This window comes from Paraburkholderia sp. DHOC27 (genome assembly GCF_003429005.1).
GTDB lineage: Bacteria > Pseudomonadota > Gammaproteobacteria > Burkholderiales > Burkholderiaceae > Paraburkholderia.
Genome location: NZ_QVQV01000006.1, coordinates 171,796 through 633,168, shown reverse-complemented (window position 1 = coordinate 633,168; position 461,373 = coordinate 171,796). Strand labels below are relative to the sequence as shown.

General features: G+C 62.4%; 395 protein-coding genes, 2 tRNA genes, 1 other RNA gene, 3 pseudogenes and 1 riboswitch (1 of these 402 only partly in view). Of the genes and pseudogenes, 191 read left to right on the top strand and 210 right to left on the bottom strand.

The features are described 5' to 3' along the window. Window positions 1-635: the 5' portion of a recombination-associated protein RdgC gene (locus tag D0B32_RS21490; protein WP_117336280.1), read on the bottom strand. It extends 286 nt beyond the left edge of the window; 635 of the gene's 921 nt are visible here — the first part of the coding sequence; the start codon lies at window positions 633-635; its stop codon lies off the left edge, out of view. 408 nt (window positions 636-1,043) lie between these two features. Here D0B32_RS21490 and D0B32_RS21485 point away from each other — a divergent pair, with 408 nt between their 5' ends. The 3 genes from D0B32_RS21485 to D0B32_RS21480 all read left to right on the top strand — a co-directional run bounded on the left by D0B32_RS21485 (window position 1,044) and on the right by D0B32_RS21480 (window position 2,388). After that, window positions 1,044-1,604 (top strand): ester cyclase, encoded by a 561-nt coding sequence (locus D0B32_RS21485; protein WP_117336279.1) that lies wholly within the window; start codon window positions 1,044-1,046, stop codon window positions 1,602-1,604. 94 nt (window positions 1,605-1,698) lie between these two features. Beyond that, window positions 1,699-1,857 carry a hypothetical protein gene (locus D0B32_RS32620; RefSeq protein WP_181969861.1) on the top strand — a complete coding sequence of 53 codons (159 nt, stop codon included), beginning with the start codon at window positions 1,699-1,701 and terminating at the stop codon, window positions 1,855-1,857. 237 nt (window positions 1,858-2,094) lie between these two features. Beyond that, complete coding sequence (locus D0B32_RS21480) at window positions 2,095-2,388, top strand: hypothetical protein (protein WP_117336278.1); 294 nt, start codon at window positions 2,095-2,097, stop codon at window positions 2,386-2,388. Window positions 2,389-2,419: 31 nt separating this feature from the next. Here D0B32_RS21480 and D0B32_RS21475 read toward each other — a convergent pair whose 3' ends face one another. The 5 genes from D0B32_RS21475 to msbA all read right to left on the bottom strand — a co-directional run bounded on the left by D0B32_RS21475 (window position 2,420) and on the right by msbA (window position 9,637). After that, a complete protein-coding gene (locus D0B32_RS21475; RefSeq protein ID WP_117336335.1) occupies window positions 2,420-3,676 on the bottom strand; it encodes a glycosyltransferase in 1,257 nt (418 codons plus the stop codon). A gap of 47 nt (window positions 3,677-3,723) precedes the next feature. Beyond that, on the bottom strand, window positions 3,724-4,995 hold the full coding sequence (locus D0B32_RS21470; RefSeq protein WP_117336277.1) for an O-antigen ligase: 1,272 nt from the start codon (window positions 4,993-4,995) through the stop codon (window positions 3,724-3,726). Beyond that, window positions 4,995-6,122: a glycosyltransferase family 9 protein gene (locus D0B32_RS21465; RefSeq protein WP_117336276.1), complete on the bottom strand. Its 1,128-nt coding sequence runs from the start codon at window positions 6,120-6,122 to the stop codon at window positions 4,995-4,997. The genes D0B32_RS21470 and D0B32_RS21465 overlap by 1 nt, the downstream gene beginning before the upstream one ends. A 490-nt stretch (window positions 6,123-6,612) precedes the next feature. Then, window positions 6,613-7,686 carry a glycosyltransferase family 4 protein gene (locus tag D0B32_RS21460; protein ID WP_181969867.1) on the bottom strand — a complete coding sequence of 358 codons (1,074 nt, stop codon included), beginning with the start codon at window positions 7,684-7,686 and terminating at the stop codon, window positions 6,613-6,615. Between the two features lie 157 nt (window positions 7,687-7,843). Beyond that, window positions 7,844-9,637, bottom strand: coding sequence for a lipid A export permease/ATP-binding protein MsbA (gene msbA / locus D0B32_RS21455; protein WP_117336275.1), 1,794 nt, complete (start codon window positions 9,635-9,637; stop codon window positions 7,844-7,846). A 206-nt stretch (window positions 9,638-9,843) separates the two neighbouring features. On the opposite strand from msbA, the gene D0B32_RS21450 reads away from it, so the two are divergent. Further along, the gene (locus D0B32_RS21450) at window positions 9,844-10,602 is read left to right on the top strand and encodes a glycosyltransferase family 2 protein (RefSeq protein ID WP_117336274.1); all 759 of its coding nucleotides are present in this window, start codon (window positions 9,844-9,846) and stop codon (window positions 10,600-10,602) included. A gap of 106 nt (window positions 10,603-10,708) precedes the next feature. Here the strand turns inward: D0B32_RS21450 and dnaE are convergent, their stop codons facing one another. Then, on the bottom strand, window positions 10,709-14,308 hold the full coding sequence (dnaE, locus tag D0B32_RS21445) for a DNA polymerase III subunit alpha (protein ID WP_117336333.1): 3,600 nt from the start codon (window positions 14,306-14,308) through the stop codon (window positions 10,709-10,711). Window positions 14,309-14,605: 297 nt separating this feature from the next. Here dnaE and D0B32_RS21440 point away from each other — a divergent pair, with 297 nt between their 5' ends. Then, window positions 14,606-15,469 carry a sulfurtransferase gene (locus D0B32_RS21440; protein ID WP_117336273.1) on the top strand — a complete coding sequence of 288 codons (864 nt, stop codon included), beginning with the start codon at window positions 14,606-14,608 and terminating at the stop codon, window positions 15,467-15,469. Window positions 15,470-15,653: 184 nt separating this feature from the next. Continuing rightward, window positions 15,654-16,559, top strand: coding sequence for a tRNA glutamyl-Q(34) synthetase GluQRS (gene gluQRS, locus D0B32_RS21435; protein ID WP_117336272.1), 906 nt, complete (start codon window positions 15,654-15,656; stop codon window positions 16,557-16,559). A gap of 437 nt (window positions 16,560-16,996) precedes the next feature. On the opposite strand, the gene D0B32_RS21430 is transcribed toward gluQRS, so the two are convergent. The 6 genes from D0B32_RS21430 to purT all read right to left on the bottom strand — a co-directional run bounded on the left by D0B32_RS21430 (window position 16,997) and on the right by purT (window position 24,202). Further along, on the bottom strand, window positions 16,997-18,463 hold the full coding sequence (locus D0B32_RS21430) for a DEAD/DEAH box helicase (protein WP_117336271.1): 1,467 nt from the start codon (window positions 18,461-18,463) through the stop codon (window positions 16,997-16,999). A gap of 338 nt (window positions 18,464-18,801) precedes the next feature. Further along, on the bottom strand, window positions 18,802-20,238 hold the full coding sequence (locus tag D0B32_RS21420; RefSeq protein WP_117336269.1) for an aldehyde dehydrogenase family protein: 1,437 nt from the start codon (window positions 20,236-20,238) through the stop codon (window positions 18,802-18,804). Window positions 20,239-20,279: 41 nt separating this feature from the next. Further along, window positions 20,280-21,932 (bottom strand): acetolactate synthase large subunit, encoded by a 1,653-nt coding sequence (locus D0B32_RS21415; protein ID WP_117336268.1) that lies wholly within the window; start codon window positions 21,930-21,932, stop codon window positions 20,280-20,282. Window positions 21,933-22,187: 255 nt separating this feature from the next. Further along, a complete protein-coding gene (locus D0B32_RS21410; RefSeq protein WP_117336267.1) occupies window positions 22,188-22,556 on the bottom strand; it encodes an MliC family protein in 369 nt (122 codons plus the stop codon). A gap of 87 nt (window positions 22,557-22,643) precedes the next feature. Then, window positions 22,644-22,856, bottom strand: a complete 213-nt coding sequence (locus tag D0B32_RS21405; protein WP_117336266.1) for a DUF6726 family protein — start codon at window positions 22,854-22,856, stop codon at window positions 22,644-22,646. Window positions 22,857-22,981: 125 nt separating this feature from the next. Continuing rightward, entirely contained in the window at window positions 22,982-24,202 is a 1,221-nt protein-coding gene (purT, locus tag D0B32_RS21400) for a formate-dependent phosphoribosylglycinamide formyltransferase (protein WP_117336265.1), read from the bottom strand. 282 nt (window positions 24,203-24,484) lie between these two features. Between purT and D0B32_RS21395 the strand changes: the two genes are divergently transcribed. Both D0B32_RS21395 and D0B32_RS33205 read left to right on the top strand, forming a co-directional pair. Continuing rightward, a complete protein-coding gene (locus tag D0B32_RS21395; protein WP_117336264.1) occupies window positions 24,485-25,069 on the top strand; it encodes an META domain-containing protein in 585 nt (194 codons plus the stop codon). 2,793 nt (window positions 25,070-27,862) lie between these two features. Beyond that, a pseudogene (locus D0B32_RS33205) lies at window positions 27,863-29,401 on the top strand (DNA translocase FtsK); the annotation flags it as partial. Window positions 29,402-29,629: 228 nt separating this feature from the next. Here the strand turns inward: D0B32_RS33205 and D0B32_RS21385 are convergent. Continuing rightward, the gene (locus D0B32_RS21385; RefSeq protein WP_259295080.1) at window positions 29,630-30,787 is read right to left on the bottom strand and encodes a lactonase family protein; all 1,158 of its coding nucleotides are present in this window, start codon (window positions 30,785-30,787) and stop codon (window positions 29,630-29,632) included. Between the two features lie 318 nt (window positions 30,788-31,105). Between D0B32_RS21385 and D0B32_RS21380 the strand changes: the two genes are divergently transcribed. After that, on the top strand, window positions 31,106-31,258 hold the full coding sequence (locus D0B32_RS21380) for a DUF3096 domain-containing protein (protein WP_117336261.1): 153 nt from the start codon (window positions 31,106-31,108) through the stop codon (window positions 31,256-31,258). Between the two features lie 136 nt (window positions 31,259-31,394). Here the strand turns inward: D0B32_RS21380 and D0B32_RS21375 are convergent, their stop codons facing one another. Beyond that, window positions 31,395-31,640, bottom strand: coding sequence for a hypothetical protein (locus tag D0B32_RS21375; protein WP_117336260.1), 246 nt, complete (start codon window positions 31,638-31,640; stop codon window positions 31,395-31,397). Window positions 31,641-31,910: 270 nt separating this feature from the next. Between D0B32_RS21375 and D0B32_RS21370 the strand changes: the two genes are divergently transcribed. Together D0B32_RS21370 and D0B32_RS21365 are read left to right on the top strand one after the other, a co-directional pair. Further along, window positions 31,911-33,773, top strand: a complete 1,863-nt coding sequence (locus D0B32_RS21370; RefSeq protein WP_117336259.1) for a glycoside hydrolase family 15 protein — start codon at window positions 31,911-31,913, stop codon at window positions 33,771-33,773. Between the two features lie 335 nt (window positions 33,774-34,108). Continuing rightward, on the top strand, window positions 34,109-35,389 hold the full coding sequence (locus tag D0B32_RS21365) for a polyhydroxyalkanoate depolymerase (protein ID WP_117336258.1): 1,281 nt from the start codon (window positions 34,109-34,111) through the stop codon (window positions 35,387-35,389). 282 nt (window positions 35,390-35,671) lie between these two features. Here the strand turns inward: D0B32_RS21365 and D0B32_RS21355 are convergent, their stop codons facing one another. Then, the gene (locus tag D0B32_RS21355; protein WP_117336256.1) at window positions 35,672-36,304 is read right to left on the bottom strand and encodes a TetR/AcrR family transcriptional regulator; all 633 of its coding nucleotides are present in this window, start codon (window positions 36,302-36,304) and stop codon (window positions 35,672-35,674) included. A gap of 330 nt (window positions 36,305-36,634) precedes the next feature. On the opposite strand from D0B32_RS21355, the gene rsxB reads away from it, so the two are divergent. The 3 genes from rsxB to D0B32_RS21340 all read left to right on the top strand — a co-directional run bounded on the left by rsxB (window position 36,635) and on the right by D0B32_RS21340 (window position 38,847). Next, complete coding sequence (rsxB, locus tag D0B32_RS21350; protein WP_117336255.1) at window positions 36,635-37,516, top strand: electron transport complex subunit RsxB; 882 nt, start codon at window positions 36,635-36,637, stop codon at window positions 37,514-37,516. Window positions 37,517-37,525: 9 nt separating this feature from the next. Further along, window positions 37,526-38,170, top strand: a complete 645-nt coding sequence (nth, locus tag D0B32_RS21345; protein ID WP_117336254.1) for an endonuclease III — start codon at window positions 37,526-37,528, stop codon at window positions 38,168-38,170. 242 nt (window positions 38,171-38,412) lie between these two features. Beyond that, on the top strand, window positions 38,413-38,847 hold the full coding sequence (locus D0B32_RS21340) for a DUF1841 family protein (RefSeq protein WP_117336253.1): 435 nt from the start codon (window positions 38,413-38,415) through the stop codon (window positions 38,845-38,847). Window positions 38,848-38,990: 143 nt separating this feature from the next. On the opposite strand, the gene D0B32_RS21335 is transcribed toward D0B32_RS21340, so the two are convergent. Together D0B32_RS21335 and D0B32_RS21330 are read right to left on the bottom strand one after the other, a co-directional pair. Beyond that, entirely contained in the window at window positions 38,991-39,374 is a 384-nt protein-coding gene (locus tag D0B32_RS21335) for a cytochrome c (protein ID WP_117336252.1), read from the bottom strand. Between the two features lie 59 nt (window positions 39,375-39,433). After that, window positions 39,434-39,802 (bottom strand): cytochrome c, encoded by a 369-nt coding sequence (locus D0B32_RS21330; protein WP_117336251.1) that lies wholly within the window; start codon window positions 39,800-39,802, stop codon window positions 39,434-39,436. Window positions 39,803-40,256: 454 nt separating this feature from the next. On the opposite strand from D0B32_RS21330, the gene D0B32_RS21325 reads away from it, so the two are divergent. From D0B32_RS21325 to D0B32_RS21305, 5 genes are all read left to right on the top strand, one after another. Continuing rightward, window positions 40,257-41,099 (top strand): MoxR family ATPase, encoded by an 843-nt coding sequence (locus D0B32_RS21325; RefSeq protein ID WP_117336250.1) that lies wholly within the window; start codon window positions 40,257-40,259, stop codon window positions 41,097-41,099. A gap of 80 nt (window positions 41,100-41,179) precedes the next feature. Then, entirely contained in the window at window positions 41,180-42,355 is a 1,176-nt protein-coding gene (locus D0B32_RS21320) for a VWA domain-containing protein (protein ID WP_117336249.1), read from the top strand. 110 nt (window positions 42,356-42,465) lie between these two features. Continuing rightward, window positions 42,466-43,686 (top strand): benzoate/H(+) symporter BenE family transporter, encoded by a 1,221-nt coding sequence (locus D0B32_RS21315; RefSeq protein WP_117336248.1) that lies wholly within the window; start codon window positions 42,466-42,468, stop codon window positions 43,684-43,686. 254 nt (window positions 43,687-43,940) lie between these two features. Next, window positions 43,941-44,894 (top strand): transaldolase, encoded by a 954-nt coding sequence (gene tal / locus D0B32_RS21310; protein ID WP_117336247.1) that lies wholly within the window; start codon window positions 43,941-43,943, stop codon window positions 44,892-44,894. Between the two features lie 207 nt (window positions 44,895-45,101). Further along, window positions 45,102-45,518 carry a VOC family protein gene (locus D0B32_RS21305; protein ID WP_117336332.1) on the top strand — a complete coding sequence of 139 codons (417 nt, stop codon included), beginning with the start codon at window positions 45,102-45,104 and terminating at the stop codon, window positions 45,516-45,518. Between the two features lie 100 nt (window positions 45,519-45,618). Here D0B32_RS21305 and D0B32_RS21300 read toward each other — a convergent pair whose 3' ends face one another. The 6 genes from D0B32_RS21300 to D0B32_RS21275 form a co-directional block, all read right to left on the bottom strand. Next, window positions 45,619-46,755 (bottom strand): FUSC family protein, encoded by a 1,137-nt coding sequence (locus D0B32_RS21300; RefSeq protein WP_117336246.1) that lies wholly within the window; start codon window positions 46,753-46,755, stop codon window positions 45,619-45,621. A gap of 274 nt (window positions 46,756-47,029) precedes the next feature. After that, complete coding sequence (gene mctP, locus D0B32_RS21295; protein ID WP_117336245.1) at window positions 47,030-48,580, bottom strand: monocarboxylate uptake permease MctP; 1,551 nt, start codon at window positions 48,578-48,580, stop codon at window positions 47,030-47,032. Then, complete coding sequence (locus D0B32_RS21290) at window positions 48,577-48,828, bottom strand: DUF3311 domain-containing protein (protein WP_117336244.1); 252 nt, start codon at window positions 48,826-48,828, stop codon at window positions 48,577-48,579. The genes mctP (D0B32_RS21295) and D0B32_RS21290 overlap by 4 nt, the downstream gene beginning before the upstream one ends. A 292-nt stretch (window positions 48,829-49,120) precedes the next feature. Next, window positions 49,121-50,035 (bottom strand): spermidine synthase, encoded by a 915-nt coding sequence (locus D0B32_RS21285; RefSeq protein ID WP_117336243.1) that lies wholly within the window; start codon window positions 50,033-50,035, stop codon window positions 49,121-49,123. After that, window positions 50,032-50,508 carry a DNA-deoxyinosine glycosylase gene (locus D0B32_RS21280; protein WP_117336242.1) on the bottom strand — a complete coding sequence of 159 codons (477 nt, stop codon included), beginning with the start codon at window positions 50,506-50,508 and terminating at the stop codon, window positions 50,032-50,034. The genes D0B32_RS21285 and D0B32_RS21280 overlap by 4 nt, the downstream gene beginning before the upstream one ends. Beyond that, window positions 50,508-51,317, bottom strand: a complete 810-nt coding sequence (locus D0B32_RS21275; RefSeq protein WP_117336241.1) for a chorismate lyase — start codon at window positions 51,315-51,317, stop codon at window positions 50,508-50,510. The genes D0B32_RS21280 and D0B32_RS21275 overlap by 1 nt, the downstream gene beginning before the upstream one ends. Window positions 51,318-51,566: 249 nt before the next feature. On the opposite strand from D0B32_RS21275, the gene D0B32_RS21270 reads away from it, so the two are divergent. Then, window positions 51,567-52,073 carry an OmpA family protein gene (locus tag D0B32_RS21270; RefSeq protein WP_117336240.1) on the top strand — a complete coding sequence of 169 codons (507 nt, stop codon included), beginning with the start codon at window positions 51,567-51,569 and terminating at the stop codon, window positions 52,071-52,073. Between the two features lie 84 nt (window positions 52,074-52,157). Here the strand turns inward: D0B32_RS21270 and D0B32_RS21265 are convergent, their stop codons facing one another. Further along, window positions 52,158-53,957 carry a tetratricopeptide repeat protein gene (locus D0B32_RS21265; protein ID WP_404935573.1) on the bottom strand — a complete coding sequence of 600 codons (1,800 nt, stop codon included), beginning with the start codon at window positions 53,955-53,957 and terminating at the stop codon, window positions 52,158-52,160. A gap of 105 nt (window positions 53,958-54,062) precedes the next feature. Next, a complete protein-coding gene (locus tag D0B32_RS21260) occupies window positions 54,063-55,901 on the bottom strand; it encodes a tetratricopeptide repeat protein (protein WP_117336239.1) in 1,839 nt (612 codons plus the stop codon). Between the two features lie 315 nt (window positions 55,902-56,216). On the opposite strand from D0B32_RS21260, the gene D0B32_RS21255 reads away from it, so the two are divergent. After that, on the top strand, window positions 56,217-56,483 hold the full coding sequence (locus D0B32_RS21255) for a hypothetical protein (protein ID WP_117336238.1): 267 nt from the start codon (window positions 56,217-56,219) through the stop codon (window positions 56,481-56,483). 192 nt (window positions 56,484-56,675) lie between these two features. On the opposite strand, the gene htpG is transcribed toward D0B32_RS21255, so the two are convergent. Both htpG and D0B32_RS21245 read right to left on the bottom strand, forming a co-directional pair. Next, window positions 56,676-58,574 carry a molecular chaperone HtpG gene (htpG, locus tag D0B32_RS21250; RefSeq protein WP_117336237.1) on the bottom strand — a complete coding sequence of 633 codons (1,899 nt, stop codon included), beginning with the start codon at window positions 58,572-58,574 and terminating at the stop codon, window positions 56,676-56,678. Between the two features lie 168 nt (window positions 58,575-58,742). Further along, window positions 58,743-60,197 carry a PLP-dependent aminotransferase family protein gene (locus tag D0B32_RS21245; RefSeq protein WP_117336236.1) on the bottom strand — a complete coding sequence of 485 codons (1,455 nt, stop codon included), beginning with the start codon at window positions 60,195-60,197 and terminating at the stop codon, window positions 58,743-58,745. Window positions 60,198-60,584: 387 nt separating this feature from the next. On the opposite strand from D0B32_RS21245, the gene D0B32_RS21235 reads away from it, so the two are divergent. From D0B32_RS21235 to D0B32_RS21210, 5 genes are all read left to right on the top strand, one after another. Beyond that, a complete protein-coding gene (locus D0B32_RS21235) occupies window positions 60,585-61,283 on the top strand; it encodes a VOC family protein (protein WP_117336234.1) in 699 nt (232 codons plus the stop codon). Between the two features lie 87 nt (window positions 61,284-61,370). Next, a complete protein-coding gene (locus tag D0B32_RS21230) occupies window positions 61,371-62,567 on the top strand; it encodes a PLP-dependent aminotransferase family protein (protein WP_117336233.1) in 1,197 nt (398 codons plus the stop codon). A 34-nt stretch (window positions 62,568-62,601) separates the two neighbouring features. Then, window positions 62,602-63,066 carry a RidA family protein gene (locus D0B32_RS21225; RefSeq protein WP_117336232.1) on the top strand — a complete coding sequence of 155 codons (465 nt, stop codon included), beginning with the start codon at window positions 62,602-62,604 and terminating at the stop codon, window positions 63,064-63,066. Between the two features lie 4 nt (window positions 63,067-63,070). Then, a complete protein-coding gene (locus D0B32_RS21220) occupies window positions 63,071-63,955 on the top strand; it encodes a PhzF family phenazine biosynthesis protein (RefSeq protein ID WP_117336231.1) in 885 nt (294 codons plus the stop codon). Between the two features lie 404 nt (window positions 63,956-64,359). After that, a complete protein-coding gene (locus D0B32_RS21210) occupies window positions 64,360-66,726 on the top strand; it encodes an EAL domain-containing protein (RefSeq protein WP_117336229.1) in 2,367 nt (788 codons plus the stop codon). A gap of 64 nt (window positions 66,727-66,790) precedes the next feature. Here the strand turns inward: D0B32_RS21210 and D0B32_RS21205 are convergent, their stop codons facing one another. The 3 genes from D0B32_RS21205 to D0B32_RS21195 form a co-directional block, all read right to left on the bottom strand. Continuing rightward, window positions 66,791-67,249, bottom strand: a complete 459-nt coding sequence (locus tag D0B32_RS21205) for a CopD family protein (RefSeq protein WP_117336228.1) — start codon at window positions 67,247-67,249, stop codon at window positions 66,791-66,793. A gap of 349 nt (window positions 67,250-67,598) precedes the next feature. Next, window positions 67,599-69,917, bottom strand: a complete 2,319-nt coding sequence (gene parC / locus D0B32_RS21200; protein ID WP_117336227.1) for a DNA topoisomerase IV subunit A — start codon at window positions 69,915-69,917, stop codon at window positions 67,599-67,601. Window positions 69,918-69,987: 70 nt separating this feature from the next. Next, window positions 69,988-71,973, bottom strand: a complete 1,986-nt coding sequence (locus D0B32_RS21195; RefSeq protein ID WP_117336226.1) for a DNA topoisomerase IV subunit B — start codon at window positions 71,971-71,973, stop codon at window positions 69,988-69,990. Between the two features lie 364 nt (window positions 71,974-72,337). Here D0B32_RS21195 and D0B32_RS21190 point away from each other — a divergent pair, with 364 nt between their 5' ends. Continuing rightward, the gene (locus D0B32_RS21190) at window positions 72,338-72,628 is read left to right on the top strand and encodes a nucleotidyltransferase family protein (protein WP_117336225.1); all 291 of its coding nucleotides are present in this window, start codon (window positions 72,338-72,340) and stop codon (window positions 72,626-72,628) included. Continuing rightward, complete coding sequence (locus D0B32_RS21185; RefSeq protein WP_117336224.1) at window positions 72,625-72,978, top strand: DUF86 domain-containing protein; 354 nt, start codon at window positions 72,625-72,627, stop codon at window positions 72,976-72,978. Before D0B32_RS21190 ends, D0B32_RS21185 begins: the two co-directional genes overlap by 4 nt. A gap of 43 nt (window positions 72,979-73,021) precedes the next feature. On the opposite strand, the gene D0B32_RS21180 is transcribed toward D0B32_RS21185, so the two are convergent. Further along, complete coding sequence (locus D0B32_RS21180; protein WP_117336223.1) at window positions 73,022-74,944, bottom strand: ATP-binding cassette domain-containing protein; 1,923 nt, start codon at window positions 74,942-74,944, stop codon at window positions 73,022-73,024. Between the two features lie 270 nt (window positions 74,945-75,214). Between D0B32_RS21180 and D0B32_RS21175 the strand changes: the two genes are divergently transcribed. Together D0B32_RS21175 and D0B32_RS21170 are read left to right on the top strand one after the other, a co-directional pair. Next, window positions 75,215-75,400: a rubredoxin gene (locus tag D0B32_RS21175; RefSeq protein ID WP_117336330.1), complete on the top strand. Its 186-nt coding sequence runs from the start codon at window positions 75,215-75,217 to the stop codon at window positions 75,398-75,400. Between the two features lie 392 nt (window positions 75,401-75,792). Next, window positions 75,793-75,867 (top strand) — tRNA-Arg (locus D0B32_RS21170). An 83-nt stretch (window positions 75,868-75,950) separates the two neighbouring features. On the opposite strand, the gene D0B32_RS21165 is transcribed toward D0B32_RS21170, so the two are convergent. After that, window positions 75,951-77,321, bottom strand: a complete 1,371-nt coding sequence (locus D0B32_RS21165) for a hypothetical protein (RefSeq protein WP_117336222.1) — start codon at window positions 77,319-77,321, stop codon at window positions 75,951-75,953. A 468-nt stretch (window positions 77,322-77,789) separates the two neighbouring features. Then, the gene (locus tag D0B32_RS21160) at window positions 77,790-78,134 is read right to left on the bottom strand and encodes a DUF4148 domain-containing protein (protein WP_117336329.1); all 345 of its coding nucleotides are present in this window, start codon (window positions 78,132-78,134) and stop codon (window positions 77,790-77,792) included. Between the two features lie 391 nt (window positions 78,135-78,525). Between D0B32_RS21160 and D0B32_RS21155 the strand changes: the two genes are divergently transcribed. Then, the gene (locus tag D0B32_RS21155) at window positions 78,526-78,777 is read left to right on the top strand and encodes a hypothetical protein (protein WP_117336221.1); all 252 of its coding nucleotides are present in this window, start codon (window positions 78,526-78,528) and stop codon (window positions 78,775-78,777) included. A 136-nt stretch (window positions 78,778-78,913) separates the two neighbouring features. On the opposite strand, the gene D0B32_RS21150 is transcribed toward D0B32_RS21155, so the two are convergent. Continuing rightward, a complete protein-coding gene (locus tag D0B32_RS21150; RefSeq protein WP_117336220.1) occupies window positions 78,914-79,249 on the bottom strand; it encodes a hypothetical protein in 336 nt (111 codons plus the stop codon). 277 nt (window positions 79,250-79,526) lie between these two features. On the opposite strand from D0B32_RS21150, the gene D0B32_RS21145 reads away from it, so the two are divergent. Further along, window positions 79,527-81,251 (top strand): tetratricopeptide repeat protein, encoded by a 1,725-nt coding sequence (locus D0B32_RS21145; RefSeq protein ID WP_117336219.1) that lies wholly within the window; start codon window positions 79,527-79,529, stop codon window positions 81,249-81,251. Here the strand turns inward: D0B32_RS21145 and D0B32_RS21140 are convergent. Together D0B32_RS21140 and D0B32_RS21135 are read right to left on the bottom strand one after the other, a co-directional pair. Beyond that, entirely contained in the window at window positions 81,229-81,933 is a 705-nt protein-coding gene (locus D0B32_RS21140; RefSeq protein ID WP_117336218.1) for a glutathione binding-like protein, read from the bottom strand. The two genes, D0B32_RS21145 and D0B32_RS21140, sit on opposite strands and share 23 nt — an antisense overlap. A 315-nt stretch (window positions 81,934-82,248) precedes the next feature. Further along, a complete protein-coding gene (locus tag D0B32_RS21135; RefSeq protein WP_117336217.1) occupies window positions 82,249-82,440 on the bottom strand; it encodes a CsbD family protein in 192 nt (63 codons plus the stop codon). A gap of 153 nt (window positions 82,441-82,593) precedes the next feature. Between D0B32_RS21135 and D0B32_RS21130 the strand changes: the two genes are divergently transcribed. The 5 genes from D0B32_RS21130 to D0B32_RS21110 all read left to right on the top strand — a co-directional run bounded on the left by D0B32_RS21130 (window position 82,594) and on the right by D0B32_RS21110 (window position 87,510). After that, complete coding sequence (locus D0B32_RS21130) at window positions 82,594-82,899, top strand: hypothetical protein (RefSeq protein WP_117336216.1); 306 nt, start codon at window positions 82,594-82,596, stop codon at window positions 82,897-82,899. A gap of 518 nt (window positions 82,900-83,417) precedes the next feature. Further along, window positions 83,418-84,731 carry a DNA (cytosine-5-)-methyltransferase gene (gene dcm, locus D0B32_RS21125; RefSeq protein WP_117336215.1) on the top strand — a complete coding sequence of 438 codons (1,314 nt, stop codon included), beginning with the start codon at window positions 83,418-83,420 and terminating at the stop codon, window positions 84,729-84,731. Further along, window positions 84,731-85,246, top strand: a complete 516-nt coding sequence (locus D0B32_RS21120) for a very short patch repair endonuclease (protein ID WP_117336214.1) — start codon at window positions 84,731-84,733, stop codon at window positions 85,244-85,246. Before dcm ends, D0B32_RS21120 begins: the two co-directional genes overlap by 1 nt. A gap of 181 nt (window positions 85,247-85,427) precedes the next feature. Further along, window positions 85,428-85,931: a YbhB/YbcL family Raf kinase inhibitor-like protein gene (locus D0B32_RS21115; protein ID WP_117336213.1), complete on the top strand. Its 504-nt coding sequence runs from the start codon at window positions 85,428-85,430 to the stop codon at window positions 85,929-85,931. A gap of 145 nt (window positions 85,932-86,076) precedes the next feature. Beyond that, complete coding sequence (locus D0B32_RS21110) at window positions 86,077-87,510, top strand: MFS transporter (protein ID WP_117336212.1); 1,434 nt, start codon at window positions 86,077-86,079, stop codon at window positions 87,508-87,510. A gap of 151 nt (window positions 87,511-87,661) precedes the next feature. Here D0B32_RS21110 and otsA read toward each other — a convergent pair whose 3' ends face one another. The 6 genes from otsA to D0B32_RS21080 all read right to left on the bottom strand — a co-directional run bounded on the left by otsA (window position 87,662) and on the right by D0B32_RS21080 (window position 92,429). Then, on the bottom strand, window positions 87,662-89,098 hold the full coding sequence (otsA, locus tag D0B32_RS21105) for an alpha,alpha-trehalose-phosphate synthase (UDP-forming) (protein WP_117336211.1): 1,437 nt from the start codon (window positions 89,096-89,098) through the stop codon (window positions 87,662-87,664). A 199-nt stretch (window positions 89,099-89,297) separates the two neighbouring features. Beyond that, window positions 89,298-89,510: a hypothetical protein gene (locus D0B32_RS21100; protein WP_117336210.1), complete on the bottom strand. Its 213-nt coding sequence runs from the start codon at window positions 89,508-89,510 to the stop codon at window positions 89,298-89,300. A gap of 151 nt (window positions 89,511-89,661) precedes the next feature. Beyond that, window positions 89,662-89,877, bottom strand: coding sequence for a hypothetical protein (locus D0B32_RS21095; protein WP_259295085.1), 216 nt, complete (start codon window positions 89,875-89,877; stop codon window positions 89,662-89,664). A 104-nt stretch (window positions 89,878-89,981) separates the two neighbouring features. Then, the gene (locus D0B32_RS21090) at window positions 89,982-91,385 is read right to left on the bottom strand and encodes a sigma-54 dependent transcriptional regulator (protein WP_117336208.1); all 1,404 of its coding nucleotides are present in this window, start codon (window positions 91,383-91,385) and stop codon (window positions 89,982-89,984) included. 355 nt (window positions 91,386-91,740) lie between these two features. Continuing rightward, window positions 91,741-92,016, bottom strand: a complete 276-nt coding sequence (locus tag D0B32_RS21085; RefSeq protein ID WP_117336207.1) for a hypothetical protein — start codon at window positions 92,014-92,016, stop codon at window positions 91,741-91,743. A gap of 95 nt (window positions 92,017-92,111) precedes the next feature. Beyond that, on the bottom strand, window positions 92,112-92,429 hold the full coding sequence (locus tag D0B32_RS21080) for a YqjD family protein (protein ID WP_117336206.1): 318 nt from the start codon (window positions 92,427-92,429) through the stop codon (window positions 92,112-92,114). A gap of 500 nt (window positions 92,430-92,929) precedes the next feature. Here D0B32_RS21080 and D0B32_RS21075 point away from each other — a divergent pair, with 500 nt between their 5' ends. The 3 genes from D0B32_RS21075 to D0B32_RS21065 all read left to right on the top strand — a co-directional run bounded on the left by D0B32_RS21075 (window position 92,930) and on the right by D0B32_RS21065 (window position 95,448). Further along, on the top strand, window positions 92,930-93,991 hold the full coding sequence (locus D0B32_RS21075; protein WP_117336205.1) for a sigma-54-dependent Fis family transcriptional regulator: 1,062 nt from the start codon (window positions 92,930-92,932) through the stop codon (window positions 93,989-93,991). 327 nt (window positions 93,992-94,318) lie between these two features. Beyond that, entirely contained in the window at window positions 94,319-94,888 is a 570-nt protein-coding gene (locus D0B32_RS21070) for a hypothetical protein (protein ID WP_117336204.1), read from the top strand. Window positions 94,889-94,896: 8 nt separating this feature from the next. Further along, window positions 94,897-95,448 (top strand): hypothetical protein, encoded by a 552-nt coding sequence (locus D0B32_RS21065; RefSeq protein ID WP_117336203.1) that lies wholly within the window; start codon window positions 94,897-94,899, stop codon window positions 95,446-95,448. 215 nt (window positions 95,449-95,663) lie between these two features. Here the strand turns inward: D0B32_RS21065 and D0B32_RS21060 are convergent, their stop codons facing one another. After that, on the bottom strand, window positions 95,664-97,010 hold the full coding sequence (locus D0B32_RS21060; RefSeq protein WP_117336202.1) for an AAA-associated domain-containing protein: 1,347 nt from the start codon (window positions 97,008-97,010) through the stop codon (window positions 95,664-95,666). A 23-nt stretch (window positions 97,011-97,033) separates the two neighbouring features. Beyond that, complete coding sequence (locus tag D0B32_RS21055) at window positions 97,034-98,785, bottom strand: ABC transporter permease subunit (RefSeq protein ID WP_117336201.1); 1,752 nt, start codon at window positions 98,783-98,785, stop codon at window positions 97,034-97,036. 614 nt (window positions 98,786-99,399) lie between these two features. Between D0B32_RS21055 and D0B32_RS21050 the strand changes: the two genes are divergently transcribed. Next, the gene (locus tag D0B32_RS21050; RefSeq protein WP_117336200.1) at window positions 99,400-101,076 is read left to right on the top strand and encodes a sensor domain-containing diguanylate cyclase; all 1,677 of its coding nucleotides are present in this window, start codon (window positions 99,400-99,402) and stop codon (window positions 101,074-101,076) included. A 138-nt stretch (window positions 101,077-101,214) separates the two neighbouring features. Next, entirely contained in the window at window positions 101,215-101,481 is a 267-nt protein-coding gene (locus tag D0B32_RS21045) for a hypothetical protein (protein ID WP_117336199.1), read from the top strand. Between the two features lie 38 nt (window positions 101,482-101,519). Here D0B32_RS21045 and D0B32_RS21040 read toward each other — a convergent pair whose 3' ends face one another. Both D0B32_RS21040 and D0B32_RS21035 read right to left on the bottom strand, forming a co-directional pair. Then, window positions 101,520-102,839, bottom strand: a complete 1,320-nt coding sequence (locus D0B32_RS21040; RefSeq protein WP_117336198.1) for an ATP-binding protein — start codon at window positions 102,837-102,839, stop codon at window positions 101,520-101,522. After that, window positions 102,823-103,548, bottom strand: coding sequence for a response regulator (locus D0B32_RS21035; RefSeq protein WP_074302045.1), 726 nt, complete (start codon window positions 103,546-103,548; stop codon window positions 102,823-102,825). Before D0B32_RS21035 ends, D0B32_RS21040 begins: the two co-directional genes overlap by 17 nt. Before the next feature lie 222 nt (window positions 103,549-103,770). Between D0B32_RS21035 and D0B32_RS21030 the strand changes: the two genes are divergently transcribed. Continuing rightward, entirely contained in the window at window positions 103,771-104,304 is a 534-nt protein-coding gene (locus tag D0B32_RS21030) for a periplasmic heavy metal sensor (protein WP_117336197.1), read from the top strand. A gap of 213 nt (window positions 104,305-104,517) precedes the next feature. On the opposite strand, the gene D0B32_RS21025 is transcribed toward D0B32_RS21030, so the two are convergent. After that, window positions 104,518-105,225, bottom strand: coding sequence for a pirin family protein (locus D0B32_RS21025; protein WP_117336196.1), 708 nt, complete (start codon window positions 105,223-105,225; stop codon window positions 104,518-104,520). A 561-nt stretch (window positions 105,226-105,786) separates the two neighbouring features. On the opposite strand from D0B32_RS21025, the gene D0B32_RS21020 reads away from it, so the two are divergent. The 4 genes from D0B32_RS21020 to D0B32_RS21005 all read left to right on the top strand — a co-directional run bounded on the left by D0B32_RS21020 (window position 105,787) and on the right by D0B32_RS21005 (window position 109,707). Then, on the top strand, window positions 105,787-106,476 hold the full coding sequence (locus tag D0B32_RS21020) for an ABC transporter permease (RefSeq protein ID WP_117336195.1): 690 nt from the start codon (window positions 105,787-105,789) through the stop codon (window positions 106,474-106,476). Continuing rightward, the gene (locus D0B32_RS21015; protein ID WP_117336194.1) at window positions 106,473-107,186 is read left to right on the top strand and encodes an ABC transporter permease; all 714 of its coding nucleotides are present in this window, start codon (window positions 106,473-106,475) and stop codon (window positions 107,184-107,186) included. Before D0B32_RS21020 ends, D0B32_RS21015 begins: the two co-directional genes overlap by 4 nt. Window positions 107,187-107,202: 16 nt before the next feature. Next, entirely contained in the window at window positions 107,203-107,982 is a 780-nt protein-coding gene (locus tag D0B32_RS21010; protein ID WP_117336193.1) for an ABC transporter ATP-binding protein, read from the top strand. A gap of 591 nt (window positions 107,983-108,573) precedes the next feature. Next, window positions 108,574-109,707, top strand: coding sequence for a porin (locus tag D0B32_RS21005; RefSeq protein ID WP_117336192.1), 1,134 nt, complete (start codon window positions 108,574-108,576; stop codon window positions 109,705-109,707). Between the two features lie 189 nt (window positions 109,708-109,896). Here the strand turns inward: D0B32_RS21005 and glnK are convergent, their stop codons facing one another. Both glnK and D0B32_RS20995 read right to left on the bottom strand, forming a co-directional pair. Next, window positions 109,897-110,235, bottom strand: coding sequence for a P-II family nitrogen regulator (gene glnK / locus D0B32_RS21000; protein ID WP_117336191.1), 339 nt, complete (start codon window positions 110,233-110,235; stop codon window positions 109,897-109,899). 144 nt (window positions 110,236-110,379) lie between these two features. Next, window positions 110,380-112,068, bottom strand: a complete 1,689-nt coding sequence (locus D0B32_RS20995) for an NAD+ synthase (RefSeq protein ID WP_117336190.1) — start codon at window positions 112,066-112,068, stop codon at window positions 110,380-110,382. 156 nt (window positions 112,069-112,224) lie between these two features. On the opposite strand from D0B32_RS20995, the gene D0B32_RS20990 reads away from it, so the two are divergent. Further along, window positions 112,225-113,394, top strand: a complete 1,170-nt coding sequence (locus tag D0B32_RS20990; RefSeq protein WP_117336189.1) for a GNAT family N-acetyltransferase — start codon at window positions 112,225-112,227, stop codon at window positions 113,392-113,394. Window positions 113,395-113,403: 9 nt separating this feature from the next. Beyond that, window positions 113,404-113,757: a GIY-YIG nuclease family protein gene (locus D0B32_RS20985; RefSeq protein WP_117336188.1), complete on the top strand. Its 354-nt coding sequence runs from the start codon at window positions 113,404-113,406 to the stop codon at window positions 113,755-113,757. A gap of 82 nt (window positions 113,758-113,839) precedes the next feature. Here the strand turns inward: D0B32_RS20985 and ppa are convergent, their stop codons facing one another. Beyond that, on the bottom strand, window positions 113,840-114,367 hold the full coding sequence (gene ppa / locus D0B32_RS20980; protein WP_117336187.1) for an inorganic diphosphatase: 528 nt from the start codon (window positions 114,365-114,367) through the stop codon (window positions 113,840-113,842). Window positions 114,368-114,581: 214 nt separating this feature from the next. On the opposite strand from ppa, the gene D0B32_RS20975 reads away from it, so the two are divergent. Both D0B32_RS20975 and D0B32_RS20970 read left to right on the top strand, forming a co-directional pair. Continuing rightward, window positions 114,582-116,021 carry an aldehyde dehydrogenase family protein gene (locus tag D0B32_RS20975; RefSeq protein ID WP_117336186.1) on the top strand — a complete coding sequence of 480 codons (1,440 nt, stop codon included), beginning with the start codon at window positions 114,582-114,584 and terminating at the stop codon, window positions 116,019-116,021. 34 nt (window positions 116,022-116,055) lie between these two features. Then, on the top strand, window positions 116,056-116,814 hold the full coding sequence (locus D0B32_RS20970; protein ID WP_117336185.1) for an SDR family oxidoreductase: 759 nt from the start codon (window positions 116,056-116,058) through the stop codon (window positions 116,812-116,814). A 33-nt stretch (window positions 116,815-116,847) separates the two neighbouring features. On the opposite strand, the gene D0B32_RS20965 is transcribed toward D0B32_RS20970, so the two are convergent. From D0B32_RS20965 to hemC, 3 genes are read right to left on the bottom strand one after another with little or no spacing between them, the layout of a single operon-like run. Continuing rightward, window positions 116,848-118,038 carry a heme biosynthesis protein HemY gene (locus D0B32_RS20965; protein WP_117336184.1) on the bottom strand — a complete coding sequence of 397 codons (1,191 nt, stop codon included), beginning with the start codon at window positions 118,036-118,038 and terminating at the stop codon, window positions 116,848-116,850. 2 nt (window positions 118,039-118,040) lie between these two features. Further along, window positions 118,041-120,047, bottom strand: coding sequence for a fused uroporphyrinogen-III synthase HemD/membrane protein HemX (gene hemDX / locus D0B32_RS20960; protein ID WP_117336183.1), 2,007 nt, complete (start codon window positions 120,045-120,047; stop codon window positions 118,041-118,043). Further along, on the bottom strand, window positions 120,047-121,030 hold the full coding sequence (gene hemC / locus D0B32_RS20955; protein WP_117336182.1) for a hydroxymethylbilane synthase: 984 nt from the start codon (window positions 121,028-121,030) through the stop codon (window positions 120,047-120,049). The genes hemDX and hemC overlap by 1 nt, the downstream gene beginning before the upstream one ends. 235 nt (window positions 121,031-121,265) lie before the next feature. Here hemC and ppc point away from each other — a divergent pair, with 235 nt between their 5' ends. Continuing rightward, window positions 121,266-124,430, top strand: coding sequence for a phosphoenolpyruvate carboxylase (gene ppc / locus D0B32_RS20950; protein ID WP_117336328.1), 3,165 nt, complete (start codon window positions 121,266-121,268; stop codon window positions 124,428-124,430). 93 nt (window positions 124,431-124,523) lie between these two features. On the opposite strand, the gene D0B32_RS20945 is transcribed toward ppc, so the two are convergent. Continuing rightward, entirely contained in the window at window positions 124,524-125,276 is a 753-nt protein-coding gene (locus D0B32_RS20945; protein ID WP_117336181.1) for a class I SAM-dependent methyltransferase, read from the bottom strand. A gap of 179 nt (window positions 125,277-125,455) precedes the next feature. On the opposite strand from D0B32_RS20945, the gene D0B32_RS20940 reads away from it, so the two are divergent. From D0B32_RS20940 to D0B32_RS20930, 3 genes are all read left to right on the top strand, one after another. After that, a complete protein-coding gene (locus D0B32_RS20940) occupies window positions 125,456-126,271 on the top strand; it encodes a helix-turn-helix transcriptional regulator (RefSeq protein ID WP_117336180.1) in 816 nt (271 codons plus the stop codon). Window positions 126,272-126,426: 155 nt separating this feature from the next. Then, a complete protein-coding gene (gene argH / locus D0B32_RS20935; RefSeq protein WP_117336179.1) occupies window positions 126,427-127,833 on the top strand; it encodes an argininosuccinate lyase in 1,407 nt (468 codons plus the stop codon). A gap of 883 nt (window positions 127,834-128,716) precedes the next feature. After that, window positions 128,717-129,640, top strand: coding sequence for a bestrophin family protein (locus D0B32_RS20930; RefSeq protein ID WP_117336178.1), 924 nt, complete (start codon window positions 128,717-128,719; stop codon window positions 129,638-129,640). A gap of 49 nt (window positions 129,641-129,689) precedes the next feature. Here D0B32_RS20930 and D0B32_RS20925 read toward each other — a convergent pair whose 3' ends face one another. The 5 genes from D0B32_RS20925 to apbC form a co-directional block, all read right to left on the bottom strand. Beyond that, a complete protein-coding gene (locus D0B32_RS20925) occupies window positions 129,690-130,418 on the bottom strand; it encodes a lysozyme inhibitor LprI family protein (RefSeq protein WP_117336177.1) in 729 nt (242 codons plus the stop codon). A gap of 2 nt (window positions 130,419-130,420) precedes the next feature. Beyond that, the gene (locus D0B32_RS20920) at window positions 130,421-132,706 is read right to left on the bottom strand and encodes an arginine/lysine/ornithine decarboxylase (RefSeq protein WP_117336176.1); all 2,286 of its coding nucleotides are present in this window, start codon (window positions 132,704-132,706) and stop codon (window positions 130,421-130,423) included. 90 nt (window positions 132,707-132,796) lie between these two features. Continuing rightward, window positions 132,797-133,366, bottom strand: coding sequence for a dCTP deaminase (dcd, locus tag D0B32_RS20915; protein WP_028200499.1), 570 nt, complete (start codon window positions 133,364-133,366; stop codon window positions 132,797-132,799). Window positions 133,367-133,688: 322 nt separating this feature from the next. Then, window positions 133,689-134,222: a superoxide dismutase family protein gene (locus D0B32_RS20910; protein ID WP_117336175.1), complete on the bottom strand. Its 534-nt coding sequence runs from the start codon at window positions 134,220-134,222 to the stop codon at window positions 133,689-133,691. Window positions 134,223-134,342: 120 nt separating this feature from the next. Further along, window positions 134,343-135,431 carry an iron-sulfur cluster carrier protein ApbC gene (gene apbC / locus D0B32_RS20905; protein WP_117336174.1) on the bottom strand — a complete coding sequence of 363 codons (1,089 nt, stop codon included), beginning with the start codon at window positions 135,429-135,431 and terminating at the stop codon, window positions 134,343-134,345. Between the two features lie 310 nt (window positions 135,432-135,741). Between apbC and D0B32_RS20900 the strand changes: the two genes are divergently transcribed. Further along, complete coding sequence (locus tag D0B32_RS20900; protein WP_117336173.1) at window positions 135,742-136,392, top strand: OmpA family protein; 651 nt, start codon at window positions 135,742-135,744, stop codon at window positions 136,390-136,392. A gap of 455 nt (window positions 136,393-136,847) precedes the next feature. Continuing rightward, window positions 136,848-138,989 (top strand): methionine--tRNA ligase, encoded by a 2,142-nt coding sequence (metG, locus tag D0B32_RS20895; protein WP_117336172.1) that lies wholly within the window; start codon window positions 136,848-136,850, stop codon window positions 138,987-138,989. A 105-nt stretch (window positions 138,990-139,094) separates the two neighbouring features. Here metG and D0B32_RS32980 read toward each other — a convergent pair whose 3' ends face one another. Together D0B32_RS32980 and D0B32_RS20880 are read right to left on the bottom strand one after the other, a co-directional pair. Further along, window positions 139,095-143,837: a translocation/assembly module TamB domain-containing protein gene (locus D0B32_RS32980; RefSeq protein ID WP_259295079.1), complete on the bottom strand. Its 4,743-nt coding sequence runs from the start codon at window positions 143,835-143,837 to the stop codon at window positions 139,095-139,097. A gap of 50 nt (window positions 143,838-143,887) precedes the next feature. After that, window positions 143,888-145,843 (bottom strand): autotransporter assembly complex family protein, encoded by a 1,956-nt coding sequence (locus D0B32_RS20880; protein ID WP_404935570.1) that lies wholly within the window; start codon window positions 145,841-145,843, stop codon window positions 143,888-143,890. 329 nt (window positions 145,844-146,172) lie between these two features. On the opposite strand from D0B32_RS20880, the gene D0B32_RS20875 reads away from it, so the two are divergent. The 4 genes from D0B32_RS20875 (at window position 146,173) to panD (ending at window position 148,881) form a co-directional block, all read left to right on the top strand. Beyond that, window positions 146,173-146,358, top strand: a complete 186-nt coding sequence (locus D0B32_RS20875) for a DUF3460 family protein (RefSeq protein WP_117336170.1) — start codon at window positions 146,173-146,175, stop codon at window positions 146,356-146,358. Between the two features lie 2 nt (window positions 146,359-146,360). Further along, window positions 146,361-147,233, top strand: a complete 873-nt coding sequence (locus D0B32_RS20870) for a ScpA family protein (protein WP_117336169.1) — start codon at window positions 146,361-146,363, stop codon at window positions 147,231-147,233. A 341-nt stretch (window positions 147,234-147,574) separates the two neighbouring features. After that, window positions 147,575-148,408 carry a pantoate--beta-alanine ligase gene (panC, locus tag D0B32_RS20865; RefSeq protein WP_117336168.1) on the top strand — a complete coding sequence of 278 codons (834 nt, stop codon included), beginning with the start codon at window positions 147,575-147,577 and terminating at the stop codon, window positions 148,406-148,408. Window positions 148,409-148,494: 86 nt separating this feature from the next. Further along, the gene (gene panD / locus D0B32_RS20860) at window positions 148,495-148,881 is read left to right on the top strand and encodes an aspartate 1-decarboxylase (RefSeq protein WP_117336167.1); all 387 of its coding nucleotides are present in this window, start codon (window positions 148,495-148,497) and stop codon (window positions 148,879-148,881) included. Between the two features lie 75 nt (window positions 148,882-148,956). Here the strand turns inward: panD and D0B32_RS20855 are convergent, their stop codons facing one another. Then, on the bottom strand, window positions 148,957-149,592 hold the full coding sequence (locus tag D0B32_RS20855) for a ParA family protein (protein ID WP_117336166.1): 636 nt from the start codon (window positions 149,590-149,592) through the stop codon (window positions 148,957-148,959). Window positions 149,593-149,762: 170 nt separating this feature from the next. On the opposite strand from D0B32_RS20855, the gene D0B32_RS20850 reads away from it, so the two are divergent. Continuing rightward, complete coding sequence (locus tag D0B32_RS20850; RefSeq protein ID WP_117336165.1) at window positions 149,763-150,182, top strand: PaaI family thioesterase; 420 nt, start codon at window positions 149,763-149,765, stop codon at window positions 150,180-150,182. 49 nt (window positions 150,183-150,231) lie between these two features. Here the strand turns inward: D0B32_RS20850 and D0B32_RS20845 are convergent, their stop codons facing one another. Next, window positions 150,232-151,695 carry a cobyric acid synthase gene (locus D0B32_RS20845; RefSeq protein WP_117336326.1) on the bottom strand — a complete coding sequence of 488 codons (1,464 nt, stop codon included), beginning with the start codon at window positions 151,693-151,695 and terminating at the stop codon, window positions 150,232-150,234. Between the two features lie 215 nt (window positions 151,696-151,910). Between D0B32_RS20845 and cobU the strand changes: the two genes are divergently transcribed. Genes cobU through D0B32_RS20825 form a run of 4 tightly spaced genes read left to right on the top strand, consistent with a single transcriptional unit; the run spans window position 151,911 to window position 155,546 of the window. After that, a complete protein-coding gene (cobU, locus tag D0B32_RS20840; RefSeq protein WP_117336164.1) occupies window positions 151,911-152,459 on the top strand; it encodes a bifunctional adenosylcobinamide kinase/adenosylcobinamide-phosphate guanylyltransferase in 549 nt (182 codons plus the stop codon). 17 nt (window positions 152,460-152,476) lie between these two features. Continuing rightward, on the top strand, window positions 152,477-153,424 hold the full coding sequence (cbiB, locus tag D0B32_RS20835; protein ID WP_117336163.1) for an adenosylcobinamide-phosphate synthase CbiB: 948 nt from the start codon (window positions 152,477-152,479) through the stop codon (window positions 153,422-153,424). 40 nt (window positions 153,425-153,464) lie between these two features. Next, on the top strand, window positions 153,465-154,589 hold the full coding sequence (locus tag D0B32_RS20830) for a threonine-phosphate decarboxylase (protein WP_117336162.1): 1,125 nt from the start codon (window positions 153,465-153,467) through the stop codon (window positions 154,587-154,589). Window positions 154,590-154,616: 27 nt separating this feature from the next. Next, a complete protein-coding gene (locus D0B32_RS20825; protein ID WP_117336161.1) occupies window positions 154,617-155,546 on the top strand; it encodes a cobalamin-binding protein in 930 nt (309 codons plus the stop codon). A gap of 21 nt (window positions 155,547-155,567) precedes the next feature. Here D0B32_RS20825 and cobC read toward each other — a convergent pair whose 3' ends face one another. The 5 genes from cobC to D0B32_RS20800 form a co-directional block, all read right to left on the bottom strand. Next, the gene (cobC, locus tag D0B32_RS20820) at window positions 155,568-156,158 is read right to left on the bottom strand and encodes an alpha-ribazole phosphatase (protein ID WP_117336160.1); all 591 of its coding nucleotides are present in this window, start codon (window positions 156,156-156,158) and stop codon (window positions 155,568-155,570) included. Then, entirely contained in the window at window positions 156,143-156,901 is a 759-nt protein-coding gene (locus D0B32_RS20815) for an adenosylcobinamide-GDP ribazoletransferase (protein ID WP_117336159.1), read from the bottom strand. The genes cobC and D0B32_RS20815 overlap by 16 nt, the downstream gene beginning before the upstream one ends. Window positions 156,902-156,979: 78 nt before the next feature. Next, window positions 156,980-158,041 (bottom strand): nicotinate-nucleotide--dimethylbenzimidazole phosphoribosyltransferase, encoded by a 1,062-nt coding sequence (gene cobT, locus D0B32_RS20810; RefSeq protein ID WP_117336158.1) that lies wholly within the window; start codon window positions 158,039-158,041, stop codon window positions 156,980-156,982. A 67-nt stretch (window positions 158,042-158,108) separates the two neighbouring features. Then, window positions 158,109-158,960, bottom strand: coding sequence for an ABC transporter ATP-binding protein (locus D0B32_RS20805; protein ID WP_404935569.1), 852 nt, complete (start codon window positions 158,958-158,960; stop codon window positions 158,109-158,111). Next, window positions 158,957-160,000, bottom strand: coding sequence for an iron ABC transporter permease (locus D0B32_RS20800; protein ID WP_117336156.1), 1,044 nt, complete (start codon window positions 159,998-160,000; stop codon window positions 158,957-158,959). The genes D0B32_RS20805 and D0B32_RS20800 overlap by 4 nt, the downstream gene beginning before the upstream one ends. 946 nt (window positions 160,001-160,946) lie before the next feature. Here D0B32_RS20800 and D0B32_RS20795 point away from each other — a divergent pair. The 5 genes from D0B32_RS20795 (at window position 160,947) to D0B32_RS20775 (ending at window position 163,628) form a co-directional block, all read left to right on the top strand. Then, window positions 160,947-161,336, top strand: a complete 390-nt coding sequence (locus D0B32_RS20795) for an ATPase (protein ID WP_117336155.1) — start codon at window positions 160,947-160,949, stop codon at window positions 161,334-161,336. Further along, the gene (locus D0B32_RS20790) at window positions 161,333-161,647 is read left to right on the top strand and encodes a cell division protein ZapA (RefSeq protein WP_117336154.1); all 315 of its coding nucleotides are present in this window, start codon (window positions 161,333-161,335) and stop codon (window positions 161,645-161,647) included. Before D0B32_RS20795 ends, D0B32_RS20790 begins: the two co-directional genes overlap by 4 nt. Window positions 161,648-161,758: 111 nt before the next feature. After that, window positions 161,759-161,940, top strand: a non-coding RNA gene (ssrS, locus tag D0B32_RS20785) — 6S RNA. Window positions 161,941-162,051: 111 nt separating this feature from the next. Beyond that, entirely contained in the window at window positions 162,052-162,510 is a 459-nt protein-coding gene (locus D0B32_RS20780) for an EVE domain-containing protein (protein ID WP_117336153.1), read from the top strand. A 386-nt stretch (window positions 162,511-162,896) separates the two neighbouring features. After that, window positions 162,897-163,628 (top strand): SIMPL domain-containing protein, encoded by a 732-nt coding sequence (locus D0B32_RS20775; RefSeq protein ID WP_117336152.1) that lies wholly within the window; start codon window positions 162,897-162,899, stop codon window positions 163,626-163,628. Between the two features lie 250 nt (window positions 163,629-163,878). Here the strand turns inward: D0B32_RS20775 and lgt are convergent, their stop codons facing one another. Together lgt and D0B32_RS20765 are read right to left on the bottom strand one after the other, a co-directional pair. Beyond that, complete coding sequence (gene lgt / locus D0B32_RS20770; RefSeq protein ID WP_117336151.1) at window positions 163,879-164,790, bottom strand: prolipoprotein diacylglyceryl transferase; 912 nt, start codon at window positions 164,788-164,790, stop codon at window positions 163,879-163,881. Between the two features lie 132 nt (window positions 164,791-164,922). Beyond that, the gene (locus D0B32_RS20765) at window positions 164,923-165,915 is read right to left on the bottom strand and encodes a LysR family transcriptional regulator (RefSeq protein ID WP_117336150.1); all 993 of its coding nucleotides are present in this window, start codon (window positions 165,913-165,915) and stop codon (window positions 164,923-164,925) included. A gap of 205 nt (window positions 165,916-166,120) precedes the next feature. On the opposite strand from D0B32_RS20765, the gene ilvD reads away from it, so the two are divergent. Together ilvD and D0B32_RS20755 are read left to right on the top strand one after the other, a co-directional pair. Next, a complete protein-coding gene (gene ilvD / locus D0B32_RS20760) occupies window positions 166,121-167,794 on the top strand; it encodes a dihydroxy-acid dehydratase (RefSeq protein ID WP_117336149.1) in 1,674 nt (557 codons plus the stop codon). A 160-nt stretch (window positions 167,795-167,954) separates the two neighbouring features. Next, complete coding sequence (locus tag D0B32_RS20755; protein ID WP_117336148.1) at window positions 167,955-168,281, top strand: c-type cytochrome; 327 nt, start codon at window positions 167,955-167,957, stop codon at window positions 168,279-168,281. Here the strand turns inward: D0B32_RS20755 and D0B32_RS20750 are convergent. The 3 genes from D0B32_RS20750 to D0B32_RS20740 form a co-directional block, all read right to left on the bottom strand. Then, window positions 168,268-168,822, bottom strand: coding sequence for a DUF2486 family protein (locus tag D0B32_RS20750; RefSeq protein WP_259295078.1), 555 nt, complete (start codon window positions 168,820-168,822; stop codon window positions 168,268-168,270). The two genes, D0B32_RS20755 and D0B32_RS20750, sit on opposite strands and share 14 nt — an antisense overlap. 76 nt (window positions 168,823-168,898) lie before the next feature. Then, window positions 168,899-169,315: a DNA polymerase III subunit chi gene (locus D0B32_RS20745; protein WP_117336147.1), complete on the bottom strand. Its 417-nt coding sequence runs from the start codon at window positions 169,313-169,315 to the stop codon at window positions 168,899-168,901. Window positions 169,316-169,439: 124 nt separating this feature from the next. Beyond that, window positions 169,440-170,972: a leucyl aminopeptidase gene (locus D0B32_RS20740; RefSeq protein ID WP_117336146.1), complete on the bottom strand. Its 1,533-nt coding sequence runs from the start codon at window positions 170,970-170,972 to the stop codon at window positions 169,440-169,442. A 286-nt stretch (window positions 170,973-171,258) separates the two neighbouring features. On the opposite strand from D0B32_RS20740, the gene lptF reads away from it, so the two are divergent. The 3 genes from lptF to D0B32_RS20725 are packed head-to-tail and all read left to right on the top strand — an operon-like array spanning window position 171,259 to window position 173,899. After that, complete coding sequence (gene lptF, locus D0B32_RS20735) at window positions 171,259-172,359, top strand: LPS export ABC transporter permease LptF (protein WP_117336145.1); 1,101 nt, start codon at window positions 171,259-171,261, stop codon at window positions 172,357-172,359. A gap of 3 nt (window positions 172,360-172,362) precedes the next feature. Next, window positions 172,363-173,514: an LPS export ABC transporter permease LptG gene (gene lptG / locus D0B32_RS20730; protein WP_117336144.1), complete on the top strand. Its 1,152-nt coding sequence runs from the start codon at window positions 172,363-172,365 to the stop codon at window positions 173,512-173,514. Between the two features lie 10 nt (window positions 173,515-173,524). Further along, entirely contained in the window at window positions 173,525-173,899 is a 375-nt protein-coding gene (locus tag D0B32_RS20725) for a sirohydrochlorin chelatase (protein ID WP_117336143.1), read from the top strand. Window positions 173,900-174,597: 698 nt separating this feature from the next. Here D0B32_RS20725 and cobA read toward each other — a convergent pair. The 6 genes from cobA to D0B32_RS20695 all read right to left on the bottom strand — a co-directional run bounded on the left by cobA (window position 174,598) and on the right by D0B32_RS20695 (window position 180,849). Then, complete coding sequence (gene cobA, locus D0B32_RS20720; protein ID WP_117336142.1) at window positions 174,598-175,368, bottom strand: uroporphyrinogen-III C-methyltransferase; 771 nt, start codon at window positions 175,366-175,368, stop codon at window positions 174,598-174,600. Window positions 175,369-175,461: 93 nt separating this feature from the next. Beyond that, complete coding sequence (locus D0B32_RS20715; RefSeq protein WP_117336141.1) at window positions 175,462-176,781, bottom strand: sulfate adenylyltransferase subunit 1; 1,320 nt, start codon at window positions 176,779-176,781, stop codon at window positions 175,462-175,464. 25 nt (window positions 176,782-176,806) lie between these two features. Beyond that, window positions 176,807-177,769 (bottom strand): sulfate adenylyltransferase subunit CysD, encoded by a 963-nt coding sequence (gene cysD, locus D0B32_RS20710; protein ID WP_117336140.1) that lies wholly within the window; start codon window positions 177,767-177,769, stop codon window positions 176,807-176,809. A gap of 79 nt (window positions 177,770-177,848) precedes the next feature. Beyond that, entirely contained in the window at window positions 177,849-178,589 is a 741-nt protein-coding gene (locus D0B32_RS20705) for a phosphoadenylyl-sulfate reductase (RefSeq protein ID WP_117336139.1), read from the bottom strand. Next, window positions 178,586-179,146 (bottom strand): DUF934 domain-containing protein, encoded by a 561-nt coding sequence (locus D0B32_RS20700; RefSeq protein WP_117336138.1) that lies wholly within the window; start codon window positions 179,144-179,146, stop codon window positions 178,586-178,588. Before D0B32_RS20700 ends, D0B32_RS20705 begins: the two co-directional genes overlap by 4 nt. Window positions 179,147-179,169: 23 nt before the next feature. Further along, entirely contained in the window at window positions 179,170-180,849 is a 1,680-nt protein-coding gene (locus tag D0B32_RS20695) for a nitrite/sulfite reductase (RefSeq protein WP_117336137.1), read from the bottom strand. A 221-nt stretch (window positions 180,850-181,070) separates the two neighbouring features. On the opposite strand from D0B32_RS20695, the gene D0B32_RS20690 reads away from it, so the two are divergent. Continuing rightward, window positions 181,071-182,012, top strand: a complete 942-nt coding sequence (locus tag D0B32_RS20690; protein WP_117336136.1) for a CysB family HTH-type transcriptional regulator — start codon at window positions 181,071-181,073, stop codon at window positions 182,010-182,012. Between the two features lie 88 nt (window positions 182,013-182,100). Further along, on the top strand, window positions 182,101-182,358 hold the full coding sequence (locus D0B32_RS20685) for a hypothetical protein (RefSeq protein ID WP_117336135.1): 258 nt from the start codon (window positions 182,101-182,103) through the stop codon (window positions 182,356-182,358). A gap of 56 nt (window positions 182,359-182,414) precedes the next feature. Here the strand turns inward: D0B32_RS20685 and D0B32_RS20680 are convergent, their stop codons facing one another. From D0B32_RS20680 to D0B32_RS20650, 7 genes are all read right to left on the bottom strand, one after another. Further along, window positions 182,415-183,131, bottom strand: a complete 717-nt coding sequence (locus D0B32_RS20680; protein WP_117336134.1) for an NAD(P)H-binding protein — start codon at window positions 183,129-183,131, stop codon at window positions 182,415-182,417. 114 nt (window positions 183,132-183,245) lie between these two features. Next, entirely contained in the window at window positions 183,246-184,397 is a 1,152-nt protein-coding gene (locus D0B32_RS20675; RefSeq protein WP_259295077.1) for a Gfo/Idh/MocA family protein, read from the bottom strand. A 108-nt stretch (window positions 184,398-184,505) separates the two neighbouring features. Then, window positions 184,506-185,555: a sugar phosphate isomerase/epimerase gene (locus D0B32_RS20670; RefSeq protein WP_117336132.1), complete on the bottom strand. Its 1,050-nt coding sequence runs from the start codon at window positions 185,553-185,555 to the stop codon at window positions 184,506-184,508. Window positions 185,556-185,618: 63 nt separating this feature from the next. After that, the gene (locus D0B32_RS20665; protein ID WP_117336131.1) at window positions 185,619-186,581 is read right to left on the bottom strand and encodes a substrate-binding domain-containing protein; all 963 of its coding nucleotides are present in this window, start codon (window positions 186,579-186,581) and stop codon (window positions 185,619-185,621) included. Window positions 186,582-186,757: 176 nt separating this feature from the next. Next, entirely contained in the window at window positions 186,758-187,771 is a 1,014-nt protein-coding gene (locus tag D0B32_RS20660) for an ABC transporter permease (protein ID WP_117336130.1), read from the bottom strand. After that, window positions 187,752-189,239 carry a sugar ABC transporter ATP-binding protein gene (locus D0B32_RS20655; RefSeq protein ID WP_117336129.1) on the bottom strand — a complete coding sequence of 496 codons (1,488 nt, stop codon included), beginning with the start codon at window positions 189,237-189,239 and terminating at the stop codon, window positions 187,752-187,754. Before D0B32_RS20655 ends, D0B32_RS20660 begins: the two co-directional genes overlap by 20 nt. 3 nt (window positions 189,240-189,242) lie before the next feature. Continuing rightward, the gene (locus D0B32_RS20650; RefSeq protein WP_259295076.1) at window positions 189,243-190,292 is read right to left on the bottom strand and encodes a LacI family DNA-binding transcriptional regulator; all 1,050 of its coding nucleotides are present in this window, start codon (window positions 190,290-190,292) and stop codon (window positions 189,243-189,245) included. Between the two features lie 207 nt (window positions 190,293-190,499). On the opposite strand from D0B32_RS20650, the gene D0B32_RS20645 reads away from it, so the two are divergent. From D0B32_RS20645 to D0B32_RS20630, 4 genes are all read left to right on the top strand, one after another. Beyond that, complete coding sequence (locus D0B32_RS20645) at window positions 190,500-191,153, top strand: protein-L-isoaspartate O-methyltransferase (protein ID WP_117336128.1); 654 nt, start codon at window positions 190,500-190,502, stop codon at window positions 191,151-191,153. A 34-nt stretch (window positions 191,154-191,187) separates the two neighbouring features. Next, window positions 191,188-191,511, top strand: coding sequence for a rhodanese-like domain-containing protein (locus tag D0B32_RS20640; protein ID WP_117336127.1), 324 nt, complete (start codon window positions 191,188-191,190; stop codon window positions 191,509-191,511). A 166-nt stretch (window positions 191,512-191,677) separates the two neighbouring features. Then, a complete protein-coding gene (locus D0B32_RS20635; RefSeq protein WP_117336126.1) occupies window positions 191,678-192,151 on the top strand; it encodes a DUF2844 domain-containing protein in 474 nt (157 codons plus the stop codon). A gap of 30 nt (window positions 192,152-192,181) precedes the next feature. Further along, window positions 192,182-193,573: a DUF3443 family protein gene (locus D0B32_RS20630; RefSeq protein ID WP_117336125.1), complete on the top strand. Its 1,392-nt coding sequence runs from the start codon at window positions 192,182-192,184 to the stop codon at window positions 193,571-193,573. A 110-nt stretch (window positions 193,574-193,683) separates the two neighbouring features. On the opposite strand, the gene D0B32_RS20625 is transcribed toward D0B32_RS20630, so the two are convergent. Continuing rightward, window positions 193,684-195,021, bottom strand: coding sequence for an aspartate aminotransferase family protein (locus D0B32_RS20625; RefSeq protein ID WP_117336124.1), 1,338 nt, complete (start codon window positions 195,019-195,021; stop codon window positions 193,684-193,686). A gap of 363 nt (window positions 195,022-195,384) precedes the next feature. On the opposite strand from D0B32_RS20625, the gene urtA reads away from it, so the two are divergent. From urtA to urtD, 4 genes are all read left to right on the top strand, one after another. Further along, window positions 195,385-196,680, top strand: coding sequence for an urea ABC transporter substrate-binding protein (gene urtA / locus D0B32_RS20620; RefSeq protein WP_117336123.1), 1,296 nt, complete (start codon window positions 195,385-195,387; stop codon window positions 196,678-196,680). Window positions 196,681-196,900: 220 nt separating this feature from the next. After that, the gene (gene urtB, locus D0B32_RS20615) at window positions 196,901-198,526 is read left to right on the top strand and encodes an urea ABC transporter permease subunit UrtB (RefSeq protein WP_117336122.1); all 1,626 of its coding nucleotides are present in this window, start codon (window positions 196,901-196,903) and stop codon (window positions 198,524-198,526) included. A 1-nt stretch (window position 198,527) separates the two neighbouring features. After that, window positions 198,528-199,712 carry an urea ABC transporter permease subunit UrtC gene (gene urtC, locus D0B32_RS20610; RefSeq protein ID WP_117336121.1) on the top strand — a complete coding sequence of 395 codons (1,185 nt, stop codon included), beginning with the start codon at window positions 198,528-198,530 and terminating at the stop codon, window positions 199,710-199,712. Beyond that, complete coding sequence (gene urtD, locus D0B32_RS20605) at window positions 199,709-200,572, top strand: urea ABC transporter ATP-binding protein UrtD (RefSeq protein ID WP_117336120.1); 864 nt, start codon at window positions 199,709-199,711, stop codon at window positions 200,570-200,572. The genes urtC and urtD overlap by 4 nt, the downstream gene beginning before the upstream one ends. On the opposite strand, the gene D0B32_RS32335 is transcribed toward urtD, so the two are convergent. Beyond that, on the bottom strand, window positions 200,561-200,764 hold the full coding sequence (locus D0B32_RS32335) for a hypothetical protein (RefSeq protein WP_147329551.1): 204 nt from the start codon (window positions 200,762-200,764) through the stop codon (window positions 200,561-200,563). The genes urtD and D0B32_RS32335 overlap by 12 nt on opposite strands. Window positions 200,765-201,375: 611 nt before the next feature. Between D0B32_RS32335 and urtE the strand changes: the two genes are divergently transcribed. The 9 genes from urtE (at window position 201,376) to ureG (ending at window position 209,199) form a co-directional block, all read left to right on the top strand. Next, window positions 201,376-202,068, top strand: coding sequence for an urea ABC transporter ATP-binding subunit UrtE (gene urtE / locus D0B32_RS20600; protein WP_117336119.1), 693 nt, complete (start codon window positions 201,376-201,378; stop codon window positions 202,066-202,068). Window positions 202,069-202,478: 410 nt separating this feature from the next. Continuing rightward, window positions 202,479-203,360, top strand: a complete 882-nt coding sequence (locus D0B32_RS20595) for an urease accessory protein UreD (RefSeq protein WP_117336118.1) — start codon at window positions 202,479-202,481, stop codon at window positions 203,358-203,360. Between the two features lie 296 nt (window positions 203,361-203,656). Beyond that, window positions 203,657-204,460, top strand: coding sequence for a transporter substrate-binding domain-containing protein (locus tag D0B32_RS20590; RefSeq protein WP_117336117.1), 804 nt, complete (start codon window positions 203,657-203,659; stop codon window positions 204,458-204,460). 168 nt (window positions 204,461-204,628) lie between these two features. Continuing rightward, window positions 204,629-204,931, top strand: coding sequence for an urease subunit gamma (gene ureA / locus D0B32_RS20585; protein WP_006048588.1), 303 nt, complete (start codon window positions 204,629-204,631; stop codon window positions 204,929-204,931). 18 nt (window positions 204,932-204,949) lie between these two features. Continuing rightward, on the top strand, window positions 204,950-205,255 hold the full coding sequence (locus D0B32_RS20580; protein ID WP_117336116.1) for an urease subunit beta: 306 nt from the start codon (window positions 204,950-204,952) through the stop codon (window positions 205,253-205,255). A gap of 109 nt (window positions 205,256-205,364) precedes the next feature. After that, window positions 205,365-207,071 (top strand): urease subunit alpha, encoded by a 1,707-nt coding sequence (gene ureC, locus D0B32_RS20575; RefSeq protein WP_117336115.1) that lies wholly within the window; start codon window positions 205,365-205,367, stop codon window positions 207,069-207,071. A 3-nt stretch (window positions 207,072-207,074) separates the two neighbouring features. After that, window positions 207,075-207,872 (top strand): urease accessory protein UreE, encoded by a 798-nt coding sequence (gene ureE, locus D0B32_RS20570; protein WP_117336114.1) that lies wholly within the window; start codon window positions 207,075-207,077, stop codon window positions 207,870-207,872. Then, window positions 207,859-208,539, top strand: coding sequence for an urease accessory protein UreF (locus D0B32_RS20565; protein WP_117336113.1), 681 nt, complete (start codon window positions 207,859-207,861; stop codon window positions 208,537-208,539). The genes ureE and D0B32_RS20565 overlap by 14 nt, the downstream gene beginning before the upstream one ends. A gap of 12 nt (window positions 208,540-208,551) precedes the next feature. Beyond that, the gene (ureG, locus tag D0B32_RS20560; protein WP_117336112.1) at window positions 208,552-209,199 is read left to right on the top strand and encodes an urease accessory protein UreG; all 648 of its coding nucleotides are present in this window, start codon (window positions 208,552-208,554) and stop codon (window positions 209,197-209,199) included. 39 nt (window positions 209,200-209,238) lie between these two features. On the opposite strand, the gene D0B32_RS20555 is transcribed toward ureG, so the two are convergent. From D0B32_RS20555 to D0B32_RS20520, 8 genes are all read right to left on the bottom strand, one after another. Beyond that, the gene (locus D0B32_RS20555; RefSeq protein WP_117336111.1) at window positions 209,239-209,985 is read right to left on the bottom strand and encodes a Fic family protein; all 747 of its coding nucleotides are present in this window, start codon (window positions 209,983-209,985) and stop codon (window positions 209,239-209,241) included. 104 nt (window positions 209,986-210,089) lie between these two features. Continuing rightward, on the bottom strand, window positions 210,090-211,391 hold the full coding sequence (gene waaA, locus D0B32_RS20550) for a lipid IV(A) 3-deoxy-D-manno-octulosonic acid transferase (protein WP_117336110.1): 1,302 nt from the start codon (window positions 211,389-211,391) through the stop codon (window positions 210,090-210,092). 76 nt (window positions 211,392-211,467) lie between these two features. Then, a complete protein-coding gene (locus D0B32_RS20545) occupies window positions 211,468-212,352 on the bottom strand; it encodes a Kdo hydroxylase family protein (protein WP_117336109.1) in 885 nt (294 codons plus the stop codon). 14 nt (window positions 212,353-212,366) lie between these two features. Further along, a complete protein-coding gene (waaC, locus tag D0B32_RS20540; protein WP_181969860.1) occupies window positions 212,367-213,362 on the bottom strand; it encodes a lipopolysaccharide heptosyltransferase I in 996 nt (331 codons plus the stop codon). 263 nt (window positions 213,363-213,625) lie between these two features. Next, window positions 213,626-214,291 (bottom strand): PepSY-associated TM helix domain-containing protein, encoded by a 666-nt coding sequence (locus D0B32_RS20535; RefSeq protein WP_117336323.1) that lies wholly within the window; start codon window positions 214,289-214,291, stop codon window positions 213,626-213,628. A gap of 80 nt (window positions 214,292-214,371) precedes the next feature. After that, window positions 214,372-215,055 carry a Fe2+-dependent dioxygenase gene (locus D0B32_RS20530; protein WP_117336107.1) on the bottom strand — a complete coding sequence of 228 codons (684 nt, stop codon included), beginning with the start codon at window positions 215,053-215,055 and terminating at the stop codon, window positions 214,372-214,374. 115 nt (window positions 215,056-215,170) lie between these two features. Then, on the bottom strand, window positions 215,171-217,414 hold the full coding sequence (locus tag D0B32_RS20525; RefSeq protein WP_117336106.1) for a TonB-dependent siderophore receptor: 2,244 nt from the start codon (window positions 217,412-217,414) through the stop codon (window positions 215,171-215,173). Window positions 217,415-217,816: 402 nt separating this feature from the next. Beyond that, on the bottom strand, window positions 217,817-219,211 hold the full coding sequence (locus D0B32_RS20520) for a phosphomannomutase/phosphoglucomutase (RefSeq protein ID WP_117336105.1): 1,395 nt from the start codon (window positions 219,209-219,211) through the stop codon (window positions 217,817-217,819). A gap of 266 nt (window positions 219,212-219,477) precedes the next feature. On the opposite strand from D0B32_RS20520, the gene D0B32_RS20515 reads away from it, so the two are divergent. The 8 genes from D0B32_RS20515 (at window position 219,478) to D0B32_RS20480 (ending at window position 230,993) form a co-directional block, all read left to right on the top strand. Continuing rightward, on the top strand, window positions 219,478-220,761 hold the full coding sequence (locus tag D0B32_RS20515; RefSeq protein ID WP_117336104.1) for an oligosaccharide flippase family protein: 1,284 nt from the start codon (window positions 219,478-219,480) through the stop codon (window positions 220,759-220,761). Further along, window positions 220,758-221,600, top strand: coding sequence for a glycosyltransferase (locus D0B32_RS20510; protein WP_117336103.1), 843 nt, complete (start codon window positions 220,758-220,760; stop codon window positions 221,598-221,600). Before D0B32_RS20515 ends, D0B32_RS20510 begins: the two co-directional genes overlap by 4 nt. Window positions 221,601-221,633: 33 nt before the next feature. Beyond that, the gene (locus tag D0B32_RS20505; RefSeq protein ID WP_117336102.1) at window positions 221,634-222,770 is read left to right on the top strand and encodes a glycosyltransferase family 4 protein; all 1,137 of its coding nucleotides are present in this window, start codon (window positions 221,634-221,636) and stop codon (window positions 222,768-222,770) included. A 12-nt stretch (window positions 222,771-222,782) separates the two neighbouring features. After that, window positions 222,783-223,808 (top strand): UDP-glucose 4-epimerase GalE, encoded by a 1,026-nt coding sequence (gene galE, locus D0B32_RS20500; protein WP_117336101.1) that lies wholly within the window; start codon window positions 222,783-222,785, stop codon window positions 223,806-223,808. A gap of 602 nt (window positions 223,809-224,410) precedes the next feature. Next, window positions 224,411-225,619, top strand: coding sequence for a GNAT family N-acetyltransferase (locus D0B32_RS20495; protein WP_117336100.1), 1,209 nt, complete (start codon window positions 224,411-224,413; stop codon window positions 225,617-225,619). Between the two features lie 1,050 nt (window positions 225,620-226,669). Continuing rightward, window positions 226,670-228,457 (top strand): glycosyl hydrolase, encoded by a 1,788-nt coding sequence (locus tag D0B32_RS20490; protein ID WP_259295075.1) that lies wholly within the window; start codon window positions 226,670-226,672, stop codon window positions 228,455-228,457. A 449-nt stretch (window positions 228,458-228,906) separates the two neighbouring features. Then, window positions 228,907-230,028 (top strand): UDP-galactopyranose mutase, encoded by a 1,122-nt coding sequence (gene glf, locus D0B32_RS20485; protein ID WP_117336099.1) that lies wholly within the window; start codon window positions 228,907-228,909, stop codon window positions 230,026-230,028. Then, entirely contained in the window at window positions 230,025-230,993 is a 969-nt protein-coding gene (locus tag D0B32_RS20480; RefSeq protein ID WP_117336098.1) for a glycosyltransferase, read from the top strand. The genes glf (D0B32_RS20485) and D0B32_RS20480 overlap by 4 nt, the downstream gene beginning before the upstream one ends. A 145-nt stretch (window positions 230,994-231,138) precedes the next feature. Here D0B32_RS20480 and D0B32_RS20475 read toward each other — a convergent pair whose 3' ends face one another. The 7 genes from D0B32_RS20475 to D0B32_RS20445 form a co-directional block, all read right to left on the bottom strand. Then, on the bottom strand, window positions 231,139-232,284 hold the full coding sequence (locus D0B32_RS20475; RefSeq protein WP_117336097.1) for a hypothetical protein: 1,146 nt from the start codon (window positions 232,282-232,284) through the stop codon (window positions 231,139-231,141). Window positions 232,285-232,343: 59 nt separating this feature from the next. Next, entirely contained in the window at window positions 232,344-233,576 is a 1,233-nt protein-coding gene (locus tag D0B32_RS20470; protein ID WP_259295074.1) for a flippase, read from the bottom strand. Window positions 233,577-233,781: 205 nt separating this feature from the next. Beyond that, a complete protein-coding gene (locus D0B32_RS20465; protein WP_259295073.1) occupies window positions 233,782-234,984 on the bottom strand; it encodes a glycosyltransferase family 4 protein in 1,203 nt (400 codons plus the stop codon). Window positions 234,985-235,399: 415 nt separating this feature from the next. Continuing rightward, a complete protein-coding gene (locus D0B32_RS20460) occupies window positions 235,400-236,134 on the bottom strand; it encodes a TenA family transcriptional regulator (RefSeq protein ID WP_117336094.1) in 735 nt (244 codons plus the stop codon). A 12-nt stretch (window positions 236,135-236,146) separates the two neighbouring features. Beyond that, complete coding sequence (locus tag D0B32_RS20455; RefSeq protein ID WP_181969859.1) at window positions 236,147-238,558, bottom strand: bifunctional diguanylate cyclase/phosphodiesterase; 2,412 nt, start codon at window positions 238,556-238,558, stop codon at window positions 236,147-236,149. A 342-nt stretch (window positions 238,559-238,900) separates the two neighbouring features. After that, window positions 238,901-240,022 (bottom strand): acyltransferase, encoded by a 1,122-nt coding sequence (locus D0B32_RS20450; protein ID WP_181969858.1) that lies wholly within the window; start codon window positions 240,020-240,022, stop codon window positions 238,901-238,903. A gap of 55 nt (window positions 240,023-240,077) precedes the next feature. Further along, entirely contained in the window at window positions 240,078-241,673 is a 1,596-nt protein-coding gene (locus tag D0B32_RS20445) for a sialate O-acetylesterase (RefSeq protein ID WP_259295072.1), read from the bottom strand. Between the two features lie 387 nt (window positions 241,674-242,060). On the opposite strand from D0B32_RS20445, the gene D0B32_RS20440 reads away from it, so the two are divergent. Beyond that, window positions 242,061-243,164, top strand: a complete 1,104-nt coding sequence (locus tag D0B32_RS20440) for an acyltransferase (protein WP_117336090.1) — start codon at window positions 242,061-242,063, stop codon at window positions 243,162-243,164. Between the two features lie 114 nt (window positions 243,165-243,278). Here D0B32_RS20440 and rfbC (D0B32_RS20435) read toward each other — a convergent pair whose 3' ends face one another. The 3 genes from rfbC (D0B32_RS20435) to D0B32_RS20425 all read right to left on the bottom strand — a co-directional run bounded on the left by rfbC (D0B32_RS20435) (window position 243,279) and on the right by D0B32_RS20425 (window position 246,528). Continuing rightward, entirely contained in the window at window positions 243,279-243,830 is a 552-nt protein-coding gene (gene rfbC, locus D0B32_RS20435; RefSeq protein ID WP_117336089.1) for a dTDP-4-dehydrorhamnose 3,5-epimerase, read from the bottom strand. A gap of 124 nt (window positions 243,831-243,954) precedes the next feature. Continuing rightward, entirely contained in the window at window positions 243,955-245,016 is a 1,062-nt protein-coding gene (gene rfbB / locus D0B32_RS20430; protein ID WP_117336088.1) for a dTDP-glucose 4,6-dehydratase, read from the bottom strand. Window positions 245,017-245,292: 276 nt separating this feature from the next. Beyond that, a complete protein-coding gene (locus D0B32_RS20425; protein ID WP_117336087.1) occupies window positions 245,293-246,528 on the bottom strand; it encodes a glycosyltransferase family 1 protein in 1,236 nt (411 codons plus the stop codon). A gap of 357 nt (window positions 246,529-246,885) precedes the next feature. Here D0B32_RS20425 and D0B32_RS20420 point away from each other — a divergent pair, with 357 nt between their 5' ends. From D0B32_RS20420 to D0B32_RS20410, 3 genes are all read left to right on the top strand, one after another. Beyond that, on the top strand, window positions 246,886-248,034 hold the full coding sequence (locus tag D0B32_RS20420) for an acyltransferase (RefSeq protein ID WP_117336086.1): 1,149 nt from the start codon (window positions 246,886-246,888) through the stop codon (window positions 248,032-248,034). Between the two features lie 311 nt (window positions 248,035-248,345). Next, window positions 248,346-249,518: a hypothetical protein gene (locus D0B32_RS20415; RefSeq protein WP_117336085.1), complete on the top strand. Its 1,173-nt coding sequence runs from the start codon at window positions 248,346-248,348 to the stop codon at window positions 249,516-249,518. A 91-nt stretch (window positions 249,519-249,609) separates the two neighbouring features. After that, window positions 249,610-251,274 (top strand): cellulase family glycosylhydrolase, encoded by a 1,665-nt coding sequence (locus D0B32_RS20410; protein WP_117336084.1) that lies wholly within the window; start codon window positions 249,610-249,612, stop codon window positions 251,272-251,274. Between the two features lie 65 nt (window positions 251,275-251,339). Here the strand turns inward: D0B32_RS20410 and D0B32_RS20405 are convergent, their stop codons facing one another. The 4 genes from D0B32_RS20405 to D0B32_RS20390 all read right to left on the bottom strand — a co-directional run bounded on the left by D0B32_RS20405 (window position 251,340) and on the right by D0B32_RS20390 (window position 255,605). Continuing rightward, the gene (locus D0B32_RS20405) at window positions 251,340-251,810 is read right to left on the bottom strand and encodes a GtrA family protein (protein ID WP_181969857.1); all 471 of its coding nucleotides are present in this window, start codon (window positions 251,808-251,810) and stop codon (window positions 251,340-251,342) included. A 70-nt stretch (window positions 251,811-251,880) separates the two neighbouring features. After that, entirely contained in the window at window positions 251,881-252,750 is an 870-nt protein-coding gene (locus D0B32_RS20400) for an NAD(P)-dependent oxidoreductase (RefSeq protein WP_117336082.1), read from the bottom strand. Further along, window positions 252,747-254,366, bottom strand: coding sequence for a GMC oxidoreductase (locus D0B32_RS20395; protein ID WP_117336321.1), 1,620 nt, complete (start codon window positions 254,364-254,366; stop codon window positions 252,747-252,749). The genes D0B32_RS20400 and D0B32_RS20395 overlap by 4 nt, the downstream gene beginning before the upstream one ends. A gap of 54 nt (window positions 254,367-254,420) precedes the next feature. After that, complete coding sequence (locus tag D0B32_RS20390) at window positions 254,421-255,605, bottom strand: glycosyltransferase family 2 protein (protein WP_117336081.1); 1,185 nt, start codon at window positions 255,603-255,605, stop codon at window positions 254,421-254,423. A 503-nt stretch (window positions 255,606-256,108) separates the two neighbouring features. Between D0B32_RS20390 and D0B32_RS20385 the strand changes: the two genes are divergently transcribed. Continuing rightward, entirely contained in the window at window positions 256,109-257,713 is a 1,605-nt protein-coding gene (locus tag D0B32_RS20385; RefSeq protein ID WP_147329550.1) for a hypothetical protein, read from the top strand. A 73-nt stretch (window positions 257,714-257,786) separates the two neighbouring features. On the opposite strand, the gene D0B32_RS20380 is transcribed toward D0B32_RS20385, so the two are convergent. Then, window positions 257,787-258,800 carry an amino acid--[acyl-carrier-protein] ligase gene (locus D0B32_RS20380; protein WP_117336079.1) on the bottom strand — a complete coding sequence of 338 codons (1,014 nt, stop codon included), beginning with the start codon at window positions 258,798-258,800 and terminating at the stop codon, window positions 257,787-257,789. A 595-nt stretch (window positions 258,801-259,395) separates the two neighbouring features. Between D0B32_RS20380 and galU the strand changes: the two genes are divergently transcribed. Further along, window positions 259,396-260,298, top strand: a complete 903-nt coding sequence (gene galU / locus D0B32_RS20375; protein WP_117336320.1) for a UTP--glucose-1-phosphate uridylyltransferase GalU — start codon at window positions 259,396-259,398, stop codon at window positions 260,296-260,298. A gap of 179 nt (window positions 260,299-260,477) precedes the next feature. Here the strand turns inward: galU and wbaP are convergent, their stop codons facing one another. The 7 genes and pseudogenes from wbaP to D0B32_RS20340 form a co-directional block, all read right to left on the bottom strand. After that, the gene (gene wbaP, locus D0B32_RS20370) at window positions 260,478-261,893 is read right to left on the bottom strand and encodes an undecaprenyl-phosphate galactose phosphotransferase WbaP (protein WP_117336319.1); all 1,416 of its coding nucleotides are present in this window, start codon (window positions 261,891-261,893) and stop codon (window positions 260,478-260,480) included. A gap of 272 nt (window positions 261,894-262,165) precedes the next feature. Next, window positions 262,166-263,335 (bottom strand): annotated as a pseudogene (locus D0B32_RS20365) (glycosyltransferase family 4 protein); the annotation flags it as partial. 185 nt (window positions 263,336-263,520) lie between these two features. After that, window positions 263,521-264,456 carry a glycosyltransferase family 2 protein gene (locus D0B32_RS20360; RefSeq protein WP_117336318.1) on the bottom strand — a complete coding sequence of 312 codons (936 nt, stop codon included), beginning with the start codon at window positions 264,454-264,456 and terminating at the stop codon, window positions 263,521-263,523. A 17-nt stretch (window positions 264,457-264,473) separates the two neighbouring features. Further along, window positions 264,474-265,625 (bottom strand): NAD-dependent epimerase/dehydratase family protein, encoded by a 1,152-nt coding sequence (locus tag D0B32_RS20355; protein WP_117336077.1) that lies wholly within the window; start codon window positions 265,623-265,625, stop codon window positions 264,474-264,476. Further along, window positions 265,622-266,266: an acyltransferase gene (locus D0B32_RS20350; protein WP_117336076.1), complete on the bottom strand. Its 645-nt coding sequence runs from the start codon at window positions 266,264-266,266 to the stop codon at window positions 265,622-265,624. Before D0B32_RS20350 ends, D0B32_RS20355 begins: the two co-directional genes overlap by 4 nt. Next, complete coding sequence (locus D0B32_RS20345) at window positions 266,263-267,255, bottom strand: glycosyltransferase family 2 protein (RefSeq protein WP_117336075.1); 993 nt, start codon at window positions 267,253-267,255, stop codon at window positions 266,263-266,265. Before D0B32_RS20345 ends, D0B32_RS20350 begins: the two co-directional genes overlap by 4 nt. A 12-nt stretch (window positions 267,256-267,267) precedes the next feature. Further along, window positions 267,268-268,716, bottom strand: coding sequence for a lipopolysaccharide biosynthesis protein (locus D0B32_RS20340; protein ID WP_259295070.1), 1,449 nt, complete (start codon window positions 268,714-268,716; stop codon window positions 267,268-267,270). Window positions 268,717-269,351: 635 nt separating this feature from the next. Between D0B32_RS20340 and D0B32_RS32330 the strand changes: the two genes are divergently transcribed. Next, window positions 269,352-269,603 (top strand): hypothetical protein, encoded by a 252-nt coding sequence (locus D0B32_RS32330; protein ID WP_147329549.1) that lies wholly within the window; start codon window positions 269,352-269,354, stop codon window positions 269,601-269,603. A 37-nt stretch (window positions 269,604-269,640) separates the two neighbouring features. Here the strand turns inward: D0B32_RS32330 and D0B32_RS20330 are convergent, their stop codons facing one another. From D0B32_RS20330 to D0B32_RS20315, 4 genes are all read right to left on the bottom strand, one after another. Next, on the bottom strand, window positions 269,641-270,672 hold the full coding sequence (locus tag D0B32_RS20330; RefSeq protein WP_181969856.1) for an acyltransferase family protein: 1,032 nt from the start codon (window positions 270,670-270,672) through the stop codon (window positions 269,641-269,643). A 19-nt stretch (window positions 270,673-270,691) separates the two neighbouring features. Beyond that, entirely contained in the window at window positions 270,692-272,953 is a 2,262-nt protein-coding gene (locus D0B32_RS20325; RefSeq protein ID WP_117336071.1) for a polysaccharide biosynthesis tyrosine autokinase, read from the bottom strand. Window positions 272,954-273,105: 152 nt separating this feature from the next. Continuing rightward, window positions 273,106-274,179 carry a polysaccharide biosynthesis/export family protein gene (locus tag D0B32_RS20320; protein ID WP_259295069.1) on the bottom strand — a complete coding sequence of 358 codons (1,074 nt, stop codon included), beginning with the start codon at window positions 274,177-274,179 and terminating at the stop codon, window positions 273,106-273,108. A 258-nt stretch (window positions 274,180-274,437) separates the two neighbouring features. Further along, window positions 274,438-275,253, bottom strand: a complete 816-nt coding sequence (locus tag D0B32_RS20315; RefSeq protein WP_117336070.1) for a Crp/Fnr family transcriptional regulator — start codon at window positions 275,251-275,253, stop codon at window positions 274,438-274,440. Window positions 275,254-276,042: 789 nt separating this feature from the next. Between D0B32_RS20315 and D0B32_RS20310 the strand changes: the two genes are divergently transcribed. Next, window positions 276,043-277,548 (top strand): mannose-1-phosphate guanylyltransferase/mannose-6-phosphate isomerase, encoded by a 1,506-nt coding sequence (locus D0B32_RS20310; RefSeq protein WP_117336069.1) that lies wholly within the window; start codon window positions 276,043-276,045, stop codon window positions 277,546-277,548. A 179-nt stretch (window positions 277,549-277,727) separates the two neighbouring features. Here the strand turns inward: D0B32_RS20310 and D0B32_RS20305 are convergent, their stop codons facing one another. Together D0B32_RS20305 and D0B32_RS20300 are read right to left on the bottom strand one after the other, a co-directional pair. Beyond that, a complete protein-coding gene (locus tag D0B32_RS20305; protein ID WP_404935568.1) occupies window positions 277,728-279,149 on the bottom strand; it encodes a sigma 54-interacting transcriptional regulator in 1,422 nt (473 codons plus the stop codon). 447 nt (window positions 279,150-279,596) lie between these two features. Next, window positions 279,597-280,088 (bottom strand): hypothetical protein, encoded by a 492-nt coding sequence (locus D0B32_RS20300; protein WP_117336068.1) that lies wholly within the window; start codon window positions 280,086-280,088, stop codon window positions 279,597-279,599. A gap of 487 nt (window positions 280,089-280,575) precedes the next feature. Between D0B32_RS20300 and D0B32_RS20295 the strand changes: the two genes are divergently transcribed. Next, on the top strand, window positions 280,576-281,217 hold the full coding sequence (locus D0B32_RS20295; RefSeq protein ID WP_259295068.1) for a phosphatase PAP2 family protein: 642 nt from the start codon (window positions 280,576-280,578) through the stop codon (window positions 281,215-281,217). 84 nt (window positions 281,218-281,301) lie between these two features. Here D0B32_RS20295 and D0B32_RS20290 read toward each other — a convergent pair whose 3' ends face one another. From D0B32_RS20290 to D0B32_RS20275, 4 genes are all read right to left on the bottom strand, one after another. After that, window positions 281,302-283,212, bottom strand: coding sequence for a serine aminopeptidase domain-containing protein (locus D0B32_RS20290; RefSeq protein ID WP_117336067.1), 1,911 nt, complete (start codon window positions 283,210-283,212; stop codon window positions 281,302-281,304). A gap of 543 nt (window positions 283,213-283,755) precedes the next feature. Further along, window positions 283,756-284,106, bottom strand: a complete 351-nt coding sequence (locus tag D0B32_RS20285; RefSeq protein ID WP_259295067.1) for a hypothetical protein — start codon at window positions 284,104-284,106, stop codon at window positions 283,756-283,758. Window positions 284,107-284,272: 166 nt separating this feature from the next. Next, window positions 284,273-285,928, bottom strand: coding sequence for a methyl-accepting chemotaxis protein (locus D0B32_RS20280; protein ID WP_117336065.1), 1,656 nt, complete (start codon window positions 285,926-285,928; stop codon window positions 284,273-284,275). Window positions 285,929-286,098: 170 nt separating this feature from the next. Then, window positions 286,099-286,485, bottom strand: coding sequence for a hypothetical protein (locus D0B32_RS20275; RefSeq protein WP_117336064.1), 387 nt, complete (start codon window positions 286,483-286,485; stop codon window positions 286,099-286,101). 212 nt (window positions 286,486-286,697) lie between these two features. Here D0B32_RS20275 and D0B32_RS20270 point away from each other — a divergent pair, with 212 nt between their 5' ends. Continuing rightward, window positions 286,698-287,798 carry a glycosyltransferase gene (locus tag D0B32_RS20270; RefSeq protein ID WP_117336063.1) on the top strand — a complete coding sequence of 367 codons (1,101 nt, stop codon included), beginning with the start codon at window positions 286,698-286,700 and terminating at the stop codon, window positions 287,796-287,798. 55 nt (window positions 287,799-287,853) lie between these two features. On the opposite strand, the gene D0B32_RS20265 is transcribed toward D0B32_RS20270, so the two are convergent. From D0B32_RS20265 to D0B32_RS20245, 5 genes are all read right to left on the bottom strand, one after another. After that, entirely contained in the window at window positions 287,854-289,740 is a 1,887-nt protein-coding gene (locus tag D0B32_RS20265; protein WP_117336062.1) for a nucleoside-diphosphate sugar epimerase/dehydratase, read from the bottom strand. Next, window positions 289,740-290,780 carry a glycosyltransferase family 4 protein gene (locus tag D0B32_RS20260; protein ID WP_117336314.1) on the bottom strand — a complete coding sequence of 347 codons (1,041 nt, stop codon included), beginning with the start codon at window positions 290,778-290,780 and terminating at the stop codon, window positions 289,740-289,742. Before D0B32_RS20260 ends, D0B32_RS20265 begins: the two co-directional genes overlap by 1 nt. An 8-nt stretch (window positions 290,781-290,788) precedes the next feature. Then, window positions 290,789-291,745 carry an SDR family oxidoreductase gene (locus tag D0B32_RS20255; protein ID WP_117336061.1) on the bottom strand — a complete coding sequence of 319 codons (957 nt, stop codon included), beginning with the start codon at window positions 291,743-291,745 and terminating at the stop codon, window positions 290,789-290,791. Continuing rightward, complete coding sequence (locus D0B32_RS20250) at window positions 291,742-292,587, bottom strand: glycosyltransferase (protein WP_117336060.1); 846 nt, start codon at window positions 292,585-292,587, stop codon at window positions 291,742-291,744. The genes D0B32_RS20255 and D0B32_RS20250 overlap by 4 nt, the downstream gene beginning before the upstream one ends. A 253-nt stretch (window positions 292,588-292,840) precedes the next feature. Continuing rightward, window positions 292,841-293,572, bottom strand: a complete 732-nt coding sequence (locus D0B32_RS20245) for a sulfotransferase family 2 domain-containing protein (protein ID WP_181969855.1) — start codon at window positions 293,570-293,572, stop codon at window positions 292,841-292,843. Window positions 293,573-294,462: 890 nt separating this feature from the next. Here D0B32_RS20245 and D0B32_RS20240 point away from each other — a divergent pair. The 5 genes from D0B32_RS20240 (at window position 294,463) to D0B32_RS20220 (ending at window position 301,238) form a co-directional block, all read left to right on the top strand. After that, entirely contained in the window at window positions 294,463-295,407 is a 945-nt protein-coding gene (locus D0B32_RS20240; protein WP_181969854.1) for an NAD-dependent epimerase/dehydratase family protein, read from the top strand. Between the two features lie 68 nt (window positions 295,408-295,475). Continuing rightward, a complete protein-coding gene (locus D0B32_RS20235; RefSeq protein ID WP_117336057.1) occupies window positions 295,476-297,338 on the top strand; it encodes a DUF4422 domain-containing protein in 1,863 nt (620 codons plus the stop codon). A 10-nt stretch (window positions 297,339-297,348) separates the two neighbouring features. Continuing rightward, the gene (gene glf, locus D0B32_RS20230) at window positions 297,349-298,500 is read left to right on the top strand and encodes a UDP-galactopyranose mutase (RefSeq protein WP_117336056.1); all 1,152 of its coding nucleotides are present in this window, start codon (window positions 297,349-297,351) and stop codon (window positions 298,498-298,500) included. Between the two features lie 338 nt (window positions 298,501-298,838). Further along, window positions 298,839-299,873: a glycosyltransferase family 2 protein gene (locus D0B32_RS20225; RefSeq protein ID WP_117336055.1), complete on the top strand. Its 1,035-nt coding sequence runs from the start codon at window positions 298,839-298,841 to the stop codon at window positions 299,871-299,873. 240 nt (window positions 299,874-300,113) lie between these two features. Next, complete coding sequence (locus D0B32_RS20220) at window positions 300,114-301,238, top strand: acyltransferase (protein ID WP_117336054.1); 1,125 nt, start codon at window positions 300,114-300,116, stop codon at window positions 301,236-301,238. 13 nt (window positions 301,239-301,251) lie between these two features. On the opposite strand, the gene D0B32_RS20215 is transcribed toward D0B32_RS20220, so the two are convergent. The 6 genes from D0B32_RS20215 to D0B32_RS20190 form a co-directional block, all read right to left on the bottom strand. Continuing rightward, the gene (locus tag D0B32_RS20215; RefSeq protein WP_117336053.1) at window positions 301,252-302,331 is read right to left on the bottom strand and encodes a bifunctional 2-polyprenyl-6-hydroxyphenol methylase/3-demethylubiquinol 3-O-methyltransferase UbiG; all 1,080 of its coding nucleotides are present in this window, start codon (window positions 302,329-302,331) and stop codon (window positions 301,252-301,254) included. Window positions 302,332-302,674: 343 nt separating this feature from the next. Then, the gene (locus D0B32_RS20210) at window positions 302,675-303,388 is read right to left on the bottom strand and encodes an ABC transporter ATP-binding protein (protein WP_117336052.1); all 714 of its coding nucleotides are present in this window, start codon (window positions 303,386-303,388) and stop codon (window positions 302,675-302,677) included. A gap of 8 nt (window positions 303,389-303,396) precedes the next feature. Next, complete coding sequence (locus D0B32_RS20205) at window positions 303,397-304,200, bottom strand: ABC transporter permease (RefSeq protein ID WP_259295066.1); 804 nt, start codon at window positions 304,198-304,200, stop codon at window positions 303,397-303,399. Between the two features lie 111 nt (window positions 304,201-304,311). Next, window positions 304,312-305,274, bottom strand: coding sequence for a glycosyltransferase family 2 protein (locus D0B32_RS20200; RefSeq protein ID WP_117336051.1), 963 nt, complete (start codon window positions 305,272-305,274; stop codon window positions 304,312-304,314). Then, window positions 305,271-306,245: a glycosyltransferase gene (locus tag D0B32_RS20195; protein ID WP_117336050.1), complete on the bottom strand. Its 975-nt coding sequence runs from the start codon at window positions 306,243-306,245 to the stop codon at window positions 305,271-305,273. Before D0B32_RS20195 ends, D0B32_RS20200 begins: the two co-directional genes overlap by 4 nt. Further along, a complete protein-coding gene (locus D0B32_RS20190; RefSeq protein WP_117336049.1) occupies window positions 306,233-308,794 on the bottom strand; it encodes a glycosyltransferase in 2,562 nt (853 codons plus the stop codon). Before D0B32_RS20190 ends, D0B32_RS20195 begins: the two co-directional genes overlap by 13 nt. A gap of 108 nt (window positions 308,795-308,902) precedes the next feature. Here D0B32_RS20190 and D0B32_RS20185 point away from each other — a divergent pair, with 108 nt between their 5' ends. Next, window positions 308,903-309,814, top strand: coding sequence for a glycosyltransferase family 2 protein (locus tag D0B32_RS20185; protein WP_117336048.1), 912 nt, complete (start codon window positions 308,903-308,905; stop codon window positions 309,812-309,814). Between the two features lie 75 nt (window positions 309,815-309,889). On the opposite strand, the gene rfbD is transcribed toward D0B32_RS20185, so the two are convergent. From rfbD to D0B32_RS20160, 5 genes are all read right to left on the bottom strand, one after another. Then, on the bottom strand, window positions 309,890-310,780 hold the full coding sequence (gene rfbD, locus D0B32_RS20180; RefSeq protein WP_117336047.1) for a dTDP-4-dehydrorhamnose reductase: 891 nt from the start codon (window positions 310,778-310,780) through the stop codon (window positions 309,890-309,892). Further along, the gene (gene rfbC, locus D0B32_RS20175; RefSeq protein WP_117336046.1) at window positions 310,777-311,328 is read right to left on the bottom strand and encodes a dTDP-4-dehydrorhamnose 3,5-epimerase; all 552 of its coding nucleotides are present in this window, start codon (window positions 311,326-311,328) and stop codon (window positions 310,777-310,779) included. The genes rfbD and rfbC (D0B32_RS20175) overlap by 4 nt, the downstream gene beginning before the upstream one ends. Beyond that, a complete protein-coding gene (rfbA, locus tag D0B32_RS20170; RefSeq protein ID WP_117336045.1) occupies window positions 311,313-312,206 on the bottom strand; it encodes a glucose-1-phosphate thymidylyltransferase RfbA in 894 nt (297 codons plus the stop codon). Before rfbA ends, rfbC (D0B32_RS20175) begins: the two co-directional genes overlap by 16 nt. Before the next feature lie 10 nt (window positions 312,207-312,216). Beyond that, entirely contained in the window at window positions 312,217-313,278 is a 1,062-nt protein-coding gene (rfbB, locus tag D0B32_RS20165; RefSeq protein ID WP_117336044.1) for a dTDP-glucose 4,6-dehydratase, read from the bottom strand. Between the two features lie 315 nt (window positions 313,279-313,593). Next, on the bottom strand, window positions 313,594-314,523 hold the full coding sequence (locus D0B32_RS20160) for a GDP-mannose 4,6-dehydratase (RefSeq protein WP_117336043.1): 930 nt from the start codon (window positions 314,521-314,523) through the stop codon (window positions 313,594-313,596). A 217-nt stretch (window positions 314,524-314,740) separates the two neighbouring features. On the opposite strand from D0B32_RS20160, the gene D0B32_RS20155 reads away from it, so the two are divergent. Further along, a complete protein-coding gene (locus tag D0B32_RS20155; RefSeq protein ID WP_117336042.1) occupies window positions 314,741-315,595 on the top strand; it encodes a symmetrical bis(5'-nucleosyl)-tetraphosphatase in 855 nt (284 codons plus the stop codon). Here the strand turns inward: D0B32_RS20155 and D0B32_RS20150 are convergent. The 8 genes from D0B32_RS20150 to D0B32_RS20115 form a co-directional block, all read right to left on the bottom strand. Next, entirely contained in the window at window positions 315,592-316,431 is an 840-nt protein-coding gene (locus D0B32_RS20150) for a 1-acyl-sn-glycerol-3-phosphate acyltransferase (RefSeq protein WP_117336041.1), read from the bottom strand. The two genes, D0B32_RS20155 and D0B32_RS20150, sit on opposite strands and share 4 nt — an antisense overlap. A 133-nt stretch (window positions 316,432-316,564) precedes the next feature. Then, complete coding sequence (locus D0B32_RS20145) at window positions 316,565-317,842, bottom strand: dihydroorotase (protein WP_117336040.1); 1,278 nt, start codon at window positions 317,840-317,842, stop codon at window positions 316,565-316,567. A 72-nt stretch (window positions 317,843-317,914) separates the two neighbouring features. Beyond that, complete coding sequence (locus D0B32_RS20140; RefSeq protein WP_117336039.1) at window positions 317,915-318,952, bottom strand: aspartate carbamoyltransferase catalytic subunit; 1,038 nt, start codon at window positions 318,950-318,952, stop codon at window positions 317,915-317,917. A gap of 166 nt (window positions 318,953-319,118) precedes the next feature. Beyond that, on the bottom strand, window positions 319,119-319,655 hold the full coding sequence (gene pyrR / locus D0B32_RS20135) for a bifunctional pyr operon transcriptional regulator/uracil phosphoribosyltransferase PyrR (RefSeq protein WP_117336038.1): 537 nt from the start codon (window positions 319,653-319,655) through the stop codon (window positions 319,119-319,121). After that, window positions 319,642-320,082 (bottom strand): Holliday junction resolvase RuvX, encoded by a 441-nt coding sequence (ruvX, locus tag D0B32_RS20130; RefSeq protein WP_117336037.1) that lies wholly within the window; start codon window positions 320,080-320,082, stop codon window positions 319,642-319,644. The genes pyrR and ruvX overlap by 14 nt, the downstream gene beginning before the upstream one ends. Then, a complete protein-coding gene (locus D0B32_RS20125; protein ID WP_074302183.1) occupies window positions 320,079-320,657 on the bottom strand; it encodes a YqgE/AlgH family protein in 579 nt (192 codons plus the stop codon). The genes ruvX and D0B32_RS20125 overlap by 4 nt, the downstream gene beginning before the upstream one ends. 139 nt (window positions 320,658-320,796) lie before the next feature. Continuing rightward, window positions 320,797-322,242, bottom strand: coding sequence for a hypothetical protein (locus D0B32_RS20120; RefSeq protein ID WP_117336036.1), 1,446 nt, complete (start codon window positions 322,240-322,242; stop codon window positions 320,797-320,799). Between the two features lie 261 nt (window positions 322,243-322,503). Beyond that, window positions 322,504-322,674: a rubredoxin gene (locus D0B32_RS20115; protein ID WP_008342674.1), complete on the bottom strand. Its 171-nt coding sequence runs from the start codon at window positions 322,672-322,674 to the stop codon at window positions 322,504-322,506. Between the two features lie 282 nt (window positions 322,675-322,956). On the opposite strand from D0B32_RS20115, the gene D0B32_RS20110 reads away from it, so the two are divergent. Further along, window positions 322,957-323,817, top strand: a complete 861-nt coding sequence (locus D0B32_RS20110; RefSeq protein ID WP_117336035.1) for a hydroxymethylpyrimidine/phosphomethylpyrimidine kinase — start codon at window positions 322,957-322,959, stop codon at window positions 323,815-323,817. Window positions 323,818-324,293: 476 nt separating this feature from the next. After that, window positions 324,294-324,872, top strand: coding sequence for an adenylyl-sulfate kinase (gene cysC, locus D0B32_RS20105; protein ID WP_259295084.1), 579 nt, complete (start codon window positions 324,294-324,296; stop codon window positions 324,870-324,872). Window positions 324,873-325,085: 213 nt separating this feature from the next. On the opposite strand, the gene groL is transcribed toward cysC, so the two are convergent. The 8 genes from groL to D0B32_RS20065 form a co-directional block, all read right to left on the bottom strand. Continuing rightward, window positions 325,086-326,726 carry a chaperonin GroEL gene (gene groL, locus D0B32_RS20100; protein WP_117336034.1) on the bottom strand — a complete coding sequence of 547 codons (1,641 nt, stop codon included), beginning with the start codon at window positions 326,724-326,726 and terminating at the stop codon, window positions 325,086-325,088. A 55-nt stretch (window positions 326,727-326,781) separates the two neighbouring features. Then, window positions 326,782-327,072: a co-chaperone GroES gene (gene groES / locus D0B32_RS20095; RefSeq protein ID WP_025496518.1), complete on the bottom strand. Its 291-nt coding sequence runs from the start codon at window positions 327,070-327,072 to the stop codon at window positions 326,782-326,784. Window positions 327,073-327,515: 443 nt separating this feature from the next. After that, window positions 327,516-328,277: an IclR family transcriptional regulator gene (locus D0B32_RS20090; protein WP_117336033.1), complete on the bottom strand. Its 762-nt coding sequence runs from the start codon at window positions 328,275-328,277 to the stop codon at window positions 327,516-327,518. A 48-nt stretch (window positions 328,278-328,325) separates the two neighbouring features. Then, complete coding sequence (locus D0B32_RS20085; RefSeq protein WP_117336032.1) at window positions 328,326-329,090, bottom strand: amino acid ABC transporter ATP-binding protein; 765 nt, start codon at window positions 329,088-329,090, stop codon at window positions 328,326-328,328. After that, the gene (locus D0B32_RS20080) at window positions 329,087-329,737 is read right to left on the bottom strand and encodes an amino acid ABC transporter permease (protein WP_117336031.1); all 651 of its coding nucleotides are present in this window, start codon (window positions 329,735-329,737) and stop codon (window positions 329,087-329,089) included. The genes D0B32_RS20085 and D0B32_RS20080 overlap by 4 nt, the downstream gene beginning before the upstream one ends. A 21-nt stretch (window positions 329,738-329,758) precedes the next feature. Continuing rightward, window positions 329,759-330,475 (bottom strand): amino acid ABC transporter permease, encoded by a 717-nt coding sequence (locus D0B32_RS20075; protein WP_117336030.1) that lies wholly within the window; start codon window positions 330,473-330,475, stop codon window positions 329,759-329,761. Between the two features lie 60 nt (window positions 330,476-330,535). Continuing rightward, complete coding sequence (locus D0B32_RS20070) at window positions 330,536-331,369, bottom strand: transporter substrate-binding domain-containing protein (protein ID WP_117336029.1); 834 nt, start codon at window positions 331,367-331,369, stop codon at window positions 330,536-330,538. A gap of 549 nt (window positions 331,370-331,918) precedes the next feature. Beyond that, on the bottom strand, window positions 331,919-332,695 hold the full coding sequence (locus D0B32_RS20065) for an SDR family NAD(P)-dependent oxidoreductase (RefSeq protein ID WP_117336311.1): 777 nt from the start codon (window positions 332,693-332,695) through the stop codon (window positions 331,919-331,921). A 206-nt stretch (window positions 332,696-332,901) separates the two neighbouring features. Here D0B32_RS20065 and D0B32_RS20060 point away from each other — a divergent pair, with 206 nt between their 5' ends. After that, complete coding sequence (locus tag D0B32_RS20060; protein ID WP_117336028.1) at window positions 332,902-333,501, top strand: TetR/AcrR family transcriptional regulator; 600 nt, start codon at window positions 332,902-332,904, stop codon at window positions 333,499-333,501. 6 nt (window positions 333,502-333,507) lie between these two features. Here D0B32_RS20060 and D0B32_RS20055 read toward each other — a convergent pair whose 3' ends face one another. Further along, complete coding sequence (locus tag D0B32_RS20055; protein WP_117336027.1) at window positions 333,508-334,413, bottom strand: LysR family transcriptional regulator; 906 nt, start codon at window positions 334,411-334,413, stop codon at window positions 333,508-333,510. Between the two features lie 101 nt (window positions 334,414-334,514). Here D0B32_RS20055 and D0B32_RS20050 point away from each other — a divergent pair, with 101 nt between their 5' ends. The 3 genes from D0B32_RS20050 to catC all read left to right on the top strand — a co-directional run bounded on the left by D0B32_RS20050 (window position 334,515) and on the right by catC (window position 337,040). Further along, window positions 334,515-335,672: a muconate/chloromuconate family cycloisomerase gene (locus D0B32_RS20050; protein WP_117336026.1), complete on the top strand. Its 1,158-nt coding sequence runs from the start codon at window positions 334,515-334,517 to the stop codon at window positions 335,670-335,672. A gap of 47 nt (window positions 335,673-335,719) precedes the next feature. Further along, the gene (catA, locus tag D0B32_RS20045; protein ID WP_117336025.1) at window positions 335,720-336,628 is read left to right on the top strand and encodes a catechol 1,2-dioxygenase; all 909 of its coding nucleotides are present in this window, start codon (window positions 335,720-335,722) and stop codon (window positions 336,626-336,628) included. Between the two features lie 121 nt (window positions 336,629-336,749). Continuing rightward, a complete protein-coding gene (gene catC / locus D0B32_RS20040) occupies window positions 336,750-337,040 on the top strand; it encodes a muconolactone Delta-isomerase (protein ID WP_117336024.1) in 291 nt (96 codons plus the stop codon). A gap of 149 nt (window positions 337,041-337,189) precedes the next feature. On the opposite strand, the gene D0B32_RS20035 is transcribed toward catC, so the two are convergent. Together D0B32_RS20035 and D0B32_RS20030 are read right to left on the bottom strand one after the other, a co-directional pair. Next, window positions 337,190-338,632 (bottom strand): hypothetical protein, encoded by a 1,443-nt coding sequence (locus tag D0B32_RS20035; protein ID WP_117336023.1) that lies wholly within the window; start codon window positions 338,630-338,632, stop codon window positions 337,190-337,192. Next, complete coding sequence (locus D0B32_RS20030) at window positions 338,629-339,537, bottom strand: glycosyltransferase family 9 protein (RefSeq protein WP_117336022.1); 909 nt, start codon at window positions 339,535-339,537, stop codon at window positions 338,629-338,631. Before D0B32_RS20030 ends, D0B32_RS20035 begins: the two co-directional genes overlap by 4 nt. 335 nt (window positions 339,538-339,872) lie before the next feature. On the opposite strand from D0B32_RS20030, the gene D0B32_RS20025 reads away from it, so the two are divergent. Next, window positions 339,873-340,208, top strand: a complete 336-nt coding sequence (locus tag D0B32_RS20025) for a transposase (protein WP_220444947.1) — start codon at window positions 339,873-339,875, stop codon at window positions 340,206-340,208. Next, on the top strand, window positions 340,201-340,359 hold the full coding sequence (locus D0B32_RS32615; RefSeq protein ID WP_181969853.1) for a hypothetical protein: 159 nt from the start codon (window positions 340,201-340,203) through the stop codon (window positions 340,357-340,359). Before D0B32_RS20025 ends, D0B32_RS32615 begins: the two co-directional genes overlap by 8 nt. A 32-nt stretch (window positions 340,360-340,391) precedes the next feature. Here the strand turns inward: D0B32_RS32615 and D0B32_RS20020 are convergent, their stop codons facing one another. Then, complete coding sequence (locus tag D0B32_RS20020) at window positions 340,392-340,781, bottom strand: hypothetical protein (RefSeq protein ID WP_117336021.1); 390 nt, start codon at window positions 340,779-340,781, stop codon at window positions 340,392-340,394. Between the two features lie 167 nt (window positions 340,782-340,948). On the opposite strand from D0B32_RS20020, the gene D0B32_RS20015 reads away from it, so the two are divergent. The 3 genes from D0B32_RS20015 (at window position 340,949) to mctP (D0B32_RS20005) (ending at window position 343,778) form a co-directional block, all read left to right on the top strand. Beyond that, on the top strand, window positions 340,949-341,971 hold the full coding sequence (locus tag D0B32_RS20015; protein WP_117336020.1) for a Crp/Fnr family transcriptional regulator: 1,023 nt from the start codon (window positions 340,949-340,951) through the stop codon (window positions 341,969-341,971). A 137-nt stretch (window positions 341,972-342,108) separates the two neighbouring features. Further along, window positions 342,109-342,306: a DUF3311 domain-containing protein gene (locus D0B32_RS20010; RefSeq protein ID WP_117336019.1), complete on the top strand. Its 198-nt coding sequence runs from the start codon at window positions 342,109-342,111 to the stop codon at window positions 342,304-342,306. Then, window positions 342,303-343,778 carry a monocarboxylate uptake permease MctP gene (mctP, locus tag D0B32_RS20005; RefSeq protein WP_117336018.1) on the top strand — a complete coding sequence of 492 codons (1,476 nt, stop codon included), beginning with the start codon at window positions 342,303-342,305 and terminating at the stop codon, window positions 343,776-343,778. Before D0B32_RS20010 ends, mctP (D0B32_RS20005) begins: the two co-directional genes overlap by 4 nt. Before the next feature lie 116 nt (window positions 343,779-343,894). Here the strand turns inward: mctP (D0B32_RS20005) and D0B32_RS20000 are convergent, their stop codons facing one another. After that, window positions 343,895-344,542 (bottom strand): glutathione S-transferase family protein, encoded by a 648-nt coding sequence (locus tag D0B32_RS20000; protein WP_117336017.1) that lies wholly within the window; start codon window positions 344,540-344,542, stop codon window positions 343,895-343,897. A 248-nt stretch (window positions 344,543-344,790) separates the two neighbouring features. On the opposite strand from D0B32_RS20000, the gene D0B32_RS19995 reads away from it, so the two are divergent. Both D0B32_RS19995 and D0B32_RS19990 read left to right on the top strand, forming a co-directional pair. Beyond that, entirely contained in the window at window positions 344,791-346,005 is a 1,215-nt protein-coding gene (locus D0B32_RS19995) for a LanC-like protein (protein ID WP_181969852.1), read from the top strand. A 372-nt stretch (window positions 346,006-346,377) separates the two neighbouring features. Further along, window positions 346,378-346,605, top strand: a complete 228-nt coding sequence (locus tag D0B32_RS19990; RefSeq protein WP_117336015.1) for a hypothetical protein — start codon at window positions 346,378-346,380, stop codon at window positions 346,603-346,605. 218 nt (window positions 346,606-346,823) lie between these two features. Here the strand turns inward: D0B32_RS19990 and D0B32_RS19985 are convergent, their stop codons facing one another. Further along, entirely contained in the window at window positions 346,824-349,052 is a 2,229-nt protein-coding gene (locus D0B32_RS19985) for an NADP-dependent isocitrate dehydrogenase (protein WP_117336014.1), read from the bottom strand. A gap of 501 nt (window positions 349,053-349,553) precedes the next feature. Further along, window positions 349,554-351,599 carry a M3 family metallopeptidase gene (locus tag D0B32_RS19980; RefSeq protein ID WP_117336013.1) on the bottom strand — a complete coding sequence of 682 codons (2,046 nt, stop codon included), beginning with the start codon at window positions 351,597-351,599 and terminating at the stop codon, window positions 349,554-349,556. Between the two features lie 410 nt (window positions 351,600-352,009). On the opposite strand from D0B32_RS19980, the gene D0B32_RS19975 reads away from it, so the two are divergent. The 4 genes from D0B32_RS19975 (at window position 352,010) to D0B32_RS19960 (ending at window position 353,707) form a co-directional block, all read left to right on the top strand. Continuing rightward, the gene (locus tag D0B32_RS19975) at window positions 352,010-352,378 is read left to right on the top strand and encodes a hypothetical protein (protein WP_117336012.1); all 369 of its coding nucleotides are present in this window, start codon (window positions 352,010-352,012) and stop codon (window positions 352,376-352,378) included. A gap of 13 nt (window positions 352,379-352,391) precedes the next feature. Next, a complete protein-coding gene (locus D0B32_RS19970; RefSeq protein WP_117336011.1) occupies window positions 352,392-352,784 on the top strand; it encodes a hypothetical protein in 393 nt (130 codons plus the stop codon). Window positions 352,785-352,937: 153 nt separating this feature from the next. Beyond that, window positions 352,938-353,342 carry a lytic transglycosylase domain-containing protein gene (locus D0B32_RS19965; RefSeq protein WP_259295083.1) on the top strand — a complete coding sequence of 135 codons (405 nt, stop codon included), beginning with the start codon at window positions 352,938-352,940 and terminating at the stop codon, window positions 353,340-353,342. A 179-nt stretch (window positions 353,343-353,521) separates the two neighbouring features. Next, window positions 353,522-353,707 carry a hypothetical protein gene (locus D0B32_RS19960; protein WP_117336010.1) on the top strand — a complete coding sequence of 62 codons (186 nt, stop codon included), beginning with the start codon at window positions 353,522-353,524 and terminating at the stop codon, window positions 353,705-353,707. A gap of 30 nt (window positions 353,708-353,737) precedes the next feature. Here the strand turns inward: D0B32_RS19960 and D0B32_RS19955 are convergent, their stop codons facing one another. After that, window positions 353,738-355,777, bottom strand: a complete 2,040-nt coding sequence (locus D0B32_RS19955) for a hypothetical protein (protein ID WP_117336009.1) — start codon at window positions 355,775-355,777, stop codon at window positions 353,738-353,740. Between the two features lie 493 nt (window positions 355,778-356,270). On the opposite strand from D0B32_RS19955, the gene D0B32_RS32610 reads away from it, so the two are divergent. Then, window positions 356,271-356,411 (top strand): hypothetical protein, encoded by a 141-nt coding sequence (locus D0B32_RS32610; RefSeq protein WP_181969851.1) that lies wholly within the window; start codon window positions 356,271-356,273, stop codon window positions 356,409-356,411. A gap of 337 nt (window positions 356,412-356,748) precedes the next feature. After that, the gene (locus tag D0B32_RS19945; protein ID WP_117336007.1) at window positions 356,749-357,537 is read left to right on the top strand and encodes a sulfite exporter TauE/SafE family protein; all 789 of its coding nucleotides are present in this window, start codon (window positions 356,749-356,751) and stop codon (window positions 357,535-357,537) included. A 120-nt stretch (window positions 357,538-357,657) separates the two neighbouring features. Here the strand turns inward: D0B32_RS19945 and D0B32_RS19940 are convergent, their stop codons facing one another. Then, entirely contained in the window at window positions 357,658-357,912 is a 255-nt protein-coding gene (locus tag D0B32_RS19940) for a hypothetical protein (protein ID WP_117336006.1), read from the bottom strand. Window positions 357,913-358,170: 258 nt separating this feature from the next. Beyond that, window positions 358,171-358,521, bottom strand: a complete 351-nt coding sequence (locus D0B32_RS19935; RefSeq protein ID WP_117336005.1) for a BON domain-containing protein — start codon at window positions 358,519-358,521, stop codon at window positions 358,171-358,173. Between the two features lie 558 nt (window positions 358,522-359,079). Between D0B32_RS19935 and D0B32_RS19930 the strand changes: the two genes are divergently transcribed. The 3 genes from D0B32_RS19930 (at window position 359,080) to D0B32_RS19920 (ending at window position 362,591) form a co-directional block, all read left to right on the top strand. After that, a complete protein-coding gene (locus tag D0B32_RS19930) occupies window positions 359,080-360,516 on the top strand; it encodes a TAXI family TRAP transporter solute-binding subunit (protein ID WP_117336004.1) in 1,437 nt (478 codons plus the stop codon). A 240-nt stretch (window positions 360,517-360,756) separates the two neighbouring features. Beyond that, window positions 360,757-361,398, top strand: a complete 642-nt coding sequence (locus tag D0B32_RS19925; RefSeq protein ID WP_117336003.1) for a 2-hydroxychromene-2-carboxylate isomerase — start codon at window positions 360,757-360,759, stop codon at window positions 361,396-361,398. Window positions 361,399-361,604: 206 nt separating this feature from the next. Next, complete coding sequence (locus tag D0B32_RS19920) at window positions 361,605-362,591, top strand: LysR substrate-binding domain-containing protein (RefSeq protein ID WP_117336002.1); 987 nt, start codon at window positions 361,605-361,607, stop codon at window positions 362,589-362,591. Window positions 362,592-362,637: 46 nt separating this feature from the next. On the opposite strand, the gene xdhC is transcribed toward D0B32_RS19920, so the two are convergent. From xdhC to xdhA, 3 genes are read right to left on the bottom strand one after another with little or no spacing between them, the layout of a single operon-like run. Then, complete coding sequence (gene xdhC / locus D0B32_RS19915; RefSeq protein ID WP_117336001.1) at window positions 362,638-363,231, bottom strand: xanthine dehydrogenase accessory protein XdhC; 594 nt, start codon at window positions 363,229-363,231, stop codon at window positions 362,638-362,640. Window positions 363,232-363,257: 26 nt separating this feature from the next. Next, window positions 363,258-365,672 (bottom strand): xanthine dehydrogenase molybdopterin binding subunit, encoded by a 2,415-nt coding sequence (gene xdhB, locus D0B32_RS19910; protein ID WP_259295063.1) that lies wholly within the window; start codon window positions 365,670-365,672, stop codon window positions 363,258-363,260. Window positions 365,673-365,700: 28 nt separating this feature from the next. Then, a complete protein-coding gene (gene xdhA, locus D0B32_RS19905) occupies window positions 365,701-367,218 on the bottom strand; it encodes a xanthine dehydrogenase small subunit (protein WP_117336000.1) in 1,518 nt (505 codons plus the stop codon). Between the two features lie 398 nt (window positions 367,219-367,616). Between xdhA and D0B32_RS19900 the strand changes: the two genes are divergently transcribed. Continuing rightward, a complete protein-coding gene (locus D0B32_RS19900) occupies window positions 367,617-368,828 on the top strand; it encodes an MFS transporter (RefSeq protein ID WP_117335999.1) in 1,212 nt (403 codons plus the stop codon). A 133-nt stretch (window positions 368,829-368,961) separates the two neighbouring features. On the opposite strand, the gene D0B32_RS19895 is transcribed toward D0B32_RS19900, so the two are convergent. From D0B32_RS19895 to D0B32_RS19885, 3 genes are all read right to left on the bottom strand, one after another. Beyond that, window positions 368,962-369,201, bottom strand: a complete 240-nt coding sequence (locus tag D0B32_RS19895; protein WP_117335998.1) for a DUF6900 domain-containing protein — start codon at window positions 369,199-369,201, stop codon at window positions 368,962-368,964. Window positions 369,202-369,421: 220 nt separating this feature from the next. Next, the gene (locus D0B32_RS19890; RefSeq protein ID WP_117335997.1) at window positions 369,422-370,651 is read right to left on the bottom strand and encodes an alanine--glyoxylate aminotransferase family protein; all 1,230 of its coding nucleotides are present in this window, start codon (window positions 370,649-370,651) and stop codon (window positions 369,422-369,424) included. A gap of 222 nt (window positions 370,652-370,873) precedes the next feature. Continuing rightward, window positions 370,874-371,077 carry a hypothetical protein gene (locus D0B32_RS19885; RefSeq protein ID WP_117335996.1) on the bottom strand — a complete coding sequence of 68 codons (204 nt, stop codon included), beginning with the start codon at window positions 371,075-371,077 and terminating at the stop codon, window positions 370,874-370,876. A 331-nt stretch (window positions 371,078-371,408) separates the two neighbouring features. Between D0B32_RS19885 and D0B32_RS19880 the strand changes: the two genes are divergently transcribed. After that, a complete protein-coding gene (locus D0B32_RS19880; protein ID WP_147329547.1) occupies window positions 371,409-372,263 on the top strand; it encodes a hypothetical protein in 855 nt (284 codons plus the stop codon). Between the two features lie 100 nt (window positions 372,264-372,363). Here D0B32_RS19880 and D0B32_RS19875 read toward each other — a convergent pair whose 3' ends face one another. The 3 genes from D0B32_RS19875 to aspT (D0B32_RS19865) all read right to left on the bottom strand — a co-directional run bounded on the left by D0B32_RS19875 (window position 372,364) and on the right by aspT (D0B32_RS19865) (window position 377,610). After that, on the bottom strand, window positions 372,364-374,013 hold the full coding sequence (locus tag D0B32_RS19875) for a bifunctional aspartate transaminase/aspartate 4-decarboxylase (RefSeq protein ID WP_117336308.1): 1,650 nt from the start codon (window positions 374,011-374,013) through the stop codon (window positions 372,364-372,366). Between the two features lie 107 nt (window positions 374,014-374,120). Next, window positions 374,121-375,806: an aspartate-alanine antiporter gene (gene aspT, locus D0B32_RS19870; RefSeq protein ID WP_117335994.1), complete on the bottom strand. Its 1,686-nt coding sequence runs from the start codon at window positions 375,804-375,806 to the stop codon at window positions 374,121-374,123. Between the two features lie 121 nt (window positions 375,807-375,927). Next, a complete protein-coding gene (aspT, locus tag D0B32_RS19865; protein ID WP_117335993.1) occupies window positions 375,928-377,610 on the bottom strand; it encodes an aspartate-alanine antiporter in 1,683 nt (560 codons plus the stop codon). Between the two features lie 562 nt (window positions 377,611-378,172). On the opposite strand from aspT (D0B32_RS19865), the gene D0B32_RS19860 reads away from it, so the two are divergent. Both D0B32_RS19860 and D0B32_RS19855 read left to right on the top strand, forming a co-directional pair. Next, the gene (locus D0B32_RS19860; protein ID WP_117335992.1) at window positions 378,173-379,228 is read left to right on the top strand and encodes a LysR family transcriptional regulator; all 1,056 of its coding nucleotides are present in this window, start codon (window positions 378,173-378,175) and stop codon (window positions 379,226-379,228) included. 30 nt (window positions 379,229-379,258) lie between these two features. Then, on the top strand, window positions 379,259-380,257 hold the full coding sequence (locus D0B32_RS19855; RefSeq protein WP_117335991.1) for a 2-hydroxyacid dehydrogenase: 999 nt from the start codon (window positions 379,259-379,261) through the stop codon (window positions 380,255-380,257). A 36-nt stretch (window positions 380,258-380,293) separates the two neighbouring features. On the opposite strand, the pseudogene D0B32_RS19850 reads toward D0B32_RS19855, so the two are convergent. Beyond that, window positions 380,294-380,966, bottom strand: a pseudogene (locus tag D0B32_RS19850) (plasmid fertility inhibition factor family protein). Window positions 380,967-380,968: 2 nt separating this feature from the next. Between D0B32_RS19850 and D0B32_RS19845 the strand changes: the two are divergent. Together D0B32_RS19845 and D0B32_RS19840 are read left to right on the top strand one after the other, a co-directional pair. Next, complete coding sequence (locus D0B32_RS19845; protein ID WP_259295062.1) at window positions 380,969-381,790, top strand: crotonase/enoyl-CoA hydratase family protein; 822 nt, start codon at window positions 380,969-380,971, stop codon at window positions 381,788-381,790. 278 nt (window positions 381,791-382,068) lie between these two features. Further along, complete coding sequence (locus tag D0B32_RS19840; RefSeq protein WP_117336307.1) at window positions 382,069-383,235, top strand: MFS transporter; 1,167 nt, start codon at window positions 382,069-382,071, stop codon at window positions 383,233-383,235. 9 nt (window positions 383,236-383,244) lie between these two features. On the opposite strand, the gene hmgA is transcribed toward D0B32_RS19840, so the two are convergent. After that, a complete protein-coding gene (gene hmgA / locus D0B32_RS19835; protein WP_259295061.1) occupies window positions 383,245-384,645 on the bottom strand; it encodes a homogentisate 1,2-dioxygenase in 1,401 nt (466 codons plus the stop codon). A 302-nt stretch (window positions 384,646-384,947) separates the two neighbouring features. Here hmgA and D0B32_RS19830 point away from each other — a divergent pair, with 302 nt between their 5' ends. Beyond that, window positions 384,948-385,772, top strand: coding sequence for an EAL domain-containing protein (locus D0B32_RS19830; protein WP_117335988.1), 825 nt, complete (start codon window positions 384,948-384,950; stop codon window positions 385,770-385,772). 41 nt (window positions 385,773-385,813) lie between these two features. On the opposite strand, the gene D0B32_RS19825 is transcribed toward D0B32_RS19830, so the two are convergent. Next, a complete protein-coding gene (locus D0B32_RS19825) occupies window positions 385,814-386,599 on the bottom strand; it encodes an IclR family transcriptional regulator (RefSeq protein ID WP_117335987.1) in 786 nt (261 codons plus the stop codon). Between the two features lie 172 nt (window positions 386,600-386,771). Here D0B32_RS19825 and D0B32_RS19820 point away from each other — a divergent pair, with 172 nt between their 5' ends. Beyond that, window positions 386,772-387,962: an acyl-CoA dehydrogenase gene (locus tag D0B32_RS19820; RefSeq protein ID WP_117335986.1), complete on the top strand. Its 1,191-nt coding sequence runs from the start codon at window positions 386,772-386,774 to the stop codon at window positions 387,960-387,962. A 133-nt stretch (window positions 387,963-388,095) separates the two neighbouring features. Here D0B32_RS19820 and D0B32_RS19815 read toward each other — a convergent pair whose 3' ends face one another. After that, complete coding sequence (locus tag D0B32_RS19815) at window positions 388,096-388,734, bottom strand: peroxiredoxin (RefSeq protein WP_117335985.1); 639 nt, start codon at window positions 388,732-388,734, stop codon at window positions 388,096-388,098. A gap of 371 nt (window positions 388,735-389,105) precedes the next feature. Here D0B32_RS19815 and D0B32_RS19810 point away from each other — a divergent pair, with 371 nt between their 5' ends. The 3 genes from D0B32_RS19810 to D0B32_RS19800 all read left to right on the top strand — a co-directional run bounded on the left by D0B32_RS19810 (window position 389,106) and on the right by D0B32_RS19800 (window position 390,504). Beyond that, entirely contained in the window at window positions 389,106-389,408 is a 303-nt protein-coding gene (locus D0B32_RS19810) for a YqjD family protein (RefSeq protein ID WP_117335984.1), read from the top strand. 123 nt (window positions 389,409-389,531) lie between these two features. Continuing rightward, window positions 389,532-389,918: a phage holin family protein gene (locus tag D0B32_RS19805; RefSeq protein ID WP_117335983.1), complete on the top strand. Its 387-nt coding sequence runs from the start codon at window positions 389,532-389,534 to the stop codon at window positions 389,916-389,918. Window positions 389,919-390,033: 115 nt separating this feature from the next. Continuing rightward, on the top strand, window positions 390,034-390,504 hold the full coding sequence (locus D0B32_RS19800) for a DUF3318 domain-containing protein (protein WP_117335982.1): 471 nt from the start codon (window positions 390,034-390,036) through the stop codon (window positions 390,502-390,504). Window positions 390,505-390,523: 19 nt separating this feature from the next. On the opposite strand, the gene D0B32_RS19795 is transcribed toward D0B32_RS19800, so the two are convergent. From D0B32_RS19795 to glyA, 7 genes are all read right to left on the bottom strand, one after another. After that, the gene (locus D0B32_RS19795) at window positions 390,524-390,964 is read right to left on the bottom strand and encodes a type IV pilin protein (RefSeq protein ID WP_117335981.1); all 441 of its coding nucleotides are present in this window, start codon (window positions 390,962-390,964) and stop codon (window positions 390,524-390,526) included. A 21-nt stretch (window positions 390,965-390,985) separates the two neighbouring features. Continuing rightward, window positions 390,986-391,420: a pilus assembly protein gene (locus tag D0B32_RS19790; RefSeq protein WP_117335980.1), complete on the bottom strand. Its 435-nt coding sequence runs from the start codon at window positions 391,418-391,420 to the stop codon at window positions 390,986-390,988. A 188-nt stretch (window positions 391,421-391,608) separates the two neighbouring features. Beyond that, on the bottom strand, window positions 391,609-392,424 hold the full coding sequence (locus tag D0B32_RS19785; protein WP_117335979.1) for a PilW family protein: 816 nt from the start codon (window positions 392,422-392,424) through the stop codon (window positions 391,609-391,611). Continuing rightward, window positions 392,421-392,846, bottom strand: a complete 426-nt coding sequence (locus D0B32_RS19780) for a hypothetical protein (protein WP_117336305.1) — start codon at window positions 392,844-392,846, stop codon at window positions 392,421-392,423. Before D0B32_RS19780 ends, D0B32_RS19785 begins: the two co-directional genes overlap by 4 nt. Beyond that, entirely contained in the window at window positions 392,843-393,403 is a 561-nt protein-coding gene (locus tag D0B32_RS19775; RefSeq protein ID WP_259295060.1) for a GspH/FimT family pseudopilin, read from the bottom strand. Before D0B32_RS19775 ends, D0B32_RS19780 begins: the two co-directional genes overlap by 4 nt. A 157-nt stretch (window positions 393,404-393,560) precedes the next feature. Then, the gene (nrdR, locus tag D0B32_RS19770; protein ID WP_117335977.1) at window positions 393,561-394,043 is read right to left on the bottom strand and encodes a transcriptional regulator NrdR; all 483 of its coding nucleotides are present in this window, start codon (window positions 394,041-394,043) and stop codon (window positions 393,561-393,563) included. A 6-nt stretch (window positions 394,044-394,049) separates the two neighbouring features. After that, entirely contained in the window at window positions 394,050-395,297 is a 1,248-nt protein-coding gene (gene glyA, locus D0B32_RS19765) for a serine hydroxymethyltransferase (RefSeq protein ID WP_117335976.1), read from the bottom strand. A gap of 175 nt (window positions 395,298-395,472) precedes the next feature. After that, a riboswitch (ZMP/ZTP riboswitch) is annotated at window positions 395,473-395,572 on the bottom strand. 333 nt (window positions 395,573-395,905) lie between these two features. Here glyA and D0B32_RS19755 point away from each other — a divergent pair. The 11 genes from D0B32_RS19755 (at window position 395,906) to D0B32_RS19705 (ending at window position 404,373) form a co-directional block, all read left to right on the top strand. Then, the gene (locus D0B32_RS19755) at window positions 395,906-396,652 is read left to right on the top strand and encodes an SDR family NAD(P)-dependent oxidoreductase (protein WP_117335975.1); all 747 of its coding nucleotides are present in this window, start codon (window positions 395,906-395,908) and stop codon (window positions 396,650-396,652) included. A 57-nt stretch (window positions 396,653-396,709) separates the two neighbouring features. Beyond that, on the top strand, window positions 396,710-397,192 hold the full coding sequence (gene ybgC / locus D0B32_RS19750; protein ID WP_117335974.1) for a tol-pal system-associated acyl-CoA thioesterase: 483 nt from the start codon (window positions 396,710-396,712) through the stop codon (window positions 397,190-397,192). 152 nt (window positions 397,193-397,344) lie between these two features. Then, window positions 397,345-398,022: a protein TolQ gene (tolQ, locus tag D0B32_RS19745; protein WP_074265790.1), complete on the top strand. Its 678-nt coding sequence runs from the start codon at window positions 397,345-397,347 to the stop codon at window positions 398,020-398,022. Between the two features lie 9 nt (window positions 398,023-398,031). After that, on the top strand, window positions 398,032-398,484 hold the full coding sequence (gene tolR, locus D0B32_RS19740; RefSeq protein ID WP_117335973.1) for a protein TolR: 453 nt from the start codon (window positions 398,032-398,034) through the stop codon (window positions 398,482-398,484). Next, a complete protein-coding gene (gene tolA, locus D0B32_RS19735) occupies window positions 398,481-399,485 on the top strand; it encodes a cell envelope integrity protein TolA (protein WP_117335972.1) in 1,005 nt (334 codons plus the stop codon). The genes tolR and tolA overlap by 4 nt, the downstream gene beginning before the upstream one ends. 126 nt (window positions 399,486-399,611) lie before the next feature. Next, window positions 399,612-400,904 carry a Tol-Pal system beta propeller repeat protein TolB gene (tolB, locus tag D0B32_RS19730; protein WP_117335971.1) on the top strand — a complete coding sequence of 431 codons (1,293 nt, stop codon included), beginning with the start codon at window positions 399,612-399,614 and terminating at the stop codon, window positions 400,902-400,904. 19 nt (window positions 400,905-400,923) lie between these two features. Continuing rightward, window positions 400,924-401,433, top strand: coding sequence for a peptidoglycan-associated lipoprotein Pal (pal, locus tag D0B32_RS19725; RefSeq protein ID WP_117335970.1), 510 nt, complete (start codon window positions 400,924-400,926; stop codon window positions 401,431-401,433). A gap of 15 nt (window positions 401,434-401,448) precedes the next feature. After that, on the top strand, window positions 401,449-402,198 hold the full coding sequence (ybgF, locus tag D0B32_RS19720; RefSeq protein ID WP_117335969.1) for a tol-pal system protein YbgF: 750 nt from the start codon (window positions 401,449-401,451) through the stop codon (window positions 402,196-402,198). Between the two features lie 180 nt (window positions 402,199-402,378). Further along, window positions 402,379-402,454, top strand: a tRNA-Lys gene (locus tag D0B32_RS19715). A gap of 409 nt (window positions 402,455-402,863) precedes the next feature. After that, window positions 402,864-403,241 (top strand): hypothetical protein, encoded by a 378-nt coding sequence (locus D0B32_RS19710; protein WP_117335968.1) that lies wholly within the window; start codon window positions 402,864-402,866, stop codon window positions 403,239-403,241. 319 nt (window positions 403,242-403,560) lie between these two features. Then, a complete protein-coding gene (locus D0B32_RS19705; protein ID WP_117335967.1) occupies window positions 403,561-404,373 on the top strand; it encodes a mechanosensitive ion channel family protein in 813 nt (270 codons plus the stop codon). A gap of 67 nt (window positions 404,374-404,440) precedes the next feature. Here D0B32_RS19705 and D0B32_RS19700 read toward each other — a convergent pair whose 3' ends face one another. Further along, on the bottom strand, window positions 404,441-405,112 hold the full coding sequence (locus D0B32_RS19700; protein ID WP_117335966.1) for a VTT domain-containing protein: 672 nt from the start codon (window positions 405,110-405,112) through the stop codon (window positions 404,441-404,443). Between the two features lie 260 nt (window positions 405,113-405,372). Here D0B32_RS19700 and mutL point away from each other — a divergent pair, with 260 nt between their 5' ends. Both mutL and miaA read left to right on the top strand, forming a co-directional pair. After that, a complete protein-coding gene (gene mutL, locus D0B32_RS19695; protein WP_117336304.1) occupies window positions 405,373-407,466 on the top strand; it encodes a DNA mismatch repair endonuclease MutL in 2,094 nt (697 codons plus the stop codon). Window positions 407,467-407,521: 55 nt separating this feature from the next. After that, window positions 407,522-408,475, top strand: coding sequence for a tRNA (adenosine(37)-N6)-dimethylallyltransferase MiaA (gene miaA, locus D0B32_RS19690; RefSeq protein ID WP_117335965.1), 954 nt, complete (start codon window positions 407,522-407,524; stop codon window positions 408,473-408,475). 777 nt (window positions 408,476-409,252) lie between these two features. On the opposite strand, the gene purM is transcribed toward miaA, so the two are convergent. Continuing rightward, window positions 409,253-410,311, bottom strand: a complete 1,059-nt coding sequence (gene purM / locus D0B32_RS19680; protein ID WP_117335963.1) for a phosphoribosylformylglycinamidine cyclo-ligase — start codon at window positions 410,309-410,311, stop codon at window positions 409,253-409,255. Between the two features lie 94 nt (window positions 410,312-410,405). Between purM and D0B32_RS19675 the strand changes: the two genes are divergently transcribed. The 8 genes from D0B32_RS19675 (at window position 410,406) to D0B32_RS32975 (ending at window position 417,219) form a co-directional block, all read left to right on the top strand. After that, a complete protein-coding gene (locus tag D0B32_RS19675) occupies window positions 410,406-411,482 on the top strand; it encodes an AI-2E family transporter (RefSeq protein WP_117335962.1) in 1,077 nt (358 codons plus the stop codon). An 86-nt stretch (window positions 411,483-411,568) separates the two neighbouring features. After that, window positions 411,569-412,321, top strand: a complete 753-nt coding sequence (gene hda / locus D0B32_RS19670; RefSeq protein WP_117335961.1) for a DnaA regulatory inactivator Hda — start codon at window positions 411,569-411,571, stop codon at window positions 412,319-412,321. Beyond that, the gene (locus tag D0B32_RS19665) at window positions 412,314-413,000 is read left to right on the top strand and encodes an HAD family phosphatase (RefSeq protein ID WP_117335960.1); all 687 of its coding nucleotides are present in this window, start codon (window positions 412,314-412,316) and stop codon (window positions 412,998-413,000) included. The genes hda and D0B32_RS19665 overlap by 8 nt, the downstream gene beginning before the upstream one ends. Then, complete coding sequence (gene pcnB / locus D0B32_RS19660; protein WP_117335959.1) at window positions 412,997-414,643, top strand: polynucleotide adenylyltransferase PcnB; 1,647 nt, start codon at window positions 412,997-412,999, stop codon at window positions 414,641-414,643. The genes D0B32_RS19665 and pcnB overlap by 4 nt, the downstream gene beginning before the upstream one ends. 48 nt (window positions 414,644-414,691) lie before the next feature. Then, window positions 414,692-415,303: a 2-amino-4-hydroxy-6-hydroxymethyldihydropteridine diphosphokinase gene (folK, locus tag D0B32_RS19655; RefSeq protein WP_259295059.1), complete on the top strand. Its 612-nt coding sequence runs from the start codon at window positions 414,692-414,694 to the stop codon at window positions 415,301-415,303. Next, a complete protein-coding gene (locus tag D0B32_RS19650) occupies window positions 415,300-416,064 on the top strand; it encodes a deoxynucleoside kinase (RefSeq protein WP_117335958.1) in 765 nt (254 codons plus the stop codon). The genes folK and D0B32_RS19650 overlap by 4 nt, the downstream gene beginning before the upstream one ends. Window positions 416,065-416,103: 39 nt before the next feature. After that, on the top strand, window positions 416,104-416,919 hold the full coding sequence (panB, locus tag D0B32_RS19645) for a 3-methyl-2-oxobutanoate hydroxymethyltransferase (protein ID WP_117335957.1): 816 nt from the start codon (window positions 416,104-416,106) through the stop codon (window positions 416,917-416,919). Between the two features lie 165 nt (window positions 416,920-417,084). Continuing rightward, complete coding sequence (locus tag D0B32_RS32975; RefSeq protein ID WP_259295058.1) at window positions 417,085-417,219, top strand: hypothetical protein; 135 nt, start codon at window positions 417,085-417,087, stop codon at window positions 417,217-417,219. A gap of 39 nt (window positions 417,220-417,258) precedes the next feature. On the opposite strand, the gene pabB is transcribed toward D0B32_RS32975, so the two are convergent. The 8 genes from pabB to hrcA form a co-directional block, all read right to left on the bottom strand. Beyond that, window positions 417,259-419,193 carry an aminodeoxychorismate synthase component I gene (gene pabB / locus D0B32_RS19640; RefSeq protein WP_117335956.1) on the bottom strand — a complete coding sequence of 645 codons (1,935 nt, stop codon included), beginning with the start codon at window positions 419,191-419,193 and terminating at the stop codon, window positions 417,259-417,261. A gap of 27 nt (window positions 419,194-419,220) precedes the next feature. Then, window positions 419,221-420,360, bottom strand: coding sequence for a molecular chaperone DnaJ (gene dnaJ / locus D0B32_RS19635; protein ID WP_117335955.1), 1,140 nt, complete (start codon window positions 420,358-420,360; stop codon window positions 419,221-419,223). Window positions 420,361-420,628: 268 nt separating this feature from the next. After that, window positions 420,629-422,587 (bottom strand): molecular chaperone DnaK, encoded by a 1,959-nt coding sequence (gene dnaK / locus D0B32_RS19630; RefSeq protein ID WP_117335954.1) that lies wholly within the window; start codon window positions 422,585-422,587, stop codon window positions 420,629-420,631. A gap of 150 nt (window positions 422,588-422,737) precedes the next feature. After that, window positions 422,738-423,163 (bottom strand): co-chaperone YbbN, encoded by a 426-nt coding sequence (locus D0B32_RS19625; RefSeq protein WP_117335953.1) that lies wholly within the window; start codon window positions 423,161-423,163, stop codon window positions 422,738-422,740. A 41-nt stretch (window positions 423,164-423,204) separates the two neighbouring features. Then, a complete protein-coding gene (gene grpE, locus D0B32_RS19620) occupies window positions 423,205-423,783 on the bottom strand; it encodes a nucleotide exchange factor GrpE (RefSeq protein WP_117335952.1) in 579 nt (192 codons plus the stop codon). A gap of 496 nt (window positions 423,784-424,279) precedes the next feature. After that, complete coding sequence (locus tag D0B32_RS19615) at window positions 424,280-424,687, bottom strand: RNA-binding S4 domain-containing protein (protein WP_117335951.1); 408 nt, start codon at window positions 424,685-424,687, stop codon at window positions 424,280-424,282. Window positions 424,688-424,757: 70 nt separating this feature from the next. Next, complete coding sequence (gene hemH / locus D0B32_RS19610; protein WP_117335950.1) at window positions 424,758-425,828, bottom strand: ferrochelatase; 1,071 nt, start codon at window positions 425,826-425,828, stop codon at window positions 424,758-424,760. Between the two features lie 234 nt (window positions 425,829-426,062). Next, window positions 426,063-427,082: a heat-inducible transcriptional repressor HrcA gene (hrcA, locus tag D0B32_RS19605; RefSeq protein WP_117335949.1), complete on the bottom strand. Its 1,020-nt coding sequence runs from the start codon at window positions 427,080-427,082 to the stop codon at window positions 426,063-426,065. Between the two features lie 386 nt (window positions 427,083-427,468). On the opposite strand from hrcA, the gene D0B32_RS19600 reads away from it, so the two are divergent. Together D0B32_RS19600 and recN are read left to right on the top strand one after the other, a co-directional pair. After that, a complete protein-coding gene (locus D0B32_RS19600; RefSeq protein WP_117335948.1) occupies window positions 427,469-428,371 on the top strand; it encodes an NAD kinase in 903 nt (300 codons plus the stop codon). A gap of 60 nt (window positions 428,372-428,431) precedes the next feature. Then, on the top strand, window positions 428,432-430,117 hold the full coding sequence (recN, locus tag D0B32_RS19595; protein ID WP_117335947.1) for a DNA repair protein RecN: 1,686 nt from the start codon (window positions 428,432-428,434) through the stop codon (window positions 430,115-430,117). Window positions 430,118-430,291: 174 nt separating this feature from the next. Here the strand turns inward: recN and glnE are convergent, their stop codons facing one another. Continuing rightward, complete coding sequence (gene glnE, locus D0B32_RS19590) at window positions 430,292-433,072, bottom strand: bifunctional [glutamate--ammonia ligase]-adenylyl-L-tyrosine phosphorylase/[glutamate--ammonia-ligase] adenylyltransferase (protein WP_117335946.1); 2,781 nt, start codon at window positions 433,070-433,072, stop codon at window positions 430,292-430,294. 177 nt (window positions 433,073-433,249) lie between these two features. Here glnE and D0B32_RS19585 point away from each other — a divergent pair, with 177 nt between their 5' ends. From D0B32_RS19585 to D0B32_RS19560, 6 genes are all read left to right on the top strand, one after another. Next, entirely contained in the window at window positions 433,250-437,512 is a 4,263-nt protein-coding gene (locus tag D0B32_RS19585) for a YhdP family protein (protein WP_117335945.1), read from the top strand. A gap of 164 nt (window positions 437,513-437,676) precedes the next feature. Beyond that, window positions 437,677-438,519 carry a carbon-nitrogen hydrolase family protein gene (locus D0B32_RS19580; protein WP_117336303.1) on the top strand — a complete coding sequence of 281 codons (843 nt, stop codon included), beginning with the start codon at window positions 437,677-437,679 and terminating at the stop codon, window positions 438,517-438,519. Window positions 438,520-438,618: 99 nt separating this feature from the next. After that, a complete protein-coding gene (gene tldD / locus D0B32_RS19575; protein ID WP_117335944.1) occupies window positions 438,619-440,085 on the top strand; it encodes a metalloprotease TldD in 1,467 nt (488 codons plus the stop codon). Between the two features lie 446 nt (window positions 440,086-440,531). Further along, complete coding sequence (gene aroG, locus D0B32_RS19570; RefSeq protein ID WP_117335943.1) at window positions 440,532-441,605, top strand: 3-deoxy-7-phosphoheptulonate synthase AroG; 1,074 nt, start codon at window positions 440,532-440,534, stop codon at window positions 441,603-441,605. Window positions 441,606-441,991: 386 nt separating this feature from the next. Continuing rightward, on the top strand, window positions 441,992-442,330 hold the full coding sequence (locus D0B32_RS19565) for a type II toxin-antitoxin system RelE/ParE family toxin (RefSeq protein ID WP_117335942.1): 339 nt from the start codon (window positions 441,992-441,994) through the stop codon (window positions 442,328-442,330). A 2-nt stretch (window positions 442,331-442,332) separates the two neighbouring features. Next, window positions 442,333-442,665, top strand: coding sequence for a helix-turn-helix domain-containing protein (locus D0B32_RS19560; RefSeq protein ID WP_117335941.1), 333 nt, complete (start codon window positions 442,333-442,335; stop codon window positions 442,663-442,665). Between the two features lie 20 nt (window positions 442,666-442,685). Here D0B32_RS19560 and D0B32_RS19555 read toward each other — a convergent pair whose 3' ends face one another. Beyond that, complete coding sequence (locus tag D0B32_RS19555) at window positions 442,686-443,240, bottom strand: cob(I)yrinic acid a,c-diamide adenosyltransferase (RefSeq protein WP_117335940.1); 555 nt, start codon at window positions 443,238-443,240, stop codon at window positions 442,686-442,688. Window positions 443,241-443,456: 216 nt separating this feature from the next. Between D0B32_RS19555 and D0B32_RS19550 the strand changes: the two genes are divergently transcribed. The 6 genes from D0B32_RS19550 (at window position 443,457) to proC (ending at window position 450,678) form a co-directional block, all read left to right on the top strand. Beyond that, window positions 443,457-444,872, top strand: a complete 1,416-nt coding sequence (locus D0B32_RS19550; RefSeq protein ID WP_117335939.1) for an FAD-linked oxidase C-terminal domain-containing protein — start codon at window positions 443,457-443,459, stop codon at window positions 444,870-444,872. A 75-nt stretch (window positions 444,873-444,947) separates the two neighbouring features. Further along, a complete protein-coding gene (locus tag D0B32_RS19545; RefSeq protein WP_117335938.1) occupies window positions 444,948-446,441 on the top strand; it encodes an FAD-linked oxidase C-terminal domain-containing protein in 1,494 nt (497 codons plus the stop codon). Between the two features lie 204 nt (window positions 446,442-446,645). Next, on the top strand, window positions 446,646-447,734 hold the full coding sequence (gene glcE / locus D0B32_RS19540) for a glycolate oxidase subunit GlcE (protein ID WP_117335937.1): 1,089 nt from the start codon (window positions 446,646-446,648) through the stop codon (window positions 447,732-447,734). 8 nt (window positions 447,735-447,742) lie between these two features. Continuing rightward, entirely contained in the window at window positions 447,743-448,969 is a 1,227-nt protein-coding gene (gene glcF / locus D0B32_RS19535; RefSeq protein WP_117335936.1) for a glycolate oxidase subunit GlcF, read from the top strand. Between the two features lie 179 nt (window positions 448,970-449,148). Further along, the gene (locus D0B32_RS19530) at window positions 449,149-449,847 is read left to right on the top strand and encodes a YggS family pyridoxal phosphate-dependent enzyme (RefSeq protein WP_117335935.1); all 699 of its coding nucleotides are present in this window, start codon (window positions 449,149-449,151) and stop codon (window positions 449,845-449,847) included. 15 nt (window positions 449,848-449,862) lie between these two features. Then, on the top strand, window positions 449,863-450,678 hold the full coding sequence (gene proC, locus D0B32_RS19525; protein WP_117335934.1) for a pyrroline-5-carboxylate reductase: 816 nt from the start codon (window positions 449,863-449,865) through the stop codon (window positions 450,676-450,678). 77 nt (window positions 450,679-450,755) lie between these two features. Here proC and ubiA read toward each other — a convergent pair whose 3' ends face one another. The 7 genes from ubiA to recG all read right to left on the bottom strand — a co-directional run bounded on the left by ubiA (window position 450,756) and on the right by recG (window position 457,993). Continuing rightward, entirely contained in the window at window positions 450,756-451,619 is an 864-nt protein-coding gene (gene ubiA, locus D0B32_RS19520; RefSeq protein ID WP_117336302.1) for a 4-hydroxybenzoate octaprenyltransferase, read from the bottom strand. A gap of 229 nt (window positions 451,620-451,848) precedes the next feature. Further along, window positions 451,849-452,337: a Dps family protein gene (locus D0B32_RS19515; RefSeq protein WP_006047907.1), complete on the bottom strand. Its 489-nt coding sequence runs from the start codon at window positions 452,335-452,337 to the stop codon at window positions 451,849-451,851. Window positions 452,338-452,474: 137 nt separating this feature from the next. Next, window positions 452,475-452,636, bottom strand: coding sequence for a hypothetical protein (locus tag D0B32_RS32605; RefSeq protein WP_181969850.1), 162 nt, complete (start codon window positions 452,634-452,636; stop codon window positions 452,475-452,477). A 180-nt stretch (window positions 452,637-452,816) separates the two neighbouring features. Beyond that, on the bottom strand, window positions 452,817-454,268 hold the full coding sequence (locus D0B32_RS19510; RefSeq protein ID WP_117335933.1) for a catalase: 1,452 nt from the start codon (window positions 454,266-454,268) through the stop codon (window positions 452,817-452,819). 67 nt (window positions 454,269-454,335) lie between these two features. Next, window positions 454,336-454,473, bottom strand: a complete 138-nt coding sequence (locus D0B32_RS32600; RefSeq protein WP_181969849.1) for a hypothetical protein — start codon at window positions 454,471-454,473, stop codon at window positions 454,336-454,338. Between the two features lie 170 nt (window positions 454,474-454,643). Beyond that, complete coding sequence (locus D0B32_RS19505; protein ID WP_117335932.1) at window positions 454,644-455,603, bottom strand: LysR substrate-binding domain-containing protein; 960 nt, start codon at window positions 455,601-455,603, stop codon at window positions 454,644-454,646. Window positions 455,604-455,734: 131 nt separating this feature from the next. After that, on the bottom strand, window positions 455,735-457,993 hold the full coding sequence (gene recG / locus D0B32_RS19500) for an ATP-dependent DNA helicase RecG (protein ID WP_117335931.1): 2,259 nt from the start codon (window positions 457,991-457,993) through the stop codon (window positions 455,735-455,737). A gap of 309 nt (window positions 457,994-458,302) precedes the next feature. On the opposite strand from recG, the gene queA reads away from it, so the two are divergent. From queA to yajC, 3 genes are all read left to right on the top strand, one after another. Further along, entirely contained in the window at window positions 458,303-459,352 is a 1,050-nt protein-coding gene (gene queA / locus D0B32_RS19495; protein WP_117336301.1) for a tRNA preQ1(34) S-adenosylmethionine ribosyltransferase-isomerase QueA, read from the top strand. Between the two features lie 227 nt (window positions 459,353-459,579). Beyond that, complete coding sequence (gene tgt, locus D0B32_RS19490) at window positions 459,580-460,815, top strand: tRNA guanosine(34) transglycosylase Tgt (RefSeq protein ID WP_259295055.1); 1,236 nt, start codon at window positions 459,580-459,582, stop codon at window positions 460,813-460,815. Window positions 460,816-461,025: 210 nt separating this feature from the next. Beyond that, a complete protein-coding gene (gene yajC, locus D0B32_RS19485) occupies window positions 461,026-461,349 on the top strand; it encodes a preprotein translocase subunit YajC (protein WP_117335930.1) in 324 nt (107 codons plus the stop codon). The last annotated feature ends 24 nt before the right edge of the window (window positions 461,350-461,373 follow it).

Below are 461,373 nucleotides of genomic sequence, written 5' to 3'. Positions count from 1 at the left end.
TCCAGCGCGTGGCCGACGTAGCGCACCGTTGCATTGCCTTGCGCGGGGGAACGCAACTCCGTGTCCTGATCCAGCGTGAAACCGGCCGGCGCTTCGCCCGACACCAGCCAGCCGGTCATGGCCGCGACCGGTGACTGCGCGACACGCACGCTTGCCAGCGGCAGTTGATCGACGGACTTCACCAGCAGGCCCAGCACATCGTCCGCAACGGTTTGCGATGCGGCGTCGATGACGAGCCAGCCATTCACCGTGTCGATCCACACGCGCGTATCGCGGCGAATGCTGAAAGCGCGCGGCAGCAGTTCATCCGTGACCTGCTCTTTCAATTCGCGCATCTGCTTGCGGCCCACCTTGAAACCCTGCTGTTCTTCGAGTTCGAGGGCGCGCGCCTTGGTCACCTGCGTGACGACCGAAGCCGGCAACAGCTTTTTCTCGGTGCGAAACATCAGCAGCATTTGACGGTTGATCGAATAGACGAGCGAGTCGTCGTTGCGCGGCGAGGCCCAACCCTGCGTCTGCATCTCGACGCTGCTGCCCGGCTGAAACGCGTGCGGCGCCAGCCATTGGTGCAACTGCTCGGGAGTCACGGACCACGGGGCGGGAAGACGATGAAGCTGAAGGTTCTTGAACCACATAGGCGGATGGGCAAAGCGAGCCATTCTATACGACGCGGCCCGCGATGGGGACATGCGAGGCTCGGTGGAATTTTTGAGTGATGCAACGGGATGGATGGTGAGCTATCTAATATCGCGGGTTGCGATAGTTAGTATGCCTATTGTTTTGGGACGATACTCATTGTGTCCGCCTCCCGTTCACGGTTCCGCGCAAGCTCGACCGCGCATCTCGCCCCGAATCGCGATGAGCATTCGCTCGCTGGATAGGTTTGGTTGCGGTTTTGGCCCTTGGCGTCACTCCTAACTAAAAAACCAATTTTCAAACTTGACAATAAAATCATTCAATCAGAAAGCCAATTCTCAAACTACGACGAAACATCGACACTACCTCCATCGAAGTTCAAACGACCTACTCATTGGAGGTTTGCCATGTTCAGCACCCGCTCATCCTCGTTGCGCCTCGTCGCTGCCGGCGCGCTTGCCCTTTCCGCCGCACTGGGCAGCGGCGCCACCCACGCCGCCGACGCAAACGCCGCGCTGCCGCAACCGCATCACCTTGCCGTCGATGCCCACTCGGCCACCGCCGCGCAGATCGTTCTGACCGCGCGCCGCTATGCCGCGTTCTGGAACACCGGCGACGAAACCTATGCACAGGCCGCGCTGTCCCCCGAATTCATCGACCGCACCTTGCCGGAAGGCCGGCCGCAGGGGCCGAGCGGCCCGCTGGCCGCATCGAAGGGATTCCGCGCCGCCGTGCCCGACCTCACCGCCGAAATCGACGATATGGTCGTATCCGGCGATCGTGCTTCGGTCCATCTGCATTTTCGCGGCCATTTCACCGGGCAGTTTCAGAACGTCAAAGGCGCCGGGCAAACGGTCGACTTTCAGGCGTTCGACCTGTATCGCGTCAAGAACGGCCGGATCGTCGAAAACTGGCACCTGGAAGACAATCTGACCCTGCTGAAGCAGTTGGGCGTCGTCAAATCCTGACGCGCCAAAGGCACAACGCGACACCGCCCCTAGCGCCATTTCCACAGAAATCACCTAGACTTTTTGCATGGAGTGGCAATGGATGGAGGCTGCCGTGGCGGAATCAATGGTCAGCATCGTCGTGGCGCTGGTCGTGCTCGTCACCGGGGTCATGCTGGTGACCTCGCACTACCGGCGCGAGCATCACCGGGACCGGCCCGCGACCCGCGCCGACGGGCACAAACTGTGGGAACGGATGCGGCATCGGCACTGACGCCGTGCGCACGGATCATCCGGCAAGGTAGTCCACAGCGCGGTTCGTGCGCCTTCCTCAGTGCGCTTTGGAGAGTGGGCCTCGAATAGCGCACTTCGGACAGCGCGCCGCGGCGTCAACCAAACCCGTCGCCCGCTCCGGCGCACTCTGCCTCACCCGTGACGCAACCAGCCGCCTGATGCCGGCGGCACGCCGCCCGCGCGGCGCCCTGCGCGGGAAGTTCGATCGGAGACAGCCATGTCCGATGCAGCGCCTGCCTGGCAAATGGTTGAATACGAAGGCTTCGAAATTCACCTCTCGCCACGCCCGAAACAGCCTGACGAGAACCGCTTCACCTATCTGGGCTATGTCTGCCATCCCGGCGCCGATCCGGCCATTCCTGGCCACGTTGTGCCGTTTCATGCCGATGGGGAAGAATGGTTCAAGAGCCTTGAGGAAGCCCGCTACGAAGCCGTGCACGCCGGGCGCAGCATCGTGGACGGCACGCACCCGGACCTGTCCGTGTTGTCGCTCGTGACGAGTGGCGTGTGAAACTGAGTGGTCGTGGCCCGGCGCTCCCCCTCTACTCGCCGGCCCCCTGATCCACCCCGGAAATCTGCCGCACCAGCGCCAACATGCGCTCATTGGCGCTTTCCGGCGCGAGGGTCGCGACTTTCTTGAGCGCGTGCTGCACGAGGCTGCGCCGCAGTTCGGTATCGGTGTGCAGGCGCTCGATGGCCCGCGCCATTTCGTCGACGTCGCCCACCGGCACCAGCAACCCGCCTTTGCCGTCCTCCAGCAGATCGCGCGGACCGGTGGGGCAATCGGTCGAGATCACCGGCGTACCCAGCGCCATCGCTTCGCCCAGCACCATGCCGAAGCCCTCGTAGCGGCTGCTGAGCACGAGCATCTCCGCCTGACGGATATACGGAAACGGGTTGGGACAGAAGCCCAGGAAATGCACCGACTCGCGGATGCCAAGTTCTTCGGCGAGTCGCTCCAGCGCGGCCTGATCGCGGCCCTCGCCGATCAGCAACAGGTCGGCGGTGCTCAGTTGCCGCTCGCGCAGTTGGGCAAACGCGCGCAACAACGTGCCGTGATCCTTCTGTCCTTCATCGAGCCGCGCCACCGAGACAATGAACGTCTCGGCCGGCCGCTCGATCGACGCACGCGCCTTGATACGCAATTCGTCCACGTCGATCACGTTGGGCAGTTCCGTGACGTTCACCGGCTGCCCCTCGAACAGTTGCTGGGCCTCGCGCCGCATATCGGGCGTCAGCACGGCAATCGCGTCATAGCGGGCGTACTGCCGCACGCGGCGCGCAATATGACGCGCGCTCTTGTTGCGCAGCCGCGTCGCGAGACTGAAATGGCTGACGCCGAACCACGGCGTCTTGCCGCTTCCCGCCACCTGCCGCAGCGAAAAATCGAAATCGCACACCACGTCGAATTCACGCGCGATCTGCCGGAAACGCTGGCCGGCGAGCGGCCGGATCACGCAATACGTCAGCACCTTGTGCAACACCTTCAGATGCGCACCGAGCTTGCGTTGCCGCTGCATGTCATGCAGCGCGTACATCCAGCGGGACGGCGCCAGCACATGCACCGGCACGTCAGCAGGAATGGAATGGGCGCGCCAGAACGCCAGTTCGTCAGTGGGATAGGCGACCGAAACGCTGGGTGCGAAGAGGCGCCGGTCGAGCACCTTGAGCCACGCGAGCAGCGAGGTCTCGGTGCCACCCTTGCCGAAATCGTTGATATGAAACAGGATGCGCCGCGGCGGCGCATTGGGCACCTCACGCGATTCGCGTGGATCACGTGGGTCACGTGGATCTGGCATGGCACGCGGTACGCGCGGCTCGCTACGGTCGTGACGGCTGTCGTATTTCATACGCCGTGACGCCCCGCGCGCGTGAGGCGTTGCTGGGCGCATCCGAGCAACAGACCCGCGAACGACCAGAAGGCGAGCATGGTGGTCTGCCACATGAAATCGTCCGTGGTGTTTTTGGCAATCATGCCGGCCACCAGTGCGATGCCGGCCGCGCTCAGCCACGGATCGCCGTGACGCGCGCGCCAGAAACTCAGCACGAGTCCCACCAGCAGCGCCGTTTCCAGCACGACTCCGATGAACCCCGTCTGCAGCCACGTATTCAGAAACAGGTTGTGCGCGTGCGTCAGCGCTTGCGGCTCGATCTGCAGGAGACTCTGCGGCATCTCCGCTTGATACGCCATGCCCGGCAACGGTTTGCCGAAGCCGACACCCAGCCACGGATGGCGCTTCGCCTGGGCGCTATAAAAGGCCCACAGCTTCGGACGGGTGTCCGACGACACCGTGTCGCCGATGCTGGAGAACGCGTGCGGCACCAGCAATTGATGGCCGTCGATCGCCACATCGCGCGACGCAGTCACCACGGTGGCATCGCCCAGCCGCAAACGCGCGCTGTACTCGAGCGTGCCGACCGCGGCGGCGCCCACCACGGCGAACGCCAGCAAGGCAAGCAGGATATGCCGGCGATACAGCGGAAACAGCGCCACCAGCAGGGTCGCGGCAGCCGCCGGCCAGAAGAAGCGGTTGAGCGTCGCGAGACCCACGAACAGACACAGCAGCAGGCCCGTCAGACCAAACACGCGCCAGCGCGGCCGCAGCAACGCGCCGCAAAACAGCGCCATCGCAAAGGCCGCGAGCGTGCTGGTATGGCCGACACGGTTGTAGTAATGCAGCTCGAAGGTGTTGGCGGTGGGCGGTTGCAGATGGCCCCAGTTGAGTGCGCTGATCAGCGCGAGCAGCACACACGCCAGCCAGTTGATGAGCGCGAGCGGCGCGAGCCGTTGCGTGCGCGTGCCGAGCAGCCAGAAGCCCCAGAACGACACCAGCGGATACAGCACTTCGTCGCACCACGCGTGCATGCTGACGGCCGGATAGGCGGACCACCTCACCGCCGCGAGACTCCAGGCGGCCCAGCAGACGATCGGCAACGCCAGCGGCCAGCGCCACACGGCCGGCCGCTCGGACGAAAAGGCCGCAGCCAGCGTGCCGAGCGCGAGCAGCCCGAGCGCGATGAAGACGACCGCCGTCGTGTGCCCGAACATCACCATGAAGAGAAGCACGGGGCACGCAATCCACAGGACGCGTTCGACACGAGCCAACGTGTTGGCCATTACCCTTCCATTAGAGCGGTTTGCAATGCGTCGTACACGGAGTCGATGGAAATGCGCCCCATGCAATCAGCGTGATCGCCCTTCCAGGCGACACAGGTTGCCGAATTGCGGTCGCAACGTCGAACCCAGGATACCTCGCGACGGAAGATCATGGGCTGGTCGCGACACGGCATGTCCGCGATCGTGACCGGCGCGAACGGAGCGTCGCGCCAATACTGGCCCGCCCCGTGAATCTGCGCGTTGCCCGGACCGAACAACGCAACCGTCGGCACGCCAATCAGGCGTCCGAGATGCGCCACGCCGGTATCTGGACACACCACACCTCGCGCGCCCGCGAACAGATGCCACAACTCGCCGAGGCCCACCCGCCCCGCCAGATTCGGATGATGCGGATCCGGGTCGATGGTGCGGATCAGCTCGGCCTCGCCGGGACCGCCGCTCCAGACCGGAACATAGCCGAGCGCCTCGACGCGCTGCGCCAGTTCGCGCCAGCGCGCGTCGGGCCAACGCTTGACCGACGTGCTCGCGCCTGGATGCAGGACCACATAGGGATGCACGAGCAGTTGCGCATCAGGCAGTTGTGCATGACCAGGCGCAGGCCACTCCTCCGGACGATACGGCCGGGGCGGCGGACCCTCGATCAGCTCGGTGGCGAGATCCGCCCACGCCGCCGGTTCAGCCGGATAAGGCACGCGCTGATCGACCGGCCAGTTCTTCCAGGCCGGCACGTCGCCGGCGTGTGCGACGATCCAGCGGCAGCCGGCGGCGAGCGCCAGCCAGCTATGGCGATTGTCGCCGAGTACGAGGCCAAGGTCGAACGGACCGGAAGCGAGCAGCGCCTTCACCGTGGCAAGATCTCGCGGGTCGAACGGGATCACGCTGATGTCGAACGGCCGGCCCTCGTACAACGGCACGATGGGCTTCGGACAGGCGAGAACGATTTGCGCGTGCGGATACTGGGCGCGCAATTTGGCGATGAGCGGCGTCAACAGCAACGTGTCGCCGAGCAGGAGATGGTGAGCAAGCAGAATGCGTTGCAGCGACGCCGGCCGCCGGCGCCACGGCTTGATTATCAGGCGCGGCAAGGCGCGCGCAAAAATGCGAATCCGCCCGGGGAATCGGCTCATTGGGTTACCTGCATGTTGGACCAGTCCGCGATCGGGCTACGTGCCGGCTCCCGGCTCGATGTCGCGTTCCCCATGCAGAATCTCCAACGATATTCTTGTCGATGACGTTCGCTCCAGCCGGCCGAAACGCCACACACGGTATGGCCTCTCCCGTGTCTGCGGGCACGCCGCCCGGCCAGCTGACTGCGCTTGCACTGGAAGCGAAGTGAAAACAATTGGGCGTTCGGTTTACCGTCAGCCCGGCGCTTTTATAGGTGCGAATTATATCATGCAGGTGGGTCCAAACCGCAGTTGCGACGGGGCTGCGGGGGCCTGCGGTCGGCCCTGAAGCGGGCCTTGAGGTAGTCCGTGTTGTGGGGCTCGTGCGGGTGTCTGCGGTGGTACTGATGGGCGCCCCTGTAGCGAACCTGATGACCTCGGCGATGGGGCCCGCGACCGCGAGCCTTGTCCCGGCCCTTGGCGAACGGTGGCGCTCGGCCCTGCGCATGCCTTAACGCTCCACGCGGATGCGCTGGGCCAGCGCAAGCAGCGCGTCGACATGACCGGCAACGCTCGCGTCGTACAGCACGGCGTCGCGCGCCACGCCGGACGGTTGCGGCAGCGATCCGGCCAGACGCGCCTCGACCGCGCGTGCGAGCGTGCTGCGCAGGTCGGCTTCGTCGTCTGGGGTAAAAACGAACTTTGCGTGCTCCGCGATCGCATCGCAGCAGCCGATGCTCGACGGAAAGATCACCGGCGTGCCGCACATCACGGATTCGACGCCGACGAGGCCAAACGGCTCGTACTTCGACGCGAGGATCGTGAAATCTGCCGCGCGATAACCGTCTTCCATTTCCTTCACGTAGCCAATGTAGCGCACGCGCTCCGAGGTACGTTCCGGAGGCCGGCCCGCGACCGCCAGTACCACCGGCAACTTGGAGTTACGCAACGCCGCCTCGATCAGCGGCAAGCCCTTACGTTGATGGCTGCTGGACGGAAACAGCAGCACGATCTCATGTTCTGCGAAGCCGAATTTGCGCCGCAAGGCAGCGCGCGTGGCGGCGTCGACCGGCGCGAAGCGCGCGCCGTCCACGGGCGGACACAGCACGCGAATCTTCGCCTCGGGCACCGCATACAGCTCGCGCAGTTCGTCGTGCATCAACTGCGAATGCGCGACGATGACGCGGGCCTGCTCATATTGACGCCGTTCCAGCTCGATCTGCCAGTGGTCCGAACGCGTGGGCGTCCTGCCGATGGCGCGCAAAAAACCCAGGTGCGTGCCGCCGCAAATAGCGATCTCGGACGAATCGACCCGGTTGCAGCCAATCAGCACGTCGACCTTGGCAGCGCGCCGCGCGCGCCGCAGCCGCCACGAAAACCATGTGTCGCGCAGCTTGCCTGGTAGAAACGACACGTTGATGCGATGCGGCTCGACCATCCGGCTCTCCGGCACCGACATATCGAAGCGGCGCGCAAAGAACGCCAGCCGAAGCCCTGCCGCGGTGAAACCGCGCACCAGGTCCATCGCGTAGCGTTCGAGGCCGCCGCTATGTTTCAGCGCATTACTGGAGAGTCCAATTTTCATCATGCAGACGGTCGGGCGCCCGTGCGCCGCGTCAAACGTTGAGATTTGCAGCCGGACGCGCTTCTTCGGTGTGAGCCGCCCGGCGACATTGTGCACGGGCGGCAGGGATTCGGGCACAACCAGGATGCGTTTCGTCGCCGGCAAATCTAACCGCGTGTTACGCGGCGTTTTGCTGGAACTGGATGCGGTGCAGGTGCGCGTATAGCCCGTCTTGCGCGAGCAGTTCGCGGTGGCTGCCGCGCTCGACAATGCGCCCTGCTTCCATCACCAGGATGCGGTCGGCGCGCTCGATGGTGGAGAGCCGGTGCGCGATGACGAGCGTGGTGCGTCCCTTCATCAGCGTTTCGAGCGCGGCCTGCACGTGGCGCTCCGACTCGGAATCGAGCGCCGAGGTGGCTTCGTCGAGGATCAGGATCGGCGCGTCCTTGTAGATGGCGCGCGCAATGGCCAGCCGCTGACGCTGGCCGCCCGAGAGCATCAGGCCGTTGTCGCCCACCAGCGTCTCGATGCCATTGGGCATGGCCTGCACGGTGTCCCACAGGTTGGCTGCCTGCAGGGCCGCCTTCACCTTGTCTGCATCCACCGTCTCGCCATAGGCCACGTTGTGGGCGATCGTGTCGTTGAACAGCACGACATCCTGGCTCACCATCGCAATCTGGCTGCGCAGCGCGTGAATGCCGTACTCGGGCAGCGCGACGCCGTCGACCAGAATCTCACCGCCGGTGGGATCGAAAAAGCGCGGCAGCAGATTGACGAGCGTCGTCTTGCCGCTGCCCGACGGGCCGGCCAGCGCCACCATTTCACCCGGCGCGACCTTGAACGACACCTGATCGAGCGTCTGCCGGTTGTGTGTGCTGGTGGCGCCGTAGTTGAACGAGACATCACGGAACTCGACCTCGCCTGCGGCATGTTCGAGCGGCCGCCCGCCGCCTTCCGGCTCGGACGGTTCGTCGATCAGGCCGAAGATCAGTTCGGCGGCGGTCATGCCCCGTTGCAACGGCTGGTTGACGTCCATCAGATGCTTGAGCGGCGAAATGATCAGCAGCATGGACGTGACGAAGGCGACGAAACCGCCTACCGTCGTCTGATCCGATGACGACTGCACCACCGCGATGGTGATAACCACGGCCAGCGCGATGGAGGCGAGAAACTGCGTGAGCGGCTGCGCAAGACCGCCGGACACCGTCATACGCATCGAATAGCCGCGCAGACGCCGGCTCATTTCGGTGAAGCGGTCAGTCTCGTACTTCTCGCCGTTGTGCACCTTGACCACCTTGTAGCCGCCCACCGTCTCTTCGACGATATAGGACAGCTGGTTGGTCAACATCTGATGCTCGCGGTTGAGGCGGCGCAAACGCCGGTTGATCTTGCCGACCAGCCAGCCGATGGTGGGCAGCAGCACCGCGACGATCAACGTGAGTTTCCAGTTCAGATAGAACAGGTAGCAGAGCAGGAAGAACACCGTGAGCGAATCGCGCACGATCGTGACCAGCACGCTCAACAGCACGTTGAGAATCTGGTTCACCTCGAACACGATGGCATTGATGACGGTGCTGGCCGTTTCGCGCTGGAAGAAGCCGACGCTCGAGTGGATCATGCGGTCGAACATCTTCAGCCGCAGATCGAGCAGAATCTTGTTCGACACGTAGGCGAGCAGGTAGCCGGAGGCGTACTGCGACGCGCCGCGCACGAAGGCGAGGCCGATCACGGCGAGCGGTACGATCCATTTGGCCTTATCACTGGCGTGCGCGCCGAAGCCCTTGTCCAGCAACGGCTTGAGCAACGCGGGAATGCCGGCGTCCGTACCGGCGCTGACGGCCATCGCGAGAATCGCGCCGATCAGCACCCACAGCAGCGGCTTGAGATACGGCCAGAGCCTGCGCATGACGACAACCGGCGACGAGGCATCGCCTTCGCCGATAACTTTGCTTAACGTGGGCTTCGGGCTCAAGGAATCCTCTAGGAAAACGAACCGCGCGCCTGCCCGGAGGGCAGACACAAAATACCGCATTGTAAACGGTCGGACGGGCGAGGAACCGGGCCCCGCTGTGTATACTCCGGCAACCCGCCTGCGCCCCGTTGCACCCGCATTTGCGTGGCTTGCGACGGCGTGCAAGGCGGAGCGCGTCCTTTCTGTCCTTTCTACGCTACCAAGGCATGACCGAAACCACCCTTGGCGTCGCCATCATCACCCGCAATGCGGCGGCCCGGCTGGCCGAATGCCTCGCCGCCGTGGCCTTCGCCGATGCGATCGTCGTGCTGGACGGCGGCAGCACCGACGGCACCGTCGAGATTGCCCGCGCCCACGGCGCGCGCGTCGTGCAGCAGACCGACTGGCCGGGCTTCGGGCCGCAAAAGAATCGCGCGCTCGACGCCCTGGACACCGACTGGATCCTCTCCCTCGACGCCGACGAGGTCGTCTCGCCCGAGCTTGCCACATCGATTCGGGCCGCGATCGCGAGCCCCGTGGCGCAGGTCTACGCGGTGGACCGGCTATCGAGTTTTTGCGGTCACTGGATTCATCACAGCGGCTGGTATCCGGACTGGATTCCGCGCCTTTTCAAACGAGGCGCGGCGCGTTTCTCTGCTGATCTGGTCCACGAACGGCTCGTGTTCAGCACGCCGGCACAGCGACTGTCCGGCAAGCTCATGCACTACTCGTACGAAGACTTCGAGACCGTGGTGCGCAAGCTGGATGCGTACTCGAGCGCGGGCGCCCAGCAGCGCCATGCCGCGGGCAAACGCGGCAGCTTTGGCAAGGCCGTGGGACGGGCGACGTGGGCGTTCCTGCGTACTTACGTGCTGCGCGCCGGCTTTCTCGATGGACGCGCCGGCTTCATGATCGCGGTGTTCAACGCGGAGACGGTGTATTACCGGTTTCTGAAGCTGGAGCGGCTCGCGGCGGAGCGGCGGTAGAGACGAGTGGTTGGAGCGGGCGGCGGTGGCAGGCTTGCGCGCTTTTAACTACAGCGCGTGGGCGAAGCGCGGCCCCATGCGGCCGCGTTCAGCCCGGCGTTGCGCGTCAATACACGATTTCGATCGCGCTGCCCGCGAACTCGCCACGTAGCGCGGCGAGCAGTTCATCCGTGGGCTTCACGCGCCAGGCGTCGCCCAGCCGCACCTCACCCTCGGCATTCTCGCTGCGATAGACGATCTGCACAGCCAGCCCGTTCGGGATCTGCACGGCCTGGCGCTGCCGCCCGCCGCCGTCACCTCCGTAGCCACCACCGAAGCCACCGCTGCGTCCACCGCCATTGCCACCATTACCGCCGCCGCGTGCCGGCATGGACGGCGCCTGCGCCGCCGGAGGCTGATCGGGGCCCGCGCTATGGGCTTCGAGCACACGCCGCAGTGCCAGTGCGTCGGCATTGCCGTTCATCTGCACCTTCACGGCTTCCGCGTAACGGCAACGCGCACGGCCGAGGTCCATCACGGTATCGACCGTAAAACGGATGCCGCCGGTGAATGCGTCGTTACGCGCCTGCCCTTGCACGACCAATAGCTCGTCTTCCTTGAAGAGCTGCTTGTGCGCTTCGAAGGTCTCGTTGAAGACCGTCACTTCGCACTGCCCGGTGCCGTCGTCGAGCAGCGCAATCAGCATCTTGCCGCGTTGAGTCATCTGCGTACGCAGCGAAGCGATCACGCCTGCAATCAGCTTGTCGCGGCCTTCCTTCAGTTCGCCGATTTTCTGCCGCGCAAAGCGGCGCACTTCGTCCTTGTACGCGTCGAACAGATGGCCGGACAGATAGAAGCCCAGCGCGCCCTTCTCTTCCTGCAGCTTCTTCTTTTCCGGCCATTCCGGCTCGTCGATCAGCTCATGGCCTTGCGACGGCGCGTCGCCCATATCGAACAGGCCTGCCTGCATGGCGTTGGCGCTCGCCTGATCAGCGGCTTCCATTGCCAGCGACACTGACGCAATCAACTGCGCGCGGTTCGCATGCAGCGTGTCGAACGCGCCAGCGCGGATCAGCGCTTCGACGGTGCGGCGGTTCACCACGCGACGGTCGATGCGATTGCAGAAATCGAACAGGTCGATAAACGGACCGTCTTCGCGCGCGCGCAGAATTTCTTCGATCGCGTTCTGACCGCTGCCCTTGATGGCACCCAGACCATAGCGAATCGTCTTCGAGCGCTTGCCGTCCGCTTCCGCCACCGGTTCGAAGCGGTACGCGGACAGATTGATGTCCGGCGGCAACACGGCCATCTTGTTCGTGATGCAGTCTTCGAACAGGATCTTGACCTTGTCCGTATCGTCCATGGCAAGCGACATATTCGCTGCCATGAACTCTGCCGGATGGTGCGCCTTCAGCCATGCGGTGAAGTACGCGAGCAGCGCGTAGGCCGCCGCGTGCGACTTGTTGAAACCGTAGCCGGCGAACTTCTCCATCAAGTCGAAGATCTCGTCCGCTTTCTCCGCGGTGAGGCCGTTCTTCGCCGCACCTTCCCGGAACAACGCGCGGTGCTCGGCCATTTCTTCGGCCTTCTTCTTACCCATCGCGCGACGCAGCAAGTCAGCGCCACCGAGCGAGTAGCCGCCGATGATCTGCGCCATCTGCATCACCTGCTCCTGATAGACCATGATGCCGTAGGTCTCTTTCAGGATGGGCTCGACGCGCGGGTCCGGATACTCCACCACTTCGCGGCCGTGCTTACGGGCGCAGAAGCTCGGGATCAGGTCCATCGGGCCCGGACGGTACAGCGCCACCAGCGCGATGATGTCCTCGAAACGGTCCGGCTGCGCGTCTTTCAGCATGCCCTGCATGCCGCGGCTTTCCAGCTGGAACACGGCGACCGTGTTGGCCTTCTTGAGGATGGAGAACGATGCCGGATCGTCGAGCGGCACTTGTCCGAGCGACCAGTCCTGCTTCGACGGATCGAGACGGCGGATATAGCGCTCGGCCCAGTCGAGAATCGTCAGCGTGGTCAGCCCCAGAAAGTCGAACTTCACGAGGCCGACGGCTTCGACGTCGTCCTTGTCGTACTGGCTCACGACGCCGCTTTCGTCGCCCTGCGTGTAGAGCGGGCAGAAATCGGTCAGCTTGCCGGGGGCGATCAGCACGCCGCCTGCGTGCATACCCACGTTACGCGTCAGGCCTTCGACACGCTGCGCCAGTTCGAGCAACTGGTGCACTTCGTCTTCGTTGTCGAAGCGCTCCTGCAAGAGCGGCTCTTCCTTCATCGCGTCGGCGATGGTCACGTGCTTGCCGGGCTTGAACGGGATCAGCTTGGCGATGCCGTCCGTGAACATGTAGCCGAGGTCGAGCACGCGGCCAATGTCGCGCACCGCCGCCTTGGCCGCCATCGTGCCGAACGTGGCGATCTGCGACACGGCGTCCGCGCCGTATTTGTCCTTCACGTACTGGATGACGCGGTCGCGGCCGTGCTGGCAGAAGTCGATGTCGAAGTCGGGCATCGACACCCGCTCCGGATTCAGGAACCGTTCGAACAGCAGGTTGTAGCGCAGCGGGTCGAGATCGGTCACGCCGAGCGCGTAGGCCACCAGCGAGCCGGCGCCCGAACCCCGGCCCGGCCCCACCGGCACGCCATTGTTCTTGGCCCAGTTGATGAAGTCCGCGACGATCAGGAAGTAGCCCGGAAAGCCCATCTTGATGATGGTGCCGCACTCGAATTCGAGGCGCTTGTAGTACGTCTCGCGCTGCGCGTCACGCTCTTCCACATTCGGATAGAGCTGCTCGAGCCGCTTTTCCAGACCTTCTTTGGACAGATGCACCAGATAGTCGTCGAGCGACATGCCATCCGGCGTGGGGAACAACGGCAACTTCGGCTTGCCGAGTTCGAGCGTCAGATTGCAACGCCGCGCAATCTCCACGGTATTGGCGAGCGCCGAAGGAATGTCCGCGAACAACGCGGTCATTTCTTCCTGGCTGCGGAAATACTGCTCCGTGGTAAAGCGTTTCTGACGCCGCGGATTGGCGAGCATGTCGCCTTCCGAAATACACACGCGCGCTTCGTGCGCGGTGAAGTCGTCCGGCGTCATGAACTGCAACGGGTGCGTGGCGACCACCGGCAGCTTGAGCGATGCGGCCAACGTCACGGCCTGTTGCACATAAGCTTCACTGCCCGGCTGACCGCAGCGCTGCAACTCGATATAGAAACCGTTCGGGAAGACCTTGGCCCAATGCTGCGCATTGCGCCTGGCCGCTTCCGTGTTGCCTGCCGCAAGCGCGAGACCGACGTCACCCTGCTGCGCACCGGAGAGCGCCAGCAACCCTTCGCCAAGGCCGCTTTCGAGCCAGCCTGCTTCCACTTCCGCACGGCCGCGATACTGATTGGTGAGCCATGCCTTGGTGAGCAACTCGCACAGATTCAGATAGCCGCGCCGGTCCTTGACCAGCAGCAGCAAACGGGAAGGCTTGTCGCGGTCATCCGGATTGGTGATCCAGACGTCGCAACCGGCAATGGGTTTGACCCCTTTGCCGCGGGCTTCCTTATAGAAACGGACGAGGCCGAACGCGTTGCCGAGGTCGGTAAGGGCGAGCGCGCCCTGACCGTCTTTGGCAGCGGCGGCGACGATGTCGTCGAGGCGCACGATGCCGTCGGCAATCGAGAATTCGGAGTGAACGCGGAGATGAACGAAGCGGGGATCTGACATGGGCGTTATTGTAACTCCAGGCCCCCGAAGATTTGGCTCCCAACCACAGCGATTCAGCGACGTTAGCCATTCGGACAAGGGGCGAATCCCGGATCACGGGTGGGCACCCGCAGCGGATTGCCCGCGAGTCAACCGGGAGCGCTTTGCGCTGCCGCAATGCGTTAGCCATTTGGCCGACTCGGGCAAAGTGGCCGGTTGAGGGATAATACGGGTTTCGCCCTATCTGCCGTGGCCACGCCATGCGCGCGCCTTGCTGGCGCCTGCGTCGTTGGAAGCGTGACCGGGCCACTTTACCGCCGGACCATCATGAGTATCGTCAACCTCGCCGCGTATCAGTTCGCGACCCTCGAAGCCACTGCCCAATGGCGCCCGCTCGTCACGGAGCGCTGCAACGCGCTCGGCTTGCGCGGCACGATCCTGCTCGCGCCGGAAGGCATCAATCTGTTCGTCGCGGGCACGCCGGAAGCGGCGGCCGCGTTTATCGACTACATCCGGCACGACCCGCTGTTCGAAGGCAAGTTTGCGCAATTGCAGTTCAAGGAAAGCGTGTCCGAGAAGCAGCCTTTCCGCCGCATGCTGGTCAAGCTGAAGCGCGAGATCATCACCATGAAGAAGCCGGCCATCCGGCCGGAACTGGGCCGTGCGCCGTCAGTGGATGCACCCACCCTCAAGGCCTGGCTGGACCGTGGTCACGACGACGCGGGGCGCCCCGTGGTGATGCTCGACACGCGCAACGCTTTCGAAGTCGACGTGGGCACGTTCGACGCCGCGCTCGACTACCGCATCACGAAGTTCAGCGAGTTCCCCGAGGTGATCGAGAAGAACCGCGCCGACCTGGAAGGCAAAACCGTGGTCTCGTTCTGCACGGGCGGCATCCGCTGCGAGAAGGCCGCGATCCATATGAAGGAAGTCGGCATCGAGAACGTGTATCAGCTCGAGGGCGGCATTCTGAAGTACTTCGAGGAAGTGGGCGGCGCGCACTATCACGGCGAATGCTTCGTGTTCGACTACCGCACCGCGCTCGACCCGGCACTCAAGCCCACTGCCACCGCGCAGTGTTTCGGTTGCCGCGCAGTGGTGAGCCCGGAAGCACAGCAGTCACCGCTGTATGTGCCGGGAAAGACCTGTCCGGAATGCCATCCGGAGAGGAACGCCGCGCGCGCTGCGTGATGTTTGTGACTGGGTTGTCGAGCGAGCGCGCCCTGTTTGAGTCTGGGATGCTGAGTCAGTGCTTCCAGGGCGTGAAGCTCGTATGGCTGGTGCCGCCTGCCGGTGCACGCATTCATGCCGGGTCAGCTGATGCACCAGCATCCGCAAAACATGCAGCGCCCACCACATCCTGGCGCGTTAGCACATGAGTTATCGCGGCCGCTTTGCCCCCTCCCCGACTGGCCCGTTGCATTTCGGTTCGCTGGTAAGCGCATTGGCGAGTTGGCTGGACGCGCGCGCGCACAATGGCGCGTGGCTGGTTCGCGTAGAAGATATTGACGGCCCGCGTACCGTACCGGGTGCCGCGGAGGACATCCTGACGACGCTGGATCGTTTTGGCATGCACGCCGACGAGCCGCCGGTCTGGCAGAGCGAGCGCACCGAGCGCTACGAAGAGATCCTGTCGCAGTTGAGAGCAACGGGGCTGGTATATCCATGCGGCTGCACGCGCAAGGAGATCAGCGATTCGTTGTTGAGTGCTCACGCGCGCAACACCACACTCGCGTATCCGGGCACCTGTCGCGACGGCCTGCATGGCAAGCCGGCAAGAGCGTGGCGCTTACGCGTTCCGGACGGCGAAGCGGCAGTCATCACGTTCGACGACCGCTGGCAGGGCACGCAAAAACAAGATCTGGCAACTGAAGTTGGCGACTTCGTGCTGAGGCGCGCGGATGACCAGTGGGCGTATCAACTGGCGGTGGTAGCAGACGACGCCGACGCGGGCATTACGCACATCGTGCGGGGCGCGGACTTGCTGGATTCGACAGCGCGGCAGATCTATTTACAGCGTTGCCTGGGTGTCCCGACACCAGCGTATCTGCACGTGCCGGTGGTGACGAACGAAGCAGGCGACAAGCTCAGCAAGCAGACCGGCGCAACGGCATTGGACACGAACGAACCACTAAAGGCGCTGCAAGCAGCCGCCCGACATCTGCAACTGGAGATGGGTGAGGAAACGTACACGTCCTTGAACGCGTTCTACGACGCAGCGACCGCAGCCTGGGCAGCGCGGATGAAGCGCGGAGCGCAGGGAAACGCGTCGCGCAGCTAAGTCGCAGTGATGGTTTGGGCAATGATGGTCTGGGTTTTCTGCGACGCAGGGCCTCCGCGTGCAATACCGCAAGCGGCGCGGCAGCAACGGCAAACAAAGAAATCGAAGCCGACGCGACAACTCTGCCGCAGCATGAAACGAAGGGAAGCGAACCGAACGGCGGCGCGAAGCGCGCGCTGGATGAATGATGGCTGTGCCACGGGGTGGGTAGGTGCGAGAGACGCACTCGTCTCGGACCACTTCGAGGTGAGTTTAGGGGGCGACACCTACGAGCTAGCGGTGTGAGCCCGCTTTCTTTTGCCTACTTTTCTTTGCGGCCGGCAAAGAAAAGTAGGTGCCGCCCCGCACAGGGGCAACGCAAATAGACCACTAACAAAGCAAGGAAAGGCCAACCAAAAACAGGCGACCAATCCAAACCAAAACCAAAAACCAAAAACTTAAGAAGAAGTACTCTTCCTGGGCATCCCAAACCCACCCAACAACGCCGCCAGCGGCTGCTTGCTCGCCGGCTTCTGCGCAGCAGCAACCTCACTCCGCTCCTCAACCTTCCGGCTGGAAGGCGACGGCTCATACGGCTTCAGGAAGAAATCATCCACCGGCTGTTGCCGATGATGATGCGGCCGGTCAAACGACGACGACGAACCCGGCGAAGATCCAGTACGCCGGCGTCCACCACGCTCATCACGTCCTTCGCGTTCACGCCGCGGCGCACGCTCTTCATGGTGGTGCCGCACCGGCACATCCACGGTCAGACGTTGCACATCGAGCGGACGCTTGATCAGCTTTTCGATGTCGGCCAGTTGCTTGCGCTCGTTCGGGCTGCACAGGGAAAGCGCATCGCCGGACGCCCCGGCACGACCCGTACGGCCGATGCGGTGCACGTAGTCTTCCGCGTTGAACGGCAGATCGAAGTTGATCACCGCCGGCAGTTCGGCAATGTCGAGCCCGCGTGCGGCGACATCGGTGGCCACCAGCGCTTCGATTTCACCGCGCTTGAACGCATCCAGAGCCTGCATACGCTCGTTCTGCGTACGGTCGCCGTGAATCGCCGTCGCCACCACACCGTCGCGCTCGAGGCTGCGTGCGAGGCGGCTCGCGCCAATCTTGCTGTTGCAGAACACGATCACCTGCTTGAGGCCCCGGTCGCGGATCAATTGCACCACCGCGCCGGTCTTGTCGCCTTCAGCCACTTCATAGACCGTCTGCGTGACGTTGGTCGCGGTCGAATTGCTGCGCGCCACTTCGATGGTCTGCGGGTTGCGCAGATACGTCGCGGCCAGCTTCTTGATTTCACCGGAGAACGTTGCGGAGAACAGCAGCGTCTGACGTTCCTTCGGCAGCAGGTTCAGGATGCGTTGCAGATCCGGCAGGAAGCCCATGTCGAGCATCCGGTCCGCTTCGTCCAGCACCAGCATCTGCACCTGGCCGAGATTCGCGGTTTTCTGCTGGACGTGATCGAGCAGACGGCCCGGCGTGGCGATCAGAATCTCCACACCGCGGCGCAACTGGTCGGACTGCGGATTCATGTCCACCCCGCCGAACACCACGGCGCTGCGCAGCGATGTGTACTTCGCGTAGGCGTGCACGTTGGCGGCAACCTGGTCGGCCAGTTCGCGGGTCGGCGTGAGGATCAGCGCACGCACGGGGTGACGCGCCGGCGAAGCGCTCGTGCTCGCGTGCGGCAGCAGGCGCTGGATGATCGGCAGCGAGAAGCTCGCGGTCTTGCCGGTGCCGGTCTGCGCGGCGCCCATGACGTCGCGGCCCGACAAGACCACCGGAATGGCCTGCGCCTGGATCGGCGTGGGCGTGGTGTAGCCCTGCTCCAGAACCGCTTTCAGGATGTCGGGGGCAAGGCCAAACTGGTCAAAGGTCTCGTTGCTGGGCGTGACGGCTGTGTCGGACATGGTGGCTTTCGCTAAAAATGCGCCTGCGCGGGGGGCGCGGCAGCGGCCAGGGCCGCGGAGGGGCATCAGGATGAAGCGGAGCCACGGCGTGCCGCACGGTACCCTATCTGGTCAGGGAAGATGCAGCCGGCTCCGGCCGACGGAAACACCCGCCGGAAAGGCCGGTATTGTAGCACTTCAGCAAAAACACTCATGGCGCGGACGTCTGCTTTCTGCTCACTCCCCCGGCAGTGACGCCGTCCCACCGGGCAAAGTTACGGGCCAGATCAGCCTAAGCTACCCGCAAGACAGTCCTGTGACAGCACCAATGGAGCGGCCCAGCCTCGGCCGCCCCACCCTCACCACGTCTCACGCATCACCATCAGCCGCGGCTCGGTCATGTCCTCCATCGCGTAGCGGACGCCCTCGCGCCCCAGCCCCGAATCCTTGACCCCACCGTACGGCATGTTGTCCACGCGGAACGACGGCACATCGTTGATCACCACCCCGCCCACGTCCAGCCCGTCCCACGCGCGATGGGTATGGGCAAGCGAATCGGTGAACACGCCTGCTTGCAGGCCAAAGTCGCTGTCGTTGACCCGTGCGAGCGCCTCGTCGAAGTCCTTGAAGGATTCGAGGATCGCCACCGGGCCGAAGGCTTCCTTGCGGTACAGGTCCGAGTCGCGCGGTACGTCTTCGAGCAGGGTCGCCTCGAACTTCGCGCCGTCCACCGTGCCGCCGGCGATGATCTTCGCGCCCGCCAGCACCGCGCTCTCCATCCACCCGGCGAGGCGTTTCGATTCCGACTCCGAGATCATCGGCCCCACGAAGGTCTTTTCGTCCTTCGGATCGCCCATGATCAGCGACTTCGTTTTCGCAATCAGCTTGTCGCGTAACGTGTCGTAGAGGCTCGCGTGCACGAGAATTCGCTGTACGCCGATGCAGCTTTGCCCCGACTGATAGAACGCGCCAAACGCGAGCCGGTCCACCACGTAATCGAGCTTGCCGCCCTGATCCGCGTCGACGACCGCCGCAGCGTTGCCGCCCAGTTCCAGAATGACCTTCTTCTTGCCGGCCTTTTTCTTCAGATCCCAGCCCACCGCGGGCGATCCGGTGAACGAGAGCAGCTTGAAACGCTCGTCGGTGGTGAACAGGTCGGCGCCGTCGCGATGCGCGGGGAGGATCGAAAACGTGCCCTTGGGCAAGTCGGTTTCCGCGAGAATCTCGCCCATGATCAGCGCGCCGACCGGTGTGCGGCTGGCCGGTTTCAGCACGAACGGCACCCCCACGGCGAGGGCGGGCGCCACCTTGTGCGCGGTCAGGTTGAGCGGGAAATTGAACGGCGAGATAAACGAGCAAGGCCCGATCGGCACGCGCTTCACATAGCCGTGATAGCCCTTGGCGCGCGGCGAAATCTCCAGATTGATGATCTCGCCGTCCACCCGCACGGCCTCCTCGGCGGCTACCTTGAAGGTATCGATCAGCCGCGTGACTTCGCCGCGTGAATCGTTGATCGGCTTGCCGGCTTCGATGCACAGCGCCATGGCCAGCTCATCAAAGCGCTCGCGAAAGCGGCTCACGCAGTGTTCGAGCACGGCCTGGCGCTTGAACGGCGGAAACGCCCGCAGTGCGGCCTGCGCCTCCACGGCGTGACCGATGGCCTTGTCGATGGCGGCGGCATCGGCCATTGCCACGCGGGTTGCCACTTCGCCGGTGAACTTGTCGGTGACTTCGAGATCGGTATTGGCCGCCACCGCCACATTGGCCAGATAGTACGGGTAGGTCTTCTTCAACATGCCTCGTTCTCCTTGATGGGTCCCGGCTTGCACGTCGCCGCTCAGAGTTGCGCGCTCAGCCGTTTGATCTCGCGATTCAGCACGCGTTCGTTGTCCGAGTAGTCGATGGGCAGATCGATCACATGCACGCCCGGTGTCGCAAAGCACTCGCGCAGCAGCGGCGCGAATTCCGCCGCCGAGCTGATCCTGTGCCCTTGCGCGCCGTAACTCTGCGCGTAGGCAACGAAATCGGGGTTCTGCAGCGTCATGCCGTAGTCCGGGAAGTTCATGTTCTCCTGTTTCCAGCGGATCATGCCGAACGCGTCGTCGCGCAGGATCAGCACCACTAGATCGAGCTTCAGACGCACCGCCGTTTCGAGCTCCTGCGAGTTCATCATGAAGCCGCCGTCGCCGCACACGGCGATGACCTTGCGGTCCGGATGCACGATCTTGGTGGCGATGGCCGAGGGCAGCCCCGCGCCCATCGACGCCAGCGCGTTGTCGAGCAGCAGCGAATTCGGTTCATGCGCGCGGTAGTAGCGCGCGAACCAGATCTTGTACATGCCGTTGTCGAGACACACGATGCCGTCCACCGGCGTCGTTTCATAGACGTCGTTGACGATCCGCACCGGGTACATCGGAAAGCGGTCGTCATGCTGGCCCTTGACGAGATGCGCCTCGAAGTGCGCCTTGATCTCCTTGAAGCGCGTGAAGTCCCAATGCTCGCGACAGCCCTTGAGACTCTCCTTGAGTTGCCACACCGCATTGCCGATATCGCCCACCACTTCGATCTGCGGGAAATACACCGGGTCCACTTCCGCGCCGAGAAAGTTCACGTGGATCACGGTCTTTTCGCCGGCGTCGCCGCTGCGCATGAAGAACGGCGGCTTTTCGATCACGTCGTGGCCGACGTTGATGATGCAGTCGGCGTGATCGATCGCGCGGTGTACGAAGTCGCCATCCGACAGCGTGGCGTTGCCGAGCCACAGCGGATGCGATTCGTCGATCACGCCCTTGCCCATCTGCGTCGTGAAGAACGGAATGCCGATCTGGTCGACGAACTCGCGCAGCATCTTGGTGGTGGTCTTGCGATTCCCGCCCGCGCCGATCATCAGCAACGGATGTTTGGCGCTGGTGATGGCCTCGACCGCGTGCGCGATGGCCTTCTCTTCGGGGACCGGGCGGCGGCTGAAGCTCTTCGGAATCGGCTTGCCGTCGCCTTCCTCGTCCGCGACGTCTTCTGGCAACTCCAGATGCGTGGCACCGGGCCGCTCCTCCTCGGCCTGCCGCACCGCCTCGCGCACCAGCGCGGGAATATTGCCAATCGAGACGATCTGCCGCGTGTACTTGGTGAGCGGCTCCATCATGCGGACCACGTCGACGATCTGGAAGTGGCCCTGCTTGCTGGTCTTGATCGGCTTCTGGCCAGTCACCATCAGCATCGGCATGGCGCCGAGCTGGGCGTAGGCCGCCGCCGTGACGAGATTGGTGGCGCCCGGACCGAGCGTGGACAGGCACACGCCGACGCGGCCTGTCAAACGCCCGTAGGTCGCGGCCATGAAGCCAGCGGCCTGCTCGTGACGGGTGAGGATCAGCCTGACTTTGGAGCGGCGCAGCGATTCGAGGAGGTCGAGATTTTCTTCGCCGGGAATTCCGAACACGTACTCGATACCTTCGGCCTCCAGCGACTTGACGAACAGATCGGATGCTTTCATTGAGTCTCTCGCTTGACGAACGAGCGCGGACTCAAGGCCCGCGCAATGGGATCCGGAAACGGCTGATCGAAGACGATGACAGACGCGGCCATGCGCGAAGCGGTGGGCGCGGGTGAACAGCTTACTACCAGGCGGGAAATGGTGCGCGGTGGCGAGCAGCGGCGCCGCGCACATGGGGAATGGGAAACGGCGGCAGGCGAGGCGCCTGCGGCCTCGATACGTGGGTGCCGCGCTTGCGCTGCGCCGCTAGCGGAGCTATCGGACCGGCGTCACGCAATCGGACAGGATGGGCGGCGCATTCTCGCCCGCCGTGGTGTCGTACAGATCGGCACGCGGTCCTTTGGTCCACCAGACGTAGCTGCCCGCCTGATATCTGACGCCCGACGCTGCCAGCGTGTCGACGAACAGCATGGGCCGGCCCTTCACGGGCACGAGCGCAAAACTCTGGCCATTCGACGCATTCCAGTACGTCACGCGCAGTATCTTGCCCGTGGCGCAGGTGTATTGATGCGTCTGCCGGTCTTTAGTCTGGATTTCAGCGAGCCGCAGAGGCGCCGCACAGACCGTTTGCAGCGAAGCCGCCGTACCGAGTAACGCCATTGCGGCGACAAGCCAATGCTTCATCAGAGTCTCCACTCACGCATATGATGTTGCAGTGTTACATAGTGCTTTACGTGTTGGCGTGACGTCACGATGGTCAAGCCGTCGGCATCAAGGATCGATTACATCGGCACAGGCATCGGTCGGCGCGGCGGCGACATGGCCGACCACCGGCACGATCTTGAGCCCTGCCGAAGCCACCCGGCAGGGCGCGGCGGCGAGCCCGCAACCCGCCAGCCCGGCGCACAGCGTCACCAGCACGCCAAGCGCCCCAAGGCGGCTCAATTTGCGCAGCCGCGCGTTACTGCGGGTGTCTGACCTCATGCGAACTTCTCCTGCCTGTCCTACATGGCTTGAACGAGCCGCGTGCCTGTCAGAGATTGTTTGAGGCTGTCTCAGACAGGCAACGCGGGGTACGACAACAGCAAAGCAGCGCTGATACGCGCCGCTCAGGACGACTGCCCTGACACCGGGCGCACGGCGGCGGCCGCTTGCTTGGCGCGCGCCCGGGCTTCGTCGGTGGTCGCGCCGGTGGCGAGCGCCACGCCCATGCGCCGCTTCACGAAACTCTCGGGCTTGCCGAACAGCCGCAGATCGGCAGTCGGCACCGCCAGCGCAGCGGCCACACCTTCGAAGGCGATACCGGCTTCGTCGAGACCGCCATAAATCACCGCCGACGCCCCCGGCGCGCGCAGCGACGTATCCACCGGCAAGCCGAGAATGGCGCGCGCGTGCAGTTCGAATTCGGAGAGGCGCTGCGTACACAGCGTAACGAGACCGGTGTCGTGCGGACGCGGGCTCACTTCCGAAAACCATACGTCATCGCCGCGCACGAAGAGTTCCACGCCGAAGAGGCCGCGGCCGCCGAGCGCGGTCGTCACCGCGTGGGCGATTTCGCGCGAGCGTTCGAGCGCGATCGGGCTCATGGGCTGCGGCTGCCACGATTCGACGTAATCGCCCGCCACCTGCACGTGGCCGATCGGATCGCAGAAGTACGTGCGGGTCTCGCCGCTGGCGGGATCAATGGCGCGCACGGTGAGCTGGGTGATTTCGTATTCGAAGTCGATGAACCCTTCGACGATCACGCGGCCGTGATTCACGCGGCCGCCCGCCATCGCGTATTGCCAGGCCGGTTCCACGTCGGCGTCGCTGCGCAAGACCGATTGGCCCTTGCCCGAGGACGACATCACCGGCTTGACCACGCACGGATAACCGACCTTGGCGATGCCGGCCTTGAGTTCGTCGAGCGAGTCTGCGAATGCGTACGGCGAGGTGGCGAGGCCGAGTTCTTCGGCAGCGAGGCGGCGGATGCCTTCGCGATTCATCGTCAGTTGCGTGGCGCGCGCCGTGGGGATCACTTCGGCGAGGCCATCGGCTTCGATGGCGGCGAGCGCGTCGGTGGCGATCGCTTCGATCTCCGGCACGATCAGGTGCGGACGTTCCTGTTCGACCAGCGTCCGCAGCGCGTCACGGTCGGTCATGTCGATGACGTGCGCGCGGTGCGCGACCTGATGCCCCGGCGCATTCGGATAACGGTCGACCGCGATCACTTCGACGCCCAGCCGCTGCAGCGCGATGATCACTTCCTTGCCGAGCTCGCCCGCGCCGAGCAGCATCACGCGCGTGGCCGAGGGGGAAAGCGGGGTGCCGATCCGTTGGCCGATCTGCATGGGGTCTCCAGAAAAATGTCGGATGGGATGGAATGGGTAGATCAGCGATGTTAACATGCCCAACCCATGCCCAACCCATGCTTACCGCACGCGTCATCTGTCTGTGATGCCCGTGTTGCTGCGTCCGCGGCGGGGCGTAGAGCCGCCACCAGCGCGGCTCGCGTCACCGCCGTGACACACGCGCATAACCGTTGCGCCGGACCCGTCGACGACGATCACTCGCGCACGGCAACCCGGCTGCGTTACCCTTACGCCTTTGCAAGTTTCAATAGGACCGACGCCATGTTCACAACGTCTCCCGCGCGAAGCATTGCGCGTCTCGTTGCGCCGCTTCATGCGTCGCTTGTCAGGTCACCGCGCGCAGCCCGCCGCGTCTGCGGCCATGCGCTCGCCGCGCTGAGCGTGGCCGCGCTGTTCACGGCCTGTTCGATGCCCACTCACCCGGATGCCAAGGCCCCGCCGCCCGATCCGTTCAACCCGGCGGCCACCCAGTTGCTGGACGACACGAGCTGGACCCTGAGCACCTGGAAGCAGGCGGACGGCAGCATGCGCGCCGTGCCCGCTGCGGATAGCGGCGCACCGCTCACCCTGGTGCTGTCCACCGCCAGCGGCCAGCGCCGCGTCAACGGCTTTTCGGGCTGCAACCGTTTCATGGGCACGTACGCGCTGACCGAAGGCAAGCTGAGCTTCGGCCCGCTTGCCGGCACGCGCATGGCCTGTGCGACGCCCGGCGGCGAGCTCGAAGGTCCGTATCTCGATGCGCTCGCTCATATCAACCGCACGGGTGTACAGATGCGCCCGCCGCAGGAGTTGCAGTTGATCCTCGAAAACGGCGACACGCTGACCTTCGCGCGTCAGGGCAAGTGAGCGCATGCCGGTCGCGCTCACGCGGGTTTGCCGCTGTCCTGGTTCCCTGTATGGTCCGCCGGCCTGGTCCGCTGGGTTCGTCACGTGTCTTCGTCACTTGTCTTCGAGACGTTACGCATCCCCGGTTAAACTCGACGGATTGCGCTTTTGCGGATCCGTCATTCGTTGATGTCTAGCATGCACACGGTAGTTTTCGGCTGGTTCGGCGGGTCGGCCGTCTGGTTCATTCCCCTCTTCTGGCGCCTCGTCAAGGCCGTGCTGCCTGGCGGCGTCGGCTTGCGCGGTCCCGGCACGATCCGCTTGTGGCTCGGCTTCGTCTGTGTGCTCGTGGCAAGCTGCACGCTGGAGGCATCGCTGCTCAATATGGTTGGCGTCGATGGGCTCGGCCACGCGCTGGCCGGCGGCTTTGGCAAACTGCTCGGGCACATCGCCACACCGCTCGTGATGCTGGCGCTGCTGGTGCTGAGCCTGCCGTGGTTGATCGACTTCCGCTGGAGCAGCGTCGCCGCCTGGACGGATAGCGCGTTCGGGCTCGGGCTGTCACGCGGGCTGGCCAAACGTGACGAGGACGCACGCCGGCGCAGCAGTCCCGATACCGGGTTGCCGGCCTACGGCTCTACGCCCGCCAATCCGATGACACCGAGAAGCCAGGGCCGTTACGCACGGCCAACGGTATGGCGGCCGCCTGCTTCGAAGCGGGGCGCGTCCACGGCGGGTGGCATGGCTGCGGGGATCGGTGGTGCGGGTGGTGCGGGTGGTGCGGGTGGTGCGACAGACACGTTCGCCGCCGACGCGCGCCGTGGCGCGCCTGCCACCTCCGCTGGCGCAGGCTGGCAAGCGAGGGACGCATCTTCCCGTGGCGCGGCGAATGCAGGAGAAAGCACGGCCCGCACGCGTGCCGGTGCAGCGGTTCACCAGAGCGCGGCGCGTGGACAAGCTGCGGGCGGCGCGGTCGAGCGCCCCGCTCCGTGGATGCCGGCCGAGCCGGTCGCACCGGAGGGCTGGTTGCGTGAATCCGCGGGGGTCGCGCCTAAGACCACACGTGAGCAGACAGGCGTTGCAGCGCAAGCTTCGGCAACCGCACAGCCCACTGCAGCCTCTACTTCTTCCGACTCGCGCGGCGCGGCGCGTCCGGTTGCTCAGCCCAGTCCGTTCGGCGCGGCAGTGACCGCTGCCGGTCTCAGCGCAGCGGCAGCGGCACCGAAGTCGCTCGCCGCAACTCAAGCGCTGCATGGCGGAGCGGTTGAGCCTTCACACGTTCGTCGTGATGCGGCGGCGAGCGGGGGGCAGCCGGGTGCGTCCTCTGCGACGCCTTCCGGATCCCCTTCGGCAACGCATTCTGCTTCGACTCTCGGGGCCTCCACTGCTGCGCCAGGCACGGCACGCGCCGGCGCTTCGACGCCCGCTTCCGGCACGCGAGGTCCCGTGCAACGGTCCGGCTTCAACGGGCCTGCCGGTGCGACGACGCCAGGCACGGCACCCGGTGTCCAGGGCACGTCTGGGCAGAACGCGCAGTCCAACCTGAACCGGTCTCCGGTCACGCGGACCGGCACGCGTGCCCCGACCTTCTCGCGACCGTCAGCGAACACGCAAGCCGTCACGCCGCCGGCGAGCGTGCAGGAGACGTTGCGCAGCATCGAAGAAAATGCGGCCCGCTGGACAACCATCGCCGGCGCGAGCCTCGCTCGACGCGGTGGCGCCGAGGTGGTGCGGTTTACGACCGAGGCGGCTGGTCCCGCATCGCAAGGGGTGGAGCACAAGCTGACCGACGCAGACGGCACTCGCGGCACGGGCGAACCGACCGCGAACATGGATGCGGTTGGCACCGCTTCGGCTGATGCGCTTGCTGCGGGTGTTGCATCGGGCACGCCTGCGGCATCTGCGTCTGTGGCGCCTGGTAAGGCGGCTGCGCTTGCTACGTCTGCCGTAACCGCTGCAACCGCTGCACCTGCTGCACCTGCTGAATCTGCGCCTTCTGACGCATCGCTCTCTGCGCAGCCCGCCGCAGCGGATGCAACGCAACCAGACGCAACCAACGTCCCAGCCTCGCCTGCGGAGGCTTCGCCCGCTCCCGCCGCTGCGTCTGCAAATGACGCTCCCCTGCCCTTCTCGGCAATCGTCAGCACATCCGACCATACGTCGTCGGCAGTGACGGAAGCTGAGCACGCCAGTGTTCCCAGCGCCGCCGAACATCTAGAGCCAGCCGCAGAGCCGAGCCCCGTCGAGCACGTTGGACGCGTCGACCATACCGGGGACGTTGGCGATCTCGCTCACCCCAGCCAGACCGAACGCAATACCGATGCTGCACGTACCGACCACGGCGATTACTCCGAAGCGGCCAGCCATGTCGATCACGCTGTACGCAGCGAACCCGACGCACCGGTTGACCTTCCCGCGAAAAGTAGCCAGGCAGAACAACCTCAGCACACCGACGAGTCCGCCCGCACCACCCCCGTCGCGCCAGCACACGCCGCGCCCACATCCAGCGAGCCCGCGCTACCGCCCGCCGCTGTGGTCTCGAACGTGGTGCGCTTTCCCGGCTTCGGCGCACATGGCATCGCCCGCGCCGGTTCCGAGGTCTCCGACGCCGCATCCGCGAGCAATGAACTCGCGCCCGCGCCGTTCGACGCGGTCGAGGACGACCCCATCGCAGTCGACGAATACGACGCACCCGACGCCTCTAGCATCGACGACAGCAACCCGATCAGCAACAGCACCGGCCCCATCGCATCCGGCCTCACCGCGCCGTTTCCGATCACCCGTCACGAGCCGGCCAACGAACCCGTCGCGCCCCGCCCTCCCGTGCGTGGCCATGCACCGACCGTATTCGAATTCCATGCGCCAGCGGCTTCAATGGTCGAACTGCCCACGCTCGATCTGCTCGCCCGCGCCGACACCGATGTCGAGCCGGTCTCCGAGGAACGTCTCGCAGAAACCGGCCAGTTGATCGAACAGCGTTTGCAGGAATTCAAGGTGCCGGTGACGGTGGTCGGCGCGTCCGCGGGGCCGGTCATCACGCGCTTCGAAGTCGAGCCTGCGCTCGGCGTGCGCGGCAGCCAGATCGTCGGCCTGATGAAGGACCTGTCGCGCGGCCTGGGCCTGACCTCGATTCGCGTCGTCGAGACTATCCCCGGCAAGACCTGCATGGGTCTCGAACTGCCCAACGCGAAGCGGCAGACCATTCGTCTCTCTGAGATCCTCGAAGCGAATGTCTACCAGCACTCGCACTCCATGCTGACGCTCGCAATGGGCAAGGACATCACCGGCCATCCGGTCGTCGCCGATCTGGCCAAGGCGCCGCACATGCTGGTAGCGGGTACGACCGGCTCGGGCAAGTCGGTGGCGATCAACGCCATGATCGTGTCGCTGCTGTACAAGGCCACGCCGGAAGACGTGCGCCTCATCATGATCGATCCGAAGATGCTGGAACTGTCGGTCTACGAAGGCATTCCGCATCTGCTCGCGCCGGTGGTCACGGACATGAAGCTGGCGGCCAACGCGCTCAACTGGTGTGTCGGCGAAATGGAGAAGCGCTACCGGCTGATGTCGGCGGTGGGCGTGCGCAATCTGGCGGGCTTCAACCAGAAAATCCGCGACGCGGAAGCGGCCGGCAAGAAACTCGGCAACCCGTTTTCGTTGACGCCGGAAGCGCCCGAGCCGCTCGCCACGCTGCCGTTGATCGTCGTCGTGATCGACGAGCTTGCCGATCTGATGATGGTGGCCGGCAAGAAGATCGAAGAGCTGATTGCGCGCCTCGCGCAGAAAGCGCGCGCCGCGGGCATCCACCTGATTCTTGCGACCCAACGGCCTTCGGTCGATGTCATCACGGGGCTCATCAAGGCCAACATCCCGACCCGCGTCGCCTTCCAGGTGTCGTCCAAGATCGACTCGCGCACGATTCTCGATCAGATGGGCGCCGAATCGCTGCTCGGCCAGGGCGACATGCTGTTCCTGCCGCCTGGCACCGGTTATCCGCAGCGCGTGCACGGCGCGTTCGTGGCCGACGAGGAGGTACATCGGATCGTCGAGTATCTGAAGCAGTTCGGTGAGCCGCAATACGAGGAAGGCATCCTCGACGGTCCCACGACCGAAGGCGCCACGCAGGACCTGTTCGGCGACACGCCCGATGCCGAAGCCGACCCGCTCTACGACGAGGCGGTCGCCTTCGTGGTGCGGACCCGGCGCGCGTCGATCTCATCGGTGCAGCGGCAATTGCGCATTGGCTACAACCGCGCTGCGCGCCTCGTGGAACAGATGGAGACGGCCGGACTGGTGTCGGCGATGGGTATCAACGGCAGCCGCGAAGTGCTGGCGCCTGGTCCGGCGGAATGAGCGGCGAGTATCGCAAGCGCGGTGTTTGCTTGAAACCGCATTGAGGCCTTGAGCCCGCAATGCGGCCGCAACGAGCCGCAATGAGGCCGCATCAAACCCGGCCAGCAAAAAGCCCCGCAGACAGCGATGCCTGCGGGGCTTTTTTGCGTGCACTAAACGCGGTCCACCGAGCAACAACGTGCAAAATCCATCCACTGCGCTGCGCGCTACCCGATGCCGCTCAGGACATCACGACGGCGAGACCAGCTTGAAATCCACTGGCGAACCAATGTCGATCCGCTTCGGGTTGGCGTCCAGCAAGCCGGTCTGCTGATCGCGCTTGAACACGTACATGGTGTCGCTATTCTGATTGCCGACGATCAGCCAGTTGCCGGTCGGATCAATGGCGAACTCACGCGGCGACTTGCCGAGGCTCGACTGCCGGCCGATCAGCTTCAGATGGCCGTTCGACTGATCCACCGAGAAGATCACGATTTCGTTGGCATCGCCGCGATTGGTGGCATACAGGAAGTGGCCATCCGGCGACAGATGGATCGCCGCCGCCCCCACCTGCCCCTTGAAGTGCGGCGCGCTGAGCGGTGACACCTGGACCAGCGTGAGCTTGCCGTCGTCGTAACGGAACGTGCTGACCGTGGCGGCCAGTTCACTCGTCAGATACGCGTATTTGCCGTCCGGGCCAAACACCAGATGGCGCGGTCCGCTGCCGGCCTTGACGTCCGTATAGCGCCACTCGGTCGGGCCGAACAGTCCGCGGCTGCCGTCGGGCGTGTAACGATACGAATACAGCTTGTCCGCACCGAGGTCCTGCGCGAACAGGTACTGGCCGTCCGGCGAGAACACCGTGGAGTGGACGTGCGAGTTATCCTGCCGTCCCTTCACCGGACCACCGCCCTCGTGATGCACCGTCAGCACCGCCGTGCCGACCTGGCCGTCCGGTTGCAGCGGGAACACGGCGAAGCTGCCGCCCGGGTCGGCGGCCACCGAATAGTTGGCCGTCAGCAGATACTTGCCGTCCGGCGAAATCTTCAGATAACACGGGTCGTTGCCTTCAGCCGAGACCTTGTTGAGGAACGTCAACTGGCCGCTGACCGGATCGAAGCCGAACGCGCTGATGCCGCCGCGCTGCGAGGCGGGACCGTTGTCGCCGGGCAGTTCATTGACCGCATACACATGACGCCGGTCGCTGCTGACCACGAGGTACGACGGATTGACCGTCTGCGCGGCCGACACGCGGGTCGCCTCGCCGGTCTTCGTGTCGAAGTGATAGACGTAGATGCCTTCGCTCTTGCCGCCCGTGTAGGTGCCGACGAGCATGTCGTAGACGCCATCGGCGGGGGCCGGTCCGGCATCCTGGGCGAACGCATGTGTGGTCGCAAGCGAGACCATCAGCAGGAAACCTCTTATTATCGTGCGGGCAGACTGGAATGACTGACGAGGAGCAGACGAAGCACGCGTGGCCGCGCCGCCGGGTCGGCCTGAATCGGAACGTGGGAACGCGAAGAACGCGGCGTGCGGAGCAACTCGGTCACGACAAGGCATGGGGATCTCCTGGACATTCGGTTGTTCGGATTGGCTGTCACTGGTCTGCCGCGCGCTGCCGGGCGTCGTTGTCTGTATTTTCGTTATCGGCGCAAGTATAGAAGATAGAAGCAAAACATCGGTCTTCACACCGCAACCCAACCCGTAGTCAGACTCGGAGCTTCCATGAACATCACCCTCAGCCTGGGCCCGGTGGTATCGCTGATCGCCGGCATCCTCATCCTCGTGATGCCGCGCCTCCTGAATTACATCGTTGCGCTCTATCTGATCATCATCGGCGTGATCGGCATCTTCGGTGTGAGCGCATCGCATTTCTGAGCAGGCGCATTGCCGCTCGACGAACGACCGCTTGCCGCCTGGCCCAGCGCTCTGCTGGGCAAGCGCGCAACGCGGCATGGTGAAAACGCAGGCTTACGCCCCGCAAGCTCAGCGAGTCATTAGAGTCGTTAGCCGGCTAGCCGTTAGCCAGTTGCTCGAGGCGCAGGCGCCCCTGCAGCGACAGGCCGCCGACGGCATAATGACCGTCGCCCTTGTGATATTGCTTGAAGCAGGCCCGCTCGATCAGGAACGCCGCGGTGGCGTTCAGGCAGTTGCGCGACAGACCGAGGCTGCGCGCGTCCAGCGGTAGCAGGGAATCGCCGGCCAGTTTGCTGGCGGCGGAGAGTATGGTGATGCAATCGGATTTCGACGGGTTCAGCATGGCCTTCCTCCTCGAAAACAGTCTTCGCATACGCGGATGGCCCGTCACGGTGCAGCCCTGGACAGGCCTTCGCTCATCAACCAAAGATCTGATTTTACGCAGCAGCTTGCCGGGTTGCCAAGCCGGAACGCCCAAGACACGCGGTGAACCAAAACGCATGCAGCGAGTCCGGTAATAACAGCGGCCCGCCACGCGACGGGCGCATTCCTTACATGCTGCTTATGACGCTTACCTGAACCTGGTCCCTGAATCTAGCCCTGAATTAGCCCTATGCCCGCACTCATTGAAGACTACGCCCTCGTCGGCGACGGCCACACGGCCGCGCTGATCTCCCGTGATGGTTCCGTTGACTGGCTCTGCTGGCCGCGTTTCGATTCGGGCGCCTGCTTCGCCGCCCTGCTCGGCACCGAACAGCACGGCCGCTGGCTGATCGCCCCCAATCTGGACGACGCCGAGAAGCCGCCGGTGATCAAACGTCGCTATCGCGGCGAAACCCTGATTCTCGAAACCGATATCGAAACCGCCGATGGCGCGGTGACCGTCATTGATTTCATGCCGCCGGGCAATGGCTGGTCGGAACTGGTCCGGATCGTGGTGGGCCGCCGTGGCACGGTACGCATGAAGATGGAACTGGTGCTGCGCTTCGATTACGGCTTCTCGATTCCGTGGGTGAGCCGCCTGAAGCACGACAGCGGCATCAAGGCGATCGTCGGACCGGACACGGCGATTCTGCGCACGCCCGTCGAAGTGCGCGGCGAAAACATGCACAGCGTCGCCGAGTTCACCGTCACCGCTGGCGAGCGCGTGCCGTTCTCGCTCGCTTACTCACCATCGCATCTGCGTATCCCGCCGGCGCGCGACCCGCACACGGCGCTCGCCCGCACGGAGAATCACTGGCGCGAATGGGCGGCGCGCAGCACGGTCGAGGGCAAGTACGCGGAGCCGATCCGCCGCTCGCTGATCACGTTGAAGGCGCTCGCCTACGAGCCGACCGGCGGCATCGTGGCCGCGCCCACCACCTCGTTGCCGGAACAGCTCGGCGGCACGCGTAACTGGGACTACCGCTACTGCTGGCTGCGCGACGCCACCATCACCCTGCTCGCCATGATGCGCGGCGGCTACTTCGACGAAGCCCGTGCATGGCGTAGCTGGCTGGCTCGCGTGATGGCGGGCTCGCCGGAGCAGTTGCAGATCATGTACGGCATCGCGGGCGAGCGGCGTCTGCCCGAGTCCGAGATCGACTGGCTGCCGGGCTACCAGGGTGCGGCGCCCGTGCGCATCGGCAACAATGCGGCCGGCCAGCTGCAACTGGACGTCTACGGCGAAGTGATGAACGCGCTGCATCTGGCGCGGGTGGGCGGTCTGCAAAACGACGAGACTGCCTGGAACGTGCAGTGCGAAATGCTCGAACATCTGGAGACGATCTGGCAGCAGCCCGACGAAGGCATCTGGGAAACGCGCGGCGGCCGTCAGCACTTCACGTTCTCGAAGGTGATGGCGTGGGTGGCCTTCGACCGCGCGGTCAAATCAGCCGAATTGTTCGACCTGCCCGGCCCGATCGAACATTGGCGCGCGATCCGCGACCAGATTCACGCCGAGGTCTGCGAGCGTAGCTGGAACAGCAAGCTCAACGCCTTCACGCAGGTGTACGGCGGCGATGAACTCGACGCCAGCGTGCTGCTGTTGCCGCAGGTCGGCTTTCTGCCGCCCAGCGATCCGCGCGTGATCGGCACGGTCGCGGCGACGGAAAAGTATCTGATGCGCGACGGCTTCGTGATGCGCTACCGCACCACCGAATTCGACGACGGCCTGCCACCTGGCGAAGGCACTTTCCTCGCTTGCAGCTTCTGGATGGTGGATAACCTCGCCATGCAGGGCCGCGTGGCCGAAGCCGAGGAAATGTTCGAACGTCTGCTCGGACTCGCCAACGACGTCGGCCTGCTCGCCGAAGAATACGATCCGGCCGCGAAGCGCCTGGTTGGCAACTTCCCGCAGGCGTTTTCGCACGTGGCACTGGTGCACACGGGGCTCAATCTGATGAAGCACGAGCAGGAGATGGCCAAAGCGACCGGACAACCGCCGCACGACGGCGAGAGCGAGGAGGGCGCGGCGTCCGCGCAGCCGGCGGTTTAACGCCGGGCGCGGAACGTGCTGCTGGTGGAGCTGGTACTGATCACGTCGGGATCATGGCAGGCGATGAAGGCTGGGGCGTATCGGCAGGAAGAGCGAAAAACTTGACCCTGCGGGAACCCCGTATAGCAGTGCAGCAACATCGGCTATACCATGATCTAATGACGTTTTAGCAAATGCCCGACCTTCCATTGCTGCGTTGCACAATGTAGCGTTGTTCTATATTATCAACCGCAACTGTTGGCCGATAACCAGCGTCCACAACCACTACGGCCCGCCGCTACGCCACCTGCGTGTTTGCGAAGCCCCATGCGAACCGCCCCAACAATGGAGCACCCATGCTCTATCAAATACACGAATTCCAGCGGGCATTGTTGAGCCCGCTGACCGCCTGGGCTCAGGCCGCGTCGAAGTCTTTCGCGAATCCGGCCAGCCCATTTGCCTATGTTCCGGGCGCCACCCGTCTTTCCGCCGGTTACGAGTTGCTCTACCGGCTCGGCAAAGACTACGAAAAGCCCGAATTCAACATCCATCAGATCGTCAAGGACGGCCACAACATTCCGATCATCGAACAAACGATCATCGAGAAGCCGTTTTGCCGTCTCTTGCGCTTCAAGCGTTTCGCTGATGACAGCGGCGCTGTCAGTCAACTGAAAGACGAACCGGTGGTGCTGGTGTGCGCGCCGTTGTCCGGCCACCACGCCACGCTGCTGCGCGATACCGTGCGCACCCTGCTGCAGGACCACAAGGTGTACATCACCGACTGGCTCGACGCACGCATGGTGCCGCTTGAAGACGGCCAGTTCCGCCTCGACGATTACGTTGCTTACATTCAGGAGTTCATCCGCCATATCGGCGCGAAGAACCTGCACGTCATTTCCGTTTGCCAGCCCACCGTGCCGGTGCTTGCCGCCATTTCGCTGCTGGCGAGCCGCGGCGAGGACACGCCGCGCACGATGACGATGATGGGCGGCCCGATCGACGCGCGTAAGAGCCCGACTTCGGTGAATTCGCTTGCCACGCAGCATTCGTTCGAATGGTTCGACAACAACGTGATCCACACGGTGCCGCCGAACTATCCGGGCGTGGGCCGCAAGGTCTATCCGGGCTTCCTGCAACACACGGGTTTCGTGGCCATGAATCCGGAGCGTCACGCCGCTTCGCACTGGGACTACTACCAGAGCCTGCTGGCCGGCGACGAAGACGACGCCGAAGCGCACCGCCGCTTCTACGACGAGTACAACGCCGTGCTCGACATGGACGCCGACTATTACCTCGACACCATCCGTGTGGTCTTCCAGGAATTCCGTCTGGCCGAAGGCACGTGGGACGTGTCGGGCGAGCGCGTGCGGCCGCAGGACATCAAGACCACGGCCCTCTTCACGATTGAAGGCGAACTGGACGATATCTCCGGTGACGGTCAGACGCGTGCCGCGCATGATCTGTGCAGCGGCATCCCTGCCAGGGACAAGCAGCATTTCACCGCTGAAAAGTGCGGCCACTACGGCATCTTCTCGGGCCGGCGCTGGCGCACCATCATTTATCCGCAGCTGCGCGACTTCATCCTCGCGCACAACAACAAGAGCACCAAAGCCCCGGCGGAAAAAGTCGAAGCATGATGCGGCTCGTGCAACTTGCGCAACCTGCGGCTTGACTCACTGGACCGCGACGGTTTCGAACTCGTTTCCAGGTTGGTGAGCGACGAAAAGAAAACGGCCCCTGAATTTCAGGGGCCGTTTTTGTTTGGATCGCACTTCGAATTTTCAGGCACCACACGTCAGGTGCAAGCCGGGCGCAAAATTGAGTGGCACAGCGAAACTTCGCTCGCCCAATGAGAAGCGTGCCGCGATGTTATCTAACGTCGCCACCGCTGCACGACGCTCCATAACGCCTGGCCCCGTCTAGCGCCTCAACAGGTACGCCAGCAACAACTCCGTGTTCATCTGCACCAGTTCGCTACGCTCCGCGGGCGCGCTGAAATCGCGGCCCATCGTCGCTTCCAGCGTGAAGCGGTTCGACACGATGTAATACCCCATGCCGGAGAGCGTCACGTAAAAACGCAGCGGGTCGACATTGGTACGAAACAACCCCGCCCGCTGACCGCGTTCGAGAATGCTCGCCAGCGTGGCAACGATGGGCGAAATCATTTCCCGGATGCGGGTGGACTTCTGCATATAGCGCGCCTCGTGCAGGTTCTCGTTGTTGACGAGACGCAGCAGTTCGGGGTGATCGCGATAGTAGTCCCACACGAAATGCGCCAGCCGCGTGACGGCCTCGACCGGAGCGATACCCGCCAGGTCGAGCGTGCGTTCAGCTTCAGTGAGCGCGCTGAATGCGTGCTCCAGTACGGCGGTGAAAAGCTGCTCCTTGCTACCGAAGTAGTAGTAGAGCATTCGTTCATTGGTTTCCGCACGGCGGGCGATCTGATCGACGCGCGCGCCGAACAACCCACCATTTGCAAATTCCTCAGCTGCCGCGAGCAGAATACGGCGCCGGGTGCCTTCAGGATCTCTTTTGATTTTCGGCTGATTCATGGTGGCAGTATCGTAAGCCGCGTTAACCGGATCGTGCCGCCGGCCTCTCCTCGGGCCTTGAACCGACAGCAGTGACCGGGCTGGTTGGGGGATACCCTTCTGCGGTCTTTCGGAAAAGCGCTTCGATTATGGCACATGGTTTGACAATGGCAATCGGGGAAATCGGCGATAATGTCGCATTTCTCCTACCCCTGAGCGAGCCGGCCATTCAGCCTCGCTTTACGCCTGTCGTTGAACGCCTCGGGTAGTCTTTAGCCGCCGCTTTGGCCATCCTTAGGTTGACCTGAGCAACCGTTTCGGCGTCCCTCGGCAAGCCTCACCGTTGTTACCGTGATCGATTCCATCGCACTCGCAGACCGCATCGAAGATCTGTTGCCCCAGACCCAATGCACGAAATGCGGATATCCCGCATGCCGTCCGTACGCCGAAGCCGTAGCACTTGGCACAGCGAACTACAATCAATGCCCGCCTGGCGGCGCCGAGGGTGTGGCGCGGCTCGCCACCCTGCTCGGCAAACCGGTCATCCCGCTCAATCCAGCGAATGGTCCTGAACGGCCACGTCCACTGGCCGTGATCGACGAGAACTTGTGCATCGGCTGCACGCTGTGCATGCAGGCGTGTCCGGTGGACGCGATCATCGGCGCACCCAAGCAGATGCATACCGTGATCGCCGCACTGTGCACGGGCTGCGACCTGTGCGTGCCGCCCTGCCCGGTCGACTGCATCGCGATGGAACCGGTCACAGGCGAAGCCACCGGCTGGGATGCGTGGACGCAGGAGCAGGCCGACGCCGCCCGCGTGCGCCATGATCGCCGCGCAGCACGTCTCACGCGCGAGCGCGAGGCGGCCGAAGCCCGCGCCGCAGCACGCCGCGCCGTGGGCAGCGCGAACCCGCACGCGCCGAGCGCCAGTACGGCTGACAGCGCAGCACAAGGGTCTCCGGCATCGTCCGTTGACGACGCCGAAGCGAAGAAGCGTGCCATCATTCAGGCGGCGCTCGAACGGGCGCGCAAGAAGAAAGAAGAGATGGCCGCGAAGGGCGCGGGTCCGCAAAACGTCGAACATGTCAGCGCCGACGTGCAGGCGCAGATCGACGCCGCCGAAGCGCGTCGCCGGCGGCTTGGCATCGAAGGCGAGGATGCGTCGCAAGCGCCGTCAGCCGCCCCCCTCGCGCCAGGCTCATCCGGCGACGAGTCTCCGTCCAAATCCTGACCGCCCTGTATGAACGCGAACAAACGCCGCGCTATCTTCGAGACGCTCCAAAGTATCGACCCCGAACCGAAGACCGAACTCGAGTACAGCACGCCGTTCGAACTGCTGATTGCCGTGATGCTGTCCGCGCAAGCCACGGACGTGTCGGTCAACAAGGCCATGCGCAAGATGTTTCCGGTCGCCAATACGCCGCAGCAGATCGTCGAACTCGGCGAGGAAGGCGTGACCGGCTACATCAAGACGATCGGGCTCTACCGGACCAAGGCGAAAAACGTCGTGGCGACTTCCCGGCTGCTGCTCGACCAGTATGGCGGCGAAGTACCGGCGAATCGCGAGGCGCTCGAGAGTTTGCCCGGCGTGGGACGCAAGACCGCCAACGTGGTGCTCAACATCGCATTCGGCGAGCCCACCATTGCCGTGGACACGCATATCTTTCGGGTTGCGAATCGAACCGGGCTGGCGCCGGGCAAGGACGTCCGCGCTGTGGAAGCCGCGCTGGAGAAGTTCACGCCAGCCGAGTTCGTGCAGCATGCGCATCACTGGCTGATCCTGCATGGCCGCTACGTGTGCAAGGCGCGCCGGCCGGAATGCTGGCATTGCGCGATCGAACCGCTGTGCGAGTTCAAGCCAAAGACACCGCCGCCGGATCTGTGAAGCGCGGTCATTAGTTCGAGCTTGGGGTGAGGTCCTGGAGGTTGCCGTCCTGGTCGTGAGCTTGAGTTCGGTGCCGGGCCTGGCTTTGATCTTCACTGCGCCCTCGGCTTCGGCTCGCGCGTCTGAACCCTGGCCGCTCATCAGCGTCACATCCGTGCGCGGCGTAAAATCATGTTTTGCCGTCGCGCGGACGCAAGTGCGTCCCGCCTGCACTCTCCCTCACCACCGTATTCCCGCTCACGATGTTCAATCCCAGCCGCGACGAAGTTCGAAGCTTTTTCACCGAGACCTGGCGCAAGCAGCGCGCAGGGACGATCCTCACGCCACTCGAAGCCATCGCGGCCGACTGGATCGTCGAGCACCCCGAATACCACGCCGAACTCACCGACGCCGAAGCGGCCAACGCGCAGGACTACTCACCCGAGCGTGGCCAGACCAACCCGTTCCTGCACCTGTCGATGCATCTGGCCATCAGCGAGCAACTCTCCATTGACCAGCCGCCCGGCATCCGCGCGGCGCACGAGCGGCTGGCCGCGCGCCTCGGCTCCACGCACGAGGCGCAGCACGCCATCATGGAATGCCTCGGCGAGACCATCTGGGAAGCCCAACGCACCGGCACGCCGCCCGACACCGACGCATACCTGCAGCGCATCGAGCGCCGCGCGTCACGCGACTGAGGTCCGCCGCCCGCGCCTCGCGTGCGGAGGTTCTCGCCAATCTCTCCGCGGTCACGCAAAACGAGCGCCGGTAAACGCAAAACACCCCGCCAGAGCGGGGTGTTTTTTTGCCTTGTCACGTACAGCCAGCAGATACGCTGCGCTTACTTCTTCTCGACCAGATCGCCGTTGAGCGATTCGATGTAGGCCGCGATGTCTTTCATGTCGCTTTGCGACAGCGTTTGCACCTGCGCCTGCATGATCGCGTTGTTGCGGCCGAAGTGCGGGTTGCCGTTGCCCATCTGATACTGACGCAGCGCCCAGTAGATGTAGTCGCCGTGCTGTCCGGCCAGCCGCGGATATTCCGGGCTCACCGGCTTGTTCAGGCCCGGGCCGTGGCAGGCGGCGCAGTTGTGCGCCTCGACCAGAACCTTGCCGTTGCCGGCGTCGGCGGCGTGCGCCACGTTCGCTGCGGCCAAACCGAGCAACGCCGCTGCTGCGCATGCCGTCTTGAACACCGTGTGGAGTGCCTGTTGGGGCTTCTTCATGAATTCTCCTATCCCGCGAAATTGATGAGCCGAGTGACTGGTTGATTGACCGCAGCCCATCACTTGTCGGGATTATTCTTCGAAGAGGGGTTCTGCTCCGAATAGTACGCGGCGATGTCGGCAATGTCCTGATCCGACATGGATGCCGTAATGGCGTGCATGGTGGCGAAATGGCGATCGCCCTTCTGGTAGCCATGCAGGGCGTTTTCGAGGTATTGCCGATTCTGGCCACCGAGGATAGGCACCCGGTACACCTCAGGGTACGCCGTGCGGTAGTCAGGAATGCCGTGGCAGCCAATACACATCGAGACCTTGCCTTGTCCTGCCTTCGCATTGCCTACGACATCCGCTGCCTGCACACTGGCCGCGTATCCCGCCAGCACCGACAGCGCTGCGATCACGACGTGTTTGCCGACGAATTTATTCATAGCATGTAACCTGGCTTGAGGGGAAACGGGCGCCCGAAAGGCAACGGCCTGCACCATTCTTTCTTCTAGGGTTGCCACGCAGGCCAAAAAAATCGGGCTAATTGTACCGCGACGCTACAGCGGGCGTCCACCAAGCGCCGGCCCACGTCTGGCGGGCGCCTGCATGGCCTGGCACGGTGCCGCGAGGACCACTGTAACGCCTCGGCCACGCCCGTGCACGTTGGCGGACACGCCGCCCGCGCGGGACCGGCCGGCGCTGTCCAACACCGTGCAGCCCGGCCCCGCGCACGACCAGCGGGAAAACCCGCACAGTCTCGGCCGCCACTGGCTTTGGCACCCTGCCCGCCCACCGGGCAACGCACCGGCCAGTGCGGGTGACACGATACGTCAGCGCCTTTCAGGCCAACAGGGCTTCTGACTTATACTGGAATTTTCCCCGAACGAGCGTCTCGCCATGCGTTTCGAAGGCTCCTCGCAATACGTCGCCACCGACGATCTCAAGCTCGCGGTGAACGCCGCCATGACGTTGCAGCGACCGCTGCTCATCAAGGGTGAGCCCGGCACCGGCAAGACCATGCTCGCCGAGGAAGTGGCCGCCGCCCTCGGCATGCCACTCCTGCAGTGGCATATCAAGTCCACCACCAAGGCCCAGCAAGGCCTGTACGAATACGACGCAGTCTCGCGCCTGCGCGATTCGCAACTGGGCGACGAGCGCGTCAAGGACATCGCCAATTACATCGTCAAGGGCGTGCTGTGGCAGGCGTTCGAAGCGGACCAGCAGACGGTGCTGCTGATCGACGAGATCGACAAGGCGGACATCGAATTCCCCAACGATCTGCTGCGCGAACTCGACCGCATGGAGTTCTACGTCTACGAGACGCATGAACTGATTCGCGCGAAGCATCGCCCGCTCGTCATCATCACGTCGAACAACGAGAAGGAACTGCCGGACGCGTTCCTGCGCCGCTGCTTTTTCCACTACATCAAGTTCCCCGACCCGGTGACGATGCAGCAGATCGTCGAGGTGCACTATCCCGGCATCAAGAAAGAGCTGCTTGCGGCGGCAATGGCAAGCTTCTTCGAGTTGCGCAACGTGTCCGGCCTGAAGAAGAAGCCGTCCACCTCCGAATTGCTGGACTGGCTCAAGCTGCTGCTCGCCGAAGACATTCCGCCCGAGGCGCTGCGCTCGTCGGATCACAAGCAGATCATTCCGCCGCTGCACGGCGCGCTGCTGAAAAACGAGCAGGACGTCGGGCTGTTCGAACGGCTGATCTTCATGAACCGCAATAACCGGTAATGCCGTTGATTTCGCCGTTGCCGCGGCCAGCGCAGCCGGCCGCAAGCCCGGCCGCCGTGCGCTGAAACAGAGGACCCCGCATGCTGATCGACTTCTTCTACACCTTGCGCGCCGCGAAGCTGCCCGTGTCGGTGAAGGAATATCTGACGCTGCTCGAAGCGCTGAAGGCCGGCGTGATCCCGCCGTCGCTCGACGAGTTCTACTATCTCGCGCGGCTCACGCTCGTCAAGGACGAGCAGTTCTTCGACAAGTTCGATCAGGCGTTCGGCGCGTATTTCAACGGCGTGGCGCTGAAGTCCGAACTGGCCTTCGACGTGCCGCTCGACTGGCTGAAGAAGAAGCTGCAGCGCGATCTCTCGCCGGAAGAAAAGGCGCAGATCGAAGCGATGGGCGGCCTCGACAAGCTGATGGAGCGTCTCAAGGAACTCTTCGACGAACAGCAGGAGCGTCACGAAGGCGGCAACAAATGGATCGGCACGGGTGGCACCTCGCCGTTCGGCAACGGCGGCTATAACCCGGAAGGCATCCGCATTGGCGGCGATGCGGCAGGCAACCGCTCGGCCGTCAAGGTCTGGGACGCCCGCGCGTACCGCGACTATGACGATCAGGTGGAAATCGGCACCCGCAACATCAAGGTGGCATTGCGGCGGTTGCGCCGCTTCGCGCGCGAAGGCGCTGCCGAAGAACTGGATCTGCCCGACACGATCCGCAGCACGGCCGCAAATGCCGGCTGGCTCGATCTGAAGATGGTGCCCGAGCGCCACAACAACGTGAAAGTGCTGATGCTGCTCGACGTGGGCGGCTCGATGGACGACCACATCAAGCGCACCGAAGAACTGTTCTCCGCCGCCAAGGCCGAGTTCAAGCACCTCGAGTTCTACTACTTCCACAACTGCGTGTACGACTTCCTGTGGAAGAACAACCGCCGCCGTCACGCGGAACGCATGCCGACGTGGGACGTGCTGCACAAGTTCACGCCCGACTACAAGCTGATCTTCGTCGGCGACGCCACCATGAGCCCGTACGAGGTGCTGCAGGCGGGCGGCTCGGTGGAGTACAACAACGACGAGGCGGGCGCGGTGTGGCTGCGCCGGCTCGCGGATCATTTCCCGCGCCACGCGTGGCTCAATCCCGAGCCGGAGGGTTTGTGGGAATACCGCCAATCGGTGTCGGTGATTCGTGAAGTGCTCGGGCACAGGATGTATCCTCTCACCCTCGCGGGGCTCGAAACGGCCATGCGCACGCTGAGCAAATGAGTTTTGCCCGCTCGGGACACCGTGTGCTGTTTCGTACCACGCAGCGTCCTGCTTCGTACCACGCTTAGCGCTTCAGCAATTACCCCACAACGCACTTTCGAGACCTCCGCATGCCTCCGTCGTCGTCCCCTGAGCTGGCCCCTTCTACCGCGCCGCGCACACCGCTGAGGCCGTTTGCCGACACCTCGGTATCGGCGGTCGTAGCGGGCTTCGTGGCCATGATGACGGGCTACACCAGCTCGCTCGTGCTGATGTTTCAGGCGGGTCAGGCCGCGCATCTGTCGGACGCGCAGATTTCCTCGTGGATCTGGGCGCTCTCCATTGGCATGGCGTTGTGTACGATCGGCCTGTCGCTGCGCTTTCGCGCGCCCATCGTGATTGCCTGGTCCACGCCGGGGGCCGCGCTGCTGGTGTCGTCGCTGCCACACGTGGCGTATCCGGAGGCGATCGGCGCGTTCATCGTCTGCGCACTGCTGCTTACCGTGGTCGGTCTGACCGGCTGGTTCGATACGCTGATGAAAAAGATTCCCGCCGGGATCGCTTCAGCACTGCTGGCCGGCATCCTGTTCGAGATCGGCATCGAGATTTTCCGCGCCGCGCAGTTCCAGACCGCGCTGGTGCTGGCCATGTTCTTCACCTACCTGATCGTCAAGCGCCTCGCGCCCCGTTACGCCATCGTCACGACGCTGGTAGTCGGCACGGCCGTGGCCGGCGGGCTCGGCCTGCTCGATTTCAGCCGCTTTCACGTCGCCCTCGCCCAGCCCGTGCTGACCATGCCGGCCTTCTCGGTTGCGGCCATTGTCAGCATCGGCATTCCGCTGTTCGTCGTCGCAATGGCGTCGCAGAACGTGCCCGGCATCGCCGTGCTGCGCGCCGACGGTTACACCACACCGTCCGCCCCGCTCATCGCCACCACCGGGATTGCTTCGCTGCTGCTCGCGCCGTTCGGCTCGCACGGCATCAATCTTGCGGCCATCACGGCGGCCATCTGTACCGGGCCAGAAGCCCACGAGAATCACGCGAAGCGCTACACCGCCGCGCTCTGGTGCGGCGTGTTTTACCTGATTGCCGGGGTGTTCGGCGCGACCATCGCTGCGCTGTTCGCGTCGTTGCCGAAGGCGCTGGTGGTGTCGGTGGCGGCACTCGCGCTGTTCGGCTCGATCATGAGCGGACTGGCCAACGCCATGCAGGACCTGCGGCAACGCGAAGCCGCGCTGGTCACCTTCATGGTGACGGCGTCGGGCCTCACGCTGCTCTCGATCGGTTCGGCATTCTGGGGGCTGGTAGCGGGCGTGCTGACCCAGCTCGTGCTGAATGCGCGGCGCGCCTGAAGGCTGGCGGCGGAGTGGAATTGAACCAGGATGAACGCACCGCCCAACGGATGTGTCAGAGTGTACGTCTGAAGCGCCGCCTCATCCGATCCGCCATAGAATAGAAGTATCGGGCGGCATTGTCCGGCATCACGAGAACAATGCCGCAGCGTGAAATGCTGCCGCCGCGCCGACCGGAGCCCCTCCGCCGGTCGGTCAGCGGCGGTTCTCTCCAACGTCTGGACTACTGCGCCTGTGCGCCCTAAAGGCTCGACATGACTACCGCACTCGATCAACTCAAGCAATTCACGACCGTCGTCGCCGACACCGGCGACTTCCAGCAACTCGCCCAGTACAAGCCGCAGGACGCGACCACCAACCCGTCGCTGATCCTCAAGGCCGTGCAGAAGGCCGACTACCGCCCGCTGCTGGAAAAAACCGTGCGCGATCACGCGTCGAAGCCGGTTGGCGAGATCATCGACAATCTGCTGATCGCCTTCGGCACCGAGATTCTTAAGATCATTCCGGGCCGCGTCTCGACCGAAGTCGACGCGCGTCTGTCGTTCGATACCAAAGCCTCGATCGAAAAGGGCCATGAGCTGATCAAGCTGTACGAAGCGGCGGGCATTGGCCGCGAACGTATCCTGATCAAGCTGGCGTCCACGTGGGAAGGCGTGCGCGCGGCCGAGCAACTGCAGAAGGAAGGCATCCACTGCAACATGACGCTGCTGTTCTCGCTCGCGCAGGCCGCCGCCTGTGCCGAAGCCGGCGCGCAACTGATCTCGCCGTTCGTGGGCCGCATCTACGACTGGTACAAGAAAAACGCCGGCAGCGCGTGGGACGAAGCGAAAGACGGCGGCGCCAACGATCCGGGCGTGCAATCCGTGCGCCGCATCTACGCGTACTACAAGAAGTTCGGCTACAAGACCGAGGTGATGGGCGCGAGCTTCCGCACGCCGGGTCAGGTGCTCGAACTGGCCGGTTGCGACCTGCTCACCATCAGCCCCGATCTGCTGCAAAAGCTGCAGGACAGCACGGACAAGGTGGAGCGCAAGCTGTCGCCGGCAATGGGCGAGGCAGGCAATATCGAACGCGTGGCGGTCGATGAATCGACGTTCCGCTTCCTCGTCAACGACGAAGCCATGGCCACCGAAAAGCTCGCTGAAGGCATTCGTGCGTTCGCGGCAGACGCGGTCAAGCTGGAAAAGCTGATCGAAGAACTGCGTTAAGCATTCGGGCTGACAACGCGCCGGTTGGCGGCGGGGTTCGAGGCTCTCAGGCCGGGGTTGAAGCGGCCCCGCCGCGCGCGACATAGTTTCACATTCAACGCCACAGCAGACGACTACAATCGTCTTTCTGTGGCGTTGTGCTGTCTGCGAGACGCTTCGCAACATCAGTGCACGCCGCGCTCACACGAGATCTTTCGGGAGACGATGATGCAACTGAACGCCTATGTGTTTTTCGACGGCCGCTGCGAAGAAGCGCTGCGCTTCTATACCGAGCACCTCGGCGCCAACGTGCAGTTCAAGATGCACTACAAGGACGCGCCGCCGGACGCCGGCCGCACCGTCGATGCGAAGTTCGATAACCAGGTCATGCACGCGTCGGTGCGGATCGGCGAGTCGATTCTGATGATGTCCGATGACTGCATGAACGCGAATGTCACGCATCAGGGCTTCAGACTCTCGCTCACCGCCGATACGCTCGCCGACGCCGAACGGATCTTCAAGGCGCTCTCGGAAGGCGGCGAAGTGCACATGCCGCTTCAGGCCACGTTCTGGAGCAAGGGCTTCGGCATGGTGACCGACCAGTTCGGGATTGGCTGGATGGTGACGATTCCCGACGGGGCTTGAGTTGCGCCAAGGCAGCGGGTGCAACGCGTTTCGCGGGCACCCGATTGCAAGTCTCTGCGGTGAAGCAACGGGTGGGCCGCCGCGACTCACCACTGCCCCTTCACTGCACCTTGGCCCCGGCACGGAACGGTGCTCCAGTGCGCTCGATATTCCAGTTCGGCTCCGTCTCGAGCAGCAGCGCCCTTAACTGGTCGACCTGCTCGACGAGCCGCTCACCTAGCCAATAGGGGCCCTGCAGTTCCGGCGCAAGCTGTCCCGCAAGCGAGCCAGGCGGCGCGCACAGCGGCAGCGGCTGCGGATTGAGAAACCGTTTCGCGCCGCCGAAACGCAAACCGCGCGCCATCGCCAGCAGCATGGCGCGCACCGCCCGCGCTTCTACCCCGCACTGCTGCGCGAACGCCGCACGGGCGACTGCATCGGCATGCGCGAGGCTGCCAGACGTCATGATTTCCAGCGCGCTCAGCATCGAACGGTGCACCCGTTGAATGGCCTCCAGCTTCGCTTTCGGCACTTCGATTTCCTTCGCTACCGACGGCATCAACCCGCGCAACTGAATAAGCCGTGCGTTCAGTTCGAGAAACACCTTGAGTTGCTCTTCGGTATCGAACAACACGCCGCCTACGATGCGCGAGTAGATCCGCGCGCAGCTACGCAGGTTGTCGGCCAGCAGGTAACGCCATGAGTAGGTTGCATGCAGCGGCAGCGCAAACGAGAACGCCAGCGCGATCACGATGCCGATCAGCACGTTCAGCGTGCGCCACAGGCCGGTGTCGATCTGATTGTCGCCGTGTCCCGCGACGATGCACATGGTGATGGCCGTCAGCAGTCCGATGTAGCCCGCCTTGCCGATGGCGTACCAGGCGCAGATGCCCGCCGCCACGGACATCAGGACATACGTGAGCCACGGTGAGCCGAACAGGTTTTGCTGGAAAATCAGCGCGAGCCCGATTGTCGCCCCGAGCAGCGTGCCCACCGCGCGCTCCGCGGCCTTCTTGCGGATATTGCCGTGGTGCTGCAAGCCGCCGATCACCACCAGCAGCGTCACCGACGACCAGATGCCATGAGGAATATCGATGCCGGTGGTGGCGACAATCGAAACGATCATGGCAAGCCCGACGCGCACGCTGTGCAGCAGCTTCGCGTGCCGGTAACGGTAGTACGGCGAAGTGATCGCCCGCACGACGCGGTTGAAACTGGAGCGGCGCGGAATCAGGGGGTCGGAGTCGGCAGAGGCCATGATCGTCCGGTGCGAAAGACGCAATGGGGAGGTCCGCAACAAGCATACCGCAATGCCCGCAGAGCGCTTGCGCGGGCGTTGCATGTCGACAAAGACGATAGCGCGATCGGCCTAGGCGGCACGCTGTTGCCCGCTCAGCAGGCGGTCCTGACGCCTGGCCCGGCAGTGACCCAGACGCCCAGCACTACGCGCAACGGCGGCGTTTGCCGCGACCGCCGGTCCAGTGCACCCACCCTGCGCGGCGCGGCAACGCTCGATGCGACCGTCGATACTGTCAGCTTTCCACGACGTCCAGATAATCCTCCGGACGCGTCTGATCCTCGGCGTGCTTCATGCCCACCGCGCGCACCAGCAGGCTCACCACAACCGAGACCACGAGGTTCACGATCAGCGACCAGACAGCGGCGTAGCCTGGAATTGCGAGGCCGAACAGGTGGATCGTGTAGATCGAACCGGCCAGCTTCAGCGAAATGGCCATCCACGTTCCCGTAGCAATGCCCACCGCCCAGCCGAGCAGCAGACCGCGATAGTCGAGCATGCGCGTATAGAGTCCGAGCACGATGGCCGGCAGCGTCTGGATGATCCAGATGCCACCCAGCAACTGCAACTGGATCGCATACGTGAGCGGCAGGCCGAGAATGAACGCCACCGCGCCGACCTTGACGAGCAGCGAGACCAGCTTCGCGATGTTGGTCTCCTGCTCGTTGGTCATGTGACGGTTGATGAACTGCTTGTGGATGTTGCGGGTGTACAGGTTGGCCGCCGCAATGGACATGATGGCAGCCGGCACCAGCGCGCCGATCCCGATTGCCGCGAACGCCACGCCGACGAACCACGGCGGGAAGAAGTGCAGGAACAGCGCCGGTACCGCGAAGTTGGGTCCGAAGGCCGCAAAGTATGGCGCGAACTCCGGCATGTCCTTCACGCCCGCGGCAAGCGCCATGAAACCGAGCAGTGCCAGCAGACCGAGGACCAGCGAGTACGCCGGCAGCATGGCCATATTGCGGCGAATGGTATTGCCCGACTTCGAGGACAGCACCGCGGTAATCGAATGCGGATACAGGAACAGCGCAAGCGCGGAGCCCACCGCGAGGGTCGCGTAGGCGCTGTAGCCGTTCAGACTGGAGACGTCCGGCGCTTTCAGCAGCAGCTTGGCGGGCGGCACCGCGGCGAAGATATGGCCGAAGCCGCCCAGTTGCGGCGGAATCACGATGATGGCGGCGGCGATCGTCACGTAGATCAGCAGGTCCTTGACCACCGCGATCATGGCGGGCGCGCGCAGTCCCGAGGTGTACGTGTAGGCCGCGAGAATCGCGAAGGCAATGATGAGCGGCAGATCGCCGACGAAACCCGTGGTGTCGAAACCCAGTGCGCCGATCACCACTTCGATACCGACCAGTTGCAAGGCAATGTACGGCATGGTCGCGACGATGCCGGTCAACGCGATAGCCAGCGCGAGCATGCGACTGCCGTAGCGCGCATTGACGAAGTCCGCGGAGGTGACGTAGCCGTGACGTTTAGCAATACTCCACAATTTCGGAAACACCACGAACGCGAACGGATAGATCAGGATCGTGTAAGGCAGTGCGAAGAAACCCGTTGCGCCCGCACCAAAAACGAGCGCGGGCACCGCGACGAAGGTGTAGGCCGTATAGAGATCGCCGCCCAGCAGGAACCACGTGACGATGGTGCCGAAACGCCGGCCGCCCAGCCCCCACTCTTCCAGATGCGCAAGATCACCACGCCGCCAGTGAGCCGCAATGAAGCCGAGAATCGTAACGCCGATGAAGAACAGCACGAACACGAAGGTGGCGATCTGATTCATCGGGCGCCCCCTTGCGAGCGCCCCGCCGACCGGTTCTTCGTCTTGAAGTAGACGAGCGCCGTGATGACGGCGCTGATCAAGACCCACAGCAGTTGATACCAGTAGAAGAACGGGAAATCGAACAGTTGCGGTTCAACCTTGTTGTAGGAGGGCACCCAGATCATCGCGATCCAGGGTAACAAGAGCAACCACAGCCAGCGCTTGCTGGCCTTGTTCGCGTTGACGTCTGCGTTGGCGTTTTGAGCCATGCCGTCTCCTGTGTTCTTTCTTGATTGCGTCCCGTGGTCAGCGGGTGCTGTACCCGGCAGCGGACACGCCGCGGGCGCCCCGAAAGCATTGAAAGAGTATAGGAGCCGCGAAGGTACGGTCAAGCGGGGCCGACCCGAGGCGGGCAGCGTGAGACAAACACGCTGCAATGTACAGGCGGGATCTGTTGCAGCGAGCGGACCGTCGCGATGGCGTGTGCGCTGTGGTTTGCTGTGGTTCGCTACGGTTTGCTGCTTCGGCCCCGCCCGGATGAGCGAAGCCGTTTCGGTCTGCTTAGATCGTGAAGGATGCGGACGTTTGCCCGGTCGATTCCTGCAGTCCCTTGATCCATTTACGCGCTGGCAAACCCAGCGTGCTTTCGATTAGCTTGGCGCGAGCTTGCAGTGTTGCAAACGGCACGTCGAGAGCCGGACCCGAGAACGCGATAGCAATGCGATTGCCGTCGTGCACTTCGGGCAGCGCGACCACGCGGCCATCGAACGCTTCGTTCAGACGCTTCATGTTGCGCACGAAGCTCGGATGATCGCCGAACAGGTTGACCGTCACCACGCCCGCTTGCGTCAGACACGCCCGCACCGCGCGATAGAACGCCACGCTATCGAGCACCGGACCACGCGCAGTGGCATCGTACACGTCGATTTGCAGCACGCCGATCGTGCCGTGATTCGCGCGGTCGTTGACGAAATCCCACGCATCGGTTTCGTGCACCGCGAGACGCGCGTCGTCATGCGGCAGTTCGAACATCGTGCGGGCTGCCACCACGACGGCCGGATTCAGTTCGACGGCTTCGACCTGGGCACGCTCCAGAAAGCGATACGCAAACTTGGTGAGCGCCGCTGCGCCAAGACCGAGCTGAACGATGCGCTTCGGCGTTTCGAGGAACAGCAGCCACGCCATCATCTGTTGCGCGTATTCGAGCTCGATGTGATCGGGCTTGCGCAGACGCATCGCGCCTTGCACCCATTCCGTGCCGAAGTGCAGATAGCGCACGCCGCCCTCTTCCGAGAACGTCACCGGTGCGAAACGCGGCTTGCGCGGCGCGTCGATCTGGGGCGCGTCGCCCAGTTCTTCGTCGCGCTCCGTGCGCTTGTTCTTGCGCACGATTTTCTGTTTTGCGCCGGCGGCTTGCGACTCTTTGTTGCGGAAGGCACGCGCCTCGGCGGAGGCGCGCTTGATCAATGTGGTCATGTGAGGATGTCGCGCCAGAGACGCAATTTTTGGTCGAACGAGAGCATAGCATTCGCCGGACTCGACGAAGGCAATACCAGGGTGACGTAGCCCGCCGCGCCGATCACCGGCGCAAAACGGCCGGCAGTCTTGCCATTGAAGCAGACTTTCTTGAGTTGCGGCGCGTGCGCTCTCAACGACGCGAAGTCGTTGGGCTGTGCATGGCGAATCGCCGAATCGAGACTGCCCTCGCGATGACACGCGTCGAGCACGTCCCAGATACCGATGCCGTGAGCCAGCACGCGTATCAGACGCTGGTCGTAGGGGATTTCGTGCAGCGATGCTTCACCGAGCACGGCACCGACGAGGCGCCAGAACTGGTTACGGGGATGCGCGTAGTACTGCGTCGCCGCCAGCGACGCTTCGCCGGGAAAGCTGCCAAGAATGATGGTATGCGTGCCGTTGTCGACGACCGGCGGAAAGCCGCGCAGCATTAGCGATCAGCCTTGGATTGCCGATGATCGACGGACTCGAGTGCTGCATTCGCGTCACTCGTTTCACGCAGATCATGGCGCGGCGGGTTGGCGTGTTCGCTCGCGGACGCGTTCGCCAACCCGGCTCTCGGCGATGGATGCGCTCGCGACGCCGTGTGCTCCAGCGGTCCATGTTCGCGTGAATGTGCGCGCGGCGTGCCGTGGGTGGCGTGGGTGGCGTGCAACGATTGGGATGTGGACGACGCGGACACCAGATGCGCCCATAAGGCGGGCAACATGCACTCGGTGACCATCAGCGGCGCGCCGTGACGCTCGAACACCGAGCGGCGCGCCACGAGCGCTTGCGGTTGCGCTCCATCTGCTTCATCTATCTCGCGCGCAGCCAGCCGGTACAGCGGATGACGTGCCGTCAGCCTGCGGCTCACCAGCGCCGAGCGCGCCACGCTGCTATCGCTGTAGAGCAATTCGGCGAGTGGCCGCGTGCGCAGACGGCGCATGGCCTGCCAGACACCGACGCTCGCCGCCAGCGGCGCGATGCTGTGCGCCGCGACGAACGGCGTGCCGTCCACCGACAGCACCACCTCGCGAACCCATACCGGCGCACGCGGAGCAACATCGAGCGCGGCGTGCTCGTCGGCCCAGGGCATCGCCACAGTCTCACGCGTGACGCGCACCGCGACTGCGCCGAGCGTGCGCAGGTGAGCGGTCAGCGAGCCACCGCGCGTGAGCCAGTCGTGCTGGTCGCGGGTGAAACCGGGCAAAGGTGCGACACGCCAATGGGTGTCGGCGGCATCGAAGCGGATAGGCATGGTGTCGGATTATAGCGGGGCGACGTCAGAATCCGCCTGATACACGTCCTACAAAGTTCCGCGATCAATCGTTCAAACACTGCTGGCGATCAAGCCACCCGTCGCTTTCAGAGTGTTCCGATTCTCCCTGTTGCGACGTCCACGATAAAACAACGCTGCATCACCAAAGCCAGCGGTCCCGTCCGTCCACGGCGAGCAGCACGCGGCGCACAGGCCGTGCAACTGGAAATCGAAGGAGAACCACGAAAGATGAGAAGAAAGCTACTGGGTGTCGGCGCGTGCGCGCTGACCGTCCTGATGATGGCGGGTTGCACCGCACCGCTGAATCGCGCCAAGGAAACCTCGCTGAATCAGGCCGCCGGAATCGAAGTGAAGCCCGTCGCCGACGGCGTGTCGGTCAAGCTCCCCGAAGCCGCGCTGTTCGACTTCGGCAAGTCCGCAATACGACCCGATGCGATCGCGGTCATCAACCGCTCCGCTGTGCTGCTCAATCGCAGCAAAAAGCCGATTCTGGTGGAGGGCTTCACCGACAACGTCGGCACGCTCGAATACAACCAGCAACTCTCGGAAGCCCGCGCGGAAGCGGTCGGCTATGCATTGGTGGCGCGCGGCGTGACGATGGCGCGTATCCGCACCAAGGGTAGCGCGTACAACAATCCGGTTGCGAGCAACGATACGGCTGATGGACGCGCGTTGAACCGGCGCACCGAAATCCTCGTGCGCGGCGAAACGCTCGATACGTTGATGGGACGCTAAGAGAAACGGGCCGCAGCGTGAACTACGCTACGGCCCGTCTGGTCTGGTTTGCGTCAATGACACCGTGCCTGCACGGCAATGCTTTCAGGCAGATGCGCGGCTCACGAATTCGCGCAGCGCATCCTGTAGATCCTCCAGCACCGGCCCCCACTGATTCAATTCGCGCTGCCTGAATAGCCGCGCGGACGGATACCACGGGCTGTCGGTGCGCTCCAGCATCCAGCGCCAGTCGGTGCAGGTGGGCAGCAAAATCCACACGGGCCGGCCGGCGGCGCCGGCCAGATGCGCCACCGCGGTATCCACGGTAATCACCAGATCGAGCGACTCGAAGATCGCCAACGTATCGGCGAAACTGCCTATCTCCGGCCCGAGCCTGTGCATGCCAGTGTGCGCGGGCAATGCATCCAGTTCGTCCTGCGCCGCGCCCATTTGCAGCGAAAACCAGTTGACGCCGGGTAAATCGAACATGGGTTGTAACCGCTGCAACGGCAGCGAACGATAGCGATCCAACCCATAAGCCGGATTGCCTGCCCACACGAGGCCAACGCGTGGCTTGCGGCGGGCGTTCGGCACGTCTCCTGTGATGGTGTCGAGCCGCCTGCTCCAGCGTTCGAGTTTGCCCGCCTGAGCCTTAAGGTACGGCATGGCCACGGGCAGCATCGCTTGCGTGAGCGGCATGTATTCGGGCAACCGCATCATGCGACACCAGTAGTCGTACGGACCCGGCGGCAACGTGGTCCATGCGGCATGGACGCCCGATGCGCCGCGCGCGAGATCGCCTAGCGGCGTCTCCACCCACACGTCTACCGTCGCACCCTGCCGATGCAGCCAGTCGGCCATGCGCAAAAACTGCAGTTGATCGCCCAGCCCCTGCTCACCGATCAGCAAGAACCGGCTGCCCTCAAGCGGCTCACCACGCCACTCAGGAAAATTAGGACGCACCAGATCGTGATTCTCGGGCAGCGCTTCATGCCAGCGGTACTGCTTCCAACCCTGTTCGAAGTCACCGAGCCGCAATTGCGTGGCGGCCAGATTGAACTGCATGCGCGGGTTATCCGGCAACAGTCTGGCGGCCTCCAGCGTGTGCTCGTGCATGGGCAGGAACCGGCCCAGCATGTTGTACGAGAAGGACGCATTGTGATGCAGCCACGCGTTGTGGGGATCGACGGCAATTCCCTGCTGCGCCGCGCTGATGGCGTCCTCGAAACGGTCAATGCCGTTCAGCGCGAAGGCCACTCGCTCCAATGCGGCGGCATCGGCCACATAGCGCGTACGCAACGTTGCGAGCAGTGCGTCGATTTGCGCGTGACGTCCCGCTTTTGACAGCGCCGCGAGCAACGCCTGGGCGTCCGCGATGTTGCTCGAATCGAGCTGCCACGCCTGCTGCCAATGGTCTGCCGCGACGTTCCATTCCTCCAGTTCCTCGCCGATCCGGGCGAGCGCACGCGCGGCATGATGCAGCGTCGGATCCAGTTCGAGCGCCCTGCTGAAGTGCGAGCGCGCTTCCACCAGACGTCCGGAGAGCTTCAGACAGTCAGCCAGATTGCGATGCACACTGGCCGTGCTGTCCGCGAGCGCCAGCGCCCGATGATAAAACGCCTCCGCTGCCACTCTGTCATCGCTCAACGCGGCCAGCAGCCCGCGGTGCTCCCAGATGTCCGCGCGTTCAGGGGCGACGCCGAGCGCTTCGTCGAGATAACGCCGCGCCCGCTCGGGCTGATTCTCCCGAAAGCAGGCGAGGCCCATGCGATGCAGCGCATGCACATGCCGAGGCTGCTCCTGCAAAACGCGCTCGTAGGCGAGCATGGCTTGCGCCGTGTGCCCGGTGGCATAGAGCGCGTTCGCGTGTTCGATCAAGGGGGACTGAGGTTGAGGCAGATTCACGGCAGGCGCGGACAGGAGATCCGATGTGGACGTAGAGATCAGGGGTTGATTGGGGCGCTGTCTTGCGCGGACGGTTTAGGGGTCCGCCGCTCAGCGCCCGGCTCTTCAGCGGTTCGCGACCTGGCGCTTGAGTGCCTCCAGCCGCGCGGCCACACGCTCGACCACCGGTGCCCACGCGCCCGGCGCGGGTTGCCGGAACAACTCCACGGAGTCGTACCACGACTGTTGCTCTGCATTGCCCCAACACCAATGCGACACGTGATCGAGCATGCCCAGCACCGGCGTGCCGAGCGCGCCGCCCAGATGCAGGGGCGCGCTGTCGATGGTGAGCAGCGCGTCGAGCGCCGTGACATGCGCTGCGACGTCGTCGAAGCCCGCCGCGTATTGATCGGTCAAATCGCGCACGCGGCAGCCCTGTGCATGGAGCATGGCTACGTCGGCGCTGCGCCCCGGTGTCAGCGGGTGAAATACGACATCTGGCAGTGCGAGGACCGGCGCCAGTTCGGCAAGGGCAATGGAGCGCTTCGCGTCGCGCCGGTGCGTCGGACTGCCGGACCACACCAGCCCGATTTGCAACGCGGCCTCACGGGCACCGTGCGCATCTCGTGCATTTTGCGCGCTGGTATGAACGCGCTCGCGCCACTGTGCGACGCGCTCCGAGTCCGCATGCAGGTAAGGAGCCCCGTTCACCGCGCTGGACTGCAAGCCAAGCGCAAACGGCAGGCTCATCATCGGCAGACCGTAATGCGGCTCGCCAAGCGGACCGTCTTCGATGGATACGCAGTCCGCATAGAAACGTGCGAACAGCGGTTGCAGCGCCCGACGCACCGCCAGCACGAGCCGGCCGCCCTCGTCATGCACGCGTGCCGCGAGTTCGGGCACGAAGCGCACCATCTGGATATCGTCGCCATTGCCCTGTTCGCTGTGCACCATCAGCGTCTTGCCGGCAAGCGGCTCGCCGCGCCAGCGTGGCGCAAGACGCGCCATCACCATGACGACGTTGTTGTCCGTGCGATCGTCGCGCCCCAGTCGTCCCTCGTATCGCGGCCATGAGGCCGTCCAGTCGCCGCGCCGCAATTCGAGCTCCGCCAGATCGACGGCGGCCGTTGGGTTGGCGGGGTCCACCGCAAGCACGGCGTGCAAGGCGGTTTCGCCATCGGCGTAACGCCCCTGTTCGGTCACGTATTGACCAATCGCGGCGAGCACTGCCGGGTTGCCCGGCGCGGCGGCATCGACTGCGCGCATGGTCGCTTCTGCAGCCGCGGCGTCGTTGCGCTGCCACTGCGCGTGGCTCAGCTGCCATGCCATTTCCGCGTCGTCGGGACGGGTTGCAAGAACAGCGCGGCACACACGCTCGACCGCGTCCCAATCACGCGTCTCCCGGTATGCCAGCGCGAGATGCAACGGCAGCAACGGATGAATCTGCGGATCGAGCACGAACGCGCGGGCAAGCGCCTCGCGTCGCTCGGTCCGCGCTTCTGCGTGCGGCAGGTGGTCGGCGCAGACACCCAGCCACCAGGGGGCGCGGGCATCGTGCGGCGCGTGACGCTCGTAGGCTCGCAGCAGATGCGCCGCCGCTGACCACGCAGCGCAGTCGTCGATCAGCCACACCAGCCATTCGACCGTCTTTGCTTCGGGCTGAGCACTCACCGCCAGCTCACTGAAGTGCTTCGCGTGCGCGGGCTTGCCGAGCGCGTCGGCAAACAACGCCAGTCGCGCATAGCGCGCGCCGCTTTCACGCTCGCCGGGCGCCATGGATGCGCTGTGATACGCCTGCTCGAAATGTTCCGCACTTGCGCACAGATCCGCATGCAACTGCGGCGTCGTGCCCTCTTGAGCCAGCGCAATGGCGCGCTGCTGGGCGGCTTCGAAACCCTGCTCGCGCAAGGTCGACCAGACGACGTATACAGGATGAAATGAGCTTGCGGAATGGGATTCAGACATGAGCGAAACAGCCAGAGACAGGAAGACGTGCGTTGCACTGTCGGCGTTCAGGCTCGTGAAAGCGATGCTTGATCGGACAGGCAAAACGGGAACTTCACAGAATAGGCCTGCTTTGCGCTCGCGCATCTCATATTCAAATCTCAATTTATCGCGATTGCCAACGTTTAGTTAGTAAACCATAATTAATTTTCGTTTGGCCAAACGAGCGCTTTGAATAACGGCGAGGTTTTGAAGTCGCGGCATTGAGGTCGCAACATGGAATCCGCGTTCTTAATTTCGCCTCGTAAAAACAGGAAAACTATCAAGGAGTAGGGTTTGAATAACAACGGAAAAGAAACCTCTGATCGCATCGCGCATCTGGCCGCCGTCGTGCTGGCAAAACACGGCACGCTTCACACGGAAAAAGAACTGGCGGGTTCCGCGCTGGCGCAACATCACACGGCCAAGCAAACCAGCGCGGCCATAGGCAGTCTCGCGGCCAAGGTATTGGGCGACCACAATGCGTGTCACGAAGCGAAGGAACTGGCAGGGTCGGTGTTGTCGCAAGTTCGTCACTTGCACGGCTCCGCTCACGGGGCGTGAGCCATTGAACGTTCGCAATGGAACGAGCGTGAAGTCTGCTTGATCCAGCACGTCGGATAAATGCCTTGCGCTTGAACTCGCAAGAGCCAATTCGCTCAACGGGCGATTCAAAAAAAATGCGCTGCCGAAGCAGCGCATTTTTAACCTGTCAAACTGGTTCTACGCGTAAGCGTACAAGTCCGCGTCTGCGATTCAACCACCACGCGCCAGCAGCAACGCATTGGTCCGCTTGACGAAGCTCGCCGGATCTTCCAGCGCGCCCCCTTCAGCGAGCAGCGCCTGATCGAACAACAGATGGCACCAGTCGTCGAAGTTCGCGCTGTCCGCATGCAGGCCCTTCACCAGCGCATGCTCCGGGTTCACTTCCAGGATCGGATGGAACGACGGTGCCTGCTGACCCGCGGCCTTCAGCATGCGTTGCAGGTAGCCGCTCATCTCGCCGTCGTCCGCAACGAGGCATGACGGCGAATCGGTCAGGCGGAACGTCAGACGCACGTCCTTGGCCTTGTCCTTCAGCGCTTCCTTCATCTTCTCGACCAGCGGCTTCAGTTCTTCGCTGACCTTTTCCTGCGCCTCTTTTTCCTCATCGTTCAGCGCGCCGAGATCGAGGTCGCCGCGTGCCACGCTTTGCAGCGGCTTGCCGTCGAACTCGGTGAGGAACGACAGCATCCATTCATCCACGCGGTCGGTCAGCAGCAACACTTCCACGCCCTTCTTGCGGAACACTTCGAGATGCGGGCTATGCGTGGCGGCCTGGAACGTGTCGGCGGTGACGTAGTAGATCTTGCTTTGCTCGGGCTTCATGCGCGCGACGTAATCCGCCAGCGACACGTTCTGCTCCGTCGAATCCGTATGCGTCGAAGCAAAGCGCAGCAGCTTGGCGATCCGGTCTTTGTTGGCGAAGTCTTCGCCAATGCCTTCCTTCAACGCCTGACCGAATTCCTGCCAGAATTTGGCGTACTTTTCCTTGTCGGCGTCGTTATCGGCGTTGGCCAGCTCTTCGAGCATCGACAGCGCACGCTTGGTCACACCTTCGCGGATCGCCTTGACGTCGCGGCTTTCCTGGAGGATTTCGCGCGAAACGTTGAGCGGCAGATCGCTCGAATCCACCACGCCTTTCACGAAGCGCAGATACGTGGGCAACAGTTGCTCGGCGTCGTCCATGATGAACACGCGCTTCACATACAGCTTCAGCCCGCCGCGATGATCGCGGTTCCACATGTCGAACGGCGCGGCACCCGGCACGTACAGCAATTGCGTGTATTCGCTGCGGCCCTCGACACGGTTGTGCGTCCACGTCAGCGGGTCCTGATGGTCGTGCGAGAGGTGCTGATAGAACTGCTTGTACTGCTCGTCGGTGATGTCGTTCTTCGCGCGCGTCCAAAGTGCGCTGGCCTGATTGACGGTCTCGTCCTCGTCCTTCGTGACCATCTCGCTCTTTTCCGCGTCCCATTCCTCTTTCTTCATCAGGATGGGCAGCGCGACGTGATCCGAGTACTTCTGGATGATCGACTTCAGACGGTGCGACGACAGCAGTTCGTCTTCGTCCGCGCGCAGATGCAGCGTGATGGTCGTGCCGCGCTGGGCGCGCTCGATCGTCTCCACCGCGAAATCGCCCTCGCCCGCGCTTTCCCAGCGCACGCCTTCCGACGCCGGCAAACCGGCACGGCGCGATTCCACCGTGATCTTGTCCGCGACGATGAAGCCCGAATAGAAACCCACGCCGAACTGGCCGATCAGCGCTGCATCTTTCTGCTGGTCGCCGGACAGTTTGCCGAAGAATTCCTTGGTGCCCGAACGGGCGATCGTGCCAAGGTGCGAAACCGCCTCGTCGCGGCTCATGCCGATGCCGTTATCGTCGATGGTGATGGTGCGCGCGGCCTTGTCGTACGAAATGCGGATCCGCAAAGTAGGATCGTTTTCGTACAAGGCGTTGTTTTCGATGGCTTCGAAGCGCAGTTTGTCAGCGGCATCCGAGGCGTTGGAGATCAGCTCGCGGAGGAAAATTTCCTTGTTGCTGTACAGCGAATGGATCATCAGTTGCAGAAGCTGCTTCACTTCTGCCTGAAAGCTCATGGTTTCTTGTGCCATGGTCAGACTTCCTCTCTGTTTGTAGCGGTTGATTCAGTTAAGCGAGGCCACGAAGCGCCAGGCGCCGTTGATGCTGCGTCAGGCGTGTCGTAGCGGACCCGGACGCGGATCCGGCACACGCGGCCGCCCACACGGTTTCGCGCCTAATTGGGTACTATCGGCGTGATTTCAAGAGGCGCGCCGCGCGACACCTTCCAGATAGCGGCCCAGGAACGCCGGCAGTTCCGGATCCCCGCAATTGGCCACATTAAACCGCGTCCAGGTGGAGGGCGACTGCTGCGGCGAGAACAGGCTGCCGGGGCTCAGCAGAAAGCCCGCCTCGTGCGCGGCGGTGGCCAGCACGTCCGAATCCACACCCGTGTCGGCCCACAAGAACATACCAGCGCCCGGTGACTGAAACAGCTTCAGACCGGTCTTTTCCAGCATCCGGCCGGCCTTGTCGCGCACGCCGTCGAGCCGCGCCCGCAACCGCTCCACGTGACGCCGGTAGTGGCCTTCCGTGAGAATCTTGTAGAGCACCCGTTCGTTGAGTTCGGGGCTCGTCATGCCCACCAGCATCTTCTGGTCCGTGACTGCCTTGGCGACTTCCGGCGCGCAGGCGATGAAGCCCACCCGCAGATTCGGCGCGAGCGTCTTCGAGAAGCTGCCCAGATAGATGACGCGTTTGAGCTGATCGAGGCTGGCGAGCCGCGTGGCCGGATAGCCGGGCGGACACAGGTCGCCGTAAATGTCGTCCTCGACCACGATGAAATCGTATTCTTCGGCCAGACGCAGGATGCGAAACGCCTGCGCGGCGGTCAGCGAAGTGCCGGTCGGATTCTGCAAAACCGAGTTGATCACCAGCATTTTCGGGCGCCATGTCTGCACCAGCACCTCGAGCGCGTCCAGATCGGGGCCCTCCGGCGTGTACGGCATGCCGACGAGGCGCGCGCCCTGCGACGCGAAGCGCCCGAACATCTGGAACCACGCCGGATCGCCCACGATCACCGCGTCGCCCGGCTGCACGAAGATGCGCGCGATCAGGTCGATGGACTGCGTGACGCCAGAACTCATGACGATCTGCTCGGGCGAGGCGCCGATTTCCAGTTCCTCGAGGCGCGTCTGCAACTGCTGACGCAACGGCAAAAAGCCTTGCGCCGTGCCGAAACCCAGCATCTGCGCACCGCTTTGCCGCCCCAGCGTGCGCAGCGCGCCCGTGATGAGGTCGCCGTCGAGCCAGCGGCTCGGCAGATAGCCGAGCCCCGGCCCGCGCTCGGGCCTGGTCGAGGTTTGCAGCATGTTGCGCAGCAGCCAGACAACGTCGATCGTGTTCGGCGCTGCGGTGGGCTCGGTGCTCGGGCGACGTTCGCCGGGCATCGGCGCGGCGAGGCGTTCGCGTACATAAAAGCCGGAGCCGCGCCGCGAATCCAGATAGCCCTGCGCAACCAGGCGCTCATACGCCTCGACCACCGTGAAGCGCGACACGCCTTTATCCAGCGCCAGCTTGCGGATGGACGGCATGCGCATGCCGGCGCGGAACACGCGCTCTTCGATGCGGCGGCGCCCCCACTGGACGAGCTGATCCACCAGCGTCAGCGCGGAAGCGTCGTGCGGCGCGGGAATCTGGTCGAGCGGGACGGACATAACGGGCTCCAACTGTACCGAACATTATTGGGACGATTGTACCGTTACTGTGCAGGTGGAGGGCGGTACATTCAAACTCAGATGAATTTCGAGATGCCGTCGGCGCGCTGGATTCGGAGCCGCTGGCCGTCGGGTTTTACAACCGGGTTTGCAACCGGCTTTGCAATCGGTTTCATCGCCGGGTTTGCCCGCGAGGTTTGCCATCTGGGCTGATGCGGAAATCAACAAAGCTGCAACGCATTACAATCGACCCCGCCAGGCGGCCCGGGAGACTCGCTGTTCCACTTCGCCGGGCAAACCCGCTGACCAGACTGGCCAGCCAACCCGTCACCCAAACCTTGCGCGTCCAGACAGCGCGCACGACAGCAACCGCCTTCATCAGCCAACATGACCGCCAGTTCGCTCCGTCTCGATCATCTCGTGATCTCCGCCCGGACCCTCGACGAAGGGACCCAGTACGTGACCGACACGCTTGGCGTAGCGCCGACAAACGGTGGCGCGCATCCGTTGATGCGCACGCACAACCGCCTGCTGAATCTGTGGGGTGGCGTCTATCTCGAGGTGATCGCGGTCGATCCGGACGCCATCGCATCCAGCAGCGGCGCGGAAGCGCGTCCGCGTCTGTTCGCGCTCGACGCGCCTGAGACGCATGCGCGGCTCGCGAATGGACCGTATCTGTCTCATTGGGTCGCGCGGGTCGACCGTCCGAAGCATTTGCAACGCTGGCAAGCGCAGTATCCGCAGCGCATCCCGCCGGTCGTGCCGCTGACGCGCGGCGCGCTCACGTGGGGTCTCACGGTGCCCGACGATGGCGCCTTCCCGAGTTGGGAAGGCGTCGGCGATGGCCTGCTGCCCACGCTGATCCAGTGGGACACGCCACAACACCCGTCGCAGATGCTGCCGGAAACGGAACTGGCGTTGAAGTCGCTCAAAGGCTTTCACCCGCAGGCGGAAACGCTCAAGGCGCAACTGGACTGGCTCGGCGCCGGGCATCTGATCGAACTGCATACTCAGGACGCCGCAGCGGGTGTCCCGGTGCTGACAGCCGAGTTCGACACGCCCAACGGTCCGCGCACCCTGAAATAACCGGCCCCCTTCTCCGCGCGCGGGCTAGCAACTCGCGCGATAATCGAAACTTTACGATTCGCTCAAGCAGCGCCTGTCGAGGAAACCATGAATCAAAGCGACCTCAAAGCCCCCACGTGGCAACTGTCCGAACGCGCCCGCAAGCTCACCAGCTCGGCGATTCGGGAAATCCTGAAGGTCACGGAGCGGCCCGAGGTCATTTCGTTCGCGGGCGGCCTGCCCTCGCCGGCCACCTTCCCCGCTGAACGGATGCGCGAGGCCTCCGACCGGATCCTGCGCGATTCGCCCGCCGCCGCGTTGCAGTACAGCGCGACCGAGGGTTATCTGCCGCTGCGCGAATGGGTCGCGGCGCGCTACTCGGTGAACGGCGCACAGATCCGTGCGTCGCAGGTGTTGATCACCACGGGCTCACAGCAGGCGCTCGATCTGCTCGGCAAGGTCCTCGTCTGTCCGGATAGCCCCGTGCTGGTCGAAACGCCGACTTACCTCGGCGCGCTGCAATCGTTCTCGCTCTACGAGCCGCGCTATGTGCAGGTCGCCACGGACGATCACGGTCTGATCCCCGAGGCGCTCACCGCCGAGCTGACCGCTGGCGCGCGCCTCCTGTACGCGCAACCGAACTTCCAGAATCCGACCGGCCGCCGCCTGCCGCTCGAACGTCGCCAGGCGCTGGCAAAGATGGCGCAGACGGCCGCGTTCCCGATCATCGAAGACGACCCGTACGGCGCGCTCGACTACGCGGGCGAACCGCTGCCCACGCTGCTTTCGATGGCGCCCGAGCACATCGTGCACCTCGGCTCGTTCTCGAAGGTACTGGCGCCGGGTCTGCGCGTCGGCTACATCATTGCGCCCGAGGAACTGCACTTCAAACTGGTCCAGGCCAAGCAGGCCACCGACCTGCACACGCCGAGCTTCACGCAACGCATCGTGCATGAAGTGGTGAAGGACGGCTTTCTCGACACGCACGTGCCGACCATTCGCACGCTGTACCGCGATCAATGTGCAGCGATGCTGGCGGCGCTCGAACGCTACATGCCGCAGGGCGTGAGCTGGAATCGGCCGGAAGGCGGCATGTTCGTGTGGGTGACGTTGCCCGCGCAGATCGACAGCATGAAGCTGCTCGCGCAAGCCGTGGCGCAGAACGTGGCCTTTGTGCCGGGTGCCCCGTTCTACGCAGATGAAGCCCAGGCCAACACCCTGCGCCTGTCGTTCGTCACCGTGCCGCCGGCCAAAATCGACGAAGGCGTGGCTCGCCTCGCCGACCTGATTCGCGCCCGCGTTTAAGCGCGCGTCCTCATTCTCATCATTAAGGAATGCCATGACTCAAGCCAACGTGTATGACAAGCTGAAGGAACTCGGGATCGAACTGCCCACCGCGGGCGCACCGGCAGCGGCTTACGTGATGAGCGCGCAGAGCGGCAACACCGTGTATCTGTCCGGCCATATCGCCAGGAAAGACGGCAAGGTGTGGGTGGGCAAACTGGGCAGCACGCTCGGCACGGAAGAAGGCAAGCTCGCGGCACGTTCGATTGCGATCGATCTGCTCGCCACGCTGCATGCGCATGTGGGCGACCTCAACCGCGTCAAGCGCATCGTCAAGCTGATGAGCCTCGTCAACTCGACGCTCGATTTCACCGAACAGCATCTCGTCACCAACGGCGCATCGGAACTGATCGCCGATATCTTCGGTGAACGCGGCAAGCATGCACGCTCGGCCTTCGGCGTCGCGCAGATTCCGCTCGGCGCGTGCGTCGAGATCGAGATGATCGCGGAAGTCGAGTAACGCCATGACTACGCGCACGGTGCGTTTCAAACAGGTCGATGTGTTTACCGCCGTGCCGTTCAAAGGCAATCCGCTGGCGGTCGTGTTCGATGCCGACGATCTCGACGACGCCCAGATGCAGGCGATCGCCCGCTGGACGAATCTGTCGGAGACCACCTTCCTGGTGAAACCAACGGATCCGGCAGCGGACTATCACGTCCGCATCTTTACGACGGATGGCGAATTGCCGTTCGCCGGGCATCCCACGCTAGGCACGGCGCACGCCGTGCTCGAAACAGGTTATCAGCCGAAGACGCCAGGCAAGCTGCTGCAACAATGCGGCGTGGGTCTCGTGGAACTGAGCGCCATCGACGGCGGCGCATGGGCCTTCGCCGCGCCGCCCGCGCGCGTCACGCCGCTGCCCGCCGATCTGTATGACACGCTGAGCCAGGCATTGGGCACCGACGCAATCGACTTCAGCGCTGCACCGTGCGGCGTGAACAATGGCACGGCGTGGCTCGTCGTGCGCGTGACTTCCGCGCAAGCCTGCCTCGCCATCACAGCCGACCCCACCGCGCTCGCGCGGGTCGTTGCAGCCGTCGACACACATGGCATTGCTGTCTATGGCCCACACGCCGCAAGCGGCCCGGCTACTTTCGAAGTGCGCTGCCTGATGCTGGGCGGCAATCTCGGCGCGGGCGAAGACCCTGTCACGGGCAGTGCCAATGCTGCAATAGCTGGACTATTGAGCACGCAGCAACGCCGCCCGGGGCTCGCCTATACGGCACGGCAGGGCACCGTGCTCGGACGCGCCGGGCAGATCTCGGTACGTTATGACGACGCGAGCGGCAAGACGTGGGTCGGCGGTTCGACGGTCACGATTGTCGACGGCACCTTCCGGTTGCCTTAACAGAAAAACGCGAGCGAAACCCGCAAGCGCAACTACGGGTACGCCGAACTGAAACGTAGGCTCGATGCAACAGCGCCTCATCGAGCCAAGCTTGTCCACAAAAAGCCTCATCAGGACAACTCGACGTTGTCCCCCGCCATTCCCTGAGCATCCCTGACCACCTGCTTCGTTCGCTGCCCCTGCGAGGCGCGCGTATACCCGAAGCGCGGCCCCTTTCTTAAATGAGCGCCATTCAGTAATATCAAAGCGTATTCGTCGGTCCAATGACGGTCCGGCGCGACGTCAAGCCTCTCCCTCCTGCGCAGCAGTCCCGGCACCTTGCTCATGATGCAGCCACACTCGAAAAACGCGCAGTCGCTGTCCACAAGCTCGCTGCCAGACGGCGCGCGGGCGCGGTCCCACTGATGACCCAGTCTCGCTTCTCCACGCGCGATGGCCGGCACCGTCAGGAGACGGTGGTGCCGCGCCGCCGTACGCTGCTCGCCATCCCCGCACTCGGCGTGCTGGTGCTGATCCTGCTGTGGGCCGTGATCTTCGCGCGTCTTTCGGTGGAACGCGATGCCACCACGCATGAGGCGATGGCATCCGCCGCGATTCTCTCGGCCGCACTGGAACAGCACACGGTCAAGGCGATCCATCAGGTCGACCAGATCACTCGTTTCGTGAAATACGAGTTCGAAAAAACGCCCGATCACTTCGATCTCGCCAGCACGGTTGAAAAAGGCGTCGTACAAAGCGACACACTGGTGCAGGTTTCGATCATTGATGAACACGGCACGCTCGTGTCCAGCACCGCCGAGCAAAATCCGAAGCACATCGACCTGTCGGACCGCGAACACTTCAAGGTTCACGAGCACGAAAACGACGACAATCTCTACATCAGCAAGCCCGTGCTCGGCCGCCTGTCAGGACAGTGGACGTTGCAGATGACGCGCCGCCTGAATCATGCGGACGGCTCGTTCGCGGGCGTCGTGGTGGTGTCCGAAGATCCAGGTTATTTCACCAGCGATTTCTATAACAACGCGGCGATTGGCCGCGACGGCGTGATCGCTGTTATTGCAGACAACGGCGCCGTACTGGCGCGTCGCACCGGCAATGCAGACGCAGCCAACGGCAAGTTCTCCGCCACCGGTTCCTATCCGAGTTCCGAGCATGTCTCGGGCACCTACGTCGATTCGATCGACAATGTCACGCGCATTTTCTCGTACCGGCATATCGACGGCTATCCGCTCGGCGTGCTGGTGGGTCTCTCGCAAGCCGAAGAGTTCGCCGACTACAACCACACGCGCAACGTCTATCTGCTGATGGCGAGTTTCATCTCGCTCGCCATGCTGAGCTTCTTCGCGGTCGCTACCGGCCTGATCGGCAAGCTGCTGGGACGCGAACGCGAAATGACGCATCTGGTCGAATACGATCTGCTGACGGGCCTGCGTAACCGCTACTCGACCTTGCAAAGCCTGCGGCATGACGTGGTGAATCCGACCAACCTCGGCCGGCTCGCGATCCTCTTCATCGACCTCGACAACTTCAAGACCGTCAACGACACACTCGGCCACAACGCCGGCGACATCGTCCTGCAGATGACCGCCGCGCGCCTCGCGGATGCGATGGGCGACGGCGGCGCGTTGAGCCGCATTGGCGGCGACGAGTTCGTGGTGGTCATCAAGGGCGACGATGTCGAGAAGCGCGCCGTCGATCTCGCAGAAGCCGCCGCCGACGTTTTCGCCAAACCGTTCGAAGTGCGCGGCAGCGCGTTCGTGCTGCACGCGAGCATCGGTATTGCGCTGTATTCGGTGCCGAACGAGAGCGAGATCGACCTGCTGAAGAAGGCCGACCTGGCCATGTACAGCGCGAAGGACGCCGGCAAGAACTGCTACCAGTTTTACTCGCCGCAACTGTCCCACCGCGCGGACCATCTGATGAAGTGGGAGCAGCAACTGCGCGTGGCACTCTCAGAGGGGCAACTGTTCCTCGCCTATCAGCCGAAGATCGATCTCACGCGTCGTTGCATCACCGGGTTCGAGGCGCTGGTGCGCTGGAATCATCCACAGCATGGCCTGATTCCCGCCAACGAATTTATTCCGGTAGCCGAATCAACCGGGCTGATCGTGCCCATTGGCGACTTCGTGATCGAGACCGCCTGCCGGCAACTGGCGCAATGGCAGCAACAAGGCTACGACACGATGTCGCTGGCGGTGAACATTTCCGCCGTGCAGTTCTGGCGCGGCGATCTCTACGAGACCATTTCGAACGCCATCGAAGAGACTGGCATCTCCGCGCGCCGCCTCGAACTCGAGATCACGGAAACGGCGATGATGGAGTACCCCGATCTCGTCTCCGAAAAAATCTTTGCGCTCAAGCGGCTCGGCGTGCGAATTGCGCTCGATGATTTCGGCACCGGCTATTCGTCGTTGTCCTATCTGAACCGCTTCTCGGTGGATACGCTGAAGGTGGACCGCTCGTTCGTGCAGGCCATCCCCGGCGACCGCAGCGTGTGCGTGATGGTGACGGCCATCGTCAATCTGGCACGCTCGCTGGGGCTGACGGTGGTGGTGGAAGGCACCGAGACGGAGGAACAGATTGCGTGGCTGGCCGCACTGGGCCATATCGAAGCGCAAGGCTTCCTGTTCTCGCGGCCGGTTCCCGTCGATGCGATTCCGGCCCTGCTCGAACGCTTCGGTGTGTGCGGACTGCCCGAGCGGCGCAGTGCGCGTGAGGTGGCTGCGGCGAGCGTCGGCAATACGTCGAACGGTGGCGGACGCTCCGAGTAGTCGCGATTATTCGATGCCGTTGAGCGGCACTGTGCCGGTGCCGCCGTCGAATGCCTGCCTGACCTTAAACCCCACCCGACAGCACGGCCACACCGATCGTCACGATCCCGAGCGCCAGGTTGACCACGACGAGCCGCCGCACCACGCCCACGGCGCGCGCGCCATCCGGCCAGTTCTGCGACTGCACCGCACGGCGGATGCGCGGAAACACCGCGAAACGGATATGCCCGAAGATCAGCATCATCACGATGCCGAGGCCGGCCATTGCATGCAATTGCCACGATGCGTGGCCGCCGCCGAACTGCATGAGCAGAAAACCGCCGGAGATCAGGATCACGATGACCGAAGCGGCGACCCAGTTGAAGAAGCGGCCAAACACCGACTCCCACAACGGCAGGCGCAACTGCGGCGACAAATCGGCCAGCGCGGGGCGCAGGCAATAATGCGCAAAGACCATACCGCCGACCCACACGGCAACGCCGAGCAGATGTAAGAAGAGCGCGACTTCGATGGCTTTGCTCATATTGTTTTCCTCTCCGTGTGATGGCGTGCTTTCTCTTGTTGAGCGAGGCGCCTGTATTAGGCACGCCTGATGACCGCGTTCGACCGCACGCCCTGCGTGCAGTTCCGCTGCCCAACCTGCTATTCAACGATTTGCCACCGTATTAGTTGTTTTATCAGCAGGCTATCGGGAAACCGGGGCACTTCTGTTGATACGTTGCTCGCAAAGCCTCTGTCACGAGCAACGACCAGACATGATGCACCCGCGCTTCCCAGGATCTAGCGCGCTGATCCCCGAATGGTTAAAACTCACTCCCTGCCGCGTGCGTGGCCTGTGGTTGAAGCACGACGCACGCGCCACTTTGACCACATCACCCCGCCAGCGCCGGCCGCATACCGAGCAGCTTGAGCTTCGTATCCGGCGCACGACCCTTGCGGGCACGCTTGCCGATATGCGGAGCCAGCGACGCGCCGCTCAGCGTTTCTTCATACGCTTTGCCGCCGCGACCCGTGCCCTGCAAGACGACGCCAGCCTTGCCGATGGCAAGCGCTTGGGTCAGCGATTCCTTGTCGTCCAGCGCCATCAACGTGACGCCGCGACCGCCGCCCGACAGCGTCTTCATCTCGTCGAGTCCGAATACCAGCAGACGACCCGCACCGGACAGACAGGCCACGTGGGTGGCGTCCGGCAGCATCGGCATCGGCACCAGCGGTGTGGCGCCCGCGTCGATGGTCATGAACGACTTGCCGGCCTTCACGCGGCTCACCATGTCGCCCACCTTGGCGATAAAGCCGAAGCCGTTACTCGACGCCAGCAGCAACGCCTGATCCGCGGGCGCTGCGTAGTAATGCATCAGATGGCTGCCCGACTCGAGTTCGATCAGCGAGGTCACCGGCACACCGTCACCGCGCCCGCCAGGCAGCAACGCGACCGCGACCGAATAGACGCGCCCGTTGCTACCCCAGGCAATCAGCGTATCGGGCGTGCGGCACTGGAATGCCGCATAGAGCGCGTCGCCCGCCTTGAAGGTGAAGCCGGCCGGATCGAGGCCATGGCTCTTCAAGGCCCGCACCCACCCGCGTTGCGACACCACCACCGTGACCGGTTCGTCGACCACGCGCGCTTCGAAGGTAGCGCGCTTTTCCTGCTGGATCAGCGTGCGCCGCTCATCGCCGTACTGCTTGGCGTCCGCTTCAATCTCCTTGATGAGCAGGCGCTTCATGGCCGATTCGCTGCCCAGCAGTTCTTCGAGCTTGGCCTTTTCGTCGCGCAACTCCGCCAGCTCCTTCTCGATCTTGATGGCCTCCAGCCGCGCCAGTTGACGCAAGCGGATTTCCAGAATGTCCTCAGCCTGACGGTCCGACAGCGAGAATGCGGCGATCAGCGCCGCCTTCGGTTCGTCCGACTCGCGAATGATGCGGATGACTTCGTCGATATTCAAAAAGACGATCATCCGGCCTTCGAGAATATGAATCCGGTCGTCGACCTTCGACAGCCGATGTTGCGTGCGCCGCGTGACGGTCGCAAACCGGAAGCCGACCCACTCCTGCAGGATTTCGGAGATGCCCTTCTGACGCGGCCGGCCGTCGGCGCCGACCATCACCAGATTGAGCGACGCGTTCGATTCCAGGCTCGTATGTGCGAGCAGCGAGTTCACGAACTCGGTCTGGTCGATGCGGCTCGACTTCGGTTCGAACACGAGGCGCACCGGCGCGTCTTTGCCGGACTCGTCGCGCACGGCGTCGAGCAGGGCCAGCATGGCCTGCTTGGTCTGCAACTGTTCGGGCGTGAGCGTCTTCTTGCCGAGCTTGATCTTCGGATTGGTCTGCTCTTCGATCTCCTCGAGCACCTTTTGCGCGGCCGTATTCGGCGGCAGTTCGGTGATGACGAGTTGCCACTGGCCGCGTGCGAGGTCTTCGATCTTCCAGCGCGCACGCACCTTGAGACTGCCGCGACCGGTTTCATACGCGGCGGAAATTTCGGCTTCGCTCGAGATGATCTGCGCACCGCCCGGGAAGTCCGGGCCGGAGATGTGCTGCATCAACTCTGCATGCGTGATCTTCGGATTGCGGATCATCGCGACTGTAGCCGCCGCCACTTCGCGCAGATTGTGCGAGGGGATTTCCGTGGCGAGCCCCACCGCGATACCCGACGCGCCGTTCAGCAGCGTAAAGGGCAAACGCGCCGGCAACAGCTTGGGCTCCTGCTCGGAGCCGTCGTAGTTGGGCATGAAATCGACCGTACCCTGATCGATCTCAGCAAGCAGCAACCTGGCAATCGGCGTAAGGCGTGCTTCGGTGTACCGCATGGCCGCTGCGCCGTCGCCATCGCGCGAACCGAAATTACCCTGACCGTCGATCAGCGGGTAACGCATCGCGAAGTCCTGCGCGAGCCGCACCAGCGCGTCATACGCCGACTGGTCGCCGTGCGGGTGATACTTGCCCAGCACGTCGCCCACCACGCGCGCCGACTTGACCGGCTTCGCGTTGTCGGCGAGCCCCATCTCGTTCATCGCGAACAGGATGCGGCGCTGTACCGGCTTCTGGCCGTCGCAGACATCGGGCAATGCGCGGCCCTTGACCACGCTCACCGCATAGTCAAGGTAGGCGCGTTCGGCGTAGTTGCCGAGCGTCAGAGAGTCACCAGGCGGCACCGCCTCGGTGAAAAGATCAGGCGTCTTGTCGTCCATCTAGATTCCGTATCCGTATGTGGCGTGAAGTAACGCAGTGCGAGCGAGCCTCGAGCAGCCGTGCAGGCGCTCAGATATCCGCTTCCACTTCGTTACCTTTTTCTTCGAGCCAGCTGCGCCGCGACGCCGCTTCGCCCTTGCCCATCAGCATGGTCATGCGGGACACCGTGGCGTCGTAGTCGAGCTCGCCCAACTCCACCGGTGACAGACGTCGCGTGTCCGGATTCATCGTCGTGTCCCACAACTGCTCCGCGCTCATCTCGCCCAGCCCTTTGAAGCGGCTGATGGTCCACTGCGTTTCACGCACGCCGTCCTTGCGCAGCTTGTCGAGAATCGCCTCGCGCTCGAACTCATCCAGCGCGTAGAGTTTTTGCGCGGGCTTCTTGCCACGCGCCGGTGCGTCGACGCGAAAGAGCGGCGGCCGCGCCACGCACACGTGACCGCGTTCGATCAACTGCGGGAAATGCTTGAAGAAGAGCGTCAGCAGCAACACCTGAATGTGCGCGCCGTCGACGTCCGCGTCCGAGAGAATGCAGATCTTGCCGTAGCGCAGGTTGGACAGGTCGACCTGATCGTCCGGACTATGCGGGTCCACGCCGATCGCCACCGAAATGTCGTGCACTTCGTTATTGGCAAACAGCCGATCGCGGTCGGTCTCCCATGTATTCAGCACCTTGCCGCGCAACGGCAGAATGGCCTGGAATTCCTTGTCGCGGCCCATCTTCGCGGAACCGCCCGCCGAGTCGCCCTCGACGAGAAACAGTTCGTTGCGGGAGATGTCCGTGGATTCACAATCGGTCAGCTTGCCGGGCAACACCGCCACGCCCGAACTCTTGCGCTTTTCCACCTTCTGGCCCGCACGCGTTCGCGCCTGGGCCTGCTTGATGACGAGGTCCGCGAGCTTTTTGCCGTGTTCGACGTGCTGGTTGAGCCACAATTCGAGCGCCGGCCGCGCGAACGACGACACCAGCTTCACGGCATCGCGGCTATTCAGACGCTCCTTGATTTGCCCCTGGAACTGCGGGTCGAGCACCTTCGCGGACAGCACGAACGACACGCGCGCGAACACATCTTCGGCGAGCAGCTTGACGCCCTTCGGCTGCAGGTTGTGCAGTTCGACGAAGCTCTTGACCGCCTGGAACAGCCCGTCGCGCAAGCCGGATTCGTGCGTCCCACCGGCGGGCGTGGGAATCAGGTTGACGTAGGATTCGCGCGTCAGCGGACCTTCTTCGCTCCACGCAACCACCCACGCAGCACCCTCGCCTTCCGCAAAGGTTTCTTCATTTGAGCGCGAGCTTTCCGCGTAACGTTCGCCTTCAAAAAGCGGAATCAGCAGATCGCTGCCGTTCATGCCTTCCATCAGATAGCCGCGCAAACCATCTTCATACTTCCAGGTTTGCCGCTCGCCGGTTTTCTCGTTGACGAGCGTGACTTCCACGCCTGGCAGCAGCACCGCTTTCGAGCGCAGCAGGCGTTGCAGTTCGCCGAGCGGTAGATTCGGCGAATCGAAGTATTTCGGATCAGCCCACGTGGTGACACGCGTGCCGGATTTCTTTTCGCCTTTGCTGCCCGCGCGCACAGTCAGCGGCCGGGCGACGTCGCCGCCCGCAAAACCCAGTTCCGCAACCTTGCCGTCACGCCACACCGTGACGTCGAGCCGCGTGGATAGCGCGTTGGTGACCGACACACCCACCCCGTGCAAACCGCCCGAGAAGGTATAGGCGCCGCCGGCGGCCTTGTCGAACTTGCCGCCCGCGTGCAGACGGGTGAAGACGATTTCGACGACCGGCACGCCTTCTTCCGGGTGCATGCCGAACGGAATGCCGCGGCCGTCGTCATCCACCGACACCGACTGGTCCGCGTGCAGCGTGACCGTGATCTGCCGCCCGTAGCCGCCGAGGGCTTCGTCCGACGCGTTGTCGATGACTTCCTGAATGATGTGCAGCGGGTTTTCCGTGCGCGTGTACATGCCGGGCCGTTGCTTGACCGGCTCCAGGCCCTTCAACACCTTGATGGACGCTTCGCTATACGCAGCGTTTGGCTTTTTCGTGGACATGGCTTACTCGGGTACGTCGGTTCATCGTTGTCCACAGGTCCTGTGGACAGGTCCGTGGACAATGCGTTGAGTTCTCAAAAAAAGCGAAACGAAACAACGGCGTGAGTGGGGTGCCCGCAATGCGGGCAAACGCTTTCACAGTCAGCCTCTCCCAACGTCTCGCAGCCATGCGACAGCCGGCGCGAGCCCGCGGGCGAAGCCTGTTCGCGGGGTATTTTACTGATTTCGATACAGGGAGCAATTTGCCGGATGGTGGATTGGCTGTTTGGGGAGGGGTTCGGTGCTGCTAAATCGGATCGTAACGGGGTTGAACCGGACCCATATATACTTCTCACTCAACCTAATCCACTGTCGGAGCGCCGAAATGAGACCGTCTGAAGCACTCAGCGCCCATCGCACCGAAGTTCGAAAAATCGTTGCGGAACATCATGCCATCAATGCGCGCGTCTTCGGGTCCGCACTTCGAGGCGAGGACCGCGACGACAGCGATCTGGATCTACTCGTCGATCCGACGCCCGAGACGACCCTGCTCGACATCGCCCGCATTCAGAGCCGCCTGCAAAAACTGCTCGGCGTCACTGTCGACGTACTGACACCCAAAGCGCTTCCGGAATCCTTCCGCGCCCGCGTCGTTGCCGAAGCGGTGCCGGTGTGAAGAAAGACGACTTGCGGGTGGTCGATTATATCGACCACATACTCAGTGCCATCGCGCGCATCCATCGTTACACGCAAGGCATGACGAATGTGGGTTTTCTCGCCGACGAGCTGGTTCAGGACGCGGTGATCCGAAACCTGGAGATCGTCGGTGAAGCGGCGCGCAACATTCAGCGCGATCACCCTTCCTTCGCCGCCGCACATTCAGACATACCGTGGGAGGAAATGTACCTGATGCGCAACCGTGTCGCGCATGGCTATTTTTCTGTCGATCTCGGCGTTGTCTGGCAGACGCTACAACGAGATTTACCCGAGCTTCAGCAACAGATTTCCCGCATCAGGCCTTCCTAGCCAGCGGCGGTCTTTCGGCCGCCACCCCGGCACCCCGCCACCATCACTTCCGCTTGCTCTCCAGTTCATCCCACCGTTCCAGCGCAACCAGCAGTTCTTCTTCGATTGCGGCATAACGCTGCGTCAGCCGTGTGCCTTCAGCCGCGTCTTTGGCGAACACCGAGCCGTCTTCGAGCTGCGCGCCGATGGTCTTCTGCTCGGCCTCCAGCGTGGCGATCTGCGCGGGCAGCGCCTCCAGTTCGCGTTGTTCCTTGAAGGAGAGCTTCACCGCGCGTTGCGCATTGCGGCCCGCGCCGCCATCTTTCGACGCCGCATCACGAGCGGCTTCTTTGGGCGCTTCCTGCGCCATCTGGCGCGAACGCTCGCTCTGTACCTGCCAGTCCGTGAAGCCGCCCACATATTCGCGCCACTTGCCTTCGCCTTCTGACGCAATCACCGAAGTGACGACGTTATCGAGGAACGCGCGATCGTGGCTCACCAGCAGGACCGTGCCGTCGTATTCCGCCAGTAGTTCTTCGAGCAGTTCCAGCGTCGGGATGTCCAGATCGTTGGTGGGTTCGTCGAGCACCAGCACGTTGGCCGGCCGGGCAAACAGACGCGCCAGCAGCAGCCGGTTACGCTCGCCGCCCGAGAGCGACCTCACCGGCGAACGCGCCCGCTCCGGCGCGAACAGGAAGTCGCCCAGATAGCTCATCACGTGTTTCTTGGTGCCGTTGACTTCGACCCACTCGCTGCCCGGGCTGATGGTGTCCGCAAGACTTTTGTCCAGATCGAGCTGGGCGCGCATCTGATCGAAGTACGCGACCTGCAGATTGGTACCGACCCGCACCTTGCCTTCATCCGGCTGCAATTCGCCGAGGATCAGCTTCAACAGCGTGGTTTTGCCGGCACCGTTCGGGCCGACGAAGCCGATCTTGTCGCCGCGTATGACCGTGGCCGTGAAATTGTCGACCACCGTGCGTTCGCCATAGCGCTTGGTCACGTCGGTCAGTTCGGCGACGATCTTGCCGGATTTCTCGCCCTGCCCCACGTCCAGCTTGACGTTGCCCAGCACGTTGCGGCGCTCGGCGCGCTCGTTACGCATCTGCACGAGCCGCGCAATACGCCCGACGCTGCGCGTGCGCCGCGCCTCGACGCCTTTGCGGATCCACACTTCTTCCTGCGCCAGCAGCTTGTCGGCCTTTTCGTTTTCGATGCGCTCTACTTCCAGTTGCTGCGCCTTGCGCACCTGATAGGCCGAAAAATTGCCCGGATACGAAAGCAGCCGGCCGCGATCGAGTTCGACGATGCGCGTGGCAACGCGGTCGAGAAAGGCACGGTCGTGGGTGATGAACAGCAGGCCCGCGCGCTGCGAAATCAGCAGTTCTTCGAGCCAGCGGATACCGTCGAAATCGAGGTGGTTGGTCGGCTCGTCGAGCAGCAGCACGTCCGGTTGCACCACCAGTGCCCGCGCCAGCGCGACGCGCTTTTGCATGCCGCCGGACAGCGCCCCTACGCGCGCGTCGCCGTCCAGCCCGATCTGCGCGAGCGTAGTTGCCACACGGGTACGCCAGTTCCAGGCATCTGCGGCATCCAGCGACGATTGCAGCGTGTTCATGCGCGCCATCAACTCATCGTGCCGCGCGCCTTCCGGCACTTCAGCGAGTTCGTGCGCGACCGCGTCGTACTCGTCCAGCACCGCGCGCGCATGGGTCAAACCGGCCGCGACCGTGTCGAAGACCGATGCGTCGGTATCGAACTCCGGTTCCTGCGGCACATACACGGTAGTGAGGTTCTGCTGACGCGTGACCAGACCGTCGTCCGGTTTGGCGAGTTCAGCGACGATCTTGAGCAGCGACGACTTGCCCGCGCCATTGCGCCCAATCAGCCCGACGCGTTCGCCCGCTTCGAGAGAGAAATCCGCGTGATCGAGCAACGCGACGTGACCGAACGCGAGTTGCGCCCCGGTAATGGTGTAAAGCGACATGGAGATTGGCAGAAGACAGCGGTGAGTCGGAAGCGCCCATTGTACCGGGCGCGGGGCCGCAATCCCGGATGCCCGACGAGATTGGCCAATCGGCCAGGGGGCGACGCGCGATCAGCCGCGCTACGGGTGCGTGCCTGCACTTAGACCACACCGCCTGGCACCGCGCAATTGCACCTTGACAAATTCCTGTAATATTGCGGGTCGCCGCGCGCCCCAAACAGGGGCAGACCGCGCGGATCGTGGTAATGAACTGAAGAAAGAGTGTGTGCCGTGAGTGAAGTCATTGTTGAATATAAAAGCTGGGTCTGCCTGATTTGCGGCTGGATCTATAACGAGGAAGAAGGTCTGCCGGAAGAAGGCATCGCGGCGGGCACGCGCTTCGCCGACATCCCGGAAGACTGGCGTTGCCCGCTGTGCGACGTGAGCAAGTCCGAATTCGCTGTCGTGGAGTTCTGAGCGGCGTCTTTTCGTGGGCGCGAGCAGCGCTGTCTGCGATCAAGCAAGGAAGGGCGCGACGGCCCGGCATGCCTCGAAGGCTGCCGGGCTTTTTCTTGAGCTTTTAGGTGTCCGGCTGGTGGTCATGCAGGGGGCCTCGCCCGCATGGATCGCCATTCGCAGGCATGCACGGCTTTGCTATACTCTGCCCCCTGCGATGCAATTCAGCGGCACCTCGCGCGCCGTGTCCGGCAAGGACGATAAATCGCACTGCTGTGAAGTTAGAATTGAACGTGTCCGCGCTACGATGGGTTGACTTAGGAACGTAGCGGTTGTCAACGGACCCGATGCACCGAAGCGGTTGATAAAAGAGATCCCGGCAACCTGCCGCATCCACGCCGCCCACGGTTCTGCTCCCCGTAGTTCAATGGATAGAACAAGTGCCTCCTAAGCGCTAGATACAGGTTCGATTCCTGTCGGGGGGACCAGCCACACTCCCAACACAGCAGTCCGCTCTACCCATCTCCAGCCTCAACCTCACGCTGCGGTTTTCCCCGCCATCCCCACTCCACTACGGGTGCCGCAAATGCGCGAGTTGCGCGAGCGCCGGCTTCACGCGGTACAGAGGGTTATAGCCCCCCTTCATGCAACATTCGGGCGGCCGAAACGTCAGGCAGTAGAAAAACGCCAGCGCGATCAAGCCCACCTTATGCCGGCTGGACACTGCGCTGATCGCCGGCACCAGGTGGCCAGCACAATAATCGCGCGCCGACTCGAGTCCCGCACGCCAACGCCGAGGCACGAGTTGCAGAAGCTGAGGCGGCCGCACCGCACCCGTACTGTCGGCGAATGACAGAAACAGATACGAAATCGCCACCGCCGACATCCAGCGCGCCCAGTCGGAGCCCAGTACGTACATGGGCGTCGACGCCAGGAAGAGGAACCACAGTTGCGCGAGATGCCGACGCAGCAACCCGGTCGCCACGCTCTCGGATTCACCCTCGCGCCGGCGCAGCGACGTGATGAGGGCGAGCACGGCGCCGATCCCCACCGCCGCGAATCCCCAGATCCAGTACTGCGACGACATCGCGATGTCGCCAACGACGGTCAGATTCTTGAGCAATGACCACCCAATGGCCGCCACCCCGCCAATCGGCGTATCCGGCGCTGAAGGCGAAATCGACATGCGATCAGCGGCGCTCAACGACGACCAGATGTGCTCAGCCACCGCCTGATTGCCGGGGAACACAGCACAGACCACCATCATCCCGAACGAGATGATCAGCGTCGCCGTCACCAGACGGCCAAACGTGCGCCGCTGTGGTTGAAGCGCGGCGATCTGACGTGCGAGCAGCCAGCTAGCCGGAAAAGAGAGAAACAGGTAGACCTCGTGGAACAGCGGAAACAACACGGTCTGCGCGATGAACAGCACGAAGAACATCCACGAAAGCGCAGCACGCCGCGCGTCCGTGCTGGCATGCACGATCCGCTGGTACAGGATGCAGCTCACACCCAGCGCAACATGAAACACGATCTCTTTGCGGTAGAAAATCTCATTGCCGGCCGCCATTTGCAGCGGCCCGTTCGGCAGCATGATCGCGAGGATCGCAGCCCACGCCGCGCTCCGCGCTGAACGGCTCAGCACCCACCAGAACAGCAGGCAAAACGCCGAGAACGCAACGAACACCACCAGATTGACCACGGGTAACGCGGGCACCACGCCCGTGAGCTGGATCAACGACCCGCTCAGGCCGCGCCGGATGAAACCCGCGTCATAGTTGATCAGCCATTCCGAGTAAGCCCATGCATTCCAGGCGAGACGCTGCGGACTGAACACGGTCACCAGCGCGACCAACGCAATCGCGATCAGCGTCAGCAGGAACGGAAGATGGTGAAGATTGCGCGCCGCCACGCTGCCGCCACTCACACGCTTCGCCCGCACGGGGGCATCGTGCTGCAGCGGGGATGCCTCCTCCGGGTTTAAGGGTACCGGGTGTATCGAGTGCATCGCGCCGTTGCCGTGCGTACCCGGCAACGCGGATTCTGGGGCTCCGCGAAGATTCTTTTGCAGCACGGCCACCTCACTGTTCGAAATGCTTAACGAAGCGTCGACCTCGGAAACGCTGACTTCGCCGTCGGGTTTTCCGACGGCATCGCGCGAGAGGAGGTGCCCCCCGAAACGTCACCGTAAGAATTAGGCGGCTTGTCAAAAGCGGCTTCGGTACGCAATCGAACACAGGTTCAGGACGATCGTGCGAATTGCAGGGCGTGGGTTGTGCTGTAACTCATACCTTAAAAGGAAACGGGCCCGCCTCTTCGCAGAGAGACGAGCCCGTTTTTGATGACCAACATGCACTGATCCCGGCGCGCCACCCAGTGTTCTCAATCGCTCGGGTAGCGACGCGACGGACTAGCGAGCGTTGGCGATCGGAGGCGAATAGCTGCTGATGGTCGTCGAGGTACGCACGCCCACTTGCGACGTGCCGCTCACGTTCGGACCATAACCACTGGCGCCGGGTTGCGCAGCCGCTTGCGTGTTGGCATTTTGCGCGGCGACGCGTGCCTCGGCAGCCTGAATGTTCGCGGGATAGTCGTAGTCGTTAGCCGTTGCCGGATTGTAGCCAGCCTTTTCCACCTGAATCAGTTGCTCGCGCACTTCCGCACGCGTAAGGGGCTGATTCGAAGACTGGGCAAACGAAGCCACCGGCGCGACGAGAATGGCGGCGAGTGCAACGGCTTTGATGAGCGACTTCATGATGAGCATCTCCAGCGATTGTTTTGTGCGGTGCTACAAACCAATGTGTCTGTAGCCATTGACTCCAGTGTAGAAGCCGCCTGGCACCCAGTGAAGACTCCATTTCCGAATTCACTGTTATCCCCGGCGACACAATCGCGGCACGCGCTGCCAACGCGCAGACATCGCGTCTTGCGTACTCATTCATCCCATCCCGGCTACGGTGCGAAATAACGCAGGAAAGCCGTGATGTTCACTCGATTGATGCCAAGCCTCCCCGCGTAATGTTCTATTCACCCGCCAGCCGGATGTTTGGCTCGCCGGCTAAATGGCAACGCTCGACGGCAACAGCGGATTCATCTGAATAAAGCACCGTGCGTTTCAGCTCCACCCCAGCATTGACGAGGACCGTATGAACAGGTTGATCGACGAAGGCATCGCGCACATCGCACGGATAATGAAACCGGCCTTGTATGGCGAGGTAGTGGGGCTGTATCTGACGTCGGATTACTGGCGCTCGCGTCTCTATCAGATCCTGGATAACGCGCATCTGAACAACGCGCAGTTGCGTGCCGTGGATGGTCTGCTGCTCGAACTCGATGAATTCGATCGCCGCGCAAAGGTACACGTCGTGCCGCAGGCTTGCGTGGAAATGGCCGGTTGAGGATGCAGCGAGGGAGCGCTTGTCTGTGCGTGGCAGGTGATTGGGCGCTGGCGGAACTCAATCGTGAGCCAGCAGGATTAGTTAGGAGTGTAGAGAATCTCCACACGCCGTTGTCATGCAGTGCTGCCGAGGCGTTTCACTGCAGCCATTTGCGCACGTCTTTCTCCCAGGCGGGGTCGCCACATCCGGCGGGATTCTCCGGCCCCAGCACCGTGATATACCCACGCGACTTCATGCAGGCTTCGTAGGCGCGTACCTTGACGCATTGCCCCGGGCCGGCCTTCTGCGCGGTTGCCTTGCAGCTCGCGACGGAATGATCCATGGGCCCGAAATCCAGGTCGTCGGCGCGCGTCATGGACGACGAATCGGCGCCGGTCGCGGAAAACTCCACCGGGCCCGTCTGCGTACACGCGGCGAGTGAAAGGGACGCGGCCATCGCGCCCGCCAACAGCAGTGAACGGCTGGGTTTCATCGTGTGGTCTCCGTACGGGCGTCGCGGCCATCATACCCGAGCGCCCACGATGCCACGAGGGGGCCGTTCGGCCAATGCCGCGCTGCGTCCTTTTCGGCGATAATCGCCCGCATTCCAGGGTTCGCGTATTGCGGCCGCGCCGTCGCAGCGCACCTCGACCCGTCACACGATGGCAGTTCCCGTTTCCCCTTTTTCGGCTGCGGCGCGCTAATGCAGGCACCTAAGGCAGGCACCTAAGGCAGGCACGCTGAGCATAGTCCCAGCCACCATTCACGTTATGAGCAAGACCGCCAATCCGCAGCGCCAGATCGATACCCTGCTCCGTCAAGCCGTGGCCTTGCAGCAAAACGCGGCGTACACCGAAGCCGAGGAGTTGTACCGCGAGATTCTCGCGCTGCGTCCCAAGCACTTCGATGCGACCCAGTTGCTCGGCGCGCTCGCCCTGCAAGCGGGTCGTCTCGACGAAGGCATTACCTTGCTCAAGCAGGCCGTGGCCATCAACGGCATGCAGGCGCCGATTCACTCGAACCTGGCCTACGCCTACAACGCACGCCACCGCTATCAGGAGGGCCTCGCCAGCGCCAACCGGGCGCTCGCGCTGCGCGCCGATTTTGTCGACGCACTGAACAATCGCGGCAACGCACTGGCCGGTCTGGATCAGCCCGCGGACGCGCTGGCCAGCTTCGAACGCGCCTTGAGCAAGCAGCCGGATTTCGTGCAAGGCTGGAACAATCGCGCCTGTGTCCTGCGTGACCTCGGCCGCCCTGCCGATGCGCTCGCCAGCTGCGATCAGGCGATCGCCCTGCAGCCGAACTACGCCGACGCGTGGAGCAACCGCGCCAACGCGTTGAGCGACCTGAACCGCCCCGCCGACGCGCAGCAGAGTTATCAACGCGCCATCGAACTGGCGCCCGCCCTCGCCGACGCCTGGAATAACCTCGGTCTCACGCTGGTCGACCTCGGGCAGCATCCGCAAGCCTTGCAGAGCTATGAGCAGGCGCTCTCGCTGAACCCTGAATTTGCCGAGGCGCACTGGAATGCATCGCTGTGTCTGCTGCAAATGGGACGGCTCGAGGAAGGCTGGCAAAAGTACGAATGGCGTTGGGAGCGCAGCCGCATCAAGGCGGGCAAACGGGTTTTCGCGCAACCGCTATGGCTGGGGGAGTTTTCCCTCGCTGGCAAGACGATTCTGCTGCACGCGGAACAGGGTCTGGGCGATACGTTGCAGTTCTGCCGCTACGCCGCGAAGGTGGCAGCGTTGGGTGCGCGCGTGCTGCTCGAAGTGCCCGCCGAACTCATGCGGCTGCTGACGGGTCTGGAGGGTGTGGGTGAACTGATCGAGCAGGGTCAGCCATTGCCAGCGTTCGACTGCCACTGCCCCCTCCTCAGTCTGCCGCTCGCCTTCAAGACCGAGGTGGGCAGCATCCCGGCAAGCACGCCTTATCTGTCTGCGGACAAAGCCGCCTCGCAGCAATGGGCCGAGCGCCTCGGCGGCGCAACCGCGCAGGCGCCGCACGCGTTGAAAGTCGGTCTGGTGTGGGCTGGCGGCAACCGGCCGCACGTGGCCGAGCTGCGGAAAAACGATGCGCGACGTTCGATTGCGCTGGATGCGTTGCGGCCGCTCTTCGATGTCCCGCAGGTGCAGTTTTACACGCTGCAAATGGGCCCGGCAGCCCAGCAGCTCGGCGACTCACCCGAGCTGAGCGCGCGCGTCATCGACTACACCGCGTATCTCACCGACTTCGCCGACACCGCCGCGCTGGTGAGCAACCTCGACCTCGTGATCTCGGTGGATACGGCCGTCGCTCACCTCGCCGGCGCGCTCGGCAAGCCGGTCTGGATTCTCAACCGCTTCGACACCTGCTGGCGCTGGATGCTCACGCGCGCGGACAGTCCCTGGTACCCGAGCGCGCGGCTGTTTCGACAGCCCGCGCTCGGCGACTGGACCCACGTGGTGCAGTCGGTCCGCGAGGCGCTCGTCAATCGCGCTTCGGAATATTGAGTCCGCGTACCACGGCCGGACGTGCGACGAAGGCGTCGAGCGCCCGCTTGACGTTCGGGAAATCCGCGAAGCCGACCAGATCGCCGGCCTCGTAAAAGCCGACCAGATTGCGCACCCACGGGAAAGTGGCGATGTCCGCAATGGTGTAGGCATCGCCCATGATCCACGCGCGATCGGCAAGCTGCTTCTCGAGCACACCCAAAAGACGCTTCGACTCTGCGACGTAGCGGTCGCGCGGACGCTTGTCCTCGTATTCCTTGCCCGCGAACTTATGGAAGAAGCCGAGCTGGCCGAACATCGGGCCAATGCCGCCCATCTGGAACATCACCCACTGCAGCATCTCGTAGCGGCCAGCGGTATCTTCGGGCATGAATTGCCCGGTTTTGCTCGCCAGATAGATCAGGATCGCACCGGACTCGAAGAGCGGCAGCGGTTTGCCGTCGGGGCCGTTCGGATCGATGATGGCCGGAATCTTGTTGTTCGGATTGAGCGAAACGAACTCGGCGGACAACTGATCGTTGCTGTCGAAGCGCACCAGATGCGGCTCGTACGGCAGCCCGGTCTCTTCGAGCATGATGGAAATCTTGACGCCGTTTGGCGTGGGCAGCGAGTAAAGCTGAAGACGATCCGGATGCTTCGCCGGCCATTTGGCGGTAATGGGAAATGCGGAGAGGTCAGTCATGAAGGCCTTGAATGGAGTTCTGATAATGGACGGCTGTCATTTGCCAGTTCACAGCAGCCGTCGCCCGCGAACAGAGCGATCAATATAAACGCTCTCGCGTATCTTTTCCCGCGCGAGGCCAGGCGCTTTCCAGCTCGCCTTGCTGCCTGGAACACCGCCTGCCGTCTCGCATCGCAACGACCGCTGACAGTCCAGCGGACCGCCCAAACAGCCGCTAAAAGGGAAAAGGCGCCGAAGCGCCTTTTCGTCAAAACCAGACGCGCCCTTAGCCGCCGGGTGCGTCACTACGACTATGCTGCAACCGCGCCAGGAAGCTTACGGCGCGTTGCGCTTGGCGTTGTCTTTCGCCTGTTCCTTACCGTCGCCGTAGGCCTTGCGGATTTCGCCAGCGCCTTGCTGAAGGTCGCCCTTCAGTTCCTGGGTCTTGTCGCCGGTAGCCTTGCCAACTGCCTCGTTGACCTTACCCTTGACCTGTTCGGCAACGCCCTTGACCTGGTCTTTGTTCATGTTTGGCTCCATCGTGTTGGAATGCCAGCGCAAAATTGCGCCAGTGGTCTCTACCCAGCAACGGGTGTGCCTAACGCGGATTCCCCTGGCGGAACCCCGAAAAAAATTTTCAAAAAGCCCTAAAGTCAAGTTCAGACCTGCCGTAAACGAGGCATGGACCACACGCTAACTGCGTCCAACAACTCATCGTTTGCGACGCTGATCGACCAGGACATCGCGCACATCCGGCGCGTGATGCTGCCGTCTTTGCACGGTGACCTCGCGGGCCCGATCCTGCCGTCGCATTACTGGCGAGACCGGCTCAACCGCCTGCTGGACGCGGTCCATCTGTCCCACGCGCAACTGCGCAACGTGGACGGACTGCTGCTCCAGCTCGACGAGTTCGATGCCCGCCACGCCGTCCCGGCATGGCAAGCACGGCCACTCGCGGTGCACGAAAGCCGCGGCGCCGCCCGGTAATACGCCTGATCCTCTGCTGACGCGCCCGGTCTGAACGGACCCGGCGCCCGTCATCTCTTGACGCCACCACCGGTCACGCGAACGCCGCTCGGCGTCACGCAAACCCCGCTCGTCGTCACGTAAATCTCCACGCAAAAAAAAGCCGCGGACCAAAGCCGCGGCTCGAACACGCCGTAACGCGGAGATCCTGCGTCACACGGCAAGACTAACAATCCTAAATGACAGCTGCAATCTGCCCAGGCGGATTCCCGGCTTACCGTTTCTCCCATATTTGCGATAGCGAATGCAGCCACGGACCGATCCCGCGCGGCGCGCAAAAGGCAGTCAAAGCGCATCCAACGCGCACGCGACTCGCACCCGAATTGCAATCAACCGCCGCCGCGACCCAGGCCAATCCGTCTGCTCGCACCTCCGAAGCTCGAAAACACATCATTTTTGCTCGCTACGGCCCTGAATCATAAGAAAAAGGGACAACTCCAGGTCATAATGTCCGCAAAAATCCCCAGCAAGGACCGCTAGTGACCCAAGCCCCACCGCTCGAGCTGCTCAAACAGGCACGCAACCGCTTTACCCAGCGAGAAATCGCCGCTCATGTCGGCAAGGACATCAAAACCGTGCGCCGCTGGGAAAAAGGCGAGACACCCTGCCCCGCGATGCTCGAACCGGCGCTGCGCGATCTGCTGCACGCCGGCCCCAGTGGTCAGCAGAACGTAGCGGGCGAAGCGAATTTCCGCTTCATTGATCTGTTTGCCGGCATCGGCGGCATCCGCATGGGCTTCGAGGCACAGGGCGGCGCCTGCGTCTTCACGAGCGAATGGAACGACTTCTCCAAGAAGACCTACCTCGAAAACTACGGCGCGGATCACACGTTCATTGGCGACATCGTGTCGTTTCCTGCTAACGACGTGCCGTCGCATGACGTATTGCTCGGTGGCTTTCCGTGTCAGCCGTTTTCCATCGCGGGCGTCAGCAAGAAAAACGCACTAGGGCGGCCGCACGGTTTCGAATGCTCGACCCAAGGGACGCTCTTTTTCGACGTGGCGCGGATCATCGCGGCCAAACGCCCTGCCGCCTTCCTGCTGGAAAACGTGAAAAACCTGCTGTCCCACGACAAGGGCCGCACCTTCGAAGTGATCCTGCAAACGCTGCGCGACGAGCTGGGCTACGAAGTTCACTACCGGATCGTCGATGGTCAGCATTTCACGCCGCAGCATCGCGAGCGCATCATCATTGTCGGATTTCGCGGCAAGACCGCCTTCTCATGGGACGACCTGCGCCTGCCGGAACACGGGCCGCGCCTTGGCAGCATCCTGCATCGCACCGATGGCAGCGAGCCGGTGCTGCCGTGGGACCACGACCGGTTCTTCGATCACGCAAAAAAGCGCGTGCAGCCGAAGTACACGCTCACGCCGAATCTGTGGACCTATCTGCAGAACTACGCGGAAAAACACCGCGCGGCGGGCAACGGCTTCGGCTTCGGCATGGCCTACCCCGATAGCGTCACCCGTACGCTTTCCGCGCGCTATCACAAGGATGGCTCGGAGATCCTCGTCGATCAGGGCAAGCGCTTGCGCCCGCGCCGCCTCACGCCGCGCGAATGTGCCCGGCTGATGGGCTTTCCCGACACGTTCCGCATCCCCGTCAGCGACACCCAGGCGTATCGCCAGTTCGGCAACAGCGTGGTGATGCCGGTCATGCAGGAAGTCGCGCGCATCATGGCGCCGCATGTGCAGGGCCTGCTCGCGCAGGAGCGCGCCCCGCTGCACGCGGCTGTCGGCGCGAGTCGTGTGGCCGCTACCGTCACTCCACGGGCGCGACTGCGCTACGCCTGATGGTCGACGTCGTCGACGCCGCGACCCGCAGCCGGATGATGTCCGGCATCCGCGGGCGCAACACGAAACCGGAACTGCTGATCCGCAGTCTGCTGCACCGTCAGGGCTTCCGCTTCCGGCTCGACGCGCGTGACTTGCCGGGGCGGCCAGACATCGTGCTGCCGCGGTATCACGCGGTGGTCTTCGTGCATGGCTGTTTCTGGCATGGCCACGACTGCCCGCTCTTCAAATGGCCGCAGACCCGCCCCGAGTTCTGGCGCGACAAGATTGGCCGCAACAGCAGCAACGACGCCCGTGCGCGCGAGGCCCTGCTGGCCGCCGGATGGCGCGTCGCGGTGGTGTGGGAATGCGCATTGCGGGGAGCCAATCGGGATCTCGACGGCGTGCTGCAGCGCTTGACCGACTGGTTGCACAGCGACGCCGGCGAGCTGGACGAGCGCGGCGCATCACCGCGTCTTCAGCGCGAGCCAATGCAGGCATTGCCGGTTGCGAAACCGGAGCCGAAGCACGACTGAACGCACCGCTGCCAAACGCGCCGTTCCTTCCCTAAAGTCAGGCTAGCTGGGCGCGGCCCGCCCCCAGGCAAAGGAACAGGCCGCCGGTGATACACTCGATTCGCTCACCCAGGGCTTGCCGGCGCCTCGTTGCCGGCCGCTCCGCCCATCTTTAGAACCGTCCTTGACAAGGAGGCTTACGATGGCTGATTTCCGACTTTGGTCCGATGACTTTCCCAACAACGGCTTCTTGTCGAGAGCGCAGGAGTACGACGACAAGGCGTTCGGTGTGGATGGCGAGAACATCTCCCCAGCGTTGCAGTGGGAGGGTGCCCCGGAAGATACCCAAAGCTTCGCACTGACTGTGTACGACCCGGATGCGCCCACGGGCAGCGGCTTCTGGCATTGGGTGGTGGTCAACATTCCGGTCGACGCCCGCTCGCTACCGCGCAACGCCGGCAAAGCCGACGGCAGTCTGCTGCCGCAAGGCGCGCTGCAGGTGCGCAACGACTATGGCACAGTGGGCTTTGGCGGCACTGCGCCGCCACGCGGCGCCAAGGCGCACCGCTATATCTTCCGTCTGCATGCTCTGAAAGTGGCGCATGTGCCGATCACGCCGGATACGACTAACGCGGTGGCGCGCTTCATGACACATTTGAATGAACTCGATTCGACCACCTACACCGGTCTGTACGAACTCAAGTAATCGCCCGGCATCGAGTGGCGGCGGCAAGAGCCGGCGCCACTTTTCGCGTCAGGCGCCCGCTCAACGGCGAGCTGTCTGACGCGCTCCACGTCATTCGCCCTGCCCACTACCCTGCGCCACTAGTCAGCAATCACACCCTCACACGATGCACGCACAAGCTTCTGGTAAAGACGATTCCGCGCGCCCGGGCGCGCCCGGCAGCGCACCCGCCCCTGCCAGTTCCCACGAACACGACCACGGCCTGCCGCTGCCGCAGCGCTACTGGGCCATCCTCGTGGTGGCGCTCGGCATCACCCTTGCCGTGCTGGATAGCGCCATCGCCAACGTCGCGCTGCCGACCATCGCGCGTGACCTGAATGCGAGTGCTGCATCGTCGATCTGGGTCATCAACGCCTACCAGCTCGCCATCACCATCTCGCTGCTGCCGCTCGCCTCGCTCGGTGACCGCATCGGTTATCGACGCGTCTATCTGGGCGGCCTGATGCTCTTCACGGTCGCCTCGCTGGGCTGCGCGCTGTCGTCGTCCTTGCCCACGCTCGCCTTCGCCCGCGTGATTCAGGGCTTCGGCGCGGCCGGCATCATGAGCGTCAATACGGCGCTCGTGCGGATGATCTACCCGGCGCGGCAACTGGGGCGCGGCGTCTCGATCAATGCGATGGTCGTCGCGGTGTCGTCCGCCGTGGGTCCGACGGTCGCCTCGGGCGTGCTCGCCATCGCGCCGTGGCCGTGGCTCTTTGCGATCAACGTGCCGATCGGCATCGCTGCCGTCATCAGCGGCTTCAAGGCCTTACCGGCCAATGCCGGTCACAGTGCGCCCTACGATTACCTCGGCGCCGTCATGAATGCCTTCGTGTTCGGCCTGCTGATCTTCGCCGTGGATGGCCTCGGGCACGGCGAACACGCGGGCTATGTCGCCCTCGAAGGGCTCGGCGCCATCGTGATCGGCTACTTCTTCGTGCGCCGTCAGTTGACGCAGCCGGCGCCACTGCTGCCGGTGGATCTGTTGCGCATTCCGGTGTTCGCGCTGTCGGTGGGCACCTCGGTCTGCTCGTTCGCGGCGCAGATGCTCGCGTTCGTGTCGCTGCCGTTCATGATGCAGGACCTGCTCGGTTTGAACCAGGTGCAGACCGGTCTGTTGATGACGCCGTGGCCGCTTGTCATCATCGTCGCCGCGCCGCTCTCGGGCGTGCTGATGGAACGCATCTCGGCAGGTTGGCTGGGCGGTATCGGACTCGCTACGCTGACGGTCGGTCTGTTGCTGCTCGCCACACTGGGCGCGCATCCCGATCCTTTGCAGATTGCGTGGCGCATGGCGCTGTGCGGCGCGGGCTTCGGCATTTTCCAGTCACCCAATAACCGTACGATGCTCGCCTCCGCGCCGCGTGCACGCAGCGGCGGCGCGAGCGGCATGCTCGGCACCGCGCGCCTGACGGGTCAAACCCTGGGCGCTGCACTGGTTGCGCTGATCTTTGGCGTGGCGCCTCAGCACGGTCCGATCATCACCCTGTATGTCGCCGCAGCGTTCGCGGCGGTTGCCGCGGTGGTGAGTTCGCTGCGCGTGCGAACGCGGGCATTGTGATGCGTCTTGCCTGATAGACCCAAGGCATAAGCGGCAAGGCATACGCGCCAAGGCATAAGCGGCAACAAAAAAACTGCGGCCATCGAGGCCGCCGTTTCACGTTTCCAGACGGGCAAACACGGGTGCAGATATACGGCACCCGCAATGCCGTTCAATGAGGATGCGATGTCGTCGCAACGTCCTTGAGCTTCACCGCCTTGGCCGTCACCTTGGATGCCGTCGCGACGTTGCGCAGGTCGGCAAGAAACGTATCGCGCCACACCGACAAATTGTTCTCGCGCAACGGCGCCATCATGTCCGCGTGACGGGCCTGGCGTTCGGCGAGCGGCATCGACAGCGCACGTTCGAGCGCCTCCGCCATCTGCGACAGATCGAACGGATTGACGACCAACGCGCCTGGCAACTGCTCTGCCGCGCCCGCGAATTGCGAGAGCACCAGCACGCCCGGATCGGCGGGATCCTGCGAGGCAACGTACTCCTTCGCCACCAGGTTCATGCCGTCGCGCAACGGCGTGACATAGCCCACCTGCGATTGCCGGAACAGCGCCATCAGCAGATTGCGTTCGTACTTGCGATTCAGGTATTGAATCGGCGTCCAGTCGAGCTGTGCAAAGCGGCCGTTGATGCGACCCGCCTCGCCTTCCAGCGTCTGACGGATGCGCTGATAGGTCTGCACGTCCGCGCGGGTCGGCGGCGCGATCTGCACCAGCGACACGCGGCCATGCCAGCCCGGCGCGTTCAGCAACAGGCGTTCGAACGCCTGGAAGCGCTCGACCAGCCCCTTCGAATAATCGAGGCGGTCCACGCTCATGATGAGCTTGCGGCCGTGCATGCCGTCACGCAGGCTGCGCACCGGCTTGCGGTCGGTGAACTGCTCGGCGGCCTTGGCGATTGCGTCGGGGTAGATACCGATCGGATAAGCCGCCACTTTCAGGAAACGGTTGTAGGCGTGCACCATGCCGTCGTCGCTCGACGTGCCGTGCTGGCCGCGTTCGATGTAGTCCACAAACGACTGCCGGTCCGCCTCGGTCTGGAAGCCGACCACGTCGTAGCTGCACATGGCCTTCACGAGTTCTTCATGCGGCGGCACGCTGCGCAGCACCTCCGGCACCGGAAACGGAATATGCAGGAAGAAGCCAATCGGATTTTTCACGCCCAGCTCACGCAGGCAACGCGCGAACGGCAGGAGGTGATAGTCATGCACCCAGATGATGTCGTCCGGCTTGACCATCTCCTTCAACTGCTTCGCAAGCGTCTGGTTGACGCGCAGATAGCCGGCGTATTCCTGGCGGTCGAAGCGCGACAGGTCGTTTCGGTAGTGGAAGGTCGGCCACAGCGTCGCGTTCGAAAAGCCGCGGTAGTACTGGTCGTAGTCGCGCTTGGTGAGGCCCACCGTCGCGTAGGTCACGTTGCCCTGCTTCTCGATCACCGGCGCCGAAGGTTCGCTCACCGTCTCGCCGCTCCAGCCGAACCAAACGCCGCCGGTTTCCTTCAGGGCGTCCAGCACGCCGATCGCAAGACCGCCTGCTGCGGGGCGGCCTTCCTGCGTGGGCGCGACGCGATTCGATACCACAATCAATCTGCTCATTGGTGCTCCACCTCGATAGTTGACGTTGCATGGAGAGATGTACGGCGCTGTTGCATGCAAGGCGCGTGCCGATATCGCAAAATGATCGGAAGAAAAATGTGTGCAAATGTGACGGGCAGGCCAAAACCTGCCCTTTTATTGGGGCGAGAGAGAAAAATCTTCGCTTTGATAGGCCGGCAAGAAAGCCGGCGTTGTTCTGTCAGGCGTCCTGCTCAGAGCCCAGGTCGCGCTGATATTCGAGTCCTTCCGGCCGCACGCCGCCCTGGTTGTGCTCGCCGTCCGGCGGCGCATCCGGGGCAATACGGTTTTGTCCTGCCGGGTCCGGGCCGACCGGCGGGCCGCCAGTCTCGTTGCCGGGGCGCGCATCGCGCTTCGAATGGCGCGCGGAGCGCCGCAATGCCGGATGTCTCATGTCGTTGCCTCCTGGGGAAGCCTGCCGCGCGAATGGCAGCACCCATACAGTCTAGGGCTCGCAGCGATAAATTTCCGGTAAAACACACGCTGCGCTTGTAACAAATACAGCAACAAAAAGCGCGTACCGTGGGGCACGCGCTTCACGCACGTCAGAGCATGGGATACACGCGAATTTCGCTCAAAACATGCGGTGTCTGGTTGGGTTGCGGCGGCGGATCGCCGATCGGCGGCGCGGCGGGTTCGCCCGGAGGCTCGCGGGTCGGATCGGGCACGGTGTCCGGTTCGCTGGGGTTGGGCGGGTCGGTCGGCTCGGGGCGGTGCGCAACGAGCGGCAGGGAGCCGGGAACGAAGGGGACAGCAGGAATGGTCACGGGTGCGTCCAGCGGCATAGTGGCTCCTTGTTATGCGTATGTCCTTCACTCACGCAAGGCCTATGCCGGGGCGGACGCACCCCGCGGTTCAGACAGGATCAGGCGTCGGCGCCGCCCAGTGCACGCGATTCGTCCGCAGGGTCGTCTTCACCGCGCGCGGCGTCGTTGCCGTACTCGACCAGACGGTTGTACAGCGTCTTCAGGCTGATGCCGAGAATCTCGGCGGCCCGCGTCTTCACGCCACCACATTGCTCGAGCGTCGCCAGGATCAACTGACGATCTGCCTCGGCCAACGACGTGCCGAACGGAATCGTGATCGCCGTACCGGCTGCGGGCTTCGACAGCGTGATCTGCAACGGCACGGTGGCCGTGCTGTCCGAATCCGTGCTCGACATGATGTGCGCGCGCTGCACGTAGTTCTTCAGTTCGCGCACGTTGCCCGGCCACGGGTACGACAGCAGCATTTCCTTCAGCGCCGGAGGGAAGTGCTTGCGCGTGCTGTGACGTTCGTTGAGGTCGTCGAGGAAGGCCTGCGCCAGCAGCTCCACGTCCTTGCCACGCTCGCGCAGCGGCGGCAGGCTGATCGGGAACACGTTCAGACGGTGATATAGGTCGAGGCGCAGCTTGCCTTCGAGCACCGCCTGCTCCGGGTCGCGGTTGGTGGCCGCAATCAGGCGTACGTCGGTCTCGATCTCTTTGGTCGTACCCACGCGCATGAACATGCCGGTTTCCAGCACGCGCAGCAGCTTGACCTGCAACTCGATCGGCATTTCGGTGATTTCGTCGAGAAACAGCGTGCCGCCGTTGGCCCGTTCGAAATAACCCTTGTGCTGACGATCCGCGCCAGTGAACGCGCCGCGCTCGTGACCGAACATTTCCGATTCGATCAGGTTCGGCGAGATCGCGCCGCAGTTCACGGCCAGAAACGCATGCTTGCGACGCAGGCTCAACTGATGCAGTGTCTGCGCGGCGACTTCCTTGCCGGTACCCGATTCGCCCACCAGCATCACCGAAGCGGCGGTAGGCGCCACCCGGCCGATCTGGTCATAGACCTCCTGCATGACCGGCGAATTGCCGAGCATCAAACCGAAGCGGCCCATGCGGCGTAGTTCACCGCGTAGCGTGCCGATTTCGGCCTTCAGGTCGCCGGCGCGCGGCAGGCGCGACAGGATCGCCTTGACGCGCTGCATGTTGATTGGCTTCACGAGGTAGTCGGTCGCGCCCATTTTCAGCGCGTTGACCGCCGACTCGACCGTCGCATGGCCGGTAATCACGATCACCTCGACGCCGGAACGCGGATCGAGGTCTTCGAACAGGTCGACGCCGCTGCCGTCCGGCAGCTTCAGGTCGGTGAATACGACATCCGGCATCTGCCGGACCAACTGGATGCGCGCTTCGCGCAAATCGCCTGCGGTCGCGGTGGTGAGCCCGTCTTCCCCGATGATGGCGGCGAGCGCCTCGCGGGTGCCGGGATCGTCATCGACAATCAATACGTGTGGCATCGTGTCTCGAAACCCCGAAAATTCTGGTGATGAATGGCATGCGTGAAAGCATGGAGAAATAGACGCGCGCGGGGCGCGCCACGAATGCGACACGCCGCGGTGCGAGTGCATGCCAACTGGATGGATGCCCCACACCGGCTGCGCAAATCCGACTTAATGCAATTTCGCAACAATTCGCACAGTTTGTGCCGTCATCTAGGACGTATTGTTGTTTATATCCCGATTATACGGCTTTATTGGGATGAACTCTAATGCTCTCGGGCGTCCAGCGCGGTGTCTGCGCGGCGCCCGCGCAGTGTCAGTTCAGTCACTGCGCCGGACGTCGGCCAGCTCATCGCCTGGCCCATCGCTCAAATCAGCTATGCGGGAAAGGCCACGCTTCCCCCATGCCGTTTGGATGCGCCGCGCCATTGGTCTGGCCGGTGCGAGGCGCCTCGGCTTGGGTGATCGCCCCGCCGGCACTCGCTGCAGCCTGCGCCGGCGTGACCACTGAGCCGCCTTCGTCCTCCCAGCGGTTCAGTTCGCGGTTCAGAAACGCCTGCGAAGCCCGCTGACGCTGCGTCCAGCGCCAGGCCAGCACGCCGCCAAGGATTGCCAGCGCTCCAAAAATCCCGATCTTGGGTCGTGCCATTTTCACCCTCCGTCAATTTAGCCTTGGATAATCGTCGTCGCTCTGATCATGCGCGGCACGCGCGGCGTGCCGTTGATCCGATGTTGCGCGTCCTGCTAGCGCGTTGCCAGCACGCCCAGCAGGAAACCGACGCCCGTCGCGATGCCGACGGCTCGCCAGGGGTTATGCCGCACGTAGCGCTCCGCGTTGACGGCTGCAACGCGATAACGCCGCTGCGCCGCGCTTTGCGCGTCGCCGAGCGCGGCTTGCAGTGTTTCCACATGAGTGCCCAGACGTTCCCGCAGCGCCTCGACGCCCTCGCCCGGAACATTGGCCGCGAGCCGCAGCATTTCTTCCGAGTCGGTCAACAGGACACGCAAGTCGTCGACGATCTTCTGCTTACCCAGTTCAAGTTGTTGCGCGGTTTGATTCATTCATTGCTCCTGTGTCGTAGGGCTGAAGGGGTGACGCCGCTTCAGCCCGTTTCACAAACACTAAAGCCATACGGACGCAATCGGCGTGCCTGGCTGGCGCCATAGCCGAGCGCCGGTTCTAATCGACATCGTGCCGCTGAAGCCTGCGTTAAGCGCCTCGCGCGCGCTCGAGTTCCAGCCAGCCAGGTCATTTCTGCCAAACGGGAATGGAAGTTCCGGTCAGGATTGCCGAACGTCGCGCATGGATACGATTGCTTCGCGGTACAGCGTTGCCAGACATACACTTTGGACAGCGTAGCAGCATGTTTGTGCACGTCGCCAAAAGCGGAACGCACGTACTTTCAGAATCGGTAGGTGCATTGCTCTGTCTGTTGCCAGATGGTTAAATCGGTTATTTGTGAGATAGTGACCTATTGCGCAAGCCGCATTCGCGGCACAGGCACTCGCTCACCTGAGCCTGCGCGGCACTCACGAAGACATTTGCACAGGACAAGCTGGTTATGGCGTCAATCGATCTGGACTCGCCCGCTGTCGCTTCCGGCGGCAATGCGGCAGCACCGGAGAAACATCGCGTGACAGAAGGCGTCGCGGGACTGAAGTCGTATGGTCTGCTGTACGGCTCATCGCCCGTCATGCTGGATTTATATGAGCAAATCGAACGGGTCGCCTCCACCGATGCCACCGCCCTCATCATTGGCGAATCCGGCACAGGCAAGGAGCTGGTCGCCCGCACGATTCACGATCACAGCGCGCGCAAGGACGCACCATTCATCGCCGTCAATTGCGGCGCGATCCCCGACGAGCTGATCGAGGCCGAACTGTTCGGCCACGAAAAAGGCAGCTTTACGGGCGCGGTACAGGGCCGGGTCGGCTACTTCGAGCACGCCAACGGCGGCACCCTGTTTCTCGACGAAATCACGGAAATGGCGCCGGTGCGTCAGGTGAAACTGCTGCGCGCGCTCGAAACCGGCACGTTCTATCGCGTAGGCGGCAACGAGCTGATCCACGGCGACGTACGCGTGATCGCAGCCACCAATCGCGACCCGGCGGTGGCGGTAAAGGAAAACGGGCTGCGCGAAGACCTGATGTACCGCCTGGCGGTCTTTCCGCTGCGCGCGCCACCACTGCGTGAACGCGACGGCGACCGCGAACTGCTCGCGCTCCACTTTCTCGCCGCGCTCAATGCCCAGGAAAGCACCAACAAGAGCTTCAGCAAGCGCTCGCTCGAAACCTTGCGCACGTGGTCCTGGCCGGGCAACGTCCGCGAACTGAAGAACGCGATTTACCGCGCCTTCATTCTCGCGGAGAAGACCGTCGAGTTGCCGCATCCGCATCTCGCTTCACGCGTGAAGAAAGCGGTGACGCAAGGCGATTCGATGAGCGTGTGGATCGGCACGCCGCTCGCCGATGCGCAGAAGCAGATCATCCTCGGCACGCTGAAGTATTGCGGCGGCGACAAGCGACGTGCCGCCAAGGCGCTTGGCGTCAGTCTGAAGACGCTCTATAACCGGCTGAGTACATATGGCGGTGACGACGCACCGGCAGAGGAAAGCGAGTCGTAAGATTTTTGCGGCGACGACTACGCATGATGGCGTCGCTGCTGTAGCATTTTCCGCTGCAGCGTAGGTTGCATTCGCAACAACTACCGCGCTCGCCATCACCACGTCGAACGCACCTGCAGTCTCCCTCCCTGCCGCTTTAAAAAGCGCGCTGAGCCAAGACAGAAAAGGCTCAGCGCCGCATCAACTTTTGCAATTGCTTGCACTTTCGCACTGCCCATAACAAATCGCATCCTGCAAAATGCTGCTGCGTCGCAGAGGACGTGCTGTCAGCCCGCCGCGCCGCGATCGAATGGGATGGACGGCACAAGCAGGAGCACTGACAGGGACATGAACAAGCAACAAGACACAGCGCGCGGCATGCTCCGCGCGCCGCGCGCGAGCGCCACTACGCTCGTCGCTTTGGCCGTCGCAATGGCCGCCACCTTGAGCGGATGTAGCTCGATCTACTCCGAATCGGCCACCACCGGCGCCGGCATCGCAGGCGCTGCGATTGCCACCCAGGTCACTCGAAACGCCACCGTTGCAACCGGCATTGGTCTCGGCGTCGTCGCCGCGGCGCAAGCCGGCGTGCAGTACTCGGAGCGCGTGGTTCACCGCAATTCACAGGACGGCATCGCGAAGGTCGCCGGCCCGCTGGATGTGGGTGGCGTGGCGCCGTGGAGCGTGACGCATTCGGTGCCTATCGAAGACGACGAACACGGTCGCGTGACCGTGAGCCGCGTGATCAGCGCGGGCACGCTCGATTGCAAGGAAATCGTCTTCTCCGTCGATCGTGACGCCACCAAGGACGCCGCGGCATCCAGTGCGTTCTACGTCGCCTCGATCTGCCGCGACGGCCAGAACTGGAAGTGGGCGTCGGCCGAACCTGCCACCGGACGTTGGGGCGCGCTGCAATGAGTACGCGCATGACTGCCCCAGAAAAGGTGCCGCGTCGCCCGTCTCCTGGTTTTTCCGTGAGCCTGCGTCTCGTACTCGCGGGAGCCGTGTGCGTCGGCGCCAGTCTTTTGACCAGCGGTTGCGCGTCGGTGGGTACGGCGGCCGGCGCAGCGGCGGGTGTCGCCACGGGCATCGTCAGCTCCAATCCGGCGGTGGGCATCGGCGTCGGCATTGCGGTGCAGGCCGCCACGGACGCAGCGGTCAAACGCTACATGCTCGTCATGCACACCGACCAGCAAAACGAAATCGCGGCGCTCGCGGGCGGTATGGCCGTGGGTGACAGCAAGCCCTGGCGCGTCAAACACACCTTGCCTATCGAGAACGGCCACGGCGAAGTGCGCGTGACACGCGCGTTCACGTCGGCGCTGGCCATCTGCAAGGACTTTGCGTTCTCCGTCGCCGATGGCGACAAGCCCGACGCGCACGAAGACTGGTACACCGCCAGTGCGTGCCTGCAGGATGCGGGGTGGAAATGGGCGTCGGCTGAACCGGCCGTGGAACGGTGGGGCAATCTGCAGTGAAAGTGGCGCGTGACGTTGCGTCCGCGCTTTGCCACTCCTGATGAATCACAACCTGCCGGGCAGGCGGGCAACTGCTGCATAGCTGAGCCCGCGTACGGCCCAACCAAAAGCTAAAAGGCCGATTGCAACGCGCGTTGAAATCACACGCGCTTGCAATCGGCCATTGTTCGTTACCGTCTCAGCAAAGCTGAGACGAAGTTGAGAAACAGCGATGTTCAGGACTCGACGTCCTCGAGACTGAAGATTTCTGTCTGGTCGTTGTACGAGAAAATCTCGCCATAACGGCCCCAGTTGATCACGGCGTCGAGCGTCTCTTCCGCGGCGCTGTCCGAGAGAAAATCCTCCAGCTCCTGCTCGAAGCGCACGCGCGGCGCGCGATGCCCCGGCCGTTCGTTGAGCACCTTCTTGATCCGCGCCGCGAGCGGCACATGCCGCAGCAAATGCTCGGCAAACATCATCTTGCGTTCCTGCGTGCCGAATTCAGAAAACACGCGCGCGGGCGGCGTCAGGAAAATATCGCCTTCGCGGATGTCCGCGAAACCCAGGTGCTGCAACACTTCGGCCACCGGGAACAGATCGTCCACCTCCAGATGCAGCGAACGGGCAATTTCCGGCATGTCGGCGCGGCCGTGGTACGGCGCGGACGCCAGCGTTTCGATCAGACCGGCCATCAGGTTGGTGGAGACGTGCGGCAACCAGCTACCCAGCTCCAGGCCCTTCTTGGTCGACTCGTCGGTTTGACGCGCGGTCATCTTGGCGTAGATCTCGTCCACCAGACGGCGGAACGCCGGGTCCAGACGGTTACGCGGGTGCTTGAACGGCACCTTGATTTCGGCAATCACGCGGCCCGGATTGGACGACAGCACCAGAATGCGGTCGCACATGAACACCGCTTCCTCGATGTTGTGCGTGACGATCAGCACCGACTTGATCGGCATGCGCCCCTGCGTCCAGAGATCCAGCAGGTCGGTACGCAGCGTTTCGGCGGTCAGCACGTCGAGCGCGGAGAATGGCTCGTCCATCAGCAGCAGCGTCGGATCGACCACCAGCGCACGCGCGAAACCCACCCGCTGTCGCATGCCGCCTGACAGCTCACGCGGGTAGGCGTTTTCGAAGCCGTCCAGACCGATCAGGTCGATCGCCGCCAGCGCGCGTTCGCGCCGCTCGCGCGCACCCACGCCCTGCGCTTCGAGCCCGGCTTCCACGTTCTGCAGCACGGTCAGCCACGGGAACAGCGCGAAGGTCTGGAACACCATCGCCACGCCCTTGGCAGGCCCTTCGAGCGGCTTGCCGAGGTACGACACTTCGCCATCGGTCGGCTCGATCAGGCCGGCGATGATGCGCAGCAGCGTCGACTTGCCCGAGCCCGACCGGCCCAGCATGCCGACAATCTCGCCTTCACGCAGCGCCAGGTTCACGTCGTCGAGCACCAGCAACTCGCCCTGCGTCTTGTTGAAACCGCGGCACACGTCCTTGACCTTCAGAATCTCGTCGCCGAGGCGCGGAGGTTTCGGCGGAGTCTGGAGCGGCGCAGCGGTTACGGCAGCTTTAGGATTTTGCATCTCGGTTTGCCTTAAGTAAGCTGTCAATCGAGCCGAAGCTTGGACTCGGCGAAGGCGTACATCGGACGCCACAGCAGGCGGTTGAACAAGGTCACGAAGAGCGACATCACGGCAATGCCGAGGATGATCTTCGGGAAATCGCCCGCGGCCGTGGTTTGCGCGATGTACGCGCCAAGACCATGCGCTTCGACTTTGGTGTCGCCCCACTGGACGTATTCGGCCACGATGCTTGCGTTCCACGCGCCGCCCGACGCGGTGATCGCGCCTGTCACGTAGTACGGAAAGATGCCCGGCAGCATCGCCTTGCGCCACCACTGCCAGCCGCGAATGCCAAAGTTGGTCGCGGCCTCGCGGTAGTCGTTGGGGTAAGAGCTTGCACCGGCGATGACATTGAACAGGATATACCACTGCGTGCCGAGCACGATCAGCGGCGAGAGCCAGATATCCGGGTTCAGATGAAAGCGCACGATCACGATGACGAACACCGGAAACAGCAGGTTGGCCGGGAAGGCAGCGAGGAACTGCGCGAGCGGCTGGATCTTCTCGGCCAGCGCCGGCCGCAGACCGATCAGCACGCCGAGCGGCACCCAGATCACGGACGCAATCGCAATCAGCAAGATCACACGCACGAGCGTAATCAGGCCGAGCACCAGCACATGGCCCACTTCATCGAGCGTGACGCCAGTACGCACATACGTCACGACACGGTAGACGACGTACAGCGTGAGCAGGATGACGAGGACACCCCAAACGATGTCGCCCACGCGCGACGACTTCTGGCGCTGCGGAATCGCAAAACGCACGCGGTCGAAGCTCGGCAGACGCATCGGCACACGCGCGGCATTGGCGAAGATCCAGCCAATCGGCACCAGCAGACGGTGAATCAGACGCGTGCGGCGAATCAGGTCGAGCAGCCACGACTCGGGCGCATCGCCAGAACTGGTGTTCTCCATGCGGAACTTGTCCGCCCACGCCACCAGCGGACGGAACAGGAACTGATCGTACGCGAGAATCACCACCGTCATGGTCAAGATCACCCAGCCGATCGCATGCAGGTTTTTCTCGGAGATGGCCTGCGCCAGATACGCGCCAATGCCCGGCAGCGTGATGGTGTTGTTGCCCACCGTGATCGCTTCGGAGGCCACCACGAAAAACCAGCCGCCCGACATCGACATCATCATGTTCCAGATGAGGCCCGGCATCGAGAACGGCACTTCGAGCTTCCAGAAGCGCTGCCACGAGGTGAGATGAAAACCGCGCGAGACTTCGTCCAGATCGCGCGGCACCGTGCGCAGCGACTGATAGAAGCTGAAGGTCATGTTCCAGGCCTGGCTCGTGAAGATCGCGAAGATCGCCGCCAGTTCGGCGCCGAGCACACGCCCCGGGAACAGCGCGAGGAAGAACGTCACCGTAAACGAAATGTAGCCAAGCACTGGCACCGACTGCAGGATGTCGAGGATCGGCACCAGCACCAGACCCGCGCGGCGGCTCTTGGCCGCGAGCGTGCCGTACACCAGTGTGAAGACCAGCGAGGCGACCATCGCCGCCAGCATGCGCAGCGTGGTGCGCATTGCATACTCGGGCAGATTCGACGGCGCGAGCGAGATCACCTGGCTCTTCAGCGTCGACATGGGCGCGAGCGTCTGGTGAAAGCCGATGGAGGCCATCGCGATCAGGCAGATGATCAACGGGAAGGCGACGAAATCCCAGCCATTGGGTAACAGGCGCCAGGCCGACGCGTTGGCGGTGCGTTTGAGGTCGAAGCTGAAGTCCATCAGACGCCCTTCCTGTTTGCGTAAGCTATTTGAATGCGGGCCGCGCGAGGCGACGCCGGTTTGTCTGCCCGGGCCTGCTGGAGCCGAGGCGCGGCGCGGGGTTCGGAAGACCGGTCCGGAAAGCGAAAATCAGGCATGGCAAAACGCGTGTGCGGTAATACGTTAGCGGCGCCGGCCCACGGCTGGCGAGCTTTCCTTGTTTTGGACGGCACGACACTACTACAACCTATGTTTCAGGCACAACCTTCTGGCCCAAATGAGTCGCCGGACAGCGCGCTCGGGGCGGCGACGCCCTGTTGCGCACTCGTGAGCCGTATTCCAGCCCGTGCCGGTCACATCTGGAAAACCCGCAGCAGCGTTCAGAAAGGACCGGGCGTGGCCGTTAATAACCTGATGACCTACGTAATTCCGCAATAACGACTGGCGTAGCGCCATGCGGCGGTTAAAATCCCTACACGAGAGCCGCCTGCGGGCGACAGGCTGTAATACAGAACACGTGGGACTACCCCGGTTCGCAGCAGCCCCCAACCCGCCACCAGAGGAACGACCCAGCGCCGGCGCGCTGTAACGCTTGACCTTGTCGCATGCAAAAAGTCAGACGGATCTGAGAGCCGATGAACAGTAAATCCTTGCGCCAGGCACCCGGACCGCTCAGCTTCGCGCTGATCGTGCTCGTTTGCTGGTTCGTGTCCGGCATGATCGCGGACCGGATGGTACAGCAAGAGCTCGACGCGGCCCTGCGCGCACAACGGCAGATGTCCGAATCAATCGTCGACAACATGGCCGAGGTGATTGCCAGCGACCTGGCCATGTCGCGCGCCATCCCCGCCACGATGGCCGAGATGGATGTCGTCCAGCACGCCCTGGCGCAATCGCAGAATTATGCCGCGAACGGCAGCGCGGCGGAACCCGCGCTGCGCGAGACGCTCCTCAAAGTGCCCACGCTCGCTTCGGTCAGCGCCTTCCTGCACGACGGGCAAGGCTTCTCCGGGCTCGATTCGATCTGGCTGGTCAACGCCAACGGCATCTGCGTGGCGGCCAGCAACGTGCAGACGCGCAACTTCGTGGGCGTCGACATGCGCGGCCGCAGCTTTCTGGCCAACGCCCTGCTCGGCGCGTTCGGCGAGGCATACGGCGTGGGGCGCTCGAGCGGCGAACCGGGCATCTTCATTGCCGCGCCGGTCTATGACGACGGCATCCTGGTGGGCGCGGTGGTCGCCAAGGTCGGCATCTCGCGGCTGCGTCACTGGGTGGCGCATGCGGGCGCGTTCGTCGCCGACGAAAACGGCGTGATCATCATGGCGCACGACGCCGCGCTCGAAGGCCACGCGCTGCCCAATGGCCGCATCAAACAGATGAGCCCCGCCGAACGCCTGAACACCTACCGCCGCGTCGACTTCCCGAATGTGCAGATCGAACCGCACATGCAGCAGGTGCGCGAGCAGGCGCCGTGGATTCCGGCGGCAGTGGCCGGCGAACTCTTCAGCATGATGGATCGCCCCGACCCCGCCTTGTACGAATCGCGTATCGGTCTCAACTCGGGGCTGTCCGCGCATCTGGTCGATCCGCTCGCTGCGTGGCCGGAACTGCTGCGCAACCACAAGCGCGATCATCTGCTGGTGTTCCTGACGCTGGCGGGCACGGCTGCGCTGGCCTGGGTGATCACGCTGTCGTATGTGCGCGAGCGGCGTCACCACCGCGCCACCCGCGACCTTGCCGAACAATTGCAGTCGGCCAATACGCTGCTCTCCGCCGAGGCGCGTCATGACGCCCTCACCGGCGCGCTGTCGCGGCGCTACTTCCTCGATCTGCTGCGGCGGGAAATCGAACGCACCCAGGCGAGCGGCGAACCGTTGTGCATGGCGATTGCCGACCTCGATCACTTCAAGCAGATCAACGACCGTTTCGGCCACGCCGCCGGCGACCGCGCGCTCGAACACTTCGTCGACACCTGCCGCGCCGAACTGCGCGCCAGCGACGCGATTGGCCGGCTGGGCGGCGAGGAATTCGGCATCCTGCTGCCCGTCACCGCGCTCGAAACCGGGCGCGAAGTGGTCGAGCGGCTGCGCAACCGTCTGAAGGCCGTGCCGTCCACCAAGCTGCCGCCTTCGGCCAGCTTGAGCGTGAGCATCGGCATTACGGAGCTGTCGCCCGAAGATCTGCCCGAGCGGCTCATGAGCCGCGCCGACCTTGCGCTGTATGCCGCGAAGAGCGGCGGGCGCGACCGCACCGAAGCGCTGCCGCCCGACGACACCGCCCCGCCCACCCGCACGGCCGCCACCACCTGGTAAGCGGTACGCGCGGATAACACGCCTGCCGGATTCCGGCAGCATCCCACCGCACCGACACGCTGGAGCGAAGCAGGTATCATCGGCTTTGACAGGAAAGCCATTGATACCGCATTGATACCGCTCTACCAGGAGAGTTGCATGAAGGGAAATCTGGTGATTGTTTGCCGCGATCACGACGCCGACGCGTTCGACCATTTGCTGGCCGAATACGGCGCCTTCCAGACACGTTTGTCGTCGACAGCGTGGTATCTGAAACTCGATGTTGCGCCGGAAGTCATTCAGGAAGAGATTCTCGCCCGGCTCGGCAAGTACACGACTCACTACATCTTCGAGGCGGAGACCGTGACGTGGAACACGGTGGACAGCGAAGCCGCCACCGCCTTGAACACGTTATTTTCGGAGTAGTTTTGCAGGCGGCCTGGTGAGGTGCTGACCTGGCCGCATTACCACGCGCTCTCCGAGACCGATGCCGTACGCGGCACGGCCTGTAGCGGGAACGTCATCAGAATACGCAAGCCGCGTCCCTCGTGGTTGCCGATCTCCCACTCGCCGCCCGCGCGGCGCACCAGCCGCTCGACGATGGCGAGCCCCAGCCCGCTGTGGCCGTTGCCGCCGCGCGCCGGGTCGAGCCGCACGAAGGGCCGGCTCGCATTGACCAGATCCTGCGCAGCAATGCCGGCGCCGTTGTCCTGCACCGACAGCGTGTAACCCGCCTGGGTACGCGCCGTGGCCACCACGATGGGCGGCGCGCCGTAGGCCTGCGCATTGTCGAGCAGATTGGAGAGGATGCGATCGAGCGTGGCCGCCGGCAGCAGGAAACCTGAGCCGGCCTTCAGGTCGGTCAGCACAGGCACCGCCCCGCCGCTCGCGACAGCCCGGTAGCTGCGCACCACGCGCTCGCACTGCGCGTCCACTTCGACTGTTTCGCTGCGATCCGCGCCGTCGTGCGCGAACACCAGAAACTGTTCGACGATGTGCGTCATCGAATCGACGTCGCGTACCACGCCGTCGCGCACCTTCGCCTCGTCCATCATCTCGGCGCGCAGCCGCAGCCGCGCCAGCGGCGTCTTCAGATCGTGTGCGACGCCCGCCAGCATCACCGCGCGATCGTTCTCCGTGCGCGCGACTTCCTGCACCATCTGATTGAAGCCGTGCGTCAACTGACGCAATTCGCGTGGCCCGCGCTCCGGCACCGGCGGCACCGGCTGACCCCGGCCGAAGCGCGCCACGGCATTGGCGAGCGAGCGCAACGGCTGCTGCAACTGCCATGCGGCAAACAGCGCGGCCATCACGGCAAACGTGAAGATGATGGTGAGCCAGAGCACCATGCGGTCGACCGAGCGCGGCGGCCGCAACGGCTGCACTGGCACCACGATCCAGCTGCGGTCGGTAGGCTGGCGCACCCACAGCACCGGCGGCTTGCCGGGATCGCCGAGCCTCACCTGGGTGCCCGGCGGCATGCGGTCGCGCACGTCGTCGAGGAAGTGGTTGAGCGGCGTGTTCTCGTCAGTGCCCTGCGCCGGCACATCCTGACTGGACGGGTCGACGAGGCGAACCCGCGAAGGCAACGGTTGATCCGGCGAGTGGGCCACGTGCTGACGCACGGCGTCGACGAGGAAGGTCGCCTCTTCTACTGCATAGCGGTTCTGGAACTGGCTGCGCTCGAGGCGAAACAGCAGGTAACCCGCAAAGTGCGACAGTAGCAAGACCACGACGACCAGCAACGCCAGCCGCCCGAACAGTGAATCAATGGGTCGGCGCATGCTGTTCGCCATCCGGCACGAACACGTAGCCGCGACCGCGCACGGTCTGGATGAAGCGCGGCGTGGACGGGTCGGTTTCGAGAATGCGCCGCAGACGCCACACCTGCACGTCGATGCCGCGGTCGGTGCCGTCGTATTCCGGACCGTGCAGCAGTTCGAGCAGGCGTTCACGCGTCAGCGTGCGCATGGGGTGATTGACGAAAATCTTTAGTAGCGCGAATTCGCTGCCGGACAAGGTGAGCGGCTTGTCTTCGAGATTCAGCGTGCGCGACTGGAAATCCAGCGTGAAGCGGCCGAAGGTGAACGGCTCGCGTTGCTCCGGCGCAGCCGCCGACGGCAGCGTGCGGCGCCGCCGCAAGACTGCCTGCACGCGCGCCAGCAGTTCGCGCGGGTTGAACGGCTTGCCGAGGTAGTCGTCCGCGCCGAGTTCGAGGCCGACGATACGGTCGACGTCGTCGGCACGTGCGGTGAGCATGATCACCGGAATGTCGTCGCCCGAGGCGCGCAGTTTTCTGAGCGCCGTGAGGCCATCCACGCCCGGCATCATCAGGTCGAGCACGATCAGGTCGGGGCGCTCGCGTTCGAGCCGCCGTTCGAGTGAACCTGCGTCGTGCAGCACCGACACTTCGATGCCCTGACGAGCCAGATAGTCGCGCAGCAGGTCGCGGAGTTCGAGGTCGTCATCGACGACAAGTATTTGAGTAGCCATGAGTTGAAGTTTAACGCGCAGCAGTTGGGGTTTCCGGGCCGGAGCCCCCTCAAAGGGTTACCGGGTGTTACGGCGAAAGGGGCACGTAATGTCGCGTAATAGCGGCCAACCGTCACGTAACACAGCAAAGTCCGCAGGTCTCTACGCTGTGTCTTACCGAATGCATCCCGTCCTGTGTTGCCGTGTTTGCATCGTCGGCTATTCCATTACAAGGAGCCATTCATGTCCACAAAAATGTCACGCTTTGTCGCCGTCGCCGCAGCATCGCTCTCCATCGGCCTTGGTGCAGCATACGCCGCTCAACCGTCGGCCCCCGGCCCCGGCGGTCCCGGCGGCTGGCATCACGATCACTTCATGCAGGAAATGAACCAGTTGCATGGCCAGCTCAACCTGAACGCCGATCAGGAGAAGCAATGGCAGGCCGCCCTCACCACGATGAAACAGAATCGTGAAACGGAGCGCGCCAACCACAAGCAGATGCACGAGCAGATGAAGTCGATGCAGCAGCAGCCCATCCTCGATCTGAATGCATTGCATGACATGCATCAGAAGGCGGAAGAGCAGAATCATCAGTTGCACGAACAGACTTCGGCCGCCTGGCTCACGTTCTACAACGGTCTCGACGACAAGCAGAAGACCATCGTCAGCACGGCCCTCAAGCAGCATTGGGCGAAGATGGAACAGCGTCACGAGAAGATGCACGAGCACTGGCAGCATCATAACGGCGCGGCGTCGGCGCCTGCTGCGAATCAGTAAGCGCGGTTCGCAGTTGAAAACTTGCGGACGGCGGGGCGAGTCTGGGTTTGTTCTCCCAAGGTTCTTGCCCTGAGGTCCGCAAATAAAAACGCCACGGAGGTAGGACTCCGTGGCGTTTCCATGTTTGCACTATAGAGCGCTGGGCACACTGATCAACATGCGAGGTTCAGCGTTTGCCCATGCGCGATCGTTCAAGCCGTCGCGCTGCGTCGTTCAATTCAGCGAGCCCAGATCGAACACCAGCACCTCGGCGCTCTCACCGTTTTCGAGCGTCACCGTATCCGCCTCGGTGATCATCGCGGCATCGCCCGCGCTGAGCGCCTTGCCGTTCACCGTGAGCGCGCCGCGCGCCACGTGCACATAGGCGAGCCGTCCCGCCTGCAGCGGCAGTTCGGCGCGCTCCGTGCCGTCGATCAACGCCGCATAGATCGACGCGTCCGCATGGATCGTCACCGAACCTTCGCGTCCATCCGGTGAGGCGACGACGCGCAGGCGGCCGCGCTTGTCGGCGGCGTCGAAGCGCTTTTCCTCGTAGCCGGGCGCATCGCCGGCGCGCTGCGGGATCACCCAGATCTGCAGCAAATGCACTTCTTCGTCCTGCGATGCATTGAACTCGCTATGCATCACGCCCGTACCCGCGCTCATGCGCTGCACGTCGCCGTGACGGATGGTCGAGCCGTTGCCCATGCTGTCGCGGTGCGCCAGCGCGCCTTCGAGCACATAGGTGACGATCTCCATGTCGCGATGCCCGTGCGTGCCGAACCCCTGGCCGCCGGCGATGCGGTCTTCGTTGATCACACGCAACGGCCCGAAGTGCACGTGCTTCGCGTCGTGGTAGTCGGCAAATGAGAAGCTGTGGTACGAGTCGAGCCAGCCGTGGTTGGCGTGGCCTCGTTCGGCGGAGCGGCGAATCTCGATCATGGAGCGGGTCCTTGTCGATGCGTTGCGATACACACAATGTATGGGCGAGCGGGCGCCGGAACAATCCGCATGGACGCACCGGAGCGTTCCATAAACATGGGCAATGAGCGTGGGGCGTGTGAGGCCGCAGCCGTCCCATGCTGGCGCCCTGCGCGTGTTCGGGTAAAATACCGCGCTTTTCGGGCGACCGGCTGCGGGCGACCGGCGGACAAAACGCATTGGATACGAGCGACACTGATCCGGCGCGACAATTTTGACCGCCTAGAATAGCGACGGCCGACCGCGAGTCGGCGGCCGTCGGGTCGAACTACCGGAAAAATCGGAACCACCGGGACCGTCCGTCCGATCGGCAAGCCTCTTGCGTGAAAGCGGAGTCAGCGCCAGGGCGCAAGCCCCGGTGCCACGCACAGCGAGGTCGCCCGATCAACCACCCCGAAACGTCTGGAACTCGGGACAGACCGCATAGGCCTGCCCCGCGCTTCGTTATACAGTCGCACAACCCGCGGCGCAGGTCAGCGCGTGTTTCGCGGTAAGCCTCTCATGCGTCGACAAGGACCTCATATGTCCCTTCAAGGCTACGGCCCGTTGCTTCTCAACGGCACCTGGCAGACCGTCAAGCTGGCGGTGCTGTCGCTGGCGTTCGCTTTCGTGCTGGGCTTGCTCGGCGCGGCAGCCAAGCTGTCGAAAAACCGCGTGTCGTACAGCGTCGGCACGGTGTACACGACTCTCGTGCGCGGCGTGCCCGACCTCGTGCTGATGCTGCTGCTGTTCTACAGCCTGCAGATCTGGCTGAACGACCTCACTGATGTGCTCGGCTGGGACCAGATCGACATCGACCCGTTCGTGGCCGGCGTCGCGGTGCTCGGCTTCATCTACGGCGCCTACTTTACGGAAACCTTCCGCGGCGCATTCCTCGCCGTGCCACGCGGCCAGCTCGAAGCCGGCCACGCCTACGGCATGACGGGCTGGCAGGTGTTTTCCCGCATCATGTTCCCGCAGATGATGCGGTTCGCGCTGCCTGGCATCGGCAACAACTGGCAGGTGATGGTGAAGGCCACGGCGCTCGTCTCGATCATCGGCCTCGCCGACGTCGTCAAGGCTTCGCAGGATGCCGGCAAGGGCACGCTGCGGTTCTTCTTCTTCACCCTGCTCGCAGGGGCCATCTATCTGGTCATCACCACGGTCTCGAACTTCGTGTTGATGTACCTCGAAAAGCGCTACTCGACCGGCGTGCGCAAGGCGGATCTATGATCGAGATCATTCAAGAATACTGGCGCAACTATCTATATAGCGACGGCTACCGCTTCACCGGCCTCGTCATCACGCTGTGGTTGCTGGTGGTGTCGATCGGCCTGGGCTTCTGCCTGTCGATCCCGCTGTCGGTGGCGCGCGTCTCGAAGAAGAAGTGGCTCTCCGGTCTCGTGTGGCTCTACACCTATGTGTTCCGCGGCACGCCGCTATATGTACAGCTGCTGCTTTGCTACACGGGCCTTTACAGCCTCGACATCGTCCGCAACCACGAACTGACCAACGCATTCTTCCGCGACGGCATGCATTGCACGCTGCTCGCCTTCACGCTGAACACCTGTGCCTACACGACCGAGATTTTCGCCGGCGCGATCCGCGCCACGCCGTATGGCGAGATCGAAGCGGCGCGCGCGTACGGCATGTCGCCGTTCACGCTGTACCGGCGGGTGATCCTGCCGTCCGCACTGCGTCGCGCGCTGCCGTACTACAGCAACGAAGTGATCCTGATGCTGCACGCCACCACGGTGGCGTTCACGGCAACGGTGCCTGACATCCTGAAGATTGCGCGGGATGTGAACTCGGCCACCTATCAGTCGTTCAATGCATTCGGCCTCGCCGCCCTGCTCTATCTGCTTATCTCTTTCACGCTGGTGTGGCTGTTCCGCCGCGCCGAGCGCCGCTGGCTCGCTTATTTGCGGCCGCAAGGCAAATAAGCCGCCAAGGACCCAGATGAATACAAAGAAGCAAAAGCTCTTCGTCGACGAGCTTCATAAACAGTATGGCGACAACGAAGTGCTGAAAGGCGTCTCGCTGCAGGCCAACGCGGGCGACGTGATCAGCGTGATCGGCTCGTCGGGCTCGGGCAAGAGCACGATGCTGCGCTGTATCAACTTCCTCGAGCAGCCCAATTCGGGGCGCATCTTCGTGGATGGCGAAGAAGTCCGTACACAGAAGGCGAAGACCGGCGCACTGCGCGTCTCCGATCCAAAACAGTTGCAACGCGTGCGCACCAAGCTCGCGATGGTGTTCCAGCACTTCAACCTGTGGGCGCACATGAACGTGCTCGAGAACATCATCGAGGCGCCGGTGCACGTGCTGGGCTTGCCGCGCCGCGAAGCGGAAGAGCGTGCGCGGCAGTATCTGGAGAAAGTAGGCCTCGCGCCGCGCGTTGAGAAGCAGTATCCCGCGCATCTGTCGGGCGGTCAGCAGCAGCGCGTGGCAATTGCCCGCGCGCTGGCGATGCATCCCGACGTCATGCTGTTCGACGAACCGACCTCCGCGCTCGACCCGGAACTGGTCGGTGAAGTGCTGAAGGTCATGCAGACGCTGGCCGAAGAAGGCCGCACCATGATCGTCGTCACGCACGAGATGGCGTTTGCCCGCAACGTGTCCAATCACGTGATGTTCCTGCACCAGGGGCGCGTCGAAGAACAGGGCCATCCCGACGAAGTCTTTGGGAATACGAAGAGCGACCGGCTCAAACAATTCCTGTCGGGTAGCCTCAAATAACGTTTAGGACAACCAGCGGTCGCCAGACGGCAGGCTGACTGTAGTTCATGTAGTATTACAAGGCGCTTACAAGAGCGCCTTTTCTATTTCGGCGCCGTCTTTTTGGACACCTATTGTCCCAAAATATGCGCGAACGTCCCGCCTTTTAGCCCTACTCCCGCGTTTTATCACCGTCAATAGTGGCAATCCTTGAGCTTGCCACAATCGAACCGTGATTCCCTTGTCAGACAAGGGTTTCATGCTATTTTCGGGATGCCGTAACGAGTCCTTGCGCACACCACTATTGCAATTTGGAGACACCTCCTCGCCCGAGGACCAATTTCTTCTCACATTGAAGTGTATTTTTGATAAATTAGTAACCAAAGTACCAAAACAAAGTTGATTAAAAGTAGTTTCACTTCAAAAACGCAGAGGAGATTCGGTCGACGAGGGACCAGCACGACGCAAAGAAAGCCTTAGGCTACGCCGTCGTGACCACATGCCCCGATCGACCCAACCGTCTCCCTGGTACGGATTTCTGTTCGGCGCCTCTGGCGACCGGACACCATTCGCAGTACTGGGTTTTTCTTTTGACAGGGTATGGAGGAGAAGATGAAGAAAGCATTGCTCGCCGCGGCGCTGATGTCGGCCGGTGTAATTGCGCACGCACAAAGCAGCGTGACGCTGTACGGTCGTCTGGATGCCGGCGTCGAATACATCAGCGGCCTTCCGAATGCCAATTACAACGGTTCGACCTCGCGCTGGCGCCTTGAAAGCGGTGACTGGGGCACGAGCCTGTGGGGTATGAAGGGCGTTGAAGATCTCGGTGGCGGCAACAAGGCACTGTTCCAGTTGGAAGGCTCGTTCAGCACGGCAACCGGCGCAGGCCCTGGCGGTGGCGAACTCTTCAATCGTTGGGCAACGGTCGGTATGTCGAATGACCAGTTCGGTACGCTGCTCCTCGGCCGCGAACTGTTCATCTCCAACGGCGTGTGGGACTTTGACCCGTTCGGTCAGTCGAACTGGTCGTCGGCGTCGCTGGTGCGTGGCCGCAACTGGCCGCAATCGAGCAACAACGTGTCGTACCAGTCGCCGAAGCTGTATGGCTTCGACGTGTACGGCCAGTACTCGCTGTCGAACTCGACGAGCTGGAACGGCAACGGCACGACGCCGCAAGGTCGTGAAGACGGCCTGCAACTGACCTACACGAACTCGCTGTTCCAGGTTCGCGGTCTGTACGACGAAATCCGCAACCCGACGACGGGTACGCTGGGTGATCCGAGCGCAGGATCGGTTGCTGGTCCGTTCAGCTTCGGTCGTGAGTACTTCGGTGGCGTGAACGTGTTCCTGGGCCAGTTCAAGATCCAGGCTGTGTACCAGGGTGTCCGTACTTCGGGTGAAACGAACGTTCCGTTCGGCACGCCGACGACGACCGATCAGGAATGGGGCGGTGTAACGTGGCAAGCCACGCCGGCTGCTGCGCTGATCGCTGCGGTCTACCACGTCAACGCCAACAACGGCGGCGGCAACGGCACGATCTACACGATTGGTGGTTCGTACAACCTGTCCAAGCGCACGCTGCTCGACATCCAGGTGGCTACGGCACGTAACAGCAAGACCGCGAACTTCGGTCTTGATGCCAACAACCCGGGCCCTGGCGGCGACACGTCTGCTGGCTACAACGAAAACCCGCTGCAAGGCCACAGCCAGACCGGCGTGTATGCAGGTATTCAACACTCGTTCTAATCGAACGGTGTAAAACAAAGATCTAGTCTTAGAATCTTTTTCACGCTGCTGCGAGAGGCGCGTATCGGTGCGATATCTGAAAGGGTATCGCACCGTTTTTTATTGGCACGAATGCAGTTGTTTCGGACTGCTTTTGTCTGCTTGCGTGCCAGTTTCGATGCGGTTTTCGCCGCTACCTGCCTGCCGCGCTCACACTGCGGCTTCGTTTTCCTCACCAGTGCGAATGCGGATTACGCGCTCCACTTCCGCCACGAAAATCTTGCCGTCGCCGATCTTGCCCGTGCGCGCCGCGCCGATGATCGCGTCGATCACCTGATCGCATTGGTCGTCCGCCACCACCACTTCGATCTTCACCTTCGGCAGAAAATCCACTACGTATTCCGCGCCGCGATACAGCTCCGTGTGACCCTTCTGGCGCCCAAAGCCCTTGACTTCGGTCACTGTCAGGCCAGTCAGGCCCACCTCGGCGAGCGCTTCGCGCACTTCGTCGAGTTTGAACGGTTTGATGACTGCAGTGATGCGCTTCATGACGTACCTCGTCTCTTGATGGAATAGTGTGGAAAGTCGAAAGGAAAACGATAGCTTTGATTCTACGCCGCGCCGCTGGCGTTGCGCAGATTCCAGCGGCGCCTCCTCGTCAGACGCCGCCCAGATACATCCAAATGCGCCCGCTCACTCCACCGGTTCGGTGTAGCGCGAGGTGATCGGGTAACGCCAGTCGCGGCCAAAGGCGCGGTGCGTCACGCGAATGCCGATAGGCGCCTGACGGCGTTTGTATTCGTTGATCTTGATGAGGCGCGTGACGCGCTTCACGTCGTCCACCGCATAACCCGCAGCAATGATTTCCGCGAGCGAGCGGTCTTCTTCCATATACATGCGCATGATGGCGTCGAGCACCTCATACGGCGGCAAGCTGTCCTGGTCGGTCTGGTTTTCGCGCAACTCCGCGGACGGCGCGCGCGTCAAAATGCGCTCGGGGATCACGTCCTGCCTGGCGAACGTGGTCGCCGCGTTGCGGTAGTGGCACAGGCGGTACACCAGCGTCTTGGCAATGTCCTTGATCACCGCGAAGCCGCCCGCCATGTCGCCGTACAGCGTGCAGTAGCCCACCGCCATCTCGCTCTTGTTGCCGGTGGTCAGCACGATCGAGCCGAACTTGTTGGACAGCGCCATCAGCAGCGTGCCGCGAATCCGCGCCTGGATGTTTTCCTCCGTGGCGTCTTCCGCGCGGCCCGCGAACTCTTCCGCGAGCGACGAGCGGAACGCATCGAACATCGGCGCGATGGCGATTTCGTCGTAGCGCACGCCGACGCGGCGCGCCATGTCGGCGGCGTCCGTCGTCGAAATGTCCGCGGTGTAACGCGAGGGCATCATCACCGCGCGCACACGCTCGGCGCCCAGCGCGTCGCAGGCCACTGCCAGCACCAGCGCCGAATCCACGCCGCCCGAAAGGCCGATGATCGCGCCCGGAAAGCCGTTCTTGTTGATGTAGTCGCGCACGCCCATCACGAGCGCCGCGTACACCTGCGCCTCGATTGACAGCTCGGGTGCGACGGCGCCAGGCACGGGCCGCGCGCCGTCGAATTCGACAATGGCGTTGCCCTCTTCGAACTGCGCCATCTTCGCGACCATCTCGCCGCTGCCGTCCAGCACGAACGAGCCGCCGTCGAAGACGAGTTCGTCCTGCGCGCCGACCATGTTAACGTAGACCATCGGCAAACCGGTCTCTCGAATGCGCGCACGCAGAATGTCCACGCGCACCGCTTCCTTGTTCAGGTGATACGGCGAGCCATTCGGAATCAGCAGCACCTGGGCGCCCGCGGCCTTGGCCTGCTGCGCCGCCGGCGCATGCCACACGTCCTCGCAGATCACCACGCCATACTTCACGCCATCCAGCTCGAACACGAACGGTTGCGGATCCGCTGCAAAGTAACGCTTCTCGTCAAACACTTCGCTATTGGGCAGGTCCTGCTTCAGATACGTGCCGACCACCTTGCCGTCGACGATCAGCGAGGCCGCGTTGAAAGTGTCGACCGGCGCCACGCCGCGCTCGATTGGCGCGTTTGCTTTACCATGACCGTGCGCGGCGTCGCGGTGCGGATGACCGACCACCACATGCAAGCCGGTGAAGGGCTTGAGTTGCTGGGCGAGGTCGGCGAGCGCGGCCGCGCTGGCGGCATAGAACGCCGGGCGCAGCAGCAGATCTTCCGGTGGATAGCCGGACAACGCGAGTTCCGGTGCGACGAGCAGCTTCGCACCATCGTTGTGCGCCGCCCGCGCGGCGGCGACGATTTTGGCGACGTTGCCGGCAAAATCGCCGACGGTGACATTGAGTTGAGCAAGAGCGATTCGGGTCTTCATGGCAGGATCGAAGGCAAGCCGCGCGGCTCGCCGGTTGCGACGGGAGTGGCTCGACGTGAATGGCAAACCTGGAGATTCACGCGGTCGGACCAAAACGGACAAACGAACGGTGCACGGCAACAGCAGCGCGCCATTCAGATCGGAACATCAAAAAGATTGAACCAGGAACGCTTTGATTATCGCACGGGCATTCTGGCGTCGCCCTCCGAGGTGGACGCCGCCGAATGGAATGCCCTGCTCGCCCAGCAGGCCCAGCCCACGCCGTTTCTACGGCACGAATTCCTGAGCGCGCTGCACGCGAGCAAGTCCGCGGTGCCGGACACGGGCTGGGCGCCGCAGTTCGTCACGTTGACCGATCCGAAGAGCGGACGGTTGGCGGCGGCGGCACCGGTCTACCTGAAGGGGCACTCGTACGGCGAGTACGTGTTCGACTGGGCGTGGGCCGATGCGTACAAGCGCAACGGCGTGCCCTACTATCCGAAGCTGTTGTGCGCCGTGCCGTTCACGCCGGTGCAGGGCAACCGGCTGCTCGCCACTGACCCGCGCGCGCTGCGGCACCTCGCCGCCACGTTGATGGCGTTTGCCGAGCAGGCCGACGTGTCGTCGCTGCATGTGTTGTTTCCGACCGCGACGGAAGCCGACGCCCTCACCGGCCTCGGCATGATGCAACGCGAAGGCGTGCAATTCCACTGGCTCAACGACGGCTACCGCGACTTCGACGACTTCCTCTCCACGCTGGAACAAAAGAAACGCAAGAACATCCGCGCCGAGCGCCGCAAGGTGCACGAGGCCGGCATCACCATGCGGCGCATACGCGGCGAAGACATTCGCGACGAGGAATGGCGCTTCTTTGCCAAATGCTACCGGCAGACCTACCGTGAACACTTCTCGAGCCCGTATCTGAACCTCGAGTTTTTCCGTACGATCGGCGCCACCATGCCAGAGAATCTGCTGCTGGTGATCGCGGAATACGACGGCAAGCCCATCGCGAGTTCGCTGGTCGTCTATCAGCGCGACGACCGGACCGGCGGCACGCTGTACGGCCGCTACTGGGGCGCGCTGGAACATGTGCCGTGCCTGCACTTCGAGACCGCGTATTATCAGCCGCTCGAATTCTGCATCGAGGAAAAGCTCGCCACCTTCGAAGGCGGCGCGCAGGGCGAACACAAGATGGCGCGCGGCTTTCTGCCCACCGTCACGCGCTCGGCGCACTGGCTCGCGCATCCGGCTTTCTCGGATGCCGTAGCGCGCTTTCTCGACAGCGAGACGAACGGCATCCATGCTTATGTGGATGAATTGCGCGACCACAATCCGTTCAAGGGCTAACTCGCAGCCATGCCGTGGTTTCTCTATCTGATCGAATGCGCTGACGGCAGCGTCTATACGGGCATTGCGGTAGACGTGCAGGCGCGCTTTGCCAAGCACCTCAACGGCACGGGCGCGCGCTACACGCGCTCGCGCAAACCGCTGCACGTACTGGCCTCGTTTGAAATGGCCGACCGCTCCAGCGCGTTGCGCGCCGAACATCGGGTCAAGCAATTACCGGCCAGTGAAAAGCGTGCCTTGGCTGCGGGTGCGCGCACGATCGAATCGGTGTTGCCGGCGCCGCCGGTGAATGATGATGTTGATGCGGACGTTGATACTGACGTTGGGTCCAGCGTCGCGGATCAGGCCACGCACAGTGCGTAGCGAGCATGAAAAAACCGCGCGGCCCTGACGGGCTCGCGCGGTTTCCGATTCACTACCCAGGCCTCAAAAGGCCGCGTGCAACTTACTTCTTGTAGTTCGCTACGCCTTCGCTGATTTCCTTGTGAGCGGCTTCCATGTCCGCCCAGCCTTCGACCTTCACCCACTTGCCCTTCTCCAGCGCCTTGTATTGCTCGAAGAAGTGCTTGATCTGGTCTTTCAGATACGCCGGCACGTCGTCGATCGACTTCAGGGTCGACGTCATCGGGCAAACCTTGTCGTGCGGCACGGCGATCAGCTTGGCATCCACACCCGACTCGTCGGTCATCTGCAGCATGCCCAGCGCGCGGGCGCGCACCACGGAGCCGGCCAGCAGCGGGAACGGCGTGAGCACCAGCACGTCCACCGGGTCGCCGTCGCCCGACAGCGTTTGCGGAATGAAGCCGTAGTTGGCCGGATAGCGCATGCCGGTGCTGATGAAACGGTCGACGACGAGCAGGCCGAGGTCTTTGTCTGCTTCGTACTTCACCGGGTCGCTTTGCGCGGGGATTTCGATGATGACGTTGAAATCGTGCGGAAGGTCTTTGCCTGCGGGGACGTGATTGAAGCTCATGAGCGCTCTCTGATCAGGATGGAATTCGGAACACAGCGCGCGGTACGGCGTCTGACCCACTGAAGCCGGGTCGGGCGCGGCACGGCGGCCGGGGGGATGGAATGCGCCATTATAGCCAATCGGCCGATGGCACTCGCGCCGGGATCGGCGCGATAATCGTTGCACAGTCCTGTTGCAGCGTCGTTTCAGCCAGCAATTCTTGCCGGGAGCGTGCATGGAAGAAGCCAAACATTTCATTGGCGGCGAATGGGTCGCCGCTGCGGGTGGCGAGACGATTCCGGTGCTCGACCCATCGGACGGCCAGCCGTTTAGCCTGCTGGCACGCGGCACCGCTGCGGATATCGGCGCCGCGGTCCGGGCCGCCCGCGCCGCCTTCGAAGGCGCATGGGGCACAGCCAGCGCCGCCGAGCGCGGGCGCGTGCTGTATCGCCTCGCCATGCTCGTCACCGCGCGTCACGAAGAACTCGCTCAACTGGAGGCGCGCGACACCGGCAAGCCCCTGCGCCAGGCGCGCGCGGACGCGGCGGCGCTGGCCCGTTACTTCGAGTTCTACGCGGGCGCAGCCGACAAACTGCATGGCGAGACCCTGCCCTACCAAACCGGCTATACGGTCTTCACGGTGCGCGAGCCACACGGCGTTACCGGACATATCGTGCCGTGGAACTATCCGATGCAGATCTTCGGCCGCAGCGTCGGCGCGGCGCTGGCCACCGGTAATGCATGCGTCGTCAAGCCCGCCGAGGATGCCTGCCTCTCCGTGCTGCGGGTGGCCGAACTGGCCACCGAGGCCGGTTTGCCGGCCGGTGCGCTGAACATTGTCAGCGGCTATGGTCACGAGGCCGGCGCGGCGCTTGCGCAGCATCCGGGAATCGACCACATCTCGTTCACCGGCTCGCCGCAAACCGGCAAGCTCGTCACGCAGATGGCCGCCGAAAACCACGTGCCGGTCACGCTCGAACTGGGCGGCAAGTCCCCGCAACTCGTCTTCGCGGACGCCGATCTCGAAGCCGCGCTGCCGGTACTCGTTTCGGCGATCGTGCAAAACGCCGGGCAAACCTGCTCGGCGGGCAGCCGCGTGTTGATCGAAAAATCCATCTATGAGCCGCTGCTGGACCGGCTGGGCGCCGCGTTTCACGGGCTGCGGGTTGGTCCATCGCATGCGGACCTCGACTGCGGTCCGCTAATCAGCGCAAAGCAGCAACAGCGCGTGTGGGACTTTCTGTCCGACGCGCAGCACGACGGCATCGGCATGGTCGCGCACGGCGAAGTGATTCCCGAAGCACCGGAAAGCGGCTTCTATCAGGCGCCAACCTTGTTACGCGACGTGCCCTCCGGTCACCGTCTGGCGCGCGAGGAAGTCTTTGGCCCGGTGCTCGCGGCCATGTCGTTTGTGGATGAAGACGAAGCTGTCGCGCTCGCCAACGGCACGCCTTATGGACTCGTGGCGGGCATCTGGACCCGCGATGGCGCGCGTCAGTTGCGTCTGGCTCGGCGCGTGCGCTCGGGCCAGGTGTTCATCAACAACTATGGCGCGGGCGGCGGCGTCGAGTTGCCGTTTGGCGGCGTCAAACATTCCGGCCACGGTCGCGAGAAAGGCTTCGAGGCGCTGTATGGTTTTACGGTGCTGAAGACGGTGGCCATCCGGCACGGTTAGCGCAACGAACACACGTACCAACAACGGAGACATCATGCGGTTGACAGGCAAAACGGCCATCGTCACGGGTGGCGGATCGGGATTCGGCGAAGGCATCGCAAAGACCTACGCGCGCGAAGGCGCCAACGTGGTCATCAACGATCTGAACGGCGCTGCGGCGGAGCGCGTGGCGAGCGAGATTGCGCTGACGGGCGGCAAGGCCATCGCGGTGGCCGGTGACGTCACACGCAGCGACGACTGGCAGAGCCTGCGTGAAGCCGCCCTCGAAGATTTCGGCAGCGTGCAGATCGTGGTCAATAACGCGGGCACTACGCATCGCAACAAGCCCGTGCTCGACGTGACGGAAGCCGAGTTCGATCGCGTCTACGCCGTCAACGTGAAGAGCATTTACTGGAGCGTGCAGGCGTTCGTGCCGTACTTCCGGCAGCAAGGCGGCGGGGTGTTCATCAACATCGCGTCAACGGCGGGCGTGCGGCCGCGACCGGGGCTCGTCTGGTACAACGGCAGCAAGGGCGCGGTGATCATCGCCAGCAAGGCGCTGGCTGCCGAACTCGGCCCCGATCGCATTCGCGTGAGCTGTGTGAACCCGGTGATGGGCGAAACCGGCCTGCTCTCCGAGTTCATGGGCATGGAGGACACGCCCGAGAATCGCAAGCGCTTTCTGGCAGGCATTCCGCTTGGCCGCTTGTCGGTGCCGCAGGACATCGCTAACGCGTGCCTGTTTCTGGCTTCGGACGAAGCCGAGTTCATCACCGGTGTGTGCCTGGAAGTGGACGGCGGCCGCTGCGTGTAGCGTGTGGTTAGCGGCCTTTCGTGCTCATCGCCTTTACACCACATTCATCGCGAGCGCGCTCTCACGATAATGCTGGCTGGCCTTCTCCGTATCGCCAAGCTGCTCGTGCAGACGCGCGAGCGCACGGTGCGAGCGGATCTTCAGCGTCTCGTTGTCGGCGAGTTTCAGCGCCGTCTCGAGGAACGACTGCGCCTTGCCCCACAACTGTTGATGCAGGCACAACCGGCCGAGCGCGAACATGAGATCGGCGTCTTCAGGACGATCCTTCTGCCAGGCTTCGGCCTTCTGGATCAGCGGCAAGGCATCGCCGCCCGTCGTGTCCGGATAGCGGCGCAGCAGCCGCGCGTCCCAATGCTGCGCCAGCGCTTCTTCGACAATCCGGCGCGCTTCCTGCGGCCGGCCCAGGGCCACCAGCAGCTCTGCGGCAAGATCGGCGAGACGGGGTGAATGACGCTCGGTGGGCGTCAGCGAGTGCCACAGTTCCAGCAGCGCATCGGCATTGTGACGACGGTCGCGCAGCAGGTTTTCAGCGGCCAGCTGGCGCAAACGCACCGCCACGGCCGGATGAATCGCCTCGCGCTTTTCGAGCGTCTTGACGAGCTTGAGCACCTCGCTCCAGTTCTTCAATTGCTGTTGGGCGCGCAACATGATTTGCTGAGCATGAATGCGACGACTGCCCTGCGATTGCATCTCTGTGAGCGCGGCGAGTGCGCCGTCGGCGTCGCGGCCGTCGGCGCGCATGTCGGCGCTGGCCAGCAAACGGGCATCCTGCCAGTCGGGCTCGTCGATCTGCGCGAGCCATTCGTCGCGGCGCGCGTACTCGTGCATCCGATGCGCGGCCGTGGCCGCCACCAGCCCTGCCGCACCCTTGTTGTCGCCGTTGGCGAGCGCGTCGCGGGCGGCCTTTTCAGCGCGCGAGAAACGCCCGGCGTACAGATTGCCGATCGCCTCACGCAGTGCCGCGTGCGCTTTCGCGACGCGCGAGCGGGCGCGGTACGCGGCCACGCGTTGCGGCATGCGCCAGATATTGCGAAAGATACGCAGCAGTGCGTACAGCACGATAAACAGCAGCACCAGCGCGATCACGAACAGGTTCAGCGAGACGTCCACCCGATACGGCGGATAGATCAACATCACCTGGCCCATGTCGAAGCGGCCGACCGTGGCCAGCACCACTGCGACGGCAAACAGGAAGGCCAGCCACAAAAGTCCCCGGATCGCCATGATTAACCCCGGCTCTTGTACTGGTTGACCGCGTCGAGGCTGGTGTTCAGGTTCGGCACATCCACCGCTGCCGAGCCGTCATCCACGTCCTTGACCAGATCGCGCACGATCTGCGTGTGCTTCGAGGTGTTGTCGAAATAGCGCGCGAGGGCGGCGTCGGCTGCGTGCAGGTCCGACTTGAGCGTGGTCTGGTTGCGCGCGAGCAGCGCGAGACGCGCCGACAGCAGCCGCAGCTTCAGGTTCTCACGCACGAAGTAGCCTTCGTCCGGCGTGACCAGCATGGCGTCGGCGTTGTCGATGCGGCGCACCTGCACGAGGCTTTGCAACTGCTGGCCAAGACCCGTGTAGAACGCCTGCCACCAGACCTTCCATTTCGGCTCGTTGGCGGCGACCTGCGTGGTATCCGCGCTGCTTGCCGCGGACGGCGTGGTATGGCCGATCAGCGCTTCGCCCGCGAGCGGCAACGTGTCGACCTGGTCGATCGCGTTGTCCAGCTTGATGGCCAGACCTGTGAGATCGGTGGACGGCGCGGCCTTCAGCTTGTCGATGTCCTCTGCGATCGCCTTGCGCACCGCCACGGCGGCCGGGCTTTCCGAGGCCGCGAGTCGCGTGTCCGCGCTCTGCAGCGCGAACAGCGCAAGCTGCGTGTTGCCCGTCAGTTGCAATTGCTCGCTTGCGCTGGAGAGCATCTGCCCCACTTCGGCGATGGTCCAGTCGTCACGATTGCGTGCGAGGTCGGCATATTGTTGTTGCAGCGCCTGCTGGGACTGCTGCGCGTCCGTCAGCTTGCCCTCCAGTTGCGACAGCTGCGAATCGAGCTGATGCACGGTCGCGACCGCCTGCTCGGTCTTCACGCGCATCTCGGCGGTTTGCGCGTCGTTGGCCTGCTGACGTTGCGTCAACTGCTGATCGAGCCGGATCACCTTGCGATTCAACGCAATCGCACCCACCGCCGCGGCGCAGGCAATCACCACGATGACAAACCACAGCAGCGGTCCGCTCGCGCTGCGGCGCGGTTGCTGCGCTTCGTAGGGCGTGAAGGGGGGATTGGGCGGCAACGCCGTGGTTGCGGCCGGCTGAGGGGATGCGTTCGTGGAGGCGGTCGTTTCTGTCATGCGTACGTGAGCCGGGTTGGTCTGAGCCGGTTGAACAACGGGAGGTACAGCGGAGATCAGCGTGCGGGCAATGCGTTCGTCGCCCGCACCGGACACCGTAATGCTATCAAAACCCAGTCCCCGCGCGGTCTGCGCGATACGCGGGTGGGGCGCCACGAGGGTGGCGCGTTTCAATTGCGCGATCTCGCCGGCGTTCAGATGATCGCGGGCCAGCTCGTCCAGATTGCGCACGCCTTCCGAACTCGTGACGAGCCAGGCGTGTGGCTCGCCTGCCAGAAGCGTATGGACGCGCTGCCATGCGGCCACGGACGGCTCGGGCACGAGACGCCGGTAAGCGGCGACCGTATCCACCTCGGCGCCCGCCTCGCGCAGACGGTCCGCGAGCCACTCGCGGCCACCGTCGCCGCGCACGATCAGCACGCGCTTGCCTTCCAGCGTGGTGGCGTTGATTGCTTCGTCGAGAGCGGCGAAGAGCGCTTCGGAATCGAAACGTGCGCCATCGTCATCGGGCGCGGCGGCCGGACTGATGACCCGGTACGCCGGTGCCTCGACGCCGTGGCGCGCCAGTGCTGCGACGCTGCCCGGACCCACCACGCCCACCGGTAACGCATGCGGCCAGATGGCGCCGTATTGCGCGAAAGCGTAGTCGACGGCGTTGGGCGAGACGAACACCACCAGCGCATAACGTTCGAGCGCGGCCAGCGCCGCATGCAGCGGGGCGGTGTCGTCGGCTGGGGCGATTTCGATCAGCGGGAAGTCGAGCGTGGCGATACCCGCGGCGGTGAGTTGCGCGGCGAGCGCCTCCGACTGTCCTGCGGGACGCGTGATCACCACCGTATACGCCGCCCTCTCAGACGGTGTGGGGGATGGGTTGACGCCGGCCTGTTCTGCCATCACTCAGCGGTCGCCGGACCGCTCGCCGTGCTGAGCGACCGGACGATATCGAGCGCGCCCTGGCTTTCGAGCGCGCCGGCCACTTCGCGGCCCAGTTGCAGCGCGTGTGCGAGCGTCGGCGCCGGGGCCGAGGCGTGTGCATTCAGCACGCGCTGGCCATCGGGTGTGGCCACGCAGCCGCGCAGATGCAGCGCGCCGTCGTGCCATGTGGCGTAGGCCGCGAGCGGCACTTCACAACTGCCGCCCAGCGCCCGCGAGACCATGCGTTCGGCTTCCACTGCGGCCGCCGTATGCTCGTGATGCAGCGGCGCGAGCCATGCGGCCAGCTCAGGACGGCCCGCGCGAATCTCGATGCCCAGCGCGCCCTGCCCGGCAGCAGGCAGACTGTCCTCGGGATCGAGCAACGCGCGAATGCGCTCGCCGAGGCCAAGGCGCTTGAGACCCGCCGCAGCCAGAATGATCGCCGCATAGTCGCCACGATCGAGCTTGGCGAGCCGCGTATCCAGATTGCCGCGCAACGGCTGCACCACCAGTTGCGGGTAGCGCATGCGCAGCATCGCTTCGCGCCGCAGGCTCGAGGTGCCGACCACACTGCCCGGCGGCAACGCCGCGAGCGAATCGTAGTGGTTCGAAACAAACGCGTCGCGCGGATCTTCGCGCTCCATCACGCAGGACAGTTCGAAGCCAGCGGGCAATTCCATCGGCACGTCCTTGAGCGAATGCACGGCCAGATCGGCGCGTCCATCAGCGAGTGCGTTCTCCAGTTCCTTGACGAAAAGACCCTTGCCGCCCACCTTCGAAAGCGTGCGATCGAGAATCTGATCGCCACGTGTCGTCATTCCGAGGATTTTTACGTCACAAGATGGATATAATTTGTGCAGCGCACACTGCACGTGCTCCGCTTGCCACATCGCAAGACGGCTTTCCCGCGACGCGATGACAAGGGTGGAGGGCGGTGGCGCTGACAGCTTCTCGGAATTCATTGCTTGGTCACTGGATGACGGGAGGTAATAACAAACAATGTTAGCACGCGCTCCAGCGTCTCTTGATCGGCTTTGAGGCCGCACTGGCGCGCCACCATTGGAGGAGACAGGCTCGCGTCCGGCAGTGCAAACCTCGCGCATCGAGCTTCATCGCAATTCGCGCGCTGTGAAAACGCTGTTGCTGTGTCAGCAGTCCGTCTCTCATTCGACCCTGGCTTCCCTGAGGAAACCCATCGTGACGTCTTCCGGATCGGCGCGCCCTGGCCGCCGCAACACTGCATCGCTCAACGGTTCTGCGGGCACGCCCGTACTTGCCCCTGCCACCACGGCTGCGTCCAGCACGCCGGCCAAACCGGCCAAGGCCGCCGCGGTCACTAAAGTCACTAAAGTCACCAAAGCCGCTCAGGCAGCTAAGACAACGCACGCTGCGAAGTCGGACAAGACCAGCAAAGCCAGCAAGCCTGCGAAGGCCAAAGAGATCGTCGTCGAAGCCACCGGCAACAGCAAGATTGCAGCGCCCGTGCGCGGCGAGTCGAAAGCCGCTGCTTCATCGGCCTCCTCAGCGTCGCCTGCAGCGCGCGCGACCAGCCGTACCCGTGAGGACAAAGACCAGCCGCTCTTCGAAGACATCCGCTATCTGGGACGTCTGCTCGGCGATGTGGTGCGTGAGCAGGAAGGCGACGCGGTCTTCGAGGTGGTCGAGACGATCCGTCAGAACGCGGTGCGCTTTCGTCGCGAGGACGACAGCACGGCCGCGCAGGCGCTCGACAAGAAACTGCGCGCGCTGAGCCCCGCGCAGACCGTGAGCGTGGTGCGCGCGTTCAGCTATTTCTCGCATCTGGCGAATATCGCCGAAGACCGTCACCGTAACCGCCGTCACCGCATTCACGCGCTGGCCGGTTCGGCCTCGCAGCCCGGCACGATGGCCAACGCGCTCGAACGCCTGATGGAAGCCAACGCGGCCGCCACGCCGGTCCTGCAGCAGTTTTTCAACGAAGCGCTGATCGTGCCCGTGCTGACCGCGCACCCCACCGAGGTGCAGCGCAAGAGCATTCTCGACGCGCAGCACGACATCGCGCGCCTGCTCGCGGAACGCGACCAGCAGCTCACGGAACGCGAACGCGCGCACAACGAAGCCATGCTGCGCGCCCGCGTCACGTCGCTGTGGCAAACGCGCATGTTGCGCGACGCGCGCCTGACCGTCGCGGATGAAATCGAAAACGCGCTGTCGTACTACCGCGCAACGTTCCTCGAAGAAATCCCGGCGCTGTATGCCGACATCGAAACCGCCCTCGCCGAGCACGGGGTCGACGCCCGCCTGCCCGCGTTCTTCCAGATGGGTAGCTGGATTGGCGGCGACCGCGACGGCAATCCGAACGTCACCGCTACCACGCTCGAAGAAGCGATCACCCGCCAGGCGGCGGTGATCTTCGAGCACTACCTGGAACAGGTGCACAAGCTCGGCGCCGAGTTGTCGGTATCGAACCTGCTGACCGGCGCCAGTGACGGCGTCAAGGCACTCGCCGAGGCGTCGCCGGACCAGTCGCCGCATCGCGTGGACGAGCCGTATCGGCGCGCGTTGATCGGCATCTACACGCGTCTCGCGGCCAGCGCCCGGGTGCGCCTGGGCGAAGGCGCCGTGCCGCTGCGCAGCGCCGGTCGTGGCGCCGCGCCCGTGCGCGCGCAGCCCTACGACGACGCGGACGCTTTCGCCAAAGACCTGCACGTACTGGTGGATTCGCTCGCCGAGCATCACGGCGCGTCGCTCGCCAGCCCGCGTCTGTCGCCGCTCGCACGCGCCGCCGAAGTGTTCGGCTTCCATCTGGCCAGCATCGATCTGCGCCAAAGCTCGGACATCCACGAAGCAGTGATCGCCGAGTTGCTCAAGTGCGCGGGCGTCGAAGAGGATTACGCCGCGCTCTCCGAAGCCGACAAGCTGAAGGTGCTGCTCAACGAACTCGCGCAGCCGCGTCTGTTGCGCTCGCCGTATCTGGAGTACTCGGAGCTGGTGAAGAGCGAACTGGGCGTGCTCGAAACCGCGCGCGTAACGCGCGAGAAATTCGGCCCGCGCGCCGTGCGCAACTACATCATCTCGCACACCGAAACCGTCAGCGATCTGGTTGAAGTGATGCTGCTGCAAAAGGAAACCGGTCTGCTGCACGGTCTGCTCGGCGACACCAATAACCCGGCCAAGGCCGCGCTGATGGTGATCCCGCTCTTCGAGACCATTCCCGACCTGCAAAACGCGCCGCACATCATGCGCGATCTGATTTCGCTGCCGGGCGTCGATTCGTTGATCGAACATCAAGGCGGCGAGCAGGAAGTGATGCTCGGCTATTCGGACAGCAACAAGGACGGCGGCTTCCTCACGTCGAACTGGGAACTGTATCGCGCCGAACTCGCGCTGGTGTCGCTCTTCAACGAACGCGGCGTGACGCTGCGCCTCTTCCACGGCCGCGGAGGCACAGTGGGACGCGGCGGCGGCCCGACCTATCAGGCCATCCTGTCGCAGCCGCCGGGCACCGTCGACGGTCAGATCCGTTTGACCGAACAGGGCGAAGTGATTGCCAGCAAGTTCGGCAATCCGGAGATCGGCCGTCGCAATCTGGAGACCGTGGTGGCTGCGACGCTCGAAGCGTCCCTGCTGCCGCATGGCAATACGCCTGCGCAATTGCCGGTGTTCGAGGAAACCATGCAGCAGTTGTCCGACGCGGCGATGGCGTCGTACCGCGCGCTGGTCTACGAAACACCCGGCTTCAAGGAGTATTTCTTCGAGTCGACTCCAATCGCGGAGATTGCTGAACTCAACATTGGCAGTCGTCCGGCTTCGCGCAAGTTGCAGGATCCGAAGCAGCGCAAGATCGAAGATCTGCGGGCCATTCCGTGGGGCTTCTCGTGGGGCCAATGCCGCCTGCTGCTGACCGGCTGGTACGGCTTCGGCAGCGCGGTTGCGGCGCATCTGGACGGCGCGCCGTCCGACGCCGAGCGCACCCGCCGTCTCGCGCTCCTGAAGAAGATGCACAAGAGCTGGCCGTTCTTCGCCAACCTGCTGTCGAACATGGACATGGTGCTGGCCAAGACCGACCTCGCGGTGGCCTCGCGCTACGCCGCGCTCGTGACCGACAAGAAGCTGCGCAAGCACGTGTTCGAGCGCATCGTCGCGGAATGGGAGCGCACTTCGAAGGTGCTTTCGGAGATCACCGGCAAGAGCGAACGTCTCGCGGATAACCCGCTGCTGGCCCGTTCGATCAAGAACCGCTTCCCGTATCTCGACCCGCTGAACCATCTGCAGGTGGAATTGCTCAAGCGCCACCGCGCCGGCGATACCAACGTGCGCCTGAACCGCGGCATTCACCTGACCATCAACGGCATTGCGGCGGGGCTGCGCAATACGGGTTGAGCGTGTAAGTGGCCACCGGGTCCGGTGGCCCAAATAAAAAGAAACGCGCCGCATTGCACGTCAATGCGGCGCGCTTTTTAATGGCGCGGGGCTTTAGCGCGCTTCGATCATGAACGCATCCAGCTTGAAGGAGTGATCCGGCTGGACATCGAAGTACTGACGCACTTCGTCGGGCGCGCCGTCCCACAGCGAACGGATCGCAACCACGCGCGGCTCCGGCGTACGCATGCGTGCGACCCACGAGGCGAACTCGATCGGCAAACGCCAGCGTTCACGGATCGTCGCGGTGAGACCTGCCGCCGCGAAGAAGGCGATCCACTCGTCCGCGCGGTAGTCGCGAATGTGCGATCCGTCGCGCAGCACTTCGATTGCCTGGATGTGTGTGTCGAGCAACGGATGATCGATGCCGGCGATATCCACGAACAACACCTGGCCGCCCGGCTTCAGCACGCGGCGCACTTCGGCGAGCGCCTGCGGCACGTCGTGCCAGTGGTGCGCGCTCATCCGGCTGATGACCCAGTCGAACGAGGCGTCGTCGAACGGCAGCGTTTCCGCCGCGCCCTGCTGCGTGCGGATGTTCGCGAGGCCGCGCTCGCGGGCGGCTGCGTCCACCGTAGCCAGCATTTGCGGCGCGATGTCGTAGGCCACCACGCTGTGCGCATGCGGGGCGACCGCAAAACTGGCATGGCCGGCGCCGCATCCCATGTCGAGCACGGTCGCGTTCGGGGTGGTCGCGACGGCGGCCGCCAGCGTTTGCAGATCGGCGCCCGTGGCGTGAACATGACTCGTCAAATAAGCCGCGGCGGTCGAGCCAAACGCGTCGGCGACCTGATCGTGATGCTTCATGGAATGCTCCCTTGCTCTTGTGGGTGAAGGTGTGGTGCTTCTAGTACGGTTGCCTGCCCTGCCGCTGATGTTGCTGACGCTGGTAGCGCGAGCGCCCTGACCGCTACAATAGATGCCGCCTTGTACCAGTACAAGTTAAGCAATTATTCTGGTATCACCGACACCCCCTTACTGAATTGATGAGCACCCCGCCCTCCGCCGATCCGTCCCCGCCGCCGCTCGATGCGACGCCCGCCCGCGCGCTGGGCGATTTCATCCGTGCCCATCGTGAGCGCCTGTCGCCGCAGGCGGTCGGCCTGCCGCCCGGCCCGCGGCGCCGCACGCCGGGGTTGCGTCGCGAGGAAGTGGCGCAACTGTGTGGCGTGAGTCCCACCTGGTACACGTGGATCGAGCAGGGTCGCGAGGTGTCCGCCTCCGCCGACGCGCTGGCGCGGATCGCCGTGGCCTTGCAGCTGTCGCGCGCCGAACGCGCCTATCTGTTCGAACTCGCGGCGCAGCGCGACCCGGCGGAACCCGACCCGGCCGCCGCCGATGCGCCCGCCACACTGCTCGAAACCGTCCAGCTGGTCAGCACGCCGGCCTACGTGCTCGACCGTCAATGGAACGCGCTGGCGTGGAATGCGCAGGCGGCGGACTTGTTCGTCGGCTGGCTCGACGGCACACACGACCGCAACCTGCTGCGCTTCACCTTCACGGAACCGGCGGCGCGCGCCTTGATCGTCGACTGGGAGACGCGCGCGCGGCGGCTCGCGGCCGAGTTTCGCGCGGACTCGATCCGCCATCTGAACGATGCGCCGACGCGTGGGCTGATCGACACGCTCACCAGCACGAGCGACGCTTTTGCACGCTTCTGGGCCTCGCAGGACGTGGGCGAGCGCGAAGGCGGACGGCGTGAGTTCAACCATCCTCGGGACGGATACGTGGTGTACGACCAGATCACGTTTAAACCGGCGCATCGGGAAGACCTGAAGCTGGTGGTGCTGGTGCGGGAATAGCTGAGAGAGCCGGCGCATGCGTGTGCGCGTCGGCGTCCCTGAGTCCGGCCGCCCCCGGATGTTAAAATCACCGTCTTGTTCGCTCTGGCTGCGGCTTAGGCCGCACGGCTCACGCCGAGAGCTTTTCCACTGCACGACTTCACTGCCCCAACACCATGACGTCCCAACTGCACAAAAAAGGCGAAGCCTGGTCGGCTCGCTTCTCGGAGCCGATGTCGGAGCTCGTCAAACGCTACACGTCGTCGGTTTTCTTCGACAAGCGGCTTGCGCTGGTCGATATCGAAGGCTCGCTCGCGCACGCCACGATGCTGGCCGCGCAGAAGATCATCGGCGCCGACGACCTCGCGGCCATCCAGCGCGGCATGGCGCAGATCAAGGGCGAGATCGAACGGGGCGAGTTCGAATGGCAACTCGATCTGGAAGACGTGCACTTGAACATCGAGGCGCGTCTGACCGCGCTGATCGGCGATGCGGGCAAACGCCTGCATACCGGGCGTTCGCGCAACGACCAGGTCGCAACGGATATCCGCTTGTGGCTGCGTGGCGAAATCGACCGGATTGGCGGCTTGCTGACCGACCTGCGCGTCGCGCTGCTCGACCTCGCCGAGCAGAACGCCGACACCATCATGCCGGGCTTCACGCATTTGCAGGTCGCGCAGCCGGTCACGTTCGGGCATCACCTGCTGGCCTACGTCGAGATGTTTTCGCGTGACGCCGAACGCATGCGCGATTGCCGCACGCGCGTGAACCGCCTGCCGCTGGGCGCGGCGGCACTGGCCGGCACGAGCTACCCGATCGACCGTCACGCGGTGGCGAAGACGCTCGGCTTCGATGGCATTTGCGCGAACTCGCTGGACGCCGTTTCCGATCGCGACTTTGCGATTGAATTCACCGCAGCGTCCGCGCTCATCATGACGCACGTGTCGCGCTTCTCGGAAGAACTGGTGCTGTGGATGAGCCCGCGCGTGGGCTTCATCGATCTGGCGGACCGCTTCTGCACGGGCTCGTCGATCATGCCGCAGAAGAAGAATCCGGATGTGCCGGAACTGGCGCGCGGCAAGACGGGGCGCGTGAATGGGCATCTGATGGCGCTCCTGACCTTGATGAAGGGCCAGCCGCTCGCGTACAACAAGGACAATCAGGAAGACAAGGAACCGCTGTTCGACACCGTGGATACGGTGGCGGATACGTTGCGGATTTTTGCCGAGATGGTGGCGGGGATTACCGTCAAGCCGCAGGCGATGCGGGCGGCTGCGTTGCAGGGATTTTCGACGGCAACGGATCTGGCCGATTACCTGGTGAAGCGCGGTCTGCCGTTCCGCGATGCGCATGAGGCGGTGGCGCATGCGGTGCGGATTTGTGTGGATCGTCAGTGTGATCTGGCGGATCTATCGCTCGAGGAAATGCGTGCGGAGTTGCCGAATGTGGCGCATTTGCTCGGCGAAGATGTGTTTGAGTATTTGACGCTCGAGGGGTCGGTGGCTAGCCGGAATCATCCGGGGGGGACTGCTCCGCAGCAAGTCCTTGGTGCTGTGCGCGTTGCGCGGGAAGGGTTGAAGTAAAGGGTTTTTTTTGCCTGCGGCGCTTGTTTTCTTGGCCTTTCCTTGTTTTCTCTTTGGTTTGCCTGCGTTGCCCCTGTGCGGGGCGGCACCTACTTTTCTTTGCCTGCCGTACGGTCGCCTCTCGGCGTTGGCTTTTCCTTGATTTCTTATTGGTCTATTTGTGTTGCCCCTGTGCGGGGCGGCACCTACTTTTCTTTGCCTGCCGCAAAGAAAAGTAGGCAAAAGAAAGCGGCTCACACCGCCAGCTTTTAGGTGTCTCCCTCGCCGCTCTCGCGACATTGGTCCGAGACGAGTTCGTCTCTCGCACCACTCGCGTTTGTGACCCAGCACTCATCCGCTCCAGCGTCGCGCTGCGCGCCCCGCCGAAGGGCGTAACTTTCGTCGCTTGCGCGACGGGCTCTCTACCCCAGAACCTTCGTCGAGTAGGTGGTTTTGGCGCGTAAATTAAGTCGGCATCCTAAGCATATCCCGCAAGATAGGGTGCATCGAAAATAGCGCGCCGCGCCCCGGCTTTCCGGTGCAAACCGAACCGCGACGCACAGAGTGCGGAGTGGGATGGATGAGTGCTTTGTCACTAACGGGGGTGGTGCGAGAGCGGGTCTCGTCTCGGACCAATACCGCGAGAGCGGCGAGGGAGACACCTACGAGCTGGCGGTGTGAGCCCGCTTTCTTTTGGTTACTTTTCTTTGCGGCCGGCAAAGAAAAGTGACTGCCGCCCCGCACAGGGGCAACGCAAGCAAACCAAAAAGAAAACAAGGAAGGGCCAACACCGCAAATACAACCACCAAACCAAAGGCCACGCCAACAAAAAAACCCCGGACTGACACCAAAAACACAAGAACGACGATAATAAAAAAACGAAAAAACCAAAACCTTTACATCAATGATCATCCGCCCAAACCTCCACTGGTTCCGCATGCTGCTCGCCTGGCGCGGCTCGGTCCTGCCGCGCCTCATCCCGCGGCTGTCGTTGATCTTTCTCATCTCCGTCGTCGCTGTCGCAGCCCACGATCACATCCTCAAAGTCACCGTCCGGCTCAGCCCCACACCCTTCTCGCTGCTCGGTATCGCCCTCGCTGTCTTCCTCGGCTTTCGCAACAACGCCAGCTACGACCGCTGGTGGGAAGCCCGCAAACTGTGGGGGCATCTGCTCAACGAAGCGCGCTCGCTCACCCGTCAGGCGCTCACGCTGCCCCGTGAACCGCTCGCCCCCGCCGAACTCCGCGAATTCGTCCAGGTGCTCGGCGCCCTGCCCCACGCGCTGCGGCATCAACTGCGTAAAAGCGATCCCGCCGAGGATCTCGTTTCACGTTTGCCCGCTCCATTGTTCGAACGCGTGATGGCGGCGCGCTATCGTCCGTCCGCCATCATGCTGTGGCTCGGCGAATGGGTGCAGCGCAACGCGCGCGCAGGCGCGATCGATCCGATGGCCGTGGTGGCCTTCGATCGCAATCTCAATGGTCTGTCTGATGTGATCGGCGGTTGCGAGCGGATCGTCTCGACGCCGCTGCCATTCGCCTATTCGGTGATGATCCACCGCACGGTCTATTTCTTCTGCGCGTCGCTGCCCTTCGGGCTCGTGGACAGCATCGGCATCTTCACGCCGCTCTTCTCGGTGTTCGTCGCGTACACGTTCATGGCCCACGAAGCCATTGCCTCGCAGATCGAAGAACCCTTCGGCTTCGACGACAACGATCTCGCGCTCACGGTCATGTCGAGTTTCATTGAAGACGCCGTGCGCGATCTGCTCGGCGAACCATCGCTGCCGAACGCGCCGTCCGGTCACAACGGCATCGTACTGACCTGATCAGCGGCATGGCAGGCGGGTCTGAACGACACCACCTCGGGCAGCGCCCTTAACCGTTCCCCACGGTCTCCGACAAGCGCTTCAGCGTCGCGACCCGCGCGCCGATGATGTCCACCCGGCCGCGTTCGTCGGTCACCGCGCTGGCGGCTTCGAGGTACGCCGACCACGCGCGTTGCGCCTTCACCAGCGTCGGGCGTGCATGCGCCGGCAGCCGCGTCTGCAACCGGTGGTAATAACGGTTCATGTCGAAAGTTGCGTGTTCGCACTGTGCGTCCGCACTGCACGGTCGCAAGCGCGCTGGCGCACTCGTGGCGGCGCCGGCGCCAGCGTTGGCGAGCGCACTGCGCAGCGACAGCGTGCGGTCACGCACGGGCTGTAACTGCATATCCGCCTCGGTCAGTTCATTCGAGCTGCCGTGGGTGGTATCGAACACGGCGTCGTAGAGCGTCCACTGCGCGGTGCGTGAGGTCTCCCAGCGCTTTTGGCTTTCTTCCCACGCCTTGCGCTGCGCGGCCGGCAGCTTGCCCTGCAACTGCTGGTACGCCACGTTGCCGGCGGCCAGCCAACCGAGCCGCGCCATCTGCATGCATTGCACCTGCCCCGCCGTCGACGACATGTCGCCGCGCGCGAGGCACGTGCGCATCGCGGCGTCGATGGGATCGGCGGCGGCGACTTCCGCGCGAGCGGCCACAGGCAGCACTGCGGTGGCCGCAGCCACCGTCAGCGTCAGGGCCGCGGCGCGCCACCACGCGCCGCGCGTCGGTTGCAGCGCCCTCATCGTCAGGCGCGTACGCAATCGACGAAGTACTCGATGCGCCCGTTGATCGTCTCGCCCACCAGCCCGTGGATATCCGTATGGAAGCCCGGGAAGCGCTCGTTGAACTCGCGCGCAAAGCGCAGGTAATTGACGATGGTCTTGTTGAAGCGCTCGCCCGGAATCAGCAGCGGAATGCCCGGCGGGTACGGCGTCAGCAGGATCGACGTCACACGGCCTTCGAGTTCGTCGATAGGCACGCGGTCCACCTCGCGGTGCGCCAGCTTGGCAAACGCTTCCGACGGCTTCATGGCCGGCTCCATGCTCGACAGGTACATCTCGGTAGTGAGACGCGCGATGTCGTTGGCGCGGTAGACGCTATGGATCTGCTCGCACAGATCACGCAGGCCGATGCGCTCATACATGGGATGATGCGACACGAACTCCGGCAATACGCGCCACAGCGGCTGGTTGTTGTCGTAGTCGTCCTTGAACTGCTGCAACTCGGTGACCATCGAGTTCCAGCGGCCCTTGGTAATGCCGATCGTGAACATGATGAAGAACGAGTACAACCCGGTCTTCTCCACGATGATGCCGTGCTCGGCCAGATACTTCGTGACGATCGCCGCCGGAATGCCCGAGTCGCCGAAATCGCCGTCCACGTCGAGCCCCGGCGTGATGATCGTGGCCTTGATCGGGTCGAGCATGTTGAAGCCTTCCGCGAGCGGGCCGAAGCCGTGCCAGCGGTCGTTCGGACGCAGCATCCAGTCTTCACGCGAGCCGATGCCTTCGTCGGCCAGCTCTTCCGGGCCCCAGACCTTGAAGAACCACTCGTCGCCGTATTCGGCATCCACCTTACGCATGGCGCGGCGGAAGTCCAGCGCTTCGGCGATCGACTCCTCTACCAGCGCGGTGCCGCCCGGCGGCTCCATCATCGCCGCAGCCACGTCGCACGACGCGATGATTGCGTACTGCGGGCTGGTGGACGTATGCATCAGATACGCCTCATTGAAGCGGTGCTTGTCGAACGTGCTGTTCTCGGAGTCCTGCACGACGATCTGCGAAGCCTGCGAAATGCCGGCCAGCAGCTTGTGCGTGGAGTGCGTGGCGAACACCAGCGCGCCGGTACGCGGACGCCCCGCGCCAATGGCGTGCATGTCCTGATAGAACTCGTGAAACTCGGCGTGCGGCAACCAGGCTTCGTCGAAGTGCAGCGTGTCAAGCAGATCGCCGAGCAGGTCCTTGATCATTTCGACGTTGTAGATCACGCCGTCGTACGTGCTTTGCGTGATGGTCAGAATGCGTGGCTTCAGATTCGGGTTTTTCTCCAGCGCCTCACGCGCGAACGGGTTCGCCTCGATCTTCTTGCGAATGTTTTCCGGCTTGAACTCGTCGCGCGGAATCGGCCCGATGATGCCGAAGTTGTTGCGCGTGGGGGTGAGGAACACCGGAATGGCGCCCGTCATCGTGATGGCGTGCAGGATCGACTTGTGGCAATTGCGGTCCACCAGCACGATGTCGCCCGGCGCAACCGTGGCATGCCAGACGATCTTGTTCGAGGTCGAGGTGCCGTTGGTGACGAAGAACAGATGATCGGCGCTGAAGATGCGCGCGGCGTTGCGCTCCGAGGCCGCCACCGGACCCGTGTGGTCGAGCAGCTGGCCGAGTTCGTCGACAGCGTTACACACGTCGGCGCGCAGCATGTTTTCACCGAAGAACTGGTGGAACATCTGGCCCAGCGGGTTCTTCAGGAACGCTACGCCACCCGAGTGACCCGGGCAGTGCCACGAATACGAACCTTCGTCCGCGTATTGCACCAGTTCCTTGAAGAACGGCGGCGCGAGCGAGTCCAGATAGACCTTCGCCTCACGGATGATGTGACGCGCCACGAACTCCGGCGTGTCCTCGAACATGTGAATGAAGCCGTGCAGCTCACGCAGGATGTCGTTGGGCAGGTGGCGCGACGTGCGCGTTTCGCCGTACAGGAAGATCGGGATGTCCGCATTGCGGCGCCGCACCGCCTCGACGAACGCACGCAGATCGACGATGGCCGCGGCCAGCTCCGGCGTCTCGCCTTCCACCAGCACGTTGTCGGAGTACGGCAGCAGCTCGTCGTCGTCGATCGACAGGATGAAGCACGACGCACGGCTCGACTGCTGCGCAAAGGAGGTCAGATCGCCATAGCTCGTCAGCCCGAGCACTTCCGCGCCTTCTTTCTCGATTGCTTCAGCGAGAGCCCGGATGCCAGAACCCGAGATGTTCTCGGAGCGGAAATCTTCGTCAATGATGACGACGGGAAAACGAAACTTCATGGGCGATTCTCCAAAAGGAACGACCGCTGTCTTCTTTGGTAAAGAGCAGCGGTCACCTGTATTGCCGGGTGGGTCAGTGCGCTGCGAGCGTCACGTTTTGGGCAACGTCACGCCGTGCTGACCTTGATATTTGCCGCCGCGATCCGCGTACGACGTTTCACAGATTTCGTCGCTTTCGAAAAACAGCACCTGGGCGACGCCTTCGTTCGCATAGATTTTGGCAGGCAAAGGTGTCGTATTTGAGAATTCCAGCGTCACGTGCCCTTCCCACTCGGGTTCGAACGGCGTGACGTTGACGATGATGCCGCAGCGCGCGTAGGTCGATTTGCCCAGGCACACCGTCAGCACGCTGCGCGGAATGCGGAAATACTCCACGGTGCGCGCCAGCGCGAACGAGTTCGGCGGAATGATGCAGACGTCGCCCTTGAAATCGACAAACGATTTCTCATCGAAGTTCTTCGGATCGACGATGGTCGAATTGATGTTCGTGAAGATCTTGAATTCGTCGGCGCAGCGAATGTCGTAGCCGTAGCTCGACGTGCCGTAGCTGACGATCTTCCGGCCGTCCTCGGAGACCCGCACCTGATCGGGCGCAAACGGCTCGATCATGTTGTGCGACTCGGCCATACGGCGGATCCACTTGTCGGATTTGATGGTCATAGTTAAACGCTGCTTGCCGGGTAAAGGCGGTGAATTCGGGTTGACGCCCGGCCAGGGGCCGCGGAGCCGCGTGCTGCCGGACGAAAGGCGCTTATTTTACGCGATCAGCGCGAAGCTGCCGCAATTGCTGTAAACGGGATTGCCACCGGCGGCAGGGGGCTGGTTTCTGCCGGGTATGAGCGGCGTGGCGACTACGCTGGATCGAAACTCAAGTGGTGACCTTGGACGCTGCTGCAGCGCAGCAGAACATCCGGGCGCTGCGGTGTCTCGCAGTGGCGCTGGCGCCCGCCGGCAGACAGGCGCGCCGCCAGCTTCGCAGACGTCACTGATGAATCACACCGCAGGCGAGCGGAGCACCGGCGCCGTGCTGCGGCCATGCATACGGGTCGGAGGCATCACGATGCAGCAGCACCGAGCGCTGCAATACGGAGCGGATGCCGTCGAGCGAGACGTCCGGCGCGACGATGAAGCCGGTGGCAACGCCATTCGAATCCGCGTGGATGTTGCCGAGATCGCCTTCGACGCGCGCGCCGGCCTTCAGATGTTCGGCAGCCGGCGCGAACACGGCACCCGCGCTCGAACCATCCGTGGAATTGCAGTCGCCGCGCTCGTGCACCTGCAGTGCGTGATCGCTATCGGGCGGCAAGCCGGCAATGTTGTAAGTGACCTGCACGCCATCCGAACGCTCGATGAAAGTCACGAGGCCGCGCGCCTGGCTTCCGACCGCCGGCAACAGCTGTACCTCGGCGCGTTTCTCCTGTGGTCTCAGGAATGCAGTGCAGCCGCATAACAGCAGACTGCTGGCAGCCAGGACGATGAACGCATGCACCGCCTGTCCGTCGATTGTTTTTCCCATGCGATCCTCTTGTCGACCGCCGGCCGCCCCTGCGACCTCCGAGCCGAACCTGATGAAGTCGACATGATACCGCGAGCGGAGGCCCGTCCAACCCCTTCCGCCCGCCTTCCGAAGCGTTGTTCAGGTGTTCTGGACAACGATATTCGGAAACTTCGAGGTCATGTCGCGAGCACGCTCGGCAATATGGATCGCAACCCTGCGGGCAATGGTGCGGTAAATCTCCGCAATCCGCCCGTCGGGATCGGCGACCACCGTGGGCTGGCCGGAGTCGGCCTGCACGCGGATGGCGATGTCGAGCGGCAGGCTGCCCAGCACCTCGACGCCATATTCCTTGGCCATCCGCTCGCCGCCGCCCGCGCCGAAGATATGCTCTTCGTGGCCGCAGTTCGAGCAGATATGCATGCTCATGTTTTCGACGATGCCGAGAATCGGAATGCCGACCTTCTCGAACATCTTGAGCCCCTTCTTCGCGTCGAGCAGCGCGATGTCCTGCGGCGTCGTGACGATCACCGCGCCCGTCACCGGCACGCGCTGCGAAAGCGTCAACTGAATGTCACCGGTGCCCGGCGGCATGTCGACGATCAGGTAGTCAAGATCTTGCCAGTTGGTCTGCCGCAGCAGTTGCTCGAGCGCGGAAGTGGCCATCGGACCGCGCCAGACCATTGGGTTGTCCTGCTCGATCAGGAAGCCGATCGAGTTGGCCTGCATGCCGTGGCCCTGCATCGGATTCATCGACTGACCGTCCGGTGACTCCGGACGACCTTCGATGCCGAGCATCATCGGCAGCGACGGCCCGTAGATGTCGGCATCCAGCACGCCCACCGACGCGCCTTCGCTCGCCAGCGCGAGCGCCAGATTCACGGCCGTGGTGCTCTTGCCCACACCGCCCTTGCCCGATGCCACCGCGATGATGTTCTTCACGTTCGGCAACAGTCTCACGCCGCGTTGCACGGTGTGCGCCGCAATCTGCTGCGACACCTGCACGCGCGCCTCGGCGACGCCCGGCACGGCGCGCAGCGCGTCGCCCACCTGTTGCCCAATCGCTTCAAACTGCCGTTTGGCCGGATAGCCGAGTACCACTTCGACGCTAACCGTGGCACCATCGACGACGATGTTCTTGAGGCTCTTCGCGGCCGCGAACGGGCGGCCCGTGTTGGGGTCGACGACGTTCGCGAGGGCGGCGTCGACCAATGCCCGATCAATGCTCATTGACACTCCGTGGGGAACACTTGCGGCGCGGCAGAATCGAAATGTCGGCCGCTCGCCGGAAATTGAAAAAAATTGTTATGCGGCATTGCAGAAATTCGCACTGCCGTGCACCCTTCCGCAGCAGCAAACCGTAAGGTGCGTCACGCGGCATGTTTCAGCCATCATTGTAGTGGTTGGTGTCGTGCGCTGCGTGAAGACCCTGTTTCACTGTCAGAGCAGACAGATCGGTTCGTAAAGAAGGTTCCGCGGAGTCGGTTGAAGTGCGCATCACGCAAGTCGACCCCGCTCAATAAACAAGAGAGGATTCACAATGAATGCAAAAGTCATGACTCGCCTGGCCGTTTTCGCTGTCGCTGGCTCCCTGCTGGCAGGCTGCGCAACCCAGCAAGGTACGAACACCGCGGTTGGCACCGGCGTCGGTGCGGGCACGGGTGCAGCGCTCGGCGCGATCTTCGGTGGCGGCAAGGGTGCGGCCATCGGCGCGGGCGTGGGCGCAGCGGTAGGCGGCATCACCGGCTACAACTGGCAGAACATCCACAACAAGCTGTCGGGCGCCACCCAGGGCACCGGCACGCAGATCACCGAGCAGCCGGACGGCTCGCTCAAGCTGAACATCCCGAGTTCGGTCACGTTCGACACGAACAGCTACGCGATCAAGCCGTCGTTCGCGCCGGTGCTCGACCAGTTGGCGCAAACGCTCCAGCAGAATCCTGAAGTGATCGCCCAGGTGGTGGGTTACACGGACAGCACCGGTTCGGCTCAGTACAACCAGACCTTGTCGGTCAACCGCGCGCAAAGCGTGACGGGCTACCTCGGCCAGCGCGGCATCAATCCGCAGCGCCTGTCGGCACAAGGCATGGGCCAGAACAATCCGGTGGCTGACAACAACACCGAAGCGGGCCGCGCTGCGAACCGCCGCGTGGAAATCTACCTGCGCGCTACCGCGCAACACGCTGGCTAAGCACGAACTGGCAGGAGCAATGGTGTGAAGTGAGGGTCGGAGGGCTGCGTGCCCTTCGACCTGGCGGCGGGAAAATATGCGGCGTGCGTCTGGTAACTGAGTGGTAACCGTCTGGGTAACCGACCAGCTGAGTGCTCGGCAACCGCCCGACAGCGCGCAGCGAACGATTCGAAAAATTTTTCGAACTCTCTCGAAATTCCGCTGTCCATCTTTACGGTACGTGGCTGGTTATGCCGCCGCGGCACCATTCTCCTCTTGTCGTTGTTGCTCCGGGGCCCATAGCCCCGGTTTTTTTTGGTGCCGGTTCAGCGCACCAACCGGTAGAGTCCCCGCTCCGCTGGGCATCACCCCAAGTGTCATCCAGACATCACAAAGCGCGCATGCGGCATCCCGCCCGGCGTTGCCGCCCCTGCTAGAATCGAAGTTTCGTCTCTTCGCCAGCCCTCAGATACCCTATGTCAGCACCCGCAACCGGTCTTTCCGCAGGCGCGCCGTCCGGCCGTCGCCAGATCCTCGTCACGTCGGCCCTTCCGTATGCGAATGGGCAAATCCATATTGGCCATCTGGTCGAATATATCCAGACGGACATCTGGGTCCGCACGCTGCGAATGCACGGTCACGAGGTGTATTACGTCGGTGCTGATGACACACACGGCACGCCGATCATGCTGCGCGCGGAACAGGAAGGCATTACGCCGAAGCAGCTGATCGACCGTGTCTGGCAGGAACATAAGCGCGACTTCGACAGCTTCGGCATCTCCTTCGACAACTACTATTCAACCGACTCCGATGAGAATCGCGAGCTGAGCGAATCCGTCTATACCGCCTTGCAGGCCGCCGGCCTGATCGAGGCGCGCGATATCGAACAGGCGTACGACCCGGTCAAGGAAATGTTCCTGCCGGACCGCTTCATCAAGGGTGAATGCCCGAAGTGCGGCGCCAAAGACCAGTACGGCGATAGCTGCGAAGTGTGCGGTTCGACCTATCAGCCTACCGATCTGATCAACCCGTATTCGGTGGTATCGGGCGCCACGCCGATCCGCAAGACCTCGACGCACTATTTCTTCCGTCTGTCGGATCCGCGTTGCGAGAACTTCCTGCGTGACTGGGTGGGCGGTCTCGCTCAGCCGGAAGCCACCAACAAGATGCGCGAGTGGCTCGGCGACGCCGGCGAGGCACGTCTGGCCGACTGGGATATCTCGCGCGACGCGCCGTACTTCGGCTTCGAGATTCCGGGCGCGCCGGGCAAGTACTTCTATGTCTGGCTGGACGCGCCGGTCGGCTACTACGCGAGCTTCAAGAATCTCGCGGCAAAGCGCGGCATCGACTTCGACGCCTTCGTGCGCAAGGGGTCGACGACCGAGCAGTACCACTTCATCGGCAAGGATATTCTGTACTTCCACACGCTGTTCTGGCCGGCCATGCTCGAGTTCTCGGGTCATCGCACGCCGACCAACGTGTTCGCGCACGGCTTCCTCACGGTGGACGGCGCGAAGATGTCCAAGTCGCGCGGCACGTTCATCACCGCCAAAAGCGTGATCGACACCGGCCTGAATCCGGAGTGGCTGCGTTACTACTTCGCGGCCAAGCTCAACAGCACGATGGAAGACCTCGACCTGAACCTCGACGACTTCCAGGCGCGCGTGAACAGCGACCTCGTCGGCAAGTACGTGAACATCGCGAGCCGTGCGGCAGGTTTCCTGATCAAGCGTTTCGAGGGCCGCGTGCAGGACAGCGCCATGCATCACCCGCTGCTCGACACGCTGCGGGCGGCGATTCCGCAAATTGCGGCCAACTACGAGGCACGCGAATACAACCGCGCGCTGCGTCAGACGATGGAGCTGGCCGACGCGGTGAACGCTTACGTCGACACCGCCAAGCCGTGGGATCAGGCAAAAGATCCGGCTAACGCGGTTGCGTTGCATGAAACCTGTAGCGTGAGCGTCGAGGCGTTCCGTCTGCTCTCGCTCGCCTTGAAGCCGGTGCTGCCGCAACTGGCCGAAGCGGTCGAAGCGTTCCTCGCCATCGAGCCGCTCAAGTGGTCCGATGCGACGGTGCCGTTGAGTGCCGGGCGTCCAATCAACGCGTACAAGCATTTGATGACCCGTGTCGATCCGAAGCAGATCGAAGCATTGCTCGCCGCCAACCGCGACTCGTTGCAGGCGACGAATACGACTCCCGCTGTCACCGCGGACGCCAAGGCCAAAGCGAAGGCAAAAGTCGCTGCCGCCGCCGATAGCAGCGATGACGCAACCGGCATCATCTCGATCGACGATTTCGCCAGGATCGACTTGCGGATCGCGAAGATCGTCGACTGCCGCGCTGTCGAAGGGTCGGACAAGCTGCTGCAACTGACGCTCGACGTCGGCGAGGAGAAAACCCGCAATGTGTTTTCCGGCATCAAGTCGGCTTATCAACCGGAGCAACTGGTCGGCAAGCTCACGGTGATGGTGGCGAATCTCGCGCCGCGCAAGATGAAGTTCGGCCTCTCCGAAGGGATGGTACTGGCGGCCTCGGCAGCCGACGAGAAGGCCGAGCCGGGCATTTACGTGCTGGAGCCGGACAGCGGCGCGAAGCCGGGCATGCGCGTGAAGTAAGTTCGCTAGCCGTCCTCGGAGCGGCGCTCGCAGCAAAACAAAAAGCACGTCTTGCGACGTGCTTTTTGCTTGTTGGGCGCTCGTTTCAGACCATGCTTTGCATGGCTAGCTGCCCGCCTGGTCCGTCGCCGGATCCTTTGATTTCCCAAACCACGGCCATTTGTTGAAGCGCCGGGTATAGAACAGATTCATCCCTTGGAAGGTTCCGCCATACGCCACCACCGACCAGTAGCGCGTGAGGTTGATGGTTGCCTTGATCGCGTTGTCCGCCGACTGCAAGCCCTGCTCGTAACCCAGCACCAGCCACTGGTTGATCGCCTTCGACACCATCACCACCTGGGGATCCGTCAGCCCCACGTCGCTGGTGCCGATCGAGAATTCGTCGAGCCCGAAAGTCTGCGCAATGCGCTTGCCCTGCGTGTTGCCGAGCAACGCGAGCGCGGTCGTCATGGCGCTTTGCTGACCGAGGTTGTTGCCCTGGTCGGTGCCGTGACCGAACAGCAGCCAGGACAGCTTTTCGTTGTCCGGCACGGACGGCTCCGAGACGAGCTTGGCGACCGGCGCATTCACAGTGCCGGTGACCTGCACGCCCGCTTCGACCTGCTGATTGCGCCGCATGGCGAGAATGTTGATACCCGGATTGGCGACCGGTCCGTTGAACGTGAAGAAGCCATTCTCGATGTTCAGCTTACGGCCAAACGCCGTGTAGGTCGATCCCTGCGTGATGCGCACATTGCCCACTGCGCGCAGCGGCGCGTCAGGCGCGCTGAGCGCCGTGATCGTGCCCGTCAGGCCGAGGTCCGCCCCCTGGCCACGGAAACGGAAGTCGTTGCCCAGGTCGATGTCGATGCTCGCGTGCGGCGAGAAGCGGCTGGCCGGCTTGTTGCCGGCAATCACGCCGGGCTTCTCTTCGCCGGGCACGGTGCCATTGGGACGCATCACCACCACGTCGTCGCCGAGCGCGGGCGCTGCCTGCTCGGGCATGTCGAAGAGCGCGTGATCCACGGTGAATTTGCCGTTGATGTTCATCGCGCCGAGATGACCGCCGTTGGCCACTGTCGCGCTGCCCGAGAGCGACAGCTTGCGGTCGGGCGAGGCGAACAGCTCGAGCTTGTCGGCCACGATGCTCGCCGTCAGATCGGGCTCGGCGCCGTCGAGCCGCACCTGCCCGGTTGCGCGCAGCGTGCCGTCCGCGCCGTGGAACTCGACCTGCTGGAAGTCGACCAGGTTTTCCGACAGCGCGATACGGATCACGCCATCCTTCAACTGGATGCCCTGATCGACCACCGTCACCGACAAGCCGTCGCCCAGCAGCGAGCCCGACAGGTTCGGTTTGGCCACCGTGCCGCCGAGCGCGAGCTTGAGCGCGAGATGACCGTCGAGCATGTAGCCCGGCCCGAACAGGCCGCCGGTCGTCTTGAGCGAAGGCATGCTGGCGTTGATGTTGCCCGTCACCGGTGCCTCGTCGTTGACGGTGAGCACGCCGTCGTTCATCGCGAGCGTGGTGTGGGCGTCGGCGTCGATCACGCCGATCCGGCTCGCCTGCGCGTGGACCGTCGCGTTCAGACGGTTGCCCCCACTGAAGTCGGCGCGCGCCGACAGCGCCGTGATGCCCATCGACGCCAGTCCATTGCCAATTTCCACCGTCACGTCTCCGCCGCGCCGCTTCAACTGGATGTGCCCGGTGGCCGTTTTGCCGAGCGAGAAATCCCAGTCGCCGTCGAACACCAGATCGGTTTTCACGGGTGGCGGTTCGCCAGTGAACTCCTGTCGCAGGGCCATCAGACGCGTCACCGACACGTCGGTCAAGCTGCCGGCGGACTGGATGCTGCCGTGATCCAGCGCAAACGACTTGAGATCGAGCACCGCACCTTCCAGCGTGAGGCGCGTCGCCCCCAGCGTCACCCGGTTGGCGCCCGCGCTGATGGTGAGCGGCGATTCGAGATTGAGCGCGGGTGTGCCGCGATTCTGCAACTGCGTGACGGTGCCGTCCCAGCGCGTGCCGGCGGGGGTGTCCGAGAGGCGGCCGTTGGCGGCGAGCGCGAGGTCGAGCGGCCGCTGATACAGCGTGCCGACCGCCTGCGCCTGCAGCGTGTGGTGGGCCCGCGTGCCGTTCAGACGGGCGCTTAGCGTCGACAGCTCGACGCCATTCGTGCTCAGGTCGCGGGCATCGGTGGTGAACACCAGCGCGCCGTTGGCGCCGTCGCGCAACTCGGCGTGGCCGTCCGCGTGACCCAGCCGGGTCGCGCCGAACACGACGCTGTCGGCCTTGTAGTTCAGCGTGACGTTCGGGTGTGCAATCGAGCCTGTCACGTCGCCGTCCGCTCCGACCTGGCCAGCCAGACCGAAACCGAGGCGGTCGAGTTGCGGCGCGTCGGCGTGAAAGCGCAGCCGGTCGCCCGGCGCGCCAAAGCTGCCTTGCAAATCTACCTGGTTGCCCGCGACTTGCAGGCTGACGTGGCTCGGCAGAATCCGCGTGCCCGCTAGCTGGATGACGCCGCTGCCGGTCATGGGCAGGTTGTCGTAGACGCTGTCGCCCAGCTTGAACTCGGCCTTGGTGGTGAACGTCGGACCCAGCACCCCGGCCGCGGTGATGGTGGCGGTGACGCGCGCCTGAATGTTGGGCGAGGCGGGGCTAGCGGTCGCCGGGCGTTTCGCTGGTGTGACGGGAGGGCGAGGACGGCCTTTGGCGGTGGATCTGGTTGCGCTGTTTGAGGCGGTCGTGATGTTTGCGGCGCTGGTTCCACTTGCCGGGTTTGCGGCACTTGCCGAGCCTGCGGCGTTTGAGTTGTTCGTCGCGTTGGTAGTGCTCGCCGTACTTGTCTCGTTCGTCGCGTCTGCCGCGCTAGCACCGTTGATGCCCTTCGTGGCGTTCAAAGCACTCACGGCACTCACGGCACTCGCACCGTTCGCCGTACCTGCGACCTTGGCTGCTTTCGCAGCGTCGGTCGTTTTCGCGGCATTCGAGGTGTCGGCGACGTTCGCCGTGCGCCCGGTGTTCGCAGAACTGGCCGCGCTCGCGACCTCATTGCCTCTTGCAGACTTCGCGCCCTTCGCGCCCTTCGCTGGCGTGCGCGCCAGCGTCTGCGCGGTCAAACTGAGCGGGTCGAAATCGGTCAGTTGTGCTTTCAGATTGTAGGTGGAACTCGCGTCGTGCTTGATGGCGCCCGACAGATCAATACGGCCACGCCCCGAGGTAATCCTGACATCGCTGAAGCTCATGCGCGCCGGATCGAACGTCACCTTGCCCTGCGCCCGCAAAGCGGCCTTGGGGTCGGCGAGATCGAGCGTGATGCTCTGCACGTCGTCGGTGAGACGAATGCCGATGGGGCCCGCGAGCTGGGTCGGCCGCACGCTCGCTTCGAGCGCATTCAGGTCGAGCCCGGCCACGTGCAGATCGAGTTGGCCGCGCTTGCCAGAGATACTGCCCGCCCCGGTGACGGTGGCGTTCTTGATCAGTCGCAGGTTCAGATTCGAGACGCTCTGGGCGTGGGCGTCGAGCCGAACGTCGGCATGCGCTTCGATCAACGGCAGCAGGTGCGCGTCGATGGCACCCGGTTTTGCGTTGACGATCGACACCTGTCCGGCAACCACAAAGCCAGCCGCCGACTTCGCGGAGGCTGTAGCCGTCGTGGCCTGATCTGCTTTCCCCGCCGCGCTACTGGCCGCGCTGGTCACAGCACTCGCAGTTGCCTCGGTCTGACTCGCCGTGCTTCTCGAAGCGCCTGCGTCGACCGTCGTCCCATTTGCCGTAAAGGTCGACGCCCCCGCAGCGACCACCGTCCCGCTCGCCGCAGACGCGGAAACACCCGCGTTGACCGCAACCCCACTCGCCGCAGACGCCGAAGCCCCCGCCGCCGCCGCGCCACCCGCGCCACTCGCCCCACCCGCCGTCACTGGCTGCAACTCAGCCCGCACCGCCAGATCGGCGAGCGGCGCGCCCGGCGCGAAGGCTTGCGGGTTGATGTGATCGAAGGTCAGCGTCGCGCGCTGCAAGGGCACCTCGGAGAACGGCGTCGCCTCGACCCGTGCGTGTCCGGCGAGCTTCATGCCGCTCGCGTCGACCTCGGCGATCAGCGTTTCGAGCGTGCCGCTCAGTCGGCCGCTGGCCTGCACCGGTTCCGCGTTGACCTTGCCCTCGTAGCCAAAATCGCCTGTCAGCGGGAACGGCCGCACGCCATCCAGCTTCGCCGACGCTGTCACCGAACCAAACGGCGTATCGAGCTGGTCGATGGCGGCTTCGTGGTGCTGGCCATCGCTGCGCCCGTGGAAAACGAAGTGCGAATATTCCGCCGTCGAGCCGCCCTGACGCAGCAGCAAGCGGTCTACCTTCACGTCGCGAATGTCGATCTGCATCGGCAGACGCAACTCTTTCGGCAAGCTCATCGGCCCGCTGCTGCTCGATGACGACGAGCCCACGCGCGCGTCGACCGTGCCGACGTACAGATAGTCGATCACGAAGCGCCACGGGTGTCCGCTCACCGCCCAGCGCCCGTCTACCCGGTCGACCTTGATGTCGGTGCCGCTGCCGTCGAGGCTGCGCCACTCCACGTCGCGCAACTGCAGGCCGTTGGCCAGCGCGCCGCTTGCGAGCGTACCCGCGAGCCGGCCGCCCAGCAGCTTGACCGCCGTCTGCCACGCATAGGCGGTGCCGCGCTCGGTCGCGACCACGCCGTACAACGCGCCCGCTGCGAGGGCGACGAGCAGCACCGGCACGCCCATCGCCCACGCCAGCGCCATCCACAGCCGATGCTTGCGGCGTGGCGGCGGCGGTGGCGTCTCGGCGCCACCCGGCGTGGCATCGCCGGGCGGCTGCGGGGGAGGCGTGGCGGAAGAATCCGTCGTCATACTCGGGCCATGCGAATCAATATGTAAAAGCGATCAAGGCAGTAAGACCATCAGAAGGCGATACCCAGCGTCAGGTAAGGCCGAATGTCCTTGTTGCGAATCCCGTAGGCGAGGTCGACATTCACCGGCCCCACCGGACTACGCCAGCGCGCACCAAACCCTACGCCGGGGAAAAACTCTTTCTCGCCCCATGTGTCAGTGGCGGTGCCGATGTCGAAGAACACGGCGCCGCCCCAATCGTGGGTGAACCAATGCTGGTATTCGCTCGTCGCGGTGATCAGGTATTTGGTCGGCAACACCGAGCCATCGACGCTGTTCCCCAAGCTCTCATAGCTGTAGCCGCGCACCGAGTTCGAACCGCCCGCGCGGAACAGCAGCGAGGCCGGAATGCCGGTCGTGCCGCCCGAGGTGAACACGCCGCCCAGTTCGGCGCGGAACAGCACGAGGTCGGCCTTGCCGATCGGGAAGTACTGCTGACCACGGGCGTAGAGGCGCCCAAAGGTTTGATCCGTGGCGATGCCCTTGATGGCAAAGCCCGCTTCCACGTGGACCAGGTTGCCGGAGCGAGGAAACAGCGGATCGTCGGTATTGCGGCGCGTCCATGACCAGGCCGGCACGATGGCATGGGCGGTGATCGGTCCGACAGCATTCTGGTCGAGCCGGTCGTCGTAATAGAACAGCGAATAGCCGTAGTCGAGGTACTGCGAGGTACGGGTGGTCTGCACGCCACCGCGGAAACTGTAGATGCGGGTGTCGGACACATTGGTGGTGCTGTAGGAGGCCAGCACGCTGTTGGTCCATGCGCGCGGCCCGGGTGGCATGGACAACTGGATCTGCCCGAACTGCTCGATCTGGTCGATCCGGCCGCCCACCGTAAACGGATAAGCCTTGCCGAAGGTATTCAGATACGAGTAGTTGCCCTGCACCTGCGGGCCGGTATCCGTGGCATAGCCCACGCCGCCGCGAATGCTGTTGTAGGGATATTCGCTGACCTTCACCCGCACCGGGGTTTCGAGCGGCTTGTTGGGATCATCGCCCACGTCGATGGCAACACTCGCGTAGTAAGGCGTGTTCTGCAACTGACGCTGCAGTTCGGCCACCCGCTGAACGTCGTAGATGGCGCCGAGCGAAATCGGATTGACGTTCTCGACGATCTGCGCGGGATAGCGCTTGGTGCCGGTGATTTCCAGCGCGCCCATCGTGAAGGTCGGGCCGCTCTCGAAAGTGACCGAGAGCTTCGCCTCATGCGTACGCGGATCGACCAGCGCGCGCGATTGCGAAATCTTCGCGGCCACGTAGCGGCGCGATTGCAGTGCCTTGAGGGCCGCGTTTTTCGCGTCGTCCCAGCCGGACTGCGAGAACGGATCGCCTTCATGTAACGAGAAGGCAAAGCGCGTGGCATTTTCCTGCGCCGGATCTTCGGTCAACACCGGACCGTTGAATGACAGCGAAATGGAAGAAATCGTGGTCTGCGGCCCGGGATCGACGCTCACCGTGACGACTTTCTTGCCGTCCACCGTGCGGACATCGGTGCGCACCACGGGTGAAAAATAACCGGCCGTCGAAGTCAGGTCGCGCACCTGCTGCGGCGTAGCGGTAACGAGAAAGCCAAACTGGTCGTCGCTGATATCGTCGCGTTTGGCGAAGCGCGCAATATCCAGATGCTCTTCCAGCAGCTTGCGCACCGAACGCGGCTCGCTCTGGATCTCCACCTTGTAGGCCGCGCGCGCCTCACCCGCGCTGAACGCCAAAACAAAAAATGCGCAAAAGGCGACGAGGACAAACGTGAGACAGGCGCGTAACTGTGCGGCGGCCGCCGGTGCATGACGGGCGGCGCGGCACGGGCAAGGAGAACGAGATGAGCAGGCTGAGCAGGACCCCGCGCGGGAGCGGCATGAACGACTTGAACAACACGAGCGGCACGAACAGAGACGCGCGCTGTCGTCGCGCTGTCCATCCTGTTTGCCGCGCCGTTTCTGCGCCACTTCGATCGCACACCCCGCCAAACAGGACCTCCGCGGCCGTTGTTGATGAATGATTGCCACTGCGGCCACCGCGGCGGCCCTGAAGCTCGCTATTTGACCACATAGAAGCCGCAACGAGACGATCTCACAATTGTTGTACGCAGCTTCGCGGCACCTCTCGGTCTTGCGTCTGCCCCCGCCTTCTGTTCCCCGGGTTGGGTCAACCGGCTCGACCCGGGAGCCCGCCACCCTGGACGCACCCACCGCAGCAAAGTTCCGCGAGTTTTCGTCTACCGTCGACGCTTGCTGTAAAATTATGGACAACGCTAGCGGCAGCGCTGCCGCCACTTCTCTATCACGGACGTTGAGCCATGTATCAATCGGACATCACGCAGTTCCTGAATCAGTTGAAGCAACAAAAGCCCAGCCTCGAGGCGGAACAGCGCCGCGGCCGGTCGCTCCTGTGGGACAAGCAGCCCATCGACCTCGAAGAGCGTGCCGAGCAGCAAGCCTCCCGCGTGCAACAGACTCCCTACCAGTACTACCAGAACTTCTAAGCGTGACCACCGCAGACGAGGCCCGCGCCGCACAGGCGCAGCCCGACGCCGCGCTCGCCGCGCCCACTACCGATTCGACGCCTGACACCGTCGACGGTATCGCGTTCGCGCGCCTGTACGGCGAGCCGCTGTTCAAGCTGCCAACGGATCTGTACATCCCGCCGGACGCGCTGGAAGTCTTCCTCGAAACGTTCGAAGGTCCGCTGGATCTGTTGCTGTACCTGATCCGCAAGCAGAACTTCAACGTGCTCGACATCCCGATGGCGGACGTCACCACGCAATATCTGGGTTACGTCGAGCAATTGCGGCAGACCAATCTGGAGCTGGCCTCCGAGTATCTGTTGATGGCCGCGATGCTGATCGAGATCAAATCGCGCATGCTGCTGCCGGTCAAGAAGGCCGACACCGGCGAGGAAGCCGAAGATCCGCGCGCCGAACTCGTGCGCCGCCTGCTCGAATACGAGCAGATGAAGCTCGCGGCGCAGCGCATCGATCACCTGCCGCAACTCGGCCGCGATTTTTTGCGCGCCGACGTCTACATCGAGCAGAGCATCACGCCGCGCTTTCCTGACGTGAACAGCGAAGACCTGCGCTCTGCCTGGGCCGATGTCATCAAACGGGCCAAGCTCGTGCAGCATCACCGCATTTCGCGCGAGGAACTGTCGGTGCGCGAGCATATGAGCGTGATCCTGCGGCGTCTGCAAAACAGCCGCTTCATGGAGTTCTCGGAACTCTTCGACGTGACGCGCGGCGTCCCCGTCGTGGTGGTGAACTTCATCGCCATGCTTGAATTGTCGCGGGAATCGCTGATCGAGATTACCCAGGCCGAGCCCTTCGCGCCGATTTACGTGCGGCTCGCTTATCTGCCTGCGTGAGTGGTCTGGGTTGCCGGTCTGGGTTGCCACCCTGAACGGCCTCTCTAAGTTATCTGCCTGAACGGCGCCAGCCCGCACGAGTCGAACCGGCAAAGCTTGCCGGCATGAGCACGAATTCACCGCCTCGCCGTCGATGCCCTCCCCGGTACAGCAGCGTGCAGCATCAACGCGTGAAATTCCGCCCAGCGGAACGAGCGGGGATGCCCCCGTTACACCGCTTGCGCAAATCCACTACAATCCCGCGCTCCGAACCTGTCTTTACCGGCACGGGCGCCCCGGCATGAAATCCAGTCGTTTTCTGCCGATCAGGCCCCGCGCCGCGCGAGGGAAACCGTCCGATCATGAAAGTCATCAGCTCGATTCACGAATTGCGCGACCAGTTGCGCGGCCAGAACCGCACTGCGTTCGTCCCGACCATGGGCAACCTGCACGAAGGCCACCTGTCGCTGATGCGCCTTGCGCGCCAGCACGGCGACCCGGTGGTAGCGAGCATTTTCGTCAACCGCCTGCAGTTCGGGCCGAACGAAGACTTCGACAAATACCCGCGCACGCTCGAAGCCGACATTGAGAAGCTGCAAAAAGAAAACGTTTACGTGCTGTTCGCGCCCACCGAGCGCGATCTCTACCCGGAGCCGCAGCAGTACCGTGTGCACCCGCCGCACGATCTGGGCGACATCCTCGAAGGCGAATTCCGCCCCGGCTTTTTCCAGGGCGTCTGCACGGTGGTGATGAAACTGATGTCGTGCGTGCAGCCGCGCGTGGCCGTGTTCGGCAAGAAGGACTATCAGCAACTGATGATCGTGCGTCAGATGTGTCATCAGTTCGCGCTGCCCACCGAGATCGTCGCCGCCGAAACCGTGCGCGACACGGACGGCCTCGCGCTCAGCTCGCGCAACCGCTATCTGCAGGCCGCCGAGCGCGCCGAGGCGCCGCGCCTTGCCGCCGAGCTGAACCGGGTGCGTGACGCCGTGCTGGCTGGCAACCGCGATTTCGCCGCCATCGAACGCGAGGCCATGACAGCGCTCAGCGCGCGCGGCTGGCAACCGGACTACATCGCGATCCGCAAGCGCGTCGATCTGCTGCCGCCCACGGCGCAGGACACCGAGACGCCGCTCGTCGTGCTGGCCGCGGCCAAGCTGGGCGCCACACGTCTGATCGATAACCTCGAAATCTGAAGCCGCCGGCGCCGCTGCGGCGCCCCGGTCGCGGTCAGGAATAACCGGAATCAGGGAAGGGGCCGCCACGGGCCCCAAGGAAAGTCATGCAACGTCATATGCTGAAGTCGAAGATCCATCGCGTCGCCGTCACGCACTGCGAACTGCACTACGAAGGCTCGTGCGCGATCGACGAGGACCTGCTGGAAGCCGCGAATATCGTCGAAAACGAACGTATCGACATCTGGAACATCAACAACGGCGAGCGCTTCTCCACCTACGCCATCAAGGGCGAGCGCGGCAGCGGCATGATCTCGCTGAACGGCTCGGCGGCGCGGCGCGCCCAACTGGGCGACCTCGTCATCATCGCGGCCTTCGCCAACGTGGACGAGTCCGAACTGAAGGCGGGCTGGAAGCCGGATCTGGTGTTCGTGGACGAGAACAACCGCATCAAGGGCAGCCGCGACCACGTCCCGACGCAAAGCTGGACCTGAGGGATTCGGGGCCTTCAGGGGCTCTCGTCGGAGCTTGCGGCGTTCCATCAGACGCCGTTCGAAAACGCCTGATGCTCAAGCCTTAGGCTTGGCCTCCACCCATTCGAGAATGGGTTGCCACTGCTCCAGATCCTTCTCGACCCGGCTCTTCGCCACGTCCCACAGCGTCAGCCCGTGCGCTGCAAGCTGAACGTAATTTTGCGTGTCACGCAGAAAGCCCAGCACCGGCAGCTTCAGGCCTTCGACGAAGCGGTGCAGTTGCTCAGCCGAGCGCGTGCGCGAATCCACCCGCATGCCCACCACGCCGACTTCGATACTGCCTTTGCGCACCGCCTTCTCCTTGGCGAGCCGTTCGAGGAATTCCTGGGTGGCGAGAATATCGAACAGGGACGGCTGGAGCGGCACGATCACCTTGTCCGCCAGATCCAGCGCAATGCCGAGCCGGTTGCCGTGCAGGCCGGCGGGTGTGTCGATGACGGCATGTTCGAGTCCCTTGGGCGGCTTCGCGGGCGACTCCATATCCAACTCCCAGGCTTCGATCGGCGCCAGCGTGGCAGGCCGCAGATCGAGCCACGCGTGGGCCGACTGCTGCTTGTCCAGGTCTGCGAGCGCGACCCACTCGCCCGCCGCCGCGAAATACCCGGCCAGGTTGGTCGACAGCGTGCTCTTGCCCACGCCGCCCTTCGGATTGGCCACCACGATTACCGTCATGAATACTCCAGGGAAGAAGACTGGCGCCGCCAGCCGGTTTGCCTCGTCCAGTCGGAGGTTACGACGACCCCTTCGGTCCAGCCGTTGATAATATCGACAAATTCAATTCGGTCGAAGCCCCTGAACGGCTATTTGACGTTTGGCACTTACAAAATTTCACCAAAAACATCATGAGCACACTGCGGACTGAGTACTCCATCGAACGCCTGCACGAGCGGCAGCAAGGCAAGCTGCCCGAATTGCTGGGCGTGCATATCATCGCGCTCGAACAGGGCACGCTGACGGCCGAACTGACCGTGCGCGCGGAGTTGCTGGCGCCCAACGGCTTCCTGCATGCGGCCACCGTGATCGGCCTAGCGGACACGGCCTGCGGCTATGCCTGCCTCGCCCACTTGCCGGAGACGGCGCGCAATTTCACCACCGTCGAGCTGAAGAGCAACTTTCTCGGCACCTGCACCGAAGGCACGATCCGGGCCGTCGCCAAGGGTGTCCATCTGGGGCGCAGCACGCAGGTGTGGGATGCGACCGTCACGGCACCGGACGGCAAGACGATCGCGCTGTTCCGGTGTACGCAGATGGTGTTGTACTGATCGCGAGCGCGATTACTGCGCCGGCGGGCATGCCGTTGAGCGCGCTGTCTCAGCGGATCGCGCCCAGCAGACGCGGCAGGTCCAGATGTTCAGCGAGCGTGTCGGCGAGGCGGTCGAGCGACGCCTCACGCAGCGCCGGATAGTCGACCGGCTCGGCCTCACGCAGGCCCGCCCAGGCTAGCAGCGCTGCGCAGGCGGCGGGCGTGTCGAACAGCCCGTGAACGTAGGTGGCGAGAAGCTGGCCATCGGCCGAGCGCGCGCCGTCTGGGCGCTCGCCAGCTTCCGTGGCGAGCTGGAGCGCAGGCGTCGCGAGTGCCGCGCCTGCCGTTTCGCCCATGTGAATCTCGTAGCCCGCCACTTCGGCGTCTCCCCACGCCAATCGACCGCGGACGTTTTTCAGCGTTTTCTCGCGCGTCAGCGTGGTCGCGAAGTCCAGCCAGCCGAAACCGGCGACGCTGCCCGGCACCCCTTCCACGCCATGCGGGTCGGCAACTTCGCGGCCCAGCATCTGCATTCCGCCACAAATGCCCATCACCTTGCCGCCATAGCGCAGATGACGCTGTAACACGCCCTCCCAGCCCTGCGCGCGCAGAAACGCCAGATCCCCTTGCACGTTCTTCGAGCCGGGCAGGATGATCAGGTCCGCAGCGGGCGGCGGCGTGCCGCTGCGCACGTAGTGAAAGTCCACTTGAGGATGCGAGCGCAACGGGTCGAAGTCCGTGTGATTGCTGATGTGCGGCAGAACCGGCACCACCACGCGCAACGTCCTGCCTTCCGCGACGCCCGCCGCCGTTGCCGCATGCAACTGGGGCGGCAGCATGTCTTCGGCATCGAGCGTCAGGCCATGCAGATACGGCACCACGCCGAGAACCGGCTTGCCGGTCTGTGCTTCCAGCCAGTCCAGCCCCGGTTGGAGCAGGCTGAGATCGCCGCGAAACCGGTTGATGATGAAGCCCGCAACGCGCGCCTGCTCGCTCGTCGACAGACACGCCAACGTGCCGGTCAGATGCGCGAACACCCCGCCGCGATCAATATCGGCGACCAGCACGACCGGGCAATCCACCGCTTCCGCAAAGCCCATGTTGGCGATGTCACGATCACGCAGATTGATTTCCGCCGGGCTGCCCGCGCCTTCCACGAACACGGTGTCATAGCCCGCACGCAACCGCGCGTAGGACGCCAGCACGGCTTCGAAGGCCAGCGGTTTGTAGTCGTGATAGGCCCGCGCATCGAGATTGAAGTGCGCCTTGCCGTGGATGATCACCTGGGCGCCGCGATCGCTGGTCGGCTTGAGCAGCACCGGGTTGAAGTCGGTGTGCGGCGCGACGCCCGCCGCTACCGCCTGCAGCGCCTGGGCGCGACCGATCTCGCCACCGTCCACCGTCACGGCGCTGTTGAGCGCCATGTTCTGCGGCTTGAACGGCGCGACCCGCACGCCGGCGCGGCGGGCCAGTCGGCACAGACCGGCGACGAGCGTGCTCTTGCCGGCATCGGAGGTGGTCCCCTGGATCATGAGCGCGCCGCGCGGCACGCGCACGGCCGCGGGCGGATTCGAAGTGGTCACGGAGCGTGGCTGGGCCAGTAGCAGGAAGCCGGCATTATCCCATCGCTTGCCCTTGCCCTTGCCCTTGCCCTTGCCCTTGCCCTTCGCCGTGCACTTGCGCCGCCCACTCGTAGCACACACCAGTGCCAACGCGCCGCCGCGCAGCGTGCCGGTACAATCATGCGATGATTTCCCGCGACCTCACCTTCGTGCTCGGCGGCGCGCGCTCCGGCAAGAGCGCGCATGCCGAGCGCCTCGCCAGCGACAGCGCGCAGTCCGTCACGTACATCGCCACCGCGCGCATGGCGGACGACGCGGAGTTCGCCGCGCGCATCGCGCATCATCGCGAACGGCGCCCCGCTCACTGGCAACTCCGTGAAGAACCGCTGGATCTGGCCGGTGCACTCGCCAGCGTCGACGCGCCAGGGCATTGCGTCCTGATCGACTGTCTGACGCTGTGGCTCGCCAATCTGCTCTGCCCGCCCGACGGCAGCGCGCCCGACGCCGACTATCCCGCGCGCCTCGCTGCGTTCGAAACAGCGCTGGGCGCGGCGACGGGCAAAGTGATCGTCGTCAGCAACGAAATCGGCCTCGGCGTGGTGCCGCTCGGCGCCGCGACGCGCCTCTACGTCGACACACTCGGCAGGCTCAATCAACGGGTCGCGGCATTGTGTCCGCAGGTCACGATGATGGTTGCGGGTCTGCCGCTCGTGCTCAAGCCTGCGAACCGCTAATCGCCCCCGTGACGCCTATGACGACAGCCACGCTGACGCTTCCCCTGATCGCGACGCTCGCCACCGCCGGTGTGGCGATCGACCGCTGGCTCGGCGAACCGCGTAGCGCGCATCCACTGGTCGCATTCGGCAAACTGGCGCAACAACTCGAAACGCAGTTAAACACCGGGCGACGCGGCCGCCTGCTAGGGCTGCTCGCGTGGGCACTCGCCGTACTGCCGCCCGTGCTGGTCGCGGCATGGCTGGTTGCCGTGTTGCCGTTCGTGCTGGCGTGTGCGTTGCACGTCGCGCTGCTGTGGTTCGCCCTCGGCGCGCGTAGCCTCGACGATCACATCGCGCCCATCGCGCGTGCTCTTGCGCAACGCAATCTGGTGGAAGCGCGCTTGCTGACGGCACGCATCGTGTCGCGCGAAACGACGCATGCGGACGAGGCCGCGCTGTCACGCGCAGCTGTCGAATCCGCACTCGAAAACGGCAACGACGCGATCTTCGGCGCGCTCTTCTGGTTTGCGATAGCGGGTGGCCCAGGCGCGCTGGCGTTTCGCCTCGCCAACACGCTCGACGCCATGTGGGGCTATCGCACGCCGCGCTATCTGCGCTTCGGCTGGGCTGCGGCGCGCATCGACGACGTGCTCAACTGGATCCCCGCGCGTCTGACAGCGACGAGCTATGCGCTGCTTGGCGACACCCGCACGGCGTGGCGCTGCTGGCGCGAGCAGGCGCCGCGCTGGGACAGTCCCAACGCCGGGCCGGTGATGGCCTCGGGCGCGGGCAGTCTCAACGTGATGCTAGGCGGGCCCGCGGTCTATCACGGCGAACTCGAAGTGCGTCCGATGCTCGGTGCAGGTGAGCCGGCGCGCGCCGGGCATGTGCTGGCCGCGCTACAACTGGTGCAACGCACGGTGTTTCTGTGGCTCGCCGTGTTGATCGTGCTCGCGTTGCTGAGCGTGCCCTTGCAAAGCTGATCGACACGCCACCCTTACTTTCACTCACGCACCTGCACGCATGACCGTTCGAATCGTCCACGGAGGCAATCTGCACGAAGCGGCGCAACGCTACGGCATTCCCTATGGACAATGGCTCGATCTGTCGACGGGCATCAATCCGCACGCTTATCCGGTGCCGCCCGTTCCTGCTGACGCCTGGCGCCGTCTGCCCGACGAGGATGATGACTTCGCCGCGTGCGCCGCGCGGTATTACGGCGCGCCAGATGCGCTGCATGTCTTGCCGGTCGCCGGCAGCCAGACCGCGATCCGCGCATTGCCCGCGCTGCTGCCTCGCGCCAGTGTCGCCGTTGCTGCGCTGACCTACAGCGAATACGCGCCCGCCTTCGAACGCGCGGGTCATCGCATCGTGCCGCTCGATCTCGCGTGGGACGTACTGCCCGAAGACGTCACGCACATCGTCGTTGCGAATCCCAACAATCCGACTGCGGATCGTTTATCAGCGGCAAAACTGCTGCAATGGCACGCGCAACTCGTGGAGCGCGGCGGAACCCTCGTGGTGGATGAAGCGTTTGTTGACGCGTATGACGATGAGCTTGCCAACGGATTTGGCGAAGGATTTGTCAGCTCGGTTGCCACGTCGCTTGTCAACGCACGTGCCCAACCAGGACCGACATCTTCGCTCGCCGCATTCACCTCACGCGCGGGTCTCGTGGTGCTACGCTCGCCAGGCAAGTTCTTCGGTCTCGCCGGTGCGCGCGCTGGTTTCGTGCTGGCCGCAACGCCGCTGCTCGACGCGCTGCACGACGTGCTCGGGGCATGGACGGTCAGCGGCCCCGCGCGTCATGCAGTCAGTGCCGCGTTTGACGATCTTGCATGGCAACGCGACATGCGCACCCAACTCGCCAAAGACAGCGCGCGACTCACGGCCTTGTTGCAGGCGCAACGTTTCGCATCGCGCGGCACGCCGCTGTTCGCGTGGACCGCCGACGCACGCGCAGCCGCCTTGCATCATCAACTTGCGCTGCGTGGTATCTGGACGCGCCTCTTTTCAGCAGACGGCAGCGTGCGTTTCGGTTTGCCGGGCACCGAGGCGCAATGGCAACGCCTCGAGGCAGCGCTCGTCGAAAGTGTGCAGGCACTCGATCGCACCACGGAGCAAACCACTCGTGACCCACGCACCTGAATTTCACAGCACGCTTCACCTTTCCAGATGATTCGACCCATCCGTTCCACCCGGCTGCTCTGCGTTCTGTTCATCGCCTCCACGTTCGTGTTGGCATCGCAGGCGCACGCCGCACTCACCGTCACCGACGACAGCGGCGCACCCGTCACGCTCGCGGCGCCGGCGCAACGCGTCATCAGCCTCGCGCCGCACGTCACCGAGCTGATCTACGCGGCGGGCGGCGGCAGCCGTGTGGTCGGCGCCGTGTCATACAGCGACTACCCACCCGAGGCCAGACAGGTTCCGCGCGTAGGCGACAACACGGCACTCGACCTCGAACGCATCGCCGCGCTCAAACCCGATCTGATCGTCGTCTGGCGGCATGGCAACGCGCAGGCCGAACTCGAACGTCTGCGCGACCTGCACATCCCCACGTTTTATAGCGAGCCGCATCGCCTCGACGATGTGGCCGTCACGCTGACGAAGCTCGGTACGTTGCTCGGCACATCGGTCACGGCGGACGCAGCGGCTGCCGCCTACCGGCGAGACATCGAAAAGCTGCGCGCTCAGTACGCAAACCGGCCGCCTGTGAGCGTGTTTTATCAGGTATGGGATCGGCCGTTGATGACGCTCAACGGCACGCATATGGTGAGCGACGTCATCACGCTATGCGGCGGCCGCAACGTGTTCGCGCAGCTTCAGCCGCTGGTGCCGACGGTCTCCACGGAAGCGGTGCTGGCGGCGAATCCCGAAGCGATCGTCACCTCCGCCCAGGGGGCGACGAAGCCGGATACGCCGTTGCCGCAACTGGATAACTGGCGCGCGTGGCCGAGCCTCAAGGCAGTGACGCGCAACAACCTGTTCGCCATCGACGGCGATCTGATCGACCGGCCCACGCCGCGTCTCGCGCAAGGCGCGGCGCGACTCTGCGAAGATCTGGAGGTGGCGCGTTCACGCCGGCCGGCGGGTCAACCGTAACGACGCGGAATCGTCACGCGTTCACACGTTCCAGCGCACCAGCGACCATTGCTGCGACTCATCGTGACGCCGCAGCCATACGACGGCGCCCATATCCAGCGACCAATGCAAGGCGCGATCCACCGGCACGTTCAGCACCAGCGACGCGATCACGCGAATCACGCCGGCATGCGTGACCACATAGGCAGGCGACAGCTCACGGGTCTGCGCAAACGCATCGAGCCACGTCTCCACGCGCGAGACGAACTGCGCGACGCTTTCGCCGCCGTGCGTGCGCGCGTGCTGAAAGTCGGCGGCCCAGTCGTCGATCAGCGCAGGATCGACGTCCTCCCAACGCTGCTGCTCCCACGCGCCGAAATTCATTTCCTTCAGACTGTCATCAATACTCAGCGGACAGCCGAAGTCGTTCGCCATCGCGGTGGCCACGGTCGCACAGCGTGTCAGAGGACTCGACAGCAACACGCGCGGCGGCGGCACCTGCAAGGTGGCGAGCCGCATCGCGAGCGTGGCGGCGGAAGCTTCGGGGTCGTCGACGAGCGGCACATCGCTGTGTCCGTAACACACGCCGGCGTCGACCGCGACTGCTGGGTGACGAATCAGGACGATATCCATGCGAGCCCCGCCAGATAAATGGCCAGTTCGAAGATCTGCTGCGCAAAGCCGAGACAGTCGCCGGTGTAGCCGCCAATGCGTCTGACGAAATACCGGCCGAGCAGCAGGCGCAGCACCAGAAGCATGACGAGCGCCACGCAGCCGAAGCGCCAGTCCGGCCAGAACAACGCGGGCAGACCGAATACTGCAGCCCACGCAAACGGCGCGCCACTCAGCCGCTGCGCGACGGGTTTGGCCTTGCCCTCGGGACGAACATAGTCGAGCGTGGCGAGGTAGCTGATCGCAAACGCGCGGCTCGCGGCGTGTGCGGCAATCATCAGACCTGCGGCCCGATCAGGCGGCAACGCTGCGAGCGTTTGCCACTTCAACGCCAGCGCGATCACCAACGCGATGGCGCCAAAAGCACCGATGCGCGAATCATGCATGATCCGCAACACGTCGGCGCGCGAATATGCGCCACCGAACGCATCGCAGCAATCCGCAAGACCGTCTTCATGGAAGGCACCCGTGAGCAGCAGCGTCGCCGTCATCGAGAGGATCACCGAGACGCCATGCGGAAACACGTGCAGCGCGGCGAGATAGACGAGCGCCGCCAATCCCCCGACCAATAGACCGACGAGCGGGAAATAGCGCGCCGCCGCGTTCAGATAATGCGGCTCGTAACCGACCCAGCGCGGCACCGGCACGCGCGTGAAGTAACCCAGCGCCGTGAAAAAGTAACGGAGTTCGGCGCGCGGGTTCATGTCGGGACGGTGAGCGTCAAGCGGCGATCAGGTGTCTGCATCGTGGGCATCGTGCGCATTGTGTATTCGCATCAAGCATCAAGCATCGCGATCGGCCACGCCGGCCGATTCGAAACTCGCCATCTCGTTCACGAACGCGACCGCCGCGCGCAACAACGGAATGGCGAGTGCCGCGCCCGTGCCCTCGCCGAGCCGCATGTCGAGCGCAAGCAGCGGCGTTGCGCCGAAATGATCGAGCATGCGCCGATGCCCCGCTTCATTCGATGCATGCGCAAACACACAATACTCGCGCACATTGGGTGCGAGCGCGTCGGCCACGAGCAGCGCGGAGGTTGCGATGAACCCGTCCACCAGAATCGTCATGCGTGCTTCGGCGGCCGCGAGATACGCCCCCGCCATCATTGCGATTTCGAAGCCGCCGAAGGTGGCCAGTACGTTGATTGCATCCGCGGCTTCGGTGCTCGATGCATGCCGCGCCAACGCCGCGGCCAACACGTCGCGCTTCTTTACGAGGCCCGCGTCGTCGAGCCCGGTGCCGCGCCCAACGCAATCATCAATGGGTACGCCACAAAGACGGCTCATCAGACACGCTGCCGCTGAAGTATTGGCGATGCCCATCTCGCCGAAGCCGATCACGTTGGTGCCGAGCGCCGCGTGATGCCGCACGCGCTCGGCGCCGGCGTGCATCGCAAGGAGCGCCTGTTCGCGGCTCATCGCAGGCTCGTGTGCGAAGTTGCGAGTACCCGCGGCGACAGGAATATCCACGAGACCTTCGGCATGCGGCAAGGGCGAGGCCACGCCGGCGTTGATCACTTCGAGCGTCGCGCCCGCCACCCGGCTCAAGGCATTGATCGCTGCGCCACCGGCCAGGAAGTTCAGCACCATCTGCGCGGTGACGGCCTGCGGATACGGGCTCACGCCTTCTGCCGCGATGCCATGATCACCCGCGAACACGAGCATGACCGGACGCGTGACGGTGGGATGCGTGGTGCGCTGGATCAGCCCCATCTGACGTGCGATGCTTTCGAGCTGGCCAAGGCTGCCAGGCGGCTTGGTTTTCGTATCAATGAGATGTTGCAGCGTGGCGCGCAGCGTTTGATCGAGCGGCTCGACAACGGGCAAGGCGGTTGATGAAGTCATGGGCGGTCGGATTAAAGACTAGGTTTTGAGTGTTCGTTCGCGGAACCGCGGCATGCAGGCGCGTGTGTCACGCAACCGGCCCCGCGTCACCGCGCGTGTTGCCGTGCGGACGCGGCGCCGGCACCAGCGCTTCGTGGTCGCCGTCCTGCAACAGCATCAGCGGATAGCCGAAAGCGCGGCTGGCGAGCGCGGGCGTGAGCACCTCGCGTGCCGGACCGGCATAGGCCATTCCCGCACCGTCGAGCAGCAGCGCATGCGTTGCGAAACGGCGCGCGAGATTCAGGTCATGGCACGAAAACACCACTGTACGCCTCGGCTCCCTGGCCCAGGCACTGAGTGCTTCGAGGCAGTCTATCTGGTGACGCAAGTCCAGATGCGTGAGCGGCTCGTCGAGCAGCAGCAATGGCGCATCCTGACAGAACGCGGCGGCCAGCGCGACGCGCTGCCGCTCGCCGCCCGACAGCGACAGCACATCGCGTGAGGCGAAGCCGCGTAAATCGAGCAGATCGAGCGCGGCGTGCGCAGCGGCGCGGTCTTCGGGACGCTCCCAACCCCACCCCGTGAGATGCGGAAAGCGGTTCAGCATGACCATCTCGAGTACGCTCGTGCTGAACGCATCATGCGCGCTTTGCGGCATCAAGGCGCGGCGCCGCGCCAGCGCGACCGGCGACCAGCCAGCGAGCCGCGTACCGTCGAGCTCCACATGTCCCTCAGCGGGTTGCAGCAGACCCGCCAGCGCGGAAATCAGTGTCGTCTTGCCCGCGCCGTTTGGACCGGCGATGCACCATACCTCGCCGGGATAGAAGGTGTGCGTGAAGCTCGCGAGCAAGGTACGCGTGCCGGCGCGCAACGTGATGCGCTGCGCGCTGAGCGTGGCCTGTGCATTGGGCGACGAGTTGGTCATGGGGCGTGTCGTCATCGTGACCTGCGCAGCAGCATCCATAGAAACAGCGGCACGCCGATCAGCGCGGTAATCACGCCCACCGGCAATTGCGCCGGCGCGATCACGGTGCGGGCGATCAGGTCCGCACCCATCACCGCGGTCCCGCCGCCGAGCGCGGCAGCAGGCAACAGCATCCGTTGATCGTTGCCGAACGCGAGCCGCAATGTGTGCGGCACCACGAGACCGACGAAGCCAATGGTTCCGCCGGTGGTCACGGCAGCCGCCGCAGCCACCGACGCAATCAGATAGACACGCAGACGCAAACGCACGACTGGCACCCCCAGCGACTGCGCCGCCGCATCGCCGCGCAACAGCACGTTGAGTTGCGGCGCGGCCGGTACGATGGCCACGAGCACGACGACGAGCGAGACGAGCGCGAGAGCTGGCGTGCCGCTCGCGCTGAGATCGCCCGTCAGCCAGAACAGCATGCCACGCAGCCGGTCATCGGGCGCGAGCGTCAGTAACAGCGTGATCAGCGCACCCCACCCTGCCGCGATCACGGCGCCCGTCAGCAACAAACGTGGCGACGTGTCCTGCGGCTCACCCCGCCACAACTCGCGGCGCGCAAGACCCAGCACAAGCAGGATCGAGACGAACGCACCCGCCAGCGCGCTCGCATCGACGAGCCACCATGCACAGCCCACGATCATCGCCAGCAGCGCGAAGCTGGCCGCGCCGCCGGACACGCCGAGCACATACGGTTCAGCCAGCGGGTTGCGCAACAGCACCTGCAACAACGCGCCCGCCACTGCGAGCAACGCGCCGCAGGCGAAGCCAGCCAACGCGCGCGGCAAACGCAGCGTGCGCACGATCTCGCCGGCTAGGTCGCTCTGCGCACCCGGCACGGCGTGCGACGGCAACAGTGCCGTGAGCACATGCGACGGTGTGAGCGACACACTGCCGAGCGCGAGCGAGGCCATCAGCACGACCAGCGCCAATACGGCGAGCACGCACCAGATCACGGCAGCGCGCCTCGCGTGCATCACGGGCAGGGTGCGCAGGGAGAGGCGGTTCATCGACGCGGCTCCGTGGCCGCGGTAGCGTTGCCATCGCGGTCCATGTCGTCCGGCATGGCTGCATGAGTTGCAGCGCGTGCGATCATTACAACCACATGGCGTGAGATACGTGCAGGCGAACTCATGGTCCTTGTCGAAGAGTGTCGAAGAGATATGGAATTGCCGCGCTCAGCTAGCACGCTTTCGTGACGCGTCGATGCACATGCAATGTCACGATGCCCTGGCCACGTCCCTCGCGTCTCACCGCTCGTGCGCCGCTCATGCGTCGAATAACCGGCTTGCAGCTGCAACGTGGACACACGGATCGGCCACACGCTGAATGGAATCCGCGTGGACGGGCGCAACAGTGCGCATGATGCATCAAACGCTAAACATCAGAGGGAACGTCCTGCGCGGATGACCCGTTTGCGCACGATATGACTCACGCAAACCTTTGCGTGATGACCGCATCACCGTCAGGCATGTTCCGTGCACGCGCTTCGTGTGTAGCAGACCCGCGCCCGGCTCCCCGTTCATCTCTGGATTCATTCTCGTGAGGCCATATTCTGCCTTCCCACCGGCCGCGTGGAATGGCACACTCGCGGCTTTATAGTTGAACTTTGCACGCGGGCTAATCTGCCGTCTTAACTCCACACGAAAGAGATATTCGTGTGTGGATATTAAAGTGTCGCAAGTTTATGAGTGGCCACACAGACCGTCAAGAAAGGGGCAAAACAGCTTTCTTGCGTGGCGCGAGATTCCTGTTTTGGTACTGATGATGCAGACCGTCGGCAAAACACCGGCAGACCGTTACCAGGACTCGTCGCGCACGAATCGGGGTAACGTCCCTGCGATTTCGGCCAACGGAAGTCTGCATAAAGCGATGCTGTTACGTCTCGAAACGAGACAATTGTCGGAACCTGCGATATTCCGCGCTAAAATGCGATGTCTTTAGAGGACGCAGCACATGCTCACCGAACTCGAAACACTTTCACAAAATATCGGCAAGCTGATCGCGATCAGCCAGCGCCACAATGAAGCGCGTCAGGCGCTCGAAGCGCAGCTCGCCGGCGTGCGCGCGGAATCCGAGGCAACGCGCGCAGAGCTTGCCCAGATGCGTGAGGAACGCGACGCGCTGCAAGCAGAGCGTGACGCGTTGTCCGCCAAGATCGACGACGCCCAGGTGCGCCTGAACGCGATCCTCGAAAAACTGCCGCGTGCGCGTGCTCATAGTGAGCCGGATAACCAGCTCGACCTGCTCTCAGCCGAGCACGATTCGGAGCATGGCTCGGGCTCGCATGCACAGCACGCCGAGCAAGCCGATAGCGAAGTCACCCGCCACGGAGAAAATGCATGACCACCAAGCAGATCGAAGTATCGATTCTCGGCCAGCCCTATCGTCTTGCCTGCTCGCCTGAAACCGAAGCTGCGCTGCTCGAAGCGGTGGCACGGGTGGACGCCGAGATGTCGAAGATCCGCTCGAACAGCAACGTACGTGGCCTCGATCGCATTGCTGTCATGGCTGCGCTCTCGCTGGCATCGGAACTGCTTAAGCTGCAAGCCAGCGTCCGTCATGGAGAAGCGTTTCCCGCCGAGGAAATCCGGCGTACAATGCATCAGATGAACGAACAGCTCGGTACTGTCATCCAGCAGTACAGCATTCAGTAAAAAGGTTTAAAGTGCATGCTTCGGTTGGCCGCACGGTCAACCGCGAATTCAAACCTGTTGCATGAGCGGACTTCAACCAGTCCCAGCAAACGTTTGAGTTCAATCGGTTTAGCTTCCCTGCCTGGTTCGCCAAGGTCATATATTCCTTGAACCAATGCCATGTGCACGGTTGCGGAAATTTGTAGCACGGGTGTGCGCGTCACTCTGTCTGATGTACCCGAAGTGCTGCTAACTGCGACCAATTCTGAACCTCCGGTTCAGGATGCCGGCCTAGCGGCTAAGGCGGGGACCTTATCTAACGGCATCGGACTTGTGTCCGGTGCCGTTTTTCTTTGGGGCGCCGGTTTTTTGACTGGTGTCGGGGTGTTCAACCCGATTTGTTCAACTCACGTTCATTTCGATTCATGCGCTACTGGCTAATGAAGTCCGAACCGGACGAAGCAAGCATCGACGACCTCGCCAACGCACCGCGCCACGTTTTGCCGTGGACCGGTGTGCGCAACTATCAGGCGCGCAATTTCATGCGCGACACGATGAAAGTGGGGGACGGGGTGCTGTTTTATCACTCGAGCTGCCCCGAACCCGGCATTGCGGGACTCGCGGAGGTGGCCTCGAGCGCCTATCCCGACCCGACCCAATTCGATCCGAAGAGCCCGTACTACGATCCGAAATCGACGCAGGAAACACCGCGCTGGTTGCTGGTCGACGTCGAGTTTAAAAAGAAAGTGTCATTGATTCCGCTCGCCGCATTGCGTGAGCACAGTGAACTGGCGGACATGCGGGTGCTCGCCAAAGGCAACCGCCTGTCGATCACGCCCGTGACCGAAGCCGAATGGCGCTTCATCACGAAGCGGCTGGTTTGAGGTTGTGAACCCGCTGTCGTGGCGGGCTCGATACTGCCGCCGCTTGAGGTTGCCAATCGGTTTGCCATAGCGGCGACGCGGGTTGGCGCCGCATTAGCCCCGCGTTGGCCCCGCTTTGCCCCCGCTTTGCCCCATGTGCCGCTTGCGTGACACCGCGCCGCCGCATTAGCCCCGCGTTGGCCCCGCTTTGCCCCCGCTTTGCCCCATGTGCCGCTTGCGTGACACCGCGCCGCCGCATCTGCCAGGTGGCATTGGGGAACCAAGCCACTCAGCCACGTGCCTAATCCGGCGCGAAATGCGCGGGCCCGATCTTTGCACGGGCCGCCGTTTTGCACGGTTTCGCCCCAAGGCATCGTGCCTGATCTGTTGAAGCAAGGAGTCAAGCAATGAACCAGAAAAACGTACGTGCCATCGCGCTCGCCGTGGCCATCGCCGCCCCGCTCGCGCTGACGCTCGTACCCTCCGCCGCGCGTGCGCAGGCCGTCGTGCAGGCGCAGCCTGCGGGTGTGTTGTCGCTGAATGCGCAAGCCAGCGCCGAGGTGCCACAGGACGTCGTCAACATCACGCTGTTCTACGAGCAGGAAGCGAGCGATCCGTCCGTCCTGACTACGTCACTGAACCAGCGCGCGGATGCCGCGCTTCGCCAGGCAAAGGGCGTGAGCGGCGTGACTGCCCGCACCGGTTCGTTCTCCATTGCACCGTCCACCGATCGCGATGGGCGCATCTCGGCATGGCGTGGCCGCACGGAAGTGGTACTCGAATCGCATGATTTCGCTGCGGCGTCGAAACTGGCCGGGCAGATGGCGTCGAACATGCAGGTTGGCAACGTGCAGTTTTCGCTGTCGCCGGAAGCACAGCGCGCGGCTGAGCAGAAACTGACCGGCGACGCGATTGCCTCGTTCCGTCAACAGGCCGGCTCCGCCGCGCAGGCATTTGGCTACAGCGGTTATTCGATTCGCGAAGTGAACGTCGGGCAGAACGGTGTGATGCCGCGCCCCATGATGATGATGAGCGCCCGCGCAATGGGCGCCGATGCCAAGGCGGCCGCGCCGCTGCCGCTCGAAGCGGGGACCTCGACGGTGACGGTCACGGTGTCGGGCTCGGTGCAGATGAAGTGAGTTGAAGGGGCCATGCGGGCGCGTTGTTTCGCGCCTGCAGTAGAAACGCCACGGCATGCACTTTGAAATCCGGCATGCGTGAAAAGCAGAGCATAGAAAGGACAAAGGGCGCCGAAGCGCCCTTTCGCAGCGACGGCAGGCTTGTCATCGCCGTATTGCCGCCCTGGCTTCTTCGACGCCGGAGCGGAAGAAGTCTCGGAGGAACCTCTTGCGAGGCACGCTCAAACTATAGCGCGAGTTCTCTACTACCTCAACTCGCCCTCACCGCCTTATTCCCCACCTCTTCACGCGCCTTGCGCCGGTAAGCCCACACGAGCATCCACACGCCTGCGATGATCATCGGCAGCGACAGCCATTGGCCCATCGAGAGACCCATCGCCAGCAAGCCCAGGAAGTCGTCCGGCTCGCGCGCGAATTCCACCGTGAAGCGGGCCAGCCCGTAGCCGATCAGGAATACCGCGGAAATCGCGCCCATCGGACGCGGCTTGCGCGAGAAGAACCACAGCACGAAAAACAGCGTGATGCCTTCCAGCGCGATCTCGTACAGCTCCGACGGGTGGCGCGGCAGCATGTGGTACTGCGCGAAGATTTCGTTCAGATGCCACTTCGCTGCCAGATCCGGGTGCCGGGTCAGCCAGATCGCGTCGTCGTTCGAAGCGCCCGGAAACATCATCGCCCACGGCGCATTCGGATCGGTCACGCGGCCCCACAACTCGCCGTTGATGAAGTTGCCAAGCCGGCCCGCCGCAAGCCCGGTGGGCACCATCGGCGCAACGAAATCGGTGACCTGCAGCCACGAGCGTTTGCGCTGATACGCGAACAGCACCATCGCCAGCGTCACGCCGAGGAAGCCACCGTGAAACGACATGCCGCCTTCCCACACCTTGAAGATGTCGAGCGGATGCGCGAAATAGTAGTCTGCCTTGTAGAACAGCACGTAGCCGAGACGGCCGCCGAAGATCGTGCCGAGCACGCCGTAAAACAGCATGTCGTCGATGTCCTTGGCAGTCCAGCCTTGCGCAGCCACGTAGGGCAGCCGCAGGCGCAGACGGCCGACGACGATCGCCAGAATGAAGCCCACCAGGTACATCAGGCCGTACCAGCGGACGGCGAGAGGCCCCAGATGAATCGCGATCGGGTCGAAGTTGGGATGAATGTGCATCGTGTTGTTATGGGCAGTTCAGGTTCAGAAAACGGTTTGTATCAAGGCCAGCGGCCAGGCAGCCCGCGAGGCGTCCACCATGCCATGTAGTGAAAGCGCAAAGAGCCGCAGTGTAAGCCCTCCAGCTTTCATTCAGTCAGCATGCGCCGATGGCTTGGCCAGCAACGCGGCCTGCGTTTCGACGCTGGCCGCATGCGCCCGCACCACGTCGATGAAGCCGGCCAGCACCGGACTCACCTGCGCCGTGCGCCACACGAGACCCGTCTCGACGGCCGGCACCGATTCGCGCAGCGGCCGGTACACCACTCCCGTGCGCCGCAGGTTACGCAGCGATTGCGGCACCAGCGCGACACCCATGCCCGCCGACACCAGGCTCACGATGGTCTGCATCTGGATGGCCTCTTGCCCAATGCGCGGCGTGAGGCCGGCGACGCCATAGCAATCCATAATGATGTCATAAAAGCCAGGCGCGAGACGGCGCGGGAAAATCACCAGCGGCGCATCGGCCACGTCGCGCAGACTGAGCGGCGTATCGCGCCACTCGGCGACGGTCGACGCGCCACGGCCTTCGAGGCGCGAGGCCATCTCCGAAGACATGGCGATCACGAGCGGTTCACGCGCGATGGACAGCCACGACAACTGCGCCGCGTGTCGCGGCGGCAGCGGCGCGATGACGAGCCCGGCGTCGATGCGGCCCGCCACCAGTTCGTCGAGTTGCACGTCGCTGGTCGCCTCAGTCAGTTGCAGCCGCACGCGCGGATGACCGATGCCATACTCGCGCAGCAACAAGGGCAGCAGGCCGTAGTCGGCGGTCGAAACGAAGGCCAGCGACAGCACCCCCGCCTCCCCGCGCGCCAGGCTCTGGGCCAAGGGACGCAGCGCTTCCGCGCTTGCCAGCAGGCGCTGCACTTCGGGCAGCAGGTCCGCGCCCACCTGCGTCAATTCCACGGAACGCTTGGTGCGGGCGAACAGCGTCACGCCGAGGGTCTCTTCCAGCGCACGGATGGCCTGCGAAAGCGGTGGCTGCGTCATCGCAAGGCGCGCGGCTGCCCGTCCGAAGTGCTTTTCTTCGGCGACGGTCACGAAATAGCGCAACTGGCGCAGATCGGGGGCGGCAGGCTGCATCGACGATATCTTCTTCGACCTAATCAGCGGCCAATAATACCTTGGGCGCTCGCTTCGAGAAACCATCGACAAACGCCGCGCTCCGGTCGCCCATCAGAACTACACTGAATTGGGCCCGGCCTCGGCCTCTGCGCTCCACGGTGAGCGAGCCGAGCCCGGCCGAACTCAGCCAAGCCCAGCAAAACAAACCTAGATGGAGTGCCCCATGCCCTACAACCGTCGCTCGAAGAACATTACCGAAGGCGTTGCACGCTCGCCGAACCGTTCGATGTTTTACGCCCTCGGCTACGAGAAGGACGACTTCGACAAGCCGATGATCGGCATCGCCAACGGCCACTCGACCATCACGCCGTGCAACGCGGGCCTGCAACGTCTGGCCGACGCAGCCGTGGCCGCCATCAAGGGCGCCGACGCGAATCCGCAGATCTTCGGCACGCCGACCATCTCCGACGGGATGTCGATGGGCACCGAAGGCATGAAGTACTCGCTGGTATCGCGCGAGGTGATCGCCGACTGCATCGAGACCTGCGTGCAGGGCCAGTGGATGGACGGCGTCGTCGTGATCGGCGGCTGCGACAAGAACATGCCGGGCGGCATGATCGGCCTCGCGCGCATGAACGTGCCGGGCATCTACGTGTATGGCGGCACCATCCGGCCGGGTCACTGGAAAGGCGTCGATCTGACCATCGTGTCGTCGTTCGAAGCGGTCGGCGAATTCACGGCCGGGCGGATGTCGCAGGAAGACTTCGAAGGCGTCGAGCGCAACGCGTGTCCGTCGACCGGCTCATGCGGCGGCATGTACACCGCCAACACCATGAGCTCGTCGTTCGAGGCGCTCGGCATGTCGCTGTTGTATTCATCGACGATGGCCAACCCGGACCAGGAGAAAGTCGACTCGGCGGCCGAGTCGGCGCGCGTGCTGGTCGAGGCCGTCAAGCGGGATCTGAAACCGCGCGACATCATCACGAAGAAGTCGATCGAAAACGCCGTGGCCGTCATCATGGCAACCGGCGGTTCGACCAACGCGGTGCTGCACTATCTGGCCATCGCGTACGCGGCGGAAGTGCCGTGGTCCATCGAGGACTTCGAACGCATGCGCAAGAAGGTGCCGGTGCTGTGCAACCTGAAACCATCGGGCCAATACGTGGCGACGGATCTGCACAAGGCCGGCGGCATCCCGCAGGTCATGAAAATCCTGCTCGATGCGGGTCTGCTGCATGGCGACTGCATCACCATCACCGGCAAGACGCTCGCCGAAGAACTCAAGGATGTGCCAGGCAAGCCACGCAGCGATCAACAGGTGATCTTTCCGATCGACAAGGCCCTCTATGCCGAGGGCCATCTGGCCATTCTGAAGGGCAATCTGGCGGAGGACGGCGCAGTGGCCAAGATCACCGGCTTGAAGAATCCGGTCATCACGGGGCCCGCCCGCGTGTTCGACGACGAGCAAAGCGCGCTGGAAGCGATTCTCGCCGACAAGATCAAGGCCGGCGATGTGGTCGTGCTGCGCTACCTCGGCCCCAAGGGCGGCCCCGGCATGCCGGAGATGCTGGCACCGACTTCGGCAATCATCGGCAAGGGGCTCGGCGAGAGCGTCGGGCTCATCACCGATGGCCGGTTCTCCGGCGGTACATGGGGCATGGTGGTGGGACACGTCGCGCCCGAGGCGTTCGTGGGCGGCGCGATTGCCTTCGTGGAAGAAGGCGATTCGATCACCATCGACGCGCACAAGCTGCTACTGCAACTGAATATCGACGATGCCGAACTGCAACGCCGCCGCGCCACCTGGCAACCACCGGCGCCGCGTTACACGCGCGGCGTGCTGGCCAAGTATTCGGCGCTGGCGCAGCCCGCCAACAAGGGGGCAGTGACCGGATGAAGCGCGCCGCGTGACTATGAAACTGCCGGCAGGTTGGCTCACCTGATGACGGCGGTATAGGACGGCAACAAGCGCAAAGGGGCGCACGGAAAACCGTGCGCCCCTTTCCTTTTATAATGCGTCCACCACGAGTCGGGCACGAGCCCCGGCGGAGACCAACATGAAATCAGCATCGTGTGCAGCACTCGCCCTGGCGGGTGCCTTGGCGATCAGCGGCCCCGCGCAGGCAGAGTCAGCGCCGGGGCTGCAGCTTGCCCAGCAGCAGAACTGCATGAGTTGTCATTCGGTGAGCCGCCAGTTCATGGGACCGGCGCTGCGTGAAGTGGCCGCGAAGTATGGGGCGCGGCCCGATGCGGCTACCTATCTGGCGCACAAGATCATCGACGGCAGCACCGGCGTGTGGGGCGTGGTGCCAATGCCCGCCAATACGCAACTCACGCCGGACCAGGCAACCACCCTAGCCGGCTGGATTCTCACTTTGAAGTGAGACCGGCGTCGTTCGAACGGCGCGCCAACTCTTCTTCAACGGCTTCCCGCACCCAGCCGGTCATTTCCGTTTCGAGCGCGAGTGCGACCTCGCGCGTAATCTGGCTCACTAGCCACGTCGTGTGATCCTGCAACGCATCACGGCAGCGTGCTTCGATCACGGCGCGCCCTTCACCCGTCAGATAACTGGCAAACCGTCCACGCAGGCGGTCGGCGATCACATCCGCATCGAGACTCGGCGTTGCCGCTGACGACGCCCGTGCAAAGTGAAATGCGGAGCTGGGTTCGAACGGTTCCGGCACCTCGGGCAACTCGAACGGCGCGGGCGGCTCGGACAACTCGAAGGCTTCGATCTGGGCGGCGGTGACGGAGTGGACGGTGACGCCATCTGCCGGTTCGGCGCCCGTGGCCGGAGCCGCCGGTGGAACCGCAGACGGAGCCGCCGCCGGGGTTGCGCGGGCATGCGTGGGATGGCCCGGCACGAGTACTTCCTGCAAAACCGGGATCGAGTTATCCAGCGTTGAATCGGATGTATCGGGCACGGTTAGCCTCCGTCGATGAAGCGGGCGTTGAGCCGCCGTTGACGCACCGGGTAACACCCGCGGCGACCCCGCAACTTTATCCGCCCTGTTTGTAGTTGTTCAAAGCATAGCCGCGATCGCGGTAGAAACGGTAGCGTTCGCGGCCAGCATTCAGCTCGTCGTGTGCGTTACCGACCACTTCCAGCAATCTTTCGAAGCGCGCGAACTGCGCCGGCACCTCGGCGCCCAGATTCAGCAGCACTTGATAGTGCGGCACATGGTCGAGGTTCGTGGCCAGCACGATGGGAGTTTGCGCGGCGAGCGCGCTGTCCGCCATGCAGTGCGGCACGAAGTCGAGCGGAGAAAACGTCCAGAGCTGCTCGTCGAACGCGCGCAGCCGCGGCGGCTCGGCCAGCACGATGGTGGGCTGGCCAGCAAGATAGGCTTTGCGAACCAGCCGGCAGGCGTACAACAGCGAATCGCCGACGTTCGAGTGGAAATCGATTCTCGTCATCGGCAACTCCGCTGCCGCCCGGTCATGTGCGCACTCAAAACCTTACTGAGGCGTGCATGGCCGGGCGTCTTTCCAGTCAGACTGAGGGGCGCAGTGTCGCGCCCGCAGGTACTGCTTCGGGTCATTATGCAGCGCGACCGTCGGCGGCACCGGCAGCCCGGTCAATCAGGAACTGCGACAGCAGCGGCACCGGACGGCCCGTTGCGCCCTTCGCCGCGCCGCTCTTCCATGCCGTACCGGCGATGTCGAGGTGAGCCCACGGATAGGCTTCGGTGAAGCGCGACAGGAAGCACGCCGCCGTGATGCTGCCGCCCGGACGGCCGCCGATGTTGGCGAGGTCCGCGAAGTTCGACTTCAGCAGGTCGTGGTACTCGTCGTCGAGCGGCATGCGCCATGCCGGATCCGATGCCTCGCGTGCCGCGTCGAGCAGTTCGCCCGCCAGCGCGTCGTCCTTCGCGAACAGGCCACTGTTGTGATGGCCGAGCGCGATCACGCAGGCGCCCGTAAGCGTGGCCACGTCGATCACTGCCGCGGGTTTGAAACGCTCTGCATAGGTCAGCGCGTCGCACAGGATCAGACGGCCTTCGGCGTCCGTGTTCAGCACTTCGATCGTCAGGCCCTTCATGCTGGTGACGATGTCGCCCGGCTTGGTGGCAGTGCCGGACGGCATGTTCTCGCAGGTCGGCACGATCACCACGAGGTTGATCTTCAGGCCCATTTCCGCGACCGCGCGCATCGTGCCGAGCACCGAACCCGCGCCGAGCATGTCGTACTTCATCTCGTCCATGCCTTCGCCCGGCTTCAACGAAATGCCGCCGGTGTCGAACGTGATGCCCTTGCCGACCAGCACCACCGGAGCAGCCTTGGCGGCCGCGCCCTGGTACTGCAGCACGATGAATTGCGGCGGTTCGACCGAGCCACGCGTGACCGACAGGAACGAGCCCATCTTCAACGCTTCGAGCTGCTTCTGGCCCAGCACTTCGACCTTCAGCTTCCAGTCTTTGGCGAGCTTCTTCGCGGTGTTGGCGAGATACGTGGGGGTGCAGACGTTGCCCGGCAAGTTGCCCAGGTCGCGCGTCAGATCCATACCGTTGGCGAGTGCCGCGCCCTGTTTGGCTGCCAGCTTGGCGGCCTTTTCATCCGCGCTGTCGACGCTGAACACAATGCGCTTGAGCGCGCGCGGCGTGGTGTCCGGCTTGCTCTTCATCTGCGTGAAGCGGTAGGTCAGCTCACGCAATGCGACGATGGCTGCACGCACGGCCCAGTCGGCCGAACGTTCGAGGATGGGCAGCTGGGCCAGCGTGAACGTGACCTGGACCACCTTGGTGCCGAGCAGTGCGCGCCACGCGGCCCGCACGGCGTCGCCGTAGGCTTTCTGGTTGAAAGCGTCCTGCTTGCCGAGGCCTACCAGCAGGACACGTGAAGCGCCGATGCCGGACACTTCGTGCAGGAACAACGTGGTGCCGCTCTTGCCGTCCATGTCACCGGCTTTGATGATGCGGGTCAGGAGACCCTTGGTGGCCGCATCGATCTCCAGTGCGGCACCCGACAGCGTTTGTGACTCGAAGATGCCGATCACGATGCAATCGGACTTTCCAGTCAGGAACCCGTTTGACGAGCCTTTGCTCCAATCACAGGCTTTTATGCTAAAGTCCATCGCGCTTGTCCTCGGATAAAATCTGGGCTTAGGATGAAAGCCGCAATTATCCGCTATTTTTCCCGCGGCGGTAGCACGGCAGGTTGAACGAGAACGACCGGGCCTTCTGTAACACGCCGGGCCGCCCAAAATTTTCCGCCCTGCAGGACGTCCCCGCGCTGATGGAAGTCCTCCGCCCCGAAGCAAGTCCCCTCGTGGGATCGGGAATGGGAATTGCCCCTCTGAGGGGCCTCGCGCAACGCGGCAGGTTGGGGACACTCTCTAGGCACGCAGCTCTTCACCAATAATGATTTTTGAACGCTCTCTCCAGCGCGAACTCGCGTACACGGCGGGCGCCGTGTTCATGGTTCTCCTCACGCTCGTGCTGACGACGATGATGATCCGGATCGTCGGCTTCGCCGCTTCCGGTGAGATCGATCCGCGCGACGTGCTGGTCCTGATCGGCCTGACCGTGATCGGCTATCTGGCCATCATGCTGGTCGCGACCCTGTTCGTGTCCATCCTGTTCGTCCTCACACGCTGGTACAAAGACTCCGAAATGGTGGTCTGGCTCGCCTCGGGCGTGAGCCTCACGCGCTTCATCCGGCCCATCGCCGTGTTCGCGACACCCATCATCATTCTCATCATGTTCTTCGTGTTCGTCGGCTGGCCGTGGTCGAACCAGCAGAGCAAGTTGATCCGCGCGCGCTTCCAGCAGCGCGACGAGGTCTCGCTGCTGGCGCCGGGGCAGTTCCGCGAATCGGCGGTGAGCCATCGCGTGTTCTTCATCGAAAAGATGACGCCGGATCAGGCGCACGTCGAGAACGTGTTCGTCACGAGCACCGAGAACGGCAAGGTCAACGTGGTGGTCTCGAAGACCGGCCACACCGAAACGCAAAAGAACGGCGACCGCTTCGTGGTGCTCGAAAATGGCCGCCGTTATGACGGCGAGCCGGGCAAGCCCGATTTCCGGATCATGGAATTCGAACGCTATGGCGTGAAGATCCAGAGTCAGCCGGTGGTCAACAGTCCGACCACCACAGGCACGCCCACGCTCGACCTGTTCCGCAACCCAACGCGCGACAATCTGGCCGAGTTCGCCTGGCGCGCCGGGCTGCCGCTGATCGCCATCAACCTGATGCTGCTGGCCATCCCGCTGGCTCACCAGAATCCGCGGCGCAGCCGCACCATCAATCTGGTGATGGCAGTGCTCATTTATCTGACGTATTCGAATCTGTTGAACGTGGTGCAGTCGTGGATCGAGCAGGGCAAGCTGTCGTTTCCGGTGGGGCTCGTGGGGCTGCACATCATCGTGTTCGCGATCGTGGCGTTCATCTTCTGGCTGCGCGTGCGCAATCGTCCGCTGATCAGCCGGGCGACCTTCCGACGTTCGTCGCAGGGAGCCTGATCGATGCGCATCTATGAAAAGTACTTCGCGCGTCAGGTCTACCTCTCGTTCATCTTCATCCTGTTCGCGTTCTCGGGCCTGTTCTTCTTTTTCGATCTGATCAACGAACTGAACTCGGTTGGCCACGGTAACTACAAATTCCAGTACGCCGTGTTGCGGGTCGCCCTGCAAACGCCGTCGCGCTTCTACGAAATCATTCCGGTGGCGGCCTTGATTGCCGCGATCTATGTGTTTGCGCAGATGGCCGCGAATTCCGAGTACACGATTTTCCGCGTGTCGGGTCTCGCGACCAATCAGGCGCTGCGTTCGCTGTTGAAGATTGGCATTCCGCTGGTGTTCCTCACGTATGTGATCGGCGAAGTGATCGGCCCGTACACGGATCAACTCTCGGAGCGGGTACGGCTCGAAGCATTGGGCTCGGCGGTGTCCACCAACTTCGAATCCGGCGTATGGGTGAAGGACACGCTGACCGCGCGAGCGGACGGCGAGCAGGTCACACGCTTCGTGAACGTGGGCAAGTTGCTGCCGGACGCGTCGATTACGGAAGTGCGCATCTACGAATTCGACTCGAAGTTCCGCCTGTCGAACGTGCGGATTGCGCAGAGCGGCCGCTACCAGCCGCCGGGCCACTGGTTGCTGAAGGACGTGACGGACACGCAATTGATCGACGTGGCACCGCCGGTGCCGGGCAAGCCGACCGATGCGCTGAATCCGGTCTACCGCGCGAGCCAGACCACCGTCCCTGAATATTCATTGCGCTCGGAATTGACGCCGCAGATTCTGTCGGTGCTGCTGGTGTCGCCGGACAATATGTCGATGTTCAACCTGTTCCGCTACATCCAGCATTTGCAGCAGAACCATCAGGACACACAGCGCTATGAAATTGCGCTGTGGCGCAAGCTGCTGTATCCGTTTGCGGTGCTGGTGATGCTGGTGCTGTCGTTGCCGTTTGCGTATCTGCATACGCGCGCGGGTGTGGTGGGTGTGAAGGTATTTGGCGGGATCATGTTGGGTATGAGCTTTCAGCTCTTCAATACCTTGTTCTCGCACATGGGGATGTTGAATACCTGGCCGGCGCCTTTGACCGCAGCGACGCCGGGGTTGCTGTATCTGGTATTAGGGCTGGTTGGCCTGAAGTGGGTGGACCGGCATTAGGGGTGGGTTTATGGCCTTGCATGGCATTGTGCTGTTTGGTCATGGCGCGCGGGATGCCCGGTGGGCAGAGCCGTTCGCGCGGCTGGCCGACAAGCTGCGGGTGGCTCATGGCGCCGCTGGGCCGGTCTCGTTAGCGTTTCTTGAGTTGATGGAGCCGGATTTGCCGGCTGCGGTTGCCACGCAGGTGGCCGCTGGGTGTGGTGTTGTTACGGTTGTGCCGGTTTTTTTTGGGCAAGGCGGGCATGTGAGGCGGGATTTGCCTGCGGTGATCGATGTTTGTCGATCTGCTCATCCTGGCGTGGATATTCGGTGTGTTACTGCCGTTGGCGAAGATGATTCTGTTCTTGATGCGGTGGCGGCTTTTTGCATTCGGCAGGTGATTTAAGGTTTTGGTTTTTCGTTTTTGCCTGCGGCGCTGTTTTGGCCTTTCCTTGATTTCTTATTGGTTTATTTGCGTTGCCCCTGTGCGGGGCGGCACTCACTTTTCTTTGCCGGCCGCAAAGAAAAGTAAGCAAAAGAAAGCGGGCTCAAACCGCTAGCTCGTAGGTGTCCACCTCGCCGCTTCCGCGGCATTGGTCCGAGACGAGATCATCCCTCGCAGTTCCACCCTTCGTGACCCAGCTGTCATCCGCTCCAGCGTCGCGCTCCGCGCCCCGCCGACAGGCATAACTCCCCCTGGTCGCGTTGGCTGTTCGCTCGAAACTTCGGCATCCAAACTAAACAATCAGCTCGCGTACATTTAGCAACGCCGAGGGAAGGCACGCCCTCCGCGCACCTTGGCTTTCCCAAGCAAACCCGACCACGACGCGCGGAGTGCGGAGTGGGATGGATGAGCGCTGTGTCACGGAGGGGGGAATTGCGGGGGAAGGTCTCGTCTCGGACCAATGCGTCGAGAATTGCGAGGGAGACACCTAAAAGCTGGCGGTTTGAGCCCGCTTTCTTTTGCCTACTTTTCTTTGCGGCGGCAAAGAAAAGTAGGTGCTGCCCCGCACAGGGGCAACGCAAATAGACCGACAAGAAAACAAGGAAAGGCCGAAGCACCAAAGAGACCAACGACCAAACAAGCGCCGCAAGCAAAAAAGCTTAAGCCGCGCTCAACAACCCTTCAACAGAAGAAAGATCAGAAGACGACGATAAAGAAGAACCTCTCTCAGCAAAAGCCTCCCCAATCATAAGAAGACTAGGCTGCAAAGCATCAAGCCACTCCTGCGCGTCACCAGCAGCCAACCCGGACAACGTCAAAGTCAAACACCGCTCCCGAGGCGTACTACACGCCTCAACGATCGCCACGGGAGTAGCCCCACTCCGCCCTGCGGCAATGAGCTCCTGAGCAATCTCAGGCCCACTATCCCGCCCCATGTAGAACACCAGCGAATCCGCGTTAACCTGCTCCCGAATCGCTTCGGTATCCGCCGCCCGGCTATGGGTCGCCAGCGCCACACTGCGTGACACCCCTCGCAAGGTCAACGAGCGACGCAGCGACGCGGCACTCGCCAGCGCCGCCGTGATGCCCGGCACCACCTCATACTCGATACCTGCCGCTTCCAGCGCTCGCATCTCTTCATCGGCGCGTCCGAACAGCATCGGGTCCCCACCCTTCAGACGCACCACCACGGCATGTTCCTGCGCCGCATCCACGATCTGCTTGTTGATGAACTGCTGCGCCGTCGAGCGTTGCCCGCAGCGCTTGCCCACCGCTATCCTGCGTGCATGCGCAGGCGCATAGTCGAGCATCGCGGGCTCGACCAGCGCGTCGTGCAGCACCACATCCGCCATGCCCAGCAGCCGTGCGCCACGCACCGTGATGAGATCCGCTGCCCCCGGCCCTGCACCGATCAGATACACCTTACCCATATGCCTCGACCCCGGTCGTCCGCTTCGCGCGCAATCTCCCGCCACGAGCGGCCGCCCATCCAATGAATCACTCAGGATTAATGCTGCATTAACTCAGGCAGAAAATGCACGAATCATGCCGGCTGCCACGGTGTGATGCGTGGCTTCGTCGATCAGCACGAACGCGCCCGTGCCCTGATGCGAATCGTACACATCGCACACCAGCGGCTTTTGCAGCGTCAGCGCCACGCGCCCAATGTCGTTCATCGTCAGGTCATGGCGATCCGTGGCGTGCGAGAGCGTATGCACGTCCAGCACCTGCTTGATCGCGCCAATGCGCGCAAACACCGTGTTGGTGGTCTGCTTCAGCAGATACTTGCGCTGCGTCGAGAGCGGCGTGTCGTCGAACCAGCACAGGTCGGCTTCGAGCTTCTTCGCCGGTTCCGGTGCTTGCGGGCGCAGCACGAACGTATCGCCGCGCGACACGTCCACGTCTTCCGCCAGACGGATCGTCACCGTCTGACCAGCAAACGCGCGGTCCACCTGCGATGTGCCACCCGGCACCGGCGCGATGATCTCCGCAACCGTCGCTTCACGATTGGCCGGTAGCACGACGATCGTGTCGCCCACTTTCACTTCGCCCGCTTCGATACGGCCCATGTAGCCGCGGAAATCGTCGGCCTGGCTGCCATCCTGACGCGCGACCCATTGCACCGGGAAACGCAGCGCCTGGCCCGTCGGAATCTCCACCGGCAATGCTTCGAGCAGATCGAGCAGCGGCTCGCCGGCGTACCACGGCATGCTTTCGCTGGCCGTCACGATGTTGTCGCCCTTCAGCGCCGACACCGGCACGAAGCGCACGTCGTTCAAACCCAGTTGACGCGCGAGTTCGACATACGCATCGCGAATCTCGTTGAAGCGCGTTTCGCTGTAGTCGACCAGATCCATCTTGTTGATCGCCACGATGGCATGTTGCAGGCCGAGCAGCTTGACGATCGCGCTATGACGCTTGGTCTGCGGCAGCAGTTGCGCAACGCCCTTCTCGTCGAAGGTCACGCGCGTGGCGTCGACCAGGATGATCGCCGCGTGCGCGGTCGACGCGCCCGTCACCATGTTGCGCGTGTATTGCTCGTGACCCGGCGTGTCGGCAATGATGAACTTGCGCTTGGCGGTGGCGAAGTAACGGTACGCCACGTCGATCGTGATGCCTTGCTCGCGCTCTGCTTCGAGGCCATCCGTCAGCAGCGACAGGTCGATCTCGTCGCCCACCGTGCGCTTGTTCTTCGCGCGCGACAGCGCCGAGAGTTGATCTGAAAGCACAGCCTTGCTGTCGTACAGCAGACGTCCGATCAACGTGCTTTTGCCATCGTCGACGCTACCCGCAGTAATGAAACGCAGCACGCCGAGGTCTTCTGGTTGGTGAATACCGCTCATGATTGTCTTGCCCTCGTTCGTGTGCTTAGAAATAACCTTGCTTCTTACGCTGTTCCATCGCGGCTTCGGAGACCTGATCGTCCATCCGCGTCGCGCCGCGTTCCGTGATTTCGGTCACGGCCGTTTCGGCGATGATCTTCTCCAGATCGTCCGCATCGCTTTCCACCGGGCACGTGCAGCTGATATCGCCCACGGTACGGAAACGCACCAGCGCGGTTTCGCTGGTCTCGCCTTCACGCATCGGCGTGAGCGGCGTGACCGGCACCAGCAGGCCGTTGCGGCGCACGATCTCGCGTTGATGCGCGTAGTAGATGGACGGCAGTTCGAGTTGTTCGCGGGCAATGTATTGCCACACGTCCAGCTCGGTCCAGTTGGAGATCGGGAACACGCGCAGGTGTTCGCCGTTGTGCAGACGCGCGTTATACAGGCTCCACAGTTCCGGACGCTGGGCCTTGGGGTCCCACTGACCGAACTCGTCGCGGAACGAGAAGATCCGCTCTTTGGCGCGGGCCTTTTCTTCGTCGCGGCGCGCACCGCCAATCAACGCGGTGAACTCGTGTTCCGCGATGGTTTCGAGCAGCGTCACGGCTTGCGCGGCGTTACGCGAATCCGTTTCGCGGCGCAGACGCACCGTGCCACGCTTGATCGAATCTTCGACGTGACCCACCACCAGTTCCGCGCCGATTTCCTTGGCACGGCGATCGCGGAAGTCGATCACTTCATCGTAGTTGTGGCCCGTGTCGATGTGCACCAGCGGGAACGGCAGCACGGTCTTGCGATTCGCGCCGAGACCAAACGCTTTCAACGCCAGATGCAGCACGACGACCGAGTCCTTGCCGCCCGAAAACAGCAGCGCGGGTTTGCTGCACTCCGCAACCAGTTCACGCAGGATGTGAATCGATTCTGCTTCGAGCCAGTCGAGGTGATCCATCCGGTTTGCCGTATTGGTAAGCGGTGCGTTGACAGTGGAATCGAGCGTGGTGCTCATGTTCTGCATCCTTCTTTGATTCGCATCGCGAGCGGTATCTCGCGTCACGTAAATAATCTCTCGGAATCGGCGACGGCGCTCAGGCCGAAGCGTTTTCGCTGATAACTGCAATCGGAATCGTGGTGATGTGCAAGCCGCATTCCTTCGTATCGCGCGACTCCCACCACCAGCGCCCGGCCCGGCTATCTTCGCCAGGACGAATGGCGCGCGTGCACGGCTCGCAGCCAATGCTCGGATAGCCGCGTGCATGCAGCGGATTGACCGGCACGTCGAAAGCGTTCAGATACGCCCACACGTCCGTTTCGGTCCAGTCCGTCAACGGATTGAACTTGGCGATGTTGCGCGCGGCGTCGTGCTCTTCCTCGTGCAACTCGGCACGCGTCACCGACTGCTCGCGACGCTGCCCGGTCACCCAGGCGCTCACGTCGGAAAGCGCGCGATTGAGCGGCTCGACCTTGCGGATTTCGCAGCAGCGCTTGCGCAGATCGACGCTTTCGTAAAACGCATTCAGACCATTCGACGCCACATACTCATCCACCGCAGCGGCTTGCGGATGAAACTGTTCGATCTCGTAGCCGTAGCGCTCTTTCACGCGATCCAGCATGCCGAGCGTTTCCGCATGCAGACGGCCCGTGTTCAGCGAGAAAATGCCGATCTTCACGTTGCGCGACAGAATGGCGTGCGTGAGCAGCATGTCTTCGGCTGCAAGACTGCTCGCGAGCTTCACGTTCTCGTGACGCGCCGCGATCGAATCGAGCAAGCTGTTTAGACGCTCGATTTTGGCAGTCAGTTCCGGCGTGACAGCGGTTGCGGTACTCATGCCGATGCCTTTTGCAATGCAGCGGCGGTGGCAGCAGCAGCCGCTTCGCGATGACGGAACAGCGGCGACGGATCGTCGAACGCGCCCTGATACTGCACGGTGAATTCGTCGAACGCCTTCAGTGCGTCGTGCGGGTCCCGGTCGGCACGCACTGCGTACGCATCGAAGCCGCAACGGAACATGAAGCGCAGTTGATCGCGCATCACGTCGCCAATGGCGCGAATCTCGCCCTTGTAGCCGTAGCGTTCGCGCAGCAGACGCGCGATGCTGAAGCCACGGCCGTCGCGGAACACCGGAAAGTCCACGGCGATCAGCGCAACCTTGTCGAAGTCGCTAACAATATCCGCGGGTTCGCTATCCGGCGCGAGCCACACCGCGATATCCGCGGCACCACGGGTAGCCGTCAATGCTTCACGTTCGGACTGCCACAACGTCAGCGGCACGATCAGCTTGCCTTGCGGCAACGCTGCCACGTCCGGCAGGCTGCCGTCTTCCGCTGCGCGCACCACCGTCCAGTCATCGCTGACAACGGCGCGGTTCTTGATGATAGAAGCCATCTGTTCAGTATCCTTTGTCGCGGTTACGCGTGAGCCGGTTGACGCGAGGCGTACACGCGTTCCTTGAACGGGGTGATGCCGATGCGGTTGTACGTTTCGATGAAGCGCTCGCCTTCGAAGCGGTTTTCCACGAACGTATCAATGACCTTCGACATCACGTCCGGCATTTCTTCCGCCGAGAACGACGGGCCGATCACGCGGCCGAGGTGCGCGCCCGTGGCGCCCGTACCCTGCTCGCCGCCGAGCGTCACCTGATACCACTCCGAGCCGTCCTTATCGACGCCCAGAATGCCGATGTTGCCGACGTGGTGATGACCGCAGGCATTGATACAGCCCGAGATGTTCAGCGACACGTCGCCGAGGTCGTACACGTAGTCCAGATCGCTGAAACGCTCCTGAATGGCGAGCGCAATCGGAATCGACTTCGCATTGGCCAGCGAGCAGAAGTCACCGCCCGGGCACGCAATGATGTCGGTCAGCAAGCCGATGTTCGGCGTCGCAAAACCTTGCGCCTTGGCTTCGCCCCACAGTTCGAACAGATCGCGCTTCTTGACGTTCGCCAGAATCAGATTCTGTTCATGCGAGACGCGAATCTCACCGTACGAATACTGGTCGGCCCAGTCGGCCACGGCTTCCATCTGCGTGTCGGTGGCGTCGCCCGGAGCAATCGTGGCGGGCTTCAGCGACAGCGTCACGGAAGCATAACCCGCCACCTTGTGCGGACGCACATTGCGCTCGACCCAGCGGGCAAACGCGCGGTTTTCCAGCAGATGCTTCTCGAACGACGGTTCGTTGTCCGGCAGCCTGTCGTACTGGGGCGGCTGGAAGTATTGCGACACGCGGTCCACTTCGGTTTGCGTGAGCGTCGACGGACCGTCTTTCAGGTGCTGCCATTCTTCTTCGACCTGCGCCGAGAATTTCTCCGGGCTCAGCGCCTTCACGAGAATCTTGATGCGCGCCTTGTACATGTTGTCGCGGCGGCCGTAGCGGTTGTACACACGCAGCACGGCTTCGCAGTAGGTCAACAGATGTTGCCAGGGCAGATCGCGACGGATGATGGCGCCGATGATCGGCGTGCGGCCCATGCCGCCACCGGCCAGGATATCGGCCACCAGTTCGCCCTGCTCGTTCTTGCGCAGGTACACGCCCATATCGTGGATCTGCACGGCGGCGCGGTCTTCCTTCGAGCCGGACACGGCGATCTTGAACTTGCGCGGCAGCCACGCGAATTCCGGATGGAACGTCGACCATTGACGCAGGATTTCCGCCCAAGGACGCGGATCCACTTCTTCGTCAGGTGCGACGCCAGCGAACTGGTCAGCGGTGATGTTGCGAATACAGTTGCCCGAAGTCTGGATGCCGTGCATCTGCACGGAGGCCAGCTTCGCGAGGATTTCCGGCGTCTCTTCGAGCTTGATCCAGTTGTACTGGATGTTGGAGCGCGTCGAGAAGTGCCCATAGCCGCGGTCGTGCTCGCGGGCGATGCGCGCCAGCATGCGCATCTGGTCGCTGCGCAGGTTGCCGTACGGAATCGCGATGCGGTGCATGTACGCATGGCGTTGCAGGTAGAGGCCGTTCATCAGACGCAGCGGACGGAACTCTTCTTCGCTCAATTCGCCCGACAGCCGACGACGAACCTGGTCGCTGTATTGTGCGACGCGTTCGTCAACGATGGTCTGGTCGTACTGATCGTATTGATACATTCGGGGACCCCAGGTTTTCGTAACACGCGGCGCTCCGACACGTCGCGCAGACGGTCTGTCCTTGTTTTCGGGTTGCGTCTGAACAGGATCGCTTAGACCCCCTGCTCATTCCCTAATGACAAAAACAGATATCCATATTGAAAAAGATCAAGGAATCGTAATAAACTCCCTTTATATTTCAAACGACTAAAAAATTCTTTTTATATGCTAAGAGGTTATATATGAATCTGCACCAGTTTCGCTTCGTCCGCGAGGCCGTACGGCAGAACTTCAACCTCACGGAAGCCGCCAAGGCGCTGTACACGAGCCAGCCTGGCGTCTCCAAGGCAATCATCGAGCTGGAAGACGAGCTGGGCGTCGAAATCTTTACCCGGCACGGCAAGCGGGTCCGTTCGCTGACCGAGCCGGGGCGCATCATCCTCGCCTCCGTGGAGAAGATCCTCCAGGAAGTCGAGAGCCTGAAACGGGTCGGTAAGGATTACGCGGCCCAGGATCAGGGCAACCTGATCATCGCCGCCACGCACACGCAGGCAAGGTACTCACTTCCGGCCGCTATCGCAGAATTCAAGAAGCGTTTCCCAAAAGTTCACCTCTCCATCTTGCAAGGCAGCCCGACGCAGGTGGCCGAGATGGTCATCCACGATCAGGCGGACATTGCGATCGCCACCGAGGCCATCTCCAACTATAAGGAACTGATCTCGCTGCCCTGCTTCAGCTGGCATCATCTCGCGGTGATGCAGCCGGATCACCCGCTGCTGGACCGCAAGCAACTGTCGCTCGACGATCTGGCGCAATTCCCGCTGATTACGTACGACAACGCCTTTGCCGGCCGCAGCAAGATCAACGAGGCGTTCCGGCTGCGCGGGCTTGCGCCGGACATCGTGCTCGAAGCCATTGATGCGGACGTGATCAAGACGTATGTGGAACTGGGCCTGGGCGTGGGCATCATGGCCGATATCGCCTTCAACGCCGAGCGCGACCGCCATCTGCGTGCCATGCCGGTTGGCCACCTGTTCGGCAGCAACGTGACGCGGCTCGCGCTGAAACAGGGCGCGTATCTGCGCAGCTATGTGTATACGCTGGTTGAATTGCTGTCGCCGAGCATGAACCGCAAGCTGATCGAGCAGGCGCTCAAGGGTGAGCATGAGACTTATGAGCTTTGAGGGGTTGGGATCAGGTTGGGTTGAGTTGGGTTGGGGCGGATCATTCCTGCTACAGTAAATGCCCCTTCCCCCGGCAGCCGTCCCTATCATGCGCACCACCCGAGCCATCCACGCCGTCGAACGGTTGAAGACCCGCAGCGGCAATCCGCAGTTCGCGGCAGTCAGTCTGTCGGGCGGTCTGTTTTATCTGGTCGACAAGACGGGCGGCGCGGACAAGAAAGTCTCGGACCCGTTGCCGCTCGACGATTTCGTCAAATTCGTGGACGCTTTCGGACCGCCCAAGCCGCGCAAGGCCAGCAAGCTCGACCTCGCGTTCGAAGAGCAGATCAGGAAAAGCAGGAGCTGACGAGCGCTCACCAGCAGCGCAACCGGCCGCGTGAAAGCCTGATAGTCCGCCGCGCCTTATCGGCACAGCGGCGGCGCCCGATGCAAGGCGTCGTTCTCGATCACGTTCACGCCGCGCGTATCGTCGCTCAACACTTCGGTCACCAGCGCCCGCGCCACCCGTTCGACGGACACCGAGCGCCACTTCAGCGGCAGATACAGTCCCACGCGCCGTGCCACGCTTTCCAGCGGACGGCTTTCGGTGCGCTCGCCCATCAGAAACGAGGGCCGTACGATGGTCAGCGTCGGATAGTCGAGCTTTTTCAGCCCTTCTTCGACATTGCCCTTGACCCGGCTGTAGAAGGTGCGCGCCTGCGGATCGGCGCCGATCGCGGTGACGATCGCGAAATGCGCGGCCCCGTGGCGCCGTGCGATGCCCGCAATCCGCAGCGGATATTCGTAATCCACCTTGCGAAACGCAGCCTGCGAACCGGCCGTGCGAATGGTCGTCCCCAGTGCACAGATCACGGCGTCCACGTCGAACACCTCGGCATCCGCGTCGGGCCAGTCATAGTCGATCACATGTTCGACGACGCGGTTGGTGGCGGTGCCGGCCACGCTGCCCGTCACCGCGGCCCCTGACGCACGCCGCACCAGTTGGCGCACCTCGCTCACCCGGTCGTCACGGGCAAGCAAGCGAAGGCAGGCACTGCCCACGAGACCGGTGCCGCCCAGCAGCAGGACGGTCTGTTTGCGAACGGCATGAGACTGGCTGAGCACGGGAGAGGTCGACATGCGTGAATCCGTCAGAATGAACACGGTTGCATCTTACCGCGCCTCGGACACTTGTTCCGCACCCTCCCGCTTGACGCTCATTTCCCCCTCATACGCTCGTGCCGTTAATCTCCGTCAACCGCCGTTGACCTCGCGATACGCCCCGTCCGCAGCGCTGCTCGCCAGCACCGCTTCGATGAAATGCAGCCCGGCCACACCGTCATCGACGGTGGTGAGCAACAGGCTTTCCGGCGGTGGCGCGCGGCCCGCGTCCAGCGCGTCGATCTGCAACGCAGCGTCCGTATAGAGCTGTGCGAACGCTTCCAGATACCCTTCCGGATGCCCAGGCGGGACACGCGTCGCATGCGCGGCGACCGCGCTCTTCACACGTCCGCGCGTCAGACGCTGCGCAGCGCCGCCGAGCGGCGTGAACCACAGTTCGTTCGGATTCTCCTGATCGAACATGAGGCCTGCCTTGGTGCCGTACACACGCAGCCGTAGCCCGTTCTCCGCGCCGCTCGCCACCTGGCTCGCCCACAGCATGCCGCGCGCGCCGTTTTTGTAGCGGAGCATGGCCTGGATGTGATCGTCGACGCGGCGTCCCGGCACGAACGTGTGCAGTTCGGCAGAGAGCGTCTCGGGCAGCATGCCGGTGACGAATCCCGCGAGGTGATACGCATGGGTGCCGATATCGCCGAGGCAGCCCGCGGGCCCCGCGAGCTTCGGATCGGTGCGCCAGCCGGCCTGTTTGTTCGTGCCGGTCGTCTCCAGCGGTTCCGACAGCCAGTCCTGCGCATACTCCACCTGCACCACGCGGATCTCGCCCAACTCACCCGCCTCCACCAGTTCCCGCGCATGCCGCACCATCGGATAGCCGGAATAGGTATGCGTCAATGCGAAAAGCTTTTTCTTCTCGCGCGCGAGCTTCGCCAGCGCCTGTCCTTCCGCGAGCGACACCGCCAGCGGTTTATCGCAGATCACGTGGATGCCCGCTTCGAGAAAGGCCGTCGCCACTGGCGCATGCAGATGGTTCGGCGTGACGATGGCCACGGCGTCGATGCCGTCGTCCTTGCGGGTGGCCTCCGCCTGCGCCATCTCGCGCCAGTCGGCGTAGCTGCGCGCAATGCCCGCTTCCGCCGCGCTCGCCTGCGCGCGCTGCGGATCCGACGACAACGCGCCCGCCACCACTTCGAAGCGATCGTCGAGGCGCGCGGCGATCCGGTGCACGGCGCCGATAAACGCGCCCTGCCCGCCGCCCACCATGCCTAGCCTTAACTTTCTTGTCATGGGAGATGCTCCTGAAATGAGACCTTTGATCTGGTCACAACGGTGGTCAAGGCGGTGGCCACGGCAGTGCCCACCACCGCACCCGCGGCATGGCTCAGCACGCCGGCTTCAGATACCCAGCACCCGCTTGAGTTGTGCCGTATCCGCGCCGCTGCCCGCGAAATCGTCGAACGCATGTTCGGCGACCCGAATGATGTGACGGCGAATGAATTCCGCGCCTTCACGTGCGCCGTCCTCGGGATGCTTCAGCGCGCATTCCCATTCCAGCACGGCCCAGCCCGGGAAATCGTATTGCGCCATCTTCGAGAAGATCGCGCCAAAGTCGATCTGCCCGTCACCCAGCGAACGGAAGCGTCCGGGGCGCTCGGTCCACCCGCTATAGCTGCCGTACACCCCGGCCTTGCCAGTCGGGCGAAACTCCGCATCCTTCACGTGAAAGACCTTGATGCGCTCGTGATAGATGTCGATAAAGGACAGGTAATCGAGTTGCTGCAACACGTAGTGGCTCGGATCAAAAAGGATATTCGCGCGACGATGTCCGTCCACTCTTTCCAGAAAACGCTCGAACGTCACGCCGTCGTGCAGGTCCTCGCCGGGGTGCAGTTCATAGGCCACGTCCACGCCGGCTTCATCGAACGCGTCGAGAATCGGCCGCCAGCGGCGAGCGAGTTCATCGAACGCCGTCTCAACCAGACCCGCCGGACGCTGCGGCCACGGATACACGTACGGCCACGCCAGCGCGCCCGAAAACGACACGTGCGTATCGAGCCCCAGCCGCCGCGACGCCTGCGCGCACAGCTTCAACTGCTGGATGGCCCATTCCGTGCGCGCCTGCGGATTGCCGCGCACGTGCGGCGCGGCGAAGCCGTCGAACAGCACGTCATACGCCGGATGCACGGCCACCAGTTGCCCCTGCAAATGCGAAGCCAGTTCGGTGATCTGCACGCCCGCGTCGGCCACGGTCCCGAGCAGTTCGTCGCAATACGTCTGGCTCGACGCGGCCTTTTCAATGTCGATCAAGCGCGAATCCACCGGGACCTGGATGCCCGCATAGCCCAGACTTGCGGCCCACGTCGCCATGTTTTCCAGCGTGTCGAAGGGCGCCTTGTCGCCCAGGAACTGAGCCAGATAGATGGCTGGCCCCTTGATGGTCTTCATCGTATTGCTCCTCGCTCAAAGGAAATGACGCCCGCCGTCAGACGGGCGACGTTGTCGCATACGTCAGAACGGCGAATCGGGGAAGTAGTACTCCTTGGCATTTTCCTTGGTGACGAGCACCGACGGCACGATCGTCGTGGCCGGCAGCTTCTCGCCTTTCAGACGTGCTTCGGCGGTGAGCTTGATGGCGTCGTAGATGAACTTCGGCGAATACGTGACGTCGGCATTGATGAGCTTGTCGCCATCCATCACGCGCTTGATCATCTCTTTCGAACCCGCGCCGCCCAGCACTTCCTTGATGTCGGTACGCTTGGCCTGGTCGATGGCTTTCAGCACGCCCACGGACATGTCGTCGTCCGAAGACCACACGGCGTCGATGTGCTTGAAGCGCGTCAGATAGTCCTGCATCACCTTGAAGGCGTCGTCACGGTTCCAGTTGGCGTACTTCGCGTCGAGCACCTTCACGCCGGGACACGCCTTCAACGCCGCTGAAAACGCGTTGTAGCGCTCGTTATCGAGCGTGGTCGGAATGCCGCGCAAGGCGACGATGTCACCCTTGCCGTCCAGCGACTTGCAGAAGTACTCGCCCGCGAGCCGGCCAAACGCGGTGTTGTCACCCGCCACGTAGGCATCCTGCGCGCTGGTATCGGTCAGGCCGCGATCCACCACCGTCACGTAGATACCCTTCTTCTTCACCTGCGCGACCGGCTGGGTCAGCGAAGCCGATTCGTGCGGGAAGATCACCAGTGCATTGATCTTGTTGACGGTGACCATGTCCTGCAACTGGTTGGCCTGTTCCGGCGCACTTGCCGAGGTCTTCAGGATCACTTTCAGGTCGGGGTGCGCTTTCTCCATATCCTCCTTGGCCTTGTTCGCCCACCAGTCGATGCCGCCCGTAAAGCCGTGATCGGCGGTCGGAATCGCCACGCCCAGAATCACCTTGTCGTCGGCGCGCGCGGCGCCCGCTGTGCCCAGTATCCCCAACGCCAGCACGCCGGCGCTGATCGCTCGAATGACCTGCTTCATGTCGTGTCTCCTTTGTCGAACCGAGTTGGCGCTTCAGCGCTTTCTCCAATCCCATGCAACATCGTTGCGTTTATGAGGCGCTCAACCCGCCCCGGATTTTTGAACTGCCTTGCTCTGCCTTTGCTCACCGCTTTCGCCACGCACCACCGCTACTGCCGTTACTGTCATTACCGCTACTACCGCCGTCCGCGCTGCAAGAACGCCACGACGATAATCACCGCGCCCTGCACCGCCGCGTTCAGATACACGCTGATAATGCTGGTCAGATTCAGGATGTTGGCGATCACCGAAAGCAGGATCGCGCCGATCACTGTGCCGATCACGCGCCCCTCGCCGCCTTTGAGCGCGGTGCCGCCGACCACCACCGCCGCAATCGCCTCCAGTTCCCACAGCAGACCCGTAGTGGGCGTGGCCGATCCCAGTCGCGGCACGTACAGCACCGTCGCCACACCCACGCAAATGCCAAGGAGTACGTAGGTGACGATCTTCACCGTATCGACCCGGATCGCCGCGTAGCGCGCCACCTGTTCGTTGGAGCCGATGGCCTGCACGTGGCGTCCGAAAGCGGTGCGATTGAGGATCAACGCGCCGCCGGCGGCCACCACCAGAAACACCCAGATCGGCACCGGCACCCCGAGCAGACTCGCGTAATAGACGGGACCGTAGAGATCGGTCAGCGAGTTGTTGAGCGTGAGCGCGCCGCCATCGGCGAGCCACGTCAGCACCGCGCGAAAGATGCCGAGCGTGCCCAGCGTGACGATGAACGGCTCGATCCGTCCTTTGGTGATCAAGAGGCCGTGCGCCCAGCCGAACAGTCCGCCGAGCACCAGCGCGATCACCATGCCGAGCGCGATGATGGTCAACGGCGCGAACGTATGGCCGCCGACGCCCGCCGACAGTCCATTCATCAGCCAGATCATGCTGCCCGCGATCAACGCGGCCATCGACCCCACCGACAGATCGATGCCGCCCGAGATGATCACGAAGGTCTCGCCCACCGCGATGATGCCGATGAACGACGTGCGCGTGAGCACGTTCATCAGGTTGTCGACGGTAGCGAAATCGTGGTTGAGCAGCGTGCCGCCGATGCACAGCACCACCAGCCCCGCGAGCGGACCGAGCCCGTAGAGATGGTGCGCGAGACGCATCGCGCGGCCGGATTGCGCAGCTTCAGTGGGTGCCGGTCGCATGTGCGATCAACTCCTCTTCGGTCAGGTGATCGAGATCGAGCGTCGCCTGCAGGCGTCCCGCGCGCATCACGGCAACGCGATGGCACAGCCCGATCAGTTCGATCAGCTCGGATGAGATGACAATCACCGCCCGCCCTTGCGCGGCGAGACGATGCACCAGGAAGTAGATGTCGCGCTTCGAGCCGACGTCGACGCCGCGCGTCGGTTCGTCGAGCACGATCACGTTGGGGTTGGGCTGCAGGAATTTGGCGAGCGCCAGTTTCTGCTGATTGCCGCCCGAGAGCATGCGCGCGCGGCTCGACAGATCGCCGGTACGGATGCCGAAATCGCTCACGGCCTGGGTGAGTGCCGCACGCCCCGCCTTCAGATCGAGCAGCGGGTGCGTGTAGTGCTCGAGCGTCATCAGCGTGAGGTTGTCCTGCAGATTCAGGTTCACGTGCAGCGCCTTGCCCTTGCGGTCCTCGCTCAGATACGTGAGACCGTGACGCATTGCATCGCGCGGCTTGTTGAGGGTCACCGGACGGCCGCCAATTTCGATGCGCCCTGCGGTGCGGCGTCGCAAGCCGAGGATCGCCTCGAACGCCTCGGTGCGGCCCGCGCCGACGAGGCCGGCAAAACCCAGCACCTCACCGGCGCGCACCTCGAAGCTCAGATCCTCCACCCAGTCCGGCACGACGAGGCCTTCGACCTTGAGCGCAATGGGCGTGTCGAGCGAGACGGTGATCTTGTCGGGGAACATGTCGGAGACGTCGCGGCCCACCATCAGGTTGGCCATCTGCTGACGCGCGAGGGTCGCGGTTTCGCCGCGCGCCACGAAGCGGCCATCGCGCATCACGATCACTTCGTCGGTGATGTGCTCGACCTCGTCGAGCTTGTGCGAAATGTAGATGATGGTCACGCCCTCCGCCTTCAGCCTTTTCATCAGCGTGAAGAGACGTTCGGTTTCGGAGGGTGTGAGCGTCGCCGTGGGTTCGTCCATAATCAAAAGCCGGGCGCGGCGCGACAGCGCCTTGGCGATCTCCACCATCTGCTTTTCGGCGACGATCAGGTCGCGCACCTTGGTGTCGGGCGGCTTCGCGAGCCCCACCGCCGCCAGGTAGCGCTTTGCCTCGGTGCGCATGGCGGCGTCGTCCACCAGCCAGCCGCGGCGCTTCTCGTGACCGAGGTACATGTTCTGGGCAATCGTCAGATGCTCGGCCAGATTGAATTCCTGGTGGATCAGCACGATGCCAGCGGCTTCCGCGTCGCGCGAACTGCTGAACTGCTGCGCGAGACCGTCGATCAGCAGCGTGCCGGTGGTGGCCGTCTCGTAGCCGGAGAGGATTTTCATCAGCGTCGATTTGCCCGCGCCGTTCTCGCCGAGCAGGCCGTAGATGCGGCCCGGCGCCAGCTCGAAGCTCACGCCATGCAGCACGCGCACGGGGCCGAAGTCTTTGCGGATGTCGTCGAAGCGCACGGCGAGGCTCATCGCTCAGGTGCTCCTGCGGATCACGAGCCGGTGCGGCAACAGCACGCCCGGCACGTTGGCCAATGGATTAGCGAGCCGCTGCAGCAGCAGGCGCGCCGCGGTTTCGCCGAGTTCGCGCATGGGCTGCGCGATGGTGGTGAGCGGCGGGTCGATCTGACTGGCGAGCGAGATATCGTCGAAGCCGACCACGGCGACGTCGTCCGGCACCCGCTTGCCGACGCTGCGCAGCCCGTGGATCACGCCGATCGCGAGCGTGTCCGAGACCGCGAAGATCGCCGTGGGCGCGTCGCGCTGCGCCATCAGCATGGCTGCCGCCGAAGCGCCGGCTTCGTAGTCGAGGCTGTTGAGATTCATGCGCCAGCGCTCGTGCGGCGTAATGCCCGCCTCCATGAGCGCGTCGTGATAGCCCTGCTGACGTTGCTGCGCGTACAGGTAGTCGTCGTCCGAGTTGATCAGGCCGACCCGCCGATGCCCTTGCGCCAGCAGATGCCGCACGGCGTCGCCGGCTGCACGATAGTTGTCGATGCTCACGTACGGCACGCCCACCGCCGGGTCGAACTCGCAGCACGCCACCCAGGGCAGCGCGCCGGACTCTTCGGCCAGCGCCTGCTGCACCGTGGCGGGATCGAGGCAGATGGCGCCGTCCGCGCGGCGGCGCCGCAGCAGATCGAAGTAGCTGCGCTCGCGGCCCGGATCGGCGCCGGTGTCGCACAGCAGCATGAAATAGCCATGTTGACGCGCCACGCTGTCGATGCCGCGCACGATCTCCGCGTAAAACGGATTGCCGACGTCCGGCACCATGGTCAACAGCAGACGGCTTTCGGCCGTGCGCAGATTGCGGGCGAGTTCGTTGACGCGATAGCCGCTTGCGTCCACGGCGGCCAGCACCTTGTCGCGGGTGGCGGGGCGCACGTTGGCGTGTCCGTTCAGCACCCGCGAGACGGTTGCCACGGAAACGCCGGCCTGCTCGGCCACGCCGGAAATGGAAAGCCCATCGGCCGGGCGGACGCCTGGCCGGGCAGCAACGATCTCCTCCTGCCGCGTTCTGGACACGTTTTTTTGTCCCCGATTTGTAATCGATTACATTTTTGGACGATGAACGCGCGAATCGCAAGGACCGAAACGTAGGGATTAACACGGGGGCGGCGAAGCGGCACCCTGCCCGCCAGGCGTCGGGATAGGCCCCCGATTTGGTACAATTCCGCCGTTACCCGGGGCCCCCATTGGGCCGCACCCAAACCGAACCGCCGAATCCACACCATGAATATCGAGCAAGCGCGTTTCAACATGATCGAACAGCAGATCCGCCCCTGGGAAGTGCTCGACCAGGACGTGTTGAATCTGCTCTCCATCGTCAAGCGTGAAAACTTCGTTCCTGCCATCTACCGCGAACTGGCTTTCGTGGACTTCGAAGTGCCGCTGCCGGGCGGCCAGCACATGCTGGCGCCGCGCGTCGAAGCACGCGTGCTGCAGGAACTGGCGGTGAAAAAGCACGAAACCGTGCTCGAGATCGGCGCCGGCTCGGGTTACATGGCGGCCTTGCTCGCGCACCGCTCGCAACACGTGCTGACGGTGGATATCGAGCCGGAACTGGCGGAACTGGCCAAAATGAATCTGGCGAACAACGGCGTGCTGAATGCCGAGGTCGTCACGGGCGACGCTTCGCGCGGCTGGCCGGCAGCGGCTCCTTATGACGTGATCTGCGTGTCGGGCGGCCTGCCCGTGCTGCCGCAGGACATCCTCGAACATCTGAAGATCGGCGGTCGCCTCGCGGCCTTCGTGGGCACCGCGCCGGTCATGAAGGCGCAGATCATCACGCGTATCGACGAGAAGCAATATCGCATCGCCGACGTGTTCGAAACGTACGTGGAGCCGCTGATCAACGCCGTGCAGCCGCCGCGTTTCAAGTTCTGATCACAGGCACTCACCTGAACCGGATTTACCGCTGATGCAAAACCTCTCCGCTCCTGCTCTTGCCGAATGGCTCGCCGATTCATCGCGCCCCGCGCCCGTGCTGCTCGACGTGCGCGAGCCGTGGGAAATCGAAACGGCGAAGATCGCCGGCTGCGTGTCGATCCCCATGCGCGAGATTCCTGCGCGCAGCGAAGAACTCGACGATGAAGCGCCAATCGTCTGCGTGTGCCATCACGGCGCACGCAGCGCACAAGTGGCGATGTTCCTCGAATCGCGCGGGCATCAGAACGTGTTCAACCTGCAAGGCGGCATTGATGCATGGTCACGGCAGGTCGATGCCAAGGTGCCCACGTACTAAGCTGTCGCTGCTACCCGCCTTTTCTGGCGCTTCCATGAGGATGACCGACACGCCTCGGTCTCCCTCACTTCCCGCACGTGTTTCACTCCGGCACTGCGGAAATTTCCTCAGGTCTCCGTAGCAATGCCTCTGGCACCATGCTCCGACTCGTTTTCGGAACATTGCCATGCCATTTGTGAAGACTCTGCCGCGCCTGGCCATCCTGTTCGCCACGCTACTGCCGGCACTGGCCGACGCGGCGCTCGGCGCGGCACCCACGGGCGTAGCTAGCGCGCCGCGCTCACTCCTCGCCGCCCCGCAACCCGCAGCCACCCACGCCTCCTATTCGGTACACGAATCACACACCGCTGACGACGTCAGGGTGCGCGAGTACGTGCTGCCCGACAACGTCGTGTTTGCCGTCACCTGGCAAGGTCCGATGCGGCCCGACATGAACGAACTGCTTGGCAGCTACTTTCCGAATTTCGCCAATCCCGCCAGCAACGGCAACGGCGGTGCCCGGCCGCAAGGCGGCGGCGCGTTGATTCAGGGCAATGGCGACTTCCGCCTGGAATCGTTCGGCCGTCGCGGGCATTTCTATGGCCGGGCGTATCTGCCGCGCCTCGTGCCCACCGGCATGAGCTTCGACGATCTGCAGTAAGCCGCTTCCCTCCTTCTTCGAAATACACCCATGAAGACGATCAGCACAACGCTCAGCGTTGCGATGCTTGCTGCCAGCGCCGTCCTTTCGGCTTGCGGCGGAGGCGGCAGCAACGGCAATGGCGGCAGCGGCAACTCAGCCATCAACTGGCCGGCTGCGCCGAACTCACCCGGGGGGCCGAACTGGCCCGCGTCGATTCCCTGGCCGGGCAACAACGGCAACAGTTCCCCGAACAGCAACAGTACGCCAGGCACCAACACGCCCGCCAATCCGAACACGGCGCCGGCTGATGGCCCCGCTGTCATCACGCCGGTTGCGGGCGGCAATGCCGTTCCCATTACCGTGGATGGCAAGACCTCGATCAACCAGCCCTATGTGACGATCACCGTCTGCGCGCCCAATGCCCAGGGGAGCAGCCAATGCGCCACGGTGGACCGCATGATCCTCGATACCGGCTCGACCGGCGTGCGCATCATGGCTGGCGCGCTCGGCAAGGCGTTCGCCAACCAGTTGCCACCGCAAACGGGCGCCACCGACGACCCGAGCGGCAACGCGCCCATCGCGCAGTGCGCGACCTTCGGTTCCGGTTTCACGTGGGGATCCATCAAACGGGCCACCGTCTCGATGGGAAGCGAGACCTCGAGCGTGATGCCGGTGCAGGTGATCGGCGACGGCGCCTTTGCAACACCAGCCGACTGCATCACGCACGGCGGCCCCGATATGAGTTCCGTGGCCCAGATGGGCGCGAACGGCCTTGTCGGCATCAGCAATCTGGTCTATGACGACGCCGCGTCGGCGAAGCGGATTTATCCGGCGAGCTATTACTACTGCACGAGCGCCAGCGCGTGCGTGAATACGCGTGTGCCCGTGAGCGGCCAGCCCATGAACCCGGTGGCTGCTTTGCCGATTGACAACAACGGCACCATCATCCGCCTGCCTTCCCTGTCGCCTGGCGGCGCGGACGGTGCCACGGGGCAGCTGATTTTCGGCATCGGCACGCAGTCGAACAACGCCATGCCGGCTGGCGTGAACGTGGTGCCGCTGGATCAGTACGGCTACTTCACGACCGTCTACAAGGGCCGCACGTTGAACCCGAGTGCGATCGACAGCGGCACCAACATGCTGTTGTTCCCGGACAGCACGATTGCCACCACGAATTCGTTCTATACGCCCGCCTCGCCACTTTCGCTCTCCGCCCTCTTCCGGGCTTCGAACGGCAGCGGCACGCCGATCAACATTCCGTTTGGCATCGCCAATGCCAACACGCTCTGGGTGAGCGGAAACTCGGCTTTCAATAACATCGGCGCTAATGCTTCGGGCATCGTGCTGTGGGGTCTGCCGTTCTTCTACGGGCGCAGTGTCTACACCGTGCTGGAGAACGCCACCGTGAACGGTCAAGTGGGGCCCTTCGCAGCGTTCTGATGGCGCGTCAAAAGTCCTGAACGCAGGAGGCCAGAGCGCGATTGCTCCGGCCTCCTGCTTCATTCAAACGCTCCATTCTGAAGCGTCGCTCAACCCAAACGCGCAACCGGTCACTCGGTCTCCTTCAACACCTCGCCCACCGTCTTGAAGATCTGCTCGATCTGTTCCTCCTCTACGATCAGCGGCGGCGAGAACGCCAGAATGTCGCCGGTATAACGGGTCAGCACGCCCTTCTCGTAGCAGCGCACGAACACGTCGTAAGCCCGCGTGCCGGGCGCGCCATCGCGCGGCGCCAGTTCCACGCCGCCTACCAGACCCAGATTGCGCACGTCGATCACATGCCGTGCGTCGCGCAGCTTGTGGATGGCGTTCTCAAACACCGGCGCCATGCGCGCCGCCCGCTCGAACAGGCCCTCGCGTTCGTAGAGATCAATCGTTGCACAGGCGGCGGCCGCCGCGATCGGATGCCCCGAATACGTATAGCCGTGGAACAGTTCGATGCCCGCTGGCGCGCCGTTGATAATCGAGTCGTGCACGCGCGTACTGGCGGCCACGGCGCCCATCGGCGCGGCGGCGTTGTTGGTGCCTTTGGCCATCGTCAGCAGATCGGGCGTCACGCCGAAGTACTGCGCGGCGAATGGTGCGCCCAGCCGTCCCCAGCCGGTGATCACCTCGTCGAAGATCAGCAGGATGCCGTGCCTGTCGCAGATCTGCCGCAGCCGCTGCAAGTAGCCTTCCGGCGGAATCAGCACGCCCGTCGAACTCGCCACCGGCTCGACGATCACCGCCGCAATGGTCGACGCGTCGTGCAACGTCACGAGCCGCTCCAGTTCGTCCGCCAGATGGGCGCCCCACTTCGGCTGGCCCTTCGAGAAAGCCGCCTCCTTGATGTTCAGCGTATGCGGCAGGTGATCCACCGCGGGCAGCAGGCCGCCGGAGAACGCCTTGCGATTCGGCGCAATGCCGCCCACCGAGATGCCGCCAAAGCCCACGCCGTGATAGCCACGCTCCCGTCCGATGAAACGCGTGCGCTGGCCCTCGCCGCGTGAGCGGTGATAAGCGAGCGCGATCTTGAGCGCCGTGTCCACCGCCTCGGAACCCGAGTTCACGAAAAAGATATGTTTCAGATCCTCGGGCGTATGCCTGGCAATCTTCGTGGCGGCTTCGAATGCCTTCGGGTGTCCCATCTGAAACGTCGGCGCGAAATCCATTTCGGCCGCCTGCGCCTGCACGGCGGCCACGATCTCATCGCGGCAGTGGCCGGCGTTGACGCACCACAACCCCGCCGTGCCGTCGAGGATGCGCCGCCCGTCGTGTGACGTGTAGTACATCCCCTTCGCGCTCGCCAGCAGGCGCGGCGCGCTCTTGAACTGACGGTTGTTGGTGAAGGGCATCCAGAACGCGGCTAGGTCCGTGCCGCCGGCATTCGCTTGAGCGCGCTCATTCATGTCGTGTCTCCTCGCAGGGTGGTCTTTCAGTGTAGGCAGCAGCGCGCTGGTGCACAACGGGGTAGCGGCGATGCACCGTGCCCGCCCCCTGGCGGAAATGAACGCTTCGTTACAGCGCGAGGCGCACCGCAATAAGGCGCAACCCTAAGTGTTGCACCAGTTTCGCGCCCGTCGCGCATAACGGCCGTGGATCGGCCCCCGTAGCTCGACCGCATTGCAGCGCGGCTTGCGCACAGTGCGGGTCAGATTTACCGCTTGGCATGTCACTTGCAGTAGTTGCCGGGCAAGCCATGCTGGATCGCCTTTTGATGTCAAAAATCATCGCTCATAAAACACGCTTCAATCAATGGCAAGGGGTAGCAAATGAAACGTCGCAGTCTGTTGAAATTCGGGTCAATGTCTGGCGCATTGGCTCTCGCCGGACAGAGTCCGTTTGCTAATGCGCAGGACAGCGGCCCGATCAAGGTTGGCATTCTGCATTCGCTGTCGGGCACGATGGCTATTTCGGAGACCTCACTGAAAGACACCGCGTTGATGACCATTACGGAAATCAACAAGAACGGCGGTGTGATGGGCCGCCAGATCGAGCCGGTGGTAGTCGACCCGGCGTCGAACTGGCCGCTCTTCGCCGAAAAAGCCCGTCAGTTGCTGACCCAGGACAAATGCGCCGTGGTGTTCGGCTGCTGGACCTCGGTGTCGCGCAAGTCGGTGCTGCCGGTGTTCGAGGAACTGAACGGCCTGCTGTTCTACCCGGTGCAGTACGAAGGCGAAGAAATGTCGCGCAACGTGTTCTACACGGGCGCCGCGCCGAACCAGCAAGCCATTCCGGCCACCGAATACCTGATGAGCGCAGAAGGCGGCGGAGCCAAACGATTCTTCCTGCTCGGTACTGACTATGTCTATCCACGCACGACCAACAAGATTCTGCGCGCGTTCCTGCAATCCAAGGGTGTCCAGGACGCAGATATTCAGGAGGTCTACACACCGTTCGGCCACAGCGACTATCAGACCATCGTCGCCAACATCAAGACCTTCTCGCAGGGCGGCAAGACGGCCGTGATCTCGACCGTCAACGGCGACTCGAACGTGCCGTTCTACAAGGAATTGGGCAACCAGGGCCTGAAAGCCACGGACGTGCCGGTGGTGGCGTTCTCGGTGGGCGAAGAAGAACTGCGCGGCATCGACACCAAGCCGCTGGTGGGCAACCTCGCCGCATGGAATTACTTCATGTCGGTGCGCGATCCGGAGAACACCAAGTTCAAGGCCATGTTCGCCAAGTGGGTGAAGGACAACAACCTGCCCGGCGGCGACAAGCGCGTCACCAACGATCCGATGGAAGCGACCTTCGTGGGCATCCACATGTGGAAGCAGGCCGTGGAAAAAGCCAAGAGCACCGATGTCGACAAGGTGCGCGTCGCAATGGTGGGCCAGACTTTCAACGCACCGTCGGGCTTCGTGCTGACGATGGACGGCAATCACCATCTGCACAAGCCGGTGATGATCGGCGAAGTGCGTGCCGACGGCCAGTTCAACGTGGTGTGGCGGACCAAGACCGCGATTCGCGCGCAACCGTGGAGCCCGTACATTGCAGGCAACCAGGGCAAGCCGGATGTGGTCACGTCGATCCCGGCGTTCCTGCGCCGTTCGCGGGTCGCCTGAGGTCACGGCATCGCTGCAAGGAACGTAACACTGGAGGACCGGGGCGTGCTGCCTTCGCCCTGTCCTCCAGACGTAACAGACATGCAACAGGCAGGTGGGGACAGGCGGGCTCTACGACTCGCCTGAACACGCAGCTTGACGGTGCGGCACCCTGCGGCACGAGTGCCGCACCGCCAGGCTGGCCAATCTAAAGCGCGTCACGCGCGCTGCAAAGGGCATCATGGCGTTTTCCATTCTGAGGCTGGCACGGCGCGGTATCGGCGCACTGGGCATTGCGCTGATCGCGGTAGCACCGCTCGCTGCTCATGCATTGACACAGGCGGATGTCGCGCCGCTCGGCAGCGACGACTTCGACGCGAAATCCGCGGCCATCGACAAGCTGATCGCCAATCACGACCCGCAGTCGCAAGCGTTGCTCAAAGCCTTGTCCCAGGACAACGCGCTTGCAACCGATTCCGGCGAAGTGCTGATCCAGGATGGCGACGCGACCAAGGACGCCATCACGGGCAAAGCGGTCACGGCCAGTGACGCGCAGCCGGTCACCCTCAACAATCTGCTGCGCTCGAAGGTGTCGGGCGCCTTGTCGGGCTCGCAGCTCGACTCGCCGGATCTGGAAACGCGCCGCGCAGCGATTGCCGCGCTGCTACAAAATCCTGACCCGTCGATGAAGCCGCAGATCGACGCACAGCGCGCCAAAGAAACCGATCCGGATCTGAAGAAGAAGCTCGACACGTTGTGGGCAATGACGGCGCTGCACAACAGCGACCCGGCGACGCGTCTCGAAGCGGTGAAGCTGGTGGCCGCGCGGCACGATCTGGACATGAACGAAGTGCTGCGACCACTGGTTGCGAAGAAGCCGGACGGTACCTTCGCCGAACCCGATGACCGCGTGCGCGCGGCGGCGCAGGCGGGCCTCGACGAACTCGACGCGATCCAGCGCCGCAGCCAGATTGCCGGCACGCTGTTCGCCGGGCTGTCGCTTGGCAGCGTGCTGCTGCTTGCTGCGCTCGGCCTCGCCATCACGTATGGGCTGATCGGCGTCATCAATATGGCGCACGGCGAGTTCCTGATGATCGGCGCGTACGCCACGTATGTGGTGCAGAACCTGTTCCAGCATTACGCGCCGGGCGCCTTCAACTGGTATCCGCTGCTGGCGGTGCCCGCTTCGTTCGTGGCGGCGGCGTTCGTGGGCATCGTGCTCGAACGCCTCGTGCTCAAGCATCTGTATGGACGTCCGCTCGAAACGCTGCTGACCACCTTCGGCGTCAGCCTGATCCTGATTCAGGCCACCCGCATGATCTTCGGCGCGCAGAACGTCCAGGTGGAAAACCCCTCGTGGATGAGCGGCGGCGTCACCGTGTTGCCGAGCCTGATCCTGCCGTACAACCGCCTCGCCATTCTCGCCTTCTCGCTGATCGTGGTGGGCATTGCATGGGCCGTGCTGACCAAGACGCGCCTCGGCTTGTTCGTGCGGGCCGTGACGCAGAATCGCCGGATGGCGGCGTGCGTGGGCGTCAGGACAGCGCGTGTCGATTCATACGCCTTCGCGTTTGGCGCCGGTATCGCCGGGCTGGGCGGCTGCGCGCTCTCGCAGATCGGCAACGTGGGACCGGATCTCGGCCAGAGCTACATCATCGATTCGTTCATGGCGGTGGTGCTGGGCGGCGTCGGTCAACTGGCCGGCACGGTGATTGGCGGCTTTGGCCTCGGCCTCATCAGCAAGGCCATCGAGCCGTTCTGGGGCGCGGTGCTCGCGAAGATCGCGGTGCTCGTGCTGATCGTTCTGTTCATCCAGAAGCGTCCGCAGGGCATGTTTGCCCTCAAGGGCCGCAGCGCGGAGGCATGAGATGACATCGGCATCCTCTCCGGCATCGGTCACCTCATCGAGCGTTCCCACGACGACGGAGCGCGCCGCGCAATCGGGCTTCGCGCTCGGCTTGCCGCCGCGTCCGCCGCTGCTCTCGCGCGGCGCGTGGGCGGCGCTGATTGCACTGATCATCGTGATGGGACTCGGCGTGCCGTTCTCGGCGCTCGTCTTGCCCGAGACCAGCGCGTTCCATCTGTCCGCGTACATGATGACGCTGACCGGCAAGTTCATGTGCTACGCGATTGGCGCGCTCGCCCTCGATCTGGTGTGGGGCTACTGCGGCATTCTGAGCCTCGGCCATGCGTTGTTTTTTGCGTTGGGCGGCTACGCCATTGGCATGTACCTGATGCGCTCGATCGGACACGAAGGCGTCTATCAAAGCGACCTGCCCGACTTCATGGTGTTCCTCAACTGGCACGCGTTGCCGTGGTACTGGGAAGGCACGCAACACCTCTGGTACGCGTTGCTGCTGGTGGTACTGGTGCCGGCTGTGGTGGCGTGGGTGTTCGGCTTCTTCACGTTCCGCTCGCGTGTGAAAGGCGTGTATCTCTCGATCATCACGCAGGCCATGACGTTCGCCGCGATGCTGCTGTTCTACCGCAACGAAACCGGCTTTGGCGGCAACAACGGCTTCACGGATTTCAAGCGGATTGGCGGCTTTCCGATCACGCATCCAGGCACTCGCACCACGCTATTCCTGATTACGTTTGCGGTGCTGGTGCTGGCGTTCCTCGGCGCGCGTGCCATCGTGACCTCGAAGCTCGGCCGCGTCGTGACCGGTGTGCGTGACGGCGAAACGCGGTTGATGTTTCTCGGCTACAGCCCGCTCGGCTACAAGCTGTTCATCTGGACCGTGTCGGCTGTGCTGTGCGGGATAGCGGGTGCGTTGTACGTGCCGCAGGTGGGCATCATCAACCCGGGCGAGATGTCGCCGGGTAACTCGATTGAAATGGCGATCTGGGTAGCCGTGGGTGGACGTGGCACGCTGATCGGACCGATCATTGGCGCCTTCGCGGTGAACGGCGCGAAGAGCTTTTTCACAGCGAATTTCCCTGAGTACTGGCTGTTCTTCCTTGGCTTGATCTTCGTGCTGGTGCCGCTGCTGCTGCCGAACGGCATCATGGGGCTGATCGAACTGGCGATGCGCAAGAGGAACCGCTCATGAATGAAAACCCGATGACGCCCGACCTTGCATTACCCGAAGCGCCTGCGGAACGCTCGCTGAGTGGCGTAGCGGATTTCGGCCGCGTGGTGACGCCGGGCGAGATCGACGTCTCGCACGGCACGATTCTGTACCTTGAAGACGTGACGGTGAGTTTCGATGGCTTCCGGGCCTTGAACAAGCTGTCGCTTTCAATCGACGTTGGCGAACTGCGCTGCATCATCGGACCGAATGGTGCGGGCAAGACGACGATGATGGATGTCATCACGGGCAAGACCGAGCCCGATTCGGGCAAGGTGTTTCTCGGGCAGACCATCGATCTGACGCGGATGAACGAGCCTTCCATTGCGCGCGCGGGGATTGGCCGCAAGTTCCAGAAGCCTACCGTCTTCGAACAGCATCCCGTGTGGGAGAACCTCGAACTGGCGATGAAGGCTGACAAGGGATGGTGGCCTTCGTTGCGCGCGCGACTGGATCGTGAGGCACAGGCGCGGATCGAGGAGACGTTGGCGCTGATTCGCCTTGAAAGCGAGGCGCGGCGGCTGGCGGGCGAGCTTTCGCATGGGCAAAAGCAGCGGCTGGAGATTGGTATGTTGCTGATGCAGCAGCCTGCGTTGTTGTTGCTGGATGAGCCTGCGGCAGGCATGACCGATGATGAGACCATGCAGTTGGCTGAGTTGTTGAATCACTTGCGTGGGACTTGTTCGATGATGGTTGTCGAGCATGATATGGAGTTTGTTGCGGCGCTTTCTGGTGATACCGGGAAGGTGACTGTTATGGCCGAAGGTCGGGTTTTGGCCCATGGCACGCTTGATGAGGTTAAGGCGGATGAGACTGTTATTGAGTCTTATCTAGGGCGGTAGCTGTTTTTGTTTGCCTGCGGCGGTGGTTTGGTTTTTTGCTTTGGTTTTTTGCTTCGGTTCTTTGGTGGTTGTTCTTGCTGCTTTGGCCTTTCCTTGCTTTGTTTTTGGTTTATTTGCGTTGCCCCTGTGCGGGGCGGCACCTACTTTTCTTTGCCGCCGCAAAGAAAAGTAGGCAAAAGAAAGCGGGCTCAAACCGCCAGTGCTTAGGTGTCTCCCTCGCCGCTCTCACAGCGTTGGTCCGAGACGAGTTCGGCACCCAGTCACTACCCGCCCGTGGCACAGCTGTCATTCATCCCGTCCGCACACTCCGTGCGCGACGGATCGGTTTACCCCCCACCCTCGCAATGCTCCGCGAGGGTGGCAGTCCAACTGATGCGTTGGTTGGGCTACTGCCGTGGTCTGGTTGCGGTTGCGGGGAAAGTTATGCCGAACGGCGGGGCGCGGAGCGCGACGCTGGATGGATGAGTGCTGTGTCACTGGCTTGGGTGGTGCGAGGTGTGGTCTTGTCTCGGACCACTCTGGGTTGAGGTTAGTGGTGGACACTTAAGAGTTAGCGGTGTGAGCCGCTTTCTTTTGCCTACTTTTCTTTGCGGCAGGCAAAGAAAAGTAGGTGCCGCCCCGCACAGGGGCAACGCAAATAGACCAAAAACAAAGCAAGGAAAGGCCAACGCCCGAAGAGCAACGACCTAAAAACCAAACGTACCGATAAGAAATCAAGCAAAGGCCAAAAACCAACGATAAAGCGTAAGCAACAAAACAGCGAAAGCAAGCAAAAAAAAGCTTAACCAAAAGGACACTCAGTAATGCTAGAAGTCGACTCCCTAAACCAGTATTACGGCGGCAGCCACATCCTCCGAGACGTGAAGCTCACTGTCCCGGACGGCAAACTGACCGTCCTTTTGGGCCGTAACGGCGTTGGCAAAACCACCCTGCTTCGCTGCCTGATGGGCACTGTCCCTTCCAAGAGCGGGGCCATCAGCTGGCGTGGCACACCCATCACCAAACTCCCCACCTACGCCCGCGTCGCGCAAGGCCTCGGCTACGTCCCTCAAGGCCGGGACATCTTCCCCCGCCTGACGGTCGAAGAAAACCTCATGGTCGGCGCCGCCAGCAAAAAAGCCCCCTCGAAAATCCCCGACCGTATCTACGAGCTCTTCCCCGTTCTCAAAGACATGCGCAACCGTCGCGGCGGGGATCTCTCCGGCGGGCAACAGCAACAACTCGCCATCGGCCGCGCACTCATGAGCGACCCGCAACTGCTCATCCTCGATGAACCCACCGAAGGCATCCAGCCTTCCATCATCCAGGACATCGGTCGCACCCTCCGGCAACTCGTCGAGGAAATGGGCCTCACCGTCCTCCTCGTCGAGCAATACTACGATTTCGCCAAAGCCATCGCGGATCGCTACTGGGTCATGAGTCGCGGTGAAATCGTCGCCGGCGGCGAAGGCGCCAACATGGATGACGACGGCGTGCGCGCGCTGATCGCCGTGTAAATTGCACGCGGCCATCGCTTTGCGTAACGGGTAACGGGCAATTGTGAACGTGCTGTGGCGGTGATGTTCGACCGCCTGTGCGTTGCTGTGCATTGCATTGCGTTGCCGTACTTTGCATTGCCGTACTTTGCATTGCCGTACTTTGCATTGCCGTACTTTGCATTGCCGCGCTTTGCGCTACTGTGCTGGGCCGTGGCGTGCAGCGTGCGCACCATAAGCTTCCGCCAAGTACCGCGTGCTATCCTCGCCGCATCGCGTTTGTACGAAGCTCGTTCTGGTGCGCCGTCCGTGAGCCTTGTACGCGAACCGGTCCATGAACCCAGTTCGCGCCTGGTCCATAAGCCGATCCATCAGCCCGCCAACGAACGCCAGCCACTTTTCACAACACGCCCTCACATTCACCGCACCGCATGTCGCTTCACGAAAACCACGCGACGCTCGCCAGCGCGCAATCCGCGGCTCACACGCTGTGGCGCGCGCGTCTCGAACTCGGCTTCGCAAGGCACGGCGAACGGACCACGCTCGTGCATCGTTTGCATGACGGTCCGCTGCGCGTGCAGCGTCCGCTGTATCCCGAAGGTCAGGCCATCTGTCATGCGGTCATCGTGCATCCACCGGGCGGCGTCGCGGGTGGCGATCGGCTCGATATCGCCGTGACGCTCGATGCAGGCAGCCACGGCGTGCTCACCACGCCTGGCGCCACCAAGTGGTACAAGTCCAATGGCCGCTCCGCGCTACAGCACATCGACATCAAGGTCGGCGCGCAGGCAAAGCTCGACTGGCTGCCGCAAAACAACATCGTCTTCGATCACGCCCACGCCACGCTCGATTTCACGCTGACACTCGCCGAGGGCGGCACCGCGCTCGGTTGGGACGCCACGCAACTCGGTCGGCAAGCGGCCGGCGAGCGTTGGTCGGCGGGTACCCTGCGAACGGTTTCGCGCATCGTCGGCCCATCCGGTGAACTGCTGTGGTTCGAGCGCGCCAACCTGCACGCCACGGATCCCCTGCGCGACGCGCCGCAAGGACTCGCCGGCTATCCCGCTTACGGGACACTGTGGGCCGTCGGTCCCGCCTGCGACGACGCCCTCGCCGAAACACTCACCGCACAACTGCCATTCGACGCGAATCTGCGCGCCGCCGCGACCTGCGTGAGCCCTGGCGTGCTGCTCGTGCGTGCCGTGGCGCGTTCGATGGAGCCGCTGCAACACGCGCTCACGCAGTGCTGGCTACAGTTGCGGCCCATCGTTCATGGCGTCGAGGCGAGCCCGCTGCGTTTGTGGACCACCTGAGACGATCACGCGAGCACGCCATCCGGGCACGAAGCGGTAAGAGCGCCAATTGATGCATGTCCACGCTCGCCTCGTCCAACACTCCCAACATCCTCGATATACCCGCGCTCGGCAAACACGCGGCACCAGGCACCAAGGCGACGCATCACTTCGCCCCAACCTAGGGCACGTGTAGTCATAACGCCTCGCGGAGCCACGCTGCACCGACATGGCACACGGCTTGCTCTGAAATGCGCCACGATGTTGCCGCATCCTGATGGCAACCGCCTCGCCTGCCACCGCTAACGCCTCGACTCATGACCCTCCTTCGACCACGCCTTGCGCGCCGCGCCTGGCTAGCCGCGTTGCTCATCGCGCCCGCGCTCGTCATCACGTCGCCCACCGCGCATGCCGACGCGCTCGATGCCATCGCCAAAGCCGGCGTCCTGAAGGTGGCCGTGCCGGAGGACTATCCGCCGTTCGGCTCGGTGGGTCCGGACATGCAGCCGCAAGGCTACGACATCGACACCGCCGCGCTGCTCGCCAAGGCCATGAACGTGAAGCTGCAACTTGTGCCCGTCAACAGCGCGAACCGCATCCCGTATCTGCAGACCAACAAGGTCGATCTGGTGATCTCCTCGCTCGGCAAGACGCCCGAGCGCGAGAAGGTGATCGACTTCTCAATCGCGTATGCGCCGTATTTTCAGGGCGTATTCGGCCCCGCCGATATCAAGGTGAGCGGCCCCGCCGACCTCACCGGCAAGACCGTGGGAGCGACGCGCGGCGCGCTCGAAGAGATCGCGCTCACGCAAATGGCGCCGAACGCGACCATCAAACGCTTCGAGGACAACAACGCCACCATCGCCGCGTTCCTGTCCGGCCAGGTGCAGTTGATCGCCGCCGGCAACATCGTCGCCGCCACCATCAATGCGAAGAATCCGCCGCGCCGTCCGGAACCGAAGTTCGTCATCAAGGACTCGCCCTGCTTCGTTGGTCTGAACAAAAACGAAGGACGTCTGCTTGCAAAGGTCAATGCCGCGATCACCCAGGCGAAGAGCGACGGAACGCTGAATGCGATGTCGAAGAAGTGGTTCGGCGCGCCGTTGCCCGCGACGCTGTAAGGCGCATGTCGATTCCACTTGATATTGTTCCAGGCTAAGCTGGCGTCACGCCTGTCTCCGCCCCTGCTGCATCCAGCACACTATTTGGGCAGCGGCGATAACGCGTAGCGTCAATGACATCTGTCGTCTGTTCCGCCGGGACAGACACAACACGACCCACCACATCCGATGAAGCTGACACCCCGTGAGAAGGACAAGCTGCTGATCTTCACCGCCGCGCTGCTGGCCGAACGCCGTCGCGCGCGTGGCCTCAAACTCAACTATCCGGAGGCGGTGGCGTTCATTACGGCGGCGCTGATGGAAGCGGCGCGCGACGGCAAGACCGTAGCCGAAGTCATGCATTACGGCACCACGCTGCTCACCCGTGACGACGTCATGGAAGGCGTGCCGGAGATGATTCCCGACATCCAGGTGGAAGCCACCTTCCCCGACGGCACGAAGCTCGTGACCGTTCATCATCCGATTCCCTGATCACGCTCCGGAGCCCCCATGATTCCAGGCGAACTCCTTACCGATGATGGCGAGCATGAACTGAACGCGGGCCGCGCCACGGTCTCGCTCACCGTCTCGAACACCGGCGACCGTCCGGTGCAGATCGGCTCGCACTACCACTTCTATGAAGTGAATTCGGCGCTCTCGTTCGATCGCGAAGCGGCGCGTGGCTTCCGGCTCAACATCGCAGCGGGCACCGCCGTGCGTTTCGAGCCAGGCCAGGAACGCACGGTCGAACTGGTCGCGCTGGCGGGTAGCCGCGTCGTCTACGGTTTCAACGGCAAGGTCATGGGTCCGCTGTGAGCGCTGCTTGTGCTGTGTTCAAGCGGCGGCTGCGCAAGCTGCAAGCCGTCCGACACGCACCGTTGCAATGCTGCGGACTTCCCCTTAGCCACTTTCCGGACTTCACAACATGACACTACGTATTGGCCGCCGCGCGTACGCGGAAATGTTCGGCCCCACGACGGGCGATCGTGTGCGGCTCGCCGACACCGATCTGCTGATCGAAATCGAGCGCGACTTCACGACCTACGGCGAAGAAGTGAAATTCGGCGGCGGCAAGGTGATTCGCGACGGTATGGGTCAGTCGCAGCGCGTGCACGCGGACGTGGTGGATACGGTGATCACGAACGCGGTGATTCTCGATCACTGGGGCATCGTCAAGGCCGATATCGGCATCAAGGATGGCCGTATCGCGGCCATCGGCAAGGCGGGCAATCCGGACATTCAGCCGGGCGTGACCATCGCGATCGGCGCGGCCACAGAGGTCATCGCGGGTGAAGGACTGATCGTCACTGCGGGCGGCATTGATACGCACATTCACTTCATCAGTCCGCAGCAGATCGACGAAGCGCTCGCAAGCGGCGTGACCACCATGCTCGGCGGCGGCACGGGCCCTGCCACCGGCACCAACGCCACCACCTGCACGCCCGGCCCCTGGCATCTCGAACGCATGTTGCAGGCGGCGGACGGCTATCCGATGAATCTCGGCTTTCTCGGCAAGGGCAACGTGAGCCTGCCCGATCCGGCCACCGAGCAGATCGCCGCGGGTGCGATCGGTCTGAAGCTGCACGAGGACTGGGGCACGACGCCGGCGGCGATCGACAACTGTCTTTCGGTTGCCGACGACACCGACACCCAGGTCGCGATTCACACCGACACGCTGAACGAAGCGGGTTTCGTCGAAGCTACGGTGGCCGCCTTCAAGGGCCGCACGATCCACACGTATCACACGGAAGGCGCGGGCGGCGGCCACGCGCCGGACATCATCAAGGTCTGCGGCGAAGCGAACGTGCTGCCCTCGTCGACCAATCCGACGCGTCCCTACACCGTCAACACGCTCGACGAACACCTCGACATGCTGATGGTGTGCCACCACCTTGACCCGTCGATTGCAGAAGACATCGCGTTTGCCGAATCGCGTATCCGCCGCGAGACGATTGCCGCGGAAGATATCCTGCACGACCTCGGCGCGTTGTCGATGCTCTCCTCCGACTCGCAGGCGATGGGACGCGTGGGCGAAGTGATCATCCGTACATGGCAGACGGCACACAAGATGAAGGTGCAGCGCGGCGCGCTGCCCGAGGACAACACACGCCACGATAATTTTCGCGCCAAACGATACGTCGCCAAGTACACGATCAACCCGGCCATCACGCATGGCATCGCGCATGAGGTCGGTTCGATCGAGCCGGGCAAGTGGGCCGATCTGGTGTTCTGGGAGCCGGCTTTCTTCGGCATCAAGCCGTCGTTGATCCTCAAGGGCGGCATGATCGCGCTGGCGCAGATGGGCGACCCGAACGCGTCCATTCCTACGCCGCAGCCTGTGCATTACCGTGAGATGTTCGCGACGCGCGGCGGTGCGCTCGCGCGCACCTCGCTCACCTTCGTCTCGCAGATGAGCGCGGACGCGGGCATCGCCGAGCGCTACGGCTTGACCAAGCGTATCGTACCGGTGAAGAACTGCCGCAACATCAGCAAGGCGGACATGATCCACAACGCCTGGCGTCCAGCGATCAGCGTCGATCCGGAAACCTATCAGGTGATCGCCGACGGCCAGTTGCTGACCTGCGAGCCGGCCACGGTGCTGCCGATGGCACAACGTTACTTTCTGTTCTAGACCATGCGTACCCTCGACAAACTGCTTGACCCGAAAATCAAGCTCGCGCCCGTGCTGGTGAAGCGCGCGGCGGTGCTGACGCTGGATTTCGACGCGCGTCGCAAGAGCCGTCTGGCCGCGACGCTCGATAACGCTGAGGAAGTGGCCCTGCTGCTGCCGCGCGGCACGGTGTTGCGCGATGGCGATGTGCTGGTGGCGCAGGACGGCAGGCTGGTGCGCGTGGTGGCGGCGGCTGAATCCGTGCTGATGGTTCGTGCGCGGGATGTGCTAACGCTGACGCGGGCTGCCTATCATCTTGGCAACCGGCACACACCGGTTGAAGTGGGCGCGGATTATCTGAAGCTCGAATACGATCCGGTGCTTGCCGACATGCTGAAGCGCATCGGCGCTTCCGTCGAGCAGGCGAGCGCGCCGTTTCAGCCGGAATCCGGCGCGTATGGCGGCGGGCACAAGCACGGACATGACGAGACGTTCGCCGAGGACTATGCGCTCGCGCAGCAGGTGTTCGGGGAGCATCATGGGCATTCGCATGAGCACGGGCATGACCACGCGTCCGACCACGTGCACGACGAATCCTGCGGCCACGATCACTCGCACGATCATGTTCACGCGCATGATGACCATGGGCACTCGCATGCGCATGGTCACGCACACGAACATGAGCATGGGCATGACCACGACTACACGGATGACCACGGCTCCGATCACGGCCATGCGCATGACCACGGCCACAATCACGGCGACCACGTGCACGACGACTCCTGCGGTCACGATCACTCGCACAAGCATGCGCACCGCTGAGCTTACCGCCCTGCTGCATCTTGCGTCGCCGGCGTTGCCGATCGGCGCGTTCAGCTATTCGCAGGGGCTCGAAGCCGCCATCGAAGCGCAACTGATCACCGATGCCGACACCGCCCGCGCATGGATCGAAAGCGGTCTCACGAATGTGCTCGCGCATGGCGAACTGCCGTTTCTCGCCCACCAGATCGAACGCTGGCATCAGCATAACGCAGCAGGGCTCGCGCTCGCCAACGGCGAATTTCTCGCCAGCCGCGAATCAGCTGAACTGCGCCGCGAAACCGAGCAGATGGGCTGGTCGCTGCGGCAACTGTGCGCGTCACTGGAATGGGGTGATGCCGGGCGGCGCGAAACCCTCGCCGCCATCACACCGCTCGCGCAGCCCACGGCGTTCGCCTTCGCGGCGTACGCACACGACGTCACGCCCGACGCCGCGCTCGCGGCCTACGCATTCAGCTGGATCGAAAACCAGGCGGCCGCCGCCCTGAAAGCGGTGCCGCTCGGGCAACTCGCCGGGCAACGCATCATCGTCGCGTTGCGCGAGCCAATCGACGCCGCCGTTCAGCACGCGCTCGCCACGGCCCCTGACGACATCAACACCTTCGCGCCACAACTCGGCATTTTGTCGGCGCGTCACGAGTCACAGTATTCGCGGCTTTTCCGCTCATAAACCTCATCCACCATGAACGCACCTCAGCATCACACCGCTCGCCGTACCCGCAAACTGCCGCCGTTGCGCGTGGGCGTCGGCGGCCCCGTTGGCTCCGGCAAGACCACGCTGCTCGAAATGCTCTGCAAGGCAATGCGTGAACGCTACGATCTCGTCGCCATCACCAACGACATCTACACCAAGGAAGACCAGCGTCTGTTGACCGTCGCGGGCGCGTTGCCGGCCGAACGCATCATGGGTGTGGAGACGGGCGGCTGCCCGCACACGGCGATCCGCGAGGACGCGTCGATCAACCTGGAAGCCGTCGATCGCATGCTGACGCGCTTTCCCGACGCGGATATCGTCTTCATCGAATCGGGCGGCGACAATCTGGCCGCAACCTTCAGCCCGGAACTGTCGGACCTGACCATCTACGTGATCGACGTAGCCGGCGGCGAGAAGATTCCGCGCAAAGGCGGCCCCGGCATCACGAAATCGGATCTGCTGGTGATCAACAAGACGGACCTCGCCCCGATGGTGGGTGCGAACCTGGACGTGATGGCCTCGGACGCGAAGAAAATGCGCGGCGAGCGGCCGTTCGTAATGAGCAATCTCAAGGCGCTGGACGGCCTTGGCGATGTGATTGCGTTTATCGAGAAGAAGGGGTTGCTGGTGGCGTGAGAGCGTGCGATGCGTAGCCATGCAGGGTACGAACCCTCATCATTTTGGATGGCATTCCAGCAGGAATGCCATCATTTCCGACGCGTCCTTCGACGTATAAAAGCGCACCATCTTCTCGTTGAAGTCCGCGGCGCGCTGAGCGGGCACGCTGATGGCATCAATGCCATGCGACATCAAGACGCCGTTCATCATGAAGCGGGACGTGCGCTTGTTGCCATCGAAGAAAAACTGTTGCAACGCGCCGAACAGGAAGAACGCGCAGCCACGCTCGAATGCATTGGACACCTGCTCGCCGAGCGCACGCGTACCTGCGGCAAAGACACGGTTGAGTTCCGGTGCGCCCGGAGCAGTCGGTAACGGCGTGTAGCGGCCGAGTTCACCAAGCGCCACATCTGGCGTGTAATGCGTTTCTTCACCCTCGCCGCGAAACACGCCCCATTCGAGCGCCTCGTTGCGTGCCACGATGCGATGCAAATCACAGAAGGTCAGCTTATCCAGCGCGAACCGTTGGTTTTGTACAAGCGTCAGCAAATGCCTGGAGCTATCGACCAGATTCAGGATCTGTTCCTGATCCGAGATTTTTCGACCGCCTACGGTCACACCATCCAACAGCGTCTTCACTTCCGGAAAGGTGAATGGATTGCCTTCGAGCACACTCGCATCCCACACGAACTCAGGCAGCATTCGGTGGAAGCGAAAGCACACCCGTTTCACGGAATGGGTCGGCAGATCATCGGGAATCGCAGCGCGGTCCCATTGAAATCCGAGGTCGGTAAAGAGCGTCATAGGAGAACCGTCGAGAAAGGCAGTGCGAGGCAAGAAGCGTCGAGCGACCAACACTCATTTTCCGCAGAGTATACGATTTGTGGGCGCGCCCAGCGTATCACCGCTCACCCCGGCAACAACGCCATCAACACATCCACCGTGCGCGCCGTCGCGCCGCGATGGCGCGCGGCGAACGCCGAAGCGGCGCCGCTCATGGCGAGGCGCCGCGACTTGTCGTTGAACAGTTCGCGCAACGCGCGCGCCAGATCAGCGGGGTCCTGCACCTGCACCGCCGCGCCTGCCGCCACGGCATCCGCTGTCGCCTGGGTAAAGTTGAACACGTGCGGCCCGATCAACACCGGCACCCCCACTGCGCACGCCTCGATCAGGTTCTGCCCACCCAGCGGCAACAGGCTGCCGCCGATGAACGCCAGATCCGACGCGGCATAGTACGCCCCCAATTCGCCCATCGAATCACCCAGCAGCACCGTGACATCTTCCGGCAGCGGCCGCGTCACACTCAGTGCCGACGCGCCAGCCGCACCCGGCGCCCAAGTGGAACGCCGTTCGAGGCGCAGCCCGCTGCGCTCGACCAGCGCCGCCACTTCGTTGAAGCGCTGTGGATGACGCGGCACCAGGATCAACAGCGCATCCTCGACACCCAACGCCGCGAATGCCTGCAGCACCAGTTCCTCTTCGCCTTCGCGCGTACTGGCCGCGACCCACACCGGCCGTGCGCCGATCGCCGCGCGCCACGCATGACCCCGCGCGGCCAGCTCTGGCGGCGTGCTCATGTCGAACTTCAGGTTGCCAAGCACGGCCACGTTGCGTGCGCCCAGCGCGGTGAGCCGTTCGGCATCCGACGGACTCTGCGCCAGCACACGGGCAAAACCGCCGAACACCTCGCGCGTGCCGCTGCCGAACTTCGCCGCCCGCTTGTACGAGCGCGCGGACATGCGCGCGTTGGTCAGCACCAGCGGCACATCGGCGCGCCGGCATTCGTCGATCAGCGTCGGCCAGACTTCGGTTTCCATCACGAGACCCAGCGACGGCCGCCACGTCCGCAGAAACCGCCGCACGGCATGCGGCAGGTCGTACGGCAGATAGCTGCGCAACACGCGATCGCCGAAAATCTGCTCGCCGGTGGCGCGGCCGCTCGGCGTCATATGCGTCAGCAGAATGCGTGCGTCCGGGCGCGCCTTCATCAGCGCTTCGATCAGCGGCTGCGCCGCGCGCGTCTCGCCCACGGAGACCGCGTGCACCCAGATCAAAGGCGTGTCGTCTTCGGGCAAGCGTCCGCTCGCATAGCCGAAGCGCTCGCCGATATGCTCGCGATAGCCGCGCTCCTTGCGCGAACGGATCAACAGCCGCAGCACGGCAAGCGGCGCCACGAGCCACCAGAGCGCGTTATAGATCGCCCTTAGCATCCGCGCCCCGCGCCTGTATTTTTCGTTTCGAGACCGGCTATGAACTGAGCGCAGCCGTGCGCGGAGCGGGCGGCGCTCAAACCAGCGCCCTGCCCTTCAGGCGTTCGAGGATGCCGAGCGGCGCGCACTCGGGTTGCGCCATCGCCTTCACCGGCAGGAAGAAAGTCTGTTCCATCATGAACTGGCCGGACATCACCGCGTGCGACGTCTGATCCGAGAAGCACACCCACACGCTGCCCGGCGGAAACGGCATGCTCTGCTGCGGGCTCGCCTTCTGATACTCCAGATCGGCCTTCATGCTGTCGTGCAGATTCAGCATCAGATGGTCGTATTCGCTGCGTTGAGATTTCGTCACGTGCAGCAGGTTCATCAGCCACGCGGAGCCCGGCATTTGCGGCTTGATGCGCGGCAGGAAGCGCTTCGCCATGTCCTCGAACGGCTCGCCCACGCGCCACACGCGCGGTGTGCCATGCGGGTTCACGTTGGTGAAGACGCGCAGAATGCGCTCGCCGTAGTTGGGACGTGAGGGGAAAGCGTCGACGTGCAGGCGGCTGTCGTCCTTGCGCCAGGACGTCTGGCGCGTTTCCACCTGATGCAGCCGCAGGCTGGTCGGCGCCACGCGCAGCTTGCCATCGTATTCGGGAAAGAGACCGTCAACCAGTGTCCGTGCATTGGCCTGATAGCGGGCAATCAACGCGCGCACGGCAGATTGCGTGACCGCGTCGCCCACCACGCCGTGGAGCACACCGCCGTTGGGCTCGAGGCTGATGTTCTTGCGATTCGGATCGGCGAGCGCCGGGTCGAGCAGCGCCTGTTCACCGCCTTCGATGGCAAAGCGCAGATTCGGGAAATACAGCACCTTGCCGCGTTCGACGCCGGCCAGCAGCGTCTCGCGCGGCACGGACAGGTTGTGTCCATGCCAGTCGGCGCTGGTTACTTCGATGATCTGGGTTTCGTTCATGGTCGCCTTTCCTGTTACAGCAGGCCGAAACCGGCCAGCGCCGACTTCACCTGTTGCAGCGTGGGCGGCTGGCCAGCGGTGCCGAGATTGATGACGTTCGGTGACCAGTAGCCACCGGTGCGCCATGCGGTCGCGAAATTGTACAACTCGACCGTTGGCCGCTTCAGCGCGGCGGCGATGTGAACTAGACCTGTATCAACCCCCACTGTGGCGGCTGCGCCGTCGATCAAACCGACCACCGCCGGCAACGACAGCCGCGGCGGCACGATGGCCGCGGCGCCGAATTCCTTCGCGAGCCGTTCGCTGGTGACGCGCTCGGCGTCGCTGCCCCACGGCAGCACGATCGACGCGCCGCGCCGCACCAGCGACTGCCCCAGTTCGATCCACGCGGTATCCGGCCATTGCTTGTCGGCGCGCGAAGTGGCATGCACGAACACCACGTAAGGCACGGGAAGATTCAGGTCTGCTTGCGACAGCGCCAGCGCCGCGCGCCCGGTGTCGAGGCCGAAATCGATCTCGTCGGTGGGCTCGGGTTTGGGGTCACCCAGCGCGGCGGCGACCAGTTGACGCGTGCGCTCCACCACGTGTGTGCGCGGCTCGATCGGCACGCGCTTATCGTAGAAGAAGCGCACCGGCCATTCGAAGCCCGCACCATCGGTACGGTTGGCGAGGCCCACCACCGGCCCGCGTGCCATGCGTGCGACCCAGGCGGTTTTGATGAGCCCCTGGCAGTCGATCACCAGGTCGTATTTCTCGGCCGCCAGCGCGCGGCGAAAGGCGCTGATCTCGCGCCAGTTGCCAGGCGAGAGCACCCGCTTGCGCCAGCGGCGCAGCGATACCGGAATCGCACGACGCACGCCGTTCACCAGCTCCACGAGCCCCACGAAGCTTTCCTCGACCAGCCAGTCGATCTGCGCTTCGGGATGCCGGCGACGGATGTCCGCGATCACCGGCATGTTGTGAACGACGTCGCCCAGCGACGACACTCTGACGATCAGTATCTTTTGCACGCTCAAAGTGGAACGCCGGCGTTTCCGGCCTGAAGAAGCGTTGAGAGGACGGCAATTTTAGCGCGTCGCGTGCAAAAGCATGAAAAAACAAGGGGCGTACCTCGGGAGACGCCCCTCGCCCATCCAGAAAGACCTGTCGGCCCCTACATGGGCCTTGTTTCGAACGTGTCCCCAGGCTCGAGGACCCTGGCTAGACGTCAGCTTGAAAAGGCTCGAGGAAAGCCGCCCGGAAAGCCACCCGGAAAAGCCACCCCAAGCCCGCCTCAGCCCAGCCCCACGCACAGCGCGGCGACGATCGAGCCGATCACGAGAACCGCGCCCACCGTCTTGCGCCGGTTCAGCTCCGACCACAGCAACACGCCCGTCAACGACAGCAGGATGATGCTGCCCGCCAGCGTATCCACCACCAGCACCCAGCCGATGCTCATGCCCACGCCCTTATGCAGGTTGGTGAGCGTGGCGAGGAACGAATTTTCGCTGCGCTTGACGGTCACGTAATCATTGCCCACCCAGTAATCCGCCGAGGTGTTCTCACGCGGCGAGGCGAAGCTGATCTGCCAGTGCTCCGGCTGGGTCATGCTGCGATCGCCCCACGCCACCTTGTGCTCCGGTTCGTTCTGCATGCGCCCAGGCTTGCCTTGCAGCTTTAGATCCTGCTTGAGCCACTTCGCGAGTTCGCGCGGCGTTTCCGGGGCCGGTTGCGGCAACGGCACCTGCACGGAAGAGACCACCGGTTCGCCCGTCGACACGCGCAGCGGACCGCCGCGATGATTCAGCAGAAAGCCGGTGGTACCGAACAGCAGACCTAGCGCCGCGCCCCACAAGCCGATCCAGCCATGCACCTTGCGCAGCCACTTGATGAACGTGATGCGGCGCGCGCCCTTGGGCTTGCGCACCGGTTCAGCGCCGCGCTCGCGCCGCGGCGGCACGTTGCTGCCACCGCGACCGGCGTCGAAGCGTTGGTCCGACCCAGGCGTTACGCCACGATCCAGTTCGTCTACAGATGCACTCACGTTTCACTCCATTGCCGCAACAGGTTGTGATAGCAACCAACGAGGCTGCGGCGAGCCGCCTCGTCGGCCTGGGTCGCGTTCAGGCGTTGAATCGCGGTGTCCATGTCGAACAGCAGCGCGCGTTGCGTGTCGCTGCGCACGAGACTTTGCGCCCAGAAAAAACTCGCCAGCCGCGCGCCGCGCGTCACAGGCGTAATGCGATGCAGGCTGGTGGCCGGATAGACGATCATGTCGCCCGCCGGCAGCTTCACCTGTTGCACGCCGTAGGTGTCCTCGATGATCAGCTCGCCGCCGTCGTATTCATCCGGTGCCGAGAGGAATAGCGTCATCGAGACGTCGGTGCGGACCTTGGCACCGTTCGGTAGGAGCCGCACGGCGCCATCCACGTGACTGCCGAACTCCATGCCGCCTTCGTAGCGATTGAAGAGCGGCGGATAAACCTGGTTCGGCAGCACGGCGCTGATGAAGAGCGGATGCCGCTCCAGCGCGGCGAGGATCACGTCGCCGAGTTCACGAGCGAGCGGCGAGAACTGCTCGATCTGCTGATTGTTCTTGACCGGCGCGCCCTGGTAGCCGGCCGTCGCGCGGCCATCCACCCAGGCACTGCCTGCCGTATCGAGCCGTTCGCGCATCGAGCGCAGTTGCTCGTCGTCGAGCACTTTGGGAATCTGCAACAGCATCCATTCATCCTTTCGCGGGTGGCCGCTGGGTCAGGGTCAGGTAACGAGGCCTGACAAACGCACCAGCAAATCGTGGATCCGACGCGGCCACCCGGCGCGAACGTGTCGGCTTGAATCAGAAGCGGTAATCGACGGTCGCGAGGAAGGTCCGGCCAATGCCCGGCACCGAACGGCCGCCATCCGATGGAATCAGCGCGTCGTAGTAGTACTTGTTGGTCAGGTTCAGCAAATTCAGACGCACGTCGTACTTCTTCGCGTGATAAGCCGCCGTGGCGTCCCAACGCGTGTAGCCGCCCACTTCCACGTAGTTAGTGTTCGACGCATAGCGCGAGGACATATAGCTCGGACCGCCGCCAATTTCCCAATGTGGCGTGAAGGCATACGTGGTCCACAACGTCAGCGTGTTACGCGGCGTGTTGGCCGGCGTGTGACCCTGTGTACCATCCATCGCCTTCAGGATGACAGCGTCCATGTACGTGTAGCCACCATAAATCTGCCACTTGTCGGTGATGTGACCCGTCACGCCGGCCTGATAACCGTCCACGCGGATATCGCCGTCGAGTTCGTATTCGGTGGGCGAAACCTGGGTGCGCGCGTTGGTCATTTCCTCGCGGAACAATGCCGAGGTCACCGACAGATTGCCGCCCAGCAGATCCCACTTGCCGCCCACCTCATACGAACGGGTCGACTCAGGCGCCAGATTCTGCGTCAGATTGGTGACCGTGAGGGCTTCCAGTGAGGGATCGAAAGATGTGCCGTAAGAGAAGTAATACGACTGCCAGTCGGTCGGCTGATAGATCACCCCGGCGCGCACGCTGGTGAAGAAGTTGGTCTGGCTCGCGTACAACGGCGCGCTGATGGTGTTGTGAATCTGCGCCTGGAAGCGATCCCAGCGCACCCCACCCACCACCTTCCAGTGCTGGCCGAGCGAGATCGTATCGTTGATATACGCGGCGATTTCGTTGGAGCCCGAGTCCGCGTAGTTGCCGGTCGTCGTGGTGCCCCCCGGCGTCGACGACAGGGCGACCGGATCGACCAACGACACCACCGGCAGGTTGTTGCGCGTGTAGGCCTGGTTTGTATAGCTGTCGTGACCGAGTTCGACCCCGGCGATCACGTCGTGCTTGATCAGGCCGGTGGTGAATTTGTAGTCGAGCGAGGTGTCGTTGTAGATCGCGTGATTCTGGATCACGCGGTCATGGCTTTGCAGCTTGATGAACAGATCCGACGGCGGCAGGTTCGTGTAGTTGCCGTTGGAGAGCGCCGGGCTGGTCGCCAGCGGGCCGGTCAGCACCGCCTGCGGCGCGGTTTCGCGCGCGTCGGTCATCGAATGCGAGATCTGCGTCTGGTTGGTCAGCGACAGGTCATCGGAGAACTTGTGTTTGATGGCCGCGGTGAAGATCTGCACGTCCTGGATCGTGCGGTCCGTGGTGAGGCCATAGAACGTATTCTTGCCGACCGGCGCCGGATGTCCGTTCAACGCCTGCACGCCGTAGTCCGGCATGTCGTTGTTGTGCTGGATCAGCGCGGACAGCGTCACCTCCGTGGGCGTGCCAATGCCGAAGCGCGCTTCGGGCGCGATGCCCCAGTCCTTGTTCTTTTCGTAGTCGCGCGTCGAACCCATGCTCTGGCCGAACGCGTTGATGCGCAGCGCGGAGGTATCCGTCAACGGATGGTTGAGGTCGACGGTGCTGCGATAGCGGTCGTCCGTGCCGACCGTCGCCGACACTTCGCCGGACTCCTGCAGGTTCGCCTTCTTGCTGACCTGGTTGATCACGCCGCCGGTCGAGCCGCGCCCGAACAACATCGACGAAGGGCCGTACAGCACTTCGATTTCCTGCAGGTCGAAGGTATCGCGATAGTACTGGTTGCGATCGCGGAAACCGTCCAGGTAGATGTCGTTGATGGCCGTAAAGCCGCGCAGGTTGATGTTGTTGCCGATCTGCCCGCCTTCCGCGGCGCCGATCGTGACGCCCGGTGCGTTACGCAGCGCGTCCTGGAACGAGGTCGCACCCTGCGACTGCAGCAGGTCCTTGTTGATGACCGTCACGGTCTGCGGGATATCACGCAGCGCGGTCGGCTTCTTCGCGCCCACCGACGACGTGTCGGCCTGGAAATCCTGCTGCGCCTGGCTGGACACCGAAATGGTCGGCAGCGTGCCGTTGCCGCTCGAGGTGCTGTTCGACGCGTTGTTCGCCGCTGCAGACGGCGCGCTTACCGCGGCCGCCGGCGTGGCCGCCGGAGTTGCCGCCGGCGTGGCCGAAGGTGCTGCCGTGGTGGATTGTGCGAATGCCGAAGTGGTGAAAGGTACAGCCAAAGCTAGCGCTAGCGCTGTTGCCAGCGGCGTTTTGTTATACATAGAAATCCCGTCAGAGATGACCCGTCGGAGCAGCAAGGGCAACAACGCTTGCGTGTCGAGGGGGCGACGGCTGGCTGGCCGCTTTCCGGAGGTGGCAGGAAAGCAGTGGGCTGGCGTATGCGTTTAAATGAGAATGACTATCATTTCATATGTATCTTAATATTTCAATCTTTCGGGAACTTTTCGATCGGCTAACTTGTTTCGAAAAATTACAGAATGTGACGAAGGCTGGCGCACGGACGTGGAAACACGTATGGCAAGCTCGTGCAAGCTACGCGGGCGGGGGATCGGCGGAAACGGGGAAGGCGGGACGGTTGGAGCGAGGAGAGCGACGCAGGAAGCGGTGCAGCAGAACGAAACAAGAGCGCCGACGGGGTCGGCGCTCCTTTCACTTCCAGGTCTTTAGAAAGGCAGCTTGGCGTCCGGCTTCTCAGCCAGGATCACGCGACGGAAATCTTCCTGAATGCGGGTGAGCGCCGCATCGTTGTCCGCCTCGAAGCGCATCACCACCACCGGTGTGGTGTTCGACGAACGCGCCAGGCCGAACCCGTCCGGATACTCGACGCGCAGGCCGTCGATCTTCACGACGTCGTCCGCACCCGTGAACTGGGCGCTCTTTTGCAGACGCGCGATGAGTTCGAAGTTCTCGCCCTCTTCCAGCTTCAGTTGCAGTTCCGGCGTGGAGTGCGAGTTGGGCAGCGAATTCAGCAGCGCGCTCGGGTCCTTCACACGCGAGAGGATTTCCAGCAGACGCGCGCCCGTGTACAGGCCGTCGTCGAAGCCGTACCAGCGGTCCTTGAAGAACACGTGGCCGCTCATTTCACCTGCCAGCGGCGCGCCGGTTTCGCGCAGTTTGGCCTTCACCAGCGAGTGGCCGGTCTTCCACATTAGCGGTTCGCCGCCCTTGTCCTTCACCCACTTCGCCAGGTTGCGCGTGCACTTCACGTCGTAGATGATCTGCGCGCCCTTGTTGCGCGACAGCACTTCTTCGGCGAACAGCATCAACTGACGGTCCGGGTAAATGATCTGACCGTCTTTCGTGACGACGCCGAGACGGTCGCCATCGCCGTCGAAGGCAAAGCCGATTTCCGCGTCGGTTTCCTTCAGCGCCTTGATCACGTCCTGCAGGTTTTCCGGGTGCGCCGGGTCCGGGTGGTGATTCGGGAAGTTGCCGTCGATCTCCGTGAAGAGTTCGACCAGTTCGCAGCCGAGCTTCTTGAAGAGCCTGGGCGCGAGGCCACCAGCAACACCATTGCCGGTATCCACGACGATCTTCAGCGGCCGGGCCAGCTTGATGTCGCTGACGATGCGCTCGAGGTAGGCGTCGGCAATGTCGTAGTCCGTATACGTGCCGTTGCCGCTCGCGAAGTTGTCGTCGACGATGCGCTGATGCAGCGCAAGAATCTGGTCGCCATAAATAGCGGCGCCGCGCAGCACCATCTTGAAGCCGTTGTAGTCCGGCGGATTGTGGCTGCCCGTCACGACGATGCACGAGTCGATGCGACGCTCGCCGCCCGCCAGTTGCAGCGGCACGCTCGCCGCGAAATAGCCGACCGGCGTCGGCACCATGCCGACATTGACCACGTCGACCCCGGCGGCGCGCAAACCATCCGACAATGCCGCGATCAGATCCGGACCCGACAGGCGGCCGTCGCGGGCCACCACCACGGCGTCGCCGCCTTGCGCACGCACTTCGCTGCCGAACGCGCGGCCGATCAGACGGGCGGTGTCGGCGTCGAGTGTCTTGCCGATTACGCCGCGAATGTCATATGCCTTGAAAATAGATTTGGAGATCATGGTTGGCTCACTTGCGTGCAATGGAAAATGTGACCCGCTTCTTCTGACGGACAGCGGCGGTCATGGGTGGTCATCACGCTACCCCCTCACCGGAAGGGACCCGGGTCCAACTTATACCAACTTATAATTGCGCTTTTCAGACACGCCTTACAGACGACTATTCTAATGCTTAGACGCCCTCCCATCGTAAAGTTGCCGCAGCACGCGGCGAGGCGGGCAATCGCACAGACAGCCACGGCCAGTCTGGCGCAATGGGCGGCTAGCGGATGCTGACGTTCAAAGGCATCAAGGGCATCTCCGGGCGTTTCGCCAACCCCGATGTGACGCGGGCTTTCGCCAACATCGTCTGGCTCGGACTCGAACGGCTCACGCAGATCGCCGTGGCCATCGCCATCAGCGGCATGCTGGCCCGCTACTTCGGGCCGGACATCTTCGGCAAATGGCAGTACGCGAATACGCTGCTGCTGGTGCTCTCGCCCATCACCTGGGTATGCGGCGCCGAAATTCTCGTGCCCACCATCGTCAACCGGCCGCCCGCGCAACTGGGCACGGTGCTCGGCAGCGCCTTCGCGTTGCGGCTGTCGGTCTCGGCCTGCGCCTTGCTGCTGACGTGGTTCGGCATTGCCGCGGGCTTCACCGATCCGCTGGTCGGCGCCATGCTGGCGGGGCTCGCGGTCACCATGCTGTTTCGCGAGCCGTTCGTGGGCGTGATCAATTCGTGGCTGCAAAGCATGACGTATAGCAAGCCGCAATTGCTCACGAGCATGAGCACGGCCATCGTCAAAGCCGCCCTCGTCTACCTGCTGGTACGCGCCGCGGCCACACCTGCGCGCTTCGGCTGGCTGTGGGCGCTGGAATCCGCGGCGATCGGCGCGGTGCTGCTGGTCTACTACATACGCCGGCATGGCGGCACGCTCGGCTGGCGTCTCGACCGTTCGCTCTTCAGGCACTTCGCGACCGCGGGCACGGTGTTCTGGCTCGGGCTCATCTGTATGTATCTGTTCCTGAAACTGGACCGCCTGATGCTGGAGCGCGCCATTTCGTTTGCCGATCTCGGCCGCTATTCCGCCGCCCAGCAATTGAACGAGAACTGGATCACGCTCGCACTGATGCTGGCGCAGACCATTGCGCCCGCGTTCGTCTACCGTGTGCAGGAACCCGCGCGCCTGCGTCGCAACATGTGGCGCCTCACCGCGCTCACTGCGGCGCTGATGATCGGCGGCGCGGTGGTGCTCGACCTGCTTGCGGGCATCATCATTCGTCGCGTGTTCGGACCGGCTTATGAAGGCGCGATCGACATCTTCCGTTGGGCAGTATGGCTTTCGGTGCCGGCCGGGATCGAAGCGATCGGCAATCTGGTGGTGTTGAAATATCAGGCGAAATTCGTGCTGCTGTCGAAGTGGCTGCTGGCGCTCGCTGTGGCCTTCGTCGTCAACCTGCTGGCGATTCCGCGTCTTGGCGCATACGGCGCGCTGGTCGGACTGGCGCTCGGTTATCTGGCCGCCGCCTCGGTCAACCTCTATTACATCCGTTTCAAACTGCGCCCATGACGCCATCACCCGCCTCTGCGCAGACTGCTGGCAGCGCTCGTGCAACGCTCGACGACGTGGCCGTGCTGTTGCCTGCCTATAACGGTCAGGCCGAGGTCGAGCGCACGCTGGCGTCCTTCGATGAAGATGCGTTGGTGCACGTGCTGATCGTCGATGACGGCAGCACGCCGCCTATCGTCGCGCCCACGCTGCCGAACCTCGCCATCGACGTGCTGCGCATGCCGCGCAACGGCGGCATAGAAAAGGCCCTGCAAAGCGGCATGGATGCGCTCGCTGAGCGCGGCTTTCGCTACGCTGCCCGCATCGACTCCGGCGACCTGTCCGTGCCGCAGCGGCTCGCGAAGCAACGCGCGTATCTGGAGTCTCATGCGCACGTGGCCGGCCTCGGCATGTGGACCCAGGTGGTCACACCCGCAGGCGAGCCGCTCTTCATGCTGACACCCCCCCCTGAGCCCGATGCCATCCGTCGCCTGCGTTTCTATCGCAGCTGTCTTGCGCACCCTTCGATGATGTTGCGTGTCGACGCAGTGCGCGCCGTGGGCAACTATCGTGCGGACTATCGCTCCGCTGAAGACCTCGATCTGTTCCTGCGTCTGATGGAACGCTACGACTGCGCCAATCTGCCCGAACTGGGTCTCTACTACGAGATGAATCCCAGCGGCATCAGCGCTACGAAGCGGCGCACACAGGTACGCTCGACGCTGCGGCTGCAACTGCGCTATTTCAACGCGCGCAATCTGTATGACTGGCTCGGGCTCGCGAAGAACCTGCTGCATCTGGTCACGCCGTATCGCGCGCTGCAAGCTGTCAAACAGCGGCTGTATGCAGCACGTGCCTGACGGCATGCACTGCCAGTCCCTCGTCAAATCCCTATGAAGCCGAACGTTCCACTGCGCATCATCCTCGTCTGCAATACGGCGTGGGCCATCTACACTTACCGGCAAGGTCTGCTGCGCGAGCTGCTCGCACGCGGGGTCGACGTGACGGTGCTGGCTCCGCGCGATCGCACCTTCGACCTGCTGGCGACGATGGGTTGCCGCTGCATCGATCTGCCGGTGGCATCCAAGGGCACCAACCCGCGCGACGATCTACGCACACTGTGGGCGCTGTTTCGTCATTACCGCGCCATCCGTCCAGACCTCGTGTTTCACTACACCATCAAGCCGAATATTTATGGCTCGCTGGCCGCGAAACTCGCGGGCGTCAGTTCGGTTGCGATCACAACGGGTCTCGGCTATGTGTTCATACAACACAGCCGCGCCGCACAGGTCGCCAAAATGCTGTACCGTTTCGCGTTCCGCTTCCCGCGCGAGATCTGGTTTCTGAATCGCGATGACAAGGCGGCGTTCGTCGACCAGAACCTGCTGGTGCATCCGGAGCGTGCACGTCTGCTGCATGGCGAAGGCGTCGATCTCGAACAGTTTGCGTTTACACCGCTGCCAGAGACGACACATTTCGACTTCATACTGATCGGCCGTCTGCTGTGGGACAAAGGGGTCGGCGAATACGTGGAGGCGGCGCGCCGCCTGCGGGCGCATTATCCGCAGGCGCGCTTCAAGCTGCTCGGGCCGGTGGGCGTGGACAATCCCAGCGCCATCACACGTGAAGAAGTGGCCGCGTGGGAAAAAGAAGGCGTCGTCGAATATCTCGGCGAGGCACACGATGTCCGTCCATTTATCGCCGCCGCTAATTCTGTCGTATTACCCTCGTATCGTGAGGGCGTGCCGCGCACGCTGATGGAAGCCTCGGCGATGGGCCGGCCAATCGTCGCGACCGACGTGCCCGGCTGCCGGGAAGTGGTCGCGCACGGCGTCAATGGATTGCTGTGTGAAGTACGCAACGCCGAAAGTCTCGCCGGGCGGCTCGCACAGATGCTCGACATGAGCGAGGCAGAACGGCGCGCCATGAGCGAACGCGGCCGGCAAAAAGTCATGGCCGAATTCGATGAGCGCGGCGTCATAAACCAATATAAAGACCTGATACGAAACCTTACGGGCGTTTCACTTTAACGGAGCACAAGTATGGCCACGAAGGGCACGATTCTGGTAACGGGCGGCGCGGGATTCATCGGCTCGCACACCTGCGTCGAACTGTTGAACGGCGGCTACGATGTCGTCGTGATCGACAATCTCGTCAACAGCAATCCCGAATCGCTCGAACGCGTCGAACAGATCACCGGCAAGTCCGTGACGTTTTACGAAGCCGACGCACGTGACGCGGCCGCGCTCAAGCGCATTTTCGACGCGCATCCGATTACCGGCGCGATTCACTTTGCGGCACTGAAGGCAGTGGGTGAATCGGTGGCAAAGCCCATTGAGTACTACAACAACAACGTCGGCAGCCTGCTCACGCTGCTTGCCGTGATGCGCGACCACAACGTGAAGACGTTCGTGTTCAGTTCGTCGGCGACGGTGTACGGTGTGCCGAAAAGCTCGCCCATCGACGAATCGTTCCCGCTCTCGGCCACCAATCCCTATGGTCAGTCGAAGCTGATGGCCGAGCAGATTCTGCGCGATCTCGAAGTGTCGGACCCGAGCTGGCGCATCGCCACGCTGCGCTATTTCAACCCGGTGGGCGCGCATGAAAGCGGTTTGATCGGTGAAGATCCTGCCGGCATTCCGAACAACCTGATGCCATATGTCGCGCAAGTAGCGGTGGGCAAGCTCGAAAAGCTGCGCGTGTTTGGCGGCGACTACGACACGCCTGACGGCACCGGCGTGCGCGATTACATCCACGTGGTCGATCTGGCACGCGGGCACCTCGCCGCGCTCGATGCGCTCGTCAAGCACGACGCGAGTCTCGTGGTGAATCTGGGCACGGGCCAGGGCTATAGCGTGCTGGATGTGGTGCGTGCCTTCGAAAGCGCCTCGGGCCGCCCTGTGCCGTACGAAATCGTGGCGCGCCGTCCTGGCGACGTGGCGTCCTGCTACGCCGATCCGGCTGCCGCAGCGGCGTTGCTCGGCTGGAACGCGGAGTTCGGCATCGAACGGATGTGCGCGGACCACTGGCGCTGGCAGGAAAAGAATCCGCGCGGCTACCAGGCCTGACGTTGCCTGACTGGCCTGAATAGAGGCGGAGTTTCCGCTGGAAATTCAACCCGCCGCGAACGCATCGCGCCTTCGCGGCGAGCGCGAAATTCGCTGTGTGCGCAGTCGTACATTCGCGCCGTATAAATGATCGTACTTTTCTTCTAACCGCGGGGTGCGGTGGCTCGAACGTGCGCATAGCGCGCCTCTTCGCAGCAACCGCCGTACCCGCGCGGCATGTCAACGGACGGGCTGATCTTCGCAAACATCGGGTAGATGGCGCAGATCGCGGCTCACCGTCTCGCACGTCGCGCGACACTCATCGCGTCCGACGCGCGGCCTCACAAAAACGTTTTCCTTGCACGATGACCTGTGCGTCGTCATGCGTCGTCGGCACACTTTGGTATCGGAGCGACATTGCCATCATTTCGTCAGCAATAGCAGCGAAACTCGAGCTGCGTAGTGAGAGGACCCGCGCCATTCAACCGAACCTCGGCCGCTCGATCCGCAAGGATAGAAGCGGATCTGCAGGATCGAAAATCGTCTTGAAGAAACGATAGACTGGCCCGGTGTTTGGGAATCCTGATTGCGTACCATGCAATCTGCAACGAGGGGAAAACGACATGTCGGACGGATTGCTTCCCATCGCTGGAAGCGTGCCGGAGTCACTCCGGTTTCAATACGACGTCAAGTCGATCGCGAACCTCGCGGAGTTCAAAACCCTGCGGCGCGAATGGGATGAACTCACCAGTACGGCACGGACCTTCTCATTTTCGCTCACCTATTCCTACTGTGAAGTCGCCGCCGCGCGTTTGATGTCGGCTGGCGGGCGCGTCGAAGTGATACGCGTGTACGACGCCGGCCGTTTGTGCGCGTTATGGCCGGTGGCGATCCATCGCAAGGGCTTGCTGCGTGTGGCGAAAACCTTGAGCTGCGGCACCGACGAGGAGTACGGCGGTCCGCTGATGCGCGACGAAACCGATCACGACGTGTTGATGCAAGCCGTTCGCGCCGCAACCAGTATTCACGCCGATGTCCTGCAAGTGCGCTTCGTGCGCAGCGACAGCGCGCTGCAAGGCGCGCTCGAAGCGCTGCCGCATTCGTGGCTGCTGCCCGTCGTCCCACAAGGTCTGCGCGACGATGTGCCGGGCTACACGATGGATCTGCGTCAATATCCCCGTTGGGAAGACTTCACGGCAACACGTTCGAAGTCGATGCTGGTCGATTCGCGCCGCCATGCCAAACGTCTGCATGCCAAGGGACAGGTGGAAATGGGCTGGTGCAGGACCGCCGAGGACGCCGAAGCAATCCTCAGCTGGCTATTCGCCAACAAGCGGGAATGGGCCAAGGCGCGCGGGTTTCACACGCCCTATCTGGTGCACGATGAGGTCAGGGACTTTTTCATCGAACTCGCGCGTCGAATCGATCTGACCGCGATGCCGCTCGTCACTTTTATCAGGCTGGATGGGGTGCCGGTTGCCGCGTCGCTCAACGTGGTGGGATCCCGTTATTTTGAAGGCCTCATCACCACGTACGACGAAGCGCTCTCGGACTGCTCGCCCGGCAATCTGATGCACGAGTTCTGCATGAAATGGGCGCACGAGAAAGGCTGCGATTTCGATCTGCGCCCGGTTTTCAGCACGTATAAGGCGCGCTGGGCGAATCACATCACCCGCCACAGCACGCACACCCTCTTCCTCACGCTGCGAGGGCGCCTGGCGGAATACGGCTTGCTCGCGGGCTACGCCGAGCGGATCAAGGGCAGACTGCGCGATACGCTCGCGGAGCGGCGCCGTGCCGCGGAGAAATCCGCCCGTCCCGACGCCTCGTAAGCGCGTATTGCCACGGCGCTTCAGGTACCGCCTGCAGGCGCCATTCCAGGCGAGTGCCACTTCAGGTGCCACTCAGGTGCCACTTCAGGTGCCGCGTCACTCTCCTCGCACACGGGTCGCCGTGGTCGCGAACACACACGATCTCTCTTCCTCATGCTGGCCTGTCGACGTGGTTCAGTTACGTCAGTCGTCGACGCGAACTGGATTGACCCAAGGGTTAACGCTCAGCCTCGCTAATGCATGCGGTAGACGTAGCGTCCCTCGCATCGCTGACATCTTCGAACAAGTTGACCACCAGTTGAATGGCTGCATCGCCGTGCACGCGTGTCGCCGGAAAAACCATCGGTATTTTCGACCGGCATTTAGCGATCCGAACAGTGTTCAGCAGACGCACACGTACCCCAATAACTCAGGATCGCTAAACGATCGTTCGTGCCCCGCTCACGTCCGGGAAAATCCGCACAAAGCCACTGCATTGGCGTTTTATTCGTATGAATAAAACGCCAGGCATTCATTTTCCCAATCGCTTTATCCAATTGATCGCCATAACCTCGGGTATTATTCCGCACCGAAATAGGGAGACCGGTAGTAAATCCGTCATCGTTACATTTTGATACGTAATTTCTACTCCATTACCGCGAAAAACGTTTCATTTATGAAAAGAAAAATATCCTTCCTATGATCACATCAATAGGGCCTGTAGCGGACCACTGGTTATGCAGATTTAATATTTGTATACAACAACTTACCGGATATTTCTTCGCCTTTTCGTTGTGTCCCCGGTAATTCAGTCACTATCGCATCTCGCCTCTGTTTCTTTTTTTCGGAGTATGTTTTTTGCTAATTCGCACTTATTTCCGATAGAGGTAGTGACACGGAAAATGTATCTTTTATACTCCGCCGCTCCTAGACCATTGCGGAAAAAGCGGCATGTTGTCTGACAAACGTAAGATACAAACAGGTAGGATTTCCTCCCTTTTCCTCGAGCAGTCGGCTGACCAGCTTCCGATTCCCGGTTTTGCCAATGCTCCTGCGACGCGCCGGAAATTTATGACTGGCCTGCTGGCCAGCGCCGGCAGCCTGGCCCTCGCCGCATGCGGCGGTGGTGGCGGTGGCGCAAGCGAGGCGACGAGCGCGAATGCCGCCGTCGACAAGGCTCAAGCCAAGACGGCTGAGTCGGCCCAACAAACGGTGATGCCGCCCGCAGCGCAGATCATCGACGCTGGCGGCAACAAGTGGACCCTGGTGAATGGCCAGGTCCTGCAAGGCGGCGTGAACACGAACTGCCCGGTGGCAGCCGTGTACGTGATGTACTGGAATCACACCGTCTACTGCGAAAACGAATACGCATGGTGGTATGTGTACGGTTCGAACGGCTGGTCGGCCTGCGCGGATCCGCGCGGCAGCACTGAGTCGGGCCAGCAAACGGTGATGCCGCCGGCGGCGAAGATCGTCGACGTGGGCAACAACGTGTACACGCTGTCGAACGGCGCCGTGTTCCGCAATGGCGTGAACACCAGCTGCCCGGTGGCCGCCGTGTACGTGATGTACTGGAACCACACCGTCTACTGCGAAAACGAATACGCAAGCTGGTACGTGTACGGCTCGAATGGCTGGTCGGCCACCACCGACCCGCGTCAGGCCGCTGAATCGGCGCAGGAAACCGTGGTGCCGCCGGCCCCGTCGATCATCGACGCCTCGGGCGCATCGTGGACCCTGTCGGGCGGTATCGTGTCGCGCAACAACGTCAACACGAATTGCCCGGTTGCCGCGGTGTACCTGATGTACTGGAACCACACCGTCTACTGCGAAAACGAATACGCAAGCTGGTACGTGTACGGCTCGAACGGCTGGTCGGCCACCACCGACCCGCGTCAGGCCGCACCGGCCACGAGCACCAGCAAGTTCCCGCTGTTCTACGGCATCAACGGTCACATGGCTTACCCGACCGGCGTCTATTCGACGATGAGCGCCGCGCAGCAGGTCGCAATCCTGAAGGACCTGGGCGTCACGAACTATCGTGCGGACGTGGCCGGCTCCGGCATGGCGCAGACCGTTGCCAACGCGCTCAACGGCGCGTTCAAGGGCAGCGGCATCTCGATCCTGCCGTGTATCGTGCCTATGTCGTACGACCAGACGGCATCGGAAAGCTCGCAATACACGCTCGGCTACAACCTCGCCGTGTCGATCATGACGCCGTTGAAGGGCCTCGTGAGCGTGGTGGAATGCGGTAACGAACTCGAAGCCAACGGTCTCATCACCAATGGCGCGGGCAACCTGCCGAACAACTACAACCCGGCTTACTGGCCGGCATACCGCGGCGTGCTGCGCGGCATGATCGACGGCGTGAAGGCCGTTGATCCGACCGTGAAGGTCGGTATCAACGTCGGCGTTCCGCTCGCCTACTGCGCGCTGCAGATGCTGTGGAACGGCCAGACGCCGAACGGTTCGGCCACGCCGACCTCGGGCGCGACGCCGCTGAAGTGGGACATCCAGATGTACCACTGGTACGAAACGTCGGGCATGATCACCGAGGCGGGCGCGCAGGGTCTGACGAACGTGCTGCAGGTTCTGCAGCAGTCTTTCAACCTGCCGATCTGGCTGACCGAGTGGGGCTATTACATGTACGACTCCCCCACCCAGCAGAGCAGCTACGTTTCGGGCACGCTCGCGTACTACTACGCGCTGCGTCAGCAGTACAACGTGCAGTCGATCATGATGTACGAACTGATCGACATGACGACGTCCGACGAATACGGCGTGATCGATGCCGACGGCGCGACGCACAAGCCGTGCTACGCAGCGTTCAAGGCTTACACCTCGGCCAATACGCCTTAATCGGCCTTGATCGGCCTTGATGCGCCTTGATGTGCCGATGCGCTAGTTCGCTCTGGCGCGCTGTAATACAGACGGCGACAGTGCCCGCCTTTGGTGGGCCCCAAGCGGTGCTTTCACAAGAAGCACCGCTTTTTCTTTTTGTTCGCCATGCGCGCATCGCCGCGCATTTCGCCAACACCCCTCTATATAGATGTAACAGATTCTTTTCCGCCGGATCTGCCGCCGCATCACGCGCCCTCCCCCAATTCTCCTGCAAACCCTCCATACAGCGCGCCTGACTGGCCCGAAACCCGCGCGCACCGGGCGTGCCCGAAAACCTCTGTGTGCGAAAACGTACCGAAGCAGAAATACTGAGGCGGCACCCTTCGGTGTCGGCGTCGTTGTCTGCCGCGTGGGCGGGTGCCCTGAACGGTAGCGCTGTTGTGCGTCTTTCTAGAGGAATTCAAAAGATGAAATGTGACGTCCTGATCGTGGGAGCGGGCTTTGCGGGCGCTGTATGCGCCGAGCGTCTCGCCGCTGCCGGCAAGCAAGTGCTGGTCATCGATAAACGCAACCATATCGGTGGCAATGCATACGATTGCCTTGATAAGAACGGCGTGCTGATCCATCCCTATGGTCCGCACATTTTTCACACTGCCAGCAAGCGCATCTTTGAGTACCTGTCGAACTTCACGGACTGGCGCTTCTACGAGCACCGCGTGCTGGCTCGCGTGGACGGTGAGTACTATCCGATCCCGATCAACCGTACGACCATCAACAAGCTCTACGACCTCAAGCTCGACGAGCAGGGCGTGACGGAATACCTCGAATCCGTGCGTGAGCCGCGCGATCGCGTTGCCACGAGCGAAGACGTGGTATTGAGCAGCGTAGGGCAAGACCTCTGCGAGAAGTTCTTCCGCGGCTATACCCGCAAGCAGTGGGGCCTTGACCTCTCCGAACTGTCGGCCGGTGTCGCCGCGCGCATTCCGACCCGTTCGAACGACGACGATCGCTACTTCACCGATTCGTTCCAGTTCATGCCGGCGCAAGGTTACACGGCGATGTTCGAGAAGATGCTCTCGCATCCGAATATCGAAGTGCGTCTGGAAGAGGATTTCCAGGCCATCAAGTCCACCATCGAGCGTCAGCATACGGTCTACACGGGCCCGATCGACACGTATTTCGAGTACCGCTACGGCAAACTGCCCTACCGCAGCCTCTCGTTCGAACATGAACATCTGGGTAATACGGAACAGTTCCAGGCAACGGGAACGATCAATTATCCTAACGAACAGGAATACACCCGGATCACGGAATTCAAGCACCTGACCGGCCAGCAGCACGACGGCACGTCGATTGTGCGCGAGTATCCGCAGGCCGAAGGCGAGCCGTACTATCCGATCCCGCGCCCCGAAAACGAGGCCCTGTTCAAGCGCTATAACGAACTGGCGGATGCCACGACTGATGTCACCTTCGTCGGCCGGCTCGCACAATATCGCTACTACAACATGGACCAGGTAGTAGGCGCGGCGCTGAAGTCGGTGGATGAACTCATCGCCGCACTGAAGCCCGCTGAGGAACTGGTCTCATGAAGCCGCGCGTCGCCGCAATCGTTGTTTCGTACAATCGCCGCGCCTTGCTGCAGGAATGCGTCGAGGCGTTGCTCGCCCAGACCATGCCGGTGGAGACCATCTACGTGGTCGACAACGGCAGCAACGACGGCTCGCGCGAATATCTGGCGTCCGTGGCGGCGATGCACGACAAGGTGCGCGTCGTCCTGTCGGAGAGCAACATCGGCGGCGCCGGTGGCTTCGCGTCGGGCATCAGCACGGCCTTTACTAAAGGCTTCGACTGGTACTGGCTGATGGACGACGACGCCGAGCCCATGCGCGATGCCCTCGAAAAGCTGATGGTGTCCGAAGACGCGGCGCGTCCCGAGGTGGTCGCGCTGTGCGGCTCCGTGTGGGGCATCGACCGGCGTGTGCAGTTCTGGCATCAGGGCACCTTCGACGAGAAGATGCGCCTGAACGCGCCCACGCCGGACTACCACAAGGCGGCCTCCTTCAAGACCGACTACATGTCGTTCGTCGGCGCGTGCATCCGTCACAGCGCAGTGCAACGGGTCGGCTTCCCCGCGCATGAGTACTTCGTCTGGAACGACGACGTCGAATACACCGCACGTCTGAGCCGGATCGGCGAATTGCGCTGCGTCACCACCTCGCACATGACGCACAAGGACGGCGAAAACCGCGACGCGGCGAATGCCCCCAACTCCTTGCGCGGCTGGTTCGAGAGCCGGCGCATGCCGGCCGCGACGCAGTGGAAGTACGCATGCGGGTTGCGCAACTACGTGGACATGGTGTTTCGGCATCGCGGACGCGCGCCCTTGTGGGCCGCGTCGCTGTTTGCCAAGCGGCTGTTCCGCGTGATGCTGTTCGGCGATCGGCGCTTTAGCGTAATCATGCTGTACGTACGGTATTTTCAGCAGGCAGTGGGTCGCCGGCAGTTCGATACCGTGCGTCCCACTGACTGGAAGAGGATGCTCGGCAAGTCCTGATCCAGTCACCGCGCTAAAAGAGAAAGAGGCCACCGTTTCGCAAACGGTGGCCTCTTTTCTTTGCATGTGAGTCTCTTTGCAGACAGGACCATAAACAAGGCCATAAAAAAAGCCATTCCGCAGAATGGCTTTGATTCGGATTCGCTCAACCCAGCTTCTCGTGCCCCGGTCCGCTGCTCGCCGGCCACAACCACACCAGACGCTTGCGCACCGCACGCTTGATGCGCTTGGGCGTCATCTTCTTCAGCCACGCCTGATCGGCCGGCTTGGCCGGTTCGCTCAAACGCGTCTCGAGCCAGCGCAGACGTGCCTCGTTTTCGCGCTCGCGGTCTGCATACAGCGCGAGCGGAAACGGATGGCCGAAGCGCGGCGCGTACACCGCAAACGCGGTATCCACGATGTCACGGTTCTCTTCGCGCTGCGTGAAATAGGCAATATGCACGTACGGCACGCTGCGCACGGAGACGATGCGCAGATCGTTGCGCTCGCAATACATGTGCATCATGTGCTCATCGTCGTTGCCGCCGTCGTCGATCTCGTTCCACAACTGCTTGCGAAACAGAATGCAACCAATCGAGTAGCGTGACTGCGACGGCACATCGCACGGTTCCAGTCCTTGCGTTGCCGCGATAAACGCATCGGGTTGCAACGTGGTGCGCTCGTGCAGCCAGCGCGCGATGTGCGGATAGCCCCAGATGGTGCCGTTGGTGCCGGTCTCGATCTGCTCGGCGGGAATGATACGCAGCGGATAACGCTTGCTGGTCGCCGAACCCACAAAATGCGGATGGGCCTGCGTGGCGAAATACTCCTGCTCGAGGTTCATCGCCTTCAACAACTGCGGGAAACCCCAAGCGTTGTTATTGATGAGCGGTGTGACGTACGCGAGCTTCCGGCCAGCGCCACGCTCGGCGCCGTCGTAGGCCTCAAGCATGTGATCGAGCCATTGATGGGTAATCGGAAACGCGTCGTCGTCGACCTTGCAGATCAGATCGATGTTGGCAAAGGCCGGCTTCGCGAGCAGCTTCTTGATGGAACGATACGGGTCGCCCGGCACGATGTCGTCGACCACGCTGACCACGCCAGGGAACAGTCTTTCATAACGCCGTGCCACGCCAAGCGTGCGCTCGGCATCGTATCCGCCGCGGCAATTCTGCAACACGAAAAACGGCACGCCCGGCGGCCGGTAAGCCATCTGGCTTGCGAGCGCCAATTCGAGTGCCGCATAGTCGCGACAGGCAAGGATGACTACAGCCACTCGCGGTGCCTCGACGTTCGGATGCGATGTACTCATGCGTCAACTCCCTTTTGGCAAATACAGCAAATTCAAGCAAATGCGTGCGTTCAGCGTGATCAGCCGACACTTTTCGGCACAAAGAACGGCACCTTCTTCTGAATCAGATACAGCGCCATAGCGCCGGTGACGAGTGTTTCGGTGGCGAGCAGGGACATGGCCGCGCCTTGCGCGCCGAAGCGCAGCGAAAGCGGAATCAGCAGCGCGACGTTAAACACGCCCGAGCCGAGCAGAATCTCGCTGAACTTCTTCTTCATGCCGAGCGGCAGCATCATCTGCACGCCCAGCACGTTGTTCATCGCGACCAGCCACGGCACGAACGCCATCCAGCGCAGCACTTCGACTACCGGCTCGTAGCCCGGACCCATGCCGAAGCGGACAATCCACGGCGCGCCCACCCACAACACGATCGACACCACGAACATGATTGCGCCCAACACACACAGGGCCTTGCGCACGAGCGCGAAGGCGCGGTCCGCGTCCTCGGCGAACAATGCGTTCACGCGCGGATACAGCGCGTTACTGAGCGGCGCAATCAAGGCCTGCGTGACGTTGCGGATCTTGTCCGCGGCGCCGAAATAACCCAGCGTCACGTTGCCCGTCAAAAAGCCCAGCAGCACCGTGTTCGTGGTCGTGTAGAGACTCACGGCGGCAGTGGCAATGAAGACGTGCCAGCCTTCGCGGAACGCTTCGACCACGTCGTCCACGCTCGGGAACGAACGCGCAATCAGCTTCGTACGTGCGATCAGGACGATTGAAATGATGCCGGCCACGACCGTACTCGATGAAGCGATCAGCGCCGCGCGCCACGTGTCATCCGTCGTATGCACCAGCAGATACGTCGCGGGAATCACGAGCAGGCGCGCACTCAGCGTCGAGATGGTCACGAAGACCATGCGCTCCAGCCCCTGAAACAGCCACTGCGGGAACAGCACCGTGCCGATCACGAGCGGGAACGTGGCGAACATGATGGGCCGCAGCTCGATCAGCTTAGGCACCAGAAACACGCCCAGCACGAGCAGAATGAGGCCAACGCATGCCACCAGCGCTTTGGCTGCCTGCGTCTTCCAGAAGATTCTGGACACAGCTTCGCGGTCGTTCTGCACCTTCGCGATCTCGCCGGTGGCCGACCAGTTGAAGCCGTAGTCGGCAAGCAGCACGAGATACGCGATTGCGGCCTGCGCGAATACGTACGCGCCGAAATGATCGGGACCCAGCACGCGAAACAGATACGGCAGCGTCGCCAGCGGCAGCACCATATTTGCCACCTGCAAGACCGACAGTGCAGCCATGTTCCGTAAGATACCGTGCGCCATAGTCAGTTAATCCGTGGTTCTTACTGTTTTCTGGAATCAAAGGGCAGTAGCAAATCGCGCCACACAGCCCGGGCGCTTCGCGGGGTCCGCGAGCGGGATGGGATTGCACGACATGAAGTCAACCTGCCCGCGTCATCTGCAGCTTCGGGCAGATTGCCCCGGCTGCAGCCTTCGGAAAGGACTACGCGTGACCGGCAGCGGTGTGAGCGTGCTCGATCGTCTGCGGCGCCACGCCCAACTGCATGATGTTTGCCAGCCGCTCCGCGTAGCAATGCGGCAAAAACTCGCTGACGTCATAGTGCCGTTCCGGTCGCGCCAGATGAGCCGCGAGGTCGTTGAGCGCGCCGCGCAGACTGTTCGGCTCGTCGCGGTACGTAATCTTGCTGCCCACCCCATCGCCAAACGCGAGACGATGATTGCCTTCGCGCACCAGCGTCGGCAGGCCCAGCATCGCCGCCTCGACGATCACGAGCGGCGCGATTTCGATGCCGACCGAAGGCAGCACCGTGGCATCGGCAAAACGGCGCAGTTCGGAGAACAGCCGGTCCTGCGGCAGCCTGCCGAAGAACACCAGCTTGCCCGACTCGACCAGCGACGCATAGCGCTGCTCGATTGCTTCGCGGTCGGGACCGTCGCCGAACACACCAAGGCATTTGATGCGGCCAAAGTCGATAGAGCGCGCGAGTTCGATGAACTCGCCCAAGCCCTTGTCGTGCGCAACACGCCCCACGAACGCAATGTTGAAACGCTCGCGATCACGCACGTTCACCGGCTTGTTGGCCACCGTCAGTGCCGACGGGTTGTACAGGACCACGGTGTTGTCGATCCCGCCACGATGCAACGCTTCCTGCATGAAATCGCTCGGGCAGAGAATCTGGTCGAAAATCTTCTCCGGCTTGCACACGGCGCGCATCGCATGCCAGTACGCCTTCGACAGAAAATCGTGCACTGCGCCTTTCGCGCTCGCACGCAACTTCAGCACCTGCCAGGTGCCGAGATCGTCGAGCGACAGATGCTCGATATGACCGTCGACGTGGTAGTGCAGCGTCGTGTTGTAATAAATCAGATGATAGTCATGGCACGTCAGATACGCGGTGTAACCGAGTTCGCGCTTGTAGCGCGCAATGACGTTAAGCACCGACGCCGACAACGCATTGTGGTAGTTATGCACGAGAATGCGATGCGGGCGGTACGTAATCAGAGTCTGCTTCAGCGCGCGTGCAGCCGCGACGTTCCATGACTTGGACAGCAACGATGAGTTGAACTCGAAACGGCTGGTATCGAAGCATTCCACTTCCACGCCAGGCATTGCGCGCAGAAGCTCAGCGGACTGCCGATACACGACTTCCGCCCCGCCTTGTTGCACGAAATCGTTGATGACCAAGACCCTGTATCTATGCATTCCCGTCCCTTGTCCAGCAAGTGCCATTGGCTTCACAGGCCAAGAATATCTGTTGGGGCAGTGGGAGCTATGTTCGGAATCACACAGAGACCCCGGTTGGCAATCGGGTCGTACGCGAATCTGGAGGCGGCAGAGCGGCGACCGCAAGGCGCTGGGATGCGGGGTCGCAGAGGAGACGCGGGTGGCCAGCCCGCAGGGGGATCGACAGGCGTTTTACAGGTATTTCATGGGCTCGGGCAGGGGACCCTTTCAGCCCCTTTCACAAGCCCTCTCACAGGCCCCTTTGCAGGCCCTTTCACAGGCCCTTTCACAGGCCCCTTTGCAGGCCCGTTAAAAGGCAATTCAAAGACGCTACAAGGCAACGCGTGGATCATCCACGGGCAACCCAAAAAGCAACTCACAGGCAACAGTCGAGGCTCATCTTGAAGTACTGGAAACTGCGGCGAATGCTGGTCCGTACCGACTCGATTTCCGCTTTGCCGGGCGCATTTCCCAGCAGCGTTGCGACGATATCCAGCGCTTCCCACGGGTGGGCGTCGTCGTAATGCGCATGCAGGCGCAGCCAGCGCATGCTTTTCTTACGGATGCTTTCCGGCAGGCTCTCTTCGTATTTCGGGCTGCTGCAGACAAAGGTGGCCCACTCGCCGGTCACACCCTCGATGGCGTAATTCGTCGCCGCGACACTCGCCACCAGCGAATCCCTGCTGCTGCTCGTCCAGCACCAGTGACTCAACGCGTACGCGAGCGAAGGCCCGTGATTGCCGGCCAGCTTTTCCTTGGAGACGTCGTGCGCCGCGGCCCAATCCACCCAGTAGTCGGCATGATTCTGCTCGACGCGGATATTGCGCGTCAGATAGCGACGGGCCATGTCCATTCCCCGGGACTGACCGTAGCTCAGCTTCATCAGATTCATCGACATGTACTGCGGAAACTGTTCGACAACGGGCCAGCCGTTGATGAGAAACGCCGCAAATTCCTTCTCGGGAAGCGTCGCGTCGCGCATCTGCGCAAAAACCGTATGCCCCAGAATTTCCTGCCTGTCTGCGTCTGTATCCGTGACGACCTGCTGCAGCCACGTTGGGTAACTGGCCAAATCCTTCAGGGGGCCTAGTCGCTCAAAAGTTGCGTCCATCGAGTCTCCTACTCAAAGAGGCAAAGGTTTGTGTTCGGCGAGCCACAACGTGGGCTTGCCGATGTAATAGCCTTGCGCGAAATCGACGCCCACCTCGCGCAGTTTCGTCAGGATCGCCTCGTTCTCCACGTACTCGGCGATCGTCTTGTGGCCCATCGAGTGGCCGATGTCGTTAATGGCCGCGACCATGTCGTGATTGACGGAATCGCTCGCCATGTCCTTGACGAAGCTGCCGTCGATCTTCAGGTAATCCACCGGCAGTTGCCGCAGATACGCAAACGACGACATCCCCGCCCCAAAGTCGTCCAGCGCGAACTTGCAGCCGAGACGCTTGAGATCGTGAATGAAGCGCGTTGCCAGCACCAGATTGGCCACGGCCGCTGTCTCCGTAATTTCGAAGCAGATCGAGCTGGGCGAAACGCCGGTGCGCGCAAACTGCTCGCGCAGAAACCGCAGGAACCGCTCGTCGCCAATCGAGGCGCCCGACAGGTTGATCGCATATTCCGTGCTGGCCTGATCGTCCGATGCCGCCAGCGCTTCGAACACCGTCTTGACCACCCAACGGTCGATCACCGGCATCAGGCCGTAGCGTTCAGCAGCGGGGATAAAGTCGCCCGCGCCGATGATCTCGCCATCCGTACCCGTCATGCGCAACAGCAATTCGGCGTGCAGCGTCTTGCCCGTGCCGCCGCTGATGGCCTGGATGGGTTGAGCGAACAGGCACAGGCGGTTGTCTTCCAACGCCTCCTTGATACGCCGTCCCCACGAAATCTGACTGGTGTGCCGCGCAAGCTCCTGGTCTTCAAGATTCGCCATATGCACACGATCGCGACCGCGTTCCTTCGCGAGGTAGCAGGCGATGTCCGCGAAACGCATCGCCTCTTCGGCGTTCATGCGCGTATCGACGAGACTCACCACGCCGATGCTGACGCTGGTCGAAAACGGATGCGAGGCCCAATGCCAGGTGAAATTGGCGAGGCTCGCGCGCAGACGCTCCGCCACCGCTTCCGCCGCATCGCCGTCGCGCTCGTGCAGCAGCACGCCGAATTCGTCGCCGCCGAGCCGCGCCAGCATGTCGTCGTCGCGCAGGCAGGTCTGAAAACGCGCGGCCACTTCGCGCAGCATGGTGTCGCCGGCGGCGTGCCCAAACGTGTCGTTGACGACCTTGAACTGGTCCAGATCAAGCAGCATCACTGCGGAGGCACGCTCGCCCTGGTTATCGAATAACGAGGGTTCCAGCGCCACCGCGAGGCGGCGTTCGAATTCCGTGCGATTCCAGAGTCCGGTCAGGCCGTCGTGGGTGGCCTGCCATGCAAGGTTGAGAATGAACTCGCGCTCGCGCACCATGCTTCGCAACACCAGCACGACGCCAGCGGGAGCCTGCGCCTCGTCGGGCACGATATTCGTCGCGGCCTGCACCGCGATGCGGGCGCCGTCGGGGCGCACCAGCACCAGGTTATCGCGCGCGGCACCGCCGCTCGCACCGGAGAGGATGTCGTGCACGGGTTCGACGACGTTCTCGTTTTCCTCGTCGAGCAAGGTGAACATGTCCTGCACGGGGCCACCCACCACACCCGCCGCTTTCACGCCCACCAGCCGCTCCGCCGCCGGGTTGATGAACTCGACGGTGCCGTTCAAGGCGGTGGAGACCACGGCCTCGCCCATCGCGCCGAGCATGGCCGTGGCGCGGGCCTCGCTGCGCCGATAAGCCTCCTGGGCGCGCAAGCTTTGCAGGATCAGACGTCGCGCGTGCCACATGGCGAGCGCAATCAGAATGATGGCCACCAGCGCATTGGTGGCCAGCAGCGCGGCGTTGGTCTCGCGGTACGAGGCGCTGAGCACGTCCGAGAAGGCGCGCGACCACGGTGCGATTTCTTCGTTGATCTGCCAGATCTGCCGCGAAAGACGACGGATCTCATCCGGACGGCCGGAGCCATCGGTAAATTCTGCGTGCAGCGCGCTGCCCACGTCGACCAGTTGGGTCACGTACTCGTCGCCACGCACCCAGTAACGCACGGCCGCGTCGAAATAGCTGACGTGGCGAAAGGTTCGGAACACCCAGATGACGCCCGACACGTCGCCCGGGTAGACGCCGCTCGCAACCAGCGCGGCACGCGCCGCCGCAAAGTCAGGCGAAGCGCTGTCGAGTTCGACGCGGGCCTGTTTCAGTTCGAGCGGATACGAAATGGCGTGCAGGTATTGCCGGTACGCTTCGGGATTGCCGGTCTGGGCGTAGAGATCCAGATAGAGAACCGCATCTTTCTGGCCCTTCGACCAGAAACTCTCGCCACCAATATAGGCGCGCACGGACGACATCACGCTGAGGCTCACCGCAGCGAGCCCCATCAGAAGGACAACCACGAGCAGCAAAGGCCAGATGACCTTGAACAACTGCCTGCTCGCACTCCCCGACGATGCCTCCATTCTCTCCATGTCCTTTTAGTCAACTTGTCTGCCAGCTCGTCCGGCGTGTCACCGCAACAGCAGCGCGGCGGCGGCAAGACCGGGGACGACATGATTGCAATGCTCGCGGGGAAATGCCAAGCGTGGCTGGTCGACGCGCTAACTGGTTATCGGACGATTTGTCTGGAACCTTTAGCGAATATAAGCAAAATTATTTAAAAACGATAGCCTTTAGCCGCCACACATTGGCGGAACGTCCATCTGGCGGGGCTTCCCACCAGGCGAATGACGCCACGCCACCCACAAAATGGCCTGTGGCGGACAATAAAAGGAAGGGAAATCGAATGGAATCAGAAAGGCTGATCAACCATGCGGTTGATCGATGCCGACGCGCCCGTCATAGCGGGCGAGCTGCGCCTGCTGCTGTGCGTCGGTGCGCGGCGGCAGTTCGGCGTGACCAAAGCCAACCAGGCCCGCCATGCGCGCACGCTTCGTGAAGCGATACACCGCAACCGGCACGATCACGCCCACCACGACACCCACGAAGAATTGCACGACTGCAGCGGTAAAAGATGCCGCCAACAGGGCGTGCCACACCAGCGCCGTGACCAGAACGTGCAGCAGATAAACTGGCATCCACGCGGCGCCCAGCGTGGACAGCCAGCGCACGTTCCAGCGGTCGCCCAACAGTTGCGCGAGCAGCAAAGCCGCCACGATGGCGAAGCAGGTGCCGGGCAACGTGGACGCATTCAGATATCCGCCCAACGACTGCGCGAGCCGGATCGTCACCGCGAACACCACCAGTGCAACGATCACGACGGGAATGCGCGCCGCACGCACGATCCATGCGCTGAAGCGCGGCCCGAGCAGCATGCCCAGCAGAAAGAACGTCAGGCCCCACAGTGTCAGCGTGACGATGCCCCAATCGGTTCTCGTCGCGAGCGTCGCACAGATGACGGCGAACACCGCGAGCACCACACTGCCCGCCACGGATACCACCCCGCCCCGCTCACGCGCCGCACGCCATAGCGTGAAGCAGGCAATCAGTTGACAGACGCATAGCGCGTAAAGAAACCACAACTGGTCGACGGGCGCCCATGCCGCGCGATCGAAATCCGTCAGCGGGAACGGATGATTGGCCTGTTGCGCGATGAACCACTGCACGCCCATCTGCAACAGCGACCAGAGCAGGTACGGATAGACGAGCGTGGCAAGCATCGTCTTCACGAACCCCCAGCGCGAGGTGGCACGTCCGAGTGCATCAGCCGCCTTGAGTCCGCACAGAAAAAACAGGCAGGGGTACGCAAACGCGGAAACGATGAACTGGAGCAGCACGAGCAGATGCGCGATGCGGCCATCCTGCAGAAATCCCGCATCATTGATTCTGCCAAGCACCGTGACACACACGACGCCAATGATGGCGAGACCCAACGCGCCGTCAGTGTGGTCCTCCACGCGCTCCTCCGTGTATTGCGCTTTCATCATGTCGCCCCGTCCTGCGTGCGAATGCATGTCGTTTGCCGGTGCCGCGCGGGTTGCATCAGAGCTGCGCATGGAAGATCACACACCAGTTGTCCATGCGTTTGAGTTCGCGGCCGTTGTCGAACTGGATCGCGTCGCCCTGCGAGTCACGCAGATTGCCGCGTGGGCCAAAGCGACTGCCCGCGAGGCCCTCGCCTTCGAATGCGTATTCGACTTCCGTGCCTGCCGGAATCGCACCGTCGGCGACGATCTGCACCTGGTCCGGACCGGTGATCGACACCGACCGGATGGGCAACATCTGCCCCGACGGCAAACGCAGCGCGAAGCCGTAGTTGGTATTGCCCGCAACCTGCGTGGTGTCCCATTGCAGCGGCGGCGCCGGCACCTTGAAACGCAGCGTCGCCGTGTCGCCATCGCGCCGCCAGCTCATTGGCTCCAGCGGCGTCCACGTTTCGTGGTCGATCAGCACGCGCTTGAGCACCAGACCATAGTAGGCACCCAGCCATTGACTGCTGCGGTTATCCGTATGGCGGCCATCCACATAGCGGAACAGATACATGGGCGCCGCGATATGGATATGCGGATCTTCGTGACTCGCCTGCAGCAGCGCCAACGCGATATGCGGAAACGGCTGGCTGAAACTCTTGTGCGTGGCGAGCTGATACGCGATCAGTTCGACGTCGGCGGTTTGCCCCGTGATCGCCTTCGCGTCGTGATCCACATCGCTCCGCAAACGACGCAGCTTCGTCACGTAATCGGGGATCGGCGTATCGATCGCGTCGTCGGACTCGCCTTGCGTCCAGGTCATCGCGCCAACGCCGTAGCTTTTGCCCTCGGCATCGGCCAGCCGCTTGGCCTCGGTGATGTCACGCACGATGCGCGGATAGAACTGCCCCGACTTCGACAGCTCGTCGATATCCATCGCACCCTCGCCCGGTGCTGAGCCCAGAAACCGATACGGAAGCTGTGCCGGGTCCTGCAGATTCTCCTGTGCGATCAACTGCATCGCCATATCGAGCGTGCCGCTGGTGGGTGTTTCCGCTTCGGCATCGAAGCGCGTTTCAGTCAGGGGTACGAAATTCTCGTAGGAACGCGGCGCGCCTATCTTTTGCACGGCGTCCTGAACCCGCACCCCACCCGCGAAACGCAGCGACGCGTAGCGCTGGTGCGTCGACAAGACCGGCTGGTTGAAGAACCCCTGGCTGAGCGACTGTCCGTACGTGATGACGTGCGTGATCGCCCACGGTGCCGCGCCGTGCGGCGTCCATTGCGAGTAAGCGGGTTCGATGCGGCCTTCGTCGGTTGCCGCCTGTGAGGCATCGTAAATCGCGTGCAGGGTCCCGGCGCGGGATGCAGCGACCTTTTGCACCGTCCAGTTGCCGCCCGCATTCGTGAGCGAAAACTGCAACGCGCTCGCCGGCCGTGCGTCCGCCGTATGCACGATCAGTGTCGCCGAAGCGTCGTTGATGGCAACGCTGGTGGTTTCCGGCGCATCGTTCCACCGGTCACAGGCATTCGCCGTCGAGGTATGCAGCACTTGCCTGATACGCCGACCGAGATCGCCGCTGACGGATGCGCCCAACGACGCCGAGCCGGCGCAATGCGTATGCGCGTATTGCCAGACCGGATCATACCTGTCGCGCCATACGCTCACCTCGTGCTCCACCGCGGCACGCTCCGCGTGGGAGCTGCCGGGATCGCCTTGCCGTGAACATGCACAGCAGGCAAGGACAAGCAACAGGGCGGAGTGTTCAGGCCGCATGCACCACCTTAGGCAGTCGAGAATAACCCGCACTGTCGAGCCTCGTGCGCATGCGTTCAGTGCGCCACCACACGCAATCCCGCCGGCGCGTGGCGTGGCTGGCGCGCGGGTGGCGGGTGAGTGGCTTATTGCCCTGCGTTCCTGGGACACCGGCCGGTGATGCGTGCGCTTCCGCACAGAGCTTCTCTTCTGGAGATTTGATAGTTCGACCCATCAGAAGGGACGATGCGCATCGCTGCAATCCGTCCCTCTTCTTGAGCATCCCGTGGGGTTCGAACGATGACGCAACACGCTGCCAGCGATCAAACGACAGCGCAGCCTGCAGGCATTTCGCATCCGCGCGACAACTTCGATGCGATCCGTCTGCTCGCCGCGCTCATCGTGCTGTTCGGACACGCGTACTACCTGACCGGCGCGGCGTCGATGCCGGCGATTTTCGGCAACGAAATCGCCTCGATCGCGGTCAAGGTGTTCTTTGTCATCAGCGGCTATCTGGTCACGGAAAGCTGGCGCAGAGACCCATCGCCAAGCCGTTATTTGTGGCGCAGAGCGCTACGCATTTTTCCCGCGCTGGTGGTCGTGACGCTGTTGAGCACCTTCGTGCTCGGACCGCTGGTCAGCACGCTGCCGCTCGCTGACTATCTGCATTCGCCGCTCATCCCGCGCTACCTGCAGAACATCATCCTGCGACCCGCGTCGCTGCTGCCCGGCGTCTTCAATACGCTGCCATACCCGAACGCGGTGAATGGATCGTTATGGACGCTGCCGGTCGAATTCGGCATGTATCTGATCGCGCCGGTGCTGGTGCTATGGGGCGGCGGCCAGAAGCTTCGCATCCTGCTGGGCTGTGTGGCGTTGTGCGTGCTCAGTCTCTACCTGAACCACTTCGCGCCGTACGCACTCGGCGCACATGGCAAGCCCGTGCACGACGCGCTCAACGTGGCCCCCTACTTTCTGCTCGGCGCCGCGTGGCGCATCGTGGCGCCGCAACGCGTCTTCAATATCTGGGTGGCCCTGATCGCGCTTGCACTCATGCCGTTCATACCCGCGAGCAGTGTCGCGTATGAAATCGGCCTTTATGTGGTGTTGCCATATGCGGTTCTCTCGCTCGCACTCGCCCGGCCGGCGACCTTGGGATGGGCGGGCCGCTACGGCGATTTCTCGTACGGGGTCTATATCTACGCGTTTCCGGTGCAGCAGACCGTTGCGTTGTACTTTCACACCGAAGGCCAGCCGTGGATGAATGCCGCGTTATCGCTGCTGCCGACGCTGTTGCTTGCGATCGCGTCCTGGCATCTGGTCGAAAAGCGCTTCCTGTTGCTGAAGCCACATCGGCGTTCGGTGGTTCGCGAAACCGTGGCGGCGCGCGGCGCTACCAGCTGAGTGCGGCATTGCGCTTTCGCAGTGTGGACACGAATGTGAGTGTGAATGTGGGTGCGAGGGGTCGAGGCAGAAGAACGCTTTGACCCATACACCCAGTCATTTCCGACTATCTTCTCAAGCGAAACATTCCGCCTGAAACAACAACCGGCCCGCGGCGTCTTTAGGCGCGAGGATCGGCTCGCCTTCGAGCGGCCACGCAATATCCACTTCGGGGTCGTTCCATAGCAGACTGCGCTCGTGCTCGGGGAACCAGTAGTCGGTTGCCTTGTAGACGAACTCCGCGCTTGGCGTGAGTACGAGGAAACCGTGCGCGAATCCCGGTGGAATCCACAGTTGCCGGTAGTTGTCGGCGCTCAGACGCACGCCTGCCCATTTGCCGAAGGTCGGCGAGCTCAGGCGCATGTCTACGGCAACGTCGAAGACTTCGCCATCGATCACCCGCACCAGCTTGCCCTGTGGATGATGGATCTGATAGTGCAGACCTCGCAACACGCCATACGACGAGCGTGAATGGTTGTCCTGCACAAATTCGACTCCTTGCGCGACGTGCTCGTGAAACTCCCTCGCATTGAACGATTCAAAAAAAGAGCCGCGCGCATCACCGAATACCGCAGGTTCGATTATCTTCACATCGGCGAGCTCGGTGGGGCTCACGTCGAAACCCATATTATTTTCTCCCTTCCTAAAGTATTCGGCTATCTGACTCCTGGCACGGGGTGACACGTGGTGGCGGCCAACCCCTCATCACAACATCAACTCACTACATCAACGCATTACAGCAACTCACTGCTCACGCACGCTTCTGGTAATTCGTTTCTACCCAGCCGCGAAAGTCGCCCGAGGCGACCTCGTGCGCCCAGTGCTCATGCTCCAGATACCACTGCACTGTTTTCGCCAGACCGCTCTCGAAGGTTTCTGCAGGTTTCCAGCCGAGTTCGCGTTCCAGCTTGCGTGCGTCGATGGCATAGCGCCGGTCGTGGCCGAGGCGCTCCGTCACCCAGGTGATCTGGTCATGATACGAACCCGTCTTCTTCGGCTTGTACAGATCCAGCAGATCGCACAGCGTATGAACCAGATCGACGCTGCGCACCTCGTTCCATCCACCAATGTTGTACGTCTCGCCCGGCCGCCCTTTGGCCAGCACCTTGCGGATCGCACTGCAGTGATCGCCGACATACAGCCAGTCGCGCACGTCACGGCCATCCCCATACACTGGCAGCGCACGCCCCGCGAGCGCGTTGGCGATCATCTGCGGAATGGACTTCTCCGGAAACTGATACGGCCCGTAGTTGTTCGAGCAATGCGTGGTCAGCGTGGGCAAGCCAAACGTGTGATGCCACGCGCGCACCAGGTGATCCGAACTGGCCTTGCTCGCGGAATAAGGCGTATTCGGCTGGTAATGCGAGGACTCTGAAAACGGCGAGTCGTTCAGTCTGAGCGAACCGAACACCTCGTCGCTGGAGACGTGCAGGAAACGGAAGGTGTCGCGCTCGTCGCCCGGCAAGCTGTTCCAGTAGCAACGCGCCGCTTCCAGCAAGGTGTAAGTGCCGACAATGTTGGTGTGCACGAGGTCGCCGGGTCCTTCGATCGCGCAGTCCACCGTGTTCTCCGCCGCAATGTGCACGATGGCGCGCGGCTGATAATCGGCGAGCAGTACGTCGAGCGTCGAACGGTCACAGATATCGGCTCGCACGAAGATATGGCTGTGATCGCCATGCAACGGCTTGAGCGTGCCCAGGTTGCCCGCGGAAGTGAGCTTGTCGACATTGATCACCGCTTCGTCCACGCCATCCAGCCAGTCGAGTACGAAATTCGCACCGATGAATCCTGCGCCACCTGTCACGAGAATCATGATTGTCCCTTTGCTAATAGTGGGGTGCACTCCGCCGCGCCTGCACGCTGCGTGAGACGAAGGGTTCGAAACTGCGCTCGTGGATGCGCATTGAGAGGATGGCCCCAATGCGACGGCAAGCGTCGACATGCGGCCTCGGGTGGCTCAACCGCAGCGAAGAATTTGCCAATCGGCGACGTCGGTCCTGACACGTACCTGGGAGAATAATTAAGTGAAGCTGGTTTACAGCCGGTCTCAATCCGGTCCAAAAGCCGGCGGTTGCCGGCCTGAGTCTGCCTAAACCCGCGAAGTAGCGGCTCGCGATGCAACTGGCCGGGCGACGCCGCCCGCGAGTTCACGCTCCAGCACATCCAGCAGTTGCTGCGCCGAGCGGTCCCAGCGGAACGATCGTGCATGAGCCCTGCCGCGAGTGCGCCAGGTCTCTCGTAACGCGGCGTCTCCCATCATTTGAGTCACTTTCTCGGCGATGTCCTCGACCGAGAGCGCGTCGCAATACATCGCGGCGTCGCCGCACACTTCGGGCAACGATGCCTCGCGCGACACGATCACCGGGCAGCCGCACGCCATTGCTTCGAGCGGCGGCAAGCCAAAACCTTCGTACAACGATGGAAACAGAAAACAGGCCGCGTTTTCGTACAGGGCCCGCAATTCGCCATCCGAGACGAAGCCGGCGGCGACGATGTTTTTCGACATCTCGTAGCCCGCCTTCGCCTTTGGATTGAAGACCCGCAGATCGCAACCGCCAACCACCACGAACTTCCAGTCGTGACGCTCGCTCAGGCTTTCGATCGCAGCGAGTACACGCGCGAGATTCTTGCCGACCGAAAGATTGCCCACCGCCAGCACGTAGCCGTCGTTTTGCAGATTGAGGCGCGACAGGATGCCGGCATCCGGTGCGATCTTGTCGAAATGGTCCACGCCATTGAGCACCACCGAAATGCGCGAAGCGTCGATGCCAAGGCGCGCCATGATTCGCTTCTTGGAGAATTCCGACACAGTGACGATATGGCTCGCGGAGCGCTTGAGCACGGAAAACGCCACGCGGTACCAAAGCCGGAACTTCCACGAGTAGTTTTCCGGCAGATCGTAGACGGCCACGTCGTGCATCATCACCACCTGGCGTCGCGCGAACAGCGGACCCATGTTGCACAGACTCAGCAAGGTGCGGCCGCCGGCTGCGAACGGCAGCGCCAGTTGTTCCCACAAGGAGCCCTTCAACCAGCCGAAGACGCTTTTGGCTTTAGGCAGGGGCACATCGGCCCGCGCATCGCCCGGAACCAGCAGGGGCAAGTCGGCGTCTTCAGGGAAGAGCCGCTGAAACGCAGTTGCCAGTTCGTAGCCGACCCGTTGCACGCCAGTGATCCGTTGCGACGCGAATTTGCCGTTGATCGCAAATCCGGCCGAGGGCCCCTGCCATCGTGCGTCCCGCGCCGCGGCGGAATCGACACTCGAGCCCGCTTCAACGGGGGTGCCTGTCCTGCGCGTTTCGGATCGCTCCTTAAACTGGTTCATCAGATATCGCTCCAGAAATTCCGGACTGCAAGAACACGTCTGCCTTCACCGCAACTCGCACGCAACCCGCACCACCCCGCAGCTCCGAAATAACCGCCGGGCGCGGCTGCCAGCGAAGCACATGGGATGTATTAAGCGTTCAGGCACATGGGTTGATCAGTACGGTTTCACACACAGCACCGGCCGGGCTGGCGTGCTTGGCGGACCTGGATCGCGATGCATTGGCCCGAATTGAAGGTGTGATTCCGCACCGATCAATGGAGTCGATACGCCTAGCGTGGCGAAACCGGGCGCGCCATAACGGTGCGCGCGCTTTAGACTGAACCGTTGTTTCTTCTTCGATGGGTGCCCTTGCTTATGCCTGAAACCGCCGTCCGAGGCCGTCTCGACCACATCGACGCGATGCGCGCCATCGCCGTGCTGCTCGTCATGTGGACGCACTACGCCGAGCTGTACGCGCGGATAGCAGGCTCGCAACATGTACTCGATACGCTGCAGCAGTCGGTCAATTTCGGCCGTGTCGGTGTGGTGATTTTCTTCGGCATCAGCGGTGTGCTGATTCCGACCAGCCTGCGTGGCACGTTGCGTGACGGCACACGCCGCTTCGTGATCCGACGGTTTTTCCGCCTTTATCCGGCCTTCTGGCTATCCATTCCAATCGGCTATCTCGCCTACTGGACCTTGTCCGGCCAGCAGATGAGCGTGCTCGATGTGGTCGCCAATCTGTCGATGATCCCCACCGCATTCGGCCACGACCCGGTGATGGCGCACTACTGGACCCTCGAAACCGAACTCTATTTTTACGGACTGTGCCTCGTGCTGTTCTGGCTCGGCGCGCTGCAACGCATGCGCGACCTGTGCTTTACGTGCATCGGCCTGTGCGCGTTGTTCATGATCACCTCCGCGCTCAAGATCATCCCGCCCACCGCACTCGGGCAATACAAGGGCATGCTGTTTCACCTCGCCATCATGTTCTGGGGCGCGTGTTTCCGTCAGGCTTACGACAAGCCGCACATGCAGGTGGTGTTCGCCAGATGGCAAAACGGCAAGCGATCTTTTTCCATGTCGTATCGTGCCGCGCTTGCATGGTTGACTGCCATGCTCGTGGGCATCGCACTGCTCATGGCCGCGCTCGATTTACGCGCCCACGATCTGGAGCACGTGTCGGCCTCGCTCGGCTACGTGGTCGGCATTGGTGCGTTCATCCTGTTCGCCAGCGTGCTGAAAATCCATTTGCGCCTGTTCGCGTGGCTGGGTGAAATCAGCTATTCGATCTACCTGCTGCATGGCGTGCCGCTCTACGTCATCTACTGGTACTGCAGTACGCATGGCCTCACGGGCGGACCGCTCGGCCTGTATATGGCGGTGACCGTGCCGCCCGCCATCGCGCTGGCCTGGCTGAGCTACCGTCTGGTGGAAGCGACCAGTATCCGGCTGGGGCACGCGTTGACGTCGGGCCGCAAGCCGGTCGTCAACGAAAGCTTTGAAAGTTCGGTCCCGCACTGAGCGCAATCGCAACGCGCCCTATTTTGTCGTCAAGGTAGAGAAAAAGAACATCTCTTACGCTATTTGCCAGGCGCAACGCTCGCCGCTCGCTTGTTTTGATCAGGGCTTTGATCACGGATTGGATTACGCGGCGGCCTGACATTTTTGCCGATTTGCCAGCACGCGCCATTCAGCACGCGGAAAAATTGCTCACTGCGTGCTCATGGTTTGACATTGCCTGCTATGGCCTGCCTGGTGCGTGTTTCCACACGCTACCCTCGGCGCCTGTTTCGCATCGTGCTGGTGTGCCCCTAACGCAGTCGGAGATCTCGATGTACGCGAAAGCGATTTCGATGCTGTTTTATATGTTTTTCACCTGCATCGTCTTCAACCCGCAGATTTCGGGCGTCACGATCTATCTGTACGTGATGCTGCCGATGCTCGACCCCGGCTTCATCAGCTACCTGCTGGCGACGTTCCGGCGCTGGGCGATTCCGCTCGGCATCAGCATCGTCATCTGTCTGCTCAGCTCACCGATGGCAGCCGCCAAAGTGATCTCCGTGGCGATCTGCCTGGGCTACCTCGCCTACACGTTCAGCAGACGAATCGATTACCTGAACCTGTGGATGGCCATCAACATCCTGTTTGGCGTCCTGCAGTTCATTGCCTATTACGTCGACTACGACCTCTCCGTGCAGTTGGGGCCGAACGCGGTTTCGCAGATGCTGTGGGGCGCCTCGGCCACGCAGACCAATACCAACTTCTACGAAATCATGTTCTTCGCGCGGGTCTGCGGCTTCTCGCGCGAGGCGGGCTTCTTCGCTTCGCTACTGGTCGCCTCGTTCGTGCTGTATCTGATGCAGGACCGGCCCAAGAGCAAACTGATGATTGCGCTGTATTGCCTCGGGCTCGTGATCAGCTTCTCGAAGGCTTCGCTGGTGCTGGTGATCTTCGTGATGCTCTACTACGTCCGCCGGCCGCTGCGCTCGATCCACCCGCTCGTTTCGATCTTCGTTTTTACTGCCATTTCAATGGCGCTGGCGCTCTACATGAGTCAGCACGATTTCTTCGGCTCGGCTACGTTCGCGCACCGCTTCGCCGGCTATCCGTTCATGCTCGACGCGCGTTTTTCCGACCTCATCAAGGGCATTGGTCCGGGACAACTCAACTCCGATTACGACTATCTGCCCTACGTTCACATGAACGCGGATCTCTACGCGGAGAGCGACGTGACCTTCTCTAGCCTGCCGGGTCTGGTGTCGGATATGGGTCTGATCGCGGCGCTCGCGCTGGTCGGCGTGCTGGCCTTCACCGCGAGCGATGGCTTCGTGGTGCTGCTGTTCCTGCTGATTACCGCCACCGTCAGCGTCACGATGGTGACTTCGTTCGTACCAATTGCCTATCTGATCTGCTACTGGCCGCGCATCAGCGCGTATAACGCCGAGCAGCGCCGGCGCCCTCACGTACCGGCGGGTCGTGGCTCCTCGGCGTTGCGGCCAACCTGACCTGCGCGCAGTTCGCCGCTCGATACCAATGCGTTCCGCCGATGACGCACGCTGCGTTGCGCCTCGGCATGAACGCCCTCACAGGGACTCCATGCAAACGATTTCCCATCGCAAGAATTCGTTGAAACGATTTGCGCGCGTGCGCGTCACGTTTGCCGCCCTGTGCGTGTTCCTATTTTCGGGCGGCTGTTTCGCCCAGGCGCAACTGCGTGTGGTCAACTTTCCTGGCTCGCTGGTCACGACGGCGAGCGGCAAAAAGGTCGTGCGCTTCGCCGTGCCAGCCGGCGTCAACGTAAAAGGCGCCACTCTCGCGGTCAGTGTCACGCCATACAACGCCGACGGCAGAGTCGCCTTGCGGCGCGGCCCGTCGGTGACCAAAACCGTGACCGACACCGAGGCGGATGGCTCCATTAGCATCGCTGTAACGACACCGGGCTCGGGGCTCTTCCAGCTCGATGCCATGTTGACCTCGGCTGACGGCGACACGCTCGCGCAGACCACCAGCACGGTCGCGGTGGTCACCAAACGCAATGAAGTCGGCCCCAGCGACTTCGGCATCGTGACGCACTTCGGCCAGGGCGGCACGCCACCTTCCGTGCTGCTGCCGCTCATCAAGCAAGCGGGCTTCTCGTGGATTCGCGACGAGATGTACTGGCAGTCCATCGAAGCGAAACCGAACACCTTTAGCTTTCCCGCGCGCTTCGACACCTACATCAACGCGGCTACACAGATGGGTATTTCGCCTCTGATCGTGCTCGATTACGGCAATGGGGTGGCGTATCCGAAGCTCTTCGAGAAGTCGCAGTTTCCGGACACACCCGAAACGCGCGCCCTCTTCGTGCGCTACGTCGACGCCGTGGTCAAACGCTACGGTTCAAAGGTCAAGCATTGGGAAATCTGGAACGAACCTGACTTCAAGAACATCAGCTACGACAACTACCTCGCCTTGCTGAAGGACAGCTACGCCGCGATCAAGGCGCAGAGCCCCGATTCCACCGTGATTTCGTGCGGCGGCGGCGGCGCAGGCGGCGGCCCGGGCGGTGACTGCATCGTCGCCATCATCGACAAAGGCGGCCTGAACGATCAGGACGGCTTCAGCATTCATCCGTACATGCCGCCTAATCCGCCGGAGACGGGCTATAAGGGCAAAGGCGGTCCCATCGACGCCGTGAGTATTCCGACCACGTGGCCTTATCTACACGACTTCACGATGAAGCACGTGAAGGCGAACGGTCAGCCGTTACAGGTGTGGGTGACAGAGCTGGGATGGCCGGTGAATCCGAAAGTGCCGGGTCAGGATGAAGCGACCCAGGCTGCCAATCTGGTGCGCAGCTATCTGCTGTCACGGCGTTATACGGCGGTGAGCGTGCTGTTCTGGTATGACTTCGTCGATGACGGCACCGACATCAACAACTTCGAATTTAATTTCGGTCTGCTTCACAACGACCTGACGCCGAAGCCTGCATTCGTGGCCACCTCGGTGCTGGCTACCACAGTAGGCAAACGCAAATGGGACAAAAGCCTGGTCGATACGCCCGATATCAAGGTGTATCAGTACGGCCCGGGTGATCCTGTGATTGTTGGCTGGACGCCTGGCACCGAGAACCGGACCGCCTCGATAAGCCTGCCACCCGGCCGCTATATTCAGCGCGACTGGCAAGGTGTCGAAACGGCAGTCACGATCACTGATCAGGATTTCGACTGGCAGGTGGGCCCGCTGCCCCGCTACCTCATTCCGGTGAAAGCGGCGAACTGAGCCGCGCTCGACTGGCGGCGATCGCAGCGTTCTCCGCGCTAACCGCCTTCGATTTGCCGAGCCTTTTACGTGACGTCCCCGGCTGCACTACCCTCGCGTAAATGCAAGGCCGTCATGGCCGTAGCGAGTACGCGAGCGGTGAAGAAGTTGGCGAGCAACTGCGGCGGCGTGATAAAAACCTTGGCCAACAGCACCTCGGCGCCTGCGCCCAGGGGCAGCGCGAAATGATGCGCAAGCGCCTTTGCCAATAGCAGCGCCCACGGCATGGCCAGCGAAGCGAGCAGGATCACCATGCAGGTGTAGAGCGTGTACAGACCGGTACGCACGAGGTAGCGCCCGCTTCTTGCGCGAAACACCAGCAGGCGCGAAACCGAAAACACCACCACAGCCGCAATCACGGAGCTGAGAAAATTGGCCTGAAATACCGGCAAATTCAGCCACTGCGTGAACAGAAAAAGCAGCGAGCTGTCGAGCAGCCAGCCGCACCCCGAGACGGTGGCGAACTGGAAAAATGATTTGATCGTCTTTGCTTGCAAACGGCGGCCTCCGCAGCAGTCGGGCCCTGCGGCCCGGATAGGAGAGTGTGCGCTTCGATTGGTTGATCGCCTAGCCGGCGATACTCAGACTTCTCGGCGCAATGCCAAATTGATCCAGCGCGGTGAAGTCCGGTGCGGGATTCTGGAAGACGAAGCTGATCACGCTGTCGCTGCGGAAATTGAGTTTCAGACCCAGCGTCTCCGCGAATTTGAGCCCCGCATACAACACACGCCACGGCACCGGAATCAATACCAGTTGCCTTCCCTGCTCGCTTGCCAGGTAGCGCAAGATGGCCCGAAAGGCGATGCCGTTCGGCTGGGCGATGGTCAACGGGTGACGCGCCCGGTCGAATTCGCCGCCAACCGCGCGGCGCAGCACGTCGGCCAGCGTATCTTCGTGCAGTAAATATTGGAGCGCGCTGCCGTCGCCGATCATCGGTACGAAGCGCGCCTTGTCGGCCACCTGCTTGAGGCTGCCAAACACGCCCCCTTCGTTCGGCCCATACACGAGGCCCAAACGCAGCACCACGCCGCCTGCATCGAGGGCGAGCCGCTCGACGCCCAGCTTGGCTTGCCCGTAGACGGAACGTGCTCCCGCATACGCGCTAATGGTCGAAATGAAAATGATCTTCTCGATACCGGCGCGGCGCGCGGCGTCGAAGAGTCGCGCAGAGCCCTGCACGCAAACGCGCTGTATGTCGTCCATGCCATTGGCCTGCATGTCCCACGCGGCGTGAATCAAATGGGTGACGTTGCGCTGCTGCAACTCGCGCGCCACGGACTCGACGTCTGCATCAAGCGACCACTGCATGTCCGTTGCGCTAGCGGGATGGCGAACCATCCTCACCACCTCGCCGCTCGCCGCGAGCGAGCGCACGATGATCGAGCCGACGTAGCCGTTCGCACCCGTCACGGCAAATCGCGCAGGAGTGGCTGTCATAGTCGTAACGCGCAGGCGCTTTCAGGAGCGAGACGTGTCACGGCCTTGCCGATACGATATGCGTTAGCCATCACCGTCAAGGTAATCGTCGTGGCGGGGATGCTCGGAAAGACAGTCGAGTCGATCACATGGGTGAACGTCATGCCGTGCGGGCGTCCCAAGGTATCGGTCTGGCCGACTTTGGGATGCGCGGCCATCGGAAAACTGCCGCCTGTGTGGAAGCCGCGCCCCGGCTCTGTGATCTGCAACATGCGCGAGACCGGGAAAGCGCCGAGGGCGCCCGAGTTCGCACGCAACTTCGCCACCACCTGACCGACCTTTGCTTTCGTCTGTGAGTTCAAGGCTTCGCTGAGATCGAAGACGTCGCTCGTACTCGTGCGGCGCAGAACGCCGTTGATGAGCCCCGAGTGCGCCGAATGCAGATACGCCTGCACGAGTAGCAGCCGGCCAAGAACCGCGTTCTTCGGAAACACGTGCTTCAACGGGCCCAACTTATGGTCCAGCAACTGTTCGAGGTGGTCGTTGTAGCTGTACACCTGCAAATGAACTGCGTGAGGACTGATGGCCGCGTCGGCCAATTCGATGAATGCCTGGCTCAGCGTATAGAGCGCCTCGTCTGCTACAGCGGGCGAGCCCTTCGTCTGCAACATCGGGAACAGAAAATACTGCGAGTCCTTGAATTGCACCCGACGTTCGTAGAGTCCCAACGAACGCAGCAGAATGACCGTGGAGTTGATCGTTCCCGCGCCCAGAAAAACCCGGCCACCGCTCAATTCCGAACGCACGCCATCGCGATCCATCACTTCGATGATGACGCCGCTCTGCGTCTCTCTCACGGACTGCACGATGACATGAGGGCGATAGTGCACGCGGCCCGTGCTGATCAACTGCTGCAACGTGTGGCGGCTGGAATACACCACATCGCGCGGGCATCCATGCAGGCAATAGCCGCAGTAATAGCAGCTTCTGGTATCGCTCTGTTCGTCCGCGTTCACCGCAAGACGCGAGCCGCCCACGCTAATGCCCTCTGCCAGCAACGCCTCTCTAAGACGCCCGCTACGTTCCAGCAAGTGGCGAATCTGCGTGCTCTGCCTGAGCGCCGACATGGACTGTGCCGCGATGGGAAACTGCGCGCTCAGATCGTCTTCCTGTCCGGCAACGGGCAGCATATTGAGCGCGGCTACATAACCGCTCGCCAGCTCGTCGTAGCGAACCGGCCAATCGCGGATATCTTCCGCGCTATAGGGAAACAGCGCGGCGCCCCACACATTGCTCAATCCACCTTTCGCATACGACGCGCGAATGCTTAGCTTTCCGTAACGTATATCGGGCGCTCCCAGCGGCCGCTGGTACGGATAATTCGATCCATGCACCAGCTTGAATGGGACCTCTCCGCTTTTGGGGACCACCGTCCTCAGCACCTTGATTTCCTGCTCCGACCACTCGGCGCGCGGCTTGTCTCCGACCATGCGCGCAACCGCCTCACGCTCAGGCTCCAACGTTACGCCGGCGTCGAGTATCGTGACCTCATGTCCCTCGCTGGCGAGCGCGTGCGCGCACGCGACCCCCGCGGGTCCAGACCCGACGACGTAGTACATGGCAGAAGGCTTTTGCATGTATGCGTGAATTTGAGTGGCTGCCTGGTGAACCCTTTATGAACCTTGCTTTGACTACGAGTGGGCCATGACCGGCGCCCCGCCAAACCCTTGCCGGGCGGTTTCCTTGCCAAGCACTCTCACGTTGAGTTGCAGAATGCTGAACAGGCAACTGGAAAAAACGAACTCCATGCCGGTGGAAATGAGCAAGGAAGAACACACTACGAGCCGCGTGAAGGAGTCTGCATCCAGTGCCCCGAAATGCGTGGACGACCAGATGTACAACGCGCGAAACACCATTGCCACGCCACCCAGCACCAGCGCGCCGCCAATCAGCGTACCTCTTTCAAGTTGCAACCATCGCCCCAGCCACGCGGTCCATCGGGAATTGGGGAATAACCCTTCCTGATCCGCAAACATACGCGAGAGCACCGCAAAAAGCAGCAACTGAAATCCCACCTCGGCCATCGTCGCGCAATAGATCAGCGTGTCAATACCAAAGCGGACGCCATGAATGGTGACAGGATGCGGGAACAGCGCGCCGCCGAGCAGTACGCCGGCCAGCAGCAATAGTATGCCCGGATACAGGAATAGCCAGTTGGGGCTGAACAGCAGCATGAACCGCAGATGACGCCAGCCATCGCGATAGGGCCGCAGATGCGGCGGACGCGAGCGGCCGTCGGGACTGAGCGTGGTCGGCACTTCCACCACGTTCATGTTCTTCAGCGTCGCCTTAATCACCATTTCGGACGCGAACTCCATGCCCATCGTGTGCAGATCCATGCGCTCGAAGGCCGCCTTGGAAAAGCCACGAATGCCGCAGTGAAAGTCGCGCGCTTTCGAACCGAACAGCAGGCGTCCGATACCCGACAGGATCGGATTGCCGATGTACCTGTTTTTCCACGGCATCGCGCCCGGCGCAATGCCGCCCATGAAGCGATTGCCCATCACCAGATCCGCACCGCTCCGCAGCGCCGCGACGAAGGGGTCGAGTCGGCTGAAGTCGTAGCTGTCGTCGGAGTCGCCCATGATGCAGTACTTGCCGTTCGCGTCCATCACGGCGCCATAAAGCGCCGCGCCGTAACCCCGCACCGGAATGTCCACGACGCGCGCGCCGAGCCGCCTTGCAATGTCCTGCGAGCCGTCGGTCGAACCGTTATCGCCGATCACGACTTCGCCCGAAATGGACCTGCCCTCGATAAACCGTTTGGCTTTCGCAATACACGCCTCCAGGGTTTCCGCTTCGTTCAGACATGGCATGACAATGCTCAATTCGACGCCGTTAGACATGAGAAGGTACCTCGCATCAGTTCGGAAAACGGATGAATCGTCAGGAGACCTGCTTGCCTGCATGCCGAGCGGCGCAGACAGAAAAAGTGCTTGATACAAGCACGAAAAATCGACACAGAGCGCAACTAAATACCCATAACGCGATCTGATTTTGGGCCGACGCGGTTTACCGTATGTGCGGTTTCACACCGAGAGACCGGCAACAAAAAGCGCCTGATTGAGGCTCGCAACAGTAGCCGTCTTTCGCTTGACAAACCACATCGCAACGGAGATTGTTAGCGTGACTTAGCGACTCGAAGGCCGCATACGCGAGTCCGGCGCTTCGCTTTTCATCCCTGCATTCAGGTCACGATCGCAGCATTGCGCTGCCGATCTTTTTCATGACACCGACGCCGGTGCGAGAAATAGCCAGCCAGATTTCGTGACCACGCCGTGGGTCACGCAGCGAACGCTCTACCGTGGAGGGACGTCTCGTGGGTGGAAACGAAAACAACCTGAGCATGGGGGCGCATCAGCGCGACGCGTCGCTGACGCGGTCCGGTGAGAAAGTGGGGTGGCGTGCCCTATATTTCGTTGTCGCGATCGTGCTTTCGGTCGCGTATTTTCATTCGGCCATCGAAGTATCCAGTATCAAGCATCTCTGGATGGACGAGGTTATCGCCGTCACCGCCGCGAATCAGCCCACGCTCGCCGGCGTCAACTCCGCTATCTGGGCCGGCACCGATTTCTCTCCCCCGCTGCTTCACTATCTTCTTCATACCCTGATTTATCACGCGAACGTTTTTAGTGCGCCATTGATTTACCGCGTCCCTTCTATCCTGAGTGTGTATCTCGCCGCGTGGCTGGTGTACGTGCTGGTGAGGCGCTATGTAACGGCGCCCGTCGCACTGGCAGCCTTTGCGTTGATGCTCTGCTCCGGGCTGTTCGAGTTTGCCGTGCAGGCACGACAATACGCACTACTGTCTTTAGACCTCGCAGCAGCCCTAGTCATCTGGGACGGATTTCAGCGCACACGTTATCCGACGCTCAGCGCCATTGCACTGTGGATCGCGTTCGCGCTCGGTTTGTGCACCCATTTTTACGGCTTCCTGGCCATTGCTGCGGTTGGCCTCTGCGAAGTGCTGTATGTGGTAACGGGCGGCGGCATCCGATGGAGAATCTGGCTGGCGTTGGTGCTGGCCTTCCCGGTAGAGATTGGCCTTCGTCCGCTCGCTGCGCATCTGGCTTCGTTGAATGCCGGCGACAACAAGGCACTCGGTTATTACGCGCATCCAACCATTGGTGCATTCACGGATGCATTGTGGCGGGCGTGGCTGGGAGGAAGCGGCGGCACGCTGGTGGTCGCAGCAGCTTCATTGATCGCGGTGCTGGTTTCGCTCGCGAGGCGCTCGCCGTGGCTATCGGCGCGCTTGAGCGCATGGGATGACGAAGCGCCACCCGCCTCGGCCACGAACTTCCTGCAACTCGAGATCGTGCTTGCGTCGCTGTTGTTGCTACCGTTCGTGGTGTTCGCTTTTGCGATGCTCGTGACGGGTTCGTTCAGCTACCGGTACGTGATGGCCGACGCGTTGTTCTTCGGCATCGCAGGCGCCTACTTACTGGAGAAGCTGAAATCGCGCCGGACCGTATCGTTGCTGTTGATGGTCTTGCTGATCTGCATGCTGGTAGGTCGAGGCCACGCCAGCGATGAGCTTGCCGGCGTGATGGCGAGTCTGCGGCAGGTGCCGCCTGATCTGCCTATCGTGGTGGAAGATGGGCGGGACTACATTGAACTGATGGGAGCGAAAGATAATCCGTTCAGAGACCGGCTATATCTGCTCGACTATCCACCGGGATACGTTTCACCGGATCCGACCAATGAGCATGCGGCCGCGCGAATGGCGCCGTTCGACCCGGATTACAAGGTGGTTGGATTGCACGCGTTTCTGGCCGACCACAAGGACTTCTATCTGCTCACCGTGCCGGAGCACAGCAGCAATGGCCTGCTGCCGTGGCTCTTTACCGACTCGATTACGTCGCGCCTGCTGTTCTCCAGAATCGACGCAACGGTATTGCAGGTCCATGACAGCGATCACTGAACCTGCAATACGTGGGTGAAGTAAACCGGTTTCTAAAACGCGGATTCCTGCTGCGGTTGCGATACCGTTCGCGTTACCGCACGCGTTGCGCCATTTTCCGCCCGCCCCACAGCGTCGCACGCACGCCTTCAGGCCATGCCGTCGGATCGAAGCCGTGATGTTTGAAGAGGCTGAGCGTCAGACGTTCGAGGCCAAAGCCACAGCAACCCGTGTGCGCGATTTCGCCTGCGTCGGTGTAAATCTTCCACAGCGAGCTGAACTTGTCGCGGTGATAGTTGAAGCTGCCGCAAGCCGTCAATCTGTCGGGGTTGACCCCGGGAATCAGCAGTTCGAATTTCAGTTGCTGCTCACGCTGGCTGTCGATCAGAATCTTGCCGGTGCGGCCGAAGAACGGATCGTTAGCCAAACCAATCGACGATGGCAGTTGCAACCCGCGCATCATGCCCTTGGTGTGCTCGATCCAGTCTTCACGGAAGGCGAGCACTTCTGCCGGCGTACCCATGCGCACGAATTCGCGCTGGCGGAACATCAGCATGCGCTCGGGCGCCGTGGACGGTTCATAGCGGCAGCAATAGGAAAAGATATCCACCAGCCGGCCACCCGTAGGTAGTGGGCCACGCGCGGCCATTACGCCATACACCGGGTAGCAGGCCACCGGCGTCATGACGATGCGCGTCGGCTTGACGTCTTCGGTCCAGTCTTCGTCGTTGTCGAGACATTTGAGCAGGCGTTGGTGGCTGCGCTCGTTGCCGCAGAAGCTGAACACGGCACCCAGCTGATCCGGGAAATTGGCCCAGTATCCGCTCTCCTCCAGCACCTTCCTGCTCATGGCCGGCGGAAAGCGCAATACTTCGACCTCCTTGCCTTCGCCCCACGCACCGATCAGATCGCTGACGCGTTCCACCACGTCTTCGAACACCTGGCTGCGGCCATACAAACCATCCACGCCCGTGGAGATCAGAAGGCCGGCCGCCAGGAGTTGCTCCATATAACTGGGGCTTTCCAAATCGTCTTCCTCGTCATACGCCTCAATTTCGACTTCGGCGACGTTGAATCCTGCGACCTGCTCTTCTGCGTGCGTGCTCATAGGGATGTCCTGGTGGGGTGACCGTCTGGTCCGATATGAAATAAGACTCTCTCTATCTTTTCATTCCGACTTTTTCCGCCACTAACGCTAGCTTTTTCACTGCAATGGCGGATCTTGATGAACCACTATCAGCTGACTAAAGCACCCGTTCTGTGCGGAAACACACTCTTACCCAGGCGGCCAATACGCTATGGCATGCCAGCGACATATCCGGGGACTACGCTGCTCGACGCAATGCTTGAGTGGGTCACGCTCTGTGCGAATCCGAACCGATCTCTTAGGGCGAACCCGCATAGGATCGGGCATGGAGATTGATCTAAGGCCTCGCGATCTCGCTTTTGACGCTGCAACGTCGCGATGACGTTGCACACGCAAACCTCATTCCTCGTAGCCGGTTTTTCTGGGTTTTCTATTACGTGCGCGCTTATCTTCCAGCTAGGCAGCGAGGCGCACATCACGCAGCACTCACGCAACGAGCCACGCCATGGCGTGGCAGCAGGTTGAATCATTCCCCGCGGCTTTGAGCGGCGCGCTCGAGGCGTCGACGGGCCAGCAGTTTCACTCTTTTCATCAACCCGATGTGGGAACTCCTACCATGCTTAAAGTCACCAAAGCCGTGTTTCCCGTAGCAGGTCTCGGAACGAGATTTCTGCCGGCCACCAAGGCAAGCCCGAAGGAAATGTTGCCCATCGTCGACAAGCCGTTGATCCAGTACGCGGTAGAAGAAGCGATTGCAGCCGGTATCACCGAAATGATCTTCGTGACCGGCCGCAGCAAGCGCGCCATTGAAGATCACTTCGACAAATCGTATGAAATTGAAGCCGAACTGGAAGCACGCGGTAAGGCCAAGCTGCTCGATCTGGTTCGCAGCATCAAACCCGCCAACGTGGATTGTTTCTACGTGCGTCAGGCCGAAGCACTCGGTCTTGGCCATGCAGTGCTATGCGCGGAAAAGCTGATTGGTGACAGCCCGTTTGCCGTGATTCTCGCGGACGACCTGCTGCACAGCACGCAACCGGTGATGAAGCAGCTCGTCAACGTGTTCGATCACTATCACAGCTCGGTGGTCGGCGTTGAAACCATCGCACCGGAAGAAAGCCGTTCGTACGGCGTGATCGACGGCCGTGAATGGGAAAAGGATGTGATCAAGCTGAAGAGCATCGTTGAAAAGCCCGCACCGGACAAAGCGCCTTCCAATCTCGGCGTGGTGGGCCGTTACGTGCTGATGCCGACCATCTTCAAGCACATTCGTGCGCTGCGCCCGGGCGCCGGTGGCGAACTGCAACTCACCGACGCCTTGGGTTCACTGCTCGCCGAAGAACAGGTGCTCGCCTATCGCTACTTCGGCCAGCGCTTCGATTGCGGCAGCAAGCTCGGCTATCTGAAGGCGACCGTGGAATTCGCGCTGCGTCACCCGGAGGTCAAGGCAGAGTTCGAAGAGTATCTGCAAGGCTATCTGGCTATGCAAGCCGCCACCGTTGAAGCCGAAGCCGCTTGAACTGAACAACCGCTAAAAGGCGGTAAAAACGAAAAGACCTCGCAACGCGATCAAAAGCGTTGCGAGGTCTTTATGCTTAAGACGTCTCTTCTTTGCTACCAGGACGTCGTTCTTCCTAAAGTCGTTCTGCCTAAGTCGTTCTTCCCGAGAGGCCTCGATGCTTCGAGGCCCCGACAAACTCAATAAGCGCCGTCCCGCTTCAACACCACGCCCACGGTCTTGAAGATGATGGACACGTCGTACCACAGCGACCAGTTCTTCACATACCACGCATCGAGAAACACGCGGCGCGCGTAGTCGGTATCGTTGCGGCCGCTCACTTGCCAGAGACCCGTCATACCCGGCTTGGCCAGCAGATAGTAGGCCGCATCTTCGCCATACCGCTCGATTTCCTTGTCGATCACGGGGCGCGGCCCGACCAGGCTCATATCGCCGCGCAGCACGTTCCACAACTGCGGCAGTTCATCCAGGCTGGTCTTGCGCAGCAGCGAGCCAATACGTGTCACGCGCACATCGTTCTTCAGCTTGAAGTCCTTGTCCCACTCCGCGCGTGCAACCGGATCGCGCTCCAGCAGTTCCTTAAGCACCTTGTCCGCGTTCGGCACCATCGAGCGGAATTTGTAGCACTTGAACTTCCTGCCGTGCTGACCAATACGCGTATGGCCAAAGAACGCGGAGCCGCCATCCTTTGCCACCAGCGCCGCAAGAATCGCGAAGATGGGCAGCAGCATGATGACGAGAAAGCCGCCTACCAGTACGTCGAAAATCCGTTTCAACACCTTGGCCGAGAAGCGCGCGAGATTGTTCTGCATGCGCAGCATCATCACTTCATGGCCGAAAAAGTAGGAGATGTCGGTGCCGTACATCGGCACGCCGCGCATGGGCGCCATTACCGTGACATCGCGCACGCCGTTTTTGGTGAGCCCACGTACCCACATGTCGCGCAGCTCGCGGTGGTCGTGCTCGAGTGCAATGACCACCTGCACGCCCGGCAAGGTACGGAACGTGGCAGGCGTGAGTCCGTGAAGCACAGGCGCGTCCGATACCAGCACCTTGTCGCCATTCATCGCGGTCTCGTTATCCGGCGCCACGTAGGCCACGACTTCCACGCCGAGAAACGACTGGCTCGATAACGCATGCTTGCTCTCCAGCGCGTTTTCGCCGCAACCGATGATCAACGTGGGCCGCTTCCACAGTCCCGCGTAATCGAGCGCGCGCTTGGTCATGGAGCGAAACATCGGCACGAACACAAATGCGCCGCCCCACGTCATGGCCCACCAGCCGCGCGAAAACATGCCTTTAGTCAGCGTGGTCAGTGCGAGATGGATCACGGCCAGTACGATGACCGTGCGAAAGACTTCCTGAAACTCGCGCCACATGGGCCGGCGGCAGGTGTAATGGCGCAGCCTCGTCCAGAACCATGCGGTGCCGCCCAATGCCAGCATCAGATACGTCAGCACGGGGTGCGTCGAGAAGACTGTCCAGATGGTGGTGGGAGTATCGACCGTGAACGGGCCAAGCACGCGCGCGGCGAGCAGAAGCGCGACCGTGAAGCCAAGGAAATCCGCGGCGGCCAGCGCGACCTTGTTGGTCAGTGCCGGATAGGGCGTCACGCCCAGTCTCGGCAATGACGCATACTCGATTCCGATGGTTGAGTTCACTTGGCATTTCCTCGTATTGAGCTGCCGGCAGACAATTCAAACCGATTCCCCAGACTGCCCGCTTCTGGTTCTTCGCGTGAACGTCATACAGACGTTTTTATCGAACACCGGCGCACGAAGTCACCGCCATCCTCTTTTCCCCGCATCTGTCAAAGCGACTGCACTTCGAGTTCCACTGCTTCGCTTTCACCTGGTATCACATGCACCGGCGGTTTGAGCGCGTTGCGAATCCTGCGCCAGCCCGGCAGATGCGCACGCGCTTCTGTCGCCTCGAGCACCGCTGAAAGAAAGCCTCTCCTAAAGGCTGCCTTTGAAAATCGTTCTGCGTTAGTCCGGCAGTTCTCTGCCTTGAACTTATGTGCGCCCGCTTCGAAGCGCTCCACCGCGGCCTGCAACGACTCCACGGTTTGCTCTTCGAAGAACACGCCGGTGGGCTTCGGTTGCGAATCGTCGATCACCGATTCGCAGGCACCGCCCCTGCCGAATGCGATCACGGGGGTCCCGCATGCCTGAGCCTCCACGATCGAGATGCCGAAATCTTCCTCGGCGGCAAACACGAATGCACGCGCACGCTGCAGATAATCGCGCAGCACGGAGAATGTTTGATGACCCATGATGGTCACGTTGGCACCCGCCTTGGCGCGTACCTTCTCCATATCGGGACCGTCGCCGATCACGATGAGCTTGCGTTGTGGCATACCCGAAAACGCCTCGACGATCAGATCGATCTTCTTGTAAGGCACCATTCTGGATACGGTCACGTAAAACGATTCCTTCTGCGTACACAGCTGAAACTCGTCGGTATCGACCGGCGGATACACGACGGTCGACTCACGTCGATACACCCGGCTCACGCGTCGCCCGATGAATTCCGAATTGACGACGAAGCTGTCCACACCATTCGCGGTGCGCACGTCCCACGTGCGCAGGTAGTGCAGCGCGACGCGGGCAAACAGCGAACGCAAGCCGCTCGTCAACTTTGCTTCCGTGAGGTACTGGTGCTGCAGATCCCACGCATAGCGGATCGGCGAATGCACATAGCTCACATGCAACTGGTCCGGACCGACCAGCACGCCCTTCGCGACCGCATGCGAACTCGAGATGATCAGGTCATACCCAGACAGGTTGAACTGCTCCACGGCAAGCGGGAAAAGCGGCAAATAGGCCCGGTACTTACGTTTTGCAAACGGCAGTTTCTGCACGAACGACGTCTTGACGGTCTTGCCCTTCAGGAAGTCACGGTTTTCCATGAAGTCGATCAGGCTGAAGACATCCGCTTCAGGGAAGCATTCAAGGATCTCTTCAACCACTCTCTCCGAGCCGCCGTAGGTCACTAGCCATTCGTGAACGATTGCCACCCTCATTACATTACCTCCGTGATTGGACCAGTTCAGTGGCTGCGGCAGGGTTTACGATACTGCGACGCCAAGACCGATCCTATGCGGCACACCAGACCCCTTCGGTTCGGATTCGCACAGAAGGCCTTGCGCGTGAAATACGTGTTTACCGGCTTGCACGTCGCCCGTGGCAATGGGCTCACGCAAGGTGCAATCCCGCTCGCTCACGCGCGCACTTGCCGCGTGACGCCCGCGCAGAGCCGCATGCCCGCGGCGATGCCGCGCAATACGCTCTTGCGGCCCGCGGGTGTCAGGCGTGGATATTTGGCCAGCATGGCCAGCAATGAATAGCTCTCCGCGATCAGCGAACGCGGGAAGCCCAGATTTTTGCGGCTGAAATAAAGTCTGTTACGCGTGCAGTAAAAAAGGCTAAAGGGACTTTCAGCACCACCTGTCGAGAAGCTGACTTTGTGCGCCACCTGCGAAGTTGGCACATACAGCAGGCGTATATTCTGATGATTCATGCGCCATACGAAATCCGCGTCGTCGTAATAGACGAAATATTTTTCGTCCATCATGCCTACACGCGCGAACACGCTGTGATGGATCATCATGAAGCAGGTCGGTGCGTATTCGGTGAAGGTAGGCAAGTCGAATTGCCCAGTGTCTTCGTCGCCGTCGCCCACGTGCGTCGTAATGGCCTTGAGCGGCGAGAACCAGCCGCCTGCACACCAGATGCGGTTGGTGCCGTGATAGAAAATCTTCGGGATCGCCGCGAACGCCTCGCCATGCCAGAGCGGATCGACGAGATTGGCAATGGTGCGAGGGTGGCGAAACTCCACGTCGTTATTGGTGAGCAACACGTAGTCACAGCCATCGTGCAACGCCATGGCGATGCCCTGGTTGTTACCGCGTGCCACGCCTGCGTTGGCGTTGTTGAACACAATCTGCGTATCGATGCCGTTGCTTTCGCCAAGCGCCTTTGCGAGGACGCTGCCGCTATCGGTGGCGCTGTTGTCGATCACGTATAGCTTCAGGAGGACGTCCTCCTGAAGCTGCAGGCTCGCGAAGAAGTCTTCCAGCACATCGTCGGACTGGTAGAGCACCGTCACTACACCCACTAACGGTCTCGAACCCGGACTCGAAGGTTCGCTATCCATGTTCGCGCTCCCGTTCGTCATGCTGCGACCCGACTCGCCTGATACAACCCGCGTGACTTCATCTCCACGATGCTTTCCTCGTAGTGATCGGGCTGCACCTGCTGCGAATTCACCCAGGCGGCAAAGCGCTCGATCCCTTGAGCGAACGCCACCTTCGGTTCAAAGCCAAGCAATTCACGTGCACGCGTCAAGTCGGCATAGTTGTGACGAATGTCGCCGAGACGGAACGCGCCGGTCACATTGATCGGTACTTCGCTGCCATACAGTGCGCGCAGTTTTTTGGCCACCGTAATGACTGCCGTGCGTTGGCCCGAGCCGATGCCGAACACGCGGTCGTTCGCTTTCGGCTGCACCAGCGCAGCTTGCGTCGCATCGACCACGTCGTCGATATAGACAAAGTCGCGGCTTTCCAGACCATCTTCGAAGATGCTGATGGCGTTGCCGTTCTTGATGCGCGTCGAGAAGATCGACAGGATGCCGGTGTACGGATTGGACAGCGATTGACCCGGTCCATAGACGTTTTGATAACGCAATGCGGATGCGCCGATGCCAATCGCACGGCAAACCGTCATGACCATCTGCTCCTGGTCGTGCTTGGTGATGCCATAGACCGAAGACGGATGGATTTTCGAATCTTCATCCGTGGGCAGGCATTCCAGCGCTTCACCGGAATACGGGCACAGGTAGTCGAATTGCGCGGCCTGCAGATCCTTTTCTTCGCGCGAATCCGGATACATGATGCCCAGCGCCGGTGAACGATATTTGCCTTCGCCGTAAATGGCACGCGACGACGCCACCACCACCTTCTTGACCGTCTTGTGCTTCGCCTTGACGAGCAGATCGAGCATCAGACCGCAGCCGCCGACGTTCACCTCGATGTAGCGGCTGACTTCATACATGGACTGCCCGGTGCCGGTTTCCGCCGCGAGATGGACGATCGCGTCCTGGCCTTCCATGGCGCGCTCCATCGCTTCGCGATCCGTGACCGAGCCTTCGATGAAACGCACCGACGCATCGAGCGACTGAAAAAGCGGCGACTGGTAGGGATCGTCGCCATGAATCTGCGGCGACAGGTTATCGAGCACGGTGACCGTCGCGTTGTCCGCCACCAGGCGTCTGGCAAGATTCGAGCCGATGAAACCGGCACCTCCCGTAATCAGGACTTTCATGATTCGCTCCGTTCCCAGGTTTTTGTTTGCCAGCTATATCGCTTGATCAGTCGTGCCGGATTGCCGGCGACGACGCAGTAGTCGGGCACATCGCGCGTCACGACGGCGTGCGCACCGACCACGCAATGACGGCCGATCACGACGTTCGGCAGGATCATGGCGTTAAAGCCGATGAAGCTGCCCTCGCCGATCACCACGCGGTTGCCGCGCGTGCGCAGACGCGCACCGATACGTCGAGGGTCGTGCACGTCCTCATACGGATGCTCGACATCGACGATGCCGCAGCCGCCCGTGATGGTGACGTTGTCGTGGATCTCGATGGACGAGCCGCAAACGATGTGCACGTTCTGCTCGATATTCACGTCATTGCCGATCGTCAGCCGCGGCAACGCGTTGGGGTCCGTCACGATCAGCTCGATACGCGCGCCTTGACGGATCAGCACGCGGTCGCCAAGCGACGCAAGGTGTACGTTGGACAGCAACAGCGGCTTGTAAATAGCGGTTTTCTTGCCGAGCGAAGCGAAGGCGCCGGCGTACCAGAGTTGCGCCTTCAACCGGTAATACGCAAACTGCAGCGCATTCCAGCGGTCGATCCAGCGCAGCTCGCTGAACTTCGAGAAGGTGTTGGTCAGCACACTCATGCGCGCACCGGCTGCCGCCCTGCCATCTGCTTGGCAAGCGTGTAAAGAGGATGAAGTGCGCGCGGCCAGCGGCGCAACGCGTGCAGGCCAGCCTGTTTGGTGCCGAGCTTCGCAAAGCGCATGCTCGAAGCAATGCAGCGTTCGAAGTCGTCGTAGTGTCCCGTCTCCAGATACATGATGGCGGAGGTCAGGAAGAGCCGCGCGCGCCCACGGTCGACCACCGCTTTGTCCATGCCGAGCGTCTCAGCCATCATGCAGGTGCGCATCATGTCGCTGATGTTGGTCTCGTGCCGCGCCGGGTTCTTGATAATCGACGACGTGAAGCCCTTGGGATTCACGCGGTACAGGCCCATCTCTTCGTCGAGATAGCGGGCCTGTGTGCCATAAAACGATTGCATCAGATTGGCGACGTCAGCCACGACCTTCAGTTCGAGGTCGACGGGATAGCGCCGGCGCAACGCACCGCGAAACATCGCGGAGCTGTTGAAGAAGAACGGGCCCTGCTCGATCAGATATTGCGCATCGAACACGGCTGGCTTTTCACGCGGCAGCGGAAAATCCACGGTTTCGCCAGTGACGGCATTCACCGGACGCATCTTGTGCACGACCATGCCGAACTCGCGTTGTGTCTCGAGGAATTCGAGCTGACGCTTGAGCTTGCCAGGCAGCATCACGTCATCGCCATCAATGGTGGCAATGTATTCGCCCAGGGTCGCAGCGATGACGTCTGAGAGATTGCGCGAGTAGCCGACGTTTTGTGCGTGGCTGATCAGCTTCACGACGCCGGGATAGCGCGCACAAAACTTTTCGATGATGGCCACCGAACCGTCACGGGAACCGTCATCACCCACGATCACTTCGAACGGCACGTCCAGATCTTGCGACAGCACGCTTTCCAGACAGTCGCCGATAAAGTTTTCGAGGTTGTAGCAGAGGATCACGACCGAGAGAAACGGCTTGCCCGAGGTATGTGCGGAAACCAAGGTCATATCGTCTCTCCCTTAGTTAAAGACGAAGCGTCCGGCCAGATCGAGCGCCTTGCGCTGCGCGACCGGCGAGACGACAACCGCGGCGGCCATCATGCACAGCCACATCAGTAGCAGATACACGAAGAGTTGCGGCCGCGACGCCTGGGACATGTCGGTGTGACGGAACGCGAGCGCCACGAGCGCGGTGACACCTACCCGCGCAGCGAGGCCGCCATACCATTTCATGTTGATACCGGGCAGGAAGACGCGATGCACGATGCTGACCCACACCAGCACCTGCAGCAGCCCGAAGGCGAGCCATGCGTAGCCCACGCCGGTCGAGCCGCCATGCAGTGCGCCGTACAGCACGGCCGGCACCAGCACGAGCAGGAACACCACGTTGCCCTTGATGTGCAAAGACAGCTTGCCTTCCGCGTACTGCACGAGAAACACGAGCGCGGCAATCGCCGAGCACGCGTTGCCCACGGCATAGCACTGCAGGATGCGCCACGCTTCCGGCGTAGAGGGTGCGGAGAGCGACCACATCCGCAGCACCAGATCCGGCACGTTGACGAAAATCGCCGCCACTGGAATCACCGCGAGCATGGTGATTTCGCTGGCAAGGAAATAAGTGGGAATGATGCGGCGCGAGTCGCCCATGCTGTCGGCGGTGAAGCGCGGAATGAAGGCCTGCTGGATCGGATTGGCGAGCAGCAGAATGCCGCTTGCCAGCAAGGTCGCCATACTGAACACGCCGAACGCGTGCAGCGACAGCACCTTGGACAGAATGATCTTGTCGATCTGCGTGGTGGTGGCCCACATCAGCGCGGAGAACGCAATGGACAACGACAGCGTGGCGCGTGCGGTGAGCACGGTGCGCGAAAACGTGCGCGTCAAGATCGGCGCTTCGATGGCGTTGCCGAGCAGAATCCGCATCGTCAAGGCTTCGCCGAAAATCGCGGCCAGTTGCCAGATGAAAAACACTTCGACGCTCGGCCATATCGTGATGACGGGCACCACCAGCACCGCGCGAATGATGGCGAACACCACCACCACAACGTTCAACGTCGGCTGCCTGTCGATGCCTACCATGCCGCCACGGTAAAGCGATGAAAGCCAGCGCGACGCGACCGTCAACACCATCAAAACGAACGTGATTTCAATTTCATGCAGCGGCAGGCCTTTCGCGTTGAGCCAGTCCTGCGCGAAAAACGGTGCCGTGAAAATGGACAGGATGACCAGAATGGCGCACACGCCCGCGACGAATTTCTCAAGCGACTGCAACAGCACCCGCACCTCCTGACGCGAGGCGTCGTCACGCGCGCGTCCGAGTTCACGGCATAAGGTGGGCGAGAGCCCGAGATCCAGCACCTGCACCCATGCCAGCAAGACCGCATTGAGCGCGATGAGCCCGTACGCTTCTACGCCCAGGTGCCGTACGTAGGCTGGCACCATCACCATGCCGAGGGCAACGGTGACCATCTGCCCTGCGTAATTGGCGATCAAGCTGCGTTTGAGCATCGTCGTATATAGACAGGAGTAGAAAATGTTTTGGCGCACTACGGTGCGCGAGCCTGGCTCGGTCCTGCGGTACGTCCTCGGGCACTCTATGTGACGGTTGATTGCTGCAACGCGCAATCCACGTAACTCATGATCGAATCAGGCGCGCCACGGTAAGAATCGACACCTCCGGCTCGCGTGACAGGGCAAATTCGACTGGCAATTCTCGTCCGTTGCTGCGATGCAAACAGCTAACCCACTGTATCTGCGCCGCCGTTTCGGTAATGTGCGAATTCGAACACAGACCCCGGCAGCCTTTCGCGACCCTTACCGCCTCGATACACCCCATGCAGCGGCTGGGCACGGATTTAAGAAGCGTGCCCGCGCTCCCTCCACACGCTGCGGCATCAGGCACCACGCTGGAGCAGCGGCGACACCGTCCCCGTCCGGGATTCGTCTGATATGCGCGCTTCCCGGCCCGGTCTTATACTGGCGGCAATTCACCGAATAGAGTCGTGGATTGGCGATTCTTCGGAGATTGGCCCGGCGGCCCGGTATGTCAGACTCACAACATCAAGTAGTCCCTGCACGCCGCCGTGCGACTTCTCGTGAACGCCATGCACCTCCTCATCATCTTTTCTGTCCTCGAAGTCATCGCGATACTCGTGGTGGTGTCCCTGTGCGTCATGGCGCGGCGCGCAGACGAGCGTACGGAGCGCGCACTCACTTCCGAGGAAATCCAGGCCAGGCGACAAATCGCCGAGGAACGGCGCCGTCTCAACGGCGCGCCCGCGTTCGGCTTGCAGGCTTTGGGACGTTGGTGGAACGGCGTCCAGCGTCCTATCAATCGTGGTAAACGCGGCAGCTAAACCCGCACGAAACCCCATGCGCTGACGCGCCGATGCATCAATTGAGTGCATCGGCCACTCTCGCAGGCTGGAACGTCACACCGCGAGCGCGCGGAAAACCCAGATATTTCTCCAGACGCAGCCGCCCCGCCACGAAGTACAGCGCCAGCGGAAACGCGATGCCGCACGCCACGCCAACCAGAAGATGCAGGTACACGTTCTCGACGTGGATATGCAGCAAGGCAATGCGCGCACCCGAACCGGCCAGAATATGGGCGAGGTAAATCGGCATCGAGGCCAGCCCCAGCACCCGTAGCACGGCACCCTTGCCCGACTGGCTGATCAACAAGGCGATCTCGCACACCAGCAAAATGCCGAGCAGTGCCGCCGGCAGCGTGCGCAAACCAAGCGCGGTCTCGGGCAGCGCCCAGTCCGTGCCGGTGTTACCCAAACCGTGCGCCAGATAGATCGCTACGCAAAATGCGATGAACGTGACGCCCACTCCGCGCAGCGTCGCAAACCGCGTGACGATGCTCCGCAGATTGCCCGCCAGCAAAATACCCGCCGCGAAGAACAGGAAAAACTTCAGCGCGATCGTGAGGATGTTGGCGTCGAGCGCGATGCCGATGAAGTACGCCACGATCGCGATGAACACCAGCCGCAAGCGCTGGGTCGTCGTCACACACACAAAGATCTGGCAGAGAAACAGCGCGTACAGGAACCAGAACTGACCGATAGGATTCCAGAAGATGTCCAGCATGTCGGACGGATAGAAGCGATGATTGGCGTTCGCCGACATCATCAACTGCACCAGCCCCTGAATCACCGACCACAGAAAATACGGGTAGACGATGCTCTGCAGCTTCGAAGACAGAAAGCCTTGACGGCCACGGCTCAAGCCGCGTTCCACATGCAGCCCGGACAACATGAAGAACAGCGGCATGTGGAACGTGTAGATCGCAGAGTCCGTCGAGATGAGCCAGTGATGCGCCGGCACGAGATCGGCGTTCATCAGTCCGATCAGGACATGGCCGTACACGACCAGCACAATGCCGATGCCGCGTGCACAGTCCTCGAAATCATCTCTCACCCATTTCTCCCGATACGTCTCACGCCGCGGCGTGATTGTGATTCGAATACGCCGTCATATGACCGTATGCGCGCCGTTCACTGCGACGCAACGGCACCGCATTGAATACCGCGCCGCCCAGTCGTGCACCTGCGCGACGCAGCTTGGTGACGGTCTCTTCGATTTCCTCTTCGGTCTGCATGCCCGAGCGCAGCACCAGCACCGTGCTGCCCGCGCGGTTGGCGATGATCGACGCATCGCTCACGGCCAGCAGCGGCGGCGTATCGACGATCACCAGATCGAAGCGCTTGTTGAACACATCGAGCAACGCCTGGAAGCGCGGCATCATCAGCAGTTCAGACGGATTGGACGGATACGCCCCGCACGAAATGAACGACAGGCCAGGCACGCCGACTTCACGGATGGCCTGATCGCTGGTGATGTCGCCCATCAGCAGTTCCGCGAGACCACCGGAGTTCGGTTGTCCGAAGGTTTGCGCGAGACGGCCGCAGCGCATGTCGGCGTCGATCAGCAAGACACGCTTGGTGGTTTCGGCTTCCAGCACCGCGAGATTGGCGGCGACGAAGCTCTTGCCCGAACCCGGCGTGGGACCTGTCAACACCACGGTCTTGTCATCCCCGTGGTTGCCGCCCGAGAAGTGCATGGCGGTCCGCACACCACGCAGCGCCTCGACCGACGCGTTATGCGGAAAGCTGCGCGCCAGCAGATAGTGCGCGGTATGCGGCAGTTCGCCCGACGCGCCCTTGACGACCGAGCCGTCTTTGGCACGCGCGGCCGGCAACAACGGAATCGGCGTAGCCGAGCCGTATGGCGTGTCGACTCCGCGCAGCGAATGCATCATCGCGCGTTTCAGTTGCGCCTGTTGCGGGCTGTAAAGCACGGAACCGAGCACGGGAATGCTCAGGCTCCATTCCACGAAGCGCGGATCGCTCACACCGGTCAACAACTGGCTGCGCGCGAACACATAAAGCGCGCCGAGCATCAAGCCGATGCCCGCGCTCGCGGCGAGCACGAGCGGCACGTTCGGCGACACCGGATCAGCCGGGCGCGCAGCCACGTCGACGACATGCACGTCGCCCGTCGTACCCGCACGACGCACCGTCAGCTCTTCCGCCTTGTTCACCATCGTCACGTAGATCGACTCGGCGACCTTGGCGTTACGCGTCAGGTCCACGTCCTTGCGTTGCGAGGCCGGCATCTTGTTGAAGCGCGCGTCGAAGCTGGCCTTGGCGGCGTTCAGTTGCGCGAGCTGCTGGTCGATGTTGCGCACCGGGTCGCTGGTGGGCTGGAAGTGCAGCATCAATTGCGTGCGTTGCAGTTGCAGCGCGGCGATCTGCCGTTCAATGTCGATGCCGCCATTCAGGTATGACTGCGATTCCTCGGTAGGCTGCAACGAATTGGACGACGACTGGAAGCTGGAGAGTGCGGCTTCCGACTGTTTCAGTTCATCGCGCAGACGCGGCAGTTCCTGGTTGATGAAGTCGAGCGTCTTGCTGTCGCTGCGGCGGCGATTCTCCACGGTGTTCGCCACGTAGCCATTCGCGATGGCGTTGGCGACACCCGCTGCCACGACCGGGCTGCTGCTGTCGAACGCGATCTGCACGATGCCGGTTTCCTTGCCGCCCTTCTCCTGAATCTTGAGATCCTTCGAGAAGCGCTTCAACGCATTGACGGTGTTGAGCGGCACGACCTGGAATTCCGTGTCCGGCCGCGCGACGAGTCGCGTCACCAGCATGGAGATGTCCTGACCGGTGGCAAGTTGGCCCACCTGGCCGCTCAGCAGCACGGAGCCATCCGTATCCACCAGTTGATAGTGCTGGTTGTCGAGCGCGCGCAACTTGAGCTTGGCGTTTTCGAGCGAAGCCGGCACCTGCAGTGAGTCGATGTGAATTTCCTCACCGCCCCATGCGTACGACTTCAGTCCGAACCATGCGCCCGAGGGCTTGCCTGGCGTAGCGAACTTGTTGGCGATCAGGCCGAGAATCGGGAAGGTACGCGCCTTGACCGTGAGGTCGTAGCCAAAGCGCTTCATCACCGGTTCCAGCACATCGCGGCTTTGCATCATCGCCACTTCGGCGTCGGTGGAAGGCGGACTCGCCTGTACGACGAGCGGTCCGTTCGCACCGGTCCCCAGCTCGTTTGGATCAGGCGATTCGATCCGCACGAGCGCACCCGCGGTATAGGTTGGCGTCGCCAGCGTGACGTAGATCGAGGCCAGTACGACCACGACCAGCGCAACGCCAACGACAGTCCCTACATGGTCCGATAGCAACCGGATCATGTCCCTCGCGCTAACTGCACCATCGCGAGGGGGGCCAAAAGATCCTGCATCCAGATTCGGCGTGTTCACGTCGGTGATTCCTATGAAGAGGGCCCGTGGAAAATGGCCGCGCGAGGTTACGTAAAAGAGCTGCGACGTCGATGAGCGTTACGTCAATGCCCAACGGAATACAACAGGTACAGGCTGGTCACGGTCGGCAACAACTGCACCAGCAAACGGTTCAGGCGAGCAATGTCCGCCGTTCCCACATAGACGACATCCAGCGGTTGCAGATCGAACTGCGTCGACAACAGGATCGCATCCACTTGCGTCATGTCGAGGCGGTAGATCGTCGGCTTCGCCGGGTCGCTTGCCGAGCGCCGGATCACCAGAATCTGGCGGGGCTGCGCGCTCTGCGGATCGATACTGTTGGCGCCCGAAAGCGCATCGGCCAAGGTCAGTTGACCCTTGTCCATGTACAGCGTTTGCGGCTTCAGGATTTCGCCCAGCACGAACACGCGGCTCGCGTTATGGTCCGGCACGTACACGATGTCACCGGCGCGCAACACGATGTTCTGCGAAATATCGCCGTGGTCGAGCGTGCGTTGCACATCGAGCACATACGACTTGCCGTTGCGCGTCAGTTGCACGCGCTGCAGGTCAGCGTCCGTCACCGCACCACCGGAGCGCGTGATCGCATCGATCAGCGTGAGCTTCATGTCCGTGATGGGCAACGTGCCAGGATTCTTCAGCTGGCCCGCCATGTACACCTGCTGGCTGCGGAACTGCACCACGCGCACATCGAGTTGCGGCTTGACGGCGTAGCCTGCGAGCCGGCTCATCAAGAGATTCGAAATCTGTTCCGTGGTCTTGCCACCCACGTTGATGCGTCCAATAGTCGGAAAGTAGATCGTGCCGTCTGCAGAGACACGCTGCCCGTCCGGTGTGACTGATGAGCCTGGTGCGCCCGCCGAGACTGCGCCCGAGCCTGCATCCGTTGCTGCGGCCTGACCTGTCGTGGCGTTCACGGTCAGTTCAGGATGGTTCCATACGGTGATGCCGAGAATGTCGCCGGGGCCTACGCGATAGTCGGCATAGCCGTTGTTCGCGAGCGGCTCGATGGGCAGCATGTTCGTGCGCGGGTCATCCTTTGCGAGTGTTTTAGCCTGGTCTGCAATGACCTTGGCGTTGATCAGATGCACCGGATAGGCGGCCGCAGTCGAATTGTCCGGTGTCGGTTCCTGCATGCGGGCAGGATCCAGATACGGCCCAGGCGAGAGCGAACACCCTGCCAGTGCCATGCAAAACATCAAAGCAATGAGCCATACACGTTTTTTCATGATGTATTTTTTTGTCCGAGAATGGTACGTGCGTACGACGAGTGCGTTACAACAAGTGCGTCAGACGTGCTTGTTATGTGCTGAAGAGCGGCATGCTTGCCGCGATTGAGCAACCTGAAACAACCTGAACGACGAGAGAAAGCGGCCGGTCCCCGCCTTCCTTGATCAACGGCCAGAGAATGCGGCCGTTTCGTATTCAGGTTCCCTGCTGCGATACAACGACATCGTGGTCGGCACAGGCGGGCGCTGAGTACCGTCCTTCGCAGCCGCGCTGGCGAGCAGCAAACGGCGGAACTCGCGTTTGACGATGCCATAGCATTCGCAGGCACGTCCTTCGAGTCCTTCGCGATCGAGAATCGTGATGTGGCCACGGCGCATGCTGATGAGGCCGGCTTCCTGGAGACGCCCTGCTGCCTCCGTCACGCCTTCACGACGCACGCCGAGCATGGTGGCGATCAACTGCTGGGTCACGGCAAGCTCGTCCGACTTCAGACGGTCTTGCGTGAGCAGCAGCCAGCTGCACACCTGCTTGACGATGTGATGGTGACGGTTGCACAACGCGCTTTGCGAAACCTGCGTCAACAGAGCCTGCACATAGAGCAGCATCAGCTTGTGCACGAGACCATGACCTTCGAACTCACGCTTGAAGATGCTCGCGCTGATCGAATAGGCGTAGCCGTCGCTGCGCACTTCGACGCGGCTCGGCGTGGTCAGGCCACCCATCAAGACGGGTACGCCAATCACGCCTTCATTGCCAATTGCCGCGACTTCAGCCGTCGCGCCATCGGCCATCAAATACACCATCGACACGATTGCCGTGGTGGGGAAATACACGTGCTTGATCGATTCGCCCGAATCGCACAGCAGTTGTCCGGCGCTCAGGCGCTGGAGCTTCAGGTGAGGCGCAATCGGCGCCAGTTCGGATGCCGGCAGCGCGGCCAGCAAATGGTTTTCAAACCGGTCGTTCGTAAAGTCGAGCATGGTGGTTTCCGGCGGTAATCTCGCGCTACCAAAAACGGTAAGCAAGAGGTGATTGCAACGGGTCAGACGCAGAAATTACTGCACTGCAATGTCTGGCTTCGACACCACTCCAAACGTCTCACGAAGTTTTTTATTGAATGGACCACATTTAGCCAAAACCATGCCATCGGTTTCAAACGATTGTTTTTAATAGGTTTTTTTAAACGAGGCACAAAACGGGTGCTGGTATGGGTCGAGAACTGTCTCAGATCTGAACAATTCTCGCTTAAGAAACCCTGAGTGCACGAAAACGCCTTATGTTGCGCTGCATTTCGTATGAATATCAGGGTTAAGCCCTACGGGGCTCACCGGAGATGAAAACGATTTTGGCGGCTCCAATGGGGGTGGAGGCCGAGAGAAACTAACTCACCCATTTCTACAGAAAGTGTCTCACTTCTGATGCAATGCAAACGAAGCGAAAGCCAGATCACCCCATTCACATTGTTTAAAGTTGGCGTTCTGCGAAGAATGAGTCCTTTTTAAAGCCGGAAAAAAAGACATTTCAATGCGGCATTGCATCGGCACTTATTGCAGTTACGCATCTCAGGCCAACAACTTAAGTTCGACTCCGAACAGAGCGCGGGTTTTCACCGACATAGAGTGGACCCGTTTTCTCTCTTCGCTCCTTTAACGAAGGCGTGCTTTGTCGCGCCGCAGCGCATGCGATCCACCCATGAGGATCGCGGATATGAAGCTCCCATCGTTAAAGCGAATTTGCACAAGACTGCCTCACCCGAACGGAGCCGATCGATGAGCACAGCATTTGAGTCCCAATCGAAACACCAGCGAAGCACCGGCGTGGCCGAAGCGCCATTGACGATTCAACCGGTGATCCTCGCGGGCGGTGCCGGAACGCGGCTATGGCCGCTTTCGCGTGACCAATATCCGAAGCAGCTCATCGAACTGCTCGGAGAAGAATCGCTGCTGGCAGGCACCGCACGCCGTCTCGAAGGCCTCGAGACGCTGTGGCCCGTCACCGACGATCTGCTGCTCGTGTGCGGCGAACATCATCGTCATGTGAGCGCCGAACAATTGCGTGGCTGCGGCAAGTCCGCTCATATCCTGCTCGAACCGCACGCGCGCAATACCGCGCCTGCGCTCACCAGCGCTGCGCTGCAAGCCGTCGCGAACGGCAATGATGCGGTGCTGGTGGTGATGCCCGCTGACCACGTGGTGCCGGATGCGGCTGCGTTTCAGGCGGCTGTCGCGCGTGCAGCGAACTATGCCGCTGACGGCGCAGTGGTGGCGATCGGCATCGTGCCGCGTCACGCCGAACCGGGCTATGGCTATGTGCGCGTGGGCACGCCGCTCGGCGAACACGGTGGCTACGTGATCGACCGTTTCGTCGAAAAACCGCATCGCGAACTGGCCGAACAGTACGTCGCTTCGGGCGAATACTGGTGGAACAGCGGCATCTTCGTCGTGCGTGCTTCGGTGTGGCTCTCGGCAATCAAGACGCTGCATCCCGCCATCTATGCCGCCTGCGAAGCTGCGTATCGCAATGGCTCGGCGGACGATACGTTCGTGCGTCTCGAAGGCAAGGACTTCAAGAACTGCCCGGACGAATCCATCGACTACGGCGTGATGGAACGGCTGAGCGAATGCAATCTGAGCGGCGTGGTCGTGCCGATGGACGCAGCGTGGTCCGATGTCGGCTCATGGGACGCCGTGTGGGAAATGCTGCCGAAGGATGCGCTCGGTAACGTGGGACGTGGCCGTGTGATGTTCGAAGGCTCGACCAATTCGTTCGCGCATTCGCAGGGACGCCTGATTGCCTGCGTGGGTCTCGACAACGTCGTGGTGGTGGAAACCGCCGACGCGGTGCTCGTCGCCGACAAGCAGAACGCCCAGCAGATCAAGACGGTGGTGTCGCGCATTCGCGCCGAACGCGGGCACGAAGCGGATCATCACCGCAAGGTGCATCGCCCGTGGGGTTACTACGATTCCATCGACTCGGGCGACCGCTTCCAGGTGAAGCGTATCGTGGTCAAACCGGGCGAGAGTCTCTCGTTGCAGATGCATCACCATCGCGCCGAGCACTGGGTCGTGGTGCGCGGCACCGCTGAAGTGACGTGTGGTGAGAAGACGTTCCTGCTGAGCGAAAACGAGTCGACCTACATTCCGTTGGGTACGGTCCACCGTTTGCGCAATCCCGGCAAGACGCAGCTCGAAATCATCGAGGTGCAGTCGGGTGCGTATCTGGGCGAGGATGACATCGTGCGCTTCGAGGATAACTACGGGCGCATGCCGTCTTAAGAAGCGGTCATGCCGGTGTAGCGGTGCCTTCAGCGTCATCACGGTGGAGGCACCGTTAGTACGCTGTTAGCGAGAAAAGCGGAACTGGAAGCGAAAGGTGAAGCGGCTAAAGTGGCGCGCCGCGCTGCGACGCCCGGGCTTCAATGGTATTGATTGATCGTCAGCCAGCCACCGCTCGATCAGGAGCCGCCGCCCACCACGGCGAGACGTCGCTCTTCCTGCTGCGCCACCTCTTCGACCGCGGGTGCAGTCTCCACCACTTTCTCTGTCTGCTGCGGCCGGCCTTCATGATTGGCCATGAGCCGGTACAAGGTAGCGCGCGAGATGCCCAGTTCGCGCGCGGCGGGCTGCGAGCGGCCACGATGACGGCGCAGGGCCGCTTCGATCGCTTCCCGCTCAGCCGCTTCGCGCACCTGCGTCAGCGTATTGCCTGACTCACGCGCCATGTAGTCGAGTTCGAGATCGCCCGGCGTGATGATGCGCCCTTCGGCCATCACGATCGCGCGTCGCACACGGTTGATCAGTTCGCGCACGTTGCCCGGCCACGTGTAATTGGCCATCGCCTGCAACGCTTCGTCGGAGAAACCTCGTATGTGATGCAAGGCATCGCTGCGGTACTTGTCGAGCATGTGATACGCGAGCACGGCGATATCGCCCTCGCGCTCGCGCAGCGGCGGTTCGTCGATGCGTAGCACGCACAGGCGGTGATACAGATCCTGACGGAATGCCTGCTCCGCCACCGCGTTTTCGAGCCGCACGTTGGTGGCCGAGATGATGCGCACGTCCACGTCGATCTGCTCGGAACCGCCGAGACGCTGAATCTTTCGCTCCTGCAAAAAGCGCAGCAGGATGGTCTGGCTTTCGAGCGGCAGATCGCCGATTTCGTCGAGAAACAAGGTGCCGCCGTTGGCCGCTTCGATCCGTCCAATCTTGCGCTGATAGGCGCCCGTGAAGGCGCCACGCTCGTAGCCGAACAGATCGGACTGCACGAGGTGATACGGCAGCGCGCCACAGTTGATGGCGACGAACGGACCGTTGCGACGCACCGAACGTTTGTGAATGGCGACGGCCGTCAGCTCCTTGCCCGTGCCCGATTCGCCGGAAATGAGCACCGGCGCCTCGCTGTTCGCCACCTTGCTGATGGAGCGGAACAGCTCGTTCATCGAGGTACAGGAGCCGACGATTTCATCACGCGCCGAAGGCATGTCCGGCACACCGTTCAGCGTGACCATGCCGTGCTCGTGGCCGATCACTTCGACGGTTCTGTCGAGGTCGTGCGGCACGGTCACATAGCGCGAGAAATGCCGGCGTACGAGCGTACGCGGCACATCGTTCTGCAATTGGGCAGATAACAGGATGCCGATCCAGCCGATCCCCCGCGCGCCAAAGCAGGTGGAAAAGCCGGCGAGGTCGTTGGCGGAGAAGCCGCACGCGAAGTCGAATACGCCTACCGTTGGGTGGCGTGTCGACAGATACGTCTTCGCGTCGCGGGCCGTCTTCAGCACCGTAACGTCCCATCCTCGTTGCCCAAGCATGTCGCACAAACCGCGCTCCGGCGAGCGCGACACGTAGGCCAGTGACCGATAAGGTTTAATGTTCAAATCTGCGCCTTTGCCTGTTATTGGTCATCCCCCGAGAATTTCCAGTTTTTATTAGAGTGCAACGTAATTGACTCAGGTCATCCCTCGATGACAATGCCCTGCAGTCATTACAAGTAAATCTAACTGGATAAAACAAGCACGAGATAACAAATCAGGTAAATTCGGCCGGACGAATTCCTCTGAATGCGGTCCACCAGAGGAAAATACATCGCCCAGCCGGATTATCCACCGCTAAAATTCAAATAGATAGCGCTCCCTGCATGCGCCGCGCTGTGTGGCGAACCGCACAGACCCTGCGCGAACGGCATACGAAAAAGGCTGTTCCACTGTCACTTAAATTCCACCCGGACACGCTAACTTTCACTAATTTCCAGCAATTCGACCCGCTTTAATATTTCATTCACGCGACCACGAAATACGCGACGAAAATGAAGAAATGGCACCGCATCAGTGCGCGTCTGGCGCGAATAAACCCTTACGGTGCAATGGCGCACGTGGTCTGCCCTGATGAGGCTCGCAACAGACCCCTCGGTAGTGCAGGAGAGCGGATTCTTCTGATGCAGCGAGTGTCGTACCAGGTCTCGCCTGACGGGTTGCAGCGCGGATGAGCCGGCCCGCCACCGTACGCTCGCGCAGAGTCATGCTGTTCACCGTGTGTGGCGTCGCGGTGGCGCTCGGCGCGGTGGGCAAGTCGATGATCGATGGCTTGTCCGCGCCTGATATCAACATGGATAGCACGGTAGTGAGCAGCAACACTTCGCCGCCCGCTCCTGCTGCCAGCATGGCAAGCGCTCTGGCGCCGGCCCTTGCTGCTTCGTCCGTCACCAGTCTTGCCGCCGCCAGCGCTGCCTCGCTGGTCCAGCAGCCGGCGCCTGTAGCGCCCTCGCCGCCTGCCGCAGTAAAGGCTGCACCCAACGCCGTACCCAGCGTTGCCATCATCACTCATCGGTCTGCTAACGACCGTTCGCTTCCCCATACACCGCCTTGCTCTGCGCATTCCCGCGAAGCCGCTTGCGTGCGCTCCCGCGCAAAACGGGTCACGCATGCATCGCATACAGCGCCTACGTCACATTCCTCACATCAGGCGGCCGTGCGCCCCAAGGCTGCCCGGACAGTACAGGCGCCGACGACGACTCCAGTAGTCAGCGCGCCCGTCCAGGTGCACAGCCTCGCGAGCAACGCGCCCGCGCATGTCGCTCACAGCGACAGCAATGCAAGTTCGGCGAGCGCCTCACACGCTCACCAACATGACCATCATTGATGGGTACCGCTCGGACATCCTCTCGCTTTCCTGAGACACTGTGAAACGTGCTGGGAACGCCAGGAGGATCGCCTTGGTCATTACGGTATCAACATCCGGCGTCACTAGCGATGTCGGGAAACACTTGATTACACTTGATACACCGCGCATGAGGAGCAAGGTTGGATGATTGTGCGACTGCTGTCTTACCTCACGAACTTCGGGGACCCTTTTCTCACCGTGCCGCTGGCGGGCGCAGTGATGCTTTGGCTCGCAGCGACGCGCTCGTGGCGTGCGCTGATTACCTGGGTGGTTTGTTTTAGCGCCGGCGCCGGGCTCGTTGCAGCGAGCCACTTCGCGTACGCGGCGTGGGGGCTCGAAGTCCCGGCGCTCAATATGACCGCCGTGAGCGGCCATACGATGCTCGCGAGCGCCGTGTATCCCACGACATTTGCATTGTGTGCAAGCATGGCGCGCACCCGTACCGCGGTGTATGCGTACGTGTTCGGACTCGTGTTTGCCCTTGCCATCGGACTGTCACGTCTGTTGATGGGTTTTCATACGCCCGCCGAGGTCGTGACGGGCTGGCTGCTCGGTACGCTCATCGCCGCCATCACGTGCAGGCCTGCACTTTCATTACGAGCGCGGGCCGGCGTGCTTTCCATTGGCAGGGAGGCGCGGCGCGATTCGACCGCGTTTGCGGCGCTCGCGCTGGCGCTGATCGTCGTGTGTCACGGCAAGATCCTGCCCGTGTCGGCGTGGATCGATGACAACGCATCCAGATTGTCGCAGCAATGGAGCAAGGTCCCGCTGGACGATAGCCACTAGGTGCGCATGCGGGAGACTCCGCAATGCGCCGCTGTGGCGATCATGGGTGGCGCGGCGTGTGAAGCGTCGATGCCGCCCTGAACGTTAGATGGAATTTCTGGCGCGCGTGGGCATGCTGACGCTGACCGGCATGCTGGTCTCGCGTTCGACGGTACTGTCCTTATTCGCACCGATGCCCGAATGAGACGCATGGGCCGCATGCGATGCCCCAGCGAGGCCGCCCGGGCTCGCCGTAACCGGTGGCCGCACGTCGGCGCTCGGGCCGCTCAGGAACGCTTCACGCAGGAACGTCTGACACATCGTCACGACCTGCTCACGCGCGACACGATCCAGCACCTCGTGATCCATGCTCGGGAAAATGAGCGTACGTGCGCGCGACAGGCGCTTCAGGCGCCGGCCGTTCACGCCGAAGTGCATGTACAGCTCGTCGAGGCTGTGATCCCGCGGACTGAATAGCAGGCGAATATGCACACCGTCTGCATCGAGCCGCTTGAAGAGACGCCGCACCTGATGGCTCGGCGTCGAGCCGCCGCCCAGCGCATCATCGGTCCATTCACCCACCATGCCCTGCATCTGCGCCACGCCGTGTTGCCACATGGTGCGGATCACCGGGCCGAGCCGCACGTCGCCACGCAGCACCTGCGCCCATTTGTTGGCGCGCACCATCGAGCGCAGATGCGCGCGCGGCGAGCCCGTCTGCAATTCGGCGGCGGCCTGCATGGTGCACCCTTCGGGCAGCTTCAGGCTGACCGGGTTCACCAGCACCACGCCGCGCACATTGCGGTTTTGCTGCGCAGCCTGCAAGGCGCTGTATGCGCCGGCGCAAATGCCGAACACCACGATGTTCCGATAGCCGCGCGCCGCCACCCAGTCCACGGCTTTGGAGAGGTCAGCGCCCATTTCTTCCATGACCGTGTGACCCGGCACACAGAGCTGAGGGGCGCCGGCGCAGTCACCGAGGCCCGCGGTATCCACGCGCAGCGAGGCGAAGCCCTGCTCGGCGAGCTGACGGCCGAGTTCGACGCCAAAGCGGCCGTCACCCACGTGATGCGTCGCCGCCGTATTGGCGATCAGCACGATGGGCGTCTGTTCCGGCGAGGTGCGACGCACTGCCGGTTCGCACAGCATGCCGAACACGCGCCCCTGGGCAATCTGCGACGGATATTCGATTGCGCCCGAGGTGACGATGGCAGGGTTCGAATCAATGGATACCTCAGGCGCGCGAAGCGGCGCCATGACACCGTCGGACAACCAGTCCGTGGTCGCGCTCAACACCGACTCGGGCAATTCCGTCATCCAGGGAGGCTGCATGACCTGCGCGTAGTTGTCGAACGCGATGGAAGCCACCTCGATGCCGTTCGCTTCGTAATGGGCACCGAGTGCATAGCTGGGGTCGCGCGGGCCGCTGTGGGCCAGCAAAACACGCTTGACGTGCGGCGTGGCTTCCTTGCGCAGATCGAGCGTGCCGAGTGTATCGAGCACATCGGCATTGAAGCGGTGGCCGAGAATATCGCGCGCGCCGGGCGGCGTGACTGCTTCGCCTTCGCCAAAACCTGCGGTATGGCGCCATGCCTGATGCAGGACACCCATCTCACGCAGGAAGAGGCGCGTCGAGACCACGGGCGCAAGCAGCGCGAGCGAATCTACTTCCGTGAGTTGCGACGCGAGTGCGGCGACCGTTGCGCCATAGCGGAACCCCGCGAGCGAGATGCGCTCGACGCCGGTGACACGCTTCAAGTAATGAACTGCTTCCAGTACTTCGTCGACCCAGGCATCTGGGCGCAACGCTCCTGCGAGATCCGTCGAGTCTCCTGTACCCAGATAATCAAAGCGCAACACCGACACGCCGCGCGCCGAGATACGTTCCGCCAGTTCACGCATTGCCGCATGCAACCACATGGCCTCGTGTCCCATTGGATTGCAGATCACGACACCCCGGTCACCAGCGGCCGGATGCAACCAGCCGAAATGCCCACTGAATACGACAGGTTTCATTGTTCTACGTCCTATTATCGGTTAGCGTTCCAGGTCGGATCTACGCCCTCCCTGTAGCCAATTGACAGCGTTCCAGGGCACTGTCGCTTTCCAGTAGGCGCTATCCGTGAACAAAGTTAAGTGCGATGTCACACACACGGTTTGGCGGTCAACGCGGCTGCGCGCTGCGGGGCTTTGTGGGGTAAGGGTTGGCGTGTTTTGGCGGGGAATCTGAGGCTTGTGAGAAGCATCGCTTTGTGCGATGCGGGGGGGACGTACCACTGATTTGCAAAACGCAGGAGACCCTGAAATGCAAGGGTATTCTTCAGTTTAATGTGGGGTGGCGCACGTAGAGGAGCATCTTGCGAAACCGCAAATTGGCTGACTGTGGCAGCGAGTTTGACACTTTCTGTTGGGTGTTTCGGACTGCTACCACACAGTGATCGTGTGGAGGTATCTTTCAGGGATTGACGCTGAATTTATGTCGTTCTGCCAGGCAAATGTGCTGGTGCAATTTCTAATGGGTGTCTGCGCGATGCAGTTACGAAGACGAGAGATGCTGAATTAGAAACAGTCGAACACGACCTCGACCACCTGGTCCGTCGCACCCCATACGCCTTCGGTATGTACTGCGACCAGGTGATATTGCGCGTTTTGCGCTTTGCAGTATGCGGCCGCGCGCTTCAGGCCGACGTTCTTGACGTGATTCCACGAGATGATCGACCAGCGCGCCTTGCTGGTCAGGATCAGATGACCGTCGCGACGCGCATCTACGTTTGAGACCGTCGTGCAGGCTGCAAGGACACTGATGCCGGCGATGCACATGCTTTTGCGGGCGGCGCCTGAGAACACCGATGCGGCATGCAGCATGAGACCGTGGCTGGCGGGCGAGCGATGCGGGAATACCTTAGGCATGAGCACTGACGGTGATTGCAGGGTGGCGGCCCAGCGATTGTATCGACAATCCGTCCGGGGTCCGTTAGGGTCAAAAATACCACGCCGCCCTGCTGCTGCCCTCACTGCCGCCTCATGCGCGTCGATATGCCCGAGTTGACCCGGGCATTAACGCACGACCGTGGAATCAGGTTGCGCCGAGCGACAAGGAAGGATGCAGTTGCGTATCGGCGGATTTCTCTCCGGAATACACCGACGCAGTGCCAAGGTCACGTGGGGACATGACCACCTCGCTCTCATCGAGCCTGAACACCGCGACCGCATCGCGCAGCACCGTCGCCTGCTCTTCCAGCGACTTCGCGGCAGCCGCAGCCTGTTCGACGAGCGCTGCGTTGTGCTGGGTCACTTCGTCGATCTGCGTGATGGCCTTGTTGACCTGGGCGATGCCCTCGCTCTGTTCCAGCGCAGCCGCTTCGATTTCGCCCATGATGCCGGTCACACGCTCCACCGACTGCATAGCCTCACGCATCGTCTTGCCCGCCTCGACCACCAGCGATGCGCCCTGCTCCACCTTGGCCGCCGATTCGCCGATCAGTTCCTTGATCTCCTTGGCCGCCGTGCCGGAGCGCTGCGCGAGACTACGCACTTCGGAGGCGACCACCGCGAAGCCGCGTCCCTGTTCGCCTGCGCGGGCGGCTTCCACCGCCGCGTTCAACGCGAGGATGTTGGTCTGGAACGCAATGCCTTCGATCATGCCGATGATCTCCGCCACCTTGCGCGAGGACGTCGTGATGCCGTCCATCGTTTCAGTGACGCGGCCCACCACCGTGCTGCCGCGCGTTACGGTGTCGAGCGCGCCATGTGCGAGACGATTGGCTTGCTGCGCGTTGTCCGCGTTCTGTTTCACCGTGGCGGACAGCTCTTCCATGCTCGCTGCGGTCTCCTCAAGCGCTGCGGCTTGCTGTTCCGTGCGGCGAGACAGGTCCGCGTTACCGGCAGCGATTTCGTTGGCGCCGAGCGTAATGGCGCCGGTGCTGCCTCGCACCTTGGATACCGTGTCGACCAGGCCATCGCGCATCTGCGTCAACGCACCGAGCAACTGGCCCATTTCGTTACGCGAGCGCACGCGCACCGCTATTGTCAGGTCGCCCGCAGCGATACGCTGAAAGTGGCGAATGGTCTGGTTGACCGGCTTAACCACGGCCGCCGACAACCCTACCCGCGCCATCATGCCGATCACGATCGCCGCGACACCAATCGCACCGAACGCAAACGTGGCGATGCGAAACCGCGTCGCCGCTGTTTGTGCCTGGCGCTGCTGGTTGTCGATCTGCAACTGCTGGAGCGAATCGATCGCCTTGGCATACGTGGCGTAGAAGTTATTCGCCGTCTCGCCCTGGATGTTGCGAAACGTGTTGAAGTCGTTGTCGGCGAGCGCCTTGAATTCAGGCTCGATGGCCTGGTCGACGAGAGCGGCGCGCGCCGTTTCCACCGCGTGCGCGAGATGCTCTTCGTCTTCGCTGCCGAACGGGCCCGCCATATAGCTGCGGAAATCCTCCGTCGATTGGTTCAGCACCTTGTGTGCTGCGGGGAGCAGGTCGTCGGTCTGCTTGCCGACGCTGAAGAGGGTCTCGTAGCTGCCGAGCGAGAGCCGCACCTGCAGCAGCTTCGCGGAACTCGCATTCAGGCGTGTGAGTGCGATGGAGTTGTGCTGCACGTCCTCCAGCCCGTTGCTCGCGAGCTTGAGCGCGCCGTAGCCGACCCCGATCACAGTCAGCAGAAAGGCGACAAACACGCCGATGACCAGCGTCAAACCGCCGCGAATGGTGATGTTCCCTAGCATTTTTTCCCCGTAACGTCCTGGTCAAGAGCGGCGCCCTCTTGTTGGCACTTCGCCGCAACTAGGTTATCGGCCGTGCAGGCCGAGGACTGGATAAGGGGAATCCATGACGGTAAGGGTTGCCGGGTGGGTGCGCGGCCCGGTATGTGGGTAGCGATGAGCGCGTCGCGGTCCTAGCGTTGCGTCACCTTCCACAGTGTGGAAAAAGTCGCCGAACCTACCGTTACGTAGTCCGTGGAGTGGCAGTTGTCCGAGAGCGAGTCGCACACGATGGTCAGCTTCGCCTTGTTGGTGAAATCGATAGATACTGGCTGGTCGACCCCACTGGCGGACTCCGCCGGCAGATCGTAGGCAAAGCGGTACTTCTGCTCAGGGATTTTCGAATGATCGCCAAGAATAACGAGCGTACCGGTGTTCGCTGGTGCGGGATCGAAGTGCAGTTCCGCCGTATCGGCCATCTGTGTTTCGCCTGTCATCACCACGGGCTGCGGGTAGCCGCCTGCGAACGCCCACGCGCTCATCGAAAACAGAATGAAAGAAAAAATGTGCTTGCTGAACATCTGCGGCTGTATGTGCGTTTGTATCTGCGTCTGTGGGTGTAAATGATTCGCCAGTATGAACGAATTGCCCGTTCGTTTCAGGCGCGCTGCCAGAACGCCAGGCGCTCATTTAATCGACTCTGCAACGACTTGAAGCGGGCCACTTCCGCTGGCTTTTCAGGACCTGTACGTTTCATTTGTATAATTCGGCGTCTTCGCACAGGCTCACGTACATGCTCAGTTTCGCGCTCGGGTTTCTCGTTTCACTGCTGGTCACGCTGCTGATCGTGCGCTACGCGCATTTGCATGAAAAGTTCTCTACCGATACCGATCTCGCCGGCGTGCAGAAATTCCACGCGAGTCCCGTGCCGCGCATTGGCGGAACCGGTATTCTGATTGGCCTCGTCGCATCCGCCTTGCAGTTGCATCACGCCTATCCGGTCGTCTCCAACGGCATCCTGGGGTTAGTGGCGTGCGGACTGCCTGCATTTGGATCGGGCCTCGTGGAAGATTTGACCAAGCGCGTATCGCCACTTGCGCGGCTCATCTGCACAATGGTGGCGGCCGCGCTCGCCTACTTCCTGCTGAACGTCGCGGTCACGCGCATCAGCGTGCCGCCTCTCGATTTCCTGCTTTCGTACGCAGCCATTTCCTGCGCGGTCACTGTGCTGGCCGTGGCGGCGCTGGCGAACGCCGTCAATATCATCGACGGCTTCAATGGACTCGCGTCGATGGTGGCATTCATGATGTTTGCCTCTCTGGCGTATGTCGCGTTCGAAGTATCGGACCCGGTTGTGCTCTCCGCGTCGCTCATCATGATGGGCGCGGTAATGGGCTTCTTCATCTGGAACTTCCCGGCAGGGCTTATCTTTCTGGGTGACGGCGGCGCGTATTTCATCGGCTTCATGCTGGCCGAACTGTCGATCCTGCTGGTGATGCGCAATCGCGATGTGTCAGCGTGGTATCCCGTGCTGCTGTTCATGTATCCGATCTTCGAAACATGCTTCTCGATTTACCGGAAGAAATTCATTCGTGGGATGTCACCAGGGATTCCTGACGGCGTGCACTTGCACATGCTGGTGTACAAGCGGCTGATGCGCTGGGCGGTTGGGGCGCGTACGGCGCGTGAGCTCACGAGGCGGAATTCATTGACTTCACCGTATCTGTGGCTGCTGTGTCTGGTGGCCGTGATACCGGCGACGCTGTTCTGGCGGCACACGCTGCACCTGTTCTGCTTCGTGATGGTGTTTGCCGCGACGTATGTCTGGCTTTACGTCAGCATTGTGCGGTTCAAGTCGCCGAGGTGGCTGGTGGTGCGGAAGGGACGGCGGTAAACAGCAAAAGGCGCGCAAGCGCCTTTCATGCCTGACCGTAACTGGAATTCGATCGTCACATGGAAGCACGGATACCCGTCACGTCCGACACACTTGTCAGCGGCGGTGCCAGTGTCGGCTGATATTCCGGCACCCAGCGCCGGAGATCGCGCCGCACTTCATCGTCGGCCAATACACGGTGCTGCATCAGCCACGGCAACAATTCGTCGAGCAGGTTGTCCGGCACACCACGCGCCTGAGCAATACGCAGTTTGGGATGCGGCGTGCGCGTTGTGGTTTCATCGTCGGCGAGCAATTCCTCGTAGAGCTTCTCTCCCGGCCTCAGGCCGGTGAACACGATCCGGATGTGCTCCTCACTGAAGCCATATAAGCGGATCAGGTCCCGCGCCAGATCAACGATTTTTACGGGCTCGCCCATATCGAGAATGAATATCTCGCCGCCCCGCCCCATGCTCGAAGCCTGCAGCACGAGCTGCGACGCTTCCGGAATGGTCATAAAGAAGCGCGTGATTTCCGGGTGCGTCACGGTGACCGGACCGCCCTTCGCGATTTGCTGCTGAAACTTTGGAATGACGCTGCCGGCGCTGCCCAATACATTGCCAAAGCGCACCGTTTCGAACTGAATGCGCGTGCTGGTCTGCTGCAACGCCTGACACGCCATCTCAGCGAGCCGCTTGCTCGCACCCATGACATTGGTTGGGTTGACCGCCTTATCTGTCGAGATGAGGACAAAATGCTTTACGTCATGTCGGATCGCCGCCCGTGCCACACGGTAGGTTCCGAGCACGTTATTACGCACCGCTTGCCACGCGTTTTGCTCTTCCATCAACGGAACATGCTTGTACGCGGCCGCGTGAAATACGATGTGCGGCGCGTGGCGCGATAGCACCTGGTCCAGCAGCAGTGAGTCTTTTGCATCTCCGATAACCGGGATCACCGGCAGGCCCGGGAATTTCTCGTGAAGCTCTTCCGTCAACTTGTACATGGCGTATTCGGACAAATCGAACGCGATAAGCTGAGCTGGTTCGAAGCGCAGAATCTGACGGCACATTTCCGAACCGATGGAGCCGCCCGCCCCAGTAACCATCACGATGCGATTGCGCAGCAGCGCTTCGACGTGAGGCGTGTCGATCTTGACGGGATCACGGCCCAAAAGGTCTTCGAGGTCGATCTGCCGAACGCGCGACAGGAAGGCCTGGCCTTGGGTCAGAGCGGTCAGTGCTGGCAGGACCATGGCGCGAACGCCGGCCCGAACACACAACGTGGCCACGCGGCGCTGTGCTTCCACCGAGGCGGAAGGAATGGCGATGATGGCGTACTCGGTTTTCAACGACTCAGCGAGTTGCGGGAGTTCGCTGATTGGACCCAAGACTTTATAACCATATATTTCGCGACCGTGCTTGGCGACGTCGTCGTCGAGCAGGCCGACCAGACGCCATTCACTGGAACGAGAGAGTTCGCGGGCGAGATTTGCACCGGCCGACCCCGCACCCAACACCACAACAGGCTTGCCTTGGCCCACGAGGCCGCCATAGAGATAAAACTCCTTCGTCGCGCGATAGAGCGCTCTAGCGCCACCCATGGCAAGAAATAGCAACAGCGGAGATACGACGAGCACCGAACGCGGAACAATCGGCACGGGTTGCACCATCAGCGAAGCGACCATTGCGACCAGAGCGCCGGTCGCAACGGACTTCGAAATGCGCATGAGATCCGGCAGACTGGCGAAGACCCACATCCCCCGGTAAAGCCCGAAGATGCGGAACATGATGCCGTAGATGGGCAAAACCCAATACAGCGAATGTAATGCTCCGGCTCTGAAGTCGGCGGGGACCGCGCCGTTGAAACGGATGATATAGGAGGTCAGCCATGTTGCCCCGACCGCGCACAAGTCGAACAGGAAAGCGCTGAGAGATAGCCACGAGGCCTTGCTTCTTAGCATCAACGTGATACCCCAGGTGAGTGTTCAGACCGCGTTGATTGAAAACGGTGCCAGCGGATATCGACCGCTGCGCCTAGCAGGAACAGCACTACGATCCATGCGGCGACGACGCACCATTGAACCGCCCGAGAGTACCCCAGCACAATCAGAGCAACCATTATGCCTGTAGCCATCACCGCATACCACGTCAGGGCCGTCTTGGCATGTCCCATGCCGGATCGCACCATACGTTGATAGTAGTGCTCCCGGTGGGCTTCCCAAAATTTTTCGCCACGCAAAAGACGACGCGCCAGAGTGATCGACGCGTCGGTAATAAACGGCGAGAACACCATCGCCGGAAACCAGATCGGCCAGGCCGCATGAACCCAACCCCAATAACCCAAAGCCCCCACAAAGAAACCGATTGAGATCGAGCCGGCATCGCCGAGGAAAATCCTGGCGGGATGGAAGTTGAACAACAGGAAGCCCAGCGCTGCGCCCGCCACCGAGGCACATGCCGGCGCCAAATAAGGCAAAGGATGGGGGCTCAGCAGCGCGGCTATCGCAAGCCCCCCAAAACCGAACAGCGCCATGCCACCCGCAAGGCCGTCTGCGCCGTCCATGAAGTTATAAAGGTTGACTACCCAGAGCATCAGAAAGACGATGACCGCCAGCATCCACCAAGGCACAGAAGCTGGATATAGGACGACGAAGCCGATCACCGCAATCAAATGCGCCCCGAATCGCACCCGCGCAGGAAGCCCACGCCGATCATCAATCTGAGACACCGCAGCTAGGAAAGCGCCCCCCACGGCAGCGCACCATAAGTCTGGTGCAAGCGACAAAATAGCCAAGACCGCCACTGGCGCGACGCCCCAGCCCCCAACCCGAGGTGTGGGGCGCACGTGCAACGAGCGATCATTGGGTAGATCTGTGGCGAGACGCCAAGCCAGGCCCGTCTTCAATAGAATCAACAGGATCGCAGCACACAGGCACGCTGCCACCAGCGCAGCCACTGCAACAGCCGCCCATGGAGAAACCGTAGCGAATCGAATGAACATGGACGACATCAGTGAGATGAGCGGTACCAGCGCGCGGTTGCAGCAATTCCACCGTCGAGAGAGTACGGTGGCTGCCATCCAAGCAAGCTACGGATACGACCCGAGTCGACCTGCAAACTGCCGACCAGACGCTCAACCTGAGGTAGACGGTTAGTCAGACGACCAGCCGCGCGCAGCAGGGCAACTGGGACAGGAAATAGTCGCGCGGGCTTTTGCAAATGCGTCCCCAGAATGCGCGCCAAATCGGCGACCGTTGGATCTTCACCGTCCGTCACGTGAAAGCACTGGTTCGCAGCGCGCGGATCAGAGACGCAATTGGCCAGCGCATCCGCCAGGTTTTCGACGTAGACAAGACTTCGCCTGGCACTTACCGAGGCAAGCGGTAGCGGCGTCCCCTTCCATACGGCGTCCATCAGTCGCAGGAAATTCGCCCGAACTTCCGGGCCGTAGACGAGGGGCGGCCTGACGATCACGATTTCAAGCCCAGACTCTTCGCCATAACGCAGCACCGCTTGCTCAGCCTTGAGCTTCGACCGCCCGTAGGCATCCTCTGGTTTCGGTAAATCGTCCTCGCGTACCGGGTGGCCCAAGTCCGCCTCTGATACCGCTTTGATACTACTTACGAAGACAAACCGCTGCGCGCCTCTCCGGCGTGACGCCTCCGCCACTCGTAACGCGCCCTCCACATTGGTCGCGAGGAAAGCGGCATCTGGATCAGCCGCAACATCTCGCATCACGTGAACACGCGCTGCCAGATGCACGACGCATTGCGGCTTTAGCCCTTCAGGCCAAGCCATATCCAGATCGGCAAAATTGTTGCCGGGTGCTACCCATTCCGTGACACCGCTTACGCGGGCCCCGGATTGACGCACAAGGCCGGTAACAGCATGTCCTCGACTCGACAATATCGGACACAGCGCTCGGCCGACAAAACCGTTTGCGCCGGTGACTAGGACCTGCGTCATAGCCACTTCCAGCCAAAACGATTGAAGAATTTATATGCCGAAAGCGCAAACATACGGATATGCGTCCACCCTTTGCGGGCAGCACCGCCGCCGTGATGCAGTACACGTACCGTCGGCGCATACACCACGCGGGCGACGTCGTGAGCCCGCAGGCTCAAATCGTAGTCTTCAAAATAAAGGAAATATCGCGGATCGAAGCCCGTCAGCTTTTTGAGCACATCCATTCGAAACAACATGAAACATCCGCTTACGATCGGAGGATCCCACACAACTGCCTGACCGCTGATCACATCGCGCATTTCATAGCGCGCAAGACGCCTTGCGAAAAGCTGTCGCACGTTGCGGGGGAGGAAGCCGCGGGCGAACAGGTCAAGTACAGTTGGATAGCGGCGACACAGAAATTGCTGACGACCTTGCTCATCACCGATCCATGGGGTTAGCAGCCCAGCGGACGGGTTCGCTTCAAAAAAGTCCACGGCAAGGACAAGTGAGTTGGGATCGAGATCGATGTCCGGGTTGAGAATCAGATGGTAGTAGCTCGCCGACCGCTCGATTGCAAGGTTGTGACCTCGTCCATATCCGATATTGCCGTGTCCGGTCAGCACTGTAGTAGCGACATGCCCCGTCTGAAGGACGTCGAGTTCCGCACTAACGTCCGGCAAGCCACCATTATCGACAAGATAAAGGTCAACCGCAAACTCAGGCCGTAATGCACGTAGCTGTGCACAGGCGATGCGAAGGCTAGCGAGCGTTGCTGTCAATTCGCCGAGCTCGGGCTGGTAGACCACGATCGACACGGACAAACCAGGATTTTCGGACCATCGTGCGCTTATGACATTCATGAGAGGGGGAACTGCGTGCTTCCTAAGCGACAACCTGGTGGCCGAAAGCACGCAGTGTGCTCAAATTGGGCGACCGAAGCAACCCGGATTGCGCTTTGTTACTTTCCGGGATGCGACCACCGCCGACGTCTGCAGTTTGAAGGCTTCTTGACGACTTGGAAGATGTTCCGAAGAACTCAAATCGTCGAACAGTACACAACCCACACTGTTCAACTTTCAGCATCGACAAGTTTTTCGTTCGTCGGCCTCACGCCTACTCATCGTCAAGTGGTGCCATCTCGGCTTTTTCTGCGCTTTCCTGGAGCAGACGATAATCTTCGGCGAATCGAGTCTTGACCAGTTCAACCAGTGCAGGATCATAAAATTGACGGTGAGAAGGAAATCCACCGCAAATTTCTTTAAAGCCCAAAAAAGCTTCGCCCGAAGCATCGATTACGTTGGCACCAACATCAAGATTTGAACCTGTCGCGTGAGGAGCATATGACCTCAATTCGATATTCTTGAATAATGAATTCGAACTCCATTGCGCGGCCAATCTATCCATCCGCAAATAAATCGACGGCTTGACCGTTTGCAGAAACGAAGATTGGCTGCGCCAGTGTGGGTCTAGCTGCTCGTCCGGAAACACGCATAAATGGGTGACAAATTCGCGGAACGTGATGGATCGACGCCAATGCGGTCGCTGCCGTCCACGCTGGGCGCGCCATATGTAATCGAGCAGTTCATGAACGAAAAGTTCTTCCGGCAAAATATCCGTGAATTTGTTTAGAAAAGCTGAAATGATGCGCTCATAGGGGTCCCGCAATATGGCAAAGCAAGGCCATTCGTCCGCACCGTCTACCGCCTCGGTGAAAACGTGGTCGAACTGATGGGGATGCTGCCCTTGCACCGTGGCATGTCCCAGGCTATTAATCACGGTTGAGCATGCGTTTTTGGGTATTCTCACGAATCTCAAATTATGTTCAGGAAAATAAAAAATCGTCATTTCTCGGTCCGTTCTAAAATCAATAACTACGGGAATGCATAACCCAAGCTGGCATTCAATTTTGGGAACGTTTACGCGCTTTTGTCCGACCGATGTCAGACTTTCCATTGCCTGACCACGATCAGTATGGTAGGGCGCAAGTGCATTCACTGCGTCAAATGGAAAGATGAAGGCGGTCCAGCTATCCCAATTTTGGAAAGCATTCTACCTGACGCCGCCTGGCATTTATGGTTACGAAATCTAATCACCCATATTCTGAACGACCTGGCTCGACCGTAGCAGTGGAAAGCCGCCGAATCGTCGTCGTTCGCAACGACCTCGTCGGTTGATCGCGGCCTGCTGCTTAACACAGCCACGAAACACGATTCCGAACGACGCTTACTGCAACGATTCGGTCCAGCGCGATGACTCAACAGACAGCCGAAAAGTCGGGCTGGCGACAGTTACCTAGGGACTGCACGTAATTTCGTCCGCGCCCTCGTTCGAAATCGTAAGACTTTGCCCGCGCACATCAGTCCGATTTCCCGACCGCATGCGAACCGGCTTGACGCCGGGGCGATTGCAAGGATAATACGCTCACTGAAAGCTAGTCGGCTTTCGTTCGGTTAAAGACCGCATACGCGCGTGCGTTTGCCTGCTGTCCGTTGTGCTTTACGCCCACCGGCTGACCGTCCAAGCATTCTACATCCCTCCTCGCCCTCACCTGGCGCTGGACCGAACTAGGGACCTGGCTCCCAGTGTCGAGTGGCACCGCAATTCGACACCGGTTACTTACCCCACGGCGCCAAAACCACCTGGGTGAAACGAGGGGCGGTGCCCAGCCGACAGCGATACACGCGCAAGCGAACTTACAGCAGCGGCGATGCGGACGGCCGCAAATGGAATTGCAAATGAAGGCACTCATTACCGGTGGGTTCGGCTTTATCGGCGCTCACCTTACCAACCTCTTGGTCTCGAGGGGCTGGCACGTCACCATCGTCGAGTTAAAGGAAGCCGTCCCGTGTGTACCGCTCCCTCCGCAGAACGTAACGACGGTCTACGGCAAGTATTACGACCAAAGCGTCTTGCGGAGCGCACTTGTGGACGTCGATGTGTGCTTTCATCTTGCGTCGAGCGTCGGGCCCGCGAATTCGAACGAACGAGTCATCTTCGACATCGAGACAAACCTTATCGGCACCATTAACCTGCTCGATGCAGTACGAGCATCGACCGTGCGTCGATTCATTTACCTTTCGTCAGGCGGGACGGTATACGGCGGCAAGCACAGTGAACCGTTGACTGAAGATATGCACGGATCGCCGACCTGCTCTTACGGGATCGTCAAGAAAACCGTCGAATATTATCTGAGTCTTTATAATAAGCTTTATGGACTCGAATACAACGTACTCCGGTTAGCCAATCCATACGGAGTGGGTCAACGCCTCAATGGTAACCAGGGGGTTATCGCCAATTTCATTGGTAAGATAATCTCCAATGCGCCTATTGAAATCTGGGGCGATGGTTCAGTTATCCGCGACTACATTTACATTTCCGACGCAGTCGAGGCGATCGCGCGCGCCGCGACAGTCGAAAGCAAAAATGAACTATTAAATATTGGCACTGGAATTGGCCTTTCTTTGTCGCAGATCGTTCAGCTTCTGAAGAATGAGTTCAATCATTCCTTCGACGTGGAGTACAAGCCTGGGCGCGGCGTTGATTTACCGGTCAATATTTTGAATATTGAAAAATCGCGCAAGTTATTGGACTGGACTCCCACAGTGGATATAGCAGAAGGTATAAATCGTACTGTGGCGTGGGCCGGCCAGCAGACGCACGCTATCAATCACCTCGCCTAAAAAATCGCCGATTTCGTTACATAAGTAACATCGTGATGCCAACGACGTCGTCAATATACAAACAGTAAATGAAAATCTCAGTATACGTTAACTACTTTAACTCGGCGCACCTTTTAGACACGAACTCGCTTCGGCCCATTCAAACTGGAAGAGCTCTCGCCGTTCAAAAACTGCCGATGCTAGGTGATGATACTGGCGATAACATTTCCAGGAAAAATCCCGCGTACTGCGAATTGACCGGGCAATATTGGGTTTGGAAAAACGACAAGCAATCCGATTACATCGGGTTGATGCATTATCGCCGGGTGTTTGATTTCTATCCCGAGATGCAAAATCGTACGGTGGATGCGGCGGGCCTCGTAGTGGAGGATCGCTTTACACCAGACGTACTCGCGCGATATGGACTGAATGACGACAGCATCCAGGAGTGCGTCGAAGGATTCGACATGGTCGTTGCAGAACCATGGACTGTTCCCGCGATTGATGGCAAAGCTTCCATTCGCGACCATTATGCTCAACATCACAACGTAAAGGATCTGGAGCTGGCAGGCGAGATTATCAACTCTCTCTATCCGGATTACTATAAAGATTTTAAAACGGTGATTGGATCTTCAGCAGGTCTTTTCACCAATATGTTTATCTTCAAACGCGACATCTTTGAAGAATATTCAGAATGGCTGTTCAAAATCCTGGATGCATTGGACGCATCTATTGATGTAACCAATTACAATGCATCCGAACGTCGGGTTATTGGATATATCGCAGAGCGCTTGCTTGGCGTATTCGTGACCAATAAGATCCGAAACAACCCTACCCTGAAAGTACGCTATCTTCGGCGTGTCTTCGTTCGTGATACCAAAATTTACGCCCAGTGCCCCGATCTCCCCGACACTCCCCTTGAAATCGTATCAGTGGTCGCCGCGACGGATCACAATTACGTGTCGCACATGGCGGCTTTGGTTGCCTCAGTTTTCTCGAATGCAGATCGATCGAAATTTATCGATTTCCTGATCCTGGACGGCGGAATTACTGAGGACGATAAACGTGGGCTGCGTATGCTGGAGCGGATTCATCCGCATGCGCAAATATCATTTGTTGACATGTCCATGCAGTTTTTGGACATCGAGGCCCACATGTATTTCACGCGCGCGACTTTCTATCGGCTCGCGCTGCCTGAGATCGTGAAAAATCGGAAGAAGTTACTGTTTCTAGACACCGACGTAATCGTTCTGGACGACGTCAGCAAGATTTTCGATTTCGATCTAGGTGATCACGCAATCGCTGCGGTCAAAGATCTGATCATGCATGCCTTCGTTTCACAAGGAGTCAGTTCTCTTTCAACCGTCGGCGGCACGACCGCGATGAAGTATCTATCTGACTATCTTGAGTTAGCAGATGATTATGACAAGTACTTTCAGGCCGGCGTGATTCTGTTTAATCTCGACAAACTCCGAACTGAAAATCTTTCCGAGCGGATGATTAATGATCTCCGTCACAAACGCTATTGGTTCCTTGATCAGGATGTTTTGAACAAGTATCTCGCACGGGATGTTCTCTATCTTGACGCAAAATGGAACTGTGTAAACCTGCCTGATGACGTGTCCGACGCTTTGCCGAGTGGGTTAAAAGTCAAATACGATCGTTCCATCCAGGCGCCCTCGATCATTCATTATGCCGGCGCACAAAAACCGTGGAACAGTTTTGATTCGTTCTTTGCGCACTATTATTGGTACTATCTTAGGTTGACTCCCTGGTACGAGCGCGCAATGTCGAAGCTCCAAAAACCGCAGCCGGCCTCCGCTCCGATAATGGAGCAGATTCGCCGGACGTCGCCTCTTCGCTGGGCCGCATCGAGAATCTGGGGATCAATGCCAAGGTTTGTCCGACGTGCGATCTGGCCAGTCGCGGTGTGGCTGGATAAGAGCTTATAGAGAGGGAAATATGACGAAAAAAATTCTAGTAGTTGGCGCCGGATTTTCTGGAGCAGTCATAGCGCGCCAACTTGCCGAGCAGAACTACCAGGTTGATGTGTTTGAGTCGCGCGATCACGTTGCCGGTAATTGCCACACCGAGCGAGACGAAGAAACCGGTGTGAACGTACACGTACATGGCCCGCACATTTTCCATACGGACAACGAACGCGTCTGGAAATATGTGCAGGACTACGACACCTTCATGCCCTACATTTGCCGAGTGAAAGCAACCACAGGCGGGCATGTTTACGGTCTCCCCATCAACCTGCATACGATCAACCAATTTTTTTCGAAGACGTTCAGCCCCCGGGAAGCGCAGGAATTTATCGCCGAGAAAGCCGATAAATCAATTGACGTGCCTGTAAGTTTTGAAGATCAAGCGCTCAAGTTTTTGGGCACTGAACTTTATCATGCGTTTTTCCGGGGTTATCCGATCAAACAATGGGGACTTCCGCCGAGCGAGTTGCCCGCGTCAGTGTTAAAACGACTGCCCGTCCGATTTAACTATGACGACAATTATTTCAATCATAAATTTCAGGGAATTCCGGAGCACGGGTACACGCATATCGTGGCCGGCATTCTAAATCATAAAAATATTAATCTCCTTATAGGGAGAAAATTTAATCGGATTGATGCCGCGGGTTATGAGCATGTATTTTTCAGCGGACCGCTCGACAGTTGGTTTGATCATTCTTTCGGCAGATTGGCTTATCGAACTTTGAAGTTTGAAGCAATTCGCGCTGAAGGTGATTTTCAGGGGTGCGCTGTTATGAGTTACCCTGAAGAACAGGTTCCATACACGCGTATTACGGAGTACAAACACTTCGCGCCATGGGAATCGCACGAAAAAACTATTGCATTTAAAGAATATAGTAGCCTCTGTCAGCCCGACGAGACCCCGTATTATCCGATCAGGTTGGTGGAAGAACAAAAGATACTAAAAAAATACGTGGAAGCGGCTTCTGCGGAAAAGAACGTAACGTTCGTCGGCAGGCTTGGAACTTATCGTTATCTCGATATGGATGTCACGATTGGCGAGGCACTGGCTACTGCCGACGCCTTCCTCGAATCACGCGCCGATGGGAGGGACATGCCACCATTCATCGTATCGCCTCTGTAAGAGGAGGAATGCCCTGACTTGTGGGGCATGTTTCATTGCTTACAGTACTGCGCGCCAATCCTCAATATGGGCGATAGATACAAGGGGCCGCCTTCGGGCGGCCTCTTGCGTGACACCGAAACGAGCAGTCGCAGGCGAAGCGGTCTTGAATGTTTGCACAACGGAGCTGGTCATGCTGCGCCCAATCGAGCAGAAGTAAAACCATAAAAATTGCTTAGTAGAGCGCGCGGTTCTCAGTACCGGAGAGAGTCAAGCAGTAGAGTATTGGGGACAACAGTCCGTGAGAGATCGTATAGAATGCGGTCTCCATATGGTTTCAGCAACACAAGAGGGCCACCATGTACAGGTATCAAGCACCTGAGCCCACTGATCGCTCGGTCGTCGTGATCGTCCCCTTTTACAACGGGTCAAATTGGGTTGAACGCGCAATACAGAGCGTTCTCGGTCAAACCACTCCGCCCGACGAGTTCATTATCGTCAATGATGGGTCAAAACCCGAGGAGCGCGCCGCTCTTGCAAAGCTGGCCGAGCGATACGCGTTCCGTATCCTCGACAAGGAGAATGGCGGCCAAGGTTCTGCCCGAAACGCTGGCGTCAAAGCGTCGAAATCCACCTTCATCTGTTTTCTGGATCAGGACGACTATTATTTTCCGGATCACGTCCGCGATCTGCTTGATGGACTGCCTGACAAGGATGATGCGCGTCTTGGATTCGTCTACGGCGACCTGTGTCACGCCGACGAGGCTGGCAAAATCTATCACTCGAACATGCTCGATCAGTTCGGTACCCACCCAAAACGCGGACATATTTTAGGGCTGCTGAGGCACGATCTTTTCATCCTTCCTTCTGCGTCTCTGATTTACCGAAAAGCATTTGAAGCTGTCGATGGATTTGACGAACAGTTTATGGGTTATGAAGATGATGACCTATTTCTACGAATGTTCCACGCTGGATACACCAATTACTTTGTCAAAAAGGCTGTAACCGCGTGGTGCCAGCACAGCGGCTCGACTTCCTGGTCAATCAAGATGTCGCGCAGCCGGTTCCGTTACTTCAAGAAGCTGGCGAGTACGTTCCCGAATGATGACTTTACGGGGATCCATTATTTCAGCGATGGAATTGTGCCGCGATTCAGGAAAGATTTCGTCGAGGAAGCGGCGCACGCGGTCAAACAAGGCTCCAAGGACCGCGAGGAGCTCCTGGCAATGCTAAACGAGTTCTGCCGGATGACCACTGACGATCCCTTCACTAATCCAACCTTCAAGCGAAAACTCAGGCTGATGACGTTCGCATTGAATTCGCTCCCCCTTTGGGTGCTCGTGACCATTAGAAAAGGAACACGGATACCATTCCTCCGGAAGTTCCTCGTCTGAGCGATATCAACGCGCCCATGCTCGGTGCGTCGGCGAAGGCGCGACCCAAGTCCCCAGCAGCTTGCAAACGCCAATTGCAAAATACTCAGCGTCTCCGCCCCGGTAAGCGTCAGGACGCACGCGCCGGGCAAGCGCGTACCGAGGAATGCTGACCAGGCGCAGGTTTTGAAAATCTGTCGAAGCAGGCGTCTATGGTCTAATATCGCGAAATTTCCTCTGTGCCCCGTGTAATCCGAGAAAATGTCTTCGCGCCCATCCAAACGCCGATATCACGCACTCGACGGCCTTCGCGGCATCTTCGCGATCCTTGTCATGGCGTTGCATTTTTTTGGCTCGTCGTTTGGATGGAAGTCTTTCCCGTTTGGCGATGGCTATCTCGCCGTCGATTTCTTCTTCCTTCTCTCCGGCTTCGTTCTCTGCCACGTGTATGAACGCGGACTGCAAAACGGTCAAATCCCCCTAGCCCAGTTCGTGAGTCATCGGCTCGTGCGAATGTATCCTCTCCACCTCCTTACGATGCTCGCCGCCGGGTGCATCGACTATCTTTACTGGGGAAAGTTGCCGTACATTGACGGCGCTATGTGGACGGGGTTATTGAACGTCCTTTTGCTCCAGACCACCGGTTTGGCGGAAGCCTGGAGCTGGAACGCGGCAAGCTGGTCGATCTCCGGGGAATTCTGGATAGGTATGCTGGTTCTACCCATCGCATTTCAGCGAGCACGAACTGAATTGCTTGTATTGGCGGCTTACGCTGGATATTTTTATCTTTATCACAACATCCATACCTTACATGAGCCACCCTATCGGGTCCTATCAATCGGAATTAGCATAGGCATTCTTCGAGCCGCAAGCGGGATCTTGCTGGGCGTTGCCGTCTATCGAATAACGCGTGCGCTCAGATCGACGATAGCAGATCCAAACCGATTCAGGATAACGGCAGGCTTCTTGGAGCTGGCAATTCTCACCGGGCTTATTTTCGTTACTCATTCGGACTGGCGAGGCAATGTTGAGTTTGCGGCGCTGTTCTCAATGCCTTTCTTGATTTATAGTGTCTCGATGTCTCAAAGCTGGATGGTGAAGCTACTTTCGACGTGGCCCATGCGTTGGCTTGGAGAGATCAGCTATTCGGTTTATCTAATTCATTTCCCAATGATTACGCTTGGCGTCTATCTTGGCATGATGAAAATCACAAACCCGTTTGTACGTTTCGCTATTTTCGCACCGATAGTGCTTGCGCTCGCAACTCTTATTTTCAATATCTTTGAGCGTCCTATTTATAGGCGCTTTCGCGACGCGTTAATACCCGCGCGAGATAAATCCAGGTTAGAGTCGCAAACCTCGACATCTGCACCTCCACTTCGCTGAGCCCTCAAGGTGCCTAACCAAGCAGTCGACGCATGGTGATCGAAATTTTGCGCAGTGGAGAGGTCGCCCGCCAACTATTTGAGTTATGGATCGCATTGATTGTCGAATCCATCCTTGCGATTAGCGCTTTACGCTCCTCAATTTCGATATTTTTCGACGCGAGCAGATCATTTAGCGCCTGTATTTTGTGGTTTAGATGGTCGCATACGACTGAAGTTTGATTCTCAGATTCCTCCGCTTTTACTCGCCGAAACAATTCGGTGCGGATTGCAGCATAATCTCGCGGTGGATTATCGCGTGCCGACGGGTTGTTACGAAGATGTACGTAAAACTCGCATCCATCAGTGTCGCGAATATCGATAACTTCAAACCCGACGAGACCAAAATAGGCTGCGTCACGTAACAAAAGCTCAAATGACGCTGGTGTAAATACAGAACAGTGGGCGTCTCGATACTGTTCTAGTGCCCATCGCGACTTCGACGTCCATTCTTTAAGAATTCCGTCAAGTCCAGCCGTCGATGTAAACATTTTATTTATTGGGCTGTTGCGCGGAAAAGCTATTTTCTCTCCGTCATTATCATGAAAATGAGCGTACGCCCATCTGTCGTCGAAAATCTGCCCGATCGACGGGGATTCTCGATTTTCGACAAACGCGTCGACCCACTCCGATAGTCTCGTAACCGGGCGAAAAATGTCGAAGCACCCTCTGTGATCAGGGATTGCCATCGACAGAACGCCGTCTTTTTTCAAAACACGTTCGCAACCCTGCAGAAATCGGATCGGGTTGGCCAGGTGCTCGAAGTTATGGGACGAGACCACGTAGTCAAACATACCTGCTTCGCCGCGTGCCGCGACCAGCAGATCAATATGAGTTGACGATCCGACGAGATCAACGTCCTCTATGGCATCGACTCTTGGCGCAAAGTCTGGAACCTCACTGGCCCTTTGACGCAATGTGTCTCGGTCAAACACATCAAGTATCAGGCAATTGTAGCCTTCACTTTTCGGCGCCAGAGGGTTCACCCACGGCCCGATCTCAATCCCGCGCCCCGCTTTCGTGACATGCTTCAGAACAAAATCGCGTCTGTCCATTGCGCAACTCCATAGACACCGATCGTCGAAATACTATCGAAGCTTCGTTGGTCAAACGATATCACGCAATTTCGATATCTCACCAACTGTCAAAGCGCACGGCTCGTCCGCGATATATGGCGGCTTGCCCGACAAGGCTGAATGTGGGAGGTACGGCGCGTTCAACCGCGAGCCGATATAGAGGTTCAGGACCGCGTCCGAACGCGCAAGGCCATCTATGATCGGCGCAGCCCCGCGTGTCAGAGATCGGAGTATCGAGCGTTCCAGCGTCATAGCGATGTTCCGCCGCGTAAGTCGGAACACCTAACATCGCGACAAGGCTACTTGAGAGTCTTCGCTATGCTCAAAGCTCCCTGATCCTGCCGTGCTCGAACGTCAGAACCCGGTTGCACATTTTTTCGACCAATTTTGGTGAGTGAGAGGCCAACACAAGAATCGCCGAATTCTGTACGACCTGATCCAGACGATCGGCGGCCTTTTCATTGAACGCCGCATCACCGACCGATAGCCATTCATCCATCAGAACAATATCCGCGTGAATCGACGTCGAAACCGCGAACGCGAGACGTAACAACATACCGCTCGAGTAGGTCCGAGTTGGCATGTTCAGGAAATCCTCGCCCAGTTCGCTGAATTCGGCGATGGCATCGAGCTTCTTCTCGATCTCGCTCGGCTTCATGCCCATCATGATGCCGCGCAAAAAGATGTTCTCGTATCCCGTAGCTTCCTGATCCATTCCAAGCGACAGATCGATCAGAGACACTATCCGGCCATTCACGTTCAGCGCGCCAGATACCGGGGCATACACCCCGGCAAGCACCCGGAGCATAGTCGTCTTACCGGCTCCATTGTGCCCAACCAGGCCAATTCGATCGCCAGGCTTAAATTCAAACGTAACATCATCAAGCGCCCGAACGGTCACTCTTTTAGCTGCGTCCGCCGCTACCCGGCCACCCGTTGTCGCGCGCATCAAAGACTTGCGCAGCGAACGATGGGACGCGTTGTAGATCGGAAACTCCACAACGATATTTTGCGCGCGTATGTAGGAATCACTCATTCACTGACTCACAACCAGTAAGCAATTCGATCGCGGAACCGGCCCTGCAGGGCGATCCCGATAACCAGGAACACGAATGTCGTAGCCAACGACCAAATCCATGAGTGCAGCGGGAAGTAGCCACTGATGATTGGCGCTCGCACGATTTCAATGAGGTGGGCGAACGGGTTGTACTCTGCGACCCATCCGTGCTTCGACCCAAGTGCATTAGGGCGCCAAATGATCGGGGTGATATAAAACAATACGACCGTGGCGTTCTGGATGATCATAGGCATGTCCCTGAATCGTGTGCAGAACACGCTAACGATCATCGAAATACCGAGCATTGCCAGACTGCCAAGGAATAACCCCGGAATGGCCAGCAACACATGCCAAGTCGGCATCGGACCCAAAATCCCAATCACAACGACGAGGATGACGCAGTTGTGGGCCAGGATAATCAGGTTACGCATCAGGATGCGTAACAGGTATACGCCCATCGGGAAGCGTATCTGCTTGATGGTCGACTCGAATTGCGTGAAACCGGTGCAAGCCTCGTTGATTTGAGTTGAGTAAAAGGTCCACACAATGCTGCCAACCGCAAAAAACGGTAGATACGACTGAACATCGTTCTTGAACAGGACGGACCAGAGCAGGCCCATTGTCCCGATCATGACGCCGGTGGAGATGGTCACCCAGAACGGACCTAGCACCGAACGGCGATATCGTTGCCTGATGTCATACCAGGCTAGCAGCGCCCACAAGTGGGGATTGGCGAGCGCAGCCGACAGATCGCGCAAGCCGCCAAAACGTTTACTGGAGATTGTGTTCATACCTGCTTGCAATTAATTGGCCCGCTATTGTAGCCGAATGTCAAACGCCTCCCGCTTCACTGCCCTGAGATCATGCTTATCATCGCGTGAGCAACGCCCCGACGACGCTTGTCAGGAAATCCCGCGGGTGAGGCACCGCTCTGCAATCGCCGCCCACGCACCGGACACCATCGCCCGTAACCTGCGCCACCGCGGCGGGACGAACATCGTTTGTAGCACCAGCAGTCGCAGGAGTCGTCGGGTCCAGAAGCGTCGCCAAGGCGGCGCAGCATGGCCCGAAAACATGAGCCTCAGCGAATTACGGAAGTAATAGTAATCGCGCAACGGTGAATGCACGGCCAGTTGCCGCCATCCGAACATCCAGAAGCCGACCACTTCGTCACCAATCGCATGATCCAGACGCGCCCGCGGAACGCAATACACGCCGAGTCCTGCCGCACCCGCCCGTAGGCACCATTCGACATCGACCTGGTCGACAAAATACGCTTCATTCATCGGACCAACGGTTTGAAACGCATGGATCGGAATCAACGTGCCCGCAGCGATCAAATATTCGCATCGCACCGGCGCAGTGCCTGAAGGCAAATGAAACTGCACCTGCCCTTCAAGAATCTGCGGAACGGGCGCTACGATCTGGGTTTGCCGTTCGACGATCAGTGGTCCGACCGCTGCAACAGATTCACCCGAAGCGCACAGCTCACCACTGGCAGCGGCAAGCGCGCTCACCATGCCGCTCGTGGGAACGCTGTCATGGTCAAGCAAAAGTACATCCGTAGCGCCCGCCGCCCTCGCCCTTTCGACACCGCGATTCTGTGCGGCGGCAATGCCAATGTTATCGGGCAACAAACACAGCGTGGCATATCCCGCGCAAAGCCGCGAGAGTTGAGCGGTGCACTCCTTCCGGGAGCCATTATCGACTACTACGATCTGCTCGACCTGGTCATGCGTCTGACCGAGCAGCGTCTTGAAGGTGGCAATATCCGGATTGAACGTAACGACGACAGCAAAAATACGGCGGCCATTGCAGGCATCGGCATTTTGCGGTCGATCAATACTCGAAGTCGCCTCAGTCATGCCGTACCCAGGTGGTGATCAACGAGTTCAAGAATCCTGGCCGCTCGATTGGCGTAAGTATGGTCGCGAAGCGCCCGTTGCTGCGCTGCCCCAGCCAATCGCGCAGCCGCGGGTGGATCATCCCGTAACATGTCGATCTGGCGGCGCAATTCCGCCGGCGTGTCAAACAGCAATATCTCGCCTTCGTCCGGGTCGAAGTAATCGCAAATCTCGAGTCCTTCCACGAACATGCACTGCACCGTGCCAGCCATAGCAGCCTCGAACGTACGAGGACCAGGCGTCGAGGCATCGAGATTGAATCGGGCATTGGCCAGGTTGTATCGACGCCCGATGTTTAATGTCATCAACGAACTCGCGTAGTGATCCGGTAGCACTGCATTGTCGATGCGCTCGTTGCGCGCAAACGAGATGTCCGCAGGCCATTCTGCGCCAACAATCTCAACCTGTACGTCTGCCAGGTGAGCCGCGCAGTCGCGCAGCAGGGTGACCCGATTGGCGAATCCCACGCCACAGAAGAAAACCTCTCGGTCCTTTCGCGCGCCTAACGGGCGGAAATGCTCTGCCCTGCTGGCCGCAAGTGGCACGTGGTAGACGTGCGGATGTTGGTAGTGCGACACGGCCCAGCGATCATTTGAAAAGATCATGTCCGCATCATCGAATATCTTATAGTTGAAGTCGAACTCGTAGGGATCGTCGTGTAGCCAGAAAGTCAGGTACGCATGGTTTTGAATGCAAAAGTTCTTCAGCCCGTGGTAGACGCTTACGGAGGGCATACACGACCCAAATACGACCACCAGTTGCGGAGCGAATTCTTGCGCCACATACTCCGCTGCTTCAAGCGAACACACACGAACCGACGCACCACCTAGCACGGTCGCGAAACCCTCTCCAACGTAGCGACGTAATTGCGCGTTTTGATTAATCGAGTCGGGCGATGCACCGCACACCAAAACCCGTTCTATCGCTTCCATAGAATCCTTTTCCCGTGCTTGACGAGCAACGATGCCGTCTTTTTGAAACCATGGTGTGTGTAGAACGCATGCACGTTACGCAACTTCGAACGCTTGATGGCGCTCCGAACGCGCGCGGGGACGATCGCACGCGTAAGCGTCACGAGCGATGACCGCGCACCTGTGCCTCCGAAGATCGCGGCGCGCGACAACCCGCTGTTCTGAACCCAGGAGGGCGCTTGCAATACGATTCCGAATTCAGCGATACCTCCACCATGCACGGTCGCCCCGGTGGTCGCCTCGTGCGGCAAGTCTCTGAAACGCTTGCGATACTCACCCAGCAGGGCTGTGACATGCGGCGTCAATGTTTCGTAAAGTTTGCCGGAAATGTTGGATCGCAACTTCGCCAGTTGGCTTCGGTCTTCCGCAAGCAGCCGAACCGCGCTGATCAAGTCACCCGCTTGACCAACCCGTATTTTGATCCCGTTGCGGCCGTGCTCGACACGCTCCCCAAGTGCGCCAATATCGGAGACGATCGGTACGATCCCGTTTTGCCAGGCCTCCGACAACGTCAGGCAATACGTCTCAGGCCAGATGGAGGTATGCAGCGAAACATCGCACTGAAGCAGGCTATCTGGCAACTGGTCGGCAACATAGGGACCATGTACGATCAGATTCGGAAACTGCTTTTTGTTGTTCAGGTACGCAAAGGCCGGATCAAGTCTGCCGAATACGTGGAACTCGACCGGCGCGTGCGCGAGCGCGGCAACCGTTGGCGCGAACAGGTCTCCGCCCTTTCCCGCCGTGACGTTACCCAGCATCGCGACCTTGAGCGACCAGCGGCCACGTTCGTTGTTCCCCCCCGAATGCGTCGCTACGCGTTGCACTGGCTCGCCGTCAAGAATCGGTACAGGAAGAAGTCTCACGCCTTCATGCTCGCGTACTGCGGGATACGTGGTACTCACCAGATCGCGGACACCCGGCGTACTAAAAATCAGCAGGTCCGTCGCTGCAAGTACCCCGTTCCAGAATTGACGCCTCGCGGCCTGCGATCCCGGAGCAAACTCGTGCTTCTTCGACAGGCATACGTCGCATTGTGAAAGAGACACATTTGGCGCGCCGCAAAAGGCCCCATTGAAAGAAATCAGTTGGTACTCGTTACACACCGCCCAATAGTCGTGGAACGTGATTGCGGTCGGCACACCAAGTTGCCGAGCCATATAGACAAGAGAAGGGGGATGGCCAATGAAGTGATGGAAATGAACAAAATCCACCCTGTTCTCGACGAGGAGCGCATGAAATGCCTGCTCCCGTTCAGGCGACGACAACATCCCAACATCGAATGCATCTCGAAACGTGTAGCGCTTCAGCAGCGTGTAATCCTGCGACAGCAGCAACGACTCGAACTGTTCACCTGGTCCACCGCGCAAATAGAACAGCACATTCAACTCATCGCCAATCTCCGCGCGCAGCCGGTCGAGGTAAATTTCCACGCCACCGAAATCCCCTCTGCTGATGTAGTTGTGGCTGACGAATAAAACCGTCTTGCGATTCGTGCCCGGTAACTCGTTGTCAGTACGGACCTTGGCCAATGCATGCGCAGGCAACTTCGTGAGCTCGGTGAGCATTGTTGCGACGCGTTGATCATAGGTGTGATCTCGTAATGCCCGTTCACGTGCCGCCGTTGCGACGCGGTTACGGTATTGGCGATCAGTGATCACTTCGGATGCTTTCCGGACGAAATCGTGGCCGTCCGAAAACAGCACGATCTCGCGCTCTGGCTCAAACGACCCGGCAGCCTCCGCGAGCCCTTCCTGTACCAGTTGAACGCCACCAGCCAGCGCCGCTTCGAATAGCCGAGGAGGCGGGGTCTCGGCGAACTGTCTGCCACCGGATGCGGAAAAGACCCGAGGCAGCAAGATGGTCACCGCAGAGCAGTTCACAAACCTGCCGAAATCAGGCGGTGACGTACGCCATGAAACGAGGCTTTCGGGTAAGTCCACGTTGCGCGGCGGCAAATGTTCATTGACCGGGAGAGCGAGCTTGAATTTCCATTCGCTCGGCATCTCGCCGATGACGGAACGCACGAAAGCCGTCCGATTGGGCCAGGCGGTGCCAGCAAAAAACAAGTCATAACGTAGTGGCTTTTCGGCGGGCAGCACCGGTATGTTGTGAAACTCAAGAGCGCCCGCGAGCGGCAGGTGCCGCCCCTTCGCACCGTACTCCATCACACTCGACGAATCGTTCGTGAAAATCAGATCGAAGATCAGCGCATTGCGCTTGTTGACCGAAACTTCGTAAGGATCCTCCGTGACCCACAACAACGAGCGGCCACAGGCCTGCGCAAGGCGTTTGCAGAGCGTTTGATCAAGCTCTTCGCCGTCGAAGGCAACGAACAGATTGCAACTGTTCGCATAGGCGCGGCTGATTGCATCGAGTGGCCCAGCCTCCACGACACACTCAATGTGACTGGACCGCTTCAGTGCTTCGCGCAGTGCGATGCAGATGTAGTGATTCGGGTTCCGGAATTTTGTGTCGAGTAACAGGACCCGATATTTGCCGTTCGTCATGCGTCTCCTAACCCGCTATGCGTGCAAACCACACGTTCCCAACAATTTGACCGGCACCGCCCGGTTCGATTACTCTCAAGCAAATTTACTCCGTTCGGGTTTCGCCACTTGTCCCATCGATCTGCCGCTGTCATCGTCACCTACGAGCCCGAATATAAAACCTTGTCGCGCCTGATCAGCCTTGTCGCGCCGCAAGTCCGAAAGATCTTGATAGTCGACAACGCTTCGACCAATTCTGCGGACTGGCAACCACGACTGCCGGCCGAGAAGTGCGAAATCATCAGGCTGGCATCCAACGAGGGAATCGCCAGCGCGCTAAATCGTGGTTTTGAACACGCCCAGAAACAAGGCGATCTCGAGTTCTGTGCGCTGTTCGACCAGGACAGTGCGCCATCGTCCGACATGATCGACCGGCTCGAGACCTACCAGGATTCACTGGCTTCGAGAGGCCCCGTGGCCCAGATCGGACCATATTTCTTCGAACATAACCGCAACTACTATCTGCCGTTCATCGAATCGCAGTTCGGCTTTCCGCGCCGCAAGCGCGACCCCGGCAGCGGAACCTGGACGACCGCTGACTACCTTATCTCGTCTGGCGCTCTGGTTTCGATGGCTGCGCTCAAAGCAGTTGGACCGATGGACGAAGGACTGTTCATCGACTACGTAGACATCGAATGGGGCCTTAGAGCGCGGGCTGCTGGCTATCAAAGCTACGGTGCTTTCGATGTCCGGATGGAACACCGAATCGGCGAAGCAGCCCTCGAAATAGCCGGAGTGAAGCTCGCGGTCCACAAACCCCTTCGCCGCTACTACTACTATCGCAACGCGATCCTGCTTTGTCGGCGCCGTTACATTCCCGTTGCATGGAAAGTGAACGAGGTCATCCGACTGGGTATCAAGTTTTTCATCTTCAGCGCGCTGTCGAAGCAGCGTGCAGCAGACTTCGCCATGATGAGCAAAGGGATTCAGGATGGTTTGCGAGGCAAGACGGGCAAGTTTCACCCGGCGGAGCCACGCTGAGCGCACAAAAGCGAAGGTCGTTCGGCCAGCGACATCTGAATTCAACCTTGGAGCTTGTGTCGGCCTCCTGAATACTCAGGCTTCTCCGATACAAAGTCGCAGTGCCTCATCCCACTGAGGCATTTTCAGGCCGAATGCACTACCCAACTTTTCGCCCGACATCACGGAGTTAGCAGGTCGCTTCGCAGGGACTGGATACTCACTCGCTGGAATCGCTTCGACGGTAGGCTTCTTTTCGAGCGTCGCGAGATCGAAGATCGCTTCAGCAAAGCCCGCCCAAGACGTGGAGCCACCTGCACTGAGGTGATAGATGCCCGATTTTTCCGACCACCAGTCATTTCCAGCAAATAGGCCCTGCGCTGCGATATGGCTCACCATCGTGGCGATAGTCTTGCTCCAGGTAGGCGCACCGATCTGATCGCCTACGATCCGCAGAGCCGGCTTTTCCGCTGCGAGACGCAACATGGTCAACAGAAAATTCTTGCCGCGGCGGCCGTAAACCCAACTGGTTCGAAACACCATCGCGTTTCCGCCCGCCGCTTCAATAGCCTGTTCGCCCGCCAGTTTGCTCGCGCCGTAGACATTTTGCGGATCAGTCTCGTCCATTTCCACGTACGGTCCACTCTTCGTACCGTCGAACACGTAATCGGTCGAAAAATGAAAGAGAGTTGCGCCAAGCCGCCTGGCTTCTTCAGCGATCACCCCTGGTGCGTGCCCATTGATTTTCGTCGCCGCCTCGGCGTCTTTCTCTGCTTGATCAACCGCCGTATAAGCAGCCGGATTCACAATCAGCGCAGGCTGCAACTCACGGATCACACTGCGGATCTGGTCGAAATTGGCCAGGTCGAATTGCTGACGATCGAGCGCCACGACCCGGCCGAGTCCCTGCAGGCTGCGAGCCAATTCGAAGCCAACCTGCCCGTTCACTCCAGTGACAAGAATGGTCCTGTTCGCCGTTGCGTTCATGCAAACACCTCTGCTTCCGCCAGCGATTTACCCGCCGCATCCTTCGCAGCCAACATCGGTTCAAAATCGATCGGCCACTCGATCCCAACCTGCGGATCATTCCAAACAATGCTCCGCTCGTGCTCCGGGAACCAGAAATCGGTTGTTTTATAAAGAAACTGTGCAGTCTCAGATAGCACGACAAAGCCATGCGCAAAACCAGGCGGAATCCACAATTGTCGGTAGTTCGATTCCGTTAGGCTCACGCCGACCCATTTGCCGAAATTCGGAGAGCTCTTTCGGATATCGACAGCGACATCGAACACTTCGCCCTCGACAACGCGCACCAATTTGCCCTGCGCATGTTCGACCTGATAATGCAGCCCCCGCAACACGCCCTTCGCCGAGCGTGAGTGATTGTCCTGTACGAACTCCACACCTGCCTGAACGTGCTCGGCAAACTCACGGCCGTTGAAGCTTTCATAGAAGAAGCCACGCGCATCGCCGAACACCTTCGGCTCGATTATCTTGACTTCCGGCAGTACGGTAGCGGTCACTTGGATGGCCATGCGACTTGATCCGTCAGGAGATTTTGCAAGTATTGCCCGTAGGCGTTCTTGGCAAGCGGCTTCGCCAGCGCTGACAAACGTTCGGCATCGATCCAACGTTGCCGAAACGCAATCTCCTCCGGACAAGCCACCACCAGTCCCTGGCGCTTTTGCAGCGTCGCAATGAACGTCGCCGCTTCGATCAGCGAGTCATGCGTACCCGTATCGAGCCACGCATACCCACGTCCCATGATCTCGACATTGAGCGCACTATCGGCCAGATACCGCGAATTCACATCGGTAATCTCAAGCTCGCCACGCGGCGAAGGCTTGATATCCGCCGCGATATCGCACACCTGCTTGTCGTAGAAGTACAGGCCCGTCACTGCGTAGTTGGAACGCGGTTTGGCCGGCTTCTCTTCAATGGAAAGCGCGCGGAACTGCTTGTCGAATTCCACCACGCCGTACCGTTCGGGGTCCTGCACGTGGTAAGCAAACACGGTCGCGCCCTGCTCCTGCTGATCCGCGCGCTCGAGCTGCTTGGCCAGATCGTGACCGTAAAAAATGTTGTCACCGAGGATCAGCGCCGACGGATCGTTGCCCACGAAGTCGCGGCCAATGATGAACGCCTGGGCGAGACCGTCCGGCGACGGCTGCACGGCGTACTGGATATTCATGCCCCACTGGCTGCCGTCGCCGAGCATCGTCTCGAAGCGCGGCGTGTCCTGCGGCGTGGAGATGATCAGCACATCACGAATGCCGGCCACCATCAACGTGGACAGCGGGTAGTAGATCATGGGCTTGTCGTACACCGGCAGCAGCTGCTTGGAGACGACATGAGTAATCGGATAGAGCCGCGTGCCCGATCCGCCCGCGAGAATAATGCCTTTGCGCGCCATGACGTTGCCTTTACGCGCGCTGCGCGTAGTTGGTCTCAACCCACTTGCGGTATTCGCCGGAAGCGACTTCGTCCACCCATTCCTGGTTGTCGAGATACCACCGCACGGTCTTCGCCAGGCCCGTTTCGAAGGTTTCCGCCGGCTTCCAGCCCAGTTCGCGCTCCAGCTTGCGCGCGTCGATCGCATAGCGGCGATCGTGGCCCGGACGATCCTTCACGTAGGTGATCTGGTCGCGGTACGAACCCGTGGACTTCGGACGTTGCTCATCAAGCAAATCGCACAGCGTATGCACGACGTCGAGGTTCTTCTTCTCGTTCCAGCCGCCCACGTTGTAGGTCTCGCCGGGCACGCCACGTTCGAGCACTTCGCGGATGGCGCTGCAGTGGTCACCCACGTACAGCCAGTCACGCACGTTCTGGCCGTCGCCATACACGGGCAGCGGCTTGCCGCCCAGCGCGTTGGCGATCATCAACGGAATTAGTTTCTCGGGGAACTGATAAGGACCGTAGTTGTTCGAGCAATTCGTGGTCAACACCGGCAGGCCGTACGTATGGTGATACGCGCGCACCAGATGATCCGAACCTGCCTTGGTAGCCGAGTACGGGCTGTTCGGCGCATACGGCGTGGTTTCGGAGAACTGCGGATCCGTTGCAGACAGCGAGCCGAATACTTCATCCGTCGAAACGTGCAGGAAGCGGAACGCAGCCTTGTCAGTCTCGCTCAACGCGCTCCAGTACGAACGGGTGGCTTCCAGCAGCGTAAAGGTGCCCACTACGTTGGTCTGGACGAAATCTGCGGGACCATGAATGGAACGGTCGACGTGGCTTTCCGCAGCGAAGTGCAACACGGCGCGGGGCTTGTGCTCTGCGAACAGGGCGTCGAGCGCGGCGCGGTCGCAGATATCGGCACGTGCGAACACATGCTTCGGGTTGTCGTGCTGCGACTTGAGCGTACCCAGGTTGCCTGCGTAGGTCAGCTTGTCCAGGTTGAGGACGGGTTCGTCCGAGCCGTTCAGCCAGTCAAGCACAAAATTAGCGCCGATAAAGCCGGCGCCGCCCGTTACCAGGATCATGGAATTACCCTATAGATGTTCGTGGCCGCTGCAGCCGCTTTCCGCCCGGCCGCCCGTATCTTGGTTGTTTTGCGGCGCAATATTTCGCCTGCCGCCGCGCCTCATGTATAAACCGGGCACGATCAACCGCTCTTTTATAAAGCCCCGATTATAAAGCGGGAATGGCCAAAAACTAGAGCCCTAACAACTTGAAACAGCTTGGCAAAGTTCGTTTCCGAACCATTGCAAATCAGGCAAAACTCGCCCAACGGCTGGCCGCACCGCCGTGAGTGACCCGGTAAGAATCACCATGTCAGACGCATTCTCCAGCGCAAGTTATGCCGCCAGCATCCACCCCAGCGTCTCCCGGAACCCAATCGCCTTCACCTCCGGCACCATCCGCTGCAGCTTCGCCGGCGACCCCGCGAGCACCTTGACATCCGTCTGCCGTACAAACGCCGGGTTGACGCGAATCGCCAACTCATGACCGGTAATCTCGCCGGCCATCGTCAGAATTTCCCGCAGCGTGTAGGGCTGGCCCGTACAGACGTTCACCGTCTCGCCTGCCGCCGCGCTGTCCAGCAACGCCTCGTAGGCCCGCACCACGTAGCGCACGTCCGAAAAGTCACGCGCCACGTCGATGTTGCCCAGCGAAATCTCCGGCGCCCGCCGCGCGAAATGATCGACGATCTTCGGCACCAGGAAGCTGGATGTCTGGCCACGGCCGGTGTAGTTGAATGGCCGCACGATCAGGATGGGCAGACGGTCGAACCACGTCCGCACCATCGACTCCATCGCGGCCTTGCTCGCCGCGTAATGATTGACGGGCGCCGCCGGGAAGCTCTCGTCGATGGCATCGCTGGTGACGTTGCCATACACGTTCGCACTGCTCGCAATCAGCACCTTGCGCGGCGTATGGCCCACATCGGCGCACGCCTGCAACAGATTCAGCGTACCCAGTACGTTGACGCGATAGAAATCCAGCGGATCGTCATGGCCCACGAAGCTGATCGCAGCCAGGTGAACGATATAGTCCGGCCGCACTTCGTCGATCACGCGCCGGCACTGCTCGGGCGACGTGATATCGAGCCTGCGCCGCGACGGCGTTTCGGTCGCATTCTGCCCTGCCACGGTCTCCGTGACGGCATGACCGCTGGCGAGCAGATTGCTGATCAACCATGCGCCGGTGAAGCCGCTCGCGCCGGTCACGAGTGTGCGTGTCAGGCGTTCAGCATGCAGCGCTGATTGCGTCGTTTCTCCGTTCACTCACATCCCCCTGCTCTATGTTCTGGAAAAGCTGCCAGCAAACATACTAACTGGAAAAAACGCGCGAAAAATCAACGGAAAATCGGCGCAATTAATCGGCTGCATGATGCCCGGCGTGGATGGCACAAACGTGTCGCAATGCCGTCGCACCAAACGGGCTATTATGTCACGCTAACTTATTGCTTCATGCGCCTGCGCGTACCTGATTCCGCCCCAGATGACCGTCCCCAGCCTCCCGAATTCCGTTCCGCTTGCCTTCGGTGACCTGCAAGGTTGCCGCAGCCAGTATCAGCAACTGCTCGCCAAGGCCGCCCCCGCGCCCGAGACACCGCTCTGGTTCGCGGGCGATCTGATCAACCGCGGCGGCGAATCGCTTGCCGCCCTGCGGGACATCATTGCGCTGGGCGACCGCGCCAGGCCGGTGCTGGGCAATCACGATCTGCATCTGCTGTCGGTCTCGGCGGGCATTCGCAAGTCCAAGAAGGGCGACACCATCGACGAGATTCTCGCCGCGCCGGATGCGGAAGATTTGCTGCACTGGGTCCGGCATCGTCCGCTCGCCCATTTCGAAAACGACATGCTGATGGTGCACGCCGGCGTTCTGCCGCAATGGGACGTCGCGACCACGCTTGAACTCGCCGAGGAGCTCTCGCAAGCCCTGCGCGCGCCGAACTGGAAAGAGACGCTGGCGGGTCTGTACGGCAATGAGCCGAATCGCTGGAAGCCGGGCTTGAAGGGAATCGACCGCTTGCGCCTCACCTGCACCGCACTCACGCGCATGCGCTTCTGCGATCTCGACGGCGCGATGGATTTCAGCACCAGCGGCGGTCTCAGCTCGGCGCCGCCGGGCTTTATGCCGTGGTTCGATGTGCCGTCGCGCAAAACGGCGGACACCACCGTCGTGTTCGGTCACTGGGCCGCACTGGGCCTGCTCATGCGCGACAACCTGATCGGCCTCGACTCGGGGTGCGTGTGGGGCGAGAAGCTCTCCGCCGTGCGGCTCGCGGCCAATCCCGCCGAGCGCAGGCTTACCCAGGTGAACTGCGACGGCTGCCGCGCGATGATGGACTAGGCCGAACGGCCGCGCTGGTCGATGCTGTCGAGCAGCGTGTTGTCGTTGGCCAATGTCTCGACCGGCAGCGCGGCTTTAGCTGCATCCGTCACGCGGGCGCCATTGCCTTGCAGTTCGCCCAAGGCCGCCTCCACCGAAGCCTGTGCTTGCGCGGCCAGCGTGCGCCGATCCGCGCCAGGGGCGAGCGCTTCGCCCACATACACATGTGCCGTCAGCGGACCGCCGCGCAGCAGCGCATCCAGCGAGTCGGCCAGCGAAAGCTCGTCGATGTACGCCGGCGCCGTGGATTGCCGGCCCTGCCCGTCTTCGTACATCAGGCAGATCGGTTGCACCGGGCACGCGGCGGAGACGGCCGCCTGGAACATGTTCGAGTGAAACGGCAGCAGCGTGAGTCCGCTGGACGTCGTGCCTTCGGGAAACACACACATCAATTCACCCGCGCTCAGGCGATCGGACAGTTCGTGCATGATGCGCTTCGCGTCGCTGCGCTTTTCGCGCTGGATGAACACGGTGCCGAGCTGTTGCGCGAGCCATCCCACCACGGGCCATTGCCGCACCTCGGCCTTCGAGACGAACGGCGTCGGCCGCCACGCGTTGATCACGTAGATGTCGATCCACGAAATGTGGTTCGCCACCACCAGCGCGCCGGCATCGAGACGCGCGCTGTCGTTGTGGACCACGAGGCGCATGCCGCACAGCCGCAGCATCTTCAGCGACCATGCGCGGTTCAGCGCTTCCCGCTGTGCCGGCGTGGCGCGCGAAAAGCGCGTGGCGACCGTCCACATGCCGTGCAGCAGATGAGCAAACAGCCGGGCTTTGCGAAAGACGAGCTTCATTGTTCGAGTGTTCCGTGTGTATCGTGGTCAGGCGCGATGGTCAGGCGAGTTGGTCAGGCGCGTTGGTCAGGGTAAGTTCGATTAAGACCTTGGAAACGTTGTAGCAAAGTTTTGTGGCATTCAGCAGCGACCCTCAGCCGCGTTCGAACACCACTTGCCCCGCCACGAGCGTCGCATGCACGCGCGCCGGCAATTCATAGCCGAGAAACGGCGTATTGTGCCCCTGACTCTTCAAGGCACGCGGCTCGACGTGCCAGTGCGTGTTCCTGTCGAAGATGCACAGGTCGGCCGCCGCGCCCAACGCCACGCGTCCGGCGTCCAGCTTCAGCACGTCAGCCGGCGCCGCCGTGATGCGATTGAGCGCCTTTGCCAGCGGTGTCGCGGTTTCCTGCGCCCATTTCACGGTCAGCGAGAGCAGCAGTTCGAGGCCCGTCGCACCCGGCGTCGCCTCGGCGAACGGCAGCAGCTTTTCGTCATCGTCGACGGGCGTGTGATCCGAACAGATCGCGTCGATGGTGCCATCCAGCAGTCCTGCGCGAATCGCTTCGCGATCACGCTGCGAGCGCAGTGGTGGATCAAGGCGAAACTGCGCATCGAAGTAGCCGATGTCCAGGTCGATCAGGTGGATATGGTTCACGGTGACATCGCACGTCACCGGCAAGCCCTCGGCCTTCGCTGCGCGCATCAGCTCGACGCCCGCCGCCGACGACAGATGCGACACATGCACGCGCGCACCCGTCACGCGGACCAGCTCAAAAATCGTATGCAGCGCGATGGTCTCGGCAGCCACCGGCACGCCCGACAAGCCGAGCCGCGAGGCCAACGGCCCGCTCGCCGCCACGCCACCTTTGCCGAGAAACGCATCCACGGGCCGCAGCCACACGGTATAGCCATAGGTGTTCGCATACTGCAGCGCGCGCAGCAGCACCTGCGTGTCCATCACCGGCACGTCCGCTTGCGAAAAGCCGACGCAACCCGCCTCGGTCAGCTCGACCATCTCCGTGATGACCTGCCCCTGCAAACCGACCGTCAACGCACCCAGCGGATGCACATGCGCCCGGTTCAGATTGCGGGCGCGGAACTTGAGCATTTCGACGAGGCCAGGCTCGTCCAGCACGGGATCCGTGTCCGGCAGACACACGAGCGTCGTCACGCCGCCCGCGAGCGCGGCGGCCATTTCGGATTCGAGCGTCGCCCGGTGTTCGTGGCCCGGCTCGCGCAGCCGCGCGGCCAGATCGACCAGGCCGGGCGCGATGCAAAGCCCGCTAGCGTCGATGGTCCGGTCCGCGTGGAAATCGGCGGGCGCGTGACCGAGCGCGACGATCCTGCCCTTCGCAATGAAGACGTCCTGCTGCTGTTCGGTGCCGGCCGCGGGGTCGATCAGCGTGCCGCCTTGAATGTGAATCTGCATGCGCTGCCCTGGTTGTGTTGCGTGTTGCGTGTTCTCTCGTGAGGCGGGTTGCCTTGCGTGACTTCCGGCCGATCAGTCATGGTTGCCCGCGACGATCCCCATCACTGCCATGCGCACCGCAATGCCGAACGTCACCTGATTCAGAATGACGGACTGCGGTCCGTCGGCCACCTGCGAATCGATTTCCACGCCCCGGTTCATCGGCCCCGGATGCATGACGATGGCGTCGGGCTGCGCCAGCGCGAGCCGTTCCGGCGTCAAGCCCCAGCTCTTGAAGTATTCCTGCGCCGACGGCAACAGCGCACCGCTCATGCGCTCGTTCTGCAAGCGCAGCATGATGATGACGTCGACGTCTTTCAGCCCTTCGTCGAGGTTGTGAAACACGCGCACGCCCATCTGTTCGAGACCGCCTGGCAACAAGGTACGCGGGCCAATTGCGCGCACCTCGGGCACGCCGAGCGTAGTCAGCGCATGGATATCCGAACGCGCCACCCGCGAATGCAGGATATCGCCCACAATCGCCACGCGCAGATTCGTAAAGTCCTTCTTGTAGTGACGAATCGTGTACATGTCGAGCAGACCCTGGGTGGGGTGTGCGTGACGCCCATCACCGGCATTGATCACATGCACGTGCGGCGCGCAGTGTTCGGCAATCAGGTACGGCGCGCCGCTCGAGGCGTGACGCACGACGAACATGTCCGCGTGCATCGCAGAGAGGTTGTTGATCGTGTCCAGCAGCGATTCGCCCTTGCTAGTCGAGGACGCGTTGATGTTCAGATTGATGACGTCCGCGGACAGACGCTTGGCGGCGATTTCGAAGGTGGTGCGGGTGCGCGTCGAGTTTTCGAAGAACAGGTTGAACACGGACTTGCCGCGCAACAGCGGCACTTTCTTGACCTCACGATCGGCCACGCTGACAAACTGCGTGGCCGTATCGAGGATGTGATCCACGATCCTGCGCGGCAGGCCGTCGATGCTCAGCAAATGTTTCAGCTCCCCGTTTTTCGTGAGCTGCGGATTGCCCTTCAGGAAACCGTAGCGGAAGCGTTCGGAGGTGCCGGCGCCGTCGCTGCTGGGGGAGCCTTGGGAAGCCGGGGTGGCAGTGGTCATGGTCTACCTGAGTCAAACGTGTACAAGGTTTGAACAAGCCTGCGTGGATCGCGCGCGAAGCGCCCGGTTGCGCTGCTGTCTCTCTCGCGGCCGTTTGCGGCCATCATCACATCGTGGCGGCACGACGCCTCTACAGCACGTTACCGGACTTGCCGCGTCGCTGCGCTCAATCCGTGCGTATTTCGGTGTGGAAGGTGAAGCGCTCGCCGGCTGGATCTGCGGCGTCCGCTTCGCGTGCCAGCACGAGGTTGGCATCCGCGGGCACCTCGATCACGCCGCCCACGAAGCGCGCCGCTACCGGCAGCTCGCGGCCACCGCGATCGGCGAGCACCGCGAGTTCCACCGCGACGGGCCGTCCATAGTCGTATAACTCGTTGAGCGCGGCGCGCACCGTGCGGCCGGTAAATAGCACGTCGTCGACCAGCACGATGCGACGCCTGCTGACGTCGAATGGCAGCGAGGTCGGGCTGGCCTGCGCGTGCAGGCCTTTCTTCGCGTAGTCGTCGCGATGCAGCGCCACATTGACGACGCCGAACGCACGCGCATTCAGATCACGCGCCAGACGCCCGGCGAGCCACACGCCGCCGCTATAGATGCCGACCAGTACCGGGCCGTTGGCGTCATCCGCGAACGCTTCGCCATAAGCCGCACGAAGCTGTTCGAGCACGGCGCGATACAGCGCTTCGGCGTCAATGGAACTCATGATCGTCGGGAAGCCCGTCTAGATACTGCTGGAGGATGATGCAGGCGGCCTCGGCATCGAGCATGTCGGCGCGCCCATTGCCGGCGCGGATTTCGGCCTTGGCCTCGACCGACGAATAGCGTTCGTCGATCCACGTAACCGGCAAGTTGAAGCGCCCGTTGAGTTGATTGCCGAAGCGTTTGGCGAGTTGGGTCATTTCGTGCGGGGCACCATCTGGATGCAGCGGCAATCCGACCACCAGCACGGCGGGCTTCCACTCGGCAATCAGCTTGCCGAGCGTCTCGAAGCGGTACTCCCGATTGCGGTTTTGCACCACCACGAGCGGCCGTGCGCTTTTGGTGAGCGAATTGCCCACCGCCACGCCAATCCGTTTTTCGCCATAGTCGAACGCCAGCAAGGTTGCTGCCCGTCCGGCTGGACTGCTCATGCGTGACCTGCTTCGCCCGAAAGCATGGACAGGGAAATGCCGAGGAGAGCCAGAGCGGCTTCGAGGCGTTCTTCGGCCGGCACGTCGAACACGATCTTCGGATCGGCTTCGACAGTGAGCCAGCCGTTCTTCGAAATCTCTTCCTCGAGCTGGCCCGCGCCCCAACCTGCGTGGCCGAGCGTGAGCAGAAACCGTTCCGGGCCCGTGCCGCTGGCGACGGCTTCGAGCACATCTTTCGACGTGGTCATCTCGAGACCGCCCGGCACCGACATGGACGACGTGTAAGGGCTGCCGTCTTTCGGATAGTGCAGCACGAAGCCGCGCTCGGTTTGCACCGGGCCGCCGAAGTAAACGGGGACATGCAGCAGGGGTTCGATTTCGAGCTTGAGGTCGATGCGACTGAAGAGCGCTTCCAGATCGATGTCGGTGGGCCGGTTGATCACGAGGCCGAGCGCACCGCGCTCACTGTGATCGCAAAGGTAGACCACCGTTCCTGAAAACGTGGGATCGGCCATGCTGGGCATAGCGATCAGGAACTGGTTGGTCAGATTGATGCGATCGGTACTCTTGGACATAGTTCGGATTTTAGCAAAGACGATGCGGAATGGCGGGCTTTGAGCGAGGGCAGATCAGGTTTGCCGCGATCGCAGAAGCAGCGGAGCACAGTGCCACTCTATCACGTGCTTACATGAGGCCAACGAGGCGTACGCGGGCCTACGCGACGCCCTGTTCGATGGCCCGCGTCAAGGTCGTCAAGGCGAGGCTGCCGTCCGGCGGCGCGACGCCCGCTGCAATGGTGTGCAGCATGGCGCGCAACGCCTCGGCGCCCTGCTCCAGCGAGCGCGCATTGGGCGGCTCGACAATCACATGCGCACGCACGGCGGGCGTCGATACGCCTGCATGCGCCCGGCGTCGCCATGCGAGGCCCAGCGCGTCTGCGAGCAACCCAACGTGCCCGAGGCCGAGCGCGCAGGCCGCCGCGCCGAGCCGGAAGGCGGCGTCGCTCGCCTGCAAGGCTTCGCCTGGGTCCGCCTTCTCTGGATGCCCCGCCGCGCGCGCGTGTTCCGCCAGCGCGGCAATCGAGGCATCGGCCGTCTGCAGAAAATCTTCATACGCGTGGGCGTTCACGGTGAGTACGCCCAGTTCGCGTGTGCGGACCGCCAGCGAGTCAGCCGCGCCGCGCTGCGTCTGGGATGCCTGGGCGCTAGCCGCGCCGGCCTCCCAGAGCACCTCGGAATCCTGTGTGCCGGCGACGTGCCAGTCGACCGTCAGGCCGTAATCGTGCAGCACTTCCACGTGATCAGCGTCCTCCGCTGCGGCGCCGAAAAGCGCGTAATCGCGCCACAACAGCGCCAACGTGCTGCGCACCAGCGAGCGCGACGCCAGCGGCATGCCCCGCGCGTGATCCGCGAAAGCCAGATTGCAGCGGGCGTGAAAGCGCCGTGCATCGGCATCCCCGGCTAAGTGACCGCTCACGCGCAGCGCGCGGGCGCAGGCCGAAGCGAGGCGCCAGAAATCATAGGGATCAGGACCGGCGAGTTCGGCAAGGCATGCGTCCAGTTCATCGAGTGCGGCGCGCATCGCGGCGCTCGCCGCCGCGCTGGCCGCGCCGTCGCTGGAGTGGGCTCGCAGCACCGGCAGCAACGCGCGTTCGTAGCGGGCGCGCAGATGAGCGAGGCGCTCGGCCGGCTGCGGACTGAACGTGACCGGTGGCACGGGCCGCGCCAGCAGCGCGAGATCTTCGAAGGTGACGGTGAAGCCCGGCGTGCGCTTTGCAATCAACGCGCTCAGGGCGTGGTAATGGGCGAACAGCGTGGGAGAGCAGGACAGCTCGCGTAGATTGTGACGGCCGATGGCCGCCCGGAAATCGTGCAGCGCTGGCGCAAACAGCGCGCGGGCGTTGGGTTCGTCAGCGGGGTCCGCCACCGTGAGTGGCGACGCCAATACGAGCATGTCGGCAAAACGCTGCGCGCTGGGCCAGCCTGCTTCGCGCAGCGCCCGCACCGCCTGCAACAGAGGTGACGCCAGGTCACCGCGTTGCTCGAACGCCAGTTGTGCTTCGGCGAGCGCCAGTTCGGCCGGACGCACGGCGCCGCCGCGGGGGTTGGGCAAGGCGTCGAGAGACTCAGCGGGCAATAACGGGGCGGTTTGTGAGGTCATGAGCGAGCGGCGTGAGTGATGGCACAGGCTGCTGACAGGCCGCCGGGCGGCCAGGCGACCGATACGCGGCCGTTCACGCCATGCAGCACGTGACCCCGCGAGGGTACGATGACGAACTACCGTGAAGGCCACGCGGGCCCAGGACCCGGCAATTCAGCGTGATGCGCGCGAAGCGATGCGCCTCGATGCCAAAGCTCCGGCGTGGCGCCAACCTGCGCGCTCAAGCCAGACTCAGCCGCCAGCGCGCATGCTGCGAGACGGTCAGATCTGGACCATCTCGAAGTCTTCCTTGCGCGCGCCGCACTCGGGACAAGTCCAGTTAATGGGAACATCCTCCCAACGCGTGCCCGGCGCGATTCCTTCATCTGGCAGACCGGCTTCTTCATCGTAGATCCAGCCGCAGATCAGGCACATCCAGCTTCTGTATTCCATTCGTGTGTCGCGTCAAAAAGGGCGTTGAAACGAGAGCCATGATGGTACCGTGTTGCCGCCCTAATGCCTAGCAATCGAAAAGTCGCAACCTGCCGCACTACCGGCCGGTTGCCCGATAGCTGGCGGTTGCCGACCACGTCGCAGGCGGCATGAGGTCCAAACCACGCGCAAAGCGTCATCGCGGTGCGAAAAAACGCCTCCGCAGCGCTTTAGGCCGCATAATTGAGCCGACTACGCGCCCAGTGCGCGCTTACATCTGCTCATTTCCTGCCAACCATCTTCATGCCCAGCGACACTCCTCCGATCGTACTCACCTTCGGCCTCTCCGACCCGACGGGCGGCTCCGGCCTGCAAGCAGACCTGATGACGCTCGCCAGCATGGGATGTCACGGGGTCAGCGTCCTCACCGGCTACACGGTGCGCGACTCGGCAAGCTGCGACGAAGTGACCGGACTCGACCCTGAAATCGTCGCGACGCAGGCGCGCATGCTCCTCGAAGACATGCCGATTGCCGCGTTCAAGGTCGGCGCGGCCACCCGCGCGGAAGTGGTGAGCGCGATCGCCGAAGTCGTGGCCGACTACGACGACATTCCGCTGATCCTCGCGCCGGACTTCACGCTCGACGACGAGCATGTGCTGGCCGCCGATGAACTGCGCGAGGCCATCGCCGATTTGCTGGCACCGCAAACCACCTTGCTGGTCGCCGATCACGCCACGCTGCTCGCACTCGCGCAGCCGGACGGCGACGCCGAAGCGCCCAGCCTCGACGCGGCGATTTCGCATCTGCTGTCGCAGGGATGCGAATACATTCTGTCTACGGAGACCGGCACGCACCGGCTCGTCAATACGCTCTTCAGCGAAGACGGCCAACTGCGCCAGGACATGTGGGACCGCGGCAGCAACCGCATCATGGGCCTGACCGACACGCTGGGCGCCGCGATCGCCGCGCTGCTCGCCAACGGGCAGGATCCCGCCGAAGCCGTTCGCGAAGCGCAGGAATACATGTACCAGGCCATGCGCAGCGCGTTTCGCCCGGGCATGGGTGTGTATATTCCGGACCGGTTCTTCTGGGCACGCAGCAGCGAAGAAGACACGCCGCTCACCACGGGTAAGGACGCGCCGCCCGGAGAGGCTCGGCATTGAGTCTGTAGCGGTTTGAGTCGCGTGGGGCGAAGTGATATGCCACCGCGTTTCGGCTCAAACTGCGTTTCAACGTTTGATCGGTCTACCCATCGCACGGGCTGTGCGAAGTTGAGTCGTTGGCTCGAATAGAGCGTCCGTATTACTTACGTAATTAGCCGTTACAACGAAAATTTATATTCGCGCTATTATTTACGGACTGTAATATTGCTCTAGTCGCTCATATGCCCTCTCGCCTTTTCGTTCCCCGGGCTTCCGCGCTGCCAGTCGTAGAGACGTTGACTCACATCGCACGTTCATGCAGCTTTACAAAAGCATCGGTTTCACAACCGATGCCAGACTAAGGGGGCACCGTCGCAGTGGACAATTTATCTGGCAGTCACTCCGCGCATTCCCTTTTCGACGACCACGAGCCCCAACGCAGCGTCGAAACTCAGCGCAGCGGCACCGCGGAACAAGCTCAGCGTTTTCTCCAGCGCGTGAACGGCGCAGTGTCTGATCACGACCGCGCAAGCATGTTTTCCCAGCGAGCTGTGACGATCTGGCTGACGGGCCTCTCCGGCTCCGGCAAATCCACCATCGCCTATGAGCTCGAGCGTCATCTGATTGCGGAAGGTCACGCCTGCTACGTGCTCGACGGCGACAACATTCGTCACGGTCTGGGCAGCGACCTTGGCTTCACACCCGCCGACCGCCGCGAAAACATTCGCCGGGTCGCACACGTCGCTCAGTTGATGAATGACGCAGGGCTGATCGTGATTTCCGCGCTGATCTCGCCCATGCATGAAGATCGCGTCATGGCGCGTGAGATCATCGGGCACGACCGTTTTATCGAGACCTATCTTTCGGCTTCGGTGGATGAATGCGCGCGGCGCGATCCGAAGGGCCTGTATGCAAAAGCCCGAGCCGGTGCGATCCCTTCTTTTACGGGTGTGTCGGCGCCTTATGAAGCGCCCGTTGAGCCTGATCTGCGAGTCGACACCGCTAATGAGGCTGCGGAAGCCAGCGTCGCGAGCATCTACGCGCACTTGCGTGCAAGCTTTTTGATGCCGCGCTGATCACACACGGACTGCGCCCCGCCCAGCCGGAAGTTCGGAGCATGCGCGAATCGTCGTTGCGGTAGCGATTCAACACAGCCCGCTCCCAACACGCAGCCCGCTCCGCAGAAAACAAAAAACCCCGCAATTGCGGGGTTTTTCTTTTGGGAAGCACGTCTCGCAACGCGCCTCCCCATGCACTTCCTATCGGACCTCTGACGAGGCCCGCGGAAATTACATGTCCATGCCCATGCCGCCCATGCCGCCGGGCATGCCGCCAGGCATCGGTGCATCTTCCTTCGGCAGTTCGCAAACAGCTGCGTCGGTCGTCAGCAGGAGACCTGCCACCGATGCTGCGTTTTGCAGTGCCGTACGCGTGACCTTGGTCGGGTCCACGACACCAGCGTCAACCAGGTCGACGTACTCGCCCGTTGCTGCGTTGTAGCCGTAGTTGCCCTTACCTGCTGCAACTGCTGCCACCACGACGCTGGCTTCTTCGCCGCCGTTCGTGACGATCTGGCGCAGCGGTTCTTCCATTGCGCGCAGAACGATCTTGATACCTGCGTCTTGATCAGCGTTCGAGCCCTTCAGGCCGGCGATTGCCGTGCGAGCGCGGATCAGTGCAACACCGCCGCCAGCCACGATGCCTTCTTCCACAGCTGCGCGCGTTGCGTGCAGTGCGTCTTCGACACGTGCCTTCTTTTCCTTCATTTCGACTTCGGTCGCAGCACCAACCTTGATCACTGCAACGCCGCCGGCCAGCTTGGCCACGCGTTCCTGCAGCTTTTCACGGTCGTAGTCCGACGTAGCTTCTTCGATTTGCGTGCGAACTTGCTTCACACGTGCTTCGATGTTGGCAGCTTCGCCAGCGCCGTCGATGATCGTCGTGTTTTCCTTGCCCACTTCGATACGCTTCGCTTGACCCAGTTCGGCCAGCGTTGCCTTTTCGAGCGTCAGGCCGGTTTCTTCAGCGATGACTTGACCGCCGGTCAGGATCGCGATGTCTTCCAGCATGGCCTTACGGCGATCGCCGAAGCCCGGAGCCTTCACAGCAACCGTCTTCAGGATGCCGCGGATGTTGTTCACCACCAGCGTTGCCAGCGCTTCGCCTTCGACGTCTTCAGCGATGATCAGCAGCGGACGGCCAGCCTTCGCCACTTGTTCCAGAACCGGGAGGAGGTCACGAATGTTCGACACCTTCTTGTCGTGCAGCAGCACGAACGGGTTGTCGAGCACGGCAACTTGCTTGTCCGGGTTGTTGATGAAGTACGGCGACAGGTAGCCGCGGTCGAATTGCATACCTTCGACCACGTCCAGCTCGTCTTGCAGCGACTTGCCGTCTTCAACGGTGATGACGCCTTCCTTGCCAACCTTGTCCATGGCTTCAGCAATGCGGTCGCCGATCGACGAGTCGCTGTTTGCCGAGATCGCGCCAACCTGAGCGATTTCCTTGTTGGTCGTGCAAGGCTTGCTGATCTTGCGCAGTTCTTCGATTGCAGCAGCCACTGCCTTGTCGATACCGCGCTTCAGGTCCATCGGGTTCATGCCCGATGCAACGTACTTCATGCCTTCGCGGACGATGGACTGAGCCAGGACCGTAGCGGTCGTGGTGCCGTCACCTGCGTTGTCGCTGGTCTTGGAAGCCACTTCCTTGACCATTTGTGCGCCCATGTTCTGGAGCTTGTCTTTCAGTTCGATCTCTTTCGCGACCGACACACCGTCCTTCGTGACCGTCGGGCCACCGAAGCTGCGTTCCAGCACAACGTTGCGACCCTTCGGGCCCAGCGTGACCTTCACAGCGTTCGCGAGGATGTTCACGCCTTCAACCATCTTGGCACGGGCGGAATCACCGAATACGACGTCTTTAGCTGCCATCTTCTAACTCCTTGAATTCTCTGGGATATGACCGGGAAAAGTAGCGGCTGTGCGCTTACTTCTGCACCACGGCCATGATGTCTTCTTCGCGCATCACGAGCAGTTCGCTGCCGTCGACCTTGACGGTCTGGCCTGCGTACTTGCCGAACAGAACGCGGTCACCGACCTTCACGTCGAGGGCGATCTGTGCGCCCTTGTCGTCGCGCTTGCCCGGGCCGACTGCCAGAATTTCGCCTTGATCCGGCTTTTCTGCTGCGGCTTCGGGGATCACGATGCCCGACGCGGTCTTGGTTTCTTGATCCAGACGTTTGACGATCACGCGATCATGCAAAGGACGAAGGTTCATACATACTCCTCTCTTGATTGAGACTGAAGAACGCTTGGAAAACCCGGCTGGCCGAGCCAACCGGCGATGTTGTTAGCACTCTCGTGCAGCGAGTGCTAATTATATGGACGGGTGGTGACAAATTCAAGAAGGAGGGGGCAGGGAATTGTTGGCGGGGGCGGCAAGGCGCTCATGTGGCCCCGTCTCGGCGCGCGGCGACGCGGCTCACCAGGGAAGTCCCTGGGCAGGGAAGCAAGCGGTCTTTAGCAGGCGCGGAGCCGCCAAACGAAGAACCCGCCGTTCGATCAAGCAAGGCGAGCAACGCGGCTGGACGCTTCAAAGCCATGACGTAAGCAGCCAGCAACGAAGCGTCGCGAGAATCGCACCGCCGTCGCCCAACCGCCTAACAGACCGCGCATCCAGAAGAAAAGTTTCCAGTGCCGCGACGAAACCGCAGCATACCCCTACATCCTCACATACGGCTGCGACAACGCCTTCGCCGAACTGATCAGATCCTCCAGCATCGTCGCGCGTTTGTCCTCGGGGGTATCGCGGCTCGTCATGAAGCACAGCGCCGCGACCGGCAGGCCGCCGCGATCGCGGATCGGCGCCGCCATGCAATAGCGGAAGGTATGCGAGAGCCCTTCCGTGCAGCAATAGCCCAATTCGGCCGCGCTCTGCACGTCACGCAGAAAATCGTCAAAGGCCAGACGGCGGCCATTGTCGAGCACAAAGTCTTCCTCCGGAATCAGCGCGCGGATTTCCTCGGGCCGCAGATGCGCGAGCAGCAGACGGCCCGTCGCGGTCCACGGAATCGGCACCTTCACGCCAATGTCGGAACTGATGTTGAAGGGCCGCGAGCTGTTCTCCGACAAAAACACGGTGTACTTGTTGCCTTCGAGCATGCACAACTGCGCGGTCTCGTCGTGCTTCCTGACGAGACCCAGAATGGCCTGATGCGCACGGCTGATCAGGTCGTTGTGCTCGGCATAGTCGGCGCCGTAGTAATGCATCTCGCGGCCAAAAAACACGCTGCCGTCCGCGCCCGTTTCGAGCCAACCCGCTTCCGTGAGGATGGTCACGAGTTCGTAGATACTCGAGCGCGGCGCGCCGGTGGCCTCGATCAGTTCGCGCATCGTCATCGGACGGCGCGCAATATGCAACTGCCTGAAAATGCCGATGACCCGATCGACGCCTCTAGCCCTCGATGATTCTGGTGCGGACATTCGTTCAACTCCACCGGCAATAGGCGACATGAAAGGCAATATAAAAACTCAGTAATCCAGCACCCGATGCAGGAACTGACGCGTGCGCTCGTTCTGCGGGTCCACGAAAATCTGCTCGGGCGCGCCCTGCTCCGCAATCACGCCCTTGTCCATGAACACGACACGGTCCGCCGTCTTGCGGGCAAAGCCCATCTCGTGCGTGACGACGACCATCGTCATGCCGTCGCGTGCGAGGCCGCGCATCACTTCGGTCACTTCGCCAACCAGTTCCGGGTCGAGCGCGGAGGTGGCTTCGTCGAAGAACATGATGCCGGGCTCCACCGCCAGTGCACGCGCAATTGCCACGCGCTGCTGCTGACCGCCGGACAACTGGCTCGGATAGTGTTCGGCGCGATCCGCGAGGCCCACGCGTTCGAGTGCTTCCATGCCGCGTTTGCGCGCGTCCGCGGGGCTCATCTTGCGGGCCTTGATCAGCGCCAGCGTCACGTTGCCGAGCGCGGTCTTGTGCGGGAACAGGTTGAACTGCTGGAACACCATGCCCACGTGACCGCGAATTTCGCGCGCGCGGCGCGCATCATGCAGCGGCACTTCGTTGACCCACACCTCGCCGGCGTCGGCCGTTTCGAGACCCGCCATGATACGCAATACGGTGCTCTTGCCCGAACCAGACGCGCCGATCAGCACCAGCACTTCGCCCGGCCGCACTTCCAGGTTGATTTCCTTCAGCACCTTGGTCGCGCCGAACGACTTGCTAACGCCGCTCAGATTGATGACGGGTGCGGTGGATGCGGAGGTAACGTTGGCAGTACTCATGACATCAGGCTCCTTCTACGATCATGGTGGCGCACCCACTGCGACAGCGGGAAACACACGATGAAATAAAGTACGGCAACGAGTCCATAAATCTCCACGGGTTGTCCCACCCGGTCGACAATGGCCTGGCCGCCATGCATCAACTCCGACATGCCGATCATGCTGACAATCGACGTGTCCTTGATCAGCGAGAGATACTGCCCAACCAGCGGCGGCAGCACGATCCTGCCCGTCTGCGGTAGCACTACGGAAAAGAACGCCTGCGTCTTGCTGAGGCCGAGAATCTGCGAGACTTCCCACTGTCCCTTCGGCACGGCTTCGATGCCCGAACGGAACACCTCTGCGATATACGCGCCCTGATAGACGCTCAGTCCGACGACGCCGGCTGCGAATACGTCGATTGCGTAACCGAAGTACGACACGCCGAAGTAGATGAACATCAGCGTGATCAGCACGGGCGTGCCGCGAAACAGTTCGGTGTAGAGCCGCGCAATCCGCGACGTGCCCCACGGCCCAAACGAGCGCAGCACGGCGGCGAGCAAGCCGATGAGCGTCCCGCCGACAATCGAGGCCGCCGACAGCAACAGCGTTGCCACCAGCCCCTGCAACAGGATCGAGAGGCTGGTCATGAGCAATTCAGTAGACATGTTTTATCTCCTCCTCGGCACTCACGTGCGGTCTGCCTGGCGCGCCAGGAACAACGGGCGGCGCGTGGGTTTCTTGATCACGAGTGGCGGGTGAAAGACGCGTGCGCCAATCAAGCCCGCCACCCACGAAAGGAGGTTGCTCAACACCAGGTACGCGACCAGCGTGATGGCAAACGTCTGAATGTAAAGCAGCGTGCGTGCGTTGATGACGGTTGCCGTGCCGCTCAATTCCGGCAATGCGATCGCCGAAAGCAGCGAGGTGCCGAGCAGCAACTGGATCAGGTTATTGACGATGGCCGGATACACCGCGCGCGCCGCCTGCGGCAACACCACCTCCACGAAAATCTGCTGGCGACTAAGGCCGAGAATCGACGCCGCTTCGAGTTGTCCGCGCGGCACGGACTGGATGCCGGCGCGGAACACTTCGGCCAGATACGCGCCCACGTTCACACCCAGTGCAATCACGCCTGCCGTGTAGGCGTTCAGCGTGATCCCAAGCGACGGCAAGCCGAAGAACACGATGAAAATCTGCAGCAGCACCGGCGTGTTACGAATTGCCTCGATGTAGATGCTCGCCAGCGTGCGCAGTGCCCTGGAGCGCGATGCGCTGGCCAACGCCGTGATCAAGCCAAGCGCCATCGCCAGCACGAAGGACAGCAGCGTGATCTGCAGCGTGAGCCACGCGGCGCGGACGAAGTCGCTCCAGTAGCCCGCAATGTTTAGCCATTCATAGCTCATGATTTCTCCGTCTTTCAGGCGACCTTGAAAACGCGCAGCCGCGCGTCCTCAAGCGCGTTCTCAATACTGCGGATTGAGCGGGAAGCGCGGATCGGCGCCGAACCACTTCTTGTACAACTGCGCGTTCATCTTCGAGGCGTTGATGTTGAAGAGGAACAGGTTCAGGTAGTTCAGCCACACCTGATCGCCCGCCTTGACGCCAAACGCGTTGTACTCGAGCGGCACGAGTGCCTCGTTGGTCACGGTTAGATCCGGATCGAGCGACGCCTGATAGGCAAGGAAGTTGTTGTCCTCGATCATCGCGTCCGCCTGACCTTGCTTGACGGCGAGAATCGCCGCCTGCGAGCTGTCGAATTCCTGGATCTTCACCTGCATGTTCAGCGCGCGCACTTCGTCGCCGTTGGTCGAGCCCTTCACGGTGGCGATGGTCTTGCCGTTCATGTCATTGATCGACTTGATGCCGCTGCTCTTCTTCACCAGCAAAGCTTCGCTCGCCACCACGTAGGGGTTGGTGAAAGCGATTTCCCGCGCGCGTTCGAGGTTGCGCGTGAAGTTGCAGAACACCACATCGACCTTGTCCGTTTGCAGGTTAGGAATGCGGTTGGCGCTGGTCGTATTTACGACTTCGAGCTTCACACCCATTTCCTTGGCGAGTTCCTTGGCGAGGTCGACGTCGTAGCCGTCCGGCTGGCCGTCCTTGTTATAAAAGCCAAAGGGCGCAAAGGTCAGGCAATCGCCGACGCGCAACGTGCCGCGCTGCAGGACCTGCTTGAGCGCGGAATCGGCGAGGCCGCCGCCTTGCGGCGGCGCGACCTTGGTGCAGGCCGTCAGCATGAGCAGACCGGCAACAGCGAACAAACCTGCGAATCTTGCGCTTCCTCTGACAAATCTCATTTTGGGTTCCCGGTCTGAAGTGAGAAGTCGGTGCATGAACGAAATCGGTGAGCGGCAAAGGCCGGAGCGCGAGTTTTCCAATGGGGATGCGCTGCGCTAATCATCGGTCGCCGTCGTCTGATATACCGGACCAATGTCCGACACAGCAGATGAAGCGCAGTGTTTCACGGGAAAAAAATCATTGCAATGGGGTATACACCAGTGCTTTTGGCCGTCTTGAGTGGGGGCTGGATGGAGACGGCGCGCAGCCGCGCTCAGGATGGACAGTTGCGCCAGCAACTGAGCAGCAGTTTTCGTGTTAAGAGTAGTACGTCTATTGATACGGCATCCTAACTTACAAGAAAGTACAATGATTTTCGGGGGAATGCGTGCCGCAATCGTCACCAGCCGGCAGCGTGATTCGCGATCTTCCCTCTGCCCCTAAAGCGCCAAAAGGACCGCAAATCCCAGAAAAAAAGGAGTGAAAGCATCCTGTGCTTCCACTCCTAATGGTCCACCGCATGACGACGCCAGGCGCGTGGATTCAGGGCAAATCTATCGGCTCAGCGTTCAACCCTGGCGATACATCGGCGCGCCGTACGGTGCGCCCGTCGAACCGCCATCGACGACGATTTCTGCTGCCGTGATACCCGAGGCATCGTCCGAGGCGAGGAACAGCGCAGCCTTTGCTACCTCTTCCGGATCCGCGAGGCGGCCCAGCGGAATGCGCGGCGACAGCGCGGCTTCGGTTTGCTCCAACGTCGCGCCTGCACGTGCGCCGCGTGTCCAGATCGGCGTACGGGTGCCGCCCGGGATCACCGTATTGACGCGGATACCGCGCGGTGCGAGTTCGGCGGCAAACACTTTTGCCATCCCCGTCACGCCTGCTTTGGTAGCCGAATACGCTGACGTACCCACGGCACCCAGCTCACGCATCACGGAGCCGTTCAGGACGACCGAGCCACCGGACTTCATCAGCGGCAAGGCGCCCTGCACTGTCAGGAAAACCGCAGTGAGGTTGGTGCGCAGGATGGCTTCGAAAGCCGCCGCCGTGGTGCCGCCGAGCGGCGTCGGGCCGGAAATGCCTGCGTTGGCAAACACGATGTCGAGCGAGCCGAAGGCCTTGCCGATCTGCGCGAACAGCGGTTCGATGGCGTTCGGATCGTCCAGATCCGCCTGGATTGCCAGCGCGCCGTCGCCCAGTTCCTTGGCCGCAGCGTCCAGCTTGGCGCGGTCGCGCCCTGTGATCGCTACGCGGGCACCCTCGGCAATCAAAATTCGCGCCGCCGCGAAACCGATGCCGCTATTGCCGCCCGTCACCAAAGCCGTTTTGCCTGAAAAACGCATGATCCATCTCCTGTTGCGTACGCCGCCCGAAGCGGCGAAAGCCGCGCCCAGCAAGGCGCGATAACCATTTTGCGCGGCGCAGAAGTGCACCGCGCGCCAAGCACCGTGATGATCAATCCACCTGCGGCGGATCTGTATGTTGATCATCATGCACATTTTCAGTATTATCCTCGTCATGCAGATTGTCAAGCGTTGTGAGGGATGACATGGGTTATTCGCAGGCACAAAAGGCCGAGAGCAAACGTCGCGTGCTGGAAGTGGCGTCGCGGCAGATCCGTGAAAACGGCATCGATGCGCTAGGGGTCGCGGAATGCATGCGTGGCGCAGGCCTCACGCATGGCGCGTTCTATGGACACTTCGCGTCGCGCGACGCGTTGATTCTCGAAGCGTTGGAACACGCGCTCGACCAGAGCGCGAAGCGTCTGGCAGGTTCAGCGCCGCATGCGCAGGACGCCGGCAAGACGCAGCTCGCCTCCATTGCAGAGGGCTTCCTGAGCGAGCGTCATGCCAAAGACGCAGGCGGCGGCTGCGCGCTGTGTGCCCTCGCGGGCGAAGCGCGGCATTCGAATGCCGAGGTCCGTGCGCTGCTCACGCATTACGTCCAGCAACTCGCGCGGCGCGTGGCGAAGACCGTCGGCAGCGACGACGAACAGGCCGGGCTCGGCATCGTGGCGACCATCGTCGGCGCCGTTACGCTGGCGCGCACCGTGGATGACGACACGCTGGCCAAGTCGATCCTCGCCTCTTCGCTGGCGCTGATCCTCAGTCAGGACGTCAAGCAGGAACAGAAAAAAGTCGCTGGCTGATACGCCTCATGTAGCGCCATCGCTGCCATCACGCGCGAACAGCTCGCGCGCGATTTCACAGAGCAGATTGGTGGACGGTGCGTTGTCCTGCAAGCGCCGGCTCATGATGATCGGCGACGACACACTCGTCTTCGACATGGGCCGGTAGGCCACGCCGTGCGGCCGTAGACCCTCCACGCTGCGCGGCACCAGCGTCACGCCGACCTGAGCCGCAACCAGTCCCAGCGCCGTCTGTAATTCCCGTACCTCGTGGATCGCATACGGCGCGAGCGCCTGATCGTGAAACGCCGACAGTTGCTGATCGGCGAAGCTCGGCCGGGGCGTGCTTGGATACACGATCAAGGTTTCGCGTGCGAGCGCTGCCAGTTCGACCGGCGCATGATCTGCCGCTAGCGGATGCCCCTCGGGCAGCGCGGCGATCAACGGCTCGTCGGTCAGCACCTCGCGTGTCACCTGAGCGTCGTCGAAACGCAGACGTCCAAAGCCCACGTCGATGCGGGCGCCCTTCAGCGCGCCCAGTTGTTCCACCGTGAACATTTCGATCAGCGACAACTCTACCTTCGGCGCGGCCTCGCGAAACGCGCGGATCACGGCCGGCAGCGCCCCATAAAGCGTGGACGGTACGAAGCCGATCACGATCCGCTCCGCCAGTTGCGCGAGCCGCCGCGTCAGTTGCGCCACTTCATCGGCCTCGTCCACCAGCCGCTTGGCGTGCGTGTAGAAGATCCGCCCCGCTTCGGTCAGACGCAGCGGCCGTGAACCACGCTCGAAAAGCGGCAAGCCTACGTCTTCTTCGATTTGCTGGATCTGCCGGGACAGCGGCGGCTGCGTCATGTTCAGCCGCTCCGCCGCGCGCGTGAAATTCTGCTCCTCAGCGACCGCCACGAAGTAGCGAAACTGGCGCAGTTCCATCTATACCCCTGGAGTATGAAAGTAGTTGGAATCGGTCTTGGACAGCGGCCGCCGGAGTTCGTAGCATGGGTTCAGGCAGATACGCATTCATGGAGTAACGCATGACCACCCAACCCATCACGATCGAAGCCGTCGAGACGATTCTGGTCGATGTTCCCACAATTCGCCCGCACCGGCTGTCGGTAGCGACCATGAATTGCCAGACGCTGGTGCTGGTGCGCATCCGTTGTTCGGATGGCGTGGTCGGCCTGGGCGAAGCCACCACGATTGGCGGTCTCGCCTACGGTGAAGAAAGCCCGGAGAGCATCAAGGTCAACCTCGACACGTACTTCGCGCCCATGCTGAAGGGTCAGCCGGCCACGCGGCCCGGTGCTGCCATGCAGTCGTTGCGGTCGCATTTCCAGGGCAACCGCTTCGCCAAGTGCGCCATTGAAACGGCCCTGTTCGATGCCCAGGCGCAGCGCCTTGGCGTACCCCTTTCGGAGTTGTTCGGCGGCCGCCTGACGGATTCCGTGCAGGTGGCGTGGACCCTCGCCAGTGGCGACACGCAACGCGATATCGACGAAGCGAATCACATGCTGGAGACGCGCCGGCACCGCGTGTTCAAGCTGAAGATAGGCAGCCGTCCGGTCGCGCAGGACGTGGCGCACGTGGTGGCGATCCAGCAAGCCGTCGGCGCGCAAGGCGAGGTGCGCGTCGACGTCAACCAGGCGTGGAGCGAATCGGACGCGGTGTGGGCCTGTGGACGCCTGGCGGACGCCGGCGTGAGCCTCGTCGAGCAACCCGTCGCCGCTGCGCAGCATCACAGCCTCAAACGCCTCACCGATCTCGCACGTATTCCGATCATGGCCGACGAAGCGCTGCACGGTCCCACCGATGCATTCGCGCTCGCCAGCCTGCGCGCCGCCGACGTGTTCGCCATCAAGATCGCGCAATCCGGCGGACTGAGCCCGGCGGCAAGCGTCGCGTCGATCGCGCAGGCGGCGGGCATCGAACTGTACGGCGGCACGATGCTGGAAGGCGCGATCGGCACCGTGGCCTCCGCGCAGTTGTTCAGCACGTTTGCCTCGCTGCAGTGGGGCACGGAACTCTTCGGACCGCTGCTGCTGACCGAGGACATCCTCACCGAACCGTTGCGCTACGAAAACTTCGCCCTGCAGTTGCCGCACGGCCCCGGACTTGGCATCACGCTGAACTGGGAAATGATCGACCGTCTGCGCCGCGATACCCGACGCGGCGCGACAGTCCTCACGTCCTGAACCAACGCAACACCGATTCCCCCTTACATCAATAGATGGAGACAAAGATGGACAAGCAAAGCATCGACACGCTGCTGCAAAAGATCAACGACAGCGCAATCAGCGAAGGCAACGACCGCGTGAAAACGGTGGTGAACCGGATCATTCGCGACCTGTTCTACACGATCGAAGACCTCGACGTGCAGCCCGATGAATTCTGGACCGCGCTCAACTACCTGGCCGAAGCTGGCCAGTCCGGCGAACTGGGTCTGCTCGCGGCGGGTCTTGGCTTCGAGCACTTTCTGGATCTGCGGATCGATGAGGCCGAGGCAAAGGCGGGCATCAGCGGCGGCACACCGCGTACCATCGAAGGTCCGTTGTACGTGGCTGGCGCGCCCGAATCGCAGGGACATGCGCGGCTCGATGAGGATGGCGAACCGGGCGGTCCGCTGGTGATGCGCGGCCGGGTGGTGGATGAGGCCGGCCAGCCGCTCGCCAATGCGCTGGTCGAAGTGTGGCACGCGAACCATCTGGGCAACTACTCGTACTTCGACAAGTCGCAGCCCGCGTTCAACCTGCGCCGCACGATCCGCACCGACGCCGACGGCCGCTACAGCTTCACCAGCGTCGTACCGGTAGGCTACTCAGTGCCGCCGCAAGGCAAGACCCAGCAACTGCTCGACGCGCTTGGCCGGCACGGACATCGTCCGGCGCACATTCACTTCTTCATCTCGGCGCCGGGCCATCGCAAACTGACCACGCAGATCAATATCGACGGCGACCCGTATCTGTGGGACGACTTCGCCTTCGCCACGCGCGATGGTCTCGTACCGCAGTTGAAACAAGGCGGCGCGGGGGACGGCAAGCAGTACGGCGTCAGCGGCGAATTCACGCTGATCGACTTCGATTTCACGTTGTTCAAGCAGCGCGATAATCTGCAGGACTGCGATGTCGAACGTCCGCGCGCGGCCGCGTGATCGAGTGCGAAGGCAGACGCTTCGTGTCGGGTTATGCGTCTGCCTTGATGTGCTCACCTTTCCCTACGCCGGAGCACGCGCGTTGCGTGGCTCCGCCACTGTCTGATACCAGGAGTCATTCATGCTGTTTCACGTCGAGATGTCGGTCAATCTGCCGCCGGACATGGATCCCGAGAAAGCCGCCCGTTTGAAGGCCGATGAAAAAGCCTTCTCGCAACAGTTGCAAAACGACGGCGTGTGGCGGCACCTGTGGCGCATCGCGGGACAGTACGCGAATATCAGCGTCTTCGACGTCGAGAGCCCAGCGCAGTTGAACGACCTGCTCATGCAGTTGCCGCTCTACCCGTATATGACGGTCACGGTACGTGCGCTGTGCCGGCATCCTTCGTCTATCCGCGAAGATGATCGGTGAGCGTGGCGAGACGTTGCAGCACACCGCGTTGGTGGTTGACTGAACGAGCGAGGCGGCACCGCTTCTGAGTGCCCGGCGCACCTATCAGCCTCTGAGCGCGTCTGAGCACCTCTGAGCGCCTCAAGCGTGTGCAAGCCGCCCGTGCCACATCAGGCAGACACCTTCCCTTCGCTCTGGCGTGTCGCCGCAGCCGCGCGCGATCGCAACGCCTGACGTGCGCTGCGCCGGCGTTTCGCGCCGTACAGCTTGCGCAGCGGCCCCCATACACGCCACAGCGGCGAGTTCTGCACCCGCGCCAACTCCGATCGGGCATCGGCGAGCGCCGCTTGCGCAGCGGCGAGTTCGCTGTGCAGAACGGCGTCGATACCGGCGCCGTCGATCAGCGCAACATCCACCATGCGGGTCGCGCGCCCATCCGGCATTTCGGCACGCGGCCAGTTGGCTGCCGCACCGAACGCCATCACCTGCGTGGCCTGCGCCAGCTTGCTGGTCCACAGCGAAAGCGCGTCGGCTTCCACGCTGCCGTTCCGCACGAGGTCTCTGCCGAGACGCGAGGCATCGAGATGGACCTGCAGTCCTTCGAGCGGGTCGAAGCCACAGCCACGATCCGACGTGCCGTCCCGACGCACCGTCCCCAACGACGGCGTGAGCCCGGTCAGTTCCTCGAGCCAGCGCTCCGCACTCGCCAGATAGGCTGGCGAACGGGCTGCCAGATCGCAGTCGAAGATCGCGTCCGCCTGGGTGGCGGCGTCCCGCAACGTCAACAGCCAGTGCGCGACAAAACCGCGATACGCCTGAACGGGCGAAATGGCCTGCACATGGTCCTTGAAAAAATCGATGCACGCTTCGAAGGTGGCCGGGGCCTCGCCCGCCGCGCCGGCCAAGGGCGCCGGCATGACCGGCAACTCGATGCGCAACGCTTCCAGGGTCTGCCTGACGAGCGGCACGTCCCGGTTCATCGAGAGCACGGCAAGCGGCACCGCGACGAAGTGCGGATTGCGATGCTGCGCGAACAGTTGCCAGCACGACTGCCACTGCGAAATGGGATTCTTTTCGACCACGATATGCGCGGCCTCGGGAAACGCAGCGCGAAACCACCGCAGCCGCCCGAGCGACCGGCAGAACTTGAACACCGGCACGCGGCCCTGCTGATGCGCGGTACGGATCAGGTGGTTGAGATACGCCTTCATCTGTTCGGCGCCATCGGGCGTCGCGCCGTCGAAACGATCGACCGCAAAGCGCCGTTCATAACCCGGCATGCCCGGCACGCTCCCGCTCGACGCGGCGCTGTCTGCTGCGCCGTCAACCGGCTGAAGCAGATGCGCAAACTCCTGGAAATAAGGCATGTCGAGCGCCGGATGACCGGAGTGCCAACTGTCCGCGGTGCTGCTGGCGAGCTTGGCGGCGTCGATCGTGGCGAGCATTTCGTGCAGCGGCTCGTAGTACGCGGTCACGGTATCGAGCTGACGGAAGCAGGACCACAGCCAGGTGCCGGCGGTCCGATAACCCGTGTGGAGAAATACCGCGTGGGAGTTCGCCTGGGAAGAAGGGCGCGTTGCGCCGGATGCCGTGCCGAAGTGCGTTGAATTCATGCAAAGTGAGGGTTGGTGCGCAGTTGCTCGAAGGCGCGCGAGACGCGCCGCACGGACAACATGTACTTCCAGTAGCGCTCTTTGAGAAATCCGGTGGGCAGGTACGTGCTGCCTATCAGCACATGCCCTGCCCCCCAGCCTGGCCGCCAGGTGTGCGCGATGCCACGGCGCATGAAGAGCGACAGCGTAGGGATATGCAGGCTCGAGGCCAGATGGCCGATGCCTGAATCGTTGCCGATGAACCAGCCGGATTCGAAGATCCATCCGGCGACGTTGTCCAGCGAGCCCAGATCAGGCAGCGACAGGCCATACCGTTCCACATGAATCCAGTCGGCGCGCTCCTGCGGCGCCACCACGAATTCCGGCGTGAAGCCCAACTCGCGCAGCTTGAGCGCGAGGCGAATAAAGCGCGACGGCAGCCAGCATTTGTCCGCGGTGCTGGCGGTGGGGTGAATGGCGACCCGCAGCGGATATTTCCGGTGCTGCCATTGCGGCGGCGCGGTCATGCCATTGCTCTTGTGCACGCGCGCGAGGCCCAGTTCGTCACGGCAAAAACGCGTCAGACGATCCGCCATAGACTCGCACGAACGAACCCGGCACAGATGATCGAGCAGCATGACGCGGGGATGGTATTGCTCCAGCCCGGCAAACGGCTTGTTGCGATGCATCTGGATGACGGTGTCGAAAGGCGCGAGCGTGGCTTCGAGATGATCCGAATCCAGTTCCGCCGCCGTGGCGATGTCCGGAAACCAGTCCCGCAGGGACTGGATCTGCCGGCCAAACACCGTGACGCAGACGCCGTTTTGCCGAAGATTGCGCGCAATGGTCATCATCAGCAGTGAATCGCCGATGGCAGGGGAAAGAACCAGCGCGACGCGCGAGACTGATTGAACAGCCGGCCACATAGAGACGTCCGAAGAACGCGCCCACGGGTGGGGGAACGCTTGCCCGCCCAGAACGGCATGCCGCCGTCTGAACCCCGAGCAGTCTAGAGCCGGAACATATTAATGAGATTACAGGATCGTTTACTGAAGATTACGCACGATCTCAATTTCGCAAGCTGAAACGACACTCCGTCAATTTCACTTGACGCAATGCCGTTGAAAGCTAAAAATGCGATGACTCAGATTTGTCTCGAAAAGGGCTAGGCGCGAGCGTCAACGCGCCAGAGGCAAGGCATGTAGCGCGGTCACACATGCACTGGGTAAATCAAATAAAAAATGCTGGGAGGGGTAACACAATGGCAACGCCAGATCACCACGGCGGGAGTGCCCCTGCGTTCTGGGAGACGCTACCCGACTTACCACGTCTCTCGAACCAGGACTGGCAGCGCATCGAGCATCTGTTTGGATGCACCGACGCCAAACGCGGTCGTCCGCGCCGCTCTGAACGGGAAATCGTCGAAGCGATTCTGTGGGTCGAGCAGAACCACTACAAATGGCACTGGCTACCCGCAGATTATCCGCCGGCCCAGACCTGCTATACGAAGTACGTTGCCTGGCGGCGTGACGGACTGCTCGACCGGATCAAAAGCCTGCTCAAGGACGCGAGTCTCGACGCGCGCACGTATGAATGAGCGCGCACGCAAGGCCCCGGCGGACGCAAACCCCGCGCTCCGCTACCCGGTGCGCGGCATGAGCCGCCGGGACGATCTGCTGATCTGGACCGGCCTCACGCTCGGCGCAGCCGTCACGCTGTTGCTGGCGGTGCTCGTGTGGTTTGGTTGAGGCGATGACGGCCTGAGACAGGACGGCCCGATTTAAAGCGCGCTGGCTCCGTCCTGGCCGTCAGTTTTGTGGGCGCCATCCGCCTGGCTTACGCCGTCGATGAGCGCCGGCATCCCGGGCGAGAAAATCGCGCCGATGATCTGTTGCAGACGTAGCGCGCACACCGACGCCTCGTCGGGCGCGTTCGTATGCAAGGTTTCCAGCAGATTGACCACCGCAGCGAGAAACGCGTCGGCGGTTGGCGTTTTGCGCGCGCTCTCTGCCAACAGCGCCGAGTAGCCGAACACGGCCTGAATGAATTCGACCTGGCGAGCATCGAACTGCTCGCTGCTCAGCGCTTCGCGAACCTCGACCTCGGGTCCGTGCAAAGTCAACGCGGCGGGGAGGCGAACAGAGAGAAGCGGCTTCACGGGCAGTCCCATAGAAACGCCTCTGGCGAGGGGACGAGGCTTGCCCAGTCATCGCAATAGATGCGCGGTTATGCTATAAGTGTCGAATAAATTTGACAGCTTTTAGCAATTAACAATTCTTCCATCTATACCCCATACGCGTCAAGTCAATTTGACATCCTTTCTCGCTATCGAACGCAATGAATGATTGGACCGCTCTATTCGACGATGTAAAAGCGAAGGGCCAGTTCGGTAGCGATGCCCAACTTGCAGACAGTCTCGGGCTCTCGCGTGCGCAGATTTCCGCGTGGCGAACCGGCAAGAGCGACCTCGGCACCCTCACGAAACTCAAACTGCTGGATGTGCTGGGCCATGCCGATCTGCGCGCCGCGGTGCTCAGCCTTTTGCCGGAAAGAAATCGCGAGCAGTCGATCGAGCAGCATCTCGCACTCGTCGAGCGTGTCGCGCGCGGTGCCCTGCCGGAGCCGCAAGACGAGCCGGAGGTCGCCCCGGAGTTGATCCAGCAGAATCATCTGCTCGCGGCCCTGCCCTCCGAAGACCGCGAGCGTCTCGCGCCTCATCTCTCTCCCGTCAAGCTGCCTTTGGGCCACACGCTCTACGAGACGGGCGAGCGCCTCAGCCATGTGTATCTGCCCACCACGGCCGTGGTGTCGATGCTGCACGTCATGGAAAACGGCGCGTCGGCGGAAATCGCGGTAGTTGGCAACGATGGGCTGCTGGGCGTCGCCCTCTTCATGGGCGGCGAGACCATGCCAAGCCGTGCCATCGTGCAAAGCGCGGGCAATGCCCTGCGTCTCAGCAGCGAAACGGTGCGCCGCGAATTCGCGCTGGGCGGCGCGGTCCAGCGCCTGTTTCTGCGCTACACGCAGGCGCTGATCACGCAGATGGCGCAGACCGCTGTCTGCAACCGGCACCACACCGTCGCGCAGCAATTCTGCCGCTGGCTGCTGCTCACGCTCGACCGCCTGCAAACGAACGAAATCCGCATGACCCAGGAGTTGATCGCCAACATGCTCGGCGTGCGCCGCTCGGGTGTCGCCGAAGTGGCCAGCAAGCTGCAGCGCGAGGCGGTGATCCATTACCGGCATGGCGTGATCGAGGTGCTCGACCGGCGCTCGCTGGAGCACCATGCATGCGAGTGCTATGGCGTGGTCAAGCACGAATGCGACCGTCTTTTCGAGAGCCTCGAAGCGTCCGACTGACTCGTTGGCCCTTCCTGGCAAGACCCCGAGAATTCTAAGATAATGCGCTACCGTCGCTATAGAGGACCCGCCTGAGATCCCGCAGCGACACGGCACACGCCAGGTACTCTGTTTAACGCATTCAATCCAGGGGTCTTGTGGAACCAAACCAACCAGCCAGCCGGTCATGGCTCTGGCTCATCTTGCTCATTCCGTACGTGGCCCTGTTGTGGTTGCCGTTTTATAACGACACGCGCCCTTCGTTCGCCGGATTTCCGTTCTTTTACTGGTATCAGTTTCTGTGGGTCCCGCTCACGTCGCTGCTGATCTACGTCGTGTATCGAGGTCTCAAATGAGTGACGTGATTCCAGTCAATCCGGTCGCGATGGCCGTCTTCATCTTTTTCTTCCTGCTCGTCACCGTGGTTGGCTTCTTCGCCGCGCGCTGGAAGGCCGGTGATCTCACGCAATTGCACGAGTGGGGCCTCGGCGGCCGCCAGTTCGGCGTGATCATCTCGTGGTTCCTCGTGGGCGGTGATTTCTACACGGCCTATACCGTGATCGCCGTGCCCGCGCTGGTGTACTCGGTGGGCGCTTACGGCTTCTTCGCGCTGCCGTACACGATCATCGTGTATCCGTTCGTGTTCGCGGTCATGCCGAAGCTGTGGAAGATCGCGCATGCGAAGAACCACATCACCGCAGCCGACTACGTGCACGGCGAGTACGGCGGCAAGTGGTTCCCGGCGGCCGTCGCGCTGACCGGCATCGTCGCCACCATGCCGTATATCGCGCTGCAGCTCGTGGGCATGCAGGTGGTGATCAAGGGCCTCGGCGTGACCGGCGAAATGCCGCTGATCGTCGCCTTCGTGATCCTTGCGCTCTACACGTACACGAGCGGCCTGCGCGCGCCGGCGATGATCGCCTTCGTCAAGGACATCATGATCTACATCGTGGTGATCGCGGCGGTGTGGCTGATTCCCGCCAAGCTCGGCGGCTACGCGCATGTATTCGACGCGGCTGATACGTACTTCAAGGCCAAGGGCGGCCCGACCGGCATCATCCTCAAGCCGACCCAGTTCACGGCGTATGCGTCGCTCGCGCTGGGTTCGGCGCTGGCTGCGTTCATGTATCCGCATACGATGACGGCGGTGCTGTCGTCGTCGTCCGCGCAAACCGTGCGCAAGAACGCGATCTTCCTGCCGGCCTATACGCTGCTGCTCGGTCTGATCGCGCTGCTCGGCTACATGGCAATTGCTGCGGGCGTGCACGTGAAGTCGGCTTCGGATGTCGTGCCGGCGCTGTTCGGTACGCTGTTCCCGTCGTGGTTCGTCGGCTTTGCGGCGGCGGCGATTGCGATCAGCGCGCTGGTGCCGGCCGCGATCATGTCGATTGGTGCGGCAAACCTGTTCACACGCAATCTGTGGCGTCCGGTGGTTTCGCCGAACATGACGCCGGCGGCGGAAGCCTCGACCGCGAAGATCGTCTCCCTGGTGGTGAAGTTCGGCGCGCTACTGTTCATCGTGTTCCTGCCCACGCAGTACGCGATCGACCTGCAGTTGCTCGGCGGCGTGTGGATCCTGCAAATCTTCCCGGCCATCGTGTTCTCGCTGTACACGCGCCGGTTGAATACACCGAGTCTGTTCCTCGGCTGGCTGGTCGGGATCGTGCTCGGCACGAGCCTCGCCATCTCGCAGGGTCTCAAGCCGGTGTTCGCGCTGCATCTGGGCGATGCAACCTACCCGATGTATATCGGCCTGATCGCACTGGCCGCGAATATCGTGGTGGCGTTCGTGCTGTCCTTCATCACGCCCAGGCGCGCCAGCGTTTAAGCAATCTTCTGGCGGTTCTCGCGTCCGCCTGTCTCTGCGCTGCCGCCGTGCTTTCCTGTGCACGGCGGTGGCGTTTCACACTGCTTCCTGCCGCTATATCCCCGCGTGACGGCTTCCTAGCTCACAGGGTTGTTCCACTCTGTCAGCCCTTCCCTCGCGTTCAGTTCGATAAACGACGGCAACGCCCGCAAGCGGGTGATGTATGGCCCAAGATGCGGCCAGTTGATCGCTTTGCGCGGCTGGTTGCGGGACCAGCGCATCAGCATCACGGCGAGCAGATCCACGGTACTGAGCCGGTCGCCGATGAGCCACGCGCGATCGTCTGCGAGGTGCGCATCGAGACGATCCCACGCCGCTTCAATGCGCCGCTCCGCGAGTGCCCGAACCGCCTCGGCGCCGGCAGGATCGCCGTCGCTATCCGCGTAGAACCAGTCGCGCATGGCGGGCAGCAACGTGTTGGCGAGAAACACCATCATCTCGTACCACTCGGGCCGCTCCGGCGACTCGAGGTCCGGCGCGAGACCCGCGTCTGGATGACGCTCGGCCAGCAGCATCAGCAAGGCAGCGGACTCGTGACGCGGCACGCCGTCCACGACCAGGGTCGGCACGCGCCCCGCCGGATTCAGGCGCAGATAGGCGGGATCGTGCTGAGCACCCGTGTCGATATCGACCAGGCGCGCCTCGAATGGAATGCCCGCTTCGATCAGCATCCAGTGCACAGCCATGCTGGCGGCGCCCGGCGAATAGTAAAGCGTGTAGGTCATCAAGCGACTCCGTCAGGTTGAGGCCGCAGCCGTCCGGCCGCAGGCGGGCAAACGTACTTGGACAACGCGCGCGTTCTCGTCTAACGTTCGCAGCTTGAATGTCAGGCAAGAGCGGTGAAGCGTGGCAACGCGAGGCGCACCCGTTAGATGATCGGATAGCGTTCGCGTCGACGCAAGCGCGTTGCCCGACTCCCGTCCAATTTGCGGCGCGCAGCGCTGCACCCGCCAAAGCCAACCACGAGGTAAGCATGCTTTTCGACCCGGCCCGTCACGAACCACTGCAGACCCTCGCATGGGACGAGGCGCGGGTTCGGCGGACGATCGCGCGCATCGTCAGCGAAACCGAAGCGCATCGGCTGCCGGACGGTGGCTGGCCCGTGCATCCACGCGACGACGACAACGCGGACACCGCCGCGCCCGCGATGCCGTTCTACCACGGTGCAGGTGGCGTCGTATGGGCACTCGATTACCTGCGAGCGGTCGGCGCCTTGCAACTCACGCGCGACCCATTCGAAAACGCCGACGCGCTGCGTGAGCAGAATCGCCGATGGCTCGTCGACGAAGGCAGCGACGATTTCGCGTCGTGGATGATGGGCGAAACGCCGTGGCTGATGATGGACTACGCTCGCGCGCCGCGCGCGGAGTTGGCGGACCGAATCGCCGGACTGATGACCGCCAACCTGCGCAATCCGACGCGCGAACTCATGTGGGGCTCGCCGGGTACGTTGCTCGCCGCGTCGTTTTTGCATGAACGCACGCATGATGAACGCTGGGCCGTGCTGTTTCGCCAAACGGCCGCGCAGCTATGGTCGGAGCTGAAGTGGTCCGAGGAGCACGGCTGTCACTACTGGACCCAGGACCTGTACGGCGAACAGTCCACCTACCTCGATGGCGTGCATGGCTTCGTCGCCACCGCAGCGCCGCTGATTCGCGGACGGCATTTGCTCGAGGCCTCCGAATGGCAGGAGTGGCAGCGCTGCATCGTCAATACCGTTAGTCGCACCGCAACCGTTGAAGGCGATCAGGCCAACTGGCGCGCCGTGCTGTTCCCGCCTGAAGGATGGCAGCCGCGCATGCTCATGCAGTTCTGTCATGGCGCGCCGGGCTTTATTGTGTGCCTCGCGCATTTGCCGAACCGTGAACTGGATTCCCTGTTGCTGGCGGGCGGCGAAGCGGCGTGGGCCGCGGGGCCTCTCGCCAAAGGATCGAACCTTTGTCACGGCACCGGCGGCAATGGCTACGCCTTCCTCTGCCTTTACCAGCGCACCGGCAATATCAAATGGCTGCAGCGCGCCCGAGCCTTTGCGATGCATGGCATCGCGCAAACGGAGGCCGACGAAGCGCGCTTTGGACGGCTGCGCTATTCACTCTGGACCGGCGATCCCGGCTTCGCGGTGTTCCTCTGGGACTGCCTGCGCGGCGCGGCGGCGTACCCGACCCTCGACGTGTTTTATGGCACATAACCCGGCAAGTGGGACGATTCCTCACACCAAACGCAAAAATTTCACGATGCGGAACGATGGATTGCTCTGCGAAAAATCGTGGTGCATGGCACAAAACGGCCATTTCGCGATGCCATAACTCATTCCATAATACGGAACAAAACCATTAAACAATTGATTTACAACGATAATTTTTATTAGAAAGAACCCGATCTCAAAGCTTCACCCGCGCCTCGCTCACGTAGACTCTTTTACATGAGCCGGCGGTATGGCGGCGGGATCGGCGAAGAGCAACTCACCGGTTCGCAACGATCAAGGATTGGCTACGCCGCGCTTCGTGCGCGGAACAGCCTCGGAATCGCATGATTTTCTTTGAGAACTGGGAGACTGAAAATGAAAGGCTTTCGCTTTGGTTCGACGGAAGGATCGTTCTACATTCTGCCCGGCAAGGACGGCTGGGAAGCGTCGTTCGGCAATGAGACGCTCGGCGAATTCGCCAGCCCGCAGCACGCGGCCGACGACCTCGCCCGTGGCGTGTGCTGCCCGCATCTCTCGGAAGCGGACACCTCCACGATGGAAATCCCCGACAAGATCGACGATTGGGAAATCGTGCACGTTTGAGCGCGTGATCAGCGCGTAATAGACGCGTAATAGGCGCGTGGCCAACGTAAACGTGCCGCGGGCGGGCTGGCGGATGGTGTGCTCAGTCACCGGGTGGCTCAAACCGAGCCACCCAAACTGCGTCACACCATCCGCACAACCCGCCCGCGGCGGTTACTGCGCTTGCACGTGCTCACTGCATGCACGCGCCAGCTTCGCGCTTTCGCGCCAAAGCACTTTTAGGCGACCGAATCCACGATCTGGTTGAGCGTTGCGCTCGGACGCATCGCCTTGCTCGTCAGCTCGCCATTCGGACGGTAGTAACCGCCGATGTCGGCCGGCTTGCCTTGCGCCGCGCCCAATTCCGCCACGATCTTCGCTTCGTTGTCGGCCATCGCCTTCGCGACGCCGGCAAACTGCGCTGCCAGTTCAGCGTCGTCGGTTTGCGCGGCAAGTGCCTCGGCCCAGTACATGGCCAGGTAAAAGTGGCTGCCGCGGTTGTCGATGCCGCCCACCTTACGTGCCGGCGACTTGTCGTTGTCGAGGAACTTGCCGGTTGCCTGATCGAGCGTCCTGGCCAGAACCTGTGCCTTCGGGTTGTGGTACGCGTTGCTCAGGTGTTCGAGCGAAGCGGCCAGCGCCAGGAATTCACCCAGCGAGTCCCAACGCAGGAAGCCTTCTTCGACGAGCTGCTGAACGTGCTTCGGCGCCGAACCGCCTGCGCCCGTTTCGAACAGACCACCGCCTTCCATCAGCGGAACGATGGACAGCATCTTCGCGCTCGTGCCCAGTTCCATGATCGGGAACAGGTCGGTCAGGTAGTCGCGCAGCACGTTGCCGGTCACCGAAATCGTGTCCTTGCCCGCGCGGATGCGTTCCAGCGAGAACTTCGTCGCTTCGACAGGCGTCAGGATGCGCAGATCCAGGCCGCTCGTGTCGTGGTCCTTCAGGTACTGCTCGACCTTCTTGATGATCTGCGCGTCGTGGGCGCGCGCTGCGTCCAGCCAGAACACGGCCGGCGTGTTGCTGGCGCGGGCACGGTTCACGGCGAGCTTCACCCAGTCCTGGATCGGCGCGTCCTTGGTCTGGCACATACGGAAGATGTCGCCTTCTTCAACCGGCTGCTCCAGCAACACCTTGCCGGCTTCGTCGGTCACGCGGACCACGCCGTTCGCCTTGATCTGGAACGTCTTGTCGTGTGAACCGTATTCTTCCGCCGCTTGTGCCATCAGGCCGACGTTGGGCACGCTGCCCATCGTGACCGGATCGAAAGCGCCGTGCTTCTTGCAGTCTTCGATCACCGCCTGATAGACGTCTGCATAGCAGCGATCCGGAATCACTGCCTTGGCGTCGTGCAGCGCGCCGTCAGCGCCCCACATCTTGCCCGACTCGCGGATCATCGCCGGCATCGACGCGTCGACGATCACGTCGCTCGGTACGTGCAGGCTGGTGATGCCCTTGTCCGAGTTGACCATGGCCAGGTGCGGGCGTTGCGCGTATTGCGCCTTGATGTCCGCTTCGATCGCTTCACGCGTTTCGGCCGGCAGATCCTTCAGGCGCGCGTACAGATCGCCAATGCCGTTGTTCGGATTGAAGCCGACCTTTGCCAGCGCGTCCGCGTACTTCGCGAGCACGTCCTTGTAGAACACCGAGACGACGATACCGAAGATGATCGGGTCCGAGACCTTCATCATGGTGGCCTTCAGGTGCACCGAGAACAGCACGTCGTTGGCCTTCGCGTCGGCGATCTGCGCTTCGATGAAGCTGGAGAGCGCCTTCTTGCTCAGCACGGACGCGTCGATGATCTCGCCTGCCTTGACCGCGGTCTTTTCCTTCAGCACGCTCTTCGTGCCATCAGTGGCCGTCAGTTCGATCTTGACGTTGCCAGCGGTGGCGATCAGCGCGGATTTTTCGCTGCCGTAGAAGTCGCCGTTGCTCATGTGCGCCACGTGCGATTTCGAATCCGCCGTCCATGCGCCCATCTTGTGTGGATGCTTGCGCGCGTAGTTCTTCACCGACAGCGGCGCGCGGCGGTCCGAATTGCCTTCGCGCAGCACCGGGTTCACGGCGCTGCCCTTGATCTTGTCGTAGCGTGCCTTGACGTCCTTCTCTTCGTCCGTCGTCGCGACGTCCGGGTAGGCCGGCAGCTTGTAGCCCTGCTCGCGCAACTCGGCAATGGCCGCCTTCAGTTGCGGCACCGACGCGCTGATGTTCGGCAGCTTGATGATGTTCGCTTCCGGACGGGTGGTCAGTGCACCCAGTTCGGCGAGATCGTCCGACCCCTTTTGCTCCGCGGTCAGATAATCCGGGAATGCGGCGATGATCCGGCCAGCCAGCGAAATGTCGCGCGTTTCAACGGCGACGTTCGACGAGCGCGTGAAAGCCTTGACGATCGGGAGCAGTGAGTAAGTTGCCAGAGCCGGCGCTTCGTCGGTGAGGGTATAGATGATCTTCGGCGATGTAGACATGTCTGAGGCGTTGCTAGGTGAAAAGATAGACAGAGCGTGGGTAGCGCTGAGCCGGCGGAGGTTGCACCGTAAAACGAATCCGGCCCGCAGCGGGGCACGACCCACGAAACGACTTTTATGGCGCGCCCGTGAGTATAGGCGTGTTTACCATAACTCGCTTCGCCAGATGGACATCCAGGGGCGGCTCCAGCGGGCTTGGGCGGGTCACAGCGGTATGTTTCAGATGCCCAAAACCAGCGCTTTAACGCTGTTTTGTGGGCTATTCGCCACGAATCAGGCTGGACTGAGCTCGCGTGGGTAGCGTTCGGCGTTCCCTCCATTTGACCACGCCAATTTCCGTCATGCCGGCTTGCAATTGACTGACGAAAGCACTTTGGTCCGTGCAAAGGCGCGCAGCGAAGCAGCCAGCCAGGCACCACAGACGACTCTACCCACGGGTGCAATCTGGTGCACCCGTGGGCTCGTGGATCGCCCACTGGAGGCTAACGACAGCCCGTTGAATTACAGCAAGCCGCGTTTTTGCAGCATGGGTTCGACTGACGGACCACGTCCGCGAAACGACTTGAACGCGGTGACCGGATCAATCGAATTGCCCACGCTGTAGATCCACTTCAGCAGACGCTCCGCCGTGTCGCGATGGAACGGATTGCCGGCTTCCTTGAACGCGGCGTAGCCGTCCGCCTCCAGCACTTCGGCCCACATGTAGACGTAGTAGCCCGCCGCGTACGAGTCGCCGCTGAACAGATGCTGGAAATGCGCCAGATAGTGGCGCATGCCGATATCCTCAGGAATGCCAAGCTTTTCCGCGTACTCCGTCTCGAAGCGGGCAAGGTCGACAGGCTGACCCACCGCACGCCCATGCAGCGCCATGTCCATCAGCGCCGGTCCCACATACTGCAAGGTCGTGAAGGCCTGATTGAAACGGCTTGCCTCGTGCAGACGATCGAGCAGCGCCGCCGGAATCGGCTCGCCCGTTTCGACATGCTTCGCGTGACGCAGCAGCACCTCGCGCTCCTGCGCCCAGTTCTCGAACAACTGCGAAGGCAGTTCGACGAAATCGGCGAGCACGTTGGTCCCGGCCAACCGCTCGTAGCGCACGTTCGAGAGCAGGCCGTGCAGCCCGTGGCCAAACTCGTGAAAGAGCGTACGGATGTCGTCGAAGCCGAGCAGCGTCGGCGCACCCTTCGCGAAGTTGTTGTTGTTCAGCACGATGGGCAGCGTGCCACCGTCGATGCCTGACTGCGACCGCAGAATGCTCATCCACGCGCCGCTGCGTTTGGTCTGACGCGCGAAGTTATCGCCGATGAACACGCCGATCATGCGCCCTTCCGAGTCCGCCACTTCCCATAGCCGCGCGTCCGGATGATAGAGCGGCACGCCGTGACGCTCGGTAAAGCGCAGTCCGAACAGACGCGACGCGCAGTCGAACATCGCCGCGACCATCGCGTCCAGCGAGAAGTACGGTTTGACCTGCGCGTCGTCGATGGCGAAGCTCTGCTGCCGCACTTTCTCCGACAGATAGCGCCAGTCCCACGCGGCGATCGGCGTCGGTTCGCCCAGCTCGGTGGCGAGCGCCGTCAGGCGTTGGCGGTCGTGCCCGGCCTTTTCGATGGCGGGCTTCCATGCACGCTGCAGCAATTCGTCCACGGCGGCCACCGACGGCGCCATACGGTCCGCCAGCTTGAATTCCGCGTAGGTCGCATAGCCCAGCAAGGCGGCCTGTTCCTGGCGTAACGCGATGATGCGCTCTGCTACTGGCCGGTTATCGTGTTCGCCAGCATGGGCGCCGCGCTCGCGGCGTGCGTGCCATACCTGCTCGCGCAACTCGCGCCGCGCCGAGAACGTCAGAAACGGCTCGGCCAGCGAAGGCGACAGCGTGATGACGTGCGTGCCTTCCGGCAAGCCGCGTTGACGCCCTGCTTCCAGCGCAGCGGCACGGACGAACGCCGGCAGGCCCGCCAGGTCGTCCGGTGTGGATAATGTCAGCGAGAAGCTCGCTTCGTCGGCGAGCACGTTCTGGCCAAACTGCGTGGACAGCGTGGCCAGTTCCTCGACGATGGCAGCGAAGCGCGCCTTCTCGGCTTTAGCGAGCGTGGCGCCGGCCCGCTCGAAATCCAGTTGCAGACGTTCGAGCAGACGCGTCTGTTCGGTGCTCAGGCCGAGGCTCGCGCGTTTTTCGTAGAGCGCATGCAGACGGGCGAACAAGGCTTCGTTCTGGTAGATCGCGTTGTCGTGCGCAGCCAGTCGCGGCGACAGGTCTCGCTCGATCGCCTGCAACGCGGGCGAGGTTTCGCTCAGTACAAGGTTGGAAAACAGATGGTCGAGACGGCGCAGGCTACGACCGCTGGCGTCGAAGGCGGCGGCGGAATTGTCAAAGGTCGGGGCTTCGGCGGCCGTGGCGATCGCTTCGATCTCACGGGTGTGCTCACGCATGGCGGCGTCGAAGGCGGGCGGGAAATGCTCGGGCAGGATCCGGTCAAACGGCGGTAAGCCGTAGGGGGTCTGCCAGTCCTCGAATAGAGGATTGGTTTCTTGCGAGAGGGACATGGTGGTTTCCTTAACGCGGGACCACATTCTATTCCCCATGTGTCCCCGCTTGCAGAACAGCGCTAGAGGCGCCGTTCGAGGCGGCGCCTCCTTGCTGATACCAGTAACTGGGCGCGTCCCCGCCGCGTTTCAAGGCCGCGCAAACGCGCTTTACACAGCGCTTCTTGCGCGGTCCCGGCCTGGTGTTTTCCCGCTGTGGAACAGCGCATCCGCGAGGCTTACAACGGGCAATCAGGCGAGCAACTTCGTCTCGTGCACACCCTCTGTCTCGCCAGGGATGCGCACGGAAAGCGCGATCCTGAGAGACGTTTTCTTTTTTGCCAAACGTTTGCGAGTTGCCTATCAAGTTGCCGCCCGACCTGCCGAAAACGCGTTCATAGGGTCAACGACACTTGAGGGAGAGGCGTCTCATGAAACAGCACGGATGGTGGGTGGCGCTGCTCATGCTGACCGGCTGCGCACAACTGCCGCCGGTCGCGGCCACTCAACCCGAGAAGCCGCCCGTCAAGACCGACATTCTGTCGTTCACGATCCCGCCGGATGCGCTCGGCGCCCGCGATCCCCAATTGACGGCGGTACTGGCCAAGGCCGGCGCGCTCGCGGCGGCCCAGAAGCAGCCCACGACGATTCTCGTCACCGCGATGGGGCAGGACTTCACGTATCTGAATCAGGCCATCTGGCGTGGGGTCCCCGCCCAGCACACGGTGAAGCTGAGTCTCGACAACCTGACGGCCGGCGCCAACCAGTCGTACAGCGTGTCGATCCGGCCAACGCCATAACGGAGCCGCGTGTATGTATCGCTTCATCGTTCTCGCCACCGGCCTGCTGCTCGCGACGTCCTCGTTCGCGGGGCAGCCGGCGGCTCAGGCGGCCGCTCAGACATCGGCAGGTCAGGCTGTGACGCAAACGTCCGGCGCTACGCCGACGGTCACGCTTGCCTCGGTCGCTCCGGCACCCGACAAGGTCTACCCGCCGCTGCCGACGCTCGCAATGATCCCGCCGCCTTCGGACGACGACCTGGACACCGCCCCGCGTCCCACGGCACGCAAAAAGAAAGTACGTGCGCCCGAGCACCGGCTCGCCGCGCCCCCGGCAAGACTCGTCGTATCCGATGCGTCGCGCGCTTACCTCGGCGGCATCGAAAAGCAACTCGATCTCGCCCTCGACCCTGCCTCAACCCGATAAGCCCCGTTGATCAACGCAAGACCGCGATCCATCCCGTATCGCACTTACGCGGAGACTTGACCCGTGACGACCCGACATCTGTTCTCAGCGGCAGGCGCGCCCCGCCGTTTTGGCGTTTTCAACGCGCCAGCGCTTGCGGCACTCGCACTCACCCTGTTCTGCGGCGCGTTGCACGCGGAGGACTGCTTCAACCAGGCCGCCGCCTATCAGGGCGTGAATCCTTCGGTGCTGCGCGCCGTGGCGTGGATTGAATCGAAGGACGACCCGGCCGCCATCAACCGCAACGCCAACGGCTCGATCGACGTCGGCCAGTTGCAGATCAATTCGATCCACTTCAACGATCTCGCGCGTCAGGGCGTGCCGCACCGCGCCCTCACCGATCCGTGCGTGAACGTCTACGTCGCGGCCTGGTTGCTCAAGCAGAAGATGGTGAAGTACGGCAACACGTGGCGCGCCATCGGTGCGTATCACTCGGAATCGCCACGCGAGCGTGATGCGTACGCGCTCAACATCCAGAAGGTGCTGGTGAGCTGGGGGGAATTGCAGGCGTCGCGCTAAGCGAGGCTTCGAGCGGAACCCGGGCGCGCTTCGAGCTGCGGCCTGGCGGGCGGAGGCGGGGTGGACCTTACGAGGCGGGACTTACGGGGCGCGGAGGGGCCCCGCTCGCTGGGGATCTGCGCGTTGCGGGTACAGGCATTGCTGCTGAAGATCAGTACCTTCATGCCTGACAGGAGATCATCGTGACGAGCCCCTCTGCTGACCCGCACGAGCCATCGGACAAGCCCGCGGACGGCCCGCCCACCGACATTTCCAAGCCGATTGGCGACGCCATCCCCACCCCGGTCGAACCCGGCCTGAACCAGCCTTTGCCCGAAAAGAAGCCCGACGACGAGGCCGACGAAAACGGCCACGTCGCTCCATAGCGCGCGCTGGCGCGCACCCTCGTTCCTCGTTCAGTGGTGATCCGGGACGGCGTGCGGCGGCTCGAGATCGAGCGCCGACGGTGCCGCTGGTGTCCTGGCGGCCTGCGCCTCCTGCATCGCATGCGACAGGATGCGCTTCGCGTCCGCGCTGCCTGAATCGATCACCATCGCACTGCCCGCGTTGTGCCATGCGCAAATCCAGCGGCCCGTGCTTTCGCAATTGCGCGCGGCCTGCAGGATCGCGTCGCGTTGCTGCTCGCGCGTGGTCAATGTCGCGTCCATGTCCTGCGCGTCGCGATTCTTCGGTTGCGCGGCAAGCGCCGTGGTCAGATGCGAGCGCGCGTTGGAGATGTCGTCACGGGCGAGCATCGCATGGGCCGTCTGCAGATTCCTGGACGCCTCACGAGCGGCCTGTTCGGAGACAGGTTTCGCATCGGCCTTGCTGTCATGCTTCGCGGTCGCTGGCGGTGGCGTCGTGGACGCCATGCGGGTGGTCGCAGCAGGCACTGTGTCTTTTGCTTTTGATGCGGCCTGCGGTGGTGTCGCCCTTTGTTTCGAATCTGCCACAGTAGCCGCACTGCTCTGTGCAGCGCTCAGTGGTTTGCCTGATGGCGTGGTGGTCACGTTCGCCTGATTGGACGTGGAAGCGACCAGCGCGCTCGCGGTGCCTGGCGGGGTAGTCATGGGTGCTTTGGCAGCGGCGCTCGTTTGCCCAGACGCCGTGAGCGCGGTCGATGCAACCGGCTTATCAGAACTCGCGGCCTTGCCCAAATTGTTCGACTGACTGGAAGCGACCAATGCACCCGGTTGGCCCGATACGGCGGACTTCGCGGAGGTAGCCGGTTGCGCCGAAGTCACCGTCCTCGCCGCGTTGGTTGTTTGAGTCGACGCGGCCAAACCGCCGGATGTACCTGACTGATTAGCAGTCAACGCCTTCGCGGCAGCGTTAGTTTGAGTGGACGCCACCGCACCCGGTTGGCTCGACGCCGCTGTCCTGGCCGTGGCGCTGGCTTGACTGGAGGCGATCAGCGCACCCGCCTGATTGCTCGCGGGTGCCTTGACCACGGCGTTGGCCGGGTTCGAGGCAATAGTCCCGGTCGGCATCCCGGATTGCTTCGAAGCCAGCGCATTCGCCGGGACGCTGGACGGGCTCGCGGCCGTATTCGCGGTCGTATTTGCGTGGGGCACGGCGGGTTGATTGGACGCCACGAGTGCGTTCGGGACGCTCGGCTTCGTATCCGCAGCCTTGCCGGTTGCGCTCGACGTATTCGACGCGACAGATCCGCCCGCCGGGTTTGCTTGCGTGGACCCAGCCGCCTTGTTCGCGCTGCTCAACGGATTAGCGGCAATCAGTCCGGTCGGCGGATTAGGTGTACCGGATACCGACGACGGCTTGCTTGCTGCACCGGTCGTATTGGAACCAGTCGCCCCATTCGCTGCATTCGCCTGCACGGTCACCTGCGGTTTGGCAGTAGCGGTCCGGTTTTCTGCGGGGTGATCGGCGGGGTTGCCGGCCATTGCCGCGTTCGGCGCAGCAGAGGCCAGCGCACCCGGCCGCGTATCCGCATGAGCTTGCGCCGCCGGGCCCTGACTGTCCGCCCCGCTCATGGCGAGTTTAGGCGTCGGCAACGGTGTCGCCTGTTTCGTTTCGGTCTGCGTGTGATCGGCCAGCTTCGGGGCGCTGGCCATCCTCGTGACAGGCGGCATCGCCTCGACCGGCTTGCCGGCATCGGCGGGGAGCGGATTCCTGGACGCCATCGCCGCCGACGGCCGCGCCGGCTGTCCCGCCTGCTGCGTCGTCACCGCGCCATACGTCGCCTTGGAAACGGCACGGCCGCCATCCTGTCGGAACAACACGAACACGCTGGTAGCGGCCGCGATCAACAGAAGCAGGCCGGCCAGCACGAACCAAAGCTTGCCGGAGCGTTTCGGCTCGACCCACGGGTCGTATCGGGAATAAAACTCGTCGTCGACGGCGCCCGCGGCGGTATTCCACGCCGCTGGCGCAGCGAGCGCCGACGGCCGCGACGAGCGCGGCGCCGGGAGCCTCGCGTTCGCAGACACGGCCATTGGCGGAAACCATCCGTGCGTTTCGCGCGTTTCAGATTGCTCCGCGCCGCACGCGGGACAGGACAGCAATCGCGCAGCCAGCGCCACGCCACAATGACGGCATTGTGACGAATCAGCCTGACCGGAAGTGAAATCGTTAATCATTGGTCTATCCGCCATTCACGTTGCGAGAACAGACCCATTTGCGGCGTGAAACACACGCGCCACCGATGATGTCTGGCACGACTGGCGTTATCAATAATCGTTTTTCTAATAGGAATGCGCCCGTTAAATCAATATCTGGGCTAAACGCAATATGATCTGCTTGCGAATAAAGATCAATCGGCCATTTCGGCCAGTTGGCGGATTAATCATATTGACGGCGCGACGCAATTAATCGCATCAGCGTCCCTTCAGCCACGAAATGTTGCGCGACAGCATCGGCGAAACGGCGCACACTGCGGCGATGCCCGGACATCCGGACGGGCGCACATGCAAAATGGGGAGCCCAATCATGGCAAAAGGTCAAATGCGCAGCAATCGCGAAGTAAAGAAGCCGAAGCAGGCGAAAAAGCCGACTCCCGCCGCCTTGCCTTCCGGTTCGCCGCCCATCCGGGTAGCGCCGTCGTCATCATCCACGCCGAAAAAACACTAAAAGACCAGGTGTCCGGCGACGATATTGCGCCGGCATTTTCCTGGTTTTGCGAGCAGCGGGCAGCGGACTCTGGGTCCCCTGCCCGCTGTCTTTTATCGGCATGCGCGGCCATGTCGACACCGCGCGTTCCCTGACCACTCAGCTATTGAAACAGGCCCGTCCAGGCGGCTGCGCGCGAGGCAGAGCACGCGCAAAACACGCAAGTGCCGCAGTTTGCGACAATAGCGCCTCTGCCGCGCCCGATCCCGCCACCAGCCACGTCCGCCCGCTCGACGTGACCTGCGGCGACTCGGAGACAGCGGTTCGCAACCCCCTATGACCGGCAGCGGTCCGCTCAATGGCACTTCCCCATATCGAACTTCTGTATTCCGTGTCCGGCCTGTTCGTCGGCTTTCTCGTCGGACTGACGGGTGTCGGCGGCGGCTCACTGATGACGCCGATCCTCGTGCTCCTCTTCAACGTCCATCCCGCGACGGCGGTCGGCACCGACCTGCTGTACGCGGCCGCCACCAAGGCGGCCGGCACGCTGGTACACGGCATGAAGGGTTCGGTGGACTGGCAGGTGACCACGCGCCTCGCCGCCGGCAGCGTACCCGCCGCCACCGTTACGCTGATCCTGCTGCACCGCTATGGCATGGATTCCCCGGGCGCGAGCCGTCTGATCCAGATCGTGCTCGGCGTGGCGTTGCTGATCACCTCCATCGCGCTGGTGTTCCGGCCGCAACTCGCGAAGCTCGGCGCCGGTCGCGAAAGCGCACTCACCCAGGGTCGCACGCTGGGTCTGACCGTGCTCACCGGCGCCATACTCGGCGTGCTGGTGTCGCTGACCTCGGTGGGCGCGGGCGCGATTGGCGTGACCGTGCTGCTCCTGCTGTACCCGCGACTGCCCACCACGCGCATCGTCGGTTCCGACATCGCGCACGCCGTGCCGCTCACCTTGCTGGCGGGCGCGGGCCATTGGCTGCTGGGGTCGATTGACTGGACGATGCTGCTGTCGCTGCTGGTGGGATCGTTGCCAGGTATCGTGCTCGGCAGTTTTCTGTCTGCCAAAGCACCGGATGCGCTGTTACGCAACGTGCTGGCCGCTACGCTGACGCTGGTCGGCGTGAAACTGGTGATGTCTTAAGGCGCAAGGCAATCCGACAGGCTCGCTGAGTGGCGGCACGTGCCCGGACAGCGTTACGCGCGCCAGCCCGGCATGAGGCCGGCTACCCAAGGCGCTCCCCATCGCCGCTCCCGCACCTTGCTACTTGAAGAAGCGGCAAGTCAGGTCCGTTTCGAACTGCCTTACCCAATAGCCCGCCTCGTCGGCGCGATACGACTGGGCCCAGCCGCCGCGCCGCACGGTGACGAGCCGGCGGTGATGCGCGAGGTCGTCCGGATCCGGCGATCCCGTGATTTCAAAGTGCGCCGGCGCAAAGCCATGCCGCGCGCACACCAGTTCGAACGCTGCCCGTTCTCCGATCGGCAGATCGGTGTAGTGCTGAAGCGTCGTGTCCATTTGACTCACTCCGGGTTCACTCAGGATGCTTCCCGTCCCGCAGTCTTCACACTACGCCTCAAACTGCGAAAAGTGTGTGTCATAACGCACCGCCAGACCGGCCGCCGAGTAACGGTCAATCAACGGCCAGCGCGTCCTCCCCGCCACCGGGCCTGCATAAGCGGACCCAGCAAATAAAAACGGGCCCCGGCCAATGACCGGGACCCGTATCCAGCATCCACGAACGCCGTGCGTCCGGATGCTCCGCGCGAGCGCGAATTAGTTCGGCAGCACAACCGTCAGCTTGTTCGACACCGAGGTCACGCCGGCGACGCCTTGCGCAGCGGCAGTAGCCTTGTCGATCTGGCTCTGGTCAGGCACCGAGCCCGTCAGCGTCACTGCACCGCCACGCGCGCGCACCGAGATGCTCGACACGTCGACGCCCTGAGCCTTGGCCAGCGCGCTACGCACCTTGCGGCCCAGCGTGCGGTCTGTCTTCTTGACCGACTTGGCGCTCGGCGCGGCCATTGCGTCCGTTGCGGCTGCATCGCTTGATTGTGCGTACACGTTGCAAGCCAGCACGACCGCCACCACACCACCCAGCGCCTTCAGAAAATCGACCGATTTCATACTTTCTCCTTTTTACTTCGGTTATGACCGCATCTAACAAGCGGCTTCGTTACGACTTCTGTCACCCACGGCTGTTCGCAGCGCGCACGAAAGCGCGGCTGAACCACAGCCAGTGATGGCTTTGACACGGAGTGCGAGAGGCGAGAGGGGCCGGCCTTGATCGCCCTCGAAGGGCAAAACACGGGCCGGCATGCCACGGTTCGGCAACGCGCCCAGTTCTCATTTGTCTTGCCGGGTCGCGCTGCGCAAACGTTGATTCGCGGCAGCGATGCACAATTTAATCCAGGCGCGTCAGAAGCGCAAAGGGTTTAGCAAGCTTCGAGCGCCGCGCGTGGCGTGGCGTTCACGATTTGTTACGCGTTTGTTAAACCGCTGGACGCCCCGGCTGGCCGCCCTGGCGCCAACTTCATGTACCATCGGCGCGAGTGCGTCGCGTGCGAAGTACGCCCGGCAATCCCCTGGGCAAGTCTCATTGCGTTGCAGCGAGACGCGGCTTTCATCGCGGTACGCCCCGGTTCACTACATTCAACTGAACGGCCCGAGCCGTCACGTCAGCCCATGAAGTCTGCCAACGGCCGCACCCCACCTCGCCTCGTCGCCCGCTTCGTGGCGATTTCATGGCGCGATCTGGCGGTATCGTTCGGTCCGATCCTGTTGATCGCCGCGGCCGCCATCTGGATCGCGGTACGCCTGATCCAGCCCGCACCGCCCAGCACGCTGACCATGACCGCCGGGCCGCAAGGCAGCTCGTTCTGGAATGCGGCGCAGAAGTACAAGGCGATCCTCGCGCGCAACGGCATCACCCTCAACGTGCTGACCTCCGAAGGCTCGGCCCAGAACCTGCAACGTCTTGCTGATCCGCACGGCAACGTGGACGTGGGCTTCGTGCAGGACGGCATCACGGCCACCCAACCCATCGACGGCCTGATGTCGCTCGGCAGTGTGGCCTACGTGCCGCTGGCCATCTTCTATCACGGGCCGACCGTCACGCGCCTCTCCGAATTCAAGGGGCAGCGCCTCGCCATCGGCGCGGAAGGCAGCGGCACGCGCGAGCTGGCGCTGGCTCTGCTGAAGGCCAACGGCATCGAGCCCGACGGCTCCACCAAACTCCTGCCGCTGTCCGGCGACGAAGCCGCCCAGGCGCTCACCGAAGGCAAGGTGGACGCGGCCTTTCTGACTGGCGACTCCGCCCAGCCGCCGGTGATGGTCAAGCTGACCCATACGCCGAACATCCAGTTCTACAACTTCACCCAGGCCGAAGCCTACGGCCGCCGCTTCCCGTACCTGACGCCCATCCATATTCCGATGGGCGCCTTCGACTTCGGCAAGAACCTGCCCGCGCAGCCTCTCCAGATGGTGGCGCCGACCGAAGAGCTGGTGGCGCGCACGTCGCTGCATCCGGCGCTCTCCGACCTGCTGATCGAAGCCGCGCGCGAAGTGCACGGCAAAGCCAACCTGTTGCAGCACGCCGGCGAATTCCCCGCCCCGCTCGCCCACGACTTCCCGATCAGTGACGACGCCGCGCGCTACTACAAGTCGGGCAAGAGCTTTCTGTATCGTGTGCTGCCGTTCTGGATCGCCAGCCTGGTCGACCGGCTGCTGGTGGTGGTCGTGCCACTGGTGGTGGTGCTGATCCCGGCGTTGCGGCTGGTGCCGTCGCTGTACGCGTGGCGGGTCAAGTCGCGCATCTACCGCTGGTACGGCGCGTTGATCGCCATTGAACGCGGCGCGCTCAGCGAAACCTCCGCCGAGGAACGCCAGGCGTTGATCGAGCGGCTCGACGCGATCGAAGAATCCGTCAACGGACTCAAAATGCCGCTCGCCTATGCTGACCAGTTCTATGTGCTGCGCGAGCACATCGGTTTCGTGCGTGCGCGGCTGACCCAGGGGCTCGATCATCCTCACGATGCCGCGCACCCGCACGCTCCCGCTGCGGCGAGCCCTGCGGATGAAGCCGGCAAGCCGTCCACCGCGTCACCGCACGAGACGGCGTGATATCAGTGGACGAATCAGCGAACAACTACCGTTAGACGGTGGCAGCCGTGGTGTGCAGCACGCGCTGAAATTTGACAGCCCACTGCGCACCGCGCCCGCTCCGCGTAAGATCACGTCAGACTGGCTGGTTTAGCAGACGCGTGCGCAGGTTCGTACCGGGGACTTGTCGTAAACCCTCGCAGCGAGCCGCCCATATTCACGCCGCTGACCGTGCAGATCCGAGCAATCCGGGAGACATCTATGACTGATGGCATCGACGCCACGCAACCTCTGTGGTTTTACGACTTTGTCTCGCCGTTCACGTATTTGCTGCTCGAGCAACATGAAAAATGGCCGGACTTTCCGTTCGTTTTCACGCCCGTGCCGCTGTACGAATTGCAGGCCCGCTGGGGCCAGATTCCGAACTACGGCGTACCCGCCAAGCGCGTGTACACCTATCGGCATGCGCTGTTTCGCGCCGAGCAACTCGGCATTGGGTTCAAGATGCCGCCCGCGCATCCGTTCGATTCGACCAGGCCGCTCCTGCTTGCCGTGGCGGCCAAGGCCGACGTCCAGTTGACGCGCGAGATCTTTCGCTTCATCTGGCGCGAGGGGCGCGACCCATCCACGGACGAAGGTTTCGCTGCGCTGTGCGAACGGGTTGGCATGCCGGATGGGCCGGAGTTGATCCAGCGCGAGGACGTCAAGGCGCAGTTGCAGCGCAACGTGACCGATGCCATCGAACTGGGTGTGTTCGGTGTGCCGACCTTCTGGCTCAACGATCAGTTATTCTGGGGCGAAGACGCACTGCCAATGGTGCTCTACTGCGCGCGTACCCCGAACTGGCTGGAGTCGCGTGAAGTGAAGCGCATCAGTGCGTTGCCCTCCGGTCTGAAGGTCTGAAGGCTTGAGGCTTTGAAGGTTTAGGCGTGAAGTGCTGCTGGATGCGAGCCGGCGCCGCTGCCGTGATGCCGGCCATACCGCACCCGCTATGGCCGACGCACGGCAAACGGGCCTAAGGTTATAGACTTCGCGCCGCGTTGCGTGCGCCGTCATGCTGGCGGCTGCGTGACGCGTCTCCCTTGAGTCTGATTCGCCCAACTGATTTCATGGACGACACCGCTGCTTCCCTCGATATCTGGCTCGTCCGCGTGCTGCGAACGCTGCTCGTCGAGCGCAGCGTCACGCAGACTGCGCAGCGCCTGAACCAGACGCAGCCGGCCATCAGCACCGCGCTGCGCAAGCTGCGTGAGACGCTCAACGATCCGATCCTGGTACGCGGCAAGGCCGGCATGGTGCCGACCGAGTACGGCGAATCGCTGCTCGCTTCCGCGCAACGGGTCCTGCGTGAAGTGGATTTCGTTGCCACGCCGCACGGCGATTTCGACCCGGGCCGCTCACGCCGCACATTCCGGATCGCGGCGCCCGACTATCTGAACGACTTCTTCATGCCCACCGTGATCGCGCAGTTTCGCGAGGCGGCGCCGCATGCGCGTCTGGAGATCGAATCGTTGTGTCCGACGCTCGACCACGCTGCCGCGCTCGATGCCGGCGAACTCGATCTCGTGATCGGCAACTGGCCGAAGCCCGACCCGCGCTTCGAGAAGAGCGATCTGTTTTCGGACACGGTGGTCTGCATGATGCGCGCCGATCACCCGCTGACGCGGGCGCCGCTCACGCGCGAGGCCTATCTGGCGGCGCCGCACCTCGCGCCCACGCCATACAGCGGCGCGAGCGGCGGTGCGGTGGATACCGGCTTTGCACGCGCCGGCGCGCAACGGCGCATCGTCGCCACGATGCCGTACTTCGGACTCGTGCCACAGGTGCTGCTGCAATCCGATCTGATCTTCACGACCACCCGGCGCTTCGCCACTCACTACGCGGGTATGCTGCCGCTTGCCGTGGTCGATGTGCCGATTCCGTTTCCGCGCATCAAGTGCTATCAGTTGTGGCATCCGCAACCGGACCGCCCGAGCGACATTGGCTGGCTGCGCACGTTGATGTCACGGGTGTCGGATGCGCTGGTTGCGCACAAGCCGCGGCGCGTGAAGAACACGCCCGCGGCTGCGAGGGAAATGGCGCTGCAAGGGCGCTAGGCTACCGGAACCACCAGAGCGACATCTCAGGGAACGAGATTGAAACTTAGACGCTGGCGCACAGCGCGCCAACGGACGAATCGCTCTCCTCGCCTTGCACGGGCACGCTGCCCAGCACCCGCGAACGTACCTGCAAAAGCTCGGCGCACACAGCGAGCGCTATCGAAGGCGGCGCCTTGTCGACGATACCCGTCACGCCGATCGGACACGTCATGTCGCTCAGACGCGCTTCTCCCACGCCACGCTCCATCAAGCGCCGCTCGAATTTCACGCGCTTGGTCTTCGAGCCGATCATCCCGAAGTAGGTGAAGTCGCGCCGCCGCATGATGCGCACGGCGAGCGAAAAATCGAGCGCGTGATTGTGCGTCATCACGAGGAAGTAGGCGCCAGCCGGCGCGCTGTCGATGATCGCGTCGGGCGTGTCGGTGGCCTCGATCTGCACGTTCGCCGGCACTTCGTCAGGGAACAGTTCGTCGCGCTCGTCCACCCATTGCACGACACACGGCAGACTGCCCAGCAACGTGATCAGCGCGTGCCCGACATGCCCCGCGCCGAACAGCACCACGTGCATCGGCGCGGGCCGCGACGCAGCGTGGCTGCTGCGTCGGCCAACCTGTATGAATGGAGGAGCGTCGATCATCGCAAGCGTTCCAGAGTGGCTTCGGGTTACTGCCGCACAGCGGCAGAGGCAGATGCAGCAGCAGGCACACAGGCAGGCGCCGGGGCAGGATGCGTGGCCGCGCGCACGGCGCCCACCGCCTTGAGAATTTCCTCGCTGGTCGCGGGTGCGTTGAGCGGCGGGTTGACCTTGTAGTCACCCACGGCCGCCACCGCGTCGCGCACGGCGAAGAACACCGAGAACGGCAGCAGCAGCGGCGGCTCGCCGGTCGCCTTCGAACGGTGGATGCTGTCCTCCGCGTTCCTGTTCTTGAAGAGGCGCACGCGGAAATCCGGCGGTGTGTCGTTGACGGTCGGAATCTTGTAGGTGGACGGCGCGTGCGTCATCAGCTTGCCGCCCTGGTTCCACCACAGTTCTTCAGTGGTGAGCCAGCCCATGCCCTGAATGAAGGCGCCTTCCACCTGCCCCACGTCGAGCGCCGGATTGAGCGACGCACCCACGTCATGCAACGCGTCCGCGCGCAGCACGCGCATCTCGCCGGTCAACGTGTCGATCACCACTTCGGCCACGGCCGCGCCATACGAGTAGTAGTAGAACGGCCGGCCGCGCAGTTTCGATTGATCCCAATAGAGCTTCGGGGTCGCATAGAAACCGTCCGACCACAACTGCACGCGCGCCAGATAGGCCTTGGCGATGATCTCTTCGAATGGCACGACGGCCTCGCCCACGCGTACGCGGTCGTGAGCAAAGCGCACGTCTGCGGCGCTGACCGTGCCCGCGCCGTAACGCTCCGCAGCAAACGCCGAGAGACGTTCGCGCAACTGACGCGCTGCATCCTGCGCCGCCTTGCCGTTCAGATCGGAGCCCGTCGACGCAGCCGTTGCCGAGGTGTTGGCCACCTTGCTGGTGTCCGTCGCCGTCACGCGGACGCGGCTGAAGCTGATCCCCAGCTCATGCGCGACGACCTGCGCGACCTTGGTGTTGAGCCCCTGCCCCATCTCCGTGCCGCCGTGATTCACGAGCACCGAGCCGTCGGTATAGATATGCACCAGTGCGCCGGCCTGGTTGAAGTGCGTCACGTTGAAGGCGATGCCGAACTTCACCGGCGTGAGCGCCATGCCCTTCTTCAGCACTTCGTTGTTCGCGTTGAACTCGCGGATTTCGGCGCGGCGTGCGCGGTATTCGCTGGTGGCTTCGAGTTCGTCGATCAACTCGTGAATCACGTTGTCTTCGACCATCTGACCGTACGGCGTCTCATTGCGCTCGGTCTTGCCGTACAGATTGCGACGGCGCACGTCGAGCGAATCCTCGCCGAGCGAACGCGCAATGTTGTCCATGATGTATTCGATCGCGAACGCGCCCTGCGGACCGCCGAAGCCACGAAACGCCGTGTTCGACTGCGTGTTGGTCTTGCCGCAGAAGCCGTCGATGGTCACGTCCGAGAGCCAGTACGCGTTGTCGAAGTGGCACAGCGCGCGCGTCATCACCGGGCCCGACAGGTCCGCGGAGAAACCGCAGCGCGAGGTCATATCCACGCTCACGCCGTCGATCACACCCTTGTCGTCGTAGCCGACTTCGTACGTGTAGTGAAAGTCGTGCCGCTTGCCGGTGACCATCATGTCGTCGTCACGGTCGGGACGCAGCTTCACGGGGCACAACAGCTTCCACGCGGCAATCGACGCGCAGCATGCAAACAGCGCCGACTGCGATTCCTTGCCGCCGAAGCCGCCGCCCATGCGGCGGCATTCCACCAGCACGTTATGCGACGCGACGCCGAGCGCGTGCGCAACGAGGTGCTGCATCTCGGTGGGGTGCTGCGTGGAGCAATAGACGTGCATGCCGTCATCGTCCTTCGGCACGGCGTACGAAATCTGTCCTTCCAGATAGAACTGTTCCTGGCCACCCAGCAGCATCTCACCCGCTTCACGATGCGCGGCGCGGGCGATGCCCGCTGCCGAATCACCGCGTGCCAGCTTCATGGGCGGCAACACATGCTGATTGGCCGCGCGTGCCTCCTGCGCGGTGAGAATCGCGGGCAGTTCTTCGTAGACGATCTCGGCGCGCCGCGCAGCGAGGCGCGCCACGTCATGCGAAACCGCCGCGACGATGAACACCGGCTGGCCGACGTACAACACCTCGCCCTTCGCGAGAATCGGATCATCACCGTGGATGATCGGACCGACGTCGTTCACGCCCGGAATGTCGTCAGCCGTGAAGACGGCCACGACGCCCGGTGTTGCGCGCACCTTGTCGAGCGACATGGAAACGATCTTCGCATGCGCCTTGGTGGACAACCCGAGCGCTGCGTGCAGCGTGCCGGCCAGCACTGGAATGTCGTCCGTGTAGGTCGCGCGGCCGCTGACGTGCAGATGCGCGGACTCGTGCGGCCGCGAGATGTGCACCTGGGTAAATTCTTCGAATTCCTGAGCGTCTTTCAGGAACGGTTCTGCCTGCTGATTCATTGTCTTTCTCCGTATCCGTCTGACGAGGTCAAGCGAGCGCGCCGGCAGCGAGCACCGCGCGCACATCGAGCGCGGCCTTGGGCAGCGGATTGTGCGGACGGGTTTCGAGCCAGAAGCGGTACAGCGTGTTCTTGGCCGCTTCCAGACGGTAGTTGCTGGTGGCGCGCATGTCGCTGAGCGGCGCGTAGTCGTTGCCGAGCGCGATCATCGCGGCCTGGGCGGTGGCTTCGTGCCATTGCGCGTCGCGCAGCACGGCTTCGGCGTGGATCGCGCGCTTCGATGTGGCGGCCATGCCGCCAAACGCAATGCGCGGCTCGCGGATCAGGTCGCCATCAGGGATGAACGAAAAGGCCGCGCACACGGCGGAGATGTCCGAATCGAAACGCTTCGAGAGCTTGTAGGTGCGAAATTGCAGGTTCGCACGTGCGCCGGTGCGGGTCGGCACCTTCAGGCCGACCACGAACTCGTGCTCGGCCATGTCCTTCTTCTGATACGCGACGTACAGGTCTTCGAGCGCCATCTCGCGTTCGATCTCGCCGCCGCGCACGGTCACGCGCGCGCCGAGTGCGATCAGACCCGGCATCGAATCGCCGATGGGCGAACCGTTCGCGATGTTGCCGCCAAGCGTGCCTGCATTGCGGATGGGCAGCGAGGCGAAGCGTTTCCACATCTCGGTGAGTTCGGGATAGTGCTTCGCGAGTTCTCCATAAGCCGTTTCGACGCTCACGCCCGCGCCGATCTCGATCCAGTCGGCGGAGGTCTCGAGGCGCCGCAACGCGTCGATCTGGCCGACGTAGACGATGTTGCCCAACTCACGCATCTGCTTGGTGACCCACAGGCCGATGTCGGTGCTGCCCGCCAGAATCCGTGTGGCGGGTTGGGCGGCCTTGATCTGCGCGAGCGCTTCGACGCAGCGCGGCGCGTCGAATTGCTGGCCCTTGTGTTCGTAGTGGAAGGTGTCGTCACGCGCGATGGTGGCGAGTTGCGCGGAGAGCGCGGCGATATCGACCGGCGCTTTCGGCGCGGGTGCTTCGAACATGCGCACGGCGGCATCGACGATAGGCCGGTAGCCCGTGCAGCGGCACAGGTTGCCGGTCAGCGCATTGCTGATGTCGTCGCGCGACGGCACCGTGCGGTTCGCACACTGATGCTCGTGGCCATGTTTCTCGTACAGCGACCACATCGACATCACGAATCCAGGCGTACAGAAGCCGCACTGTGAGCCGTGACACTCCACCATCGCCTCCTGCACCGGGTGCAGCGTGCCGTCCGGCTGGCGCAGGTCTTCGACGGTGTAGAGCGCCTTGCCGTCGAGCGTGGGCAGGAACTGGATGCACGCATTGACCGCCTTGAAGCTCACGCCGCCTGCCTCGTTGCGTTCGCCGACCACGACCGTGCACGCGCCGCAGTCGCCTTCGGCACACCCTTCCTTGGTGCCGGTGCAGTGCGCGTCCTCGCGCAGATACTGCAGCACGGTGCGGGTGACGGGCGCGTCCGTTATCTCGCGGATCGCGTTGCGGTGGTAGAAGCGAATCGGCTGGCTCATGTGTCTCACTCTCGGTTTGTTCTGTCTCGGCCCGTGGGGATCGGACCATGCTGCACTGACGTCTCGAAAATTAACACCGTCAATATTTGCAACCCATAGGTGGGTTCGCATGCGGGACATATCGTTGCAACGATAAATAACGGGATAAGGCGCGGGCAGCGCTTATGCCCGCATGACGCTTTCGCGCTATTTTTCATAAATATAGCGAATTTGGGACACCGCCATGCGCAATTTCGAGATTCGCAAAATGCGCATTGGCTTTAAATGCCACTGCGACTGCCTCTCTTACCCATCCGGCACCGTTTTTTTAACGATAGAAATATTAAGCAGACCCTGCACGGGAATCGGTTCCATGGGAGAATCATGCCTTCGCGCCGTTTTCAAGTATCGTTTTCCCCATGTCCACGAACACCGCCTCCCCGCGCAGTGAATTTGCGGTCACGCTGCAGATCATTCCGATCGTTTTTTTCACGTTCGTTTGCTATCTGACCATCGGCATTCCGCTGGCGGTGCTGCCCGGTTACGTCCACGACGACCTCGGCTTTAGCGCCGTGGTGGCGGGCGCGGCCATCAGCGTGCAGTACCTGGCGACGCTGGCTTCGCGGGCACTGGCCGGCCGCTCGGCGGACACGCTCGGGCCCAAGCGCACTGTGGCGATCGGTCTGATTGGCTGCGGAATCAGCGGTGTGATGCTGCTGCTGGCTGTATTGACCGGACGCTGGCCGGCTCTCAGCCTGACCCTGCTGGTGCTGAGCCGGCTGATCCTGGGCTGCGGCGAAAGCCTGTGCGGCACCGGTGCGATTCTGTGGGGCATCGGCCGGGTGGGCGTGTCGCACAACGCGCGGGTGATTTCGTGGAACGGCATTGCCACGTATGGCGCGCTGGCTATCGGCGCCCCGCTTGGTGTCGCCATTGCGCATTCGGTGGGCTTCGCGGCGCTTGGCATCGTCATCATTGCGCTGGCCGCCGGTGGCTACTCCCTCGCGCGACGTATCGAGCCGGTGCCGATCGTGCACGGCGAGCGCATGTCGTACCGCAGTGTCTTCATGCGCGTGCTGCCACATGGCATTGGCCTCGCGCTAGGCTCGGCCGGTTTCGGCTCGATCGCTACCTTCATTACGCTGTTCTATGCAGCGCGGCATTGGCCGAACGCGGCCCTTTCGCTGACCGTGTTCGGCACGCTGTTCATCGGCGCGCGTCTGCTGTTCGCCAACACCATCAAGACGTACGGCGGCTTCCGCGTGGCGATTGCGTCGTTCTGCTTTGAATGTGTGGGATTGCTGATGCTGTGGCTCTCCCCCGAGCCGCACGTCGCGTTGGCTGGCGCCGCGTTGACTGGATTTGGCTTCGCGCTGGTGTTCCCCGCGCTGGGCGTGGAAGCGGTTGGTTTGGTGCCACCGGCAAGCCGCGGCGCGGCGTTGTCGGCGTATTCGGTGTTTCTGGATTTGTCGCTGGGAATTACCGGGCCGCTCGCCGGTTATATCGCCGGTGGATTTGGCTATGGGTCCGTGTTCCTGTTTGCCGCCGTAGCCGCCGCCGCTGCATGCGGTTTGACGACCATGCTGTATCTGCGCAACGCCCGGGTGCCTAACGCCCCGGCTGCCACTTAATTCGCTTGTTTTGCGGGCGCCGTGTGCATCGGGCACAGGCGCCGGCGATAACGCCCGGTGCGCTTTTCATGCGAGGCAAGTCCACGGCACTCCGTGGACGCCCGCCGCCCTGCCCGGCCGCCAGCTCTCCAGTTCAGGGGAAAAACACTTCGTCGTACGTCTGTGGGTCATCGGTCTCGCCACGCGCCACCCGGCGGCCGACGACCAGACCGGCGTCGTACGCCGCTTCGAGCGCCAGCGCGACCTGCTCGATGTTGACGATGCGGAAGTCCGCCGTCGGCTTACCCGTCGGCTCGAGTCGCTCGATGCCGAGAATCTCGTTGGCGATACCCCGTAACAGTACGACACGCTCGTCGTGGACGATGTTGCTCATTTCATACCCCCAATGCAGGCGGGGCGTGACGACTTCGAAGTGAAATCTCTATAGCCCGATCAGCCTTGAATTAAACGCATTGCAAGGTACAAATAATACTTTTGAAAGGTTATTTTGAGACGCGGCGTGCGGTCGCAGTTTGAGGCTCTATTCCAAAATAAATGCATTGATCTGCGTCAATACGCCGCGCAAAAACCGGCAACTTTCGAGCGGTTCCCTTTTACTGCGCCGCCAGACCGCGCGTACCGCTGGACAGTGACTTTTCCAACGCGGCCACGCCCGCCGGCAGATCGACCGTCACGCCTAGATCCAGCACCGTGCGGCCCAGTGCGTGCAGCGTGCGGAACAGATTGTGTTCGCGGCACTGCTCGCCCATCTGACCGATCCGCACAATAGGCAGGCCGAACGAACCCGAGATTTCCACCTGATGGTGACGCGAGATGTGCCCGCAGATATCTCCAGGGCTCAGACCTTGCGGCACCTCGATGCCCACCACGGAATTCAGGCGGCACTCGGCCGGCGTGTAGAGTTGCAAGCCCATTGCGGAGATCCCCTCCTGCAATGCCGCCGAGCACTTCAGGTGACGCGCAAAACGCTTTTCGAGTGTCTCCGCACACACCAGCCGCAGCGCCTCGTGCAGCGCCAGCACGCCCGACACCGGCGCGGTGTAGTGATAGCCGGCGTTGTGCCAGAAATTCTCCGCGAGCGACGCGTCGAGACACCAGTGCGTGTTCGCCGCCGTGCGCGTCTTGACCCGCTCCCACGCGGCATCGGAGAACGCGATCAACGACACGCCCGGGATGGACGACAAGCCCTTTTGCCCGCCGGTGATCACCGCGTCGATGCCCCACGCGTCCATCTCGAGGGGCATCGTGCTTAGCGTGCACACCGCGTCGACAATCACCAACGCGCCCGCTGCTTTCGCCAACGCCGCAATATCCTTCAGGTGATGATTCACCACGGTGTTCGACGTCTCGCCTTGCACGATGGTGACGATCTCGGGCCGCTCGCGGCGGATCGCCTCGGCCACCTGTTCGAGACTGGCCACCGTGCGATCCGCCACGTCGAGCATGGACACCTGCGCGCCGACGCGCCGGCCCATCTCCGCCATCCGTTCGCTGAAAAAGCCGTTCTTGATGCTGAGCACACGTGTGCCCGTCCACGCCAGATTGGAAATGGCCATTTCCATCGCGGCCGACCCGGGACCCGCAACGCCGAGCACCCACTTCGAGCGCGTCTGAAACACGTAGCGCGCCATCGTCTTCACCTGGCCGATCACCTTCACCATCGTGCCGCCCAGATGATTGATCACGATCGTGTTGGCCTTGGCCACGGCCGCGGGAATCGGCACGGGGCCGGCGCCCATCATCAGCAACGGTTCTTCGGGCAGGATGGCGTCGAGCGATTCGACGTCGGGACGAGGCACAGGCGTGTGGGTGTTGGTTGGCATGATCGGTACGGAGGAAGTCAAGATACAGGCGCAAGGTGCAAGCGGCCTCGCCATTCGTGACACTGGCGAGGCCGCTTGCACGATCATTCACTGATCCGCGCGATTGCGCAAGTTTTTTGACGGTTGTGGTGTTTGCGCCTCAGAGCCCCCTCGCACTACATGCTCTGCATTTTGCTCACGAGATGTGTTGATGCCGCGCCTTGAAGCCGCACATTGGACGCGTCACGTATAGCCGTTTTCATCAAGCAGCTTCTGCACCGCATGCCACAGCGGTGCTTCATCGAAGTGGCCATTACGCAAGGGAACGTTGCACGGATAAAGAGGATGAGCACGACCGTCGTCCACATCTTCCTCTGGTGTATGAGCCCATGCACGCAACACGCGCAGGAGAATCAGCGCTTCATTGGCAGTTCGTTCGGTATTCATCATCCCCTCCTGTTTCTCACTTTGAAACTTTCAAAAAACATCTCGTTAGGTTTCCATACTATTACGTCGCTTCGAATCTACTTTCGATCGCTTCTATTCATGGGCCTGCGACCGACACGCCACCGCATGCACAGAACCTGACCGCCTGTTTCCGGCCGGCTGGAATCGCGCGCGAAAAGTCCGTTCGCATTCGTTTACGTCGTCGCAACAATGTGCCTTCTGTTACCGCATGCACCCAAAAAAAATTTTCCGTTTCAATTCCAATTCGGTAATTCTTGGATATCATCCAACTAGTGTCAAGTCGATTCGACGACGATGAACACAACAACTTTTGCAACAACAACGATCTTCAATTCAATATGTATTCCTAACTTATTCAGTAGATCGTGTACACGATTGCATCGCAATCGCGGAGAAAAATGACAATCAGCAGGAGGCAAACATGGCCATCTTGGGCTCACACCGCACCAAAGTTTATCGCCGCGTTTTGACGACCGGCGCCGAGTTCGAACAATATGTCAATCGCATCGGGCGCCCTCAGTTTGCGATCACCTGTGTCGGTGATCCATTCGATGAACGCGGCCCCGATCTCAAACCCGATGAGTGGCTATTCGCCGACGATCTGGAAAAAATGATGCGGGAGTTTTTTGCATGGGACGCGCGCGGAGTGCGCATGGACCTTATCTCCGCCGACCTCGCTGAACGCAAGCCTGCTTACTGGACGGTCACCGGTTTATCCGACTATCTAGGCCGATCGGCGCGACATCTGAACGGCCGAGATCTCGGCACGCTGTGCAAAGCGATGGGCCCGGACGGCGCACGCAAGGCATTTCTCGAAGCGGTCTTTCAGGAAGCGAGCGCCTACGGCTTTCTTGCCTTGCAGGTGATCCAGTACAACCGCTTCATCTCGGACTGGAAAACGAATGACGACAGAAAGGCGCACCCTTCCAGTCATCGGGCGAACAAGAACTTCGGTGTGATCTCGGCAACGGGACGCCTCGGCATCGAGGGAACCTCGGTGCACTACTGGGCGTCGATTGGCTGGACGAGCGGCTGGCTCAGCGAGCAGCAATTGCTGGAGGTGGGACTGACGCGCGACGCCCTGATAGGACAAACCTGCGTGATCAACGGACTCGGTGAAGTGGAGTGGGTGGGCAATATTCCGATTCCACAGCGAACCAGATGAAGCTGCATCTCTTCGATGCCGCTCGATGCCTGGATCACATTGACTAATCCAAGCATCGAGCGGTGCGCGTCGACCGCAACAACGTCGAAGCATCAATGCGTTATTTCACGGCCTTCTTGTCCAGCTTGCCGCCGGTTTCCGCGTTGAAGCGCTCGACAAATTCCTCGATGAGCTTACGCATCGCGCGGCCAATCTGCCGGTAATCCGATTCGTTGAGGTTCGCCAGTGAAACACGTCCCGACGGGTGCGCCGTGCCAAAACCACGCCCCGGCAACAGCACGACGCGTGCTTCGCGCGCGAGCCGGAACAGCAATTCCGAAGGCTCGGTATTCTTGAACAGCCACTCGACGAACTTGCGTCCGAACATCCGCTCGCCGAGAAACTCGATGTCCAGAATCGTGTAGTAGTCCACCTGATTCGGATCGTCGTCCTCGAACGAGATGCCCACTTCTTCGTAGAGCGCCTGCTTGCGCTGGCGAATCAAGCGCTTCAACGCATTCTTGTAGGCGTCCGGTGTATCCATCAGCGAGAACAGTGAGAACAGCACCATCTGCACCTGCTGTGGCGTCGACAAACCCGCCGTGTGATTCAGCGCCACGGTGCGGCTGTCGGCCACCAGCCGGTCGATGAACTTGAGCTTGTCCGGTTCAGTCGTGATCGACTCGTAACGCGTATGCAATTCCTTCTTCACGTCCTTCGGCAATTCGCTGAGCAGCTTGTCGAGCACGTTGTCGCGATGGGTGGCAATGGTGCCCAGGCGCCAGCCCGTTGCCCCGAAATACTTCGAATACGAGTAGACGAGAATGGTGTTCCGCGGCGCGAGTGCGAACAGCGAAACGAAATCGTCGGCGAACGTGCCGTAGACGTCGTCGGTCAGCAGGATCAGATCCGGACGCTCCTTGACGATCTCTGCAATGTATTCGAGGCTCTCGTCATTGATCTTGACCGAAGGCGGATTGCTCGGATTGACGAGGAAGAACGCCTTCACTTTTGGATCGCGCAGCTTGTCGAGTTCCTTCTTCGAATACTGCCAATTGTTTTCCACGCCCGCTTCGAGATTGACCACGTTGAGCTGAAAGTCGTTCAGGCGCGGAATTTCGATGTACGGCGTGAAGATCGGCATGCCTAGCGCAATCGTGTCGCCGGCCTTGATCAAGTGGTTTTCGCGCATCGTGTTGAAGATGTACGTCATCGCCGCCGTACCGCCTTCCACCGCGAAAATATCGAACTCGCCCACGAACGGATGCTTGCCGATCATCTCGCGGCGCAGATACTGCCCGACGATGATCTCTGAGAGCTTCAGCATACGGTCCGGCACGGGATAGTTCGAAGCCAGAATGCCCTCACACATCTCGTACAGGAAGTCGCCCGCTGAGAGGCCCAGCTGATCGCGCACGTAGGACACGGCGCCGCGCAGGAAGTCGATACCTGGCACCCCTTTGTTTTCCCGCAGGAACAGATCGAAGCGTTCGGTGAGGCCTTCACGGCGTGGGAAGCCACCCACGCCTTCCGGCATGAACGCAAACGAGCGCTCCGATTCGCGCATGGCGAACAGACCGAGTTGCCAGAACCCATGACGAGGAATCGTGGCGAGGAAATTCGGATTGCCGCGGCCGGCATTCAGCATGGACACATTCGCCGGGCGCTCCACCGCGCCGCCGCCCGCTGCCTTGATCAGTTCGTCCTTCAGTTCGAACGGGCTGAGTGCCGCGAGCTTGTTCTGTTCCGCTTCGCTTTTGCCTTTTGCCATGATGCGATTCTCCATTGGAAGGTTGAAGACGCCGGCAAAACACGCACGCTGTGGCAGCGCCGGCGTATTTGAATCAAGCAGTCAAGGATGACGGGTCAGCGACCCGATTAAACCAGTCCCACGACCAGCGGACCCAACAACGTCAGCGCCACGTTTGCGATCGCATACGTGATGGCGAATGGCACCGTAGGCACCGCGCTTTCCGCCTTGTCGAGCACACCGCCAAAAGCCGGATTCGCACTGCGCGAGCCGGAGAGCGCGCCCGCCAGCAGCGCGGCATTCTTGTAGCCCAGCACGTAGCGGCCAAACAGCATCGTCAGCAAGAGCGGGAACAACGTGACGAATACACCTAACAGGAAGATCGTCATGCCGAGCTGCTTCACTGTCACGACCGCCTGCAAACCGGAATTGAGTCCGACTACCGCGACAAACGCCGCCAGACCAAAGTCCTGCAGCAAGCGTGACGCTGCTGACGGCATCACGCCATACATCGGATGCTTGCCACGCATCCAGCCGAACACGAGGCCCGCCAGCAGGCAGCCGCCACCGGAGCCGAGCGTCAGTGGAATGCCCGCTATGTTGATGACGATCAGCCCGATCAGCAGGCCGAGCACGATACCCACACCCATGTAGATGAAGTCGGTCTTGATGGAGTACGGCAATTCGTAACCGGCGGCGTCGACGGCGCGCTTGGTGTCTTTGGGCGAACCGTAGAACGTGATCACGTCGCCATGCTGAAGCTCGGTCTCGGGCAGGATCGGCAACGGCTGACCGGCGCGTGTCGCGCCTTCGATGTACACGCCGCGCCGCAGATCGCGGTCCACGTTCTTGCGAACCTCGGCAATCGTGGTGTGGTTCATGCCCTTGCGTGTGAACACCCCTTGCCGGGTCTGCATGACGACGCTCACGCCATCGGTCTCGGCCAGTTCGTCACCTATCACGTTCCATAGCCCAACCACCGCTTCGCGCCGGCCCACCACCAGCACGACGTCGTCTTTCTCCAGCACGAGATCGGGCGTGGGTTCGACCGCCTTGCCGGATCGGCGCACACGCTCGATCGTCACCAGGTCCTGCTGTTTCAGTTCGAGCGCGGACACGCTCTGCCCTGCGCCGGTCTGCACCTTGTAGGCACGGCCCACCATCTCCGGCAATGCGGACAGTTGTCCCGGCGCATGCGCCGTCGCGCCACCGGCCAGGTCTTTTTCCGCCTCCAGCGCGGCCTCGCGCAAACCCTGCCCCATGAACTTGGGCAGAATGTTCACGCACACGATGATCGCGCCGAGCGAGCCGAACACGTAAGTCACCGCGTATGCGATGGCGACGTCCGACTGCATCGACTTCGTCACATCGGGCGGCAGACCCAGACGGGCAATCGCGTCGCCGGCAGTGCCGATGATCGCCGATTGCGTCAGCGCGCCGCCAGCCAGCCCGGCAGCCAGCCCCTTGTTGAGATGGAACAGTTTGGCGCATACCACCACGGTGATGAGCGCCGAGGCCGCGAGGAAAATCGCCATTGCGATCTCACGCAGCGTTTTGCGATTCAGTGAGTTGAAGAACCCGGGACCCGAGTCGTAACCCACTGCATAGATGAAGACGGCGAACATGACGGACTTCACGCCGTTGTCGATCGTCACGCCGGCCTGACTGATGACGACCGCGGCGAGCAACGAACCGCCTACGCCGCCCAACTGGAATTTGCCAAAGTTGATCTGGCCGATGTAGTAGCCCACCGCCAGGGAGAGGAACAGCGCAATCTCAGGAGACTTGTGAAAGATGCTGTGTAGCCAATCCATCGTACCCTCGCTTGAAGAAGGTGACCGTGTTGCACGGTATCGTGGTCCAGCGAGCGTCGTGGCACACATGCTCGTGGGGCCGCCCTGCACTTGACTTGCATCGCACTTGCCTTGAAGCGAACTAGCCGAACTTCCCGGCCAGCCCCACCACTACGGGTCCCATCAACGGCAACAGAATGTTGGAGAGCGCGTAGGTGATCGTGTAGCCGATTACCGGCGTGGAATTACCCGCCACGCCGACAAGCGCGCTGATGGCTGGTGTACTGCACTGTTGCCCGGCAATGGCGCCGAGCAGCATGGGGGGGTCTAGTTTGAGAAATACGCGCCCGATCCACAACGACAGCAAGCCGGGGACCAGCACCATCAGAATGCCGACGAAGGGCAACGCCACACCGTATTCGCGCACCAGTTTGATCGCGTCCGGTCCGGCAGACAAGCCAACCGCTGCAATAAACGTGGCGAGGCCGAAGTCCTTGAGGATTTGCGCGGCCGCCGATGGCAGCGAACCGATCAGCGGATAACGCGAACGTATCCAGCCGAACAGCAGTCCTGACAACAGACAGCCGCCGCCCGTACCCAGCGCGAGCGAGACGCCGCCGACGCGCCCGCCGAGACGCCCGATCGCCATGCCGAACAGCACACCGAGACCCAGGTAGACGAAGTCGGTTTTCTGTGTGGGCGGCAGGATGTAGCCGAGACGGCTCGCGCCGCGCGCCACGTCCTCCTTCGCGCCCACCAGCGTGAGTACGTCGCCGCGGTTCAGTGTCGTGCCGGGCAACGCGGGCACGGTACTCTCGAGCCGCGTCACCGCCGCAATATAGACGCCGCGCGCCTGCTGCGGATCGGCCTGCTGCCGCAACTGGGCAATGGTGAGGCCGTGCGCGTTGCGGCGCGTCAGCACCACGTCCACGCGCTCGCCCACCAGCGCGCCAAAGCGCGCGTCGGCCACTTCCGTACCGATGGCCGGCGCAGCTTCGACGAGCGCTTCACGTCGGCCGGCGATCAACGCGATATCACCCGCAGCGAGAATCAGTTGCGGCTCGAGCGGCAACGCGATGCCGTCGCGCTCGACCTGCTCGATAGTCAGGTTGCCGCCATAGCGCAACTCGAACGCCGCGATGCCGACTCCCGCCGCCGGCCCCACACGAAACGCGCGGCTCACCAGCGCGGGCGCGCCCATGCGCTGCCCTTCGTCGAGTGCGCCGTCGCCGCCGAGCTTGTGCCAGACGCGCTCCGCTTCTTCGCGCAGGTTGATACGCAACATGAGTGGCGCGACCTGGCTGGTAAATAGCACGATCGTGATCAAACCAAACAGATAGCTCACGCTGTAAGCCGTGACGATGTTGGCCTGCAAGCGGACCGTTTCGGCATCGGCGAGGCCAAGCTTGCCGATCGATTCCGACGCGGTACCGATTACTGCCGACTCCGTGGCGGCACCCGCCAGCAATCCGGCGGCAGTGCCCGCGTCGAGCCGCATTACCACGACAGCGATCATCACGAGGACCAGCACGGCGACGATTTCAACGATGGACAGTAGACCGTAACGCCAGCCACGTCCGATGTTGGCGAAAAATTGAGGACCGCCCGTGAAGCCCAGGGCAAAGATGAAGAGTGCGAACGCAACGTTCTTCAGGTCCGGCGCGAGACGCGCGCCACTTTGCCCCAGCAGCAGTGCGACGATCAACGTGCCGCACACGCCGCCTAGCTGGATTGGCCCGACCTTGAACGAACCAATGAAATAGCCAAGCGCAAGGCTCACAAACAGCGCAAGTTCCGGTTGCGATCTCAGCAATTCACCGATCATATCGAGTAGGCCGCTCTATAAGTAAATCGAGTGAAAACACGAAAAGGAATTAGCTTGATTTTTTCGACAATCTATTCGGACCTTTATCTGCGGAGGCAAAGCCGCGTTTTGCTATGTTTATCCAATTCTGGATCGACGGGATGTCGTGCAGGTTACATGGCGCAGCGATGACGGCACCGCCATTTAGGATGCCGATGTGACTGCGTGGCGCAGTGCGGCAGGCTTCCGCGGGTGCATATGCATGATTTTTCCTCGTAAGTTGTCCAACAACCATCAAGTCAGACTATTTCGTCTGCGTGGCCACGCAGCGGCGCTCCATGATGAGGTTATGCAAATTGCACGCAAAAATAAAGGCGCACATTTAACAACTTGCGCGATTTATCCTCGAATTTTTTTGCTTCGGAACGGCCATCAATAGATATTGCAATTTCTTCAGACAGTCAATATCATTTTTTGCGAGGGACCTGGCAGCTCCCTCAAAATTGGCAGGATTCCTGATCTAGTTGTCTGCCGTTTCGAACAAGACGGCAGACAATCGACACGCTTGCGAGGGGATATTCGAATGAACCAGATCCATGCAATGCGCGTGTTTGTACGGGTAGCCGAAACCGAAAGTTTTCGCCGTGCCGCAAGGCAACTCTCCGTATCCAATGCGCTCGTCACCCGCTCCATTGCCACGCTTGAAGCGCACCTCAACACCCGCTTGATCAACCGCACTACCCGCGCTCTGGCATTGACCGAAGCCGGCACGCGTTACCTCGAAGGTTGCCGCGGGCTACTCGAAGAACTCGACCGTCTGGAAGGCAGCCTTGCGCTCACACAAAACGAACCCGGCGGCACGCTGCGGCTGGTCGCCTCCGGCGCCGGCGCCCAGCAATCGCTCACGCCCTTGCTGGATGCTTTCCGGCGCCTGTACCCAAAAGTCAATGTGCGTCTTACTTTGACTGACCAACCCGTCGACCTGCTCGAAGGCGGCTATGACGCGGGTATCGTCAATGGTTTCCGTGCGTCGGGCCATGAGCTGGTCGAGCGCGCGCTAGGCCATGATTCACTGGTGGTTTGCGCGAGCCACGCGTACCTTACGGAGCACGGTCAGCTCGACTCCCCTGAACAACTCTCGCAACACGCGCTGATCGCATCGCCGGGTGATGGGCGCGAGACTTCGTGGCACTTCACCGGTCCAGACGAGCACGCCGACGAAATCAGATTGAAGCCCGTCTACACCGTCAACAGCGTGGCGATGGTAAGGCTCGGTGCACTTGCAGGAATGGGCGTGGCCATTTTGCCGCTGCAACTGGTGGCCGACGATCTCGCTGCAGGAACCTTGCAACGTCTCATGCCAGATCACCGTGTCGACGATCCCAATCTCAGCGTCTCTCTGATCTATCCGAACCGGCAGTTCCTGCCCGCGAAGACACGCGCCTTCGTCGAACATGCGCTCGAGCATTTCCGCCCGGGACTCGAGCAAACGCGCACCGCGCCAACGCTCGGCGAGGTCGCCACCCAGGTCAGCGCGCAGTCGGAAGCGCAGGCCACCGCGGCAACCACCTCGGTGCGCGGCGTGCAATTGTTGGGGGGCGGCAATCCGAACAGCCTGCACGCGCCGTGGGACGCTTAGACTAGGGGTATTCGTTTGTCGGAGAACCCCATGCGTATCATCCTATTCAGCAGCCGCCAGTACGACAGCGACACCTTCGTCGAAGCCAACGCGGCTCACAACTTTCAACTGCACTTCCAGGAGTCCCACCTCGATGCCGAAACCGCCGTCCTCGCGGACGGCTTCGAGGTGGTTTGTCCATTCGTCAACGACCTCGTGGACGCGGCGACGCTCGAACGTCTGCATCAGGGTGGCACGCGGCTCATCGCGCTGCGTTCCGCTGGCTTCAATCACGTCGACCTGCACGCCGCGCAGCGCCTCGGCATTCCGGTTCTGCGTGTGCCGGCCTACTCTCCGCATGCGGTCGCCGAGCACGCCGTGGGTTTGATTCTCGCGTTGAACCGGCGCCTCGCGCGTGCCGCCGCGCGTACACGGGAGGGTGACTTCTCGCTGCACGGGCTGCTCGGCTTCGACCTGCACGGCAAGACCGTCGGCGTGGTCGGCACCGGCATGATTGGCCGCGTCTTCGCGCGCATCATGGCCGGCTTCGGCATGCAGGTGCTCACCTACGATCCGGGCCAGCCGGCCGAGGACCTCGTGGCGCTAGGCGCACGCTACGTACCACTCGACATGCTGCTGGCCGACTCGGACGTGGTCAGCCTGCATTGCCCGCTGGTGCCCGACACCTATCACCTGATCGACGAGGCCGCGCTCAACAAGATGAAACGCGGCGCGATGCTCATCAATACGGGGCGTGGCGGCCTCGTGGAAAGCAACGCGCTGGTCGGCGCGTTGAAGAGCGGTCAGCTCGGCAATCTGGGGCTCGACGTCTATGAAGAAGAAGGCGGCCTGTTCTTCGAGGATCACTCCAACCTTCCGCTGCAAGACGATACGCTCGCCCGTCTCCTGATGTTCCCGAACGTGATCGTCACCGCGCACCAGGCGTTCTTCACGCGTGAGGCGATGAACGAAATCGCCCAGACGACCTTGGGCAATGTCGCGGCATGGGAGAGCGGCACACCCCGCAACGTCGTCACACTGCAGGCCTGATCCGGCGTGCCGCGCGTGGTCGAGCCAACGTAACGCTCAGGGGGTCGCGCCGTCTATCGACGTGCGGATCGCGGTGCGGGCATCGTCGGCCGCGCCGCACACTTCACGCAGCAACGTGACTTCACGCTCGTGCACTTCCACGGGAAACCAGCGGGCGCCAGCTTCCGCAAGATAACGCGCGCGATGCTGGCCGTTGCGAAACGCCACCACGCCTTCGCGCTCGAGACCCAACCATCCCAACAGTCCAGGGCCGCGCCGCGTCGAGACAGTCACATAGGGCATCTGCGGAATGCGCGGGTTGGCGGGGTCGAGAAACTCGCGAATCCCGCGCACTTTCCCCGAGTGCCATTCGTTCACCGGTTTCAGCACGTAGTCGGTGTTGTCGCGGTCCGCGCAGCACAGCAGTTTGCGGGCATCGACCAGCACGACTTCGTGGCGCGTGCCATCGGCAACGAAGACGCGCTTCAGGCGCACATGGTCGTACCAGGGATGGTTGTGCAGAGGCACGATCCAGACGGGTTCTGCACCAAGTGGTTCGGCACTCGACATAAGTGATGACATAGACAATGGCAAGTACGCACTGTGGGCCGGTCAGCGAGAATGCCGGCACGTTTAGAAGTGCGGTAACGCTACGGTCCGATTGTGAAATATATGTGTCAAGTCCGGGTATTAGCCAGGCCGCATTACGCGCTATCTTCGAGCAAGTCATTCATGGGAACAACGATGATCACCGAGCATTTTGGAAACCACGTGCGCATCGAGGCGAACGGCGCGGTCGCCACCATCGTGCTGGACCGGCCGGCGCGCCGCAATGCCGTGGACCGGCCCACCGCCGACGCATTGCATGCCGCTTTCCAGCGTGTCGAGGATGAACCGGCGTGGCACGCTGCCGTGCTGTTCGGCGCGGGCGGCACGTTTTGCGCCGGCGCCGACCTGAGCGCACTCGCCGACGACGCTCGCCGCAACGAACTGCACGCCGATGGCAGCGGGCCCGGTCCAATGGGCCCGACGCGCATGTGGCTCGCCAAGCCAGTGATCGCCGCGATTTCAGGATACGCCGTTGCGGGCGGTCTGGAACTGGCGGCAATGTGTGATTTGCGCGTGCTCGAAGCCGATGCGGTGCTTGGCGTGTTCTGCCGGCGCGTGGGCATTCCGCTGATCGACGGCGGCACGATCCGGCTGCCGCGTCTGATCGGACTGTCGCGCGCGCTCGATCTGATCCTGACCGGGCGCGCACTCGACGCTCAGGAAGCGCTCGCCTTCGGTCTCGCCAATCGCGTCGTGCCGCATGGCACGGCCCGCGCCGCCGCAGAACAACTGGCGGCCGAACTGGCGGCCCTGCCGCAAGCCGCGCTGCTGGCCGACCGCCGCTCGGCACTGGAAAACAGCGGGCTGGATGATTTGCCGGAAGCCTTGCGCCGCGAAGGCGCAGGCGGGTATCAAGCGGTGTTCGCCGAAGGGGTCGCCGGGGCCGCGCGATTTACTGCAGGCGCCGGCCGCCACGGGGACGCACTGGAGCCCGGCGCGAAGTGAAATGCTGGTGCGTTTAGCAGGCTGGACCAGTGAATGGCCGGATCGAACAGACGCACCGGCGATGAAGCCCGTAGGAGTGCAAATAGCAGCGTAATCGCGCCTAGATCCCGTGCATTAAACGAAAAACAACACCTCGTTGACGAGCCCACCCTGGCGTTTTGACTTAGGTACAATCCCTAACTTAGTTATTCGCTTAAATGGCGCTCGCGCTCTCGTCCCGAAACGCGCGCCTGCCACGCGCGACGCGCGTGAAATCCGGTTCGCGACCGCTCCCCACCATGCCTTTGCCCCTGCTTGCCCTTGCCGTTGCCGCGTTTGGAATCGGCACCAGCGAATTCGTCATCATGGGGCTGCTGCCCGACGTCGCGCGCGATCTGGCCGTGTCGATTCCGGCTGCCGGCATGCTCGTGTCGGCCTACGCGCTGGGCGTGACCATCGGCGCGCCGATCGTTGCCATCGCCGTGGCAAACATGCCGCGCAAGAAAGCGCTGATGAGCCTGATCGGTGTGTTCATCGTCGGCAATCTGCTGTGCGCCATCGCTCCGCATTACGCGGTGCTCATGCTTGCGCGCATCGTCACCGCGTTCTGCCACGGCGCGTTCTTTGGCATCGGCTCGGTGGTCGCGGCAGGTCTAGTAGCACCGAACCGGCGCGCGCAGGCCATCGCGCTGATGTTTACCGGGCTCACGCTCGCCAACGTGCTGGGCGTGCCGCTCGGCACTGCCTTGGGTCAGGCGGTGGGTTGGCGCGCAACGTTCTGGGCCGTGACCGGCATTGGCGTAGTCGCTGCTGCCGTGCTCGCTGCGTTCCTGCCCGCGAAGATCGAAATGCAGAAGGCCGATCTCGTCCACGAATTCACGGTGCTGAAAAATCCGCAGGTCTTGATGGTGCTCGGCATCAGCGTGCTCGCTTCCACCAGCCTGTTCTCCACCTTCACGTACATCACGCCGATTCTCGAAGACGTCACGGGCTTCACGCCGCACGCCGTCACGCTGGTCCTGCTGTTGTTCGGTTTGGGGCTGACGGTGGGCAGCACGCTCGGCGGCAAACTCGCTGACTGGCGCCTGCGCCCTTCGCTGCTGGCGTTCCTGTTTGCCATCGTCGTCATCCTGACGATCTTCGCGGGCACCATGCACAGCCCCATGCCCGCCATGCTGACGATCTTCGCGTGGGGCGTACTGGCGTTTGCGATCGTGCCGCCGCTGCAAATGCTGATCGTCGATCGCGCGAGCCGTGCGCCGAATCTCGCCTCGACGCTGAACCAGGGCGCCTTCAACCTGGGCAATGCAACCGGCGCGTGGCTAGGCGGCCTGGCCATCAGCACCGGCGCACCGCTGACCATGCTGCCGTGGCTCGGTGTCACCGCTGCCGTGGGTGCGTTGGGACTGACCTTCTGGTCGGTGTCGCTGGAGCGGCGCACCGAACGCGTCGCGGTGGCTGGGTAGGGCGAGCGCTTATCGTTGCCGCGGGTCGAAGTGCTTCGTTAGACCCTGCCAGCATTCGTAGTAGTGCGCCTGCAGTTGGGCGGTCTCCAGCGCAAAGCGGGTTGGCCGGATCAGCGTGCGGGTTTCGAACATGAAGGCCATCGTGTCGCCCACTTTTCGCGGCGTCGAGGTATCGCTGTTCGACGCTTTCTCGAAGGTATCCGCGTCGGGACCATGACCGGACATGCAGTTGTGCAGACTCGCGCCGCCCGGCACGAAACCCTCCGCTTTCGCGTCATAGACGCCGTGCACGAGACCCATGAATTCACTGGCGACGTTGCGGTGAAACCAGGGCGGCCGGAACGTATCTTCGGCTGCAAGCCAGCGCGGCGGGAAAATCACGAAATCAATTGCGTCGACGCCCGGCGTGTCGCTCGGCGAATGCAGCACGAGAAAGATCGACGGATCCGGATGATCGAAGCTGATCGAGCCAATCGTATTGAAGCGGCGCAGATCGTATTTGTAGGGCGCGTAGTTGCCATGCCACGCGACCACGTCGAGCGGCGAATGACCGATCTCCGCGCGCCATAGATTGCCGTTCAGCTTGGTCACCAGTTCGAAGGCGCCTTCGCGATCTTCGTAGGCCGCATGCGGCGTCAGGAAGTCGCGCGGATTGGCGAGGCCGTTCGAACCGATCGGCCCCAGATCCGGCAAGCGCAGCAATGCACCGAAGTTCTCGCAGATGTAGCCGCGCGCCGTCCCATCCGGCAACGCAACCGCAAAGCGCACACCGCGCGGAATCACCGCAATCTCGAACGGCTCCACGTCGAGCCGCCCCAACTCCGTGGCGATCTGCAGCCGCCCTTCTTGCGGCACGATGAGCAATTCGCCGTCGGCGTTGTAGAAGTAGCGATCCTGCATCGAGCGGTTGGCGGCGTACAGATGAATCGCGCAACCAGTCATCGACTCGGCCGCGCCGTTGCCGGCCATCGTCACCCAGCCGTCGATGAAATCGACTGGCTCGGTCGGCATAGGCAGCGGGTCCCAGCGCAACTGGTTGGGCGGCGTCGGCGGTACGTCGTGGAAATTCGCGACCAGACGATGCGACGGCAGCGCCGTGAATGGCTGATGCACCGCGGCCGGCCGGATCCGGTAAAGCCATGAGCGGCGGTTATGACTGCGGGGTGCGGTAAAGGCCGTGCCCGACAGTTGTTCGGTGTACAGGCCATAGGCCACCCGCTGCGGCGAGTTGCGGCCGTGCGGCAGCGCGCCTGGCAGTGCCTCGGTGGCGAACTCGTTGGCAAAACCCGATTGATAGCCACGTCCAGCGACCGCCAGCGTATCGTGACCGGAGCCACTCGACTGAGTGGCCTGTTCGTTCCCGCTGTTGCCGGCATCCAGGCCGGAGGTCTTGGGTGTCAGGGAATTCATGCATTTCTCCGTTATCGCGCCAGCCGCTTCCCAGTTGGATTCTCAGGCAGTCTGCGAGCGATTTTGTCGGGCCTGCGAGCCGCCCCTGCCTTCAGCTGGTCTCAGCACAATTTACGAATAGTAAAACGAATTACGAGTGGCGAGACTCACGTTAACCCTAAAGGACTCGCCTGGACGATTCGTATGAAGGCAATATGGTTATCTCTATTTTGTTCATGTGACAGCAGGCGACGCTGCTACCATCAAAGGATGCGGCAGTGCGCCGCGCCCGATGCGCGAACCACGCGCCACGATACCTATTCATGATCCCGCAGACCATTCCCCAACTCGTCACCCGCGCCGCTGAGCATCCGTTTCTCCGCGAGCACCTGGCGTTGGGCGAAGGCATCTATCACGACACGGCAATCGCGCGCTTCGACGGCTTCGAACTGGCCAGCACCTATGAGCCGATCTTCGATATCAGCGTGCACGCGCTTGCTCAATCGCTCTCGGCGGCGCCCGAAAGCGTGGATCGCTTCGGCGATGAACTGGGCTTCCAGGCGGTGACGCAGCGGCTCGACGGCGAGCCCTTCGATCCGTTCGACCGCGTCGAGGACGACCCCACGCTAGTCGCACTCGACCGCATGTCGCGCGCCGTGCACGCCATCAATTTCTTCGGCGCTGAACGACACGGGCTGCTGTTTTTGCGGGTTCACGAGCGCCTGCTGAAGAGCGTGAAATACGACCACGGCCGGCACTTCTCGAGCGTGCTGCTTTCCTTCGGACTGAACCCGTCGCGCATCGTGATCGAACTACCGGCGGCGGCGGTCGCGCATCGCACCTTCCTCGGTTATCTGACCAAGAGTTATCAGCGCTACGGTTTCAAGGTGGCGGGTAATTTGCCCAATGCCGGGCAGATTCTGTCGGTCTCCGACATGGCGCGGCTCGACTTCATCAAGATGGACGCAGGGCTCGCGCTGCGCGATGCGATGGTGAAGCCGCTGGTGGGTTATGCGAACCGCCTGCGGATTCCACTGATCTTCGACAAGGTGGCAAGCGAAGCGCAATTCGACCTGCTACAGCAATACGACGTGCGCTTCGTGCAGGGGCCGCTCTTTGCCACGCATAGCCACGACGGCGCGGTTTGATCGCCTGCGCTGCGCCGGTTGCAGCGCGGCTTGCGCACGTTTCAACCCGTATCGCCCAGGCGGCGCGCCAGTGCTTTCAAGCGCGGCGCCACGTTTTCACGAAACACCGCCTCTCCCATTGACGATGCCGGCCCGCTGCAACTGAGCACCAGCCAGCGGCCCTCGCGCGGTTCGCGAAACGGAACGGCCACGGCATTCACGTCGTCGTGCCAGGCGCGGAACGAATAACAGCAGCGTTCGGTCGCGAACGCGTCAATTTCCTGCTCGGCTGCGGCGCGTAAGGCTGCCGCCTCGTCACCGGCCGCGCTCTCCAGCTCGCTCATGAGCGACGCGCGGACATCCGGCGGCTGCACCGCCAGATACGCACGCCCCATCGAACTCGTCAGCATGGACAGCTTCGAGCCCGACGCCAGCCCGAGCGTGAGCGCGGTCTCGCTGCGAATCGTCTCCAGATAGATCATGTCGAGGCCATCGCGGCAGCCGAGCGAAACCGCCGCGCCCACCTCGCGCGCCAGCGTGCGCATGTGCGGTCGGGCGAGTTCGAGCGTGTCCGTGCCGGCGAGCAGCGCGAAGCCGAGTGACAGCACCCCGGCGTCGAGCGCATATTTGCCGAGCGTCTCGTCGAGTCGCAGATACCCGAGCACCGTCAGCGTGTAAGCCAGCCGGTTGACGGTGGCCTTGGGCAGACCGGTACGTTCGACGAAGTCGCGATTGCCCAGCATGGGCTCACCGGGCCGGAACGCCCGCAGCAGATCGAGCCCGCGCGCGAGAGCGACGACGAATTTGCGCTCGTCGAGCGGATCGAGGGGAGTGGCTGCTGGCGACATGGAATGCTACACTCAAGCGTGATTTGCAAAACATTGTTTCGCATAGCGGAACTCGAGTCAAGTACAGGTTGGTCAAATGAAGGATGATCACTGCTTGCCCGCAAATCCTCGTCTTTCAAGCCTCTGCTTCACGTTGCACGACACACGAAATTCGATTCAGGAGATACGCATCATGGCCGACGCCGCGCAGTTCCACTGGGAAGACCCGCTGTTGCTCGATCAGCAGCTCACCGAAGAAGAGCGCATGGTGCGCGACGCCGCAGCGGCCTACGCGCAGGACAAGCTCCAGCCGCGCGTGCTGGAGGCTTTTCGTCACGAGAAAACCGACCTCGAGATCTTCCGTGAGATGGGCGAACTCGGCCTGCTTGGGCCGACCATCCCCGAGCAATACGGTGGCCCTGGCCTCAATTACGTGAGCTACGGCTTGATCGCACGCGAAGTGGAGCGGGTCGATTCGGGCTACCGCTCGATGATGTCGGTGCAATCGTCACTCGTGATGGTGCCGATCTACGAATTCGGTTCGGAAGCGCAGAAGGACAAGTACCTGCCGAAGCTCGCCAGCGGCGAATGGATTGGCTGCTTCGGTCTGACCGAGCCAAACCACGGCTCCGATCCGGGCAGCATGGTGACGCGGGCGAAGAAGGTCGACGGTGGCTTCTCGCTGTCGGGCGCAAAGATGTGGATCACCAACTCGCCGATCGCCGACGTGTTCGTGGTCTGGGCCAAGCTCGAGGAAGACGGCAAGGACGCGATTCGCGGCTTCATTCTGGAGAAGGGCTGGAAGGGCCTGTCCGCGCCGACCATCCATAGCAAGGTAGGTTTGCGTGCGTCGATCACCGGCGAGATCGTGCTCGACGAAGTGTTCGTGCCGCAGGAAAACATGCTGCCGAAGGTGAGCGGCCTGCGCGGCCCGTTCACGTGTCTGAATTCGGCGCGCTACGGCATTGCGTGGGGCGCGCTCGGCGCGGCGGAATCCTGCTGGCATACCGCGCGTCAGTACGTGCTGGACCGCAAGCAGTTTGGCCGGCCGCTCGCCGCCAACCAGTTGATCCAGAAGAAACTCGCGGACATGCAAACGGAGATCGCACTCGGCCTGCAAGGCGTGCTGCGGCTTGGCCGCATGAAGGACGAGGGCACCGCCGCCGTCGAGATCACCTCGATCATGAAGCGCAATTCGTGCGGCAAATCGCTTGAGATTGCCCGGCTCGCGCGCGACATGCTCGGCGGCAACGGCATCTCGGACGAGTTCGGCATCGCGCGGCATCTGGTGAATCTGGAAGTGGTCAATACCTACGAAGGCACGCACGACATTCACGCGCTGATTCTCGGACGCGCGCAAACCGGCATTCAGGCGTTCTTCTAAGCGGAACGGAAACGAAAAACCCCACGGGCCGCGGCGGCGCCGTGGGGTTTTTCATGTTGCCTGGTCCCTTGGCAAAAACCAACCGGTATGGCTGGCCGTTACCGTGTGTTCAGACCGCCGGAGATCGCGCCGCTCACTTGTTCGGTTGCGGCGTCATGCGCAGGTACGGACGCAGTGCCTTGTAGCCCTTCGGGAATTTCTGTTTGATCAGTTCCTCGTCCTTCAGCGACGGCACGATCACCACGTCGTCACCCTGCTTCCAGTTGCCGGGCGTGGCGACCTGATAGTTGTCCGTGAGCTGGAGCGAGTCGATTACGCGCAGCACTTCGTCGAAGTTGCGGCCGGTGCTCGCCGGATACGTGATGATGAGACGCACCTTCTTCTTCGGATCGATCACGAACAGCGAGCGGACCGTGAGCGTCTCGTTGGCGTTCGGATGGATCATGTCGTATAGCTGCGAGACCTTGCGGTCGCCGTCAGCGAGAATCGGAAAGCCCACGCTCGCAGCTTGCGTCTCGTTGATGTCCTTGATCCATTCCTTGTGCGACTCTGCGTTATCCACGGACAGCGCAATCGTCTTCACGTTGCGTTTTTCGAATTCGCTCGCCAGCTTCGCCGTAAGACCGAGTTCCGTCGTGCACACCGGCGTGAAGTCCGCAGGATGCGAGAACAGCACGCCCCAGCTGTCACCGAGCCAGTCGTGGAACTTGATGCGGCCGATGCTGGACTCTTGTTCGAAGTCCGGCGCGATATCGCCAAGACGTAGACTCATGGTGTATCTCCTTAATATGTTGGGGGTTGAACCGCGCGGACAGGCGCCCGGCGGAGTTATTGAATTTAGAGCATACGGGAGGGCGCGTACACCCCGTACAAACTTCGAGTCACAACTTTATGAGTTTTTGTAATTTTCTCGCAATTAGAGGAAACTTTGCGGGACAGATCAACTCCATCATGATCGAATGCGAGAATTCGCGGCTCGATGCGCCGGAGCGCCTAGACTGAAGCTTAGGCCAGGAACGGTTCATGCGTCGATGCTCGCGGCATCGCACAGGTTTGCAGCGCGGTGGGTGGAGGCAACGCCCTCGCCACCGGCCATTTCTTTGGTTACGATTCACGCGTGACGTAACAAGAAGGGAGCTGTACATGTCGGAAGTCAACAAGGAGAGATTGATGTCGGATATTAAAACCGTCCTCGCGGACGCTGAGGACCTGCTGAAACAGGCCGCGAGCGCCACCGGCGAACGCGCTTCCGAACTGCGTGAAACGGCGCTGTCGCGCCTCAAACAGGCCAAGGAGAAAGCGGCCGACGTGCAAGTGGTGGTGGTCGAGAAAGGCAAGAAGGCAGCCCGCGCCACGGACGACTACGTGCACGAGCATCCGTGGGCCTCGATCGGCATCGCTGCGGGTGTGGGCGTGGTGGTTGGCTTGCTGATCAATCGCAAGTAACCAGCACTGGGACCACCGGACCGGCCAAACGCATTCCGCCGGTCCGCCAGCAATTGGGTCGACCGGCGCACCTCTGACCGGTCGGCTTTCTCTAGCGCATCTCACGCGCAACGCGCTCAAGCCATGACGATCGACAATCAATCGCAGCGCGCAGATTCCAGTCCGTTGCGTCGCATTTTCAGTTCCGTATTTGCGATCCTGCAGACACGGCTTGAACTGATCGGCATCGAACTGGCCGAAGAAAAAGACCGTCTGCTCGGCGTGCTGTTTCTTGGGCTCGCGGCCATGATGCTGGCAACGATGGCGCTGATCGCACTCACAGCGCTGGTTGCCATCGCCTTCTGGGACACTTACCGCTGGCAGGCGCTGGCCGGTATTACGGCGGTCTACGCCATTGCGGCCGTGGTGTGCGCGGTCAAGGCACGCAGCGGTCTCGTGAATGCGCCCATTGTCTTTGAAGCCACGCTGGCCGAGTTCGAGAAAGACCGCGATATTTTTCACAAGCCTTAAGCCGGCCCATGTGGGTGGTGAGGGATGCCACCCGCGCTGCTGTCCGGTGTGAATCCGGGTTCGTTGTTCCCTGGTTTGCCGTTCCCTTTTCCGCCCACACTGCCGCCGACAAGTCATGAGCACACGCAACCCGGATACCGCCTTTCGCAGCAAGCGCCCTCCCTCCCGCGATCTCAGCGCGCCGCATCTGCGCGCGCTGCGCAAGGAGTTGCTGCTGGTGCGCGCGGACGTCGAACGCATGGAACTTGCGCAGGCGACCGTCGACCTGCGCCAGGCGGTCACACATTTCAGCTGGCTCAAATTCGTTGTGCCAGGTTTCGCCGGCATGCGCTGGGGCAAGCGCAGCGGCGCGGGTGCCGGGATCGGCGCGCTGCTGAAGGAATACCCGTTGATCAGCTCGATTGTCTCGATGCTGCTGGCCAAACCCTTGCGCGCCACTGTCGTCGCGGGAGCGAAACCGGTCTTCAAGTGGGGCAGTCTTGGGCTGGCGGCGTGGGAAGCCTTCCGCATCTGGCAGCAGATGAAGAAGGAATCGTCCAGCTCGAATGAAGCCGCCGCTGAAGACGGTGGGCGGAGTGGGTATTGATCTCTCGTTGCAACGTGGATCATCGCGTATTCCAGCAGGACTGCGCGTCGCTCACCGCTGAGCCATCGGCGGCGTGATTGGTGCGCAGGCCGGTTGCGTCGAGGATGAAGGTGCCGCACGCGTCGTCCTGCATCGGCCCTGACTCAACTGGGCGAGCCTCCAGCGCGTAGCCGCCATTGCTGTCATCAGCAGGCAGGACGCGCAGCTTATACACAGCCGTGCCGAACAGCGGCGCCTGATCGAAACCCGATGGCAGTTGGGCTGAGCTCTGATTCGCATCGTTCGACGTGTTTGCTTCGATGAATTGCGCGGCCCGGTACAACGCCGATGCGGCATCGACACGATGCGAACGCGCCACGTGGTTGTGATACGACGGCACGGCATACACGACCAGAACGGCGGCAATTGCGAGCGCAATCACCAGTTCCAGCAACGTGAAGGCCGACGTTTTTGGTTTCATATGCGCACGCCTCCCTTGCGTTCAAAATGGGCGCGCGACGACCCGGCGCCAGTGTTGCTCGACCTTCTCGCCGTCTACCACCAACTCCAGTTGCAACCACGCCTGTGAATCTCGCGAGCGTCCGAAGCCTCGTGCGGTGAGCAGATACGCACGCGCATCGGGACGTGCGGCCAGACGCCAGCCTTCGATGAGGCACTGGGGCGGCAGAACCGCTCCGGGCCACTGCGCAACTGGCGTGGAGGCGCCTGCCGTGAAGCTGGCCTCGAGTTTCCAGCCCACGGGTTCGGAGGCTGATGTGGTCATGGCGGACACGGCCCCCGTTAGCACGTTTCGCGCGCATACCGTAAGCGCGGCATCCGCCGCATGAAACGCGTACAACGTGTTGCGAAGGTTCGCCGTGTTGCGCGTCGCCGCTAGTGTTGCCTCGAACCATGCCGCCGAGGTGGTCAGCATCATTGATGAGATCAGCAGGACGATGGGTAACGCTGCGCCACGCGTACGCGTAAGCCTTGAGGGCCGGTGCGGGTAACGCGTTGCAGTAGACGCGCGTTTCCAGCGCCTTCCAGGCCACGGCCACGGCCGCAGCCACGACCACGGCGATGACTGCTGCGTCTCACCGCCTTCCCGTTTTTCGCTGGACGCTCTCATGTCGCTGCGCCTTCGTTATTGCGAATCGCCACGCGTCGCCAGAATGCCTCCCGCGCACGCGAATCCGTTGTCAGGGCGCTGACACCGTCACAATCCACATACCGCGAATTGCGCCCTTGCGGCGCTCCGCGCACCAGCACGCACAGATCGACCGCCACGACGTTCGCCCACTGCGCGGACGCCAGCGCCGAGGCGTCGACCCCGCTCTGCGCGCCCGTCAGCCAATACTTGACCCGCAAGCGCTCGATGCCCTCCACCAACGGTTGCGCGGACCCGGATTTGCCGTTTCCGTCGCAATACAACTCCGGCTCGCCGGTCGAGCTGCTCGCCTTCGCATAAAAGCGGTTGACCACCAACACACCGTTGCCACCCACCAATCCGTTCGCTGTACTCACGGCCTGACCCAGGCAATCTGTCGTTTGACCGGTCGCAGATGGCCAGGTCGAGACGCTGTCGCCGACGTAGCGAATGGCAATGCCGTCCGAGCGGCCCGTCAACGCTTCGCAGACGGGGTTGTCGTCGGCGCCTGTCGGCCGTGCCGCGGAGCATCCGAAGACGGTCGGCCGCTGTTGCGCCTGCGGCGCGTCGGCCGGAATAAACCCGGCCATCTGTACTTGCTGACCAATCACGGTCAGCGCCGTCAGGCCTGCATCACGAATCCGGATGGCGTCGTCGGCGCGCCCGAACGCCGCGCGCTGGGAACGGTACAGCGAAATGGCACCGGTGGTGACGACCAGCCCCAAGGCCAGTGCAATCATCAATTCAATCAGCGTATGCCCGGCGCCGCGCAGTGGTGATGAACGGTGCTTCATGGCACGAACGCCATCGCAAGGCAGGCCTTCCCTGCAGGCAAAGCTGCATCGCCGCAGGACTCGGGTTTGTCGATGAACTCGACGGCTGGCAGCAACATGCTCGCCGCTGACCAAGTCACGCGTGCAAACGAGATCCCGCCACCATATCCGGTGATCGACGCGTCGCCTTGCGGCAGCAAACTCGCAGTGCGTGTCTTCCATTGACGCAAGGCGGCGTCACTTCCGCCAGGCGCGCGGGCCGCTTCGACAAGGGCGTCAGCCAGGAAGGCGGCATGTTCACGCTGCGCCGCTGCGCGCGCCTCTCGGGCGATCCACAACTGCGTGGCAATCAGACCAAGCGCCGTTACTGCTGTGAGTGCCACCGCGAGCATCACCTCGATCAGCGACGCACCGCGCACGCGTATTGAACGACCTGGGCTCATGATGTCGCGGCGCATGCGCCGTCAGAAATACGCGGACGCCCACCGGCTGCGATGCGAATGCAGCGTCGCCAGGCCTGCCCTTGCGTGGCGCGTGAAGCGTACTGGGGCGCGAGATCGAAGCTGCGGAAACTGCCAATCAACTGCCCTGCGGGCGGCGTGAACGTGAGATTGGTCTGCGTGCCCGCAATGCTGATCGCGGCAAGCTCGGCCTGCGCACGCAACACCGTGGATGAGCCGGCGTGATCGGCCACGACCGCCCATCCGCAAGACCAGTCCGCCACGCCGCTGCGGCACGCCTGCCCTGCGGGAAGACAGTGGCGTGCGGCATCAATACGGCACACCGTCACACGCGCCCCACGGTTTACGGCCTCGCTACGCGCATAAGACAGCGTGGAAAACAACGCGCGGGCGCGCGCATCCACCTGATCGCGCACATGCCATGCGACGAACGAAGGCGTCGCCATGACGACGATCAGCGCCAGAATCGCCACGGTGATAAGCGTTTCGATCAACGTAAAGCCGCTGCGAGTGCGTCGGGAATCTGCATCTTGCTTCATCTGCATTCCTTAATTTCAAAAGAATGCCGACAATTTACGCAGCAGAATCACGCTCGACAATCAGCCGAACGGCCAGGTAGCGGCGCGCACAATCACTCGCAACAATGCGAGATCAATCGGAAATGCGAAGGGGGAAAAAATGCGAATGCGCGAACCATCAGCGCTTGCGCGTAGGCTTGGGTGGTGTGGATGCGCGACGGAATTCTTCGATCACGTCTTCGAACTCGGAGACGTCTTCGAAGCGCCGGTATACCGAAGCAAACCGGACGTAGGCGATCGTGTCCAGTTCGCGCAGCTCGTTCATCACGAGCTCGCCAAGACGCTCGCTGCGCACTTCGCGCTCGCCACTGCCGAGCAACTGGTATTCGATGCGCGCAACCGAAGCATCTACGGCGTCAGCGGAAACCGGGCGCTTTCTCAGCGCCAGTTGCATGCTCGCGAAAATCTTGCGGCGATCGAATTCAGTGCGGCTGCCATCCTTCTTGACGACCGACGGCAACGCCAGCTCGACCCGCTCATACGTCGTAAAACGTTTGTCGCAGGCCGGGCAGCGGCGACGGCGCCGGATCGCGGCGCCGTCCTCGGATACGCGGGAATCCACGACCTGCGTATCGTCATGCCGGCAGAAGGGGCAGCGCATCGTCGCTTACTTGTAGACCGGGAAACGTTGCGTCAGCTCGGTTACCTGAGCGCGCACGCGTTCGATCGTGGCCGTGTCTTCCGGATTGTCCAGCACGTCGGCAATCAGGTTACCCACCTGCTCGGCTTCCTTCACGCCAAAGCCGCGCGTGGTCATGGCAGGCGAACCGAGACGCACACCGCTCGTGACAAACGGCTTTTCCGGATCGTTCGGAATGGCGTTCTTGTTGACCGTGATATGCGCCGCGCCGAGCGCCGCTTCCGCTGCCTTGCCGGTGATGTGCTTGGCGCGCAGGTCGACCAGCATGACGTGGCTTTCCGTACGGCCCGAGACGATGCGCAGACCGCGCTTGACCAGCGTCTCTGCCAGCACGCGCGCGTTGTCCACGACCTTCTGCTGATACTCCTTGAATTCCGGCGAGAGCGCTTCCTTGAACGCGACGGCCTTGCCGGCGATCACGTGCATCAACGGACCGCCCTGAATGCCAGGGAAAATCGCCGAGTTGATCTGCTTCTCGAATTCGGCCTTCATCAGGATCACACCACCGCGCGGGCCGCGCAGGCTCTTGTGCGTAGTCGTGGTGACGAAGTCGGAATGCGGCACCGGGTTCGGATAGACGCCCGCAGCCACGAGGCCCGCGTAGTGCGCCATGTCGACCATGAAGTACGCGCCGACCGACTTGGCGATCTTCGACAGACGTTCGAAGTCGATGCGCAGCGAGAAGGCCGAAGCGCCTGCAACGATCAGCTTGGGCTTGTGTTCTTGCGCGAGCTTTTCAGCCGCGTCGTAGTCAATATCTTCGGCTTCGTTCAGGCCGTAGCTGACCACGTTGAACCACTTGCCGGACATGTTGACGGGCGAGCCGTGCGTGAGGTGACCACCGTGCGCGAGGCTCATGCCCATGATCGTGTCGCCCGGCTTGAGCATGGCGAAGAACACGCCCTGGTTCGCCTGCGAACCCGAGTTCGGCTGCACGTTCGCCGCTTCCGCGCCGAAGATTTCCTTCACACGGTCGATGGCGAGCTGCTCGACGATATCCACGTATTCGCAGCCACCGTAGTAACGCTTGCCCGGATAACCTTCGGCGTACTTGTTGGTGAGTTGCGAACCCTGTGCGGCCATGACGGCCGGGCTCGTGTAGTTCTCCGACGCAATCAGTTCAATGTGATCTTCCTGACGGCGGTTTTCCAGTTCGATCGCCTTCCAGAGTTCGGGGTCGACGTTGGCGATGGTGCTTTGGGCTCTGTCAAACATACGGGTTCCGTTGAGTGTGTTCAGGTTAACCGGATCGTGCGCCGAATTTCGTGCAGAAAGCGTAGAGGGTACGCGGCGCTGCTGGCGGCTGGGCCAGCCCTGACGTGGCGGGTAAAGATGGGCCGCACACGCGAGGCAGGACAGCCACCGGCAGCGCAATTAACTGCGCGCGGATCACGGCTGCCCAGGCGAACGGCAAAACGGCACCCTGCGCTTCACGGTGGGACACTCCACCTTGAACCTGTTTGGTTCTATCGCCAGTCACGCAGGGATGAGCGCGTTAGTGTATTGGAAGCGCCTGGAATAGGCAACCAACCCTCCGGCGCGGCAGGCTTCACGGCCGGTTTGCCGCCTGAGGGGGCAAGGAAAACGCCCAAAAGTCTGACGAAAATGCGACCATGCCGTTCGTCGGGTGCGCTCTCAGGCGCGCCCCCGGCCATCTTCGCTGGCATGCGAGCGAAGCCCCTGCTGCCAGGAGCAGGCACGTGAGCGCCCGGGCAGGCCTCGCGCGCCTGAAAACCATCGAACGGGTGCAGGGCTATTCTTGCCGCAGCGCGGCATTGCAAGTAGTCTTGCCAGCTTTGTCACTTTCTCACGAGGAGCCCGCCATGATCGTGTTCGTCACTGGAGCATCCGCAGGATTTGGCGCCGCCATCGCCCGCGCCTTCGTCAAAGGCGGCCACCGGGTCGTCGCGACCGCGCGCCGCAAGGATCGTCTGCAGGCACTCGCCGATGAACTGGGTGACGCCCTGCTGCCGTTTGAACTCGACGTGCGCGACGAGGCTGCGGTTGCCGCCGCGCCGGGCGCGTTACCGGCAGAGTTTGCCGCCGTCGATGTGCTCGTCAACAACGCCGGTCTCGCGCTCGGCCTCGAGCCGGCGCAACGCGCCAACCTCGAGGAATGGCGAACCATGATCGACACGAACTGCACCGGGCTCGTCCAGGTGACGCATGCCCTGCTGCCCGGCATGGTGGAACGTCAGCGCGGTCACGTGTTCAACCTCAGCTCGGCGGCGGCCAACTGGCCGTATCCAGGTGGCAACGTGTACGGCGCGACCAAGGCGTTCGTGCGCCAGTTCAGCCTCAACCTGCGCGCCGATCTCGCCGGCACGCCGCTGCGCGTGACCGACGTCGAACCCGGCCTGTGCAGCGGCACCGAGTTCTCGAACGTACGCTTTCGCGGTGACGACGCAAAGGCGGCGAACGTCTACCAGAACGTGCAGGCACTGACCGCCGAAGACATCGCCGACACGATCTACTGGACCGCGACGCGTCCGGCGCATGTGAACGTCAACACGATCGAGCTGATGCCCGTCGCGCAATCGTTCTCGCCGCTGGCGATACATCGCGGCTGAGCGAGCCGGTAGTCCGCACACCCCTGGAAACGACCCCGGGGTGTGCGTTCCGGTAAAATGCGCGGCATGAATATGTCCCCAAGCACGCCCGGCAATGGAATTGGCTTCGTCTGGCCGATTCGCGTGTACTACGAAGACACGGATGCCGGCGGCATCGTTTTCTACGCGAACTACCTGAAATTCTTCGAGCGCGCCCGCACCGAATGGCTGCGCTCATGTGGAATCGAGCAGGAAAGCCTCGCTCACGAGACGGGCGCCATTTTCATTGTCCGCAGCACCGCGATGGACTATCGTGCGCCAGCCCGGCTGGACGACGTGCTCGAAATAACCACCCGGACTGAACGAATTGGCCGCGCGTCGGTCGATTTCTCCCAGGAAGCATGGCGTGGCGGCACGCTGCTTGCTACGGGGAGCATTCGGGTCGGCTGCGTCGACCGGGTTGAACTGCGTCCCGCCGCGATTCCCGCACCGGTTCTCGCTGCCTTGCGGCGGGGAGCGCATGCAGGAACCGCGTCCAGTGTGTCAACGGACAACGGGTAAACACCGTTGTTACGTGGCCAGTGAACTCGTATCGAACAAGCAACACAAAGCATGGTTCGGCCCCTGGTTCAACGAAGCTTCCGGTTTCCCCACGGTAAGCTTCGACAGACCTTGCAGCCGGACGCCCCTTTCGGGACGTTACAGCGAAATATATGAACACTACACAAGATCTGTCGATCATTTCTCTCGTACTTAATGCGAGCTTGCTGGCCCAGGCGGTGATGGCGCTCCTGCTGTTACTGTCGTTGTTGTCGTGGACTTTCATCTTCCGCAAGTGGTTTGCGATCCGTCGCGCACGCGCGCAAACTGAACGCTTCGAACGCGATTTCTGGTCCGGTGGCGACCTCCAGGCGCTCTATCAAAGCGCCGCCAACAACCGCCACACCATCGGCGCGCTTGAGCGGATCTTCGAATCCGGCATGCGCGAATTCCTGAAGGGCAAGGAAAAGCGTCTTAACGACCCAGGCCTGATTCTCGACGGTGCACGCCGCGCCATGCGCGCCGCTTTCCAGCGTGAAATGGACGTGCTGGAAGCCAACCTCGCCTTCCTCGCCTCGGTGGGTTCGGTCAGCCCGTATATCGGTCTGTTCGGCACGGTGTGGGGGATCATGAACGCATTCCGCGGCCTCGCCAACGTTCAGCAGGCTACGCTCGCCAACGTCGCGCCCGGCATTGCCGAGGCATTGACGGCAACGGCCATCGGCCTGTTCGCCGCAATCCCGGCCGTGGTTGCTTACAACCGTTACGCGCACGATATCGACCGCCTGGCCATCCGCTTCGAGACCTTCATCGAAGAGTTCTCGAACATCCTGCAGCGTCAGGCGCACTAAGGAGTCGTCATGGCCGGTTCCTCAAGTCGCTCCTCCAGTATGCGCGGTGGCCGTTCGCGCCGCGCCATGGCCGATATCAACGTCGTGCCGTATATCGACGTGATGCTCGTGCTGCTCGTGATTTTCATGGTGACCGCGCCGCTCGTCGCGCCGTCCATCGTCAATCTGCCCACGGTGGGCGGAGCCGCGCCGCAGCAGCAAACGCCGCCGGTGGTGGTCAGCATTCGTGCCGACGGCAACATGAGCGTGAAGTACAAGGACGACAATGGCGCGATGCAGCAGGAAGACATGAGCCGTGCGGATCTGAACAGCTTTGTCGTCGACCGCGAGCAGTCGCATCCGGACCAGCCGGTTGTGATCGCGGCTGACAAAACGGTGAAATACGAAACCGTAATGAACGTGATGTCGGATCTCAAGGCTCGCGGTGTCAAGCGCGTCGGGTTGCTCGTCAAATCGCAATGACCCGCAAGAATTCCGCTTATCCACTAAGGCCACCGCGTGAACGCGGCACCGGGCGAGCGTTTGCGCTCGCCGTGGTGATGCACGTACTGCTCGGGTTCTTTCTCTATCACGGCATTCATTGGCAAAACAGCACCCCGGCAGGTGCGGAAGCTGAACTGTGGACCGAAGTGCCTGACATCAGTACGCCGCGTCAGCCTCCTCCGCCGCCGGTACCGGTGGCCCCTGCCCCGCCCGTTCCTGATGAGCAGGCCGATATTGCCCTGCAGGAAAAGAAGCGCCAGCAGCAGGAAGCGCAACGCCAGGCACAACTCGCGGAGCAGCAGCGTCAGCAGCAGTTGCAGGCACAACAAGCCGAAGCGAAGCGCCAGCAGCAACTCGCCGATCAGGCTGCACAGCTTGCAGCCCAGAAAGCGGCCGCGCTGAAGCAGAAGCAACAACAGCAGCAAGCCGACAAACTCAAACAGCAGCAACTGGCCGAGCAACAAAAGCAGGATCAGTTGAAGCAACAGCAACTCGAGGATCAGCAGAAGCAGGCCCAGGCCGACGCGCAGAAGAAGGCTGATGCGCAGAAGGCTGCGAAGGCCAAGGCGGATGCGGCAGCAGCACAGGCGAAGAAGCTCGACCAGGAACGCCGTGCACGTCTCGCGCAGATGCAGGGTATGGCGGGTGGCGAAGGCTCGACCGGCGACGGTCTGGCGAAGAGCGGCACGGGTAGCGGTTCGGGTGGTACGGCTACGTCGCCGGGTTACGCCGACAAGGTCCGGCGTCGCGTGCGGCCGAACATCGTCTGGGCGGGTGACACGCAGGGGCTCGAAACCGAGATCGCAGTACGTTGCTCGCCGTCGGGCACGCTGCTTAGCGTGTCGGTGACGCGCAGTAGTGGCAACGCGCAGTGGGACGATGCGGCGGAACGCGCGGTGCGTGCGTCGGATCCGATGCCGGTCGATGTCGACGGCAAGACGCCGTCCAGCTTCAAGATTACGTTGCGGCCAGCAGGTTGAAAGTAGGCTCGAAGTTCACCTGGATGCCCCGCCCAGCGGGGCGTCTCCGGGAACGAATTGGAAGATTCCGGGTCTGTCTGCTGTCGTAGAAAGTTAGAAAACCGCTTTTTTGGGAATCCATACAGCATGAGTTTGATGACGAAGCTAGGTCTGCGAACGTTAGTGGCGTCGTGCCTGATTGCAGCCGGTGGCGCTGCGCACGCACAACTCAATGTCCTCGTTACGGGCGTCGGGTCCACCCAGTTCCCCATCGCCACGGCTAATTTCGCCAATGAAGCGAGCTCGCCGCAGCAGGTCAGCACCATCGTGCGCCAGGACCTTCAGCGCAGCGGCAAATTCACCAACGTCGACGCGGGCGGCACGCCGGTTTCGGAAAACGATTCGGTGGATCTCGGCAGCTGGAAAGCCAAGGGCGCGAATGCGTTCGTGGCCGGCAGCGTGAACCGCCTGCCCAACGGTCAATACGAAGTGCGCTTCAAGCTCTACGACACGGTCAAGGGTGAAAGCCTCGGCGGCCTCGTGCTGGTGAGTCCCGAGAGCGGTCTGCGCATGAGCGCGCACAAGGTCGCCGACTACATCTACGCGAAGCTGCTGGGCGATCGCGGCGTGTTCGCCACGCGTCTGTCGTACGTCATCAAGACGGGAAACCGCTACCAGTTGCAGATTTCCGATTCGGACGGCCAGGACGCGCACATCGCGCTGTCGAGCCCCGAGCCGATCATCTCGCCGGCGTGGTCGCCGGACGGCACGAAGGTCGCGTACGTATCGTTTGAAAAGAAGAAGCCGATCGTCTACATCCACGATTTGCCCACGGGCCGTCGTATCGTCGTATCGGACCAGAAGGGGAATAACAGTGCGCCGGCGTGGTCGCCGGATGGACGCACGCTGGCCGTGGCGCTCTCGCGCACCGGCAACACGCAGATCTTCGCCGTCAACGCAGACGGCAGCGGTCTGCGCCGCCTCACGCAAGGCACTTCCATCGACACCGAACCGGCCTACTCTCCTGACGGCCAGTCAATCTACTTCACCAGCGACCGCGGCGGTCAACCGCAAATCTACAAGATGCCGGCGCAGGGCGAGAGCGCAGGCGCAGCTCAGCGCGTCACGTTCTCGGGCAGCTACAACACCAGCCCGCGCGTCAGCCCGGACGGCAAAGAGCTCGCTTACATCTCACGCGTAGGCGGCGCTTTCAAGCTGTATATCCAGGACCTGCAGTCCGGAACAGCAACCGGCTTGACCGACACAACACATGACGAATCGCCCAGCTTCGCGGCGAATGGTCAGTACATCCTTTACGCCACACAGGTGAACGGCCGTGGCGTGTTGGCCGCAGTATCGACCGATGGTCGCACTCGGCAGGTCCTGTCCGTTCAGGGCGGTATCGTTCGCGAGCCGTCCTGGGGCCCGTTTATGCAATGACACACTAGGAGAGTAAACAATGATGTCCAAACTTCGTATCGTATTCGCCGCACTGCTTGTCGGTGTTCTCGCAGCATGTCACTCGGGCGTGAAGCTCGACGACAACGCCAACAAGGGTGGTGCGGTCAGCACGCAACCGAATCCGAACGCAGTCGCTCAGGTGAACGTTGACGAACTGAACGATCCGAACAGCCCGTTGGCCAAGCGCAGCATCTATTTCGACTTTGACAGCTACTCGGTCAAGGACGACTACCAGTCGCTGCTGGCACAACACGCGCGTTATCTGAAGGCACACCCGGAACGTCACGTTCTGATCCAGGGCAACACCGACGAACGCGGCACGAGCGAGTACAACCTGGCACTCGGCCAGAAGCGTGCTGAAGCCGTGCGTCGCGCGCTGTCGCTGCTCGGCGTGCAGGATTCGCAAATGGAAGCCGTGAGCCTCGGTAAGGAAAAGCCGCTGGCAGACGGTCATGACGAAGCATCGTGGGCACAAAACCGCCGCGCTGACCTCGTGTACCAACAGTAACGGATGATGAGCCGTATGACGCCTCGTTTCTCCTGGCTGCGCTTCGCCGCAGCCGCCTGTGTGGCGGGCTCGGCCTTGACGGCCGTGCCGGCGCACGCAGGCATGTTCGACGACGATCAGGCTCGTCAGGCGATTCTCGATCTTCGTACCAAGACCGATAGCCTCTCGAGTCAGCTCGCAGCCGCACAACGCACTATCCTCGATCAGTCCAACCATCTCGACCAGCTGAATCAGCAGGTCGCGACGCTGCGCGGACAGAACGAGGACATGGCGAACCAGCTTGCCACGCTGCAAAAACAGCAGAAGGACTACTACACCGACCTGGATACGCGACTCAAGAAATTCGAGCCGCAGCAACAGACGGTCGATGGCGTAGAAGGCACGGTGCAGCCTGGTGAAACGGATGCGTTCAATGCGGCCTCGACGCAGTTCCGCAATGGCGATTTCAAGAATGCGGCGGCTTCATTCCGCACCTTCATCGCCAAGTATCCGCAGAGCCCGTATCAGCCGACCGCGCAGTACTGGCTCGGCAACGCGCTGTATGCACTGCGCGACTACAAGGGTTCGACGACGACGTGGGAAGGCGTAGTGCGGAATTACCCGCAGCATCCGCGCGCACCCGAAGCGCTGCTCGCGATTGCGAACAATCAGCTCGAGCAAGGTCAGAAGGCTGCGGCCAAAAAGACGCTCGAGCAGATCGTCGCGCAATACGGCAGTTCGGATGTCGCGCAATCGGCGCAAAGCAAGTTGTCGCAAATCAAGTAGTCGAGCAGTGAAGGTGTTGTCGTAGTAACGCGCAGTGTCGGAGTAGAACGTCACGCGCGCCTCTCGCCGGAAAGCCCGGGGCACTCCATGTCCCGGGCTTTTTGTTTGTAGCAGATCCGGCTGTGAGGCCGATGGGTTGACAGACTGCGGCTAAAATCTATATAATCTCGCTTCTCTTTTGGGTCGTTAGCTCAGCTGGTAGAGCAGCGGACTTTTAATCCGTTGGTCACAGGTTCGAATCCCGTACGGCCTACCAAAGATTTAAAGGGCTTACATGCGCATGCATGTAAGCCCTTTTTCTTTGCCGCTGGTTTTCTGCACGCAAACTTTTTGCACGCCCGCTGTTCTGCACGTCCGCTTTTCGCCCTCTCTCTTCCGCACTGTCCCTTCTGCGTCCTCGTTGTACGCATGCTTCACATGCGAGACACCTCCGCGTCACGGCTCGCCGTCATCTCACGCCTGCGCGCCGACTACGCTCAGCAAATCCGACATCCTCCTACATCGTACTTCCAGCAAACTCGATGGGAGTCCGAACCTTCGTATTTATCGAGACACGAAGCCGTGTAATGATCGCGCCGACCTCTTCGTAACGCTGCAACCGGTGCCCGCAACTTGCGCCAGCACCCGCAGCAAGCCTCAAGACAACGCGCTTTCATTCCAACTTCATGAGCAACTTTCTGTTCGATCTGGCCACGAATCTGACTATCCTGGCGGTCCTGCTCGTGGCGTGTCATCTGGGTAATCTCGCCAAACCGGAACTCGCGCTGAACGGCGGCTTCGTGTTCGTCGTGATGGTCGCGATCGCGCTGGTGTTCGACGCTGCGCTCACGTTCCTGGTGTTTGCGGATGCGCCTACCCGCTACGGGAAGTTCGGCTCGCCGGCCGAATTCGTGCATCGCGCGTGCGCCTGGGCAATCGTCTCCATACTGGCCATGTTCATTGCGTTTCGCGCATCCCGCAGCACGCGGCGCAGCGAAAAGAAGGCAGGTGACGCGATCGTGATCCACACCTCCCCTTACACCGAGTCGCATCTGCACCTGTGACAACGCCGGGTCATGTGTCTTCGCGCAACCGCCCAGCGCGCAGCCGGGGGCGGGAATGTTCCTTGCCGCCGCGCGTGCCGTCGGCTATAACTTGCGGAGGGAAGATACTGACACGACGCGCCTGTCGCCCGACAGCGCACCCGCAGCCCTAAACCAGAGTTGTTCGCTGTACTGGAGAAATTGCCACAACGCAAAAAGCGATGAGTTGCCGCATCGAGCCGGCTAGCAGGCGTTCCTCCGGTTCCTGATTCGCCCTCCTGTCGCGCATTCGCTGAATCGTTCCAGTCGTTCAAACGCAACCGGCTCTAGCGAGGACAACGTGAATCTCGATACCGTACGCATATTTCTCATGACTCGGGGCATCGACATCGGCTCCAAAGTCGTCGGCGCAATCGTGCTATGGATTGTCGGACGCTGGGTCATCGGTTTGATTACGGGGTTGCTGCGCAAGGTGCTCGCGCGCAATGGCAAGGTCGATCCCACGCTGGCGCATTACCTCGGCTCGATCCTCGGCGCGCTGCTGAACATGCTGCTGATCCTTGCGATCCTGCAGGTGTTCGGTGTTCAGACCACGTCGTTCGCGGCCTTGCTGGCAGGCTTGGGGCTCGCCATCGGCACGGCATGGGGCGGCTTGCTCGCGCACTTCGCGGCCGGCATTTTCATGCAGGTACTGCGCCCCTTCAAGGTCGGCGATTTCGTGATGGCCGGCGGCGTCACCGGTACGGTTCAGGAACTCGGGCTGTTCGGCACCACGATCATCACGCCGGACAACGTCACGACGATTGTCGGCAACAACAAGATTTTCTCCGACACCATCTCGAACTACAGCACGCTGCCCGTGCGCCGCGTCGAACTCACGGCCAAGATTGCCAATGGCGTCGATCCAATTGATGCCGCCAATCGCCTGAAAGCGGCCGTCACGAAGATTGCCAACGTCGCGGAAACGCCGCCGCCGGATATCGAAGTGCTGTCGTTCACGCCCGAGGGACCGCTACTGTGCGTGCGGCCCTACACGCATACGGATCACTACTGGCAGGTGTATTTCGACACCAACCGCGCCATTGTCGAGACGTTCCGCGAGGCCGGCTACCCGACGCCGGAAACGCCGCTCGTACGGCGCACAGCCAGCTAGTTCACTACGCTGTCAAAGCAAGGCGGTCTCGGTCAGCGAGGCCGCCTCGCGCGCGCAAAACACGCAATCAACGATTGCCCGGCTTCACGGCCGGTTTGCGCATCATCTTCCACAGCGCACCGGCCACCACGGGCACGATGGCCGCGCCGGCGCCTACCAGCACGATCACGTTCAGGTATTGGCGAATGAACGGGATGTTGCCGAAGAAGTAACCGAGCAGCACCAGCAGCAGCACCCAGAACAACGCACCGACGAAGTTGAAGAACTGAAAACGGCTCACGGTCATTTGCGATGCACCCGCAACGAACGGTGCGAACGTGCGCACCACCGGAACGAAGCGCGCCAGCACGATGGTTTTGCCGCCGTGCTTTTCGTAGAAGTTGTGGGTCTTCTGCAGCGCTGCACGGTCAAGAAAACGTTCCAGCACCGGGATGTGCGAGTTGAACACCTTGGGTCCGATGAGCCGGCCAATCAGATAGTTCACCGTATTGCCGCCCACTGCTGCCACCAGCAGCATCAGGATCAGCCCGGTGAGATTCATCTCCCCGCTCGCGCAAAACGCGCCGCCAATGAACAGCAGCGAATCGCCCGGCAGAAACGGCAGCACGACGAGTCCGGTTTCGCAAAACACGATCAGAAACAGCACCGCGTACACCCACGCGCCGTACTGACTGATGAAAACTCCGAGAAACTTGTCGATGTGTAACACAAGGTTCACAAACTGCAGCAGCGTGTCCAAAAGCGTCCCTTATTGAGCAGATGGCGAGAGCGGCCCATGCGGCAGGCCGTCATGGCGTTTTGAGGTGAGGGTGAAAACTGAAGCAACGCCCGCAGGCGAGCAAATTGACCGCGCCATGATACCGAAAGTGCCCGGCCGCAATAAAAAAACCGCGGACGCGGGCACGTTACGGCGGCATGCCCGGAGATCCTGGCGGGTGTCGCCTAAGACGGCCACCACCGGTGAGCGGCCGGCGCGCGGCAAATCGCTATAATTTCGGCATGTCCGAATTCTCCGAAACGCCCGTCGACGCCGCCGCCAAGGCGCCCGCACCCGTCCTGCGCCCGCTGCGGGCCATTGCCGCCCTGCCCGATCTGCTGATCAGCCAGATTGCCGCGGGCGAAGTGGTCGAACGGCCCGCTTCGGTCGTGAAAGAACTGCTGGAAAACGCCCTCGACGCCGGCGCGCAAACCCTGCGCATTCTGCTGGATGAAGGCGGCGTCAAGCGCATCTCGATCACCGACGATGGCTGCGGCATCCCCGAAGGCGAACTGACCCTCGCGCTAATGCGCCACGCCACCAGCAAGATCCGCTCGCTCGCCGAACTCGAAGCGGTCGGCACGCTCGGGTTTCGCGGCGAGGCGCTGGCGTCGATCGCATCGGTGTCGGAACTCACCATCACGAGCCGCACGGCCGATGCCCCGCACGCCGTGCGTATCGACGCACAAACCGGCGTGCTGAGCCCCGCCGCGGGTACCCAGGGCACCACCATCGAAGTGCGCGAACTGTACTTCAACACGCCCGCGCGTCGCAAGTTTCTGAAAAGCGAGCAGACCGAACTCGGGCATTGTCTGGAGATGATCCGGCGCGTTGCACTGGCGCGGCCCGACGTGGCCATTTCCGTGCTGCATAACGGCCGCGCGGTCGAGCACTGGAACGCCACCGATCCGGCCACACGCGTCGCCAAGATTCTCGGCGAGACGTTTGCCACCGCCCATCTGCCCCTCGACGAATCCGCCGGACCGCTGGCGGTGTATGGCTGCGCCGGTCTGCCAACCGCAAGCCGGGGCCGCGCGGATCAGCAATATTTCTTCGTCAACGGCCGCTTCGTGCGCGACAAGCTGCTGACGCACGCCGTACGCGCTGCGTACGAGGATGTGCTGCATGGCGAGCGCTATCCGTCGTATGTGCTGTTCCTCGATTTGCCGCCGGAAGGCGTCGACGTCAACGTGCATCCGTCGAAGATCGAAGTGCGCTTCCGCGATTCGCGTTCGATCCACCAGTTCGTGTTTCATGCGGTGCAGCGCGCCTTGGCGCGGCATGCGGGGGCGTCTCCGGAAACCACGGCCGGTGGACACGCCGCGCACCTCCAACCTGCGGCCAGCGCGGCGATGGATGGCAATGCGGTACACGGTCAACCGGCGTCGTTCGGGGGCATGCCCGCGGGCAGTGGTGCGGGCGGCGTGGGTGGTGTAGGTGGATCAGGTGGCTTTGGCACAGGTTCAATGGCGAGCGGCCCCGGCGGTACGGGAGGATTTAGCGGCAACGGCAGCAGCGGTGGCTTCGCCGGACAGGCTGGCAACACATGGATGCGTCAGGCGCGCATGACGCAAGGCACCTTGCCGGTCGCGCAGCCGCTCGCGCTCTACGATGCCCTGTTCGGTCGCAAGGACACTGGGGCCGGCACCGCAGACGGCGCGACCGTGTTCCAAGCGCGCGACTCCGCTAGCGAGGCGCCTTCTTTCTTCGCCCCGTCAGCAGCGGGCAATCCAGCGTTTAACGCCTCCGACGAACAGCCGCTCGGCTTCGCGCTCGGCCAGGTGCACGGCATCTACGTGCTGGCGCAAAACGCCCAGGGGCTGGTGATCGTGGACATGCATGCCGCTCACGAACGCATCCTGTACGAGCAGTTCAAGAACGCCCTGGCCGATCGGGCCATCGCCGTGCAGCCGTTGCTGATTCCAGTGTCGATGCCAGCGGATGCGGTGGAAATCGGTGTGGTCGAGGAGGAACGCGAGACGCTCGACGCACTCGGCTTCGACCTTGCCGTGCTGTCGCCGACCACGCTGGCGATTCGTGCCGTGCCCGCGTTGCTCAAGGACGCCGATTTGCAAGCCCTGGCGCGCGCGGTGCTTGCGGATCTGCATGCGTTCGGCGGGTCACGCGTGCTGACCGAGCGGCAACATGAATTGCTCGGCACGCTGGCATGCCATCACGCGGTGCGCGCGAACCGGCGACTCACGCTGGACGAGATGAATGCGCTGCTGCGTCAGATGGAAGCCACCGAGCGCGCAGACCAGTGCAATCACGGGCGGCCGACGTGGTATCAACTGACGCTGTCCGACCTCGACCGCCTGTTCATGCGCGGTCAATGAGCGTGCACGCTGCGATGCGACTTGTGCCGCCGCCGGCACGCCAGGAACTCCCCACATGACGCCAGGCGTTGCTACCCCGATCGCGTGCGTGCTCGGCCCCACCGCCTCGGGCAAGACCGCGGCGGCGCTGGCGTTTGCGGCGCGTCATCCGGTGGAAATCATCAGCGTCGATTCCGCGCTGGTGTATCGCGAGATGGATATCGGCACCGCCAAACCGAGCGCGGAAGAACGCGCGCAGGTGCCGCATCATTTGATCGACATCGTCGATCCCACGGATGCTTACTCCGCTGCCGAATTCCGCTCGGACACCCTGCGTCTGGTTGCAGAGATCACCGCACGCGGACGGATACCGTTGCTGGTGGGCGGCACGATGCTGTACTACAAGGCGCTCACACACGGCCTGAACGATTTGCCGGGAGCGAATGCCGAGGTTCGTGCTGCGCTCGATGCGGAGGCCTTGCGTGACGGCTGGCCAGCGTTGCATGCACGGCTTGCCGAGGTGGACCCGCTGACTGCCGCGCGCCTCGCGCCCAATGATTCGCAGCGGATCCAGCGCGCGCTCGAGATATTCATGCTGGCGGGGCAGCCGATGTCGACCCTGCTGGCCGCGCCTGCGATTAGCGACGACGCGGCGGCGGCGTGGCGTTTTGTACCCGTGGCACTGGAACCTTCGGATCGAAGCGTGCTGCATGAGCGGATTGCGCGTCGGTTCGATGCCATGCTGGCTGCGGGCTTCCTCGACGAGGTCGAGCGTTTGCGGGCGCGTGGCGACTTGCAACCGGGTTTGCCTTCGATGCGGTGCGTGGGGTATCGGCAGGCCTGGGAGTATCTCGATGGTGCGGGGGATTTCGCGACCATGCGGGATAAGGGGATTTTTGCCACGCGGCAGTTGTGCAAGCGGCAGTTGACATGGCTGAGGGGGATGCCTGAGCGGCATGTCGTGGATTGTTGTTTGGCGGATGCTGGTGAGCGGGTTGTTGAGGTTGTTGAAAGGGTTCTTGACGTTTGAGGGTTTGTTTTTGCCCTTCAGGCGGAGGGGTTGGTTTTGGCGTTTTGGCCTTTCCTTGTTTTCTTATCGGTCTATTTGCGTTGCCCCTGTGCGGGGCGGCAGTCACTTTTCTTTGCCGGCCGCAAAGAAAAGTAACCAAAAGAAAGCGGGCTCACACCGCCAGCATTTAGATAGCCACCTCTGTATTCGAAACTTAGTGGTCCGAACACAAGACCCGCCCTCGCATCTCCCCCGTTCGTGACAAAGCACTCATCCACCCCACTCCACACTTCGTGCGTCGTGGATCGGTCTGCACAGGAAACCCACCCCGCTCACAAACGTCAGCCGGACACTAACAGCGGAATGTCGAAGAGAAAACGCGCGCCCTGTCGCAGACGAAGCAGGAAGCAGGAAGCAGGAAGCAGGAAGCAGGAAGCAGGCGAGGATCGCGCAAAAACGATGCAGGGGGGACTCGTAGAATGGAAGCGAAGGGGGGTTATGCCCATCGGCGGGGCGCGGAGCGCGACGCTGGAGCGGATGACAGCCTGGTCACGAGGGGTGGGAAATGCGAGGGATGATCTCGTCTTGGACCAACGCCGGGGGAGTGGCGAGGGAGACATCTACGGGCTGGCGGTGTGAGCCCGCTTTCTTTTGCCTACTTTTCTTTGCGGCGGCAAAGAAAAGTAGGTGCCGCCCCGCACAGGGGCAACGCAAATAGACCGATAAGAAATCAAGGAAAGGCCAAAAAACAAACCAAACGGCGCAAGCCCAATGCCCAAGCCGCATGGCAAAACGACATCAAACCACTACTGTTTGAGCCTCCCCAGCCAGACTCCCCCGAATCACCCCAATCTTCCAGACCTGCTCACCGGCGGCAGCCAACAACCCGATAGCCTTATCGGCATCCTCAGCCGAAACAACCACAACCATCCCAATACCGCAATTGAACACGCGATGCATCTCAGCGTCCGCCACGCCACCGTGCTTCTGCAGCCACGAGAACAACGGCGGCAGCGGCCACGCGCGATGATCCAGCTCTGCCGTCAAACCATCCCGCAACACGCGCGGAATATTCTCGACCAGGCCGCCACCCGTGATGTGCGCCATGCCCTTCACCGGCAGTTGCTCCATCAGCGCCAGCAGCGGCTTCACGTAAATATGCGTCGGCGCCATCAGCGCGTCCGCCAGGGAACGCCCATCGAAATCCGCATTCAGATCCGGCTGCGCACGCTCGATAATCTTGCGCACCAGCGAAAAACCGTTCGAATGAATGCCGCTCGATGCAAGACCCAGCACCACGTCACCCGGGGTGATCGTGCTGCCGTCGATGATCTTGCTCTTCTCGACCGCGCCCACCGCAAAGCCGGCCAGGTCATATTCGCCGTCCGGGTACATGCCCGGCATTTCCGCCGTTTCGCCGCCGATCAACGCGCAACCCGCCAGCTCGCAACCTTGGGCGATGCCCTTCACGACCGTCGCAGCCGTGCCGACGTCCAGCTTGCCGCACGCAAAATAGTCGAGGAAGAACAGCGGCTCGGCACCCTGCACCAGGATGTCGTTGACGCTCATCGCCACCAGATCCTGGCCGACCGTGTCATGCTTGTTCAGATGAAACGCCAGCTTCAGTTTGGTGCCCACGCCGTCCGTGCCCGACACGAGCACCGGCTCGCGATACTTCTTCGGCACTTCGAAGAGCGCGCCAAAACCTCCGATGCCGCCCAGCACACCGTCACGCAAGGTCTTTTTGGCAAAGGGCTTGATCGCGTCGACAAGGGCGTCGCCCGCGTCGATGTCCACGCCGGCGTCGCGATACGACAGACCTTGGGCGTCAGGGGCGGCGGATTTCGGTTGATTCATGGGGAAGAGCGAGAAGGTCGGTAAAATGAGATTTTAACCGATGACGGCAGGTTGGCTGGACTTTCCCCCTCGCCAACCCTCTGGGAAACTCATTTTGCAGCAGAACACCTCGATTCTTACGCCCTATCAGCGCCAGGCGGCCGTGTGGATCGCCATCGCGGTGGGCATCGGCATCCTCCTGTGGCTCCTGCGTCCCGTGCTCACGCCGTTCCTGCTCGGCGCGATCCTCGCCTACATTCTCCAGCCCGGCGTGGCGTGGATGGTTCGTCACCGCGTGCCGCGCGGGCTCGCCGCGCTGGTCATGATGCTGGTGTTCACCTTCGCCCTGACCGTGCTCGTCCTGCTGGTGCTGCTGGTGATCCAGAAAGAAGGGCCGCAGCTCAAGGTGCAGGTGCCCATCCTGTTCGCGCACGTCAGCGCATGGCTGCAACCCAAGCTCGCCCTGCTGGGCCTTGCCGATTCGCTCGATTTCGCCAGCCTGCGCGACATGGTCACCGGCCAACTGGAAGGCAGCGCGCAAACCATCGCGCTGTACGCATGGACCTCGATCCGCACCAGCAGCAACGTCATGATCACCGTGATCGGCAACGTGGTCATGGTGCCGCTCGTGCTGTTCTATCTGCTGTACGACTGGAACCGCATGCTCGCGCGCGTGCAAGCGTTCATCCCGCGCCGCTGGCTCGACAAGACCTTGCAGCTCGCGCGCGACATGGACCAGATGCTTTCGCAATACCTGCGCGGTCAATTGCTCGTGATGGCCATCCTCGCGGTGTTTTACGCGGCGGCGCTCAGCATTGCGGGTTTCGAAATCGCACTGCCGGTCGGCATTTTCACCGGCGTGGCGGTGTTCATTCCGTACATCGGCTATGCCACCGGGCTTGCGCTCGCGCTGATCGCGGCGCTGCTGCAATTCGGTGACCTGTATGGCTTCGGCGCGGTCGCGATCATCTACGGCATCGGCCAGATTCTCGAGAGCTTTTTCCTGACGCCACGGCTGGTGGGCGAACGGATCGGCCTGCATCCGCTTGCCGTGATCTTTGCGTTGCTCGCGTTCGGTCAGTTGTTCGGTTTCTTCGGCGTGCTGCTGGCGCTGCCCGTCAGTGCGATTCTGTCGGTGGCGATACGTGAACTGCGGCAAGGCTATCTCTCGAGCACGCTGTACAAAAACTGAGCAAGAACCAGGCAAAAACTGACGATCCCGTTCACCCGACACGATTCAACGCGGCGCCCGACGCCGCCTTTCCGGCTTCTACTACTGTGCTTCGTCAACTGACGCTCGATCTCGGCACCCCGCCGCCTTCGACATTCGACAACTTCTTCGCCGGCGCCAACGCCGAACTGGTCACGCGCCTGCGTGGCCTCGAAGCCGAACTCGCCGCCGGGCCCGTGCCCGACCGCACTTTCTACGTCTGGGGCGCGCCCGGTAGCGGCCGCACCCATCTGTTGCAGGCGCTCGTGCATGAGGCGCAGCCCGGTCACGCGCGTTTCGCGGGGCCGCAGAGCAGCCTCGCGGCCTTCGCGTTCGACCCGCGCATCGCCCTCTATGCGGTCGACGATTGCGACCGGCTCTCCGGCGCGCAGCAGATCGCGCTGTTCAACCTGTTCAACGAAGTGCGCGCGCATCCCACCAGCGCGCTGGTCGCGGCCGGCAACGACGCGCCCATCGCGCTCGAAGTACGTGAGGACTTACGCACGCGGCTCGGCTGGGGCCTCGTGTTTCACCTGGCGCCGCTGCCCGACGATGCCAAGGCGGCGGTGCTCAAGCACGCCGCCAAAGAGCGCGGCATCGCGCTCGCGGACGACGTCCCGGCCTATCTGCTCACCCATTTCCGGCGCGACATGCCGAGCCTGATGGCCTTGCTGGACGCACTCGACCGCTTCTCGCTCGAACAGAAGCGCGCTGTCACGCTGCCGCTCCTGCGCATCATGCTGGCCTCGCCTGATGGCGCCGAAGAGCTTAGAACGGCAACGGCTTCACCCGCTTCAAGTAAAATAGTCCCCCATGACTAATCTCGCACTCTTCGACCTCGACCACACGCTCATCCCCACTGACAGCGACTACGAATGGGGCCGCTTCATGGTGAAGCATGGCATGGTCGACGCCGAAAACTTCGCGCGCGACAACGAGCACTTCTATGCCGACTACAAGGCGGGCAAGCTGGACATCCACGCCTACCTGATCGCCATGTTGACGCCGCTGTCGAAGTACTCGCGTGAACAGCTCGCTGAATTTCACCGGTTGTACATGCAGGACGTCATCACGCCCGCCATCCTGCCCGTCGCGCTGGAACTGGTGCGCGAGCACCGCGACGCGGGCGACCTGTGCTGCATGGTCACCGCCACCAACGAATTCATTACCGGGCCGATTGCCGAAGTTTTCGGCGTCGACAAGCTGATTGCCTGCGAAGCGGAAACCGTCGACGGCCAGCCGCATTCGGATTACACCGGCCGTCCCACTGGCACGCCTAGCTACAAGGAAGGCAAGATTGTCCGTACCGAGGCATGGCTCGCCTCGCTCGGCAAGACATGGTCGGATTTCGAGCGGAGCTATTTCTATAGCGATTCGCACAACGACATCCCGCTGCTCGAAAAGGTCACTGACCCGATCGCGACCAATCCGGACGACACGCTGCGCGCCCATGCGCAAGCGCACGGCTGGCGCATCCTCGAACTCTTTCAACCCACGTGATCAAAAAATTCATTCGCAAGCTGTTCGGACAGGATCCGGCACCCGCTGACGACACGCCCTCCCCCGAAACAGCAGATGAGGCCGCTCATGGCGACGCCAATCGGGCCTCCGATGCACCCGCACGCGGCTCGCGCGCAGGTTCTGCAAGCGCCGGCGCCGGCGGTGCAACGAAAGCGCGCCGCAAACCGGTCCGCGGTTCAGCAGATCAGTCCGCCGCCAAAGGCGTGCGCGACCCGGACGTGCCGGTCATCATTCCGGCTGACGTCCACGGCATCAACCCAGCGCTGATTTCGCGCAACGCCATTCGCGTGACCGAGGGTCTGCAACAGGCCGGCCACCGGGCGTTTATCGTCGGCGGCGCGGTGCGTGACCTGCTGCTTGGCATCGCGCCGAAAGACTTCGACGTCGCCACCGACGCCACGCCCGATCAGGTGCAGAAGCTGTTCCGCCGCGCACGCATCATTGGCCGGCGCTTTCAGATCGTGCACGTGCAGTTCGGTCAGGAAATCATCGAGACGTCGACGTTCCGCGCGCTGGTCGATCCGCCGCCCGCCGACGCCGCACCGCCGCGTCGCCTGAAGCGTGACGAACTCGACCGCCGCACCCATGCCGTCGATGCCAGCGGCCGCGTGCTGCGCGACAACGTCTGGGGCGAGCAGCACGAAGACGCCACGCGGCGCGACTTCACCATCAACGCCATGTACTACGATCCGGCCACCCAAACGGTGCTGGACTATCACAACGGCATGGCCGACATGCGCGCGCGCCTGCTGCGCATGATCGGCGATCCGGCCACGCGCTATCGCGAAGATCCGGTGCGCATGCTGCGCGTGGTGCGTTTCGCGGCCAAACTCGGCTTCGAGATCGAAGACGCCACGCGGGCGCCGATCAAGGAGATGGCAGACCTGATCAACAACGTGCCGGCCGCGCGTCTGTTCGACGAAATGCTCAAGCTGATGCTGTCCGGTCACGCGCTTGCGTGCCTCACGCGACTGCGTCAGGAAGGGCTGCATCACGGGCTGCTGCCGTTGCTCGACGTCGTGCTCGAACAGCCGCACGGCGAGAAATTCATCACGCTCGCGCTCACCAACACGGACAACCGCGTGCGCGCCGGCAAACCGGTTTCACCGGGCTTCCTGTTCGCCACCCTGCTGTGGCACGACGTACAGCAGCGCTGGCAGGCCTTCGAAGCGAACGGTGAATATCCGGTCCCCGCGTTGCACCGTGCCATGGACGAAGTGCTCGACATGCAGACCGAGAAACTCGCCATCCACAAGCGTTTCTCCTCCGATATGCGCGAGATCTGGGGCCTGCAGTTGCGCCTCGAAAAACGCTCAGGCCGCAGCGCGCTGAAGCTGCTGGAACACCAAAGATTTAGAGCGGGGTATGATTTCCTCCTGTTGCGCTGCGAATCGGGCGAACTCGAAGAGTCGGTCGGTGCGTGGTGGACGGAGTTCATTGAAGGAGACATCGCCGCGCGCGAGGCATTGCTCACGCAAGGCGGGAAGGACCGGAGCCCCAGGAAACGACGGCGGCGCAGCAGTGGCGCCAGAAACCGCAAGACGGGCGATGGAATGGAGGGCGGCCCGACAGCCGACCACGCAGCAAACGACGTGAGTCCCGGCGACTCACACGAAGACTGACGCGGTCAGGTAATTGGCCGTCAAACGATAGTCGCAGGAAGTTATGCCATGACGGTTGCTTATCTAGGCCTCGGCGCGAATCTCGGGGACGCGCGCCAGACCCTGAAAGACGCGGTGGTGTGTCTCGCACAACAGCACACCATCACCGTGCTCGCCAAGTCGAGCCTGTATCGCACCGCCCCGATCGACGCGGGCGGCGACGACTACTTCAACTGCGTCGTGAAGCTCGACACCACGCTACCGGTGCGGCACCTGCTGGCGCTCTGCCACAAGATCGAACTGCACTTCGGCCGCGAGCGGCCGTTTCGCAATGCGCCCCGCACGCTCGACCTCGACATCCTGCTGTATGGCGAGCAGAGCATCGACGAGCCTGATCTGATCGTGCCGCATCCACGCATGACCGAGCGCGCCTTCGCGCTGGTGCCGCTGGTGGAAATCGAGCCCACGCTGATCATTCCGCAACACGGCCGTGCCGACACGTTGCTCGCGGCAGTAGCCGGACAACGCATCGAAAAGATGAAATCGTCCTGTCAGTGCATGGCGCTCGACGCTGATGCCGGCAGCACGACTGCGGTCACTTCAGACGTCGCTAAAGACACTGGCGCTGGCGCCCTTAGCGCGCAATACACCTCTCGAGACACAAAGGGCCGCTGCTCATGAATGCCTCCCCGCTGACGGTAACGGCGCCGCAACTGCGTCCGCCGTTCCGCTACATCGCGATTGAAGGCCCCATTGGCGTTGGCAAGACCTCGCTCGCGCGGCGTCTCGCGGACCGCTGGTCCATGCAGCAGTTGTTCGAGCGTCCGCAAGACAACCCGTTTCTCGAGCGTTTCTATCGCGACACCACGCGCCACGCGCTCGCGACGCAACTGCACTTCGCGTTGCAGCGCGCGCATCAGGCGCAGGAAGTCGCCGCTGCTTACGCGGCCGGCACGCCGCTGATCGCCGACTTCATGACGGAGAAGAACGACATCTTCGCGCGGCTCACGCTGCCCGAAGACGAATGGCAGTTGTATCGCGCGCTGGCGGCCCGCATCGACGCCTCATCAAACGCTGGCAACGGCATTTCGAATTCGGGATCGGGCACGACAGGCACGATCCGAACTGCCTCGGATGGCTCCGCTGCCGCTGCGCCGTCCCCCGATTTCGTCGTGTATCTCCAGGCAAGCCCGGAAGTACTGTTTTCTCGCATCCAGAAACGCGCGCTGCCAATGGAATTGCAGATTTCCGATGCCTATCTGCACGCGCTATGCAATGCGTATAACGAGTTCTTCTACCATTACGACCGCACGCCCGTGCTGACGGTCAATGCCGAACACCTGAACCCGCTCGATTCGGACGCGGACCTTGCATTGCTCGTCGAACGCATGGAAACGATGCGCGGGCGCAAGGAATTCTTTGTCAAAGGTACGTCGCTCTGATTCCGAGCGACGGCACCGTCTTTTTCCTACGGATCATCCATGACTTATTTGCAGGAAACGAGCCGTAGCGCCGTGACCGTGCCCAAACTGCAGGCGATGCGCGACGCCGGCGAGAAGATCGCCATGCTCACCTGTTACGACGCCAGTTTTGCCGCGCTGCTGGATCGCGCGGGCGTCGACGCACTGTTGATCGGCGATTCGCTCGGCAACGTGTTGCAAGGACACACCACGACGCTGCCGGTCTCGCTTGCCGACATCGCCTATCACACGGCCTGCGTGGCGCGGGCCCGGCCGTCCGCGCTCGTCATCGCCGATCTGCCGTTCGGCACGTATGGCACGCCGGAAGCGGCGTTCGCGAGTGCCGTTGAGCTGATGCGGGCGGGCGCGCAGATGATCAAGCTCGAAGGCGGTGAGTGGCTCGCGGAGACGGTGCGCTTTCTGGTCGAACGCGCAGTGCCGGTTTGCGCGCACGTGGGTCTCACGCCGCAATCGGTGCACGCGTTTGGCGGGTTCAAGGTGCAGGGCAAGACGGAAGCCGGCGCGAGCCAGTTGCTGCGTGACTCGCTTGCCGTTCAGGACGCCGGTGCGCAATTGCTCGTGATGGAAGCGATGCCGAGCGCGCTCGCCACGGAAGTGACCCAGCAGTTGCGGATTCCGACCATTGGCATCGGCGCGGGTCTCGATTGCTCAGGACAGGTGCTGGTGCTGCACGACATGCTCGGCATTTTCCCAGGCAAGCGGCCACGCTTCGTAAAGAACTTCATGGACGGCCAGCCGAGCATCGCCGCCGCAGTCGAGGCGTATGTGCGCGCGGTGAAAGACGGCTCGTTCCCTGGCGCGGAACATTCGTTTTAACGGGACTGTGCAAGCGGCGGTGCGTGAAAAAGCCGGTTGCCACGAAACTTCACAACTGGCCTGAACCGCGCTTTGAGACCCGTCTGATTCCTGCTTCAAACCCGGTCATCTACCTTCGTCTACCTGTTGATGCGGCACCCCGCCGCGAACCGAAGAGAGATGACCATGAGTCCCATTTGCCTGATCAACGTCGCGGGTATCCGCGACCACGCCACCCCGTCGCACGAAACGCGCAAAACCCCGTGGTATGCGCGCCTCACCAGCTGGACGGCGCACGCGCTGCGTCGGCGTGGCAGCTAGATTCGACTTCCCGGCAGCGGTGTCCGTCCAAGACTTGCTTCAGCCTGCGACCCGCGCCGGCACCGCACCTCGTAGCGCGTTACAGACCATCAGCGCCTCGGCGCTCAACACATCATCACGCGTAAGAGTGCGCTCCTCGGCACCCAGGCTCTCGTCCTCCAGCAGCACACTGCGCATCACACCGGGCAGCACGCCTGAAGACAAAGGCGGCGTCCACCAGCGCCCCGCCAGTTTCACGAAGACATTCGAACGACCACCCTCGGTCAACTCACCCCGCTCGTTGAAGAACAAGGTATCGAAAGCGCCTAGGGCTTCCGCACTGCGCCAGCCGCGATCATATTCTGCGCGGCGTGTGGTCTTGTGCTGCAGTAGCGCGTCGCCTGCTTCGGTGACGGCAAAGCCGTGATCCGGCGCGAGCAGCACGCCCACCACCGGCTCGCTCAGCGGTGCGAGCACGGCGGCCGTGATCTGAATCGCGCCGTTCTTGCCGAGCGCCAGCCTCACTCGATGCGCCACACCTTCTGGTAGTAACGCGCACTGCGCCGCGAGTTGAGCACGTATGCCGGCTTCGTCGAACCGGAAGCCCAGCCACGCAGCGCTCGCCGCCAGCCTTGCGAGGTGACGCTCGAGATGGCGAATGCCGTGCTCGCTCGTTGCATACATCGTTTCGAAAAGCTCGAAGCCGGGATCAGCCTCGGTGAGAAAACGTGCTTTCAATTGGCACTCCGCATATTCATCAGCGGCAACGCTGTCGAGGACGATGCCGGCGCCAACGCCCATCCGTCCGTGACGCATACCCGCGCCGTCGGACAGCGGCGCGTCGAGGGTCAAGGTGCGGATCGCGACGGACAGGCAGAAGTCGCCGCAGTGGCTGGCTGCGTCGTTTGACTCGCTCGATGCGCCTGCGTGAGCCTGCTGCGCGTCCAGCCAGCCAATCGCGCCTGTGTACAGACCGCGTGGCGTGCTTTCGAGCGCGTCGATCAACTGCATCGTGCGATGCTTCGGCGCGCCGGTGATCGAGCCGCACGGGAACAATGCGCGCAGTATGTCGGCGAACGAAGTTTGCGGCCGCAAGCGTGCCTCGACGGTGGAGGTCATCTGCCAGACGGACGCATACGGTTCGACCGAGAACAGCGCCGGCACGTTGACAGACCCCGTCTCGGCTACACGCGACAGATCGTTACGCAGCAGATCCACGATCATCACGTTCTCGGCGCGATTCTTTGGATCGTTGGCCAGAAACTGCGCGGCGGCCCGGTCGGCCGCGGGATCTCCCGGCGAGCGCGGCGCGGTGCCTTTCATCGGACGCGCCCGTAAGGCCCTGCCAGATTTCTCGACGAACAATTCCGGCGAGCAGGACACGACCCAGCGGTCCTGCGGCAGCGCGATCAGCGCGCCGTATCGCACAGCCTGGCGCGCGCGCAGTCGCCGGTACAGCGCAACTGGAGGCCCAAACGCGTCGAAGTCGAGCCGGTAGGTGTAGTTGATCTGATAAGAGTCACCAGCGCGCAACGCCTCGTGAACCGCGCTGATTGCCGCGTCGAACTCAGCAGCATTCACGCTGGCGCGCAAAGCCGCCGTGCCGGCCACGAACGCCTGCGCGGAGCCGCCATCACGTTGCGCGAGCCACGCATCCGTCTCATCACGCGAAAGCTTCGCGCATTGCTCGAACAATAAAAAACGCAGCGTGGCATCGCCGCGCTGCGTTTCAGTTTGCGTGTTACTTCGCGTAGAACCTTTGACCTGCCAGTCCTTCAAAACGATCTGACGGCCGAATTCATAATCGGCCAGCACCACGGCATGCATGCCCTGGCGCAGATCGGCGGCAGCCGCCTCGCACGTCGCGTCGAGTTGCGCAGCATCCACGCAGACCCGTTCGTGCACGAAGCCCGTATAAAGACGACTGGAGCGATGCGCCGCCGTTGCATCGCAATCGTCCAGCAATGCGAACACGGCGCTGCGATCATCTGCCATCTTGCTGCCGCCTACCTCAAGCTGCCATTAATCGAAGAAGCTTTTCACCCGGTCAAACCAGCTTTTGCTTTGCGGACTATGCCGCGCGCCGCCCTCGACCAGCGACTTCTCGAACTGTTGCAACAGATCGCGCTGCGGATCAGTGAGCTTGACCGGCGTTTCGACTTGCACGTGCACGTACAGATCGCCCGCAATGCTCGAACGCAGCCCCTTGATGCCCTTGCCACGCAGACGGAAAGTCTTGCCCGACTGGGTGCCTTCGGGCACCGTGAAGCTTGCGCGGCCCGCCAGCGTCGGCACTTCGATCTCGCCGCCCAGCGCTGCCGTGGTGAACGGAATGGGCATCTGGCAATGCAGATCGTCGCCGTCACGCTCGAACACCGAGTGCTGCTTGATATGAATCTCGACGTACAGGTCGCCCGACGGACCACCGTTGATGCCCGGCTCGCCGTTGCCAGCCGAACGGATCCGCATGCCGTCGTCGATACCGGCCGGAATCTTCACTTCGAGGGTCTTGGTTTCCTTCACTTTGCCCGCGCCGTGGCAATGGCCGCACGGCTCAGGAATGTGACTGCCGGTGCCGTGGCACTTCGGGCAGGTTTGCTGGATGCTGAAAAAGCCCTGCGACATGCGCACCGAACCCGAGCCGTTACAGGTCGGGCAGGTTTCCGGTTTGGTGCCGGGCTTGGCGCCCGAGCCATGACAGATTTCGCACGACACCCAGCTGGGGACGCGAATCTGCGTGTCATAGCCATGTGCCGCCTGTTCCAGCGTGATTTCCATACTGTAGCGCAGGTCGGCGCCGCGATACACCTGCGGACCGGCACGGCCGCCGCCACGCGCTGCACCGCCTGCTGCCTGGCCAAAGATGTCGCCAAAAATATCGCCGAATGCATCGGCAAAGCCACCGAAGCCTTGCGCGCCCGCGCCGCCCATATTCGGATCGACGCCCGCATGGCCGTACTGATCGTACGCCGCACGCTTCTGCGAGTCTGAGAGCATCTCGTAGGCTTCCTTCACCTCTTTGAAATGCTCTTCCGCATCCTTGTTGCCCGGATTGCGGTCAGGGTGATGCTTCATCGCCAGCTTGCGATAAGCCTTCTTGATTTCGTCGTCGCTCGAGTTCTTTGCGACGCCCAGAACCTCGTAGTAATCCCGTTTCGCCATATCGGTTCAACGCCCTCCGCGCAGCAAGGCACGGCGGCTCCTCTTGAATGCTGGAGTCTCGCGACTCGTCCGGCCGTTACCCGTCCGTCATTTGCACGGTTCGAGCAACGCCCTCCATAAAACAAATGTGCCCGGAGAGCCCAAACAGGCTCACCAGGCGCGATAACCGCTTAGCAGGCGCAGATTCCCAGGTACGGGAACCGACCATTTTTCAGCCGGGCCGCACACGTTCCCGTGTGCGGCTTTACGGTCAAATTGCGACCTGGCTTTAGTCCTTCTTCACTTCCTTGAACTCGGCGTCGACAACGTCGTCTTCCGGCTGGCTTGCACCACCGGCCGACGGACCGGCACCGGCAGCACCCGCACCTGCCGCTGCACCTGCCGCGCCTTGCGCTGCCTGCATGTCGGCGTACATCTTTTCGCCGAGCTTCTGCGAGGCCGTTGCGACCACTTCGATCTTGGCTTCGATCGCGGCCTTGTCGCTCGAACCGCTCTTCAGCGTCTCTTCGAGGTCCTTCAGCGCGGCTTCGATCTTTTCCTTCTCAGCCGCTTCCAGCTTGTCGCCGTACTCGGTGAGCGCCTTCTTCGTGCTGTGGACCAGCGCGTCGCCCTGATTGCGGGCATCGGCCAGCTCACGCAGCTTGTGATCTTCTTCGGCGTTGGCTTCGGCGTCCTTCACCATCTTTTCGATCTCGGCTTCCGAAAGACCCGAGTTCGCCTTGATGACGATGCGGTTTTCCTTGCCGGTTGCCTTGTCTTTCGCGCCGACGTGCAGAATGCCGTTCGCGTCGATGTCGAAGCTCACTTCGATCTGCGGCACGCCGCGCGGTGCGGGCGGAATGCCTTCCAGGTTGAATTCGCCCAGCAGCTTGTTGCCGGCTGCCATTTCGCGCTCACCCTGGAACACCTTGATCGTCACGGCGCCCTGGTTGTCGTCGGCCGTCGAGTAGACCTGTGCGTGCTTGGTCGGGATCGTGGTGTTCTTGTTGATCATCTTCGTCATCACGCCGCCGAGCGTTTCGATGCCGAGCGACAGCGGAGTCACGTCGAGCAGCAGCACGTCCTTGCGGTCGCCGGACAGCACCTGGCCTTGAATCGCGGCGCCCACGGCCACTGCTTCATCCGGGTTCACGTCACGACGCGGATCCTTGCCGAAGAATTCCTTGACCTTCTCCTGCACCTTCGGCATGCGCGTCTGGCCGCCGACGAGAATCACGTCGTCGATATCGCCAACCTTCACGCCCGCGTCCTTGATCGCCACGCGGCACGGCTCGATGGTGCGTTCGATCAGGTCTTCCACCAGCGCTTCCAGCTTGGCGCGCGTGATTTTCAGGTTCAAGTGCTTCGGACCCGACGCGTCTGCCGTGATGTACGGCAGGTTGATTTCGGTCTGCTGGCTCGACGACAGTTCGATCTTGGCCTTTTCAGCCGATTCCTTCAGGCGTTGCAGCGCGAGCACGTCCTTCGACAGGTCGACGCCTTGTTCCTTCTTGAACTCAGCGATGATGTAGTCGATGATGCGCTGGTCGAAGTCTTCCCCGCCGAGGAACGTATCGCCGTTCGTGGAGAGCACTTCGAACTGCATTTCGCCGTCAACGTCGGCGATTTCGATGATCGACACGTCGAACGTGCCGCCACCCAGGTCGAACACGGCGATCTTGCGGTCGCCCTTTTCTGCCTTGTCGAGGCCGAACGCGAGCGCAGCAGCGGTCGGTTCGTTGATGATGCGCTTGACTTCCAGACCCGCAATGCGGCCTGCGTCCTTGGTTGCCTGACGCTGGCTGTCGTTGAAGTACGCGGGAACCGTGATCACAGCTTCGGTGACCGGCTCGCCGAGGTAGTCTTCAGCGGTCTTCTTCATCTTGCGCAGCACTTCAGCCGAAACCTGTGAAGGCGCGAGCTTCTCGCCATGCGCCTCGACCCATGCGTCGCCGTTATCGTGCTTGACGATCTTGTAAGGCATCAGATTGATGTCTTTCTGCACTTCCTTTTCATCGAAGCGGCGACCGATCAGGCGCTTGACTGCGTACAACGTGTTCTTCGGGTTGGTGACGGACTGACGCTTGGCCGGCGCACCGACCAGCACTTCGTTGTCGTCCATGTACGCGATGATCGACGGTGTGGTGCGCGCACCTTCCGAGTTCTCGATCACTTTGACCGAATTGCCTTCCATGATCGCCACGCACGAGTTTGTCGTGCCGAGGTCGATGCCGATGATTTTGCCCATTTTTAATAATCTCCTGACTTTGATCGCTGCGGGGAGTGCCTTGCGCCGTCTGACAGCGAGCACCCCGCCCCTGAATTCATACCTGCACTCAACATAAGTGCGCCCGCATCGTTTTCAAGACCTTGAACCCTATGCGGTCTTTAATTTTTTTCAATCGCCTGCGGCTTTGGGATTGACCGCGGGATGAGTTGCGCCACCCTGGCCAATCTTGTCCCGCGCGGCCGCCACCGCTGCCTGGAATTGCGCCAGACCGTGCCAGCCGGTGGCCCGGCCCAGCCGCTTGCCGCGATGAAAAAAGAACCACGTCGGCACGCCATGCAAGCTGAAGCGGCGTCCCAGCTCCCGGTGCTCGTAGACGTTGCTGTGAAACCATCTGAGCCCGAGCGCGTGAATGGACTCGGGCTGCGCCAGCATCGCCTTCTTTGCCACTTCACAGTTGAAGCAGTCGAGCCCCCAGAAAAACACCACCGCCAGCTCGTCGGCCGCCGCGGCCAAACTGGCGTCGAACGATTCGCCGGTTAGCTCCTGCATGCCGAACGTCGCGAAGGCCGTGGCGTCGACAGGAATAGTGGCCATGACAACAATGACTAAAGGCGGCGGATGCGGGCGACTTGCGCTTACTTCGGCTGGGCAACCGTTACCAGCGCCGGACGCAAGACGCGGTCAGCGATGACAAAGCCCTTTTGCAACACGGAAACCACCGTGTTCGGCTCCTGATCGGCCGGCACCATCGAGATGGCCTGGTGACGATGCGGATCGAACTTCTCGCCGGCGGCGGGATTGATTGCCACCACCCGGCCTTTTTCGAGCGCGCCGCTCAGTTGACGCAACGTCAGCTCGACGCCTTCGCGGACTTTCTGCAGGTCGTCAGTGGAATGCGCCATCGCAGCTTCGAGGCTATCCACCACCGGCAGCAGATGCTCGGCGAAACTCTCGATAGCGAACTTGTGAGCCTTGGAGACGTCTTCCTGCGCACGCCGGCGCACGTTTTCGGTCTCGGCCTTGGCGCGCAGGAAGCTTTCCTGCAACTCGGCGATCTTGCCTTGCGCCTCAGCCAGCGCGGCTTCGGCCGTGCCCGGCGCTGCTTCAGCCGGGTTGGCGTCCTGCTGGGGCGTAGCGGCCTCGGCGGCCTGGCGCGCGGCTTCGTCGGCGGGCGTGGGATTCTGGCTCGTCGGATTCTCTTGCGTGTTTTCCATGTCGCTGAAAGTCGATAAAAAGTGAAAGCCAAGGGCAGCGATGCCGTGTCTCTGTGGACCATTTCGCGCGTTGCATAAACACCACACAAGCGCCGTACGGCTGCCACCCATCGTGAACGGAGATGAGGGCCGAAACGACCATTTCAAGCCATCCTCGGGAACTTTTCAAACCGCTCGCGCGCGGCGGAAATTCCCGGTTACAACCATTACTCTGACTTCATCAGAATGAGATTGAGCGGCGTAGCGGACTGACCTAAACTTCATCCATCCGCTGGAAAAGGCATGTTTACCCTAAATTCCGCGTAAACCATACCCTTCTAACCGTACTACATACGTTCGTCCTGTGTCTTTCGGGGGAGTACCGTGAAACTGACCTTCGCTATATCCGTGGTCGCCTTGGTGCTCATCGCGGGAACCACCACAATCTGTATGTCCGGTGCTGTCAATGACAGCACCACGGAATATGGCGGCGTCCATGCCACCATGGAACAGCTGTTCAATCCCCACCTGAAAGTTTGTCGATAATGCGCCGGTCGCGTTTGGTCGGACGCCCATGCAACGCGGCAGCCGGCTCGCGATACGTCTTGCGCCGCTCCTGCTCTACCTGCCGCTTCACCTTGCTCTCGTCGGTCTCCGCGTAAAGCGTCTGCGCCACACTGGCCGGACCGCGCACTTCACAGATTCCCAGCACTTCCACCTGCCAGACGACCCGTTCGATCTCCACGTCGACGAGGTCGCCCACGCGCACGTCCTTGGCCGGCTTGACCGTGGCGCCGCCAATCCGCACATGTCCCTTTTCGACCGCATCGGCCGCCAGCGAACGCGTCTTGAAGAAGCGCGCCGCCCAAAGCCATTTATCGATGCGCAACCGCGCGCCAGGTTCAGTGGAAATCTTGTAGTTCATCAGTCAGTCTGGCGCCCTTTGGCGCGTTGAAACGAAACGGTACCGCCTTCGGCCACTCATCTGCTCACAATCAAGCCACCGCAGCACCCTGCGCGTGCGGCGCCTGCACCGGCCAGCCCTGCAGGTTCTGCGCGACGATCTCGCCGAGCGCCGCGATCCACGCCTGTGAAGCGTTCAGACAGGGAATGCGGTGAAATTCCTTGCCGCCCGCGTGCATGAACTCGTCGCGCACCTCCATGCCGATCTCTTCGATCGTCTCGAGGCAGTCGGCGGTAAAGCCCGGGCAGAACACGTCAGCGCGCCGCACACCGGCCGCGCCCAGTTCCTTGAGCGTCGGTGCCGTATACGGCTGGAGCCACTCGGCCTTGCCAAAGCGCGACTGGAAGGTAACGCGGCACTCCACCGGAGTGAGTTGCAGCGCCTGCATGAGCAGCGCCCCGGTTTGCTGACACTGATCATGATACGGATCGCCCAGATCGAGCGTGCGCTTGGGCACACCGTGGAAGCTCAGGATCAGCTTGTCGCCCGCCGCAAAATCCGGACGCCCGTGCGCATGCCAATACTGATGCACCTGCGCGGCGAGCGCTGCAATGTACGCGGGGTGATCGGCGTATTGGCGAATCGTGCGGATCTCGGGCTGATTGCGCATACGCTTGAGCGCCGAAAAAGCGTCATCGAACGCGGTGGCGGTGGTGGACGACGAGTATTGCGGATACATGGGTACCAGCAGCACCCGTTCCGCCCCTGCCAGCTTCAACTGATTCAGCATGGCGGGAATGCCGGGCATGCCATAGCGCATCGCGTAGTCGACCAGCACCGTGTAATCGTTCAGTTGCAGCAGATGCCGCAGCGCCTCGACCTGCTTCTCCGTGTAGACACGCAGCGGCGAACCTTCCGGCGTCCAGACCGCCGCGTACTTCTTGGCCGACGAGCGCCCACGCAGCGGCAGGATCAATAGCCGCAAAATGATCTGCCATAGCACTGCCGGAATCTCCACCACGCGCGGGTCGGACAGAAACTGCGCGAGGTAGCGCCGCACGGCGCCCGGCGTAGGGGCGTCGGGCGTGCCCAGATTGATCAGCAGCACCGCAACGCGATGCGAGGTGGCAGGTTGCGAGGGTCGCTCGAGGTCGAAACGCATAGGCAACAGGGGCTCCGCCGCAAGCGGGATCGGTTAGGTGGAATTCATTATAGCGGCGCGGTCCGGCGCTCCCACCCTGGCCATTCGGCAGATTGGCAAGCCGCGCGCCGTCACGCATCATTTGCGGCGTGAAGTACGGAATCGCAAGAGGAGCCGCTGATAGAAGGTAGCGGGTGGTTTAGCCGCTGCGGCCTGCCCTTGACGCGCCTAACGCGTGGCCCACCGCCTAACCGCCTACTGCTGGCTAAGCGTGAGCGAGAGCAGGCGCGCGGTGATGTCGACGATCGGGATCACACGGTTATAGGCCATCCGCGTCGGTCCGATAACACCGAGCGTGCCGACGATCTTGCCGTTCACCTCATACGGCGCGGTGACGACGCTCATTTCTTCGATCGGCACGAGGTTGGACTCGCCGCCAATGAAAATCTGCACGCCCTGCGCGTGACTCGATACGTCGAGCAACTGAAGGAGGCTGGTCTTTTGGTCGAACACATCAAACAATTTGCGCAACCGCGCCATGTCGGAAGACAGGTCGGCCACTTCCAGCAGATTGCGCTCGCCGGAAATCAGCACGGTCTCGCCAGCGTCGGCCTCGTCGGTGCTGGCCGTGACGGCGGCGTGCATCAGCGTGGTCATGTCGCCACGCAAGGCGTCGATCTCTTCGCGCAGGCGGCGGCGCACTTCGTCGAACGAAAGGCCGGCAAAGTGCGCGTTGATGTAATTGGACGCTTCTACCAGTTGCGACGGCGAGAAATCCCGCTGCGTTGCCATGATGCGGTTCTGCACGTCACCTTCAGGCGTGACGATGATCAGCAGAATGCGCTTGTCGGACAGGCGCATGAACTCGATCTGCTTGAACACGTGACTGCGCCGCGGTGTCAGTACGACACCGGCGAACTGCGACAGGCTGGACAGTACGCTCGCTGCCGCCGCCACGATTTTCTGCGGCTCACCGGCTTGCAGCGTGGTCTTGACGGTACGGGTGACGGCCTCTTCGTCGGCGGCGGACTCCACCGTCAGCATGGTGTCGACGAACAAACGGTAGCCACGCGGCGTGGGAATGCGTCCTGCGGAGGTATGCGGACTGATCACCAGGCCCAGTTCCTCGAGATCGGACATCACGTTGCGGATCGTCGCCGGGCTCAACTCGAGCCCCGAGTAGCGGGACAACGTGCGCGAGCCGACCGGCTGACCTTCGGCGATATAGCGCTCGATCAGCGTTTTGAGGAGGGTTTGTGCGCGAGGATCTAGCATGACGGAAAATTTTAGCTTAATGGTGATGCAACCGCGAGCGCTAACAAATAGTGCGGCGCCGGCTCTGCACGTCGGCGGACGGCGCGGCAACTCACGCACCACCGCGCAGGCTCAGATCCTGCACAAACCCCGGCTGCACAAACCATGCCGTAGCCACGGGGACGCCACCATTCTAGCGACAATCCACGACCACGCGCGTGACCAACCGCGTCGCCCGTGGCGGCCATGTTCGCCACGGCCAGAAGTGCGGCCCGGCGGCCGGCCTCGCCACGACCCGCGACGCTCGCGCCAAAGCTGCGCCGGCCCGATGGGCAACGCATCGGTGACGCACGCCCATCTGGGCGTCGACGGTTCTTTTCAGTCCCTACCTATGGTGTAATGCCGGCATGCAAGTTACCAGCCAGTTCAGGACCGTCGCGCTCGTCGGGCGCAACAATACGCCAGGCATCGGCGAGCCGCTGACCGCGCTCGCCGCCTGCATCGCCAAGCGCGGCTTCGAAGTCGTATTCGAGGCCGATACCGCCGCTGAAATCGGCGTAACCGAGTATCCCGCGCTGCGCCCCGCCGAAATCGGCGCACGGGCCGACGTGGCCGTCGTACTCGGCGGCGACGGCACGATGCTCGGCATTGGCCGCCAACTGGCGCCTTACCGCACCCCGTTGATCGGCATCAACCACGGGCGCGTCGGGTTCATCACCGACATCCCGATCTCGGACATGCAGGAACTCGTTCCGCAGATGCTTGGCGGTCATTTCGAGCGTGAGGAGCGCACCTTGCTCGAAGCGCGCATCATGCGCGAAGGCAATCCCATCTACCACGCGCTGGCCTTCAACGACGTGGTGGTCAACCGCAGCGGCTTCTCCGGCATGGCGGAGCTGCACGTGGCCGTGGACGGCCGCTTCATGTACAACCAGCGCTCCGACGGGCTGATCGTCGCCACGCCGACCGGCTCGACGGCCTATTCGTTGTCCTCGGCCGGCCCGATCCTGCATCCCCAGTTGCAGGGCATCGTGCTCGTGCCGATCGCGCCGCACGCGCTGTCGAACCGGCCCATCGTGCTGCCGGACGACTCGAAGGTCAGCATCCAGATCGTCTCGGGGCGCGACGTCAACGTCAATTTCGACATGCAGTCGTTCACGGCGCTGGAGCACAACGACACCATCGAAGTGCGCCGCTCGCGTCATACCGTACCGCTCCTGCACCCGGTTGGGTACAGCTACTACGCCACACTGCGCAAGAAGCTGCACTGGAACGAGTACCCGTCGCACGAAGACGACATCAAGCCCTGACAGAATCCTGAGCACGCCGACACAGCCATTACGGTAACCCACGCCACCAGACGACCACCCATGCTTCGCCACCTTTCGATACGCGACTTCGTCATCGTCGCCGCGCTCGACCTCGAATTCGACAGCGGCTTTACGGTTTTTTCTGGTGAAACAGGCGCCGGCAAATCGATCCTGATCGACGCGCTGGCCTTGACGCTCGGCGCGCGCGCCGACGCCAGCGTGGTACGCACGGGCGAAAGCCGCGCCGACATCACGGCCGAGTTCGACACCCACGCGCTGGTCGAACAGTGGCTCGACGCGCAGGCGCTGGGCGCATCCGGCTCTGCTCATGGCGACGGCGCGGATCCGCACGGCGGCACGGTCATGCTGCGGCGCGTGGTGGATGCCAACGGCCGCTCGCGCGCCTTCATCAACGGCACGGCGGCCACGCTCACACAACTGCGTGAAGTCGGCGAAATGCTGGTGGATATCCATGGGCAGCATGCACATCAACTGTTGATGCGCCCGGACGCGCAACGCGAACTGTTCGACACCCACGCGGGACTCGCGGACCTCGCCGCGACCGTCAACCGGGCATGGCGCGCGTGGCGCGACAGTGCCCAGGCGGTCGAAACGGCCCAGACGCGCGACCGCGAATTGCAACTGGAGCGGGAACGGCTGGCGTGGCAACTGGCGGAACTCGACAAACTTTCGCCGCAGCCCGGCGAATGGGAAGAGGTCAACGCGGAACACAACCGCCTGTCGCACTCGGCGAACCTGATCGACGGCGTGCAGGGAGCGCTGGCCGCGCTGTCGGAGTCGGATGAGGCGATGATCACGCATCTGGCTTCAGTGGTTTCGAAGCTGCGCGACCTGGCCGAGATCGACCCTGCATTAAACGACGCGCTCGCCGCACTCGAACCCGCCGAAATCCAGTTGCAGGAAGCCGCTTACTCGCTGAGTCACTACGCCCAGCGGCTCGAACTCGATCCCGAGCGGCTCGCGCAGATCGAACGACGCGTCGACGCGTTGCACTCGGCCGCGCGCAAATTCCGCCTGCAGCCGCAAACCCTGCCGGAAGAACACGCCGCCCGCCGGGCCCAGCTCGCGGCATTAGACGCCGCCGCTGATCTCGACGCCCTGCATGCCGCCGAAGCAAAGGCGAAAGAAGCCTTTCTGGCACAGGCGAAGCAACTGTCGAAGGCACGCGCCAAGGCCGCCAAGGCACTGGGCTCAGCGGTGACGACGGGCATGCAGGAGTTGTCCATGAAAGGCGGCAGCTTCGAAGTCGCGCTCGTGGCGCTGCCCGAAGGCGGCGCGCATGGACTGGAGCAGATCGAATTCAGGGTGGCCGGCCACGCCGGCGTGCCGCTGCGGCCGCTGGCGAAAGTCGCCTCGGGCGGCGAACTGGCGCGTATCAGCCTCGCGCTCGCCGTGATTGCCAGCGCCGCCAGCCCCACGCCCACCTTGATCTTCGACGAAGTGGATACCGGCATTGGCGGCGGCGTGGCCGAAGTGGTCGGCAGGTTGCTGCATCAACTGGGCGGCGCTCGCCAGGTGTTGTGCGTGACCCACCTGCCGCAAGTGGCCGCGCGTGGCGACCATCATTTCCAGGTCGCCAAGGCGGCGGACGGCCGCGGCGGCACGGTGAGCAGCGTGACCTCGCTCGACAAGGCGAACCGTATCGAGGAAGTGGCGCGGATGCTCGGCGGCCTGGAGATCACCGCCACAACCCGCAAACATGCGAAGGAAATGCTGGCGGCGTGACATCAGCGCATCGGCAGAGCGCGGCAGTCTCGCCGCCGCGCTAGCCGTAGCACACACCACATCGCGTCACATAAGCGAATCAGCGGCCCCAAGCCGTAAGCAGCGCCACGAGACAGCGCCACGCTCGAGCCATCAATCAGAAACGCGCCGCCGCCCGCTCGCGCCGCACTCACCTCATCCAAACACCCGCTCCCAAAGCGTCAGCACCGCCTCGCGCTCGGTGGCCACAAGGGCAGGCTCGACCCGCGCCTTCTCCATCCCGTCCAGCCGCAGCTTGTGCTGCAGCTTGCGATAAGTCCGGTACGCGGCACCCACCGTCTCCGCCTCCTCCTCGCTCATCATGCCGAAGCGCGACACCTCGCGCAGCAGCGCGATATTGCCGGTATTGCGGATCAGTTCGGGGTCGCGTGCCGCATGCAGCAGCACCCAATACTGCACCGTGAATTCGATGTCCACCATGCCGCCGCGGTCGTGTTTGAGATCGAAAAGCGTCGTGCGATTCGGATGCCCCGCTTCGACCTTCTCGCGCATCTCGACGATTTCCTTCGCCAGTGGCGCGGCCTCGCGCGGTGTCGTCAGCACCTGCTCGCGGATCGCTTCGAACTTCGCGCCAATCGCGGCATCGCCCGCGCAGTAGCGGGCGCGCGACAGCGCCTGGTGCTCCCAGACCCACGCCGTATTGGCGGCATCGCCCTCACGCAGTTGATAGCGGCGGAAAGCGTCGAGATCCGTGACGAGCAGGCCCGACTCGCCATTGGGCCGCAAACGCAAATCCACGTCGAACAAGGTACCCGCGCCTGTCGCCATCGTCAGGCAGGTAATCAGACGGCGGGTGTACATGGCGTAGATTTCCGCCGCGTTCTCGTCATCGTCTTCGTAAAGGAAGATCAGATCGAGATCCGACGCGTAGCCCAATTCCTTGCCACCCAGCTTGCCGTAAGCGATCACGGCAAAACGCGGCACCTCGCGATGGCGCCGCGCCAGGTTGTTCCAGACCGCTTCGAGCGTGACGTCCAGCACCGCATCGGCCAGCTCGGAAAGACGGTCGCTGACATGCTCGACGCTCAGCTTGCCCGCCAGATCGATCAGCAGAATGCGGAACACCTCGGCCTGATGCGCATGACGCAGCAAGTCCATCTGCTGTTCGACACCATCGGCCGCAGCCAGACGCAGCCGCAGCGTGCGTTTGAACTCGGCCCAGTCGAACGGGCTGGCAATGGCTTCGTCATCGAGCAGTTCGTCGAGCAGTTGCGGATGGCGGATCAGATAACCCGCCGCCCAACGCGAAGCGCCCAGCACCGACAGCACGCGATGTAGCGCCTGCGGATATTCAGTCAGCAGCGCCAGATAAGCACCGCGGCGGCTCACGGTCTCCAGCAGATCGAAGCAACGCGCCACGGTATCGCCGCGCCGCTCGGGCGGCTCCAGGGTGCGGGCGGCTTCGAGCGCGCGCTGCGCGACGGTGTCGAAGCGCTGGCGGCTCCCCTCGCCCAGACCTGTGTAGCGGGAGGACTGCCACATCGCCCGCAGCCTCGCGAGCAGATCGGTAGGCTGCTCGATGCCCAGTTCGACCAGCCGTGCATGCAGCGCATCGTCGGCGCTGTCGTCTGCAAGCGCACTGCTCCAGACCCACACCGCGGCGCCATCCTCAGGCGCGCCGCAACCATCGCGGCCGTTCACCTTGTCGGCGAAGATCTGGTCGAATTGCTGCTCCACCAGTTCGCGATGCGCGTCGAGCTTCGCCATCAGCGCCGGGTAGCCGTCAAAGCCCATTGTGTGAGCGAGCGCGTCCCGCTCCTCGGGATCGACCGGCATGGCATGGGTTTGCGCGTCGTTGCGATATTGCAGGCGGTGTTCGAGTTCGCGCAGGAAGCGATACGCGTGCGAAAGCTTCACGCAGATGGTCGGCGCAATCAACCCGTGAGTGGCCGCGTGACGCAGTACGGCTAGCGTCGGCCTCACGCGAAAACCGGCGTCCTGACCGCCGCGAATCAGCTGAAACACCTGGGCGCTGAATTCGATCTCGCGGATGCCGCCGCGCCCCAGCTTGATATCGTCGGCCTTGTCCGGGCGCATCGAGGCGCGGCGCTGCGCCTCCTGGCGAATCTGCAGATGCAGCGCCCGAATCGCGCTGATCACGCCGAAATCGAGGTAGCGGCGGTAGATGAACGGCGTGACGATCGCATCGAGCTGCTTTGAAAGCCGCGCCGCCGATTCGCTCGCGCCTTCGGAGACGAGCCGCCCCTTGATCCACGCATAGCGCTCCCATTCGCGGCCCTGCACGTAGAAGTACTCTTCGAGCATGCCGAGACTGCACACGAGCGGACCGGAGTCGCCATTCGGACGCAGGCGCATGTCGACGCGAAACACGTAGCCGTCGCCCGTCACTTCGGCGAGGGCGGCAATCAGCTTCTTGCCGAGGCGCGTGAAATAGTCCTGCGTGGCGATCGGCGCCCGTTGACCGCCGGCCGTCTCGCCATCGTCCTCATACAGAAAGATCAGGTCGATATCCGACGACACGTTCAGCTCGCGTCCGCCCAGCTTGCCCATGCCCACCACGCCGAGCGTCAGACGTTCGCCCTCCGGACCACGCGGTTCGCCAAAGAGCGCTTCCAGGTCCACGGACAGCACGGCGAGCGCACGCTGAATCGTGGTCTCCGCGAGATCGGTCATCGCGCCCGTGACTTCCGCGACGTCCGCCTTGCCCGCGAGGTCCCGCTCCATCACCGCGCAAAAGACTTCCGTGCGCAACTGGCGCAGCACGCGCTTCAGCGCGTCTTCGTCCAGCACCGCACCAGCCGCTTGGCTGAGCGCATCGAAGCGCGCCTCGATGCGTTCGCGCGATACCGGCGCGGCAGCCAGCTCGGCAACCCGCGCGGCCAGTTCGGGCCGGGCCGCAATGGCACGCGCCGCGTAACGTGAATAGCTGGAACTCAGGAGGGTAGCGTCGGTCATCAAAGGTCGGGTTCGGTCGTTGCTTGATCCGTTGTCGTCACAGGGCTTCGCAGCGCCTGCCGACAGGTCGCGAGACGGCATGGGCTCGGGCTTTGACGGATATTCGTCGGGGCTAGTCCGTGTGTTACATTTCGTCGTCAGATCGCAAAACTACCATACGCCCACCACCGCCGCAGCATGTCCGAGCGAAACGATCCCGCCGAGCACGATGAAGCCGGAGAAGTCAGGCCAGTGAGCGGCGGCGACCACGTAGTGCTGCATCACACCTTGCGGGTGTTGCTGTGCATCGCCCTCGTCGTTTACTTCATCGCCGCAGCCCTGTTCCTCGGTCTACGTTACGGCCTGCTGCCGCGCGTCGATTCGTTCCGGCCGCGCATCGAAACACTCGTCTCCGAGAAGATCCACTCGCAGCTGACCATCGGCAAACTCGAGCCTCACTGGAGCGGCTTCCAGCCAGGCATCGACGTGACCAACCTCGTCATTCGCGATCGCGATGGCAAGCCTGCACTGACGATTCCGCACGCCACTGCCACGGTGTCGTGGCGTTCGCTGTGGACCCTCAAGCCCATCCTGTCGAGCCTGATCGTCGATCAACCGGACGTGCTGGTGGCGCGCGGCGCGGACGGCTCGCTCTCGGTGGCCGGCGTCACGATGCCGAACCGCCATACGGGTAACGACACCTTCAGCACCTGGCTGCTGCGTCAGCAGGCCATCGTGATGCGCGGCGGCACGCTCAGGTGGCACGACGCGCGTCACGACGCGCCTGAGCTGGCGCTGCAAAACATCAGACTAGCGATTCTCAACGACGGCCGCACCCATCACTTCGCGTTGCAGGCGCCGCCGGATGGCAAGGTGCTGCACGGCGCGCTGGATTTCCGCGCGCAGTTTCAGCATGCACCGCTCTCGGCTATCGGCAAGCCGATCAACTGGACGGGACAGGCTTATGTGTCGACCGGCCCGGTGGACTTGCCGGTGCTCGCCCGCTACGTGGATTTCCCGATCGAGACGTTCGCGGGTCAAATCGATAACGCCATCTGGATCGAGTTCTCGCAAGGGCGCATGAATTCGGCGAGCGGCACGCTCTCGGGTAGCAACGTCGCGCTGCGGGTACGGCCCACCCAGCCGCGGCTCGACGTGCCGGTTGCCCGCTTCGCGTGGAAGGTCGGCGTCACCGAAGGCGACGACTACACGCTGCAGTTGAAGAACATGCGCGCCGAACTCGGACAACCGCCGCTCGAAGACGGCACGCCGCTCACGCGCACGCTGACCTTCGAGACGCTGACCAGTCATTTCCGCAGGGCGTCCATTCAGCATGGCCAGTTGTTCAGCGTGGCTGGCGACCGGATCGACCTGGGCATCCTCGCCGAATTCAGCCGGGCGTTGCCCTTGTCGGGGCGCATCCTCAACGAACTCGTGCGCTTCAATCCGCGCGGGCAAGTGGCCAATTACCAGATCGAGGTGGAGCGCGCCAAGCCGGATTCGGGCGAAGCCGCCAGTGAACACAATGCGGGCAACGCCGAGCCGATCGTGCGGTATCGCCTGAAGGCGGATCTGCAAGGCATCAGCGTGGCGGCGCAAGAGCCGCCACCGGGTCTGACGCCGCTCGGCCACCCGCGCGCCGGTCTGCCGGGTGTGGAGAATCTGTGGGGCACCGTGGATGCCGACGAGACGCACGGCGCGATGGCGATCGACACCAACAACGTAGCCGTCACGCTACCCGGCGTGTTCGACGATCCACGCCTGCGCTTCGATCGTCTGCAAGGTCATGGCACGTGGAAGGTGATGCCGACCGCGCCGGGCGAAGTGCACAAGGCCTTCGCGATCGAAGTGCCGGAACTGCGCCTCGTCAACGCTGACGCCACCGCGCATGCGACGGCGAACTACAGCAATCCTGGGCACGGCCGTGGTTCGCTCGACCTGAAGGCGGTCATCGATCACGCGCAGGTCACGCGAATCGCCCGCTATCTGCCCACCAGCATCAGCGAGAAGCTACGCATCTATCTGGGCCACGGCCTGCAGGCCGGTTCATCGCACGGCGCGGTGATCGAGGTACACGGCGATCTCACCAAGTTCCCTTACTCGCGCTTTCCTACTGCGGGCGTATTCCAGATCACGGCGCCGTTCAAGGGCGGCAAGTTCGACCCGTCGCCGTTCCCGCCGCGCATGATGAAGGACGGCGTGACGCCGAACGTGTGGCCGCCGCTCGAAGGCATCAACGGCACGTTCGAGCTGAAGCAGAACCTGATGCGCTTCGACATCGACCGCGCGCACTACAAGCACGTAGCCATCAACAAGGTGAGCGGCAAGATCGACGACCTCGGCACCAAGGCGTCGAGTCTCGTGATCGACGGCGAGGGTCATGGGCCGCTCTCCGACATGCTGGACTACGTCAACGCCAGTGCGCTGGGCGGTCTGTCGAAGCACGTCGGCGAAAAGCTGCAGGCGCAAGGCACGGCGGCGCTCGCGCTCAAATTGACCATACCGCGTACGCCGAAGCCGCACATTGCCGTCGACGGCTCGGTGGGCTTCCAGAACGACCGGCTAAGCATGAACAACGTGCCGCCGCTGTCCCAACTCTACGGCAAGGTGAAGTTCACCGAGCACGCCGCGCAGGTGGATCGTCTGAGCGGCCAGTTCCTCGGCGGTGATATCCACGCCAACGGCAATTTTCAAAAGGGCGGCCTCTACGCGCTCAATCTGAACGGCCACATTGGCGTGGACGCGGCACGTGGGCTGAATCTGCATGGGCCGGCCGAGCAGGTGCTCACGCGCATCAGCGGCAGCGCGCCTTATGAACTGAGTCTGAAGGGTGCCAAGGGACAACTGCCGGACATCACCGCGAACTCCGACCTGAGTGGTCTCGGCCTCGACTTTCCGGCGCCGTTCAACAAGCCGGTCGGCACACCCATGCCGCTGCATTTCACGCTTGCGCCGGCCGACGCCGCGAAAGCGGCAAGCCCGGCTCCCGTGCAAGCGCAGGTTGCCGGTTCGAGTCCGGTCCCCGGACCCGCTCTGGAACGCGCCGAGCTGAAGTTCGGCCCGATTGCGGCCACCTACCTGCTGCGCTACACGCCGCATCAGCCGCCCACCGTCGTGGTGGGCTCGATCGGTGTGAACAAGCCGGCTGACCTGCCGTCCGAAGGAGTGGTCGCGGCCGTCGATCTCGACACGTTCGACGCCGATCAATGGCGTGCCTTCGTCACCGAAATGCGCGGCAAGGAAGCCGCGGCGGCCGCTGCGACGCCGGCCAGTCAGCCGCCTGCCGCGCCGAATCCCACGCTCGCGCAATTCCAGCCGAATCGCTTCGCGGTGCACATCGGCACCCTGACGTTGCTCAAGCGCCATTGGGAAAGCGTGATCATCGGCGCCTCGCGCGACCAGGGCCAATGGCAGGCCAACGTGGCCTCGAATCAGGTGTCCGGTCACGTGGCGTGGCTGCCGGGCCCGACCAAAGGCTCCCCCGGCACCTTGCAGGCCCGCCTCGCCCGGCTGGTGATTCCGTCTGCCACCGAAAACGATCTGCTGGGCCAGGCCATGTCGGCGCCGGCGCAGAACATGCCGTCCATCGACCTGATCGTCAATCAACTGATCGTGCGCGACCAAGATGTCGGCAAGCTGGAAGTGGACGCGCACAATTTCGAGGAAGACGGCGTGCCGGTCTGGCAACTCGACAAGCTGGACCTGACCAATCCCGCCGCGACGCTGACCGCCACCGCCAACTGGCGCACCTCGACCACGCTCGGCGCCAACACGGACGAAGAAACGCCCAAGCGCACCGTGTTCGATTTCAAGCTCGACATCAAGGATGCCGGCGCACTGCTGGACCTGGCCGGCAAGCCGCACACGCTCAAGGGCGGCAGCGGCACGCTGGCGGGCAAGATGGTGTGGCGCGGCGGTCCGACCCACATCGACTATCCGACGCTCAACGGCAATCTGACCGTGGATCTGCGCCACGGACAGATCCTCAAGGTCAGCCCGGGGGTGGCCAAACTGCTGGGCGTGATCAGCCTGCAAAGCTTCGAGCGCGTCGCGACGCTGGACTTCCGCGACGTGATTGGCGAAGGGCTGCCGTTCGAAAGTGTCACGGGCACGGGTCAGATCAGCGACGGCATTGGCCGCACCGACAACTTCAAGATGGTCACGGCGCCTGCGCGCGCGGAAATGAAAGGCTCGCTCGACCTCGCCCAGCGGACCGAAGACCTGCACCTGCACATCGTGCCGACGGTCAGCGCTGGCGCCGGCGTGGTGGCGGCGGCGGTGATCAATCCGCTTATCGGACTCGCCGCGCTGGCCGCCGATTTCGCGCTGTCCCAGTCGATCTCCCATGCGTTCGCGATCGACTACGCGATTACGGGTCCGTGGGCGAAACCGCACATCGAGCGGGTGCACGGGGATCGCGGTAAGATGGATCTGCCCGCTTCGGAGGCGGATGCCCAGTGAACGGCTCCGCTTCGGAGCGTTCAGCGTCGAATGGCACGGTAGCGGTGCAGCCACAGGCCGTTTCGCGGCCAGCAATTCCGCATCCGGCTTTGCCGTTGGTTCCGCAACAGGTTCTGTCGTTGGTTCCGCAGTCAGTTCATAGCCAGGAGTCTTTCGAAACGCTCATGAGCGAAGCACACAGCACTACGCAATCTCCTGTCCCGTCTTACCGCGTCGCCGCCCTGCAAATGGTGAGCACGCCCGATCGCGAACGCAATCTGGCCGAGGCGGAACGTCTGATCGCCGAAGCCGCCGCCGACGGCGCCCAACTCGTCCTGCTGCCCGAATACTTCTGCTTCATGGGCTTCAAGGACACGGACAAGCTCAGTGTCCGCGAAGCCTACGGCGACGGTCCCATCCAACGCTTTCTGGCCGATGCCGCACGGCGTCATCGCGTGTGGATCATTGGCGGTACGCTGCCGCTCACTGCGCCGGAAGCCAACCGCGTCCTCAATACCACGCTGGTGTTCAACCCGCAGGGCGAGGAGGTGGCGCGCTACGACAAGATCCACCTGTTCAGCTTCGAAAAAGGCGCAGAATCGTTCGACGAGGCGCGCACCATCCGTCCCGGCGAGCAACCGCAGAGCTTCGAGGCACCGTTTGGGCGAGTCGGCCTGTCGGTCTGCTACGATTTACGCTTTCCGGAGTTGTACCGGCGGCTGGGCGATTGCGCACTGATGGTGGTGCCGTCCGCTTTCACCTACACGACCGGGCGCGCGCACTGGGAGACCCTGCTGCGCGCGCGAGCGGTAGAGAATCAATGCTACGTGCTCGCAGCGGCGCAAGGCGGCACGCACGAAAACGGCCGCCGCACATGGGGCCACACCATGCTGATCGACCCGTGGGGGGAGATCGTGGCGGTACGTGACGAAGGCGCCGGCGTGGTGGCCGGCAATCTGGAGCGTTCCCGCATCGACGAAGTCCGGCAGAGCCTGCCGGCCTGGCGTCACCGCGTACTGACGAGCTAAACCGAAGCAGACATTGAAAGTGCGACGCTGCCTACCCATCTAACCCATGCGCGCGCCGCGTCAACCGAACCCCTTTGTATTGAGCAGAACATACTTCGCATGAATATCATCGAACCCGGAATCCGAAATCTCGCCACCGCCAAAGACGTGCTCCTCACGCCTTACGGACTCGACGAAGCCCTGCTCAGCCGCACGCTCGCCGAGATCTTCACGCACCGCATCGACTACGCTGACCTGTATTTCCAGGCCACCCGCAGCGAAGCCTGGAGTCTTGAAGAAGGCATCGTCAAATCTGGCAGCTTCAGCATTGATCAAGGCGTCGGCGTACGTGCCGTGTCCGGTGACCGGACGGCGTTTGCGTATTCCGATGATCTGTCGCCCGAAGCGATCCGTCAGGCGGCTCTCGCTACGCGCTCCATCGCCAAGGCCGGCGGCGGCAAGCAGAAGATCAAGGTGGCGTCGTCGCTAACGGGCGTCGCCGGGCGTGATCTGTATCTGCCGTCCGATCCGCTACATTCGCTGGATGCCACCGCGAAGGTCAAACTGCTCGAGCGCATCGAACAGATGGCGCGCGGCCGCGATCCGCGCATCCAGCAGGTGATGGCGGGCCTCGCCGGCGAATATGACGTGGTGCTGGTGGCCCGCAGCGACGGCGCGCTTGCCGCGGACATCCGTCCGCTCGTGCGCGTTTCCGTCACGGTGATCGCCGAGCAGAACGGCCGCCGCGAAATCGGCAGCGGCGGCGGCGGTGGCCGCTTCGACTACGGCTATTTCACCGACGAAGTACTGTCGAAGTACGTGGACGACGCTGTGCACGCTGCGCTCGTCAACCTCGACGCCCGCCCCGCTCCGGCCGGCGCGATGACCGTCGTGCTCGGACCGGGCTGGCCCGGCGTGCTGCTGCACGAGGCGATCGGCCACGGTCTGGAAGGCGACTTCAACCGCAAGGGTTCGTCGGCGTTTGCCGGACGCATCGGCGAGCGGGTGGCGGCCAAGGGCGTCACCGTGGTGGACGACGGCACGCTGCCGAACCGCCGCGGTTCGCTGAACATCGACGACGAAGGTAATCCCACCCAGTGCACCACGCTGATCGAAGATGGCATCCTGAAGGGCTACATCCAGGACACGCTGAACGCGCGCCTGATGAAGATGCCCGTCACCGGCAACGCGCGCCGCGAATCGTACGCCGCGCTGCCCATGCCGCGCATGACGAACACCTACATGCTCAATGGCGATAAAGACCCGCAGGAAATCATCGCCTCGGTCAAGAATGGTCTGTACGCGGTGAACTTCGGCGGCGGCCAGGTGGACATCACCAACGGCAAGTTCGTGTTCTCGGCGTCGGAAGCCTACATGATCGAAAACGGCAAGGTGACGTATCCGGTGAAGGGCGCCACGCTGATTGGCAGCGGCCCGGAATCGCTCAAGTACGTCACCATGATCGGCAACGACATGTCGCTGGATTCGGGCGTGGGCGTGTGCGGCAAGGAAGGCCAGAGCGTGCCGGTGGGCGTGGGTCAGCCTACCTTGCGCATCGAGAAGATGACGGTCGGCGGCACCGCTTAAATTTGCCGTTTCACGCATACTTCGTGCATCAATGGCACGAAGTATGCGGATTATCCGCATTTTCATGGTCAATGGGTTGTCAGCCCGTGTTGACCGGGTTATAAAGTCATTCACCCTTTTTTGTCCAGCGACCTCACTTTCGCCATGTCCGCCAAGTTTTATTTTTATTTTTTCTGGCATCTCAGACCGCTGGCGGATCGAGAGGGGTGTTAGTGCACGTAAGGCACCCGAAATTCCCGAAAAACCGCCAGCGAGTCTGGCGGTTTTTTTTCGCCTCCTGACTTTGATTACGCCTCGCGGGCCACGGGCCGACTCTCACGCTGACTTTTGCCCCGCTTCGCCGAACACCCCTGACCTGCTGAACTGCTTTGAATGTTGTCCGCACCGGCATCGCTGACTGTCTTGCCCACGCGAACACGCTACGAACCGAATCCTGGAGAACAAGCATGCCCCCGCACAACACCGACGACGTCCGCATTCGAGAATTGAAAGAACTGACACCGCCCGCGCACCTGATCCGCGAATTCCCCTGCGAAGAGCAGGTTTCGGATCTGATCTACAACGCTCGCCGCTCGATGCATCGCATCCTGCACGGCATGGACGACCGCCTGATCGTGATCATCGGACCGTGCTCGATTCACGACACCAAGGCTGCGCTCGAATACGCGGGACGCCTCGTCGAACAGCGCAAGCGCTTCGCGGGCGAACTCGAAATCGTGATGCGTGTGTACTTCGAAAAGCCGCGCACGACGGTGGGCTGGAAGGGTCTCATCAACGACCCGCACATGGACAACAGCTTCAAGATCAACGACGGCCTGCGCACCGCGCGCGAACTGCTGTTGCGCATCAACGAACTCGGCCTGCCGGCCGGCACCGAGTACCTCGACATGATCAGCCCGCAATACATCGCAGACCTGATCTCCTGGGGTGCGATTGGCGCACGTACGACCGAATCGCAGGTGCACCGCGAACTGGCGTCGGGGCTGTCGTGCCCGGTGGGCTTCAAGAACGGCACGGACGGCAACGTGAAGATCGCTGTGGATGCCATCAAGGCCGCTTCGCAGCCGCACCATTTCCTGTCGGTCACGAAGGGCGGCCATTCGGCCATCGTTTCGACGGCAGGCAATGAGGACTGCCACATCATCCTGCGCGGCGGCAAGACGCCGAACTACGACGCGGACAGCGTGAATGCCGCCTGCGCCGATATCGGCAAGGCCGGCCTTGCGGCGCGTCTGATGATCGACGCAAGCCACGCCAATAGCTCGAAGAAGCATGAGAACCAGATTCCGGTGTGCGCGGATATTGGCCGTCAGGTTGCGAATGGCGACGAGCGCATCGTCGGCGTGATGGTCGAGTCGCATCTCGTGGCGGGCCGCCAGGATCTGAAGGAAGGCTGCGAGCTGACCTACGGCCAGAGCGTGACCGACGCCTGCATTGGCTGGGACGAAAGTATCGCGGTGCTCGAAGGACTCGCGGAATCCGTCAAGCAACGCCGGCTTGCACGCGGTAGCGGCAACTGAGCGTAACGCGTCACACCGCGCTAGTACACGAATCGGGTTGCGAAAGCCCGGTCACAATCTCGGATCGCGTTGAACGAACGGCCTCACTGGCTTCTACCAGTGAGGCCGTTTGCTTTTTCCAGCCGCGTCCCTCGGCTTTCGGCCAGCTATTCAAGAGAGGTTTCAGTTCAACCCTCGCGCCTGTCTCCATGCCCGTTTCGGGCCACCGTCACACTCCTCGCCAGCAGCTTCAACCGCACGCATCACCTTCCTGTATCCCCCGCCAGATGGCCATCTGGCTGAATGGTTCTTCATGTCTGTGGCCTGTACCGTATCTCCTCAGGGCGGAAAAGCGCGCTTGCTGTTCCGGAGAGATTGGTATAAGATTTTATACATGAAAGGTGCTTATGGAGCAGGACAAAGAAATTCGCTGGATGGGTTCCAGCTTCGAAGATTTACGGGCGTTCCCAGAGGAAGCACGCAGACAGGCAGGCTTCCAGTTAAGCAAGGTTCAGGCTGGCCTCGACCCGGACGACTGGAAGCCATTCGCTGCGGTGGGCGCCGGAACGCGGGAAATCCGCATCGAAAAATGCAGCGGGATTTACCGCGTCATGTATGTAGCGAAGTTCGTGGAAGCGGTCTACGTGCTCCACTGCTTCCAGAAGCAATCGCAGGTCACGAGCCTGCACGACAGGAATATTGCTGAGGCGCGTTATCGCGCCGTGATCAACGAGAAAAGGATGTAGCAATGACGATCGACACCAAAATCCGTCACGTAACCAAGCCCGGGGCCAATCTCTTCCTCGAACTCGGCTTCCCCGCCGAAGAAGCAAACCGGCTCCACGCGGCTTCGCAGAAACAGATCAACGACACGCGTCTTTTGAAGGAACAGTTGATGACCGAACTGTCCACGTGGATCGACGAGCATCACCTCAAGCAGGCCGAGGCGGCCGAAATCCTGATGGTTTCGCGTCCGCGCGTGTCCGACGTCGTCAACAAGAAAACTGCCAAGTTCACCATCGACACGCTCGTTGAAATGATGAGCCGAATCGGCAAGCCGGTCACGCTCGCGGTGGGTTGAGCCGCGGTGGGTTGAATCCCCTACTTCGAATCGCGATCGTGCTGCCACAGAACGTCGCTGCCACCGTCGGCGCGATTGAGCACGCGGGCGAGCACGAACAGGAGATCCGAAAGCCGGTTCACATACTGTCGGGGTGCGGCGTTGATGGTCTCCGTCCGGCCCAGCGTCACGATGGCCCGCTCCGCACGTCGGCAGACAGTCCGGCACACATGCGCCAACGCCGCTGAACGTGTCCCGCCGGGCAAGATAAATTCCTTGAGCGGTGGCAGATTGGCGTTGTAGTCGGCAAGCCATCCGTCCAGTTGGCCGAGGTGCTTGTCGGTGATCATCGTGTGACCTGGAATGCACAGCTCGCCGCCTAGATCGAACAGGTCGTGCTGGATCGCCACGAGCGCAGCGCGCACATCGTCAGGTAGCTTTTCGCACAGGAGCACGCCGAGATTCGAGTTCAGTTCGTCCACGTCGCCAATCGCCGCGATCCGCGCGTCGTCCTTGCCAACCCGGCGACCGTCGCCGAGCCCTGTGGTGCCGTCGTCACCGGTCCGGGTGGCGATCTTGCTCAAGCGATTACCCATGATATGTCTCGTCCTGTCAGTAGCGGATACGCAGGCGTCCAGTGCATGAAAGACTCGTGCAATCACCACACGGAACGCGCGAACATGCGGCATGGCGCCGGCTCGCAGCCATTATAGGTTCGTCAGCCGGGCCGCACGCCGGCCGTCGAGCGATCGGCGTAAAATGAAATCACAAGCTGTAAAAGCGCCGCTGTAACCAGCAATCAGGAGACACGTGTGAACCATCCCGCGCCGCCGGCGCCGTTGCGCCGCCCCTTCCCCGCTGAACTGCTCGGCGCGCTCAAGGCAGCCTTCGGTGAACGCCTGTCAACCGCCGACGCGGTGCGCACCAATCACGGCCGCGACGAGTCACCATTCGATCCGCAATTGCCCGATGCCGTGGTATTCGCGCGCAACACAGAAGACGTGCAGACCGTCGTCAAGCTGTGCGGCCAGTACGACGTGCCGCTCATCCCTTACGGCAACGGCTCCTCACTAGAAGGACACCTGCTCGCCGTGCAAGGCGGCGTCTCGATTGATCTGTCGGAAATGAACCGGGTGCTGTCCATCAATGCGGAAGACCTCACCGTCACCGTCGAGCCTGGCATTTCCCGCAAGCAGTTGAACGAAGCGCTGCGCGACACCGGCCTCTTTTTCCCCATTGACCCCGGCGCGGACGCGAGCATCGGTGGCATGGCCGCGACCCGCGCCTCGGGCACCAACGCCGTGCGCTACGGTACGATGCGCGAAAACGTGCTTAGGCTGAGCGTGGTTCTCGCCGACGGCCGTGTCATCAAGACCGGCACGCGGGCCCGCAAGTCGTCGGCCGGTTACGACCTCACGCGCCTGCTGGTCGGCTCGGAAGGCACACTCGGCGTCATCACCGAAATCACCGTGCGGCTTTATCCGCTGCCCGAAGCGGTTTCCGCCGCCGTGTGCGCGTTTCCGTCAATGGGTGAAGCGGTGCGCGCCGTCATCGAAACCATTCAGATGGGCGTGCCCATTGCTCGCGTCGAGTTCGTCGATTCGCTTGCCATCCGCTCCATCAACCGTCACTCGAATCTGAGTTTGCGTGAAGCACCCACCCTGTTCTTCGAATTTCACGGCACCGAAGCGGGCGTGAAGGAACAGGCGGAACTGGTGCAGGAAATCACCGCACAGCACGCCGGTGAAGATTTCGAATGGGCCACGCGTCCGGAAGACCGCAGCCGTTTGTGGAATGCGCGGCACAGCGCTTACTTCGCAATGCTGCAACTGAAACCCGGTTGCCGCGCGGTCACCACCGATGTCTGCGTGCCGATCTCGCGGCTTGCGGAGTGCGTCATTGAAACGGAGCAGGACCTGCTTGCCTCGTCGCTGCCCTGTCCTATCGTCGGTCATGTCGGCGACGGCAATTTTCACGTCGCCATCCTGATCGATCCGGACAAGCCCGAAGAACTCGCCGAAGCGGAGCGGCTCAATCAGCGCATCGTGCAGCGTGCGCTGCGCATGGACGGCACCTGCACCGGCGAGCATGGCGTCGGGCTGCACAAGATGGGCTTCCTGCTCGAGGAGCATGGTGAGGTCGCGGTCGACACCATGCGCGCGATCAAGCACGCGCTCGATCCGCGCAATCTGATGAACCCTGGCAAGATTTTCTCGTGGGCGGCTTAGGCCTCGCCGCCTCACGCATGTAATTTCGCGCGGCACGACCGCGCCCCGGTAGTTCGGAGTACGAGGAGAGACGATATGAATGCACCTGCCGAACTGTCGGCTGAAGTGCTGGCGCAGCGGCAGCGCGAAGTGGTGCAGGCGTTGATGGCTGTGCTGCCCACTCACTGCCTGTTGTATCGCGAGGAAGATACGGTCGCCTACGAATGCGACGGCCTGGCGGCTTATCGCCGGTTGCCGCTGGCGGTGGCGTTGCCGGAAACCGAATCGCAGGTGCAACGCATCGTGCAGATCTGCCACCGGCTCGACGTCCCCATCGTGCCGCGCGGCGCGGGCACCGGCCTCTCCGGCGGCGCCATGCCGATCCGTCATGGCGTCGTGGTATCGCTTGCGCGCTTTCGCAAGATCGTCGAGGTGGACTCCTACGCGCGTACGGCAACAGTCCAGCCTGGCGTGCGCAACCTCGCCATTTCCGAAGCGGCCGCGCCCTACGGCCTCTACTACGCGCCTGATCCGTCGTCGCAGATCGCCTGCACGATTGGCGGCAATGTGTCCGAGAATTCCGGCGGCGTGCACTGTCTGAAATACGGCCTGACCGTGCATAACGTGCTGCGCGTGCGCGCCGTAACAATGGAAGGCGAAGTGGTCGAATTCGGCTCGCTCGCGCCCGATGCGCCGGGCCTCGATCTGCTCGCGGTGTTGATTGGCAGCGAAGGCATGTTTGCCATCGTCACCGAAGTCACTGTCAGGCTAATTCCGAAGCCGCAAACCGCGCAGGTCGTGATGGCGAGCTTCGACGACGTCGTCAAGGGCGGCGACGCGGTCGCGGGCATCATTGCGGCCGGCATCATCCCCGCCGGTCTCGAGATGATGGACAAGCCGGCCACGCAAGCCGTCGAGGAATTCGTCAAGGCCGGCTACGATCTCGACGCGGCGGCGATCCTGCTGTGTGAATCGGATGGCACGCCTGAGGAAGTGGCCGAGGAAATCGTCCGCATGACCGCGGTGCTGCGCGAGCATGGCGCCACGCGCATCCAGATATCGCGTTCCGAACCCGAGCGTCTGCGCTTCTGGTCAGGGCGCAAGAATGCCTTTCCAGCCGCCGGCCGCATCTCGCCGGACTACTACTGCATGGACGGCACGGTGCCGCGACGCAGCATCGGTCCGCTCCTCGGGCGCATCGAAGAGATGGAAAAGCGCTATCAGTTGCGCTGCATGAACGTCTTTCATGCCGGCGACGGCAACATGCATCCATTGATTCTGTTCAATGGCAACGATCTCAACGAATGGCATCGGGCCGAAGCTTTCGGCTCCGACATTCTCGAAGCCTGCGTCGAGCTGGGTGGCACTGTCACGGGCGAGCATGGCGTGGGCATCGAAAAGATCAATTCCATGTGCGTGCAGTTTTCGCCCGAAGAGCGCGACGCTTTCCACGCGGTCAAACGCGCCTTCGATCCACCGGGGCTGCTCAATCCCGACAAAGGCATTCCCACCCGTGCGCGCTGCGCCGAATACGGCAAGATGCACGTGCGAGGCGGATTGTTGCCGCATCCAGATTTGCCGCGCTTCTAGACAACTTCCTGGCAACGACAGGGTGGCTTCCGGGCCACCCCTACCGGCTAACCCGAAGCACCCGAACGCACCGCCCACCGCCGGTTTCTGTCCTTGCGGCAACCGCAGCGACGCGGCATGCAGGCCCGTGGTACGGGTCCGCTCCGGGTTGCCAGCGAGGCGCTGCCAGGTACAATCAAATGAAACATAACGAAGCAGGACATCATGGAAGAGGACGACACCGTCGCCACCTGGTCTGAACGCATCCGTTCGGCCACCGCCGAAAACCGCCCGCTGCGGATTCGTGGCGGCGGCACCAAGGACTGGTACGGGCAGACGCTGGAAGGCGCCATCCTCGACACGCGCGCCCATCGCGGCATCATCGCCTATGACCCGGCTGAACTGGTCATCACCGCGCGCGCCGGCACGCCCCTGCTCGAGATCGAAGCGGCGCTCGCCGATCAATCGCAGATGCTCCCCTTCGAGCCGCCCCACTTCGGGCCGAGCGCCACGCTGGGCGGCTGCATTGCGGCGGGCATTGCGGGACCGCGCCGCCCATCGGCGGGCGCTGCACGCGATTTCGTACTGGGCGCGGTCCTGATGGACGGTCACGGGAAGGTGCTGCACTTCGGCGGCCAGGTGGTGAAGAACGTGGCCGGCTACGACGTGTCCCGCCTCATGGCTGGATCGCTCGGCACACTGGGACTAATCCTCGAACTGTCGATCAAGGTGCTGCCGTTTCCGAAGGCCGAGGCTACGCTCAAGTTCGACATGAACGGCACCGACGCGGTACGCAAGCTCAACGAATGGGGCGGCCGGCCGCTGCCCATTACGGCCAGCGCGTGGCGCCATGGCACGCTGGCGGTCCGGCTCGCGGGCGCCGAGGCGGCCGTCAAGTCGGCGCGGGCGGCGCTGGGCGGAGAAGTAGTGGACGCCGTCGAAGCCGAACGCTTCTGGGCCGGCTTGCGCGAGCAGACCGATCCGTTCTTCTCGGGCATCGGCCCGAAGGCGGCGCTCTGGCGTCTCGCACTGCCCTCGATCACCGAGCCGCTGCAACTGCCGGGCGCCCAGCTGATGGAATGGGGCGGCGGCCAGCGCTGGTGGATCACCGAAACCGACGCGCAGACCGTACGCATCAGCGCGAAACAGGCCGGCGGCCATGCCACCATGTTCCGAACCGGCGCAGGCTACGACCGCAGCGCCGGCGTCTTTACGCCCCTACCCGCGCCGATCATGCGAATCCACCGCGGCCTGAAGGCCGCCTTCGACCCCGCCCGCATCTTCAATCGCGGCCGGTTGTACCCCGACTTCTGAGCGACGCGATGCAAACCAACCTCGCGGATTTCATTCGCCACAGCGCCGACGGTGAGGAAGCCGAAGCCATTCTGCGCAAATGCGTGCATTGTGGATTCTGCACCGCGACCTGCCCGACCTATCAACTGCTCGGTGACGAACTGGACGGGCCACGCGGCCGGATCTATCTGATCAAGCAGATGGTCGAAGGCGCCGAGGTGACGCGCAGCACGCAAACGCACCTGGACCGCTGCCTCACCTGCCGCAACTGCGAGACGACCTGTCCGTCGGGCGTGCAGTACGGGCGGCTGGTGGAGATTGGCCGCAAGATCACGGAAGAGAAGGTCACTCGCCCGCTCGGCCAGCGGCTGCTGCGCCGTCTGCTGGCGAGCTTCGTGCCGAACAGCGCGCTCTTCACCCCGGTCATGCGCGTTGGCCAGCAAGTGCGCGCGTTGTTGCCGAGAAAACTGCGTGACAAGGTGCCGGCACGTCAGCGGCCACTCGAATGGCCCACCGCCAAACATGCGCGCAAGATGCTGATGCTCGCGGGCTGCGTGCAACCGTCCATGATGCCCAACGTCAACATCGCCACCGCCCGTGTGCTCAGCGCGCTCGGGGTGGAGACCGTCGTGGCCGAGGAGGCGGGCTGCTGCGGCGCGATCCGGCTGCATCTGGGCTACAACGACGAAGCGCTGGACGACATCCGCGCCAATATCGACGCCTGGTGGCCCCACGTCGAAGCGGGCGTGGAAGCGATCGTGATGAACGCCTCCGGATGTGGCGCAACGGTGAAGGAATACGCGCACCTGCTGCGCGACGATCCGGCTTACGCCGAGAAGGCACGGCGCATCGTCGACCTGACCCGTGACATCGCCGAGATACTGCCTGAGTTCGAAGAAGCGCTGGTCGCGGTGACGCGCCGCCGCGCCGTGCATACCGTGGCATTCCACCCGCCGTGCACGCTGCAGCACGGTCAGCAGATACGCGGCCGGGTCGAGCATATGCTGACCGCGCTCGGCATCGACGTGCGTCTGCCGGCGGATAGTCATCTGTGTTGCGGCTCGGCCGGTACGTATTCGCTGACGCAACCCACGCTGTCCTACGCGCTGCGCGATCAGAAGCTCGAGAAGCTGCAGGCTCAGGAACCGCAGGTGATCGTGTCGGCGAACGTCGGCTGCATTGCGCATTTGCAAAGCGGCACGTCGACGCCGGTGGCGCACTGGATCGAACTCGTCGAGCACATGCTGGCGAGCTAGCTTCGCGGTGCAGAAGCGAATCGGGGGAAACAGCCGCCAGCGCTACGCAGCAGGGTCCGTATAATTGGACCTCCCGCCTTGCGCAGCATTCTTGCGCGGCCTCTCGCACAGATTTCGCACAGAGTCAGAGGCGCCGCGCGGTTCGCTGCGTGGCGTCGTCAAGTTCCCCGGTACGTTCCATGTCCGATCTCAAACACAATCTCGACGCCGTGCTGCAACGCATCCGCGTCGCCGCTGAGGCCGCCGGCCGCGACGCGCAATCGGTCAGCCTGCTGGCCGTCTCCAAGACCTTTCCCGCTGAAGACGTACGCGCCGTGCATGCGGCCGGACAGCGTGCGTTCGGTGAGAACTACGTGCAGGAAGCGACCGCCAAGATTGCCGCGCTGGCCGATCTGCGCGAGTCGCTCGAATGGCATTTCATCGGACCGCTGCAATCGAACAAGACGCGTCCCGTCGCCGAGGCCTTCGACTGGGTGCACTCCGTCGATCGCCTGAAAATCGCGCAACGTCTCTCCGAGCAGCGTCCAGCGCATCTGCCGCCGCTCAATGTCTGCCTGCAGGTGAACGTGAGCGGCGAAGCCAGCAAGGCGGGTGTGACGCCTGCCGAAGCGGCGCAGATTGCCCATGCAATTGCCGCGCTGCCACGCTTGCGCCTGCGCGGATTGATGTCTATTCCCGAGCCGGCGGAGACCGTCGAAGAACAACGCGTGCCGCATCGTCAGCTACGCGAACTCTACGAACAACTGCGCGCCGATGGACTCGCGCTGGACACTCTCTCGATGGGCATGTCGGCCGATCTCGAAGCCGCCGTGCATGAAGGCGCGACGATGGTGCGCGTCGGCTCGGCGATCTTCGGCGCCCGCGATTACTCTCACTGACCTTCCCGGAACATCATGAAAATTGCCTTCATCGGCGGCGGCAATATGGCCGCTGCAATCATCGGCGGCCTGATCAAGCACGGCGTCGCGCCAGCGGACCTGTACGCGATTGATCCCAACAGCGACGCGCGTGCCCGCAACGAGCAGCAGTTCGGCATTCGCACCGGTGCTGCTGCCGATTCCGCGTTGGCGAGCTTCGATGCCGTCGTGCTCGCTGTCAAGCCGCAGGTTCTCAAGGAGGTTGCGCAGGCGCTGGCGCCGCATCTGGGCGCGCAGCAGGTGGTCATCAGCATCGTGGCCGGCATCCGGAGCGCGGATCTATCGCGCTGGCTCAACGGCCATCAACGGATCGTGCGGGTGATGCCGAACACGCCGGCGCTGATCGGCATGGGTGTGGCCGGTCTCGCCGCGACGGGCGGCGTCGAAGCAGCGGATCGCGAACTGGCCAGTCAGGTGTTGGGTGCAGTCGGCCAGACTGTCTGGTTCGACGACGAAGCCAAGATCGACGCCGTCACCGCCATTTCGGGCAGCGGGCCGGCCTACGTGTTCTATTTCATCGAGGCGCTGCAGGAAGCCGCGCGTCAACTCGGCATGGACGACGCGCAAGGTCGCGCGCTCGCCGTGGCGACGTTCACGGGCGCGGCGCAACTGGCCGCGCAATCGGACGAGCCGCCGGCGGTGTTACGTGAGCGCGTGACGTCGAAGGGTGGCACGACCGCCGCGGCGCTGGCCGCGTTCGACGCCAACGGCGTGAAGGATGCAATCGTGCGGGGCGTACTCGCGGCGGATGCGCGAGCGAAGGAAATGGGCGACGAGCTCGGCAAGCAGTGAGGTAGGGCTGCTGGGGTTGGGGCTGCGGGTTGGTGCGCCATGCTTCATGCTCGTCGCGCCATGCCCGCAACTGCCCTTCAAAAATTCGCCGCCGCGTAATGCGCGGCGATACCCGCGAACAGCGCGCCGCCCAGCCAGTTGTTATGCCTGAACGCCGCGAAGCACGCCATGCGTTCGCGATCGCGGATCAGCCGGTAGTGATAAACAGCGCAGCCCGCCGCCGCCGCCCAGCCCAGCCAATACAGCACGCCGAACCCCAGCGACAGACCAATCTGCAGGTAGATGCCGAGCGTCAGCGCGTAGCACAGCATGATGGCGAACACGTCGTAACGGCCGAAGGTCAGCGCTGAGGTGCGGATGCCGATCTTGATGTCGTCGTCGCGATCGACCATTGCATATTCGGTGTCATAGGCCACGGACCAGAACACGTTGGCGAGCAACATGATCCACGCCAGTGTGGGCACGTGGCCTTGCACGGCGGCAAAGGCCATCGGAATGCCAAAGCCGAACGCAATGCCCAGATAGGCCTGCGGAATGGCAAAGAAGCGCTTCGTGAACGGATACGAACCGGCGACGAATAGCGCGATCACCGACAATTCCTTCGTCAGCGCGTTGAGCGGCAAAATGAGCAAAAACGCCAGCAGCGACAGCGCTGCGGCCAGCGCCACCGCTTCCCAGGCCTTGATCTTGCCCGAGGTAATCGGGCGATTTTCGGTGCGCTTCACGTAGCGGTCGAAATCGCGGTCGGCGTAGTCGTTGATCGCGCAGCCGGCCGAGCGCATCAACACCGTGCCCACCGCGAAAATCACCAGCAGCGAGAGCGACGGATGCCCGTCCGATGCAATCCATAGCGCGTTCAGCGTCGGCCAGAGCAGCAGCAGACTGCCGATTGGCTTGTCCATGCGGACGAGGCGCAGATACAGGGGTAGACGAGCGAACATGGGCAGGCGCCAGGCGGAAAGACGATGCCGCCATTTTAAAGGATGCGCGCGGCAGGCACCGCGACGGCGGCCACCCGTCAAACGTTCGCGCACGCGGTCGCCCCTCCGCATCTCATGAATCGACGCATAAAAAAGCCTCCCGTTCAGGGAGGCTTCGTACACCGATTTCATCGAGCAGCCAGCGAATACACACTAACGCCTTCGCTACCGCCTGATGCGCGTTGCCGCCTTAAGCCAGCATCGAGCGCAGCATCCACGCGGTCTTTTCGTGCGTCTGCATGCGTTGCGTCAGCAGGTCGGCGGTGGGTTCGTCGTTGGCGGCTTCCGTGGACGGGAAGATTGCGCGCGCGGTGCGCACCACGGCTTCCTGGCCTTCCACCAACTGGCGGATCATTTCTTCAGCCGCCGGGACGCCGTCGGCTTCCGGGATCGACGACAGCTTGGCGAAATCCTTGTAGCTGCCCGGCGCATGCACGCCGAGCGCGCGAATCCGTTCAGCAATCGAATCCACTGCCAGCGCCAGTTCGTTGTACTGCGTCTCGAACATGAGATGCAGCGTGTTGAACATCGGGCCCGTGACGTTCCAGTGGAAATTGTGCGTCTTCAGATACAGCGTGTAGGTATCGGCGAGCAGGCGCGAGAGTCCCTCGGCGATTTTCTTGCGGTCCTTGTCGCTGATACCAATATTCACGTGTTGTACCGCTTCTTTCTTGGCCATGATGACTCCTTTGAAGAGTGATGCAAACCGGACAGAGCGTGCCACGTCCATGTACAAACCATGAGCGCGAAAACGTGCGCTAGTTTAGCGTAGAACCTTATGTGCTTCGTGCGACCTCGGCTCGCAGCATTCGCGCGTTAGCCGCCAAACAGGTGCTGCACGCCGTGCGCGATCAGTACGGCATAGCCGCTCGTCACGATCGCCAGTCCCAGCACCTTGCGCGCGAGGACGCTGCCGTGCATGGCATGCGCGTCGCGCGCGAGCGTTGCGGTGGTCATGTTCATCACCATCTGGACCATGATTACTCTCCTTCGGTCTGCTTCGGATTTGCTCTAAAACACTGCGGAAAGCGGGTGAAGTGCGATGTCATTCACCCTGCTTTCCATTTGATACATGAGGACAACGCGGCTTGCTTCAATCGCCTGACATTGCCTCTTTGCGTCTGCTTATATGTGAACCGCGACGTGAACCGCGCTGCGTTACTTCGCGCCTTCGGTGAGCGTCGCCAGCGCAGCGATCACACCTTGCGCGTACGCCGGATCGATACGGCGGAAATGCTCGAGCTGCCGCGCCAGGATTTCCTGCGGCACACCGTTGATATGGCGTGCGATATTGCCGAACAACCGCTCCCGTTGCGCCGCGTCGAACAAACGGAACAGCGCGGCCGGCTGGCTGTAGTAGTCGTCGTCTTCGCGATGCTCGTAGCGATCCACGGCGCCCGCTGCGAGCGGCGGCTCAGCTGCGTTACGGTCCTGCGCGAAGTCACCGAAACGATTCGGCTCGTAGTTCACCGTCGCGCCAAGATTGCCGTCCGTGCGCATGCCGCCGTCACGATGAAACGAGTGCGGACGTTGCACGCGTGACGCGTTCACCGGAATCTGATGGTGATTCACGCCAAGACGGTAACGCTGCGTATCGCCGTACGAGAACAGACGCCCCTGCAACAGACGGTCCGGCGAGAAGCCAATGCCCGGCACCACGTTCGCCGGCGTAAAGGCAGCCTGCTCGACTTCCGCGAAGTAGTTCTGCGCGTTGCGGTTCAGCTCGATCGTGCCGACGTCGATCAACGGGTAATCCTTGTACGGCCACACCTTGGTGATATCGAACGGGTTGTAGCGGTAGTTCGCTGCGTCCGCTTCCGGCATCACCTGAATGCAGAAGCGCCATTTCGGAAAGTTACCCTTGTCGATGTTTTCCACCAGATCGCGCTGCGCGCTTTCGCGGTCGTGCGCAACCACCTGGGCTGCTTCGGCATCCGTAAAGTTGTGGATGCCCTGCATCGTCTTGAAGTGGAACTTCACCCAGAAGCGCTCGTCATTCGCGTTGATGAACGAGAACGTGTGCGAACCGAAGCCATGCATTTGACGGTAGTTCTGCGGGATACCGCGATCGCTCATCAAAATCGTCACCTGATGCAGCGATTCCGGGTGACGTGACCAGAAATCCCACGCCGCCACGTTGCTGCGCATGTTGGTGTACGGGTCGCGTTTTTGCGTGTGGATGAAATCGGGAAACTTCAACGGATCACGGATAAAGAACACCGGCGTGTTGTTGCCGACGATGTCCCAGTTGCCCTCTTCCGTGTAGAACTTGATCGAGAAGCCGCGCACGTCACGCTCGGCATCGGCGGCGCCACGCTCGCCGGCCACGGTCGAAAAACGCATGAAGAGGGGTGTTTCCTTACCCACCTCGGCAAACACCTTGGCCTTGGTGAAACGCGAGATGTCGTGCGTCACCTTCAGCGTGCCGAATGCGCCCGAACCTTTGGCATGCACGCGGCGCTCCGGGATCACTTCACGGTCGAAATGCGCCAGTTTTTCCAGCAGCCACACGTCTTGCAACATGACCGGGCCACGGGCACCAGCCGTCATCGAATTCTGATTGTCGGCGACGGGCGCGCCGGCCGCTGTAGTGAGTTTGTTTTCGGACATTCGAATACTCCAGGTGTGGGGAATTGCCGGGCAGAGACGGGAAGACCCGGCGCAATGGGAGGAAGCTTCAGGCGCTCAACGCGCGATCGACCAGCAGCGACACCGCTACGGTGCGGATACTCATCATCGAGGCGACCAGACGCGCCGTCGGCGATGTGTCCGAGATTGAAACATGCTGGGAAAGCTGCGTTTGGAGCTGCGTCATGGTTTCCTCCGAGTCGTTGGATCGGGCGATCCATGGAGGAAACTATAACAATACTATCGAATACTCGTGTTTGATTAATTAAATCTATTCGATAGGGGCCGGATCATGCGGCCAGATGCTGCAAGCACTCGGGCGGCCCAAGCGTTGCCTGATGCCGCCGCCGGCTTCGCTCAATTCACCGCGACGGGCAAATCGAGCTTGTTGACGCCCGGCAGATTGCAGGCGTTGATGGCGTCGCAGATTGCGTCGATGGCGGGCATCCGCGTAAAGCTCTTGCGCCAGGCCAGCACGACGCGGCGGTCCGGCACTGGCTCGTCAAAGGCGACGTAACTGAGCAGGCCGGAATCGACCCCGCCTGCCTGCGGTTTGACGTCTTGCACCGACATGCGCGGCAGCACCGTGATACCCACGCCGCTCGCCACCATGTGGCGAATCGTTTCCAGCGACGACCCTTCAAAGGTTTTCTGGATACCGTCCGCGTTCTGCGAGAAGCGCATCAACTCGGGGCACACGCCCAGCACGTGATCGCGGAAACAATGGCCGCTGCCGAGCAGCAACATGGTTTCCTGTTTCAGATCACCCGGGTCGATCTTCGAGCGGTGTTCCCACGCGTGACCGGCCGGCAGCGCCACGACAAACGGCTCGTCGTACAGCGGACGCAGCATCAGCCCGGTTTCCGGGAAGGGCAACGCCATGATCGCGACGTCGATTTCGCCCTGCTTCAGCAGTTCGATCAGCTTGAGCGTGTAGTTTTCCTGCAGCATCAAGGGCATCTGCGGGACGCGCTTGATCATCTGTTTGACGAGCGTTGGCAGCAGATACGGTCCGATCGTGTAAATCACGCCCAGCCGCAGCGGCCCGACCAGCGGGTCTTTGCCCTGTTTGGCGATTTCCTTGATCGCGAGCGTCTGTTCGAGCACGCGTTGCGCCTGCGTGACGATCTGCTCGCCGATCGGCGTCACGCTGACTTCGCTCGTGCCGCGCTCGAAAATCTGCACGTTAAGTTCGTCTTCGAGCTTCTTGATCGCCACCGACAGCGTCGGCTGGCTGACGAAACACGCCTCGGCCGCACGGCCAAAGTGCCGCTCGCGGGCAACGGCGACGATGTATTTCAATTCAGTGAGCGTCATTGGGGACCAATCAGTGCGATGAATTCGATAGGTTTCAGTTATACACCTATGGGGCCAATTCGCCAACCTCGCGCGGCACCGGGAATGCCCGTAAAGGTTACCGGGCGTAACGAGACCCCTGCGCTGCCCCTTTAAGCCTTCAAATACTGCTCGCGCGTGCCGAGCCAGCGCAGCAAATGCTGGGTCACCACCGCCGGATACTCTTCCAGCAGGCGCGCCGCCGCCTCGCGGGCCGGCTCGATCAGCCAGCCGTCCTGCTCGAGATCGGCAAACCGCAGCATCGCCGCGCCCGATTGGCGCGCCCCCAGAAACTCACCGGGACCACGGATTTCCAGGTCACGACGGGCGATCTCGAAGCCGTCCGTGGTCTCACGCATGGTCTGCAGACGGGCGCGGGCGGTCATCGACAGCGGGCCGGTGTAGAGCAGCACGCAGACCGACGCCGCACTGCCCCGCCCCACCCGGCCACGCAGCTGGTGCAACTGCGCGAGACCAAAGCGCTCCGCATGCTCGATCACCATCAGCGACGCGTTCGGCACGTCGACGCCCACTTCGATCACCGTGGTCGCGACCAGCAACTGCACTTCATTGCGCGTGAACGCGTCCATGACGGCGGCCTTTTCCGCTGGCGCGAGGCGTCCGTGGACAAGGCCCACCTTCAGTTCGGGCAGCGCGGCGATCAGTGTTTCGTAGGTTTCGACCGCCGTCTGCAACTGCAGCGTTTCGCTTTCCTCGATCAACGGGCACACCCAGTACACCTGGCGCCCCGTCAGCGCGGCTTCGCGCACGCGGCCGATCACCTCCTCGCGGCGCGCATCGGCGACCAGTTTGGTGAGAATCGGCGTGCGACCCGGTGGCAGTTCGTCGATGGTCGAGACGTCGAGATCGGCGTAATAGGTCATGGCCAGCGTGCGCGGAATCGGCGTGGCGGACATCATCAGTTGATGCGGCTGGAAATCGCGCGCGCCGTCCGCTGCGTTGTGCGCCTTGGCGCGCAGCGCGAGTCGTTGCGCGACGCCGAAACGGTGCTGTTCGTCGACGATCACGAGGCCAAGTCGCGCGAACTCGACGGCATCCTGAATGATCGCGTGCGTGCCGATCACCAGTTGCGCGGTGCCGAGCGCGGCGGCTTCCAGCGCGGCGCGCTTTTCCTTCGTTTTCAGGCTACCGGCGAGCCACGCCACGCTCACGCCCAGCGGTTCCAGCCAGCCGCGCAGCTTGCGCGCATGCTGCTCGGCGAGGATTTCGGTGGGCGCCATCAGCGCGGCCTGGTAGCCGGCGTCGATGGCCTGCGCCGCCGCCAACGCGGCCACGATGGTTTTGCCGCTGCCCACGTCGCCCTGCAATAAGCGCTGCATCGGATGCGGCTGCGTCAGATCCAGCGCAATCTCACCGCCGACGCGCTGCTGCGCGCCCGTCAGCGAGAACGGCAGCGCCTTCAGCAAACGCGCGACCAGCGAAGCAGGGTCGTCGGCCGTGCGCCTCGGCATGGTCGGCGCAGTGCGCGTGCGGCGTTCCTCGTGGGCACGTTTGAGCGACAACTGCTGCGCCAGTAATTCCTCGAACTTGATACGCACCCACGCTGGATGCGTGCCGTCCATCAGCGCGGTCTCGTCGGAATCGACGCCAGGGTGATGCAGCATGCGCACCGCCTCCATCAGCGGCGGCACGCCGAGCGGCTGCATATAGGTCTGCGCGATCGGCTGCGGCAGCAGTTCCGGCAACACGGTGCGCGAGAGTGCGTTGTCGATCGCCTTGCGCAGATACGCCTGCGTGACGCCGGCGGTGCTCGGGTACACGGGCGTCAGCGCTTGCGGCAGCGGCGTGTCGTCGTCCACCACGCGCACTGCGGGATGCACCATCTCCATGCCGAAGAAGCCGCCACGCACATCGCCGCGCACGCGCAGGCGCGCACCGATCGCCATCTGCTTGACCTGCGAGCCGTAGAAATTCAGGAAGCGCAACACCAGTTCGTCACCGGCATCGTCACGCAGTCTGACCAGCAACTGACGGCGCGGCCGATAGGCGATTTCGTTGTCGAACACGACGCCCTCGGTCTGCGCGATGCCGCTTGGCAGCAGGTGTCCGATGGGCGTGAGTGAGGTTTCATCCTCGTAGCGCATGGGCAGATGCAGGACGAGGTCGATGTCGCGTGTGAGACCGAGTTTGGCCAGCTTGTCAGCGGTTTTGGTGAGCGCGGGCGCGGCCTTGTCCGCTTTTCCCGATGTGGCTTTTTCCGCTTTGCCTGGTTTCGCAGGCTTCGCCGATTTGCCCACAGGTTCCGGGCCGGCTCGGAGCAACTCGCCGCCCTTGCCGCGCGCGGCGGAGCGCTTCGGCTCGGCGCTCACTTCGTCACTGGCGGAGGGCAGGCGGCGTTCGGACAAGGGCATGGGTCGCTTCGCAAGTACAATATCGGCTTTCAAAGGTATCGCGCAAAGGTGTGGCGCGGTTCAACGCGCAGTTCACCTCGTAGTTCACGGCGCAATTCACCGCGCGGCTCGGCAGCGCGGGTTTGCGGCATCAACGCGAGTTGCACAGCACGCATCGTGCGCGGCGTTGGCGTGCTGGGCCGTACGCCGCCCGACAAGCTGGCCGCGGCGTTTCGCAATCATAGCTGCCTGCCGCCGCGTGTCGGCGCAATTCGCCTCCGTCCGGATTCAATTCGGTCCTTTTTCGTCATTCGCATCCAGTTCGTTCGCATGTTCACGCTTTCCGATTTCGATTTCGTCCTGCCGCCCGAGTTGATCGCGCAGACCGCCTTGCCCGAGCGCAGCGCGAGCCGTCTGCTCGAAGTGGACGGCTCCGTCACGCCCGCGCGCTTCGTGGACCGCCGCTTCGCGGAATTGCCCGAATGCATCGCGCCCGGCGATCTGCTGGTCTTCAACGATACCAAAGTCCTGAAGGCACGCTTCCTCGGCCAAAAGGCCAGCGGCGGCAAGATCGAGGTGCTGGTGGAGCGTTTGACCGGCGAGCGCACTGCGCTCGCGCAGATTCGCGCCAGCAAGAGCCCCGCGCCGGGCACCGTGCTGCGTCTCGCCGATGCATTCGACGTCACGGTGGGAGAACGCGTCGAGCCGTTCTACACGCTGCATTTCCCGGACGACTGCCTGACGCTGATCGAACAATACGGCCGCCTGCCGCTGCCGCCGTACATCGAACACGACCCGGACGCGACGGACGAGAGCCGTTATCAAACCGTGTTCGCGCAGAATCCGGGCGCGGTGGCCGCGCCAACAGCCGGGCTGCATTTCGACGACGCCCTGCTGGCCCGCATGGAGGAGCACGGCGTCGAACGTGCGACGCTGACGCTGCACGTCGGCGCCGGCACGTTTCAACCGGTACGCGTGGAAAACATCGCCGAACACAAGATGCACAGCGAGTGGTATCAGTTGCCGCAGACGCTGGTCGACAAGATCGCCGCGACCAAGGCGCGCGGTAACCGGGTGATCGCGGTGGGTACCACGTCGATGCGCGCGCTCGAAGCCGCCGCGCGTGACGCGGAAGCCGCTGGGCGCCCGCTCGCCGCGACCAGCGATGAGACGGACATCTTCATCACGCCGGGCTATGGGTTCCGCGTGGTGGACCGGTTAGTGACGAACTTCCACTTGCCAAAATCGACGCTGTTGATGCTGGTTTCCGCGTTTGCCGGCATCGACACGATCCGCGCGGCCTACCAGCATGCCATTGCAGAACGCTACCGCTTCTTCAGCTACGGCGACGCCATGCTGCTTACCCGCAAGGACGCCTGACCGGAAGACCGCATGAACAGCGAGGGTGGCGCGAGTGCAATAACGTTGCACGCCGTCCGCGCTCGCGGTAGTCTCCGGCTCCTCGCCGCGCTGATCCAGACGTGGCCGCGCCGGCAAGGTGCGGCACCAGACCAGCGCTGCAACCTGATCTTTTTCTGACCGCCGGGTCTGCCCGGTGGCCTTCACCATTTGCGCCGGACTGTTCTCCGGTGGCATAGGAGTTACTCATGACCGACGGTCATCGCCACGACGCGGGCGCAACAGACGCGACCTGCCCCACCTGCTCCGATCAGGCCGGCACGCCTTCCGAACGCCCTGCCAACGGCCTTCAATTCGAGCTCATCACCACCGACGGCCAGGCGCGCCGCGGCCGCCTGACGCTGAATCACGGCGTGGTCGAAACGCCGATCTTCATGCCGGTGGGTACCTACGGCACGGTCAAGGCCGTACAGCCGCGCGAACTCGAAGAGATGCACGCGCAGATCATCCTCGGCAACACGTTTCACCTGTGGCTGCGTCCGGGGCTCGAAACCGTCGCCGCTCACGGCGGCTTGCACAGTTTCATGGGCTGGAAGAAGCCTATCCTGACCGACTCAGGCGGATTCCAGGTGTTTTCGCTCGGCGATCTGCGCAAGATCACCGAAGATGGCGTCACCTTTGCCTCGCCGATCAATGGCGACAAGCTGTTCCTGTCGCCCGAAGTGTCGATGCAGATCCAGAAGGTGCTGAATTCGGACATCGTCATGCAGTTCGACGAGTGCACGCCCTACGCCACCAACAACATTCCGACCTCGCACCAGGAAGCCGCCGACTCCATGCGTATGTCGATGCGCTGGGCGAAGCGCTCCATCAACGAATTCAACGCGCTGGGTAATCCAAACGCGTTGTTCGGCATCGTGCAGGGCGGCATGTTCGAAGATCTGCGTGACGAGTCGCTGGCCGGTCTGGCCGAGATGGACTTCCACGGGCTTGCCATTGGCGGCCTCTCGGTCGGCGAGCCGAAGGAAGACATGATGCGGGTGCTCAACCACATCGGCCCGAAGCTGCCGGCGAACAAGCCGCACTACCTGATGGGCGTGGGCACGCCCGAAGATCTGGTGGCGGGCGTTGCGGCCGGCGTGGATATGTTCGACTGCGTGATGCCCACCCGCAACGCGCGCAACGGCTGGCTGTTCACGCGCTTTGGCGACGTGAAGATCCGCAACGCCACGCACAAGAATTCGCTACGGCCGCTCGACGAAAGCTGTGGCTGTTACACCTGCCGCAACTTCACGCGCGGATATTTACATCACCTGCATCGGGTCGGCGAAATTCTTGGCGCGCAGCTCAACACGATCCACAATCTCCATTACTACCTCGAACTGATGAGCGAAATCCGCGCGTCGATCGACGCCCACGCGTTCGAGGCCTTCCGTCAACGCTTCCACGAAAACCGGGCGCGTGGCGTCGAGCAGACTTCCTGACGGCATGTCGGCAGCCGCCGGGGCCGCCGCTACAGGGTTTCTACTGAAGAATCCGTCAGCACCGGACCATCAACATTACAATCAACTTTCGCGACGCGCTGGGCGGCCTTAACAGCTTGATCGGTAAGCCCATTTGCCGCGCCGTCGCACCCTTTGCCGGTGGTAGAATAATCGGCTGATTTTTTTGATCGTTATAACGGAGAGACCAACGTGTCGTTCATTTCCAATGCCTTCGCTCAGGGCACAGGCGGTGCAGAATCGAGCCTGATGAGCTTTCTGCCGCTGATCCTGATGTTTGGCGTGCTGTACTTCATCATGATTCGCCCGCAAATGAAGCGTCAGAAGGAACACCGCAACATGCTCTCCGCCATGGCGAAGGGCGATGAAGTGGTAACGAACGGCGGCATCGTCGGCAAGGTGACCAAGGTCAGCGACGCGTATGTCGGCGTCGAAATCGCCGAAGGCACGGAAATCACCGTGCAGAAGGCGTCGGTCACGACGATTCTCCCGAAGGGCACGATCAAGTCGCTATAAGGCCTGCTCTCTCGCGTCCGGCGC

Coding starts and splice junctions, on each gene's coding strand:
- D0B32_RS19945 (WP_117336007.1), top strand. CDS start 356,749: ATGGCACTTCCCCATATCGAACTTCTGTATTCCGTGTCCGGCCTGTTC.
- D0B32_RS20420 (WP_117336086.1), top strand. CDS start 246,886: ATGCCTGAAACCGCCGTCCGAGGCCGTCTCGACCACATCGACGCGATG.
- D0B32_RS20655 (WP_117336129.1), bottom strand. CDS start 189,239: ATGAGCCTCGCCGTGCGCTTCGACGACATCCGCAAAGACTTCGGCCCC.
- D0B32_RS21075 (WP_117336205.1), top strand. CDS start 92,930: ATGGCGTCAATCGATCTGGACTCGCCCGCTGTCGCTTCCGGCGGCAAT.
- grpE (WP_117335952.1), bottom strand. CDS start 423,783: ATGGAAAACACGCAAGAGAATCCGACGAGCCAGAATCCCACGCCCGCC.
- xdhB (WP_259295063.1), bottom strand. CDS start 365,672: ATGAATCAGCAGGCAGAACCGTTCCTGAAAGACGCTCAGGAATTCGAA.
- D0B32_RS19810 (WP_117335984.1), top strand. CDS start 389,106: ATGTCGGAAGTCAACAAGGAGAGATTGATGTCGGATATTAAAACCGTC.
- D0B32_RS32610 (WP_181969851.1), top strand. CDS start 356,271: ATGGCAAAAGGTCAAATGCGCAGCAATCGCGAAGTAAAGAAGCCGAAG.
- D0B32_RS19955 (WP_117336009.1), bottom strand. CDS start 355,777: ATGGCCGTGTCTGCGAACGCGAGGCTCCCGGCGCCGCGCTCGTCGCGG.
- dnaJ (WP_117335955.1), bottom strand. CDS start 420,360: ATGGCGAAACGGGATTACTACGAGGTTCTGGGCGTCGCAAAGAACTCG.
- D0B32_RS20235 (WP_117336057.1), top strand. CDS start 295,476: ATGAAAATCTCAGTATACGTTAACTACTTTAACTCGGCGCACCTTTTA.
- D0B32_RS20580 (WP_117336116.1), top strand. CDS start 204,950: ATGATTCCAGGCGAACTCCTTACCGATGATGGCGAGCATGAACTGAAC.
- D0B32_RS20845 (WP_117336326.1), bottom strand. CDS start 151,695: ATGATCCAGGGGACCACCTCCGATGCCGGCAAGAGCACGCTCGTCGCC.
- D0B32_RS20440 (WP_117336090.1), top strand. CDS start 242,061: ATGACGCAACACGCTGCCAGCGATCAAACGACAGCGCAGCCTGCAGGC.
- D0B32_RS20415 (WP_117336085.1), top strand. CDS start 248,346: ATGTACGCGAAAGCGATTTCGATGCTGTTTTATATGTTTTTCACCTGC.
- D0B32_RS20410 (WP_117336084.1), top strand. CDS start 249,610: ATGCAAACGATTTCCCATCGCAAGAATTCGTTGAAACGATTTGCGCGC.
- aspT (WP_117335993.1), bottom strand. CDS start 377,610: ATGATCGGTGAATTGCTGAGATCGCAACCGGAACTTGCGCTGTTTGTG.
- D0B32_RS20400 (WP_117336082.1), bottom strand. CDS start 252,750: ATGACAGCCACTCCTGCGCGATTTGCCGTGACGGGTGCGAACGGCTAC.
- rfbB (WP_117336088.1), bottom strand. CDS start 245,016: ATGATTCTCGTGACAGGTGGCGCAGGATTCATCGGTGCGAATTTCGTA.
- D0B32_RS20050 (WP_117336026.1), top strand. CDS start 334,515: ATGACCACCCAACCCATCACGATCGAAGCCGTCGAGACGATTCTGGTC.
- D0B32_RS20940 (WP_117336180.1), top strand. CDS start 125,456: ATGAGCACCCCGCCCTCCGCCGATCCGTCCCCGCCGCCGCTCGATGCG.
- urtA (WP_117336123.1), top strand. CDS start 195,385: ATGAAACGTCGCAGTCTGTTGAAATTCGGGTCAATGTCTGGCGCATTG.
- D0B32_RS20085 (WP_117336032.1), bottom strand. CDS start 329,090: ATGAGTACTGCCAACGTTACCTCCGCATCCACCGCACCCGTCATCAAT.
- hmgA (WP_259295061.1), bottom strand. CDS start 384,645: ATGAATTCCCTGACACCCAAGACCTCCGGCCTGGATGCCGGCAACAGC.
- D0B32_RS20020 (WP_117336021.1), bottom strand. CDS start 340,781: ATGGGACTGCCCGTGAAGCCGCTTCTCTCTGTTCGCCTCCCCGCCGCG.
- D0B32_RS19795 (WP_117335981.1), bottom strand. CDS start 390,964: ATGAAACCAAAAACGTCGGCCTTCACGTTGCTGGAACTGGTGATTGCG.
- D0B32_RS19650 (WP_117335958.1), top strand. CDS start 415,300: ATGAATGCCTCCCCGCTGACGGTAACGGCGCCGCAACTGCGTCCGCCG.
- urtB (WP_117336122.1), top strand. CDS start 196,901: ATGGCGTTTTCCATTCTGAGGCTGGCACGGCGCGGTATCGGCGCACTG.
- D0B32_RS19580 (WP_117336303.1), top strand. CDS start 437,677: ATGAGCGAAGCACACAGCACTACGCAATCTCCTGTCCCGTCTTACCGC.
- D0B32_RS19820 (WP_117335986.1), top strand. CDS start 386,772: ATGGCCGACGCCGCGCAGTTCCACTGGGAAGACCCGCTGTTGCTCGAT.
- D0B32_RS19545 (WP_117335938.1), top strand. CDS start 444,948: ATGAATGCACCTGCCGAACTGTCGGCTGAAGTGCTGGCGCAGCGGCAG.
- D0B32_RS20315 (WP_117336070.1), bottom strand. CDS start 275,253: ATGCTCGACTTTACGAACGACCGGTTTGAAAACCATTTGCTGGCCGCG.
- rfbC (WP_117336089.1), bottom strand. CDS start 243,830: ATGGGTTTCGACGTGAGCCCCACCGAGCTCGCCGATGTGAAGATAATC.
- D0B32_RS20510 (WP_117336103.1), top strand. CDS start 220,758: ATGACGCCATCACCCGCCTCTGCGCAGACTGCTGGCAGCGCTCGTGCA.
- D0B32_RS20290 (WP_117336067.1), bottom strand. CDS start 283,212: ATGAAACCTGTCGTATTCAGTGGGCATTTCGGCTGGTTGCATCCGGCC.
- otsA (WP_117336211.1), bottom strand. CDS start 89,098: ATGAGCAGATTGATTGTGGTATCGAATCGCGTCGCGCCCACGCAGGAA.
- D0B32_RS20080 (WP_117336031.1), bottom strand. CDS start 329,737: ATGTCTACTGAATTGCTCATGACCAGCCTCTCGATCCTGTTGCAGGGG.
- D0B32_RS20875 (WP_117336170.1), top strand. CDS start 146,173: ATGTATCAATCGGACATCACGCAGTTCCTGAATCAGTTGAAGCAACAA.
- D0B32_RS21050 (WP_117336200.1), top strand. CDS start 99,400: ATGAACAGTAAATCCTTGCGCCAGGCACCCGGACCGCTCAGCTTCGCG.
- D0B32_RS19970 (WP_117336011.1), top strand. CDS start 352,392: ATGTATCGCTTCATCGTTCTCGCCACCGGCCTGCTGCTCGCGACGTCC.
- D0B32_RS21355 (WP_117336256.1), bottom strand. CDS start 36,304: ATGAATCAGCCGAAAATCAAAAGAGATCCTGAAGGCACCCGGCGCCGT.
- htpG (WP_117336237.1), bottom strand. CDS start 58,574: ATGGCACAAGAAACCATGAGCTTTCAGGCAGAAGTGAAGCAGCTTCTG.
- D0B32_RS21315 (WP_117336248.1), top strand. CDS start 42,466: ATGCCTCCGTCGTCGTCCCCTGAGCTGGCCCCTTCTACCGCGCCGCGC.
- D0B32_RS19855 (WP_117335991.1), top strand. CDS start 379,259: ATGCGTATCATCCTATTCAGCAGCCGCCAGTACGACAGCGACACCTTC.
- D0B32_RS20115 (WP_008342674.1), bottom strand. CDS start 322,674: ATGGAATACAGAAGCTGGATGTGCCTGATCTGCGGCTGGATCTACGAT.
- D0B32_RS21005 (WP_117336192.1), top strand. CDS start 108,574: ATGAAGAAAGCATTGCTCGCCGCGGCGCTGATGTCGGCCGGTGTAATT.
- ruvX (WP_117336037.1), bottom strand. CDS start 320,082: ATGAGCAGTCCAGCCGGACGGGCAGCAACCTTGCTGGCGTTCGACTAT.
- D0B32_RS21085 (WP_117336207.1), bottom strand. CDS start 92,016: ATGGCACGACCCAAGATCGGGATTTTTGGAGCGCTGGCAATCCTTGGC.
- D0B32_RS20210 (WP_117336052.1), bottom strand. CDS start 303,388: ATGAGTGATTCCTACATACGCGCGCAAAATATCGTTGTGGAGTTTCCG.
- D0B32_RS21180 (WP_117336223.1), bottom strand. CDS start 74,944: ATGTCGCTTTACACCATTACCGGGGCGCAACTCGCGTTCGGTCACGTC.
- D0B32_RS20975 (WP_117336186.1), top strand. CDS start 114,582: ATGGAAGAAGCCAAACATTTCATTGGCGGCGAATGGGTCGCCGCTGCG.
- D0B32_RS20910 (WP_117336175.1), bottom strand. CDS start 134,222: ATGGGAAAAACAATCGACGGACAGGCGGTGCATGCGTTCATCGTCCTG.
- D0B32_RS21235 (WP_117336234.1), top strand. CDS start 60,585: ATGACCGCCAGTTCGCTCCGTCTCGATCATCTCGTGATCTCCGCCCGG.
- D0B32_RS20715 (WP_117336141.1), bottom strand. CDS start 176,781: ATGAGCGGTATTCACCAACCAGAAGACCTCGGCGTGCTGCGTTTCATT.
- D0B32_RS21475 (WP_117336335.1), bottom strand. CDS start 3,676: ATGCCAGATCCACGTGACCCACGTGATCCACGCGAATCGCGTGAGGTG.
- hrcA (WP_117335949.1), bottom strand. CDS start 427,082: ATGCTAGATCCTCGCGCACAAACCCTCCTCAAAACGCTGATCGAGCGC.
- D0B32_RS19815 (WP_117335985.1), bottom strand. CDS start 388,734: ATGAGTCTACGTCTTGGCGATATCGCGCCGGACTTCGAACAAGAGTCC.
- D0B32_RS20695 (WP_117336137.1), bottom strand. CDS start 180,849: ATGTATCAATACGATCAGTACGACCAGACCATCGTTGACGAACGCGTC.
- D0B32_RS20270 (WP_117336063.1), top strand. CDS start 286,698: ATGCTCAGTTTCGCGCTCGGGTTTCTCGTTTCACTGCTGGTCACGCTG.
- D0B32_RS20355 (WP_117336077.1), bottom strand. CDS start 265,625: ATGAAAGTCCTGATTACGGGAGGTGCCGGTTTCATCGGCTCGAATCTT.
- urtD (WP_117336120.1), top strand. CDS start 199,709: ATGAATGAAAACCCGATGACGCCCGACCTTGCATTACCCGAAGCGCCT.
- D0B32_RS19985 (WP_117336014.1), bottom strand. CDS start 349,052: ATGTCTACATCGCCGAAGATCATCTATACCCTCACCGACGAAGCGCCG.
- D0B32_RS19565 (WP_117335942.1), top strand. CDS start 441,992: ATGGAGCAGGACAAAGAAATTCGCTGGATGGGTTCCAGCTTCGAAGAT.
- D0B32_RS21385 (WP_259295080.1), bottom strand. CDS start 30,787: ATGGTCTCGCTTGCGACCACACATGCGTTCGCCCAGGATGCCGGACCG.
- D0B32_RS20665 (WP_117336131.1), bottom strand. CDS start 186,581: ATGAAGCAGGTCATTCGAGCGATCAGCGCCGGCGTGCTGGCGTTGGGG.
- D0B32_RS21065 (WP_117336203.1), top strand. CDS start 94,897: ATGACTGCCCCAGAAAAGGTGCCGCGTCGCCCGTCTCCTGGTTTTTCC.
- D0B32_RS20590 (WP_117336117.1), top strand. CDS start 203,657: ATGACCCTCCTTCGACCACGCCTTGCGCGCCGCGCCTGGCTAGCCGCG.
- groES (WP_025496518.1), bottom strand. CDS start 327,072: ATGAACCTTCGTCCTTTGCATGATCGCGTGATCGTCAAACGTCTGGAT.
- parC (WP_117336227.1), bottom strand. CDS start 69,917: ATGGACGACAAGACGCCTGATCTTTTCACCGAGGCGGTGCCGCCTGGT.
- glf (WP_117336056.1), top strand. CDS start 297,349: ATGACGAAAAAAATTCTAGTAGTTGGCGCCGGATTTTCTGGAGCAGTC.
- D0B32_RS20930 (WP_117336178.1), top strand. CDS start 128,717: ATGATCATCCGCCCAAACCTCCACTGGTTCCGCATGCTGCTCGCCTGG.
- xdhC (WP_117336001.1), bottom strand. CDS start 363,231: ATGATCGACGCTCCTCCATTCATACAGGTTGGCCGACGCAGCAGCCAC.
- D0B32_RS19800 (WP_117335982.1), top strand. CDS start 390,034: ATGAGCACACGCAACCCGGATACCGCCTTTCGCAGCAAGCGCCCTCCC.
- D0B32_RS19930 (WP_117336004.1), top strand. CDS start 359,080: ATGAAGTCTGCCAACGGCCGCACCCCACCTCGCCTCGTCGCCCGCTTC.
- D0B32_RS19925 (WP_117336003.1), top strand. CDS start 360,757: ATGACTGATGGCATCGACGCCACGCAACCTCTGTGGTTTTACGACTTT.
- mctP (WP_117336245.1), bottom strand. CDS start 48,580: ATGAATCAGATCGCCACCTTCGTGTTCGTGCTGTTCTTCATCGGCGTT.
- D0B32_RS20645 (WP_117336128.1), top strand. CDS start 190,500: ATGAATATCGAGCAAGCGCGTTTCAACATGATCGAACAGCAGATCCGC.
- ubiA (WP_117336302.1), bottom strand. CDS start 451,619: ATGTTCGCTCGTCTACCCCTGTATCTGCGCCTCGTCCGCATGGACAAG.
- D0B32_RS20475 (WP_117336097.1), bottom strand. CDS start 232,284: ATGAGTACATCGCATCCGAACGTCGAGGCACCGCGAGTGGCTGTAGTC.
- D0B32_RS20745 (WP_117336147.1), bottom strand. CDS start 169,315: ATGACGAGAATCGATTTCCACTCGAACGTCGGCGATTCGCTGTTGTAC.
- D0B32_RS20795 (WP_117336155.1), top strand. CDS start 160,947: ATGCTCACCGAACTCGAAACACTTTCACAAAATATCGGCAAGCTGATC.
- cysD (WP_117336140.1), bottom strand. CDS start 177,769: ATGAGCACCACGCTCGATTCCACTGTCAACGCACCGCTTACCAATACG.
- D0B32_RS21465 (WP_117336276.1), bottom strand. CDS start 6,122: ATGAGCCGATTCCCCGGGCGGATTCGCATTTTTGCGCGCGCCTTGCCG.
- D0B32_RS20015 (WP_117336020.1), top strand. CDS start 340,949: ATGAATGATTGGACCGCTCTATTCGACGATGTAAAAGCGAAGGGCCAG.
- D0B32_RS20000 (WP_117336017.1), bottom strand. CDS start 344,542: ATGACCTACACGCTTTACTATTCGCCGGGCGCCGCCAGCATGGCTGTG.
- mutL (WP_117336304.1), top strand. CDS start 405,373: ATGTCCGAATTCTCCGAAACGCCCGTCGACGCCGCCGCCAAGGCGCCC.
- D0B32_RS19875 (WP_117336308.1), bottom strand. CDS start 374,013: ATGGCAAAAGGCAAAAGCGAAGCGGAACAGAACAAGCTCGCGGCACTC.
- nrdR (WP_117335977.1), bottom strand. CDS start 394,043: ATGCGCTGCCCCTTCTGCCGGCATGACGATACGCAGGTCGTGGATTCC.
- D0B32_RS21370 (WP_117336259.1), top strand. CDS start 31,911: ATGCCCGCACTCATTGAAGACTACGCCCTCGTCGGCGACGGCCACACG.
- D0B32_RS20920 (WP_117336176.1), bottom strand. CDS start 132,706: ATGAAGTTTCGTTTTCCCGTCGTCATCATTGACGAAGATTTCCGCTCC.
- D0B32_RS20555 (WP_117336111.1), bottom strand. CDS start 209,985: ATGACGCTCTTTACCGACCTCGGATTTCAATGGGACCGCGCTGCGATT.
- D0B32_RS20455 (WP_181969859.1), bottom strand. CDS start 238,558: ATGGAGGCATCGTCGGGGAGTGCGAGCAGGCAGTTGTTCAAGGTCATC.
- D0B32_RS21015 (WP_117336194.1), top strand. CDS start 106,473: ATGATCGAGATCATTCAAGAATACTGGCGCAACTATCTATATAGCGAC.
- D0B32_RS19600 (WP_117335948.1), top strand. CDS start 427,469: ATGCAAGTTACCAGCCAGTTCAGGACCGTCGCGCTCGTCGGGCGCAAC.
- D0B32_RS20055 (WP_117336027.1), bottom strand. CDS start 334,413: ATGGAACTGCGCCAGTTTCGCTACTTCGTGGCGGTCGCTGAGGAGCAG.
- D0B32_RS19935 (WP_117336005.1), bottom strand. CDS start 358,521: ATGAAATCGGTCGATTTTCTGAAGGCGCTGGGTGGTGTGGTGGCGGTC.
- D0B32_RS21190 (WP_117336225.1), top strand. CDS start 72,338: ATGAGACCGTCTGAAGCACTCAGCGCCCATCGCACCGAAGTTCGAAAA.
- D0B32_RS20275 (WP_117336064.1), bottom strand. CDS start 286,485: ATGTTCAGCAAGCACATTTTTTCTTTCATTCTGTTTTCGATGAGCGCG.
- D0B32_RS20035 (WP_117336023.1), bottom strand. CDS start 338,632: ATGAATTCAACGCACTTCGGCACGGCATCCGGCGCAACGCGCCCTTCT.
- D0B32_RS20635 (WP_117336126.1), top strand. CDS start 191,678: ATGCCATTTGTGAAGACTCTGCCGCGCCTGGCCATCCTGTTCGCCACG.
- D0B32_RS20320 (WP_259295069.1), bottom strand. CDS start 274,179: ATGCAGGAACCGACACCGGACAATTCGACTGCGGCCGCCTATCCGGTG.
- recN (WP_117335947.1), top strand. CDS start 428,432: ATGCTTCGCCACCTTTCGATACGCGACTTCGTCATCGTCGCCGCGCTC.
- D0B32_RS20830 (WP_117336162.1), top strand. CDS start 153,465: ATGACCGTTCGAATCGTCCACGGAGGCAATCTGCACGAAGCGGCGCAA.
- hemC (WP_117336182.1), bottom strand. CDS start 121,030: ATGAATTCCGAGAAGCTGTCAGCGCCACCGCCCTCCACCCTTGTCATC.
- D0B32_RS20775 (WP_117336152.1), top strand. CDS start 162,897: ATGAACCAGAAAAACGTACGTGCCATCGCGCTCGCCGTGGCCATCGCC.
- D0B32_RS20155 (WP_117336042.1), top strand. CDS start 314,741: ATGACCGTCCCCAGCCTCCCGAATTCCGTTCCGCTTGCCTTCGGTGAC.
- D0B32_RS20425 (WP_117336087.1), bottom strand. CDS start 246,528: ATGAACCAGTTTAAGGAGCGATCCGAAACGCGCAGGACAGGCACCCCC.
- D0B32_RS21320 (WP_117336249.1), top strand. CDS start 41,180: ATGCTGATCGACTTCTTCTACACCTTGCGCGCCGCGAAGCTGCCCGTG.
- ppa (WP_117336187.1), bottom strand. CDS start 114,367: ATGAGCTTCAATCACGTCCCCGCAGGCAAAGACCTTCCGCACGATTTC.
- D0B32_RS21300 (WP_117336246.1), bottom strand. CDS start 46,755: ATGGCCTCTGCCGACTCCGACCCCCTGATTCCGCGCCGCTCCAGTTTC.
- D0B32_RS20065 (WP_117336311.1), bottom strand. CDS start 332,695: ATGCGTTTTTCAGGCAAAACGGCTTTGGTGACGGGCGGCAATAGCGGC.
- D0B32_RS21220 (WP_117336231.1), top strand. CDS start 63,071: ATGACTACGCGCACGGTGCGTTTCAAACAGGTCGATGTGTTTACCGCC.
- D0B32_RS20075 (WP_117336030.1), bottom strand. CDS start 330,475: ATGAGCTATGAATGGCTAAACATTGCGGGCTACTGGAGCGACTTCGTC.
- D0B32_RS20850 (WP_117336165.1), top strand. CDS start 149,763: ATGAGCACACTGCGGACTGAGTACTCCATCGAACGCCTGCACGAGCGG.
- D0B32_RS20265 (WP_117336062.1), bottom strand. CDS start 289,740: ATGCTAAGAAGCAAGGCCTCGTGGCTATCTCTCAGCGCTTTCCTGTTC.
- D0B32_RS20215 (WP_117336053.1), bottom strand. CDS start 302,331: ATGGACAGACGCGATTTTGTTCTGAAGCATGTCACGAAAGCGGGGCGC.
- D0B32_RS20140 (WP_117336039.1), bottom strand. CDS start 318,952: ATGACCACTGCCACCCCGGCTTCCCAAGGCTCCCCCAGCAGCGACGGC.
- proC (WP_117335934.1), top strand. CDS start 449,863: ATGAAAATTGCCTTCATCGGCGGCGGCAATATGGCCGCTGCAATCATC.
- D0B32_RS20225 (WP_117336055.1), top strand. CDS start 298,839: ATGTACAGGTATCAAGCACCTGAGCCCACTGATCGCTCGGTCGTCGTG.
- ureA (WP_006048588.1), top strand. CDS start 204,629: ATGAAGCTGACACCCCGTGAGAAGGACAAGCTGCTGATCTTCACCGCC.
- D0B32_RS20030 (WP_117336022.1), bottom strand. CDS start 339,537: ATGTGGCCGGCTGTTCAATCAGTCTCGCGCGTCGCGCTGGTTCTTTCC.
- cobT (WP_117336158.1), bottom strand. CDS start 158,041: ATGACTTCATCAACCGCCTTGCCCGTTGTCGAGCCGCTCGATCAAACG.
- D0B32_RS20190 (WP_117336049.1), bottom strand. CDS start 308,794: ATGACGAACGGCAAATATCGGGTCCTGTTACTCGACACAAAATTCCGG.
- D0B32_RS19920 (WP_117336002.1), top strand. CDS start 361,605: ATGGACGACACCGCTGCTTCCCTCGATATCTGGCTCGTCCGCGTGCTG.
- glnE (WP_117335946.1), bottom strand. CDS start 433,072: ATGACCGACGCTACCCTCCTGAGTTCCAGCTATTCACGTTACGCGGCG.
- D0B32_RS20245 (WP_181969855.1), bottom strand. CDS start 293,572: ATGACGATTTTTTATTTTCCTGAACATAATTTGAGATTCGTGAGAATA.
- pyrR (WP_117336038.1), bottom strand. CDS start 319,655: ATGAGTTCCATTGACGCCGAAGCGCTGTATCGCGCCGTGCTCGAACAG.
- panD (WP_117336167.1), top strand. CDS start 148,495: ATGCAACGTCATATGCTGAAGTCGAAGATCCATCGCGTCGCCGTCACG.
- D0B32_RS19510 (WP_117335933.1), bottom strand. CDS start 454,268: ATGTCCGAAAACAAACTCACTACAGCGGCCGGCGCGCCCGTCGCCGAC.
- D0B32_RS20390 (WP_117336081.1), bottom strand. CDS start 255,605: ATGCCATGTCTGAACGAAGCGGAAACCCTGGAGGCGTGTATTGCGAAA.
- D0B32_RS21395 (WP_117336264.1), top strand. CDS start 24,485: ATGTTCACAACGTCTCCCGCGCGAAGCATTGCGCGTCTCGTTGCGCCG.
- D0B32_RS21205 (WP_117336228.1), bottom strand. CDS start 67,249: ATGAGCAAAGCCATCGAAGTCGCGCTCTTCTTACATCTGCTCGGCGTT.
- D0B32_RS19885 (WP_117335996.1), bottom strand. CDS start 371,077: ATGAATACCGAACGAACTGCCAATGAAGCGCTGATTCTCCTGCGCGTG.
- D0B32_RS21280 (WP_117336242.1), bottom strand. CDS start 50,508: ATGCTGCGCGGCTTTCCGCCGGTCGTCGACAACGGCACGCATACCATC.
- glf (WP_117336099.1), top strand. CDS start 228,907: ATGAAATGTGACGTCCTGATCGTGGGAGCGGGCTTTGCGGGCGCTGTA.
- D0B32_RS21140 (WP_117336218.1), bottom strand. CDS start 81,933: ATGACTGACCTCTCCGCATTTCCCATTACCGCCAAATGGCCGGCGAAG.
- D0B32_RS21060 (WP_117336202.1), bottom strand. CDS start 97,010: ATGCAAAATCCTAAAGCTGCCGTAACCGCTGCGCCGCTCCAGACTCCG.
- cobU (WP_117336164.1), top strand. CDS start 151,911: ATGATTTCCCGCGACCTCACCTTCGTGCTCGGCGGCGCGCGCTCCGGC.
- D0B32_RS20285 (WP_259295067.1), bottom strand. CDS start 284,106: ATGCCTAAGGTATTCCCGCATCGCTCGCCCGCCAGCCACGGTCTCATG.
- D0B32_RS20300 (WP_117336068.1), bottom strand. CDS start 280,088: ATGATGGCAACGCTGGGTACGGCGTTGGGTGCAGCCTTTACTGCGGCA.
- D0B32_RS21210 (WP_117336229.1), top strand. CDS start 64,360: ATGACCCAGTCTCGCTTCTCCACGCGCGATGGCCGGCACCGTCAGGAG.
- D0B32_RS21135 (WP_117336217.1), bottom strand. CDS start 82,440: ATGAACAAAGACCAGGTCAAGGGCGTTGCCGAACAGGTCAAGGGTAAG.
- D0B32_RS20025 (WP_220444947.1), top strand. CDS start 339,873: ATGGCAACGCCAGATCACCACGGCGGGAGTGCCCCTGCGTTCTGGGAG.
- lptF (WP_117336145.1), top strand. CDS start 171,259: ATGATTTTTGAACGCTCTCTCCAGCGCGAACTCGCGTACACGGCGGGC.
- rfbD (WP_117336047.1), bottom strand. CDS start 310,780: ATGAACGCAACGGCGAACAGGACCATTCTTGTCACTGGAGTGAACGGG.
- D0B32_RS21020 (WP_117336195.1), top strand. CDS start 105,787: ATGTCCCTTCAAGGCTACGGCCCGTTGCTTCTCAACGGCACCTGGCAG.
- ilvD (WP_117336149.1), top strand. CDS start 166,121: ATGCCCTACAACCGTCGCTCGAAGAACATTACCGAAGGCGTTGCACGC.
- D0B32_RS21100 (WP_117336210.1), bottom strand. CDS start 89,510: ATGAGACATCCGGCATTGCGGCGCTCCGCGCGCCATTCGAAGCGCGAT.
- purT (WP_117336265.1), bottom strand. CDS start 24,202: ATGCAGATCGGCCAACGGATCGGCACCCCGCTTTCCCCCTCGGCCACG.
- D0B32_RS32975 (WP_259295058.1), top strand. CDS start 417,085: ATGAGTCCCATTTGCCTGATCAACGTCGCGGGTATCCGCGACCACGCC.
- D0B32_RS21335 (WP_117336252.1), bottom strand. CDS start 39,374: ATGAAGAAGCCCCAACAGGCACTCCACACGGTGTTCAAGACGGCATGC.
- D0B32_RS20325 (WP_117336071.1), bottom strand. CDS start 272,953: ATGATCCGGTTGCTATCGGACCATGTAGGGACTGTCGTTGGCGTTGCG.
- D0B32_RS20525 (WP_117336106.1), bottom strand. CDS start 217,414: ATGTATAACAAAACGCCGCTGGCAACAGCGCTAGCGCTAGCTTTGGCT.
- D0B32_RS21485 (WP_117336279.1), top strand. CDS start 1,044: ATGTTCAGCACCCGCTCATCCTCGTTGCGCCTCGTCGCTGCCGGCGCG.
- groL (WP_117336034.1), bottom strand. CDS start 326,726: ATGGCAGCTAAAGACGTCGTATTCGGTGATTCCGCCCGTGCCAAGATG.
- D0B32_RS21290 (WP_117336244.1), bottom strand. CDS start 48,828: ATGGCTCAAAACGCCAACGCAGACGTCAACGCGAACAAGGCCAGCAAG.
- D0B32_RS20675 (WP_259295077.1), bottom strand. CDS start 184,397: ATGACAAGAAAGTTAAGGCTAGGCATGGTGGGCGGCGGGCAGGGCGCG.
- panC (WP_117336168.1), top strand. CDS start 147,575: ATGAAAGTCATCAGCTCGATTCACGAATTGCGCGACCAGTTGCGCGGC.
- D0B32_RS20310 (WP_117336069.1), top strand. CDS start 276,043: ATGAGCACAGCATTTGAGTCCCAATCGAAACACCAGCGAAGCACCGGC.
- D0B32_RS21380 (WP_117336261.1), top strand. CDS start 31,106: ATGAACATCACCCTCAGCCTGGGCCCGGTGGTATCGCTGATCGCCGGC.
- D0B32_RS20490 (WP_259295075.1), top strand. CDS start 226,670: ATGACTGGCCTGCTGGCCAGCGCCGGCAGCCTGGCCCTCGCCGCATGC.
- mctP (WP_117336018.1), top strand. CDS start 342,303: ATGAGTGACGTGATTCCAGTCAATCCGGTCGCGATGGCCGTCTTCATC.
- glcF (WP_117335936.1), top strand. CDS start 447,743: ATGCAAACCAACCTCGCGGATTTCATTCGCCACAGCGCCGACGGTGAG.
- D0B32_RS20345 (WP_117336075.1), bottom strand. CDS start 267,255: ATGACCTTGGTTTCCGCACATACCTCGGGCAAGCCGTTTCTCTCGGTC.
- D0B32_RS21260 (WP_117336239.1), bottom strand. CDS start 55,901: ATGTCTGAATCCCATTCCGCAAGCTCATTTCATCCTGTATACGTCGTC.
- D0B32_RS20520 (WP_117336105.1), bottom strand. CDS start 219,211: ATGATCTCCAAATCTATTTTCAAGGCATATGACATTCGCGGCGTAATC.
- D0B32_RS32605 (WP_181969850.1), bottom strand. CDS start 452,636: ATGGTCCAGATGGTGATGAACATGACCACCGCAACGCTCGCGCGCGAC.
- D0B32_RS19845 (WP_259295062.1), top strand. CDS start 380,969: ATGGGAACAACGATGATCACCGAGCATTTTGGAAACCACGTGCGCATC.
- D0B32_RS20460 (WP_117336094.1), bottom strand. CDS start 236,134: ATGGACGCAACTTTTGAGCGACTAGGCCCCCTGAAGGATTTGGCCAGT.
- D0B32_RS20515 (WP_117336104.1), top strand. CDS start 219,478: ATGCTGACGTTCAAAGGCATCAAGGGCATCTCCGGGCGTTTCGCCAAC.
- tolQ (WP_074265790.1), top strand. CDS start 397,345: ATGAACACTACACAAGATCTGTCGATCATTTCTCTCGTACTTAATGCG.
- D0B32_RS19975 (WP_117336012.1), top strand. CDS start 352,010: ATGAAACAGCACGGATGGTGGGTGGCGCTGCTCATGCTGACCGGCTGC.
- nth (WP_117336254.1), top strand. CDS start 37,526: ATGAACGCGAACAAACGCCGCGCTATCTTCGAGACGCTCCAAAGTATC.
- D0B32_RS20685 (WP_117336135.1), top strand. CDS start 182,101: ATGCGCACCACCCGAGCCATCCACGCCGTCGAACGGTTGAAGACCCGC.
- galU (WP_117336320.1), top strand. CDS start 259,396: ATGCTTAAAGTCACCAAAGCCGTGTTTCCCGTAGCAGGTCTCGGAACG.
- D0B32_RS20450 (WP_181969858.1), bottom strand. CDS start 240,022: ATGATGAAAGCGCAATACACGGAGGAGCGCGTGGAGGACCACACTGAC.
- D0B32_RS21230 (WP_117336233.1), top strand. CDS start 61,371: ATGAATCAAAGCGACCTCAAAGCCCCCACGTGGCAACTGTCCGAACGC.
- aspT (WP_117335994.1), bottom strand. CDS start 375,806: ATGGATTGGCTACACAGCATCTTTCACAAGTCTCCTGAGATTGCGCTG.
- D0B32_RS20470 (WP_259295074.1), bottom strand. CDS start 233,576: ATGGCTGCACTGTCGGTCTTGCAGGTGGCAAATATGGTGCTGCCGCTG.
- D0B32_RS20985 (WP_117336188.1), top strand. CDS start 113,404: ATGCCGTGGTTTCTCTATCTGATCGAATGCGCTGACGGCAGCGTCTAT.
- D0B32_RS20150 (WP_117336041.1), bottom strand. CDS start 316,431: ATGAAGCTCGTCTTTCGCAAAGCCCGGCTGTTTGCTCATCTGCTGCAC.
- D0B32_RS21375 (WP_117336260.1), bottom strand. CDS start 31,640: ATGCTGAACCCGTCGAAATCCGATTGCATCACCATACTCTCCGCCGCC.
- cobC (WP_117336160.1), bottom strand. CDS start 156,158: ATGGATATCGTCCTGATTCGTCACCCAGCAGTCGCGGTCGACGCCGGC.
- D0B32_RS32615 (WP_181969853.1), top strand. CDS start 340,201: ATGAATGAGCGCGCACGCAAGGCCCCGGCGGACGCAAACCCCGCGCTC.
- D0B32_RS21040 (WP_117336198.1), bottom strand. CDS start 102,839: ATGCGCCGACCCATTGATTCACTGTTCGGGCGGCTGGCGTTGCTGGTC.
- pal (WP_117335970.1), top strand. CDS start 400,924: ATGATGTCCAAACTTCGTATCGTATTCGCCGCACTGCTTGTCGGTGTT.
- D0B32_RS21285 (WP_117336243.1), bottom strand. CDS start 50,035: ATGACCACATTGATCAAGCGCGCCTCCGCCGAGGCGCGTGCCTTCCGC.
- D0B32_RS21440 (WP_117336273.1), top strand. CDS start 14,606: ATGAGTATCGTCAACCTCGCCGCGTATCAGTTCGCGACCCTCGAAGCC.
- D0B32_RS20670 (WP_117336132.1), bottom strand. CDS start 185,555: ATGAAGACCATCAAGGGGCCAGCCATCTATCTGGCTCAGTTCCTGGGC.
- D0B32_RS21045 (WP_117336199.1), top strand. CDS start 101,215: ATGAAGGGAAATCTGGTGATTGTTTGCCGCGATCACGACGCCGACGCG.
- tal (WP_117336247.1), top strand. CDS start 43,941: ATGACTACCGCACTCGATCAACTCAAGCAATTCACGACCGTCGTCGCC.
- D0B32_RS21090 (WP_117336208.1), bottom strand. CDS start 91,385: ATGCCACACGTATTGATTGTCGATGACGATCCCGGCACCCGCGAGGCG.
- D0B32_RS20480 (WP_117336098.1), top strand. CDS start 230,025: ATGAAGCCGCGCGTCGCCGCAATCGTTGTTTCGTACAATCGCCGCGCC.
- D0B32_RS21365 (WP_117336258.1), top strand. CDS start 34,109: ATGCTCTATCAAATACACGAATTCCAGCGGGCATTGTTGAGCCCGCTG.
- D0B32_RS21330 (WP_117336251.1), bottom strand. CDS start 39,802: ATGAATAAATTCGTCGGCAAACACGTCGTGATCGCAGCGCTGTCGGTG.
- D0B32_RS20945 (WP_117336181.1), bottom strand. CDS start 125,276: ATGAAGCATCACGATCAGGTCGCCGACGCGTTTGGCTCGACCGCCGCG.
- D0B32_RS21305 (WP_117336332.1), top strand. CDS start 45,102: ATGCAACTGAACGCCTATGTGTTTTTCGACGGCCGCTGCGAAGAAGCG.
- D0B32_RS20725 (WP_117336143.1), top strand. CDS start 173,525: ATGGCCTTGCATGGCATTGTGCTGTTTGGTCATGGCGCGCGGGATGCC.
- D0B32_RS21030 (WP_117336197.1), top strand. CDS start 103,771: ATGTCCACAAAAATGTCACGCTTTGTCGCCGTCGCCGCAGCATCGCTC.
- D0B32_RS20700 (WP_117336138.1), bottom strand. CDS start 179,146: ATGGCTTCTATCATCAAGAACCGCGCCGTTGTCAGCGATGACTGGACG.
- D0B32_RS21080 (WP_117336206.1), bottom strand. CDS start 92,429: ATGAATCAAACCGCGCAACAACTTGAACTGGGTAAGCAGAAGATCGTC.
- ureG (WP_117336112.1), top strand. CDS start 208,552: ATGAACGCACCTCAGCATCACACCGCTCGCCGTACCCGCAAACTGCCG.
- D0B32_RS20995 (WP_117336190.1), bottom strand. CDS start 112,068: ATGAAGACCCGAATCGCTCTTGCTCAACTCAATGTCACCGTCGGCGAT.
- D0B32_RS20070 (WP_117336029.1), bottom strand. CDS start 331,369: ATGAGATTTGTCAGAGGAAGCGCAAGATTCGCAGGTTTGTTCGCTGTT.
- D0B32_RS21470 (WP_117336277.1), bottom strand. CDS start 4,995: ATGGCCAACACGTTGGCTCGTGTCGAACGCGTCCTGTGGATTGCGTGC.
- D0B32_RS21070 (WP_117336204.1), top strand. CDS start 94,319: ATGAACAAGCAACAAGACACAGCGCGCGGCATGCTCCGCGCGCCGCGC.
- D0B32_RS20965 (WP_117336184.1), bottom strand. CDS start 118,038: ATGGCGATCCGGGGACTTTTGTGGCTGGCCTTCCTGTTTGCCGTCGCA.
- D0B32_RS21325 (WP_117336250.1), top strand. CDS start 40,257: ATGCGTTTCGAAGGCTCCTCGCAATACGTCGCCACCGACGATCTCAAG.
- D0B32_RS21130 (WP_117336216.1), top strand. CDS start 82,594: ATGGACCACACGCTAACTGCGTCCAACAACTCATCGTTTGCGACGCTG.
- glcE (WP_117335937.1), top strand. CDS start 446,646: ATGGAAGAGGACGACACCGTCGCCACCTGGTCTGAACGCATCCGTTCG.
- tgt (WP_259295055.1), top strand. CDS start 459,580: ATGACCGACGGTCATCGCCACGACGCGGGCGCAACAGACGCGACCTGC.
- D0B32_RS19555 (WP_117335940.1), bottom strand. CDS start 443,240: ATGGGTAATCGCTTGAGCAAGATCGCCACCCGGACCGGTGACGACGGC.
- D0B32_RS21415 (WP_117336268.1), bottom strand. CDS start 21,932: ATGAAAGCATCCGATCTGTTCGTCAAGTCGCTGGAGGCCGAAGGTATC.
- D0B32_RS21145 (WP_117336219.1), top strand. CDS start 79,527: ATGAGCAAGACCGCCAATCCGCAGCGCCAGATCGATACCCTGCTCCGT.
- D0B32_RS19840 (WP_117336307.1), top strand. CDS start 382,069: ATGCCTTTGCCCCTGCTTGCCCTTGCCGTTGCCGCGTTTGGAATCGGC.
- D0B32_RS21480 (WP_117336278.1), top strand. CDS start 2,095: ATGTCCGATGCAGCGCCTGCCTGGCAAATGGTTGAATACGAAGGCTTC.
- argH (WP_117336179.1), top strand. CDS start 126,427: ATGACGTCCCAACTGCACAAAAAAGGCGAAGCCTGGTCGGCTCGCTTC.
- D0B32_RS21405 (WP_117336266.1), bottom strand. CDS start 22,856: ATGAGGTCAGACACCCGCAGTAACGCGCGGCTGCGCAAATTGAGCCGC.
- D0B32_RS20780 (WP_117336153.1), top strand. CDS start 162,052: ATGCGCTACTGGCTAATGAAGTCCGAACCGGACGAAGCAAGCATCGAC.
- D0B32_RS20705 (WP_117336139.1), bottom strand. CDS start 178,589: ATGAGTACCGCAACCGCTGTCACGCCGGAACTGACTGCCAAAATCGAG.
- D0B32_RS19585 (WP_117335945.1), top strand. CDS start 433,250: ATGTCCGAGCGAAACGATCCCGCCGAGCACGATGAAGCCGGAGAAGTC.
- D0B32_RS21420 (WP_117336269.1), bottom strand. CDS start 20,238: ATGTTGAAGAAGACCTACCCGTACTATCTGGCCAATGTGGCGGTGGCG.
- tldD (WP_117335944.1), top strand. CDS start 438,619: ATGAATATCATCGAACCCGGAATCCGAAATCTCGCCACCGCCAAAGAC.
- catC (WP_117336024.1), top strand. CDS start 336,750: ATGCTGTTTCACGTCGAGATGTCGGTCAATCTGCCGCCGGACATGGAT.
- D0B32_RS19505 (WP_117335932.1), bottom strand. CDS start 455,603: ATGACGCTCACTGAATTGAAATACATCGTCGCCGTTGCCCGCGAGCGG.
- ybgC (WP_117335974.1), top strand. CDS start 396,710: ATGCGCGGCATGAATATGTCCCCAAGCACGCCCGGCAATGGAATTGGC.
- D0B32_RS21275 (WP_117336241.1), bottom strand. CDS start 51,317: ATGCCTATCCGCTTCGATGCCGCCGACACCCATTGGCGTGTCGCACCT.
- D0B32_RS20205 (WP_259295066.1), bottom strand. CDS start 304,200: ATGAACACAATCTCCAGTAAACGTTTTGGCGGCTTGCGCGATCTGTCG.
- D0B32_RS20765 (WP_117336150.1), bottom strand. CDS start 165,915: ATGCAGCCTGCCGCCCCCGATCTGCGCCAGTTGCGCTATTTCGTGACC.
- rfbC (WP_117336046.1), bottom strand. CDS start 311,328: ATGGCCATCCAAGTGACCGCTACCGTACTGCCGGAAGTCAAGATAATC.
- D0B32_RS19665 (WP_117335960.1), top strand. CDS start 412,314: ATGACTAATCTCGCACTCTTCGACCTCGACCACACGCTCATCCCCACT.
- ureC (WP_117336115.1), top strand. CDS start 205,365: ATGACACTACGTATTGGCCGCCGCGCGTACGCGGAAATGTTCGGCCCC.
- D0B32_RS21460 (WP_181969867.1), bottom strand. CDS start 7,686: ATGAAAATTGGACTCTCCAGTAATGCGCTGAAACATAGCGGCGGCCTC.
- D0B32_RS19775 (WP_259295060.1), bottom strand. CDS start 393,403: ATGAAGCAAGATGCAGATTCCCGACGCACTCGCAGCGGCTTTACGTTG.
- queA (WP_117336301.1), top strand. CDS start 458,303: ATGTTCACGCTTTCCGATTTCGATTTCGTCCTGCCGCCCGAGTTGATC.
- D0B32_RS20595 (WP_117336118.1), top strand. CDS start 202,479: ATGTCGCTTCACGAAAACCACGCGACGCTCGCCAGCGCGCAATCCGCG.
- D0B32_RS19515 (WP_006047907.1), bottom strand. CDS start 452,337: ATGGCCAAGAAAGAAGCGGTACAACACGTGAATATTGGTATCAGCGAC.
- D0B32_RS21035 (WP_074302045.1), bottom strand. CDS start 103,548: ATGGCTACTCAAATACTTGTCGTCGATGACGACCTCGAACTCCGCGAC.
- D0B32_RS20240 (WP_181969854.1), top strand. CDS start 294,463: ATGAAGGCACTCATTACCGGTGGGTTCGGCTTTATCGGCGCTCACCTT.
- D0B32_RS20690 (WP_117336136.1), top strand. CDS start 181,071: ATGAATCTGCACCAGTTTCGCTTCGTCCGCGAGGCCGTACGGCAGAAC.
- tolR (WP_117335973.1), top strand. CDS start 398,032: ATGGCCGGTTCCTCAAGTCGCTCCTCCAGTATGCGCGGTGGCCGTTCG.
- cbiB (WP_117336163.1), top strand. CDS start 152,477: ATGACGACAGCCACGCTGACGCTTCCCCTGATCGCGACGCTCGCCACC.
- tolA (WP_117335972.1), top strand. CDS start 398,481: ATGACCCGCAAGAATTCCGCTTATCCACTAAGGCCACCGCGTGAACGC.
- D0B32_RS19895 (WP_117335998.1), bottom strand. CDS start 369,201: ATGAGCAACATCGTCCACGACGAGCGTGTCGTACTGTTACGGGGTATC.
- D0B32_RS20145 (WP_117336040.1), bottom strand. CDS start 317,842: ATGCAGATTCACATTCAAGGCGGCACGCTGATCGACCCCGCGGCCGGC.
- pabB (WP_117335956.1), bottom strand. CDS start 419,193: ATGGCAGATGATCGCAGCGCCGTGTTCGCATTGCTGGACGATTGCGAT.
- D0B32_RS19780 (WP_117336305.1), bottom strand. CDS start 392,846: ATGAGCCCAGGTCGTTCAATACGCGTGCGCGGTGCGTCGCTGATCGAG.
- D0B32_RS19530 (WP_117335935.1), top strand. CDS start 449,149: ATGTCCGATCTCAAACACAATCTCGACGCCGTGCTGCAACGCATCCGC.
- glyA (WP_117335976.1), bottom strand. CDS start 395,297: ATGTTTGACAGAGCCCAAAGCACCATCGCCAACGTCGACCCCGAACTC.
- D0B32_RS19825 (WP_117335987.1), bottom strand. CDS start 386,599: ATGTCGCCAGCAGCCACTCCCCTCGATCCGCTCGACGAGCGCAAATTC.
- ureE (WP_117336114.1), top strand. CDS start 207,075: ATGCGTACCCTCGACAAACTGCTTGACCCGAAAATCAAGCTCGCGCCC.
- D0B32_RS21160 (WP_117336329.1), bottom strand. CDS start 78,134: ATGAAGTCGCTCATCAAAGCCGTTGCACTCGCCGCCATTCTCGTCGCG.
- gluQRS (WP_117336272.1), top strand. CDS start 15,654: ATGAGTTATCGCGGCCGCTTTGCCCCCTCCCCGACTGGCCCGTTGCAT.
- dcd (WP_028200499.1), bottom strand. CDS start 133,366: ATGACCATCAAATCCGACAAGTGGATCCGCCGTATGGCCGAGTCGCAC.
- D0B32_RS20200 (WP_117336051.1), bottom strand. CDS start 305,274: ATGACTGAGGCGACTTCGAGTATTGATCGACCGCAAAATGCCGATGCC.
- D0B32_RS20545 (WP_117336109.1), bottom strand. CDS start 212,352: ATGAACGAAACCCAGATCATCGAAGTAACCAGCGCCGACTGGCATGGA.
- galE (WP_117336101.1), top strand. CDS start 222,783: ATGGCCACGAAGGGCACGATTCTGGTAACGGGCGGCGCGGGATTCATC.
- D0B32_RS19790 (WP_117335980.1), bottom strand. CDS start 391,420: ATGATGCTGACCACCTCGGCGGCATGGTTCGAGGCAACACTAGCGGCG.
- D0B32_RS32600 (WP_181969849.1), bottom strand. CDS start 454,473: ATGACGCAGCTCCAAACGCAGCTTTCCCAGCATGTTTCAATCTCGGAC.
- tolB (WP_117335971.1), top strand. CDS start 399,612: ATGAGTTTGATGACGAAGCTAGGTCTGCGAACGTTAGTGGCGTCGTGC.
- apbC (WP_117336174.1), bottom strand. CDS start 135,431: ATGAGCATTGATCGGGCATTGGTCGACGCCGCCCTCGCGAACGTCGTC.
- D0B32_RS20495 (WP_117336100.1), top strand. CDS start 224,411: ATGTCGGACGGATTGCTTCCCATCGCTGGAAGCGTGCCGGAGTCACTC.
- cobA (WP_117336142.1), bottom strand. CDS start 175,368: ATGGGTAAGGTGTATCTGATCGGTGCAGGGCCGGGGGCAGCGGATCTC.
- D0B32_RS20740 (WP_117336146.1), bottom strand. CDS start 170,972: ATGGACTTTAGCATAAAAGCCTGTGATTGGAGCAAAGGCTCGTCAAAC.
- D0B32_RS32330 (WP_147329549.1), top strand. CDS start 269,352: ATGCACCTCCTCATCATCTTTTCTGTCCTCGAAGTCATCGCGATACTC.
- lptG (WP_117336144.1), top strand. CDS start 172,363: ATGCGCATCTATGAAAAGTACTTCGCGCGTCAGGTCTACCTCTCGTTC.
- D0B32_RS19995 (WP_181969852.1), top strand. CDS start 344,791: ATGCTTTTCGACCCGGCCCGTCACGAACCACTGCAGACCCTCGCATGG.
- D0B32_RS20970 (WP_117336185.1), top strand. CDS start 116,056: ATGCGGTTGACAGGCAAAACGGCCATCGTCACGGGTGGCGGATCGGGA.
- D0B32_RS19990 (WP_117336015.1), top strand. CDS start 346,378: ATGAAAGGCTTTCGCTTTGGTTCGACGGAAGGATCGTTCTACATTCTG.
- panB (WP_117335957.1), top strand. CDS start 416,104: ATGACTTATTTGCAGGAAACGAGCCGTAGCGCCGTGACCGTGCCCAAA.
- D0B32_RS21195 (WP_117336226.1), bottom strand. CDS start 71,973: ATGTCCACGAAAAAGCCAAACGCTGCGTATAGCGAAGCGTCCATCAAG.
- D0B32_RS32980 (WP_259295079.1), bottom strand. CDS start 143,837: ATGACGACGGATTCTTCCGCCACGCCTCCCCCGCAGCCGCCCGGCGAT.
- urtE (WP_117336119.1), top strand. CDS start 201,376: ATGCTAGAAGTCGACTCCCTAAACCAGTATTACGGCGGCAGCCACATC.
- D0B32_RS19710 (WP_117335968.1), top strand. CDS start 402,864: ATGAGCAACTTTCTGTTCGATCTGGCCACGAATCTGACTATCCTGGCG.
- D0B32_RS20250 (WP_117336060.1), bottom strand. CDS start 292,587: ATGAATGTCATAAGCGCACGATGGTCCGAAAATCCTGGTTTGTCCGTG.
- D0B32_RS21450 (WP_117336274.1), top strand. CDS start 9,844: ATGACCGAAACCACCCTTGGCGTCGCCATCATCACCCGCAATGCGGCG.
- D0B32_RS19940 (WP_117336006.1), bottom strand. CDS start 357,912: ATGGACACGACGCTTCAGCACTACACCGATCTGCCGATCGGAGAACGG.
- D0B32_RS20680 (WP_117336134.1), bottom strand. CDS start 183,131: ATGTCGACCTCTCCCGTGCTCAGCCAGTCTCATGCCGTTCGCAAACAG.
- hemDX (WP_117336183.1), bottom strand. CDS start 120,047: ATGGCAGAACAGGCCGGCGTCAACCCATCCCCCACACCGTCTGAGAGG.
- lgt (WP_117336151.1), bottom strand. CDS start 164,790: ATGCACATTCATCCCAACTTCGACCCGATCGCGATTCATCTGGGGCCT.
- waaA (WP_117336110.1), bottom strand. CDS start 211,391: ATGCTAAGGGCGATCTATAACGCGCTCTGGTGGCTCGTGGCGCCGCTT.
- D0B32_RS21270 (WP_117336240.1), top strand. CDS start 51,567: ATGAGAAGAAAGCTACTGGGTGTCGGCGCGTGCGCGCTGACCGTCCTG.
- folK (WP_259295059.1), top strand. CDS start 414,692: ATGACGGTTGCTTATCTAGGCCTCGGCGCGAATCTCGGGGACGCGCGC.
- D0B32_RS21010 (WP_117336193.1), top strand. CDS start 107,203: ATGAATACAAAGAAGCAAAAGCTCTTCGTCGACGAGCTTCATAAACAG.
- D0B32_RS20640 (WP_117336127.1), top strand. CDS start 191,188: ATGCAAAACCTCTCCGCTCCTGCTCTTGCCGAATGGCTCGCCGATTCA.
- glnK (WP_117336191.1), bottom strand. CDS start 110,235: ATGAAGCGCATCACTGCAGTCATCAAACCGTTCAAACTCGACGAAGTG.
- D0B32_RS21340 (WP_117336253.1), top strand. CDS start 38,413: ATGTTCAATCCCAGCCGCGACGAAGTTCGAAGCTTTTTCACCGAGACC.
- D0B32_RS21025 (WP_117336196.1), bottom strand. CDS start 105,225: ATGATCGAGATTCGCCGCTCCGCCGAACGAGGCCACGCCAACCACGGC.
- D0B32_RS21430 (WP_117336271.1), bottom strand. CDS start 18,463: ATGTCCGACACAGCCGTCACGCCCAGCAACGAGACCTTTGACCAGTTT.
- D0B32_RS20625 (WP_117336124.1), bottom strand. CDS start 195,021: ATGAATGAGCGCGCTCAAGCGAATGCCGGCGGCACGGACCTAGCCGCG.
- D0B32_RS20790 (WP_117336154.1), top strand. CDS start 161,333: ATGACCACCAAGCAGATCGAAGTATCGATTCTCGGCCAGCCCTATCGT.
- D0B32_RS20360 (WP_117336318.1), bottom strand. CDS start 264,456: ATGGATAGCGAACCTTCGAGTCCGGGTTCGAGACCGTTAGTGGGTGTA.
- rfbB (WP_117336044.1), bottom strand. CDS start 313,278: ATGATCCTGGTAACGGGCGGCGCCGGCTTTATCGGCGCTAATTTTGTG.
- aroG (WP_117335943.1), top strand. CDS start 440,532: ATGCCCCCGCACAACACCGACGACGTCCGCATTCGAGAATTGAAAGAA.
- D0B32_RS20505 (WP_117336102.1), top strand. CDS start 221,634: ATGAAGCCGAACGTTCCACTGCGCATCATCCTCGTCTGCAATACGGCG.
- ybgF (WP_117335969.1), top strand. CDS start 401,449: ATGACGCCTCGTTTCTCCTGGCTGCGCTTCGCCGCAGCCGCCTGTGTG.
- D0B32_RS20855 (WP_117336166.1), bottom strand. CDS start 149,592: ATGACGGTAATCGTGGTGGCCAATCCGAAGGGCGGCGTGGGCAAGAGC.
- D0B32_RS19860 (WP_117335992.1), top strand. CDS start 378,173: ATGAACCAGATCCATGCAATGCGCGTGTTTGTACGGGTAGCCGAAACC.
- D0B32_RS20120 (WP_117336036.1), bottom strand. CDS start 322,242: ATGACCTCACAAACCGCCCCGTTATTGCCCGCTGAGTCTCTCGACGCC.
- D0B32_RS20815 (WP_117336159.1), bottom strand. CDS start 156,901: ATGAACCCGCGCGCCGAACTCCGTTACTTTTTCACGGCGCTGGGTTAC.
- hemH (WP_117335950.1), bottom strand. CDS start 425,828: ATGCGTTTCGACCTCGAGCGACCCTCGCAACCTGCCACCTCGCATCGC.
- metG (WP_117336172.1), top strand. CDS start 136,848: ATGTCAGCACCCGCAACCGGTCTTTCCGCAGGCGCGCCGTCCGGCCGT.
- D0B32_RS20900 (WP_117336173.1), top strand. CDS start 135,742: ATGAATGCAAAAGTCATGACTCGCCTGGCCGTTTTCGCTGTCGCTGGC.
- D0B32_RS20660 (WP_117336130.1), bottom strand. CDS start 187,771: ATGCGACCGGCACCCACTGAAGCTGCGCAATCCGGCCGCGCGATGCGT.
- D0B32_RS19805 (WP_117335983.1), top strand. CDS start 389,532: ATGACGATCGACAATCAATCGCAGCGCGCAGATTCCAGTCCGTTGCGT.
- D0B32_RS21055 (WP_117336201.1), bottom strand. CDS start 98,785: ATGGACTTCAGCTTCGACCTCAAACGCACCGCCAACGCGTCGGCCTGG.
- D0B32_RS21150 (WP_117336220.1), bottom strand. CDS start 79,249: ATGAAACCCAGCCGTTCACTGCTGTTGGCGGGCGCGATGGCCGCGTCC.
- D0B32_RS20565 (WP_117336113.1), top strand. CDS start 207,859: ATGCGCACCGCTGAGCTTACCGCCCTGCTGCATCTTGCGTCGCCGGCG.
- D0B32_RS19900 (WP_117335999.1), top strand. CDS start 367,617: ATGTCCACGAACACCGCCTCCCCGCGCAGTGAATTTGCGGTCACGCTG.
- D0B32_RS20925 (WP_117336177.1), bottom strand. CDS start 130,418: ATGAGGGCGCTGCAACCGACGCGCGGCGCGTGGTGGCGCGCCGCGGCC.
- D0B32_RS20825 (WP_117336161.1), top strand. CDS start 154,617: ATGATTCGACCCATCCGTTCCACCCGGCTGCTCTGCGTTCTGTTCATC.
- D0B32_RS20195 (WP_117336050.1), bottom strand. CDS start 306,245: ATGGAAGCGATAGAACGGGTTTTGGTGTGCGGTGCATCGCCCGACTCG.
- D0B32_RS19980 (WP_117336013.1), bottom strand. CDS start 351,599: ATGTCCCTCTCGCAAGAAACCAATCCTCTATTCGAGGACTGGCAGACC.
- D0B32_RS19830 (WP_117335988.1), top strand. CDS start 384,948: ATGATCCCGCAGACCATTCCCCAACTCGTCACCCGCGCCGCTGAGCAT.
- catA (WP_117336025.1), top strand. CDS start 335,720: ATGGACAAGCAAAGCATCGACACGCTGCTGCAAAAGATCAACGACAGC.
- D0B32_RS20090 (WP_117336033.1), bottom strand. CDS start 328,277: ATGTCCGCACCAGAATCATCGAGGGCTAGAGGCGTCGATCGGGTCATC.
- dnaK (WP_117335954.1), bottom strand. CDS start 422,587: ATGGGCAAAATCATCGGCATCGACCTCGGCACGACAAACTCGTGCGTG.
- D0B32_RS20755 (WP_117336148.1), top strand. CDS start 167,955: ATGAAATCAGCATCGTGTGCAGCACTCGCCCTGGCGGGTGCCTTGGCG.
- D0B32_RS20125 (WP_074302183.1), bottom strand. CDS start 320,657: ATGTCCAAGAGTACCGATCGCATCAATCTGACCAACCAGTTCCTGATC.
- urtC (WP_117336121.1), top strand. CDS start 198,528: ATGACATCGGCATCCTCTCCGGCATCGGTCACCTCATCGAGCGTTCCC.
- D0B32_RS20110 (WP_117336035.1), top strand. CDS start 322,957: ATGCCCAGCGACACTCCTCCGATCGTACTCACCTTCGGCCTCTCCGAC.
- D0B32_RS20220 (WP_117336054.1), top strand. CDS start 300,114: ATGTCTTCGCGCCCATCCAAACGCCGATATCACGCACTCGACGGCCTT.
- rfbA (WP_117336045.1), bottom strand. CDS start 312,206: ATGGCGCGCAAAGGCATTATTCTCGCGGGCGGATCGGGCACGCGGCTC.
- D0B32_RS19785 (WP_117335979.1), bottom strand. CDS start 392,424: ATGAAGCACCGTTCATCACCACTGCGCGGCGCCGGGCATACGCTGATT.
- D0B32_RS20630 (WP_117336125.1), top strand. CDS start 192,182: ATGAAGACGATCAGCACAACGCTCAGCGTTGCGATGCTTGCTGCCAGC.
- D0B32_RS19755 (WP_117335975.1), top strand. CDS start 395,906: ATGATCGTGTTCGTCACTGGAGCATCCGCAGGATTTGGCGCCGCCATC.
- D0B32_RS20260 (WP_117336314.1), bottom strand. CDS start 290,780: ATGTTCATTCGATTCGCTACGGTTTCTCCATGGGCGGCTGTTGCAGTG.
- D0B32_RS20255 (WP_117336061.1), bottom strand. CDS start 291,745: ATGACGCAGGTCCTAGTCACCGGCGCAAACGGTTTTGTCGGCCGAGCG.
- D0B32_RS20280 (WP_117336065.1), bottom strand. CDS start 285,928: ATGCTAGGGAACATCACCATTCGCGGCGGTTTGACGCTGGTCATCGGC.
- D0B32_RS20395 (WP_117336321.1), bottom strand. CDS start 254,366: ATGCAAAAGCCTTCTGCCATGTACTACGTCGTCGGGTCTGGACCCGCG.
- purM (WP_117335963.1), bottom strand. CDS start 410,311: ATGAATCAACCGAAATCCGCCGCCCCTGACGCCCAAGGTCTGTCGTAT.
- xdhA (WP_117336000.1), bottom strand. CDS start 367,218: ATGAGCCAGCCGATTCGCTTCTACCACCGCAACGCGATCCGCGAGATA.
- D0B32_RS19890 (WP_117335997.1), bottom strand. CDS start 370,651: ATGCCAACCAACACCCACACGCCTGTGCCTCGTCCCGACGTCGAATCG.
- D0B32_RS20530 (WP_117336107.1), bottom strand. CDS start 215,055: ATGCTGTTGCAGATTCCCAAAGTGCTCGACGACGAGCAACTGCGCTCG.
- D0B32_RS19625 (WP_117335953.1), bottom strand. CDS start 423,163: ATGGCCACTATTCCTGTCGACGCCACGGCCTTCGCGACGTTCGGCATG.
- D0B32_RS21115 (WP_117336213.1), top strand. CDS start 85,428: ATGGCTGATTTCCGACTTTGGTCCGATGACTTTCCCAACAACGGCTTC.
- D0B32_RS20350 (WP_117336076.1), bottom strand. CDS start 266,266: ATGAGTGTGCTGACCAACACCTTCTCGAAGTTCAGCGAGCTGCGCTGG.
- D0B32_RS21410 (WP_117336267.1), bottom strand. CDS start 22,556: ATGAAGCATTGGCTTGTCGCCGCAATGGCGTTACTCGGTACGGCGGCT.
- D0B32_RS21155 (WP_117336221.1), top strand. CDS start 78,526: ATGAACAGGTTGATCGACGAAGGCATCGCGCACATCGCACGGATAATG.
- D0B32_RS19615 (WP_117335951.1), bottom strand. CDS start 424,687: ATGAACTACAAGATTTCCACTGAACCTGGCGCGCGGTTGCGCATCGAT.
- D0B32_RS21120 (WP_117336214.1), top strand. CDS start 84,731: ATGGTCGACGTCGTCGACGCCGCGACCCGCAGCCGGATGATGTCCGGC.
- D0B32_RS21245 (WP_117336236.1), bottom strand. CDS start 60,197: ATGTCCGTCCCGCTCGACCAGATTCCCGCGCCGCACGACGCTTCCGCG.
- D0B32_RS21225 (WP_117336232.1), top strand. CDS start 62,602: ATGACTCAAGCCAACGTGTATGACAAGCTGAAGGAACTCGGGATCGAA.
- D0B32_RS19560 (WP_117335941.1), top strand. CDS start 442,333: ATGACGATCGACACCAAAATCCGTCACGTAACCAAGCCCGGGGCCAAT.
- D0B32_RS20060 (WP_117336028.1), top strand. CDS start 332,902: ATGGGTTATTCGCAGGCACAAAAGGCCGAGAGCAAACGTCGCGTGCTG.
- D0B32_RS20800 (WP_117336156.1), bottom strand. CDS start 160,000: ATGAACCGCCTCTCCCTGCGCACCCTGCCCGTGATGCACGCGAGGCGC.
- D0B32_RS21110 (WP_117336212.1), top strand. CDS start 86,077: ATGCACGCACAAGCTTCTGGTAAAGACGATTCCGCGCGCCCGGGCGCG.
- D0B32_RS20340 (WP_259295070.1), bottom strand. CDS start 268,716: ATGGTCACCGTTGCCCTCGGCATGGTGATGGTGCCAGCCTACGTACGG.
- D0B32_RS20380 (WP_117336079.1), bottom strand. CDS start 258,800: ATGAGCACGCACGCAGAAGAGCAGGTCGCAGGATTCAACGTCGCCGAA.
- D0B32_RS20805 (WP_404935569.1), bottom strand. CDS start 158,960: ATGACGACACGCCCCATGACCAACTCGTCGCCCAATGCACAGGCCACG.
- D0B32_RS20295 (WP_259295068.1), top strand. CDS start 280,576: ATGATTGTGCGACTGCTGTCTTACCTCACGAACTTCGGGGACCCTTTT.
- recG (WP_117335931.1), bottom strand. CDS start 457,993: ATGCCCTTGTCCGAACGCCGCCTGCCCTCCGCCAGTGACGAAGTGAGC.
- miaA (WP_117335965.1), top strand. CDS start 407,522: ATGACGCCAGGCGTTGCTACCCCGATCGCGTGCGTGCTCGGCCCCACC.